The 456,596-nt window shown below is 70.8% G+C and carries 413 protein-coding genes, 2 tRNA genes, 3 rRNA genes, 7 pseudogenes and 1 riboswitch (2 of these 426 running past the window's edge); of the genes and pseudogenes, 183 read left to right on the top strand and 242 right to left on the bottom strand.

The features are described from left to right. Window positions 1–397, bottom strand: the beginning of a protein-coding gene (locus FB559_RS35380) for an ABC transporter ATP-binding protein (RefSeq protein ID WP_141961264.1). It extends 590 nt beyond the left edge of the window; the window shows 397 of its 987 coding nt (coding positions 1–397); the start codon lies at window positions 395–397; its stop codon lies off the left edge, out of view. A 960-nt stretch (window positions 398–1,357) separates the two neighbouring features. Between FB559_RS35380 and FB559_RS35375 the strand changes: the two genes are divergently transcribed. The 3 genes and pseudogenes from FB559_RS35375 to FB559_RS45880 all read left to right on the top strand — a co-directional run bounded on the left by FB559_RS35375 (window position 1,358) and on the right by FB559_RS45880 (window position 4,638). After that, window positions 1,358–1,567, top strand: coding sequence for a hypothetical protein (locus FB559_RS35375; protein ID WP_141961263.1), 210 nt, complete (start codon window positions 1,358–1,360; stop codon window positions 1,565–1,567). A gap of 500 nt (window positions 1,568–2,067) precedes the next feature. Then, window positions 2,068–2,640 (top strand): annotated as a pseudogene (locus tag FB559_RS46935) (DUF1275 family protein); the annotation flags it as partial. Window positions 2,641–4,203: 1,563 nt separating this feature from the next. Further along, window positions 4,204–4,638, top strand: a complete 435-nt coding sequence (locus tag FB559_RS45880) for a DUF1275 family protein (RefSeq protein ID WP_246122343.1) — start codon at window positions 4,204–4,206, stop codon at window positions 4,636–4,638. A gap of 58 nt (window positions 4,639–4,696) precedes the next feature. Here FB559_RS45880 and FB559_RS35365 read toward each other — a convergent pair whose 3' ends face one another. The 5 genes from FB559_RS35365 to moaA all read right to left on the bottom strand — a co-directional run bounded on the left by FB559_RS35365 (window position 4,697) and on the right by moaA (window position 7,432). Continuing rightward, a complete protein-coding gene (locus FB559_RS35365) occupies window positions 4,697–5,245 on the bottom strand; it encodes a ferritin-like domain-containing protein (protein ID WP_141961261.1) in 549 nt (182 codons plus the stop codon). An 84-nt stretch (window positions 5,246–5,329) separates the two neighbouring features. Then, the gene (locus FB559_RS35360; protein WP_141961260.1) at window positions 5,330–5,572 is read right to left on the bottom strand and encodes a DUF6457 domain-containing protein; all 243 of its coding nucleotides are present in this window, start codon (window positions 5,570–5,572) and stop codon (window positions 5,330–5,332) included. Further along, complete coding sequence (mobA, locus tag FB559_RS35355) at window positions 5,565–6,140, bottom strand: molybdenum cofactor guanylyltransferase (protein ID WP_141961259.1); 576 nt, start codon at window positions 6,138–6,140, stop codon at window positions 5,565–5,567. The genes FB559_RS35360 and mobA overlap by 8 nt, the downstream gene beginning before the upstream one ends. Further along, on the bottom strand, window positions 6,127–6,438 hold the full coding sequence (locus tag FB559_RS35350; protein WP_221640333.1) for a DUF3467 domain-containing protein: 312 nt from the start codon (window positions 6,436–6,438) through the stop codon (window positions 6,127–6,129). Before FB559_RS35350 ends, mobA begins: the two co-directional genes overlap by 14 nt. 10 nt (window positions 6,439–6,448) lie before the next feature. After that, window positions 6,449–7,432 (bottom strand): GTP 3',8-cyclase MoaA, encoded by a 984-nt coding sequence (moaA, locus tag FB559_RS35345; RefSeq protein ID WP_141961257.1) that lies wholly within the window; start codon window positions 7,430–7,432, stop codon window positions 6,449–6,451. 106 nt (window positions 7,433–7,538) lie between these two features. Between moaA and FB559_RS35340 the strand changes: the two genes are divergently transcribed. Together FB559_RS35340 and FB559_RS35335 are read left to right on the top strand one after the other, a co-directional pair. Continuing rightward, window positions 7,539–8,336, top strand: coding sequence for an alpha/beta hydrolase (locus FB559_RS35340; protein WP_141961256.1), 798 nt, complete (start codon window positions 7,539–7,541; stop codon window positions 8,334–8,336). Window positions 8,337–8,713: 377 nt separating this feature from the next. Then, window positions 8,714–8,902, top strand: a complete 189-nt coding sequence (locus FB559_RS35335; protein WP_141961255.1) for a hypothetical protein — start codon at window positions 8,714–8,716, stop codon at window positions 8,900–8,902. A gap of 127 nt (window positions 8,903–9,029) precedes the next feature. Here FB559_RS35335 and FB559_RS35330 read toward each other — a convergent pair whose 3' ends face one another. The 6 genes from FB559_RS35330 to selA all read right to left on the bottom strand — a co-directional run bounded on the left by FB559_RS35330 (window position 9,030) and on the right by selA (window position 15,507). Beyond that, window positions 9,030–10,220: an RtcB family protein gene (locus tag FB559_RS35330; RefSeq protein ID WP_141961254.1), complete on the bottom strand. Its 1,191-nt coding sequence runs from the start codon at window positions 10,218–10,220 to the stop codon at window positions 9,030–9,032. A 119-nt stretch (window positions 10,221–10,339) separates the two neighbouring features. Beyond that, entirely contained in the window at window positions 10,340–11,164 is an 825-nt protein-coding gene (locus tag FB559_RS35325; RefSeq protein ID WP_141961253.1) for an arylamine N-acetyltransferase family protein, read from the bottom strand. Window positions 11,165–11,197: 33 nt separating this feature from the next. Next, complete coding sequence (locus FB559_RS35320; protein ID WP_141961252.1) at window positions 11,198–12,154, bottom strand: pirin family protein; 957 nt, start codon at window positions 12,152–12,154, stop codon at window positions 11,198–11,200. Then, the gene (locus FB559_RS35315; RefSeq protein WP_141961251.1) at window positions 12,151–12,462 is read right to left on the bottom strand and encodes a GNAT family N-acetyltransferase; all 312 of its coding nucleotides are present in this window, start codon (window positions 12,460–12,462) and stop codon (window positions 12,151–12,153) included. The genes FB559_RS35320 and FB559_RS35315 overlap by 4 nt, the downstream gene beginning before the upstream one ends. A gap of 19 nt (window positions 12,463–12,481) precedes the next feature. After that, window positions 12,482–14,230 carry a selenocysteine-specific translation elongation factor gene (selB, locus tag FB559_RS35310; RefSeq protein ID WP_141961250.1) on the bottom strand — a complete coding sequence of 583 codons (1,749 nt, stop codon included), beginning with the start codon at window positions 14,228–14,230 and terminating at the stop codon, window positions 12,482–12,484. Further along, a complete protein-coding gene (gene selA / locus FB559_RS35305) occupies window positions 14,221–15,507 on the bottom strand; it encodes an L-seryl-tRNA(Sec) selenium transferase (protein ID WP_141961249.1) in 1,287 nt (428 codons plus the stop codon). The genes selB and selA overlap by 10 nt, the downstream gene beginning before the upstream one ends. A 223-nt stretch (window positions 15,508–15,730) precedes the next feature. On the opposite strand from selA, the gene FB559_RS35300 reads away from it, so the two are divergent. Continuing rightward, window positions 15,731–16,642 carry an ornithine cyclodeaminase family protein gene (locus FB559_RS35300; protein ID WP_141961248.1) on the top strand — a complete coding sequence of 304 codons (912 nt, stop codon included), beginning with the start codon at window positions 15,731–15,733 and terminating at the stop codon, window positions 16,640–16,642. 9 nt (window positions 16,643–16,651) lie between these two features. Here the strand turns inward: FB559_RS35300 and FB559_RS35295 are convergent, their stop codons facing one another. Further along, a complete protein-coding gene (locus tag FB559_RS35295) occupies window positions 16,652–17,140 on the bottom strand; it encodes a MarR family winged helix-turn-helix transcriptional regulator (RefSeq protein WP_246122341.1) in 489 nt (162 codons plus the stop codon). Between the two features lie 77 nt (window positions 17,141–17,217). On the opposite strand from FB559_RS35295, the gene FB559_RS35290 reads away from it, so the two are divergent. Together FB559_RS35290 and FB559_RS35285 are read left to right on the top strand one after the other, a co-directional pair. Next, window positions 17,218–18,666: an MFS transporter gene (locus FB559_RS35290; protein WP_141961247.1), complete on the top strand. Its 1,449-nt coding sequence runs from the start codon at window positions 17,218–17,220 to the stop codon at window positions 18,664–18,666. 54 nt (window positions 18,667–18,720) lie between these two features. Beyond that, window positions 18,721–20,613: a propionyl-CoA synthetase gene (locus tag FB559_RS35285; protein ID WP_141961246.1), complete on the top strand. Its 1,893-nt coding sequence runs from the start codon at window positions 18,721–18,723 to the stop codon at window positions 20,611–20,613. 173 nt (window positions 20,614–20,786) lie between these two features. Here FB559_RS35285 and FB559_RS35280 read toward each other — a convergent pair whose 3' ends face one another. After that, entirely contained in the window at window positions 20,787–21,830 is a 1,044-nt protein-coding gene (locus FB559_RS35280; RefSeq protein WP_246121831.1) for an IS110 family RNA-guided transposase, read from the bottom strand. A gap of 423 nt (window positions 21,831–22,253) precedes the next feature. Then, entirely contained in the window at window positions 22,254–23,129 is an 876-nt protein-coding gene (locus FB559_RS35275) for an LLM class flavin-dependent oxidoreductase (RefSeq protein ID WP_141961245.1), read from the bottom strand. A gap of 179 nt (window positions 23,130–23,308) precedes the next feature. Here FB559_RS35275 and FB559_RS35270 point away from each other — a divergent pair, with 179 nt between their 5' ends. Next, the gene (locus tag FB559_RS35270) at window positions 23,309–23,914 is read left to right on the top strand and encodes a TetR/AcrR family transcriptional regulator (RefSeq protein WP_141961244.1); all 606 of its coding nucleotides are present in this window, start codon (window positions 23,309–23,311) and stop codon (window positions 23,912–23,914) included. A gap of 119 nt (window positions 23,915–24,033) precedes the next feature. On the opposite strand, the gene FB559_RS35265 is transcribed toward FB559_RS35270, so the two are convergent. The 3 genes from FB559_RS35265 to FB559_RS35255 form a co-directional block, all read right to left on the bottom strand. Continuing rightward, a complete protein-coding gene (locus tag FB559_RS35265; protein ID WP_141961243.1) occupies window positions 24,034–24,303 on the bottom strand; it encodes a GlsB/YeaQ/YmgE family stress response membrane protein in 270 nt (89 codons plus the stop codon). Window positions 24,304–24,663: 360 nt separating this feature from the next. Continuing rightward, window positions 24,664–24,813 (bottom strand): DUF397 domain-containing protein, encoded by a 150-nt coding sequence (locus tag FB559_RS35260; protein ID WP_141961242.1) that lies wholly within the window; start codon window positions 24,811–24,813, stop codon window positions 24,664–24,666. A 15-nt stretch (window positions 24,814–24,828) separates the two neighbouring features. After that, entirely contained in the window at window positions 24,829–25,710 is an 882-nt protein-coding gene (locus FB559_RS35255; protein ID WP_141961241.1) for a helix-turn-helix domain-containing protein, read from the bottom strand. A gap of 1,049 nt (window positions 25,711–26,759) precedes the next feature. Here FB559_RS35255 and FB559_RS35250 point away from each other — a divergent pair. After that, window positions 26,760–27,125, top strand: a complete 366-nt coding sequence (locus FB559_RS35250) for a DUF2795 domain-containing protein (RefSeq protein ID WP_141961240.1) — start codon at window positions 26,760–26,762, stop codon at window positions 27,123–27,125. Between the two features lie 37 nt (window positions 27,126–27,162). After that, a complete protein-coding gene (locus tag FB559_RS35245; protein ID WP_141961239.1) occupies window positions 27,163–27,633 on the top strand; it encodes a YflT domain-containing protein in 471 nt (156 codons plus the stop codon). Between the two features lie 12 nt (window positions 27,634–27,645). Here FB559_RS35245 and FB559_RS35240 read toward each other — a convergent pair whose 3' ends face one another. The 4 genes from FB559_RS35240 to FB559_RS35225 form a co-directional block, all read right to left on the bottom strand. Next, complete coding sequence (locus FB559_RS35240) at window positions 27,646–28,041, bottom strand: hypothetical protein (protein ID WP_141961238.1); 396 nt, start codon at window positions 28,039–28,041, stop codon at window positions 27,646–27,648. Further along, complete coding sequence (locus FB559_RS35235; protein WP_141961237.1) at window positions 28,038–28,283, bottom strand: hypothetical protein; 246 nt, start codon at window positions 28,281–28,283, stop codon at window positions 28,038–28,040. Before FB559_RS35235 ends, FB559_RS35240 begins: the two co-directional genes overlap by 4 nt. Window positions 28,284–28,347: 64 nt before the next feature. Continuing rightward, a complete protein-coding gene (locus FB559_RS35230) occupies window positions 28,348–29,160 on the bottom strand; it encodes a hypothetical protein (RefSeq protein WP_141961236.1) in 813 nt (270 codons plus the stop codon). Window positions 29,161–29,162: 2 nt separating this feature from the next. Then, complete coding sequence (locus FB559_RS35225) at window positions 29,163–29,957, bottom strand: protein phosphatase 2C domain-containing protein (RefSeq protein ID WP_141961235.1); 795 nt, start codon at window positions 29,955–29,957, stop codon at window positions 29,163–29,165. A gap of 122 nt (window positions 29,958–30,079) precedes the next feature. On the opposite strand from FB559_RS35225, the gene FB559_RS35220 reads away from it, so the two are divergent. Together FB559_RS35220 and FB559_RS35215 are read left to right on the top strand one after the other, a co-directional pair. Then, window positions 30,080–31,108 (top strand): hypothetical protein, encoded by a 1,029-nt coding sequence (locus FB559_RS35220; protein WP_141961234.1) that lies wholly within the window; start codon window positions 30,080–30,082, stop codon window positions 31,106–31,108. A 69-nt stretch (window positions 31,109–31,177) separates the two neighbouring features. After that, a complete protein-coding gene (locus tag FB559_RS35215; RefSeq protein ID WP_141961233.1) occupies window positions 31,178–31,630 on the top strand; it encodes a YdeI/OmpD-associated family protein in 453 nt (150 codons plus the stop codon). A gap of 4 nt (window positions 31,631–31,634) precedes the next feature. On the opposite strand, the gene FB559_RS35210 is transcribed toward FB559_RS35215, so the two are convergent. The 3 genes from FB559_RS35210 to FB559_RS35200 form a co-directional block, all read right to left on the bottom strand. Next, entirely contained in the window at window positions 31,635–32,198 is a 564-nt protein-coding gene (locus tag FB559_RS35210) for a TetR/AcrR family transcriptional regulator (protein ID WP_141961232.1), read from the bottom strand. Window positions 32,199–32,256: 58 nt separating this feature from the next. Further along, on the bottom strand, window positions 32,257–33,180 hold the full coding sequence (locus FB559_RS35205; protein ID WP_141961231.1) for a GNAT family N-acetyltransferase: 924 nt from the start codon (window positions 33,178–33,180) through the stop codon (window positions 32,257–32,259). A gap of 801 nt (window positions 33,181–33,981) precedes the next feature. Continuing rightward, a tRNA-Sec gene (locus FB559_RS35200) sits at window positions 33,982–34,077 on the bottom strand. Window positions 34,078–34,302: 225 nt separating this feature from the next. Between FB559_RS35200 and FB559_RS35195 the strand changes: the two genes are divergently transcribed. Further along, the gene (locus FB559_RS35195; RefSeq protein ID WP_141961230.1) at window positions 34,303–34,968 is read left to right on the top strand and encodes a hypothetical protein; all 666 of its coding nucleotides are present in this window, start codon (window positions 34,303–34,305) and stop codon (window positions 34,966–34,968) included. A 130-nt stretch (window positions 34,969–35,098) separates the two neighbouring features. Here the strand turns inward: FB559_RS35195 and FB559_RS35190 are convergent, their stop codons facing one another. The 3 genes from FB559_RS35190 to FB559_RS35180 all read right to left on the bottom strand — a co-directional run bounded on the left by FB559_RS35190 (window position 35,099) and on the right by FB559_RS35180 (window position 38,026). Next, a complete protein-coding gene (locus FB559_RS35190; RefSeq protein ID WP_141961229.1) occupies window positions 35,099–35,803 on the bottom strand; it encodes a YidC/Oxa1 family membrane protein insertase in 705 nt (234 codons plus the stop codon). Between the two features lie 72 nt (window positions 35,804–35,875). Beyond that, the gene (locus tag FB559_RS35185) at window positions 35,876–36,169 is read right to left on the bottom strand and encodes a DUF6412 domain-containing protein (RefSeq protein WP_141961228.1); all 294 of its coding nucleotides are present in this window, start codon (window positions 36,167–36,169) and stop codon (window positions 35,876–35,878) included. A 63-nt stretch (window positions 36,170–36,232) separates the two neighbouring features. Beyond that, window positions 36,233–38,026, bottom strand: coding sequence for an AMP-dependent synthetase/ligase (locus FB559_RS35180; protein ID WP_141961227.1), 1,794 nt, complete (start codon window positions 38,024–38,026; stop codon window positions 36,233–36,235). Window positions 38,027–38,138: 112 nt separating this feature from the next. Between FB559_RS35180 and selD the strand changes: the two genes are divergently transcribed. From selD to FB559_RS35165, 3 genes are all read left to right on the top strand, one after another. Continuing rightward, a complete protein-coding gene (gene selD, locus FB559_RS35175) occupies window positions 38,139–39,125 on the top strand; it encodes a selenide, water dikinase SelD (RefSeq protein WP_141961226.1) in 987 nt (328 codons plus the stop codon). Between the two features lie 56 nt (window positions 39,126–39,181). Beyond that, the gene (locus FB559_RS35170) at window positions 39,182–40,672 is read left to right on the top strand and encodes a peptide MFS transporter (protein WP_141961225.1); all 1,491 of its coding nucleotides are present in this window, start codon (window positions 39,182–39,184) and stop codon (window positions 40,670–40,672) included. Between the two features lie 186 nt (window positions 40,673–40,858). Further along, window positions 40,859–41,695, top strand: coding sequence for an LppU/SCO3897 family protein (locus FB559_RS35165; RefSeq protein WP_141961224.1), 837 nt, complete (start codon window positions 40,859–40,861; stop codon window positions 41,693–41,695). On the opposite strand, the gene nrfD is transcribed toward FB559_RS35165, so the two are convergent. The 3 genes from nrfD to fdh are packed head-to-tail and all read right to left on the bottom strand — an operon-like array spanning window position 41,682 to window position 46,654. Next, complete coding sequence (gene nrfD, locus FB559_RS35160) at window positions 41,682–42,590, bottom strand: NrfD/PsrC family molybdoenzyme membrane anchor subunit (RefSeq protein WP_141961223.1); 909 nt, start codon at window positions 42,588–42,590, stop codon at window positions 41,682–41,684. The two genes, FB559_RS35165 and nrfD, sit on opposite strands and share 14 nt — an antisense overlap. 26 nt (window positions 42,591–42,616) lie before the next feature. After that, window positions 42,617–43,456, bottom strand: a complete 840-nt coding sequence (locus FB559_RS35155; protein ID WP_141961222.1) for a 4Fe-4S dicluster domain-containing protein — start codon at window positions 43,454–43,456, stop codon at window positions 42,617–42,619. Between the two features lie 3 nt (window positions 43,457–43,459). Beyond that, window positions 43,460–46,654, bottom strand: coding sequence for a formate dehydrogenase (gene fdh, locus FB559_RS35150; RefSeq protein ID WP_246122339.1), 3,195 nt, complete (start codon window positions 46,652–46,654; stop codon window positions 43,460–43,462). Window positions 46,655–46,727: 73 nt separating this feature from the next. Between fdh and fdhD (FB559_RS35140) the strand changes: the two genes are divergently transcribed. Continuing rightward, entirely contained in the window at window positions 46,728–47,537 is an 810-nt protein-coding gene (gene fdhD / locus FB559_RS35140; protein ID WP_141961219.1) for a formate dehydrogenase accessory sulfurtransferase FdhD, read from the top strand. Between the two features lie 40 nt (window positions 47,538–47,577). Then, a complete protein-coding gene (locus tag FB559_RS35135) occupies window positions 47,578–48,495 on the top strand; it encodes an alpha/beta fold hydrolase (RefSeq protein WP_246122337.1) in 918 nt (305 codons plus the stop codon). Here the strand turns inward: FB559_RS35135 and menC are convergent. Together menC and FB559_RS35125 are read right to left on the bottom strand one after the other, a co-directional pair. Beyond that, on the bottom strand, window positions 48,461–49,597 hold the full coding sequence (gene menC / locus FB559_RS35130; RefSeq protein WP_141962129.1) for an o-succinylbenzoate synthase: 1,137 nt from the start codon (window positions 49,595–49,597) through the stop codon (window positions 48,461–48,463). The two genes, FB559_RS35135 and menC, sit on opposite strands and share 35 nt — an antisense overlap. A gap of 20 nt (window positions 49,598–49,617) precedes the next feature. After that, window positions 49,618–50,388, bottom strand: coding sequence for a GNAT family N-acetyltransferase (locus tag FB559_RS35125; RefSeq protein WP_141961217.1), 771 nt, complete (start codon window positions 50,386–50,388; stop codon window positions 49,618–49,620). 67 nt (window positions 50,389–50,455) lie between these two features. Between FB559_RS35125 and FB559_RS35120 the strand changes: the two genes are divergently transcribed. Next, a complete protein-coding gene (locus tag FB559_RS35120) occupies window positions 50,456–51,586 on the top strand; it encodes a M20/M25/M40 family metallo-hydrolase (protein ID WP_141961216.1) in 1,131 nt (376 codons plus the stop codon). 161 nt (window positions 51,587–51,747) lie between these two features. Beyond that, complete coding sequence (locus FB559_RS35115) at window positions 51,748–52,041, top strand: antibiotic biosynthesis monooxygenase family protein (RefSeq protein ID WP_141961215.1); 294 nt, start codon at window positions 51,748–51,750, stop codon at window positions 52,039–52,041. Window positions 52,042–52,281: 240 nt separating this feature from the next. On the opposite strand, the gene FB559_RS35110 is transcribed toward FB559_RS35115, so the two are convergent. Continuing rightward, window positions 52,282–54,690 (bottom strand): ABC transporter permease, encoded by a 2,409-nt coding sequence (locus FB559_RS35110; RefSeq protein WP_141961214.1) that lies wholly within the window; start codon window positions 54,688–54,690, stop codon window positions 52,282–52,284. Between the two features lie 82 nt (window positions 54,691–54,772). Further along, on the bottom strand, window positions 54,773–55,519 hold the full coding sequence (locus FB559_RS35105) for an ABC transporter ATP-binding protein (protein WP_141961213.1): 747 nt from the start codon (window positions 55,517–55,519) through the stop codon (window positions 54,773–54,775). A gap of 142 nt (window positions 55,520–55,661) precedes the next feature. On the opposite strand from FB559_RS35105, the gene FB559_RS35100 reads away from it, so the two are divergent. From FB559_RS35100 to FB559_RS44265, 3 genes are all read left to right on the top strand, one after another. Next, window positions 55,662–56,816 carry a sensor histidine kinase gene (locus tag FB559_RS35100; RefSeq protein WP_185792547.1) on the top strand — a complete coding sequence of 385 codons (1,155 nt, stop codon included), beginning with the start codon at window positions 55,662–55,664 and terminating at the stop codon, window positions 56,814–56,816. Further along, a complete protein-coding gene (locus FB559_RS35095) occupies window positions 56,813–57,496 on the top strand; it encodes a response regulator (protein WP_141961212.1) in 684 nt (227 codons plus the stop codon). Before FB559_RS35100 ends, FB559_RS35095 begins: the two co-directional genes overlap by 4 nt. Window positions 57,497–57,715: 219 nt before the next feature. After that, window positions 57,716–57,868, top strand: coding sequence for a hypothetical protein (locus FB559_RS44265; protein ID WP_185792546.1), 153 nt, complete (start codon window positions 57,716–57,718; stop codon window positions 57,866–57,868). Here the strand turns inward: FB559_RS44265 and yczR are convergent. Continuing rightward, window positions 57,859–59,277 (bottom strand): MocR-like transcription factor YczR, encoded by a 1,419-nt coding sequence (gene yczR / locus FB559_RS35090; protein WP_141961211.1) that lies wholly within the window; start codon window positions 59,275–59,277, stop codon window positions 57,859–57,861. The two genes, FB559_RS44265 and yczR, sit on opposite strands and share 10 nt — an antisense overlap. Before the next feature lie 80 nt (window positions 59,278–59,357). Here yczR and yczE point away from each other — a divergent pair, with 80 nt between their 5' ends. Next, entirely contained in the window at window positions 59,358–60,032 is a 675-nt protein-coding gene (gene yczE, locus FB559_RS35085) for a membrane protein YczE (protein ID WP_246122331.1), read from the top strand. Window positions 60,033–60,196: 164 nt separating this feature from the next. Further along, on the top strand, window positions 60,197–61,021 hold the full coding sequence (locus FB559_RS35075) for a hypothetical protein (protein ID WP_141961210.1): 825 nt from the start codon (window positions 60,197–60,199) through the stop codon (window positions 61,019–61,021). 48 nt (window positions 61,022–61,069) lie between these two features. Here FB559_RS35075 and FB559_RS35070 read toward each other — a convergent pair whose 3' ends face one another. Continuing rightward, window positions 61,070–62,596, bottom strand: a complete 1,527-nt coding sequence (locus tag FB559_RS35070; protein WP_246122329.1) for an MFS transporter — start codon at window positions 62,594–62,596, stop codon at window positions 61,070–61,072. Between the two features lie 181 nt (window positions 62,597–62,777). On the opposite strand from FB559_RS35070, the gene FB559_RS35065 reads away from it, so the two are divergent. Next, complete coding sequence (locus FB559_RS35065) at window positions 62,778–64,574, top strand: glycoside hydrolase family 15 protein (protein ID WP_141961208.1); 1,797 nt, start codon at window positions 62,778–62,780, stop codon at window positions 64,572–64,574. Window positions 64,575–64,592: 18 nt separating this feature from the next. Here the strand turns inward: FB559_RS35065 and trxA (FB559_RS35060) are convergent, their stop codons facing one another. The 9 genes from trxA (FB559_RS35060) to FB559_RS35020 form a co-directional block, all read right to left on the bottom strand. Continuing rightward, window positions 64,593–64,907, bottom strand: coding sequence for a thioredoxin (gene trxA / locus FB559_RS35060; protein WP_141961207.1), 315 nt, complete (start codon window positions 64,905–64,907; stop codon window positions 64,593–64,595). Next, window positions 64,789–65,283, bottom strand: coding sequence for a MerR family transcriptional regulator (locus tag FB559_RS35055; protein ID WP_246122327.1), 495 nt, complete (start codon window positions 65,281–65,283; stop codon window positions 64,789–64,791). Before FB559_RS35055 ends, trxA (FB559_RS35060) begins: the two co-directional genes overlap by 119 nt. A 72-nt stretch (window positions 65,284–65,355) precedes the next feature. Further along, window positions 65,356–65,730 (bottom strand): hypothetical protein, encoded by a 375-nt coding sequence (locus tag FB559_RS35050; RefSeq protein WP_141961206.1) that lies wholly within the window; start codon window positions 65,728–65,730, stop codon window positions 65,356–65,358. Window positions 65,731–65,735: 5 nt separating this feature from the next. After that, entirely contained in the window at window positions 65,736–66,599 is an 864-nt protein-coding gene (locus tag FB559_RS35045) for a hypothetical protein (RefSeq protein WP_141961205.1), read from the bottom strand. Continuing rightward, a complete protein-coding gene (locus tag FB559_RS35040; RefSeq protein WP_141961204.1) occupies window positions 66,596–67,552 on the bottom strand; it encodes a S66 peptidase family protein in 957 nt (318 codons plus the stop codon). Before FB559_RS35040 ends, FB559_RS35045 begins: the two co-directional genes overlap by 4 nt. A gap of 91 nt (window positions 67,553–67,643) precedes the next feature. Further along, the gene (locus tag FB559_RS35035; RefSeq protein ID WP_141961203.1) at window positions 67,644–68,384 is read right to left on the bottom strand and encodes an SIR2 family NAD-dependent protein deacylase; all 741 of its coding nucleotides are present in this window, start codon (window positions 68,382–68,384) and stop codon (window positions 67,644–67,646) included. 65 nt (window positions 68,385–68,449) lie between these two features. Beyond that, complete coding sequence (locus tag FB559_RS35030) at window positions 68,450–69,685, bottom strand: alanine racemase (protein WP_246122324.1); 1,236 nt, start codon at window positions 69,683–69,685, stop codon at window positions 68,450–68,452. A gap of 68 nt (window positions 69,686–69,753) precedes the next feature. After that, entirely contained in the window at window positions 69,754–70,377 is a 624-nt protein-coding gene (locus FB559_RS35025; RefSeq protein ID WP_221640331.1) for a hypothetical protein, read from the bottom strand. 219 nt (window positions 70,378–70,596) lie between these two features. Next, window positions 70,597–71,562 carry a thermonuclease family protein gene (locus tag FB559_RS35020; protein WP_221640330.1) on the bottom strand — a complete coding sequence of 322 codons (966 nt, stop codon included), beginning with the start codon at window positions 71,560–71,562 and terminating at the stop codon, window positions 70,597–70,599. Between the two features lie 284 nt (window positions 71,563–71,846). Between FB559_RS35020 and FB559_RS35015 the strand changes: the two genes are divergently transcribed. Beyond that, window positions 71,847–72,230, top strand: a complete 384-nt coding sequence (locus tag FB559_RS35015; protein WP_141961201.1) for a RidA family protein — start codon at window positions 71,847–71,849, stop codon at window positions 72,228–72,230. 41 nt (window positions 72,231–72,271) lie between these two features. Continuing rightward, window positions 72,272–73,183 (top strand): sulfotransferase family protein, encoded by a 912-nt coding sequence (locus FB559_RS35010; protein WP_141961200.1) that lies wholly within the window; start codon window positions 72,272–72,274, stop codon window positions 73,181–73,183. A 252-nt stretch (window positions 73,184–73,435) separates the two neighbouring features. Here FB559_RS35010 and FB559_RS35005 read toward each other — a convergent pair whose 3' ends face one another. From FB559_RS35005 to FB559_RS34980, 6 genes are all read right to left on the bottom strand, one after another. Next, entirely contained in the window at window positions 73,436–73,858 is a 423-nt protein-coding gene (locus FB559_RS35005) for a hypothetical protein (protein ID WP_141961199.1), read from the bottom strand. Window positions 73,859–73,903: 45 nt separating this feature from the next. Continuing rightward, entirely contained in the window at window positions 73,904–74,371 is a 468-nt protein-coding gene (locus FB559_RS35000) for a hypothetical protein (RefSeq protein WP_141961198.1), read from the bottom strand. A 52-nt stretch (window positions 74,372–74,423) separates the two neighbouring features. Then, a complete protein-coding gene (locus tag FB559_RS34995; RefSeq protein WP_141962125.1) occupies window positions 74,424–76,331 on the bottom strand; it encodes an ABC transporter ATP-binding protein in 1,908 nt (635 codons plus the stop codon). A 570-nt stretch (window positions 76,332–76,901) separates the two neighbouring features. Continuing rightward, entirely contained in the window at window positions 76,902–77,681 is a 780-nt protein-coding gene (locus tag FB559_RS34990) for an enoyl-CoA hydratase/isomerase family protein (RefSeq protein WP_141961197.1), read from the bottom strand. A 158-nt stretch (window positions 77,682–77,839) separates the two neighbouring features. After that, window positions 77,840–78,052 carry a helix-turn-helix domain-containing protein gene (locus tag FB559_RS34985; protein ID WP_141961196.1) on the bottom strand — a complete coding sequence of 71 codons (213 nt, stop codon included), beginning with the start codon at window positions 78,050–78,052 and terminating at the stop codon, window positions 77,840–77,842. Between the two features lie 126 nt (window positions 78,053–78,178). Next, window positions 78,179–79,777, bottom strand: a complete 1,599-nt coding sequence (locus FB559_RS34980; protein WP_141961195.1) for an ABC-F family ATP-binding cassette domain-containing protein — start codon at window positions 79,775–79,777, stop codon at window positions 78,179–78,181. A 243-nt stretch (window positions 79,778–80,020) separates the two neighbouring features. Between FB559_RS34980 and FB559_RS34975 the strand changes: the two genes are divergently transcribed. The 4 genes from FB559_RS34975 to FB559_RS34960 all read left to right on the top strand — a co-directional run bounded on the left by FB559_RS34975 (window position 80,021) and on the right by FB559_RS34960 (window position 83,158). Next, window positions 80,021–80,824, top strand: coding sequence for a universal stress protein (locus FB559_RS34975; RefSeq protein ID WP_185792545.1), 804 nt, complete (start codon window positions 80,021–80,023; stop codon window positions 80,822–80,824). Between the two features lie 99 nt (window positions 80,825–80,923). Continuing rightward, on the top strand, window positions 80,924–81,166 hold the full coding sequence (locus FB559_RS34970; RefSeq protein WP_141961193.1) for a hypothetical protein: 243 nt from the start codon (window positions 80,924–80,926) through the stop codon (window positions 81,164–81,166). Window positions 81,167–81,247: 81 nt separating this feature from the next. Further along, complete coding sequence (locus tag FB559_RS34965; RefSeq protein ID WP_141961192.1) at window positions 81,248–82,009, top strand: VOC family protein; 762 nt, start codon at window positions 81,248–81,250, stop codon at window positions 82,007–82,009. 72 nt (window positions 82,010–82,081) lie between these two features. Then, entirely contained in the window at window positions 82,082–83,158 is a 1,077-nt protein-coding gene (locus tag FB559_RS34960) for a DUF2330 domain-containing protein (RefSeq protein WP_141961191.1), read from the top strand. Here FB559_RS34960 and FB559_RS34955 read toward each other — a convergent pair. After that, window positions 83,100–83,738, bottom strand: a complete 639-nt coding sequence (locus FB559_RS34955) for an acVLRF1 family peptidyl-tRNA hydrolase (protein ID WP_141961190.1) — start codon at window positions 83,736–83,738, stop codon at window positions 83,100–83,102. The two genes, FB559_RS34960 and FB559_RS34955, sit on opposite strands and share 59 nt — an antisense overlap. Before the next feature lie 76 nt (window positions 83,739–83,814). Here FB559_RS34955 and FB559_RS34950 point away from each other — a divergent pair, with 76 nt between their 5' ends. The 8 genes from FB559_RS34950 (at window position 83,815) to FB559_RS34915 (ending at window position 91,254) form a co-directional block, all read left to right on the top strand. Continuing rightward, complete coding sequence (locus FB559_RS34950) at window positions 83,815–84,213, top strand: ABC transporter permease (RefSeq protein WP_141961189.1); 399 nt, start codon at window positions 83,815–83,817, stop codon at window positions 84,211–84,213. 132 nt (window positions 84,214–84,345) lie between these two features. After that, window positions 84,346–85,494, top strand: a complete 1,149-nt coding sequence (locus FB559_RS34945) for an EAL domain-containing protein (RefSeq protein ID WP_246122322.1) — start codon at window positions 84,346–84,348, stop codon at window positions 85,492–85,494. Between the two features lie 54 nt (window positions 85,495–85,548). Then, a complete protein-coding gene (locus FB559_RS34940) occupies window positions 85,549–85,986 on the top strand; it encodes a MarR family winged helix-turn-helix transcriptional regulator (protein ID WP_246122321.1) in 438 nt (145 codons plus the stop codon). Further along, entirely contained in the window at window positions 85,983–87,674 is a 1,692-nt protein-coding gene (locus FB559_RS34935; RefSeq protein WP_246122319.1) for an MFS transporter, read from the top strand. Before FB559_RS34940 ends, FB559_RS34935 begins: the two co-directional genes overlap by 4 nt. Next, window positions 87,671–88,414, top strand: coding sequence for a dienelactone hydrolase family protein (locus tag FB559_RS34930; protein WP_141961188.1), 744 nt, complete (start codon window positions 87,671–87,673; stop codon window positions 88,412–88,414). Before FB559_RS34935 ends, FB559_RS34930 begins: the two co-directional genes overlap by 4 nt. An 11-nt stretch (window positions 88,415–88,425) precedes the next feature. Then, window positions 88,426–88,701 (top strand): DUF6295 family protein, encoded by a 276-nt coding sequence (locus FB559_RS34925; RefSeq protein ID WP_141961187.1) that lies wholly within the window; start codon window positions 88,426–88,428, stop codon window positions 88,699–88,701. 149 nt (window positions 88,702–88,850) lie between these two features. Beyond that, complete coding sequence (locus tag FB559_RS34920; RefSeq protein ID WP_141961186.1) at window positions 88,851–90,686, top strand: CHASE3 domain-containing protein; 1,836 nt, start codon at window positions 88,851–88,853, stop codon at window positions 90,684–90,686. A gap of 55 nt (window positions 90,687–90,741) precedes the next feature. Next, window positions 90,742–91,254 (top strand): hypothetical protein, encoded by a 513-nt coding sequence (locus tag FB559_RS34915; protein WP_141961185.1) that lies wholly within the window; start codon window positions 90,742–90,744, stop codon window positions 91,252–91,254. A gap of 31 nt (window positions 91,255–91,285) precedes the next feature. Here the strand turns inward: FB559_RS34915 and FB559_RS34910 are convergent, their stop codons facing one another. Genes FB559_RS34910 through sucC form a run of 7 tightly spaced genes read right to left on the bottom strand, consistent with a single transcriptional unit; the run spans window position 91,286 to window position 98,768 of the window. After that, on the bottom strand, window positions 91,286–92,824 hold the full coding sequence (locus tag FB559_RS34910; protein ID WP_141961184.1) for an aldehyde dehydrogenase family protein: 1,539 nt from the start codon (window positions 92,822–92,824) through the stop codon (window positions 91,286–91,288). Between the two features lie 25 nt (window positions 92,825–92,849). Beyond that, window positions 92,850–94,568, bottom strand: coding sequence for a glyoxylate carboligase (gene gcl / locus FB559_RS34905; protein ID WP_221640328.1), 1,719 nt, complete (start codon window positions 94,566–94,568; stop codon window positions 92,850–92,852). Further along, window positions 94,565–95,449, bottom strand: coding sequence for a 2-hydroxy-3-oxopropionate reductase (locus FB559_RS34900; protein WP_425455098.1), 885 nt, complete (start codon window positions 95,447–95,449; stop codon window positions 94,565–94,567). Before FB559_RS34900 ends, gcl begins: the two co-directional genes overlap by 4 nt. Next, complete coding sequence (locus FB559_RS34895; protein ID WP_141961182.1) at window positions 95,446–96,255, bottom strand: hydroxypyruvate isomerase family protein; 810 nt, start codon at window positions 96,253–96,255, stop codon at window positions 95,446–95,448. The genes FB559_RS34900 and FB559_RS34895 overlap by 4 nt, the downstream gene beginning before the upstream one ends. Window position 96,256: 1 nt before the next feature. Beyond that, the gene (locus FB559_RS34890; RefSeq protein WP_141961181.1) at window positions 96,257–96,670 is read right to left on the bottom strand and encodes a carbonic anhydrase; all 414 of its coding nucleotides are present in this window, start codon (window positions 96,668–96,670) and stop codon (window positions 96,257–96,259) included. A 9-nt stretch (window positions 96,671–96,679) separates the two neighbouring features. Then, window positions 96,680–97,576: a succinate--CoA ligase subunit alpha gene (gene sucD, locus FB559_RS34885; protein WP_141961180.1), complete on the bottom strand. Its 897-nt coding sequence runs from the start codon at window positions 97,574–97,576 to the stop codon at window positions 96,680–96,682. Between the two features lies 1 nt (window position 97,577). Beyond that, complete coding sequence (gene sucC, locus FB559_RS34880) at window positions 97,578–98,768, bottom strand: ADP-forming succinate--CoA ligase subunit beta (RefSeq protein ID WP_141961179.1); 1,191 nt, start codon at window positions 98,766–98,768, stop codon at window positions 97,578–97,580. 220 nt (window positions 98,769–98,988) lie between these two features. On the opposite strand from sucC, the gene FB559_RS34875 reads away from it, so the two are divergent. The 4 genes from FB559_RS34875 to FB559_RS34860 all read left to right on the top strand — a co-directional run bounded on the left by FB559_RS34875 (window position 98,989) and on the right by FB559_RS34860 (window position 105,623). Next, entirely contained in the window at window positions 98,989–100,689 is a 1,701-nt protein-coding gene (locus tag FB559_RS34875; protein WP_141961178.1) for a thiamine pyrophosphate-binding protein, read from the top strand. 13 nt (window positions 100,690–100,702) lie between these two features. Then, on the top strand, window positions 100,703–101,932 hold the full coding sequence (gene frc / locus FB559_RS34870) for a formyl-CoA transferase (RefSeq protein WP_141961177.1): 1,230 nt from the start codon (window positions 100,703–100,705) through the stop codon (window positions 101,930–101,932). A gap of 2 nt (window positions 101,933–101,934) precedes the next feature. Next, the gene (locus FB559_RS34865; protein WP_141961176.1) at window positions 101,935–104,070 is read left to right on the top strand and encodes an acetate--CoA ligase family protein; all 2,136 of its coding nucleotides are present in this window, start codon (window positions 101,935–101,937) and stop codon (window positions 104,068–104,070) included. A 164-nt stretch (window positions 104,071–104,234) separates the two neighbouring features. Further along, window positions 104,235–105,623, top strand: coding sequence for an OFA family MFS transporter (locus FB559_RS34860; protein WP_141961175.1), 1,389 nt, complete (start codon window positions 104,235–104,237; stop codon window positions 105,621–105,623). A gap of 24 nt (window positions 105,624–105,647) precedes the next feature. Here FB559_RS34860 and FB559_RS34855 read toward each other — a convergent pair whose 3' ends face one another. From FB559_RS34855 to FB559_RS44260, 3 genes are all read right to left on the bottom strand, one after another. Continuing rightward, window positions 105,648–106,325 carry a GntR family transcriptional regulator gene (locus FB559_RS34855; RefSeq protein ID WP_141961174.1) on the bottom strand — a complete coding sequence of 226 codons (678 nt, stop codon included), beginning with the start codon at window positions 106,323–106,325 and terminating at the stop codon, window positions 105,648–105,650. A 274-nt stretch (window positions 106,326–106,599) separates the two neighbouring features. Next, entirely contained in the window at window positions 106,600–107,736 is a 1,137-nt protein-coding gene (locus FB559_RS34850) for a molybdopterin molybdotransferase MoeA (protein ID WP_141961173.1), read from the bottom strand. 36 nt (window positions 107,737–107,772) lie between these two features. After that, window positions 107,773–107,865, bottom strand: a tRNA-Sec gene (locus FB559_RS44260). Window positions 107,866–107,946: 81 nt separating this feature from the next. Here FB559_RS44260 and FB559_RS34845 point away from each other — a divergent pair. The 7 genes and pseudogenes from FB559_RS34845 (at window position 107,947) to FB559_RS34815 (ending at window position 118,245) form a co-directional block, all read left to right on the top strand. Next, a complete protein-coding gene (locus tag FB559_RS34845; RefSeq protein ID WP_141961172.1) occupies window positions 107,947–108,933 on the top strand; it encodes a 2-dehydropantoate 2-reductase in 987 nt (328 codons plus the stop codon). A gap of 16 nt (window positions 108,934–108,949) precedes the next feature. After that, a pseudogene (locus FB559_RS34840) lies at window positions 108,950–109,865 on the top strand (molybdopterin oxidoreductase family protein); the annotation flags it as partial. Between the two features lie 281 nt (window positions 109,866–110,146). Continuing rightward, window positions 110,147–112,078: a molybdopterin oxidoreductase family protein gene (locus tag FB559_RS34835; RefSeq protein ID WP_141961171.1), complete on the top strand. Its 1,932-nt coding sequence runs from the start codon at window positions 110,147–110,149 to the stop codon at window positions 112,076–112,078. 2 nt (window positions 112,079–112,080) lie between these two features. Continuing rightward, window positions 112,081–113,958 carry an NAD(P)H-dependent oxidoreductase subunit E gene (locus FB559_RS34830; RefSeq protein WP_141961170.1) on the top strand — a complete coding sequence of 626 codons (1,878 nt, stop codon included), beginning with the start codon at window positions 112,081–112,083 and terminating at the stop codon, window positions 113,956–113,958. Beyond that, window positions 113,955–114,875: a 2Fe-2S iron-sulfur cluster-binding protein gene (locus FB559_RS34825; protein ID WP_141961169.1), complete on the top strand. Its 921-nt coding sequence runs from the start codon at window positions 113,955–113,957 to the stop codon at window positions 114,873–114,875. The genes FB559_RS34830 and FB559_RS34825 overlap by 4 nt, the downstream gene beginning before the upstream one ends. Continuing rightward, a complete protein-coding gene (gene fdhD / locus FB559_RS34820; protein ID WP_141961168.1) occupies window positions 114,868–115,710 on the top strand; it encodes a formate dehydrogenase accessory sulfurtransferase FdhD in 843 nt (280 codons plus the stop codon). Before FB559_RS34825 ends, fdhD (FB559_RS34820) begins: the two co-directional genes overlap by 8 nt. A 255-nt stretch (window positions 115,711–115,965) precedes the next feature. Beyond that, window positions 115,966–118,245: an ATP-binding protein gene (locus FB559_RS34815; protein WP_185792544.1), complete on the top strand. Its 2,280-nt coding sequence runs from the start codon at window positions 115,966–115,968 to the stop codon at window positions 118,243–118,245. On the opposite strand, the gene FB559_RS34810 is transcribed toward FB559_RS34815, so the two are convergent. Genes FB559_RS34810 through FB559_RS34775 form a run of 8 tightly spaced genes read right to left on the bottom strand, consistent with a single transcriptional unit; the run spans window position 118,235 to window position 124,679 of the window. After that, on the bottom strand, window positions 118,235–118,555 hold the full coding sequence (locus tag FB559_RS34810) for a metal-sulfur cluster assembly factor (RefSeq protein WP_141961166.1): 321 nt from the start codon (window positions 118,553–118,555) through the stop codon (window positions 118,235–118,237). The two genes, FB559_RS34815 and FB559_RS34810, sit on opposite strands and share 11 nt — an antisense overlap. Next, a complete protein-coding gene (sufU, locus tag FB559_RS34805) occupies window positions 118,552–118,995 on the bottom strand; it encodes a Fe-S cluster assembly sulfur transfer protein SufU (RefSeq protein WP_141961165.1) in 444 nt (147 codons plus the stop codon). Before sufU ends, FB559_RS34810 begins: the two co-directional genes overlap by 4 nt. A 35-nt stretch (window positions 118,996–119,030) precedes the next feature. Further along, window positions 119,031–120,317, bottom strand: a complete 1,287-nt coding sequence (locus tag FB559_RS34800; RefSeq protein WP_141961164.1) for a cysteine desulfurase — start codon at window positions 120,315–120,317, stop codon at window positions 119,031–119,033. After that, window positions 120,308–121,060, bottom strand: coding sequence for a Fe-S cluster assembly ATPase SufC (sufC, locus tag FB559_RS34795; RefSeq protein ID WP_141961163.1), 753 nt, complete (start codon window positions 121,058–121,060; stop codon window positions 120,308–120,310). Before sufC ends, FB559_RS34800 begins: the two co-directional genes overlap by 10 nt. A gap of 4 nt (window positions 121,061–121,064) precedes the next feature. Beyond that, the gene (locus tag FB559_RS34790; protein WP_141961162.1) at window positions 121,065–121,379 is read right to left on the bottom strand and encodes a non-heme iron oxygenase ferredoxin subunit; all 315 of its coding nucleotides are present in this window, start codon (window positions 121,377–121,379) and stop codon (window positions 121,065–121,067) included. Next, window positions 121,376–122,518, bottom strand: coding sequence for a Fe-S cluster assembly protein SufD (sufD, locus tag FB559_RS34785; RefSeq protein WP_141961161.1), 1,143 nt, complete (start codon window positions 122,516–122,518; stop codon window positions 121,376–121,378). The genes FB559_RS34790 and sufD overlap by 4 nt, the downstream gene beginning before the upstream one ends. Continuing rightward, the gene (sufB, locus tag FB559_RS34780) at window positions 122,518–123,930 is read right to left on the bottom strand and encodes a Fe-S cluster assembly protein SufB (RefSeq protein WP_141961160.1); all 1,413 of its coding nucleotides are present in this window, start codon (window positions 123,928–123,930) and stop codon (window positions 122,518–122,520) included. Before sufB ends, sufD begins: the two co-directional genes overlap by 1 nt. Next, window positions 123,927–124,679 carry a helix-turn-helix transcriptional regulator gene (locus FB559_RS34775; RefSeq protein WP_425455097.1) on the bottom strand — a complete coding sequence of 251 codons (753 nt, stop codon included), beginning with the start codon at window positions 124,677–124,679 and terminating at the stop codon, window positions 123,927–123,929. Before FB559_RS34775 ends, sufB begins: the two co-directional genes overlap by 4 nt. 347 nt (window positions 124,680–125,026) lie before the next feature. On the opposite strand from FB559_RS34775, the gene FB559_RS34770 reads away from it, so the two are divergent. Continuing rightward, entirely contained in the window at window positions 125,027–129,691 is a 4,665-nt protein-coding gene (locus FB559_RS34770; protein ID WP_141961159.1) for an FHA domain-containing protein, read from the top strand. 7 nt (window positions 129,692–129,698) lie between these two features. Here FB559_RS34770 and argF read toward each other — a convergent pair whose 3' ends face one another. Beyond that, window positions 129,699–130,709, bottom strand: coding sequence for an ornithine carbamoyltransferase (gene argF, locus FB559_RS34765; protein WP_281286314.1), 1,011 nt, complete (start codon window positions 130,707–130,709; stop codon window positions 129,699–129,701). A 108-nt stretch (window positions 130,710–130,817) separates the two neighbouring features. Here argF and FB559_RS34760 point away from each other — a divergent pair, with 108 nt between their 5' ends. Next, window positions 130,818–131,729, top strand: coding sequence for an ABC transporter ATP-binding protein (locus FB559_RS34760; protein WP_141961158.1), 912 nt, complete (start codon window positions 130,818–130,820; stop codon window positions 131,727–131,729). A gap of 44 nt (window positions 131,730–131,773) precedes the next feature. Further along, complete coding sequence (locus FB559_RS34755) at window positions 131,774–132,490, top strand: ABC transporter permease (protein WP_185792629.1); 717 nt, start codon at window positions 131,774–131,776, stop codon at window positions 132,488–132,490. A 76-nt stretch (window positions 132,491–132,566) separates the two neighbouring features. On the opposite strand, the gene FB559_RS34750 is transcribed toward FB559_RS34755, so the two are convergent. Both FB559_RS34750 and FB559_RS34745 read right to left on the bottom strand, forming a co-directional pair. Then, complete coding sequence (locus tag FB559_RS34750) at window positions 132,567–132,866, bottom strand: transcriptional regulator (RefSeq protein WP_141961157.1); 300 nt, start codon at window positions 132,864–132,866, stop codon at window positions 132,567–132,569. After that, complete coding sequence (locus FB559_RS34745) at window positions 132,863–133,534, bottom strand: hypothetical protein (RefSeq protein ID WP_141961156.1); 672 nt, start codon at window positions 133,532–133,534, stop codon at window positions 132,863–132,865. Before FB559_RS34745 ends, FB559_RS34750 begins: the two co-directional genes overlap by 4 nt. Before the next feature lie 476 nt (window positions 133,535–134,010). Here FB559_RS34745 and FB559_RS34740 point away from each other — a divergent pair, with 476 nt between their 5' ends. After that, entirely contained in the window at window positions 134,011–134,952 is a 942-nt protein-coding gene (locus tag FB559_RS34740) for an EamA family transporter (protein ID WP_141961155.1), read from the top strand. Between the two features lie 85 nt (window positions 134,953–135,037). Continuing rightward, window positions 135,038–136,126: a COX15/CtaA family protein gene (locus tag FB559_RS34735; RefSeq protein ID WP_425455096.1), complete on the top strand. Its 1,089-nt coding sequence runs from the start codon at window positions 135,038–135,040 to the stop codon at window positions 136,124–136,126. A gap of 315 nt (window positions 136,127–136,441) precedes the next feature. Here FB559_RS34735 and polX read toward each other — a convergent pair whose 3' ends face one another. Together polX and FB559_RS34725 are read right to left on the bottom strand one after the other, a co-directional pair. Beyond that, window positions 136,442–138,154, bottom strand: coding sequence for a DNA polymerase/3'-5' exonuclease PolX (gene polX, locus FB559_RS34730; protein ID WP_141961153.1), 1,713 nt, complete (start codon window positions 138,152–138,154; stop codon window positions 136,442–136,444). Between the two features lie 44 nt (window positions 138,155–138,198). Beyond that, a complete protein-coding gene (locus tag FB559_RS34725; protein WP_246122318.1) occupies window positions 138,199–138,819 on the bottom strand; it encodes a GntR family transcriptional regulator in 621 nt (206 codons plus the stop codon). Window positions 138,820–138,959: 140 nt separating this feature from the next. Between FB559_RS34725 and pdhA the strand changes: the two genes are divergently transcribed. From pdhA to FB559_RS44980, 4 genes are all read left to right on the top strand, one after another. Continuing rightward, entirely contained in the window at window positions 138,960–140,018 is a 1,059-nt protein-coding gene (gene pdhA, locus FB559_RS34720) for a pyruvate dehydrogenase (acetyl-transferring) E1 component subunit alpha (protein ID WP_141961151.1), read from the top strand. A gap of 9 nt (window positions 140,019–140,027) precedes the next feature. Beyond that, window positions 140,028–141,017 carry an alpha-ketoacid dehydrogenase subunit beta gene (locus FB559_RS34715; RefSeq protein WP_141961150.1) on the top strand — a complete coding sequence of 330 codons (990 nt, stop codon included), beginning with the start codon at window positions 140,028–140,030 and terminating at the stop codon, window positions 141,015–141,017. A gap of 12 nt (window positions 141,018–141,029) precedes the next feature. After that, the gene (locus tag FB559_RS34710) at window positions 141,030–142,295 is read left to right on the top strand and encodes a dihydrolipoamide acetyltransferase family protein (protein ID WP_185792543.1); all 1,266 of its coding nucleotides are present in this window, start codon (window positions 141,030–141,032) and stop codon (window positions 142,293–142,295) included. A gap of 200 nt (window positions 142,296–142,495) precedes the next feature. Beyond that, the gene (locus tag FB559_RS44980; protein ID WP_221640326.1) at window positions 142,496–142,645 is read left to right on the top strand and encodes a hypothetical protein; all 150 of its coding nucleotides are present in this window, start codon (window positions 142,496–142,498) and stop codon (window positions 142,643–142,645) included. Window positions 142,646–142,669: 24 nt separating this feature from the next. Here FB559_RS44980 and FB559_RS34705 read toward each other — a convergent pair whose 3' ends face one another. The 3 genes from FB559_RS34705 to FB559_RS34695 all read right to left on the bottom strand — a co-directional run bounded on the left by FB559_RS34705 (window position 142,670) and on the right by FB559_RS34695 (window position 148,064). Further along, complete coding sequence (locus FB559_RS34705; protein WP_221640325.1) at window positions 142,670–145,651, bottom strand: GH92 family glycosyl hydrolase; 2,982 nt, start codon at window positions 145,649–145,651, stop codon at window positions 142,670–142,672. Window positions 145,652–145,867: 216 nt separating this feature from the next. Further along, window positions 145,868–147,103, bottom strand: coding sequence for a PrsW family intramembrane metalloprotease (locus FB559_RS34700; RefSeq protein WP_141961149.1), 1,236 nt, complete (start codon window positions 147,101–147,103; stop codon window positions 145,868–145,870). 16 nt (window positions 147,104–147,119) lie between these two features. Next, the gene (locus FB559_RS34695) at window positions 147,120–148,064 is read right to left on the bottom strand and encodes a heme o synthase (RefSeq protein ID WP_141961148.1); all 945 of its coding nucleotides are present in this window, start codon (window positions 148,062–148,064) and stop codon (window positions 147,120–147,122) included. Between the two features lie 370 nt (window positions 148,065–148,434). Here FB559_RS34695 and tkt point away from each other — a divergent pair, with 370 nt between their 5' ends. The 7 genes from tkt to FB559_RS34660 all read left to right on the top strand — a co-directional run bounded on the left by tkt (window position 148,435) and on the right by FB559_RS34660 (window position 158,188). Beyond that, complete coding sequence (gene tkt / locus FB559_RS34690) at window positions 148,435–150,555, top strand: transketolase (RefSeq protein ID WP_141961147.1); 2,121 nt, start codon at window positions 148,435–148,437, stop codon at window positions 150,553–150,555. A gap of 9 nt (window positions 150,556–150,564) precedes the next feature. Further along, a complete protein-coding gene (gene tal / locus FB559_RS34685; protein WP_141961146.1) occupies window positions 150,565–151,665 on the top strand; it encodes a transaldolase in 1,101 nt (366 codons plus the stop codon). A 67-nt stretch (window positions 151,666–151,732) separates the two neighbouring features. Then, window positions 151,733–153,349: a glucose-6-phosphate isomerase gene (locus tag FB559_RS34680; protein ID WP_185792541.1), complete on the top strand. Its 1,617-nt coding sequence runs from the start codon at window positions 151,733–151,735 to the stop codon at window positions 153,347–153,349. A gap of 392 nt (window positions 153,350–153,741) precedes the next feature. Then, complete coding sequence (gene zwf / locus FB559_RS34675; RefSeq protein WP_141961145.1) at window positions 153,742–155,277, top strand: glucose-6-phosphate dehydrogenase; 1,536 nt, start codon at window positions 153,742–153,744, stop codon at window positions 155,275–155,277. 2 nt (window positions 155,278–155,279) lie between these two features. Continuing rightward, a complete protein-coding gene (locus tag FB559_RS34670; RefSeq protein WP_141961144.1) occupies window positions 155,280–156,242 on the top strand; it encodes a glucose-6-phosphate dehydrogenase assembly protein OpcA in 963 nt (320 codons plus the stop codon). Continuing rightward, entirely contained in the window at window positions 156,239–157,012 is a 774-nt protein-coding gene (pgl, locus tag FB559_RS34665; RefSeq protein ID WP_141961143.1) for a 6-phosphogluconolactonase, read from the top strand. The genes FB559_RS34670 and pgl overlap by 4 nt, the downstream gene beginning before the upstream one ends. 42 nt (window positions 157,013–157,054) lie before the next feature. Continuing rightward, complete coding sequence (locus FB559_RS34660; protein WP_141961142.1) at window positions 157,055–158,188, top strand: glutathione-independent formaldehyde dehydrogenase; 1,134 nt, start codon at window positions 157,055–157,057, stop codon at window positions 158,186–158,188. Window positions 158,189–158,193: 5 nt separating this feature from the next. Here FB559_RS34660 and FB559_RS34655 read toward each other — a convergent pair whose 3' ends face one another. After that, window positions 158,194–158,937: a class I SAM-dependent methyltransferase gene (locus FB559_RS34655; protein ID WP_141961141.1), complete on the bottom strand. Its 744-nt coding sequence runs from the start codon at window positions 158,935–158,937 to the stop codon at window positions 158,194–158,196. A gap of 55 nt (window positions 158,938–158,992) precedes the next feature. On the opposite strand from FB559_RS34655, the gene FB559_RS34650 reads away from it, so the two are divergent. Further along, window positions 158,993–159,679 carry a (2Fe-2S)-binding protein gene (locus FB559_RS34650; protein WP_141961140.1) on the top strand — a complete coding sequence of 229 codons (687 nt, stop codon included), beginning with the start codon at window positions 158,993–158,995 and terminating at the stop codon, window positions 159,677–159,679. A 7-nt stretch (window positions 159,680–159,686) separates the two neighbouring features. Here FB559_RS34650 and FB559_RS34645 read toward each other — a convergent pair whose 3' ends face one another. Continuing rightward, a complete protein-coding gene (locus FB559_RS34645) occupies window positions 159,687–160,310 on the bottom strand; it encodes an ATP-dependent Clp protease proteolytic subunit (protein ID WP_141961139.1) in 624 nt (207 codons plus the stop codon). A gap of 132 nt (window positions 160,311–160,442) precedes the next feature. On the opposite strand from FB559_RS34645, the gene FB559_RS34640 reads away from it, so the two are divergent. Both FB559_RS34640 and FB559_RS34635 read left to right on the top strand, forming a co-directional pair. After that, on the top strand, window positions 160,443–161,051 hold the full coding sequence (locus tag FB559_RS34640; protein ID WP_246122316.1) for a carboxymuconolactone decarboxylase family protein: 609 nt from the start codon (window positions 160,443–160,445) through the stop codon (window positions 161,049–161,051). Between the two features lie 75 nt (window positions 161,052–161,126). Beyond that, on the top strand, window positions 161,127–161,528 hold the full coding sequence (locus tag FB559_RS34635) for an NUDIX hydrolase (RefSeq protein WP_141961137.1): 402 nt from the start codon (window positions 161,127–161,129) through the stop codon (window positions 161,526–161,528). A gap of 163 nt (window positions 161,529–161,691) precedes the next feature. On the opposite strand, the gene FB559_RS34630 is transcribed toward FB559_RS34635, so the two are convergent. From FB559_RS34630 to gap, 6 genes are all read right to left on the bottom strand, one after another. Next, window positions 161,692–162,957 carry a serine hydroxymethyltransferase gene (locus FB559_RS34630; RefSeq protein WP_141961136.1) on the bottom strand — a complete coding sequence of 422 codons (1,266 nt, stop codon included), beginning with the start codon at window positions 162,955–162,957 and terminating at the stop codon, window positions 161,692–161,694. An 18-nt stretch (window positions 162,958–162,975) separates the two neighbouring features. Then, a riboswitch (ZMP/ZTP riboswitch) is annotated at window positions 162,976–163,058 on the bottom strand. Between the two features lie 105 nt (window positions 163,059–163,163). Beyond that, window positions 163,164–163,535, bottom strand: coding sequence for an RNA polymerase-binding protein RbpA (locus FB559_RS34625; protein WP_141961135.1), 372 nt, complete (start codon window positions 163,533–163,535; stop codon window positions 163,164–163,166). Window positions 163,536–163,612: 77 nt separating this feature from the next. Beyond that, window positions 163,613–163,855 (bottom strand): preprotein translocase subunit SecG, encoded by a 243-nt coding sequence (gene secG, locus FB559_RS34620; protein WP_141961134.1) that lies wholly within the window; start codon window positions 163,853–163,855, stop codon window positions 163,613–163,615. A gap of 128 nt (window positions 163,856–163,983) precedes the next feature. After that, window positions 163,984–164,790, bottom strand: a complete 807-nt coding sequence (gene tpiA, locus FB559_RS34615; RefSeq protein WP_281286313.1) for a triose-phosphate isomerase — start codon at window positions 164,788–164,790, stop codon at window positions 163,984–163,986. Window positions 164,791–164,792: 2 nt separating this feature from the next. Continuing rightward, complete coding sequence (locus FB559_RS34610) at window positions 164,793–165,983, bottom strand: phosphoglycerate kinase (protein ID WP_141962114.1); 1,191 nt, start codon at window positions 165,981–165,983, stop codon at window positions 164,793–164,795. 5 nt (window positions 165,984–165,988) lie between these two features. Beyond that, window positions 165,989–166,993: a type I glyceraldehyde-3-phosphate dehydrogenase gene (gene gap, locus FB559_RS34605; protein ID WP_141961133.1), complete on the bottom strand. Its 1,005-nt coding sequence runs from the start codon at window positions 166,991–166,993 to the stop codon at window positions 165,989–165,991. A gap of 330 nt (window positions 166,994–167,323) precedes the next feature. Between gap and FB559_RS34600 the strand changes: the two genes are divergently transcribed. Further along, a complete protein-coding gene (locus FB559_RS34600) occupies window positions 167,324–168,097 on the top strand; it encodes a hypothetical protein (protein WP_141961132.1) in 774 nt (257 codons plus the stop codon). Window positions 168,098–168,688: 591 nt separating this feature from the next. On the opposite strand, the gene whiA is transcribed toward FB559_RS34600, so the two are convergent. The 8 genes from whiA to FB559_RS34555 form a co-directional block, all read right to left on the bottom strand. Beyond that, entirely contained in the window at window positions 168,689–169,669 is a 981-nt protein-coding gene (gene whiA, locus FB559_RS34590; RefSeq protein ID WP_141961131.1) for a DNA-binding protein WhiA, read from the bottom strand. 33 nt (window positions 169,670–169,702) lie between these two features. Beyond that, on the bottom strand, window positions 169,703–170,680 hold the full coding sequence (locus FB559_RS34585; protein ID WP_141961130.1) for a gluconeogenesis factor YvcK family protein: 978 nt from the start codon (window positions 170,678–170,680) through the stop codon (window positions 169,703–169,705). Window positions 170,681–170,686: 6 nt separating this feature from the next. Beyond that, the gene (gene rapZ, locus FB559_RS34580; RefSeq protein WP_281286312.1) at window positions 170,687–171,586 is read right to left on the bottom strand and encodes an RNase adapter RapZ; all 900 of its coding nucleotides are present in this window, start codon (window positions 171,584–171,586) and stop codon (window positions 170,687–170,689) included. A gap of 468 nt (window positions 171,587–172,054) precedes the next feature. Continuing rightward, the gene (gene uvrC, locus FB559_RS34575) at window positions 172,055–173,995 is read right to left on the bottom strand and encodes an excinuclease ABC subunit UvrC (RefSeq protein ID WP_185792540.1); all 1,941 of its coding nucleotides are present in this window, start codon (window positions 173,993–173,995) and stop codon (window positions 172,055–172,057) included. A gap of 654 nt (window positions 173,996–174,649) precedes the next feature. Then, window positions 174,650–175,195 carry a DinB family protein gene (locus FB559_RS34570; protein ID WP_141961127.1) on the bottom strand — a complete coding sequence of 182 codons (546 nt, stop codon included), beginning with the start codon at window positions 175,193–175,195 and terminating at the stop codon, window positions 174,650–174,652. Window positions 175,196–175,708: 513 nt separating this feature from the next. Continuing rightward, the gene (locus FB559_RS34565; RefSeq protein WP_141961126.1) at window positions 175,709–176,152 is read right to left on the bottom strand and encodes a Rieske (2Fe-2S) protein; all 444 of its coding nucleotides are present in this window, start codon (window positions 176,150–176,152) and stop codon (window positions 175,709–175,711) included. A 109-nt stretch (window positions 176,153–176,261) separates the two neighbouring features. Beyond that, a complete protein-coding gene (uvrA, locus tag FB559_RS34560; protein ID WP_141961125.1) occupies window positions 176,262–179,099 on the bottom strand; it encodes an excinuclease ABC subunit UvrA in 2,838 nt (945 codons plus the stop codon). Window positions 179,100–179,251: 152 nt separating this feature from the next. Next, window positions 179,252–180,070, bottom strand: coding sequence for an MBL fold metallo-hydrolase (locus FB559_RS34555; RefSeq protein WP_141961124.1), 819 nt, complete (start codon window positions 180,068–180,070; stop codon window positions 179,252–179,254). Between the two features lie 107 nt (window positions 180,071–180,177). Here FB559_RS34555 and FB559_RS34550 point away from each other — a divergent pair, with 107 nt between their 5' ends. Further along, on the top strand, window positions 180,178–180,831 hold the full coding sequence (locus tag FB559_RS34550) for an MBL fold metallo-hydrolase (protein ID WP_141961123.1): 654 nt from the start codon (window positions 180,178–180,180) through the stop codon (window positions 180,829–180,831). A 146-nt stretch (window positions 180,832–180,977) separates the two neighbouring features. Next, window positions 180,978–181,433 (top strand): MarR family winged helix-turn-helix transcriptional regulator, encoded by a 456-nt coding sequence (locus FB559_RS34545; RefSeq protein ID WP_221640324.1) that lies wholly within the window; start codon window positions 180,978–180,980, stop codon window positions 181,431–181,433. Window positions 181,434–181,665: 232 nt separating this feature from the next. Here FB559_RS34545 and FB559_RS34540 read toward each other — a convergent pair whose 3' ends face one another. Next, window positions 181,666–182,178 (bottom strand): hypothetical protein, encoded by a 513-nt coding sequence (locus tag FB559_RS34540; protein WP_141961122.1) that lies wholly within the window; start codon window positions 182,176–182,178, stop codon window positions 181,666–181,668. A 141-nt stretch (window positions 182,179–182,319) separates the two neighbouring features. Here FB559_RS34540 and FB559_RS34535 point away from each other — a divergent pair, with 141 nt between their 5' ends. Further along, complete coding sequence (locus FB559_RS34535; RefSeq protein ID WP_141961121.1) at window positions 182,320–182,643, top strand: hypothetical protein; 324 nt, start codon at window positions 182,320–182,322, stop codon at window positions 182,641–182,643. Here FB559_RS34535 and FB559_RS34530 read toward each other — a convergent pair. From FB559_RS34530 to FB559_RS44255, 10 genes are all read right to left on the bottom strand, one after another. Beyond that, complete coding sequence (locus FB559_RS34530; RefSeq protein ID WP_141961120.1) at window positions 182,606–183,604, bottom strand: TerC/Alx family metal homeostasis membrane protein; 999 nt, start codon at window positions 183,602–183,604, stop codon at window positions 182,606–182,608. The genes FB559_RS34535 and FB559_RS34530 overlap by 38 nt on opposite strands. 189 nt (window positions 183,605–183,793) lie before the next feature. Next, window positions 183,794–184,912, bottom strand: a complete 1,119-nt coding sequence (locus FB559_RS34525; protein ID WP_141962111.1) for a glycosyltransferase family 4 protein — start codon at window positions 184,910–184,912, stop codon at window positions 183,794–183,796. A gap of 5 nt (window positions 184,913–184,917) precedes the next feature. After that, window positions 184,918–186,537 (bottom strand): murein biosynthesis integral membrane protein MurJ, encoded by a 1,620-nt coding sequence (gene murJ, locus FB559_RS44975; protein ID WP_246122312.1) that lies wholly within the window; start codon window positions 186,535–186,537, stop codon window positions 184,918–184,920. Then, window positions 186,534–187,376 carry a hypothetical protein gene (locus FB559_RS34515; RefSeq protein WP_141961119.1) on the bottom strand — a complete coding sequence of 281 codons (843 nt, stop codon included), beginning with the start codon at window positions 187,374–187,376 and terminating at the stop codon, window positions 186,534–186,536. The genes murJ and FB559_RS34515 overlap by 4 nt, the downstream gene beginning before the upstream one ends. Before the next feature lie 7 nt (window positions 187,377–187,383). Further along, window positions 187,384–188,343: a copper transporter gene (locus FB559_RS34510; protein ID WP_185792538.1), complete on the bottom strand. Its 960-nt coding sequence runs from the start codon at window positions 188,341–188,343 to the stop codon at window positions 187,384–187,386. After that, window positions 188,340–189,569: a putative cytokinetic ring protein SteA gene (steA, locus tag FB559_RS34505; protein ID WP_141961117.1), complete on the bottom strand. Its 1,230-nt coding sequence runs from the start codon at window positions 189,567–189,569 to the stop codon at window positions 188,340–188,342. The genes FB559_RS34510 and steA overlap by 4 nt, the downstream gene beginning before the upstream one ends. A gap of 73 nt (window positions 189,570–189,642) precedes the next feature. After that, window positions 189,643–191,340 (bottom strand): DNA repair protein RecN, encoded by a 1,698-nt coding sequence (gene recN / locus FB559_RS34500; protein ID WP_141961115.1) that lies wholly within the window; start codon window positions 191,338–191,340, stop codon window positions 189,643–189,645. A 964-nt stretch (window positions 191,341–192,304) separates the two neighbouring features. Beyond that, complete coding sequence (locus FB559_RS34490; protein ID WP_141961114.1) at window positions 192,305–193,201, bottom strand: NAD kinase; 897 nt, start codon at window positions 193,199–193,201, stop codon at window positions 192,305–192,307. A gap of 64 nt (window positions 193,202–193,265) precedes the next feature. Beyond that, complete coding sequence (locus FB559_RS34485; protein WP_141961113.1) at window positions 193,266–194,066, bottom strand: TlyA family RNA methyltransferase; 801 nt, start codon at window positions 194,064–194,066, stop codon at window positions 193,266–193,268. A gap of 94 nt (window positions 194,067–194,160) precedes the next feature. Continuing rightward, complete coding sequence (locus FB559_RS44255) at window positions 194,161–194,328, bottom strand: hypothetical protein (protein WP_185792641.1); 168 nt, start codon at window positions 194,326–194,328, stop codon at window positions 194,161–194,163. Between the two features lie 100 nt (window positions 194,329–194,428). Here FB559_RS44255 and FB559_RS34480 point away from each other — a divergent pair, with 100 nt between their 5' ends. After that, complete coding sequence (locus FB559_RS34480) at window positions 194,429–194,794, top strand: SCP2 sterol-binding domain-containing protein (protein ID WP_246122310.1); 366 nt, start codon at window positions 194,429–194,431, stop codon at window positions 194,792–194,794. Between the two features lie 10 nt (window positions 194,795–194,804). Here the strand turns inward: FB559_RS34480 and FB559_RS34475 are convergent, their stop codons facing one another. Both FB559_RS34475 and FB559_RS34470 read right to left on the bottom strand, forming a co-directional pair. Beyond that, the gene (locus FB559_RS34475; RefSeq protein WP_141961111.1) at window positions 194,805–195,788 is read right to left on the bottom strand and encodes an HAD-IIA family hydrolase; all 984 of its coding nucleotides are present in this window, start codon (window positions 195,786–195,788) and stop codon (window positions 194,805–194,807) included. Between the two features lie 2 nt (window positions 195,789–195,790). Beyond that, window positions 195,791–196,198 (bottom strand): tetratricopeptide repeat protein, encoded by a 408-nt coding sequence (locus FB559_RS34470; RefSeq protein WP_141961110.1) that lies wholly within the window; start codon window positions 196,196–196,198, stop codon window positions 195,791–195,793. Window positions 196,199–196,254: 56 nt separating this feature from the next. On the opposite strand from FB559_RS34470, the gene FB559_RS34465 reads away from it, so the two are divergent. After that, window positions 196,255–197,514: a DUF1015 family protein gene (locus FB559_RS34465; protein WP_141961109.1), complete on the top strand. Its 1,260-nt coding sequence runs from the start codon at window positions 196,255–196,257 to the stop codon at window positions 197,512–197,514. A 1,551-nt stretch (window positions 197,515–199,065) separates the two neighbouring features. Here the strand turns inward: FB559_RS34465 and FB559_RS34460 are convergent. After that, window positions 199,066–199,425: a single-stranded DNA-binding protein gene (locus FB559_RS34460; protein WP_141961108.1), complete on the bottom strand. Its 360-nt coding sequence runs from the start codon at window positions 199,423–199,425 to the stop codon at window positions 199,066–199,068. A 120-nt stretch (window positions 199,426–199,545) separates the two neighbouring features. On the opposite strand from FB559_RS34460, the gene FB559_RS34455 reads away from it, so the two are divergent. The 5 genes from FB559_RS34455 to FB559_RS34435 all read left to right on the top strand — a co-directional run bounded on the left by FB559_RS34455 (window position 199,546) and on the right by FB559_RS34435 (window position 203,810). After that, window positions 199,546–200,484, top strand: a complete 939-nt coding sequence (locus tag FB559_RS34455; protein ID WP_141961106.1) for an MBL fold metallo-hydrolase — start codon at window positions 199,546–199,548, stop codon at window positions 200,482–200,484. Between the two features lie 476 nt (window positions 200,485–200,960). Further along, on the top strand, window positions 200,961–201,386 hold the full coding sequence (locus FB559_RS34450; protein WP_221640548.1) for a VOC family protein: 426 nt from the start codon (window positions 200,961–200,963) through the stop codon (window positions 201,384–201,386). 100 nt (window positions 201,387–201,486) lie between these two features. Beyond that, the gene (locus FB559_RS34445) at window positions 201,487–201,990 is read left to right on the top strand and encodes a pyridoxamine 5'-phosphate oxidase family protein (RefSeq protein WP_246122308.1); all 504 of its coding nucleotides are present in this window, start codon (window positions 201,487–201,489) and stop codon (window positions 201,988–201,990) included. Between the two features lie 257 nt (window positions 201,991–202,247). Next, on the top strand, window positions 202,248–202,658 hold the full coding sequence (locus tag FB559_RS34440; protein WP_141962108.1) for a YciI family protein: 411 nt from the start codon (window positions 202,248–202,250) through the stop codon (window positions 202,656–202,658). A 6-nt stretch (window positions 202,659–202,664) separates the two neighbouring features. After that, window positions 202,665–203,810 carry an RNA polymerase sigma factor gene (locus FB559_RS34435; protein WP_141962107.1) on the top strand — a complete coding sequence of 382 codons (1,146 nt, stop codon included), beginning with the start codon at window positions 202,665–202,667 and terminating at the stop codon, window positions 203,808–203,810. A 365-nt stretch (window positions 203,811–204,175) separates the two neighbouring features. On the opposite strand, the gene FB559_RS34430 is transcribed toward FB559_RS34435, so the two are convergent. The 19 genes and pseudogenes from FB559_RS34430 to FB559_RS34340 all read right to left on the bottom strand — a co-directional run bounded on the left by FB559_RS34430 (window position 204,176) and on the right by FB559_RS34340 (window position 225,350). Beyond that, the gene (locus FB559_RS34430; RefSeq protein ID WP_141961103.1) at window positions 204,176–204,862 is read right to left on the bottom strand and encodes a tetratricopeptide repeat protein; all 687 of its coding nucleotides are present in this window, start codon (window positions 204,860–204,862) and stop codon (window positions 204,176–204,178) included. 1,357 nt (window positions 204,863–206,219) lie between these two features. After that, window positions 206,220–206,336: ribosomal RNA gene (gene rrf, locus FB559_RS34425) — 5S ribosomal RNA — on the bottom strand. A 102-nt stretch (window positions 206,337–206,438) separates the two neighbouring features. Next, a 23S ribosomal RNA gene (locus FB559_RS34420) occupies window positions 206,439–209,585 on the bottom strand. 478 nt (window positions 209,586–210,063) lie between these two features. Then, window positions 210,064–211,578: ribosomal RNA gene (locus FB559_RS34415) — 16S ribosomal RNA — on the bottom strand. The 16S, 23S and 5S rRNA genes sit together here, the layout of an rRNA operon. A 1,306-nt stretch (window positions 211,579–212,884) precedes the next feature. After that, window positions 212,885–213,144 (bottom strand): annotated as a pseudogene (locus FB559_RS46930) (IS982 family transposase); the annotation flags it as partial. Window positions 213,145–213,343: 199 nt separating this feature from the next. After that, window positions 213,344–214,612, bottom strand: a complete 1,269-nt coding sequence (tyrS, locus tag FB559_RS34405) for a tyrosine--tRNA ligase (protein ID WP_141961100.1) — start codon at window positions 214,610–214,612, stop codon at window positions 213,344–213,346. A gap of 66 nt (window positions 214,613–214,678) precedes the next feature. After that, window positions 214,679–215,305 (bottom strand): DNA-3-methyladenine glycosylase, encoded by a 627-nt coding sequence (locus FB559_RS34400; protein WP_141962106.1) that lies wholly within the window; start codon window positions 215,303–215,305, stop codon window positions 214,679–214,681. Continuing rightward, complete coding sequence (argH, locus tag FB559_RS34395) at window positions 215,305–216,729, bottom strand: argininosuccinate lyase (protein ID WP_185792537.1); 1,425 nt, start codon at window positions 216,727–216,729, stop codon at window positions 215,305–215,307. The genes FB559_RS34400 and argH overlap by 1 nt, the downstream gene beginning before the upstream one ends. 65 nt (window positions 216,730–216,794) lie before the next feature. Continuing rightward, window positions 216,795–217,994, bottom strand: coding sequence for an argininosuccinate synthase (locus FB559_RS34390; RefSeq protein ID WP_141961098.1), 1,200 nt, complete (start codon window positions 217,992–217,994; stop codon window positions 216,795–216,797). 229 nt (window positions 217,995–218,223) lie between these two features. Beyond that, window positions 218,224–218,721, bottom strand: a pseudogene (locus FB559_RS34385) (arginine repressor); the annotation flags it as partial. After that, a complete protein-coding gene (locus tag FB559_RS34380) occupies window positions 218,718–219,890 on the bottom strand; it encodes an acetylornithine transaminase (RefSeq protein WP_141961095.1) in 1,173 nt (390 codons plus the stop codon). The gene FB559_RS34380 and the pseudogene FB559_RS34385, both read right to left, overlap by 4 nt. After that, complete coding sequence (gene argB / locus FB559_RS34375; RefSeq protein ID WP_141961094.1) at window positions 219,887–220,801, bottom strand: acetylglutamate kinase; 915 nt, start codon at window positions 220,799–220,801, stop codon at window positions 219,887–219,889. Before argB ends, FB559_RS34380 begins: the two co-directional genes overlap by 4 nt. Next, window positions 220,798–221,952 (bottom strand): bifunctional glutamate N-acetyltransferase/amino-acid acetyltransferase ArgJ, encoded by a 1,155-nt coding sequence (gene argJ, locus FB559_RS34370; protein WP_141961093.1) that lies wholly within the window; start codon window positions 221,950–221,952, stop codon window positions 220,798–220,800. Before argJ ends, argB begins: the two co-directional genes overlap by 4 nt. Next, on the bottom strand, window positions 221,949–222,977 hold the full coding sequence (gene argC / locus FB559_RS34365) for an N-acetyl-gamma-glutamyl-phosphate reductase (RefSeq protein WP_141961091.1): 1,029 nt from the start codon (window positions 222,975–222,977) through the stop codon (window positions 221,949–221,951). Before argC ends, argJ begins: the two co-directional genes overlap by 4 nt. Further along, window positions 222,928–223,281, bottom strand: a pseudogene (locus FB559_RS34360) (DUF899 family protein); the annotation flags it as partial. The gene argC and the pseudogene FB559_RS34360, both read right to left, overlap by 50 nt. Before the next feature lie 115 nt (window positions 223,282–223,396). Then, window positions 223,397–224,074: a DUF899 family protein gene (locus FB559_RS34355; protein WP_246122306.1), complete on the bottom strand. Its 678-nt coding sequence runs from the start codon at window positions 224,072–224,074 to the stop codon at window positions 223,397–223,399. 14 nt (window positions 224,075–224,088) lie between these two features. After that, window positions 224,089–224,565, bottom strand: coding sequence for an SRPBCC family protein (locus tag FB559_RS34350; RefSeq protein ID WP_141961089.1), 477 nt, complete (start codon window positions 224,563–224,565; stop codon window positions 224,089–224,091). Between the two features lie 34 nt (window positions 224,566–224,599). Next, window positions 224,600–224,929 (bottom strand): ArsR/SmtB family transcription factor, encoded by a 330-nt coding sequence (locus FB559_RS34345; RefSeq protein ID WP_141961088.1) that lies wholly within the window; start codon window positions 224,927–224,929, stop codon window positions 224,600–224,602. Then, window positions 224,919–225,350 carry an SRPBCC domain-containing protein gene (locus FB559_RS34340; RefSeq protein WP_141961087.1) on the bottom strand — a complete coding sequence of 144 codons (432 nt, stop codon included), beginning with the start codon at window positions 225,348–225,350 and terminating at the stop codon, window positions 224,919–224,921. The genes FB559_RS34345 and FB559_RS34340 overlap by 11 nt, the downstream gene beginning before the upstream one ends. 106 nt (window positions 225,351–225,456) lie before the next feature. Between FB559_RS34340 and FB559_RS34335 the strand changes: the two genes are divergently transcribed. Continuing rightward, window positions 225,457–225,777 carry a hypothetical protein gene (locus FB559_RS34335; protein ID WP_141961086.1) on the top strand — a complete coding sequence of 107 codons (321 nt, stop codon included), beginning with the start codon at window positions 225,457–225,459 and terminating at the stop codon, window positions 225,775–225,777. 144 nt (window positions 225,778–225,921) lie between these two features. Here the strand turns inward: FB559_RS34335 and FB559_RS34330 are convergent, their stop codons facing one another. The 7 genes from FB559_RS34330 to FB559_RS34300 all read right to left on the bottom strand — a co-directional run bounded on the left by FB559_RS34330 (window position 225,922) and on the right by FB559_RS34300 (window position 235,293). Next, on the bottom strand, window positions 225,922–226,620 hold the full coding sequence (locus FB559_RS34330; RefSeq protein ID WP_141961084.1) for a hypothetical protein: 699 nt from the start codon (window positions 226,618–226,620) through the stop codon (window positions 225,922–225,924). Window positions 226,621–226,786: 166 nt separating this feature from the next. Then, a complete protein-coding gene (locus FB559_RS34325) occupies window positions 226,787–228,331 on the bottom strand; it encodes a serine/threonine-protein kinase (protein ID WP_141961082.1) in 1,545 nt (514 codons plus the stop codon). Then, window positions 228,298–229,842: a serine/threonine-protein kinase gene (locus FB559_RS34320; RefSeq protein ID WP_141961081.1), complete on the bottom strand. Its 1,545-nt coding sequence runs from the start codon at window positions 229,840–229,842 to the stop codon at window positions 228,298–228,300. Before FB559_RS34320 ends, FB559_RS34325 begins: the two co-directional genes overlap by 34 nt. Window positions 229,843–229,913: 71 nt before the next feature. Beyond that, window positions 229,914–232,409, bottom strand: a complete 2,496-nt coding sequence (pheT, locus tag FB559_RS34315; RefSeq protein ID WP_141961079.1) for a phenylalanine--tRNA ligase subunit beta — start codon at window positions 232,407–232,409, stop codon at window positions 229,914–229,916. Further along, on the bottom strand, window positions 232,410–233,519 hold the full coding sequence (gene pheS / locus FB559_RS34310) for a phenylalanine--tRNA ligase subunit alpha (RefSeq protein ID WP_141961078.1): 1,110 nt from the start codon (window positions 233,517–233,519) through the stop codon (window positions 232,410–232,412). Between the two features lie 113 nt (window positions 233,520–233,632). Beyond that, window positions 233,633–234,718, bottom strand: a complete 1,086-nt coding sequence (locus FB559_RS34305) for a sensor histidine kinase (protein WP_141961077.1) — start codon at window positions 234,716–234,718, stop codon at window positions 233,633–233,635. Window positions 234,719–234,828: 110 nt separating this feature from the next. Next, complete coding sequence (locus FB559_RS34300) at window positions 234,829–235,293, bottom strand: STAS domain-containing protein (RefSeq protein WP_141961076.1); 465 nt, start codon at window positions 235,291–235,293, stop codon at window positions 234,829–234,831. A 234-nt stretch (window positions 235,294–235,527) separates the two neighbouring features. Here FB559_RS34300 and FB559_RS34295 point away from each other — a divergent pair, with 234 nt between their 5' ends. From FB559_RS34295 to FB559_RS34260, 8 genes are all read left to right on the top strand, one after another. Further along, window positions 235,528–236,187: a GntR family transcriptional regulator gene (locus FB559_RS34295; protein ID WP_141961075.1), complete on the top strand. Its 660-nt coding sequence runs from the start codon at window positions 235,528–235,530 to the stop codon at window positions 236,185–236,187. Window positions 236,188–236,423: 236 nt separating this feature from the next. Further along, on the top strand, window positions 236,424–238,034 hold the full coding sequence (locus tag FB559_RS34290; RefSeq protein WP_141961074.1) for an ABC transporter substrate-binding protein: 1,611 nt from the start codon (window positions 236,424–236,426) through the stop codon (window positions 238,032–238,034). Continuing rightward, a complete protein-coding gene (locus tag FB559_RS34285) occupies window positions 238,035–238,994 on the top strand; it encodes an ABC transporter permease (RefSeq protein WP_141961073.1) in 960 nt (319 codons plus the stop codon). Then, window positions 238,987–239,874 (top strand): ABC transporter permease, encoded by an 888-nt coding sequence (locus FB559_RS34280; protein ID WP_141961072.1) that lies wholly within the window; start codon window positions 238,987–238,989, stop codon window positions 239,872–239,874. The genes FB559_RS34285 and FB559_RS34280 overlap by 8 nt, the downstream gene beginning before the upstream one ends. Window positions 239,875–239,938: 64 nt before the next feature. Beyond that, on the top strand, window positions 239,939–240,940 hold the full coding sequence (locus FB559_RS34275) for an ABC transporter ATP-binding protein (RefSeq protein WP_141961071.1): 1,002 nt from the start codon (window positions 239,939–239,941) through the stop codon (window positions 240,938–240,940). After that, the gene (locus tag FB559_RS34270; RefSeq protein ID WP_141961070.1) at window positions 240,937–241,932 is read left to right on the top strand and encodes an ABC transporter ATP-binding protein; all 996 of its coding nucleotides are present in this window, start codon (window positions 240,937–240,939) and stop codon (window positions 241,930–241,932) included. Before FB559_RS34275 ends, FB559_RS34270 begins: the two co-directional genes overlap by 4 nt. Next, window positions 241,928–243,718 carry a gamma-glutamyltransferase family protein gene (locus tag FB559_RS34265; RefSeq protein ID WP_221640546.1) on the top strand — a complete coding sequence of 597 codons (1,791 nt, stop codon included), beginning with the start codon at window positions 241,928–241,930 and terminating at the stop codon, window positions 243,716–243,718. Before FB559_RS34270 ends, FB559_RS34265 begins: the two co-directional genes overlap by 5 nt. 4 nt (window positions 243,719–243,722) lie before the next feature. Then, on the top strand, window positions 243,723–244,478 hold the full coding sequence (locus tag FB559_RS34260; protein ID WP_141961068.1) for a sulfite exporter TauE/SafE family protein: 756 nt from the start codon (window positions 243,723–243,725) through the stop codon (window positions 244,476–244,478). A 142-nt stretch (window positions 244,479–244,620) separates the two neighbouring features. On the opposite strand, the gene FB559_RS34255 is transcribed toward FB559_RS34260, so the two are convergent. The 13 genes from FB559_RS34255 to FB559_RS34195 all read right to left on the bottom strand — a co-directional run bounded on the left by FB559_RS34255 (window position 244,621) and on the right by FB559_RS34195 (window position 256,481). Beyond that, window positions 244,621–245,367 carry a phosphotransferase family protein gene (locus FB559_RS34255; RefSeq protein ID WP_185792535.1) on the bottom strand — a complete coding sequence of 249 codons (747 nt, stop codon included), beginning with the start codon at window positions 245,365–245,367 and terminating at the stop codon, window positions 244,621–244,623. A 125-nt stretch (window positions 245,368–245,492) separates the two neighbouring features. Beyond that, window positions 245,493–246,308, bottom strand: a complete 816-nt coding sequence (locus tag FB559_RS34250; protein WP_141961066.1) for a TrmH family RNA methyltransferase — start codon at window positions 246,306–246,308, stop codon at window positions 245,493–245,495. 22 nt (window positions 246,309–246,330) lie between these two features. After that, window positions 246,331–246,705 carry a 50S ribosomal protein L20 gene (gene rplT / locus FB559_RS34245; RefSeq protein ID WP_141961065.1) on the bottom strand — a complete coding sequence of 125 codons (375 nt, stop codon included), beginning with the start codon at window positions 246,703–246,705 and terminating at the stop codon, window positions 246,331–246,333. Window positions 246,706–246,820: 115 nt separating this feature from the next. Beyond that, window positions 246,821–247,015, bottom strand: coding sequence for a 50S ribosomal protein L35 (gene rpmI / locus FB559_RS34240; RefSeq protein ID WP_141961064.1), 195 nt, complete (start codon window positions 247,013–247,015; stop codon window positions 246,821–246,823). 148 nt (window positions 247,016–247,163) lie between these two features. Beyond that, window positions 247,164–247,742: a translation initiation factor IF-3 gene (gene infC, locus FB559_RS34235; protein ID WP_281286343.1), complete on the bottom strand. Its 579-nt coding sequence runs from the start codon at window positions 247,740–247,742 to the stop codon at window positions 247,164–247,166. Between the two features lie 276 nt (window positions 247,743–248,018). Further along, window positions 248,019–248,864 (bottom strand): putative RNA methyltransferase, encoded by an 846-nt coding sequence (locus FB559_RS34230; protein WP_141961063.1) that lies wholly within the window; start codon window positions 248,862–248,864, stop codon window positions 248,019–248,021. Between the two features lie 7 nt (window positions 248,865–248,871). Then, complete coding sequence (locus tag FB559_RS34225; protein ID WP_141961062.1) at window positions 248,872–250,074, bottom strand: shikimate dehydrogenase; 1,203 nt, start codon at window positions 250,072–250,074, stop codon at window positions 248,872–248,874. Continuing rightward, window positions 250,071–251,243 (bottom strand): endolytic transglycosylase MltG, encoded by a 1,173-nt coding sequence (gene mltG, locus FB559_RS34220; protein ID WP_141961061.1) that lies wholly within the window; start codon window positions 251,241–251,243, stop codon window positions 250,071–250,073. Before mltG ends, FB559_RS34225 begins: the two co-directional genes overlap by 4 nt. Next, the gene (gene ruvX, locus FB559_RS34215) at window positions 251,240–251,698 is read right to left on the bottom strand and encodes a Holliday junction resolvase RuvX (protein WP_141961060.1); all 459 of its coding nucleotides are present in this window, start codon (window positions 251,696–251,698) and stop codon (window positions 251,240–251,242) included. Before ruvX ends, mltG begins: the two co-directional genes overlap by 4 nt. Before the next feature lie 23 nt (window positions 251,699–251,721). Beyond that, the gene (alaS, locus tag FB559_RS34210) at window positions 251,722–254,388 is read right to left on the bottom strand and encodes an alanine--tRNA ligase (RefSeq protein ID WP_141961059.1); all 2,667 of its coding nucleotides are present in this window, start codon (window positions 254,386–254,388) and stop codon (window positions 251,722–251,724) included. Window position 254,389: 1 nt separating this feature from the next. Further along, window positions 254,390–254,632 (bottom strand): DUF6167 family protein, encoded by a 243-nt coding sequence (locus FB559_RS34205; RefSeq protein ID WP_221640322.1) that lies wholly within the window; start codon window positions 254,630–254,632, stop codon window positions 254,390–254,392. Beyond that, entirely contained in the window at window positions 254,629–254,994 is a 366-nt protein-coding gene (locus FB559_RS34200; protein WP_185792534.1) for a DUF948 domain-containing protein, read from the bottom strand. Before FB559_RS34200 ends, FB559_RS34205 begins: the two co-directional genes overlap by 4 nt. A 137-nt stretch (window positions 254,995–255,131) precedes the next feature. Next, the gene (locus FB559_RS34195; protein WP_141961058.1) at window positions 255,132–256,481 is read right to left on the bottom strand and encodes a replication-associated recombination protein A; all 1,350 of its coding nucleotides are present in this window, start codon (window positions 256,479–256,481) and stop codon (window positions 255,132–255,134) included. A gap of 161 nt (window positions 256,482–256,642) precedes the next feature. Between FB559_RS34195 and FB559_RS34190 the strand changes: the two genes are divergently transcribed. Further along, window positions 256,643–257,371, top strand: coding sequence for a GNAT family N-acetyltransferase (locus FB559_RS34190; protein ID WP_185792533.1), 729 nt, complete (start codon window positions 256,643–256,645; stop codon window positions 257,369–257,371). Between the two features lie 45 nt (window positions 257,372–257,416). Here FB559_RS34190 and aspS read toward each other — a convergent pair whose 3' ends face one another. The 3 genes from aspS to FB559_RS34175 are packed head-to-tail and all read right to left on the bottom strand — an operon-like array spanning window position 257,417 to window position 261,192. Beyond that, window positions 257,417–259,204 (bottom strand): aspartate--tRNA ligase, encoded by a 1,788-nt coding sequence (gene aspS, locus FB559_RS34185; protein ID WP_141961056.1) that lies wholly within the window; start codon window positions 259,202–259,204, stop codon window positions 257,417–257,419. Window positions 259,205–259,238: 34 nt separating this feature from the next. Next, on the bottom strand, window positions 259,239–260,501 hold the full coding sequence (hisS, locus tag FB559_RS34180) for a histidine--tRNA ligase (protein WP_141961055.1): 1,263 nt from the start codon (window positions 260,499–260,501) through the stop codon (window positions 259,239–259,241). A 7-nt stretch (window positions 260,502–260,508) separates the two neighbouring features. After that, entirely contained in the window at window positions 260,509–261,192 is a 684-nt protein-coding gene (locus FB559_RS34175; RefSeq protein ID WP_141961054.1) for an MBL fold metallo-hydrolase, read from the bottom strand. Between the two features lie 218 nt (window positions 261,193–261,410). Here FB559_RS34175 and FB559_RS34170 point away from each other — a divergent pair, with 218 nt between their 5' ends. Beyond that, the gene (locus FB559_RS34170) at window positions 261,411–262,256 is read left to right on the top strand and encodes a peptidylprolyl isomerase (protein WP_141961053.1); all 846 of its coding nucleotides are present in this window, start codon (window positions 261,411–261,413) and stop codon (window positions 262,254–262,256) included. A gap of 217 nt (window positions 262,257–262,473) precedes the next feature. After that, window positions 262,474–263,703, top strand: a complete 1,230-nt coding sequence (locus FB559_RS34165) for a DUF349 domain-containing protein (RefSeq protein ID WP_141961052.1) — start codon at window positions 262,474–262,476, stop codon at window positions 263,701–263,703. 51 nt (window positions 263,704–263,754) lie between these two features. Here FB559_RS34165 and FB559_RS34160 read toward each other — a convergent pair whose 3' ends face one another. Continuing rightward, window positions 263,755–265,935, bottom strand: a complete 2,181-nt coding sequence (locus FB559_RS34160) for a RelA/SpoT family protein (RefSeq protein WP_141961051.1) — start codon at window positions 265,933–265,935, stop codon at window positions 263,755–263,757. A gap of 413 nt (window positions 265,936–266,348) precedes the next feature. On the opposite strand from FB559_RS34160, the gene FB559_RS46340 reads away from it, so the two are divergent. Continuing rightward, window positions 266,349–266,471 carry a hypothetical protein gene (locus FB559_RS46340; protein WP_281286310.1) on the top strand — a complete coding sequence of 41 codons (123 nt, stop codon included), beginning with the start codon at window positions 266,349–266,351 and terminating at the stop codon, window positions 266,469–266,471. 1 nt (window position 266,472) lies between these two features. Here FB559_RS46340 and FB559_RS34155 read toward each other — a convergent pair whose 3' ends face one another. From FB559_RS34155 to pgsA, 17 genes are all read right to left on the bottom strand, one after another. Next, window positions 266,473–267,012, bottom strand: coding sequence for an adenine phosphoribosyltransferase (locus tag FB559_RS34155; protein WP_141961050.1), 540 nt, complete (start codon window positions 267,010–267,012; stop codon window positions 266,473–266,475). Between the two features lie 135 nt (window positions 267,013–267,147). Then, a complete protein-coding gene (gene secF / locus FB559_RS34150; protein ID WP_141961049.1) occupies window positions 267,148–268,338 on the bottom strand; it encodes a protein translocase subunit SecF in 1,191 nt (396 codons plus the stop codon). Next, window positions 268,338–270,122 (bottom strand): protein translocase subunit SecD, encoded by a 1,785-nt coding sequence (gene secD, locus FB559_RS34145; protein WP_246122300.1) that lies wholly within the window; start codon window positions 270,120–270,122, stop codon window positions 268,338–268,340. Before secD ends, secF begins: the two co-directional genes overlap by 1 nt. A gap of 76 nt (window positions 270,123–270,198) precedes the next feature. After that, on the bottom strand, window positions 270,199–270,732 hold the full coding sequence (gene yajC / locus FB559_RS34140) for a preprotein translocase subunit YajC (protein WP_246122298.1): 534 nt from the start codon (window positions 270,730–270,732) through the stop codon (window positions 270,199–270,201). 154 nt (window positions 270,733–270,886) lie between these two features. Beyond that, entirely contained in the window at window positions 270,887–271,924 is a 1,038-nt protein-coding gene (gene ruvB, locus FB559_RS34135) for a Holliday junction branch migration DNA helicase RuvB (protein ID WP_141961047.1), read from the bottom strand. 31 nt (window positions 271,925–271,955) lie between these two features. Beyond that, window positions 271,956–272,555, bottom strand: coding sequence for a Holliday junction branch migration protein RuvA (gene ruvA, locus FB559_RS34130; RefSeq protein WP_141961046.1), 600 nt, complete (start codon window positions 272,553–272,555; stop codon window positions 271,956–271,958). Continuing rightward, window positions 272,555–273,103: a crossover junction endodeoxyribonuclease RuvC gene (gene ruvC, locus FB559_RS34125; protein ID WP_141961045.1), complete on the bottom strand. Its 549-nt coding sequence runs from the start codon at window positions 273,101–273,103 to the stop codon at window positions 272,555–272,557. The genes ruvA and ruvC overlap by 1 nt, the downstream gene beginning before the upstream one ends. A gap of 89 nt (window positions 273,104–273,192) precedes the next feature. After that, window positions 273,193–274,329, bottom strand: a complete 1,137-nt coding sequence (locus tag FB559_RS34120) for a GNAT family N-acetyltransferase (RefSeq protein WP_141961044.1) — start codon at window positions 274,327–274,329, stop codon at window positions 273,193–273,195. A 59-nt stretch (window positions 274,330–274,388) separates the two neighbouring features. Then, the gene (locus FB559_RS34115; RefSeq protein ID WP_141961043.1) at window positions 274,389–275,141 is read right to left on the bottom strand and encodes a YebC/PmpR family DNA-binding transcriptional regulator; all 753 of its coding nucleotides are present in this window, start codon (window positions 275,139–275,141) and stop codon (window positions 274,389–274,391) included. A gap of 137 nt (window positions 275,142–275,278) precedes the next feature. Then, window positions 275,279–275,884 carry a pyridoxal 5'-phosphate synthase glutaminase subunit PdxT gene (pdxT, locus tag FB559_RS34110; RefSeq protein WP_141961042.1) on the bottom strand — a complete coding sequence of 202 codons (606 nt, stop codon included), beginning with the start codon at window positions 275,882–275,884 and terminating at the stop codon, window positions 275,279–275,281. A gap of 85 nt (window positions 275,885–275,969) precedes the next feature. Next, on the bottom strand, window positions 275,970–276,584 hold the full coding sequence (locus FB559_RS34105) for a DUF6928 family protein (RefSeq protein WP_141961041.1): 615 nt from the start codon (window positions 276,582–276,584) through the stop codon (window positions 275,970–275,972). A gap of 113 nt (window positions 276,585–276,697) precedes the next feature. Continuing rightward, window positions 276,698–277,615: a pyridoxal 5'-phosphate synthase lyase subunit PdxS gene (pdxS, locus tag FB559_RS34100; RefSeq protein WP_141961040.1), complete on the bottom strand. Its 918-nt coding sequence runs from the start codon at window positions 277,613–277,615 to the stop codon at window positions 276,698–276,700. A gap of 144 nt (window positions 277,616–277,759) precedes the next feature. Beyond that, on the bottom strand, window positions 277,760–278,782 hold the full coding sequence (locus FB559_RS34095; protein ID WP_141961039.1) for a DUF3048 domain-containing protein: 1,023 nt from the start codon (window positions 278,780–278,782) through the stop codon (window positions 277,760–277,762). 126 nt (window positions 278,783–278,908) lie between these two features. After that, on the bottom strand, window positions 278,909–279,442 hold the full coding sequence (locus FB559_RS34090) for a hypothetical protein (protein WP_141961038.1): 534 nt from the start codon (window positions 279,440–279,442) through the stop codon (window positions 278,909–278,911). After that, window positions 279,439–280,575, bottom strand: coding sequence for a glycosyltransferase family 4 protein (locus FB559_RS34085; RefSeq protein ID WP_141961037.1), 1,137 nt, complete (start codon window positions 280,573–280,575; stop codon window positions 279,439–279,441). Before FB559_RS34085 ends, FB559_RS34090 begins: the two co-directional genes overlap by 4 nt. 27 nt (window positions 280,576–280,602) lie before the next feature. Then, entirely contained in the window at window positions 280,603–281,487 is an 885-nt protein-coding gene (locus tag FB559_RS34080) for a phosphatidylinositol mannoside acyltransferase (protein ID WP_141961036.1), read from the bottom strand. Between the two features lie 10 nt (window positions 281,488–281,497). Next, complete coding sequence (pgsA, locus tag FB559_RS34075; protein ID WP_141962101.1) at window positions 281,498–282,112, bottom strand: phosphatidylinositol phosphate synthase; 615 nt, start codon at window positions 282,110–282,112, stop codon at window positions 281,498–281,500. A 260-nt stretch (window positions 282,113–282,372) separates the two neighbouring features. On the opposite strand from pgsA, the gene FB559_RS34070 reads away from it, so the two are divergent. Continuing rightward, window positions 282,373–284,514, top strand: a complete 2,142-nt coding sequence (locus FB559_RS34070; RefSeq protein WP_141961035.1) for an elongation factor G-like protein EF-G2 — start codon at window positions 282,373–282,375, stop codon at window positions 284,512–284,514. A 133-nt stretch (window positions 284,515–284,647) separates the two neighbouring features. Here FB559_RS34070 and FB559_RS34065 read toward each other — a convergent pair whose 3' ends face one another. Together FB559_RS34065 and FB559_RS34060 are read right to left on the bottom strand one after the other, a co-directional pair. Further along, entirely contained in the window at window positions 284,648–285,046 is a 399-nt protein-coding gene (locus FB559_RS34065) for a thiol-disulfide oxidoreductase DCC family protein (protein WP_141961034.1), read from the bottom strand. 10 nt (window positions 285,047–285,056) lie between these two features. Next, window positions 285,057–285,608, bottom strand: coding sequence for an HIT family protein (locus tag FB559_RS34060; RefSeq protein ID WP_141961033.1), 552 nt, complete (start codon window positions 285,606–285,608; stop codon window positions 285,057–285,059). Window positions 285,609–285,743: 135 nt separating this feature from the next. Between FB559_RS34060 and FB559_RS34055 the strand changes: the two genes are divergently transcribed. Further along, a complete protein-coding gene (locus FB559_RS34055) occupies window positions 285,744–286,271 on the top strand; it encodes an Asp23/Gls24 family envelope stress response protein (RefSeq protein ID WP_141961032.1) in 528 nt (175 codons plus the stop codon). Window positions 286,272–286,310: 39 nt separating this feature from the next. On the opposite strand, the gene thrS is transcribed toward FB559_RS34055, so the two are convergent. Further along, the gene (thrS, locus tag FB559_RS34050) at window positions 286,311–288,341 is read right to left on the bottom strand and encodes a threonine--tRNA ligase (protein ID WP_141961031.1); all 2,031 of its coding nucleotides are present in this window, start codon (window positions 288,339–288,341) and stop codon (window positions 286,311–286,313) included. A gap of 392 nt (window positions 288,342–288,733) precedes the next feature. Between thrS and FB559_RS34045 the strand changes: the two genes are divergently transcribed. After that, a complete protein-coding gene (locus FB559_RS34045) occupies window positions 288,734–289,759 on the top strand; it encodes a sodium:calcium antiporter (protein WP_141961030.1) in 1,026 nt (341 codons plus the stop codon). A gap of 8 nt (window positions 289,760–289,767) precedes the next feature. Here FB559_RS34045 and trxA (FB559_RS34040) read toward each other — a convergent pair whose 3' ends face one another. Continuing rightward, the gene (gene trxA, locus FB559_RS34040) at window positions 289,768–290,127 is read right to left on the bottom strand and encodes a thioredoxin (protein ID WP_141961029.1); all 360 of its coding nucleotides are present in this window, start codon (window positions 290,125–290,127) and stop codon (window positions 289,768–289,770) included. 496 nt (window positions 290,128–290,623) lie between these two features. Here trxA (FB559_RS34040) and FB559_RS44250 point away from each other — a divergent pair, with 496 nt between their 5' ends. From FB559_RS44250 to FB559_RS34015, 5 genes are all read left to right on the top strand, one after another. Beyond that, a complete protein-coding gene (locus FB559_RS44250) occupies window positions 290,624–291,001 on the top strand; it encodes a hypothetical protein (protein ID WP_185792531.1) in 378 nt (125 codons plus the stop codon). A gap of 813 nt (window positions 291,002–291,814) precedes the next feature. Further along, the gene (locus FB559_RS34030) at window positions 291,815–292,078 is read left to right on the top strand and encodes a hypothetical protein (RefSeq protein WP_141961027.1); all 264 of its coding nucleotides are present in this window, start codon (window positions 291,815–291,817) and stop codon (window positions 292,076–292,078) included. A 55-nt stretch (window positions 292,079–292,133) separates the two neighbouring features. After that, complete coding sequence (locus tag FB559_RS34025) at window positions 292,134–293,432, top strand: helix-turn-helix domain-containing protein (protein ID WP_141961026.1); 1,299 nt, start codon at window positions 292,134–292,136, stop codon at window positions 293,430–293,432. Window positions 293,433–293,548: 116 nt separating this feature from the next. Continuing rightward, on the top strand, window positions 293,549–293,734 hold the full coding sequence (locus FB559_RS34020; RefSeq protein WP_141961025.1) for a hypothetical protein: 186 nt from the start codon (window positions 293,549–293,551) through the stop codon (window positions 293,732–293,734). Window positions 293,735–293,838: 104 nt separating this feature from the next. Next, window positions 293,839–294,459: a TetR/AcrR family transcriptional regulator gene (locus FB559_RS34015; protein ID WP_246122296.1), complete on the top strand. Its 621-nt coding sequence runs from the start codon at window positions 293,839–293,841 to the stop codon at window positions 294,457–294,459. 53 nt (window positions 294,460–294,512) lie between these two features. On the opposite strand, the gene FB559_RS34010 is transcribed toward FB559_RS34015, so the two are convergent. The 4 genes from FB559_RS34010 to FB559_RS33995 form a co-directional block, all read right to left on the bottom strand. Then, window positions 294,513–295,448, bottom strand: coding sequence for a Ppx/GppA family phosphatase (locus FB559_RS34010; RefSeq protein WP_141961024.1), 936 nt, complete (start codon window positions 295,446–295,448; stop codon window positions 294,513–294,515). A 61-nt stretch (window positions 295,449–295,509) separates the two neighbouring features. Next, window positions 295,510–296,340: a CPBP family intramembrane glutamic endopeptidase gene (locus tag FB559_RS34005; RefSeq protein WP_246122294.1), complete on the bottom strand. Its 831-nt coding sequence runs from the start codon at window positions 296,338–296,340 to the stop codon at window positions 295,510–295,512. A 19-nt stretch (window positions 296,341–296,359) separates the two neighbouring features. Further along, on the bottom strand, window positions 296,360–297,112 hold the full coding sequence (locus FB559_RS34000; RefSeq protein WP_141961023.1) for an enoyl-CoA hydratase family protein: 753 nt from the start codon (window positions 297,110–297,112) through the stop codon (window positions 296,360–296,362). Between the two features lie 3 nt (window positions 297,113–297,115). Then, window positions 297,116–299,041 carry an ATP-binding protein gene (locus FB559_RS33995; protein WP_141961022.1) on the bottom strand — a complete coding sequence of 642 codons (1,926 nt, stop codon included), beginning with the start codon at window positions 299,039–299,041 and terminating at the stop codon, window positions 297,116–297,118. On the opposite strand from FB559_RS33995, the gene FB559_RS46925 reads away from it, so the two are divergent. Continuing rightward, window positions 298,930–299,367 carry a helix-turn-helix domain-containing protein gene (locus FB559_RS46925; RefSeq protein WP_141961021.1) on the top strand — a complete coding sequence of 146 codons (438 nt, stop codon included), beginning with the start codon at window positions 298,930–298,932 and terminating at the stop codon, window positions 299,365–299,367. The two genes, FB559_RS33995 and FB559_RS46925, sit on opposite strands and share 112 nt — an antisense overlap. A gap of 39 nt (window positions 299,368–299,406) precedes the next feature. Here FB559_RS46925 and FB559_RS33985 read toward each other — a convergent pair whose 3' ends face one another. Beyond that, window positions 299,407–301,005, bottom strand: a complete 1,599-nt coding sequence (locus FB559_RS33985) for an acyl-CoA carboxylase subunit beta (protein ID WP_141961020.1) — start codon at window positions 301,003–301,005, stop codon at window positions 299,407–299,409. A 246-nt stretch (window positions 301,006–301,251) separates the two neighbouring features. On the opposite strand from FB559_RS33985, the gene FB559_RS33980 reads away from it, so the two are divergent. From FB559_RS33980 to FB559_RS33960, 5 genes and pseudogenes are all read left to right on the top strand, one after another. Next, window positions 301,252–301,485 (top strand): RNA polymerase subunit sigma-70, encoded by a 234-nt coding sequence (locus FB559_RS33980; RefSeq protein WP_141961019.1) that lies wholly within the window; start codon window positions 301,252–301,254, stop codon window positions 301,483–301,485. Between the two features lie 2 nt (window positions 301,486–301,487). Next, window positions 301,488–302,021, top strand: a pseudogene (locus tag FB559_RS33975) (Clp protease N-terminal domain-containing protein); the annotation flags it as partial. A 14-nt stretch (window positions 302,022–302,035) separates the two neighbouring features. Continuing rightward, window positions 302,036–302,905 (top strand): GNAT family N-acetyltransferase, encoded by an 870-nt coding sequence (locus FB559_RS33970; RefSeq protein ID WP_221640321.1) that lies wholly within the window; start codon window positions 302,036–302,038, stop codon window positions 302,903–302,905. 204 nt (window positions 302,906–303,109) lie between these two features. Next, entirely contained in the window at window positions 303,110–305,986 is a 2,877-nt protein-coding gene (locus tag FB559_RS33965) for a WD40/YVTN/BNR-like repeat-containing protein (RefSeq protein WP_141961017.1), read from the top strand. A gap of 91 nt (window positions 305,987–306,077) precedes the next feature. Further along, window positions 306,078–307,199, top strand: coding sequence for a GDSL-type esterase/lipase family protein (locus FB559_RS33960; protein ID WP_141961016.1), 1,122 nt, complete (start codon window positions 306,078–306,080; stop codon window positions 307,197–307,199). Here FB559_RS33960 and FB559_RS44245 read toward each other — a convergent pair. From FB559_RS44245 to FB559_RS33925, 5 genes are read right to left on the bottom strand one after another with little or no spacing between them, the layout of a single operon-like run. After that, complete coding sequence (locus FB559_RS44245) at window positions 307,196–309,805, bottom strand: ATP-binding cassette domain-containing protein (protein ID WP_185792530.1); 2,610 nt, start codon at window positions 309,803–309,805, stop codon at window positions 307,196–307,198. The genes FB559_RS33960 and FB559_RS44245 overlap by 4 nt on opposite strands. Further along, window positions 309,805–310,716: an ABC transporter permease gene (locus FB559_RS33940; protein ID WP_141961015.1), complete on the bottom strand. Its 912-nt coding sequence runs from the start codon at window positions 310,714–310,716 to the stop codon at window positions 309,805–309,807. The genes FB559_RS44245 and FB559_RS33940 overlap by 1 nt, the downstream gene beginning before the upstream one ends. Next, window positions 310,713–312,617 (bottom strand): glycosyltransferase, encoded by a 1,905-nt coding sequence (locus tag FB559_RS33935; RefSeq protein ID WP_141961014.1) that lies wholly within the window; start codon window positions 312,615–312,617, stop codon window positions 310,713–310,715. Before FB559_RS33935 ends, FB559_RS33940 begins: the two co-directional genes overlap by 4 nt. After that, window positions 312,614–313,765, bottom strand: a complete 1,152-nt coding sequence (gene glf / locus FB559_RS33930; protein ID WP_141961013.1) for a UDP-galactopyranose mutase — start codon at window positions 313,763–313,765, stop codon at window positions 312,614–312,616. The genes FB559_RS33935 and glf overlap by 4 nt, the downstream gene beginning before the upstream one ends. After that, window positions 313,755–314,615: a glycosyltransferase gene (locus tag FB559_RS33925; protein ID WP_141961012.1), complete on the bottom strand. Its 861-nt coding sequence runs from the start codon at window positions 314,613–314,615 to the stop codon at window positions 313,755–313,757. The genes glf and FB559_RS33925 overlap by 11 nt, the downstream gene beginning before the upstream one ends. 152 nt (window positions 314,616–314,767) lie before the next feature. Between FB559_RS33925 and FB559_RS33920 the strand changes: the two genes are divergently transcribed. After that, on the top strand, window positions 314,768–315,619 hold the full coding sequence (locus tag FB559_RS33920) for a glycosyltransferase (RefSeq protein ID WP_246122292.1): 852 nt from the start codon (window positions 314,768–314,770) through the stop codon (window positions 315,617–315,619). A 464-nt stretch (window positions 315,620–316,083) separates the two neighbouring features. On the opposite strand, the gene FB559_RS33910 is transcribed toward FB559_RS33920, so the two are convergent. Then, a complete protein-coding gene (locus FB559_RS33910) occupies window positions 316,084–318,111 on the bottom strand; it encodes an LCP family protein (protein ID WP_141961010.1) in 2,028 nt (675 codons plus the stop codon). A gap of 228 nt (window positions 318,112–318,339) precedes the next feature. Here FB559_RS33910 and fdhA point away from each other — a divergent pair, with 228 nt between their 5' ends. The 3 genes from fdhA to FB559_RS33895 all read left to right on the top strand — a co-directional run bounded on the left by fdhA (window position 318,340) and on the right by FB559_RS33895 (window position 322,061). Next, window positions 318,340–319,542 carry a formaldehyde dehydrogenase, glutathione-independent gene (fdhA, locus tag FB559_RS33905; RefSeq protein ID WP_221640319.1) on the top strand — a complete coding sequence of 401 codons (1,203 nt, stop codon included), beginning with the start codon at window positions 318,340–318,342 and terminating at the stop codon, window positions 319,540–319,542. Window positions 319,543–319,650: 108 nt separating this feature from the next. Beyond that, window positions 319,651–320,424 carry a cyclase family protein gene (locus tag FB559_RS33900; protein ID WP_141961009.1) on the top strand — a complete coding sequence of 258 codons (774 nt, stop codon included), beginning with the start codon at window positions 319,651–319,653 and terminating at the stop codon, window positions 320,422–320,424. Further along, complete coding sequence (locus FB559_RS33895) at window positions 320,421–322,061, top strand: thiamine pyrophosphate-binding protein (protein ID WP_141961008.1); 1,641 nt, start codon at window positions 320,421–320,423, stop codon at window positions 322,059–322,061. Before FB559_RS33900 ends, FB559_RS33895 begins: the two co-directional genes overlap by 4 nt. Window positions 322,062–322,530: 469 nt before the next feature. On the opposite strand, the gene FB559_RS33890 is transcribed toward FB559_RS33895, so the two are convergent. Both FB559_RS33890 and FB559_RS33885 read right to left on the bottom strand, forming a co-directional pair. Next, window positions 322,531–323,436 carry a hypothetical protein gene (locus FB559_RS33890; RefSeq protein WP_141961007.1) on the bottom strand — a complete coding sequence of 302 codons (906 nt, stop codon included), beginning with the start codon at window positions 323,434–323,436 and terminating at the stop codon, window positions 322,531–322,533. Window positions 323,437–323,754: 318 nt separating this feature from the next. Then, the gene (locus FB559_RS33885; RefSeq protein WP_221640318.1) at window positions 323,755–324,693 is read right to left on the bottom strand and encodes an aldo/keto reductase; all 939 of its coding nucleotides are present in this window, start codon (window positions 324,691–324,693) and stop codon (window positions 323,755–323,757) included. A 1,266-nt stretch (window positions 324,694–325,959) separates the two neighbouring features. Here FB559_RS33885 and FB559_RS44965 point away from each other — a divergent pair. The 5 genes from FB559_RS44965 (at window position 325,960) to FB559_RS33855 (ending at window position 331,405) form a co-directional block, all read left to right on the top strand. Next, entirely contained in the window at window positions 325,960–326,208 is a 249-nt protein-coding gene (locus FB559_RS44965; protein WP_221640317.1) for a hypothetical protein, read from the top strand. A 201-nt stretch (window positions 326,209–326,409) separates the two neighbouring features. Continuing rightward, a complete protein-coding gene (locus FB559_RS33870; RefSeq protein WP_246122290.1) occupies window positions 326,410–328,014 on the top strand; it encodes an adenylate/guanylate cyclase domain-containing protein in 1,605 nt (534 codons plus the stop codon). A 211-nt stretch (window positions 328,015–328,225) separates the two neighbouring features. Beyond that, window positions 328,226–328,894 (top strand): class I SAM-dependent DNA methyltransferase, encoded by a 669-nt coding sequence (locus FB559_RS33865; protein ID WP_141961005.1) that lies wholly within the window; start codon window positions 328,226–328,228, stop codon window positions 328,892–328,894. Then, a complete protein-coding gene (locus FB559_RS33860) occupies window positions 328,891–330,564 on the top strand; it encodes an ATP-binding SpoIIE family protein phosphatase (protein WP_141961004.1) in 1,674 nt (557 codons plus the stop codon). Before FB559_RS33865 ends, FB559_RS33860 begins: the two co-directional genes overlap by 4 nt. Before the next feature lie 58 nt (window positions 330,565–330,622). Continuing rightward, window positions 330,623–331,405, top strand: coding sequence for an HAD-IIA family hydrolase (locus tag FB559_RS33855; protein ID WP_141961003.1), 783 nt, complete (start codon window positions 330,623–330,625; stop codon window positions 331,403–331,405). Between the two features lies 1 nt (window position 331,406). Here FB559_RS33855 and FB559_RS44960 read toward each other — a convergent pair whose 3' ends face one another. The 3 genes from FB559_RS44960 to FB559_RS33845 are packed head-to-tail and all read right to left on the bottom strand — an operon-like array spanning window position 331,407 to window position 332,387. Beyond that, window positions 331,407–331,532, bottom strand: a complete 126-nt coding sequence (locus FB559_RS44960; RefSeq protein ID WP_246122288.1) for a DUF397 domain-containing protein — start codon at window positions 331,530–331,532, stop codon at window positions 331,407–331,409. Beyond that, the gene (locus FB559_RS46920; protein ID WP_221640315.1) at window positions 331,495–331,587 is read right to left on the bottom strand and encodes a DUF397 domain-containing protein; all 93 of its coding nucleotides are present in this window, start codon (window positions 331,585–331,587) and stop codon (window positions 331,495–331,497) included. The genes FB559_RS44960 and FB559_RS46920 overlap by 38 nt, the downstream gene beginning before the upstream one ends. Then, the gene (locus FB559_RS33845; RefSeq protein WP_141961002.1) at window positions 331,575–332,387 is read right to left on the bottom strand and encodes a helix-turn-helix domain-containing protein; all 813 of its coding nucleotides are present in this window, start codon (window positions 332,385–332,387) and stop codon (window positions 331,575–331,577) included. Before FB559_RS33845 ends, FB559_RS46920 begins: the two co-directional genes overlap by 13 nt. Window positions 332,388–332,490: 103 nt before the next feature. Here FB559_RS33845 and FB559_RS33840 point away from each other — a divergent pair, with 103 nt between their 5' ends. From FB559_RS33840 to FB559_RS46915, 4 genes are all read left to right on the top strand, one after another. After that, window positions 332,491–332,760 (top strand): hypothetical protein, encoded by a 270-nt coding sequence (locus FB559_RS33840; RefSeq protein WP_141961001.1) that lies wholly within the window; start codon window positions 332,491–332,493, stop codon window positions 332,758–332,760. A gap of 214 nt (window positions 332,761–332,974) precedes the next feature. Further along, window positions 332,975–333,217, top strand: coding sequence for a hypothetical protein (locus FB559_RS33835; protein WP_141961000.1), 243 nt, complete (start codon window positions 332,975–332,977; stop codon window positions 333,215–333,217). Continuing rightward, the gene (locus FB559_RS33830) at window positions 333,214–333,501 is read left to right on the top strand and encodes a MerR family transcriptional regulator (RefSeq protein ID WP_141960999.1); all 288 of its coding nucleotides are present in this window, start codon (window positions 333,214–333,216) and stop codon (window positions 333,499–333,501) included. The genes FB559_RS33835 and FB559_RS33830 overlap by 4 nt, the downstream gene beginning before the upstream one ends. Then, on the top strand, window positions 333,459–333,572 hold the full coding sequence (locus FB559_RS46915; RefSeq protein WP_425455125.1) for a hypothetical protein: 114 nt from the start codon (window positions 333,459–333,461) through the stop codon (window positions 333,570–333,572). Before FB559_RS33830 ends, FB559_RS46915 begins: the two co-directional genes overlap by 43 nt. Window positions 333,573–333,696: 124 nt before the next feature. Here FB559_RS46915 and FB559_RS33825 read toward each other — a convergent pair whose 3' ends face one another. Beyond that, window positions 333,697–334,530 (bottom strand): universal stress protein, encoded by an 834-nt coding sequence (locus FB559_RS33825; protein ID WP_141960998.1) that lies wholly within the window; start codon window positions 334,528–334,530, stop codon window positions 333,697–333,699. A gap of 147 nt (window positions 334,531–334,677) precedes the next feature. Next, window positions 334,678–336,357: a sensor histidine kinase gene (locus FB559_RS33820; RefSeq protein ID WP_141962094.1), complete on the bottom strand. Its 1,680-nt coding sequence runs from the start codon at window positions 336,355–336,357 to the stop codon at window positions 334,678–334,680. Between the two features lie 309 nt (window positions 336,358–336,666). Between FB559_RS33820 and FB559_RS33815 the strand changes: the two genes are divergently transcribed. The 3 genes from FB559_RS33815 to FB559_RS44240 are packed head-to-tail and all read left to right on the top strand — an operon-like array spanning window position 336,667 to window position 337,761. Next, window positions 336,667–337,095 carry a pyridoxamine 5'-phosphate oxidase family protein gene (locus FB559_RS33815; protein WP_141960997.1) on the top strand — a complete coding sequence of 143 codons (429 nt, stop codon included), beginning with the start codon at window positions 336,667–336,669 and terminating at the stop codon, window positions 337,093–337,095. Next, window positions 337,092–337,568 (top strand): CBS domain-containing protein, encoded by a 477-nt coding sequence (locus FB559_RS33810; protein ID WP_141960996.1) that lies wholly within the window; start codon window positions 337,092–337,094, stop codon window positions 337,566–337,568. Before FB559_RS33815 ends, FB559_RS33810 begins: the two co-directional genes overlap by 4 nt. Before the next feature lie 46 nt (window positions 337,569–337,614). Next, window positions 337,615–337,761, top strand: coding sequence for a hypothetical protein (locus tag FB559_RS44240; RefSeq protein ID WP_185792529.1), 147 nt, complete (start codon window positions 337,615–337,617; stop codon window positions 337,759–337,761). Between the two features lie 57 nt (window positions 337,762–337,818). Here FB559_RS44240 and FB559_RS33805 read toward each other — a convergent pair whose 3' ends face one another. Continuing rightward, window positions 337,819–338,433: a TetR/AcrR family transcriptional regulator gene (locus tag FB559_RS33805; RefSeq protein WP_141960995.1), complete on the bottom strand. Its 615-nt coding sequence runs from the start codon at window positions 338,431–338,433 to the stop codon at window positions 337,819–337,821. A 131-nt stretch (window positions 338,434–338,564) separates the two neighbouring features. Between FB559_RS33805 and FB559_RS33800 the strand changes: the two genes are divergently transcribed. From FB559_RS33800 to FB559_RS33790, 3 genes are all read left to right on the top strand, one after another. Beyond that, window positions 338,565–339,314 carry an SDR family NAD(P)-dependent oxidoreductase gene (locus FB559_RS33800; protein WP_141960994.1) on the top strand — a complete coding sequence of 250 codons (750 nt, stop codon included), beginning with the start codon at window positions 338,565–338,567 and terminating at the stop codon, window positions 339,312–339,314. An 85-nt stretch (window positions 339,315–339,399) separates the two neighbouring features. Then, window positions 339,400–340,257 (top strand): TIGR03620 family F420-dependent LLM class oxidoreductase, encoded by an 858-nt coding sequence (locus FB559_RS33795; RefSeq protein WP_141960993.1) that lies wholly within the window; start codon window positions 339,400–339,402, stop codon window positions 340,255–340,257. A gap of 798 nt (window positions 340,258–341,055) precedes the next feature. After that, window positions 341,056–343,092 carry an NPCBM/NEW2 domain-containing protein gene (locus FB559_RS33790; RefSeq protein WP_185792528.1) on the top strand — a complete coding sequence of 679 codons (2,037 nt, stop codon included), beginning with the start codon at window positions 341,056–341,058 and terminating at the stop codon, window positions 343,090–343,092. Between the two features lie 76 nt (window positions 343,093–343,168). On the opposite strand, the gene FB559_RS33785 is transcribed toward FB559_RS33790, so the two are convergent. The 4 genes from FB559_RS33785 to FB559_RS33770 all read right to left on the bottom strand — a co-directional run bounded on the left by FB559_RS33785 (window position 343,169) and on the right by FB559_RS33770 (window position 346,562). Further along, window positions 343,169–343,984, bottom strand: coding sequence for a hypothetical protein (locus FB559_RS33785; protein WP_141960991.1), 816 nt, complete (start codon window positions 343,982–343,984; stop codon window positions 343,169–343,171). Window positions 343,985–344,386: 402 nt separating this feature from the next. Further along, window positions 344,387–344,767, bottom strand: a complete 381-nt coding sequence (locus tag FB559_RS33780; protein ID WP_141960990.1) for a nuclear transport factor 2 family protein — start codon at window positions 344,765–344,767, stop codon at window positions 344,387–344,389. A 379-nt stretch (window positions 344,768–345,146) separates the two neighbouring features. Further along, entirely contained in the window at window positions 345,147–345,905 is a 759-nt protein-coding gene (locus FB559_RS33775; protein ID WP_141960989.1) for an SDR family NAD(P)-dependent oxidoreductase, read from the bottom strand. Between the two features lie 72 nt (window positions 345,906–345,977). After that, window positions 345,978–346,562, bottom strand: coding sequence for a TetR/AcrR family transcriptional regulator (locus FB559_RS33770; RefSeq protein ID WP_141960988.1), 585 nt, complete (start codon window positions 346,560–346,562; stop codon window positions 345,978–345,980). A 159-nt stretch (window positions 346,563–346,721) separates the two neighbouring features. On the opposite strand from FB559_RS33770, the gene FB559_RS33765 reads away from it, so the two are divergent. The 8 genes from FB559_RS33765 (at window position 346,722) to FB559_RS33730 (ending at window position 352,539) form a co-directional block, all read left to right on the top strand. Beyond that, on the top strand, window positions 346,722–348,518 hold the full coding sequence (locus tag FB559_RS33765) for a DUF2207 domain-containing protein (RefSeq protein ID WP_141960987.1): 1,797 nt from the start codon (window positions 346,722–346,724) through the stop codon (window positions 348,516–348,518). A gap of 77 nt (window positions 348,519–348,595) precedes the next feature. After that, window positions 348,596–349,051: a hypothetical protein gene (locus FB559_RS33760; RefSeq protein WP_141960986.1), complete on the top strand. Its 456-nt coding sequence runs from the start codon at window positions 348,596–348,598 to the stop codon at window positions 349,049–349,051. Further along, window positions 349,048–349,311, top strand: coding sequence for an MrpF/PhaF family protein (locus tag FB559_RS33755; protein WP_141960985.1), 264 nt, complete (start codon window positions 349,048–349,050; stop codon window positions 349,309–349,311). The genes FB559_RS33760 and FB559_RS33755 overlap by 4 nt, the downstream gene beginning before the upstream one ends. Further along, a complete protein-coding gene (locus FB559_RS33750) occupies window positions 349,308–349,580 on the top strand; it encodes a monovalent cation/H(+) antiporter subunit G (protein ID WP_141960984.1) in 273 nt (90 codons plus the stop codon). Before FB559_RS33755 ends, FB559_RS33750 begins: the two co-directional genes overlap by 4 nt. Further along, complete coding sequence (locus tag FB559_RS33745) at window positions 349,573–349,842, top strand: Na(+)/H(+) antiporter subunit B (protein WP_141960983.1); 270 nt, start codon at window positions 349,573–349,575, stop codon at window positions 349,840–349,842. Before FB559_RS33750 ends, FB559_RS33745 begins: the two co-directional genes overlap by 8 nt. Then, entirely contained in the window at window positions 349,839–350,519 is a 681-nt protein-coding gene (locus tag FB559_RS33740) for an MnhB domain-containing protein (RefSeq protein ID WP_141960982.1), read from the top strand. The genes FB559_RS33745 and FB559_RS33740 overlap by 4 nt, the downstream gene beginning before the upstream one ends. Next, window positions 350,516–350,860, top strand: a complete 345-nt coding sequence (locus tag FB559_RS33735; protein ID WP_141960981.1) for a sodium:proton antiporter — start codon at window positions 350,516–350,518, stop codon at window positions 350,858–350,860. The genes FB559_RS33740 and FB559_RS33735 overlap by 4 nt, the downstream gene beginning before the upstream one ends. Next, entirely contained in the window at window positions 350,857–352,539 is a 1,683-nt protein-coding gene (locus tag FB559_RS33730) for a complex I subunit 5 family protein (protein WP_141960980.1), read from the top strand. Before FB559_RS33735 ends, FB559_RS33730 begins: the two co-directional genes overlap by 4 nt. A gap of 322 nt (window positions 352,540–352,861) precedes the next feature. Here FB559_RS33730 and FB559_RS45870 read toward each other — a convergent pair whose 3' ends face one another. Genes FB559_RS45870 through FB559_RS33710 form a run of 3 tightly spaced genes read right to left on the bottom strand, consistent with a single transcriptional unit; the run spans window position 352,862 to window position 360,740 of the window. Next, a complete protein-coding gene (locus FB559_RS45870) occupies window positions 352,862–357,829 on the bottom strand; it encodes an SbcC/MukB-like Walker B domain-containing protein (protein ID WP_246122286.1) in 4,968 nt (1,655 codons plus the stop codon). Then, complete coding sequence (locus FB559_RS33715; protein ID WP_141960979.1) at window positions 357,826–359,211, bottom strand: DUF2398 family protein; 1,386 nt, start codon at window positions 359,209–359,211, stop codon at window positions 357,826–357,828. The genes FB559_RS45870 and FB559_RS33715 overlap by 4 nt, the downstream gene beginning before the upstream one ends. Beyond that, window positions 359,211–360,740 (bottom strand): TIGR02677 family protein, encoded by a 1,530-nt coding sequence (locus tag FB559_RS33710; protein WP_141960978.1) that lies wholly within the window; start codon window positions 360,738–360,740, stop codon window positions 359,211–359,213. The genes FB559_RS33715 and FB559_RS33710 overlap by 1 nt, the downstream gene beginning before the upstream one ends. A 166-nt stretch (window positions 360,741–360,906) precedes the next feature. Between FB559_RS33710 and FB559_RS33705 the strand changes: the two genes are divergently transcribed. Then, window positions 360,907–363,333: an AfsR/SARP family transcriptional regulator gene (locus FB559_RS33705; RefSeq protein WP_141960977.1), complete on the top strand. Its 2,427-nt coding sequence runs from the start codon at window positions 360,907–360,909 to the stop codon at window positions 363,331–363,333. A gap of 47 nt (window positions 363,334–363,380) precedes the next feature. Here FB559_RS33705 and FB559_RS33700 read toward each other — a convergent pair whose 3' ends face one another. Further along, entirely contained in the window at window positions 363,381–364,154 is a 774-nt protein-coding gene (locus FB559_RS33700; protein WP_141960976.1) for an SDR family oxidoreductase, read from the bottom strand. 82 nt (window positions 364,155–364,236) lie between these two features. Between FB559_RS33700 and FB559_RS33695 the strand changes: the two genes are divergently transcribed. The 7 genes from FB559_RS33695 (at window position 364,237) to FB559_RS33665 (ending at window position 369,590) form a co-directional block, all read left to right on the top strand. Continuing rightward, window positions 364,237–364,887, top strand: coding sequence for a TetR/AcrR family transcriptional regulator (locus FB559_RS33695; RefSeq protein WP_141960975.1), 651 nt, complete (start codon window positions 364,237–364,239; stop codon window positions 364,885–364,887). Window positions 364,888–364,979: 92 nt separating this feature from the next. Next, window positions 364,980–365,348, top strand: a complete 369-nt coding sequence (locus tag FB559_RS33690) for a hypothetical protein (RefSeq protein ID WP_141960974.1) — start codon at window positions 364,980–364,982, stop codon at window positions 365,346–365,348. Then, window positions 365,318–365,599 (top strand): hypothetical protein, encoded by a 282-nt coding sequence (locus FB559_RS33685; RefSeq protein WP_141960973.1) that lies wholly within the window; start codon window positions 365,318–365,320, stop codon window positions 365,597–365,599. The genes FB559_RS33690 and FB559_RS33685 overlap by 31 nt, the downstream gene beginning before the upstream one ends. 3 nt (window positions 365,600–365,602) lie before the next feature. Then, on the top strand, window positions 365,603–366,628 hold the full coding sequence (locus FB559_RS33680) for an MvdC/MvdD family ATP grasp protein (RefSeq protein WP_141960972.1): 1,026 nt from the start codon (window positions 365,603–365,605) through the stop codon (window positions 366,626–366,628). Between the two features lie 21 nt (window positions 366,629–366,649). Then, entirely contained in the window at window positions 366,650–367,225 is a 576-nt protein-coding gene (locus tag FB559_RS33675) for a MauE/DoxX family redox-associated membrane protein (protein ID WP_141960971.1), read from the top strand. Continuing rightward, window positions 367,222–367,752: a TlpA family protein disulfide reductase gene (locus FB559_RS33670; protein ID WP_141960970.1), complete on the top strand. Its 531-nt coding sequence runs from the start codon at window positions 367,222–367,224 to the stop codon at window positions 367,750–367,752. The genes FB559_RS33675 and FB559_RS33670 overlap by 4 nt, the downstream gene beginning before the upstream one ends. Beyond that, entirely contained in the window at window positions 367,749–369,590 is a 1,842-nt protein-coding gene (locus FB559_RS33665) for an ABC transporter ATP-binding protein (protein WP_141960969.1), read from the top strand. Before FB559_RS33670 ends, FB559_RS33665 begins: the two co-directional genes overlap by 4 nt. Window positions 369,591–369,593: 3 nt before the next feature. On the opposite strand, the gene FB559_RS33660 is transcribed toward FB559_RS33665, so the two are convergent. Further along, complete coding sequence (locus FB559_RS33660) at window positions 369,594–370,253, bottom strand: maleylpyruvate isomerase N-terminal domain-containing protein (protein WP_141960968.1); 660 nt, start codon at window positions 370,251–370,253, stop codon at window positions 369,594–369,596. Window positions 370,254–370,347: 94 nt separating this feature from the next. Here FB559_RS33660 and FB559_RS33655 point away from each other — a divergent pair, with 94 nt between their 5' ends. Together FB559_RS33655 and FB559_RS33650 are read left to right on the top strand one after the other, a co-directional pair. Beyond that, entirely contained in the window at window positions 370,348–372,060 is a 1,713-nt protein-coding gene (locus FB559_RS33655; protein ID WP_141960967.1) for an IlvD/Edd family dehydratase, read from the top strand. A gap of 161 nt (window positions 372,061–372,221) precedes the next feature. Then, a complete protein-coding gene (locus FB559_RS33650) occupies window positions 372,222–372,512 on the top strand; it encodes a chorismate mutase (RefSeq protein ID WP_141960966.1) in 291 nt (96 codons plus the stop codon). Between the two features lie 12 nt (window positions 372,513–372,524). Here FB559_RS33650 and FB559_RS33645 read toward each other — a convergent pair whose 3' ends face one another. Both FB559_RS33645 and FB559_RS33640 read right to left on the bottom strand, forming a co-directional pair. Further along, window positions 372,525–372,938 (bottom strand): hypothetical protein, encoded by a 414-nt coding sequence (locus tag FB559_RS33645; protein ID WP_141960965.1) that lies wholly within the window; start codon window positions 372,936–372,938, stop codon window positions 372,525–372,527. Between the two features lie 9 nt (window positions 372,939–372,947). Then, complete coding sequence (locus FB559_RS33640) at window positions 372,948–376,499, bottom strand: DUF6531 domain-containing protein (protein ID WP_141960964.1); 3,552 nt, start codon at window positions 376,497–376,499, stop codon at window positions 372,948–372,950. A gap of 471 nt (window positions 376,500–376,970) precedes the next feature. On the opposite strand from FB559_RS33640, the gene FB559_RS33635 reads away from it, so the two are divergent. The 3 genes from FB559_RS33635 (at window position 376,971) to FB559_RS33625 (ending at window position 380,754) form a co-directional block, all read left to right on the top strand. Further along, window positions 376,971–378,617: a thiamine pyrophosphate-dependent enzyme gene (locus FB559_RS33635; RefSeq protein WP_221640314.1), complete on the top strand. Its 1,647-nt coding sequence runs from the start codon at window positions 376,971–376,973 to the stop codon at window positions 378,615–378,617. 268 nt (window positions 378,618–378,885) lie between these two features. Continuing rightward, the gene (locus FB559_RS33630; RefSeq protein ID WP_185792525.1) at window positions 378,886–380,106 is read left to right on the top strand and encodes a L,D-transpeptidase; all 1,221 of its coding nucleotides are present in this window, start codon (window positions 378,886–378,888) and stop codon (window positions 380,104–380,106) included. 75 nt (window positions 380,107–380,181) lie between these two features. Next, window positions 380,182–380,754, top strand: a complete 573-nt coding sequence (locus tag FB559_RS33625; protein ID WP_141960962.1) for an MBL fold metallo-hydrolase — start codon at window positions 380,182–380,184, stop codon at window positions 380,752–380,754. A gap of 42 nt (window positions 380,755–380,796) precedes the next feature. Here FB559_RS33625 and FB559_RS33620 read toward each other — a convergent pair whose 3' ends face one another. The 3 genes from FB559_RS33620 to FB559_RS33610 all read right to left on the bottom strand — a co-directional run bounded on the left by FB559_RS33620 (window position 380,797) and on the right by FB559_RS33610 (window position 385,210). Next, entirely contained in the window at window positions 380,797–382,047 is a 1,251-nt protein-coding gene (locus FB559_RS33620; RefSeq protein WP_141960961.1) for an MFS transporter, read from the bottom strand. A 424-nt stretch (window positions 382,048–382,471) separates the two neighbouring features. After that, window positions 382,472–383,494 carry a PP2C family protein-serine/threonine phosphatase gene (locus FB559_RS33615; RefSeq protein ID WP_141960960.1) on the bottom strand — a complete coding sequence of 341 codons (1,023 nt, stop codon included), beginning with the start codon at window positions 383,492–383,494 and terminating at the stop codon, window positions 382,472–382,474. Window positions 383,495–383,644: 150 nt separating this feature from the next. Next, entirely contained in the window at window positions 383,645–385,210 is a 1,566-nt protein-coding gene (locus FB559_RS33610; protein ID WP_141960959.1) for a penicillin acylase family protein, read from the bottom strand. 14 nt (window positions 385,211–385,224) lie between these two features. Between FB559_RS33610 and FB559_RS33605 the strand changes: the two genes are divergently transcribed. Further along, complete coding sequence (locus FB559_RS33605; RefSeq protein WP_141960958.1) at window positions 385,225–385,551, top strand: ABC transporter permease subunit; 327 nt, start codon at window positions 385,225–385,227, stop codon at window positions 385,549–385,551. Further along, window positions 385,548–386,363 (top strand): carbohydrate ABC transporter permease, encoded by an 816-nt coding sequence (locus FB559_RS33600; RefSeq protein WP_141960957.1) that lies wholly within the window; start codon window positions 385,548–385,550, stop codon window positions 386,361–386,363. Before FB559_RS33605 ends, FB559_RS33600 begins: the two co-directional genes overlap by 4 nt. Here the strand turns inward: FB559_RS33600 and FB559_RS33595 are convergent. After that, entirely contained in the window at window positions 386,353–386,991 is a 639-nt protein-coding gene (locus FB559_RS33595) for a TetR/AcrR family transcriptional regulator (RefSeq protein WP_141960956.1), read from the bottom strand. The two genes, FB559_RS33600 and FB559_RS33595, sit on opposite strands and share 11 nt — an antisense overlap. 125 nt (window positions 386,992–387,116) lie before the next feature. Here FB559_RS33595 and FB559_RS33590 point away from each other — a divergent pair, with 125 nt between their 5' ends. Beyond that, window positions 387,117–387,569: a group II truncated hemoglobin gene (locus FB559_RS33590; RefSeq protein ID WP_141960955.1), complete on the top strand. Its 453-nt coding sequence runs from the start codon at window positions 387,117–387,119 to the stop codon at window positions 387,567–387,569. A gap of 19 nt (window positions 387,570–387,588) precedes the next feature. Here the strand turns inward: FB559_RS33590 and FB559_RS33585 are convergent, their stop codons facing one another. Further along, complete coding sequence (locus FB559_RS33585; protein ID WP_141960954.1) at window positions 387,589–388,182, bottom strand: DUF421 domain-containing protein; 594 nt, start codon at window positions 388,180–388,182, stop codon at window positions 387,589–387,591. A gap of 234 nt (window positions 388,183–388,416) precedes the next feature. Between FB559_RS33585 and FB559_RS33580 the strand changes: the two genes are divergently transcribed. After that, a complete protein-coding gene (locus tag FB559_RS33580; RefSeq protein ID WP_221640313.1) occupies window positions 388,417–389,529 on the top strand; it encodes a hypothetical protein in 1,113 nt (370 codons plus the stop codon). A gap of 422 nt (window positions 389,530–389,951) precedes the next feature. Here the strand turns inward: FB559_RS33580 and FB559_RS33575 are convergent, their stop codons facing one another. Then, on the bottom strand, window positions 389,952–390,857 hold the full coding sequence (locus FB559_RS33575; protein WP_141960953.1) for a TIGR03564 family F420-dependent LLM class oxidoreductase: 906 nt from the start codon (window positions 390,855–390,857) through the stop codon (window positions 389,952–389,954). 95 nt (window positions 390,858–390,952) lie between these two features. On the opposite strand from FB559_RS33575, the gene FB559_RS33570 reads away from it, so the two are divergent. Further along, window positions 390,953–391,540, top strand: coding sequence for a TetR/AcrR family transcriptional regulator (locus FB559_RS33570; RefSeq protein ID WP_221640312.1), 588 nt, complete (start codon window positions 390,953–390,955; stop codon window positions 391,538–391,540). A 433-nt stretch (window positions 391,541–391,973) separates the two neighbouring features. Here the strand turns inward: FB559_RS33570 and FB559_RS33565 are convergent, their stop codons facing one another. The 10 genes from FB559_RS33565 to FB559_RS33515 all read right to left on the bottom strand — a co-directional run bounded on the left by FB559_RS33565 (window position 391,974) and on the right by FB559_RS33515 (window position 401,615). Then, window positions 391,974–392,186, bottom strand: a complete 213-nt coding sequence (locus tag FB559_RS33565) for a hypothetical protein (protein ID WP_221640540.1) — start codon at window positions 392,184–392,186, stop codon at window positions 391,974–391,976. Window positions 392,187–392,210: 24 nt separating this feature from the next. Next, window positions 392,211–392,999, bottom strand: a complete 789-nt coding sequence (locus tag FB559_RS33560; protein ID WP_221640311.1) for an ABC transporter permease — start codon at window positions 392,997–392,999, stop codon at window positions 392,211–392,213. Next, window positions 392,999–394,018: an ATP-binding cassette domain-containing protein gene (locus tag FB559_RS33555; protein WP_141960951.1), complete on the bottom strand. Its 1,020-nt coding sequence runs from the start codon at window positions 394,016–394,018 to the stop codon at window positions 392,999–393,001. Before FB559_RS33555 ends, FB559_RS33560 begins: the two co-directional genes overlap by 1 nt. 163 nt (window positions 394,019–394,181) lie before the next feature. Continuing rightward, window positions 394,182–394,865: a PadR family transcriptional regulator gene (locus FB559_RS33550; protein ID WP_141960950.1), complete on the bottom strand. Its 684-nt coding sequence runs from the start codon at window positions 394,863–394,865 to the stop codon at window positions 394,182–394,184. Window positions 394,866–395,572: 707 nt separating this feature from the next. Further along, a complete protein-coding gene (locus FB559_RS33540) occupies window positions 395,573–396,007 on the bottom strand; it encodes a T3SS (YopN, CesT) and YbjN peptide-binding chaperone 1 (protein WP_141960948.1) in 435 nt (144 codons plus the stop codon). A gap of 387 nt (window positions 396,008–396,394) precedes the next feature. Beyond that, window positions 396,395–397,096, bottom strand: a complete 702-nt coding sequence (locus FB559_RS33535) for a GNAT family N-acetyltransferase (protein ID WP_221640310.1) — start codon at window positions 397,094–397,096, stop codon at window positions 396,395–396,397. Window positions 397,097–397,765: 669 nt separating this feature from the next. After that, a complete protein-coding gene (locus tag FB559_RS33530) occupies window positions 397,766–398,794 on the bottom strand; it encodes an aminotransferase class V-fold PLP-dependent enzyme (RefSeq protein WP_141960946.1) in 1,029 nt (342 codons plus the stop codon). 38 nt (window positions 398,795–398,832) lie between these two features. Next, window positions 398,833–399,537, bottom strand: coding sequence for a 4-carboxy-4-hydroxy-2-oxoadipate aldolase/oxaloacetate decarboxylase (locus tag FB559_RS33525; protein ID WP_141960945.1), 705 nt, complete (start codon window positions 399,535–399,537; stop codon window positions 398,833–398,835). Continuing rightward, window positions 399,534–400,271: a PIG-L deacetylase family protein gene (locus FB559_RS33520; protein WP_141960944.1), complete on the bottom strand. Its 738-nt coding sequence runs from the start codon at window positions 400,269–400,271 to the stop codon at window positions 399,534–399,536. The genes FB559_RS33525 and FB559_RS33520 overlap by 4 nt, the downstream gene beginning before the upstream one ends. Before the next feature lie 42 nt (window positions 400,272–400,313). Further along, window positions 400,314–401,615: an MFS transporter gene (locus FB559_RS33515; RefSeq protein WP_185792524.1), complete on the bottom strand. Its 1,302-nt coding sequence runs from the start codon at window positions 401,613–401,615 to the stop codon at window positions 400,314–400,316. Between the two features lie 478 nt (window positions 401,616–402,093). On the opposite strand from FB559_RS33515, the gene FB559_RS33510 reads away from it, so the two are divergent. Genes FB559_RS33510 through FB559_RS33500 form a run of 3 tightly spaced genes read left to right on the top strand, consistent with a single transcriptional unit; the run spans window position 402,094 to window position 404,488 of the window. Then, entirely contained in the window at window positions 402,094–403,023 is a 930-nt protein-coding gene (locus tag FB559_RS33510) for a DUF6282 family protein (RefSeq protein WP_141960942.1), read from the top strand. Continuing rightward, the gene (locus tag FB559_RS33505; protein WP_141960941.1) at window positions 403,020–403,811 is read left to right on the top strand and encodes a DUF1932 domain-containing protein; all 792 of its coding nucleotides are present in this window, start codon (window positions 403,020–403,022) and stop codon (window positions 403,809–403,811) included. Before FB559_RS33510 ends, FB559_RS33505 begins: the two co-directional genes overlap by 4 nt. Before the next feature lie 29 nt (window positions 403,812–403,840). Further along, on the top strand, window positions 403,841–404,488 hold the full coding sequence (locus tag FB559_RS33500) for a GntR family transcriptional regulator (RefSeq protein WP_141960940.1): 648 nt from the start codon (window positions 403,841–403,843) through the stop codon (window positions 404,486–404,488). A gap of 6 nt (window positions 404,489–404,494) precedes the next feature. Here FB559_RS33500 and FB559_RS33495 read toward each other — a convergent pair whose 3' ends face one another. Next, on the bottom strand, window positions 404,495–405,025 hold the full coding sequence (locus FB559_RS33495; protein ID WP_141960939.1) for a hypothetical protein: 531 nt from the start codon (window positions 405,023–405,025) through the stop codon (window positions 404,495–404,497). Window positions 405,026–405,166: 141 nt separating this feature from the next. On the opposite strand from FB559_RS33495, the gene FB559_RS33490 reads away from it, so the two are divergent. Next, window positions 405,167–408,073, top strand: coding sequence for a hypothetical protein (locus tag FB559_RS33490; RefSeq protein ID WP_221640309.1), 2,907 nt, complete (start codon window positions 405,167–405,169; stop codon window positions 408,071–408,073). 18 nt (window positions 408,074–408,091) lie between these two features. Here FB559_RS33490 and FB559_RS33485 read toward each other — a convergent pair whose 3' ends face one another. From FB559_RS33485 to FB559_RS33470, 4 genes are read right to left on the bottom strand one after another with little or no spacing between them, the layout of a single operon-like run. Continuing rightward, complete coding sequence (locus tag FB559_RS33485) at window positions 408,092–408,817, bottom strand: 2OG-Fe(II) oxygenase (RefSeq protein WP_141960937.1); 726 nt, start codon at window positions 408,815–408,817, stop codon at window positions 408,092–408,094. After that, window positions 408,814–409,425: a methylated-DNA--[protein]-cysteine S-methyltransferase gene (locus FB559_RS33480; RefSeq protein WP_141960936.1), complete on the bottom strand. Its 612-nt coding sequence runs from the start codon at window positions 409,423–409,425 to the stop codon at window positions 408,814–408,816. Before FB559_RS33480 ends, FB559_RS33485 begins: the two co-directional genes overlap by 4 nt. Beyond that, window positions 409,422–409,913: an RNA polymerase sigma factor gene (locus FB559_RS33475; protein ID WP_246122283.1), complete on the bottom strand. Its 492-nt coding sequence runs from the start codon at window positions 409,911–409,913 to the stop codon at window positions 409,422–409,424. The genes FB559_RS33480 and FB559_RS33475 overlap by 4 nt, the downstream gene beginning before the upstream one ends. A gap of 47 nt (window positions 409,914–409,960) precedes the next feature. Next, window positions 409,961–410,458, bottom strand: a complete 498-nt coding sequence (locus FB559_RS33470) for a methylated-DNA--[protein]-cysteine S-methyltransferase (RefSeq protein ID WP_141960934.1) — start codon at window positions 410,456–410,458, stop codon at window positions 409,961–409,963. 143 nt (window positions 410,459–410,601) lie between these two features. On the opposite strand from FB559_RS33470, the gene FB559_RS33465 reads away from it, so the two are divergent. The 7 genes from FB559_RS33465 to FB559_RS46335 all read left to right on the top strand — a co-directional run bounded on the left by FB559_RS33465 (window position 410,602) and on the right by FB559_RS46335 (window position 418,972). Continuing rightward, window positions 410,602–411,318, top strand: a complete 717-nt coding sequence (locus tag FB559_RS33465; RefSeq protein ID WP_185792523.1) for a DNA-3-methyladenine glycosylase family protein — start codon at window positions 410,602–410,604, stop codon at window positions 411,316–411,318. Next, window positions 411,290–411,637 carry a DUF488 domain-containing protein gene (locus FB559_RS33460; RefSeq protein WP_141960932.1) on the top strand — a complete coding sequence of 116 codons (348 nt, stop codon included), beginning with the start codon at window positions 411,290–411,292 and terminating at the stop codon, window positions 411,635–411,637. The genes FB559_RS33465 and FB559_RS33460 overlap by 29 nt, the downstream gene beginning before the upstream one ends. 213 nt (window positions 411,638–411,850) lie before the next feature. Then, on the top strand, window positions 411,851–412,369 hold the full coding sequence (msrA, locus tag FB559_RS33455; RefSeq protein ID WP_141960931.1) for a peptide-methionine (S)-S-oxide reductase MsrA: 519 nt from the start codon (window positions 411,851–411,853) through the stop codon (window positions 412,367–412,369). 326 nt (window positions 412,370–412,695) lie between these two features. Beyond that, complete coding sequence (locus tag FB559_RS33450; RefSeq protein WP_221640308.1) at window positions 412,696–414,180, top strand: alkaline phosphatase family protein; 1,485 nt, start codon at window positions 412,696–412,698, stop codon at window positions 414,178–414,180. 317 nt (window positions 414,181–414,497) lie between these two features. Beyond that, window positions 414,498–417,341, top strand: a complete 2,844-nt coding sequence (locus FB559_RS33445; protein ID WP_141960930.1) for an ABC transporter substrate-binding protein — start codon at window positions 414,498–414,500, stop codon at window positions 417,339–417,341. A 108-nt stretch (window positions 417,342–417,449) separates the two neighbouring features. After that, window positions 417,450–418,838: an OFA family MFS transporter gene (locus FB559_RS33440; protein ID WP_246122281.1), complete on the top strand. Its 1,389-nt coding sequence runs from the start codon at window positions 417,450–417,452 to the stop codon at window positions 418,836–418,838. A gap of 2 nt (window positions 418,839–418,840) precedes the next feature. Then, window positions 418,841–418,972 (top strand): MFS transporter small subunit, encoded by a 132-nt coding sequence (locus FB559_RS46335; RefSeq protein WP_281286309.1) that lies wholly within the window; start codon window positions 418,841–418,843, stop codon window positions 418,970–418,972. Window positions 418,973–419,039: 67 nt separating this feature from the next. Here FB559_RS46335 and FB559_RS33435 read toward each other — a convergent pair whose 3' ends face one another. Then, the gene (locus FB559_RS33435; RefSeq protein ID WP_141960929.1) at window positions 419,040–421,409 is read right to left on the bottom strand and encodes an MFS transporter; all 2,370 of its coding nucleotides are present in this window, start codon (window positions 421,407–421,409) and stop codon (window positions 419,040–419,042) included. A 170-nt stretch (window positions 421,410–421,579) separates the two neighbouring features. Here FB559_RS33435 and FB559_RS33430 point away from each other — a divergent pair, with 170 nt between their 5' ends. Continuing rightward, window positions 421,580–422,182: a TetR/AcrR family transcriptional regulator gene (locus tag FB559_RS33430; RefSeq protein ID WP_141960928.1), complete on the top strand. Its 603-nt coding sequence runs from the start codon at window positions 421,580–421,582 to the stop codon at window positions 422,180–422,182. Window positions 422,183–422,276: 94 nt separating this feature from the next. On the opposite strand, the gene FB559_RS33425 is transcribed toward FB559_RS33430, so the two are convergent. Genes FB559_RS33425 through FB559_RS33400 form a run of 6 tightly spaced genes read right to left on the bottom strand, consistent with a single transcriptional unit; the run spans window position 422,277 to window position 427,028 of the window. Beyond that, window positions 422,277–422,687, bottom strand: coding sequence for a VOC family protein (locus FB559_RS33425; protein WP_141960927.1), 411 nt, complete (start codon window positions 422,685–422,687; stop codon window positions 422,277–422,279). A gap of 5 nt (window positions 422,688–422,692) precedes the next feature. Then, complete coding sequence (locus FB559_RS33420; protein ID WP_141960926.1) at window positions 422,693–423,157, bottom strand: helix-turn-helix transcriptional regulator; 465 nt, start codon at window positions 423,155–423,157, stop codon at window positions 422,693–422,695. A 52-nt stretch (window positions 423,158–423,209) separates the two neighbouring features. Further along, complete coding sequence (locus FB559_RS33415; protein WP_141960925.1) at window positions 423,210–423,824, bottom strand: VOC family protein; 615 nt, start codon at window positions 423,822–423,824, stop codon at window positions 423,210–423,212. 53 nt (window positions 423,825–423,877) lie between these two features. Next, window positions 423,878–424,936, bottom strand: coding sequence for a LacI family DNA-binding transcriptional regulator (locus FB559_RS33410; protein WP_141960924.1), 1,059 nt, complete (start codon window positions 424,934–424,936; stop codon window positions 423,878–423,880). Beyond that, on the bottom strand, window positions 424,933–426,084 hold the full coding sequence (locus tag FB559_RS33405) for an MFS transporter (RefSeq protein ID WP_221640307.1): 1,152 nt from the start codon (window positions 426,082–426,084) through the stop codon (window positions 424,933–424,935). Before FB559_RS33405 ends, FB559_RS33410 begins: the two co-directional genes overlap by 4 nt. A gap of 17 nt (window positions 426,085–426,101) precedes the next feature. Next, window positions 426,102–427,028: an ABC transporter substrate-binding protein gene (locus FB559_RS33400; RefSeq protein ID WP_141960922.1), complete on the bottom strand. Its 927-nt coding sequence runs from the start codon at window positions 427,026–427,028 to the stop codon at window positions 426,102–426,104. A 278-nt stretch (window positions 427,029–427,306) separates the two neighbouring features. Here FB559_RS33400 and FB559_RS33395 point away from each other — a divergent pair, with 278 nt between their 5' ends. From FB559_RS33395 to FB559_RS33360, 8 genes are all read left to right on the top strand, one after another. Then, window positions 427,307–428,503, top strand: a complete 1,197-nt coding sequence (locus tag FB559_RS33395; protein WP_221640306.1) for an amino acid ABC transporter substrate-binding protein — start codon at window positions 427,307–427,309, stop codon at window positions 428,501–428,503. A 100-nt stretch (window positions 428,504–428,603) separates the two neighbouring features. Then, entirely contained in the window at window positions 428,604–429,482 is an 879-nt protein-coding gene (locus FB559_RS33390; RefSeq protein ID WP_141960921.1) for a branched-chain amino acid ABC transporter permease, read from the top strand. After that, the gene (locus FB559_RS33385; protein ID WP_221640305.1) at window positions 429,479–431,347 is read left to right on the top strand and encodes a branched-chain amino acid ABC transporter ATP-binding protein/permease; all 1,869 of its coding nucleotides are present in this window, start codon (window positions 429,479–429,481) and stop codon (window positions 431,345–431,347) included. The genes FB559_RS33390 and FB559_RS33385 overlap by 4 nt, the downstream gene beginning before the upstream one ends. Window position 431,348: 1 nt before the next feature. After that, the gene (locus FB559_RS33380; RefSeq protein WP_141960920.1) at window positions 431,349–432,116 is read left to right on the top strand and encodes an ABC transporter ATP-binding protein; all 768 of its coding nucleotides are present in this window, start codon (window positions 431,349–431,351) and stop codon (window positions 432,114–432,116) included. A gap of 89 nt (window positions 432,117–432,205) precedes the next feature. Further along, complete coding sequence (locus tag FB559_RS33375) at window positions 432,206–433,264, top strand: alpha/beta hydrolase family protein (RefSeq protein ID WP_141960919.1); 1,059 nt, start codon at window positions 432,206–432,208, stop codon at window positions 433,262–433,264. Window positions 433,265–433,336: 72 nt separating this feature from the next. Further along, the gene (locus FB559_RS33370) at window positions 433,337–434,326 is read left to right on the top strand and encodes an NAD(P)-dependent oxidoreductase (RefSeq protein WP_342781033.1); all 990 of its coding nucleotides are present in this window, start codon (window positions 433,337–433,339) and stop codon (window positions 434,324–434,326) included. Beyond that, on the top strand, window positions 434,323–435,567 hold the full coding sequence (locus FB559_RS33365) for a M24 family metallopeptidase (protein WP_141960917.1): 1,245 nt from the start codon (window positions 434,323–434,325) through the stop codon (window positions 435,565–435,567). The genes FB559_RS33370 and FB559_RS33365 overlap by 4 nt, the downstream gene beginning before the upstream one ends. 19 nt (window positions 435,568–435,586) lie before the next feature. Then, complete coding sequence (locus FB559_RS33360; protein ID WP_141960916.1) at window positions 435,587–437,032, top strand: NAD-dependent succinate-semialdehyde dehydrogenase; 1,446 nt, start codon at window positions 435,587–435,589, stop codon at window positions 437,030–437,032. Between the two features lie 42 nt (window positions 437,033–437,074). Here FB559_RS33360 and FB559_RS33355 read toward each other — a convergent pair whose 3' ends face one another. From FB559_RS33355 to FB559_RS33340, 4 genes are read right to left on the bottom strand one after another with little or no spacing between them, the layout of a single operon-like run. Next, window positions 437,075–439,195 carry a xanthine dehydrogenase family protein molybdopterin-binding subunit gene (locus FB559_RS33355; RefSeq protein ID WP_141960915.1) on the bottom strand — a complete coding sequence of 707 codons (2,121 nt, stop codon included), beginning with the start codon at window positions 439,193–439,195 and terminating at the stop codon, window positions 437,075–437,077. Then, window positions 439,192–439,659 carry a (2Fe-2S)-binding protein gene (locus tag FB559_RS33350; protein WP_141960914.1) on the bottom strand — a complete coding sequence of 156 codons (468 nt, stop codon included), beginning with the start codon at window positions 439,657–439,659 and terminating at the stop codon, window positions 439,192–439,194. Before FB559_RS33350 ends, FB559_RS33355 begins: the two co-directional genes overlap by 4 nt. Beyond that, window positions 439,656–440,360 carry a GntR family transcriptional regulator gene (locus FB559_RS33345; RefSeq protein ID WP_141960913.1) on the bottom strand — a complete coding sequence of 235 codons (705 nt, stop codon included), beginning with the start codon at window positions 440,358–440,360 and terminating at the stop codon, window positions 439,656–439,658. Before FB559_RS33345 ends, FB559_RS33350 begins: the two co-directional genes overlap by 4 nt. Before the next feature lie 10 nt (window positions 440,361–440,370). Continuing rightward, window positions 440,371–440,874, bottom strand: a complete 504-nt coding sequence (locus FB559_RS33340) for a VOC family protein (protein WP_141960912.1) — start codon at window positions 440,872–440,874, stop codon at window positions 440,371–440,373. Window positions 440,875–441,018: 144 nt separating this feature from the next. Between FB559_RS33340 and FB559_RS33335 the strand changes: the two genes are divergently transcribed. The 4 genes from FB559_RS33335 to FB559_RS33320 all read left to right on the top strand — a co-directional run bounded on the left by FB559_RS33335 (window position 441,019) and on the right by FB559_RS33320 (window position 445,533). Next, complete coding sequence (locus FB559_RS33335) at window positions 441,019–443,199, top strand: alpha-ketoacid dehydrogenase subunit alpha/beta (RefSeq protein ID WP_141960911.1); 2,181 nt, start codon at window positions 441,019–441,021, stop codon at window positions 443,197–443,199. 2 nt (window positions 443,200–443,201) lie between these two features. Then, on the top strand, window positions 443,202–444,479 hold the full coding sequence (locus FB559_RS33330) for a dihydrolipoamide acetyltransferase family protein (protein WP_141960910.1): 1,278 nt from the start codon (window positions 443,202–443,204) through the stop codon (window positions 444,477–444,479). A gap of 68 nt (window positions 444,480–444,547) precedes the next feature. Next, window positions 444,548–445,324: a COG4280 domain-containing protein gene (locus FB559_RS33325; protein WP_141960909.1), complete on the top strand. Its 777-nt coding sequence runs from the start codon at window positions 444,548–444,550 to the stop codon at window positions 445,322–445,324. Continuing rightward, window positions 445,321–445,533, top strand: a complete 213-nt coding sequence (locus FB559_RS33320; protein ID WP_221640303.1) for a hypothetical protein — start codon at window positions 445,321–445,323, stop codon at window positions 445,531–445,533. Before FB559_RS33325 ends, FB559_RS33320 begins: the two co-directional genes overlap by 4 nt. Before the next feature lie 21 nt (window positions 445,534–445,554). On the opposite strand, the gene FB559_RS33315 is transcribed toward FB559_RS33320, so the two are convergent. Next, window positions 445,555–446,295, bottom strand: a complete 741-nt coding sequence (locus FB559_RS33315) for a helix-turn-helix domain-containing protein (RefSeq protein ID WP_141962083.1) — start codon at window positions 446,293–446,295, stop codon at window positions 445,555–445,557. A gap of 77 nt (window positions 446,296–446,372) precedes the next feature. On the opposite strand from FB559_RS33315, the gene FB559_RS33310 reads away from it, so the two are divergent. Continuing rightward, window positions 446,373–447,215 (top strand): NAD(P)H-binding protein, encoded by an 843-nt coding sequence (locus tag FB559_RS33310; protein ID WP_141960908.1) that lies wholly within the window; start codon window positions 446,373–446,375, stop codon window positions 447,213–447,215. Window positions 447,216–447,274: 59 nt separating this feature from the next. On the opposite strand, the gene FB559_RS33305 is transcribed toward FB559_RS33310, so the two are convergent. After that, window positions 447,275–448,354, bottom strand: coding sequence for a hypothetical protein (locus tag FB559_RS33305; protein WP_141960907.1), 1,080 nt, complete (start codon window positions 448,352–448,354; stop codon window positions 447,275–447,277). 83 nt (window positions 448,355–448,437) lie between these two features. Here FB559_RS33305 and FB559_RS33300 point away from each other — a divergent pair, with 83 nt between their 5' ends. Then, window positions 448,438–448,737: a PadR family transcriptional regulator gene (locus tag FB559_RS33300; RefSeq protein ID WP_141960906.1), complete on the top strand. Its 300-nt coding sequence runs from the start codon at window positions 448,438–448,440 to the stop codon at window positions 448,735–448,737. Continuing rightward, window positions 448,734–449,525, top strand: a complete 792-nt coding sequence (locus FB559_RS33295) for a hypothetical protein (protein WP_141960905.1) — start codon at window positions 448,734–448,736, stop codon at window positions 449,523–449,525. The genes FB559_RS33300 and FB559_RS33295 overlap by 4 nt, the downstream gene beginning before the upstream one ends. A gap of 28 nt (window positions 449,526–449,553) precedes the next feature. Here FB559_RS33295 and FB559_RS33290 read toward each other — a convergent pair whose 3' ends face one another. After that, window positions 449,554–450,765, bottom strand: a complete 1,212-nt coding sequence (locus FB559_RS33290; protein ID WP_141960904.1) for a glycosyltransferase family 4 protein — start codon at window positions 450,763–450,765, stop codon at window positions 449,554–449,556. A gap of 165 nt (window positions 450,766–450,930) precedes the next feature. On the opposite strand from FB559_RS33290, the gene FB559_RS33285 reads away from it, so the two are divergent. Together FB559_RS33285 and FB559_RS46505 are read left to right on the top strand one after the other, a co-directional pair. Further along, on the top strand, window positions 450,931–451,332 hold the full coding sequence (locus FB559_RS33285) for a BlaI/MecI/CopY family transcriptional regulator (RefSeq protein WP_141960903.1): 402 nt from the start codon (window positions 450,931–450,933) through the stop codon (window positions 451,330–451,332). 15 nt (window positions 451,333–451,347) lie between these two features. After that, a pseudogene (locus FB559_RS46505) lies at window positions 451,348–451,887 on the top strand (M48 family metalloprotease); the annotation flags it as partial. A gap of 180 nt (window positions 451,888–452,067) precedes the next feature. Here FB559_RS46505 and FB559_RS46500 read toward each other — a convergent pair. The 4 genes from FB559_RS46500 to FB559_RS33260 all read right to left on the bottom strand — a co-directional run. Further along, window positions 452,068–453,114, bottom strand: coding sequence for a M48 family metalloprotease (locus FB559_RS46500; RefSeq protein WP_141960901.1), 1,047 nt, complete (start codon window positions 453,112–453,114; stop codon window positions 452,068–452,070). Between the two features lie 3 nt (window positions 453,115–453,117). Beyond that, window positions 453,118–453,477 (bottom strand): BlaI/MecI/CopY family transcriptional regulator, encoded by a 360-nt coding sequence (locus FB559_RS33270; RefSeq protein WP_141960900.1) that lies wholly within the window; start codon window positions 453,475–453,477, stop codon window positions 453,118–453,120. Window positions 453,478–453,593: 116 nt separating this feature from the next. Further along, complete coding sequence (locus FB559_RS33265) at window positions 453,594–455,933, bottom strand: ABC transporter permease (protein ID WP_141960899.1); 2,340 nt, start codon at window positions 455,931–455,933, stop codon at window positions 453,594–453,596. A gap of 43 nt (window positions 455,934–455,976) precedes the next feature. Further along, window positions 455,977–456,596: the 3' portion of an ABC transporter ATP-binding protein gene (locus FB559_RS33260; protein ID WP_141960898.1), read on the bottom strand. 73 nt of this gene lie beyond the right edge of the window; 620 of the gene's 693 nt are visible here — the last part of the coding sequence; the start codon falls outside the window, past its right edge; the stop codon is at window positions 455,977–455,979.

Below are 456,596 nucleotides of genomic sequence, written 5' to 3'. Positions count from 1 at the left end.
CCATGCCGAGCGAGAACCCGCCGGCGCGCTTCTTGGCCACCTCGTCCAGGCCGACCAGGCGGATGACCTCGTCGATCCGCTTCTTGCCGACACCCTGGGTCTGCGCGAGGCACAGCAGGTGGTTGTACGCGCTGCGGCCGGTGTGGATGGCCCGCGCCTCCAGCAGCGCGCCGACCGTCTGGAGCGGCCGGGGCAGGTCACGGTAGTGCTTGCCGTCGATCGTCGCGTCGCCGCGGTGGGGGCGGTCCAGCCCGAGGATGAGGCGCATCGTGGTCGACTTTCCCGCGCCGTTCGGGCCGAGGAAGCCGGTCACCCTGCCGGGTTCGACCGTGAAGGACAGGTCATCAACGGCGACTCTGTCGCCGTAACGCTTGGTGAGGTTCTTTGCCTCGATCATTCGCAGGTCCTGAGTTCGTTTGATGGCGGTGCGTGAGGACGATCACGCTAGTCGTCCGGACGACGTGGGGGATCCATCCTTAGGTTGATATGGAGCGCCACCTGGCTATGTTTCCTGCGCCATCCGGCGGTGTGCGCACATTTCAGCCCACGCCGAAAGTAGGTCGGGTGCCGTGCGTCGGTTCTTTGCGGGGGTTTCGGGGGTCCGGCGCTTCGAGTACGCGGCGGTGGCTTGCGGGCGCGGGGTCTCGCACCTTGGTCCTTGGGCGTCATCGTGATTTTCGCCGGTGTTGGCCCTGGTCAGGGGTTTCGTTGGCTGCGGTACGGTCTCCGCGGGTGGCTGCCTGCTCGGCCGGGCGTGGTGGGTCGCCGGGTCTGTTTCTCGGCTTACGCCGTCGGCCTGGCGGTGGAGCCAGGGGTTTGTCAAGGCTGTCAAGACGGGTCGACCGGGGTGTCGTTCGTGCGCGGCTGTAGGGGTATTTCCGGTTTCAGCGTCTTGGCGGCCTGCTTGGTGCGTATGTCCCGACCTGCACGATCTTGGGGAGGGCGGCCACATCCGGACAGTTGGGGTGCGGATCCGGTGCCGCTAATGTGCCGGCGGATTCCCCGCGTGCGTCGATTCGTATATCACGGGTCACGGCTTATCAACGGCAGCCTCTCGTACCTCCCGCAGACCGTCACCTTCGGACGGACCTCCGGGCGTCGACCAGCCGTGGCGTGTTGCCACCCCTGCATGGGTCGAGAGCACTTGCCCACCGAATTTGGCACACTCTGGCAGCCCCGCCTGAGGCCGCCGTGACCCGCCGGCGTTTCCTCGCCCGCGCTCACTCGTCCTGCCGTTGGCGCTCGTGGGTCTCGCGCTCCGGGGTGCGGTGTGCTCGGCGTACCAGCGGGCCGGGAGGGCGTTGTGCGCGGCGACGGCCCGGTCCGTACATGTGCGGCGATCGGACAGACTGGTGCCGTGACCACCGATGAGCCGCTCCAGTGTTCGGCCAAGGACTGCCGAGCCGACGCCCGCTGGGCCCTGCGCTGGAACAACCCGAAAATCCACGACCCTGACCGGCGCAAGGTCTGGCTGGCCTGCGACGAGCACCGGGAGTCCCTGACCGACTTCCTGTCCCGTAGAGGCTTCCACCGCGAAACCGTCCCGGTCGAGGAAGAGACCACGTAAGCCACACACCCCGATACCCGCCGGGACGGGTAGTCGCGTACAGGCCGGGTCCTGATCGGCGAAGAGCCTGACGTCGCACCGGACGGACAGGGCGGCCGAGCATCACGGGCCCACCGCCCGGACGACTCGCATGGACGCCCGCCATCGGCCAGCGCCGGCCGGCCACCCGAGATGGACAGGGCGTCGAGGCGAGCAGGGCGATGTAACGGTCGATTTACCAGGACGCCCGCGTGTTCGGACGGCTGGTCGCCTCCGGCCGGTCGACGGTGCGGGGCTCCGGCGGGAACGGCGCGGCCTGCTCGATCAGGCCCTGGCAGAACTCCGCCCGACGGGCGGCACCCGGAGGCCGACGGCCAAGCCGAGCGCCGACTGGCCCAGCAGCACGACCACGCGGTCGTGATGGCGGCCAGGTGAACGCGCACCGGCCACCACCCCACCCCGCCAACGACCAATCGACCACACACCCGCCACCACCCCACCCCGGTCCTTACGCCCCGGCGATGGCCAGGTGGTCGGGCGGCTGTTCCGTCCTCATCCGCGTCTGCCGGCCTTCGGGTCTGTCGGCGGGCTGTGTGTCGTTCGGGGACGGGGCGGGGATATTGCCCACGGGAAAGGCCGTCGTAGGTGGCAGGGGACGGCGTTCATGGCCGACCGTGGTCACGGCTGTCCAGGGGGCGCCGCCGTGGGTCGGCGGGGAGTGCGGCCGTTCGGGGACGCGGGCATGGCGGGACCCGGGGCTTCGGAAGCGTCGCAGCGGCCGACGGCGAGTACAGGTGTCGGGGGGCGCCGGCATGGCCGAGCGGCAAGCGCAGGTGTCGGGGGGCGGCACCGCGGCCCCACCGCAGGTGCCGCGGGCGGGGAGGCTCACCGCCGCCGTCATTCTGCTGGCGCTGGGTTCGGGGGCAGTGGACGCCTTCAGTTTCGTCGGGCTCGGCGCGGTCTTCGCGAGTGTGATGACGGGGAACCTCGTCCTGCTCGGCGTCGCCGTCGTTCACGCCCGGCCCGATCCGGCGCTCTCGGCCGCCTTCGCCATCGCGGCGTATGTCGCGGGCGTGTTAGGTGCCACCACCTGGTTCCGCCACACCGCCGCCGGGCATTCCCCGGCCGGGCGCGGGGGCGGGCCTCCCGGGAGTACGGCTCCCGGCCCGTTCCGGCGGACACCTCCCAGCTCCCCACGCCGCCGGTACCTCGGCCGCCCTGGAGCCACGCACCACACGCGGCTTGGCCTGCGCGTTGGCATGCGTCGGTGGCGCCTCCTCCGGCGAGCGCAACCCACCGCAGGCCGCAGATATCCCGGCCGCCCTGGAGCCACGCACCACACGCGGCTTGGCCTGCGCGGCGGCATGCGCCGGTGGCGCCTCCTCCGGCACGCGCAACCCACCGCAGGCCGCAGATATCCCGATGGCCCTGGACCCGCACGCCGTACCCGGCGCGGCCTGCCAGGCGGCCTGCGCCGCCGCACCTCCCAGCGACCACGCCCGGTCCCCGCACGCGACGGATATCCCGGTCGTCCCGAACCCACGCGCCGCGGACCGCGCGACGGCCTGCGCGGGCGCCGTACCCCGCGGCGAGCAGACCCCGCCTCCGCACGCCGCAGATATCCCGGCCGCCTCGGACCGGCGCGCGGCGGACTGCCCGGCCCGCGCGCCGGCCGACGCCAGCGCCGCATCCCCCAGAAACCACACCCCACCTCCGCACGCCGCAAGTACCTCGGCCGTCCTGCACCCGCACGGGCCCGCACCCGGCGGCCCGGCCCGCCCACCGGTCTGCGCCGCCGACTCCCCCGGCGAGCACGCCCCGCACCCGCACGCCGCAGGTACCCCGGTCGCCCCGGCCCCGTGCGCCGCGGACTGCCCCGCCGCACCAGCCCCGGCCCGCCTACCGGTCTGCGCCGGGGAGCACAGGCCACCGCACGCCGCAGACACCTCGGTCGTCCTGCACACTCGCGCCGTAGCCTGCAGCCCGGTTCGGCCGGCCTGCGCCGCCGACTCCCCCGGCGAGGACGCCCCGCACCCGCACGCCGCAGGCATGCCGGCCGCCCCGGGCCCGCACGCCGCGGACTGCCCCGCCGCGCCAGGCCCGGCCCGCCCACCAGTCTGCGCCGGGACTCACAGGCCGCCCCCTCACGCCGCAAGATGCCCCGCCGTGCGTGGTCTGGGCGGACCGCGCGGGCACGGCGTGGATCCCGCGGGTGGACACGCGCCGCCCCTACGCGCCGGGGCCTGCCTCGTCTCCGCCGGCCCGCGCGGGCACGGCACCAATCGCGGTGGGCGCGGGCCGCACGAACGCGCCGTGGACTGCCCGGCCGCCCGTGGCCCATCCGTCCGGTGGACACGCGTCGCGGCCCACGGCCCATCCGCCCGGTCGGCACACGTCGGCGCCCACTGCCCATCCGCCCGGTCGGCACACGTCGGCGCTCACTGCCCATCCGCCCGGTCGGCACACGTCGGCGCTCACTGCCCATCCGCCCGGTCGGCACACGTCGGCGTGGGCGGTCCCTCCGTCCCGTGGGCACGCAACGTGGGCTTCTCCGGTGGGCACATCTCGCCCGAGCGCGCCGTGGCCACGCCGAGAACCGGCTCTCACCTGCGCGCGGGCGGCGTGGGACGGGCGGTCGCTTCGGATGGCGCGGCCCCATGGCTCCGCGCGAGAGCGGGAGCGACGGCGAACAGTGGACCGGCCGCGTACACCGGGTGCTCGTGCTCGTGCCGTTCGCGCAGGCGCTCGTGCTCGTCGGGTGGCTCGGTACCGGTGGACACCCGGACGGGACGGCCCAGATCCTCCTGCTCGTCCCGTCCGCGTTCGCCATGGGAGTGCAGAGCGCCGGGGTGAACACGCTCCCCCTCGCCGGGGCCGCCACCACCTACCTCACCGGCACGCTCACGGCCCTGACCACGGAACTCGCCACCAGTGGCGTGCCCTCGACCATGCGCCGCCGCTTCGCCGTGCTGGCGGCCGCGCTCGCCGGGGCCGGGCTGGACGCGGTGCTGCTCACCTGGGCCCGGCCGGCCGCGCCGGCGCTGCCGCTCGCCGCCACACTCGCGGTCGTCCTCCTGGTCGGCCGCCGCTGACCAGACCCCGGAAAAGAAACCGCCGCCCTCAAGGAGGACGGCGGCCCGGGCGGAAGGATCAGGAACGCGCCAGATCCGCCGGCAGGCGTTCGAGCAGGGACTTGAGGTCGTCGGCGTGCTCCTCCTCGTCGGCGAGGAGTTCTTCGAAGAGCCGCCGCGTCGTGGGGTCACCGTCGCCGATCCACTGGGCGATCTCGGTGTAGGAGGCGATCGCGATGCGCTCGGCGACCAGGTCCTCCCTGATCATCTCGACCAGGTCCGAGCTGGCGTTGTACTCGGTGTGGGACCGGCTCGACAGCCGTGCCGGGTCGAAGTCGGGGGAACCGCCCAGCTGGGCGATGCGCTCGGCCAGCAGGTCGGCGTGGCGCTGCTCGTCGGCGGCGTGTTCGAGGAACTCGGCCGCCACCGACTCTGAATGGATGCCGGTCGCCGTGTAGTAGTGCCGCTTGTACCGCAGCACACAGACGATCTCGGTGGCGAGCGCCTCGTTGCACACCTCGATGACGCGTTTCAGGTCGGCGCCGTACGCCTCGGTGACCGGCCCCTTGTCGATCTCCGCCCGCGCACGCTCCCTCAGCGTCTTGATATCGGTCAGGAAATCGGCCATGCCAGCCTCCGTGATCGTTGGTGTGTCTCGACTGGCCCTACCTACCACGTCATCGGACGACTACACATGATGACCGGCCGGGATTTACTCAGCCTTCGGAGGCCGGTCGTTCCACCCCTCGGCCATCTCGGTGATCCGGGCGGCGGCGTCGCGTACGGGCGTGCCCCGCCCGACGGCCAGGCCCATGAGGTAGGCGGTCAGGGGTGCGGCCGGCCTCGCCACTCCGTGCGCGACGTCGCGTGCCACGTCGAGGATCAGATCGCGGTGCATGTCGCCGGGCTCGAGGCCGAGCTCCTCACAGGTCGCCTGTATCCACTCGTCAAGCACTGTTCTCCTCGATCATCCGGGACGCCGCCTCGACGTCGGAAGGTGTGTCGCAGTCGTACCAGGGCCGCCCCGGCGCCGCCACGCGCACCGGCCCGAGCGGGTCCATCAGACCACGGAGGGAGTCGCCGTGATGGCGGGCGAGGGCGCCGGCCAGGGCGGCCGTACTCCACACACCCGCCAGCCACTGGGATCGCCCGTCCGCGTCGACGAGCACGGCTCCGGCCCGCCCGTACGCCGAACGCCGAAGCTCATCGACGTGCTCGGCCCGCAGGAACGGCAGGTCGGCGGCGAGCACCGCGACCCATGGCGCACGTACGAGGGCCAGGCCGGCGCGCAGCGCGGGAACCGGGCCTCCGCCGGGCGGATCCTCCCGTACGGTGACCGCCCGCGGGAGTTCGGGGCGTTCGGGGCCGACGAGCACCAGCCGTCCCGCGCCGGCCACCGCCGCACCGACCCAGGCCACCAGCGGCCGTCCGCCGACCAGAAGGCCTGGTTTGTCGGCGCCGCGCAGACGCCGGGCTCCCCCGCCGGCGAGCACCACGGCGTCGTAGGCCTCACTGCTCGTCATGAGAGCTCTTGGTGTTCTCCCGCTCGTACGCGCTGAGGTTCTGTTCGAGGGACTTCATCAGCTCCCACACCTGGCCGGGCGGGATGCGGACGCGAGCCACGACGCGAGCCGGGACGTGGAGGTACGGGGTGCCGCTCTCGGGATCCTCTTCGACCTCGGGCGGGCGTACCTCGGTGGAGAAGTCGATCACGAAGGAGTCCTGGGTGCGCCAGACGGAGGCGAAGCTCGCGTGCACTCCCACCTCGTGGTCCGGTGGGACCGTGATCTCGACCCGGTGTTCCTGCGGCTGCTCCGTCACGCCGTCCTTTCTACCCCCCGATGGCGGACATCGGACGTGTCGGCTGCAGGAAAGTCGGATCATCGATGCCGTGCCCGGGGCGCTTGCCGGCCACGGCGGCGAGCCAGCGCTCGACGAGATCGTCGTCGGAGGCGCCCGTACGCAGCGCGGCACGCAGGTCGGACTCCTCCCGCGCGAACAGGCAGTTGCGGACCTGACCGTCGGCGGTGAGCCGTACGCGGTCGCACGCGCCGCAGAAGGGCCTGGTCACCGAGGCGATGACGCCGACCTTGGCCGGGCCGCCGTCGACGAGGAACGTCTCGGCGGGCGCGCTCCCCCGAGCCTCGTCGGGCTCCGGGGCCAGGTCGAAGGCGGCCGACAGGCGCTGAAGGATCTCGTCGGCGGTGACCATGCCCTCGCGGGTCCAGCCGTGCTGGGCGTCCAGCGGCATCTGCTCGATGAAGCGGAGCTCGTACCCCTGGTCGAGGCAGTAGCGCAGCAGCGCGACGGCGTCGTGGTCGTTGACGTCGCGCATGAGGACGGTGTTGACCTTGACGGGGCTCATGCCCGCGCGCTCGGCGGCGGCCAGCCCGTCGAGGACGTCGGAGAGGCGGTCACGATGGGCGAGCCGCTTGAACGTCTCGCGGTCGAGCGTGTCCAGGGAGACGTTGACCCGGCTGAGCCCGGCCTCGGCCAGCGGAGCCGCGAGCCGCGCCAGCCCGATGCCGTTGGTGGTCAGCGACACCTCCGCACCCAGGGCGGCCGTCTCGGCGACGATCCCGGTGAGGTTACGGCGCAGCAGCGGCTCGCCGCCGGTGTAGCGCACCTCGGTGATGCCGAGCCGCTCGACGCCGATGCTCACGAGCCGGATCACCTCGTCATCGGTGAGCAGCTCGGGCTTTGGCAGCCAGTCCAGGCCTTCGGGCGGCATGCAGTAAGTGCACCGGAGGTTACAGCGGTCGGTGAGGGAGACCCGGAGGTCGGTCGCGACCCGGCCGAAACCGTCAACGAGCAAAGGAAGTGCCCCTTAAGTAGCTGCCGATCTTTCCAGCCTATGACCTGTATACAACCCGGCACCGACATCTGGTGTTCCAGCCCGCCCGGCCCGATCATGAGGGGTCATGGAATGGGAGTTCAACGGCGAACGCGAAAAGATCACCACTCACGTCTGGCCGGCCGAGGAACCGCGCTGGATCGCGCTGCTGGCGCACGGGTACGGCGAGCACATCGGACGCTATGAGCACGTCGCGGACACGCTGCTCCGGCACGGTGCGGTCGTGTACGGGCCCGACCACATGGGCCACGGCAGGTCAGGCGGCGAGCGCGTGCTGGTCCACGACTTCGAGGAGGTCGTCACCGACCTGCACACCGTCGAGGACCGTGCGCGTACGGACCATCCCGGACTGCCCGTCGTCCTGATCGGCCACTCCATGGGCGGGATGATCGCGGCCCGGTACGCACAGCGGTACGGCACCGGACTCACCGCCCTCGTGCTGTCCGGGCCGGTACTCGGCAGGTGGGGTCCGATCAAGATGCTGCTCGAGCTCGAAGAGATTCCGGACATCCCCATCGACATCGCGACGCTGTCGCGGGACCTGCCGGTCGGCGAGGCGTACGCGGCCGACCCACTGGTGTGGCACGGCCCGTTCAAGCGCGCGACGGTCGAGGCGTTCGACCGCTGCATGGCCACGATCTCCGCGGCCGGCCGGCTCGGCGCACTGCCGACACTGTGGGTGCACGGCGAGGCCGACGAACTCGTCCCACTGGACGCGACGCGCGGCGGCATCGCCGAGATCCGCGGCGAGGACCTGACCGAGATCATCTACCCGGGCGCGCGGCACGAGGTCTTCAACGAGACCAACAAGGACGAGGTCCTGGCCGACGTCACCGGCTTCATCGCCCGCCACGTGGAAAGCTGAACACCCGCGACATGAAGCCGCCTTGCCGATCGACACGCCGTCCGCGGCGGTGTTCGAAGAAGGGGTGGCCGTAGTCACCTACGCCGCGAGGACTCTTCCCGCCGACACCCGGGACGCGCTGGTCTCCGCGATCTCGGCTGCGATGGGGGAACCCTCCGACCTGGCGTTCACTGTGTCGTCACCTACCCGTCGACCGGTTCCGCGCCGGACAGGGCTCAGGTCACTTCGGATGGCCGATCCACCCGATGTCCGATATGTGACATAGACAAGGTTTATGTCAGTTTTAGCAGGTCGGTCCTGGTAGCCTCGCGCTTCGCGTGTGCCGTGCCGTGCGATGCGGGCTCGCCCCCCTGCCGGATGCCCCCTGAGGAGAGACCGTGCCCAACGGGTTGTTCGAGGTCCCCGCCGTCCTGCTCATGCGAAGCGTGGCCGTCACCGCCGACGTCCGACCGCTCATCGGTGTCGCCGCCGCCGTCCTGGCCGCCATTCTGGCCGCCTACGCGAGCTGGCACGTCACGGACCGCATCATGTCCTGGTGGCAGCGCGCCGACCAGGACGAGCTCTGACATAAGCCCAGGACGACGGTGTTGCCCCGCCACCGGCTCGCAGGCCGGCGGCGGGGCAACGCCGCTGAGACGGAACACGACACCGGCTCGCGCCGGCAGAGCCTCCCCAGCACGGGGTAGCCCCTGGCTAGCCCTTGACGCAGATCAGCTGGCGCAGGTGGGCGACGACCTCGACGAGGTCGGTCTGCGCCTCGATCACCGATTCGATGTCCTTGTACGCGCCCGGGATCTCGTCGATGACGCCCGGGTCCTTGCGGCACTCGACGCCCCGGGTCTGCTCGATGAGGTCATCGACGGTGAAGGACTTCTTGGCCTTCGAACGGCTCATCTTCCGGCCCGCGCCGTGGGACGCCGAGTTGAACGCGCTCTCGTTGCCAAGGCCGCGGACGATGTAGGTCCCCGTCGCCATCGAGCCCGGGATGATGCCGAGGTCGCCCTCGCCCGCGCGGATCGCGCCCTTGCGGGTGATGAGCAGCTCGACGCCGTCGTAGGTCTCCTCCGCCACGTAGTTGTGGTGGCAGGAGATGACGTCCTCCCAGCGGACCCGCTTGCCGGTGAAGAACCGTGAGACGACGTTCTGCGTCAGGGCCATCATCACGGCGCGGTTGCGCCGCGCGTAGTCCTGCGCCCAGAACAGGTCCCGGCGGTACTCCTCCATCTTGCGCGTGCCGTTGACGAACACGGCCAGGTCGCGGTCGGGCAGGTCCTGGTTGTGCGGCAGCCGCATCGCGGCCTCGATGTGGTGCTCGGCGAGTTCCTTGCCGATGTTGCGCGAGCCCGAGTGCAGCACGAGCCAGACCGTGCCGTCCACGTCCGCGCACAGCTCCAGGAAGTGGTTGCCCGAGCCCAGGGTGCCCAGCTGCGACGTCGCACGGCCACGGCGGGAACGGGCGACCGGCGCCAGCTCGTCGTAGGCCTTCCAGAACTCGTACCAGCCGCGTTCCTTCAGCCCCGGTACGGCCGACGGGTCGACCGCGGTCTTGTGCGCGCCGCGTCCGACCGGCACCGCCTTCTCGATCTTGGCGCGCAGGCGGCTCAGGTCGTCGGGCAGGTCGTCGACGGTGAGACTGGACCTGACCGCGGTCATCCCGCAGCCGATGTCCACGCCGACCGCGGCCGGAGCGACGGCGTCCCGCATCGCGATGACCGAGCCGACCGTCGCGCCCTTGCCGTAGTGCACGTCCGGCATGACCGCGACTCCGTGCACCCAGGGCAGGTTCGAGACGTTGCGGAGCTGGTCGAGCGCGCCCGACTCGACGTCGGCGGGGTCGGCCCACATCCGGATCGGAATGTGACCGCCTCGCATTGTGTACGGCATCACCATCTCCTCTCCAGACGTCCGGTGTGCCGTGACTATGACGCCAGAAGATGATCACCGGTTTCAACCGGTTTTCCGGGCAGAACACCCGATAATTCGCATTCCACCAGGTCAGGCGGCTACCCCGCCGCGAGCACGGCGACGAGCCGCGCCGTGTCCTGCTCGTCCAGGACGATCCCGAACACCTCTTCCAGCACCTTCGGCACCTCGCCCGGTTCGAGCCGTACGGTCTCGTCGGTCCCGTCCACCCGGGTCGAGGTGAGGGTCGTGCCGTCCAGTGCGTAACGGATCTCGGGCCGTACGCACTGGGCGATCAGCCGCCCGACGAACGGCGACCGGGGATGCGTGGAGACGTAGTGGTCGAACACGACGTAGTCGATGGCGTAACGCGGGTCGAGCGTGAAGGAGTGCAGGTCGAGCGGGCCCGCGTACAGCAGCCACCCCTCGACGCCGCGCTCCAGCCGGAACGCCCACCTGTCCCGCGTCGTCCCGGCGCCGTCGGCGAGCTCGATCGGCTCCAGCTGGCCGTGCCCGAAGCCCACGTCGCAGATCCAGTCCCCGCCGTCCTCGGCCGCCACGCGCAGCAGCGCGTGTGTGGCCGGCCGCAGCGCACCCGAGCCCATCCGGACCCGCGCCGACAGCCCGGTCACGCCGAAGCCCAGGCGTTCCAGCACCGCCGCGAACAACGTGACGTGTTCGAAGCAGTAGCCGCCGCGCGACGCGCGGACCATCTTGGCCTGGAGGTCCTCGACGCCCAGCAGGATGGGGCGGCCCAGCACGATCTCCAGGTTCTCGAACGGGATCGCCAGGGCGTGGGCGCGCATCAGGACCCGCAGGGTCCCCACGGTCGGCGGAAGCTCCCCCTCGACCCCGATCCGGGCCAGGTAGGCGTCCAGATCCAGCAGGTCTCCGTGCCAGCCGTACGCGGGATCGTCCGGGCTCATGGAATCAACCTAGAACCTCGACCCCGCTCGAGGTCAACGTGGCCTGCGGCCACGGGGCCGCAGGTGGACGCCGGGCAGCGCGGGGGCGGGGATGCGCTCGTCGCCGTGCCCGGCGACCTTCCCGAACCGGGCGTCGCCGCGCTCCCAGTCGGCGCGGGCGGCCGCGACCTCCTCATGGCTGCGCCCGACGAAGTTCCACCACATGACGAGCTCGTCGGGGAACGGCTCGCCGCCGAGCAGGAGGGCGCGTGCGCCGCCGGGCGCGGACACCGGCAGGGTGTCGCGTCCGGTGCCGAGGTAGACCAGCGGTCCGGCCGCGACCGTGGTGCCGCCCACCTCTACCTCGCCCTCGACGACCAGCAGGGCATGCTCGAAGCCGGGGCGCAGCGGAATGCCCGCCACCGCGCCGGCGGCGATCTCCAGGTCGGCGCCGACCAGCGGTGTGTGCACGGTCGCGGGCGACACGGCGTCCCCCAGCGTCCCGACGATGACGGTCGCCCGTACGCCGCCGTGCTCGTAGATCGGCAGCTCGGTGTGCTGCTCGAAGGCGGGCTCGATGCCGGCCCGGTCCGCCGGCAGTGCCAGCCACAGCTGGAAGGCGTGCAGCAGCGGCGCGTCGCCGATCGACAGCTCCGAGTGCGCCACGCCGTGGCCCGCGGTCATGAGGTTCAGCTGGCCGGGGCGTACGAGTACGTCGCTGCCGAGGCTGTCGCGATGCCGGATCTCACCCCGCAGTGGCCACGTGACCGTCTGCAGGCCGGTATGCGGATGCGGCAGCACGCGCATGTCGGTACGTTGTGGGCCGAACTGGTCCAGGAAACACCAGCCGCCGACGGTGGGCAGCGACCGGTGCGGGAGCACGCGGTCGACGCGCATGTCGCGGATGCCACCGAGCGGGACCCGCCGGGACTCGAAGACCTCCACCACCGCGCCGTCACCGGCCACCGCGTGGGTCTCCGTCACCGCGGGCCGTGCGTCGAGGTCGCTCATTCGGCCACCTGGGGGCTGCGCACGTGGTCCTGGTACTCGGGGTGCCTCTTCAGGTACGAGGCGATGAACGGGCACAGCGGGACGATCACCCGGTCACGGCGCACCACGTCGTCGAGAGCCGCCGCGGCCAGTGCCTTGGCGATGCCCCTGCCCTCGTAGTCCGGCTCCACCTCGGTGTGGGTGAAGATCGTGCGGTCACCACGCTCGCGGTAGACGGCGATCGCGGCGAGGTCGTCTCCGACCCACGCCTCGTACCGCTTCTCCTCGTCGTTGCGTACCACCTTCGGCGGCGCGTGCTCCTCGGCCATTCTCATCTCCCTGCGCTGTTCAGCGGTCGTCCGCGCCGCCCCTGGCGAGGGTACGGCGGGCATCGTCCACCCGGGTCGTGAGCCCCTGGCGATCGAGATGTTCGAGCAGCGGGACGGCGACGCGGCGGCTGGTGTCGAGTGCCCGGCGTGCCTCGCTGACGGTGAACGGCTGCGGCACCGAGGCGAGGACACGTGCCGCCTCGGCGTCGGCGCCGGGGAGCAGCACGATCCCCTCGGCCACCCTGAGCAGCGCGCCGGCGCGTACGGCCGCGCCCAGCGCACGCCCGGTGAGTCCCAGCTCGGCGAGCCGGCCGGACTCCGGCGCACGGAACGGGCTCCGGTCCAGGTCGGCGCGGAGCAGCCGTAGCGCCTCGGCGATCGCGGGCGGCAGGCCGGCGGCGGCGGACGCGTGCACCCGGCCGGACTCGAGCCGCAGCGGTGGCCGTGCCAGCGCGTCGACCAGGCGCCGGTCGGGCAGGTCCAGCAGGGACCGGGCGGCCTCGACCGGCAGGCCGGGATCGAGCGGGTCGGCGGCGGCGTGCCGGGCGACCTCCTCGGCCAGCCGGCGGCGCAGGGACTCCCAGTGCGCCGGGTCGGCGAGCCAGTCGGCCGCCACCGGCTCGCCCTCCGGGGCGACGCCCATCGCGACGAGGTCGGGCCGGCGGATCAGGCCGTGCCGCCGGACCAGCTCGGCGGCGGACGGGACGCCGGCGGCGAGCTCGTCCGCTCGGGCGGCGGCCGCGCCGCGCCGCCGCAGGGCCGGCGGGCGCACGTCGAGCACGTCGGCGCCGGCGACCCGGCGGGCACCGGGGTCGCGCAGCAGCAGCCGGTCGCCGATGTGCAGCGGCAGCGGACGGGCGAGCGTGAGGCGTGCCGCGTCCTCGCCGAGCGGGCGCAGGCGTACCGGCACGGCGGCGGACCCGATGTGCAGGACCGGCTCGCGGGGCAGCCGGTCCACGCCCTCGACGCGTACGTCGATGACATCGGTGACGGTCCATTCGCTGCCGGTGAGGGCCATGCCACGGGAGACGTCGTCGCGTTCGACGCCGCGCAGGTTGATCGCGACCCGGGCGACGCCGGTCACCTCACGGGTGGTCTCCTTCAGCGTCTGCAGGGAACGTACGCGCACCGGCCTGCCCTCCAGGAGCAGCTCACCCCCGGAGCGCAGGCTGCCGGCGGGCAGCGTGCCGGTGACGACCGTGCCGCTGCCCTTGATCGTGAACGCCCGGTCGATCCAGATCCGCACCGGCGCGCGAGGGTCCGGCGCCGGCAGGCGGGCGGCCAGGTCGCCGAGGGCGGTCCGCAGCTCCGGCAGCCCCTGGCCGGTCGCGCCGCTGACCGCGATCGCGTGGACGTCGCCGAGGGTGGTCCGGGCGATCTCCGCTCGCGCCTGGGCCAGCGCGGCGGCAGGGTCGGCGCGGTCCGAACGCGTGACGACGAGCAGGCCGTGGCGCACCCGGAGCGCGTCGACGGCGGCGAGGTGCTCGGCGGACTGCGGCATCCAGCCCTCGTCCGCCGCCACGACGATCATGACCGCGGGCACCGGGCCGACGCCGGCGAGCATGTTGGTCACGAAGCGTTCGTGCCCGGGGACGTCCACGAACGCGAGCCGCTCCCCCGAGTCCAGCGTCATCCAGGCGAAGCCCAGGTCGATGGTCATGCCCCGCCGCCGCTCCTCGGCCCAGCGGTCCGGCTCCATGCCGGTGAGCGCGCGGACGAGCGTCGACTTTCCGTGGTCGACGTGGCCCGCGGTGGCGATCACATGCACTGGAGGGATTCCCGTATCCGCGCGGCGAGCACCGTCACACCGAGATCCGCCGGGATCCCGCGCAGGTCCAGGAGCAGGCGGCCGGACTCGACGCGGCCCACGATGCCGGCGCGGCGCAGGGGCACGGCACAGGTCTCCGGCAGGCCGACGGCCACGCTGGGCAGCTCGACCCCCGGTGCTCCGCCGCCGCCGACCCGGGCGACGGAGTCGACCACCACGGCGTCGTAGCCGGTCAGCTCCTTGGCCAGGAGCACGGCACGCTCGCGGAGCGAGGCGAGGCCGGCGTGCAGCGCCTGGGCGGTCGGTGGCTCCGGTCCGCGCAGGGACGCCTCCAGCGCGGCGAGCGTGAGCTTGTCGACCCGCAGCGCGCGGGCGAGCGGGTGGCGGCGCAGGCGTTCGACCAGCTCGGACCGGCCGAGCAGCAGCCCCGCCTGAGGGCCGCCCAGCAGCTTGTCGCCGCTGGCGGTGACCAGGTCGGCGCCCTCGGCGAGCACGGTCGCGGCGTCGGGCTCGCCGGGCAGCACCGGCTCGGGCGCGAGCAGGCCGGAACCGATGTCGGCGACGACCGGCACGCCCAGGCCGGTCAGGTCGCGTACGGCGGCCTCGGCGGTGAACCCCTCGATGCGGAAGTTGGAGGGATGCACCTTGAGCACGAAGCCGGTCTCCGGCCCGATCGCGTCGGCGTAGTCGGCGGCGGTGGTGCGGTTGGTGGTGCCGACCTCGCGCAGGCGCGCACCGGTCGAGGCGAGCAGCGCCGGCAGCCGGAAACCGTCGCCGATCTCCACCATCTCGCCGCGGCTGATCACGATCTCGCGGCCCTGCGCGAGGACCGTGGCGGCGAGTACCAGGGCCGCGGCGTTGTTGTTCACCACGTGCACCGCCTCGGCCGCCGGGCACGCCTCGGCGAGGGCGGCCAGCGTGCCGCGTCCGCGCCGGTCGCGGCGCCCGGTGGCCAGGTCGAACTCCACGTCCGTGCATCCCGCGGCGGCCGACACGGCCTCCCGCGCGGCGGCCGACAGGGGCGCACGACCGAGGTTGGTGTGCAGCAGCACTCCGGTCGCGTTGACGACCGGCCGGAGACTCGCGGCGGTCGCGGGCAGCGCCGCCACGGCGGCGTCCGCCACCCGCTCGGCGGCGATCTCCCCCGACCGGGCACGCTCCTGCGCGCCGGTGACGGCCGCCTTGACGATGCCGCGCCCCAGCCGGTCCGCCGCGGCGGCGAGCCGCGGGTCGGCGAGCACGGCGTCGGTACGCGGCACTCGGCGTCGGGAGTCCATGTCAGAAACCTATGACCGCGGCACGGCCGACGCCACGCCAGGGCGTGTCCCGACAGATGCCCGTCCTGCTACGCGGCGCCCGGACGACGCCTCGCCGCGGTTGTCGCCGGCCGGTTCCCTCCTCCGCCTTGCGACGCGCCGCCTGGACACCGCTCGCTACGCACGCCATCCGTCGGACACGCCCCAGCCCGGCGTTTCCGTGCCCCTGAAAGGATCAGCGGATGTGACACTCCTGCTGAACCGCACCGATCTGGAAGGGCTCCTGGACCCGGACGCGTGCCTGGACGCACTCCGTGCCGGGTTCCTCCTGCCGCCCGGCGGCGTACTCCCCCGGCGAGTACGCACCGGCCTGCCCGGACCCGGCACCGCGGCGGCTTTGCTGCCCGGGCTGGCCGACGGCGTGCCGGCGTACACGGTCAAGGTCAACGCCAAGTTCCCCGGCGCGTACCCGGCCCTGCGCGGGGTGGTCTGCCTGCACGACCTCGCCACCGGCGAGCTGCTCGCGCTGCTGGACTCGGCGACCGTCACCGCCTGGCGTACCGGCCTCGCGGCGGCCCTGGGCACGCACGCGCTCGCACGGACCGGCGCCGGCACGGTGGCGGTGATCGGTGCGGGCGCGCAGGCCGACCTGGTGGTCACGGGCCTGCGCCGCCTCCGGCCGGTGCGCGAGCTCCTGGTGACCGACCTGGACCCGGTGCGTGCGGCGGAGTTCGCCGCGCGGCACGGCGGGCGCGCCGTACCGCGGGAGGAGATCGGACCGGCGGACATCGTCGTGGCCGCCACGTGGGCACGAGAACCGGTCCTGCACGACGTGGCACCGGGTACGCACGTGACCTCGCTCGGCGCGGACGAGCCCGGCAAGGCCGAGCTGGCCCCGGGATTGCTGCGCGCGAGCCGTACCTTCGTCGACGACCTCGACCTGGCCGAGGAGATGGGCGCGCTCGGCAACGCGGGCCTCACCCGCGAGCACGCCGCCGGGACGATCGCCGAGGTGCTCGGCGGCGCGGCCGGCCGTACCCGCGACGCGGAGGTGACCGTGTACGCCCCGGTCGGACTGCCCTGGCAGGACCTCGTGCTCAGCTGGGTCGCCTACCGGGCCGCGGGCACGGGAACGCGCTTTGACTTCCTGGCCTGAACCGGCCACTCAGCGGCCGAGCAGGCCCTCGTCGTCGGCGTGCCGGAGGAAGTCGTCGACCATGCGATGGCAGAGCACGGCCAGGCGATGGCGATCCTCGTCCGACCACCCGGCCAGGGCCGCGGCCATCTGGCGGCGGCCCACGGCGCGTACGCACTCCACGGTCTCGGCGCCCTTGGTGGTGATGCGCACGCGCTGCGCACGCCCGTCGTCGGGGTCCGGGACCCGTTCGACGAAGCCGGCGCGTTCGAGCCGCTGGACCTGCCGGGTCACGTGCGGCGCCTCGACGGCGAGGCGGTCGGCCAGCGCTCCCAGGCGTACGGGTTCGGGCGCGTCGGCCAGCACGCGCAGCAGCGGGGTGCTCGCCCGGTCGACGGCGACCCCGGCCTCGACGATCGTCTGGTCGTGCTGCTTGGCCCGCGTCAGGAGGTGGGAGATCCGCATGAGAGCCCGTTCCAGCTCGACCATGTCCTCGGGATTGTCCTCGGAATAGGCCATACGTCTGACTATATGCTTACTTAAGTTAAGTAAGTATAAGATCGCCCGAGACCCTCCACCCTTCGAGGAGAGCCCCGATGGTCGATGTCGCCACCACACCGCGCCCGAGCAGCACGCCCACCCATACCGGGCTGACGCTGCTGGCCCTGTCCGTGTCCGGCATGGTGGTGTCCGTACAGCAGACTCTGGTGCTGCCGCTGCTCCCCCAGCTGATGCGGCACTTCAACACCTCGGTCGCCTCGGTCACCTGGGTGTTCACCGCGTCGCTGCTGGCCGGCGCGGTCGCCACTCCCCTGCTGGCACGGCTCGGGGACATGTACGGCAAGAAGAACCTCATCCTCGTCACGATGGTCCTGCTGCTGGCCGGCTCGATCGTGTGCGCGCTGTCCGGTTCGCTCGGCGTGCTCATCGTCGGCCGCGCCCTGCAGGGCACCTCGTCGGCGCTGATCCCGCTCGCCATCGGCATGATCCGCGACAGCTTCCCGCGCGAGAAGGTGACCTCGGGTATCGGCATCGTCTCCGCCACGATGGGCGTCGGCGGCAGCATGGGCATGATCGTGACGGGTCTGATCGCCGACCACATCGACAGCTACCGGCCCGAGTTCTGGATCGCCGCGGCGCTCGCCGCCGCGGGCCTGGTGATGGTGGCGGTGTCCGCCCGCGACGTCGGCGTCCGCACGGGCGGCCGTCCCGACTACGCCGGCGCGACGCTCCTGGCCGGGCTGCTGGTGTGCCTGCTGCTGGCGATCAGCGAGGGCAACGCCTGGGGCTGGGCGTCGGGCGGCGTGCTCGCGCTGTTCGCCGGCACGGTCGTGCTCACCGTCACGTGGGTCCTCGTCGAGCTCCGGGTGGCCCAGCCGCTCGTACGGCTGGGCCTGCTCGTCGGCCGTCAGTCGCTGTCGGCGAACTTCGCCTCGCTGCTGCTGGGCTTCTCGATGTATGCCGCGTTCACGCTGATCGCCACGTTCGTGCAGACGCCGAAGTCGGTCGGGTACGGCCTCGGCGGCAACGTCCTGGACGTCGGCCTGTACATGCTGCCCAGCACGGTCACGATGCTGGTGTTCTCCGCGCTGGCCGGGCGCATCGCCGGGCGCATCGGCGCCGCGTACTCCATGGCCATCGGCTCGGTGTTCGCCGGGCTCAGCTACATGTGGCTCGCGCTCTCGCACTCGCACGTGTACGACATGCTGGGCTTCAGCGCCGTCCAGGGCATCGGCTTCGGCATCGCGTACGCCGCGCTCGGCACGCTGGCCGTGCAGCACGTGCCGATGGACCAGAGCGGCATCGCCAGCGGCGTCAACTCCCTCGTACGCACCGCGGGCGGCAGTGTGTCCGGCGCGGTCATCGCCGCCGTGCTCACCGGCGAGACGATCCGCGGGCTGCCCGGCGTGCCCACGCTGCACGCCTACGTGCTGTGCTTCGTGGTCGTCGCCATCGGCGCGTGGCTCGCCGCGGGGGTCGCGGTCGTGCACGGCCTGCGGCACCCGGCGCACACCGACCGCATCGAAGCGCTCCAGACGTCTTGACGTAGGGGCGCCCGCGCTCGCCATAGTGGAACTTCCCCTCTGGCGGAGGTGCACATGGGCCCCTACGCGGCCGCGTACGAACGCAGTCTCGGTGATCCGGCACGGTTCTGGGCGGAGGCCGCTCGTGACATCCGCTGGCGTACGCCGCCAGAGCGGGTCCTCGACGACGGCGCCGCGCCCTTCTACCGGTGGTTCACCGGGGGTGAGCTCAACACCTGCGAGAACGCCCTCGACCGGCACGTGGAGCAGGGCCGGGCCGACCAGCTCGCGCTGATCTACGACAGCCCGGTGACCGGAACGCAGGCCCGCTTCACGTACCGGGAGCTGCGCGACGAGACGGCACGCTTCGCCGGGGTGCTGCGCGGTCTCGGCGTCGAGCGCGGCGACCGCGTCATCCTGTACCTGCCGATGATCCCGCAGACGGTGGTGGCGATGCTCGCCTGCGCGCGCATCGGTGCCGTGCACTCGGTGGTGTTCGGCGGCTTCTCACCGCGCGAGCTGGCCGTCCGCATCGACGACGCGCAGCCCAAGGTGGTCGTCTCCGCCTCGTGCGGCATCGAGGGCAGCCGGGTCATCGAGTACAAACCACTGCTCGACGAGGCGCTCGAACGCGCCACGCACAAGGTGGGCGACTGCGTGATCGTGCAGCGCCCCCAGGCGCACGCCACGCTGGTGAGCGGCCGCGACGTCGACTGGGACCATGCCATGGCGGACGCGCGGCCGACCGAGTGCGTGCCGGTGGCGGCGACCGACCCGCTGTACATCCTCTACACCTCGGGTACGACCGGACGGCCCAAGGGCGTCGTACGCGACAACGGCGGGCACGCGGTCGCCCTGCGCTGGTCGATGACGAACGTCTACGGCGTCTCGGCCGGTGAGGTGTTCTGGGCGGCGTCGGACGTGGGGTGGGTGGTCGGGCACTCCTACATCGTCTACGCGCCGCTGCTGGCCGGCTGCACGACCGTCCTGTACGAGGGCAAGCCGGTCGGCACGCCGGACGCCGGGGCGTTCTGGCGGGTCGCCGCCGAGCACCGGGTGAACGCCCTGTTCACCGCCCCCACCGCGATCCGGGCGATCAAGAAGGAGGACCCGGAGGGCAGGCTGCTCAAACCGCATGACCTGTCGGCGCTGCGCACGCTGTTCCTGGCCGGCGAGCGCCTGGACCCGGGCACGTACGAATGGGCGACGCAGATCCTCGGCCGTCCGGTGATCGACCACTGGTGGCAGACCGAGACCGGCTGGCCGATCGTGGCGAACCTGCGGGGCCTGGAGCCGATGCGGATCAAGGCGGGCTCGCCGAGCGTCGCGGTCCCGGGCTACGACGTACGCGTGATGCTGCCCGAGGGGGCGGTGGCCCCGCCGGGCGTCGAGGGCGACATCGCGATCCGGCTGCCGCTGCCGCCGGGCACCCTGCTCACGCTGTGGAGGGACGACGAGCGGTACGTCGAGTCGTACCTGTCCCGGTATCCGGGCCACTACCTGAGCGGCGACGGCGGCACGATCGACGAGGACGGCTACATCCGGGTGCTGGGCCGTACGGACGACATCATCAACGTGGCCGGGCACCGGCTGTCGACCGGGGTGATGGAGGAGGTCCTGTGCGCCCATCCGTCGGTGGCCGAGGCCGCCGTCGTGGGAGTGCGCGACGAGTTGAAGGGACAGGTGCCGCGCGGGTTCGTGGTGCTGAAGAGCGGGACGGATGTGGACGAGCCGACACTGCGCGGGGAGCTGGTACGCGCGGTCCGCGAGCAGATCGGCCCGGTCGCCGCGTTCAAGGAGGTCGCGGTCGTACAGGCGCTGCCGAAGACGAGGTCGGGCAAGATCCTGCGCGGCACGATGCGCGGCATCGCGGACGGCGACGACGTGGCGGTGCCGTCCACGATCGAGGACGCCACCGTCCTCGACCACCTGCGCCCGATCCTGCGCCCACCCCAGCGGCAGCCGTAGGGCCTGTCTCAGGGTCCTGCTGCCGCCGTGTGGCGACGCCTGGGCGACGCCCGGGCGACGCCTGGGTGCCGCCACCCCGGTGTTATCCACAGATCCCCGCTCTACTTTCGCCCGCTGCTGTTCTGGCTGGACAATGAGAGTGGGATGGCACCCCCGGATGCTCTTATGTGGTGTCAAGTGGCGGCTGGTAGCTGTTTGTTGGTGGTGTTTGTGCTGGTGAGGGCTTTGAAGAGTTCGCGTGCGAGGTAGCGTTTGAGGCAGCGGATGATCTCGGGTTTGGGTTTGCCTTGGCTGGTGCGGCGTTGGACGTAGGTTCGGGTTCGGGCGCAGTGGCTCATGCGGGTGATGGTGATCAGGTAGAGGGCGCGGTTGGCTTGGCGGTCTCCGCCGCGTGAGAGCCGGTGCCGGGTGGTCTTGCCACTGGAAGCAGGGATCGGGGCCACCCCGCACAGAGCGGCGAAGGCGGCTGGGGTGGTGAGGCGGTCGGGGTTGTCGCCGCAGGTGATCAGCAGCTGTGCGGCGGTCTCGACCCCGACGCCGTAAATGGCGAGCAGGTCGGGGCGGGTCTGGGTGATCAAGGCTTTCAGGTGCAGGTTGAGACCATCGATTTCGGTGGTCAGGTGCTGGTGGCGGTGGGCCAGCGCGCGGAGGGCGTGTTTGGTGGCGTGGAGCGGGTCGGTCAGGTCGGTGCCTGGGCGCAGCCGTGCGCATGCGCTGATCAGTGCCGGGGTGGGTTTGCCGGTGAGGTGTTCGCGAAGTTGTGCCGGTGCGGTGACCAGCACGGCTCGTAGTTCGTTGATGGCTGCGGTGCGGGCCTTGATGGCTCCGGTCCGGGTCAGGTGCAGCACCCGGATCGATTCGGCGATCCCGTCGTTGCCTTTGGGCAGTGCGCGGGCGCGGCCGGCCAGCACCGCATCAGCGGCGGCATAAGCATCCAACGGATCGGACTTACCGACACTGCGGCGCTGACGGCGGTCGGGCCGGTTCACCTCCACCACGGTGACACCTTGACCGCGCAGGTACCGGGTCAGGCCCGCTCCGTAGGAGCCGGTGCCCTCCACCCCGACCGCGTGGATCCGGCCGAAGCCTTCCATCCAGGCCAGCAACCGCGCATAGCCCTCAACCGTGGCGGGAAACTGCGCGTCCGCGATCCGGCCGCCGTTCATCAACTCCACCGCGGCGTGATGGGTGTCGTGGTGGGTGTCGACCCCACCCACGACCCGCCGCTTGTCCGGTCGCCTGCTCCTGCGTGCCATCCTGAACCTGCCAATCCTCGTGAGGGAAACGAGACGTGGCACGCGCTGGGCCGGTGCATCGGACAGACCAGTGATGAGGCTCCTAGGCCGAGCTCTTATCAAGTCACGGCACCGGCCCAGCGCACACCCCGCAGACACACCAGCACGGCCGACAGATCCGGGGAAAGACACTCACTCACGAGGTCGGGCGGGCAAAGAGCCAAACCACACCAGCATCGCCTGCCCCACCATTCTCACTGGCGGGTGGGCTCCAGGGGGGTGGGCTCCAGGGGGTGGGCTCCAGGGGGGTGGGCTCCACGACGGGGCGGGCTCCACGACGGGCGGGCTCCACGACGGGCGGGGCCAGACCGAACGGACCCCAGACCGAGGACTTCGAGGCAGGCTCTAGATCGACGTGCTGATGAGCTCGTCGGTGACCCACCGTGCGACGTTGGTGGGGTAGGGCGACGGCAGTCCGAGGACGAGGTGGCCGAAGCCGGCCTCGATCGCGCCGTCGATCGCGTCGCGGGTGGTGCCGGGCCGGTCGTAGGAGACCGGCAGGTGGATCGAGCGGGTGATGGTGGCGGGGTCGCGGCCGATCTCGGCGCAGTAGCGGTCCAGCAGTGCGCTGCGCTGGACGACGTCGCCGAGGTCGCCGCCGGGGATGTTCCACAGGTCGGCGTGCTCGGCGGCGACCCGTAGCAGGGCGGCCGAGCGTCCGCCGATGAGGACCGGCGGGTGGGGGTGCTGGACGGGCTTGGGGTTGCAGAACGCTCCGGTGAGGTCGACGTAGGTGCCGTGGAAGTCGAACGGCTCCTCCTCGGTCCACAACCGACGGATCACCGTGCAGGCTTCGGCGAGGCTTCCCACGGCGTGGGCGGAGTCGTGGAAGGGCAGGCCGTTCGCCTCGTACTCGCGCCGGGCCAGGGGGTGGCTGGGCCGTGAACCCGCGCCGATACCGAAGTCGAGCCGTCCGCCCGAGACGATGTCGACGGTTGCGGCGATCTTGGCCAGCATCGCGGGCGGCCGGAAGCGGTTGCTGGTCACGAGCAGGCCGAGGCGCAGTCGCCGGGTCTGTGCGGCGAGGGCCGAGAGCAGGGTCCAGCCTTCGTGGATCGGTCCGCTCGGGTCGCCGCCGATCGGCATGAGGTGGTCGAAGAGCCAGGCGTGCTCGATCTCGGGAATCGTGTCCGCCTCGCGCCAGACCCGCAGGATGTCGTGGTAGTCGACCTGCATGGGGGCGGTCATGATCCCGAAACGGGGCTGGGGTGTTCGCGGCATGGGGCTGTCGGTCCTTTCGGCACGAGGCAGTGCGAGTGAGGGCGCGCCACCGAGGTTCGAGGGAGGGGTTTGGCCGTGGGGCCCCTGCTCTGGCATCATGAGCAAACGGAACCTTGTTCCGCTAAAAGATACGGAGCGTTGTTCCGTTTGGCAAGCTCGGTAGTGGAGGGAGTGGCGCTTTGAGCGACGGCGACGAGGGCGCGGGGCGCGCCGCCCGGTCGAAGCGGGCGGACGCCCGGCGCAACGAGAAGACTCTGCTCGACGCGGCCGCCGCGGTCTTCGTCACGTCAGGCGTGGAGGCCCCGGTTCGCGACATCGCGGCCAAGGCCGGTGTCGGGATGGGCACGATCTACCGCCACTTCCCGACCCGATCGGATCTCATCATCGCCGTCTACCGGCACCAGGTCGACGCCTGCGCCGAGGCGGGTCCAGCCCTGCTGGAGACCTCCGCGACCCCTCACGCGGCGCTGGGGCGATGGATCAACCTCTTCGTCGACTTCCTGGTCACCAAGCACGGACTCGCCGCCGTGTTGCAGTCCGACAACGCCGGCTTCGACACCCTTCACGCCTACTTCCTCGACCGCCTCGTGCCCGTGTGCACCCGGCTGCTCGACGCCGCCGCGGGTGCCGGCGAGATTCGCTCCGACGTGAAGGCCTATGAGCTCATGCGCGGCGTCGGGAACCTCTGCATCGGCGCGCACAACGATCCCCACTACGACGCACGCCGGCTGGTCGAGCTCCTCATCGCAGGACTGCGTCAACCGCGGGACCGCGCCGAGTCCTGAGCCGGCCGGAGCGGCGCTCCAGGAAAGCGCCGTGCCTCGCCGGCGCGCGCGTCCTCATGGCCGGGCAGGGTGTCCGCCGTCCGATGCCCGCCAGCCCTGACCGTCGACGGCCAGAGACCCTAGCGGCCCGCTTTTCGGGGCCACAGCGCCGTCACGAGGAGCACACCGATAATCGCGAGTCCGACCTGGAAGATCGTTTCCCAGAAGTTGAAGCCGTGCGTCTTGAGATGCAGCGCCCGCGCGATCCAGGTGCCGATGAGAGCGGCCACGATGCCGACCACGACGGTCAGCCAGATCGGCATATGTTGTCTGCCCGGCACCAGGAGGCGCGCCAGCGCTCCGATGATGGCGCCGAAGATGATCGCGGTGATGACACCACCGACTGTCATGGCGACTCCCCCGTATTCGCAGCGATCAGAACCCCCAAAAGACACACTGTTACTGATTGCATACCCACAGGGTCGACGGGCAACACCAGCCCCAGCGCCCCCGCCGTCGCATGCAGGCAAGAAGGCGGGCCGCGAGCGTGATACGGCGTACGGGACGCGGAATTCGCGGGGACGAGGACCCGGGGGGGCGGGCCCAGGAAAGGGGGCGGCGGCGCGCCCGGCACCCGTCACGAGCAGCGTTGACACAAAAATATAAGTCCACCTCCTCCGCCGATCTCGCAGCGGAGGAAGTGGACCTTGAACACGGGCGACGTGCCACAACAGATTAGTTTTGCACGGATCGTCCGCATATTATTAACGTCAACCGGACGTGCTCACCGGCAGTACATTCGACACAATGTCCATGCTCGTCAAAGATACCGGAGCAACTTCGACACAGTTCCCGTTAGCCATGCTGCGGGAACTCTTCTTCCAGTCGATCGCGAGGCGCTCAATTGTCTTCTCCACCATATTCACCTCCTTTCGTTAACCAACTATCCACGCTTCCCGGGCAATCCTGGATATTCGCTCCAAGGATTCCGATGGCCCGAGCGCCTCTGCTCTGAGTCGTTCGAAACTGAGCCTATGCCGGTAGGTTTCGGTCTCTTCTTCCAAATATGAACACCCGTTGAGGTGTTCTATATATACGACATCATGAAATTTAATCCCACCCACATGCGGGAACTGCAGAAGCGTGAAGGACCCCGTCGCGATCGGATGGGGCCCATCAAGTGGAAGAACTTGGAGGCTGAGGTTCGGCAGGGCCGAAAGCTCCTGGAGATGCCGTAGCTGGTCGACCATGACGGCCGCGTCGCCATGGCGCCGGAGCAGGAGAGACTCGTCGAGGACGACCGACAGCCGCAGGGGGTGGTTCTCGCGGGTGAGCACCGACTGGCGCTCCAGCCGCGCCTCGACCCGTGCGTCCACGCGGCTAGGGGGAATGACCTCCGTCGAGTGGGACCGCTGCTCGACGGCCTGTGCGTACGCCTCCGTCTGGAGCAGACCCGGGACCACCTGGGTCTCCCACTGACAGATCTCCTCGGCCTCGATCTCCAGGCCGATATAGGACGCGTACTGCTCGGGCAGTGCGTCGGAGAACGCCTCCCACCATCCACGGCGTACGGCGTCGCGAGCCAGCTGGAGCAGCTGCTCGCGATAGGTGCCTTCCACGCCGTACAGGTCCAGGAGGCGCCGGACGTCGGCGAAACGCGGGGCCTGCCGGGCGTTCTCGAGCCGGCTGACCTTGGAGGCGGACCATCCCAGCCGCTCGGCGACGTCATCACCAGTGAAATCGCCTGACTCCCGCAAACGCCTCAGCTCTGCGGCGAGACGACGATTGCGGACAGTGGCACTTCCGGGCCGGGGCACCCTGATCCTCTCCCACCCGGGCCGATGGCGTGTTCCCGTCAGCCGAACTCTACAATCTGGGCGCAACTGTTATAGAGGTACGAAGTAGCGGAGTCAAGAAACCCCCGCCATACCTTTTAGTGAAACTTGCGAACAGAGACGACCATAGCGGACAGAGCAACTAAGAGCCAACGTCGAATCCGCGATCGGCGTCACGCGACGATTGTAGAACGGTATACGCGTCCACAACTGGGATTCCTGTGCCTTTCCTTCCCTCTGGGAAGGGTGTGACACGTGAGGCCCATGGACACTGTTCGTGCTGGATGGACGGGGTCCACCGGGCCTCGCGAGCGATCGGCTCATCGGCGAGATGTGGCCGAGCAAGATCGTACTGGGTGCACCGCCGGGACCGCTCGCGAATGGTCACAATCGTCCAATCCTCCCGCCCGCCGCCGCAAAGCCAAGGCGCTCACGCCGGCACCCCCGAGCCGGCCGCAAGGCCCATCACCGCCATACCGGGCGCCCCGGAGGCCGCCATGGACCTTCCCTTCGCGGCCCCGGGAACCGGCGGCCACCCGGCGGGACGACGCGGTATCCCCCCACCGCGACGACGGCTCCGTCGAGCGCCCACCCGGGTACCGCACCGTGCAAGGCCGCACGCGATCCGCGGCGCCGGGGCGTACGGCCCCGGCGACGTCGCGGGGCGATCCGCTCACGCCGGGCGGTGAGGCGACGGTGCGTCCGGCTCCGTCCGGCCGGCCGGCGAGATGGACCACGGCCGCGCGACGGCGCTTTCCGGCCGCGGCCGGCCACCCACTCGGCTCGTTTTCCAGCACCTCCTTGACAACTGAACCTCGGCGATCCGGTACGGACCGGAAAACCCCACCTTGACCTGGGACGACTTCCCAGCGTGACACCGGCGACGGTAGAATCCGGAAAAGCAGTCAAAACGGGAAAAAGTACAGACGAGGGCGGCCGGGCCGCGCCTTTCGGCCCCGCGGCCTCCGGTATTCACCCGCGCCGGTCACCCTGCGCGGCCACCATGCTTGAGATCGGGGGGCGACCGAGTCATGGGCAATACCAAACTGATCAGCCCGGCCCTGCTGCAACGGCACCTTCACAAGGCCGGCTATCCGGCCACCCGCGCCGAGCTCATCGCGCACGCCCGTGACGAATGCGAGCGCGTGGTCGGCGCGCTGGAGCAGCTCCCCGACCGCCGATACGTGAGGCCGGCGGACGTGAGCAGGACGTTCGCCGAGCTCGCGAGCGAGTATCTCGACGGAATGCCGTATCCGGCACGGCGTGAGGATCTCGTCTCCTACGCCGAGCGCCAGGACGCCGCCCGGCCGGTGCTGGAGGCACTGAGGCGGATTCCCGACCGGCGTTATGACCGGCCCGAGGCGGTGAGCGACGCCATCGCCGAGGAAGAGGAATAGCGCGGCGCGTACAAGTGAAGAGAAACGGGGGACGGGCATGAGCGATCGGAACACCATCGGTCCGCACAAGGTCGTACTGGGCACGTACAGCGATCACGGAGCCGCCCAGCACGCCGTGGACATCCTCGCCGAGCACAAGTTTCCGGTGGAACACGTCACCATTGTGGGCACCGGGCTGAAGCTGGAAGAACGCATCCTCGGCCGATGGACGCTCGGCCGTGCGGTGCTGACCGGCGCGAGCGCCGGCGCCTGGATCGGGCTGCTGATCGGCGTGATCTTCTGGATCGTCAGCCCCTGGGTGGTCGGCGCGGTGATCTCCGCCATCATCCTGGGCGTGGTGTTCGGCGCGATCTTCTCCGCCGCCGCCTACTTCCTGCAGAAGCGTGCGTACATGTCCGCGCCCTCGGTCGTGGCCGACCGGTACGACATCCTGGTCGACGCGGAGTTCGCCGAGGAGGCACGGCGGCTGCTCGCGGCCGTCCTGTCCACGACGGATCAGGCGCACTGACGGACGGCACGCTCAGGGCAGGCTCTGCACCGCCAGGCCGAGGGTCCTCCACTTGAGCGCGGCCTCCGCGCTGGTGACGATCGGCCAGCCACGGTCGGCCGCGGCGCGCGCGATGTGGGCGTCGACGATGTCGCGGATCCCCGCCTGCCGGGCGGCGTCGCCGATCGTGAAGGCGTTGCGCTCATCCAGGGCCAGCACCACCACCGAGGCGCTCTCGACCGCCCATGCCAGCTCCTGCAGGCCTCGTTCGTCCGCCACGACCGCCGCCTTGGTCAGGGCGGTCGCCGGCGTGACCAGGCTGTAGCCGCGGGCGGCGACGAAGCCGACGAGCGCGCGCATGTGCTGGCTGTGGCCACTCGCGAGATCCACCAGGGCGGGAACGTCCAGTACGCGACCGGAGAGGTTCACGAAGTCCGCCGGCCGTCCCCGTCGCCACTCTCGAAGATCCGGCGCGCCCAGTCGGTCGCCTCATCGTCGAACGGACCCCAGCGGTTTTCGACCGCGGCCACGAGCCGCTCACGCTCGGCCCGGTCGCGTACCGCCTCGGAGACGTAGGCCGAGACGCTCGGCGCGACGCCCGACGCGACCGCCGCGCGTGCGCTCTCCAGCACCTCCGCCGGCACCGTCACCGTGATCTTCTCCGTCGCCATGGGCCCATGGTATGGCCTAAGCCGCGGAAAAGTATGGCTTCGCTGGTGAATCGGTATCCCATGGTCAGGATGGCGTCTCTTTCCTGCTGAGTTCGGGCTGTTCGAGGACCCTGCCTTCACGGCGCCACAATACGCGTATCCGCTCACGCAGCCCGGGGTCGCGACGGGCACGGGCGGCGAACTCCCCCGGGTCCCGCGCTCCGGTGAGACGGCCGAGCCCGGGCAGATCGGCGAGCAGGGCGGTCAGGAGCTCGGCCTGCCCGGTGAGGTGGAACGGGTCGCCGTCCCGGTCGACGAGGCAGCCGTGACGGCCCGCGTACAGGCGACATCCGGCGAGCGGCGCGCCCCCGTCGAGGGACACGGTCACCGTGCCCGGCAGCGGAAGCAGGTGGTAGTTCGGCTCGGTCGCGTCGATGACGGACAGTTGCGCGTCGTCCGGCCACAGCACCACGAGGCGTCCGGTCGCGCCACCGACGCGAACCGGGGCGGCGGGAACGTACCCGGGCCCGCTGACGTGGGCCGACACGCCGCAGACCAGGCCGCGGACCGTCGCGTACGTCAGCGGAAGCAGGACGCTCGCGTGGCCGGCCAGCTTGCGGCGCAGCTGGGCGGGCGAGCCGTTGGAGCCCACGGCCAGGATCGGGTGCCGGTCCGCCAGCGGCGGGGCGCCCCTGCTCCGGAGCAGGTCGTCGAGCGTCGTGGCGGCGTCCAGCGCCCAGCCGCCGGGGAACGCGCCCGTACGCTCGCGCAGGGCGAGAAAGCGGTCGCCGTCGAGCAGTCCGGACTCCGCCGGCAGGCGCCCGGGATAGGTCAGCGGGTACGCGACCGGATCTCGCGTCAGGCCGAGCGCGGCGAGGCTCCTCGGGTCCGGTGCCACGGTCAGCGGCGTGTGACGAGCAGCGCGGTGGCGTCGTCGTGTGCCTTGCCACGACCGGCCGGCTCGGCCCGCTCCGCCGCCCGGACAAGATCGATCACGTGGTCCGGCCCGCCCGTCCTCAGCTCCTCCATCACGTCGCGCCACGTACGGCGGTAACGATCGATCAGGCGCGTGACCCCGTCGGTGAGCATCGCGACCGCGTCGACCTCCTCCTCGGGGAACGTCGCGGTCACCGCCTCGTACGCGGCGGCCTGGCTGGTGCTCGCCACCCAGAACCCGCCCGGCCGGTTGCGCCGGGCACGCACCAGTTCGAGCGTGTACGGCGGCCCGCCCGGCAGGCGCATGATGCGGTCGTCCTCGACCACGGCGATCGAGCCGTCACGAAGGTGGACGGCGATCGGCGAGTCGGCCAGCACCAGGCATTCGAGGCGGCCCCGGCCCCAGCGGGCCAGTGCGACGGTCGACGACGGGCTGTCCGGGTTCGCCAGATCGCATGTGTCGGCGTGCGCCGCGCAGACCTGCTTGATCGCGGCGGCCAGGACATCGCCGAGTGACCCGCCGGCCTCCCCGGCCGTACCGGTCAGGCCGGCGCTCAGCGCCGCCGCGAGCCGGTGGACCAGCCAGGCGACGTCGTGCACGCAGCCGCTGTCGACCCCGGCCGGCGCCGTCGCCCCGTCGAGCACGACCGCCCAGTCGGGGCCGGCCGCCACATAGTCCTCGTTGACGACGCCGGGCGCCGCCCGGGTCGCGAAGGTGATGTCGGACGGCCCTGCGGCCGCCTCGTGTGGAGTCGCCATGTCGTCCGCGATGGTAGCGAGGGCTGCGCGCGAAGACGGACCGGACCTGCGCTCTCGTCCGATGACAGAGAATCTGACAGAGTCCGACTCGACGGAGTAGTCCGCGATCGAGAGGTTCTGCGGTGGACCCCTGCCCGGCCGTGGTGCTCACCTCCTCACGCCGGTTCCGCCGCTGGTGCACGGCGTGGAGTGCGCTGGCGCTGTCCGCGCTGGCCGTGAGCGTGTGGCTGGCGTCCGTGGCCTCCTCCCCCGCCGTGGTGATGTCGGTCGGTACCGAGAGCTTCCTGGCCGTCTACCCGGTCATCCTGGTGCGCGGCCGGGTGGCCGTCACCGCCAGGGCGTTCCAGGCCCGGTGGCCCCACGGCCCGGCGGGGCCGTGGATCGGGTGGGCGAGCGTCACCGGCGTCGAGCTGCGGCACGGCCTGCTCCTGGAGAGGGTGCGAATCACGACGGACCGCCCCGAGGTGCTGTTCGCGCCCGCGAGGTTCCGGCACCGCGCCGACGCGGACTTCGACGCGGCCGTGGCCGAGCTGGCACGCCGGAGCCGATGCCGGCCACGACCGGTACGGCACGGGCTGGGCCGGATCACCGCCTTCTGGGTCCTGTGGCTCGCCTGCCTCGGCCTCCTGGCCCCCCTGAACGCCCCGTGGAATGACGCCTCGTGGCCGTGGCGCCACGAGGCCGGCCGGCTGCCCGACGTGTGTTCCGGCTTCGGCTCCGTCGCTCGTACGCTGCTGCCCGCCGGCGAGGAGACGCCCGACGCCGACATACTCCTGCCGGGCTCGATCGACACACAGGAGGGGTGCACCTGGCGGGCCGGCGACGTGGACACCTTCTCGATCGGGCTGGGGCTGACACGCAAGGACCTGCTGCACAACGCGTGCGCGACCGCGCACGACGGCTTCGTCCGTACGGTGGCCGGCGCCCGCGGCCCGGACCGTACCGTGACAGCGCTGGCGGGCCTGGGCGACGAGGCGCGGGAGCTCACCGGCGGCGGGACCCGGCCCCGGCGCACCGCGGCCGACGTGATCGTACGGAAGGCCAACGTGATCGTGACGGTGAGGCTGGTCACCACGCGTGCCGGCCTGGCCTCCCCGAGCGGCGTGGAGCGCATCGCCCGCGCCACCCTGGCGAGGATCGCCCTCGGCTGAGGGACCGGAGGTAGTCTGCTCATCCGGGCGAACGCCCACAGGCCGAAAACCTCCTGGGAGGTCGGGTAGATGCGGTTCCGCGCGACGATCGAGCTGGGCGGCAAGACCGCGACGGGTTTCCAGGTTCCCGATGACGTCGTCACCGCGCTCGGCGCCGGCCGGCGCCCGCCGGTCCGGGTCACGATCGGCGGCCATACCTACCGCAGCACGGTCGCGTCCATGGGCGGGCGGTTCATGGTCGGGGTCAGCGCGCAGAACCGTGAGGCCGCCGCCGTCGCGGCCGGGGACGAGGTGGACGTCGACCTCGAGCTCGACACCGAGCCCCGTGAGGTGGCCGTGCCCGAGGACCTCGCGGCCATCCTTGACGGAGAGCCCGAGGCGAGGCGGTTCTTCGACGGGCTCTCCTACAGCAGGAAGCAGTGGTTCGTCCTGCGGATCGAGCAGGCCAAGAAGGACGAGACGCGGCGCAGGCGCGTGGACGAGACCGTCACGATGCTGCGTGAGGGCCGGAGCGGCCCCTGAGACGTCAGGCCGGTCCGCGGAGCCCGGCCATCGTGACGGTCACCAGCCGCTGGACGGCGGCCTTCGAGGGCAGGCCGGCGGCGGCCGTCAGGGCGTGGAGGCAGTAACCCGCGAGCTCGTCGGGGGCCACGTCGCCGCGGACCTCGCCCGCACGCGCGCCCTCGGCGAGCAGGTCGCGGACGAAGCCGCGCAGCCGTCGCTGGGCCTCGGCGACGTGCTCGCCGCGGTGCAGCATCGCGGCGAGCGGGTCGCCGGCGTCGTGCTCGTACGCGATGAACGCGTAGGCCTCGAGCACCGCCTCGAGTGGGTTCGCCGCGTGTTCGCGGATCTGGGCGAGGTGGTCGAGATGGGCGCCGATCTGGCGCTCGTGCCAGGCGGTGAGGATCGTCTCGACGTCCGGGAAGTACTTGTACAGCGTGGCGCGGCCGATGCCGGTCCGCTCGGCGATCTTCGACATCGTCACCGACGCGGGCCCGTGCTCGGCCACCAGCGCCGCGGTGGTGTCCAGCGTCGCGTCACGCACCGCCGCGCGGTGTGCCTCGATCGTCTCGTTCCACAGCTTGGGCACGGCGTCAGCATACGGCGCGCACCGTCCCCAGCCGGGACGGCGTTTCGACGGCCCACGGTCAGGTCCGGCTCCACGTCATGTCGATCTGGTGCTCGAACGCGACATAACCGGCGCGCGCGAACGCCCGTGCCATCGGCACGTTGCCGAGGTCGGTGTTCGCGCGGATGCGCGGCACGTCCGCGTTCGCGAGAATCCTCGTGCCCTCGCCGAGGATCGCGTCGACGTGGCCGTTGCCGCGATGCGCGGGCCGTACGCCGAGGTAGGCGATGATCGCGCCGTAGGCGTTACGCGTGGGAATCACGAACCCCACCGGCTCTCCGCCCGGCAGTGCCGCGATCCGCCACCACTCACGCGGACCCTCGTAGCCGGCCAGCTCGTCCTCGTACTGCGCGCCGGCCGCCTCGCGCGCGGACCCGCGGGTCAGCTCCTGGCGGCTGTAGGCGTCCAGGGTCCCCTCGAGGACCTCGGTCATCAGCGCGATGAGCTCCCCGGCGTCGCCGGCGGGCCGGAACACCAGCCGCTCGCCCGGCTCCGGCACGGGCCCGCCGCGCCGCCACTCGAGCCGCAGGCGCTCGACGAACAGCCGGGCGCCGGTGCGTTCGAGTGCGGACATGCGGACCTCGGCCTCCCGGCGTTCCTCCGGGTCCTCGCGCCAGCGCGGGCCGACGAAACGGACGTAGGGCGGTGTCGCTCCGACCTCGGCCATCGCCGTCTTCAGCAGGCGTACACCCGCGTCCGTGGCCTCCGGCCCGCCGGCCAGGTCGAAGATGTCCAGGAGCCACGGCTCGTCGTGCGACGGCCGCGCCGACCACGCGGCCCTGGCGATCGGCCGATCGCCCCGCAGGGCCATCCACATCCATTCGGGCCGCCGGCGGCCGGCGGCGAGATCGCCGGCCAGTTCGTCGTTGAGGACATAGGGCAGCCGGTTGAACAGGTCGAGCTCGTCCGATCCGGTGATCGGACGCACGGTCAGGTCGTTCATTACGGACTCTCCGGGGAGAAGCACGCCGTCCGTTCCCGAGGTCAGCGGCCTTCCGCGCCCCGGGAGGGGCCGAGCGTGGTGAAATGCGGACTCATCGGCTCGTCCCTCCTTTCACCACTACGGGCCTCTTGTGAGGTGCCGGCCGCCAGTCCTACCTTCCGTCCCGGCCCCACCGCAAACCGTTTTCACTCGCCGCGCATGGTCCCGGACGGTCCGGCGGACGCGCGGGACGGGCTTCGCTGCGATCATTTGCCGCGTGATGTCGCTGAGGATGAACGACGCCGCCGCGCTGATGCTCGGGATGGTGGCCGGGTCTCCCTCGCTCGCGCCGCCCGGTGGCCTGGCGCCCGGTCTCCGGCAGCGCATCAGTACGGGGATCGTCCGCCGCGGGAAGGTGCTCACCTGGGCGGACTCGTCCGGCGCCGCCGATCGCGGGTCCGCGGGCTCCGCCGATCTCACCGCGTGGGAGGACGCGGACAGCTCGTTTCACCTGGAGGACGTCGTCCCGGTGAGGGTGGAGATCGTCGATGACGCACCGGTCATCACGGAGGACGACCAGCGGACGCTGCTCCTCCATGGCATGGCGTTCGCCTTGGAGTTCGCCACGTTGGTCCACCGGCTGGACGAGCCCGGCCCGGTGCGCTGCGTCCTGTCCGCGAACGAGACGAACGCGACCTTCCGCTTCCACCAGATCCGTGCGGGCGAAGAGTCCGATCGCGCCGACCTCGAGCTCTACCGGCTGGAGAAGATGGTCGTGGTGGACATCGAACCCGCCGGCACGGAACCGCTGCCGGTGGAGAGTGGCGGAGGCGTACGGGAATCGAACCCGCCGACGACGCCGAGCGCCGTCCAATGGTTTTGAAGACCAGGAGGGCCACCAGGCACCCTCACGCCTCCACGCGTCACCCTAGTGCACCCACCTGCGCACATCCGGTGCCGTGACGGGTCGCCGGCGCCGCTCCCGGAAGGTCATCGGGGCGCGCCTCGGTCACAACGGAAGGCGGCGGCCGCCTCCTCCGTCCCATCCGACTCGGCCGTCAGCCTGTCCTGATCGGGCCACGACGACAACCAGCCGTCACTCCGCAGCGTCTCCGTCTGTACACCCAGCGGAGAAGGTCCGACATGAACAAGTTCCTCGCCCTGCCGGCGGCAGCGGCTTTCGGTGTTCTCGCCGTGCCGGCCGTCGCCTACGCGCACAGCAGCGGGGCCGTGACCTGCAGAGCCACGTTCACGGCGCATCCGGAGAACGCGAGCCCGCCGTGGGCGAACGACACGTTCGTCCGCATCACCACGATCCGGGCCGCGAGTGAGGGTACGTGGAAGGCGCACATCACCGACCTCGGGCACTTCACGACGATCGCCGGCACCAGGTCCGACTCCGGCGACACGATCCAGAACGCGGTCACCGGCGTGTTCGCCGGGCGGGGCGACTACACGGTCACCTCGGCCGCCAAGCCGCACTGCGTACCCGGCGAGCACTACTCCGGCAGCGCCGGGCCGGCGACCGGCCAGTGGCCCGTGCACTACTTCACGGCCGCGACGACGAGTGGCATCGACCCGTGGCACTGGGACTACCGGACGTGCCGGGAGCACATGTCCGAGGACAGCGTCGCGGGCACGACGGGGCATCTCGCGGGCCTGAAGTGCCGGCCGCACCAGCCGAAGCCGACCCCCACCCCGACGACGACCGACACGGGCACGCCCTCCCCGACGCCGAGCACCTCCACCTCGCCGGGCGAGGCTCCCGCCCCGACCCCGGTCGACAGCGACCTGCCGGTCACCGGCTGACCCCACGCGACGAGCCGCCCGTTAACGGGAGGGCAGGCGGCTTCTCGGGCGGCCGGCGGCCTGCGGGGGCCGCCGGCGGAAGCGCGGCGGCTCTCCCGGCTGGGAAGACCGGGAGAGCCGCCGCGCGCGGTCACGCCGTGACCGGGCCGCGCCAGAGGAGGGCGCGTTCGGCCGCGGTCCAGATGGTCGTGGTCAGGAGGTACAGGCCCGCGGCGAGCGGGACGTACGCCGCGACCGCGAGCGTGGTGAAGGGGACCACCCGCATCACCTTGCCGAGGGCGCCCGGCGGTGGCGCCTGGTAGCGGTACATGGTGCGGGAGGTCCACCAGCCGACCACGGCGAGCGCGGCGAAGAGGGCCAGGAACACCAGCCCGTGGGGGCCGAAGGCGCCCGCTCCGAACAGCCAGCGCTCCCCCAGCGGGGCTCCGAGCAGCGTGTGGGCCAGCAGCAGGTTGGCGTGCCCGCCGACGGCCGGGGACAGGAACATCCGGTAGACGACGGAGAAGACCGGGAGCTGGAGCAGTGACGGGCCGATCCCGGCCCACATCGAGGTGCCCTCCGCCCGGTAGAGGGCCGCGAGCTCCTGGTGGGCACGTACGGGGTCGGCGCGGTGGCGTTCACGAATCTTCCTGGCCCGTGGTTCGAGCCTCAGCCGCGCCTGGCCCGCCCTGGCCTGGCGGCGGCTCAGCGGCAGCAGGGCGAGCCGTACGCAGGCGGTGAAGACGACGATGGCGACGGCGGCGGCCAGGCCTCCGGCGACGGGGGTGAGAGCGGACGTCAGTCCGGTGACGAGGTCGTACGCGACGCCGACGGCGGCGTCCCAAAGATGCGACATCTGGAACCCTTCAGGTCTGTCTGCGGGAGGACACACGGAAGGGCCGTACGGGCGTGCGAGGAAAGGCAGAAGCTACGCGTGTGCGGCCCTGGCCAGGGCCGACGGTGCTCGGGGGCGTGGCCGGCCGGCGGCGTCGGGGTCGCGCAGCCGGATGAAGACCGTACGGCCGGCGCGCTCACGCAGTGACGCGTGACCGGCCGGGACGCCGGGAGCGACGCTCGCCGCGGGGCGACGGGCGGCCAGGATGACCAACCCGGCGACGGCGAGGGCCGCCGCGGCGAGCAGGACGGTCGACGGCGTCAGCGCGTCGGCGGCGTTCCAGCTCGCGATCAGTGCCGTCACGGTGACGGCCAGGATCCGGGTCATGCCCCTAAGACGCCCGCCGATCTCCCAGGGTTCCCGCCAGACCGGTATGAACCGGACCGAGGATCACGGGTACAAGGTGTCGAAGGTGCCGGCGTACTTGGCGTGGATGACGCGGCGCTTGAGCTTCAGCGTCGGCGTCAGCTCCTCGCTCTCCGCGGTCCACTGGTCCGGCAGCAGGCGCCAGCGTTTGACCTGTTGCACCCGCGCCAGCCGGGCGTTGGCGGCGTCGACGGCCGAAGAGATCTCCTCGAGCACGGCGGGGTCGGTGGCCATCGCCGCCAGGTCCGCCGGAACGCCGTGCGCCGCCGCCCATACGGGGGCGACCTCCGGGTCCAGCGTCAGCACGGCGACGACGTAGCGCCGGCCGTCACCGTACGCCAGCGCCTGGCCCACCAGGGGGTGCTCCTTGAGCAGGTTCTCGATCAGCGACGGCGCGATGTTCTCCCCGCCCGCCGTGATCATGATCTCCTTCTTGCGGTCGACGACGCTCAGGAACCCGTCCGCGTCGATCGCGCCCAGGTCACCCGTGTGCACCCAGCCGTCCGCGTCGAGCAAGTCGGCGGTGGCCGAGGGGAGGTTCAGGTACCCGTGCGTGCACGTGCCGCCCCGCACCAGGATCTCGCCGTCCTCGGCCAGCCGGATCTCGATGCCCGGCATGGCACGGCCGACGGTGCCGAGCTTGAAGGCGTCCGGCGTGTTCGCGGTGACCGCGCCGGTCGTCTCCGTCATCCCGTACACGTCCAGGATGCGCAGGCCCAGGCCGGCGAAGAAGCGCGCGACCTCGATGGGCAGGGGCGCGGCGGCGCTCAGCGTGTGCTGGGCGCGGTCGAGGCCGATGAGGGAGCGGATCGGCGACAGCACGGCCTCCTCGGCGCGCAAGAACGCCTCCAGCACCTCCGGCGTGGTCGACCGGCCGTACTCGCACGACTCGACATAGGCACGCCCGGCCTCCATCGCGGCGGCGACGGCATCGCGCCGTGACTCGTCCTGCTCCGCGCCGAGCGCCGCCTGGATGGCGGCCATCATCTTCTCCCACACACGTGGCACGCCGAAGAAGCCGTGCGGGCGTGCCTTGGCGAGTACGGCCGCCAGCTGGGCCGGGTCCGGGCAGAAATACACGTGCGAGGCGCGTACGAGCGGCACGTAGATGCTGACGACCCGGTCGGCGATGTGCGCGAACGGCAGGTAGGAGACACCGACGCTCTGGGACGGCAGGCTCGCGGTGCGCTCCGACACGCGGCACTCGTACAGCGCCATGCTGTGGCTGATCACCACGCCCTTCGGCCGTCCGGTCGTGCCGGAGGTGTAGAGGATGGTCAGCGTGGAGTCGGGGGTGAGGTCGCGCCAGCGGTCGCAGGTCCCCTCGCCGAGGTCGAGGAACGACTCCCATGACAGGTACGGCGAGCCCGAGGGGCAGTCGTTCAGCACGATGACCGCCCGCAGGTCGGGCAGCTGCGACAGGATCGGCCGCCAGCGTTCGAGCTGGTCCGGGCCGTCCAGCACCGCGTAACGCGCGGTGCAGTCGGCGGCGACGTAGGCCACCTGCTCCGGCGCGAGGGTGGCATAGAAGGTCGTCGGGATCCCCCCGGCGTGGACCACTCCGAGGTCGGCCAGCACGTGCTCGGTGCGGTTGGGCATCATGAGCGCGACGGTCTCGCCGGGCTCCAGCCCGAGCGCCGTGAACGCGGCGGCGATCCGCAGCACCCGCTGCCGGACGTCGGACCAGGTCAGGGTCTCCTCACCCTGGGTGAAGGCGGGAGCGTCCGGGTACTGCGACGCCGTCGATTGAAGGACATCGGCGATCGTCTCGCCCTCGATCTCCTTTTCGACCTCGGCCCGTTCCTCCAGCACACCCATTCCATGCCTCCGTCGTCAGTGCCCGCTTACAATGCAGCATCGCACCATGTAGAACGTGATTCGGACAAGGTCCACGACAGGATAATCGTGGAACACCTATTCGGAGGGTCCGATGAAGTATCGCCTCACGCAGTACGCCCACGGTGGTGGCTGCGCCTGCAAGATCCCCCCAGGAGAGCTCGAGGCGGTGGTGGCCGGCCTCATCGACACCACCCGCCCGGACGATCTTGTCATCGGCCTCGACGACGGTGACGACGCCGCGGTGGTGCGCATCGAGGGCGGGCAGGCCGTGGTCGCCACCGCCGACTTCTTCACCCCGGTCGTCGACGACCCGTACGACTGGGGCCGCATCGCCGCGGCCAACGCGCTGTCCGACGTGTACGCGGTCGGCGGCCGTCCCCTGGTCGCGGTGAACCTCCTCGGCTGGCCGCGGGACACCCTGCCGATGGACCTCGTACGCGAGGTGCTGCGCGGCGGGCTCGACGTGGCGCGGGAGGCGCGCTGTCATGTCGCGGGCGGTCACAGCGTGGACGACCCGGAGCCGAAGTACGGCATGGCCGTGACCGGGCTCGCCGACCCGGACCGCCTGCTGCGGCTCGACGCCGGGCGCCCCGGGATGCCGCTCTGCCTGACCAAGCCGCTGGGCGTCGGCGTGCTGAACACCCGTCACAAGGCGACCGGGGAGGTCTTCCCCCAGGCGGTCGAGACGATGACGACTCTCAACGCGGCGGCGTCACGCGCCGCACTCGAGCGTGGCCACGGCTGCGCCACCGACGTCACCGGCTTCGGCCTGCTCGGTCACCTGTACAAGATGGCCCGCGCCAGCGGGGTCACGGCCGTCGTCGACGCGTCGGCGGTCGACTACCTGGACGGCGCGCGGGCGGCCGTACGCGACGGCTACGTCTCCGGCGGCACCCAGCGGAACCTCGCGTGGGTGACACCGCACACCGAGTTCGGCGAGGTCTCCGAAGAGGACCGCCTGCTCCTGGCCGACGCCCAGACCTCCGGCGGGCTTCTCGTCGCCGGCGAGGTCCCCGGCGCGCCGATCGTCGGTGAGCTCGTCGGCCGGGAAACGTCCACGTTGATCGTTCGCCGATAGATCACCGAGGGTACGAAACACTCGCATGGCCGCTGCGGAGATTCGGGGGAGACCGCATGGCCACATCGGCGACCGAGGAGCGGCGCGAACGCCGCTTCCTCGGGCATCCACGTGGGCTCGCGACGCTGTTCATGACCGAGATGTGGGAGCGGTTCAGCTTCTACGGCATGCGCAGCATTCTCGTGCTGTTCCTCGCCGCCTCGGCCGCCGACGGCGGGCTCGGCCTGCGGGGCGGCACGGCGAAGGCGCTGGTCGGCGTCTACTCGGCCATGGTCTACCTGGTCACGCTGCCCGGCGGCTGGATCAGCGACCGGGTGCTCGGACCCCGCCTCGCGGTCCTGTACGGCGGCCTGGTCATCATGCTCGGGCACATCGCGATGGCCATTCCCGGCGGAGCCGCGTTCGTCTATCTCGGGCTCACGCTGATCATCGCGGGCACCGGCCTGCTCAAGCCGAACATCGCCACGCTGGTCGGCCACCTGTACCGGCAGGACGAGGACGCCCGCAGGGACGCCGGCTTCTCCATCTTCTACATGGGCATCAACCTCGGCGCGTTCCTCGCCCCTCTCGTCGTGGGCACGCTCGGGCAGAAGGTCTCCTGGCATCTCGGCTTCGGCATGGCCGCCGTCGGCATGGCGCTGGGGCTCGTCCAGTACGTCCTCGGCCGCGGCCATCTGCCGGACGGGCGGCCGCCGCGGCGGCTGACCGCGGAGGAACGCCGCCATCTCCGTACGGCCGTCGCCGCCGGCTGCGCCGCCGTGGTCGCCGTGGTCCTGCTCGGAGTGGCGACCGGCACCCTGACCCTGGACAACGTCACCTGGGCGCTCGCGGTCATCCCTCTGATCGTCGCGGTGGCCTACTTCGCGTTCATGTTCTTCGGCAGTCACGAGATCACCCCGGACGAGCGTGCGCGGCTCAGGGCCTATGTCTGGCTGTTCGTCGCGGCCTCGATGTTCTGGATGGTCTACGACCAGGCCGCGACCGAACTGTCGACCTTCGCGCAGAACAAGACGGACCTGTCGGTCGGCGGCTGGGAGATGCCCTCGAGCTGGCTGCAGGCGATCAACCCGATCATGGTCATCCTGCTCGCCCCGGTGTTCGCGGCCCTGTGGGTGCGAACGGGCACCCGGCTGAGCACGCCGCTCAAGTTCTCCGTCGCCATGGTGCTGGTCGGGCTGTCCTTTGTGATCATGATGTTCGCGGCGGCCGAGGCCACGCGGGGCGCCAAGGTCTCGGTGCTGTGGCTGGTGGTCACCTATCTCATCCAGACCACCGGTGAGCTGTGCCTCAGCCCGGTGGGGCTGTCGGTGACGACCAAGCTCGCCCCGAAGGCCTTCGCGAGCCAGATGATCGGCCTGTGGTACCTGGCCGTCGCGGTCGGCGACGCCGTCGGCGGGCAGATGACGCGACTCGCCGGGACGGTCCTGTCCGAGCCGGTCTACTTTCTGCTGCTGGGGCTCATCGCGGTCGCCACCGGCGCCGCGCTCGCGGCCGGGATCAGGCCGCTTCGCGTGATGATGGCCGAGCACGCGCCGCCGCGCGCCTGAACTCCGCGAACCCCTCACTGGCAGCCATTAATCATCCGAACACTGACCGAACTTGGACATGTCGCAATCAGTGGGATCCGAACGGCGAAACCTACCGTCTATAGGTAAAGCAGAATTTGCACAGCAGGCGGAGTCCTAGTTGGGTATGAGGACACGTTTTGCGGGGAAATGAAGGGGCGGCCGTTCGTGCATGAGCAACCGGAGGGCTACGGCCGAGAGTCCTACCCTGACCAGCCACAGGGTCAGGGTTCCGGGGGCTATCCCCCACAGCAACCTTCTCAACAGCCGCCGTATCCGGGCGGGCCGCCCGGGCCACAGCAGCCCCCGTACGGCCAGCCGGCCCCGTACGGTCAGCAGCCTCCGTACGGCGGCCAGCAGCCGCCCGGCGGATCGCCTTGGGACCAGCAGGGCGGCGGCGCGTACGGACCGCAGGACCCGGGCGCCGGTGGACCTTCGTGGAGCCCGCAGGGCCCCGGAGGGTACGGCCCGCAGGACCCCATGGGTCCCGGCGGGTGGGGCCCGCCGACCGGTCCGCCGGGTCCGCCCGGCAAGAACAACTCCGGTCCGGTCATCGCGGTCGCGGCCGTCGCCGCGCTCGTGCTGCTCGGCGGGGGCGGCGCCATCGTCTACGCGCTGAGCAGCGGGGACGATCCCGCGCCGAAGCCTCCGGTCGCGGTGAGCACTCCGCCGACGACCCTGCCGACCGTCCCGCCGCCGACCGCGTTCCCGACCCTGCCGAGCTTCTCGCCACCGACCATCCCGCCGCTACCGACTCCGTCCTCCAGCCTGGACCAGTCGATGCTGGTGCAGGCCGGCGACTGCGTGCGGATCACCGGCAAGTCGCCGCACCTGAAGATGCTCCGTGCCAGCTGCGGCTCGGCGCAGTACAAGGTGCTCAAGAAGTTCACCGGCACCGCGGACCGGACCAAGTGCCGCAGTGTCTCGGGCTACACGACGGCGTTCTGGGCCAAGAGCAAGAAGTACAGCTTCCTCAGCTACGTGCTCTGCCTCAAGCACGTGTGACACGAGCGCGCTGGGGCACGACGGTGTACTTCGGGTCCTCTGCCGAGGCGTGCCCCGCGTAGAGGACCGCGAAGCGCGTGCACAGCGCGCCGCCGGTGACCGCCAGCGCGGACATGACGGCGGCGGTGCGGCTGCGGCCGGCGACCAGGGTGCCGGCCGCTCCCGCCGCCGTGAGGGCGCGCCCGTACCGCAGCAGCGCGCCCGCGCGTCCGATGCGGTACGGCTCGGACACGAGCTCGGGCTCCTCGCGCATGCCCTTGCCGCGTTCGAGCATGCCGGCGGCGGCGAGCTCCAGTCCGGCGCCGAGCACGACCATCCGCCGCGCCGGGGCGCCCTCACGGCCGGGCACGGCCGCCATCCCCACGGCGCCCGCGCTGGCCAGCGCGCTCCCGGCGAACAGCAGCGGAAGATGCCGGTAGCCCTCGTGCCAGGCGGGCACCGCCGTGTCGGCGATCAGCACGCCCGTGTAGGTGGCGAGCACCGGGCCGGTCAGGGCGGCCCCGGCTCCCGCGGCCCGGCCGAGCCGGGGCGCGATGCCGGTGACCGCGGAGGCGGCCGCCGCGCCGGTCAGGCCGCCGTGCGCGGCCAGCACCCATGAGCCGACGCTCATCGGCGACGTGGGCTTGAAGACGCGCAGCATGTGGAGGAAGCGTTCGGGCCGGCCGAGCTCGTCGATGAGCAGCGCGGAGCCGGCCGCGGCGGCAGTCAGCGCGGTGAGTCTCCCGGTGAGCGAGAGCCGCCGGCGCCCGGTCGCGTCCGCCATCGCCGCCATGGTCGCCGCCGCGCCGGACAGCCCACCGAAGTAGAGGTAGCCCGGCATGTGCGGCGCCTTCCAGCGCGGCCGCTTCAGGATGGGACGTCCGTAGTAGGAACCGAACTCGGCACGCGGGACCATCGCCTCCTCGCCACCGCGGCGGGGCATCAGCGCCTGCCCAGGAACGAAACGGCGACGCATCCGGCCAGGGCCGCCGCGGCGCCACCCGCCCACTTCCACATCGCGGGCAGGTCGCGCGTGGTGACCACCGGGTCCGGCGGCAGGCCGTACGTCTCCGGCTCGTCCAGCAGCAGGAAGAACGCGCCGTCGCCGCCGACGCCGTCGTTCTCGTCCTCGCCGTAGAGGCGCGCCTCCGTGACGCCCTGGTCGTGCAGGTCGCCGAGGCGTTCGCGCGCACGCTCGCGCAGCTCGTCCAGCGGGCCGTACTGGATGGAGTCGGTCGGGCAGGCCTTGGCGCACGCGGGCTCCATGCCGTCGCCCAGCCGGTCGTAGCACATCGTGCACTTCCACGCCCGTCCGTCGTCCTCGCGCCGGTCGATCACGCCGTACGGGCAGGCCGAGACGCAGTAGGCGCAGCCGTTGCAGATGTCCTGCTGCACGACCACGGTGGCGAACTCGGTGCGGAACAGCGCGCCGGTCGGGCAGACGTCGAGGCAGGCCGCGTGCGTGCAGTGCTTGCACACGTCCGAGGCCATCAGCCACCGGCTGGCGCCGTCCCCCTGGTCGACCTCGCGCGGCGCGGACTGCTCGATGAACGCGACGTGCCGCCAGGTGCTCGCCCCGAGGGCGCCGGTGTTGTCATAGGACATCCCGGTGAGCGCGTAGCCGTCCTCGGGGATGGCGTTCCACTCCTTGCACGCCACCTCGCAGGCCTTGCAGCCGATGCAGACCGACGTGTCGGTGAAGAACCCCGCACGTTCCGGCGGATCGGCATAGCCCGCCTCCTCGGCGACGTCGTGCAGCGGTCCGAACAGACTGTTGGTCATCTTCTAGTCCTCCGGGATTCCCGCACGGCGGCGATAGCGGCGTACGAGCGCGCCCAGCGCGGCGCCCTGGGGTCGCCGCCCGGGCTGGATGTCGCAGGTCGCGGCCTTGCTCTCCTGAATGTGGGTGTTCGCGTCCAGCACGATGGGCAGCAGGTCGTTGGCCGAGTCGCCGGTCACGACGCCCGAGGAACCCCAGTGGTAGGGCAGCCCGATCTGGTGGACGGTGCGGCCCTGGATGCGCAGCGGCCGGACGCGGTCGGTGACGAGTACGCGGGCCTCGATCGCGGTACGGGCGGTGATGATCGTGGCCCAGCCGCCGTTGACGAGCCCGCGCTCGGCCGCCAGGGCCGGGGAGACCTCGCAGAACATCTCCGGTTGCAGCTCCGACAGGTAGGGCAGGAACCGGCTCATCCCGCCCGCCGTGTGGTGCTCGGTGAGCCGGTACGTCGTGAAGGCGTACGGATAGACGGTGCCGCCCCCGGGGTGGTAGCGGTTGCCCCGGCGCGGATAGAGCTGGCGGGTGGGGCTGGCCTGCTGGGAGTAGAGCGGGTTGCCGACCGGCGACTCCTGCGGCTCGTAGTGCGCCGGCAGCGGGCCGTCGACGAGTCCCTTCGGCACGAACAGCCAGGCCTTGCCGTCGGTCTGCATGATGAACGGGTCCGCGCCGCCGATGGCGTCCTGCGCCTTGGCGCCCTCGGGTGCGACGTAGGAGGGCGGCTTGCCCTTCTCGAAGTCGGGAACGTCGTGGCCGGTCCACTGCTCGCCGTCCCACCAGACGTAGGCCTTGCGCTCGCTCCAGGGCCGGCCCTCGGGGTCGGCCGAGGCCCGGTTGTAGAGGATGCGGCGGTTCGCCGGCCAGGCCCAGCCCCACTCGGGCGCGACCCAGGACTGGTCCTGGCCCGGCCTGCGGCGCGCGGTCTGGTTGACCTCGTCGGCGTAGCAGCCGGAGTAGATCCAGCAGCCGCTGGTGGTCGAGCCGTCGTCCTTGAGGGCGGTGAACCCCGGCAGGGCCTTCCCGTCCGCGTCGTACCCGTTGATCTCCCGGAGCACGGCGTCGGCGGACGGGTCGTCGTGCGGTCCCTCGACGGGGTAGTCCCAGGTGAGGTCGAGAACGGGCCGGTCGTTGGGGTCCGTGGAACCGGCCAGCCGCTCACGGACGCGCAGCCCGAGGTGGTACATGAACCACAGGTCGCTGCGCGCGTCGCCCGGCGGGTCCAGCGCCTTGTGGTGCCACTGGAGGAGCCGCTGGGTGTTGGTGAAGGTGCCGTCCTTCTCGACGTGCGAGGCCGCGGGCAGGAAGAAGACCTCGGTGGCGATCTGCTCCGGAGTGGTCTCACCGGCGGAGATCTCCGGGGAGTTCTTCCAGAACTCCGCGCTCTCGATCATGTTGAGGTCGCGGACGACCAGCCATTCGGTCGCGGCGAGTCCCTGACGCTGCAGCCGCCCGCCGGCCGAGCCGACGGCGGGGTTCTCCCCCATGAGGAAGTAGCCCTTGACCTTGCCGGCGATCTGGTCCATCACGGTGTGGTACGTGCCGTGGTCACCGGTCAGCCGCGGCAGGTAGTCGAAGCAGAAGTCGTTGTCGGCGGTCGCGGCGTCGCCCCACCACGCCTTGAGCAGGCTGACCATGTAGGCGCGCTTGTTGCCCCAGAATCCGGTGTCGCCGGCCGCACGCTCGAGATAGCCGTCGAGGTCCTCGTGCTCGTGCGCGTACGGCATCGGCAGGTAGCCCGGCAGCAGGTTGAACAGGGTCGGGATGTCGGTCGAGCCCTGGATGCTCGCGTGCCCGCGCAGCGCCAGGATGCCGCCGCCCGGCCGTCCCATGTTGCCCAGCAGGAGCTGCAGGATGGCGGCGGTGCGGATGTACTGGGCGCCGACGGTGTGCTGGGTCCAGCCGACGCTGTAGACGAACGCCGTCGTACGCTCACGGCCGGAGTTGACGACGACCGCGTCGGCGATCTCGGCGAACGCCGCCGGGCCGATGCCGCACATCTCCTCGACCAGCTCCGGGGTGTACCGCGCGAAGTGGCGTTTCAGCACCTGGTAGACGCAGCGCGGATCCTGGAGGGTGTCGTCGCCCTGTGGCGCGTGACCGGTCTCCGACGGGGTCGCCTCGAAGGTCGCGCCCGGCCCGTGCTCGTGGGAGCGGCCCTCCTCGCCGCCCTCACCTGCCGCCGCCTGCGCGTCCGCCTCCTTGTACGCCCAGCTCGTCGGGTCGTACTCCCGCTTTTCGGCGTCGAAGCCGGAGAAGAGCCCGTCGAGGTCCTCGGTGTCGCGGTAGTCGTCGCTCACGATGGCCGCGGCGTTGGTGTAGTTGAGGACGTACTCCCGGAAGTCGTGGCCGCCGCTCAGCACATGGTTGACCAGCGCGCCGAGCAGCACGATGTCACTGCCGGCCCGGATGGGCACATGCCGGTGGGCGACCGCGCTGGTCCGCGTGAACCTCGGGTCGACGTGGAAGATCCTGGCGCCGCGCGCCTTGGCCTCCATGACCCACTGGAACCCGACCGGGTGGCACTCGGCCATGTTCGAGCCCTGGATGATGATGCAGTCGGCGTTCATCAGGTCCTGCTGGAACCCGGTGGCGCCGCCGCGCCCGAAGCTGGTCCCCAGACCGGGGACGGTGGCGGAGTGTCAAATACGGGCCTGGTTCTCGATCTGGATCGCGCCGAGCGCGCTCCAGAGCTTCTTGATGAGGTAGTTCTCCTCGTTGTCGAGCGTCGCCCCGCCGAGGCTGGCGATGCCCATGGTGCGGCGGACCCGCTTGCCGTCGTGGGTGTCCTCCCAGCCGCTCCGCCGCGCGTCGAGGACCCGGTCCGCGATCATGTCCATCGCGTCGTCGAGGTCCAGCGCCTCCCACTCGGTGCCGTGGGGCCGCCGGTAGAGGACCTGGGTCTGGCGTCCGGGCGAGGTGACGAGCTGCTTGCTGGCCGAGCCCTTGGGGCAGAGCCGCCCGCGCGAGATCGGGGAGTTCGGGTCGCCCTCGATCTGGATGACCTTCTCGTCCTTGACGTAGACCTTCTGCCCGCAGCCCACCGCGCAGTAGGGGCAGATCGAGTCCACGACGCGGTCGGCCCGGCCGGTACGCGCCTGAAGCGCGTCCGTGCCCTTCGACCGCGCGGCCTGGCCACGTCCCAGCCGGTCGGAACCGGTGAGCTGGCGGAGTATCGGCCAATACTCGATGCCCACGTGCCCCATTCAACATCGTCAAGGGTCGATCTTGCTACCACCCCCTGCCTGGAGGGGCCAGGCGAGCTGTAGCGTCGGGGGCATGGGCCGAGTGACGGTACGGCGGCGGATCGCCCACATCGACGAGCGCGGGACCCGCAGGCGCCCGGACACGCTGGTGGTGGAGGAACCCCTGGAGATCCGGCTGTCGGGGCGGCCTCTGTCGGTCACCATGCGGACTCCGGGTGACGACTTCGACCTGGTGAGCGGGTTCCTGCACGGCGAGGGCGTCGTGCGCACCGCCGACGACATCGTCTCGATGCGCTACTGCGCCGACACCGACACCCTCAACGTGATCGACGTCGCCCTCGCCGAGGGCGTCGAGCCGCCCGACGCGTCGGTCGAGCGCTCGTTCTACATGACCAGCGCGTGCGGGGTCTGCGGCAAGACGAGCATCGACGCGATCCGGCAGAAGACGGCCTACGACGTCCGGGCGGACACGACGCGCCTCGACCCGGAGGTGCTGGTGGGATTGCCGGAGACGCTGCGCGAGGCGCAGCGGGTCTTCGAGCGCACCGGCGGGCTGCACGCCGCGGGACTCTTCGACGCCGAGGGCACGCTCCTGGCGATGCGCGAGGACGTCGGCCGGCACAACGCGGTCGACAAGGTGATCGGCTGGGCGCTGAAGGACAAGCGGGTGCCGGTGACCGGGCATGTGCTGCTCGTCAGCGGGCGCGCGTCGTTCGAACTCACCCAGAAGGCGCTGATGGCGGGCATCCCCGTGCTGGCCGCGGTCTCCGCGCCGTCCTCTCTCGCGGTCGACCTGGCCGCCGAGGCGGGGATGACGCTCGTCGGGTTCCTGCGCGGTCCGTCGATGAACGTCTACACCGGTACCGAGAGGCTGCCGGGATGAGCTTGACCCGATGGGGCGTCGGCGGCATATATTGCACGCCGTGTCCAATAACACTGAGGGTGACGCGGCGCCCGGCGTGAGCATGCGGCGCGTCCGCGGCGACGGCGTCGATCTGGCCGTCTACGAACGCGGCCAGGGACCGGCCGTGCTCCTCGTGCACGGCTACCCGGACACACACGCGGTCTGGGACGCCGTGGCCGAGCGGCTCGCCGTGCGGTTCCGCGTCATCACCTACGACGTGCGGGGCGCGGGCGCGTCCTCGCGTCCGGGCCGCCGTGAGGACTACCGGTTCGAGCATCTCGTGGCCGACATGGCGGCCGTCCTGGACGCCGTGAGCCCCGGTGTCCCGGTGAACCTGGCCGGTCACGACTGGGGGTCGATCCAGTCGTGGGAGGCGGTCAGCGCGATGCCGGAGCGCTTCGCCTCCTTCACCTCGATCGCGGGTCCGTGCCTCGACCACGCCGCGTACTGGAGCCGTGCCAACCTGCGCCGTCCCTCCGGAGTGCGCGCGGTGGCGCGGCAGCTGGTCCACTCCTGGTACATCGCGGCGTTCCAGGTGCCCGTGGTGCCCGAGCTCTTCTGGCGGCACGTGCTCGCCCGACGCTGGGAGGGGCTGCTCGAACGCACCGAGGGCGTGCCGGCCGGTGGCCGCCATCCGGCGCCCACGCTCGCCGAGGACGCCGCGGCCGGGGTGAACCTCTACCGCGCCAACGTGCTCGCCGCCCGGCGTTCCCCGGGCGAGCGCCGTACGACCGTGCCCACCCAGGTCGTGGTGCCCACCGGCGACGCCTTCGTGACGCCGGCGCTGGCCGCCGAGGCGGCACGCCCGTTCGCCGAGCGGCTGCAGGTACGCCCGGTCCGCGCGCCGCACTGGGTGCCCCTGACCCAGCCCGCGGAGATCGCCCGGCTGATCGGCGAGCACATCACGCAGGCCGGGAAGTGCCCGGCCGGACGATAACGGCCGCCTCTCCGAGCCTCAGCGTCGCGGCGGCGATCCGGCGTACCAGCGGCTCGTCCACCTCGTGGCCCAGGCCGGGCGTGGTCGGCACCGGGACCCCGCCGAAGATCGCGCGGACGGGCGGCTCGACCACGTCGTGCGCGTAGTACTTGTCCGAGCCGGAGACGTCGCTGGGCAGGGTGAAGCCGGGCAGGGAGGCGATGGCGACGTTCGCGGCGCGGCCGACGCCGAACTCGTGCATTCCTCCGCACCAGACCCGCCATCCGCCCTCGATGGCGCGGTCGTGCGCGGCGCGCGCGGTCGTGAGGCCGCCCATGCGGGAGACCTTGATGTTGAGGACGCGCCCGGCGCACAGCTCGATGGCCGAGTCGAGCTGATCGAGGTCGTCCACGGACTCGTCGAGACAGACGGCGGTCTCCAGCCGCGACTGGAGATGCGCGTGGGCGGACAGGGCGCCGGGTGGGTACGGCTGCTCGATCATCGTCAGGCCCAAGCGGTCCAGCTCGGCGAAGACCTCCCGCTGCTCCTCGGTGTACGCGCCGTTGGCGTCCACGTGCAGGGCGAGATCGGGATGCGCCCGGCGGACGGCGCGTACGGGCTCGACGTCCCAGCCCGGCGCGATCTTCAGCTTGATCCTGCGGTATCCCTCGGCGGCGTACCGGTCGGCCTGGGCGAGGAGTTCGGTCACCGTCGGCTCGATGCCGAGGCTCACGCCGGCCGCGATGGCCTTACGCTCACCGCCGAGCGCACGGGCCAGCGGCATGCCCGCCGACCGCGACCACATGTCCCAGCACGCGATGTCCAGCCCGGCCTTGGCGAAGCGGTGGCCGCGGATCTTCGCCCAGAGGGCGCCGACGTCGGCGGGGTGGTCCCACACCGCGCCGAGCAGCGCGGGCCCGAGGTAGCGCTCGAGCATCAGCCAGCAGCTGTCGACCGTCTCCGGGCTGTAGTACGGGTCGCTCGGCGAGGCGATCTCGCCCCAGCCGGCCTCGCCGTCCGCGTCCTGGACGCGGACGAGGATGTGCTCGAGGTGCGACTTGCGGTGCGAGCTGGTCTGGAAGGCGTGCACGAGCGGCAGGCTCACCCGGAACGCCTCGACCATGGTCACCCTTGGCACTGGACTCAGCCCCCCGTACCCGGCTGGAAGCGGTAGACGGCCGTGTGACCGTCGCACGTCTGGCAGGAGACCGCGCGGTAGCCGTCGCCGGTCAGCCGCGTCATCTCGGCGGCCAGATCGTCGCGCAGGTGGTGGGCGGCGCCGCGGTCACGTGCGACCAGGGCGTCCCAGTCGCGCGGCATCCCGAGCAGGATGTCGCCGTCCTCGTCCTGTCGCGCCTCGCCCCAGCCGGTGTGCGGCGGGCGCGGCAGGTCACGTGCGGCGCCGGCCACCAGGTCCCATTCGACGATCAGCCGGTCGGTGCGCATGCCCGGGTCGCGGCCCGAGTCCTCTACGCCGTACAGGTCGCGGGTGAACCAGCGGCCGGTGGCGCCCAGAACGTCGAAGTTGAAATGCGCGTTGTGGGTGCGCACGGGATCGAAGGCCCAGCGCATCACCGTGATGCCGGTGGACAGGACGTAATCCCGCTGGCTCAGCTTGAGTGTACGGCCCACTCCCCTGCCCTGCCAGGCCGGCAGCACCGCCGCCACCTGGGAGTAATGGTAGACGGTCGAGTTGTCCGAGCCGAGGAAGCCGTAGGTGAAGCCGACCAGTTCGCCCCCCGCGAAGGCCCCGATCACCGAGCCTGCGTTGCGCGCGAGCGCGGCCAGCAGCCGGGGACTGACCGCCGGGTCGGTCGCGGAGAGTGCGAACGCCGTGCGGTAGACCTCCACTCCGGCACGCATCTCGGCGGCAGTGGTCAGCGATCGTACGGTGATGGGCGGAGAGAGCGGCAAATCCTTCTCGTCTCGGACATTGAAACGATCAATTCGTTCGCTTGATGGCAAGTTTAATATCAAATGTATGGACACTGACCTCACCGCGGCCCTGGCGGACGCGACGACCGGGTTGCTGCCCTTCGGCCGCGACCGGCTGCGTTCGTACGCCTTCGCCGAATCGCCCTCCGGGGACGCCGCCGCGCTCGGACGCTGCGCCGCCCTCATCGAGGCGGGCCACCGCGAGGTGGGGGGCCACGTCACCCGCGAGGACGATCATCTCGTCACGGTCTTCGGCCCCGGCGACGGCCGGCACCTGCTGCTGGTCGGCCACTACGACACCGTCTGGCCGGTCGGGCGGCTGGCGTCCATGCCGTACACCGACGACGGCACGACGATCACCGGGCCGGGGACCTACGACATGAAGGCCGGTCTGGTGGCGGTGGAGATGGCGCTGCGCGCGCTGGCCGCCCTGGACGTGCCTCTCGCCCGTCAGGTGCGCCTGGTCACGGTCGCGGACGAGGAGGTGGGCAGCCCGGCGGGCCGTACGGTGATCGAACGCGCGCTGGACGGTGCGGTGGCCGTGCTCGGCCTGGAGTCGCCGCACCCGGACGGGGCGCTCAAGACCGCACGCCGGGGAAGCACCCGGATCCTGCTGACCGTACGCGGTCGCGAGGCGCACGCCGCCCTGGATCCCGGCAAGGGCGTCTCCGCCATCGACGAGCTGTTCGACCAGGTCACGGCGGCCCGCGCCGCCGTCCCCGACGACGGCACGACGCTCTTCAACGTCGGGCGGATCGCGGGAGGCAGCCGGGCCAATGTGATCGCCGGCGAGGCGTCCGCCGAGATCGGCCTGCGGTTCGCCTCGGCCGAGGCCGAGCGGCAGGTCCTTTCCGCACTGACCGGGGCGGAGCCGCGCCGACCGGGTGCCGTCGTCGAGGTCACGGTGCTGTCCAGCCGTCCCACCTGGCCGGAGCGCGCGGACGACCCGCTCCTGGACGAGGTCGCCCGGGTCGGGGCGGCGTTCGGCCAGCGGATCACCGGCCGGCCGGCGGCCGGGGCCGGGGACACGAACCTGCCCGGCTCCCTCGGCCTCCCCACCCTCGACGGCTTCGGCCCCCGTGGCCGGGGCGCCCACGCCGCGGACGAGGCGGTCGACGTCACGAGCCTCGCCGAACGCGCCGCGCTCCTCGCGGGCATCATGACGACGCCCGTCTGACCGCCGCAGGCCCGCTCCGGGCTCGATATCACCGAAAAAACCTCACCGCGTCACCTTCACGACTCCCGCGCGCCGGTAGTGCCGATGTGACAGGTGGAATACTCGACCGACTCGCGGGCCTGTGCGCCCACGTGACATGCACAAGACGGGGGGACCCATCGATGGTCACAGAGATCGCGCTGATCGACACCAAGCCGGGCCAGGAGGCCGCGTTCGCAGCCGCCTATCAGGAGGCGCACGAACTCCTCGCCACGACTCCCGGGTGCCTCAGCGCCCGGATGCTGCAGAGCGGCGAGTCACCGACCCGGTTCGTCGGGGTGGTCGAATGGGAGTCGAAGGACAAGCACCTGGACAACTTCGTCGGCACCGAGCGGTTCGCGAAGTTCGGCGCGCTGCTGGGTCCCTATCTGGCAGGAGCCCCGGTCGTCGAGCATTTCGACGACATCGTGGCGTAGGGCGATCGCGACACCTCGCCAAGATGTCCCGCGCACGCCATTGAAGATCCACCATCTTGAAAATGGCTGATCAGCCGTAGTGGTGTGGCAGGTTTCGTGGTGTTCGTGCAATTGGTGGGCGGCTGTCCCGGGCCGACCTCCCGGGGGTGTCAACCAGGGGAGGCCGGCATCGGCGTTCTTGCCGCGCCGTGCAGTGCCCAGCACCGCTTTTGCCGCGGCGGCCGGCGGCTCTACTCGGTCCTACTCGGTCCGCAGCGCGGTGGCGGTCCGGGTCCGTGCCGCCCAGCCGGCCGGCAGCAGTGCCCCGAGCAGGGCGATCACGATCCCGCCGGCCAGCAGGGGGATGAGCAGGCCGGCGGTGTAGGTGTGGGACACGCTCGGCGGCAGGTGCCGGCCTATCGCGTTCCCCATCGGGTTCAGCGTCGCCTTCTCCACCGCGACCCCGAGCGGGACCCCGATCAGCCCGGCGATCAGGCCGGTGAGGGACACCGAGGTCAGCACCATCGCGATGGTCTGCTTGGGTGTCATCCCGAGGACCTTGAAGATCCCCAGGTCATGGACCCGCTCCCGGGTGTCCTGCACCACCATGCTCAGCACCCCGAGCGCGGCGACCGCGATCATCATCAGCGTGAGCGTGGCGACCAGGGCGCCCATGGTGATCACCACGATGTTCTTGCCCCCGCCCGAGTTCGGCTGGACCGAGGCGTTCAGCGGGGTCAGCGCGGCGGCGGCTGAGGTGGACCAGTCCGATCCGTTGACGTTGTCGGCCAGCTCGACGTTGAACTGGTCGATGTGCGGGGTCAGACCAGCGGCGGTGAAGGTGGCCGCATCCGTCATGAGCGTGTAGTCGCCCACGTTGGTGTCGAAGTTGATGCCGACGACCTTCAGCGGCAGTTGCTTGTTCTGCTGCACCACGGTGACGTCGTCACCGACGTGGATCCCCACCGCCGAGGCCAGCTTGTCGCCGACCACGGCCTCGCCGGGCGCCGAGTACCAGCGGCCGGACAGCAGCTCCAGGTGCGTCCAGGAGAAGTCGCCGGTGACCGTGAACACCCGCGTCGGTTCGCCGCCGGGCGGGGCGCCGACCATGGTCGCGCCGCTTTCGCCCCAGCCGAACGCGGCCTTCGTGCCCGGGATCCCGGCGAGCGCGGCGGCCACCTTGGCGGCATCCAGGTGCGGGTTGCGCGGGTCGTTGGGGCCGTAGAGACCCCAGGGCACGCCCACGTCGGCGGTGGGTTCCACGAACTCCGACGCGACGTTGAAGCCTGAGGTGCTGGTGTCCAGGTACTTATTGAACCCGGTCTCCAGCCCCACCGCGAACGTGGCACTCACCACGCCGAACAGCACCGCCGCACCGACCAGTACGGCCCGGACCGGCCGGGCGAACGGCTGGGCCAGCCCCAACGACATGGCCCGGGGCAGCGGCAGCCGCGAGGCCAGACGCTGCGCCGTCTGACCGCCCCCGGCCTTGGGGGCGCGGCCGACCACCAGAGCCCGCACCGTCGGCATCCGGCCGGCCCGCAGTGCCGGGATCAAAGCCGTGACGCCGACGATCAGCAGGGTGCCCAGCGGCACCACGGCGCTGACCCACAACGGAATCGTGGCATTGCCCGCGCCGAGCTGCTTGGTGGCCCCGCCCAGGATCGGCACAGCCAGGAGGTTGCCGAAAACCGTGCCAAGCACCAGGCCGAGTGTCGCCGGGATCATGGCCTGCGCGGTGTAGGCGCGGGCCACCTGCGAAGGGGTGAAGCCCAACGACTTCAGAATCCCGATGCGCCGGATTCCCGAGGCCACAGTCCCGCTGACCACGATCGAGATGATCAGCACCGACATGAACAGCCCGAGGAACCCGAAGCCGATCAGGAACGGCACGTAGGCCTTGGCGTTGCCGGTCGCCTGCTGCTCCGCGGTCAGGTACGTCTGTCCGCCCTCGACCGCGCCGGCCGGCGCGGCGGCGGCCACCGCCTTCTTGTCGGTGGCGATGTCGGCGTTGGTCCCGGCCTTGGCGAACCGGTAGAGCATCTGCTCGTCGGACTTGGCGCCGGCAGCGGTGAGCCGCGCGAAACCGTCGGCGGTGGCGAAGGCGGTCGCGCTGTTGGTCACCGAGCCGCCGAAGCCGACGACCTTGAACGACGGCTTGCCCGGCAGGGAGGAGAACACCACCGAATCGCCGAAGCAGACGGTGGCATAGTGCTGCCACGGCAGGGCGATCTCGCCCGAGCTCGTCGGCCAGCGCCCCTGGGTCAGCACCAGTTGGTCCATCCCGGAGGTGCTACCCAGGTCGGGCCGGGTGGTGACGGTGATCGGACCGTTGTCGTGACCGGCCCAATCCTTCTTGGAGCAGTCCATGCCGACGGTCGTGTCCAGGGCGGCGGCGATCGGGTACGGTCCGGCCGCCTCGGTGACGCCGGCGGCGTGCGCGGTGGCGGCGGCCTGCGCGGCCGTGGCCTTCGAGCCGTCGAACTGGACCGCCAGGTGCGCCCCGTTCCGAGCACTGAAGGCGTGGTCGAACGGGGCCTGCACGACGGCCAGCAGGCCGAGGGAGAGTACTGATGACGTCACCGCGGCGAACGTCGTCAGGGCCATGACGAGGGACTGGACCCGACGACGGCCCACGCCGGAGCGTACGACCTTGCCCAAGGCGCTCACCGGCTCACCGCCGGCAGCAGGCGGGCCATGGCATGGAATCCGACCTCGAAGAGGCGCCGGGGCATCGGCGGCTTGCGCAGTGTCATCCGACCGCTCCCGTCTGACGGGTCGGCGGCGTGCGGGCGGCCAGGCCGGCACCGTTGCCGTAGTTGATGACGTCCCGCTCGACCGCGCCGTCCACCAACTCGATCGTGCGGCGCGCGGTGCTCGCGGCCAGCTGCACGTCGTGGGTGACCAGCAGGATGGTCTGGCCCTCGCTGTTCAGGTCCAGCAGCAGCCGGCGCACGTCCTCGGCCGAGCTCGAGTCCAGAGCGCCGGTCGGCTCATCGGCCAGCAGCAGCGCCGGCTTGTTCATCAGGGCCCTGGCCACCGCCACCCGCTGCCGTTGCCCGCCGGACAGCCGCTGCGGGTAGGCCTTGACATGCCGGTCGATGCCCAGCGAGCCGAGCAGCTCGATGACCCGCCGCTTCGCTTCGCCCTTGCCCATCCCGGCCAGCTGCGCTGGAACCATGACGTTGTCCAGCACGGTCAGGTCGTCGAGCAGATTGAAGAACTGGAAGATCATGCCGATCGAGGCCCGGCGGTACTTCGCCGAACCGGCCTCACCGAGCCGGTCGACGCGGGTGCCGTCGACGGTGACACTGCCGCTGGAGGGCCTGTCCAGGCCGGCGATCAGATTCAGCAGCGTGGACTTCCCGCTGCCGGAATGGCCGAGGATCGCTACGCACTCACCGGACGCCACGGACAAGGTCACACCGGCCAGCGCGGGCGGGCCGTCGTCGTATTTCTTCGTCGTATCGCGAAGATCGATCAGCGGTGCATTCGTCATGTCCACGAACCTAGGAACCGAACGCCATCCGTCGCGTCGGCCGGTGGATGTCACCGTTCCCCAGGTCATCGGCTCGGCGGTGTACGGCGTGTACATCCCCGGGGCGACGCGCAGAGCCGACGTCGCTGAATACGATCTCCGCATGGAAGAGCTTCTCCGGCGTCTCTCGACATCGAAGCGCGTGACCTGGCTGATGTCACAGGCCGCGGTGCTGGCCACCACCTGCTTCTACGCGCTGATGCTCGCCTGGACGATGCCGGCCTCTCGGACCGGGCTCTTCTTCGTGCTCGCCCTTCCGGTCCTGCTCGTGCGCCGTCTGCCGGCGGCGGTCTTCGCGGCGGTCCTGGGCGAAGCAGTCCTCGGCGACATCTTCGGCGCGCGGCCCTCGATCGTGTTCGTCCTGCTCGTCGCCTTGGGCGGGTACCTCGCTGTCCGGCGGCCGAAGGCTGCCGCCGTCGGCTTCGTCGCGGCCGTCGCGGCCGCGTTCGTCAACGTCACCCACATCCCCGGGGAGACCGTCAGCGACGCGGCCCAGTTCGCCGGGGGGCTCGCGTTCTGGTTCGCGGTCGCGTGGGTCTTCGGGGGGGTGTATCGCAAACGCCGTGAATACCTCGAAGCCCTGCACGAGCAGAGGGCGGCCCGCGCCGTCCTGACCGAGCGGCTGCGGATCGCCCGCGAACTGCACGACAGCGTCGCGCACAGCATCGGGATCATCACGGTGCTGTCGGGAGCGGCGGCACGGGTCGTCCAGACCAAGCCCGAGCAGACGCGGCAGGCGCTGACCGGCATCGAGACCACCAGCCGGGAGACGCTGTTCGGGCTGCAGCGGATGCTCGGGGCGCTACGCCGCGCCGAGCCGGACGACGCCATGCCGCAGACCGCTCCGCTGGCGCCGGCCGGCAGCCTGGCCGACGTCCCGCAGCTCGCCGTACGCACGGCCGACGCCGGGGTGCGGGTCCACGTGACCTGGCGGGGCGAGCAGCGTCCACTCCCGCCGGAGATCGAGCTGTCGGCGTTCCGGATCATCCAGGAGTCGGTGACGAACGTGGTGCGGCATTCCCAGGCGCGGACGTGCCGGGTCGCGGTCGGTTACGAGCCGGAAGGGGTGACGATCGAGGTGGTGGACGACGGGGACGACGGTCTGGGCGGGCCGGGCCGTCCGAGGCTCTCCGCGGCCGGCGGGAGCGGCTTCGGCCTGCTCGGCATGCGCGAGCGGGTGACGTTGCTGTCCGGCCAGTTCAGCGCCGGCCAGCGTCCGGAGGGGGGATTCCGGGTGACGGCGAGGATCCCGGCATGAGCGTGCGGGTGTTGCTGGTCGACGACCAGCCGCTGATGCTCGTCGGGCTCACGATGCTGATCGGCGACACCGACGACCTGGAGGTGGTCGGCCAGGCCGGCGACGGCGGCGAGGCGGTGCGCCTGGTGCGTGAGCTGCGGCCGGACGTCGTGGTGATGGACATCCGGATGCCGGGCGTGGACGGGATCGAGGCGACCTGGCAGGCGGCCGCCGAGCCGGACCCGCCCAAGGTGCTGGTGCTGACGACCTTCGACGACGACGAACACGTCTACGGCGCACTACGCGCCGGGGCCAGCGGATTCCTGCTCAAGAGCATGGCCCTGGACGCGATCCTGGAAGCGATCCGCGTGGTGGCCGCGGGCGACGCGTTGATCGCGCCGAGCGTGACCCGACGGCTGATCGCGGACTTCGCCGGAACGTCCGGCCCCGCGGCCCCCGAACCGGACGCCGGGCCCGCCGCGGACTCGAGTCCCATCGCGGGGATCACCGACCGGGAGCGCGAGGTGCTGGCACTGGTCGGACAGGGACTGTCGAACGCTGAGATAGCCGAGCGGTTGGTGATCAGCGCGGCGACCGCGAAGACGCATGTCGCGCGTCTGTTCGCCAAGCTCGAGGCTCGGGACCGCGTCCACCTGGCGATCGTCGCCTTCGAAACCGGACTCGTGCCGCGTCGACGGTAGGGGCACGATCAGAAGGACGATCGCGACCACGAGTCCGCCGCGTTCCAGATGCGCCGGCACACCCTGGTCTCAGCCAACCTCGAAACGAGCCGCTGACAGACGATCTAGCCATGGGACACCCGCCCACCAACAGCAGGAGCACTCACGAACACCGTCATACCAGCACCCTGACCAGCCCGTTCAGGATGGCGCAAGCCCATTGCCGACGCCGCGGAGCGGTTGTGCTTTCTGGCCGCGGTGCCGGCCGAGACGCTGCGCGGCCTCGCGTTCGCCGTCGCGACGGCCGGCGCCCTCGGCACCCGGCTGGTCTCGCGGTGGATCTCGGCCGGACCGGGAGGCGCCTGCCGTGCCCGGCCGAACGGTTACACGTAGGCCCGCGGGACCGGATGTGCGGCGTGCGCGTCGTGGCGGGCCGCCGCCAGCCTGGTGACCGCCTCGCGCAGCCGGTCCGGCGGCAGGACGTACGGCACCCTCATGTGGTCGTCCAGGACCCCGTCGACGCCGAACGCCGTCCCCGGCACGAGGTGCAGGCCGTGCCGTCCCGCCGCGGCCGCCAGTGCCGTGCTGGAGCCGCCCGGCAGACGCACCCACAGTGACAGTCCGCCCGGCGGGACCTCGAACTCCCAGTCCGGGCACTCGTGGCGCAGCGCCGCGACCAGGGCCCCGCGCCGTTCGCGCAGCATCGTGCGCCGGTCGGCGGTGATCGTCTCGATCCGGTCCAGCAGCTCGGTGACGATGAGCTGTTCGAGTACCGGGCTGGCCAGGTCGACGGTCTCCCGCGCCTCGGCCAGGCGGCGTACGAGGGCCTGGCCGGCGCGGATCCAGCCGATGCGCAGGCCGCCCCACAGCACCTTGGCCGCCGAGCCGATGCTGATGACCCGGCCGTCGGTGTCATGCGCGGCGAGCGGCCTCGACCTCGGGACGTCGTCCACGGCGAGCTCGGCGAACGTCTCGTCGCTCACCACATACGCCCCCGCGTCGCGGGCCGCGGCGACGAGCGCGGCGCGGTCCTCGTCGGCCATGAGCCGGCCGGTGGGGTTCTGGAAGTCGGGGATCACGTACGCGAGCCGCGCCGCGGCCTGGCGCATGCCGCCGGCGATGAGCTCCAGGTCCCACCCGGCGTTGACTCCGGCGGGCACGAGGCGGGCCCCGGCCCGGCGCAGGGCGTCGAGGGCGTGCGGATACGTCGGCGACTCGACCAGCACGGCGTCCCCGGGATGCACGAACGCCTGGACCACGAGGCACAGCGCGTGCTGGGCGCCGGTCGTGACGAGGATCTGCTCGGGCAGGGTGGGCACGCCGCGTACGGTGTACCGCTCGGCGATCGCCTGTCGCAGCCCGGCCAGGCCGAGCGGTTCGTAGCCGGGGCCGCCCGTGTGGCGCGGCAGCTCCGCGACGGCCGCGGCGACGCACTCCTCGAAGCCCGCGGGCGCGGCCGGCGCGACGCAGGCCAGGTCGATGAGCGTACGGTCCCCGGCGAGCTCGTGGCGGGCCTGTGCCGGGGTGCCGGCGGGCAGCGCCGTCCAGCTGCCGGCGCCCTGCCGGCTCTCCACGAACCCCTCCGAGCGGAGCGCGTCATAGGCCGCGGTGACCGTCGTACGGCTCACCCCGAGGACGGCCGCGAGGTCGCGCTCGGCCGGCAGGCGGGTGCGCAGCGGAAGCCGGCCGTCGAGCACGAGACCGCGCAGCCCGCCGCCGATCGCCGCGTAGTACGGCCGGACCGCCGGCGCTCCGCCGAGGAGCCGGGCGAGCGTCGTGGCATTGATGGTTCGCGTCGACATAAGGCCACTTTTCACGATTGGCTCTTATCTTTCAAGCCATCTCTCTGACTCAATGGCATCCGTCGCACCAAGGCGGCACCGTGACGGGGAGGCGAGCCGTGCTCGTACGCCGATTGGCCCAGCTCTACATTGGATTGGCCCTCTACGGCCTCGGCATCGCTCTCCAGGTGGCCTCGCGGCTCGGCAACGACCCGTGGGACACACTCCACCAGGGGCTCGCCCGCCAGACCGGCCTGTCGATCGGCACCTGGATCATCATCGCGGGCGCCCTGGTGATGTTCCTGTGGATCCCGCTCCGCCAGCGGCCCGGTCTCGGCACGATCAGCAACGTCATCCTCACCGGCGCGTTCGCCGACCTGTTCCTGTGGCTGCTGCCCGATCCGGGACCGCTCGCACTGCGCTGGGCGTACCTGGTCGCGGCGATCCTCGTCGGCGGCTTCGCCACCGGCTGCTACATCGGCGCGGGCTTCGGCCCCGGCCCCAGGGACGGCCTGACGACCGGCCTGGCCGCGCGCGGCCACTCCCTGCGCCTCGTGCGCACCGGCATCGAGGTGACCGTGCTGGCGATCGGCTGGACGCTGGGCGGCACGGTCGGCATCGGCACCCTCCTGTACGCCGTGGCGATCGGCCCGCTCGCCCACGTCTTCATCCCGCTCCTGAAGGCCGAGAGATCACCCCTCGTCGTCCGGCATCGCGTCGAGGTGGAGTTCGAGGGCGTCGAGCCGGTCGTTCCAGAAGCGCCGGTACGGCGCTAGCCGGGCGGCAGGCGGCATCATCCCCGGGTTCCAGCTCCCATCGGAGCGTCTCGGAGTCCCAGGCGTACTCCTCGCGGGTCTCGGATCTGCCGTTGAAACGAGATCTCGTCGCTATCCGGTCCGGCCAGGCTGTCGTGAACTCGGGGGCGATGATGGGGAGAGGCATGAGGTGGAAACGCTGGGCCATGGTGGCGGTGGTTCTGCTTCTGCTCGCCGCCGCCGGGTGCGGCGCCGGCGGGCGGCCACCGGCTCCGGGAGCTCACATTCAGGTCGTTCTGCGTGCGGACGGCAGCGGCCGGGTCGATTTCTGGGTCGGCGGTGGCGTGCACTCGGACGGAGAACTGCGGGACCTGGGCGGACGGCTGGCGGCCGTGCTCTTCCCCGGCAGGACGCTCAGGGCGACGGCCGTCGAGCCGGGCGCGGCGTTCCCGCTCGCCCGTACGGAGGTTCCTCAGGCGGACGGGCGGGGCCGGCACCCCACGTTCGGCATCCCGGGGAGGGGCGTGCGCTCCACGCTTGAGGCCGCCGGGTATCCGGGCTACACGTTGCTGGTCCGGCCACCCCGGATGCGCACCTCGATCGGCGCCCGTACGCACCCGCCCGGTTTCGAATACCGGTGGAACAGCCACGCGAGCGGGCCGCCACCGGCCGGTTCGATCGTCATGCGCCCTTCGATGCTGCACTGGGGTGTGGAGATGGCGTTGCTGTTCGTCACCGTTGCCGCGGCGGTGACGGCGCTGGCCGGCCGCGACACGCGGCTCGCGTTCGCCGGCTGTGCCGCCGCTCTGGTGACCGCCGGGACGATTCTGGTGACCGATCGCGCGTCCGGCGAGGCACTGGGCACGCTCGGCTACCTCAGCGGCATGCCGCTCACGCTGGTGACCGTCCTGCCGTTCGTGGCGCTGCCTGTGGCGATGCTCGCGATGATCCGGCCCGTGCGCCTGCTCGCCAGGCCCGCGGGGCATCAGCGTCGGTATGGCGAGTTCTGAGCGCCGACCATGCGCGCCCTGACCGCTGAACCCCTTGGACTCGATCGCCTAGGCGGGAGCGGGCCCCGGGCCGGTGCCGGGGTCGAGCTTGTCCCCGAGGCGGTCGGCTTTGCGGCGGACCGACGACAGCGGCGCGGCGATGTCCTCCAGTGAGGTCTGCTCCGCCTTGACGCCCCAGAACGCCGCGACGATCCCGGCGATGATCATGATGCCGGCGGCGATCAGGTAGGCGATGAAGAGGCGTCCGGGGTTCGGGTGGTCCTGGTCGCCGATGAGCGAGCCGAAGATGGTCGGGCCGAGGGCGCCGAACACCTGCGCGATGGCGAAGAACAGCGCGATCGCCTGCGAGCGCAGCTCCATCGGGAAGATCTCGCTGACCGTCAGGTAGCCGGAGCTGGCCGCGGCCGAGGCGATGAAGAAGATGACCGACCACAGGATCGTCTGCGTGACGGCGGTCAGCGCGCCGATGTTGAACAGCCAGCCGCTGAAGGCCAGCATCGTGCCGGACAGCAGGTACGTGCTCGAGATCATGCGCTTGCGGCCGATCGTGTCGAACAGCCGCCCGATGACCAGCGGCCCGAGCAGGTTGCCCGCCGCGAAGGCGAAGAAGTACTTGGCCACGTCATGGTCGGCGACGCCGTAGAAGTGCTTGAGCACGAGGCCGTACGTGAAGAAGATCGCGTTGTAGAGGAACGACTGGCTGATCATCAGGGTCGCGCCCAGCACCGAGCGCTTCGGGTACTCGCGGAACAGCGTCCGTGCGACCTGCGCGAACGAGGTCGACTCGTGCGCCTCGACCTCGATGTACTTGGTCTCGTCGACCTTGGGCAGCCGTACGCCGGACGACTCGACCTCACGCTCGATCTGGGCGAGCGTGCGCTCTGCCGCCTCGGCCTGCCCGTGCATGAGCTGCCAGCGCGGGCTCTCCGGCAGGTTACGGCGCAGTCCCCAGATCGCGACGCCGATCACCGGCCCGATGAGGAAGCCGAGACGCCAGCCGAGGTTTCTCGGCAGCAGGTCCGGGTCCAGGAGGACGTACTCCCCGAGCGAGCCGAGGATCGCGCCGAACCAGTAGGTGCCGCTCACGGCCAGGTCGACGCGGCCCCGGTACCGCGCCGGGATCAGCTCGTCGATCGCCGAGTGGATGGCGGCGTACTCTCCGCCGATGCCCATCCCGGCGGCGAACCGGAAGAACAGGAAGATCGGGTAGTTGAAGGACAGCGCCGTCAGGCCGTTGGCGACCAGGTAGAGCCCGAGTGTGACGATGAACAGCTTGCGGCGTCCCAGCTTGTCCGAGAGCCGGCCGAAGATCAGCGCGCCGAAGACCTCGCCGAGCAGGTAGATCGTGGCGGAGAACCCGACCTCCTTCGAGGTGAGGTTCAGCGTGTCGGCATGCTGGAGCACGGGGCCGATGATGCTCGCGATCTGGATCTCCAGGCCGTCCAGCACCCAGGCCACGCCGAGCGCGGCGATCATCCGGGTGTGGAACCGCGACCACGGCAGGCGGTCGATCCGGGCGGGGACGAGGCTGCGTACGGTATCCGGCGGCGCCGCCGGACCTTCCGTTCGATCCACTGCCGGCCTCCTACGTCGGTTCGCTGGCCCCACCATCGGTCACGACGGCGACCGGATGATTACTAACCGGGATCGACATAGGTAAACAGCGCGCAAGGTCGAGTGATTCGTCTCGTGAACAGCACAGTGCCGCGTTAGCGTACGCACTGAGTCGAATCCACCAGGTCGAGGGAGAATCAGGTTGTCTGCGCCAATTGAAGATTATGCGCTCATCGGCGATCTTTTCAGCTGCGCGCTTGTAGGGCTCGACGGCTCCATCGACTGGCTCTGCCTCCCCCGGCTCGACTCCCCCGCCTGCTTCTCCGGACTGCTGGGCGGCCCCGACAACGGCCGCTGGCAGATCACCCCGGCCTCCGGCGGAAAGGCGACGCGGCGGCAGTACCGCGGCGACACGCTCATCCTGGAGACCGAGTGGGAGACGCCCGAGGGCACCGTCCGCGTGCTCGACTTCATGCCCGAGCGCGGTGACGCGGCGGACGTCGTCCGCATCATCGAGGGTGTCTCCGGCCGGGTGCCGATGCGCCTGGACCTGCGGATCCGGTTCGACTACGGCCGTGCCATGCCGTGGATGCGGCGGATCGGCGACCACCTCACCGGCATCGCGGGCCCCGACTCGGTGTGGCTGCGCAGCCCGGTCGAGCTGGAGGGCCACGACTTCGCCCACCGGGCGACGTTCGTCGTCTGCGAGGGTGACTCGCTGCCGTTCGTCCTCACCTGGCACCCCTCACACCTTCCCGCGCCGCGCGACGTCGACCCGTATGAGGCCCTGGCGAGCACCGAGCGGTACTGGACCGACTGGGCCCGGCAGTGCACCTACACCGGCCAGTACCGCGACGCCGTCGTACGCTCGCTCGCGACGCTCAAGGCGCTGACCTACGAACCCACCGGCGGCATCGTCGCGGCGGCGACCACCTCCCTGCCCGAGGCCATCGGCGGTGTGCGCAACTGGGACTACCGTTTCTGCTGGCTGCGCGACGCCACGATGACGCTCGAGGCGCTCCTGCGCAGCGGCTACCGCGACGAGGCCAAGGCCTGGCGCGCGTGGCTGATGCGGGCGGTGGCCGGCAGCCCGGAGGACCTGCAGATCATGTACGGCGTGGCGGGTGAGCGCCGGCTGGAGGAGTACGAGCTGGACTGGCTGCCGGGCTATGAGGGCTCGCGTCCTGTGCGCGTCGGCAACTCCGCGGCCAAACAGCTCCAGCTCGACGTCTACGGCGAGGTGGCCGACTCTCTCTTCCTCGCGGTGGGCAGCGGCATCCAGCCCGAGCGCCACGCCTGGTCGCTGCAGAGCGCGATGATGGGCTTCGTCGAGCAGCACTGGAGCGACCCGGACGAGGGCCTGTGGGAGGTACGCGGCCCGCGGCGGCACTTCGTGCACTCGAAGGTCATGACGTGGGTCGCGGTCGACCGTGCGGTCCGCATGATCGAGAGCTTCGACCGCCGCGGCCCGCTCGACCAGTGGCGTGCGCTGCGCGACGAGATCCACCGCGAGGTGTGCGCGAAGGGCTTCGACGCGGAGCGCGGCACGTTCACCCAGTCGTACGGCTCGCGCGAGCTGGACGCCGCGCTGCTGCTCATCCCCCGGGTCGGCTTCCTGCCGCCGTCCGACCCTCGTGTGGTCGGCACGATCGAGGCGGTCCAGCGCGAGCTCACCACCGACGGGTTCGTCGAGCGGTACGCCACCGGCGAGGAGCAGGGCGTCGACGGGCTGCCCGGACAGGAGGGCGCGTTCCTCGCCTGCAGCTTCTGGATGGCCGGGGCGCTCCAGCAGATCGGGCGTACGGACGAGGCGCGGGAGCTGTTCGAGCGGCTCCTGGACCTGCGCAACGACGTCGGCCTGCTCGCCGAGGAGTACGACCCTCGGCTGAAGCGCCTCGTCGGCAACTTCCCGCAGGCGTTCAGCCACGTACCCCTCGTGCTCACCGCGTACGACCTCGAAGGCCACGACGGCCTGCGCGGCGGGCGGCGTACCGCCTGAGCGGCACGCCGCCCCGGCTCAGAGGTGGGCGTCCAGGTCGGCCTTCAGCGCGCGCTTGGGCTTGGCGCCGATGATCTGGTGGACCACCTCGCCGTCGCGGTAGAGGTTGAGTGTGGGATAGCCCAGCACCTGGTACCTCTGCGCGATCTCCGGGTGCAGGTCGCCGTTGATCTTGGCGATGGTCAGGCGGTCGCCGTACTCCGCCTCGACCTCGTCAAGGATCGGCGCGATCATCCGGCACGGTGGGCACCACTCGGCCCAGAAGTCGACGAGGACCGGGCGGTCCGAGTGGAGCACCTCCGCGTCGAAGTTCTCGGTCGTCAGTTCGATCATTTCTTCCCTCCGTGGACAGCACGCAGCCGGGACAGAAACGTGCCAGCTGCTCGGCCACCTCGGCACGTTGCCGGATCAGGGCGTGGACCTCCGCGTCGATCTGCGCGAGCTTGCGCCGGTACACCGCGACCGACTCCGGGCAGGAGCCGCCCTCCTCGTGACCCGCCCGCAGGCAGTCCACGAACGGCCGGGAGTCCTCCAGGGAGAACCCGGCGGCGAGCAGCGCGCGGATCTCCGCGACCAGCCGCAGGTCCGACTCGTCGTACTCCCGGTAGCCGTTGTCCGCACGCCGCGCCGGGAGGAGACCCTGCTCCTCGTAGTAGCGCAGCGAGCGCGTGCTGACACCGGTACGCGTCGCCAGCTCCCCGATCCGCATCGGTCCTCCTGATCTGTGGCCGACTCAGAAGCTAACCCTTGACGTGGGTGTGAAGGTCAAGCCCGGTCCGGGCTATTTGATCGGGCAGAAGAAGCCCAGGGCGATGCTCTTGCTCGAGTGCACCGCGACGTCCTGCGGCCGGCCGCATACCCCTGCTTCGTCGCGAACGCTCACCTGATAGTCGCCCTTGGACAACACGATCGAAAAGGCGCTCCTGTTGCCGGACTCCTCCCCGACCGGCGCCCGTGCGGCGTCGGTCACGCGCACGTCGATCCACCGCGGAGGGGAGTGGATGCCCGGATATCGTCCGCCGGACTGCTCGACCTTTCCGCTGATCCGTGCGGAGACCGGGTGTCCTCCGTCGCCGTGGGCACAGCCGGCGATCCCCGCGACCAACAGCGCCAGGACGGCGCTCCCGACGGCCTTCCCGAGGTCACCGGACCACATCGGGCTCAGCGGGGCAGGGACTCGACGAAGCGCAGGAAGTCGGCGGGCAGCGAGCCCTGGCCGGTGTTCGCGCGCTCCAGCAGGGTCAGGGTGCCGCGGCGCCACCAGAACAGGTCCGGCGTCAGCGACCCGGGTCCGTCCTCGTGTGCGTCGGCCGCGAAGGCGCGCAGCCGCTCCGCGGTGATCTGCGCGGTGTCCCTGCGGATCGGGCAGGCGGCGATGGTGCTCCGGGTCGGCGCGACCGCGAGTGCGCCGTGCGGCTCGGGGTCGAGGTAGGACTCGAGCCAGACGAGATGGGTGGCGGCGTAGAACGTCGAGCCCTCGAGCACGCGGATGCCGGTGTCGTCGATGACGTCGCACTCGAGCGGGCCGTCGGCGCGCACACCCTCGCGGCCCACCGCGAACAGCTCGTTGGTGGTCACCGGCCAGGTGGCCGCGTCGTCGGTGACGACGGTGCGCACGGTCGTGGGCGTGTCGGCGACGATCGCCTCGATCAGACCGGGGGCGAACGGGCGGGAGATGAGCCGGCCGGTGCGGGCCTCGACCGGATAGACGCGCGAGCGCAGCAGGCCGCGTACGAGGGGGAAGTCGCTCAGGTCGAGCGGCTCCTCGATGGCGGTGATGATCGTGCCGACGTGGTCCGCGACCAGCGCGGGCCAGTCGTCGCGCGGGACCTGGCGGGCGAGCTGGCGGAGGTTGCGCATGCCGATGTGCAGGCGCTGCGGGCCGTCCAGCAGCATCACGTCGCCGGGTACGGGACGGCAGCCGTACCCATGGCTCTCGGCGACCAGCACGACGAGCGAGTCCAGCGCGGGGTCGGAGCCGTCGGCCGCGGTGTGCCTGCGGTCACGCCTCTCGAAGGTGGTCACGGCGTCTCCTCGCTTGCGGGCCCGTACGGCGGCGTCCGCCGTACCGGGCCTCCCCCCGTGCTCGGGACGAGCACCAGTGCGTCCGCGTCGAGCTCCGCGCCGGCGCCGAGCCGGATCGTGAGCTGACGAGGACCGTGTCCGACCGGTACGCCGGCGAGGACCGGCACGCCGATCGGAGTGAGGCGGTCCGCGAAGACCGCCTCGAGATCACCGCAGCCGGTCCAGGTGCCGAGGACGATCCCGGCGACGTCCTCGAAGTAACCCGCCTGCAGCAGCTGGGTGAGCATGCGGTCGACGCGGTACGGCGCTTCGTTCACGTCTTCCAGGAACACGATCCTGCCCGCGGCCGGCTCCGGGGCGTATGGGGTGCCGAGCAGCGAGACGAGCAGGGCGAGGTTTCCGCCGGTCAGCACGCCACGGGCCCGTCCGCCCCGCAGCGCGTGTGTCCCCTCCACCGACGGCCCCGTGCCGGACAGGCCATCGCGCAGGTGGGCGAGCTCCTCCGCACCGCGGTCGGCGAGAAAGGTGACCATCGGCCCGAACGAGGTCGGCACGGACAGCCGCCGGCCGAACGCCGCGTGCAGGGCGGTGATGTCGCTGGACCCGTGCAGGAGCTTCGGCCGGGCGTCTCCCAGGGCGGTCCAGTCGAGATGGTCCAGAACGCGGGTGGCGCCGTAGCCGCCGCGCGCGCAGAACACCGCGGAGATCCGCGGGTCGCACCAGGCGGCCTGAAGGTCCGCGGCCCGATCGGCGTCGGATCCGGCGAGGTAGGTGAGCCCGGACGGGTTGTGGTCGAGCGCGTGCTTGCCGACGCCGACCTCGAACCCCAGGCCTCGCAGCACGGCACTGCCGCGCTCGAGCCGGGCCGGATCGGCTGGACCGCTCGGGGCGATGACGGCGACCCTGTCCCCCTCACGCAGGGAGGGGAGTCCCTCGTCCCCGGGGTCACCCATCGAACTCTCCTTGTTATGTGGTCGGTCAGAGCATGACACCTAGAGCCCCCGCAACGGAAGAGGTCATAAACCACACGCTTGGAATTCGCCGTCAACAGGCTTCTGACACGAATGTCGGAAGGGCCTGGCCGATCGGCTCCCGTACGATGGCGTCGGCGAGACGATCGTAGGGCGTCTCCTGCGCGTTGATGATGACGAGGCGCGCGCCACGCTCGACGGCCTCCAGACAGAGGCCCGCGGCGGGCTGCACGCCGAGCGAGGACCCCACCGCGAAAAACAGGTCGCAGTCACGTGCCGCCCGCTCCGCGGCGGCGAACACCTCCGGCCTCAGCTCCTGCCCGAACGAGATCGTCGCGGACTTCTGGATGCCGCCGCACGTCAGGCACGGCGGGTCGTCCTCACCGAGGTCGACGCGGGTGAGGACCTCCGGCATGGGTGTGCGCAGCCCGCAGACGAGGCATTCGGCGTCGAGCATGGTGCCGTGCACCTCGATGACCAGACCGGGATCCGAACCGGCCTTCTGGTGGAGCCCGTCGATGTTCTGGGTGATGATCGCGCGCAGCCGCCCGGACCTTTCAAGGTCGACGAGCGCCCGGTGCCCGGCGTTCGGCTCCGCGCCCCAGGCCGGGTGGTCGCGGCGTGAACGCCACGAGCGGCGGCGTACCTCGGGGTCGGTGAGGTAGACGTCGATCGTGGCCATCGCCGCGGCCCTCGGGTCCTTCGTCCAGACACCCTGCGGGCCGCGGAAGTCGGGAATGCCGCTCTCGGTGCTGATGCCCGCCCCCGTGAGCACGGTGACCGCACTCGCGTCCCGCAGCCATTCGCCGATCATGATCACCAGCCTAATCCCCCGTCCCCACGCCGACCGGACCGTCCGGCCGGCCGCGCGTGGCGTGATCAGAACCAGGTGCGGATCAGGTCCACCACCGTCTCGCCGTCCACGACCGGCAGGAGCTGCCACTTGTCGAAGACCGTGCACGGGTGGGACGGCCCGCAGTCCACCCAGTCCCCGACCTCCGCCTTCGTGTCCGGGCCGAGCTTGAGGAACGCGTGCTGGTCGTTGAGCTCGGTCAGCCGGCTGTCCGTCGCGGGTGAGCGGGTGCCGTCGGCGTGGCGTACGGTGTGCGGCTCGGGCAGGCCCTGGTCGAAGGAGACGTCGCGGCGGCCCAGGGTGAGCAGCGCCAGGCCGGGCTCGGGATGGGAGGTCACCTGGGCCCAGGCGTGCAGCGCGGACACGAAGGACGGGCCCTCGGTACGGCCGAGCGGGGAGACGTCGCGGTAGAAGCCGTCATCGTGGGTGATGTACGCGCCGCTGCGCAGTACCGTACGTGTGCCGTCGAAGACGTCCGCGACCTGGTCGAAGAAGGCGCTGCCGCCCGCGCTCAGGATGGCGTCGCCGGGCAGGTCGAGGCGCTCCGCCAGTGCGCGCAGGTCGCGCAGGTAACGGTCGACCGTGGCCAGGCTCTCCGGTGTCGTCCCGTGCCCGACGGCGCCCTCGTAGCCGGCGACTCCGGCGAGGCGCAGCTCGGGCGCCGCGCCGACGGCGGCGGCGACGGCCTCGGCGGTGGCCACGTCGCGCACGCCGGCACGCCCGCCGGACGCGCCGAGCTCCACGAGGATGTCCACGGGCCGTACGGAGCCGCGGAGCGCGGCCGCCATGAGCTCCACGCCGCGTACCGAGTCGGCGAAGCACAGCAAGTGGAACTCCGGGTCGCGGGCGAGCTCACCCGCCACCCAAACCAGCCCCGCCGGGTCGAGGAGCTCGTTGGCCACCAGGACGCGCCGGACGCCGAAGGCGCGTGCGACGCGGAGCTGGGCGAAGTTGGCGACGCTGATGCCCCAGGCGCCGAGCTCCAGCTGGCGCGCGTACAGCTGCGGCGCCATCGTGGTCTTGCCGTGCGGCGCGAGCAGGACTCCGTGGCGCTCGCACCAGTCGCGCATCGTCGTCAGGTTGTGTTCGAGGGCACCGGCGTCCAGGACGACCAGCGGTGGGTGGAAACCACCGTCGAACAGGTTCCGCCGCTCGGCGGCCAGCTCGGCGACGGTCATGCCGTCGGCGTCGGCCGGCATCCCCTTGAATCTCCAGTCGATCCGCTCGTCGCCCAGCCTGCGCAACGCATCGGCATCCACCACGACCACCGCCTCACCCGGCACCCGCCCGCTCGGCCGCGAACGGCGTCAGGCCACGCTAATCCCTCCGCCTACGGGAGAGACGTACCGGGTCGCGGGCCGCCACAGCCGGGGTCCGCGCTCAGGGCGTCTCTCACCGCGCGGCTTCGCGCACGGTTTCGTGCGATGTTCCGTGTCTTCTTCGTGCTGCCCGTCTCGGTGAGCATGGCGAGTACGGGCAGGGACGTCGACTCCTCGGCGATACGGCGTTGCATCCAGTCCGTGACGCCTGCCAGCTCGGCGGCGGCCGGAGTGCGGCCGGCCATGACGGTCAGGTAGGTCGTCCAGTCATGGACACGACGGTGCAGGAACCCGCGATGCCCATCCGTCGTGAGCCGATCCACCTCCGGCATCAGCCCGGTCGCCCACTGCCGGAAATCGGCCGGGTCGGCCGTCCTCATCGCGACCCTGTCCACGAGTTCGACGACCGCCGCCTTGGACACCAGCTCCTCGGGGTCACGCAGGATCACCGAAACGACCGCGCGATCGTCGTCACGGCGCCGCGCGGCGGCCACGACCGCGATCACCTGGCGATATGCGGCCGAGCGCACGTGCTCGTCCTCGACGGCCTCGTCGACGTCCACGTCGACGATGCCCGCACCGGCCAGCAACACGGTCAGATCAGCGCGCAGCGTCGTCGTCCTCACCCTGTCCACTTGGCCCTTGAGAGCGCCTTCCGGCGGTGCGCCGACCGCGTCCGGACATCAGAGATGTGATCCGCATCGCCCGACATACTGCCCGACGTGAGGTCGATCGGGGACCACCACCTCATGGCCGGTGGCGCGCAGGCGGCCGGCGGCGTCGAGCACCCGCCGGCCGCCTTCCGTACAGGGAGTGGAGCGGCAGGATGGTCATGCCGCTCCGCCGGACGTGCCTCAGGCCTCCAGGAAGATGAGGTCCTCGGGCGGGTGGGTGAGCCGCAGCTTCTGCCCGGCGACGGCGGTGATGGTGTCCATGCCCGTGGCGTGCGCCTCGGAGATGACGAACAACCGGTCGTTCCTCGTGGCCAGGAACGACGTGAAACGGTCGAGAGAGACGTCACCCGCGCCCAGCGCCAGATAGTCGACGAGGCGGCGGAACAGCTTCGGCAGGATGACCACGTGGTCGTCCAGGTCGGCGAGGCTGGTGATCGTGGCTCCGCTGGTGGTGGCGTCCCCGGCCCACACGCCGTTGCCCGCGGTACGCGCGGCCTGGGAGACGGCGGTCAGCTCGGCGCGCAGGTCGGGATACAGCTTGCTGTAGAAGGTCGGGTACACCAGCCCCTCGGCGAGCAGCCGGTGGTTCACGCTCTCGCGCAGCATCGCCGCGGTGACCTGGACCTGCCCGAGGTCGGCCTGGTCGGCGGTGCCCGCGTATGCGAAGGCGACCGGCCGGCCGTACTTGTCGGCGAAACGGGTCAGGATGTAGCCGGGCGTCTCGTCCGGCGTGGCGCTGACGACGGTCTCGCGGTCGCGCTTGACGTCGCCGAAGCCCAGCAGGCTCAGCAGCCGGTCGGCGGGAGCGTGCGCCAGCGCGAGCGGCTGGTGCTGGGTGAAGCCCCCGTGGGCGCGGGGCGTGTAGTGGGTCTCCAGCGCGTCGATGGCGTCGAGGCGCAGCTGTACGCTGCCGGCCGCGCTGAGGTGGGCCCTGACCCTCAGTTTCGCGAACGCCTCGGCGTCGTCGGGAAAGAAATGGACCGAGTCGCCATCGGGCTGGCTGTGCAGGATCCGGTACCGGCCCTTGATCAGTCGTAGCGGCATCATCGCCCCCCTCAGCGCGGCGTCGAAACGGCGCAGCGCACGTGCCCCCGCGCCGGCCTGCGAACGCCGGCGCCTGCGATCCGGCCGAGTCAACCAGTGCACGTGCGCACGAGCCCGCACCCGCAGGTCAGCGCCTGGCAAAGGTCTGCTCTGCCCGGCGGCAGGGTGGAACGCGGTCGGGGCGGAGCGGCGTCGCGGACGACCTTCGGCGCACCGGGCCACGTTTCGGTCACGGGACGAATCGGGCCGCCTGATTGTTCGCGCAGGTGAGTCGCTTCCGGATCGCCCCGGCGTGACCATTCGACGCTCGAAGTCAGTACCATCCCTCTAAGACTGTCGACGGTGCCGCGGCCGTGCGGCCGGACACCCGGAGATGAGAAGCCCGCATGAGTGACAAGATCGCGATCCGTACCGCCAAGGCGCCCCCGCCGGCGGCGGCCTACAGCCAGGGCGTCCGCAAGGGCGGCATCCTTCAGGTCGCAGGTCAGGTGCCCGTTGAGCCCTCCACGGGACTGATCGTCGGCGAGACCGTGGGCGAGCAGACCCAGCAGGCGCTGCAGAACGTCCAGGCGGTGCTGGAAGAGGCCGGATCCGGTTTCGACGACGTCGTGATGCTGCGCGTTTACCTCACCCGCAAGGAGGACTTCGCGGAGATGAACGCGGTCTATGAAAAGTTCGTCAGCGAGCCCTATCCGGCGCGTACCACGGTGTTCGTCGGACTGGCCGAGGGTCTGCTCGTCGAGATCGACGCGCTCGCGGTCGTCGGCTGACGACCGCCCCCGCGAGATGATCCATCCGAGGTGACACGCTGGTGACACCCACGCGCTCGACGTCCCCCCACATCCTGGTGGTCAACGGCACCAAGGTCCGGCGCCCGGTCTTCCTGCTCGGCGCACCCCATTCGGGTACGGACCTGGTGGCGCGCGCCATCAGGCAGTCGGCGGCGTTCCATCTGACGATGGGCCGCCCCAACGTGGTGCGTACCGTCTACGCGTTCGCCCGCCGTCCCTCGATCGCGACCGAGCGCGGAGCCGGCGCCGCCCGGGTGATGCGCGACGCGTACGCACAGAGCTGGCAGGTCACGCCCGACGCGTGCGGCGAGTGCCCCGCGCAGTGCCGCGACCTCGGCCGGATGGGTCCCGACGGCACCTGCGCCGACCCGCGCGGCATCCAGCGGTTCGCCGACGCCACGCCCGATCTGATCTACAGCGCCGACGTCATCCTGGACGCGTTTCCGGACGCCCAGCTGATCCAGGTGATCCGCGACGGCCGGGACGTCGTCGCCGGCATGCTCACCGACGAGCGCTGCCTGGCCTGGTTCCGGCCCGGCTTCGCCAACCTCGACGAGGTGTTCCCCAACGCCTTCCTCGGCGTCGAGGACACCACCGAGCGCATGCGGTGGCCGCGCGCGGGCGTCGCGGTCAAGTGCGCGCTGCGCTGGCGTGGGTCGATCCGGCTGAGCGCCAAGCTCCGCGCGCAGATCCCCGAGGAGCAGCTGCTCACCGTCCGCTACGAGGACCTGGTGACGCGCACCCGGGAGAGCCTGGGCGACATGTCTGATTATCTCGGGCAGCGGATCGCGAAGAGCGCCCTGCACGGCGTGGGCGACGACGACATCGGCATGTGGCAGGAGCACCTCACGCTCAAGCAGGTCACCCAGGTCGAGAAGATCGCCGGCGCCGAGCTCCGCCGGCTGGGCTACCGGCCCAGCGGGCGCGAATGAGTCCCATCGATCTAGGGTCGCTCGGCGTAGCTCCAGCCGATCACCAGTCCGGCCGCGCCGCAACCGACCAGGAGAGCGGCGAACCGCCGCAGCCCGTGCTTCGTGTTCATGGCATCCAGCTCCGCGGTTGAGAAAATCGCCTGCCGTGGTCCAGGGTCATCCGGGCGTGCGACAGTCGTGTGGAATCGAGAATGCGTCTGAGTAAAGTCCGCCGGGCGGACGCGATACGCCCGGCGGACACGGATCTTGGTGTTACTTCGTACGCCAGCGCGGCCGGGTCTCTCCGGCCTTCTTCGTACAGGTCAGCTTGGCGCCCGACGACGTCGTCGCCTTCGTACCGGCCTTCGTGCAGAACTGCCCCGCACGCGCCACACCGCTCGACGGCCCCTGGGAATACCAGCGCGCACGTGCGTCACCCGGACGCTTGACACAGCGCGCCATGGTCCCGCTGGAAGTCCTGCCGACCGTTCCGGTGGCCTTGCAGAAGCCGCCGACGCGTACGGTGCCGCCGACGGTCGCCGTGGCGGCAGGCGCGCGCGTCGCGGCGGGAGTGTGGTGCCGGGCCTTGGCGGAGGCGCTCTGGGCGACGGTGGCGGCCTTCTTGCCCCCGCCACATCCGGTGAACGCGACGGCGGCGCTCAGAGCGGCGCCCGTCAGGATGAGCTGACGATTCATAGGATCCCCCGATTCGATCTGGTCCCGCCGACTCCAGGTCCCGGATCAGGGACTGAAGTAGTGCTGCATACCGGCGATCCGGCCCTGGTCGTCGAACCACAGCTCGAACATGTGGACGCGGTCCGGGAGCGGATGAAGCCGCCGTTGCAGTTTTCGCAGGCCCTCGTTGAGCTGTTCCGGAGTCAGCCTGATGCCGCGTACGTAGTCGGTCACGCCGTCGTCGACGACCGGCGCCGACGCCCTGATCATCGCTCCGGGCGCGAACGTCAGCGGCGTGTAGCGCCCGGCACCGACGGGTCGTACCGTCTCAGGTCCCCCGGGCTGGACCCTGCGGGCCGGTGCGAACAGCACGCGTGAGCCGGTGTCGGCTTCGGCCAGCCCGAACACCCGGGCGCGGCCGGCGTGGTCCGGGTCCGCGCCGGCCCGTGTCCCCGTCAAGACGAGACCGCTCGCGCAGGCGAATGACACGGCGACGATCACCCAGCGCATTCGGGTGATATACGCAGTGCTCACACGCTGGGTCTACCCGTGCCCCGTCCGCCTCACTCCTCCCGGTCTCCGCCCCTCACGCCTGCGGGACCGCGGCGGACACCGCGTCGACCTGCTGAGCCTGGGTGGCGAACTGCGTGTGGTAGAGCTCGGCGTACAGCCCGCCGCGGTCGAGGAGTTCCTCGTGTCGGCCCCGCTCGACGACACGGCCGTCGTCGATGACGAGGATCTGGTCGGCCTCGCGGATCGTGGACAGCCGGTGCGCGATGACGATCGAGGTACGTCCCGCCAGCGCCGTCCTCAGCGCGCGCTGCACGGCGGCCTCGGACTCCGAATCCAGGTGCGCGGTCGCCTCGTCGAGCACGACGACCGAAGGCTCCTTGAGCAGCAGCCGGGCGATCGCCAGCCGCTGCTTCTCGCCGCCGGACAGCCGGTAGCCGCGGTCGCCCACGACGGTGTCCAGGCCGTCGGGCATGTCCTGGACCAGATCCCCGATCTGTGCCGCCCGCAGCGCCTCGGTCAGCTCCTCGTCGGTCGCGTCCGGCCGCGCGTAGACCAGGTTGGCGCGGATCGTGTCGTGGAACAGGTGGGCGTCCTGGGTCACCACGCCGATGGCCCCGCGCAGCGACTCCAGCGTCGCGTCGCGCACGTCCTGCCCGCCGATGCGCACGGCGCCGCCGGACACGTCGTAGAGCCGGGACACGAGCTGGGTGATGGTGGTCTTCCCGGCCCCGGACGGCCCGACGAGCGCGGTCATGCCGCCCGGGTCGACGCGGAAGTCCACCCCGTGCAGGACCTCGCGGCTGGGCGCCGTGTCGGTACGGGCGATGGACTCCAGCGAGGCCAGCGAGACCTCGCTGGCGGCCGGATAGCTGAAGACGACGTCGTCGAACTCCACGGCGGGCGCGTCTTCGGTGGCGGGCAGCGGCTTGGCATCCGGCTTCTCGGCGACCATCGGCGGCAGGTCCAGGACCTCGAAGACCCGGTCGAAGCTGACCAGCGCGGTCATCACGTCGACGTGCACGTTGGACAGCGCGGTCAGCGGCCCGTACATGCGGGTGAGCAGAGTGGCCAGTGCCACGAGCGTGCCGAGCTGGAAGCTGCCGTTCGCGACGAGCGAGCCGCCGACGCCGTAGACCATCGCGGTGGCCAGTGAGGCGACGAGAGTGAGCGAGGTGAAGAAGACCCGGCCGTACATCCCGGCGATGACACCGATGTCGCGCACGCGCGCGGCGCGGTCGGAGAACATGGTCGACTCGTCGTCGGGGCGGCCGTACAGCTTGGCGAGCATCGCGCCGGCCACGTTGAAGCGCTCGGTCATCAGCGAGCCCATCTCGGCGTCCAGCTGCATCTGCTCCCGGCTGATCTTCTGCAGCCGCTTCCCGACCCACTTGGCCGGGAAGATGAAGATCGGCAGCAGGACCAGCGCGATCAGCGTGACCTGCCAGGAGAGCACGAGCATCGTGACCAGGACGAGGATCAGGCTGATGACGTTGGAGACGACCGAGGACAGGGTGGTCGTGAGGGCGCGCTGCGCGCCGATGACGTCGCTGTTGAGCCGGCTGACCAGCGAACCGGTCTGGGCGCGCATGAAGAACGCCACCGGCATCCGCTGGACGTGGTCGAAGACCTGGGTGCGCAGGTCGTAGATCAGCCCCTCACCGATGCGCGAGGAGTACCAGCGCTGGACGAGCCCGAGCGCCGCGTCGACGATCGCCAGCGCGCCGACGATGATGGCCAGCGTCATGACCAGACCGCTGCGGTGCTGGACGATGCCGTGGTCGATGATCGCCTTGAGCAGCAGCGGATTCGCCACGACGACGACCGCGGCGATCGCGTTCAGCACGAGGAACAGCACGAGCTCGCGGACGTACGGGCGCGCGTAGCCGGCGATGCGGCGTACCGTCCCGGGCTTAAGGCGTTCCCTGACCACCGTGTTGTCACGGCGGAACGACATCATCACCATCCAGCCGTTATCCGGCATTCCCACGGTGATTCCTCCCGGAAGTTAAGGCGTAATTATGTAAGCACGCCGACAGCAACGCTTTTGGGGCACGCTCGATTCCCGCCGACATGACCAGCCTGCGCCACGAGGACGAGCGCCGTCACCCGCCCCCCGCCCGATCCAGGCACGGCCTTACGGCCTAGGACCCTAAGGCCCTGTCTCAAAGTCCTCGGTCTGGGCCGCGCCCTGTCTGGAGCCCACCCGTCGTGGAGCCCTCCGTCGTGAAGCCCACCCCCCTGGAGCCCACCCCCCTGGAGCCCACCCCCCTGGAGCCCACCCGCCCGGGGGTGCCATCCCACTCTCATTGTCCAGCCAGAACTGCGACGGGCGAAAGTAGAGCGGGATTCTGTGGATAACCCCGGGGTGGCGGCACCCAGGCGTCGCGCAGGCGCCACCCACGCGACGCGGCACGCGGCACGCGGCACGCGGCACGCGGCACGCGGCACGCGGCACGCGGCACGCGGCACGCGGCACGCGGCACGCGGCAACAGCATGGCTCTCAGACAGACCCGAGCCGCAGGGCGGGGGAACCCAGGCGCGTGGAGGGGGTCAGCGCTGTTCGTCGGCGTGCTCGCGCAGGAGGACGACCTGTTCGCGACGCTCGGCGGCGGCCTGTTCCTCGAGCGTGTTGTCCGGTGCCGCGCGCAGCAGGCGCTTGGTCGCCGCCGCGGTGCTGGGCCGGATCGCGAGAATGGCCGCGACCAGGTCGTCGACCGCCTTGCCGAGCTCGTCCACGGGCACCACCAGCTCGGCCAGCCCGAGCCGGGCGGCCTCCTCGGCGAAGACCGTGCGCGTGGTCAGGCAGAGCTCGAGCGCCCGCGGCACGCCGACGATGTCGACCAGGGGCTTGGTGCCGGACAGGTCCGGCACGATGCCCAGCGCCGGCTCCTTCATCGCGAACTTCACATCGTCCGCGACCACCCGCAGGTCACAGGACAGGGCCAGCTGGAAGCCGCCGCCGATGGCGTGCCCCTGGACGGCGGCGATCGAGACGATGCCGGGCCTGCGCAGCCAGAGGTAACCGGCCTGCAGCCCGTGGATGAACTCCTCGTCGCGCGGGCCGAGGGCGTCCTCCCCAGGGACGCCCTCCGCGGTGAACAGCCGCAGGTCGATGCCTGCCGAGAACGCCGGACCCTCACCCCGTACGACGACCACCCTGACGTCGTCCGGGAGCGTGTCTCCGATCCGGGCCAGTACGCGCCACGTGCTGAACGTCAGCGCGTTGCGCCTCTCGGGCCGGGCCAGCGTGATCGTGGCCACGGCACCGTCGACGGTGAGGCGCAGGCCCGCCTGCTCGAATTCGGCATCAGTGACAGAGCCGTCCGCCATGACCGTCCTTCCGGGTCGCCAGGCGACGGTCCGGATCCGCCGCCGTGCCCGACCTTAACGGGTCGGGCACGACGAGCGTCAGATGGTACGGCGCACGGAGCAGAGGGGAGCAGGCGTCAGAGACGGCAGTGAAGCCACGAGGGCCGCACGGCGGCTTCTCAGGACTTCTTTCCGCGAGTCGCTCCGCCACGTCCGCGCAGGTTCACGCCGGACTCGGTGAGGATGCGGTGGATGAACCCGTACGACCGGCCGGTGGCAGCAGCCAGCGCACGGATGCTCTCACCGGAGTCGTAGCGTTTCTTAAGCTGCTCCGCCAACTTGTCTCTCTCGGCACCGGTCACGCGGGTGCCCTTCTTTAGGGTCTCGGCCACGAGTACCTCCCGTAGTGATGTGGTGACCGCTGCGTTATCCCCCGCCATGATCAGACATTCACGCGCGATCGGCTACCCACTACGCCAGAAAAGATCTGCTTCCTTGCTCGGAGCCTGCGTCGCAGGTCAGGCAAGTGCCACGAGATCGGAAAATTCGTCACTCCAAATGTCTTCTACACCATCGGGAAGCAAGATCACTCTTTCCGGTTGGAGCGCCTGGACCGCACCTTCATCGTGGGTCACAAGAACGATCGCTCCGGCATAGGTGCGGAGGGCCGCGAGGATCTCGTCCCGGCTCGCCGGATCGAGGTTGTTGGTGGGCTCGTCGAGGAGCAGGACGTTGGCGCTGGAGACCACGAGCGTCGCCAGTGCCAGCCGGGTCTTCTCGCCACCGGAGAGCACGCCCGCGGGCTTGTCGACGTCGTCCCCGGAGAACAGGAACGAGCCGAGGATCTTGCGTACTTCGACCTCGGGCAGGTCAGGGGCTGCCGAGCGCATGTTCTCCAGCACCGAGCGGCCGACGTCGAGTGTCTCGTGCTCCTGCGCGTAGTAGCCGAGGCGCAGCCCGTGGCCGTCGATCCGCTCCCCCGTGTCGGCCTTCTCGACGCCTGCCAGCAGGCGTAGCAGGGTGGTCTTGCCCGCGCCGTTGAGGCCCAGGATGACGACGCGGCTGCCCCGGTCGACGGCCAGATCGACATCCGTGAAGACTTCCAACGAACCGTACGATTTCGACAAAGCTCGCGCCATGAGCGGCGTTTTGCCACACGGAGCGGGCGCGGGGAAGCGAATCCTGGCCACTTTGTCAGTGCGGCGCTCATCCTCCACGCCCGACAGCAGGCGCTGTGCCCGGCGCTCCATCTGCTGGGCGGCCCTGGCCTTGGTGGCCTTGGCGCGCATCTTGTCGGCCTGCGTCTGCAGGGTGTTCGCCTGCCGTTCGGCGTTGGCCCGCTCGCGCTTGCGGCGCCGCTCGTCGGTCTCGCGCTGGGTCAGGTACTTTTTCCAGCCCACGTTGTACAGGTCGATCACGCAGCGGTTGGCGTCCAGGTGGAACACCTTGTTCACCACGGCCTCGAGCAGGCCGACATCGTGGCTGATCACGATCAGGCCGCCCTGGTGGGTCTTGAGGAAGTCGCGCAGCCAGGTGATCGAGTCGGCGTCGAGGTGGTTGGTGGGCTCGTCGAGGAGCAGCGTGTCCGCGCCGGAGAACAGGATCCGGGCGAGCTCGACGCGGCGTCGCTGGCCGCCGGACAGGGTGCGCAGCGGCTGCCCGAGCACCCGCTCGGGCAGGCTGAGGCTGGAGGCGATCGAGGCGGCCTCGGCGTCGGCGGCGTAGCCGCCGAGCACGTGGAGCCGGTCCTCGAGGCGGCCGTAGCGGCGCACGGCCTTGTCGCGCTCGGCGCCGGTGGCGGTCGCCATGCGCTCCTCGGCCTCGCGCATCCCGTTCATCACCTCGTCGAGGCCACGCGCGGCCAGGATGCGGTCGCGGGCGAGCACGTCGAGGTCGCCGGTACGCGGGTCCTGCGGCAGGTAGCCGACCGTGCCCGAGCTGTTCACCTCGCCCGCGGCCGGCTGTCCCTCGCCGGCGAGGATCCTCGTGAGGGTGGTCTTGCCGGCGCCGTTGCGGCCGACGAGCCCGATCCGGTCGCCCGGGTTGACGCGGAACGACGCGCCGTCGAGGAGCAGGCGGGAGCCCGCTCGGAGTTCGATGCCTTTGGCAGTGATCACGGTGGAAACGCTCCTGGGGGGCGGGCTGGGGCGACTGCGGACGACGAAAAGGGCGCCGCCGGTGGCCCGCGGATCACGTGGCCCGGCTGCGCCCTCGGAGCGCCTGATCAGCTCGCAAGCATGCGGCCAGTCTACGGGAAGCCCGTCGGTGATCACGACCGCCGCCACGCGGACTGCCACATGAGGCCACCGATCCGTCCCAGGGGGGTTGCGCCCCCAGCCCCGGAGGGAAATGCTCCGGTCGTGATCCGGGAGCACGTACTCGCCGGGTACGTCGACGACGCCGGCGGTCGCGAGGCGCTGGCGCTCGCGCGGGCCATCGCGGAGGTGTCCGGCGCGCGGCTGACGGTGGCCGCGGTCCACTCACCCGAGCGCGCCGCCTCCGTGGTCGAGGCGCGTGCGGCGCTGGAGCACGCCGCGGAGCTGGTCGAGGGGGTGCCGGCCGACCTCGTCGCCCATGAGAGCCGTAGCGCCAGCCGAGGGCTCTCAGTGCTGGCGAGCCGGACCGGCGCCGACCTGATCGTGATCGGATCGCCGCCCGGCGGCGCGCACGGCCGGATCAACCTGGGCGGCACCGCGGACCACCTCCTGCACGCCTCCACCCAGACCGTGCTGCTCACGCCCTCGGGACACACGCCCTCCGGCGGTCCGCGGCGGATCAGCGTGGCCTACGTGCGCCGGCCCCAGTGCGACGAGGCGGTGACCTCGGCCGCCGCGGCCGCGGTGCGGCTCGGCGTTCCGCTCCGGCTCCTCACGCTGGCGCTCGACGGCGCCGACCAGGACCCGCTCCGCGACGATCTGGCGCTCGCGGTACGTCTGGCGGACGAGTCCTCCGTGCTGGACGCCGATGAGGTGGAGGCCGCGGTCGGCGCGGGCGATGACGTGGCCGGCACGGTCGCCGGCCTCGACTGGGCCGAGGGCGACCTGCTGGTCTGCGCCAGCAGCGAGGACGCGCCGGTGCACCGGGTCTTCCTCGGAGAGACGGCGTTCAAGCTGGTGCGCGCGGCGCCCTGTCCCGTCGCGGTCCTGCCCCGCGGGTCCGGCTGACGTGTGGTGCCCCCCGTCGGGGGAAGGCGGATAGGGAGAGGGCACGTGTCCTCCCCGGTACCCCGGTGGAAGAGACCGACGAGAAGAGGCGAGGAGCGCATGGACGGCGAGGATGACAGGAGCGCGCTACGGCAGGAGCTGCGCGAGGTGGAGGCCGATGTCGCGGAGCTCCGCGACACGGCGGTGAGCCTCCGCGCCCAGATCGGCGACCGCTCGTCCGAGCCGACCGACGCCTCGGAGCGCGCCGCGCTGATCACGGCCGCCGAGGAGCAGGAGGCGCTCGTCGAGACGCTGGAGGCCCGGCGCGACAAGTTGCGGAAGCTGGTCGAAGAGCAGGGCTGACCGGCGGCATGTTGGAAATACCGCCTGCCTGGGCGGCCCGGCGTGGTAAGACCGTCCGGCGCCGTCCACCAGGGAGAGATCATGACCAGGCTGACCGTCAACCATCCGAACGGAAGTCCCTGCTGGGTCGACCTCGATGTCCCCGACCTGCGGAAGGCCATGGACTTCTACACCGCCCTGTTCGGGTGGGAGATCAACGAGGGGCCGCCCGAGGCCGGCGGGTACTCCATGTGCCTGCTCGACGGAGCCCCGGTCGCCGCCCTCTCCCCCGCCCAGGACCCGGATGCCGGCTCGTTCCGCTGGACCGTCTACTTCGCGGCCGATGACCTCGCCGCCACCGTGAAGCTGGTCGGGGACAACGGCGGCTCGGTCGTCATGGCGCCGATGGACGTGATGGGCCAGGGCCGGATGGCGATCGCCGAGGACCCGTCCGGCGCGACGTTCGGGCTCTGGCAGGGCCAGGCTCACACCGGCGCGCAGGTCGTCGGCGAGCCCGACTCGATGTGCTGGACGGAGCTCAGCGCGCCCGACGGCGAGAGCGCGCGCGCCTTCTACTCCGCGGTGCTGGAGCGCCCGGTCGTGGACATGGGAGTGCCCGGCTTCGACTACGCGACCGTGAAGGTCGGCGACGACGACGTCGCGGGTGTCTGGGGCGTGCCGGGCGAGCCCGCACGCTGGACGATCTACTTCGCGGTGGACGACGCCGACGCCGCGGTGGCACGCGCGACCGCGGCGGGCGGCGGCGTCGTACGTGAGCCGCAGGACTCGCCGTACGGCCGGTTCGCGATCGTCGCCGACCCGTTCGGCGCCACCCTCGCCGTGATGAGGCTGCCCGGGTCCTGACCTCGCGGCCTCGAGTCCGAACCGTGATCCGCGCCCCGCAACGAACGGGGCGCGGTTCCGCGTCTCAGCGAGATGCGCAACGGATACCGTGCCCCTCTCGCCCGGCTCGTCGTCGTGGTGGCCGTCGTCCTGGCCGGCCTCGCCCTCGTACGGCCCTCGTGGGCGTGCGGCTGCGGCGCGCTCGTCACCTCGACCGAGTCCGGGGTCGACGTGGCGCAGGAGACCTCGATCGTCCGCCATGACGGCGCGCAGGAGGAGATCGTCATGCGGCTGTCGGTGCGGTCGGAGGCGCACGACGCCGCCTGGCTGATGCCGACGCCGGCACGCGCGCGGGTGACGCTCGGCGAACGCGCCTGGTTCGACCAGCTCGACCGGCTGACCCAGCCGGTCGTCCACCGGCACCGGCACTGGCTGCCGCGCCGGGACCGCGGGGTCTACTCCGGAGCGCCGCCCCGGAGCGGGGGCGAGGTCGCCGTGCTCGCCTGGCAGAAACTCGGCCCGTTCGAGGTGACCACGCTGTCGGCCGGCGACTCGGGCGCGCTCGCCTCGTGGCTGACCTCACACGGCTACCACCTGCCCGGCCGGCTGGCCGAGGCGCTCAAGCCGTACGTCGCGGAGCGGTGGACCTTCACCGCGGTCAAGCTCGCGCCGGAGCAGGGCCGGCTCACCGGCGAGCTCGACCCGCTGCGCATCGCGTTTCCCACGAAGGCGCCGATCTACCCGATCAGGCTGTCCCGGCTGGCGAGGACTCCGCAGTCGGTACACCTGTACGTGCTCGCGCCGCACCGGGTCTACGTGTCGGGGCTGGGCATGGCCACGACGTACGCGGGCCGGGTCACCGCGGCCGACGTCGCCTCGCCGGCGCTGCGCACGATGATCGGCCAGGGCGCCTTCATGACCGAGGTGGTGAGGCAGGGCATTCCGCCGGCGGACTTCACCGGTGACCTGCGGCTCGTCTCCACCACGGACACTCCGTACCGGCAGGTGGAGAACGTGGACGACGGGCTCGTGCGGTTCCTCGGCGTGCCGGCCTACCTGTGGTTCCTCGCGCTCGCCGTGGTGGCGCTGGGCCTGGTCTGGCTGACCGCGGTCATCGTGGCTCGACGAGCCGCACGCGTACGGCGCGGAAGCGCGGCGGCGTCTCCTTGAGCACGGCCAGCCGGGGGTCGGGGACGGCCAGGAAGGGCTCGGTCTCCAGCGCGAACAGCGCGTCGAGACGGCGGTCCCCGCGCAACCCGTCGACCGCACGCCGGTCGCCTCCGCATACGACCGCCACCAGCTCGGGCGCGTGGGGTGCCAGGACGCGTGCGGCGGTGTCGGCGGCGGCACGCAGCGCCTCGCGCGCCTGTCCGTCACGGCGCCGGGCGAACCTCTGCTGTGACTGGCCTCCGGCGGCACTGCGCCCGTGCACGAGACGGGCGCCGACCTTGGAGGCGACGAGCCGGTCGCCCTCGAAGACGCCGCAGGCATAACCGCCGAGCCGGACCAGCAGGACGCCGACCCTGCGGTCGCGCAAGGCGTGCTCGGTCAGGCCGCCGTCCAGCGGCGGGAACGGCACATGGCATTCGGCCAGCGCTCCGTCGCCGCCGCGCAGGAGCACGACCTGGGGCCCAGCGTCGGCGGAGCACCCTCCGTGGCGTTCGGCGAAGCCGTCGAGCCATCGCTGGAGACGCTCCGGCGGGACCTCGACCCAGCGTCCTCCCCCGGCCGCCGGCCGCGCCTTTGCCATTCCCGAACCCTATTCGATGATCTCGATATCCCCGTGGGCGGTTTGACTTCTCTGACCTGGTGGGAGGACTTCTGGCATGTGGATCGCTCCCGAACGACGGCGCGCGCACCGCTGGATCGCGCCCGTTCTCGCCGTGGCCGCGGGTGTGGCCGTCGCGGCGACCGTGGCGCTCCGCGGTCAGACCGAGATCGGCCTGGTGACCCTGGCCGTCCTTCTCGGCTACGCCATCCTTCTCGGCGCGCGCGGCGGCGAGGCCTCACACGGAGCGCATGAGAGCTACGGCGGCGCGAGCGGCCGGGGCGGCGGACCTCACACGCGCGCCGCGGCGGCGACCGGCGACGTGCTGGTGGCCGTGATCATGGCGGCGCTCATCGTCCAGGCACTGCGCGGAGCCGAGATCTGGGTGCTGGCCGGCCTGGCCGCCGTCGCCTGCGTGACCTACCTCGTCTCGATCCTGAGCATCAGCTGGTACTGATCCCGGTTCGCGTCCGCGACGACGCCATGACCGTGTGCAACAGATGCGAGGTCTGGCAGCTAACGTCCGAATTGACAGTGAACAGTCCGCCAACAGCATCGATTCGCCCAGGTCGGGGAGCAGAATCGGCTTGTGACCGACTACGCCGCATATACGGGCGGTCCGGAGAACACCTTCGCACGGCACGGCGACGTCGCGCCGTCACCGCAGATCGCCTTCCAGCCGATCATCGACCTCGACACCGGAACCGTCGTGGCCATGAGCGCGCCCGCGCCCATGGGTCACATCTCCGAGCTCGAGTCCGACGTCGACCGGGCGATCCTTGCCGCGCGCGCGACCAGCCGCCGTGAGACCCTGCTCCCGCTCCACGTGTTCCTGCACGCGCGGACGCTCGGGGACGACCGGAGCATGGACCGCCTGCACCACACGCTGGCCGGCCTGGGCCGCCGGCCCGGAGGCGTGATCGTCTCGGTGAACGGCCTGTTCGGCGGCATGCCACCGGCGGAGGCCGCCGCACGGCTCGGACGGCTGCGGGCCATCGGCTACCTGATCGGCATCGAGCGGGTCGAGGACCTGCCGAGCCGTTTCGTCGCCGAGGTCGCGCCGTCCGTGCTGACCCTCGATCCCGAGCTGAGCCGGCGCGCGTCGGCGGACTCCCGGCGCGCGGCGCTGGTGGACGGGCTCGTCTCCATGGGCCGGCGCACCGGCGGTCACGTGCTCGCTCCCGGCATCGTGAACGAGGACCAGCTCACCAAGTTGCGCGGGCTCGGCGTACGGCTGGCCCAAGGGCCGCTGCTCGCCCCGCCGGACTGGCGTCCGGGGGTGCCCGTCAGCGTCCACCTCGGCCCGCGGGAGGCCGACCGGCTCGGCCCCCGGGTGACGGAGTTCATGCTGCCCGCGACCGTCATGCCCGAGGACGCCACGGCGGAGTCGGTGTTCGCCGCGTTCAACGCCGAGCCGAACACCACGAGCGTGGTGCTCGTGGATCCGGGGCAACGGCCGAGGTACACGGTCGACCGCACGCGGTTCCTGCTGAAGTTCGCCGGGGCGTACGGGCACGCGCTGCACGCGCACAAGCCGGCCAACCGGCTGGCCGACGCGCCGCGGCCGGTGCCGCGCACGGTGCCCGCGATCGCGGCGTTGCGGGCCGCGGGCGATGACGCCGAACGGGTCTACGACGACCTCGTCGTGGTGGACGAGGTCGGACGCTGCATGGGCGTCGCGCGGGTCGGCGACCTGATCCGCAGCCTGTCGGAGCTGGAGCGGCGTTCCGCCTCATGACCGTACGGGCCGATTTGTACATCTAGCCTTATAAGTCTTACTTTACTAAATGTGGTGTTGAACGAGCCTGACCTCGAACGCGCGGCATTCGATCTCCGCCTGGCCCTCGCCCGGATCGTACGGCGACTCCGGCAGGCGCACGAGCCCGGGGACCTGACCCTGTCGGAGGTCTCGGTCCTGTCGCGACTCGACCGGGACGGACCCGCGACGCCGGGCGCCCTGGCCGGCGGTGAGCGCGTACGCCCGCAGGCGATGGGGAACACGCTGGCCGCGCTCGAACAGCGCGGTCTCGTGGCGCGGATGCCCGACCCCGAGGACGGACGGCGGGTGTCGATGTCGGCCACCGAGGCCGGGCGGCAGCTGCTGCTCGACCGGCGGTCGGCGAGCACGCGCCGCGTCACCCATGCGCTCGCCCAGGGTTTCAGCCCCGATGAGCAACGCCGCCTGATCGAGGTCATCCCCCTGCTCGACCGGCTGGCGGACAGCCTGTGACCGCCGTCGACACCGGCGTGCGGGGCGACCGGTACAAGTGGACGGCCCTGTCCAACACCACCCTCGGCGTGTTCATGGCCACGCTCGACGGCTCCATCGTGATCATCTCGATGCCGGCGATCTTCCGCGGCATCGGGCTCGATCCCCTCTCACCGCACAACATCGGCTACCTGCTCTGGATGATCCTGGGCTACCTGCTGGTCGCGGCCGTCCTGGTGGTGGCGCTGGGCCGGCTGGGCGACATGTTCGGCCGCGTCAAGCTCTACAACCTCGGCTTCATGATCTTCAGCGTCGCGTCGCTGGCGCTCTCGGTCGATCCGTTCCGCGGCGGCTCGGGCGCGCTGTACCTGATCGGGTGGCGCGTCATCCAGGGCATCGGCGGCGCCATGCTGACCGCCAACTCGGCGGCCATCCTCACCGACGCGTTCCCTCTCGAACAGCGCGGGATGGCGCTGGGCATCAACCAGATCACCGCGCTCGCCGGGCAGTTCCTCGGCCTGCTGGCGGGCGGCCTGCTCGCCGAGGTGCACTGGCGCGCGGTGTTCTGGGTCAGCGTCCCGATCGGCATCGTCGGCACCATCTGGTCCTACCGCAGCCTGCGCGAGGTGAGCACGCCGCGCTCGGCCCGTATCGACTGGCTGGGCAACCTGACCTTCGTGGTCGGCACGATCACCCTGCTCGCCTCGATCACGTACGGGATCCAGCCGTACCGCGGCCACGCGACCGGCTGGACCAGCCCGTACGTACTCGGCGGGATCAGCACCGGCGTTCTGCTCCTGGTCGCCTTCTGCGTCGTGGAGACACGGGTGGCCGAGCCGATGCTGCGGCTCGGGCTGTTCCGGATACGGGCGTTCGCGGCCGGCAACCTGGCCGCGCTGCTGACCGCCATCGCGCGTGGCGGCATGCAGTTCATGCTGATCATCTGGCTGCAGGGCATCTGGCTGCCGCTGCACGGCTACGCCTACGAACGCACGCCCCTGTGGGCCGGCATCTACATGCTGCCGCTGACCTTCGGCTTCCTGGTGGCCGGCCCGGTGTCGGGCTACCTGTCGGACCGGTTCGGCGCCCGGCTGTTCTCGACCGGCGGCCTGGGGATCGTCTGCCTCTCGTTCATCGGGCTGCTGGCCCTGCCGGTCAACTTCTCCTACCCGCTGTTCGCGGCGCTGCTGTTCGCCAGCGGCATCGGCCAGGGAATGTTCTCGGCCCCGAACACCTCAGCGATCATGAGCAGCGTGCCGTCCGGTTCGCGCGGCGTCGCGTCGGGCATGCGGTCGACGTTCCAGAACTCCGGGACGGCCCTGTCCATCGGGGTGTTCTTCTCCCTGATGATCGCCGGGCTCGCCTCCTCGCTGCCGCACACCCTGTCGGCCGGGCTCGAGGCCCAGTCCGTACCGGCGGCCGACGCGACGCACGTCGCCCAGCTGCCGCCGGTCAGCACGCTGTTCGCCGCGTTCCTCGGCAACAACCCGATCGGCCATCTCCTGGGCTCGAACGGGCTGCTCGACTCCCTTCCGGCGCAGAACCGCCAGACTCTCACCGGAAAGGCGTTCTTCCCCGAACTCGTCTCCGGGCCGTTCCATCATGGTCTGGTACTCGTCTTCACCGCCGCCGCCGTGATGGCGGCGATCGCCGCGCTGGGCTCGGCCCTGCGAGGCAACCGCTATGTCCACATTGAGGAGAAATCATGACCGACGCGCTCAGGGCCGAGACCGTCACGATCAAGGGCCACGGCGACGACGAGATCGAGGCGTACCTCGCCCGGCCGCTGGACGGCGGCCCTCGCGGCGGCGTGGTGGTCATCCACCACATGCCCGGCTACGACGAGGCGACCAAGGAGATGGTGCGCAAGTTCGCGGCCCACGGCTACGCCGCGCTGTGCCCGAACCTGTACTCCCGCGAGGCGCCGGGCGCCGACCCCGACGACGCGGCCGCGACCGTACGCGCCGCGGGCGGTGTGCCGGACGAGCGGCTGGTCGGCGACGTCGACGGCGCGGCCCGCTACCTGAACTCGCTGGACGGCGCCAACGGCAAGATCGGCGTCATCGGCCACTGCTCCGGCGGCCGGCAGACGTTCCTGGCCGCGTGCTCGCTCCAGGTCGACGCCGCGGTGGACTGCTACGGCGCGTTCGTCGTCAACGAGCCCCCGTCCGGCATGCCCGCCAGCATGAAGCCGATCCTCGGCCTGGCGCCGCAGCTGTCCAGCCCGCTGCTCGGCCTGTTCGGCGCCGAGGACGGCTACCCGGCCCCGGAGGAGACCGCGCAGCTGTCCGCCGAGCTGGACCGGCTCGGCAAGGCGCACGAGTTCCACACCTACGACGGCGCCGGGCACGCGTTCTTCGCCGTGGACCGGCCGTCCTACCGGCCTGAGGCTGCCGTGGACGGCTGGGGCAAGATCTTCGACTTCTTCGGCAGCAACCTCAGCGCGTAAGGGGGCATCCCATGTGCACGTATCAGACCCACAAGATCCAGATCGACGGCAGCGGGAAGGCCAAGAAGGGCTGGATCAGCCTCAGCGAGGCGACCGTGTACGTCGACCACCCGGTCCACATGCAGCAGGACCACTCGGTCAACATCGACTTCATCGACCCGGCGCAGGGACCGTCCGCCCGGGTGGCCGTCGAGCTCAGCGAGGAGGCGGCGCTCGCGCTGGCCGACGCGATCCATCAAGCGATCGCCTCGGCACCGGCCGGTCTCGCCTCCGCCGGTACGCGGTGATTCGGCTCGTCAAGACAGGTTTCCCGTACACGGACCGTAATCGCACCTGAACAGGGGTAAGGCACCCAGCGTCTACGGCGGTCGAACGTCCAAGCGCACCCGTCTGCCGGTGGACCGGCAGACGGGCAGCGAGAGCTTGGGAGCGCCGCATGCGAACCGGAAGGCTGATGCGATGGCCGCCGGCCCATCCCCTGGTGGTCCTGGCGTGCCTGCTGTCGGTCCTGGCCGGCTGCACCATCAGCTTCGGGGTGAGCGCGAGGTCCGCCGGTCACGACTCGGCCGAGGTGCTGCTCGCGGCGAACCGCCTCGAACGGCAGGTGAGCGAGCTCGAGACGGAGCAGCTCAGGTACGTCGCGACCGGCGACACGAGCTTCCTCGGCCTGTGGCGCGTCGCACGCGCGGCCCTCTTCGTCCAGGCCACGGCCCTGGAGCGGCTCGCCGCCGAGAACGATCCGCAGCAGGGGAGGCGGGCGCGGGAGCTCGCGAGCACCGCGATGGCCTACCTGCGCGAGCACTCGGAGCCGCTCGTGCGGCTGGCGCATCTCGAGCCCACAGCGGCACGGTCCCTGGTGATCCGGAAGGAGGGAAAACGGCGCATCGACGCGCTCCGGCACCAGTTCGACCGCTTCGCCGACATCCAGCACCGGCTGCTCCTGGCGCACGAGCGAGACGCCCTGCCGGCGATACGCCGCATGATCGCGGTGGCCGCCGGCGCCTCGGGATCCCTGCTGGTCATCTTTCTCCTCTTCGGATACGTGATGCGCAGTACGCGCGCTCCCGCCGGCCCGGTGCCCGGCCTCCGTACCCGGCCGCAACGGGAGCGGCTCAGCCGGATCGCCACCGAATGTGAGGCCCTGCAGCGCATCGCGACCCTGGTCGCACGGGGCGCCTCTCCGTCCGAGGTCTTCAATGCCGGCGCCGGCGAGATGGGGCGGGTCCTGGGTGCCGAGCACGCGATGATCACTCGGTACGACCCGGACGACACGACGGTCGTGGTCGGCCACTGGAGCGTTCACGAGGCTCCCCGGATCATGCCTCCGCTGGAGGGCCGTTGGCCGGTGGAGGATGACGTCGTCGCGGACCTCGTCTACCGGACCGGCCTGCCCGCCTACCTGCGGCAGGACGTACGTGGCGTCGGCGAGATCGGCGCGTGGATCCGCACGCACGAGATCGAGCGGATGGCCGGCTGCCCCGTGATGGCGGGCGACCGTCTCTGGGGTATGGCCGCCGTCCTGTCCCGCGGGTCCGCGCCGTGGCCCGACGGAGCGGAGCGGACCATGCGGGAGTTCGCCGGACTGCTCGGCGTCGCGGTGGTCAACTCCCGACGGCGCTCCGAGCTGGTCGCCTCCCGCGTCCGACTGGTGGAGGCCGGCGACGCGACCCGCCGCCGGCTCGAACGCGCGTTGCACGAGCGGACGCAGCAGCGGCTGGTCACGGTCGGCCTCGCATTACGCGTGGTCGAGACAGGCGTCCCGCCGGCACTGGGGCAGCTCAGGGAGCAGATCTCCGCCGCCACACGTGACGTGATGGAGATCATCAACGATCTCCAGAAGGTCGCACGGGAACTGCATCCGGCGTTCCTCACGAGGGGCGGTATCGAGTCCTCTCTGCGCGCCCTCGCCCGTCGCGCGTCCCTTCCGGTCGAACTGGACTTGCACGCCGACCGGCGGCTACCGCCGAACGTCGCCGTGACCATCTACTACGTGGTGTCCGAGGCGCTGGCGAACGCCGAGGCGTACGCCCGCGCGTCCGTCGTGCGCGTGCGGCTCGACACGAGCGAGCCGGTACGGCTCTGGGTCCGCGACGACGGGATCGGCGGTGCCCGCCTCGGGCCGGGCTCGGCACTCGCCGGTCTGAGAGACCGCACCGAGGCCCTGGGCGGGGTTTTCGAGCTGGAAAGCCCCCCGGGAGGCGGCACGTCACTTCGGGTGACGATCCCGCTCCGGGACCAGATGGCGAGAGACGAGCCGCAGGGAATTTCGTGATATCTGTGGGCGTGCGGGCGTGCGCTGTGACCGGTGCGCGCGGCATGATTGCACCGTGCGGAACCCACCCGAGGATCACTACCTTGCGGTGTGGATATGGCCACGCGCGCTGCCCCTCGGGGAGATCTTCGGGGCGGAGTGGCACGGCCGTGAGGTCCGCGCGCGGTTCCTGACCCTGGCGAGCCAGTGGCACGCGCGTCATCCGGCTCCCTCTTCCGGTACGGTCCCCGGCCGGCCCCAGCCCGGCCAGTGGATGTGGCATCCTCCCGCGCACTGCATCTACGACTGCCACACGTACGAGGGCCCGGACGACGACTGGCTGGAGGTCACGATCCGGATGGAGAACGCGGACTACTCCCCCGGCCAGTGCCGGATCTCCGCGGCTCTCGCGGTCGCCTGCAAGTGCGACGGCGGGCACGGCCAGCACACCATCGTCGAGACCCAGTGGCGTTCCGGCGGGCCGTCCGCCGCGCTCGACGCGCTCACCACCGTGCTGCGCTCGACCGACCAGTGGCTCTCCGGCTCACGGGAGCCCGGCTGGTGGCGCCGGCACGCGGGACTGGACTGACGGGAGCAGGCCCCCGTCAGTCCGCCTCCCATCAGCCCGGCTGGAGCGTGTAGCCGAGGAAGTTGCCGGGCGGCCGCTCGTCCGCGGCCCCCTCGGTCACCGCGCGAACGAGGAGCTCACCGCCCACGAAGGCGCCGTGCCAGGAGGCGCCCATCCCACCGAACAGCTCGTCACGGTCCCCGCGCGAGCGTGGTTCGCCCAGGCCGACCTTGAACGCGCGGACCTCGCCGGCCAGCCGCCGCGCGGTCGTCTCGTCGTCGCAGGAGATGGTCGCGACGAGCGCGCCGTTGGAGGCGTTCATCGCGGCGAGCAGCTCGGCCTCGGTGTCGACCAGGACGATCGTGTCGACCGGCCCGAACGGCTCGGCGTGGTGGAGGGGCGAGGACGGCGGCGGCCCCAGGATCGTCACCGGCGCGAAGTACGCGGAGGTGTCCTGCCCCGGCAGGAACCGCCCGCCGGCGACCGAACCGCGGTACAGCGGCACCCCGCCCCGTGAGATCGCCTCATCCACCTGGTCGGCCAGTTCCTTGGCCTTGGCGTCGTTGATGAGCGGTCCGAAGTCCAGCTCGGGCAGAGGGTCGCCGGGGTCCTCGACGGCGAGAGGATGGCCGAACCGCACCTGGCCGACGGCCGGCAGGTACGCCGCGAGGAAACGGTCGAACAGCGAGCGCTGCACGACGAACCTCGGGTAGGCGGTGCAGCGCTGTTTGGCGTAGTCGAACGTCTTGCGGATCTGCCCGGTGAGGCGCTCCCAGTCGGAGTGCTCCCACACACCCCAGCAGTTCAGTCCCTCCTGTTCGAGGACGTGGCGCTTGCCCAGGTCGGCGACGGCCGCGGCCACGTGCGCCCCGGTGTCCCGGCCCCCGACGAACGAGACACAGCCGATCTCCGGCGCGCGGACGAGCGCCGCCGACAGGTCACGGCCGGCGCCGCTGAGGAGCGTGAGCGGCAGCCCTTCGCGTACGCCCAGGGCGCACGCGAGGGTCAGGCAGGCGACGCCGCCGTCGGTGGGCGTCTTGGCGATCGCCGCGTTGCCCGCCAGCACCTGCACGAGCATGGCGTGCATGAGCACGCTCATCGGATAGTTCCAGCTCGCGATGTTGCTGACCGGCCCGCCGAGCGGGTGCCGGCCCTCGACCATGCGGCCGATCTCGTCCGCGTACCAGCGCACGCCGTCGATGGCACGATCGACGTCGGCGGTGGCGAGCCGCCAGGGTTTGCCGATCTCCCAGACCAGCAGCAGCGACAGCAGGTCGCGGTGCTCGGTGAGGGCGTCGAGCGCCGCGCCGACGCGCGCCTTGCGCTCCGCGAGCGGCGTGTGCCGCCATTCGCGGTGCCGGTCGAGCGCGGCCTTCACGGCCGAGCCGGCCTCGCCGGCCGGCAGCAGCGGCGGGCCGGCGATCGGGGTGCCGTCCACCGGCGAGGTGGCGGGCACCGGCCCGCCGTCCCGGCGCCATCGGCCGCCCCAGTGGTTGCGCACGCGATCGTCGTCGAACGCCTCCGGCGCGGCGGCCAGACAGCGCTCGTAGGCGTCCGCCCACAGCGTCCCCGGCTTGATGGTCAGAGCCATGACGACCTCCGCATACTGTATGCACTCACTGACCGGAAAGAGGGAGCAGTTCGGGAGTGGGCTCGAACTCCTTGATCGCGTCCAGGGACGGCCCCATCGCCGCGTTGGCCTCCCGCTCCACCATCACCTCGACGAGGACCGGCAGCCGGGCGCGCTCGCTCTCCCGCGCGGCCCACTCCAGCGCTCCGCGGATGTCGTCCGGGCGCTCGACCCGGCGCGCCGGGCAGCCGAAGGCGTCCATGACCTTGACGTGGTCGATGCCGCCCTCGCCGTAGTGGAGATCGACGGCGTAGTTCATGTCGTAGGGGATCTCGGCCTGCCGGATGAGCCCGAGGTACTCATTGTTGATCATGATGATGACGAAGGGGATGTGGTACTGCGCGGCGACCGCGATCTCCTCCATCAGGAACTGGAAGGAGTAGTCGCCCGCCACGGCGACCACGGTGCGGTCGGGGTAGGCGCACTTGACGCCCATCGCCGCCGGCACCTCCCAGCCGAGCGGGCCGGCCTGGCCGCAGACGAGATAGCGGCGGGGCAGGAAGGTGCGCTGGAACTGGCCGGACCAGATCTGGTACAGCCCGATCGCGGTGACGAACGTGGTGTCCGGGCCGAAGAAGTCGTTGATCTCCCGGAAGACCCGCGGCGGCTTGATGGGCGTGTCGTCGAAGTCGTCGCGCCGTGGCAGCGTCGCACGCAGCTCGGCGACCCGGCTCACCCACTCCCCCGGCCGGCGGGCGGTACCGACCGCACGCGCCTGGTCGAGCAGCGACTCGAGCGCCGGCCGTGCGTGCCCGACGATGCCCAGGTCCGGTTCGAAGACCTTGCCGATCTGGGTGGGCTCGATGTCGATGTGGATGAAGCGCCGGCCGCGCCGGTAGGTCTCCAGGTCGCCGGTGTGCCGGTCGCCGAACCGGGCCCCGACCGCCAGCACCGCGTCGGACTCCAGGAACGCCGCGTTGCCCCACCTGGTCTGGGTCTGGATCCCCGCCATCCCGGCGAACAGGGGGTGGTCCTCGGGGAAGGCGCCCTTGCCCATCAGGGTGACCTGGACCGGGATCTGGAGGTACTCGGCCAGTGCCCGCAGCTCGGCGTCGGCGTCGGCGACGATGACGCCCCCGCCGGCCAGGATGATCGGGCGTTCGGCGGCGAGGAGCATCTCCACGCCCGCGCGGATGGGCTCGGGCCTGGGCGCGGGCACCTCCACGGGGAACGGGCCGTCCAGATCCGGGTCGTAGAAGCACTCACCGCGCTGCACGTCCAGCGGCAGGTCGATCAGGACGGGTCCGGGGCGTCCCGAGCGCGCCACGCGGAACGCCTCGCGGAACACCCAGGGGGCCTGGGCCGGTTCCTTCAGCTGCACCGCCCACTTGCAGACCGGCTTGGCGATCTCGACGATGTCCACCGCCTGGAACGATTCCTGGTGCAGCTTGGCCCGTGGCGCCTGGCCGGTGATGCAGACGATCGGGATCGAGTCCGCGAGCGCCGTGTAGAGCCCGGTGATCATGTTGGTGCCGGCCGGGCCGGAGGTGCCGACGCAGACGCCGACGTTCCCGGTGACGCGTGACCATCCGTCGGCCGCGTGCGTCCCGCCCTCCTCGTGCCGCACCGTGATGTGGTTGATCGGGCTCGTACGCAGGGCCGCGTAGAACGGCAGGATCGCCGCTCCCGGGATTCCGAAGATCGTGTCGACGCCCTCGGACTCCAGGACCCGTACGGCCGCCTCCATGCAGGGGATTCTGTTCACGCCTGGTCCTTCCCGGAGAGGTTCTCGATCACTTTGAGCAGGGCGGAGTGGTCGAGCGAGCCGTACCCCTGGGCGCGGGCCGCGGCCATGACCTGGGCGACGAGCCCGGTCATCGGCAGGGCGACACCCGCCTCCCGCGCGGCCGCCAGCGCGATGCCCATGTCCTTGTGGTGCAGGTCGACGCGGAACCCGGGAGCGAACTCGCGGTTCACCATCGACTCGCGTTTGAGGTCGAGAATGCGGCTGCCCGCCAGGCCGCCGGCGAGGACGTCGAGGCCGGTCTTGCCGTCGACACCCGACGCCTCCAGCAGCACGAGCGCCTCGGCGACCAGCGCGTAGACGCCGCCGACGACGAGCTGGTTGGCGGCCTTGACGGTCTGGCCCGCGCCCGCGGGACCGACGTGGACGATCGTGGCGCCGAGGACCTCGAACAGCGGCATGGCGGTGGCGAAGTCCTCCTCGGCGCCGCCCACCATGATGGAGAGGCGTCCCTCGACGGCGCCCGGCTCACCGCCGCTGACCGGGGCGTCCAGCACGTGCACGCCGGTGACCGCGCCCGCCTGCGCGAGCCGGCGGCCCGTCTCCGGGCGCACCGTGCTCATGTCGATGTAGAGCGAGCCCGGCCGGGCCTGCCGCATGATGCCGTCCGGGCCGAGCGCCACACCCTCCACGTCCGGAGAGTCCGGGAGCATGGTGATGACCACGTCCGCGCCCGCGACGGCCTCGGCCAGGTCGGCCGCGCCGCGGCCGCCCGCGTCGGTGAGCCGTTCGACGCGGTCCGGGCCCAGGTCGTAGCCGACGACGGAGTGACCGGCCCGCGCCAGGTTCGCCGCCATCGGGCCGCCCATGATGCCCAGTCCGATGAAACCGATGTTCTTCACGCGTTCTCCTTGGTGGGGAGCCATCCGAAGCTGTCCGCGCTCGGCCCCACGGGCCGGTACTCCAGGCCGACGAAGCCCGTGTACCCGGCGGCCTCGAGTGCGGCGAGCACGTCGGCGTACGCGAGGTCTCCGGTGCCGGGCTGGCCGCGTCCGGGCACGTCGGCGATCTGGACGTGCCCGAAGTCGGGGGCATGGCGGCCGATGACGGTGAGAGGGTCCTCGCCCATACGGGCGAGGTGATAGAGGTCGGCGAGGAACGCGACGTTGCCCGTGCCGGCCTGGTCGCGGACCCGGTCGATGACGGAGAGCGCCGCATGCGACGAGGTCAGCGGATAACCGGCGTTCTCGTGGGAGTTGAGCGCCTCCACGACCACCGTGGCGTCGCAGCGCCGCGCCGCCTCCGCCGCCAGGCCGAGGTTGGTGATGGCCAGGTCGTCCTGGGCGTGGGGATCCAGCCCGTGGACGCGCTTTCCGTACAGGGCGTTCAGCACCCGGCAGCCCGTGGCCTCGGCGATGCCCACGGTCACGTCGATGTTGGCACGGAACCGCGCGGAGTCGTACGGGCGGGAGACCAGCCCGCGGTCTCCGGCGGCCATGTCGCCGGCGTCGAAGTTGAGACCGACGAGCCGTACGCCCGCGTCGTCGAGGGCGCTGAGCAGCGCGTCGATCTCACGGTCCCCGGGCACCGGGACCGGGAACGGCCACCACAGCTCGACCGCCTCGAATCCGGCGGCGCGAGCGGCGGCGGGCCGTTCGAGGAGTGGCAGCTCGGTGAACAGGATGGACAGGTTGACGTCGTAGCGCATCTCACTCCTGGGGACGTGACTCGCGAAGCGAACCGCCGGCCTCGTAGACGAAGCCGCGGATCGCGTCCGTGTGCGGGAGCAGCGTGGTCCTCCTCAAGCGGGCGAGGCACCGGCGCAGGTCGTCGCCGGGGTCGGAGACGGCGGCGCAGTCCTCGTGGTGGAGGAGCACGATCTCCCGGGTGCCGCCGAGGCTCTGGCTGACGGCGAGGGAGCGGATGACGTCGTCGGTGACGCAGCCGCCGGCATTGCGGATCACGTGGGCGTCACCCTCGGCCAGGCCGAAGATGGCGAAGACGTTCAGCCGGGCGTCCATGCAGCTGAGAATCGCCACGCCGGTGCGCGGAGACTTCAGGCGAGGGACGAGTGGCCGCCGGAGCGACGCGCGTGCGACGAGCAGATCGGTGTTGGGCGCCATCGCATGCCATCACGCGTTCGTCGCGGCGGCGAGGCACTCGCGCATGAGGCGTGCGGTCTCGGACGGGGTCTTGCCGACGCGGACGCCGACCTTCTCCAGCGCTTCCTTCTTCGCCTCGGCCGTGCCGGACGAACCCGACACGATCGCACCCGCATGACCCATCGTCTTGCCCTCGGGCGCGGTGAAACCGGCGACATAACCCACGACCGGCTTGGTCACGTGCTGCTCGACGTAGGCCGCCGCACGCTCCTCGGCGTCCCCGCCGATCTCACCGATCATCACGATCGCGTCGGTCTCCGGGTCGGCCTGAAAAGCCTCCAGAGCATCGATGTGCGTGGTCCCGATCACCGGGTCACCACCGATACCGATACAGGTCGAGAACCCGATGTCCCGCAGCTCGTACATCATCTGATACGTCAGCGTCCCGGACTTCGACACCAGCCCGATCCGCCCCGGCGTCGTGATGTCCGCCGGAATGATCCCCGCATTGGACCTGCCCGGCGAGACGATGCCCGGGCAGTTCGGGCCGATGATCCGGGTCCTGTTGCCCTTCGCCACCGCCTGGCCCCAGAAGTAGACGCTGTCGTGGACCGGGATTCCCTCGGTGATCACGATGCACAGCGGAAGCTCCGCGTCGATCGCCTCGATCACCGCGTCCTTGCTGAACCTCGGCGGGACGAAGACCACCGACACATCGGCGCCGGTCGCGGACATCGCCTCTTTCACCGTGCCGAAGACCGGCAGGTCGTGTCCCTCGAAGGACACGCGCTGCCCGGCCTTGCGCGCGTTGACGCCACCGACCACGTTCGTACCGGCACGCAACATCCGCGCGGTGTGCTTCGACCCCTCAGAACCGGTCATCCCCTGAACGATGACCTTGCTGTTCTCCGTCAGCCAGACCGCCATCTCACACCCCCGCCGAAGCAAGCTCGGCGGCGCGACGCGCCGCCTCGTCCATCGTCTCGACCTGCTCGATGACCGGAATCGCCGCCTCGTCGAGGATCCGCCGGCCCTCCTCCGCGTTGTTACCGTCCAGGCGCACCACGATCGGCCGGTCCACGGTCTCGCCACGCTCACCCAGCAACTTGACCGCCTGCACGATCCCGTTCGCCACCGCGTCACCGGACGTGATGCCACCGAACACATTGATGAACACGCTCTTGACCGCAGGGTCACCCAGCACGATCTCCATACCGTTGGCCATCACCTCGGCCGAAGCGCCACCACCGATGTCCAGGAAGTTCGCCGGCTTCTGCCCACCGAACTCCTCACCCGCGTACGCGACGACGTCCAGCGTCGACATGACCAGACCGGCACCGTTACCGATGACCCCGACCGAACCGTCCAGCTTGACGTAGTTGAGGTTCTTCTCCCTCGCCCTGGCCTCCAGCGGATCGGCCGACGCCTCGTCTTCGAGGGCCGCGTGGCCGGGGCGGCGGAAACCGGCGTTGCCGTCCAGCGTCACCTTGCCGTCCAGCGCCTTCACCTGGCCACGGGCGGTAAGGATCAGCGGGTTGACCTCCACGAGCGTGGCGTCCTCGCTCACGAAGACGGCCCACAGGCGTTCGACCAGCCGGGCCGCGCCCTCCTTCGCGGCCTCGGGGAGCCCTGCGGCGGTGACGATGCCGCGCGCCTTGTCGCGGTTCACGCCGGTCAGGGCCGAGACCGGCACCTGGGCCACCGCGTCCGGGTTCGCGGCCGCGACCTCCTCGATCTCCATGCCGCCCTCGGCCGAGCAGATGGCCAGGAAGGTCCGGTTGGCGCGGTCGAGCAGGAAGGAGAAGTAGTACTCCTGCGCGATGGCACTGGCCTCCTCGACCAGAACCTTGTGGACCGTGTGGCCCTTGATGTCCATGCCGAGGATCTGGCGCGCCCTCTCCTCGGTCTCCTCCGGTGAGTCGGCCACCTTCACGCCGCCGGCCTTCCCGCGGCCACCGGCCTTCACCTGTGCCTTGACCACCACGCGTGACGTACCGGCGGCGGCGAATCCCGTGGCGATCGCACGGGCCTCCTCCGGTGTCGTGGCGATCTTCCCGGCCGGGACCGGGACACCGTGCTCCGCGAAGAGCTCCTTCGCCTGATGTTCGAACAGATCCACTGGCGTTCCTCCTGCTCATCACCGTCGGCCGCGCCCCCGTTCGGCCCCGGCGTCCGAGTCGCCGAATCTCACTCTGGACATTCCGCTGTGTGCCGTGTCACAGTCTTCATACAGTATTCGTCGACTGTATGCAATGTTGAGTTCACCGGCGCCACAACGGCTTTGACCTGGCACGACACCAGGAAAACGAGCCACCGAATGTAAGGAGTTGACGCAGGACATGGCCACGTCACCCGAGCCGGAACCCCAAGCCACGGACCTCATCTCAGGTGGGCATCTCGTCGCCAAGGCCCTCAAGGCGGAGGGCGTCGACGTGATCTACACGCTTTGCGGCGGCCACATCATCGATATCTACGACGGCTGCGTCGACGAGGGCATCAAGGTCATCGACGTACGCCATGAGCAGGTCGCCGCGCACGCCGCCGACGGCCATGCCCGCATCACCGGAAAGGCCGGCTGCGCCGTCGTCACGGCGGGGCCCGGGACGACTGACGCCGTCACCGGGGTCGCGAACGCGCTGCGTGCGGAGAGCCCGATGCTGCTCATCGGCGGCCAGGGCGCGCTGAGCCAGCACAAGATGGGCTCACTACAGGACCTGCCGCACGTCGACATGATGGCGCCGATCACCAAGTTCGCCGCCACCGTCCCGCACACCGAGCGCGTCGCGGACATCGTCTCGATGGCCTTCCGCGAGTGCTACAACGGCGCGCCCGGCCCGTCGTTCCTCGAGATCCCCCGCGACGTGCTCGACGCCAAGGTGCCGCGGGAGAAGGCGCGAGTACCGGAGCCCGGACGGTACCGCGCCTCGACGCGTCAGCAGGGCGATCCCGCGGCCATCGAGCGCCTGGCCGACCTGCTGGTGAACGCCGACAAGCCGTGCATCCTGCTCGGCAGCCAGACCTGGACCACCCGGGCGACCTCGGCCGCGGCCGAGCTGGTGCGCGCGCTCAACGTGCCCGCGTACATGAACGGCGCCGGCCGCGGCACCCTGCCGCCGGGCGATCCGCACCACTACCAGCTCTCACGGCGTTACGCGTTCAACAACGCCGACGTCATCGTCATCGTCGGCACGCCGTTCGACTTCCGTATGGGCTATGGGCGCCGCCTCTCCCCCGACGCCACGGTGGTCCAGATCGACCTGGACTACCGCACGGTCGGTAAGAACAGGGACGTCGACCTGGGCATCGTCGGCGACGCGGGCCTCATCCTGTCCGCCGTCACCCAGGCCGCCTCCGGGCGTGGCGACAACGGCGCCGCCGGGCGTAAGGCATGGCTGGAGGAGCTCCGGTCCGAGGAGACACGGGCCTACGAGAAGCGGCTGCCGCTGCAGCACTCCGACGCCTCGCCGATCCACCCGTACCGGCTCGTGCACGAGATCAACGAGTTCCTCACCGAGGACTCGATCTACGTCGGCGACGGCGGCGACATCGTCACCTTCTCCGGGCAGGTCGTGCAGCCCAAGTCCCCCGGCCACTGGATGGACCCCGGCCCGCTCGGCACTCTCGGTGTCGGCATCCCGTTCGTGATGGCCGCCAAGCAGGCCCGGCCGGACAAGGAGGTCGTCGCCCTGTTCGGCGACGGCGCGTTCAGCCTCACCGGCTGGGACTTCGAGACGCTGGTCCGCTTCGACCTGCCGTTCGTCGGGATCGTCGGCAACAACTCCTCGATGAACCAGATCCGCTACGGGCAGGCGGCCAAGTACGGCAAGGACCGCGAGCGGGTCGGCAACACACTCGGCGACGTCCCCTACAGCGAGTTCGCCAAGATGCTCGGCGGCCACGGCGAGGAGGTCCGTGAGCCGGGCGACATCCGGCCCGCCCTGGAGCGCGCGCGTGAGTCGGGCAGACCGTCGCTCATCAACGTGTGGATCGACACCGACGTGTACGCGCCCGGAACCATGAACCAGACCATGTACAAGTGAAAAGGAAGCCGCCATGGGAAAGGCACTAGACGGCGTCAAGATCCTCGACATGACGCATGTGCAGTCCGGCCCGTCATGCACCCAGATTCTCGCATGGCTCGGTGCCGACGTGCTCAAGCTCGAAGCGCCGAGCGGTGACATTACCCGGCGCCAGCTCCGCGACGTTCCCGACGCCGACAGTCTCTATTTCACGATGCTGAATTCGAACAAGAAGAGCATCACGCTCAACCTGAAAGAGGAGCGCGGCAAAGAGATATTCGTCGATCTCGTCAAGCGTTCCGACGTGCTCGTGGAGAACTTCGGGCCCGGCACGATCGAACGGCTCGGATTCACCTGGGAGAAGCTGAACGCGCTCAACCCGAAACTGATCTTCGCCTCGATCAAGGGCTTCGGCGAGGGCCCGTACACCAACTTCAAGGCCTACGAGGTCGTCGCGCAGGCGATGGGCGGGTCGATGGCCACGACCGGCTTCGAGGACGGGCCGCCGACCGCGACCGGCGCCCAGATCGGCGACTCGGGCACCGGCATCCACACGGTCGCGGCGATCCTCGCCGCCCTCTACCAGCGCACGGAGACGGGCCGCGGCCAGCGGGTCGCCGTCGCGATGCAGCACTCAGTGCTCAACCTGTGCCGGGTCAAGCTGCGCGACCAGCAGCGGCTGGCCACCGGGCCGCTCACGGAGTACCCGAACGAGGACTTCGGGGACGACGTCCCCCGCTCCGGCAACGCCTCGGGCGGCGGACAGCCGGGGTGGGCGGTCAAGTGCGCCCCCGGCGGGCCCAACGACTACGTCTACGTGATCATCCAGCCGCAGGGCTGGGCGCCGATCACCCGGCTCATGGGCCTGCCCGAACTCGCCGAGGACCCCGAGTGGAGCACTCCGGAGGCCCGGCTGAACAAGCTGGCCAAGGTCTTCCAGCTCGTCGAGGAATGGACCTCCCAGCACGGCAAGTGGGAGGTGCTGGCCAAGCTCAACGCCGAGAACGTCCCCTGCGGCCCGATCCTGTCGACCGGTGAGCTCATCGAGGACGAGAGCCTCGTGAGCAACGAAATGATCGTCACGGTCGACCACCCCGTTCGCGGCCCCTTCAAGACCGTCGGGTGCCCGCTCAAGCTGTCGGACTCCCCCGTCGACGTCGAGCGGTCCCCGCTCCTCGGCGAGCACAACGACGAGATCTACCGGCAGGTGCTCGGCCTGCCGGAGGACGAACTCGTCTCCCTCAAGGCGAATGGAGTGATCTGAGGATGGGATACGACCGCGATGAGGTACGCGCCGTGCTCGACGCGGTGCACGCGGATGGGCGCACCGCGCTGACGGCCCTGGAGGGCAAGCGGCTGTGCGACGCCTACGGGATCACCGTGCCGGCCGAGGCCCTGGCCACCTCGGCGGACGAGGCGGTCTCCCGCGCCGTGGACATGGGGCTGCCCGTCGTCCTCAAGATCGTCTCACCGGACATCCTGCACAAGACCGAGGCCGGCGGCGTACTCGTCGGCGTGGACTCCCCCCACGACGTCAAGGCCGGTTACGAGCGGATCGTCACGGCCGCCAAGGCGTACGACCCGAAGGCGGAGATCCTCGGCGTGCAGGTCCAGCGGATGGTGCCGGCCGGGCAGGAGGTGATCATCGGCGCGACGACCGACCCGACGTTCGGCAAGGTCATCGCGTTCGGTCTCGGCGGCATCCTCGTCGAGGTGCTGAAGGACGTCACCTTCCGGCTGGCGCCCACGACCGCGGACGAGGCGACCTCGATGCTGGACGACATCGCCGCGGCCGAGGTGCTACGCGGCGCGCGCGGCACCGAGCCGATCAGCCGCGACGCGCTCAGCGGCATGATCCAGCGGGTCTCCGACCTCGTCGGCGACTTCCCCGAGATCTCCGAGATGGACCTGAACCCGGTGTTCGCCACGCCGGACGGCGCGGTCGCGGCCGACGTACGGATCCTGCTCGCCGACGGCACGCCGCACGAAGTGCCGAAGTACAGCCCTGAGGAGATCCTCGCGGTCATGAACCGGCTGATGAAGCCGCGTGCCGTGGCCGTGATCGGCGCCTCCAACGAGCAGGGCAAGATCGGCAACTCGGTGATGCGCAACCTCATCGACGGCGGATACGCCGGTGAGATCCATCCGGTGAACCCGAAGGCCGATGAGATCTGCGGCCGCAAGGCGTACCGCAGCATCGCGGACGTGCCGGGCGAGGTCGACGTCGCGGTGTTCACCATCCCGGCCAAGTTCGTGCCCGCCGCCCTGGAGGAGGTCGGCGAGAAAGGGGTGCCGGCGGCGGTCCTGATCCCCTCGGGCTTCGCCGAGACCGGCAACGAGGAGCTCCAGGAGCAGGTGGTCGAGATCGCCCGCAGGCGCGGCGTCCGGCTCCTCGGCCCCAACATCTACGGCTACTACTACACGCCGGAGGATCTCTGCGCGACGTTCTGCACGCCGTACGACGTGAAGGGCGGCGTCGCTCTCTCCTCCCAGAGCGGCGGGATCGGCATGGCCATCCTCGGCTTCAGCCGGACGTCGAAGATGGGCGTGTCGGCGATCGTCGGCCTGGGCAACAAGGCCGACCTGGACGAGGACGACCTGCTGACCTTCTTCGGGCAGGACGACAACACCAACTGCATCGCGATGCACCTGGAGGACCTCAAGGACGGGCGCGCGTTCGTCGCGGCGGCCCGCGAGGTGTCCCGCAAGAAGCCGATCATCGTGCTCAAGGCCGGCCGTACGGCGCTGGGCGCCCGCGCGGCGAGCTCGCACACCGGTGCCCTCGCCGGTGACGACAAGGTCTACGACGACATCCTCCGCCAGGCCGGTGTGATCCGGGCACCGGGCCTGAACGACATGCTGGAGTACGCCCACGCCCTGCCCACGATGCCCACGCCGAAGGGCGAGAACGTCGTGATCATCACCGGCGCGGGCGGCTCGGGCGTGCTCCTGTCCGACGCCTGTGTCGACAACGGCCTGTCGCTGATGACCGTCCCACCGGACCTGGACGAGGCGTTCCGGAGGTTCATCCCGCCCTTCGGCGCCTCGGGCAACCCCATCGACATCACCGGAGGCGAGCCGCCCTCGACGTACGAGGCGACGGTGCGGCTGGGGCTGGAGGACCCGCGGATCCACGCGCTGATCCTGGGCTACTGGCACACGATCGTGACCCCGCCGATGGTCTTCGCCGAGCTCATCGCCCGCGTCGTCGAACAGGCCCGCGCCCAGGGCATCGACAAGCCGGTGGTGGCCTCGCTCGCCGGTGACACCGAGGTCGAGCAGGCCAGCGAGTACCTCTTCGACCACGGAATCCCCGCCTACCCCTACACCACGGAGAAGCCGGTCGCGGTGCTCGGCGCCAAGTATCGCTGGGCGCGCTCCGCAGGCCTGCTGCCCGGCTGACCCATCGCCGGTGGCCGTCCCGGCGTCGCAGGTCACCGGCTCAAGCGTCCGCTCACAAGAAGGAGAAACCGATGAAGGCCACCTAGCAAGCACTTGGTCGCCCAACGTGCGTACGGAGATCGGGGACAGGGGGCATCGCCAGCACTTCGCGACAAGGGGTCGATATGACCACGACTACCAACTCAACGAACTACACCGAGGTCACGGACAAACGAGGACGCGTCTACCGCGTCGGCGAGAGCGACCGGGACATCCTGGGACACTCTCGCTCGCTCATGGTGGTTCTGCCCTGGGTGGCCATGATGGCCATCAGCGTCTTCGAGTACGCCTACGGTTCGGCCGAGGACACGCTGTCCACGGCACACGGCTGGACCAGCAGTAACACGTTCTGGATTCTGAGCGTCTGGGTGTTCTTCCAGGCCGGGGTCGCCTTTCCGGCGGGCCGGCTGCGGGAGAAGGGCATCCTGTCGGCACGCACCGCGATGCTGATCGGCGCGGGCCTGGCGCTGGTGGGATTCCTCGCCATCTCCCACCTGCACAGCGTCTTCGGGGCCATCATCGGCTTCGGCGTGTTCGGCGGCATCGGTGCCGGGCTGGTATACGCGACCTGCATCAACATGGTCGGCAAGTGGTATCCGGAAAAGCGCGGCGCCCGCACCGGATTCGTCAACGGCGGGTTCGCCTACGGCTCGCTGCCATTCATCATCATCTTCAACTACGCCTTCGACACCAGCAACTACCAGGAGGTCCTCGACCTGATCGGGGTCTTCATACTCGTCGCCATCGGCGCCTGCGGATTCTTCTTCAAGGACCCGCCGAAGAACTGGTGGCCCGAGCATGTCGACCCGCTCAAGCCGGCGAAGGCCGGCGACACCTCCGCGCGCCTGGCCCTGGAGAAGAATCCCCCCGCGGTCCGTCAGTTCAGCCCCATGGAGGCGGTACGGACGGGGATGATCCCGCTGATGTGGGTGTGCCTGGCCTTCATCTCCGGTGTCTCCATCTTCGGCATCTCCTTCGAGGTCCCGTTCGCCAAGGACCTGGGCTTCGGGCCGTTGATGGCGTCGCTGTCGGCCGGCATCCTCGCGGTCGTCAACGGTGTCGGCCGCGCGGTCGTCGGCTGGTTCTCCGACCTGCTGGGCCGCAAGCAGGCGCTCATCGCGGTCCTCATCATCGAGGCCTTCGCACAGTTCGGCACGCTGTTGGCGGGCAACGCGCACAACGAGGCGCTGTTCCTGGTCTTCGCGTTCATCTCCGGATTCGGCGGCGGTGCGTTCTACCCGATGTTCGCGTCTCTCGTGCCCGACTACTTCGGTGAGAACCACAACGCCACCAACTACGGCATGGTCTACAGCGCGAAGCTCGTCAGCGGCCTGTTCGGTGGTGGCCTCGGCGCCATCGTCATCGGTGCCTGGGACTACACGGGCGCCTACACCCTCGCCGGCATCATGGGCCTCGTCTCCGCCGTCCTGGCGCTGGGCCTACGCCAGCCGGGCCGCCCGAAGCCCAAGAAGATCGAACCCAACCCCTATCCGATCAGCAGGGAGATCATGTGACCGCCGAGCAGCACAGCAGGCCGGTCACATGGCCGACGTAGGAGGTCCCGTGACTTCACTTTCCGCACGCCGGTGATAGGACCGGCGCGTCTGCTCGGTGTGCTCGCGCATGATCTGCGCGGCCTGCTCGCCATCGTGCTCGGCGAGCGCGTCGATCAATGCCGCGTGCTCCGTCCACGACTCCGGCCCTCGCTGCCGGGCCACGGGCGTGTAATACCAGCGGACGCGCCGGTCCACCTGGGCCGCGAGCTCGGCCAGCACCTTGTTGCCGGACAACTCGACGATCGCCGAGTGCAGCTCGGCGTTGGCCGCGACCACGGCGTCGACCTCGTCGGCCGCCAGGGCGCTCACCCCGCGCTCACAGATCTCCCGCAGGCCCGCGACGGCCTGGGGGGTCATGTTGGCGGCGGCGAGGCGCGCCGACTCCGCCTCCAGCAGGGACCGCACGGCGAGAAGCTGGTCGGCCTCCTCTTCGGTCGGTGCGTGCACGAAGGCCCCGTGAGCCGGCCGAAGGTCGACCCAGCCCTCCGTGCTCAGCCGCTGGAGCGCTTCGCGCACCGGCTGCCGGGAGATGCCGAGACGCGTCGCCAGCTCGCTCTCGACGAGGTGCTGCCCCGGCTGGAGCGCGCGGGTGACGATCAGCTCCAGCAGGGCCTCGTAGACGCCTTCACGGAGCGGAGCGGGGCGTCTCAGCCGAGGCATATCCACGCTCTTCGCGCTTTCGGTGAAGAACGTCATGCCAGCCCCCACAAGAGGTTTCGGGTGATCTGTGTACAGTCTACTGCCTACATACTGACCTACGACGGCCCCGCGACGTGGCGGTGCTCACACAATTCTTGAGGACGTCACACGAGACGGTAAGTCGCGTTCCGCCGAAATAACGGCGAAACATAGAAATAACAAATTGCCCCTCTGCGCGCCCGCACAACCGCGGAGAGGGGCATATCGCGGCAGTAGAAATATCGATAAATCACCATCAGAACGGAAGGCTGAGGAGCTCCACCTCTTCGCCCCGCCACCGTGGTGGCACGACGGCCAGCGCGTCGGCCAGGGCCGCTCCCCACAGCAGGCCGGGCCGGTCGTGGCCGACCGGCACCATCTGGGCGCCGGCCCGGCGTACCGCCACGATGCGCGTGTCCGCCGGGTGCGCCGTGACGCGCGTGTCCAGCTTCACCCACTCACCATGGCCGTCGACCCGCCCGGTCATCCCGCCGAGGGCCGGGACGAGAAGGGTCAGCGCGGCGACCAGCGCGGCATACGGGTTGCCGGGCAGGCCGACGACCAGCCGGCCGTCGGCGAGCCGCGCCAGCAGCTGCGGATGACCCGGCCGGCAGGCCACGCTCTCGACGAGCAGCTCCGCCCCCGCCTCGCCCAGGACCTCGCGCAGGTGGTCGGCGGCGCCCTTCGAAGACGAGCCGCACACGACGACGACGTCGGCCTCATCGGCCGCCGCGATGGCGGTGGCCAGCAGTGATCCCCGGTCCGCGACGCGGGACGGCGGGCCGGTCTCTCCTCCGGCCCATGCGATCAGACCCGGCAGCAGCGGGCCCAGTGCGTCGCGTACCCGGCCCGCGCCGGGAAGGCCGGAGGTGGCGAGCTCGTCGCCGGTCACCAGGACGGTGACGCGCGGCCGCCGGCGTACGCGGAGCACGTCCTGGCCGAGGCTCGCCGCCAGCCCCTGCGCCACGGGGGTGACCACCGTGCCCGAGGGCAGCACCTTCGTGCCCCTCTGGCAGTCCTCGCCGCGGCGCCGGACGTGCCGCCCGGGCTCGAACGGCCCGCGGACCCAGGCGCCCTTGCGCGTGGCCGACTCGTACGGGACGACGGCCTCGGTGCCACACGGCACCGGGGCACCGGTCCCGATCTCCACCGCCTGGCCGGGACCGACCTCACCCGGGGCCGACGGCCCGGCCATGACGCGGCCGGTGATCGTCCATGGGCCCGGCCCCGCCACGGCGTAGCCGTCCATCGCGGCGGCGTCGAAGGCCGGCAGGTCGGCGCGCGCGTGCAGCGGGCCGGCGAGCACGGCACCCCCGGCCTCGCCGATCGGCAGGCTGATCGTCTCGAGCGGCGTGGCCGCGGCCGCCATCGCCCTGGCCAGGCGCCAGGGCATGCCCGCGGCCGCGGCACACCGTCGTATCGGCGGAGGCGGAGGCGGATGGGAATCGAACCCACCGGACCCTTCGTCAGGGTCCCATCGGTTTTGAAGACCGTGAGGGCCACCAGGCACCTTCTCGCCTCCTCGGACGCGGAACTCACCCTTGACCCCTATAGAAGCATACTGTAGACAAAATACAGTAGCCCCCACGAGAACGGAGTTCCCGTGAGAGTCGCCGTTGTCGGCGCCGGTGCGATCGGTGCCTATGTCGGAGCAGCCCTGCACCGCGCCGGGGTGGACGTCCATCTGGTCGCGCGCGGTGCCCATCTGGAGGCCATCCGGCGGGACGGCGTACGCGTGCTCAGCCCGCGCGGGGATTTCACCGCCCGTCCCCCGGCCACCGACGACCCCCGTGAGATCGGGCCGGTCGACCATGTCTTCCTCGGGCTCAAGGCCAATGCCTATGCGGGCTGCGGCCCGATGCTCGATCCACTCACGAAGGACGACACCGCGGTCATCGCGGCGCAGAACGGCATCCCCTGGTGGTACTTCCACAAGCTGGCGGGCCCGCACGAGGGGTACCGCATCGAGACCGTCGATCCCGGCGGCGCCGTGACGGCCACGATCCCGCCCGAGCGCGCGATCGGCTGCGTCGTCTACGCCGCCACCGAGATCACCGCCCCGGGGGTGATCCGGCACCTGGAGGGCACCCGCTTCTCCATCGGCGAGCCGGGCGGTGCCATCTCCCCGCGTTGTGTCGCCTTCAGTGAGGCGATGGTGGCCGGCGGGCTCAAGTGCCCGGTCGAGGCGGATCTGCGGGAGGACATCTGGATCAAGCTCATGGGCAACATCGCGTTCAACCCGATCAGCGCGCTGAGCCGGGCGACGATGATCGAGATCTGCCGGCACCGCGACAGCCGCGAGCTGGTCATCACGATGATGCGCGAGACGCTCGACGTCGCCGAGCGTCTCGGCTGCCGCCCGGAGATCTCCATCGAGCGGCGCCTGGCCGGCGCCGAGCGTGCCGGCCACCACAAGACCTCCATGCTCCAGGACCTGGAGAAGGGCAAGCCCCTCGAGCTGGACGTGATCCTGACCGCGGTGGTCGAGCTCGCGGACCTCACCGGCACGCCCGTCCCCACCCTGCGAGCCATCAACGCCGTCGCCGGCCTGATCAACCAGAAGATCATCGGCGCCACCGTCCCCGCGTGACGACAAGGAGCAGACCATGCGTTACACCCGGCTCACCGAGCCCCTCGTCCGTGACCACGGCGAGCTGCGCACCGCCACCTGGGAGGAGGCGCTCGACCGCGCGGCCGAGGGCTTCCGGCGCAACGTCGAGGCCCACGGCCCGGACGCGTTCGGCATGTTCTCCTGCTCGCGCGCGACCAACGAGATGAACTACGTCGCGCAGAAGTTCGTGCGGCAGGTCATCGGGACGAACAACATCGACTCCTGCAACCGCACTTGACACGCTCCCAGCGGCGCCGGTCTGGCGGCAGTGTTCGGTGCCGGGGGTGGCACTCCTGAAGGGAGTACGTAACGGAGCACGGCTGTTCGTCGTCGATCCGCGCCGTACGAGCTCGGCCGAGTGGGCCGACGGCTGGCTCGGGCTCGACATCGGCACCGACATCCCGCTGGCGAACGCCGTCGCCCGCGAGATCATCCACGCGGGACTGGTCAACGAGACCTTCGTCGACCGGGCCACCACCGGCTTCGCCGAGCTGGCCGCCGCCGTCGAGCCGTGGACCCTCGCGGCCGTCGAGCGGGAGACCGGCGTCCCGGCCGAGGCGATCCGCGCGCTCGCGCACGCGTACGCACGGGCCGACCGGGCGCAGCTGTGCTGGACGCTCGGCATCACCGAGCATCACAACGCCACCGACAACGTCCGCGCACTGATCAACCTGTCGCTGCTCACCGGGCACGTCGGACGCTACGGCTCCGGACTCAACCCGCTGCGCGGGCAGAACAACGTCCAAGGTGGCGGCGACATGGGCGCCATCCCGAACCGGATGCCCGGTTTCCAGGACATCCTCGACCCGGAGGTACGGGCCAGGTTCGGCGCCGCGTACGGCCGGGAGATCCAGCCGCGCCACGGCATGCACCTCACCCAGATGCTGGAGGCGATGGACCGGCGCGAGCTCGCGGCGCGGATCGGTGACCGCACCGGTGGCCGTCGACCCGGCGCTACGGCCGGGACCGGCGTTCATGACCCCGCACTCCCCGGACGAGGTCGACACCAACATCCTGACCATCGAGGCCACCGACCCGATCGCCGGCACCGCCGAGTACAAGGCGACGGCGATCCGCGTCGAGAAGGTCCCCGAGACGAACGGAGGGTGATCGGAAATCGGCCATTGCCCCGGAGCGGCACGGTGGCATACGGTAAATTGCATACAGTATCCCCCCCGCTGTGAGGATCGACATGGCGAAGAAGAACGCCCGTGCGCCGTACCTGCGCCTGACCCGCCCGCTCGTACGTGACGCCGGTGAGCTCCGGCCCGCCACCTGGGCCGAGGCCCTCGACCGGGCCGCTGACGGCTTCCGCCGCAACGTCGAGCGGCACGGGCCGGACGCCTTCGGGATGTTCTCCTGCGCCCGCGCGACCAACGAGATGAACTTCGTCGCCCAGAAGTTCACCCGCGTGGTGATCGGCACCAACAACGTCGACTCGTGCAACCGGACCTGCCACGCCCCCAGCGTGGCCGGTCTGGCGGCCGCCTTCGGCAGCGGCGGCGGCACGTCGTCGTACACCGAGATCGAGGACACCGACCTCATCGTCATGTGGGGGTCCAGCGCGCGTGAGGCGCATCCGATCTTCTTCCAGCACGTGCTCAAGGCGATCCGCCGGGGCGCACGCGTGTTCGCGGTCGACCCGAGGCGCACCAGCACGGCGCGGTGGGCGGACCGCTGGCTCGGCCTGAACGTCGGCACGGACATCCCGCTCGCGAACGCGATCGCCCGCGAGATCATCCACGCCGGCCTGCACAACGCGACGTTCGTCGAGCGCGGGACCACCGGGTTCGAGGAGTTCGCCGAGTCCGTCGAGCCCTGGACCCTGGAGTCCGCCGAGCAGGTGACGGGTGTCCCGGCCGGGGCCATCAGGGAGCTGGCGCACGCCTACGCCCGCGCCGAGCGCGCCCAGCTGTGCTGGACGCTCGGCATCACCGAGCACCACAACGCCACCGACAACGTCCGCGCACTGATCAACCTGGCGCTCCTGACGGGGCACGTCGGACGCTACGCCTCGGGCCTCAACCCGCTGCGCGGGCAGAACAACGTCCAGGGCGGCGGCGACATGGGCGCCATCCCCGACCGCCTCGCCGGGTTCCAGGACATCCTCGACGCGCGGGTGCGGGAGCGGTTCGGCCGGGCGTGGGGAACGGAGATCCAGCCACGGTACGGCCTCAACCTCACCGACATGCTGGCCGCGATGGGCGAGGGCCGGCTGACGGCCGCGTACATCATCGGGGAGAACCCGACTCAGTCCGAGGCGGACGCCGAGCACACCGTCGAGCGGCTCGGCCGGCTCGACCACCTGGTGGTGCAGGACATCTTCCTCACCAAGACCGCGCGGATGGCCGACGTCGTCCTGCCCGCCAGCGCCGCCTGGTGCGAGTCGGACGGCACGATGACCAACAGCGAACGCCGGGTCCAGCGGGTCCGCAAGGCACTCGCCCCGCCGGGCGAGGCCCGCGACGACATCGACATCCTGTGCGAGCTGGCCCGCCGGCTCGGGCACGACTGGCACTACGACGCCGCCGAGGACATCTGGGACGAGGTCAGGTCGCTGTCGCCCATCCACGCCGGGATGAGCTACTCCCGGCTGGAGGAGCTGCAGGGCATCCAGTGGCCCTGCTACTCCGAGGACCGCGTGGAGCCCTCGTTCCTGCACTCCCGGCTGTGGGAGACCGATGCCGAGGCGCGCGGCAGACCCGCGCCCTTCGCGGTGCTCCGCCACTCGCCCCCGGTCGACCTGCTCGACGAGGACTTCCCCCTGCGGCTGACCACCGGCCGCAGGCTCGATTCCTACAACACCGGTGTCCAGTCCAGCGGGTTCGCCTCGCCGCTGCGCCGGGGCGAGAACATCGAGCTGTCCCCCGAGGACGCCCGGCGGCTCGGCGTCACGCCGGGTGAGGAGGTACGCGTCTCGTCCCGGCGCGGAACGGTCACCGCCCCGGTGTTCGTCGATCCGGCCCTGCGGCCGGGCCTGGTCTTCATGACCATGCACTTTCCCGACGAGGTGGACACCAACAGCCTGACCATCGAGGCCACCGACCCGATCGCCGGCACCGCCGAGTACAAGGCCACCGCCGTACGCGTCGAGCCACTGTGCCGGCCCGTGGGAGGGAACTGACCATGGACCTGCGCTTTCGTGACGTGGCGCCCGGCGACGAGGAGCGCGCGGCGGTCGACGCCCTGCTCGGGCCGCCGTCATCGGCCTGGGACGGCGGCGGCCGGGACGACATCCGGACCGCCCGTGGCGGGCACGAGGCGCGGGAGCGGCGGGACCTGCTGCTCCCCGCGCTGCACGCGGTCAACGACCGGGTGGGCTGGATCAGCGAGGGCGCCCTGGACTACGTCTGCCGGCGCCTGACCATCGCGCCCGCCGAGGCGTACGGGGTGGCCACGTTCTACGCGCTGTTCTCGGTCGAGCCCCGTCCCCGGCGCGTCGTCCACGTGTGCACCGACCTGGCCTGCCAGGCCAAGGGCGCCGGCGACCTGTGCCGGTCGCTGGAGGACTCGCTCGGCCCGCACGGCCAGGCGGGCGACACGGGCGACGTCGTCTGGCATCACAGCCCCTGCCTCGGGCTGTGCGAACGCGCGCCGGCGGCGCTCGTGCTGGAGGCGGGCGAGCCGCCGCGTACCGCGGTCGTCGCCCCGGCCACCTCCGGCGACCTCACCCGGGCGGCCGGTTCCCCGGACCACGCGGGCGAGGAACCGCCGGCGGGCGCGGCGGTCCCCCAGGCGGGCCAGGACGACCTGGTCCTGCTGCGCCGCGTCGGCGTGGTCGACCCGTCGAGCCTGGACGACTACCGGGCGGCCGGCGGGTACCTCGCGCTGCGCCGGGCGTTCCGGCTCGGCCCCGCCGCCGTGATCAGGGAGGTCCTCGACGCCGGCCTGGTCGGCCGCGGCGGTGCGGCGTTCCCCACCGGGCGCAAGTGGGACGCGACCGCCCGGCAGCCCGACCACCCGCACTACCTGGTCTGCAACGCGGACGAGAGCGAGCCCGGCACGTTCAAGGACCGGGTGCTCATGGAGGGCGACCCGTTCTCGCTGGTCGAGGCGATGACCGTGGCGGCCTTCGCGACCGGCTGCCGGCGGGGCTACCTCTACCTGCGGGGTGAGTACCCCCGCGCGCTGCGCCTGCTGACCAACGCCATCGAACGCGCTCGTGAGCGGAACCTGCTCGGCGAGGACATCCTCGGATCCGGGTTCGACTTCGACCTGGAGATCAGGCGCGGCGGCGGCGCCTACATCTGCGGGGAGGAGACGGCGATCTTCAACTCGATCGAGGGGTACCGCGGCGAGCCGCGCAGCAAGCCGCCGTTCCCGGTCGAGAAGGGGTTGTTCGGCAAGCCCACCGTCGTCAACAACGTCGAGACGCTGGTCAACGTCCTTCCCATCCTCACCGGCGGCGCCGCCGCGTACGCCGCGGTCGGCACCGGCGAGGGCGGGTCGACCGGGACCAAGCTGTTCTGCCTGTCCGGCACGGTGCGGCGGCCGGGGATCTACGAGCTGCCCTTCGGCGCCACGCTGCGCGAGCTGCTCACCCTGGCCGGCGGCGTGCCCGAGGGCCGCGAGTTGCGGGCGATCCTGCTCGGCGGCGCCGCGGGCTCGTTCGTGCGGCCCGACGAGCTCGACATTCCGCTCACGTTCGAGGGCACGCGTGCGGCGGGCGCCAGTCTCGGCTCGGGCGTCGTGCTCGTCCTCGACGACAGCGTGGACCTGGGCGGGGTCCTGCTGCGGATCGCGGCGTTCTTCCGCGACGAGTCCTGCGGCCAGTGCGTCCCCTGCCGGGTGGGAACCGTGCGTCAGGAGGAGGCACTGCACCGCCTGACGCGGGGCTCGGGCCCGGCCGACGTGACGCTGCTGCGCGACGTCGGCCGGGCGATGCGCGACGCGTCCATCTGCGGCCTCGGGCAGACCGCCTGGAACGCCGTCGAGTCCGCGATCGACCGTCTCGGCGTGTTCGCGACGGGTGAGCTCTCCCCCCAGGAAGGCAGCGCCTCATGACCGGTGTTCCCCTCGCCCCGCCGCGCCGCCTCGTCGACGTCACCGTCGACGGCGAAGCGGTGCGGTTGCCCGAAGGCTCGACCATCCTCGACGCCTGCCCGGGTACCCCGACGCTGTGTTACGGCGACACCCTCACGCCGAAGAACGCCTGCCGGATCTGCGTGGTCGAGGTCAAGGGCGCCCGCACTCTCGTGCCGGCCTGCTCGCGCCGCGTCGAGCCGGGCATGGAGATCATGACCGACACCGAACGCGTACGGCACAGCCGCCGTCTCGTACTGGAGCTCCTGGGCTCCTCGACCGACCTGTCCACGACACCGGGGGCGGCGGAGTGGTCCGAGGAGTACGGCGCGCGCCCGGAGCGCTTCGGCCCGCCGGGCGACGCGTCCACGGACCGTGACGCCCGGCATCCCGGCGCCCACGAGTCCCCCGACGGCGCCTCCGCGGCCACCGTCGCCCAGCCGGCGAAGGTGGACAACGACCTGTACGTACGCGACTACGAGAAATGCATCCTCTGCTACAAGTGCGTCGACGCGTGCGGCGAGCAGTGGCAGAACACCTTCGCGATCGGCGTCGCCGGGCGGGGCTTCGACGCGCGGATCTCGACCGAGCACGCCGCTCCCCTGCCCGACTCCGCCTGTGTCTACTGCGGCAACTGCATCGAGGTGTGCCCGACCGGCGCGCTGTCGTTCAAAAGCGAGTACGACATGCGGGCCGAGGGCACCTGGGACGAGTCGCGGCAGGACCAGACGACCACGATCTGCACCTACTGCGGCGTGGGCTGCAACCTGACCCTCCACGTGCAGGACAACGAGATCGTCAAGGTCAGCTCGCCGCACGACAACCCGGTCACCCACGGCAACCTGTGCGTCAAGGGCCGGTTCGGCTTCCAGCACGTACAGAACCGCACCCGTGGGTAGGCGCACGGTACGGCGCCGGATGACGCGGCTCGCCGACGGCATGCCGATCCTCAAGACGGACACGCTGGTGGCGGAGGAGCCGCTGGAGATCCGGCTCGGCGGACGGCCGCTCACCATCACCATGCGCACGCCCGGCGACGACTTCGAGCTCGCGGCGGGCTTCCTGGTCGGTGAGGGCGTGGTGACGCGGGCGGAGGAGATCCGCGCGATCGTCTACTGCGCCGGGGCCACCGACGAAGGGGCCAACACCTACAACATCGTGGACATGGCGCTGGCGGACGGCGTCACGCTCCCCGACCGCACGCTGGAGCGCAACTTCTACACGACCTCGTCGTGCGGCCTGTGCGGCAAGGCCAGCCTGGACGCGGTGCGGATGGTCGCCCGGTGGAGTGTGCGCGAGGACCCGCTCCGCCTCGACCCGGCGACCATCGCGTCGCTGCCGGACCGGCTGCGCGCGGCCCAGCGGGTGTTCGAGCGGACCGGCGGCCTGCACGCCGCGGGCCTGTTCGACGCCGGCGGCGAGCTCCTGTGCGTCCGCGAGGACGTCGGGCGCCACAACGCCGTGGACAAGATCGTCGGCTGGGCCCTGCAGCGCGACCTTCTTCCGCTCACCGGCGCCACGCTGCTCGTCTCGGGGCGCGCGTCGTTCGAGCTCGCGCAGAAGGCGGTGATGGCCGGCATCCCCGCGATGGCCGCGGTCTCCGCGCCGTCCTCGCTCGCGGTCGAGCTCGCCGCCGAGACCGGGCTCACGTTGATCGGCTTTCTCCGCGGCACCTCGATGAACGTCTACACCGGAGCCGAACGGCTGGGCCTCACGGCCGCGGCCGTCCCCTAGCGTTCCTCGGAAGACGAGGGCGGCCACCCGGAAGTCTTCCGAGGAACAGGTGGACCGGCGGGTGGCAGCCCCCTGCGCCCGCCGGTCCCACCGGCCGACGTCCATCTCATCGCCGAGGAGGCGGATGTCGCACCGTACCCCGCCCTGACCACGTGTCCTGTCCTCAGGGCTATCGTGCGGGAGAGGGAGTAACGGGTTCGAGGTCGGGTCGAGACAGGGGGCGTCGCGGCCATGGGAGGCCTTCCCACAGAGGCGATGGAGATCATCGGCCGCAGGCTGGAGGTGTCTGAGGCCAAGCGTCTTCTGGCGGAGTCACGCCTGCTCATGCTCACGGGCGTCGGCGGTGTCGGCAAGACACGGCTCGCACTCCGCGTCGCGGCCGACGTACAGCGGGCCTTCGCCGACGGGGCGTGGTTCGTGGAGCTGGCCTCGCTGCACGACGAGGAGCTCCTCGCGCGGACCGTCTCCACCGCACTGGGGTCACGCGACCAGTCGGCGCGCCCGTCGGCGGAGACCCTGGCCGAGCACCTGCGGGACAAGCGGCTGCTGCTGGTGCTCGACAACTGCGAGCACCTGCTGGACGCGTGCGCGGTGCTGGTGAGCCGGCTTCTTCCGGCGGCCCCCGGACTGCGGGTCCTGGCCACGAGCCGCGAACCCCTGTCCGCCATCGGCGAGACGGTCCTCGTGGTCCCGCCGCTGACCGTGCCCACCCGCAGAAAGGACCGGGCGGTGGGCGAGCTGAACCGCGTCGAGGCCGTCCGGCTCTTCACCGAGCGCGCCAGGGCGGCCGTACCCGGCTTCACCGTCGACGCGGCGAACGGCCCCGCGGTGGCCCGGCTGTGCCGCCGGCTGGAGGGCATCCCCCTCGCGATCGAGCTGGCCGCCGTGCGGATCCGTACGCTGTCACTCGACGAGATCCTCGACCGGCTCGACGACCGCTACCGGTTCCTGACGGACGGGGACCGGACCGCGCTGCCCCGCCACCGGACGCTGCGCGCGACGGTCGAGTGGAGCTTCGAGCTCTGCTCGCCGGCGGAGCGCCTCATGTGGGAGCGGCTGTCGGTGTTCTCCGGCGGGTTCGAGCTCTCCGCGGCCGAACACGTGTGCGCCGGCGGCCCGATTCGACCAGAGCACGTCCTGGACCTCCTGGCCGGGCTGGCCGACAAGTCCATCGTCACCTGGGACGCCCACGGACGTTACGGGATGCTGGAGACCCTGCGCGAGTACGGGCGGGAACGGCTGGCCGCGCGCGAGGGCGAAGCGGTGCCGCGCGGGCGGCACCGCGACCACTACCAGCGGCTGGTCGAACAGGCCGACCGCGGCTGGTTCGGCCCCGACCAGGAGGCGTGGATCACCGGCGTGCGGCGGGAGCTGCCCAACATCCGGACGGCCCTGGACCATTGCCTCCGCGAGCCCGGCGAGGCCAGGGCGGGCATGCGGATCGCCGCGATGATGCATGAGTACTGGGTCTTCCTCGGCGCCCACACCGAGGCCCGGTACTGGCTCGACCGGGCGCTGGCGCTGACCCGCGAAGCGCCGGCCGGCCCGGACCGGGTCGAGGCGCTCGCGGTGAACGCGGCCGTCACCCTGCTCCAGGGCGACATGGCGGGCGGGCCGCCGCTGCTGGACGAATGCCGGGCCGAGGCGCGGCGGCTGGGGGGCGACGCCACGTCCGATGCCCTGGTCGCCCAGTACACGGGCCTGATATCGCTTTTCCGCGGCGACCTGGAGGACGCCATGGCGGCGCTGGAGACGGCCATCGAGCGGTTCGACGCCGACCGCGACCGCAACGACCTCTTTCTGGCCGTCCTCTTCTGCTCGATGGCCGCGACGCTTCTCGGTCACGAGCGCGCGGGCGCGATCGCGGCGGACTGCCTGCGGCGGGCCGAGGAGGCGAGAGCCGGATGGGCGGTCTCGTGGGGAAAGTGGGCCGTCGGATTCGAGGCCTGGTGGTCCGGCGACGCCGGCCACGCCATCGCGTGCTTCCGTGAGGGCCTGCGCCACCAGTACTCCCTGGACGACCGCTGGGGACCGGCGTGGAACCTGGAGTCACTGGGCTGGGCGACGGCGACCGAGGGCCGGGGTCCCCGGCGGGCGGCGCGACTGCTCGGCGCGGCGGAGTCGGCCCGGCAGGCGATCGGCGTGGAACTGCCGGGTTTCCGGCCGTACGCGGACCTGCACGACCGGTCGGAGGCGCGGCTGCGCGCGGAGCTCGGCGACGGCGCCTACGCGGCGGCCTTCCGCGCCGGGAGGGATCTGGACTTCGCCGCGGCGATCGCGTTCGCCCTGGAGGAGGACCAGAACGCTCCCGGCACGGCGGCGCGACCGGCCTCGGTCGTACGGCTGACGCCGCGCGAGACGGAGGTCGCCGCCCTCGTCGCCGAGGGACTGACGAACCGGCAGGTCGCGACGCGGCTCGCCGTCACGCGGCGGACGGCGGAGAGCCACGTCGAGAAGATCCTGACCAAGCTCGGCCTCACCTCGCGTACCCAGATCGCCATCTGGGTGATGGAACAGGCGGCTGTCAGACGTTGAAGCCGAGGGCGCGCAGCTGCTCGCGGCCGTCCTCGGTGATCTTGTCCGGGCCCCACGGCGGCAGCCACACCCAGTTGATGGTGACCTTCTCGGCCAGTCCCTCCAGAGCGCTGTTCGTCTGGTCCTCGATGACGTCGGTCAGCGGGCAGGCGGCGCTCGTGAGGGTCATGTCGAGCGTGATGATCTTGTCGTCACCGATGTTGACGCCGTACACCAGCCCCAGGTCCACGACATTGATGCCGAGCTCGGGGTCGACAACGTCGCGCATGGCCTCAAGGACCTCGTCCTCTGCGACCTTCGTTTCACTCATGCCTGGGCCTCCATGGCTTTCGCGGTCGCGTCCTTCCACGCCATCCAGGCGAGCAGGGCGCACTTGATGCGTGCGGGGTACTTGGACACTCCGGTGAACGCCACGGCGTCTTCCAGGATGTCCTCGTCGGGGTCGACCTGGCCACGGGACTGCATCAGCTTGAGGAACTCATCCCCGGTGTTCATGGCCTCTTTGACCGGTCTGCCGATGATCAGGTCGGCCATCACCGATGCGCTCGCCTGGCTGATCGAACAGCCCATCGCGTCATAGGACACGTCCGCGACGTCGTCCCCGTCCAGGCGGACGCGCAGTGTCACCTCGTCACCGCAGGTCGGATTGACGTGATGCACCTCGGCGTCATAAGGATCCCGGAGACCCTTGTGGTGCGGGTTCCGGTAGTGATCCAGGATGATCTCCTGGTACATCGACTCGAGCTGCATCCTCTTTCCTTCCCTGCGACCGACTTAGATCAACGTCAGGCCGCACCGAAGAATTTCTGTGTCTGCCGCAGTCCTTCGGCGAGTGCGTCGACCTCCGCGTGCGTGTTGTAGAAGTACAGCGACGCACGGGTGCTCGCGGTGATGCCGAACCTGCGGTGCAACGGCCGCGCGCAGTGGTGACCAGCGCGTACGGCCACGCCGTGCGCGTCCAGGACCTGGCTCACGTCGTGCGGGTGGATCTCCCGCCCGTCCAGGCCGTCCAGCGTGAACGACAGCGCTCCGCCGCGGTCGGCGGCCTCGGCCGGCCCGAGGAGCCGCAGGCCCTCGACCTCCCGCAGCTGGTCCAGCGCGTAGACGAGCAGCTCGTGCTCGTACGCGTGGATCTCCTCCAGGCCGATGCCGTGCAGGTAGTCGATCGCTGCCGACAGCCCCGCCGCCTCGGCGATCGGCATCGTGCCGGCCTCGAACTTGTGCGGCGGCGGCGCGAACGTAGAGCGTTCCATCGCCACGGTCTCGATCATCTCGCCGCCGCCCAGGAAGGGCGGAAGCGTCTCGAGCAGCTCGCGGCGTCCCCACAGGACACCGATGCCGGTCGGGCCGCACAGCTTGTGCGCGGTGAACCCGTAGAAGTCGGCGCCCAGCTCCTGGACGTCCACCGGCATCTGCGGCACCGCCTGGGCGCCGTCGATCAGGACGAGCGCTCCGACGGCGTGCGCCTTGGCGATGACCTCGCGTACGGGGTTCACGGTGCCGAGGACGTTCGACTGGTGGGCCAGCGCGACGATCTTCGTGCGCTCGTTGAGGAGCTCGTCGATGTTCGTCAGGTCGAGGCGGCCGTCGTCGGTCACCCCGAACCAGCGCAGCGTCGCACCGGTGCGCTGGGCCAGCAGCTGCCACGGCACGATGTTGGAGTGGTGTTCCATCTCCGTGATGACGATCTCGTCACCGGGACCCACGCGGAACCGCTCGGCCTCGGGGCCGGAGGTGGCGGCGTTGCCCAGCGCGTACGCGACGAGGTTGATGCCCTCGGAGATGTTCTTGGTGAAGACCACCTCCGACTCGTCCGCCGCACCGATGAAGCCGGCGACCTTGATCCGCGCACCTTCGTACGCCTCGGTCGCCTCCTCGCCCAGCTGGTGCGTCGCCCGGTGGATGTTGGCGTTGTGCCGGGAGTAGAACTCCTCGATCGCGTCGATCACCTGCAGCGGCTTCTGCGAGGTGTTAGCGCTGTCGAGGTAGACCAGCGGACGGCCCTCACGGACCGTGCGCGACAGGATCGGGAAGTCCTTGCGGATCTGTCCGACGTCGATGCTCACCCGGATGCGCCCGCCTTCGTGAACTTCTCGTAGCCCTCGCTCTCGAGCAGGTCGGCCAGCTCCGAGCCGCCCTCCTCGACCACGCGTCCCGCGGAGAAGACGTGCACGTAGTCGGGCTTCACGTAGCGCAGGATCCGCGTGTAGTGCGTGATCAGCAGGACGCCCGTCTCGCCACCCTCGCGGAACCGGTTGACGCCCTCGGAAACAACCTTGAGCGCGTCGATGTCGAGGCCGGAGTCGGTCTCGTCGAGGACCGCGACCTTCGGCTTGAGCATCTCGAGCTGGAGGATCTCGTGGCGCTTCTTCTCGCCGCCGGAGAAGCCCTCGTTGAGGTTGCGCTGGGCGAACGCCGGGTCGATCTGCAGATCGGCCATCGCGCCGCGCATCTCCTTGGCGAAGTCGCGCAGCTTCGGCGCCTCGCCGCGTACGGCGGTGACCGCGGTGCGCAGGAAGTTCGACACCGACACGCCGGGCACCTCGACGGGGTACTGCATCGCCAGGAACAGCCCGGCCCGTGCGCGCTCGTCGACGGTCATCTCCAGCACGCTCTCACCGTCGAGCAGCACCTCGCCGCCGGTGATGTCGTACTTGGGGTGACCCGCGATGGCGTAGGCGAGCGTGGACTTCCCGGAGCCGTTCGGCCCCATGAGCGCATGGGTCTCCCCCGCTCGTACGTTCAGGTCGACCCCCCGCAGGATCTCCTTGTCCTCTACGGAGACATGCAGGTCGCGAATCTCAAGCGTGGCCATTTTCTCAGGACTCCTTGAGCGACACGTAGACGTCGTCGCCCTCGATCTTCACTCGGTACGTGGGAACCGGCTGTGTGGCCGGCGGGTTGGTGGGCTTGCCGGTACGCAGGTCGAAACACGAGCCGTGCAGCCAGCACTCGATCGTGTGGTCGTAGACCTCGCCCTCGCTGAGCGCGACCTCGGCGTGGGAGCAGACGTCGCGCAGCGCGAAGACCTCCCCGCCGATACGCGCGACCGCGACCGGCGTGTCCTCGATCTCGACCGCGAACGCGCCCTCCTCGGGCACGTCGGCCAGCGCGCAGGCCTTGACGAAACTCATCGGTCGAGCTCCTTGTCGATCGCCGCGCGCACCTGCTCCTGCAGCTCGGGCAGGTCGATCTTGTCGACGAGCTGGCCCAGGAAGCCGCGGACGACCATGCGCCGGGCCAGGTCGTACGGGATGCCGCGTGCCTGGAGGTAGAACAGGTGCTGGTCGTCGAGCCGGCCGGACGCCGAGGCGTGCCCGGCACCGGCGACCTCGCCGGTGAGGATCTCGAGGTTGGGCACCGAGTCGACGCGGGTGCCGTCGGTCAGCACGAGGTTGCGGTTCAGCTCGTACGTGTCGGTGCCCTCGGCCTCGACCCGGATGATCACATCGCCGATCCAGACGGCGTGCGCGCCCTCGTCCTGCAGCGCGCCACGGTAGTCCACGCGGCTGCGGCAGTTCGGCTGGGTGTGGTCGACGAGCAGCCGGTGCTCGATGTGCTGGCCGGCGTCGACGAAGTACAGCCCGTACATCTCGGCGTCGCCGCCCGGCGCGTCATAGGACACCGACGGGGCGATGCGCACGACGCTGCCGCCGAGGCTGACGGTGAAGCTCTTGTACTTCGCGTCACGGCTGAGCAGGGCGTGCTGGTGCGACAGGTGCACCGCGTCCGGCGCCCAGTTCTGCAGGCTGAAGACGGACAGGGACGCTCCGTCGCCCACCACGAACTCGACGTTGTCCGCGTAGGTCGCGGTGCCGGTGTGGTCGAGCACCACGGTGGCCTGGGCGTACGGCTCGAGGATGACGGTCGTGTGGCCGTAGGCCACGCCGCCCTCGCCGCGCAGCGACACGACGGTCGGCGCGGTGGCGACGACCTCCTTCGGCACCGTGATCACGGTCGCCTGGGCGAAGGAGTTGTACGCCTGCGCGCTCACCCGGTCGACAGGGGTGTAGGCCCTGCCGACCCTCTCGTCCGTACGGGCGACGGTCTCGACGGTCACCTCCGGCGGGGCGTCCACCCCGACGACGACCTTGCCGTCGGCCTCCGCGCCCTTGTGCAGGTCACGGAGGCGGCGCAGCGGGGTGAACCGCCACTGCTCCTCGCGCCCGTTCGGGACCGGGAAGTCGGCGAGGTCGTAGGAGGCACGCTCGTGAAGAGTGCCGCTCGGGCGCTCGGACACAGTGCCGCCGGGGGTGGTGGTAGATACCGCCATCAGCCGACGGCTCCTTCCATCTGCAGCTCGATGAGGCGGTTGAGCTCGAGGGCGTACTCCATCGGCAGCTCACGGGCGATCGGCTCGACGAAGCCGCGCACGATCATCGCCATCGCCTCGTCCTCGGTGAGCCCGCGGCTCATGAGGTAGAACAGCTGGTTCTCCGAGACCTTGGAGACGGTCGCCTCGTGACCCATCTCGACGTCGTCCTCGCGGACGTCGACGTAGGGATAGGTGTCGGAGCGGCTGATCTGGTCGACCAGCAGCGCGTCGCACTTGACCGTGGACTTGGAGTGCTCCGCGCCCTCCTGCACCTGGACCAGCCCGCGGTAGCTCGTACGGCCGCCGCCGCGCGCCACCGACTTGGAGATGATCGTCGAGGAGGTGTTGGGCGCCGCGTGCACCATCTTGGCGCCGGCGTCCTGGTGCTGGCCCTCGCCGGCGAAGGCGATGGACAGCGTCTCACCCTTGGCGTGCTCGCCCATGAGGTAGATCGCGGGGTACTTCATGGTGACCTTGGAGCCGATGTTGCCGTCGACCCACTCCATCGTGGCGCCCTCGTAGCAGACGGCGCGCTTGGTCACCAGGTTGTAGACGTTGTTCGACCAGTTCTGGATGGTCGTGTAGCGGCAGCGGGCGTCCTTCTTCACGATGATCTCGACGACCGCGGAGTGCAGCGAGTCGGACTTGTAGATCGGCGCGGTGCAGCCCTCGACGTAGTGCACGTAGGCACCCTCGTCGACGATGATCAGCGTCCGCTCGAACTGGCCCATGTTCTCGGTGTTGATCCGGAAGTAGGCCTGCAGCGGGATCTCGACGTTGACGCCCGGCGGCACGTAGATGAACGAGCCACCCGACCAGACCGCGGAGTTGAGCGAGGCGAACTTGTTGTCGCCGACCGGGATGACCGATCCGAAGTACTCCTGGAAGATCTCCGGGTGCTCGCGCAGGCCGGTGTCGGTGTCCAGGAAGAGGACGCCCTGCTGCTCCAGGTCCTCGCGGATCTGGTGGTAGACGACCTCGGACTCGTACTGGGCCGCCACGCCGGCGATCAGGCGCTGCTTTTCGGCCTCGGGGATGCCGAGCTTGTCATAGGTGTTCTTGATATCGGCCGGGAGCTCGTCCCAGGTCGTGGCCTGCTTCTCCGTCGACCGGACGAAGTACTTGATGTTGTCGAAGTGGATCCCGGTGAGGTCGGCGCCCCACGTCGGCATCGGCTTCTTGCCGAAGAGGCGCAGGCCCTTCAGGCGAAGGTCGAGCATCCATTCCGGCTCGTTCTTCTTCGCCGAGATGTCGCGGACGACCTCATCGGACAACCCGCGACGTGCGGATGCGCCGGCCGCGTCGGAATCGGCCCAGCCGAACTTATATTTTCCGAGCCCTTCGAGCTCAGGGTGGGCTGCCGTAGTCATACGGAGGTGCCTCCGGACTCCTGCTTGTCGTCGTTCTTCTGGGTGAGCTCACGTGCGGTCACGTGAGTCGTGCAAACGCCATCGCCGTGGGCGATGGTGGCCAATCGCTGCACCGGAACACCGAGCAGCCGCCCGAACGCGGCGGTCTCCGCCTCGCAGAGCTGCGGAAACTCGGCCGCCACGTGCGCGACGGGGCAGTGGTGCTGGCACAGCTGCTGTCCACCGGCCGGTGCGGTGCCGGCCGCGGCGGCGTAGCCGTCCGCGGACAGTGCCTCCGCGAGCGCCCGCACCCGCTGGTGCGGGGGAACCGCTCGCATCGCCGCACCATAACGCGCCTCGAGGTCGCCGAGCTGGCGACGGGAGAACTCCGCCACGGCCTGCTCGCCCACCTGCTCGGCGAGGAACCGCAGAGCGCTGGTGGCGAGGTCGTCGTAGGCGTGCTCGAACGCGCTGCGGCCGGCGTCGGTGATGACGAACAGCTTCGCCGGGCGCCCGCGCCCACGTGCGGCGTGCGGGCGGCTCCGGCGCACCTCGATCATCTCCTCGCCGAGGAGGTGGTCGAGGTGGCGGCGTACGGCGGCGGGCGTAAGCCCGAGCCGCTGTCCGAGCGCCGAGGCGCTGATGGGACCATGTTCAAGGATCAGGCGTGCCACCCGCGCGCGTGTGGTGCGCTCGGCATGGCTCGGACCGAACGCGGGCACACCGGCGGAGGCCGGCGCGGTGCTCGTCGTCTCGGTCACGTATTTCACAACATCAGTGTGGCCTAATTACTTCCCGATACACAAACCGGATCGGGTTACCTGCCTCACTAAGGCAAGCCTTACCTGGTGGGCCGGGCCGCCGTGCCCCGTGGCCGCCCGCACCAGCCCCCCGGACACGCCAAGATCGCCCACGCCGGCGCCCCGACCGTCCCACCAGTCGCTGGACACCCGGCTCGGCGATCTCAAGTCGACCCCGTCGCCGGCTCGCGTCCGGGCACGGCGTGTGCTGGAATTCCCAAAGCGCAATTCATGCTTTCTGCGTCTACTTCGCATATAACAGCCCGTCATGCCAGATATTTCTGGCCGGAACGCGCGATAAGAGGGGGGTGGACGGGGTGGCCGGCCGCCAGATGGACGTCACCCCGTCTCGGATCGCCGCCTCGGCGCAGGGGATCGATGACGTGGGGCGGAGGCTCGCGGCCGGCCTGACGACGTGCGTCGACCGGCTGAACGCGCTCGGCTGCGCGTGGGGCGACGACGACCTGGGCCAGGCGTTCTTCAACGGCGGCAGCGGCTCGATCGGTTTTCGGCAGGCACGGGACGGACTGCTGGACGCGATGGGGCATCTCGCGTTCGCGCTCCGCGGCCATGCCGTGGGCGGCGTCCGGATGGCCCGGACGTACGCGGCCGGGGAGTTCGGCGACGACGAGGCGGTCGCCTGGCGGCTGGACGACACGCCCGACGACTACATGCTGCCGCAGGTGGGAGTGGCGGACTCGCTGGTCCGGACTGTTCCGCCGCCCCCGCTGGTGGTCCAGTTACTGGCGTGGCTGCAGGAGATGGCCGTCATGTGCGCGTGGCCGCGGGGCGACGCGGACGGCATGGATGAGCTCGCCGCCGCCTTCGACGCGTTGGGCGGCGTCGCCGACGACGTCACGGGCGTGGCCACACGGCACGGGCAGGCGATCACCGGGGCCAACATCGGCGAGGGGATCCAGGCGTTCGCGACGTCGTTCGCCAAGCTCACGAGCGATGGTGACGGGCATCTCGTGGACGCCGCGCGGGGCTGCCGGGACCTGGCGGAGTTCTGCCGGTACATGGGCCGGGAGATCAGGGCCGCGCAGGCGCATGTCCTGTGGGGGGCGATCTTCGTCGGCGCGCTGTGGGCGGTCTCCTGGCTCACGCCCGCGGGCAGGATCATCCAGGAGGCCGTGGGCCGGGTGGTGGGGACCTTCCTGCGGCGCGTCCTGCTGAGCGCCGAAATGCGTGCGGGCTTGGCGGGCGCCATGTACGTCGGCGGGCTGAACCTCGTCGGCCAGCGGGTGCGCGAGGACTTCGGGCTGCAGGACGGCATCGACTGGGCCTCTTTCGGCGAGTCCGCCGGCCTGGCCTTCGCCACCGGGGGCGCCATGGGCGCGGTGCACCGCGTGCTCGGCTTCGCCGGGAGACGCGGCAACCCGGTCGCGACGTTCCTGGCCGGCACGGTGCGCGGCCGGCTCGTCACCAACACGGCACTGGGCGCCGGCGTCAACGTGGGCCTGGAGGCGGCCTCGGGCGACGGGCACGTCAACTGGGGCAAGGACCTGTTCATGGCCGGTGGCATGGCCCTCAACGGCGAGGTCATGGGCGCCTTCAAGCCCACGCCTCACGGCGGAGAGCCGGCCACGGGTGACGGCGGCGTGGTCCCCGTACGGTCCGGAGACCGTACCCACGGCACCGTCCACGCGACCGGAGACCCGGCCGTACGCTCCGGCGATCCGCGCGGGCCCGCGGACGGTGTACGTGACGTGACCGGCGATCCGGCGCCCGCCGACGGGGTTTTCCGTGAGGCGTCCGCCGGCGATCCCGAGCCCGGGGTTGCGGGTGACGGGACCGGTCCGGCGCCCGTACGGCTCGCCGGCGCATCGGCGGGGACCGAGCCGGTCGCCTGGCCCGGCCATCCGGACCCGGTCGCGCGTCCCAGCGGATCCGCCGCCGGTCACGAGACGGATCCGATCGTCCAGCCCGCCCATCCGGAGCAGCAGGCGTCCGGATCCAGGCTCGCGGATCCAGGCGGGCCGGGGCCGCAGCGCGGAGGCGCTCCGGTCGGCCGGCTCGAGCGGCCGTCCGGAGCGCGGCTCGCGGATCCGGGCGAATCCGGCGTGCGGCGCGAAGGCGAGCCGGTCGGCCGGCCCGGACGTCCGGCGGATCCGCAGCCGCACGTGGCCGACCCGGCAGGTCACCCGGACACGCCCGTCCCCCCGGCGTGGGACGAGGCCGCGCGGGCCGGCGACACCCTGGTGTGGGCGCGGCACGACGCGGCCGCGGGACACTCTCCCGCCGGCGAGACCCCGGCCCTGGACTCCCCGGTGGTGCCTCCCCTCCGGCACACGCGCGACGGCCTCCTGGAGCAGATCGCCGCGATGGAGCAGCACCGGAGCGCCATGGCAGGCGACTCCGACCTGGCGGACGCCGCTCTGCACCACCACCATCCCGACCCGGAGGTCGCGGCACTGGACGCGGCGATCGTGCGCAAGCGCCAGGAACTCGACGCCCTGGGGACGACGGCACGGCCTCCGGCCGAGGTCACGGTGACCATCGGGGGGTCGTCCGAGACGCTGCGCGTCGCGCCCGGCGAGCGCGTCATCCTGGGGCGGCGCTACGACCCGTCGGTGACCGACCGGTACGTGTCGCGGACCCACGCGGAGTTCGGCGTCGACGCGGACGGGCGGCCATGGATCCGCGACCTGGGGTCCAGCAACGGGACGGTGGTCAACCACCGCCGTCTCGGGCCGGGTGACCCTGCGCATTACCTGGACTCCGGCGACGTGGTCACCCTCGGCCGGTACACGCATCTGGACTTCGCGGTCTCCCATCCGGAGCCCGGGCCCGGCGAGGCCCTGCTGCTTGGGCGGCGCGTCGCGGAGCAGTACGGCCTGGTCATGGTGGCGGACTCCGACGCACGGGACTTCTTCCACGCCTACACCGAGATCATCGGCCCTGGGGAGCCGCGCCCGACGGGCTCGGACGGTCCCCTGACGGACCTCGCCCATGAGGTCATCGGGCGGAAAGCCTCGTTCGTCGACCTGCTCAACCTGCACAACCGGGCCGTGGAGCTGGGGTACGAGCCGCACCGCGCGCACGACCGCGGCGAACTCCTCGACATCCTGCGCTCGGCGTCCGACCCGCCGACCGACGATCCAATGGCCTGGGCCGGTCATCGCCTCGGCCGTGCCGGCGGTATGGCGCCGCTGACCGACCGCGAGGCATCGGGCCTGGGCCTGATCCAGAATCATCTGACGCGTGGCGACGCGCCGGACGCCGCGGGCTATCGGCGGCTGGTCGAGGTCGCCCACGCGGCGGGCTTCGGCGACTGGAGCGCGCACGCGGCGGGCCACGGTGCCCGTGCCGACCGGGACGCGGTCCTGGAGATGGTGCGACTGGTCGGTAACCACGACAGGTTCATCATCGACAACGCCCACCAGATGGCCGAGGACCTGAGGGGGATCAGAGGGTTCGGCGATCCGGCACCTGGTTCGGAGCGGTTCCCCGCGCACTCCCCGGCCTCGGAGGCCCTAGCGCGCGAGGTGCTCGGACCGGACGCCACAGTGGCCGACCTGTTCGATCTCGAACGGGAAGCCCGTGCGATGGCGTACCGGCCGGCGGCGGCGCGGACCCACGACGAGCTCGTCGATCTGCTGAAGCTGGCCGACCATGACCTGACCGCCGGGCGCCGCGACCAGGAACGCCTGGCGTTCGAGGAGACCCGGCAGCTGTTCCAGATCCCGGAGCGAGACGACGACACGGCGCGGATCGTGAGCGCCATGAGGGGAGAACCGGACGCCTTCGCCCAGGAACGGCTGGAGAGCGCCGCGCGGAGCGGCCACCTCGGCGCCGGCGCCCTCGACGCCGTCCGGTTCGGACGGCTCGACCCCGGCGACGCGAGCCTGTATGACCTGGCGCGGCGCGTACGGCCCGGTCTTGAGGTGCGGGACATGATCGAGCTGCACCGGTACGCCGAGGAGACGGGCTTTCGCGGAGCCCACGACCGGCAGGATCTGCTCACGGCCCTGCGCCGGGCCGACGCCGCGCTCGCCCCCGACCACCTGATCGCCCGCCGGGTGGCGGAGAACCTCCGCATCGACCGCGCCGACGCCGGCGCGCTGCGGGACCTGATGCGCGCGGCCGACCCCGCCGGGGCCCATCGGCCGACGCTGCCGCGCGCCGTCGCCCACCTCAACTGGCTGGCGAACCGGGTGCGTCCCGGCCTGCCGGTATCCGACCTGCTCGCCGACTACCGGTATCTGTCCGGCGGGGCACGGAACCACCCCGGCGACCGGGCCGGGCTGATCGACGCGCTGCGCCGAGCCGACCGCGCCCTGCACCCTTCGTCCGAGCGCGCCCAGCCCACGTCCGCCCTGCGCACACTTCCGGAAGTGCACGTGGACGCGCGGTTCGTCCGCGATGACGCGGGCCCGATCGAACGCTGGCCGCTGTCGGCCGGCTCGCCACCCTCCGGTCCGATCGACTTCACCGCCGCGTCGGGCCAGGCTCCGGCCCGACTCCGCGAGCACCTCGAGTTCTTCCGCGCCTCCGAGGAGGCGCCGTGGTACTGGGGAGAGGTCGCCGAGCGAGGGCAGATCCGGCCGCTGGAGGTCGGGTGGAGGCTCGACCGTAAGGCGCTGTTCCGCGGGGACGGCCGGAGCGCCGACATCGTTTTCACCGAGGGCCTCCGAATGCCGGACCGGAGCCGGGGCTACGCGTCGGATCCGGAGCTCATCTGCACGACCCGGTCGGTGGACACCGCCATGGAGTTCGCGATCATGTTCGGCCGGAGGGACGGCGACCGGTGGGTGTACGTGCTCGACGCGCCCGGAGGCTATGACATCGGCGGTGGCCAGGACGAGGTCAAGTTCCTCGGCGGCGTCGACCGCCGGCACATCGCCGGGGCACTGCGGATCCCCCACGACCTCCCGATGCGTCTCGACAGGCTGTACGACGGGCGGGACCTGTACCGGAACCGCCCGCAGGACCAGGCCGAGTGGGTGCCCAATCCGTACTACGACCCGAGCGCCCGCTGATCGGAGCTCAGCCGGCGAGCGTGGCCACCAGGAGGGCCTTGATCGTGTGCAGGCGGTTCTCGGCCTGGTCGAAGACGATGGACGCCTTGGACTCGAAGACGTCATCGGTGACCTCGAGGGCGTCCAGGCCGAACTCGGTGAAGATCTCCTCCCCGACGGCCGTCTCGCGGTCGTGGAAGGCCGGCAGGCAGTGCATGAACCTCACGGCGGGGTTCCCCGTCGCCTCCAGCACGGCCTCGTCGACCTGGTAAGGACGCAGGAGCGCGATGCGCTCGGCCCAGACCTCCTTCGGCTCTCCCATCGAGACCCACACGTCCGTGTGCACGAAGTCGGCGCCGCGTACGCCCTCGGTGATGTCGTCGGTCAGGGTGATCCGTGCGCCGCTGGTCCCGGCGAGCTCCCGCGCCGCCGCCTGGACCTCGGCCGCCGGCAGCAGTCCCGGCGGGGCGACGATGCGGACGTCCATGCCGAGCAGCGCGCCGGCGACGAGCAGGGAGTTGCCCACGTTGTTGCGCGCGTCGCCGAGGTAGGCGTAGGAGATCTCCGCCGGTGGCCGGCCGGCGTGCTCCGTCATCGTGAACACGTCGCACAGGCTCTGGGTCGGGTGCCACTCGTCGGTGAGGCCGTTCCAGACGGGCACACCCGCGTGCGCGGCGAGCGTCTCGATGTCGGCCTGCCGCCTGCCGCGGAACTCGATGCCGTCGAACATCCGGCCCAGGACCCGCGCGGTGTCACGTACCGACTCCTTGTGCCCGATCTGGGAGCCCGCCGGGTCGAGGTACGTCGTGTGGGCGCCCTGGTCGTGCGCGGCGACCTCGAACGCGCACCGCGTACGCGTGGAGGTCTTTTCGAAGATCAGCGCGATGTTGCGGCCGGTCAGCCGCCGGCGCTCGGTGCCCTCCCGCCTGGCGGCCTTCAGCTCGGCGGACAGGGTGAGCAGCGACCGGAACTCCTCCGGCGTGACATCGAGTTCTTTGACGTAGCTCCGGCCGTGCAGCATCTGACCTCCCCGGGACATGCCCCGACCGTATCCCTATGCGTATCGTTGAATCAATATTCAGATCTGGCCGAATCCGACTTTGGGGGTCACCGCTCGGGGCCCGCCCCGCACACTTACACTCAGTGCATGACACCCCGCGCCGTCGATGTGAACGGCCTGGTCAAGCGGTACGGCACGAGCGTCGCCGCGGACGGGCTCTCATTCACCGCCGGACGTGGCGAGGTGACCGCCCTGCTCGGTCCCAACGGTGCGGGCAAGACGACCACCGTGGAGATCTGCGAGGGCTACCGGCGTGCGGACGGCGGGACCGTACGCGTACTCGGCCTGGACCCCCGTGACCAGGCGCTCCGCGCTCGGGTCGGGGTCATGCTGCAGTCGGGCGGAGTCCCGACCGGAGCCCGCGCCGGGGAATACCTCCGGCTGGTGGCGAGCTTCTACGCCCACCCCATCGACCCCGCCGTTCTCCTGACGCGGCTCGGGCTCGACGAGAGCGCCCGCACCCCGTACAAACGCATGTCCGGCGGGCAGCAGCAGCGGCTGGCCCTGGCCGCCGCCGTGATCGGCCGCCCGGAGCTGGTCTTCCTCGACGAGCCCACGGCGGGCCTTGACCCGCAGGCCCGGCACGCCACCTGGGAACTGGTCGAGGAGCTGAAGGCCTCGGGCGTGGCGGTGATCCTGACGACCCACCACATGGAGGAGGCCGAGCGCCTCGCCGACGAGGTCGTGATCCTCGACCGGGGCGTGGTGATCGCGAACGGCAGCCCGCCGAAGCTCACCGGGGCCGAACGCCAGCTGCGCTTCCGCGCCCGCCCCGGGCTCGGACTGGACGAGCTGCTGTCCGCGCTGCCCCCCGGGACCATCGCGAAGGAGTCCCCGGCCGGCCACTACGTGATCGAGGGCGATCTGGTCCCCGAGCTGCTGGCCTCCGTGACCACCTGGTGTGCCTCGCACGGCGTCATGACCGAGGACCTCCGCATCGAACGCCGCACCCTGGAGGACGTGTTCTTGGAGCTGACCGGTCGGGAGCTGCGATCGTGAGTACGGCGTTCACGCCGGCGCCCGGGGCGGCGCCGCTGCCCCGCATGGTCGGCGCCCAGACCGCGCACGAGCTGCGCACCCTGCTGCGCAACGGCGAGCAGCTCCTGCTCACCCTGATCATCCCGGTGGCACTGCTCGTGCTGTTCAGCTCGACCCCGCTGCTGGACGTGGGCCCCGGCAGCCGCGTGGACTTCCTGGCCCCCGGCGTCCTGGCCCTGGCCGTGCTGTCGACGGCCTTCACCGGGCAGGCGATCGGCACCGGCTTCGAGCGCCGGTACGGAGTGCTGAAGCGCCTCGGTGCCACGCCGCTCCCCCGCTCCGGGCTGATCGCGGCCAAGTCGCTCACGGTGCTCCTGGTCGAGCTGCTCCAGACGGCGATACTCGGCGTCGTCGCACTGACCCTGGGCTGGAGCCCGCACGGAAACGCGCTGACCGTGGTCCTGCTCGTCCTGCTGGGTACCGCGGCGTTCAGCGGCTTCGGCCTGCTCATGGCCGGCACCCTGCGCGCGGAGGCGACGCTCGCCGCCGCCAACCTGGTCTACCTGCTGCTTCTCGTCATGGGCGGCGTCGTTTTCCCGTTGACGAAATTCTCCGGCGGACTACGTTCGGTCCTCGAACTACTACCGATCTCCGCGCTCGCCGACGGCCTGCGGCAGGTGCTGCAGCACGGGGCCGGACTACCCGCCCGCGACCTGATCGTCCTCCTCGTGTGGGCGGTGGCCGGCCTCGCCCTCGCGGCGCGGTTCTTCCGCTGGGAATAACGCGCGGGGCCTGATCGGGGACGGCGCGTGCTGTGGGACGGGTGGACCGTCCTGACGATCGATCGGCTGGGTCGTTCTACAGGCCGTTGAGCAGGCTGCGGAGCGTCGCGGTGTAGGTGACGAGGGCGGCGCGGCCGTGACCGGTCAAGGCCACTGTGGTCTTGGACGCGGTGCCGTTGCCGGTCTTGTCGCTGCTGAGGTAGCCGGCGTCTTCCAGCTTGCGCAGGTGGGTGATGAGGTTGCCGGGGGTCAGCCCGATGAGGTCCTGCAGGCGGGTGAAGGAGAGGGTGTCGCCGTCCGGCAGCGTGGCCAGGGTCGCGACGATCCGCAGCCGCGCCGGGACGTGGATCAGCGGGTCGAGCTCGCCATCGGTCATGGGCGCATCGCCCGGGCACGGTGTCGCCAGGCGGTGGCGGCGGCCGTGGCCATGAGCACCACGCACAGGCCCGAGCCGGCGACCGCCCACGCGCCGGCCGGTCCCGCGAAGGCGGCCAGTGCGCCGACGGCGGCCACCGCGAGCGCGGTGCCGGTGCTGGGGCGGTTCGCCCGCGCCACCATGATGCCCGCCCAGGCGAGGCCGGCGACGATGAGCGGCGCGCTCGCCGGATAGAGGCCGTAGACGACGCCCCGGCTCGCTCCGGCCGCCGGCAGCGCCCCCATGACCACGAACACGCCGATCCAAACCGCAGCCATGGCCGTGACCTCGGCCGGGCGCATCCGGGTTCTCCCGCGGATCCCGGCGGTCGCGCGCCTGGACACCATGACGGCCGCGCCGAGGTTGACGGCCGCGAGCGCGAGGACGACGAGGTAGGCGGCGACATCCGGCCCTCGGTAGGGGTGCTGGTCGCGCACCGACAGCCAGATCGTGCCGTAGGTGGCGAGCGCGATGATCGCCCGGAACGCTGAGAACAACGGTGGGTACGGCTCGAACCGGCGCCGCGCCTGCCACCTGGCCTGCTCCAGGAGCAGTGCCGCCGCCTGGGGGGTGAATTCGCCGCCGGCGCCTGCTGCGGCAGCGCGACCGGTGTCAGGTGTCTCGTTCACGACATCTACGCCTCCTTGACTTTGTGCCACAAAGCTAACAAACTTTGCGGCGCAAAGTCAACGGTCCAGATGACCCAGGCGACGCCGCTCGGTCATGGCCGGTCTCCGCTGGTGACGCGTCGCGGTCTTGCCGTCCGGCCCGGTCACCGTCCTCGGCCTCAACTGAACGCTCTCGGAGCGGCCGTGCCGCCCGGGTTGACCTCCTCGACCTTCACGACCTTCAGCTCTGAGCCGGCATGCGATGTTCGCGCGCGACGACGTGGATACGGCCCTGGGGATTCGTCGCGCGGCCCGGCAGCCGTAGCATCTGGTTGGCATGAAGGGTGGAGGCGCGGTGCCTCCGGCTCGTGAGTGATCGGTACGGACTCCCGTCAGTCCGCCTGGTCCAGCCCCTCTTCACTGAGGCACCCCCGGCACACAACGCGACCCGCATAGTCAGTACCTCAGAGGATCAACGACCTAGCTTGGAGTGATGGATGGCGCTCGCTGACGCCCAAGGGTCATACGGCCGGGCGGCCTGGTTCCGCGCGCGGACGGGGGCCCTGCGGCCTTCGCTCGGCTCGGTGCCGCCGCCCGCGCTGATCCTGCTGGGCATCGTCTCGGTGCAGATCGGCGCGGGCATGGCGAAGAACATGTTCGCCCGCTCCTCGCCGGACGCGATCGTCATGATGCGGCTGCTGACCTCCGCGGTGGTCCTCGGTGCCGTCTACCGCTCGACCCTGCGCGACCTGCGCCGCCTGCACTCCTGGCGTGACATCGGCGTGGCCACGCTGTTCGGCCTGACCCTCGCCGCGATGAACGCCTGCTTCTACCAGGCACTGGCGCGGCTGCCGCTGGGCATCGCGGTAACGGTCGAGTTCCTCGGCCCGCTGTCGGTCGCGATCCTCGCCTCACGGCGCCGGCTGGACCTCGTGTGGGCGCTGCTCGCCCTGGGCGGCGTGGCGATGCTGGCACGCGGCAACGGCGACGTAACGTTCGCCGGCGTGGCGTTCGCCCTGCTGGCCGCGGCCGGGTGGGCCTGCTACATCCTGCTGAGCGGCGCCACCGGGCAGCGCTTCTCGGGCTCGTCCGGACTGGCCGTGGCCAGCATCGTCGGCGCGGTGGTCATGCTGCCGGTCGGCATCGGCACGGCGGGCACCAAGCTGCTCGACCCGGAGCTGCTGCTCGTCGCCGTGGGAGTCGGCCTCCTGTCGTCGGTCATCCCGTACTCCCTGGAGCTGGAGGCCCTGCGGCGCATGTCGGCCCGCGTGTTCGGCATCCTGATGAGCATCGAACCCGCCGTCGGCGCCCTGGTGGGTCTGGTGTTCCTCGGCGAGGTCCTCGGATGGCAGGAATGGCTGGCCATCGGCCTGGTCATCACCGCCTGCGTCGGCGCCACCCGCTTCCAGCAGTCCCCGCCCGAGGCCCCCGAGGCCTGATCCGCCATCGCCCTCGCGCCTCGCCGGCGAGCCCAGCGGCGTACCCGGATCCGGGGCGGTGCGGGGCACTCATACGATGAGGGGCGTGCGATCCGACAATCCCGTGGTGCGGCTCATCGATGCCGTGTGGCGTCCCACGTCGACATCGATGCGGTGGCTCGCCCTCGCCGGGGTGGCCGGTAACGCCCTGATCATGTCCACGGGCGCGGCCGTGCGCGTGAGCGGCTCGGGGCTCGGGTGTCCCACCTGGCCCAAGTGCACCGGGGACAGCCTGGTGCCGACGCACTCGTCCGAGCACGCCGCGGCCAACATGGCGATCGAGTTCGGGAACCGGCTGCTGACCTTCCTCGTGCTGGCCGTCGGCGTCGCCGTCTTCGTGGCGGCCGTACGCCTGCGGCCCCGACGCCGGGACCTCGTGCGTCTCGCCGCGGTCCAGCCGCTCAGTGTCGTGGCGCAGGCGATCGTCGGCGGCATCGTCGTGCTCACCGACCTGAACCCCGCCGCGGTCGCCGCGCACTTCCTGCTCTCCCCCGCCCTCCTGGCCGCCGCGACGGCGCTGTGGGTCCGGGCGAGCGAAGGGGACGAGCCGGCCCGCACCCTCGTACGGGGTGAGCTGGTCTGGCTCGCCCGCGCGCTCGTCGCCGTGGTGTTCGCGTTGCTGATCGCGGGCACCGTCGTGACCGGCACCGGCCCGCACGCGGGCGACGCGACGTCGCCGCGGTTCGGCTTCAACATCGAGCAGGTCGCGCAGTTGCACGCCGACATCGTCTGGGCGACGGTCGGGCTGACCTTCGCGCTGCTGCTGGGCCTGCGGCTGACGAACGCGCCCGGCCGGGTGCAGCGGCGGGCGCTCGAGCTCCTCGCTGTCGAGCTGGCCCAGGGTGTCATCGGCTACGTCCAGTACTTCACCGGGGTTCCCGGGCCGCTCGTCGTGGCCCACGTGCTCGGCTCGGCGCTCGTGTGGATCGCGACCCTGCGGGTGCTCTTCGCGATGCGCGAGCGGGGCGAGATGCCGGTCTCCGAGCCAGGGCGGGCGGACAACGGGTGGCTCGCGCGCCGGTGGCGTACGCGCCGCGAGGTGCCGCCGGTCCCCGGCGCCGACCCTGCCCTGGGCGCGCCCGGCGACGCACGGAGCCCGAGGATGAGGCCGGCGGGCAGCACGACCGACCGCTGACGGCCACCGGGCGCCGTGCCGGTGGCGGCGGGTCGCAGGGTCGGGCTCACCTCGGGTGACCATCTCCGTGTGCAGGCGAGGCGCCCACGCGTACTCCCGCTCGGCGCACCACCCGCGCAGGCAGGTCACCCTCCCGCTCGGCGCACCACCCGCGCAGGCAGGTCACCCTCCCGCTCGGCGCACCACCCGCGCGGGCTGGTCGCGGCCCCCACGCCCGGCGGGGCAGGTCGCGGCCGACGCCGCATCGGCGGCTGCCGCCGGTGGGTGTCCCAGGGGCGGTCCAGCCGGTGGGTGGCGTCCGCGCCGGAACAGGTCCTACTCGCCTCTCAGGTAGGCGAGCAGCCGCTTCAGCGGCCAGGTGTTGACCACGTCGTCGGGGGTCAGCCAGCCCCGCTGTGCCGTGCCCACGCCGTAGCGCAGGTTGGCGAAGTGCCCGGTGGCATGCGCGTCGCTGTCGATGGAGAACTTCACCCCGTGCCGCAGGGCGCGGCGGATGAGGTCGGCGGGCAGGTCCAGCCGGTCGGGGAACGCGTCGATCTCCACGACCGTGCGGTGCCGGGCGCAGGCCGCGAACACCTCGTCCCAGTCCGCGTCCACGGGCGCCCGGCGGCCGATGAGGCGGGCGGTCGGGTGGCCGAGGACGTGCACCCCGGGGGTCTCCACGGCCCGGACGATCCGGCGGGTCATGACCTCGCGGTCCTGGGTGAACTGCGAGTGCACCGACGCCACGCAGACGTCGAAGCCGGAGAGGAACTCCCGCGGCCAGTCGACCTCACCGTCGGGGTCGATGTTCAGCTCGGTGCCGTGCAGCAGGGTCAGGTCCGGGTAGCGCTCGCCCAGCGCGTGCACGGCCTCGCGCTGGGCCAGCATCTTCTCGTCCGTCATCCGCTGCATGAAGAGGTTCGGCGCGTGGTCGGTGATGGCGAAGTATTCCCAGCCGTGTGCCGCCGCCGCGGCGACCATGTCCTCCAGCGAGGCGGTGCCGTCGGTCAGGTCGGTGTGGCTGTGCAGGTCCCCGCGCAGGTCGCCGAGCTGCACGAGCCGCGGCAGCTCTCCCTTGATGGCGGCGTCCACCTCGCCGCCGTCCTCGCGCAGCGCCGGCGCCACCCAGGGCAGGCCGAGGCGCTCGTAGACCTCCTCCTCGGTGGCCGACACGACGAGGTCTCCGCTCTCCACCTCGAACAGGCCGTACTCCGAGAGCTTGAGCCCGGCCCGTACGGCGATCTCGCGGGTGCGGATGTTGTGGGCCTTGGAGCCGGTGAAGTATTGCAGGGCCGCGCCCCAGGACTCGGCCGGGACGACCCGCAGGTCCACCTGAAGCCCCTTGACGGTGCGGATCGAGGTCTTCTTCTCGCCCCGCGCGATCACCTCGGCGACCAGGGGCAGCTCGACGAACGCCGCCATGAGCGGGCCGGGCTCGTCGGCGGTCGCGAGGATGTCGACGTCGCCGATGGTCTCGCGGCAGCGCCGCAGCGAGCCCGCGTACTCACACCGCCCGGCGAGCGGCGACAGCGCTTCGATGATCTCTTCGGCCACGCCCATCGCGACGTCGACCAGCACCCGGTCGCCGGCCCTTCGCATCAGCTCGATGCCGTGGAGGATGTTGTCCTCGGTCTTGGCGCCGAACCCCTTGAGCCCTTCCAGCCGCCCCGCCGGGATGGCCTCGGCGAGCTCGTCGACGGAGGAGATGCCGAGCTCCTCGTACAGGACGAGAGCCTTCTTCGGCCCGAGCGTGGGAATCGCGGTGAGCGCCCGCACGCCGGCTGGGATCTTGGCGCGTACGGCCTCGAGCTGCCGGATCGTGCCGGTCTCCTGGTAGTCCAGGATCTTCTTGGCGATCGCCTCGCCGACGTTGGGGATCTTGCGCAGCCCCTTGAGGTCGAGCTTGGAGACGTCTTCGGAGTAGCCGCCGATGGCACGCGCGGCCTTCTCGTAGGCGCGCACCTTGTACGCGGCCTCGCCGGTGATCGAGAGCAGGTCGGCGAACTCCTGGAAGAGCTCGGCGACTTCGTCGTTGGGGCGCCCCATGTGCCCGATCCTAGGCCTCGCCTACGACAGCGGGGGCGCGGGCGTTACGGCGCGTAGCTCATGACGTGGTCGTGCAGGAGGCGGCCGACGGACGGGTCCCGACGGCGGAAGGCGCCGGCGATCTCGATGTGTTCGGCGGTCTTGCCGCACAGCTCGGTGTCGTGGCGGCGGACGGACAGGGTGGTCCAGATCTCGATGCCGAGCGACTCCCAGACCGACCGCAGCAGGCGGTTGCCCGCCGCCTCGACGATCTCGCGGTGGAAGGCGATGCTGTGCCGCATCACGTCGGCGCCGGAGGCCGCCGTGAGGCGTTCGATGTGAACCTCCAGCGACTCGACCCGGCCGGCCAGGCGCGGCGCGGCGAGGTCGGCGGCGGTCTCCTCCAGGCCCGCGCGGACCGGGAAGAACTCCCGGAAGTCCGCCTCGGTGAAATCACGTACGCGGGCGCCGCGGTTGGGGGTCGTCTCGACCAGTCGCAGGGCCTCGAGCTGCCGGAGCGCCTCGCGTACCGGCGCCTGACTCACCCCCAGCTCAGAGGCGATGCGGCGTTCGACGATACGCTCACCAGGCTGTAGGCGTCCGGATGTGATGCCATCGATGAGGACCTGCCGGATCTGGTCTCCCAGGCCGGTACGCACCAGGGCCGGGGCGTTGAGAGCGTTCACGCTGGTCAATCGTAGATGGCTGTTCCGCAGACGCAAATAGCTGAACTATGATCGATCATTGATCAGCCTCAACTTGCAGTCGGGCGCACCGTGTGGAGACCCCATCGCGGGCGCCCCGTGTACGAAAGGGAGCACCTCGAATGGGTGACACCGACACGAGGAGCCCGGCGCGCCCCCGCCGGCCGCGGAAGTCCAAGCCGCAGCCCGAGACACTCGTCGCGTACTACCGGCAGATGTTGCTGATCCGCCGGTTCGAGGAACGCGCCGCCCGGGCGTACACGGAGGCCAAGATCGGCGGGTACTGCCACCTCAACCTGGGCGAAGAGGCCACCGTCACCGGTCTGATGGCCGCGCTCGAGCCCCGCGACTACCTCTTCACCAACTACCGCGAGCACGGCTACGCCCTCGGCCGTGGCATCGACGCCCGCCGCGTCATGGCCGAGCTGTACGGCCGGAGCACCGGCGTCTCCAAGGGCTGGGGCGGGTCGATGCACCTGTTCGACACCGAGTCGCGGCTCCTGGGCGGGTACGGCATCGTGGGCGGCCAGCTGCCGCTCGCCACCGGCGCCGCGCTGGCCATCGACTACCGCGGCGGCGACGAGGTCGTCATGTGCCAGATGGGCGATGGCACCACCAACATCGGCGCCTTCCACGAGTCGCTGAACATGGCCGCGCTGTGGGAGCTCCCGATCGTCTACGTCGTCGTCAACAACGGCCTGGGCATGGGCACCACGGTCGCGCACGCCTCGGCCGAGCCGGAGCTGTACAAGCGCGCCGCCGCGTACCGGATGGAGGGCGCGCACGTCGACGGCAGTGACGTCATCGCCGTACGCGACGCCGCGCACGCCGCCGTGGAGCGGGCACGCGCCGAAAGCAAGCCGTTCCTCCTGGAGACGACGAGCCCGCGCCTGCGCGGTCACTCGGTCGTGGACCCGGCGCGGTACCGCACCGCGGAGGAGAAGGACGCGCTCAAGGCCGCCGACCCGCTCGCACGCCTCGCCCTGGAGCTGGAGGAGAGCGGCTTCCTGGACGCCGAGGCCCGCGACAAGCTGGAGGCCGAGGTGAGGGCCGAGGTCGACGACGCCGCGGCGTTCGCCGACGAGAGTCCGCATCCGGACGTCTCCACGCTGTTCGACTACACCTACGCGACGCCGGTGCCGGGCGCGTCCCGCCGCCTGCCCGCCGACCCGGTCTTCTGAGGAGTCCCGATGGCCACAGTCACCTACCGCCAGGCCCTACGGGACACGCTCCGCGCCGAGATGCTGCGCGATGAGGACGTCTTCGTCATGGGCGAGGAGATCGGCGTCTTCGAGGGGTCCTACAAGATCACCGAAGGACTGCTGAAGGAGTTCGGCCCGCGCCGGGTCCGCGACACCCCGATCGCCGAGGAGGGCTTCGTCGGCGCCGCCATCGGCGCGGCGATGCTCGGGCTACGGCCCGTCGTCGAGATCATGACGATCAACTTCTCGCTGCTCGCGCTCGACCAGATCGTCAACCACGCGGCGAAGATCTACGGGATGTTCGGCGGGCAGTGCAGCGTGCCGATGGTGATCCGTACGCCCGGCGGCGGCGGGCAGCAGCTCGGCGCCACCCACTCCCAGAACGTCGAGCTGTTCTACTCCTTCATCCCCGGGCTCAAGGTCCTCGCCCCCAGCACGCCCGCCGAGGCGTCGGCGATGCTGAAGGCCGCCATCCGCGACGACGACCCGGTGCTGTTCCTGGAGAACCTCGCCCTCTACAACACCCGCGGCGAGCTGCCGGACGAGGTGGCGCCCGCCGAGATCGGCCGCGCCGCCGTCACCCGTACGGGCACCGACATCACGATCGTCGCCTACTCGCGGATGGCGCACGTCGCCGCCGAGGTCGCCGAGCGGCTGGCCGGCGAGGGCGTCTCCGCGGAGGTCGTCGACCTGCGCAGCCTGCGGCCGCTCGACCGGGAGACCGTGGTCGAGTCGGTCCGCCGTACGGGCTGCGCCGTGATCGCCGAGGACGACTGGCTCACGTACGGGATCGGCGCCGAGATCGCGGCCACGATCCAGGAGGGCGCCTTCGACTGGCTCGACGCCCCGGTACGCCGGGTGGCGATGGCCGAGGTCCCGCTCCCCTACTCCAAGCCCCTGGAACTCGCCGCGCTGCCGTCGGCCGATTCCCTCGTCACCGCCGTGCGCGACACGCTTCGCGCCACCGGCCGCCGTTAGGAAGTCCAGTCCATGTCCGAAATCCTCATGCCGCGCCTGTCCGACACCATGGAGGAAGGCGTCGTCAGCTCGTGGCACAAGAAGCCCGGCGACAAGGTCTCCGCGGGTGACGCGCTCGTCGACATCGAGACCGACAAGGCCCTGATGGAGTACGAGGCGTACGAGGACGGCGTCCTCGGCGAGATCCTCGTCGCCGAGGGAGGCTCGGCCACGATCGGCACCCCGATCGCGGTCCTGGTGACCGACGGATCCGCGCCGGCGGCCGCACCCGCCGAGGCGCCCGCCCAGGCTCCGGCCGCGAACGGCACCCCCGTCCGTACCGAGCCCGCGGCCCCGGCCGCCGAGGTGCCGGCGGCGCGGAACGGCCGTTCACGGCCGCCGTCGTCGCCGCTCGCACGGCGTATCGCACGGGAGAACGGTGTCGACCTCACCACGCTGACGGGGTCCGGCCCCGGCGGCCGCATCATCCGGGCGGACGTGGAGGCGGCGACCCTGCAGACCGCCGTCCTGTCCACCCAGGCCGTGGTGCCCCCCGCCCCGCCGTCCGCTCCGCCCGCCGCGACGGCGCCCGCCGAGGCCGCACGCCCGCAGGACGCGGACACCGAGCAGGTGCCGCTGAGCCGGATCCGCAAGGTGACCGCGCGCCGCCTCGCCGAGAGCATGCGCACGGCGCCGCACTTCTACCTGACGCGCGTCGTCGACGTGGAGGAGCTGCTCGCCTTCCGCGCCACTCTCAACACCGCACTGGCACCCGCCAAGGTCAGCGTCAACGACCTGATCGTGAAGGCCTGCGCCACGGCACTGCGTGCCAACCCCGTCCTGAACGTCTCCTTCACCGAGGAAGCTCTCCTCGTGCACAAGCGGGTGCACATCGGCGTGGCGGTCGCGCTGGAAGAGGGACTGGTCGTCCCCGTGATCAGGGACGCGGACCGCAAGAGCGTCTCCCAGCTCGGCGCCGAGACGCGTGAGCTCGCGGGACGGGCACGCGAGCAGCGGCTCACCCCGCAGGAGATGTCCGGCGGCACGTTCACCGTGAGCAACCTGGGCATGTTCGGCGTGGACGCCTTCACGGCCGTCATCAACCCGCCCGAGGCGGCCATCCTGGCCGTCGGCGCGACCCGCAAGGACGTGGTCTTCCGCGATGGCGAGGTCATCCCTCGCGACCGGATGACCCTGACGCTGTCGATCGACCACCGCGCCTGTGACGGCGCGACCGGCGCGGCGTTCCTCGGCCAGCTCACCGACCTGCTGGAGAACCCTTTCCGCATCGTCGCCTGAGCGGCCCGAAAAGCAGGGGTGCCCCGCCTCGTGAAGAACCACAGACGGGGCACCCCGCACCACATCGGCCCGGTAAAGGTCAGGCGAAGGCCCAGGCGAACACGTGCAGCGTGCCCGAACCCGCCTTGGGCGCGTTGAGCGTGACGCTCTTGACCTGCTTGGACGGGTCGAGACCGATCGGCGTGGCGCCGAACACGTAGATGTTGATCTCCTGCTTCCCTCCGTCGGAGGTGTTGCGGTACGGCGTCTTGGCGACGGTCTCGTTGCCGTACTTCGGCGGGTACGCGTCGGCGCCGAGCGCCCAGTCGCTGAACTCCAGCGCACTGGAGGCCGTCGACCCGTCGGTGTAGGTGATCGTGACCGTGGACGGCGCGTCACCGTTGCCGCCCGCCCCCAGGAACGCCCGCGGGAGCGCTCGGCAGGTCGACCACCTGGCCGCTCGCCTGCACGTTGTCGAGCTGACCGGGTCTGCGGTTCGGCCAGGTGAAGGTGAAACCGTTCCACGCGACCGGCTGCCCGGCCTTGAGGCCCTCCGCGGCGAGCGCCTGGGCCGAGTAGCTCCAGCCGCCGCCGTCGAAGTTGGCCTGCCCGGCCTTGCCGTCGTCGGAGATGCCGGCGTTGTTCTGGTACCACTCGATCGTGCCGCGCCGGGCGACGTTGATCGTCATCCCGCTCGCCCCGACCGAGGCGCCCGACGCGGTGAGCTCGAACGGCACCGAGTAGTAGTCCGGCTTGGTGCCGGCGGCCACCGAGACGGTCACCTTCTGGTCGGCGCGGCCGGCGTCGGCGACCTCCAGCGTGCCCGATGACGGCGTCACGGTGATGCCGTCGGGCGGCTTGGCCGTCCAGGTGACCGTGCCGCCCTTGCCGATCGCCTGTACGCGCAGGGTCGCCTCGGCCGACTCACCGGGTTCGAGCGAGGTCATCCCGGGCGAGATCGCCGACAGGTAGGGCTTCGCCCCCGTGCCGAACGAGGGCGGCGCGTCGCCCGGGTCGCTGCCGAACGCGGTGTTCGGCTGGGCGCCCATCGTGAAGTCCAGCCTCCCGCCGGAGGCGACGAAGGACTCCGGCAGCCAGGCGCGCGTGGTCGCCTTCCCTCCGACCTTGAGCGACCGCACGTAGTAGTTCGCGTCGGAGGCCCCGGGCGCGTTGATCGTGATCTTCTGGCCGCTCGACCGTCTCACCGTGATCTTGGGGAACTCCGGGCTGTTCAGCACCATCTCGGCGCGGCCCGGGATGGCGGGGTACATGCCGAGCCCGGCGAACACCCGCCAGGCCGACATCGTGCCGAGGTCGTCGTTGCCGACCAGGCCGTCCGGCCCGGGCTTGAACAGCTTCGTACGGGCCCGCGCGACCACGTCCTGGGTCTTGTACGGCTGGCCGGCCCAGGCGTACAGCCACGGCGTCTGCAGCGAAGGTTCGTTGCCCAGATAGGCGTAGGGCTTCTGCGACCCGGCGTTGAGCTCGGTGAAGAACGTGTCCAGCCGCCCGGCCGCCTTGTCGCGGCCGCCCATGGCGCCGAACAGTCCCGCGACGTCGGAGTAGGTCATCCAGTGGTACTGCGAGCCGTTGCCCTCGACGTACCAGCCGGGGTCGGCCGGGTCGAACGGGGACAGGAACGAACCGTCGCCGAAGCGCGGCTGGATCCAGTCGTTCAGCGGGTTGTAGATCGTCTCCCAGGCGTGCGAGCGCTTCATGAACTCCTGGTACGTGCCGTTCTCGCCGAGCCGCTGGGCGAGCTGGGCGATGCCGAAGTCGGCCAGGCCGTACTCCAGGGTCGTCGCCGGGTCGCCCGGCACGTACCCCAGCTTGAGGTAGTCGGCGTTCCCGGACCGCTCGGTGTAGCCGGTGGCCTTGTCCTCGCCGACCCGGTTCGCGCCCTTGACCATGGCGGCCAGCGCGCCGCCGGCGTCGAAGTCGCGCGCGCCGAAGGCGTACATGGTCGAGATGATCGAGTGGTACGGGTCGCCGTTCATGACGCCGGTGATGGTGTTCTGGTGCGACCAGCGGTCCCAGACGTCCCCGACCGAGTGCGCGTCGTTGTACATCGACTGGGCGATGTCGGCCCCGACGTCCGGGGCGAGCAGGGCGATGAGCTGCGCCTCACTGCGGTAGATGTCCCAGCCGGAGAACGTCGCGTACTGGTGGTGGCCCTTCTTGACCTTGTGGGTGCGGAAGTCGAACCCGGTGTAGGTGCCGTCGGCGTCGTCGAAGACGTAGGGCTGGAGCATCGCGTGGTAGAGCGCCGTGTAGAAGGTCCTCAGCGGGTCGGCCGCGCCGCCCTCGACCTTGATCTGGCGCAGCCGCTTCTCCCAGGCCTTGTGCGCGGCGGTGCTGACCGCGGCGTACCCCTTGTTCCCGACCTCGGCGCCGAGGTTCTGCCGGGCGCCGTCGACGCTCACGTAGGACAGGCCGGTGCGCATCTGCACCGGCCTGTTCCTGCTCGTGTCGAACTGCAGGTAGACGCCGGAGCCGGGGCCCTTGACGTTGACGTCCTGCGCGGAGAGCCGCGCCGTGGACGGCGGTATGGGCCTGCCCTCGGGCCCGTTGTGGATCCGTCCGAAGATCTTCTGGGTCTGCTGCGGGACCTTGGCCGGCGCCCTGCCGCGTACGTCCGCGTCGCCGGGCTCGACCGAGTCGTCCTTCCAGGTGCCGTACGCCGTGAAGGGCTGGTCGAACGTAGCGTGGAAGTACACGTAGTAGCGCGTGTCGGAGCCGCAGAAGCCGCCGGTCTTGGCCCACCCGTAGACGGTGTTGCCCTTCACGGTGGCCTCGGCATCGTCCACACCGTTGATCGAGCCGGTCACGTTGAGCAGCAGCGTGCCCACCTTGTCGGCGGGGAAGGTGAACCTGGCCACGCCGGCGCGCTGGGTGGCGGTCAGCTCCGTCTTGACGCCCGTGTCGGTGGTCATGGCGTACGAGCCGGGTGACGCCTGCTCGTTGGCGTGCTGGAAGGTCTGGACGTAGTCCGTGCCGTGCGTCGCGGGCGAGTTCTTGATCGGCCCGGAGAAGGGGATGACCGGGAAGTCCTGGGCTCCGGTGCAGCCGGGTCCGGAGATGTGGGTCATGCTGAAGCCGCGAAGGCGGTTGTCCTCGTACTTGTAGCCGCCGCCGGAGGTACGGACGGTGTCGGGGCTCCACTGCATCATCCCGAACGGCATCACCGCGCCGGGGAAGTCCATCCCGGCGCCGCCGCCGTGGCCGAAGTCGGGTCCGCCGTCCTGCGTGCCCACGAACGGGTTGACGTAGGAGGCCGGGTCTAACGCGGCCGCCGCCGCCGGGAGTGCCGGCAGGGCCAGAGAGGTGAGAGCCAGGCAGAGCATCCCTGCGAGGCGGTTACGCGTACGTCTGAGCACTGCTGCTCCTCTGCAGGCGGGTCGAGAGGGCACCGGCCGCGCTGGCGGGGGCCACCACAGAACGCGATCGTGACAACGTTGTCACGGTCGGATTGTTGATCCCCTTGACCGCCCAGTCAAGGGCCGGTACCGGCCAATACGCAGCACGGAAGCCACCTGCGCCGGTCGCCGCGCCGGAACGCCGGTAAAGGTGCCTGGTGAGCGATCTGCCGTGCCTCAGCCGGGGCCGTAGGGGCCCTGCGGCCGGAAGGGGCCGGGAGGCGGCGGGCCGAAGGAGGGACCCGGCTGCAGGAAGCCCGACTGGTCCGGCCCGGCCCACGGCGGGCTGAGGGGGCGGGTCGGCCGCAGCTGGAAGGCCTGACGCGCCACGTGCATGAGGTTCATCAGGTCGAGCCGGCGTCGGTAGAACCAGGCCGGCTCCGCCACCCCGCGCTCGGCGCGCTGGTGGAGCAGCGCGAGCTCGGTCGCCGCCAGCTGGTAGTCGCCCATCGCGCGGGCGGCGCCGTTGCCCCCGGCCATCCGGGCCCACTGCCGGGCCCGGCGCCGCAACCCGATGTTGCCGAGCATGTGGACGTCCTGCGGCGTGACGAGGCCGGTCGAGGCGTACATCGGCAGATGCAGCCGGATGAGGCGTACGGTCTGGCGCCGCTCGTGGGTCACGATGACGATCAGGCCGACCAGGATGCAAAAATCTATGCCGTACGCGACGGTCAGGCCCTTGAGGCCGAAGGCGGTCGAGAAGTTCCAGGCGCCGTGCAGGATCATCGCCCCGCACAGGCCCGCGATGGGCGCGGCGACGCGCGCGGCGCCACGGTGCAACGCCGCGTACGCCACCCCGAGCCCGGTCATCGAGGTGAAGAGCGGATGCCCGAACGGGGAGATCAGCCCGCGCATGATGAACACGGCCTCGAGGTTGTGCTGGTCGATCGCCCGCATGTAGTAGCCGATGTTCTCCATCATCGCGAAGCCGAGCGCGACCATGGCGGCGTAGATGATGCCGTCGGTCAGGCCGTCGAGCTCGTGGCGGCGGAACCACAGGAACCCGAACAGCACGGCGCCCTTGAGCGACTCCTCGACCAGCGGGGCGCCGATGGAGGCGGTGACAAGCTCCCCGCGGTCGCCGAAGACCGGTTTGGTCAGCAGCTCATAGCCGGCGGTGTTGAGCAACAGCGCCCCCAGCACGGCGACGCCCGCGCCCCACATGAAGGCGAACACCAGGGCGCGCCAGGGTTCGGGTTCGAGCCGGTCCAGCATGAGCACCAGGGAGATGAGCAGCGGCACCGGCAGGATCGCCAGGATGAACCCGATGATGAAGGGAGCACCGTTGAGCGCGTCGATGCCCAGCACGATGAGCGCGCAGAGCGACGAGACGATGAGTCCGACGATCAGGCCGAGCGGTGCTCGTCCGGGCATGCGGCCTTCGAGGACCGCCTTGGGGTCAACACGCGCCATGCCGTGACAGTAACCCTCAGTGGAGGAGCGGGTCGATCGCGACGGCGAGGAACAGCAGCGCGAGGTAGGCGTTCGACAGGTGGAAGTAGCGCATCGGCTTGAGCAGAGCGCCGGTCGCTCCCGCGCGCACCCGGCCCAGCAGCCGGAAGGCCTCCGTGAGAGAGACCACGCCGAGCAGTGCCGCGACGATCGGGTAGAAGATCGTCGTGTGCGCGACCGGCCACAGGGCCAGCGAGCAGGCCAGGGTCACCCACGTGTAGACGATGACCTCGATCGCCACGCGGCGTTCGGTGGCCACCACCGGCAGCATCGGGACGTTCGCGGCGGCGTAGTCGTCGCGGTAGCGCATGGCGAGCGTCCAGGTGTGCGGCGGCGTCCAGAAGAACACCACCAGGAACAGCACCACGGGCGTCCAGGACAGGCTGTCGGTCAGCGCCGACCAGCCGATCATGACGGGCATGCAGCCGGCGATGCCGCCCCACACGACGTTCTGGGAGGTGCGCCGCTTGAGCAGCAGGGAGTAGACGAAGACGTAGAACAGGATCGCGAAGACCGACATGCCGGCGGCGAGCCAGTTGAGCGCCAGGCCGAGGAAGGCCGTCGAGAGCACCGCGAGGACGGTGCCGAAGATCAGGGTCTCGCGCGGCGACACCTGCACCATCGGCAGCGGCCTGCGCCGCGTACGGCGCATCTTGGCGTCGATGTCGCGGTCGATGTAGCAGTTGAGCGCGTTGGCGCTGCCGGCCGAGAGCATGCCGCCCGTGAGCGTCGCGACGACCGGCCACAGCGGCGGGAGGCCTCCGGCGGCGAGGAACATCACCGGCAGCGTGGTGATCAGCAGCAGCTCGATGATCCGGGGCTTCGTCAGCGCCACGTAGGCACGCAGGAGCGCGCCGAGCGGACGGCGGCCGGGAGCCGCCGGCGTAGGCGTCCGGACGGGGCGGTTGATGACCACCGTCACGGGACGTCCACCGGCGCGTTCGCGACATGAAGGGGCACTGTGACTAATCCTCGAATCTTTACTGCCACTTGGGTTAATTCCGGGCCCTATGCATCACCGGCACCGGCCGCGACATCACTGTAGTCCCGGTGTACGCACACCCCCTCACCGGGGTGGGCCGACCCACCGTACGGCGCGGGGTTGAAGGGCGGAATCGGGGGAAATGCGGAAGAGAAGCCTGCCGTTAAGGAACCTGGACTCCCGCATCCGGTGATATCTCCGGGCGATAGGCTCGCTGAAGACCCCAGAGTGGCCAGACCACGGTGTTCTTTCGCCCCAGAGGGCGGTCGCGGGGGGCATGCATGTAGCCGAGAGGAGCCTGGAGCGTCTCGTGAGTACGGATTCCGACAACACCTTCGCATGGACCGAGCTGGACGACAGGGCCGTGGACACGGTCCGCGCGCTCGCCATGGACGCCGTCGAGGAGGCGGGCTCGGGTCATCCCGGGACCGCGATGAGCCTGGCACCGGCCGCCTATCTTCTTTTCCAGCGGCTGCTGGAGAACGACCCCACCGACCCCGGCTGGACCGGGCGCGACCGCTTCGTGCTGTCCGCGGGCCACAGCAGCCTGACGCTGTACATCCAGCTCTACCTGTCCGGCTACGGCCTGACACTCGATGACCTCAGGTCGCTCCGCAAGTGGGGCAGCCTCACCCCGGGTCACCCCGAGCACGGCCACACCATCGGTGTCGAGACCACCACCGGACCGCTGGGCCAGGGCCTCGGCAACGCGGTCGGCATGGCGATGGCGGCGCGCCGCGAGCGCGGCCTGTTCGACCCGGACGCCTCCCCCGGCGACAGCCCGTTCGACCACCACATCTACGCGATCGCCTCCGACGGTGACATCGAAGAGGGCATCAGCCACGAGGTCAGCTCCCTCGCGGGCCACCAGAAGCTCGGCAACCTCATCGTCATCTACGACGACAACCACATCTCCATCGAGGACGACACCCAGATCGCCAAGTCCGAGGACGTCGCCGCGCGCTACGAGGCGTACGGCTGGCACGTCCAGCGGATCGACTGGACCGCCGGTGGCGAGTACAAGGAGGACCCCGAGGCCCTCCACCAGGCGCTGCTGGCCGCCAGGGAGGAGACCGGACGGCCGTCGCTGATCTCCCTGCGCACCATCATCGGCTGGCCGGCGCCCAAGCTGCAGAACACCGGCAAGGCGCACGGCGCGGCACTCGGCGCCGACGAGGTCGCGGCCACCAAGCGGGTGCTCGGCCTGAACCCGGACAAGACCTTCGACGTCGCCGACGACGTGCTCGAGCACGCACGCAAGGTGATCGAGCGCGGCCGTGAGGCGCACGCCCAGTGGAACAAGCGCTATGAGTCCTGGCGTGAGGCCAACCCGGAGCGGGCGTCGGACTTCGACCGCATCCGCGCGCGCCGCCTGCCCGACGGCTGGACCGCCAAGCTGCCGGAGTTCGAGGCCGGCAAGGGCGTCGCGACCCGCGCGGCCTCCGGTGAGGTCCTTGCCGCGATCGGGCCGGTGCTCCCGGAGCTGTGGGGCGGCTCGGCCGACCTGGCGGGCAGCAACAACACCACGATGAAGGGCGAGCCGTCCTTCATTCCCGAGGAGTACCAGACCAAGGACTTCCCGGGTGGCCCCTACGGCCGCACGCTGCACTTCGGCATCCGTGAGCACGGCATGGGCTCGATCATGAACGGCATCGCCCTGCACGGCGGCACCCGGCCGTACGGCGGCACGTTCCTGGTCTTCAGCGACTACATGCGCCCGGCCGTACGCCTGGCGGCGCTGATGCACCTGCCGGTGACCTATGTGTGGACGCACGACTCGATCGGGCTCGGCGAGGACGGGCCGACGCACCAGCCGGTCGAACACCTGTGGGCGCTGCGCGCGATCCCGGGACTGGACGTCGTACGGCCCGCGGACGCCAACGAGACGGCCGTCGCCTGGCGGACGATCCTCGAGAACACCGACCGTCCCGCGGGCCTGGCGCTCACCAGGCAGAAGGTCCCGACCTGGGACCGTTCGGAGTTCGCCTCGGCCGAGGGCACGGCCAAGGGCGGCTACGTCCTGGCCGACGCGTCCAACGGCCGGCCGGACGTCATCTTGATCGCCACCGGCAGTGAGGTGCAGATCGCCGTCGAGGCCCGTGCGCTCCTCGAGGGTGAGGGCACGCCGACGCGTGTGGTCTCGATGCCGTCCGTGGAGTGGTTCGAGGAGCAGGACGAGGCGTACAAGCAGCAGGTGCTGCCGCCGTCCGTACGCGCGCGGGTGTCCGTCGAGGCGGGCATCGCCCTCGGGTGGCGCACCTACGTCGGCGACGCCGGCGAGAGCGTGAGCCTGGAGCACTTCGGCGCCTCCGCCGACTACGAGACCTTGTACCGGCAGTTCGGCCTGACGGCCGACCGTGTCGTGACCGCGGCGCGCGCCAGCCTCACGAAGCTGAACGTGACCGGCCATGGTTCGACGACGGGAAGTTGAGGAGAGCACATGAGCGACAACCTGAAGAAGCTCTCGAATGAGGGCGTCTCCATCTGGCTGGACGACATCAGCCGTGAGCGCCTGCGTACCGGCAACCTCGCGGACCTGATCCGCGACAAGCAGGTCGTCGGCGTGACGTCCAACCCGACGATCTTCGCCAAGGCCCTGAGCAAGGGGTCCGCCTACGACGAGCAGGTCCGCGACCTGACCATCCGCGGTGTCGACGTCGAGGAGGCCTCACGGTCCATCACGACGTACGACATCCGCTGGGCGGCCGACGTGCTGCGGCCCGTCTACGACCGCACCGACGGCGTCGACGGCCGGGTGTCGATCGAGGTCGACCCGCGACTGGCCAATGACACCGAAAAGACCGCCGCCGAGGCCAAGGCCCTGTGGTGGATGGTGGACCGGCCGAACCTCTTCATCAAGATCCCGGCGACGCTCGCCGGCCTGCCGGCGATCACCGCCACCCTGGCCGAGGGCATCAGCGTGAACGTCACCCTGATCTTCTCGCTGGAGCGCTACGGCCAGGTCATCGACGCGTTCTTCGAGGGACTGGAGAAGGCACGGGCGAACGGCCACGACGTGTCGAAGATCGACTCGGTCGCGTCGTTCTTCGTCAGCCGCGTGGACACCGAGATCGACAAGCGGCTGGACAAGCTCGGCAACTCCGACCTGCTCGGCAAGGCCGGGGTCGCCAACGCACGCCTGGCGTACGAGCTGTTCGAGAACAAGTCCGCGACGGACCGCTGGACCGCGCTGAAGGACGCCGGCGCCCGGCCGCAGCGTCCTCTGTGGGCCTCGACCGGTGTGAAGAACCCCGACTACCGCGACACCATGTACGTCGAGGACCTCGTGGCGCCGCAGACCGTCAACACGATGCCGGAGGCGACTCTGGACTCGGTCGCCGACCACGGCCGGATCGACGGCGACACCGTGCGGGGCCACTACGACGAGGCCCACGCGCACATGGCCGCGCTCAAGGAGGCCGGGGTCGACTACGACGACGTCGTACGCGTCCTGGAGGAGGAGGGTGTGGAGAAGTTCGAGGCGTCCTGGATCGAGCTGCTCGACACCATCAAGACCGAGCTGCAGGACAAGGCCGGCTAGGCGAGGTATCGGTGCGCCCCCGAACGGGCAGGACCAGCCTGAAAGACGGGGTCGACCAGGAGGCACTGTGACCTTGCGAGTGAGTGGCGGTGGAGTTTCCGTAACCGTCCAGGGTGACGCGGTCGGCGAGGCCGACGGCATCCTCGAGCGGCTGGCGGCCGATGGGGTTCCCGCCGCTCTCATGGCCGGGAACTCCAGCCTGTGGGGTCCTGATGTGGCGGAGGAGGCGGCCGGACGGCTCGGCTGGGTGCACGCACCCGAGCGGTCGCGCCGGCTGCTCCCCCGCCTGGCCGAGCTGTCGGCGCGGTTCGCCGGGCGCCACGTGGTGCTCGCCGGTACGGGCGGCGCCTCGCTGGCCGCGCAGATCATCGCCCGTACCCACGGCGCGGACCTGACGCTGCTCGACACGACCGATCCCCACCAGGTCGGCCGGGCACTCGACTTCGGTGTCTCGCGTACGGTCCTGGTCGTCTCCGGTCCGGAGACGGTCGAGACCGATGGCGTCCGCCGCGTCTTCGAGCGGGCGTTCCGCGAGGCGTCCATCGACCCGGCCGAGCGCGTCGTCGTCGTGGCCACGCCCGGTTCTCCGCTGGAGGCCTCGGCGCTGCGGGCCGGCTACGAGGTGGTCACCGCCGACGCCGAGCTGGACGGCTGCTTCGGGGCGCTGAGCGCGTACGCGCTGGTGCCGGCGGCGCTGGCCGGGGTCGACGTGGGGCGGCTGCTCGACGAGGCCGAGGCGCTGGTCCCCGCGCTGGGCCTGGCCTATGACAACCCCGGGCTGGTGCTCGGCGCCGCGCTGGGCACCTCGGCCGCGAGCGGCCGCGACAAGCTCGTCATCGCCGACAACGGCTCAGGCCTGAACGCCTTCGGCGGCTGGGTCGAACAACTGGTCGCCGAGTCGACCGGCAAGCACGGCTCCGGCATCGTGCCGGTGGTCGTGGAGGACCTGACAGCGCCCGGTTTCGGCTTCGGCGCCGACGTACGCCGGCTGGTGCTCGGCGACCGCGCCGAGGGCGTCGGGCTCGCCGTGTCCGGTCCGCTGGGCGCGCAGTTCCTGCTGTGGGAGTACGCCGCGGCCGTCGCGTGCCGGGTCATCGGCGTCAGCCCGTTCGACCGGCCCGCCGTACGCGAGTCCGAAGACTCGGTCGCGGGCCTGCTGCGGGGTTCGGAGGACGGCGAGGCACCCATCATCGTCGGCTGCGAGCCGGCACTGGTGGACGGCGACGTCGAGGTGCACGCCCCCGAGGAGCTGCTGGCCGGCGCCAAGGATCTCCAGGACGTCTTCGACGCGCTGGCGTACGCGGTGCCCTCTCACGGCTATCTGGCGATCATGGCCTATCTCGACCAGGGTGACGCGACGGCCCGGCTGCGGACACCGCTCGCCCGGCGGGTCGCCGACGCGCGTGACGCCCAGGTGACGTTCGGATGGGGCCCGCGGCTGCTGCACTCCGTCGGGCAACTCCACAAGGACGGTCCCGCCGGCGGCGTGTTCCTGCAGATCACCGGGGCGGCCGACGACGATCTCGAGGTACCCGGCCGCCCCTACTCTCTGGCCACGCTGCAGCTCGCCCAGGCGTTCGGTGACCTGCGGGCGCTGCGCTCGCGCGGCCTGCCGGTCCTGCGGCTGCACCTGCGCGACCGCGCGGCCGGCCTGGCAAGGCTGGAGTCCGCCCTGGGCGGCTGACCGGGAGGCCGACGGCATACCTCCCGACTGGTCCGCTTTTAGTTGCATTTACCAGGTATTCAGGCCCACAGACCAACAGCAACTGGAACGATCGGGGAGGCACGTCATGTCGGGTGATATGACGTGCATTGGACAATGGAACAATGCGGAAGGCCGGCGCCCGCGACGGCGTACGTTTTCGCCGACGGGGGGAAGATCGTGCAGGACATGATGGTTCCCGATAGTGGTCATCGGGCCGTCAGGACGCCGATGGCCGGATACGCACGAGCGGCGGGCGGCATCGCCCGCGGCCGCAGGGCCCGGTCCGCCGGGCGCCACTGCCCAGGAAGGACGGGGATGTCGGGCATGACTTGGCCCACCGCACCAGCCGGAACGCAGGACGGAGACAACCGATGACGCAGATCGAGACTGCGCTCAACCCGCTCCGCGATCCCCGCGACAAGCGTCTGCCGCGCGTCGCCGGGCCATGTGTGCTCGTGCTGTTCGGGGTGACCGGCGACCTGGCGCGCAAGAAGCTGCTGCCCGCGATCTACGACCTGGCCAACCGCGGCCTGCTGCCGCCCGGTTTCGCGGTCGTCGGCTTCGCGCGCCGCGACTGGGAGCATCAGGACTTCCGGCAGGTCGCGCACGACGCGGTGAAGGAGCACGCGCGGACGCCGTTCCGCGAGGAGGTCTGGAACCAGCTCAGCGAGGGCATCCACTTCGTGCCCGGCACCTTCGACGACGACGAGGCCTTCGAGCTGCTGGCCACGACGGTGCGCGAGCTGGACGAAAAGCGCGGCACCGGTGGCAACTACGCGTTCTACCTGTCGATCCCGCCGAAGTTCTTCCAGGACGTCGTCAAGCAGCTGCAGCGCAGCGGCCTCTCGAAGCCGTCGGAGGACTCCTGGCGGCGCGTGGTGATCGAAAAGCCGTTCGGTCACGACCTGGCCAGTGCCCAGGAGTTGAACCACATCCTGCACGAGGTCTTCCCCGAGGAGTCGATCTTCCGGATCGACCACTACCTCGGTAAGGAGACGGTGCAGAACATCCTGGCCCTGCGCTTCGCCAACACGCTGTACGAGCCGATCTGGAACCGCTCCTACGTCGACCACGTGCAGATCACGATGGCCGAGGACATCGGCATCGGCGGCCGTGCCGGCTACTTCGACGGCATCGGCGCGGCCCGTGACGTGATCCAGAACCACCTGCTCCAGCTCCTCGCGCTGACCGCGATGGAGGAGCCGGTCTCCTTCGACGCCGAGTCCGTGCGCGCGGAGAAGGCGAAGATCCTCTCGGCCGTCCGGCTGCCCCCCGACCTGGACACCTACACGGTGCGCGGCCAGTACGCCGCGGGCTGGCAGGGCGGTGTGAAGGTGCCCGGTTTCCGCGAGGAGGAGGGCATCGCGCGCGGCTCACGCACGGACACCTACGCGGCGATGCGGCTGGACATCGACACGCGCCGCTGGGCGGGCGTGCCGTTCTACCTGCGGACCGGCAAGCGGCTGCCGCGGCGCGCCACCGAGGTGGCGCTGATGTTCCAGAAGGCCCCGCACCTGCCGTTCTCGCAGACCGACACCGAAGAGCTCGGCCAGAACGCCCTGATCATCAGGGTGCAGCCGGACGAGGGCGTGACCCTGCGCTTCGGCTCGAAGGTCCCGGGCACCTCGATGGAGGTGCGCGACGTCAACATGGACTTCGACTACGGCGAGTCGTTCACCGAATCCTCGCCCGAGGCGTACGAACGGCTGCTGCTGGACGTGCTGATCGGCGACCCGCCGCTGTTCCCCCGCCAGGAGGAGGTCGAGCTGTCCTGGAAGATCCTCGACCCGGTCGAGGAGTACTGGGAGAAGCACGGCGAACCCCAGGACTACCCCTCGGGGACCTGGGGCCCGACTGTGGCGGACGAGATGATGGCCCGTGACGGCCGAGCGTGGAGGCGACTCTAAGGATGATCATCGATCTCGCGAACACCACCACCCGCAAGATCCAGGAGGCGCTGAGCGCGACGCGGCACCGGATGGGCGGGCCCGCCACGGGCAAGGTGCTGACGCTGATCGTCGTGACCGACGAGGCCGCGCAGTACGACGCGATCCGTGCCTCGGCCGAGGTCGCGCGTGAGCACCCGTGCCGGATCATCGGGGTCATCGCCCGCGGCGGCGCGAGCGAGTCACGCTTCGACGCCGAGGTGCGCGTCGGTGAGTCCGGCCCCGGTGAGACCGTTCTCCTGCGGCTGTACGGCCAGCTCGCCCAGCACGCCGACTCGGTCGTGCTGCCGCTGCTGGTGCCCGACACACCCGTCGTCACCTGGTGGCCCGGCAGCGCGCCCGCCAAGCCCAGCGACGAGCCGCTCGGCGGCCTCGCGCAGCGCCGGGTGACCGACGCGATGGGCGGCAGCGACCCGCTCGGCACGCTGAAGCAGCTGGCCAAGGGTTACCGGCCGGGCGACACCGACTTCGCGTGGGCCCGGATCACCCCGTGGCGTTCTCTGCTCGCCGCCGCGCTCGACCAGCCGCACGCCGACGTGACCGGGGTGAAGATCGAGGGCGAGGGTGAGAACCCGAGCGGCGCGCTGCTCGGCGGCTGGCTGTCGCAGCGCCTCGGCGTACCCGCCGACGTCAGCCCGTCCGCGGGCCCGGGCATCACGGCCGTGCGCCTGGCCACCAAGGCGGGCGAGATCGCGGTCACGCGGCCGGACGGCCGGGTCGCGACCCTGTCCCGCTACGACCAGCCCGACCGCCAGGTGGCGCTGCAGCGGCGGTCGACGGCCGACCTGCTGGCCGAGGAGCTGCGCCGTCTCGACCCGGACGAGGTCTACCACGACTCCGTGGAGCGCTTCGCCAAGTCCGCCGAGGTGACGACCTCCGAACCGGAGCCGGCCGCGAAGCCGAAGCCGAGGGCGAAAAAGCCGTGACGGTCCCGACCGTCGTCGTCCACCGTGACCAGGAGATCCTCGCCAAGGCGGTCGCGGCGCGGCTGGTGACACGGCTGGTGGACGTCCAGTCCGCACGCGGCGGCGCGCATGTCGTCCTGACCGGCGGCGGTGTTGGCACCGCCGCCCTGGCCGAGGTGGCCGCGACCCCGGCGCATGCCGCCGTGGACTGGGACCATCTGGACATCTGGTGGGGTGACGAGCGCTTCCTGCCAGCAGGGCACGAAGAGCGGAACGAGACCGGGGCCCGCGCGGTCCTGCTCGACCGGATGCATGTCGACGAGCGCCGCGTGCACCCGATGCCCGCGGCCGAGGAGGGTTTGAGCCCCGAGGACGCGGCGGAGCTCTACGCGTCCGAGCTCCGGGCGGCGACCCATCCGGACGATCACGGAGAGGTCCCCTCCTTCGACGTGCTGATGCTGGGCCTCGGCCCGGACGCCCACGTGGCGTCGCTGTTCCCCGGCATGCCGGCGCTCTACGAGCGCCGCCCGGTGGTGGCGGTACGCGGTGCGCCCAAGCCGCCGCCGAACCGCGTGACCCTCACGCTGCCGGCGATCCAGACGGCACGCGAGGTGTGGATCATCGCGGCCGGTGAGTCGAAGGCCAAGGCCGTCCGGCTCGCCCTGTCCGACGCCGGCCCGGTGCAGGTGCCCGGCGCCGGCGCCCGCGGCCGCCAGCGCACGCTGTTCCTGCTCGACCGGGCCGCCGCCAAGGAGCTCCCTGCGGAGATCGCCCGCCCCGCCTCCCCCTGACCTGCCGGTGAGCTGGGCGGACTCCGGTGCCATAGTGGGGGAATGAAGGCGGTCGTCTTTCACGGGCCACGCGACGTGCGCGTGGAGCGGGTACCCGACCCTCAGATCGAAGCCGCGACCGACGTCCTGGTCAAGATCACGACTACCGGCATCTGCGGGTCGGATCTGCACATGTACGAGGGCCGTACCGGCCTCGAACCCGGACGCGTCCTCGGTCACGAGAACCTCGGCAAGGTGGTCGAGATCGGCGCCGCCGTCGAGGAGGTCCAGGTCGGCGACCGGGTGTGCGTGCCCTTCAACGTCAGCTGCGGCTACTGCAAGAACTGCGAGCGCGGGCTCACCGCGTTCTGCCTCACCATGAACCCCTTCGGCGCGGGCGCGGCGTACGGGTTCGACGGGCTGGGCCCCTACAACGGCGGGCAGGCCGAGTACCTGCGCGTCCCGCACGGTGACTTCAACTGTCTGCGGCTGCCGAGCGACAGGGCGCTGAAGGAGACCGACTATGTGATGTGCGCGGACATCTTCCCGACCGGCTACCACGCGACCCACCTGGCGGGCGTACGGCCGGGAGAGTCCGTCGTGATCTACGGCGCCGGCCCGGTGGGGCTCATGGCGGCGTACTCCGCGCTCATCAAGGGCGCCGACCGCGTGATGGTGGTCGACGCGCATACCGAGCGGCTGCGGATCGCCGAGGAGATCGGGGCGATCCCGATCGATGACCGGAAGGCCCCGCCGGTCGAGCAGGTGCTCGACCTGACCGACGGCGAAGGCGCCGACCGGGGGTGCGAGTGCGTGGGCTTCCAGGCCCACGACCCCGACGGCATCGAGCACCCGAGCATGACCCTGAACGACCTGGTCCGCTCGGTACGTCCCACCGGCACCTTCGGCGTCGTCGGCGTCTTCCTGCCCCAGGACCCCGGAGCGTGCGACGAGGTCTCCAAGCACGGCGAGATGCTTTTCGACTTCGGGGACTTCTGGTGGAAGGGCCAGGCGATGGCCACCGGCCAGTGCAACGTCAAGACCTACAACCGCCACCTGCGTGATCTCATCGCGGACGACAAGGCCGCGCCGTCCTTCGTCGTCTCCCACGAGCTGTCACTGGACGAGGCACCGGAGGCGTACCGCCACTTCGACGCCCGGGAGAACGGCTGGACCAAGGTGGTCCTGCATCCGTGACCGCGTCAGCTCGCGCGGCGCAGCAGGGTGATCATGCGCCAGGCGTGCGGTGAGCCGAGCGTCACCTCCGGGTCGAAGTCCCCGTACTGGGCCTCGACGGTGAGGCCGCCGGTGAGACGGATGGCGGCCGTCAGCTCGGTCGCGGTCCAGAACCGGTAGGGCACGATCCCCTCGATCACCTCGCCGCCGTCGATCGCGATGGTCACGCGGTCGCGGACGACCTGGGTGATCGGGTCCAGCTCGTCCCAGGGCTCGCCCCACCGCACGTGCGCGTTCACGCCGTCCTTCTCGACCGTCCAGGCGTTCGAGACCCGCGGCGTGTCACCGAGCCGGTCTGCCGGATGGCTCATCTCGATGATCGCGAGTCCCCCGCCGGCGAGGTGCTCGCGGACACACGTCAGGTAGGCGACGAAGTCGTCCAGCGTCATCAGGTGCGCGGTCGAGTCCAGCATCGTGATGACCAGGTCGAAGCGGCGGCCGAGCCGGAACCCGGTCATGTCGGCCTGGACCACCTCCAGGGGCAGTCCGCTCCCACGCTCACGCGCGTACGCGCACATCGCCGGGCTGAGGTCGAGGGCGGTGGCCGGCACGCCCCGGCGGGCGAACTCCCGTGCGTGCTCGGCCGGGCCCGCGGCGAGCTCGAGGACGTCGCGCGACTCACCCGCCCAGCTCCGCAGGGCGTCCACCTCGGCGCTCACGTCACGGAACGAGCAGGCCAGCTCGTACGCCCGCGGATGGTCATAGATCACCGCTCAATCGTCGCAGAGTTGACCGGATGCGCCGTACCGGGCAGGCTCGGCGCCGATGGAGCCGGACCGGGGACTGAGCGTCGGCGCCGCACTCGCCGACGTGGCGGGTGTGGGGCCGTTCTTCGCCATGGACACCGATCCGGACACCGCCGATCATCCGCTGTGGCGGCCGTTCACCGCGTTGTGCGGCCGTGCCCTGCCCGACCAGATCGCGGCGGTACGCAGCCGGCTCGGCACCGACGAGGCACGCGTGGCCGCGTCACTGTTGTTCCAGGGCATCGCGGGTCGCCTGTGGTCACCGGTCCTGGCCGTCGCGGCCGCGCACGGCGTGGTGCCGGACCTGGACCCGGCTCACCTGTACTGGCGCGCGATGTCGCCGGGGCCGGTGCTGCTGTCGGCGCCGGAGGCTCGCGGGCTGCCCGCGGACGCCACCGCCGTACGCCGGGTGGTGGTCGAACGCCACCTGCGCCCGCTGGCCGAGGCCGTACGCGCGGTGACACCGGTCGCGGAGGGCCTGCTGTGGGGCAATGCCGCCTCGGCCCTGACCGGCGCGCTGGCCGTCCTGGTACGGGCGAGGCCGGGGTCTTCGGAGGCGGCCTCCCGGCTCGTCGGGGACCTGCTGGACCTGCCGCCGCTCGAGGACACCGGCGCGCTGGGCCCGTTCGGCTTCCGCCGCCGCAGCTGCTGCCTGTACTACCGGGTGCCCGGTGGGGGCCTGTGCGGCGACTGCGCCCTGCTGTGACCCCTGGCTACGTGCGGGGCGGCGGTGTGCCGGCGATGTCGTGGATGAGGCCGTAGTCGCGTGCCTGCTCGGCCGTGAGCATCCGGCCCTGCCGCGCGTCCTCGCGGATCTCGTCGGCCTCACGGCCGGTGATCTCGGCCAGCCGGACGTAGAAGGCGTCCACCTTGCGGCGGTGCTCCTCCTCGTGGATCGCGACGTCGGAGGCCGGCCCCTCGGCGCGCGTGCGCGGCTCGGTCAGCAGGAGCGTCGCGTGCGGGGTCATCTCGCGGTGCCGGGCGGCGGTGAGGATCGCCAGGGCGGGGCCGCCCGCCTGGCCGATCACGAGGACGTCGACCGGGCACGAGAGGACGCCCATGGTGTCCGCGACGGCGAACGCGGCCTCCAGGTCGGCGTCGGGAGCGCGCAGGTGCAGGGCGATGGGCCCGTCGCCGGTCCCGTCGAGCATGATCAGCCTGGCCGACAGGTCGATGGCCAGGTCCCCCTCGATCCGGCCGTTCGCCACCACGATGCGCCGGTCGAACAGCAGGTCGGCGGCGCTCGGCGTGGCGGGCATGCCCCGTGGCGGCTCGTCACGGGGGTCACCTCGCGACGGCTCATGCGGGAACTCGGGCGGAAACGACGGCATTGTCATACGACCATCCCCTCGCGGACTCCGTTCCCGACGATAGTCCCGGCGGGGCCCTGATCCCTACGCGGCTTCGCCGAGGGCGGATTCGGAGCGCCGGAGGACACGTGCCACCGCGGGCTCGATACGGTGCTGTCCGTGATCGACGAGCCGCGTCTCCCCTCCCTCCACCCGGACGAGCTGAACGACGAGCAGCGTGATGTCTATCGGGCGATCGTGGGCGGACCACGCCCGGCGAACGTCTTCTCCTTCCTGGATGACGAAGGCCGGCTGCTGGGCCCGTTCAACGCGATGCTGCACAGCCCGGTCGTCGGCGGGCCCCTGCAGGAGCTCGGCGCCGCGCTGCGCTTCCGTACGAGCTTCACCAAGCGAGAGCGGGAGATCGCGACGCTGGTCGTGGCCGCACGGCTCCGTTCGGACTATGAGTGGTACGCCCACGAGCGGATCGGCCGCCGGGCCGGCCTGACCGACGCCGAGCTGACCGCACTGCGCACGGGCGCGGACCCGGTACTGGCCGACGCGCGCGAACGCATCGTCCACGAGGTGGCGCGTGCGCTCGCCGCGGACGGCGACCTGAGCGCCTCGATGTTCACCGAGGCCACCGCGTCCCTCGGCCGCGCCGCCGTGGTCGAACTGGTGACGCTCGTCGGTTACTACTCCGCACTGGCCCTGCAGCTGCGGGTGTTCCGCGTCGGCCTGCCCGGCGGCGAGACGCCGCCGCCCTGGGAGCCCGGCCCGGCTTCGTAGCGCGCCTATGCCGCACGCGACCGGCGACTACGTCTGCCTGCGGGCCGACGGCGCGCACGTCAACGGAGAACAACAATGACCACGACCATCGACAAGATCGCCTGGATCCACCTGGAAGCCGGCAAGATCCTCAGCACCCGCTCACGCGGCAAGGACGTCTACTACCTCCCCGGCGGAAAACGAGAGCCCGGCGAAACCGACATCGACACCCTCGCCCGTGAGATAGACGAGGAACTCGCCGTCACCATCATCTCCGCCACGGCCAGGCATCTGGGCACGTTCCAGGCCCAGGCACACGGCCACGCCGACGGCGTCACCGTCCAGATGACCTGCTACACCGCCGACCACCACGGAACACCGGTCGCCAGCAGCGAGATCGAAGAACTCACCTGGCTCTCCTACCGCGACCGCGACCACGTGTCTCCCGTCGACCAGATCATCTTCGACCACCTGCACCGAACCGGCCAACTCCACTGATCCTGGCCCAGCGAACCCAGTGACAGCTGCTCACCGCGGGCGGCGGACGCCCAGGGCGCGCCGCTCTCACGGCCGGGTACGCCATGTGGGCCGACGTCCATGCGGTAACGCTGACACGGCGGGTGGAGGGCCGGTTCACCCTCCACCCGCACGTACGGGTGTCTCAGCGGGCGGCGGACCAGCCGGGCATCGGGAAGCCGTTCAGGAGGTCCTGGATCTCCGCCGCGATCCGGTCGAGGGCGGGCCGGTCCTCCGCCGCCGTGACCGCGCGGTCGATCCACTCGGCGACCGACGCCATGTGCTCCTCGGTGAGGCCGCGGGTCGTGATGGCGGCGGTGCCGAGCCGCATCCCGGAGGGGTTCCAGGGCTTGCGCGGGTCGAAGGGCACGGTGTTGAAGTTCAGCTCGATGCCGGCCAGGTCGAGCGCCTTGGCGGCCGGCTTGCCGCCGATCCCCCTGTTCGTCAGGTCGATGAGGATCAGGTGGTTGTCGGTGCCGCCGGAGACGAGGTCGAAGCCGCGCTCGGTGAGCGCGGTGGCCAGGGCGCCGGCGTTCGCGACGATCCGCCGCGCGTAGTCGCGGAAGCCCGGCTCCGCCGCCTCCTTGAGCGCCACGGCGATCGCGGCGGTCGTGTGGTTGTGCGGGCCGCCCTGCAGGCCGGGGAAGATCGCCTTGTCGATGGCGGTCGCGTGCTCCTCGGTCGTCAGGATCATGGCGCCACGCGGGCCGCGCAGCGTCTTGTGCGTCGTGGTGGTGATGACGTCGGCGTACCCGGCCGGAGACGGATGCGCTCCCCCGGCGACGAGGCCGGCGATGTGCGCGATGTCGGCGGCGAGTACGGCACCGGTCTCGCGGGCGATCTCGGCGAACGCCGGGAAGTCGATCGTGCGCGGAATCGCCGTGCCGCCGCAGAAGATGACCTTCGGGCTCTCCTTGCGCGCGATGTCGCGTACCTCGTCCATGTCGACGCGGCCGGTCTGGCGGCCGACGCCGTAGTGCACCGGGCGCAGCCACTTGCCGGTGATGGACACCGGCGACCCGTGCGTCAGGTGACCGCCGTGGGCGAGTTCGAGCGACATGAAGGTGTCTCCCGGCTTCATGAAGGCCAGGTACACGGCGAGGTTGGCGGGCGAGCCGGAGTAGGGCTGGACGTTCGCGTGCGGGACGCCGAAGAGGGTACGCGCACGCTCCTGTGCGAGCTCCTCGATCGGGTCCACGAGCTGCTGGCCCTCGTAGTAGCGCTTGCCCGGGTAGCCCTCGGAGTACTTGTTGGTGAGGACCGAGCCGGTGGCCTCCAGCACGGCGGGCGAGACGTAGTTCTCCGACGCGATGAGCCGGATCTTGTCGTGCTGGCGCGTGGCCTCCGCCTCGACCAGGGCGGCGAGGTCAGGGTCGGTGGCGCTGAGATGAGAAAGAGACGGCTGGTGCATGGGAGAACTCCTCGACAGGAGCGGCACCCAGGCGCGCGGTGCCGTACTCGTCGCTCCCCGGTGGTGAGCTCCACCTCGATGCGCCAGTCGCAAGGTCACCCATGTTAGCCGGACCGCGGGTCTCCGGTCCTCGAATCGGCGGCTCCGGCACAATGCGAACGGCCCGGCGTACGCCGAAGCGTGCACCGGGCCGGACGCGTGACGTGCTAGTTGCGCGCGCGTGCCATCGCAGCCTGGATGGCGGCGCGCTCGTTGCGGAGCTTGGAGAGGGCCTCTTCGAGGATGGCCTCGCCGTCGGCGTCGCTGCGCCGCTCCTTGACGTACGCAAGGTGCGTCTTGTACGGCTCGTTGCGCGGGGGCGCAGGGGGGTTCTGGGGGTCCTTGCCGGCGGGGAAACCGCACCGGGGGCAGTCCCACTGGTCAGGTACGGCGACGTCGGTCGCGAAACTCGGCCGAGACTCGTGCCGGTTGGCGCAGTAGAACGTCACCCACACACGCGGCGCCGCTTCACCGCGCTCGGCCTCTCCCATCGGGCCAGCACCGACACGGCTACCCCGAATGGCGTTGCCACTACCCACGGACTACTCCTCGCTATTCTGCCGCCGCAATAGGGGCGCGACGGCCGTCAATACTGCCGGTATGTCTGCGTCGCGTCTCAGCCGTGGTGGCCGTGCGCGAACAGCAGGCCCAAGGCGATGATCGACGCGAACCAGATGACACCCGTGCCGATCGTGAGCCGGTCGAGGTTGCGCTCGACCACGGACGACCCGCCCAGCGAAGAGCTGATACCGCCACCGAACAGATCCGACAGGCCACCGCCCTTGCCCTTGTGAAGGAGGACGAGCAACACCATCAGCGAGCTCGTGATGATGAGGACGATGGAAGTTCCGATGATCACAGCAGTTCAGCGCTTTCGTGATTCACCCCGCGGGGTGCGGGGAATATTCGCGTATTCAGGTCATCCGATCCGAGGGTACGTCAGTACCCCCGCCAGTCTCAGCAGAAACGCTCAGTACGTAACCGAGATCAGGCAAGTCGCTCACGGAACCGGCAGATCTTGATGAACTCACCGGCATCGAGGCTGGCGCCCCCGACGAGGGCTCCGTCGATGTCGGACTCAGCCATGATCCCGGCGATGTTGTCACTTTTGACGGAACCGCCGTAGAGGATGCGTACCTGATCGGCGAGATCTCCACTGTACAGCTCGGCGAGGCGTGTGCGGATCGCACCGCACACCTCCTGCGCGTCGTCCGGCGTGGCGACCTCTCCGGTGCCGATCGCCCACACCGGCTCGTACGCGATGACGACCTGGCGCGCCAACTCGGCGGACACCTTCTCCAGGGCCCCGTCGAGCTGGGAGAGGCAGTGCGAGAGGTGCCCGTCGGCCTGGCGGATCTCCAGGCCCTCGCCGATACACAGGATCGGCGTCAGCTCGTGCTTGAAGGCCGCCTTCACCTTCGCGTTGACCAGCGTGTCGTCCTCGCCGTGGTGCTGGCGGCGCTCAGAGTGCCCGGCGAGCACGTAGGTGCAGCCGAGCTTGGCGAGCATCAGCGCCGACACCTCGCCGGTGTAGGCGCCCTTCTCGTGCGCCGAGACGTCCTGAGCGCCGTACGTGAGCTCCAGCCGGTCGGCGTCCACCAGCGTCTGCACGCTGCGGAGGTCGGTGAACGGCGGCAGCACCGTGATGTCGGCGACCGCGTAGTCGGCCTCCTTGAGGCCGAACGCCAGCTTCTGGACGTGCGCGATGGCCTCGAGATGGGTGAGGTTCATCTTCCAGTTGCCGGCGATCAGCGGCTTGCGGCCCCCGTCGCCAGGGGCACTCTTCGGCGCCACGGTCAGTCCTCCAGAGCGGCGAGGCCGGGGAGCGTCTTGCCCTCGAGGTATTCGAGGCTGGCGCCGCCACCGGTCGAGATGTGCGAGAAACCGTCTTCGGGGAGGCCCAGCTTGCGTACCGCCGCCGCCGAGTCTCCGCCGCCCACGACCGAGAACGCCTCGGACGCGATCAGCGCCTCGGCCACCGCGCGGGTGCCACCGGCGAACGCGTCGAACTCGAACACGCCCATCGGGCCGTTCCAGAACACCGTCCTGGCGTCGGCGAGCCGTCCGGCGAACAGCTCACGGCTGCGGGGGCCGATGTCCAGGCCCTCACGGTCGGCCGGGATCGCGGTCGCCTCGACGACCTCGTGCGGCGCGTCCGCGGCGAACTCCGTAGCGGCCAGCACGTCGACCGGCAGCACGAGCTCGACGTCGCGCTTGGCCGCCTCCTCGATGAAGCCGCGGACCTGGTCGAGCTGGTCCTCCTGCAGCAGCGAGTTGCCGACCTCGTGGCCCTGGGCCTTGAGGAACGTGTAGGCCATCCCGCCGCCGATGAGCAGCCGGTCGACCTTGCCGAGCAGGTTGGCGATGACGCCGAGCTTGTCGGAGACCTTCGCGCCGCCGAGGACCACGGCGTACGGGCGCGCGGGACTCTCGGTGAGCTTCTTGAGCACCTCGACCTCGGCGGCGACCAGGCCGCCGGCCGCGTGCGGAAGCCGCTGCGGCACGTCGTAGACGCTGGCGTGCTTGCGGTGCACGGCGCCGAAGCCGTCGCCGACGTACAGCTCGGCTAGGCCGGCCAGGGCGTCCGCGAACTCGCCGCGCTCGGCGTCGTCCTTGCTGGTCTCGCCCGCGTTGAAGCGGAGGTTCTCCAGCAGCGCGACCTCGCCGTCGGCGAGCGCCAGGGCCGTGGCCTTGGCGTCGTCGCCGACGGTGTCGGTCGCGAAGCGCACCTCACGGCCGAGCAGCTCGCCCAGACGGGCGGCGACCGGCTTCAGGGAGAACTCGGGCTGCGGGCTGCCCTTCGGGCGGCCCAGGTGGGCGCACACGATGACGCGTGCGCCCTGGTCCGCGAGCTCGTTGATCGTCGGGACGCTGGCGCGGATGCGGCCGTCGTCACCGATCACGCCGTCGGCGAGCGGGACGTTCAGGTCCGAGCGGACCAGGACTCGCTTGCCGCGTACGTCGCCGAGCTCATCGATGGTTCGCAGAGTGCTCAAAGCCGCGAACCCACCAGCTTGACGAGGTCGACGAGGCGGTTGGAGTAGCCCCACTCGTTGTCGTACCAGCCGACGACCTTGATCTGGTCGCCGATCACCTTGGTGAGAAGGGAGTCGAAGATGCAGGACGCCGGGTCGGTGACGATGTCACTGGAGACGATCGGGTCCTCGGTGTAGGTGAGGATGCCGCGCAGCGGGCCGTCGGCGGCCGCACGCATCGCGGCGTTGACCTCCTCGACGCTGGTCTCGCGCGACAGCGTGGCGGTGAGGTCGGTGGCGGAGCCGGTCGGCACCGGGACGCGCAGCGCGTAGCCGTCGAGCTTGCCCTTGAGCTCGGGCATGACGAGCCCGATGGCCTTGGCGGCGCCGGTGCTCGTGGGCACGACGTTGATCGCGGCGGCACGGGCGCGGCGCAGGTCCTTGTGCGGGGCGTCCTGGAGGTTCTGGTCCTGGGTGTAGGCGTGGATCGTGGTCATCAGACCGCGCTCGATGCCGAAGGTGTCGTTCAGGACCTTGGCCATGGGGCCCAGGCAGTTGGTGGTGCAGGAGGCGTTCGAGATGATCGCGTGCTGCGCCGGGTCGTAGGCGTCGTCGTTCACGCCCATGACGATGGTGACGTCCTCGTTCTTGGCCGGCGCGGAGATGATCACCTTCTTGGCGCCCCTGTCGAGGTGCGCCCTGGCCTTGTTGGCGTCGGTGAAGAAGCCGGTCGACTCGACGACGATGTCGACGCCCAGGTCACCCCAGTTGAGGTTGTTGGGGTCGCGCTCCTCGAAGACCTTGATGGACTTGCCGCCCACCGTGATCTCGTCGGCGCCCGCCTTCACTTCCTCCGGCAGCCGCCCAAGGATGCTGTCGTACTTGAGCAGGTGAGCGAGAGTGGCGTTGTCGGTGAGGTCGTTGACCGCCACGATCTCGACATCGCCACCGGCGGCGTTGAGCGCACGCCAGAAGTTACGGCCGATACGGCCGAAGCCGTTCACGCCAACCCGGATGGTCACGGCACCAATCTCCTTCATCCCCGGCCGTCTGCGCGGGGGCATTGACTTGACGTTTTTCAGAAGCGAGCTTATCGAACCCCGCCGGGGAACCTGTCACCGCGGCGCCGGGGCGACCGGCCCGCCGCCCGGCCGGGAGCCAACATCCGATGGCGGGCGGCGAACCACGGGCAGCCTAATTGGTCTAGACCATGTTGGTCCAGTCGTTGGTCTAGACCAAATTGCCCGGAACCAACCACGATGTCGCGGCATCCAACGATGCACGGATATCGGCCGGAACCTCTGTTCAGGGGCCGAAATCCGCATCAGCCCACATAACGCGAAGTAGGTGTCATGAACGAAGCGTCGGCGCGGCCGCGCGGGGGCAATGGCAAGGCCATCGCCCTCGGGATCCTCGCGATGATCCTGGGCGCCGCCCTCTGGGCCGTCATCACCGTCGTCACCGAGCGCGAGTTCAGCCTGGTGGCGATCGGTATCGGAGCGCTGGTCGGCCTGACCATGTTCAGCGCCAGGCCCACCAGCACGGGTATCGCCGCCGTCGCGGCGCTGCTCACCGTGATCGGCTGCGCGCTCGGGGAGTTCCTCGCGATCCCGGCCTATGTCGCGCACAAGGAGGGGATCGGCTTCGGCAAACTCATCAACCTCGAGCTGAAGCAGCCCAAGCTCTACTTCGACTCCCTCGACGGCAAGACGTACCTGTTCTGGGCGATCGGCGCCGCGGCGGCGTTCAGCATGGTCTTCCGCCGCATCCAGGCCGCCCGTGTGACGGCGACCGCGAGCCCCGCGTACGGCACCTCTCCCCAGGCCGGTGCGGCGGCCCAGCCCGGCCAGGCCTACGCCCCGTACGGCGGCGCACCTCAGCCCGGTGCGGCGGCCCAGCCCGGGCAGTCCTACCCCGCCCAGCAGCCGTATGGCGCCGCACCCCAGCCGGGCGCCGCGGCGCAGCCGTATCCCCCCGCGCAGCAGCCGTACGGACAGGAGCAGGCGCCGTACGGACAGGAGCAGGCGCCGTACGGGCAGGGACAGCAGTCCTACGGTCCCCCGCAGCAGCCCTACGGTCAGGGGCAGCAGCCCGGCTACGGGCAGCAGCAGGCTCCGCCACGCTGAGCCCGCATGGACGTCGAAGAACCCCGCCGTGCGGCACGGCGGGGTTCTTCGACGTCTCGGCCTGTTTCCTGGGCGCCGCCCTTGGCGAACGGCGGTGTCTCACGGCGTACAAGTTCTGACCGGCGCGGCCACGGCCTGCCTCGAAGCCCTCGGTCTGGGCCCCGCCCGGTCTCGGCCCCCGTCTGGAGCCCACCCGTCTGGAGCCCACCCGTCTGGAGCCCACCCGTCTGGAGCCCACCCGTCTGGAGCCCACCCGTCTGGAGCCCACCCGTCTGGAGCCCACCCGTCTGGAGCCCACCCGTCTGGAGCCCACCCGTCTGGAGCCCACCCGTCTGGAGCCCACCCGTCTGGAGCCCACCCACCTGGAGCCCACCCACCTGGAGCCCACCCGCCCGGGGGTGCCATCCCACTTTTATTGTCCAGCGGGAACAACGGCGGGCGAAAGTAGAGCGGGGTTCTGTGGATAACCCCGGGCGACGCCACCCAAGGCGCCACACGGGCGGCGCCACACGGCCACAGCATGACTATGAGACAGAACCTAAGGGCGCGCGGCTTCTTGAAGGCGGCGGCTCATGCGACCGCCCCTGGCGATCAGGGGGCGAGCATGTCGGCCGTGACGTTGGCCTCGGTGCCGGCGACGCCCTGGTCCATCGCGCGCTTGTCGGCCATGGCGAGCAGGCGCCTTATACGGCCGGCGATGGCGTCCTTGGTCAGCGGTGGGTCGGCGAGCTGCCCGAGCTCCTCCAGCGACGCCTGCTTGTGCTCTAGCCGAAGCCGGCCGGCCGCGACGAGATGTTCGGGGGCGTCGTCGGCGAGGATCTCCAGGGCGCGCGCCACACGCGCGCCGGCCGCCACCGCGGCGCGCGCCGAGCGGCGGAGGTTCGCGTCGTCGAAGTTGGCCAGGCGGTTCGCGGTCGCGCGTACCTCCCGGCGCATGCGGCGCTCCTCCCACGCGAGCACCGAGTCATGGGCCCCGAGCCGCGTCAGCAGGGCCGAGATGGCGTCACCGTCGCGTACGACCACCCGGTCCACGCCGCGTACCTCGCGTGCCTTCGCGTGGATGCGCAACCGCCGCGCGGAGCCGACCAGTGCCAGTGCGGCCTCGGGCCCGGGGCAGGTCACCTCCAGCGACATCGAGCGTCCGGGCTCGGTGAGCGATCCATGCGCCAGGAACGCCCCCCTCCACGCCGACTCGGCATCGCAGGCGGCCCCCGCCACCACATGCCTGGGCAGCCCGCGTACCGGGCGGCCGTTATTGTCGATCAGACCGGTCTGACGCGCCAGCGACTCACCGTCGCGGAAGACGCGCACGACGTAGCGATTGCCCTTGCGCAGCCCGCTCGGCGCCAGCACCACGACGTCGGAGGTGTGACCGAAGACCTCGGCGAGGTCCTTGCGCAGGCGTCGCGCCGCGGCTCCGGTGTCGAGCTCGGCCTCTATCACGATCCGTCCGCTCACAATGTGCAGTCCCCCGGCGAAACGCAGCAGCGTCGACACCTCGGACTTGCGGCAGCACGGCTTCATGACGGACAGCCTGCTCAGCTCGTCCTTCACCACGCCGGTCATCGCCATGGATGTGATCCTCCCCCTGTTGCCAACATCCCGTCAGGGCAGTCTCGCCGAATCCCGCCGCGTCACGTGGCCGCTGGCGAAGATCTGTGCGAACGCTTGGGCCAACCGTGCCGGATCATGCCGTGGAGATCCATCTTCCGCGGCCACGTCGGCCAGGGCCAGCCTGCCTCCGAGGGTACGAACCGCCTTCTCCAGAACATCGGGCTCATCGACGAGATTCCGGTCGGCGAGCACGACATCGACTTTCAGTTCGGGCGCGTGAGCCCGCAGGACCTCAAGATGCGTCTGCGGCGAGAAGTCGTCGGTCTCCCCCGGCTGCGGCGCGAGGTTGAGCGCGACTAGCCGCTTGGCCTTCGTACGCAGCAGCGCCCCGGCCAGCTCGGGGACCTTCAGGTGCGGGAGCACACTGGTGAACCACGAGCCGGGACCGAAGACGATCCAGTCGGCCTCCTCGACGGCGCGCAGCGCCTCCGGGCTCGCCGGCGGGTCCTCGGGGATCAGCGAGACGCTGAGCACCTGACCGGGCGTCTTCGCGCAGGCCACCTGGCCCCGCACCTTGGAGATCGCGTTCGGCGCCGCCGGGTCGGCGCCCTGTACCTCCGCGACGATGTCGAGGGGTACCGAGGCCATCGGCAGCACCCGCCCCTCGGCGCGCAGCAGCCGGCCCATCCAGTCCAGCCCCACGACGGGGTCATCGAGCAGCTCCCAGAGGGCCACGATCAGCAGGTTGCCGACCGCGTGCCCGTGTAGCTCGCCCTGGCTGAGGAAGCGGTGCTGGACGACCTCGCTCCAGGTGCTCCCCCACTCGTCGTCACCGCACAGCGCGGCGAGCGCCATCCTCAGGTCTCCCGGTGGCAGGACGCCGAGCTCGCGGCGCAGCCGCCCGCTCGAACCTCCGTCGTCGGCGACGGTAACGATGGCGGTGAGCCGGTCGGTCACGCGACGGAGCGCGGACAGTGAGGCGTACAGCCCGTGCCCGCCGCCGAGGGCGACGACGCTGGGGGAAGCCACGTTGTGTTATTCCCGTCCGAGATCCCGATGGACGACCTGGAGGTCCAGACCTTCGTCGCGGAGCCGGCCGCCGATCTGCTCGGCCATCGCGACACTGCGGTGCTTGCCACCCGTACATCCGACGGCGAGCGTGACGTAGTGCTTGCCCTCGCGTTCGTAGCCCTCCACGAGCAGGCGCAGCACCTCGGAGTAGGCGTCGAGGAACTCCTTGGCGCCCGGCCGGGACAGGACGTAGTCACGCACGTCGGCGTCACGCCCGGTGTGCGGGCGCAGCTCGGGGATCCAGTGCGGGTTGGGCAGGAAGCGGCAGTCGACCACGAGGTCGGCGTCGACCGGCAACCCGTACTTGTAGCCGAACGAGACGACCGTCGCGCGCAGGCTGGACTCGTTGCCCTCACCGCCGAAGAACCCGACGATCTTGGCACGCAGCTCGTGGACGTTGAGCGAGCTGGTATCGATGACCAGGTCCGCCTCGGCGCGTACCTCGCGCAGCAGCTCTCGCTCGCGCGCGATGCCGTCGACGATCCGGCCGTCGGCCTGGAGGGGGTGCGGCCGTCGTACGCTCTCGAACCGGCGGACCAGTACGTCGCCGGATGCCTCCAGGAACACCACCCGCGGGTGTGCGCCGCGCGCCTCCAGCTCGTCGAACGCGGACTGCAGGTCGGTGGTGAACGCCCGGCTGCGCACGTCGACGACGACGGCGATGCGGGGCACCGCGCCCTGCCCGCGCTCGGCGAGGTCGGCCATCGTGGCGAGCAGGCCGGGTGGCAGGTTGTCGACCACGAACCAGTCGAGGTCCTCCAGCGACTTGGCGGCCGTGCTGCGGCCGGCACCGGACATGCCGGTGATGATGACGATGTCGGGCACCTGAGGGGTGCCTGCGAGGCTGCCGCTCGTGGTGTTCACGCCGCCTCCCTGCGTCCGGAACGGCCGGCGCCGTCCCCTGGCACTCGAGTCCCCGTGCCGGTGGTGGCCTCGCGCATCTTTCGTGCCCGGCCCCGAGCGGCGCTCACGCCCTGGCCTGGGTGTACGGCGAGGCGGGGTTCTCCACGGCCGCGCGCCCAGGACACCCCGGGGGCGGAAGCGAGCTGCTCCGTACGGGCGTGGGCCCAGTGTCGCTCGCTCGCGTGCTTTCCGTGGTGCCTGCGTGCGAGGCCGTCCGGGGCCTGGCCGCGTGCGGCGCTCACGCTCGGGCGTGCCGCTAGGCGGGGTCCTCCACCGCCGCGCGCCCAGGACACCCCGGGGGCGGAAGCGAGGTGCCCCGTACGGGCGCGGGCCCGGCGTCGCTCGCCCGCGTGCTTTCCGCGGTGCCGGCGGGTGAGGCCGTCCGGCCCTCGCGGCGACGTCACCTCGCCGGGTCTCCCGCTTCGGAGATCACTCACGTCCTGTTCCCCCGTCCTGCGCGTGCAGTGCCGCGACAATGGTCTCAGCGGTGCGCCGTCCGATGCCCGGAACCTCGGCGATCTCGTCCGGTCCGGCCTCCTTGAGCAGCTTCACCGACCCGAAATGCTTGATCAGCGCGGTGCGCCGGCTCGGCCCCAGCCCCGGCACGGCATCGAGCTCGCTGACGATCATGCCTTTGGAACGCTTGTTGCGGTGGAACCTGATGGCGAAGTCGTGCGCCTCGTCGCGCGCCCGTTGCAGGAGGTACATGCCCTCGCTGTTGCGCGGCAGGATGACGGGATCCTCCTCGCCGGGCATCCAGACCTCCTCCAGCCGCTTGGCGATGCCGCACAGGCTGACGTCGTCGATGCCGAGCTCGTCGAGGGCACGCTGAGCGGCCGCCACCTGCGGCGCGCCGCCGTCGACCACGACGAGGTTGGGCGGGTACGCGAACCTGCGCGGACGGCCGGTCTCCGGGTCGATCGGGCCGCCCTCCTCGCGTTCGCCGAGGACGTCCAGCTCGCCGGTCTTCTCCGTCTCCTCGAGGTAGCGGCGGAACCGCCGGGTGATCACCTCGTTGATGGACCGTACGTCGTCCTGGCCCTCGACGGTCTTGATGGAGAACCTGCGGTATTCGCTCTTGCGCGGCAGACCGTCCTCGAAGACGACCATCGACGCCACGACATGGGTGCCCTGGAGGTTGGAGACGTCGTAGCACTCGATGCGCAGCGGCGCCTGGTCGAGTTCGAGGGCGTCCTGGATCTCCTGCAGGCCCTTGCTGCGGCTGGTCAGGTCGGCGGCGCGGCGCGTCTTGTGCTGCTTGAACGCCTCCTTGGCGTTGCGCTCGACCGTCTCCATCAGCGTCTTCTTGTCACCACGACGGGGCACCCGCAGGTCCACCCGGCCACCACGATGCTCGGTGAGCAGCTCCACCACCGCGTCCTGCTCGGGCGGCAGTGTCGGCACGAGGATCTCGCGGGGCACCGTGTCGCCCGCCATGTCGCCGTACATCTGGAGGACGAACTGCTCGACGAGCTCGCCGGCGGTGACGTCCTCGACCTTGTCGACGACCCATCCGCGCTGCCCGCGGATGCGCCCCCCGCGTACGTAGAACACCTGGACGGCGGCCTCGAGCTGGTCGTCGGCCAGGGCGATCACGTCGCAGTCGGTCGTGTCGCCGAGCACGACGGACTGCTTTTCCAGGGCGCGCTGCAGGGCCCGGATGTCGTCGCGCAGCCGTGCGGCGCGTTCGTACTCCTGCTCCTTGGCGGCCGAGCGCATGTCCCTTTCCAGCGCCCTGATGAAACGCGCGGTGTCGCCGGCCATGAAGTCGCAGAAGTCCGCGGCGACGTCGCGGTGCCCGTCCTCGCTGATCCGGCCGACACAGGGCGCCGAGCACTTGCCGATGTCGCCGAGCAGGCAGGGCCGGCCCATCTGCTGCTGCCGCCGGAACACCCCGGCGGAGCACGTACGCACGGGAAAGACCCGCAGCAGCAGGTCGACGGTCTCCCGGATCGCCCACGCGTGGGAGTAGGGGCCGAAGTAGCGCACGCCCTTCTTCTTGGCGCCGCGCATCACCTGCACCCGCGGGACGTCTTCGTTCATCGTCACGGCGAGGTAGGGGTAGGACTTGTCGTCGCGGTACTTGACGTTGAACCGCGGGTCGTACTCCTTGATCCACGAGTATTCGAGCTGCAGCGCCTCGACCTCGGTGCCGACCACCGTCCACTCGACACCCGCCGCGGTCTGCAACATCGTCTGCGTACGCGGATGCAGCCCGGCGAAATCGGTGAAGTAGGAATTAAGCCGGGCACGCAGGTTTTTCGCCTTGCCTACGTAGATGACCCTGCCGTTCGCGTCACGGTATCGGTACACCCCGGGCGATTCGGGGATGGTACCTGGGGCGGGCCGGTACGACGCCGGATCTGCCACGTCCGTCAGCCTAGTGCCGAGCCGGACGGAGTACGCCGCGTTGGCCGCCCACGCCCCGGATCGGCCGCCTTCCGCCGCCATCGCCGTCCTCCTGCCGCCACATGGTCATCGCGTCTCCTCCCCACCGCCGAGCAGCCATCCGCCCGAACCACCACCACCGCACGCCCCTCCCCCGGCACCGCGTCGACCGGCCGCTCACCACCGTCCCCTGCCAGCGCGGGGCGTTTGTGGGTTCTCCGCCCCGGTCGGGCAGCCACCCGACGGGACTGCCGTCATCACCGTCCCCTGTCGACGCATGGTCGTTGCGCGTCCTCGCGACGGGGCTGCCATCCGCCATCGCCGCGACGTGCCCCCGCCACCGCGTTGATCGGACGCACCGGGATCGGCCGCCCTTCGGCACCCCCGGCGCCCCGTACCGTCCGAGGATCACCGCGCCTCCCCGCGGCCGAACAGCCACCCGGGCCAGCGGCGTTCACCGTCGCCACACGTGCCCCACCGCCACCGACTCCGCCATCGACACCGCGCGTCGGCAGACCGACCCATAGATCGCCTGGGTCTGCCCTGCTGCCTGGACCGTCCGGCTGTCGCGCAGCGCCGACGAGCGGAGGCGAGGAGCGCGAGATGAGGTGGCCGGTCCGGGGGCCTCGCCTGCTCTCAGTATCCCGTGGCACCGTCGATCCGCTCGCGTAGGAGGTCGGCATGGCCGTTGTGGCGGGCGTACTCGGCGATCATCTGCACGAGTGCCCAGCGCAGTGAGAACGGCTCGCCGGTCCGTTGCCGGGTGCCGGTCTCATCGAGGGAACCGGCCCGCGCGACGATCTCCCGGGCGCGCTCGCACTCGCTCTGCCAGAGCGCGAACGCCTCGGTGACGTCGCCGTCCAGAGCGTCGAAGTCCTGGTTGGGATCGTCGTCGGAGTAGTAGAGCAACGGCAGCTCCTCGCCGGCGAACTGGACCCTGAACCACCATCGCTCGACCCCGGTGAGATGGCGCAGTAGTCCGTGCAGGCTGAGCCCGGACGGCGGGATGCCCTTTTCGGACAGCCGCCCGGCGGAGACCCCGGCACACTTGAGCGCGAACGTCTGCCGGTGCCAGTCAAGGAACCCGGTGAGGATCTCACGCTCGTCGCCGACGAGCGGAGGCGAGCTGCGAGGATCGGCACCCCACGGTTGCGCATAGCTGTCCTCAGGAATCTCGGCCATGCCCAGAGCATTGCAGTGGGCACCGACAAGACGGCCTGCCGGCGATGGGCAAGAGGTCAGCAGTACCGGCAGGGGAACGGCTGGACGGTCGGCAGGCGCGGATCGTGGTCGGGCGGTCTGCACCGTCCACGGCCGGGCGACGCGAACCGCGACCGGGCACGCGCGACGCACCTCGCGACCAGACGGCCGGTCACGCGACCGCCACGAATCACAACCGGGCACGCCCCGCGGCCAGACGGTCAGGCAGTCGGCGCGGACCGCGACCAGGTAGCAGGGACGGCGTCGGGGACGCTCAGCGTCAGCAGGTAGTTCCACGGCGAGATCAGCCCGACGACGCCCTGCGACGAGTCCGTGCAGGTCCTCGCCCTCTCGGACCACCGCTCTCGCCGCCCGCGTCGTGGGCTTCGGAGGGCTGGCGTGGCGGGCTGGGCCGGGCTACCGGTTGGGGCTCAGGAAGACGTGCGTGTCGCGGTCGCGGCTGGGCGGCCGTGACCGCGACGTGGCGTGCGTGGGTCAGCTGAGTTTGAGTTCGCCGTTCTGGACGGCGACGGACTTGGGCGGCAGGGGCTTGGAGGCGGGGCCGTTGGCGACCGAGCCGTCGGCCACGTTGTAGGCGCTGCCGTGGCACGGGCAGTGGATCTTTCCGCCCGAGATGGAGTCCACGGTGCAGCCGCGGTGGGTGCAGACGGCGCTGAAGGCCTTGAACTCGCCCTGCTTCGGCTGCGTGACGACGACCTTCTCGGACTTGTAGATCTTCCCGCCGCCGACGGGGACGTCACTTGCCTTGCCCAGGGTCCCGCCGCTGCTCTTGTCGCCGCTCCCCGAGGAATCAGCCGACGAGTCGTCCTTCGAGCCGCCGCAGGCGCTCAACGTGCCGGCGAGACCGACTAGGCCCACTCCGAGCAGCATCCCCCTGCGGCTGGACTCCGGTTCGGGCTTGGACGGGTCGAACGGCATTTGGGTCCTCCTTGGCTTCGATGACTTCCCTGACTACACGGTGGAGCCATCGGGTCGGTTCAATTCGCGGGCAAATCCCCGGTTTCGGTCTCGCCCTACGGCGCGACGGTCACTTGAGGACCTTGGCGAGGAACTGGCCGGTGTGGCTCTCCTCGACCTTCGCGACCTGCTCGGGCGTGCCGGTGGCGACGACCGTGCCACCCCGCGAGCCACCTTCGGGACCCATGTCGATGATCCAGTCGGCCGTCTTGATGACGTCAAGGTTGTGCTCGATGACGATGACGGTGTTGCCCCCGTCGACGAGACGGCCCAGGACGCCCAGGAGCTTGCGGATGTCCTCGAAGTGCAGGCCGGTTGTGGGCTCGTCGAGTACGTAGATGGTACGCCCGGTCGAACGTCGCTGCAGCTCAGAGGCGAGTTTCACCCGCTGAGCCTCGCCGCCGGACAGTGTCGGGGCCGGCTGTCCGAGACGTACGTAGCCCAGACCGACGTCGTTGAGCGTCTGCAGGTGGCGCCGGATCGCGGGGATCGCCTCGAAGAAGTCGAGCCCCTCCTCGATCGGCATGTCCAGAACCTCGGAGATGGTCTTGCCCTTGTAGTGGACGTCCAGGGTCTCCCGGTTGTAGCGGGCCCCGTGGCAGACCTCGCAGGGGACATAGACGTCCGGCAGGAACTGCATCTCGATCTTGATCGTGCCGTCGCCCGAGCAGGCCTCGCAGCGGCCACCCTTGACGTTGAAGGAGAACCGTCCGGGCTGGTAGCCGCGCACCTTCGCCTCGGCCGTGGCCGCGAACAGCTTGCGCACGTGGTCGAAGACGCCTGTGTAGGTGGCCGGGTTGGACCGCGGGGTGCGGCCGATCGGTGACTGGTCGACGTGCACGACCTTGTCGACCTGGTCGAGGCCGTTGATGCGCTTGTGCCGGCCCGGGACCGTACGCGCGCCGTGCAGCTGCTTGGCGAGCGCCATGTAGAGGATGTCGTTGACCAGCGTCGACTTGCCGGACCCCGAAACCCCGGTGACCGCGGTGAACACCCCGAGCGGGAAGGCGACGTCGACGTCGTGCAGGTTGTGCTCGTGTGCGCCCTTGACGACCAGCTCGCGCCCGCGCTGGCGCTTGCGGCGGCCTTCGGGGACCGGGATCTCGCGGCGGCCCGAAAGGTAGGCGCCCGTCATCGAGGTCTCCGAGGTGAGCAGGTCCTCGACGGTGCCCGTCACGACGACCTGGCCGCCGTGCTCCCCCGCGCCCGGGCCGATGTCGACGACCCAGTCCGCCGCGCGGATCGTGTCCTCGTCGTGCTCGACGACGATCAGTGTGTTGCCGATGTCGCGGAGCCTGATCAGGGTCTCCAGCAGCCGGTGGTTGTCGCGCTGGTGCAGCCCGATCGACGGCTCGTCCAGGACGTACAGCACGCCGACCAGACCGGAGCCGATCTGGGTGGCCAGCCGGATGCGCTGCGCCTCGCCGCCGGCGAGCGTGGCCGACGCGCGGTCGAGGGTCAGGTAGTCGAGGCCGACGTCGAGCAGGAAGCCCAGCCGGGCGTTGATCTCCTTCAGCACCCGCTCGGCGATGTGCTTCTCACGGTCGTTCAGCTCCATCGCCAGCAGGAACTTGGCGCACTCACCGATCGGCATGGCGGCCACGTCCGCGATGGAGCGTTCGTTGACCGTGACGCCCAGCACGACCGGCTTGAGGCGCCGGCCCGCGCACGAGGGGCACGGGATCTCCCGCATGTAGCCCTCGAACCGCTCGCGGCTGGAGTCGCTCTCGGCCTCGGAGTGGCGCCGCTGGACGTAGGGGATCACGCCTTCGTAGGTCGTGTAGTAGGACCGCAGCCGTCCGTAGCGGTTGCGGTAGCTCACGTGGACCTGCGTGTCATGGCCCTTGAGCACGGCCTTGCGCGCCGCGGCCGGGAGCTTTTCCCATGGCGTGTCCAGGTCGAAGCCCATCGCCTCGCCGAGCGCGCCGAGCAGCCGCAGGAAGTAGTCGCTCACGTGCCCGCCGGACCACGGCGAGATGGCGCCCTCGCCCAGGGTCTTTTCGACGTCGGGCACGATCAGCTCGGGGTCGACCTCCATGCGGGTGCCCAGGCCGGTGCAGTCGGGGCAGGCGCCGTACGGAGAGTTGAACGAGAACGAGCGCGGCTCCAGCTCGTCGAACGACAGGTCGTCGTAGGGGCAGTAGAGATGCTCCGAATACATCCGCTCGCGCTGCTCGTCGTCCTCGGGCAGGTCGATGAAGTCGAGGATGATCGTGCCGCCGGTCAGCCCCAGCGCGGTCTCCACCGAGTCGGCCAGGCGGCGCCGCGAGCCGTCCTTGACGCTCAGCCGGTCGACGACGATCTCAATGTCGTGCTTTTCGTACTTTTTAAGCTTCGGCGCCTCGTCGAGACGCACGACGGCGCCATCGACACGGGCCCGCGAGAAGCCCTTGGTCTGCATCTCGCGGAACAGCTCGCCGTATTCGCCCTTGCGCCCGCGTACGACCGGGGCGAGCACCTGGAAACGGGTGCCCTCCTCGAACTCCATCAGCCGGTCGACGATCTGGCTCGGGGTCTGCTTGTGGATCGTGCGGCCACAGACCGGGCAGTGCGGATGGCCGATGCGCGCCCATAGCAGGCGCAGGTAGTCGTAGACCTCGGTGATGGTGCCGACGGTCGAACGCGGGTTCTTCGACGTGGACTTCTGGTCGATCGAGACCGCGGGCGACAGGCCCTCGATGAAGTCGACGTCCGGCTTGTCCATCTGGCCGAGGAACTGCCTCGCGTACGCGGACAGGGACTCGACATAACGGCGCTGGCCCTCGGCGAAGATCGTGTCGAAAGCGAGGCTGGACTTACCGGAACCGGACAGGCCGGTAAAGACGATCAAGGCGTCGCGCGGCAGATCGAGCGAGACGTCCTTGAGATTGTGTTCACGTGCTCCGCGCACGATGAGACGGTCAGCCACGGCGAATCCGTAATCCCCTTGAGAGCCTGGTTAAGACAGGTCAGCTTCAGGCTAACGAGTGGGTGTGACGGTTTCTTCCAGATGACCACACGCGACCCGCTCGTCGCACGGAAACCGTACACGTGTTCGAATAAGGGCCGCCACCGGAACGGCTACTCGGGCGCGTCGTCCAGCGCGCGCTCCAGGTAACGCTCCGCCGACCGGCGTACGGCCTCGATGCCGTCCGCGGCCACGATCCGCCGCCACCACGCGCCGTACACGCGCTCGAACGGGTACGGCTCCAGCAGCCGCAGCGCCCGGCGGATCACCCGGGGGCGCTCGGGAATGTGGTTCGGGTAGCTGTACATGAAGCTGACATAACGCCGATCCTGGACGACCGTCAGAATGTCGCCCGACAGCAGCGCCCCACGGCCCTCCTCGCCGTCACGCCAGTGCAGGACCTGCCCGCCGGCGAAGTGCACCCCCGCGTTGACGAGAGTCAGCCCGTCGCCGATCACGTGGGTCTCGCCCGTCCAGAAGACGACGGAGTCGTCGGGCCGCGCCACCCACTCACGGTCGGCCTCGTGGATGTAGACGGGGGCGTCGAACGCGTGTGCCCACTCGATCATCGAGCCGTAGAAATGCGGATGACTGATCGCGACCGCCGAGATCCCGCCGAGCTCACGTACCCGGGCGACCAGGTCGTCGTCGATGTAGGTGATCGCGTCCCACAGGACGTTGCCCGAGGGCGCGCGTACGAGCAGGGCACGCTGCCCGATCGCGGTCGGCGGCGTGGCGCCGATCCCGACGATCCCCGGCCCCTCCTCCTCGATCCGGCCCTGGTGCCCGGCGTCGCGCAGCTCGGCGAGCGTCGTCCACCGCTGACCGTCCCAGCCGACGTACTGGCGCTCGTCCTCACAGATGGGGCAGCCGGTACGCGCCGCACCGTACTGAACGCCACAGGTCCGGCAGATGGGAAGATCATCGCGCATACCGGCAGCGTATCTCCCGCGTCGCGACGAGGGCGTGGAAGGATGGGGAGCGCGTGGCCACCGGGGGGACCGGAAGCCCAGAAAACGATGTCCGATCGGAGGACAGAGTGAGCTACACAGGCGACGTCGAGGTCGGTGGCGCACCCGACGTACGAGAACTCCCCGGCCTGACGATCACGAAGCTTGCCGTGGGACCGTACGACAACAACGCCTACCTGCTCCGCTGTACGGCGACGGGCGAGCAGGTCCTCATCGACGCGGCGAGCGAGCCCGAGCGCCTGTCCGCGCTCATCGGCGACGGCCCGCTCTCCCGCGTCGTCACCACGCACCGCCACCAGGACCACTGGGGCGCCCTCACCTCCGTGATCGACGCCACGCACGCACGGCTCGTCGCGCATCCGGACGACGCCGAGGCCCTGCCGCTGCCGGTGACCGAGCCGGCCGAGCAGGGCGGCACCGTCCAGGTCGGCCGCAGCACACTGTCCGTCATCCATCTGCGCGGACACACACCCGGCTCGATCGCGCTGCGCTACGACGACGGTGACACGCCGCACCTGTTCACCGGCGACAGCCTGTTCCCGGGCGGTCCCGGCAACACCTGGGGCGACGCGAAGCTGTTCACCCAGCTCATGAACGATCTCGAGGAGCGCGTCTTCGGGACGCTTCCGGACGACACATGGGTGTATCCCGGTCACGGCAAGGACACCACGCTCGGCAAGGAGCGCCCCCATCTTCCGGAGTGGCGCGAACGCGGTTGGTGACCGCCGCGGCCACACCGGCGGATCGCCGACCGTGAGAGCTGCATTACCAGGTGTTCTTGCAGCAGGATGGGGGAATGGGCATGCTCATCAAGCGCGCCCCGGATGCGCGATCTCGGTGAGGCGGCGGGTAGGGAAAGATGACCGGCGTGACCAACCAGGTGCCCGAGGCCGAGGGCCTGACGAACGTTGAGCTGGCCGCCCGCCTGCGAATGACCCTGGGGCGGCTCAACCGCCGCGTCCGCCAGCACGGTCCGCAGACCCTGTCCTCCAGCCAGGCCTCGACACTGGCCAGCGTCGACGCGCTGGGCCCGGTACGCCTCGGCGACCTCGCCGCGCACGAAGGTGTCACCGCTCCGACACAGAGCCGCCTGGTCGCCTCGCTGGAGCATCAGGGGATGCTGCGGCGCATGCCGGACTCCGACGACCGGCGCGCCACGCTGCTCGCCATCACCGCGCAGGGCCGCCGCCAGCTCGAGCAGTTGCGCGGCGAGCGCTCGGCGTTCCTCGTCGGACAGCTGGGCACGCTGTCGCCCGAGCAGCGTGCGGCGCTGGTGGGCGCGCTCGGCGCCCTCGAGGCCCTCGCCGAGAGCCCCAGCGACTAGTCTCGAAACCCTCGTCCTGGGCCCCGCCTGTTTGGGCCCCACCCGTCCTGGGCCCCACCCGTCCTGGGACCCGCCCCGTCCTGGAGCCCGCCCACCCGGGGGGTGCCATCCCACTCTCATTGTCCAGCCAGAACAGCGGCGGGCGGAAGTAGAGCGGAGTTCTGTGGATAACGCCGCCCAAGCGCCGCCCCAAGCGGCGCCACACGGCGACAGCACGACCATGAGACAGACCCTAAGAGCGAGACGAGGTCCTGCGCGACACGGCCTTGACGAACGTCTGGCGGGTGCCGGCGAACAGCAGCTTTCGGCCGCGAAGCAGGCTGACCTGCCAGTACGCTCCGCCGTGGCCGTCGGGGTCGGACAGGACGAAGGTCTTCGCGTCGCGCGGGGTGGCCTTGCCGGTCCAGAGCTTCTGCCCGAAGGCGTTCCACTCTCCGGTGCCGTCCACGTGGAAACGGAAGTAGGTGTGCTTGCCGTCCCGCGTCCAGGTGCCGGCCAGGCCCCGGAGCCAGAGCTTCTTCTGCCGGGCCGTGACCCGTGGCCGGTTGGTCCCTTCGGCCGGTGACTCGATGCTGCCCGGCAGCGTCGAGACGGGTACCGGCGTGACGGGCCTCGTAGGCGCCGCGCGGACCTGCCGGTGAGTGCCCTGGGAGTTGACGAGGGCGGTGAACGCGAGCACACCGACGGCGGCGACCGCCGTCCCGATCGCCGCGGCCCTCGTCACCGCGGGCGCGACCGTGCGCATTCCCAACCTCCCCAAAACGGCGACCCGTGCCGCTCACCGTACAAGGTTCGGGGGCCCAGGCTCCGGGTCATACTCAGGTGTTAGCGGCATATCGGCCGTTCGGCGGACGCGAATCCGGATTCTCGGGCGTACAAAGGGAAAATGACTACTTCCGAGCTGCCACGCGGCGATCTGGCCGCCTCCCTCGCCGCCCGCCGCGAGCTCGGGCCGGACTACGATGCGGCCTTCGTCGAGGCGGTGGCCGAACGCATCGAGCAGGCCACGGCGGTACGGCGGCCGATCAGCGCCGAGACCGAGAAGGGTGAGCGGGCGGTGACGGTCACCATCGCCTGTGTGTCGCTCGGTGTCTCGATCCCGGTCACCGCGATCGCGGCGGTACAGGCCGGGCTGGCGGGGCTTGTCGTCGTGTGGCTCGCCATCGCCGTCATCAACGTGGCGTTCGCTCTGCGTCCCCGACTCCGGTAGGCACCGGCTCGGCCGCCTTCGCGGCATCGCGCCGGGCCTTCAGCAGGCTCGTCACGGTCGTCACCAGCATCGTCACCCCGATCACGGCGAGGGACAGCCAGATCGGCACCTGCGGCGCCCACTCGAACCCGGTCGTGTGCATCGCGTCCAGGATGAGCTTGACGCCGATGAAGGCGAGGATGACCGACAGTCCCTTGTTCAGGTAGACCAGTCGCTCGAGCAGCCCGCCCAGCAGGAAGTAGAGCTGGCGGAGGCCCATCAGGGCGAAGGCGTTGGCCGTGAAGACCAGGTAGGACTGCTTGGTCAGGCCGAAGATGGCCGGGATGGAGTCGAGCGCGAACAGCAGGTCCGTGGACCCGATCGCGACCATGACGATGAGCATGGGCGTGACCAGGCGGCGGCCGTCCACGCGCACCGTCAGCCGGTCACGGTAGTACTCCCCGGTGGCCGGCATGACACGTTGCACCCACCGCAGCAGGACGTTCTCCTTGAACTCGTCGTCGTCGCCGCCCCGCAGCAGGCCGAGTGCGGTCCAGATGAGGAAGAGTCCGAAGAGGTAGAACAGCCACTCGAAGCGGGCCAGCGCGGCGCCGCCGACGATGATGAAGACGCCTCGCATGAACAGTGCGATCAAGATGCCGACGAGGAGCACCTTGTGCTGGTTCGGGCGTGGCACCGCGAACCGCGCCATGATCACGTAGAAGATGAAGAGGTTGTCGATGCTGAGGCTGTACTCGGTCAGGTAGCCCGCGAAGAACTGCGCGGAGTACTGGCCGCCGGCCACCAGCAGCAGGCAGACGCCGAACACCGCCGCGAGCGCGACGTAGAACGCGACCCATGCGCCGGCCTGGCGGAGTGAGAAGTCTCTGGGCTGACCACGGTCGACGATCCACAGATCCAGGAGGATGACGGCGAGGATTCCGACCAGGGTGAGGGACCAGCCCAAGAGTGTGACATTCACAAGACAGCATCCTCCGGTGGCGGATCAAAGCCCCGGAGGTCTCTCCCGCCCGCGCTCATCGGCACGAACCGACAGTACCGGGCCGCATGCCACTCCAGCCGTGGTGACGACACTGCCGCGAAGGGATACTCCCCTCCCCTGCGCCTCGACTATATCCAAAACGCAGCGCATCCCGAACACTGCGGCGTGTTAGGACGCCGTACCGGTCGTACGGGCGTAGACGGATGTGAGCTGATCGATCGCGTCCTCTTCGGTCGGCAGCCGGAGGGCCTGCTCCGACGCCACCGACGCGAGGTGTTCGGCGAATGCCGGGTCGTCCAGGACCCGCGCCACGGCCGTCTCCAGTGCGGCGGCGTCGCCCGGCGGCACGAGCAGCGCGGCCTCGCCGACCATGCCGGGGATGCCGCCGACCCGGGTCGCCACCAGCGGCCGGCCGGCGCGCAGGACCTCCTGCACGATCAGCGGCTGCCCCTCCCAGACGCTGGACACGACGGCGACGTCGGCGGCGGCCAGGAGCTCGGGCACGTCGGTCCGGCGGCCGAGCAGCCGTACGGGCAGGCCCTCGCCCTCGATCCGCGCCCGTAGCGGTGCCTCCAGCGGTCCTTCTCCGGCGATGGCCACCAGAGGCGCGGGCGTACGCCGGGCCCAGCCCACGGAGGCGTCCAGCAGAACCGGTAGCCCTTTCTGCTCCGCGAGCCGCGCCACCACCACGACGAGCGGACGCTCGACGGCGCCGAGGTCGGCACGGACCTTGGCCTGCGCCGCGGGGTCCTCCGAGCGCCGGCGCGGCGGTGCCGGCACCAGGGCGCGCTGGACCGAACGGGCGCCGAGCGAGCGCATCCGCTCCTCCAGGTCCGGTGAGACGCCCAGGACCTCGGCCGCGCTCCGGGCGACGATCCGCTCGAGCGTGGCGTACGCGGCGCCGGTCATGCCGCCGGCGATGACGGCGTTGTGCAGCGTGACGACGAGGGGCGTCACGCCCGTCCGCAGCGACGCGGGTACGGCGCGGGCGAGCGCGATGGCGGTCAGACCCCCGGCGCGCAGGCCGTGCGCGTGCACGATGTCCGCGCCACGGGTCAGGCGGCGGATCCGCGCGATGGCACGGGCGTCACCGGCCGGATGGGGCCGGTCGGCGATCTCCACCGGGGCGAACCGCGCGCCCGCCTCGGCGAAGCCGAACAGGTCGTCGGTGGAGGACGGCCCGAGCACGACGACGTGCGCGCCGCGCTCACAGAGCCCGGTCACCATCGACCGCACGTGACCGCCGACTCCCCCGGCACTCGTCGCCAGCACGATGGCGACCTTCAAACCGCTCAACGCATCCTCCGCCCGATCACGGCCTTCAGATCCCGGCCGTCCAATGCATAGGTGACCAGCGCGAACACCGCGCAGGCCGTGAGCCCGGCGACGGCCGCGGCCCCGATACTCGTCAGCTGGCCGGTCGCGCCGATCGCCGCCGCGACGCCGTAGCCCGCCGCGCCGCCCGCGAGGGCGCCGGCCACGCCCGCCGCCATGGCGCGTCCCACGCCGGCGACGGCGCCGCGGCCCCGTACGCGTACGAGGGCGGCGAGCAGGAGCACGCCGGCGACGGTCATGCCGGCGGTGTTGCCCAACGCCAGCCCGGCCACGACCCAGTCCCGCGGCAGCGTGAACACCAGGGCGAGGTCCGCCCCGATCACGACCAGCCATCCCAGGACGGTCGCCCCGGCCGAGTCGCGGCCCCGATGGCAGGCGAACAGCACCCGGCCCAGGTGCGCGACGAAGCCGTACCCGATCAGGCCGGGCGCGAAGGCGAGCACGGCGCGGGCCAGGACCGCCGGCACCGCGTCGTGGTCGAGGAAGGTCGCGGCCGGTACGGCGATCGCCGCCAGCCCGGCGGCTCCGGCGCAGGACACGAGCACGATCGCCCGGGTGGTCGAGGCGGTGATCCGGTCGAACTCCCCGGTCTCGCCCACGCCGGCACGCGCCGACAGCATCGGGAACGCGCTGGTCGCGATCGGCACGGCGAGGACCGCCCACGGCAACAGGAAGAGCGCCCAGGCGTACTGGTAGTCGGCGAGCGCGCCGCGGGTGCCCCGGCCGCTCAGCATCACCACGGCCACGGCGGACAGTTGCTGCGCGGCGACCGTGGCCAGGCCGGCGATGGCCAGCCGCCGCACGCGTCCGGCCGTGTCCGGCGGGAAGCGCAGCGTCGGACGTAGCCGCAACCGCAGCCGTACGGCGGCCACTCCCGCGGTCGCGAGCAGGACGAGGACGCCGACGGTGGTGCCGGCCGAGAGCATCAGCTCGGCCGATCGCGGCAGCCGCGCGAGATCGTCCTGGCGGCCATGGCCCAGCGGCACGTACGCGAGGTAGGCGCCGATCACGACGAGGCTCGACATGAGCGGGGCCAGCGCCGGCCCGATGAAGCGCCGGTGCGCCTGCAGGACGCCGTACAGGACGACGGCGAAGCCGTACAGCGCGATCTGCGGCGCGAAGACGACCAGCATGTGCGTGCCCACCGTCACGACATCGGCGCGGGAACACTGGTCCAGGCCCCCGCGCACCATCGTGTTCATGATCGGCCGGGCGAGCAGCATGCCGAGCAGCGACAGCGGCACCAGGCCGATGGCCATCCAGGTGAGCAGCGCCGAGGTGGTACGGCGTACGTGCTCGTGGTCGCCGCGCTCGACCGGACCGGCCAGGACGGGCACGACCATGCCGGCCAGCGCGCCGCCCGCGACGATCTCAAAAACGATGTTCGGGACCTGGTTCGCGGTGTAGTACGCCTGGCCGAGGCACGACGTCCTGACCGTCTGGGAGAACACGACGATCCGCCCGAACCCGGCGAGCCGGGCAAGGATGGTGATGACGCCGATGAGTACGGCGGCTCCGGCGAGCTGCCGAGCGGTACGGCCGACCGCGGGCTCCTCCGTCACTTCCGCAGCCGTCACTCCGTGTCCGTCGGGCGCGCCTCCGGCACGACGGGACGGCGGCCGAGCTGGTCGATTCGCCGCAGCGCCGGCGTCGCCTGGATCACCTTGGTGAAGCTGACCACCTCGCTGGCGGCGTTCAGCGCCGCCACCCCGGCGAGCAGGCCGAGGCGTACGGGACGGGGCAGGCGGGCGGCGGAAAGGCCGAGCAGGGCGCCGAGCGCGTTCGCGCCGGCGTCGCCGAGCATCGCACGCTCGCCGAGGTCTTCGGGGAGCAGCGCGACCGCGGCACCGAGGGGAGCGGCGGCCACGGCGGAGCCGCTCAGCGTGCCGGGCAGCGCGGCGAGCGCGCCGACCTTGATCGCCCGGCCGGGCCGCAGGTCGAAGAGGTTGAGGAGGTTCGCGCTTCCCGCGATGAGCGCGCCGTTGATCAGCACGTCGGACGGGGTGCTCCGCCCCCTGGTACCCGCGAGGGCCGCCGCCACGAGGCCGGCCGCGCCGATGCCGAGGATCTTCACGGCGCCGGTGGTCACCTCGCCGTGGGCGAGGGCCGACAGGTGTCCCTTGAAGCCACGCGAGTCACCGGACCCGGCCAGGTCGTCGTACGCGCCGAGCGCACCGGCGGCACCCCCGGCGAAGACCGCGGCCACGCGCATGCGCGCCGGCACACCGGGGGCGACGGCCACGGCCGTCACCGCTCCCGCGACGAACGCCGGACCCTCCAGCAGCGTGACCGGCTCACCGCGGTGGTTGGTCCGCAGCCAGAGCTTCTCATCACGCGGCGGACGCCGGGTCAGCAGGGCGTACGCCGCCCGCGTCGTCACCGCACCGAGTACGGCCCCGGCCACTGCCTTACGCATCCTGCCCTCACTTCTTCTTCAACACCGTCGGAACGGGGGTCGGCATCGGGCCGTCCACGCCGCTTCCGACGCCATAGTCACCGGTCTTGCCCTGTGTGGCGTAGCCGAGCGCGAACACCGTCGTCAGGCGGCCGGTCGAGGCGTTCGCCGTGTCGACCGTCGAGACGTGGCCCTCGGCCTTGCTCTCGTCGCGGATCGCCTTGAGCATGCCGCCCTCGGAGGCCGCGTCGGCGTTGCCGATCGCGACGGTGCCGTTGGCGTAACCCGACAGGGCGAGGGGCAGTGCGACGAGCGCCTTGTTCTCGGCGTCGGCGTTCTTGTCCTTGCTCGCCGCGGCGGGCGCGATCACGATGGCGAGTGTCGCACGGGTCGCGGGCTGCCCGCTGTAGTTCAGGAAACCCGCCGTCTTGAACCCGGCGAGGACCTGCCCGGCGGCAGGATCCTCCGGCCCGACGCTGGACGCCTGCTGGGTGACGAGCACCGATGCCAGCTCCACCGCGGTGCGGTCGTAGGGCGAGTCGTCCGAGCCGAACTCGACGGTGGTGGGCCGGAGCTGGTCGGTCAGCTCGTTGAGCGTGGTCAGCTGGTTCTCGTCCAGGTACTTGTCCTGGAGGGCGACGTATCCGCTGATCCGGGCGCCGGCCTTGCTGACGACGTCGGCCATCTTGGCGCGCATCTGGTCATCGGCGCCGGGCGCCTCGATGAAGACGACGCTCTCGCCCTTGAGCCGTCCCTCGACGACCTGGGGGGTGACGCCGTCCACGACCTGACCGTCGTAGTTGTTCAGCTGGTCGGTGAGGCGGGTCTGATCCCGCCATCTCTGGTTGTCCTTCTCGAGCTGGCTCGACCGGTCCTTCAGCTGGTCGACGAGTGGACCTCGCAGTGCCGAGGCGCCGACCACGAGGCCGAGCGCCAGGGCCAGGAAGACCGCGATGATGGAGACGATGTGGTATCGGAAATCGATCACGTGAACAATCCGGTGAGCCAGTAGACGAACTGATGCCACTTGTCGGCGACAAGTGGTGCGAACGCGTCACCGGCGGGCGAGGAGACAATGGCGACGATCATGGCGACGAGTGTGGCCGCCACCAGTAGCAGGAGCGAGGATCCCTTGATCCGGCTCCGGTAGAGCCGGCTCACTCCCTTGGCGTCGACGAGCTTACTGCCGACCCGCAGCCGGGTGAGGAACGTGCTGGACATTCCCGCACGCCCCTTGTCGAGGAACTCCACCAGCGTCGCGTGCGTACCGACCGCGACGATGAGGTCGGCGCCCTTGTCGTCGGCGAGCAGCATCGCGATGTCCTCGCTGGTGCCCGCCGCCGGAAAGACCACGGCGTGCTGGTCGAGGTCGTGCACCCGTTTGAGACCGGGTGCGCGGCCGTCGCGGTAGGCGTGCACGATCAGCTCGGCGCCGCAGGTCAGCGCCTCGTCCGAGACGGAGTCCATGTCCCCGACGATCATGTCCGGGCGGTAGCCCGCCTCGATCAGGGCGTCGGCGCCGCCGTCGACGCCGATCAGCACCGGGCGGTATTCGCGAATGTAGGGCCGCAGGGTCGCGATGTCCTCGCGGTAGTGGTAGCCGCGTACGACGATGAGGGCGTGCCGGCCGTCCAGGTCGGTCGTGACGTCCGGCACGCCGACGCCGTCGAACAGCAGGTCACGCTCGCGCTTGAGGAACTCCATCGTGTTGGCGGCGAACGCCTCGAGCTGGGCGGGAAGCTCCGCCCTCGCCTCGATCATCGCCGCCTCGACCGTTTCCTCGGTCTGCCGGATGCCCTTGGCCACGACCTGGTCGTCGGCGAGCAAAGCCGCCCCGTCGACGCGTACGAGGTCGCCCTCGTGCACCTTGGTGAAGATGTCCGGTCCGACGTCGTCGATCAGCGGGATGCCCGCCTCGACCAGGATCTGGGGGCCGAGGTTGGGATAGCGGCCCGAGGTGCTGCGCGCGACGTTGATCACCGCCGCGACGTTGCAGGCGGCGAGCGCCTCGGCGCTGACACGGTCGAGGTCGACGTGGTCGATGATGGCGATGTCGCCGGGCTCGAGGCGCTTGGTGAGCTTTTTGGTCTTGCCGTCGAGACGGGCGACGCCGGCGGCCCCGGCCACGCCGTCCCCGCGCTCGCGGCGCAGCCCTCGAAACCGCGGCACACGCAGGCGCGCGGTGGTTTTCAACCTCGGGGAGACGTCATTCATCGTGGTGCCATCCTGCCAGAGCGCGGACGGTGACACTTGTAACGACGACCGTAAAGGCGAGTTCGTTCTTATCTCATCGTTCGGCGGCCGCGATGGAGAGGAGCTCCTCGGCGTGGGCGCGGCCCAGCTCGGAGTCCTCCAGGCCTGCGAGCATACGTGACAGCTCGCGTACGCGGCCGGCGGCGTCGAGCGCGGTCACCCCACTGCGGACGACCCGGCCGTCGTTGGACTTCTCCACCACGAGGTGCTGGTCCGCGAACGCGGCGACCTGCGGCAGGTGTGTCACGACGATCACCTGCGCGGACTTGGCGAGCCGCGCCAGCCGCCGCCCGACCTCCACGGCGGCCTTGCCGCCGACTCCGGCGTCGACCTCGTCGAAGACGAAGGTCGGCACCGGGTCCGCCCCCGCGAAGACCACCTCGATCGCCAGCATGACGCGGGACAGCTCGCCGCCCGAGGCGCCCTTGTGCAGCGGCAGCGGCGGCGCGCCCGGGTGGGAGGCGAGCCGCAGCTCGACCTCGTCCACGCCGTGCGGACCGAAATCCTCCAGCTGGGTCACCGCGACGACCACCCGCGCATGGGGCATGGCCAGCGCGGCCAGCTCCTCGGTGATGGCCTCGGAGAGCCGCTCCGCGGCCTCGGTGCGTACTTTGGTGAGCTCCGTCGACAGCTCGGTCAGCTGCCGGGTCAGGTCGTCGTGCTCGGCCCGCAGCTCCTCGATGCGATCGTCGTCGGAGTCGAGCTCGGCGAGGCGTGCGGCGGAGTGCTCGGCCCACTGGAGCACGGCGGCGACGTCCGCGCCGTACTTGCGGATCAGCCCGCTGAGGGCGGACTGACGGTCCTGGACGCTGGCCAGCAGCGCCGGGTCGGACTCGATCGCCTCGGCGTAGCCGGCGAGCTCGGCCGCGACGTCGGAGACGAGGTAGACCGCCTCGGACAGCCGGTCGGCCTGCGCCGCCAGCGCCTCGTCGTGGGCACGTACGGCCTCGAGTGCGTGTCGCGCCTCGCTGAGCAGACTGATCACGTCGGTGGCGCCGGTCGTGGCCGTCGGGTCACCCTGCAGGGCCTCGTGCGCGGTGGTCGCGGCCGTACGCAGGGCGTCGGCGTGCGCGAGCCGCTGCTCGTCGGCCGCGAGCCGCTCGTCCTCGCCCGGCTTGGGGTCGATCTTCTCGATCTCCTCCAGGCCGAAGCGGAGCAGATCGGCCTCCTGGGCACGCTCCCGCGCCTGGGTGGTCAGCTCCTCCAGACGCTGGGTGACGTCGCGGTGCCTCCGGTAGGCGCCGATGTAGCCGCGCAGCGGCTTGGCGACCTTGTCCCCGGCGAACCGGTCCAGCGCGGCGCGCTGCCGTCCGGCCTGCAACAGCCGCTGCTGGTCGGACTGGCCGTGCACGGCGACGAGGTCGTCGGCGATGTTGATGAGCATCGCCACGGGAACCTGGCGGCCGCCGAGATGGGCCCTGCTGCGCCCCTCGGAGGAGATCGACCGGGTGACGATCAACGCGCCTTCGTCGAGCTCGCCACCGGCCTCCTCGACGCGCGCGGAGACCTTGCCGTCCTGCTGGACGATGATGCGCCCTTCGACATTGGCCCGATCGGCGCCCGGCCGTACGCGCTGCGGGTCGGCACGTCCCCCGAACAGCAGCCCGAGGCTCGTGACGACCATGGTCTTTCCGGCGCCGGTCTCACCGGTCACCACGTTGAAGCCGGGGGACAGCTCGAGAACGGCTTCCTCGATCACCCCGAGGTTTTGGATCCGCACTTCCTCGACCATGGGCCGCACCCCGAACCCCTCCCGTCGCACGGCACAACCGGCGCGCCCGAGGCTACCCCGTCATAGTGACGTATCGCGGTCGGATCGCCGGCTGAGGCGAACATTTGTTCGGCTCAGCGTATGTGCACAGGAGACGTATCGCAGCTCTGCAGCAACACAAGATCGGACCAGTTTCACTTTACGGGCTTGGCCGGGGCTTGGTGTCCGGTATGGCCGGGAGCACGGGAGATCATCGGACTTGGGGGCTCGGAGCTGCGGGAACGGAGGGTCGCGGTGTGCGGGGGTGCCGGCCGATCGCGGCTGGAGGGCTCGGGCTGGGGGCGTCGCACACACGGCACTGGAAACGCCGCGGACCGGCCGTCCATGGTGGCGGGCGCGGCATGGGGCGGCGTAGTACCGCCAGAGCGCCGGACGACGATGGGCCGCTCAGATCCGCAACGCGATGCGGAGGCTTACGGACGTCGGCCACCGAAGGCAGGGGTTGCCGCTATCGGGCATCGGGTAGTCCGTGCCCTTCGGGCAGGGCTGCCTCGCGGGTTGATCCGGGGTCGGTCCGGGTGGGCCATGGACCTCTTCGAACAGGTGGTGGCGCTCGCCTGATCGCCACTCGTCGTGCGTTCCTCAGCGAACGGCCGGGTGCCTTCACCCGCGACGTGGCGGTACAGACCCAGGCGGAACTCCTCGATCAGGTCGAGTCGCATGAGCGACCGCCACAGGCCGACGCCGCCCCAGACCACGTGGTCGGGAAGCCACGCCGGAAGGTCTCGTCCTCGCTGTCCCCGGCATCGAGCTCCCGCTCGTCGACCACTCACCACCGCGCTCCTGTGCACTCCGGAGACAGGCCGGTCTCATGGGCGGCGCGGCCGTGCCGACCCCGGGGTGCGAGCCGACGCCGGCACGGACGGACCGGCCGGGGCGGGACACCCTCGCCATTACCGGCACGCCGCCGGCCCCGAGCGCCGTGTCAGTCGCGGACGCGGCCGCGCCAGCCGGCGACGGGGAGGCCGAACTTGGTGACCAGGCGGTCGGTGAACGGGGTCTGGTGCAGGCGCGCGAGGCGTACCGGAAGCGCACCGCGGCGTACCTCGACCCGTCCTCCGGGCGGTACCTCGATCTGCCGGCGGCCGTCGCACCACAGCACCCCGCCCGAGGTCGCGGGGAGCAGCTCCAGCGCCACAACCGAATGCGGCGAGACCACCAGCGGCCGGGCGAACAGCGCGTGGGCGCTGATGGGCACGACCAGGAGCGCCTCGACCTCGGGCCACACGACCGGGCCGCCGGCCGAGAAGGCGTACGCCGTCGAACCCGTCGGAGTGGCGCACACCACACCGTCACAGCCCCACCGTGACAGCGGGCGGCCGTCGATCTCGGCGACGAGCTCCAGGATCCGCTGCCGGGACGCCTTCTCGACGCTCGCCTCGTTGAGCGCCCAGCCGGTCGCGGTGACGCCGCCGTTGTGGCGGACGACGACGTCGACGGTCATGCGTTCTTCGACGTCGTACGCACGGGAGGCGACCTTGTCGACGGTGGCCGCGAGGTCCGCCCTCTCGGCCTCGGCCAGGAAGCCCACGTGCCCGAGGTTGACGCCGAGCAGCGGCGTTCCGCACGTGCGGGCGAGCTCGGCGGCGCGCAGCAGCGTGCCGTCGCCACCCAGGACGATCACCATCTCCGCGCCCTCGGCGGCGGTGTCGGAGGCCGGTGTCACGTCGACGCCGGCGCAGTGGAGATCCTCGGCCTCGCTGTCGAGCACCCGCGCGGAGATGCCCGCCTCGCCCAGGCGGCTCAGTACGAGCTGGGCACTGCGGACGGCGCCGGGCCGCCCGGTGTGCGTCACGATGAGGACGGATCTCTTCTCGGTCATGTGTCCTCCTGCGTCGGCGAAGTGACCAGGGAACTGTGCTTGCCGACTCCCTCGCTTCGCTCCGTCATGTGGGCCCCTCCGCCACGGCCTTGTCCAGATCGGCTTCGGCGAGCGGCGGCGAACCGGCCCGCAGCCAAAGGAAGTACTCGACGTTGCCCGACGGGCCGGGCAGCGGGCTGGCCGTCACTCCGCGCACGCCCAGGCCCAGCGTCACGGCGTGGTCCGCCACCTCGCGTACGGCGGCGGCGCGCAACGCCGGGTCGCGGACGACCCCGCCCGCCCCGACACGGTCCTTGCCCACCTCGAACTGGGGCTTGACCATCATCACGTAGTCGGCGCCGGCGGCCACGCAGCGCTGGATCGGGGCGAGCACGAGCCGCAGCGAGATGAACGAGAGGTCCGCGACGACGAGCGTCGGCGGCTCGCCCACGTGCTCGGGCGTCAGCTCGCGGATGTTGACGCGTTCGACCACGGTCACCCGGTCGTCCGTACGCAGCGACCAGGCGATCTGGCCGTATCCGACGTCCACCGCGACGACGTGCGCGGCGCCCGCCCGCAGGAGCACGTCGGTGAAACCGCCCGTGGAGGCGCCGGCGTCGAGGCACCGGCGGCCGGACGGGTCGAGGTCGGCGAAGGCGGCGAGCGCCCCGGCGAGCTTGTGCCCGCCACGCGAGACGTAGTCCGGTCCGGTCTCGGCGGTCCGGACCACGATCGGCGCGGAGGTCTCGACCTGCGTGGCGGCCTTCGTGGCGGTCTGGCCGCCGACCTTGACGCGCCCCGCGCCGACCAGCTCGACGGCCTGCTCACGAGAGCGAGCCAGTCCGCGCCGGACGAGTTCGCTGTCGAGGCGCCGGCGAGCGCTCATGGACCAGCCTCTCGTACCCGGCACGTGGCCGCGAGAGACCGCCCACAGGCCGGACGGCTCCGCGCGAAGGCGCGGCACGCGTCAGCGCTCTCGCTCACGCCTGCTCACCGTCGATACCCGACAGAGCGTCCTGTAGCCGGCGGTGGACATCCTGGAAGATCTCCGGGTGGGCGGCGGTCTTCGCGCCCTCCAACTCGCCGAGGCGGGCCATCGCGGCATCGACCCGCTCATCACCCGTGGTCTCACCCTCGGTGCCGTTCACGTGGTTCCTCTCCCATGATCGTCGCCGTGATCGCGACGGCCGGTCGACCCCGGCTCAAGAAGAACGCTACCGTCCGTTGGTGACAACGGTGTCGAGGACGATGACTGGGGGAACGGACCTGACGATGGCCAGCCAGGAGGAAGCACGTGCGGCGTTGGAGCGCATCGCCACCCGGCTCACGGATGTGGACCCCGATGAGCTCGCCAAGCACGTCGTCGAACGCACCATCAGCTGCCGTGTGCCGGATCTGGATCTCGTCTTCGTGACACGCATCCACCCGGGTGGACTGGATGAGTTCCAGGTGGCCGAGAGCGTGAACGGCGCTCAGGTACGCCTCACCGTGAACAGCGACGATCTGGTGGCGCTCGCCGACGACGAGCTCGGGGTGGCCAAGGCCTGGGCCACCGGCCGGCTCAAGATCGAGGCCAGCCTCGGAGACCTGCTGAGGCTGCGCAGGATCCTCTGAACGCGTTCGCTCAGAGCCCCAGCGCGGCCAGGGCCCGCGCACCGCGCTCGGCGTCGCCCGACTCCCACACCGCCGTGCACAGTGCTCGCAGCCCGTCGACCGGGTCGCCGCCGCCGGAGATCTCCAGGCTCGCCGAGACCGTCCAGCCGCCGCACGCATAGGCGTCCCCGTCGCGGCGTACGTCCGGATGGGACGTGAGGAGCCCGTTGAGGTCCTTGGAGACGTAGGTGGGCCGGTGTCGCGGAGGGGCGCCGAGGAGCGTACGCGCGTCGGTCACGCCGGTGAGGACCAGCAGGCTGTCGGCACCGCCGTTATAGGCGCCCTCGATGTCGGTGTCGAGCCGGTCCCCGACGATCAGCGGGCGTTCGGCACCGGTACGCAGGATGGTCTCGCGGTGCAGCGGCAGCTCGGGCTTGCCGGTGACGATCGGATCGACCTTGGTGGCCGTACGGATCACCTGGACGAGCGCCCCGTTGCCCGGCTTTATCGTGCCGCCTCTACCGGGGATGGTCGTGTCGCCGTTGGACGCGACGAAGATCGCTCCTGCCGTCACGGCCTGGCAGCCCTCGGACATCAGGTCGTACGACAGGCCGGGTGAGAACCCCTGGACGACGGCGGCGGGCCCCTCCGACGCCTGTGACACCGGTCGCAGCCCGGCGGCGCGCAGCGCCTGGCGCAGTCCCATACCGCCGACGACCAGAACCTTGGCGCCCGCGGGCAGCCGCTCGGCCAGGAGCCGCGCCGCCGCCTGCGCGGAGGTCACGACGTCCTCGGCGGTGGCGGGCACACCCACCTCCGACAGCAACGCGGCCGTGGCGCTGGGTGTACGGGAGGCATTGTTGGTCGCGAACGCCAGGCGCATCCCGCTCGCCCGCGCCTTGGCCAGTGCCCCCGCCGCGCCGGGGACCGGGTCGTGACCGACGTAGATCACCCCGTCGAGGTCGAGCACGCCGACGTCGTACGCCTCGGCCGGTGGACGGTCGATCCCCCGCATCGTCACCCTTTCCGTGCTCGCGCGTGCCGCAGGGCGGTCGCGTAGTGCTTGTTGTCCGGGCGCATGGCACAGGCCAGCGCCAGGTGTTCGACGGCTTCGGCGACCTGACCGGTACGCGTCAGGGCCAGGCCCAGGCCGAACAGGGCGTAATCCTCCGCCGGGTCGGCCTCGACGATCATACGGAAGTTCTCGGCCGCCTCGGCGTACCTCTTCGCACCGTACTGCGCGCGGGCCAGCGCCTCCCGTACGCTCCGTGAGGTGGGCTCCGCCGCTGCGGCATGCTCCAAAAGCTGGATCGCGGCCGCCGGGCTACCGCTCTCCAGGAGGTTCAGCCCCCGCTGATACCAGTCGTAGACCTCGCCGCCCGGCATGCCCGGGGAATCCTGGCCGTGGTCCGGACCTTGAACCATTTGTGGCCTCCGTTCGCCGACTCCACTTGAGCCCTAACACGATTCCGGTACCTAACATGCCCGACGTGACCATTCAGCCCGGCCTCTCACTCGAGCCGTTCCGCGCCGTACGCTACGCACCGTCGAAGGTGACCTCGCTGGCGGCCGTGACGTCCCCTCCGTACGACCTGATCGACGAGGAGGCCCTCAGCCAGTTCATGTCGGACGAACCCCACAACATCGTCCGATTGATCCTGCCCCAGCAGGACTACGGGGATGCCGCGGAAACGCTGCGTTCGTGGATCGCCTCGGGGATCTTGACGGTCGACCCCGAACCGGCGCTGTACGTCTATGAGGAGTCCGGGGACGGGATCTTGCAGCGCGGTCTGATCGGCGCACTCGGCGTACACGGCCCGGAGTCCCGCGTGATCCTCCCGCACGAACACGTCTACCCGGGCCCGATCCGGGACCGGCTCGCCCTGATGAGCGCCACCGAGGCGAACCTCGAGCCGATCTTCCTGCTGTACGAGGGCGGCAGCACGTCGGCCGCGAGCCGCCTGGTGGACGAGGTGGCGTCGTCCGCTCCGCCGTTGCTGGAGACCCGCACGATCGACGACGTACGGCACCGGCTGTGGGCGGTCCGCGATCCTGCCGCACTCGCCGCGGTCGCCGCCGACCTGCGGGAACGCCAGGCGCTCATCGCCGACGGACACCACCGTTATGCGACGTACCAGGCGCTCCGGGATCGTTACGAGGGCCCGGGGCCGTGGGACTACGGGCTGGCGCTGCTCGTCGACTCTCACGCCTATCCCCCACGCCTCGGCGCGATCCATCGCGTGATCCCGGGCCTGGACGTGTCCGACGCCGCGCGGCGCGCCTCGGCGGCGTTCTCGGTCTCGGAGCTTGGTACGGATCTGGCCGCGGCCCTGGACCGCCTCTCCTCTCATGACGGGACCGCTTTCCTGCTGGGCGGATCGGCCGGGTTGTTCTTGCTCACGGACCCCGATCCGGAACAACTCGCCGAGGCGATGCCGGACGAGGCGTCCGAGCGGTGGTGCGGTCTGGACACGGCCGTGCTGCATCGGCTGCTGATCCCCCGGCTGTGGGGGATCGAGGACGACGAGTCGAACGTGCGCATCGTCCATCACGACGCCGCCCGTGCCCTGGAGAAGGCCCGCCGCCGCGACGGAACCGCGGTGATCCTCAACCCGCTGAAGGTGCCGGACGTCCTGGCCGTAGCAGCGGGCGGCGAGAAGGTCCCCCGCAAGTCGACGTCCTTCGGTCCCAAGCCGCGCACGGGCCTGGTCCTGCGCACCTTCGCCGCCGAGCGAGACTGACCAGCCGACGCCCACCCCGGACCTCTGCCCGCGCACGGGTTCGGTCTTGCGTGCATTCGCCGCCGGCGGGACTTGCCTGCCTTCCTGCACCAACGCACGGGCCTGGCCCTGCGCACCCCCGCTGCCGAGAGAGCCGGACCTGCCATCACGCACCCGAACCCCTGCCCGCGCACGGGTTCGGTCTGCGTGCATTCGCCGCCCTCGGGACTTGCCTGCTGTCGCCTACTCGAACCCCGGGCCACGCACAGGTACGTTCCTGCGCCATTCGCCGCCAGACGGAACTCACCTGCGGCCGCCCACCCGAATCCCCGGGCCACACACAGGTACGGACCTGCGCCGTTCCTGGCCGCGGGGACCCGCGACGTCTTCCGTGCGCACTGCCGGTGCACGACGTGACCTGGGCCCGTGGCCGGCCGCCCGGCGGGACTCGCCTGCGGCCGCTTGGCCAAACGCCTGTGCGGCCGCCCACCCGAATCCCCGGGCCACACACAGGTACGGACCTGCGCCGTTCCTGGCCGCGGGGACCCACGACGTCTTCCGCGCGCACTGCCGGTGCACGACGCGACCTGGGCCCGTGGCCGGCCGCCCGACGGGACTCGCCAGCGGCCGCTTGGCCAAACGCCTGCGCGCGGCCTGGAGCCAGGTGTGCCGCCGGCATGTTCGCCTCATCAACGATGAGGGACGCACGGGGGGATGCGTGCAGCACGCGGGATGCGGGACGCACGGGGGATGCGTGCAGCACGCGAGGTCGGCCTTGCACGGATACGGACGCAGGTCGGAGGGCGCGCGGCAGCCACGAGGCGGGCAGCGGGCAGCTGATCAGCCGCCGGACAGCTCTCGTGACCGACTACACGACCGCCTCGCAGTGCCCGGCCATGTGGCTCTTACGTCGCCGGCAGATCTGGTGCCCAGTTCGGCGCCTGAGTGACGTGACCGCAGGAAAAGCTTGGGCGCAATCCTCTTGCGGCCCGACTCCCGGAACATCCGCCATACAGGTGGGCAGGTAGGACGCGCGTGACAACCGTGAGCGGGTGTTGCTGGCGGCCAGGCCGCCCAGCCGATCTCGAGCGAGACCGGCCTCTCAACGGCCCAACGACGCCAAAGCCCGCGTCTCCTGAGGCCACCGCCACCGCCTCTTAGGAAGGCCGCTTCCCAGGGAAGCGCCCATGGGAAGCGGAGGCGATCAGTGACCGCGCCGACATCAGGGCCTGCCTCGAAGTCCCGCCGTCCCACTGCGCGACGCCCAGATGACGCCTCGCCGCATTGTCGTCGCCCCGCCCTCCGACTGCGCGACGCCCAGGCGGCGCCTCGCCGCATTGTCGTCATCCCGCCGTCCCACCGCGCGACGCCCAGACGACGCGCCGCATTGTCGTTGGTCGTCGGCCGACGCCAGGCCGACTCCCTCCTCCGCCTTGCGACGCGCCGCCCCGGACACCGCTCCCTACGGACGCGGACTTCGGATGAGGCCCTGGTCGAACCCGCGTCCACCCGTGGCAGCCGCATTCAGTCGTCGCAGCAGCGGCTCCAGGCGGTGATGCTCCCCTGTGCGTGTCAAGGCATGGCGTCCTCCTTTTGGGCCGGCTCTCTCGGGGCCGGGTGGAGGCGCAGGACGGCGCTGGCGGCCTCGACCTCGTACAGGCCCCGTGGGCCCGTCGGGCCCCTCCAGAAGCGGTGGCGTAGTGCCCCCCGTACCTCGATCAGGTCGCCGTGGGACCAGGTGCGGACGCCGGCCTGGATCGTGGGGTCGTAGCTCACGCAGCGGATCGTGTCGATGCCGTCCTGGGGGGATCTCGCGTCGCGGTGTTCGACGATGAGGCGCCAGACCGCCACCTGGTCGTTGCCCGATAACGCCCGCCACTCCGGCTCCCCTGAGAGCCTTCCGACCAGGACGATCTCGTTGACGTGCTCCATCGCCGTCTCCTCTCATGATCGACCGCCGTCTGCCAGGCCACGGCGTTGTACCTACGATGGAGGATCGTCAACGACCGCATAAGGCCCCGCGCGCAGCTGTGGATAACATCGGAGTCAGGTATGGAGAAAATCACTGACCTGGGCAACGACGTCTTTGAGATCGACACGCGGATGGCCGGATATGAGGGCATAACGGCGGGTTATCTCATTCGTTCTGAGCGGCCGTGCCTGGTCGAGACCGGGGCGGGGAACTCGGCGTCGGTCGTACGGGATGCGCTGGAGGCCGCGGGCATCGGTCCGGCCGATCTCGCGACCGTCGTCGTCACGCATATTCATCTTGACCACGCGGGCGGGGTCGGGGACATCTCGGAGATGTTCCCCAACGCCGAAATCGTCGTGCACGAAAAGGGCGCCCGGCATCTCGCCGACCCGAGCCGGCTGATGCGGAGTGCGCGCATGGTCTGGGGTTCGGCGCTGGATTCTCTGTTCGGCGATCTCAAACCCACTGAAGCCTCGCGCATTCGTGCGGTCGAGGACGTCGGCGTCGTCGACCTCGGCGGCGGGCGTCGCCTCGAAAGCCACCACTCCCCCGGCCACGCCAGTCACCACGTCGGGTTGCTCGACTCTCTCACCGGGGACCTGTACGTCGGCGACGCGGCAGGCGTCTACATCCCCGAGACCGCAGACCTGCGGCCGGCCACCCCGCCGCCGGATTTCGACCTGGACAGCGCGCTGGCATCCCTGGAAAGGTTCCGGTCGCTGCAGCCGTCGCGCCTGCTCTTCAGTCACTACGGGCCCGTCGAACCGGTGGCCGAGACACTCGACCGGGCCGCCGAGGAACTGCGGCTCTGGGTCGAGCTGGTGACCGAGGCGTACGACCAGCGACTCGATCTCGACCACGCCGTGGCCATGGTCAAAGAGCGGATCGACGAGCGCTACAAGGCGCTCGCCCCCGAGGCCGATCCTGCCGTCGCCGAAAAGGTCGAGGTCATCTCGGCGACCCGCAACAACGTAGCCGGGATCATGCACGCCTTGGAGAAGGATTCCCGCAAATCCTGAGGCGCAACCAGCGGTGCATTCAATGCACGTGCAGATGCGCGAGGCACTACTCCAATGCGGACACCACTGGCAATAAATTCTGACCATCTACTTCGCTAGGCGTGTCAGGATTCATGACCAGTAATGAAACGTACTCGAACGTTCTCGCGACCGTTCAGTGAGCACCGGTCTCGCACGCGGTCAGGCCGTACGCCGGACGGGCCAGGCGCGTGCCGATGACCTGTGCGGACGTGGCCATGCACGGCAAACTGAGCATGAACGGCCTCCTCGGACACATCGATCCGTAAAGCGGCGGCCTTGACGTGCGGGCGGGTTCTCGTTCGGCGAGTGGACGCTCCAGGGGACCCGCAGAAGCAGATCCTCGAAAACAGCACGCCTCCGGATGTCGAGAAGGCGACGCCGGCTCCGTCCCAGGGACATCAGCGGCCACGACGGGCCGCGCGACGAACGGGAGAACCACCATGACGATTCAGCGGATGGACCACGTGAGCGTCGTCGTCGACGACCTTGAGGCTGCCATCGCTTTCTTCGTCGAACTCGGTATGGAGCTGGAGGGCCAGGCGCAGATCGAGGGACCTTCGGTGGACCGTCTCAACGCCCTCGACGGCGTCCGGGCCGCCATCGCGATGGTGCGGACACCGGACGGCCACGGCCGGCTTGAGCTGACGAAGTTCCACGCCCCGGCGGCGGTCAGCGCTGAGCCGAAGAACGCGCTGGGGAACACGCTGGGCCTGCGTAGCGTCATGTTCGCCGTCGACGACATCGACGCCACCGTCGCCCGCCTGCGAGCCCACGGCGCGGAACTCGTCGGAGAGCTGGCGCAGTACGAGGACAGCTACCGGCTCTGCTACCTCCGCGGCCCCGAGGGCATCATCGTCGCCCTGGCCGAACAGCTCGGCTGACGGAGCCGTCGGCCGAGCAGCCCGGCCACGGCTCCGTCTCCGCCGACCTGCGACCGATGCGACCGAGCCGCGACCGACCAAGAAGACGACAATGGGAGGGATGACCGTGCAACCGAACGAGATCACCGATGTTCTGAACCGGCCGAACAGCCAGGAACTGCTGGCCCGCGACCTGACCCGCCTGGCCTACGTCGCCAAGGACGGCACACCGCGCAACGTCCCGATCGGGTTCACCTGGAACGGCTCGGAGATCGTCATGTGCACGTCGACGAACGCTCCGAAGCTCCCGGCCCTGCGCGAGAACCCGACGGTCGCCCTGACGATCGACACCGAGGTGCACCCGCCCAAGATCCTGCTCATCCGCGGCCAGGCCGAGCTGGACGCCGTCGACGGCATCCCCGACGAGTACCTCCAGATGAACGGCTCCTACCAGATGACGCCCGAGCAACGGGTCGGCTGGGAGGCGGAGGTGCGTTCGCTCTACGACGGCATGGTCCGGATCGTCGTGACCCCGACATGGGCGAAGCTGATCGACTTCGAGACGACGCTGCCGAGCGCGGTCGAGGAGCTGGTCCGGCAGCGGAATGAGCGTCAGCGTGCCTGAACGGCGGTGCCGCGTGGATCCGCCCCGCCCTTCGACCGGGCCGCGGACAAGGCTCCAGGCCGCACCGGGTTCCGGTCGAGAAGCGGCGCCGCCGGCCCCCCACCGCGTCTCGGACCTGAGGCGGCTCCGCCGCGGAGTGCGTAGTGTCATCGAAGTCCGCCGGGAAAAAGTCCCGATGGGATGTCGAGAACCCGCCCGCGGCTCCGTCCCCGCAGTGAACACGGCCACCTGGGCCGTACCGCGCCAAGGAGAACATGATGGCCAAGTACCTGCTGCTCAAGCACTACCGAGGCGCGCCGGCATCGGTCAACGACGTGCCGATGGACCAGTGGACGCCCGAGGAGGTCTCGGCCCACGTCCAGTACATGCGGGACTTCGCCGCCCGGCTCGAGGACACCGGCGAGTTCGTCGACACTCAGGCGCTCTCCCCGGAAGGCACGTTCGTCCGCTACGACGGCGAGGGGCGGCCGCCGGTCACCGACGGCCCGTTCGCGGAGACCAAGGACGTGATCGCCGGCTGGATGGTGATCGACGTCGAGACCTACGAGCGGGCGCTCGAGCTGGCCGGTGAGTTGTCGGCGGCTCCGGGCGCGGGCGGGAAACCGATCCACGAGTGGCTCGAGGTCCGCCCGTTCCTGGGCGCGCATTCGACGTGCGTCACGGAGTGACGCATGGTGGATGAGTCCCTGCTGCGGGCCCTCACCCCCACAGTGATCGGCGTCCTCGGCCGCCGCGGAGCCGACTTCGCGGCGGCCGAGGACGCCGTGCAGGACGCCCTGGTCGAGGCCGTACGCGTGTGGCCGGACGACCCTCCGCGCGACCCCACGGGCTGGCTGGTCACCGTGGCCTGGCGAAAGTTCCTCGACGCCGCACGCGCCGACACCTCCCGCAAGCACCGCGAGGTACGCCTCGAGGTCGAACCCACGCCCGGCCCGGCCGAGGTCGTGGACGACACGCTCCAGCTGTACTTCCTGTGCGCGCACCCGTCCCTGACACCGGCGTCGGCCGCCGCACTCACGCTGCGCGCGGTCGGCGGCCTGACCACGCGTCAGATCGCGCAGGCCTACCTCGTGCCGGAGGCGACCATGGCCCAGCGGATCAGCAGGGCCAAGCGGACCGTCTCGGGTATCCGGTTCGACCAGCGCGGTGACGTCGCGACGGTGCTGCGCGTGCTCTACCTGGTCTTCAACGAGGGCTACTCCGGCGACGTCGACCTCGCCGCCGAGGCGATCCGGCTCACGCGCCAGCTGGCGGCCAGGACCAGCCATGAGGAGGTCGCGGGCCTGCTCGCGCTCATGCTGCTCCACCACGCACGGCGCCCGGCACGTACCGGCGCCGACGGCAGGCTCGTGCCTCTGGCCGAGCAGGACCGCAGCCTGTGGAACACCCACCTGATCGCCGAGGGCGTCGACATCCTCCAGGCGGCCCTCGCCCGCGATCGCCTGGGCGAGTACCAGGCCCAGGCCGCCATCGCCGCGCTCCACGCCGACGCCCGTACGGCCGCGGAGACCGACTGGGTGCAGATCGTCGAGTGGTACGACGAACTGGTACGCCTCACCGGCAACCCGGTGGCACGCCTCAACCGGGTCGTCGCGGTCGGCGAGGCCGACGGACCGCGAGCCGGCCTGGCGGCCCTGGCGGGGCTCGACCCCGCCCTGCCCCGCCACGCCGCCGTCGCGGCGTACCTGCACGAGCGTGACGGGGACCCCGTGACCGCCGCACGGCTCTACGCCGAAGCCGCCCGATCGGCGCCCAGCGTCCCCGAACGCGACCACCTCACGCGACAGGCCGCACGGCTCAACGCAAAGCTGCGCCGTTGAGCGGCGGGCGTTCACCGATCCGATGGAGACGTTCACCCTGCCGGCCGGACCGCGTCACTCGCGTACGAGATGCCGATGTCCCGTGGTACGGACGCCCACGCCGACGCGGCATCGGCCCTTAGTCGGCGGGCAGGCCCAGTGGGCCATTCGAAGTCGACCCGCTGCGCGTCGGCCGGTGTCCCGGGGACGGGTGTAGCGGGATCCGGCGCGTACCGGCCGGCTCACTGACCTTCGTCGTGTCGTGTACGGTCGCCCGCCGGCGTTCCGCGTACTCGATCAGTGCGGTGCCCCTGCTGCGGGCAGGCCGCTCGTATCCCGGCCGGTCGAGCCGCCTGTCCGCGGGACCGGCCGGGGAGCGCGGACGCTCAGTCCTCTTCGGGAACCTCGTCGTCTTCGTCGTCGATGATCTCGAGGCCCTCGATCTCGGCGTAACGCTCGGCGGCGTCGGTCTCGCCGTCCCGGTCCGCGGCGGCGGCGCGTGCGAACCAGTCGCCCGCCTCGTCCTCCCGGCCGGCCTCGGCCAGGGCGTCCGCGTACGCGTAGAAGAGGCGGGCCGACCATGGCCGCAGGCGTTCGTCCTTGAGTTCGGGAATCTGGAGTGCCAGGACGGCGGCACCGTGCTGCCCGAGGTCACGCCGGGCGCCCGACTCCACGATCCGCATCTCGATCGCCTCGGCCAGGGGCAGTCGCTTCGCCTCATCCGAGCGAGCCAGGTCGAGGGCGCGTTCCGGGCGGCCCAGGCCGCGTTCGGCGTCGGCCATGACGGCGAGGTACGCCGCCTCCTGACCGGTCAGCCTTCGCGCGGCACGCAGCTCGGAGAGCGCCACGGACCACAGGCCCGCGTGGTACGCGGCCAGGCCACACGCCTCGCGTACGACGCCCACGCGCGCGGCCAGCCGCCTGGCGGCCAACGTGTGCTGGTACGCGAGGTCGGTGTCGTCGTCGATCAGCCGGCCCGCCATCACGAGGTGGCGGGCGACGTCGGTGGCGAGGTCCTTGGGGAGTGTCTTGAGGTCGGACTTGGCGGCGCGGTCGAGCTCGTCGCCGGTCACATCCTCGGGGATGGGCGGGCCGGGCTCCCGCCTCGGCCGGGGTTCCGCGTCGGACCGGCCGCCGCGTTCGAACGGCTTGCGGCCGCGGTCGGACGGGCCACGGCCGTCACGCTCGCCGGGCTTCTTTCCGCCACGGTCGGGGAACCGGCGTCCGGCACTCTCAGAGGGCCGGCCGCCGTCTCTACGTCCGGCACCCTCAGAGGGCCGGCCACCGTCTCTACGTCCGCCACCCTCGGTCGGCCGACCAGTAGTGGGCCGACCGCCGTCCCTGCGTCCGCCGCGAGCATCGTCGCGTCGCTGAGACCCACCTCTGGGCCCCGCGCCCGTACGCTCAGAACCGCCGCCTTCACGGCGCGGAGGGCCACCCCTCTCCCCACCGGCGGGCCGGGCGCCCGAGTCTGACCCGTCACGCCCTCGGAACCCACCACCGGAGCCCGCGGGACGAGAACCTGAACCGGAACCCTCACGGCCCCGGAACCCACCACCCGAACCCGCAGGACGAGAACCAGATCCCGAACCCTCACGGCCCCGGAACCCACCACCCGAACCCGCAGGACGAGAACCAGAACCGGAACCCTCACGGCCCCGGAACCCACCACCCGAACCCGCAGGACGAGAACCAGATCCCGAACCCTCACGGCCCCGGAACCCACCACCCGAACCCGCAGGACGAGAACCAGAACCGGAACCCTCACGGCCCCGGAACCCACCACCACCGCGGCGTTCGGCGCCGTCGCGCTGGGGGGTGCCGCTTTCGGGGCGGTCCCGGCGCGGTCCTCGCGGGGCGGCGGAGTCGTTCCGCTCGTATCGGCCAGGTGTCCGGGGCGAGCGCCCCTCCTGGCCCTTGCCTTCGGAGCCCTTGCCCTCGAAGCGGCGTCCGCCCGAGCCCGGTGTGCGACGGGAGTCGTCGCGCTTGCCGTACGAACCTGCGCCGTCGCGTCGCTGTGGGCGGTCGCGGTACGAGCTCTCGGACTCGTTTCCGCGGAACGTTCGAGGACGACGCTCGCCGGTACGGCCTTCGTCATCGCGCTTCTTCTGGAAGTCCCGCCCGCCGGAGGGCCCACCCGTCTTCTTGCCAGGGGCTCCATCGCGTCGCGGGCGGCCGGCATCGCGGCCCTGGTAGCCACCGGATGAGGCGCCGCGGGCACCTCCCTGACGATCGCGGGAGCCGCTCGCGCCGCCGGTGCGGCCTGTAGTTCTCTGGCGGGGGCGTCGATCTTCCGCGTCGCCGTCCCGCTTGTCTTGTTCCGCGCTCATCACATCAGACCGTTCAGCTGGAGACGCTCAGGCTCTCATTGTGCCTGGACAACACAAAAAGGGCCGCCTGATCAAGGGCGGCCCTTTTTGTTCATGTTATGTCCGGCGGTGTCCTACTCTCCCACACCGTCCCCGGTGCAGTACCATCGGCGCTGGAGGGCTTAACTTCCGGGTTCGGAATGGGACCGGGTGTTTCCCCACCGCTATGACCACCGAAACGCCTGAACAGGAGCACGACTCCGGTGAGTGGTTCCCGGTCGTGTCCCGGGAACCGCATAGTGAACGCGAACATAGAGCACAGCAGTTAAGTCTGTTGTGTGTGTTCAAGCCGCTCGGCCTATTAGTACCAGTCAACTCCACACCTTGCGGTGCGTCCATTTCTGGCCTATCAACCCAGTCGTCTAGCTGGGGGCCTTACAACCCGTAGGTTGGGAGACCTCATCTTGAGGAAGGCTTCCCGCTTAGATGCTTTCAGCGGTTATCCCGACCGAACGTAGCCAACCAGCCATGCACCTGGCGGTACAACTGGCACACCAGAGGTTCGTCCGTCCCGGTCCTCTCGTACTAGGGACAGACCCTCGCAAGTCTCCTGCGCGCACAGCGGATAGGGACCGAACTGTCTCGCGACGTTCTAAACCCAGCTCGCGTGCCGCTTTAATGGGCGAACAGCCCAACCCTTGGGACCTACTCCAGCCCCAGGATGCGACGAGCCGACATCGAGGTGCCAAACCTTGCCGTCGATATGGACTCTTGGGCAAGATCAGCCTGTTATCCCCGGGGTACCTTTTAGCCGTTGAGCGACACCACTTCCACACGTCGGTGCCGGATCACTAGGCCCTGCTTTCGCACCTGCTCGACATGTCTGTCTCACAGTCAAGCTCCCTTGTGCCCTTGCACTCAACACCTGATTGCCAACCAGGCTGAGGGAACCTTTGGGCGCCTCCGTTACATTTTGGGAGGCAACCGCCCCAGTTAAACTACCCACCAGGCACTGTCCCCCACCCGGATTCACGGGTGCGGGTTAGACGCTCGAAACGACCAGAGTGGTATTTCACCAATGACTCCACCCATACTGGCGTATGAGCTTCATAGTCTCCCACCTATCCTACACAAGACGCTCCAAACGCCAATGCCAAGCTGTAGTGAAGGTCCCGGGGTCTTTCCGTCCTGCTGCGCGTAACGAGCATCTTTACTCGTAGTGCAATTTCACCGGGCCTGTGGTTGAGACAGTGGGGAAGTCGTTACGCCATTCGTGCAGGTCGGAACTTACCCGACAAGGAATTTCGCTACCTTAGGATGGTTATAGTTACCACCGCCGTTTACTGGCGCTTAGGTTCTCAGCTTCACCCGCCGAAGCGGATTAACCGGTCCCCTTAACGTTCCAGCACCGGGCAGGCGTCAGTCCGTATACAGCGTCTTACGACTTCGCACGGACCTGTGTTTTTAGTAAACAGTCGCTTCCCCCTGGTATCTGCGACCCCCACCAGCTCCACAGAGCTAGTCTGGTCACCAGCAGGGGCCCCCCTTCTCCCAAAGTTACGGGGGCAATTTGCCGAGTTCCTTAACCACAGTTCACCCGATCGCCTTGGTATTCTCTACCTGACCACCTGAGTCGGTTTGGGGTACGGGCCGCCGACACACATCGCTAGAGGCTTTTCTCGGCAGCATGGGATCACTCACTTCACCTAAATCGGCTCGGCATCACATCTCACCCTTAATGGTGTGCGGATTTGCCTACACACCGGGCTACATGCTTACCCCAGGAACAACCATCGCCTGGGTTGAGCTACCCTCCTGCGTCACCTCATCACTTGCCTACTACCACCTCAGGTCCGCAGCTCCCCCACCAAACAACCCGAAGGTTACAAGGTGAGCTTGCGGCGTTAGTGTCAGTGGGTTCAGCATGGGCGCGTGTCAGCGGGTACGGGAATATCAACCCGTTGTCCATCGACTACGCCTCTCGGCCTCGCCTTAGGTCCCGACTTACCCTGGGCGGATTAGCCTGCCCCAGGAACCCTTGGTCATCCGGCGGAGGGGTTTCTCACCCCTCATTCGCTACTCATGCCTGCATTCTCACTCGTGTGGCCTCCACGGCTGGCTCACGCCGCCGCTTCACCGCCCACACGACGCTCCCCTACCCACCCCAACCCCTGAACAAGGATCCGAAAACCCTCACTAGGGACGTGTTGGAGTGCCACGGCTTCGGCGGTGTGCTTGAGCCCCGCTACATTGTCGGCGCGGAATCACTTGACCAGTGAGCTATTACGCACTCTTTCAAGGGTGGCTGCTTCTAAGCCAACCTCCTGGTTGTCACGGCAACTCCACATCCTTTACCACTTAGCACACGCTTAGGGGCCTTAGCCGATGATCTGGGCTGTTTCCCTCTCGACTACGAACCTTATCGCCCGCAGTCTCACTGCCACGCTCTCACTTACCGGCATTCGGAGTTTGGCTGACTTCAGTAAGCTTGTAGGCCCCCTAGGCCATCCAGTAGCTCTACCTCCGGCAAGAAACACGTGACGCTGCACCTAAATGCATTTCGGGGAGAACCAGCTATCACGGAGTTTGATTGGCCTTTCACCCCTACCCACAGGTCATCCCCCAGGTTTTCAACCCTGGTGGGTTCGGTCCTCCACACGGTCTTACCCGCGCTTCAACCTGCCCATGGGTAGATCACTCCGCTTCGGGTCTACAGCATGCGACTAAAAACGCCCTATTCAGACTCGCTTTCGCTACGGCTCCCCCACACGGGTTAACCTCGCCACACACCATAACTCGCAGGCTCATTCTTCAAAAGGCACGCCATCACATCACAACACCCCCGAAAGGGTGTTAACGCTCTGACGGCTTGTAGGCACACGGTTTCAGGTACTATTTCACGCCCCCTCACCGGGGTGCTTTTCACCTTTCCCTCACGGTACTAGTCCGCTATCGGTCATCAGGGAGTATTTAGGCTTACCAGGTGGTCCTGGCAGATTCACACGAGATTTCACGGGCCCCGTGCTACTCGGGAAACACCATATGAAGACGGAAAGGTTTAACCTACCGGACTATCACCGACTACGGTCGACCATTCCAGGCCGTTCGGTTACCCAACCGTTTTATAACTTCACATCCGGCCAGGCGGACCAGATACAGATGCTCCCACAACCCCACACACGCAACGCCCGCCGGCTATCACACGCGCATGGTTTAGCCTCATCCCCTTTCGCTCACCACTACTCAGGGAATCACTGTTGTTTTCTCTTCCTGCGGGTACTGAGATGTTTCACTTCCCCGCGTTACCACCAACCGCCCTATCAATTCAGACGGCGGCAACACCCCATGACGGGTGCTGGGTTACCCCATTCGGAAACCCCCGGATCAACGCTCGGTTGCCAACTCCCCGGGGCATATCGCAGGCTCCCACGTCCTTCATCGGCTCCTGATGCCAAGGCATCCACCGTGTGCCCTTAAAAACTTGAACACAAAAGTTACAAGATGCTCGCGTTCACTATGCAGTTCTCAAAACACGAACGGACACCAACCCACACCACCACCAAACCACCCAAAACCCCCCACCCCACAGACAACACACAAGGGAAGAAGCCATGGATGCGGTATGACGGCAAGACCGGCCCGCACGCCCAAACCCACCCCACCAACCGTGGCAGGACAGGCTCAAAGGCGACCTGAAGACAACCAACACCAGAACAAATCCTGGTGTCCGTTTCCTCAGGACCCAACAGTGTGCTCGACCCTCCCCGACCCATCCGTCCGACGGGTTTCCTGAACCCCCGCTCCGAAGAGTAGAGGCAGTACTCGCGTCTGGGATCAACCAATGAGAATCGAATAGCCAGTGCTCCACTAATGAGCAACCCACCCGCAGAACATTCGCCCGCAGCATGAGTCATGGACCCCACACCCCGAGAACCCTCGAGTGTGTGTGGCCAGGTGCTCCTTAGAAAGGAGGTGATCCAGCCGCACCTTCCGGTACGGCTACCTTGTTACGACTTCGTCCCAATCGCCGGCCCCACCTTCGACGGCTCCCCCCACAAGGGTTGGGCCACCGGCTTCGGGTGTTGCCGACTTTCGTGACGTGACGGGCGGTGTGTACAAGGCCCGGGAACGTATTCACCGCAGCGTTGCTGATCTGCGATTACTAGCGACTCCGACTTCATGGGGTCGAGTTGCAGACCCCAATCCGAACTGAGACCGGCTTTCCGGGATTCGCTCCACCTCACGGTCTCGCAGCCCTTTGTACCGGCCATTGTAGCATGTTTGCAGCCCAAGACATAAGGGGCATGATGACTTGACGTCATCCCCACCTTCCTCCGAGTTGACCCCGGCAGTCTCCCATGAGTCCCCACCATTACGTGCTGGCAACATGGAACGAGGGTTGCGCTCGTTGCGGGACTTAACCCAACATCTCACGACACGAGCTGACGACAGCCATGCACCACCTGTCACCGGCCCAAAAGGACCCCGCATCTCTGCGAGTTTTCCGGTGATGTCAAACCTTGGTAAGGTTCTTCGCGTTGCGTCGAATTAAGCAACATGCTCCGCCGCTTGTGCGGGCCCCCGTCAATTCCTTTGAGTTTTAGCCTTGCGGCCGTACTCCCCAGGCGGGGCGCTTAATGCGTTAGCTACGGCACGGAATCCGTGGAAGGACCCCACACCTAGCGCCCAACGTTTACGGCATGGACTACCAGGGTATCTAATCCTGTTCGCTCCCCATGCTTTCGCTCCTCAGCGTCAGGTAAGGCCCAGAGAACCGCCTTCGCCACCGGTGTTCCTCCCGATATCTGCGCATTTCACCGCTACACCGGGAATTCCGTTCTCCCCTACCTACCTCTAGTCTGCCCGTATCCACCGCAAGCCACGAGGTTAAGCCTCGGGTTTTCACGGCAGACGTGACAGACCGCCTACGAGCTCTTTACGCCCAATAATTCCGGACAACGCTTGCGCCCTACGTATTACCGCGGCTGCTGGCACGTAGTTAGCCGGCGCTTCTTCCCCACCTACCGTCACGTTAGCTTCGTCGGTGGTGAAAGAGGTTTACAACCCGAAGGCCTTCATCCCCCACGCGGCGTCGCTGCGTCAGGCTTTCGCCCATTGCGCAATATTCCCCACTGCTGCCTCCCGTAGGAGTCTGGGCCGTGTCTCAGTCCCAGTGTGGCCGGTCACCCTCTCAGGCCGGCTATCCGTCGTCGCCTTGGTAGGCCGTTACCCCACCAACAAGCTGATAGACCGCGAGTCCATCCCCAGCCGAAAAACTTTCCACCATCAGACATGCATCCAATGGTCATATCCGGTATTAGACCCAGTTTCCCGGGCTTATCCCAGAGCCAAGGGCAGGTTACTCACGTGTTACTCACCCGTTCGCCGCTCGAGTACCCCGAAGGGCCTTTCCGCTCGACTTGCATGTGTTAAGCACGCCGCCAGCGTTCGTCCTGAGCCAGGATCAAACTCTCCGTTAAGGTCACAACGACAACCACCCACTGGGCAGCTGCCAAACCAAACCGAAAAAATCCTGGCAAGAATCATATCTTGCCAAAGAAATCCAAAACCAAAACAACCAGACAAGCCCGCAAAGGGACCCACCCAGCCGCCTCGGTCGAGGACCTAAAGGCACTGGCTTTTAGCACACTGTTGAGTTCTCAAGAAACGGACACACACCATCAAAGATCCAACCGGACCCTCTCCGGGGCAACCCATCTAACTTACCATCCCCAGCCACCAAGTCAACCCCAGAACCTGCAAAGATCCCGAAGATCAACCCAACTGGCCAGAAACAGCCCCTTCAGCACGTACAAGCCCAGCCGAAACAGCCGAGGTTGGCACCTACCGAAGATCCCCATCCGGGCCGGCCACCGAAAGGCGTCCTGCATCCCGTTCACCGGGGCAACTTCTCTAGTCTACCGTGAACCGGACCGTGGTCCGGACCAAGGAGTCCAGTGGAAGTCTTCCCTCAAGGTCGGGGCCGCTTCCCGGCACCCCGTTCCCTCTCGGACAACACGAACGTTACGTGGCCTGCTCCGGTGCGTCAAATTGCGGTAAATTGCGCGACTGCGCAGCTCAAAGGCCGGTTTCTTGGCCGTTTGCGGCGATACGCCGCCTTCCGTGACCAGACCGTGATCGCCAATTCGACCCCCACCGAGCCGCCCGGCCAGCCCCGTCACAGGGCCCTCAGCAGACCCACCACGCCTTGCGGAGACCGATCGGTTCACGCCGGCCGTACGAGCCCGAACAGCCTTGAGGGCCGCGGGGTTCCTGAGATCGGCTGAGGCCGACGTGCCGCCCGGTGGCCGGGTACGCGGTGGTGAAGCCCGCGCCGGAACGGCGGCCCCGCGGCCACCTGTGCGGCCGAGGTGCCGCCGGAGGCGTCGCCTGTCCTGCAACGCATGAGCACCTGGTTGGCGCCTGGGAGTCGAGACACCGACCTCGTGCAGGCCCAAGGCGCAGTGATCTGAACGGCGTCTTCGCGCCGAGGCCCACAAATCGGTCGTGGTGAGCATCGGGAGCGGTCGCGCCCTCGGGGCGCGGCCCTGGCGAAGCCAGCGCCGCGTTCCGTTCCGTGGCGAAATGCCTCCGAGAAGAAGCGCGAACTTCACGCCTGAGTGGCCATCTGACCACCGAGCCCGGCGGGGCCGACGCGGCATAGGCGGCTGCGGTCGCCGGGAGGTGTCCCAGGGGCGGTCGGTCCGGTGACGAAATGCGCCCAAGCAGGTGCCGCTCGTGCCTACTCAGGACGTGAACGCTGCGCGTCTTACCGCCGGAGTGGGACATGAGCGGGCCCAGTGCACGCAGGTGCCGGTTGTATTCGGACGGCAGGCGTGGGAACAGATGACCGATGCGGGCGGGCGCCAGCCACAGCCGGCGGCGTTCGTCCTCACAACGCAGCAACACCTGCGCGATCGCGACGCAGATCAGCTCGGCATCACTCAGCAACCGAGGCCGGCCCGCCCCCTCCTCCGCGTCGGCAGGACATGATCATCCAGATGCACATAGAGCGCGGCCAGAAGGGCGTCTAGGTCTGTCCTCACCCACTGATCTTGGGCGCCCTTCCTTCATGCCCACGATCGCTTCAGCGATATCCCATCGACGATCTAGGCCGCCGGACGCCGCTCGGCCAGACGGCATCTCGTCACGGAACACGTACCCGCGCGCACCCCGCAGAGCGCACCGGTCGGTCAAGGCGCCCAGGCGCGACGGGAGGCTCACCCCCGGCGGCGGCCCGGTGGATCAGTCCTTCGCGACCGTGACGCCGCCGACATTGCGCTTGCCGCGCCTGAGTACGAGGAAGCGGCCATGGAGCAGGTCGGCCCGCTCCGGCACGGCTGCCTCGTCGGTGACCTTGACATTGTTCAGGTACGCCCCGCCCTGGGTGATCGTGCGGCGGGCCTCCGACTTGCTCGACACCAGACCCGTCTCCGTCAGGAGGTCCACCACGGCCGGCAGTGGTTCGGGGACCAAGGCCGACGGTACCGAGGCGAGCGCGCTCTCCAGAGTGCGCTCGTCCAGCTCCCCCAGCTCCCCCTGGCCGAACAGCGCGCGGGACGCCGCCATCACCCGGGCGGTCTCCTCAGCACCATGCACCAGCGTCGTCAGCTCCTCCGCCAGCGCCCGCTGGGCCGCGCGGGCGGCCGGGCGGTCACTGGTGGCCTTCTCCAGCTCCTCGATCTCCTCACGGCCTCGGAAGCTGAAGAACCTCAGGAGGCCGGCGACGTCGCGGTCGTCGGCGTTCAGCCAGAACTGGTAAAAGGCGTACGGCGTGGTGAGCTCGGCGTCGAGCCAGTAGGTGTCCCCGCCCGCCGTCTTGCCGAACTTGGTGCCGTCCGCCCGCGTGACGAGTGGGGTCGTCAGCGCGTGTGCCGTGCCCCCCTCGGCCCGGCGGATGAGGTCGACGCCCGACGTCAGGTTGCCCCACTGGTCGCTGCCGCCGGTCTGCAGCCGGCAGTCGTAGCGGCGGTACAGCTCCAGGAAGTCCAGGGACTGCAGCAGCACGTACGAGAACTCCGTGTAGCTGAGGCCCGTGGTGTCGAGCCGCGACTTCACCGTCTCGCGGGCGAGCATGCGGTTGACCGGAAAATGCTTGCCGACGTCGCGCAGGAACTCGATCGCCGACATCGGGGCGGTCCAGTCGAGGTTGCTGACGATCATGCCCCGGTCGTCTTCGAGGGACAGGAAGCGTGACACCTGCTCACGGATGCGCGCCACCCAGGCCGCGACGGTCTCCTCGGAGTTGAGCACGCGCTCGGTGCTCTTTCCGGACGGATCTCCGATCAGGCCGGTGGCGCCGCCGACGAGGCCGATCGTCCGGTGGCCCGCCTGCTGGAAGCGGCGCAGGAACAGCAGTTGCAGGAGGTTCCCGAGGTGCAGCGACGGCGCCGTAGGGTCGAAGCCGCAATAGAGCGTGACCGGTCCCGCGGCGAGCATGGCCCGCAATTCGTCCAGGTCGGTGGACTGCGCGATCAGACCCCGCCATGCGAGGTCATCCAGGATGTCGGTCACGTTCTTCCTCGTCTCAACCACAGGTCATCCAGCATGCCGGAACGGCAGGCGATCACGGTAACGGTTTCAGCCCTGGTCCATCACAGCACGGGGGCGGCGCGGCGCGTGGAGGCGGTACGGCGACACGCTCGGGTCCCCGTCGATCCAGAACCGCCACGGCACGTCCTTGGCGCTGGTGACGCCCGTACGCGGGCCGGTCCGTACGGCCGACGCCGGCGAGCCGTACAGCATCCGCAGCGGGCTCGACGGGTCGCACACGTCCAGCCCGTACTGCTCCCGGCCGATGCCCAGGGCCTCGCACAGCCGGGCCGGCCCACGCGCCAGGTCCCGTTCCGACGACCGTGGGCGTCGCGACAGTGCCAGCGCGCGGCCCTCGATGATCTCGCCGGCGCGGAGCAGCACGGCCTCCGCGGTGCCCTCGCCCAGGCAGACGAGGTTCATGCAGAAGTGCATGCCGTAGGTGAAATAGACGTACGAGTAACCGGGCGGCCCGAACATCACGGCGTTGCGCTTCGTGGGGCCGCGGTAGGCGTGCGATGCCGGGTCGAGCGAGCCGGCGTACGCCTCCACCTCGGTCAGCCGTACCGACACGACCCCCTCCGGGGTGGAGTGCCAGAGCGTGCGGCCGAGCAGGTCGGGTGCGACCTCCTCGGCCGGCCGATCGAAGAACCCACGCTCCAGCACGGCTTCCATCAGGAGGCGGCCCACGAGGCGTGGTCGTCCGCGAGCGAGCGCAGCGCGGTGAGCTGCTGGCCCACGCGTTCGGGCGAGGTGCCGCCGTACGCCTTGCGGGCGGCGAGCGCGCCCTGCACCGAGAACACGTCGCGTACGTCGGGGGTCAGGTGCGGGGAGACCTTGGCCAGCTCGTCGTCGGTGAGGTCGCCGAAGTCCTTGTCGTTGACCTGGCACCAGACCACGAGGTGACCGACGACCTCGTGCGCCTCGCGGAACGCGACGCCCCGGCGTACGAGCAGCTCGGCCAGGTCGGTGGCCAGGGCGAACCCCTGAGGCGCCAGGGCCTCCAGCCGCTCCGTGTTGACCCTCATCGTCGCGATGAGCCCGGCCATGGCGGGGAGGACGAGCAGCAGCGTCTCGACCGCGTCGAAGACACCCTCCTTGTCCTCCTGCAGGTCACGGTTGTAGGTGAGCGGCAGGCCCTTGAGCGTGGTCAGCAGCGCCGTGAGGTGGCCGATGAGCCGGCCGCACTTGCCGCGGGCCAGCTCGGCGACGTCCGGGTTCTTCTTCTGCGGCATGATCGAGGAACCGGTGGCGTAGGTGTCGTCCATCTCGATCCACCGGAACTCCTGCGAGGCCCACAGCACGACCTCCTCGCCCAGCCGCGACAGGTGCACGCCGATGAGTGCGGCGGCGGCGAGGAACTCCACGGCGTAGTCGCGGTCGCTGACCGCGTCCATGGAGTTCGCGGCGGCCGCGTCGAAGCCGAGCTCGTCGGCGACCGCCTCCGGGTCGAGCGGCAGCGACGACCCGGCCAGCGCGCCGGAGCCGAGCGGGCTGATGGCGGCACGTTTGTCCCAGTCGCGCAGCCGGTCGACGTCGCGGGCGTACGCCTGGACGTGGGCCAGCAGCTGGTGGGAGAAGAGCACCGGCTGGGCGTGCTGGAGGTGGGTCATGCCCGGCGCGGCCACGCCCATGTTCTGGTCGGCCTGGGCGATGAGCGCGGTCTCCAGCTCGACCAGCCGCGAGACGATCTGGCGTACGTGGTCACGCAGGTAGAGCCGCAGGTCGGTGGCGACCTGGTCGTTGCGGCTACGGCCGGCGCGCAGCTTGCCGCCGAGGGTGCCGAGGCGCTCCAGCAGCCCGCGCTCGAGCGCCGTGTGCACGTCCTCGTCCGCGACGGCCGGCCGGAACTCGCCCGTACGGCAGGCCTCCTCCAGATCGTCCAGCGCGCCGAGCATGCGGTCCAGCTCGTCCTCGGTGAGCAGGCCCGCGCGGTGGAGCACCCGTGCGTGGGCCCGTGAGCCCAGCAGGTCGTACGGGGCGAGGCGCCAGTCGAACTGCACGCTCACCGACAGCCGGGCGAGGGCCTCCGACGGGCCCCCTTCGAACCGTCCGCCCCACAGCCTGGTCGGCGTCCTGCGGTGTTGCTCATCCGTCACGCTGGTTCTTCTCCCACAACTCGACGACAGGCGGTAACTACTGCATTATCACGGTCCGGCGATGATCAGCCGACCACGCGGTCACGCTTCGCGGCAATCTTGCTCGGCAGGCCCCAAAGCTCGACGAAGCCCTTGGCCAGGCTCTGGTCGAACGTGTCGCCGGTGTCGTACGTCGCGAGGTCGTAGTCGTACAGCGACGCGCCACTGCGCCGGCCGGTGACGACGGCACGGCCTCCGTGCAGCGTGAGCCGGACGTCACCGGAGACGTGCCGCTGCGCCTCGGCGACGAAGACGTTGAGCGCGTCCATCAGCGGCGAGAACCACAGCCCGTCGTAGGCCAGCTCGCTCCACCGCTGGTCGACGCCGCGCTTGAACCGGGCCAGGTCGCGCTCGACGGTGACGTTCTCCAGCTCCTGGTGCGCGGCGAGCAGCGTGATCGCGGCCGGTGCCTCGTAGACCTCGCGGCTCTTGATGCCGACGAGCCGGTCCTCGACCATGTCGAGCCGGCCGACGCCCTGGGCGCCCGCCCGCCGGTTGAGCTCGGCGATGATCTGGTACGGGCCGAGCGCGCGGCCGTCGAGCGCGACCGGGACGCCCTCGGTGAACGTGATGACCACCTCGTCCGCCTCGCGCGGCCGTGCGGGGTCGGCGGTGTAGGCGTACAGGTCCTCGGTCGGGGCGTTCCAGATGTCCTCCAGGAAGCCGGTCTCGACGGCGCGGCCCCAGAGGTTCTGGTCGATGGAGTACGGCGACCGGGAGGAGACGTCGATCGGCAGGCCCTTCTCCTCGGCGAACGCGATGGCCTTGTCCCGCGTCCAGGCGAAGTCACGTGCCGGGGCGATCACCTTGAGGCCCGGGTCGAGGGCGGCCAGGCCGACCTCGAAGCGGACCTGGTCGTTGCCCTTGCCGGTGCAGCCGTGCGCGACCGTGGTGCCGCCGTACCGCTCCGCGGCGGCGACCAGGTGCTTGACGATCAGCGGGCGGGACAGTGCGGACACCAGCGGGTAGCGGTCCATGTAGAGCGCGTTCGCCCTGAGGGCGGGGAAGCAGAAGTCCGCCGCGAACTCCTCCCTGGCGTCGGCGACGACCGCCTCGGCGGCGCCGCAGGCGAGCGCGCGCTTCCGTATGACCTCCAGATCCTCGCCGCCCTGCCCGAGGTCGACCGCGACGGCGATCACCTCCGCCCCGGTCTCCTGGGCGATGTACGGAATGGCGACGGAGGTGTCGAGGCCCCCGGAGTACGCGAGTACGACGCGTTCGGTCATGGTGAGGCTCCTCTGGGAGGGACGAGAACGTTTCAGCGGCGTGCCGGGGCGCCGTCGGAGGCGGACGGGCGCCCTAGGATCGTCGCTCCGCGTTCTCGGGAGCCGGGTGCGTGACGAAGGCGCCTCCGGCGGGTACGGACGGCATTTCGTCCGCCGGGCCCCACGGCGACGTCACCTGCGACGGGCCGGGCTCTTCGAGCCCGGCGCGCGGGCTCCGGTGCGGACGCTCGCGGTCGGTCAGCGCCAGCAGTGAGGCGGCGAGGTCCGCGCCGCCGGTCGCGTCGCGGGAGATGACGAGCACGGTGTCATCGCCGGCGACGGTGCCGAGCACGGCCGTCCAGTCGGCGTGGTCGATCGCCGAGGCGAGGAACTGCGCGCCGCCCGGAGGCGTACGGACGATCACGAGGTTGGCCGATGCCTCGGCGGAGACGAGGAGCTCCTGCGCGAGCCGGGCGAGGCGCCCGGTGAACGTCTCGGCCCCTCCGGTGCGTGCCCGGCGGATGCGCTCGCCGCCCTCTCCCGGCACCGCGTAGATCAGCGAGCCGTCCGCGGCGCGCAGCTTGACCGCGCCGATGTCCACGAGGTCGCGCGACAGCGTCGCCTGGGTCACGTCGACTCCGGCGTCGGCCAGCAGCTTGGCCAGCTCGCTCTGGGAGTGCACGGCGTTGCGGCCCAGCAGCTCGATGATGCGGGACTGCCGCGCGGTCTTCGTCAGAGGCGTCGTCATGCCTTGCTCAGGATCTCCGGGAGTGCCGCGACGAAGGACGCGGCCTCCTCGGACGTGATGATCAGAGGCGGGGCGAGCCGGACGGCGTCCGGCTGGACGGCGTTGACGAGAAAACCGGCGTCACGCGCCGCCGCCTCCACGGCGGCCGCCTTGGGCTCGGACAGGACCATCGCGCGCCACAGGCCACTGCCGCGTACCCCCGCCACCAGGGGATGGCCGGTCCGCGTGATGCCGGCGGCGAGCAGGTCACCGACGGTGCCGACGCTCTCGAGCAGCCCTTCCTTGTCGATCGTGTCGAGTACGGCGAGCGCCGCCGCGCAGGAGACGGGGTTGCCGCCGAACGTCGAGCCGTGGTCGCCCTTGCCGAACGCCGTGGCGTACGGGCCGAAGCCGACGCACACCCCGATGGGCAGGCCGCCGCCGAGGCCCTTGGCCAAAGTGATCACGTCGGGGCGTACGCCCTCGCGCTGGTGCTGGAACCACACGCCGGTACGGCCGATGCCGCTCTGGATCTCGTCGAGCACCAGGGCCGCGCCGGTCTCGTCACAGATCCGCCGGGCCGCGGCGAGGTAGCCCTCCGGCGCCGGAACCACGCCGCCCTCACCCTGCGTGGGCTCGAGGAAGACCGCCGCGCACTCCTCGGTGACGGCCGCGCGAAGCGCCTCCTCCGAGCCGTACGTCACGAAGCGTACGTCGGCGCCGAACGGGGCGAACGGCTCGCGGATCGAGGTCTTGCCGGTCAGCGCCAGCGCCCCCATCGTGCGGCCGTGGAAGCTCCCCTCGGCCGCGACCACGTAGGTGCGGTCCGGTCCGGCGTGGCGGCGTACGAGCTTGTAGGCGGCCTCGTTGGCCTCGGTGCCGGAGTTGGTGAAGAACACGCGTCCGTCGCCGCCGAGCAGCTGGAGCAGGCGTTCGGCCAGCAGCACCTCGGGCTCGTGCAGGAACAGGTTGGACGTGTGCGCGAGCGTGCCCACCTGCGCCGACACGGCCGCGACCAGCGCCGGGTGCGCGTGCCCCAGCGCGGAGACCGCGATGCCGCCGATCAGGTCGAGGTAGGCCTTGCCGTCGACGTCCCAGACCCGGCAGCCCTCGCCGCGGGCGAGAGCCACGGGCGGCAGGCCGTAGTTGGGCATCATGGCCGCTTCGAAGCGTGCGCTCAGATCGCTCATTCGGGCACCACCATCGTGCCGATCCCCTCGTCGGTGAAGACTTCCAGTAGCAGTGAGTGCGGGATCCGGCCGTCGAGCACGTGGGCCCGCGGCACTCCCCCGCGTACGGCGCGCAGGCACGCCTCCATCTTCGGCACCATGCCCGCCGACAGGTCCGGCAGCATGGCCTCCAGGTCACCGGCGGTCAACCGGGCGATCACGTCGCCGGGGTCGCCGGACGGCGGCCAGTCGGCGTACAGGCCGTCGACGTCGGTCAGCACGACCAGCTTGGCAGCCTGCAGGGCGACGGCCAGCGCGCCCGCCGCGGTGTCGGCGTTGACGTTGTAGACCTGGCCGTCCTCCCCACGCGCGATGCTGGAGATCACCGGGATGCGGCCGTCGTCGAGGAGGCTGCGCACCGAGCCGGCGTCGACCTGGACGATCTCGCCGACCTGGCCGATGTCGACCTTCACTCCGTCGACGACCGCGGGCTTGCGCTCGGCGGTGAAGAGTCGCGCGTCCTCTCCCGACATTCCGACGCCGAACGGGCCGTGCCGGTTGAGCATGCCGACGACGTCGCGGCTGACCTGGCCGACCAGGACCATGCGGACGACGTCCATGGTCTCCGGGGTGGTGACGCGCAGGCCCGCCTTGAAGCTGGACTCGATGCCGAGCCGGTCGAGCTGGGCGTTGATCTGCGGTCCGCCTCCGTGCACGATGACCGGGCGCAGGCCGGCGTAGCGCAGGAACGCGACGTCCTGGGCGAAGGCCGGCCGGAGCGTCTCGTCGGCCATGGCGTGGCCGCCGTACTTGATCACGACGGTCTTGCCGTGGAACTCCTCGAGCCACGGCAGGGCCTCGATGAGCGTGGCCGCCTTGCCCAGGGCGTCGGCGGTGCCACGGGCGCGTTTCGTCGTGTCTTCGGTGGTCATGAGGAGTATGCGGAGTTCTCGTGGACGTATTCAGCGGTCAGGTCGGTCGTGTGGATCGTGGCGCCGTGGGTGCCGGCGCTGAGGTCGACGGTGATCGTGACGTCGCGGGGGCGCATGTCGACCTTGGAGCGGTCGTCGCCGAACGCGCCGTTGCGGCACAGCCAGACGCCGTTGATGGCGACGCCGAGGCGCTCGGGCTGGAACACCGCCTCCGTGGTGCCGACGGCGGCCAGCACCCGGCCCCAGTTGGGGTCCTCTCCGTGGATCGCGCACTTGAGCAGGTTGCTGCGCGCGACGGCGCGGCCGACGATGACGGCGTCGTGGTCGTTGGCCGCCCCGACGACCTCGATCGCGATCGCCTTGGTGGCGCCCTCGGCGTCGATCAGTAGCTGGCGTGCCAGGTCGGCGCAGACGTCGGTGACCGTCCTGGTCAGCTCGGCCTCGTCCGCGGGCACTCCTGCGGCGCCGCTGGCCAGCAGCAGCACCGTGTCGTTGGTGGACATGCAGCCGTCGGTGTCGAGCCGCTCGAAGGTCAGCTCGGTCGCGTGCCGCAGGACCCGGTCGAGCGTCTTCGCGTCGGCCTCGGCGTCGGTCGTGATGACGCACAGCATGGTGGCCAGTGCGGGGGCGAGCATGCCCGCGCCCTTGGCCATGCCGCCGACCGTGTAGCCGGTGGGCGCCCGCCGAAAGGCGATCTTGGCGACGGTGTCGGTGGTGCGGATCGCGTCGGCGGCCGCGAGCCCGCCGTCGCGGGACAGCTCCCCGGCGGCGGCGCTCACCCCAGGCAGCAGGCTGTCCATCGGCAGCCGGTCGCCGATCAGGCCGGTGGAGCAGACCGCGATCTCGCCCGCGGAATCGCCGAGGACGTGGGCGGCCTTCTCCGCGGTCTGGTGCGTGTCCTGGAAGCCGTCGGGCCCGGTGCAGGCGTTCGCGCCTCCGGAGTTGAGCACGACCGCGTGCACCCGTCCGCCGCGCAGGACCTGCTCGGACCACAGCACCGGCGCGGCCTTGACGCGGTTGCGGGTGAACACCCCCGCCGCCGCGCGCGACGGGCCGTCGTTGACGACCAGCGCGAGGTCGCGCTGCCCGCCGTTCTTGAGGCCGGCGGCGACTCCGGCGGCCCTGAAGCCGAGTGGGGCGGTCACGCTCACGGGGCTACTCCGATCGTGGTGAGGCCGAGATCCTCGGGCAGTCCGAGGGCGAGGTTCGCGCTCTGGACCGCACCGCCGGCGGTGCCCTTGGCGAGGTTGTCGATGGCGGCCACCGCGACGACCCGGCCGGCGCGCTCGTCGAGCGCGACCTGGACGACGGCGATGTTCGCGCCGAGCGTCATGGCGGTGGAGGGCCAGTCGCCCTCGGGCAGCAGGCGTACGAACGGCTCGTCGGCGTAGGCGCGCTCGTACGCCTCGCGGAGCCCAGCTGCCGTGAGCCCTTCCGCGGCCTTCGCCGTGCACGTGGCGAGGATGCCCCGGCTCATCGGCGCGAGGGTCGGGGTGAACGACACGGTGACCGGCCGCCCCGCCACGGCGGAGAGCTGCTGGATGATCTCGGGGGTGTGCCGGTGGGCACCGCCTGCGCCGTACGCGCTCATCGCGCCCATGACCTCGCTGCCGAGGAGGCTGGGCTTGGGCGAGCGGCCCGCGCCGGAGGTGCCGGACGCGGCGACCACGACGGCGTCGGGCTCGGCGATGCCCGCGGCGTACGCCGGGAAGAGCGCGAGCAGCGAGACGGTCGGGTAGCAGCCGGGCACCGCGATGCGTCGCGTGCCGCGCAGCCGGTCACGTGCGCCGGGCAGCTCCGGCAGGCCGTACGGCCAGGTGCCGGCGTGCGGCGTGCCGTAGAAGTGCTCCCATTCGGCGGGGTCGTCCAGCCGGAAGTCGGCGCCGCAGTCGACGACGAGCACGTCGTCGCCGAGGGTGGCGGCGAGGGGACCGGACTGCCCGTGCGGCAGGGCCAGGAAGACGACGTCGTGCCCGGCGAGGGTCTCGGCGGTCGTCTCGGCCAGCACGCGGTCGGCGAGCGGGTGAAGCTGCGGATGGTGCGCGCCGAGCCGTGTGCCGGCGCTGGTGCCGGCGGTCAGCGCGCCGATCGCGAAGCCGGGATGACCCGCGAGGACGCGCAGCAGCTCACCGCCCGCATATCCACTGGCCCCGGCGACCGCAGCACGCACACCCATTCGTCGTCTCCGTCCACAAGGGGTAGTGCTGAAAGTATGCATTGAGATGCATCGTCATGCAAGGTCGATCTTCGCCCCGGACGGAGAGGGCGCGGATGAACGCGTTCGTGCCATGCCACTCGTCCACGCCGAGGTCGGCGTCGAACCCATCCGTCATGGTGTACCAGGGCATCGTCCAGCCCATCCGCGCCTTCACCCGCTCGATGTCCGGCTGCGGCGCGCGCGAGGCGAAGACGAGGGTGGTGTCACGGGCGTTGAGGTGGGCGACATGGGCGACCTGATCGGCCACGAGGGAACAGCCGGGGCAGGCATGGTCCGGCCGGCCGCTCGCGCGCGGCCTCCCACTCTTGTAGCGAGACGATCGGGGGTGTCTTCATGGTGACGTCACCTTCCGGTTCGAGAGCGAACGACGCGGGGGTCTACCGGAATCGCCCGAAGCTCAGGGCCTCGCCGCGCAACGGCATCGTGTTCGGGAAGCGGGCCGTGGGCTGCTGGGGCCAGCCGGGCGGGGAGTCCTCCCAGTCCTCCTGCCGGCCGAACACCGTCAGGTCCAGGACGCCGGTGACGAAGGCGAGCCGGTCGATGCCGCGGCCGGTGGTGGCGTAGGTCCGGTAGACGTTCGCGCCGTCGCGCAGGAACACGCTGAGCTGGAACCCCTCACCGGCACCGCTGTCGCGGGCGAACGTCGTGCCGCGCGAGGACACGAACGGCAGTGTCCAGCCCATCCGCGCCCAGTACTTCTCGATCTGCGCGAGCGGCATGTTCGACACGGTCATCCAGCTGATCCCCTGCGCGGCCAGCAGGGCCGGCGCGGTCGAGGGAACGTTGTTCGTGAACCACGTGCAGCCTGGGCAGTAGTGGTCCGGGCCGTTGTCCATGAACTGGTACACGACCAGCTGCTCCCGATCCTCGAACAGGTCGAGCAGGGACCTGGTGCCCTCCGGCGTCTCGAACGCGTACCCGGTGTCGAACGCGACCATCGGGAGGCGACGACGGCGCGCGGCGAGCGCGTCGAGCGCGCGGGTGGCCTCCTTCTCGGCCAGGCGCAGCTCGTCGCGAGCCTCCTGCCACTCCTCCGCCGTAACGATCTCCGGCATCTCCATGTCTCCTCCTATCGGCCTCGGGCCGCCTCTTCGGCGGGAACGCGCCGGCGGTTGGGCTGCCCCTCACCCGTGGTGATCAGGCTCCGCAGGCTGCCGTTGACGAAAAAGCCCCAGGCGCTGGAACAGGCGTCGAAGCACGCGTACTCGGGAACCAGGCCCTGATGCGTGAAGCGGACCTCGGTCCGGCCGTCCTTCTCGGAGATCTCGAAGGCGACCGTGGTGCCCGCCCATTCGGTCGTGTCCTCGGTCTGGTCGAAGTAGTTCTCCAGCACCAGCCAGGAGACCTTCCGGCCGGGGACGACCTCTGTCAGCCGCATCGTGCAGCGGTGTTCGTCCTCGTAGCGGTACGTGAACTCGTCGCCGAGCTCGGCGGTGCCGCCGTCGATCTCCTCCGACCACCATCCACGAACGTTCGTGATGGCGTCGAAGGCCTCGTTAGGAGTCTTCTCCACGGAGAAGCTGCTGGTGAAACTCTGGTCGATCATGATTCCTCCGGTTTCGTACGTGCTATGGCTGCGCTCAACGGTCGAGGTGGTCCATCAGCGCGTCGAGAGGGCCATCCCAGTCGCGGGCCAGCGCGGCCAGGAACTGCTGCGCCACCTGCATCGGGGCGGAACGGAGCCGGTACCGCACCCGGCGCCGCTCTCCTGGTTCGGCCGTCACCAGGCCGGCCTCGGCCAGCAGGGCCAGGTGTTTGGCGATCGCCTGTCGCGTGATCGGCAGGCGACCGGCCAGGTCCGTGGCGGTGGCGGGACCGCCCGACGCCAGCGCGGCCAGGATGGAGCGTCGGCTCGGGTCGGCCAGGGCGACGAAGACCTGTTCGGCGATCGCCTCGATGTCAGGCGGCATCGAGGTAGTCGACCAGCTCGCCCAGCTCGCTCGCCCAGCCACGAGTGTTGCCGTCGAACGCCACGCGGAAGGCGTCTTCCGGCAGCTGGGCGAAGCCGGATTCGACCACCGTCAGCCGCGTACCCTCACCGGCCGGCTCGAGCGTGAACTCGACGTAGGTGCGGCGCGGATCGTCGTCGGGCAGGCCGTAGATGTGCCAGGTGAAGCCGAACACCTCCGGCTCCTCCACGCGCTCGACCCGCATCTCGGCGTGGTGGCCCTCGGTCCACGTCATCTGGGCCGCCCCGCCCGGGCGCAGGTCGATCGTCGCCTGGTCGCCGAACCAGGTGCCCAGCCCCTCGGCGGAGGTGAGCGCGGTCCACACCTTGGCGGGCGGGTGCTTGATCTCGACGACCCGCTCGATGCGATCGGGGAATGCCATGAAAGCCTCCAGGAGTAGCAACTGATTGGTTGCTACATTATGGCAACCAATCAGTTGCGTCAATCCCCAGCGACGCGAACGCGGCCTCACCGGCGCGCTCGAACTCGTGGCGGAAGCAGGCGAGTGCCGCCGGGTGGAGGAAAAGGGGATATTCGGCGGCGTAGTTCAGCCGGCCGGAGCTGGGCTCGTAGCCCTCCACCCGGAGGCCGGCTCCACGGTCCACGAGCCCGGCATAGTAAGTGTCGAGGCGCAGGTGCCGCAGGAGATCGCCGAGCGGCCGGCCGGTGACCGAATCAGTGGCCGGCAGTTCGTCGAACGCCGGAGTCTGCTGGGGCTGGTGCGCCGTGAGCAGGTGCGGGCGACGGGCGGTCGCGGACGCTACGATATCCCGACCGTGCCGCGGGTGCCGGATGCGTCCGGTCGATGATGAGCCAGCGCCCGGCCGTCCGAGGCTGCAGAACGAGGAGGTTCTCCACCTCGAAGCGGCGGACGGTGTAGCCGAGGCCGGCGGGCTCGACGGCGTGGCGCTTCCAGCAGGCCATAGATGACGCATTCGGGTGGGGCGCGCTCATCACCCCTCCTCCCGCGCGTAACGTACGTGGGCCGCTTCACTGAGCGTCGCTCTTGGTTCCGACACCGGCACCACGAGCCCGGCATGGTCGACCGGGCCGCCCGGCACCCAGCCGGCGGGGGCCGGCAGGATCCCCAGGCGATCGAAGTACGTCACATCCCCGAACTTGTTGACCACCGCCTCCACATGGGTCTCGGTCGATGCCGCGCGGAATTCCAGGTCGCTCTCCATGTCGCTTGGCACCATCGCGGCCCTCTCCGCCTGCGTGAGCTCACCGGGGACATGATTCACCGGATGCGTATGAACGATGAATCTGTATCCCTTGTCCACCAGCTCCTGCGGGATCCAAACCCGCTCCGCTCCGCCCTTCAGGAGCTTCAGGTCGCCTTCGGGGCCCTGGATGACGCCGACCTCCCCGCCGAAGTAAGACGTGAGTTCCCCCAGATGCGTGACACCCAGCTCGCCCGATGCCAGGTCCGTCACACCGTTCTCCTCCAGATCCCACACGAAGCTCTGGCTCTGCAACGACAGCCGGCCGTAGGGTTTCCAGTTGTAGCCGGAGCGGCCGAGATCGGCTGATGCCGCGACCGGCTCGGATCCGAGGGGTTCTCGCAGATATTCATCTATCTTGCGGAAGATGCCCAGTCGCCGCGCAGCGGAGACGCCTGCCCTTTCCAGACCCACATTCACCTCGGACACGCGATTGAGTGGCGAGAAATCGTTGCGCGGCTTGCCGCTTCGGCCGTGCGGTAAGCGATTGACCGTGCGCTGGTAACGATCCCAGAGTTAGAGCGAAGTCAGCCTCGAACGGTTCCCGGTCTCGGGCACCTCCGGTCTGCCGCACTGAGCAGTGGGCGGGGGCAGGTCACATGTGGCCGAGGCGACCGCCGACGGTACGTGCGGCTTCGATGGCGTGTCGGCGTACCTGTGCGGCGGAGGTGGTTCCCACGTGGTCGGCGTAGACGACTTGGACGACGAGGTTGCTGGAGCGCAGCCACACGGTCGAGGACAGGCCGGCGTCGACGCCGTCCGTCGCGTCGTACACGAACGCCGCGTCGCCCGTCGCGGGGATGTCGGTCACTCCGGACTGGGCGCTGTGAATCTTGTCCTCGGCGTGAGCCGCGATGCCGATCTGCCGTTTCTTGTCCGCGTAGTACGACTCGGCCAGCTTCGGGGCGTTCAGCGCTCCGGTGGGGGCGAAAAGCTCGAGCTGCAGGTCGATGGAGCCGCCCGACATGTCGTCCCAGGAGCACCCCTGCGAACGGGGTGCCGGGGAGGGGGCGGTGCCGAGCCTCGTCGCCTCCGGTGAGGTGATCAGTGAGCAGGGCGGCGGCGCGGACGCGAACCGGCCGCGTACGGGGTCCGGGGGCGGTGCCGTGCGCTTCGCCGTGGGTGACGTGGCGTTCCCGTGACGGAGCAGGAACGCGGCCGGCACCATGGCCGCCAAGGCCACCGCCGCCGCGGCGATGACCGCCGTCCTGCGGCCCCGGCCGTCATGGCCCCGGCGGCCTCCCGGCTCCGTGGGCACGGCGGCGCGTGATCTGCCCTCCGTATCCGGCGGACGGGCAGGGATGACCGGTGTTCCGCCGCCCGCCACGCTCCGCAGCCATCGCGCGGCCACCTCGGCGGGCGGCCGGCGGGCCGGGTCGCGGGCGAGCAGGGCCAGCAGGACCGGGCCCAGCGGCCCGGCCCGCAGGGGTTGGCCGGGCTCCTCGGTGAGCACCGCGCTCAGCATGCCCATCGGGGTCTGCCGGGCGAACGGTGGCCGCCCCTCGATCGCCGTGTAGAGAGCCGCCCCGAGCGACCACAGATCGGACGGCGGCCCCCCGCGTTCGCCGCGTAGCCGCTCCGGCGCGATGTAACCGGGCGACCCGACCAGGCCGCCCGAGGCGGTCAGTGACGCGTCGCCCTCCAGCGTGGCGATGCCGAAGTCGGCGAGGATCACACGTCCGTCGTCGCACAGGAAGATGTTGCCGGGCTTGACGTCGCGATGCAGCACGCCCTGCGCGTGCGCCACGCCCAGCGCCTCCAGCACGGCCAGGCCGACCTCGGCGACCCGCCGAGGGGACAGGGGGCCCGCCTCGTCAAGGGCGCGGCCCGTCAGGAGTTCCATCACGATCCAGGGGCGGTCGTCCTCGGTGATCACGTCGTGCACGCGGATGATCGAGCCGTGCTTCAGGCGGGACGAGACCCGTGCCTCGCGTGCCGCGCGTTCGCACAGGGCGGCGCGGTGGCCGGGAGCGACCCCGCGCGGCAGCGTCAGCTCCTTGACCGCGACCGCACGCCCCAGCATCTCGTCAAGGGCCCGCCAGACGGTGCCCATACCGCCACGGCCCAGCGGCTCCACCAGCCGGTAACGCCCGCCCAGCACCCGCGTCACGGCCGCCGCCGCAGGGCCTGCGACACCCATCGGGCGGCTTTCAGCGCGTCCCCGCGGATTCGCGCGGCGTCGCCGGTGCCGTCCGCAGAAACGAACAGGAGCCTCAGGAGCAGGTTGCTGTCGCGGAAGGTCACCTCGGCCCGCTCCATCACGTCGCCGTGGAAGGTCTCGTTGACGTAGGCCTCGTCACCGGTGCCGGAGACGTGACGGGCGTCGCTCTCGTGTGCGCCGGTCCGCCGGACGCCGACCTCGTCCCAGCCCCAGGCGATGTTGACGCCGCCCTTCCGGTCGGCGTCGAGGAGTTCCTTGAACTGCTGGCGCGCCTCGGCGGGCGTGGTCGTCCATGGGTCGTCGCGCGTCAGTTCGGCCTCCGGGTCATAGACCGGCTCCGCCGACACCAGAACACCCTGGTGCCGGGCGGCCCGGCCCCAGCCACAGGAGTGCGCGTCATCGACCGGAAACCTTGCGGCACCCGGGATCAGCTCGCCCACCTGGTGCGCGGAGAGCAGCGAGCAGAAGTCGAACGGGCTGACATAACGGCCGGCACCCGCGGACGGGGTGGCCGGGGCGGGCGGCGTGCTCACGGCGGTCGTCACGGATCGGTGCCGCGGATGGTCCGCCCCCTGTGAGCGGAACGCGACGGTCACCACCGTCGCGACGAGAACCACGGCGGCCGCCGCCGCGAGCGGCGGGCCCGCGCGCCGCGGGGCGGGCGGCCGAGGACCCGGCAGTCCGGACGGCATCCCGGCGGCCACCTGCCCGAGCGCACGCTCCACGTCGTCCGCGGAGATCCGTGCGGCCGGGTCCTTGACGAGAAGCCGCCCCAGCACGGGCGCGAGGGGCCCGGCGCGTACGGGAGGGGGCGCCTCGTCGGTGAGGACCGCGCCGAGGGCCGCCATCGGGGTGGCCCGTTCGAACGGCTGCCTGCCCTCGACGGCGGTGTACAGCGTGGCTCCCAGTGACCACAGGTCGGACGCGGGTCCTGCGGGACTCTCACGCAGGCGTTCGGGAGCGACGAACCCGGGTGAGCCCACGAAGGCACCGGTACGGGTGATCGACGGGTCGCCCTCCAGACTGGCGATGCCGAAGTCGGTCAGGACCACCCGTCCGTCGTCGGCCAGCAGGATGTTGGTCGGCTTGACGTCACGGTGCAGGATGCCGCGCCGGTGCGCGGCACGGAGCGCACCCAGGATCCGCAGGCCGATCGCGGCCACCGCCTGGGGCGGCAGCGGGGCCGCCCGGTCGAGGGAGACACCGGAGACCAGCTCCATCACGATCCACGGCCGGTCGTCCTCGGTGACCACGTCGTGGACGGTGACGATGTCCGGGTGGTCGAGCAGCGCCGCGGCCCGTGCCTCGCGGATCGCCCGCCGGTACGCCTCGGTGCGCTCGGACTCGGGCAGGCCGGCGGCGAGGAGCAACTCCTTGACCGCGACGTCACGGCCCAGGGTCTCGTCCCTCGCCCGCCACACGACGCCCATGCCGCCGTGGCCGATGGGCCCGACCAGGTGGTAGCGGCCGGCGAGTACCCGTTCGGACATGCGTACTCCAGATCTCAGGCCACCGGAGACCCCGCCGTGGCCGGGAGCCCGGCCACGGCGGTGAGGGGACGTCAGCCGCCGCGCAGGACCGCGCCGACCCGCTCGGCGGCCTCGGCGACCGCGGCGTCGCGTGCGCCGGTCGTCTCCTCCGCCGTCAGGGTGCGGTCGGCGGCACGGAAGCGCATCGTGTAGGCGAGCGACTTGTTGCCCTCGCCCGCCTGCTCGCCCGTGTACAGGTCGAACAGCCGGATCGACTCCAGGAGCTCACCGGCTCCGTGCCCGTCCACGCCGGCGCGCAGCGCGGCCTCCACGTCGGCCGCCGCCACCGTCTCCGGCACGATCAGCGCCACGTCCTGCGTGGCCACCGGGAAGGTGGTGATGTCCGGGGCGGGCACCATGCCGGCGGCGAGCGGTTCGAGGCGGGTCAGGTCGAGCTCCATCGCGCAGGTCCGCGGCGGCAGGTCGTACGCCTTGATCACGCGTGGGTGCAGCTCTCCCGCGTGGCCGACCAGGACGTCGCCGGCCATGAGCACGGCGCAGCGGCCCGGATGCCACGGCGCGTGCCGGTCCGCCTTGACCTCCAGCTCGACGCCGGCCTCCCTCGCGATGATCCGGGCGGCCTCGATGGCGTCCGCCCAGTTGGCCGGGCGGCCCTCGCCCCACCAGCCGGTCAGGTCGTGTTCGCCGGCCAGGACCGCGCCGACGCGTAGCGGCTGGCCCGGAAGGGCGGCCTCGATCGCGGCGAGCTCGTCCGCCGTCGGACCCCGGTCGACCGGGAGGCGTGGCGGAGGCGCAACGGCCGCGCCCGGCTTCGGCCGGTACACCAGGCCCATCTCGAACAGCGCCACGTCCCCGAAGCCGCGTCCGACGTTGCGCGCCAGCGCGCGGAACAGCCCCGGCAGCAGGGTCGTACGCAGCAGCGGCTCGTCCTCGGTGAGCGGGTTCGCCAGCCGCAGGGCCCGCCGCCGGTCGTCGTCGGCGGGCAGTTGCAGGGAGTCGCCGTCGCTCTCGGAGGCGAACGGGTAGCTGAGCACCTCGGAGTAGCCGGCCGCGGCGAGCGCCCGGCCCACGCGCCGTCGCAGACGCTGGGCCGGTGTGAGACCGCGTCCGGCCACCGAGCGCGGCGCGCGGGCCGGGATGTTCTCATACCCCTCGAGGCGGATGACCTCCTCGGCGAGGTCGTTCGGGTCGCGCAGGTCCGGCCGCCACGACGGCGGCGTCACGGTCAGCACGTCCTCCCCGGACACCTCACAGCCGACCTCGCGCAGGCGGCGCACGACCGTGTCGCGGCCGTAGGACATGCCCGCCACCCGGTCGGGATGGTCGGCGTCGATCGTGATCACGACCGGCTCGACCGGCGCACGGAGGTTCGTCTCCCCCGGCACGACCTGGGCGCCACCGAGCTCGGCGAGCATGCGCACCGCGATCGCCGCGGCCTGCCGCTGGATCTCGTGGTCGACGCCGCGCTCGAACCGGTAGGAGGAGTCGCTGTGCAGCTTGTGCCGGCGTGCCGTACGCCCGATCGCCTCGGGCGAGAAGTGCGCCGCCTCGATGACGATCTCGGTGGACTTCTCGTCGATCTCGGTGGTCAGACCGCCCATCACGCCGGCGATGTTGACCGGGCCGGACTCGTCGGTGATGAGGATGTCCCCGGGGTCCAGGTCGCGTACGACGTGGTCGAGGGTCTCCATCCGCTCGCCGCTCTCGGCCCGGCGTACGACGATCGGGCCCTGGAGCTTGCCGCGGTCCCAGGCGTGCAGGGGCTGGCCCAGCTCGAGCATGAGGTAGTTGGTGATGTCGACGGCCAGCGAGATCGAGCGGACGCCGCACTTCTGCAGCCGCCGCACCAGCCAGAGCGGGCTCGGCGCCGCCGGGTCCAGGCCGCGTACCTCGCGCAGCACGTAGCGCGAGCATGCCGACGGGTCGGCGATGGAGGCCGGATAGGAGTCCGCGGCCTCCTCGGGGGGCAGCTCCGCCGCCGGATCTTTGAACGGCACCGAGAACGCGGTGGCGGCCTCGCGCGCGACGCCGCGGATCGAGGCGGTGTAGCCCCGGTCCGGGGTCACGGCGATGTCCAGCACGTCGTCGCGCAGCTGCAGCAGTTCGGCGGCGTCCTGGCCGGGTACGGCACCGGAGGACTCGGGCAGCACCAGGATGCCGTCGTGGCCGTCGCCCATGCCGAGCTCGCGCTCGGAGCAGATCATGCCCTCCGACACGTGGCCGTACGTCTTGCGGGCGCTGATCTCGAAGCCGCCGGGCAGCACGCCGCCCGGCAGGATGACCGCGACCAGGTCGCCCTCGGCGAAGTTGGCAGCGCCGCAGATGATGTTCTGGGGGTCGGGGTTGCCGATGTCGACCTGGCAGTAGCGGATCGGCTTCTTGAACTCCGTGAGCTCCTCGACCGCCAGGACCCGGCCCACCACGAGCGGTCCGGTCAGATCCGCGCCCAGCTCGTCGACGGTCTCCACCTCGAGGCCCGCGGCGATCAGCCGGCGTGCGACCTCGCGGGTCGTCGCCTCGGCCGGCAGCTCGGCGTACTCGCGCAGCCAGGAAATCGGGACGCGCATTCAGATCTCCATTCCGAAGGCGCGGGTGAAGCGAACGTCACCCTCGACCATGTCGTGCATGTCCTCCACGCCGTGCCGGAACATCAGCGTGCGCTCCACGCCCAGGCCGAACGCCCAGCCGCTGTAGCGCTCCGGGTCGACACCGCAGGCGATGAGCACCCGCGGGTTGACCATGCCGCAGCCGCCGAGCTCGATCCAGCCCTCGGACCGGCAGGTGCGGCACGGCTCGCCGCCGGGCTCGGCCGAGGCGCCGCGGCACACGAAGCACTCCATGTCCACCTCGCCGGACGGCTCGGTGAACGGGAAGAAGTACGGGCGGAAGCGGGTCCGCAGTCCCTCACCGAACATGCCGACGACGAACGCGTCGATCGCGCCGCGCAGGTCGGCCATCGTGATGCCCTCGTCCACGACCAGGCCCTCCATCTGGTGGAAGACCGGGCTGTGCGTCGCGTCGAGCTCGTCGGTGCGGAACGTCTTGCCCGCGCAGACGACGTACACCGGCAGCTCGCGGGTGAGCAGCGCGCGGACCTGCATCGGGGAGGTGTGGGTGCGCAGGACGAGCCCGGACTCCTCCGACTCCACGAAGAAGGTGTCCTGCATCTCCCGCGCCGGGTGCGCGGGCGGGAAGTTCAGCGCGTCGAAGTTGAACCACTCCGCCTCGACCTCGGGCCCCTCGACGATCTCGAAGCCCATCGAGACGAAGACATCGGTCATGCGCTCGGCGGTCGTGGTCACCGGGTGCCGGGCGCCGCGCTGCACGCGGTCCCAGGGCAGGGTGACGTCGACGGCCTCCTCCACGAGGACGCGCTGGTCGCGTTCGTCCTCCAGCTCGGCCTGGCGCCGCTTGAGCGCCTCGGAGACGTCACGGCGGGCGCCGCCCACGCGCTTGCCGGCCTCGGCCTTGGCGTGCGGGGGCAGGGCGCCGATCTCGCGGTTGGCCAGCGCGAGCGGCGAGCGGTCGCCGGCGTGCGCGAGGCGGGTCTGTTTCAGCTCGTCCAGGCTCGAGGCGGCCTCGATCGCGGCGAGCGCCTCGGCGCGCATGCGGGCGACCTCGTCCGGATGCAGCGAGGTGACCTCGACAGGGTCATAGGACTTATTGGGTGCGGACATGGGTTCGAACAACTCCAGCAACTGGCGATCGAGTCATCTGGGAAAAACCACCACTCCCCCGGCCGCGTAGGCCACGGCTGGGGGGAACGGTCAGGAAGCCCGCTCGGCTGCTCTCAGGCGAAGTCTGGAGCCCCGGCGGGCAGGCTAAATCGGAACTCGGCGCCGCCGCTGGGTGCTCGCCGTACGGTGATGGCACCACCGTGCGCCTCGACCAGGCCCTTCACGATGTAGAGACCGAGGCCGGTGCCGCCGCGCGGCTGGCCGTGGCCCCGCCAGAACTGCCGGAAGACGCGGGGCACGGATTCGGGCGGGATGCCCTCGCCCTCGTCGCGCACGGACACGACGGCTCCCTGCTTGCGTGAGTCCGGCTCCACCACAATGGTGACAGTACCAGCACCGTGCCGGACGGCGTTCTCCACGAGGTTGCCGAGGATCTGGTCGACCTTGTCGGGGTCCAGCCACATCTCCGGCAGCTCACCCAGCACCTCGACCTCGAACCGCGCGGCGGGCTCGCCGGCCACCACGCGTCCCTTGACCACCTTGCGCACCTCTTCGATCACGTCGACCACCTGGCGCCGCATCTCCAGCCGTCCCGCCTCGATGCGTGAGACGTCGAGGAGCTCGGTGATGAGCCGGGTCACCCGGTCCGCGTCGGCGTTGACGGTCTCGAGCATGACGCGCTTCTGGTCGTCGTTGAACCGGTGCCACTTGGCGAGCAGCGTCGCGGTGAATCCCTTCACGCTGGTCAACGGCGACCTCAGCTCGTGCGCGACCGTCGACACGAGGTCGGCGCGGTTGCGCTCCTGGCGGGCACGCTGCATCGCGTCGCGGAAGGCGACGGTGAAGGCGGTGACGCCGCCGTCCTGGGCGCGGGTGTAGGAGGCCGTGACGAGCAGCTCGGTGCCGTCCGCCAGGTGCAGCGGCCGCTCCGGATGCCGGCTGCGGGTCGACAGGCCGCCGTAGGGGTTGAGGCACTTCCACCAGTCGCGCCCGTCCGCGTCGTACAGCGGCAGGACGTCGGCGAAGTCCCGGCCCAGCACGTCGGCCTGGACCAGCCCGGTCAGCCGGGCCGCCGCGCGGTTGAACACGACGACGCGCCTGTCGGGGTCGGCCACGAGAAGCCCGTCGGGCAGGGTGTCCGGGCAGAGCCCGGGGGGGTCACCCTGGTGGGGGTCCGGTCTGCCCACGACCGCCTCCACCTCCCAGTGTCCGTGATTGCGCGAACGGCACGACTCTAATGCGCGGGGGTGAAATCCCGCCACGCATGCGCGTTAATGCCAGGTCCACGGCGTGTGTCGCCTCGCCTGCGTCATGTCGCGATCGCACCGTCGACGCTGTCGTCGCTGCGGAAAAGGTGATCCAGGCGTGTGATCTGGAGGATGCGGCGCTGCGCCGGGCGTACGCCGGTAAGGCTCAGCGAGCCGCCGTTACCCCGGGTCCGGTTGTTCACCGCGACCAGGGCGCCGAGCCCGGCGGCGTCACAGAAGCGCACTCCGGTGAAGTCGGCGACGATGTGCACGCCGCCCTCGTCCGCCAGGGCCATCAGGACCGTGCGCAGCTCCCCCGAGGTGTGCACGTCGATCTCACCGGCGACCTCGACCACGGCGGTCCTGCCGTCGCGCCGGGTGACGGTGGCCCTCAGATCCCGCCGGATCCCGCCGGGACAGCGGCTCACGCCCCTGCGCGTCGCTCGCGTCCCACCAGTGGCCGCCTCGCACGCCGCCGCCGTCCTGCGGCGCCGCGGCGTGGGAATGCCACTCACGTTCGTGTTCACGGTTTGCCCCGTTCATCGAATGACCCATAGACACCATAGGCAACTCATAGGACGCACGGATCCGACCGCAGGTTGGTTCAAATCTCCTCCCTGCGATGGAGCATGCCACCGATCCTGTCCCCTTTTTCCTGAATGTGCGAATCAGCCACTTCAGGGCATATTTCAGAGGTCCATGGTGGTTCACGCGGCCCAGGCGAGCGTGGACCACACCGATTGACCTAAGGTTGGTCGCCGATGACCGACAACACCCTGGGCTCGGCCCACCAGCCTCTTCGCGACGTGGTCACGGCCGAACTCCGCCGTCTGATACTCGCGGGCGAGCTCACCCCTGGTGAGCGCCTTGTCGAGGACCGGCTCGCCGAGCGGCTCGGGGTGTCCCGCAACCCGGTACGCGAGGCCATCCGGGTGCTGGCGGCCGAGGGATTCGTCGAGGTCACGCCCAGGCGTGGCGCCGCCGTGGCGCGGCTGCCCTCGCAGGAGGCCGAGGAGCTCTTCGACGTGCGCCTGGCCCTGGAGAGCCTCACCGCACGGCTGTCGGCCCGCAAGGTGACCCCCGCGTCCGCCGCGCGGCTCCGTGGCGTCCTGGACTCCGCGCGCGTCGCCGTCGACGAGGGCCGGCTCGACCAGGTCGCCGACCTGAACACCGCGTTCCACGCCGCCGTGGCCGAGACGGCCGGCAACGCCTATCTGAGCCTCGTCGTGGGGCCGATGCTCCGGCGCGCCCAGTGGGTCTTCCAGCAGACCGCCAGGCATCGCGCGCCGCACTCCTGGACCGAGCACCTCAGCCTGTACGAGGCCATCGCCGAGGGCGACGAGACCGCGGCCGAGGCCCGCGCGGTGGCCCACGTCGAGGCGGCGCGGCGCTCCTACCTCAAGGCCCTGGCCGAGGGCTGACCCCCCCTCCAGCCGCTGACCGAGGGCTTGAACACCTCCCCCTTTGCCTCTGGCCGAGAGGTGAACACCTGCTTTAGGGTGTCGAAACACGCCCGAAACAGGATTTTGTATACGGTCGTTTCCGTCAACCAGGCAGTCGTACCTGCATCGGGCGGACCGAAACCGGCCATCCGACCCCTCCACGACTACGTCTCCTGTCCCGTCCCGACCCCCATCGGAGAAGGAGCGACACCTCCATGCACCTCCCTCGCAGACTCGTCGCCGCGCTCGCGGCGCTGCCCCTCATACTCGCCGCCGCCTGTTCCGGCGGCGGCGCCACCGCGAAGCCCTCGGTCTCGGGCGCTGCGGCCGACAACCGGGCGGTGAAGAACGGCGGCACCCTCACGATGGCGCTGTCCGCGGACCCGGACGCCCTGGACCCGAGCACCTCGGTGACGCTGCTCGGCCGTGAGGTCTTCACCTCCATCTGCGAGAAGCTCTACGACATCGACGCGAACTCCAAACTGGTGCCGCAGCTCGCCACCGCCCTTCCCGACGTCTCGAAGGACGGCAAGACGGTGACGATCAAGCTGCGCAGCGGGGTGAAGTTCAACGACGGCACCGCCTTCGACGCGGCGGCGGTGAAGAAGTCCCTCGACCGCCACCGCACGTACAAGAAGTCGGCGCGCATCTCCGACCTCGCGGCGGTCCAGAAGGTCGACGTGGTGGATCCCTCCACCGTCAAGCTCACCCTGTCCCGGCCGTTCACGCCGCTGATCGCCCAGCTCGCCGACCGCGCCGGGATGATCATGTCGCCGAAGGCACTGGACGCCGAGGGTGACGACTTCGGCGCGAACCCCGTCTGCGTCGGGCCCTTCAAGTTCTCGAGCCGCACCTCGGGCAACCAGATCGTCGTGGACCGCGCCCCGGACTACTACGACGCGTCGAAGGTCAAGCTCGACCGCATCGTCTACAAGATCATCGTGGACCCGAACGTCCGGGCCGCCAACCTCAAGTCGGGTGACGTGCAGGCCGCCGAGGAGCTCGCCACCACGACGGTCGCCGGCGTACAGGCCGACCCGAACCTCCGCGTCATCTCCGGTGGCGGCCTGGGCAACTACGGCATCGACATCAACATCGGCAACGTCAAGGGCTCCACGGAGAAGACCGGGCCGGTGAACACGCCGCTGGGCAAGAGCCCGGAGCTGCGCCAGGCGTTCGAGCTGTCCCTGGACCGGAACGCCATCAACAAGACCGTCTACAACGGGCTCTACCAGCCCGACTGCAGTCCGCTGCCCCTGGACAGCCCGTTCCGCGACAAGAGCCGGACCTGCTCGACCCGCGACGTCGCCCAGGCCAAGCAGCTCGTCGCCAAGTCGGGGGTGAAGACTCCGATCCCGGTCAAGCTCCAGGTGCCGAACGACGCGACAAACGAGCGGCTCGGGCAGGTCATCCAGCAGATGACCAAGGAGACCGGCTTCGACGTCAGCGTGCAGCCGATCGATTTCGCGACCGGGCTGGAGCAGGGCGCGGCCGGCAAGTTCGACGTCATGGTGAGCGGCTGGTCCGGACGCGTCGACCCCGACGGTGACCTGAGCGGACTGATCAACACCGGTGGGGCGAACAACTACGCCGGGGTCTCGGACCCGGGGATCGACGACCCGATGAAGCAGGCCGCCGCAACCGCCGACCAGGCCGAACGCGCGACGCTCTACGCCAAGGTCACCCAGCGGGCCGCCGAGGTGCGCGGGAACATCTACCTGTACCACAACCTGTACTACCTGGGCATGGCCAAGAACGTCGCCGGCATCCGCTACTACGCCGACGGCCTGCCGCGCCTCGGTACGGCCGGATTCGCAGCCAAGTAGATGGCCCTTTTCATCCTGCGCCGGCTCGGCGCGGCGGCGATCGTGCTGTTCCTGGGCAGCGTCCTGGTCTTCCTCGGAGTCAGGGCGCTGCCCGGCGACCCGGCGGTCGTCCTCGCCGGAAACGAAGCGTCGCCGTCGGCGATCGCCGCCATCCGCCACGACTACGGACTCGACCAGCCACTGCCCGTGCAGTACGGGCGGTGGGCCGGCAAGGCGCTCCAGGGCGACTTCGGCAAGTCCACCCAGGACCTGATACCCGTCGGCCACATTCTCGGCGAGCGGCTCCCGGTCACGATCGAGCTGTCCCTGCTGGCGATGATCGTCGCCGTCGGGGTCGGTGTCACGGCCGGCGTCATCGCCGCGACCCGGCGCGGCAAGCTCGCCGACTACGTCGCCACCGGGTTCGGGCTGGTGGGGCTCTCCGTGCCGCACTTCTGGCTCGGCATCCTCGGCATCCTGTTGTTCTCGGTCAAGCTGCACTGGCTGCCCGCGTCCGGCTATGTCCCCTTCACCGGTGACCCGGGCGGGAACCTCGAGCGCATGCTGCTGCCCGCGCTGGTGCTCGGCACCGGCTTCGCGGCGGTGCTCATGCGGCAGACCCGCTCGGCGATGCTCGACTCGCTGTCGGCCGACTACGTCCGCACCGCACGCTCCAAGGGCCTGGCGGAGCGTTCGGTCGTCGGCGTGCACGCCCTGCGCAACAGCCTGACGACCGTGGTGACCGTCCTCGGCCTCCAGCTCGGCGCGCTGATCAGTGGCGCCGTGGTGACCGAGCAGATCTTCGTCATCCCCGGGTTCGGCAAGCTCACCGTCGACGCCGTGGCGACCCGCAACTACCCCGTCATCCAGGCGGTGGTGCTGGTCACGGTCGTGGGCTACATCGCGGTGAACCTTCTGGTGGACATCGCGTACGCATTGTTGAACCCGCGGGTCCGGCTCACGGGGGTGGCCAATGGCTGATCCGACTCTCACCGTGGCGCCGGTCGCGCGGGGGCCCGTGCCCGCCGGGCGCGCGCGGCAGAGCTGGCGAAGGTTCCGCAGGCGGCCCGCGGCGATGGTGGGGCTGGTGCTCGTCGCCGGGTTCCTGCTGCTGGCGATCGTCGGGCCCTTCCTGACCGCCGACCCGGCGGCCCAGGACTACACCGCACCGCTGGCGCCGCCCTCGGGCGCCCACCTGCTCGGCACCGACGACCTCGGGCGCGACGCGCTGGCCCGTATCGCCTACGGCGCGCGGGTCTCGCTGGAGGCCGGCGTGCTGTCGGTGCTGCTCGCGATGGTGGTCGGGGTCCCGATCGGGCTCGTGGCGGGCTACTACCGAAGGTTCCTCGACCCGATCGTGATGCGCCTGGTCGACGTCGTGCTCGCCTTCCCGTTCCTGATCTTCGCGGTGGGCATGGCGGCGATCCTGGGCCCGTCTCTGCGCAACGTCATCATCGCGCTCAGCGTCTCTCTGTTCCCGGGGATCATCCGGGTCACCCGCGGTGAGGTGCTCGCCCTGCGGGAGATGGACTACGTCTCGGCGGCGGTCGCCGACGGCGCGGGCGATGGCCGGATCATGTTCCGCTACATCCTGCCGGGTGCCACCAGCACGCTGATCGTGCAGGCCACCGTGGGGATCCCGACGGCGATCATCGGCGAGGCGACGCTGTCGTTCCTGGGCCTCGGCGTGCAGCCGCCGACCCCGTCGTGGGGCGTGGTGCTCACCGCCGCCCAGCAGTTCCTCGACCAGGCGCCGTGGCTGGCGATCTGGCCCGGCGTGATGATCGCGCTGTCCACGCTCGGGTTCAACCTGCTCGGCGACGGCCTGCGCGACGTCCTCGACCCACGGAGCAGCCGATGAGCGAGCGGAGCGAGCGATCCGGAAACACAGCGTCCCAGATCACACTTCCGACGAAGGAGGGCTCATGAGTCTTCTGGAGATCAGTGGTCTGCGGGTCGGCTTCGACACCGAGGACGGTGAGGTGCAGGCCGTACGCGACATCTCACTCACGCTCGAACGCGGTGAGATCCTCGCGCTGTGCGGCGAGTCGGGCTGCGGCAAGTCGGTCACCGCGATGTCGATCCCCCGGCTGCTGCCGCCGGACACGACGCGGCTGTCCGGCTCGATCCGGCTCGACGGGCGCGAGCTCACCGAGCTGCCCGAGCGTGAGCTGCGGGAGATCCGCGGCAAGGACGTCTCGGTGGTCTTCCAGGAGCCGATGACCTCGCTGAACCCCGCGTTCACGGTCGGCTTCCAGATCGCCGAGGTGCTGCGCAGGCACGAGGACCTGTCCCGCGCGGCGGCGCGGTCCCGTGCCATCGAGCTGCTCGAGCTGGTCGGCATCCCCGCGCCCGCCCGGCGGGTCAAGGAGTACCCGCACCAGCTCTCCGGCGGCATGCGCCAGCGGGTGATGATCGCCATCGCGGTGGCGTGCTCGCCGCGGGTGCTCATCGCGGACGAGCCGACGACCGCGCTCGACGTGACCATCCAGGCCGGCGTGCTGGACGTCTTCCGCGACCTGCGCGACCGGCTCGGCACCGCGATCATCCTGATCACGCACGACCTCGGGGTGGTGGCCGACATCGCCGACCGCGCGGTCGTCATGTACGCCGGCCGCGCCGTCGAGGAGGCCCCGGTGACGGAGCTGTTCGCCCGGCCGCGCCATCCGTACACGGCGGGGCTCATGCGGGCGCTTCCCTCGGCCGCGGTCACCGGCGAGGACGGCCGGCGCCGGCTCTCGGAGATCCCGGGGCTGGTGCCGCCGCCGTACGACGATCCGCGCGAATGCGCGTTCCATCCGCGCTGCCCGCGTGCCGAGGCGGACTGCACGACCGAACGTCCCGCGCTCGACACGTACGGCACCGGGCACCTGGCCGCGTGCTTCCATCCCCTGTCCCTGACACCGGCCTCGGGAGAGGACTCATGACGGAAACGGTTCTCGAGGTCGACGGCCTGGTGAAGCACTACCACGTCAGGGGACGCGGGCAGGTCGTGCGCGCGGTCGACGGGGTGTCCCTGTCGATCGGGCCGGGCGAGGTGCTCGGCCTGGTCGGCGAGTCGGGCAGCGGCAAGTCGACGATCGGCAAGTGCGTCCTGCGCCTGACCGAGCCCACCGCCGGCTCCGTTCGCCTCGGCGACCGCGACATCACCCACCTGTCCCGGCGCGAGCTGCGCCCGCTCCGCCGCGACGTGCACATGGTCTTCCAGGATCCCTACTCCTCCCTCAACCCGAGGTTCACCGTCGGCCAGATCGTGGCCGAGCCGCTCCGGCGGCACGGGGTCGCACGGGGCGCCCAGGTCACCGAGCGCGTACGGGAGATGCTCGAACGCGTCGGCCTGGGCGCGGAGATGCGCACCCGCCGCCCGCACGAGCTGTCCGGCGGGCAGCGCCAGCGCGTCGGGCTCGCCCGCGCGCTGATCCTGGAGCCCAAGCTCGTCGTGGCCGACGAGCCGGTGTCGGCGCTGGACGTGTCCGTCCAGGCGTCGGTGCTCAACCTGGTCGCCGACCTGCAGCGCGACATGGGCTTCTCGTGCCTGTTCATCACCCATGACCTGTCGGTGGTGGAGTTCCTCGCCGACCGGATCGCGGTCATGTACCTCGGGCAGATCGTGGAGACCGGGCCGACGAAGAAGATCTTCGCCGAGCCGCAGCATCCGTACACCCAGGCGCTGCTCTCGGCCGCCCCCGAGCCCGACCCCGTACGGCAGCGCGCACGGAAGCGCGTCGTCCTCACCGGTGAGGTGCCCAGCCCGGTCGACCCACCGGCCGGCTGCCGGTTCCACACCCGCTGCCCGGTGGCCGTCGACACCTGCCGTACGGTCGAGCCGGCGCTGACCGGCGTACGTGAGGCGGACCGGCCCGTCGCGTGCCACCTGGTGACATCGTCCGAGATACCTGACATCACGGAAAGGGATTAGCGTGTTCACGACCCGCCCTGAGCTGACCGGCGACTTCGGCATGGTGGCGAGCACCCACTGGCTCGCCTCCGCCGCGGGGATGAGTGTGCTCGAACGCGGCGGTAACGCGTTCGACGCGGCCGTCACCGCCGGCTTCGTGCTCCAGGTCGTCGAGCCCCACCTCAACGGGCCGGGCGGTGACCTGCCCGTCCTGGTGTGGAACGAGACAGAGGGACGCGCGACCGCGGTCTGCGGCCAGGGCACCGCCCCGGCGTCGGCCACCATCGAGCACTACACCGGGCTGGGCCTGGACCTCGTCCCCGGCACCGGGCTGCTGGCCGCGACCGTTCCCGGCGCGTTCGGCGCCTGGCTGCTGATGCTCGAACGCTGGGGCACCTGGCCGCTGGAGGACGTCCTCGCACCGGCCATCTCCTATGCCGAGAACGGCTTCCCCGCCATCGGCCGGATCGCCGAGACGATCGGCACCGTCGAGCGGACCTTCACCGAGGACTGGCCGACGTCGGCCGCGGTCTGGATGCCGGAGGGCCGGGTACCGGCCGCCGGGTCACGGCTGCGCAGCCCCGGACTGGCGGCGACCTACCGGCGGATCGCGGACGCGGCGCGTTCGACGTCCGGCGGCCGCGAGGCGGGGATCGCCGCCGCCCGTACGGCCTGGTACTCCGGATTCGTCGCCGAGGCGATCGCGAGGTTCTGCGCGGAGACGGCCTGGCGCGACTCCTCAGGACGCGAGCACGGCGGGCTGCTGACCGGGGACGACCTCGCCGGCTGGGCGGCGACCACCGAGGAGCCGCTCGGCTACGACTACCACGGCGCCCGGGTGCTGAAGACCGGGCCGTGGGGACAGGGCCCGGTGTTCCTGCAGCAGCTCGCGCTGTTGTCCGGGTTCGACCTGGAGGCCGCGGGATTCTTGTCGGCCGACTACATCCACACCGTCACCGAGGCCGCCAAGCTCGCCTTCGCCGACCGCGAGGCCTGGTACGGCGACCCGGAGCACACCGAGGTGCCGATGGAGGCCCTGCTCGGCGCGGACTACACCACCGCGCGGCGCGGGCTCATCGGCGCCGAGGCGAGCCTGGACCTGCGGCCGGGCAGTCCGGACGGGCGAAGCCCGGTGCTGCCCGCGAGCGCGCCGGGCGCCTCGGCGCCCATCGGCGACGGCGTGGGCGAGCCGACCGTACGCGCGGACGGGCGGGTGAGCGGCGACACGTGTCATCTGGACGTCGCCGACCGGCACGGCAACCTGGTGTCGGCGACACCGAGCGGCGGCTGGCTGCAGAGCTCGCCGGTCGTTCCCGAGCTCGGCTTCTGCCTGGGCACCAGGGCGCAGATGTTCTGGCTGGAGCCGGGCCTGCCCGCCTCGCTGCGGCCGGGCAGCAGGCCGCGTACGACGCTGTCCCCCTCACTGGCGCTCCGCGACGGCCGGCCCTGGATGGCGTTCGGCACGCCGGGCGGTGACCAGCAGGACCAGTGGAGCCTGAACTTCCTCCTGTCCGTCGTGCACGGTGGCCTGAACCTCCAGGAGGCCGTCGACGCGCCGATGTTCCACTCGGTGCACTTCCCCAGCTCCTTCTACCCGCGCGGCTCACGGCCCGGCGGCATGGTCGTGGAGGAGCGGGTCGACCCGGCGGTCGTGGCGGAGCTGCGGCGGCGCGGCCACGACGTGGACGTCCAGGGACCGTGGTCCCTCGGCCGGCTCAGCGCGGTGAGCCGCGACTCCGCCGCCCCCGGTTTCCTGCGCGCGGCGGCGAACCCGCGTGGTGCCCAGGGTTACGCGGTCGGGCGGTAGCGCGTTGAACCTGCTGGACACCGGTCTGCTCGCCGCCGCGGGCGTGGCGGCGGGCGTCGTCAACGCGATCGCCGGCGGCGGCTCGCTGATCTCCTTTCCCGCGCTTCTATTCGTCGGCTACCCGACCGTCACCGCCAACGTGACCAACACGGTGGCGCTGTGGCCGGGTTACATCGGAGGCGCCGTCGGGTACCGCGCGGAGCTGTCCGGGCAGCGCAGGCGCGCGGTCACGTTCGGCGTGACGAGCGTGGTCGGCGCCGTCCTGGGCTGCCTCCTGCTCCTGGTCACACCGGAGAACGTCTTCGGCGCGCTCGTGCCGATCCTGATCGCCGTGGCGAGCCTGCTGCTCGCGGTCCAGCCCTGGGTGAAGAAGCGGCTGAGCGCCTCGGACCGGCTGACCGGCCGCCAGCACCAGATCCTGCTGCACTCGGGCATCCTGCTCGGCGGGGTGTACGGCGCCTACTTCGGCGCCGGCCTCGGCGTCATGCTGCTGGGCATCCTCGGCGTGTTCGTGCACGACCGGCTGCAGCGGGTGAACGCCGTACGCGCGGTGCTGTCGCTGGTCATCAACACGGTGGCGTGCGGCGCGTTCGCGATCTTCGGTCCGGTGCGGTGGTCCGCGGTCGCGGTGATGGCGGTGGCGAGCCTGGCGGGCGGATTCCTGGGTGCGCGCCTGGCGCGGCGGCTGTCGCCGACCGTCCTCCGCGCGGTCATCGTCACCTTCGGGCTCGCCGTCGCCGTGGCCCTGGCCCCGCACTGAGGACCTGTCCCGAAGTCCCGCCGTCTGCTGAGCGACGCGGGCTTCGAGACGGATCCAAGGCCTCAGCCGTCGCGCCGGGCCAGTGAAACACCTTGGCCGGCGGGCCCTGGGGGCCGCTCGTGGCCGCCGGGTTCGCGTGGCCTCACATCCGGGCTCTCAGCACGTCGACCTCACAACCTGGCGCGTACGGGTCGAAGCCGTGCTCGACGAGCCAGCGGACCGCCAGCAGGCTTCGCAGCGACCACCACGCGCGGATCACGTCGAGATCGACGTCGGTGCCGTAGCCGGCGACGACGTCGCCGAGGTGCTCCTCGTGCCCGAGTGTCAGGACGGCGAGGTCGTACAGGGCGTCGCCTCGGGACGCCTCGGACCAGTCGACCACGCCGGTGATCTCCTCACCGTCGAGGAACACGTGGCTGACCTGCAGGTCTCCGTGCGTGAACACCGGCGTCCACGGCCGGAGCGCGGCCTCGGCGACCTCGCGGTTGCGCGTGACCAGGTCGGCGGGAAGCACGTCGTTCGTGACGAGCCGCTCGCATTCGCGGTCGAGATCCGATGCGAGCTCGTCAAGGCTCTGACCGGGCCATGGCGGCAGCGGTGCGTCGTGCAGCTTCCGTACGGCGGCACCCGCCGCGGCCCAGGCCGACGGCGACGCGGCCGACCGCTCGCCGAGGCGGCCGAGTGCCGTGCCCGGGAGGGCGGCGAGCGCGAGCACGGGCGGCTTTCGCCACAGGACCTCCGGAGTCGGGATCGGCGCCATGGCCATCGCCTCGACCTCGACATCGGTGCGCGTCTGATCCGCGTCGATCTTCAGGAACACGTCGCCGACGCGCAGGGTGGCGCGCTCCCGATGGGCGACGACGAGCTCGACCTCTTCCACGTCGGCCATTATCGCGAGAGGACCACTGACTGTCGCCGGGTTAATCGCCGGCACGGCCGGCCTCGTCCCGCGCCCGGCGGCGTCGTGGACGGCACCCCTGACCAGGTCAGACCCACCACTTTTGTCAGGAGGCCTCAGCCGGCGCGCTGGGCCCGTGCGGAGGTGTAGAGGCAGACCGCGGCGGCGGTCGCGAGGTTGAGGCTCTCGGCGCCACCGTAGATCGGCACGCGGACGACCTCGTCGACGGCGGCCAGGATCTCCTCGGGCAGGCCCCACGCCTCGTTGCCGAACACCCACGCGGTCGGCCCGCCGAGCGTGCCCGCCTCAAGGGCGGTGTCCAGCGAGGACTCTCCCGCGCCATCGGCGGCCACGACGGTCAGGCCCGCGGCCTTCAGCGCCGGGATGACCTCGCCGAAACGCGGGCCCATGACGACGGGGAGGTGGAAGATGCTGCCCGCGGAGGCGCGCACGCACTTGCCGTTGTAGGAGTCGACGGAGGCGTCGGTGAAGATCACCGAGTCGGACCCGGCGGCGTCGGCGGTGCGCAGCACCGTCCCCGCGTTGCCCGGGTCGCGTACGTGCGCCAGGACCGTCACCAGCCGCGGCGAAGACGCGAGCGCCGACTCCAACGAGACGTCGACGAATCGGCAGACGGCCAGCAGGCCCTGAGGAGTGACGGTCTGAGCGAGCTCGGCCATCACGTCGGCACCCACCCTGAAGACGGGGATGCCGGATTTTTCCGCCCGGGCGACCAGGTCCTGGTGGCGGTTCTCCGCCTCGGCCGTGGCGAACAGCTCGCAGAGGACTCCGTCCAGCGCCAGTGCCTCGCGTACGGCCTGCGGCCCCTCGGCGAGGAACCGGCCGTCGCGGCGCCGGAACGCGCGTTTGGCGAGCCGACGAGCCGCCTTCACCCGTGGAGATCGGGTGGAACTCAGCTCACGGCCCGCCATCAGCGCGGTGATCCTGGGGCGCTCAGGCCGCGGCGGTGCCCGTGGGCAGCGCCTTCTTGGCGGTCTCGACGAGTACCGCGAACGCGGGGGCGTCGTTGACCGCGAGCTCGGCGAGCATACGGCGGTCGACCTCGACGCCGGCCTCGCGCAGGCCCTGGATGAGTCGGTTGTAGGTCATCCCGTTGGCGCGGGCCGCCGCGTTGATCCGCTGAATCCACAGACGGCGGAACTGGCCCTTGCGGTCCTTCCGGTCGCGGAAGGCGTACGTCATCGAGTGGAGCTGCTGCTCCTTGGCCTTGCGGTACAGCCTGGACCGCTGGCCGCGGTAGCCACTCGCCCGCTCCAGGACGACCCGGCGCTTCTTGGCGGCATTGACCGCCCGCTTCACGCGTGCCACGTTTCGAACTCCCTCGTGGGGGCCGGTGCCTCGTGGGCGACCGGCCGGTCGTAGGACTTACGGGGCTGCCGGTGCCGTCGTGGCACCGGGAGCCCGGCGATCATGCCTGCCGGGCTTACTTGCCGAGCAGCTTCTTGATCTTCTTCTCGTCGTTCTTGTCGACCACCACGGGCCCGTCAAGGCGGCGCGTGCGCTTGGTCGCCTTGTGCTCGAGCAGGTGGTTGCGGTTGGCGCGGCGGCGCATGACCTTGCCGGTGCCGGTCACTTTGAACCGTTTTTTGGCACCACTGTGCGTCTTCATCTTCGGCATGGTCGCCGACGTCTCCCTAGTCCGTGCGCCTCGGGGCGCGCGGCTCACCCCTTTACGGAGTACCGCACGCCTGATGAGGCGCGATGTGCATGCTTCATCGCGAGGCGACCCCACTGCACGAGCGGGGTCGGGGTGGAACAAGCCCCGATCAGGAGGCCGGGGCCTCGTTCTCCACCTGCCGCCGCAAGCGGCTGTTGGTCGCGGCGCGCTGCGTCTCGGCCTTTGCCTCGCTCTTCTTCTTGTGCGGGCCGAGCACCATGATCATGTTCCGGCCGTCCTGCTTGGGCCGGGACTCGACGAAGCCGAGGTCGTCGACGTCCTCCGCGAGCCGCTGCAACAGCCGGAACCCCAGCTCCGGCCGGGACTGCTCGCGACCACGGAACATGATCGTGACCTTGACCTTGTCACCTGCCTTGAGGAACCGCTCGACATGGCCCTTCTTGGTGCCGTAGTCGTGCGGGTCGATCTTCGGCCGGAGTTTGATCTCCTTGATGACCGTGTGCGCCTGGTTACGTCGCGCATCGCGGGCCTTCATCGCGGACTCGTACTTGAACTTGCCGTAGTCCATGAGCTTGGCCACGGGCGGTCGCGCGGTCGGTGCGACCTCCACCAGATCGAGATCGGACTCCCGTGCAAGGTCAAGGGCCTTGGCGATGGGAACGATGCCAACCTGTTCGCCGTTCGGACCGACGAGTCGGACCTCGGGCACGCGAATGCGCTCGTTGATACGCGGTTCGGCGCTGATGGGACCTCCTTGGGGTACTTCGCTGTCTATGACCGGCCATACCCCGGGCCCTTCATACGAAAAGCCCCGCACAGCTCGCATGCGGGGCCACTACCGGTCACCCCGGCGGCCGGAGCCGACGAGGGGACACGCTAATAGCGTGTCGGACCGGGACCCATCAGCCTTTGGCTCCTCGCGGAGCGCGGCCGATCAGGTGGGAGGTGACCTCCGCTTGCGCGCCCGGCGCGTGAACGCCAGGCCAGTCAACGGTTAAAGATATCAGCTTTCGGGCCGTGCGTCGAAATCGCGCATCTCGAAGGCGGCAGTGACCGGCACGGGCTCGGGGAGCGCGGCGATCCGTGCCCGCAGGGCGGCCTCGTCGGTGTGCCAGGCGCTCGGTCCCATGGCCGCCAGCACCGCGACCTCCTTGTGGGTCAACCGCATCGGGAGCTCCAGCGACCGGGAGCCGGACGGGGTGAACCGCTCCCCGACCGCGTCGGCGACCCGCTCGGCCTTGCGCGGGTCGACGGTGAGCAGCTCCAGCGGGCCGACGAGCTCGGCCAGGTGGTGGGCGGCCGGCGTGACGACGATCAGCACTCCGTCCGGCCGCAGCACCCGGTGGAACTCCGGCGCGTTGCGCGGGGCGAAGACGTCCAGCAGCACCGACACCGCGCCCGTGCGCACCGGAAGCGGACGCCAGACGTCCCAGGTGAGGGCCCCGATACGCGGATGGGCCCGCGCGGCACGCCGCAGCGCGTGCTTGGAGATGTCCAGGGCCACCCCCTGGTGTCCCGTCAGCCGGTCGAGGACGGTGCCCAGGTAGTAGCCCGTACCGGCGCCGGCGTCCAGCACGCAGCCCTCATCGGGGGCCCGGGCCGCGGCCCGCTCGGCGACCAGCTCGGCGAGCGGGGCGAAGTGACCGCCGTCGAGGAAGTCCGCGCGCGCCGCCACCATCGCGGCGGTGTCGGCGGTGCCGGTACTCGCGTTCCCGGTCAGCAGCCCGGCGTAACCCTGCCGGGCGACATCGAACGTGTGCCCCGACGTACAGCGCAGGGCCCGCTCCTCGGCGGACAGGTCACCGGCGCAGACGGGACAGCGGAGGTAGCGAAGGACGTCGGCGAGCATCGGCCCGTCAAAGCCCCGTCGCGGGGCGCCCCTGGCCGGAAGGCCCTTGATCGGAGGGCCCCTGGCCGGAGGGCCCCTGGCCGGAAGGCCCTTGATCGGAGGGCCCGTGGCCGGAGGGCCCCTGGCCGGAAGGCCCTTGATCGGAGGGCCCGTGGCCGGAGGGCCCGTGGCCGGAAGGCCCGTGGCCGGAAGGCCCGTGGCCGGAAGGCCCGTGATCGGAGGGCCCCTGGCCGGAAGGCCCGTGGCCGGAAGGCCCGTGGCCGGAAGGCCCGTGGCCGGAAGGCCCGTGGCCGGAAGGCCCGTGATCGGAGGGCCCCTGGCCGGAAGGCCCGTGGCCGGAAGGCCCGTGGCCGGAAGGCCCGTGGCCGGAAGGCCCGTGATCGGAGGGCCCCTGGCCGGAAGGCCCCTCGCCGGCGCGGCGGGCGATCTCGGCCAGGCCCGCGGCGCGCATCGCCTCGACCGGCACGTCGTCGTGGCCGGTCATCAGCGTGATCTGGCGTACGGCCTGGTGCAGGAGCATCGTGAAGCCGTCGGCGACCGTGCCTCCGGCCTCGCGCACGGTCTCGGCCGCCCTCGTCGGCCACGGGGCGTAGACCACGTCGAGGAACGCGCCGGTGGCCCGCGCGATCGTCTTGGCGTACGCGTCGGCCACGCCGGCCGGGAGCGTGGAGATCACCAGGTCGGTGCGGGGCAGCGGGTCGGCGTACGTGAGGACGGTCAGCCCGACGCCGAGCCGCCGGGCCGCGGCGGCCGCCTCGGCGGCACGGCCCGGGTCGCGGGCGACCAGCGCGGCCTCGGACACGCCGAGGTCGCGCAGGGCCGCGAGGGCAGAGCAGGCGGTCGCACCGGCACCGAGCACGACCGCCGAGCCCGCCGCGGGCACCCCGGCCTCGGCGAGCGCGGTCACGATGCCGTGGACGTCGGTGTTGAAGCCCAGCCTGCGGCCGCCGTGGAAGACGACCGTGTTCGCGCCGCCGGTCGCGCGGGCCAGGTCGGAGACCTCGTCCAGCAGCGGCAGCACGGCGCGTTTCAGCGGCATCGTCAGCGACAGGCCCGCCCACGAACCTTCGAGGACGGCAGGCAGGCCCGCCTCGTCGCACTCAACGGCGTCGTAGGTCCAGTCCAGGCCGAGCGCGGCGTACGCGGCCCGGTGGAGCACCGGCGACAGCGAATGCGCGATCGGCTTACCGAGGACCGCCGCACGGGTCATCCGTGCGCCAGGTTCTGCTGGAGTTCCTGGCGGAAACGGCCGAACTCGGCGTAGTTGTCGGTGAACTTGGTGACGTGGTGTGCCGGGTCGGTCGTCACGAAGTACATCCACGGGCCCTTCGCGGGTTTGAGCACGGCCCGCAGGGCCTCCTCGCCGGGATTGCAGATCGCGCCGGGCGGCAGACCCGAGATGCTGTAGGTGTTGTACGGGCTGGTCGACTTCAGGTCGTTGCCGCTGGCGACGATGCCGTACTTGCCGAGGCCGTACATGACCGTACTGTCGAGCTGGAGCTTGTGCATCCACGGCTGCGGGCTGTGGAGGCGGTTCTCGATCACCCGTGCGACCTTCGGCATGTCCTCGGCCGTGCCACTCTCGGCCTGCACCAGGCTCGCGGCCACCACCACGTCGTGCGGCGACATGTGGACGCGCTTGGCCTCGCTCTCCAGGTCGATGTCGTCGGCGCTCTTCTTGAACTGGTCCACCATCGCCTTCAGGACCTGGGTCGCGGTGGCCTTCGGCGGCGGGTCGTACGTGAAGGGATAGAGGAACCCCTCGACCTGCCCGTTGGCGTACGAGGGCAGCCCGAGCGCCTTCGGGTGCTGGGCGGCACGCTGGAAGCTCTTGACCGAGATGTGGGTACGGGCCGACAGCGTCTGGTAGACCTGCGCGGCGCGCTTGCCCTCGGGGAAGGTGAACCGTCCGGTCCGCGAGGCCGGGCTGAGCAGCAGCGCGAGCGCGGACCTGGCCGACATGTGCAGCTTCAGCTGGTAGTAGCCGGGCTGGATGCTGGTGGCCTTGGGATCATCCTTGGCGATCTTGTAGAAGGCACTGCTCGACTTGACGACGGCCGCGTCCTCCAGACGCCGGCCCATCTGGCGTACGGAGTCGCCGTCCTGGATCTGGACGGTGACCGCAGTCGTGCCGGTGCCGCTGTAGTCCGGTGGGTGGATGATCCCACTCAGCTTCGTAAATCCGATATATCCGCCACCGCCCACGACGGCGATGAGGAAGACGATCGCCATCAGGGGCGCCAGTTTTCGCCCCTTCTTGGACTTTTTACGGCGCCGTCCGCGGTGGCCACGGCCCCCGCCGCGCCCAGATTGGTCGGCCCGGGCCGACCGCTGCCGCTCGGCGAGCTGTCTGAGAAAATCCAGGTCCGCGTCACTCATGTGTCCCCCCGGACAATCTCCCCAGGTGGACGGCCTGTCAAGCGTTCGGCGTCGAGTGCGGCCTGCAGGAGCACCGCCGCGGCCGCCTGGTCGACGACCTTGCGGCGTGCCTGGCCGTGCACGCCGCTCTGCCGCAGGCCGCTCTCGGCGGTCACGGTCGTGAGCCTCTCGTCGAACAGGCGTACGGTCTCGGCGCCCAGGCGCCGGGCGATGCGGGAGGCGAACCGGCGGGCCTCACCCGCGGCCGGGCCCTCACGGCCCGACAGCGAGGTCGGCAGGCCGACGATCACCTCGACGGCCTCGTTCTCGGCGACGAGCCACGCGATGCGCTCGATGTCGCCTTTTCCGTTGCGTACGGTCTCCAACGGGGAGGCCAGGATGCCGGCCGGATCACTCCGGGCGATTCCGATGCGCACACTTCCCGCATCGACTCCGAGGCGGACGCCGCGTCTCATGCGCTGCTCCTGCCCCGGCTGGCTCACGCGCTCCCCACGGCTCGCCGGACGGCTGCCAGAGCCTCCCCGATCGCCTCGGGGTTGGCTCCTCCGCCCTGTGCGAGGTCGTCCTTGCCGCCGCCCCCGCCGCCGAGTGCCTTGGCCGCGACCCCGACGAGCGCACCCGCCCGCAGACCGCGGGACCGGCCCTCCTCGCTGACCGCCACGACCACGACCGGGCGGTCCTTGGGGACGCCCGCGACGACCACGACGCTCGGACGGCCCGTCAGGCGGCCGCGCACGTCGACCGCGAGGCGTCGCAGGTCATCGGCGCCGACGCCTCCGGGCGCGCGGTGGGACACGAAGGCGACGCCCCCGACGTCCTGCGCGCCACCGGCGAGCTCCCCGGCGATCTCCAGGACCTGGCGCGAGCGGATCCGCTCCAGCTCCTTTTCCGCCTCGCGGAGCCGGGTGACCAGGCCGGAGATGCGCTCGGGCAGGTCCTCACGCCGGGTCTTCAGCTGCTCGGCGAGCTGGGCCACCAGGACGTTCTCCCGCGCCAGGAACTGGAAGGCGTCGATGCCGACCAGCGCCTCGACCCGGCGTACGCCGGCGCCGATCGACTGCTCGCCGAGAACCTTGATCAGGCCGAGCTGGCCCGAACGCGCGACGTGCGTGCCGCCGCACAGCTCGCGCGAGTAGTCCCCGATCTCCACGACGCGCACCTCGGAGCCGTACTTTTCTCCGAAGAGCGCGAGCGCGCCCATCTTGCGCGCCTCGTCGATGGAGTGCACCGAGGCGTGCACGCCGAGGTCGTCGATGAGGGTCGCGTTGACCTCGTCCTCGACGTCGCGCAGCACGCTCGGGGGCACCGCGCCGGCCGCGGTGAAGTCGAACCGGAACCGGCCCGGGGCGTTCTCCGAGCCGGCCTGTGCGGCGGACTCGCCGAGCGCGTTGCGGAAGCCGCGGTGCACCATGTGCGTGGCGGTGTGCGAACGGGAGATCGCCCGGCGGCGCTCCACGTCGATCTCGGCGTACACGGTGTCGCCCGCCCGTGCCTCGCCCTTGCGCACCCGGCCGCGGTGCACGACGAGACCGGGCAGTGGCGTCTGCACGTCGAGGATCTCGACCTCGGCGCCACCGGAGAACCGGATGAGGCCCCGGTCGGCGAGCTGGCCGCCGCCCTCGGCGTAGAAGGGCGTGCGGTCGAGCACGACCTCGACCTCGGTGCCCTCCCCCGCCGACGGGACGTTGGCGCCGCCCACGAGCAGGCCGACGGCGCGCGCCTCGGCCTCGACGGAGTCATAGCCGGTGAAGACGACCGTACCCGCGCGTTCGAGCATGTCGCCGAGGACCGAGACGTCGAGGTTGCCGGTCTTCTTGGCGGCGGCGTCGGCCTTGGCGCGCTGCCGCTGCTCGTCCATCAGCCGGCGGAACTCGGGCTCGTCAACGGCCAGTCCCTGCTCGGCCGCCATCTCCAGGGTGAGGTCGATCGGGAAGCCGTAGGTGTCGTGCAGCGTGAACGCCTGCGCGCCCGAGACGATGGACTCCTTGCGGCGCTTGGCCTCCTCGGCGGAGGCGTCGAAGATCGCCGTGCCGGTGCGGAGGGTGGCCAGGAAGGACTGCTCTTCGGCGTCGATCACGTGGTGGATCTGCGCGGCGTCGGCCCGCAGCCCGGGGAAGGTCTCGCCCATCCCCTCGATGGCGGCCTCGGTCAGCTCGTGCAGGTAGCGCTCGTCGCCGGCGCCGAGCAGGCGGAGGTTGCGGATGCTGCGGCGCAGGATCCGGCGCAGGACGTAGCCCCGGCCCTCGTTGGAGGGCACGATGCCGTCGCCCACCATCATCGTGCCGCTGCGCACGTGGTCGGCGACGACCCGCAGGGACACGTCGGAGCGCGCGTCGCGGCCGTACTTGGTCTTGGTCAGGTCGGCGGCGCGGTCGAGGATCCGCCACATGGTGTCGATCTCGTAGATGTTGTCGACGCCCTGGAGGATCGACGCCATGCGCTCCAGGCCCATGCCGGTGTCGATGTTCTTGGCCGGCAGCTCGCCGAGGATCGGGAAGTCCTCCTTGCCCGCCCCCGGACCGCGCTCGAACTGCATGAAGACGAGGTTCCACACCTCGAGGTAGCGGTCCTCGTCGACGATCGGGCCGCCCTCGCGGCCGTACTCCGCGCCGCGGTCGTAGTAGATCTCCGAGCAGGGGCCACAGGGGCCGGGCACGCCCATCGACCAGAAGTTGTCGGCCATGCCGCGGCGCTGGATCCGCTCCTCGGGCACGCCGACCTTGTCACGCCAGATCCGGAAGGCCTCGTCGTCGTCGTGGTAGACGGTCGCCCAGAGGCGGTCCTCGGGGAAGCCGAAGCCGCCCTCGGCCTCGGACCGGGTGAGCAGGTCCCACGCGAACGGGATCGCCTGCTCCTTGAAGTAGTCCCCGAACGAGAAGTTGCCCAGCATCTGGAAGAACGTGCCGTGCCGGGTCGTTTTGCCGACCTCGTCGATGTCCGGGGTACGGATGCACTTCTGCACGCTCGTGGCCCGCGGGTGGGCCGGTTTACGCTGCCCGAGGAAGTAGGGCTTGAAGGGCACCATGCCCGCGTTGACCAGCAGCAGTGTGGGATCCTCGGCGATCAGACTGGCCGAGGGCACCACTTCGTGCCCGCGCTCCTCGAAGAAGCGGAGATAACGGCGGGCGATCTCTGCCGACTCCATCTCAGTGGTGGTCCTTGTCTGTCTCGGTGGGCGCGTCGAGGCCGAGCGCGTCCCGCAGCTCGTCCTCGCGCGCGTGCATGGCGTTGCGAACGTCGTCGGTGAAGCCGCGTACGGTCTGGCCGACTCCGGAGGCCTGGTGCACGAGGGCCTGGGGTGTCAGGGCACGCATGAGGCGCTTGAGCCGGAAGGCGGCCCAGGCACCGAGAGTGCCCCCCAGGACCAGCCAGAACAGCCGGCGGATCACCGCTTGCCGTCCTGGTTGCGCGAACCAATGGCCTTACGGACACCATAGGAGAAGGCGGCCGCTTTCACGAGCGGACCGCCGACCACCGAGGTGACCGTGGTCGTGACCGCGGCGGCGTTCTGGGTGACACTGCCGACGCTCTTGGTTATCAGGTCGACCCGGTCGAGTTGCTCACCGGCCCGCGTGACCGTGTCGGTCATGTCGTCCAGCAGTGGGCCGGCCTGCTCACCGAGGTCGGAGACCATCTTGGTGGCCTCCTTCAGCAGCTTGGCCAGCCGCAGCAGCACAAAGGCGAGGAAGGCGACAAGAATCGCCCAGAACACGGCCACGATCAGGCCGGCCACCTGTCCGCCACTCAGCATCGGCTCCCTCTCCCTCGGCTCGCGGTGAACCTGGTCGGACAGACCATACCGTCCCCCTCACCTCGCCGGAGGTCACGCGAACCGACGTGTCCGTGCGGACATGCCCTGAACCGGCCACCACGTGGCGTCCCGCGGGCTCAGTCCTGCCGGGTGCCGCGCAAAACGGCGCGCAGGCGTTCGACGACCTCGGAGAAGCGCGACTCCATGCCGTGCTTGGTGGGGTGGTAGTACTCCTGCCCCGCCACGACGTCGGGGGCGTACTGCTGTTCGGCCACGCCGCCGGGGAAGTCGTGGGCGTACTTGTAGCCCTTGCCGTGGTCGAGCTTCTGCGCGCCCTTGTAGTGCGCGTCGCGCAGGTGCGCGGGAACCGGGCCCACCAGGCCGCGCCTGACGTCGGCGCTCGCCTCGCCGATCGCCCGCACGACGGCGTTGGACTTGGGCGCCAGGGAGAGGTGGATGACGGCCTGGGCGAGGTTGATGCGGGCCTCCGGCAGGCCGACGAACTCCACCGCGTGCGCCGCGGCGGTCGCGGTCTGCAGCGCGGTCGGGTCCGCCATGCCCACGTCCTCGCTGGCGTGCACGATGAGGCGCCGGGCGATGAAGCGCGGGTCCTCGCCGGCCTCGATCATGCGGGCCAGGTAGTGCAGCGCGGCATCGACGTCGGAACCACGGATGCTCTTGATGAACGCGCTGATGACGTCGTAGTGCTGGTCGCCCTCGCGGTCGTAGCGGACCGCGGCGCGGTCGACCGCCTTTTCCAGGATGTCCACGTCGATCGGCTCGCCGGCCGTCGCGACGTAGGAGGCGGCCTCCAGGTAGGTGAGCGCGCGCCGCGCGTCGCCGCCCGCGAGGCGTACGAGGTGGTCCTCGGCCGGGCCGGTGAGGCTCGTGACGCCGGCCAGCCCGCGTTCGTCGGCGAGAGCACGCCGGATCACCGCGCGGAGCTGGTCGTCGCCGAGCGGTTCGAGCGTGAGCAGCAGCGAACGGGACAGCAACGGGCTGATCACCGAGAAGAAGGGGTTCTCCGTGGTCGCGCCGATGAAGGAGACCCAGCGGTTCTCCACGGCCGGCAGCAGGGCGTCCTGCTGGGCCTTGTTGAAGCGGTGCACCTCGTCGACGAACATGACCGTCTGCCGGCCGCGCATGCCGAGCTCGGTCTTGGCCTGGTCGATGGCGGCCCGCACCTGCTTGATGCCGTCGGAGACGGCCGAGATCTCCACGAACCGCCGTCGCGTCGCCTGGCTGACGACGTACGCGAGCGTCGTCTTGCCGGTGCCCGGTGGACCCCACAGGAGCAGCGACATCGCGGTGTCACGCTCGACGAGCTGCCGCAGGGGTGTGCCCGGCCCGAGCAGATGCTCCTGCCCCACCACCTCGTCGAGCCCGCGCGGGCGCATCCGCACGGCGAGCGGCGCGTTCGCCCGCTCGGCCTCCTCCGCCTGTGTGTCGAAGAGGCTGTCGGCCTGCTCGTCGTCCCTGCGCGCCACGTCCCGACACTATCCGCACGCCCGGACGGCGCGGCACGCACGCCCGGACGGCGCCCATGTATCGCGGACGCGGCGACGGCGGCATGTCCAGGGATGGGTGCCGTGTCCGTTCCAGGACACTCTCGTGCCGGAACCACCTCGCCATCCTTATCCTGGAGGCCATGTCCTCCTGGCCCTCCTGCTCGATGGACGACGTCCTCTGCCTCACCGGTCCTGACCCGTTCGTGCGCGGCGTGCGCGGTGCCCGTCGCGGGCCCGCCTGGCGCAACGCCGACGGCCGCGCGGTCGCCTTCACCGCGTACGACTCCGAGGACCGCATCCGGTCACTGGTCGCGCTGGGACCTCCGGACCGGACGCCGGAGCTGGTGTTCGGCGTACGCGACCAGGTCCCCGAGGGGATCCGCGTGATCGTTCCGCGGGGTACGCCGCTCCCGCTGTCCCAGCGCTCCGACTGGCACTTCCGCGCCGCCTACGCGGGCCCGCCGCGGCAGCCGGCCGAGGCCGCGGCCCGCTGGTCCGAGGACGAGGAGGCGATCACCGAGCTGCTCACGCTCGTGAGCCCTGGCACGTCCGCCTGGCCGGGCGACGCCAAGGTACGGCGCTGGGCGGAGATCCGCGAGGACGGCCGGCTGGTCGCCTGCCTGGCCGACACCACCGCCGCCTCCGGGGTCGGTCACATCTCGGCGATCGCCGTCCACACCGGCGTACGCGGCCGTGCGCTCGGCCCGTCGATCACGGCCTGGGCGATGCGCCGGATGTTCGCCGAGGGGTGCGACGTGGTGACGCTGGGCGTCTACGCCGACAACACGGTCGGCCTGCGGATGTATGACCGTCTCGGCTTCACCGTGGACCGCGCGATGACGAGCGGAGTCCTGAAGCCTCCGGCCTGAGGGGTCCGCGCCGGACGGACGAGCCCGTCCGGCGCGGTGCGGGCCTCAGTAGCGCTCCTCCGAGGGACGGACTATGTGGCCGGGCTCGTTCGGTGGCGCGGCCGGGCCCTCGGGCTTGGCGTCCACACCGGCCTCCTTGCGCTGTTCGGCCGTGATCGGCGTCGGCGCGGCGGTCAGCGGGTCGAAGCCGGACGCCGCCTTCGGGAAGGCGATCACGTCGCGGATCGTGTCGCGGCCCGCAAGCAGCATGACGATCCGGTCCCAGCCGAAGGCGATGCCGCCGTGCGGGGGCGGTCCGTAGTTGAACGCCTCCAGCAGGAAGCCGAACTTCTCCTCGGCCTCCTCGCGCGCCAGGCCGAGCGTGTCGAACACCCGCTGCTGCATCTCGGCGCGGTGGATACGGATCGAGCCGCCGCCGATCTCGTTGCCGTTGCAGACGATGTCGTACGCGTTGGCCAGCGCCTCGCCGGGCTTGTCCTGGAAGCCGTCGGCCCACTCTGTCTTGGGCGAGGTGAAGGGATGGTGCACGGCCGTCCAGCCGCCCTCATCCGTCTCCTCGAACATGGGCGCGTCCACGACCCACACGAACGCCCACTGCGACTCGTCGATCAGCTTGCCGCGGCGGCCGATCTCCAGCCGTGCCGCGCCCAGGAGCTCCTGTGTGGAGTGCTGCTTGCCGGCGCCGAAGAAGACGGCGTCGCCGGGCGCGGCGCCGACCCTGTCGGCCAGGCCCGCGCGCTCGGCGTCGGAGAGGTTCTTGGCCACCGGGCCGCCGAGCGTGCCGTCCTGCTGGACGAGGACGTAGGCGAGGCCCTTGGCCCCGCGCGCCTTGGCCCAGTCCTGCCAGCCGTCCAGCTCCTTGCGGGTCTGCGCCCCGCCACCCGGCATCACGACCGCGCCGACGTACGGCGCCTGGAAGACGCGGAAGGGCGTGTCCTTGAAGAACTCCGTCATCTCGACGATCTCGTTGCCGAAGCGCAGGTCCGGCTTGTCCGAGCCGAAGCGGCTCATCGCGTCCGCGTACGTCATGCGCGGGATCGGCCGCGGGATCTCGTATTCCGCGACCTCGCTCCAGAGCCGGCCGACGAGGTCCTCGGCGACGCCCAGGACGTCCTCCTGCTCGACGAAGGACATCTCGATGTCGATCTGGGTGAACTCCGGCTGCCGGTCGGCGCGGGAGTCCTCGTCGCGGTAGCAGCGGGCGATCTGGTAGTAGCGCTCCAGCCCGGAGACCATGAGCAGCTGCTTGAACAGCTGGGGCGACTGCGGCAGGGCGTACCAATGGCCGGGCTTGAGGCGTACGGGCACCAGGAAGTCGCGCGCGCCCTCGGGCGTGGACCGCGTCAGCGTCGGCGTCTCGACGTTGACGAAACCGTGGCCGCGCAGCACGTCGTGCACGATGTAGGACGCCGTGGAGCGCACCCGCAGGGCGCGGGCCTGGGCCTCGCGGCGGATGTCGAGGTAGCGGTACTTCAGCCGCACCTCCTCGTTGACGTTGACGTCGGTCTCGATCGGGAACGGCAGCGGTGCCGACTCGCTCAGCACCTCGATCTCGGTGGCGGCGACCTCGATGTCACCGGTCGGGATCTCGGCGTTCTCGTTGCCCCCCGGGCGCACCCGGACCTCGCCGGTGATCTTGACGCAGAACTCCGAGCGGAGGTCGTGTACTGAGTCTTCCTCACGGAAGACGACCTGCGCGATGCCGGACGCGTCACGCAGGTCGATGAACGTGACGCCTCCGTGGTCGCGGCGGCGCGCGACCCAGCCGGCGAGCACGACCTGCTGTCCGGCGTGCTCGCGGCGGAGCGAACCCGCCTCATGTGTGCGGATCATTTCTGCGAAAGCCCTTCTGTCTGCGAGCCGGGTCTCAGCCCAGCTTCTCCTTGAGCACGTCGGCGACGCGGTCGAGCGGTACGGCCTCCTGCTCGCCGGTGACCATGTCCTTGACCTGCGCGGCGCCCTCGATGAGGTCGCGGTCGCCCAGGATCACGGCGTAAGCCGCGCCGGACCGGTCGGCGCCGCGCATGGCGCCCTTGATCTTCTTGCCGTCGTAGGACATGTCGGCGGCGATCCCGGCCCGGCGCAGCTCGGTCACGAGACCGAAGATCCTGCGCTGTGCCTCCTCGCCGAGCGGCACGCCGTACACGCCGACCGGCGTGCCGGCCGTGGCCGCGACCTCCTCGGCCTCCATGGCGAGCACCGTACGGTCCAGGCCGAGCCCGAAGCCGATGCCGGGCAGCGAGGGGCCGCCGATCTCCTCGGACAGCCCGTCGTAGCGGCCACCGCCGCCGATCCCGGACTGGGAGCCGAGCAGCGGGTGGTCGAACTCGAACGTGGTGCGCGTGTAGTAGTCGAGGCCCCGCACGAGCCGGGGCTCGTCCGTCCAGGGGATCGCCAGGTCGGCGAGCAGCTCGCGGACCTTGTCGTGGTGGGCCTTGCAGGTGCCGCAGAGGTAGTCGGTGACCAACGGGGCGTTCTCCACCTGGGCACGGACATCGGGCCGCTTGTCGTCCAGCACCCGGAGCGGGTTGATCTCGACCCGGGCGCGGGTGTCCTCGTCCAGGTCGAGCCCGCGCAGGAACTCCTGGAGCGCCGCGCGGTAGACCGGCCGGCACTCGCGGCAGCCGAGCGAGTTGAGGTTGAGAGTGAGCCTCGTGAGGCCCAGCTCGCGGTACCAGTCCCACGCGAGGGCGATCGTCTCGACGTCGACCGCCGGGTCCTCCGAGCCGATCGCCTCCAGGTCGACCTGGTAGAACTGCCGGTATCTCCCGGCCTGGGCGCGTTCGTAGCGGAACGCCGGGCCGGTGGCCCAGACCTTCACCGGCAGTTCGCCCCGGTGCAGATTGTGCTGGAGCACCGAGCGGAGCACACCCACGGTGAACTCCGGGCGCAGCGTGATCGAACGTCCGCCACGGTCCTCGAAGGTGTACATCTCCTTGGACACGACGTCGGTCGACTCGCCCACACCACGTGAGAACAGCGCGGTGTCCTCGAACACCGGCAGCTCGAGGTAGGAATAGCCCGCGCGCCTCGCCGTGGCCGCGAAGGCGTCGCGCGCGGCGAGGTAGGTCGCCGAGCGCGGCGGAACGTACTCGTTGACGCCCTTGGGCGCCCGGAAGTCGAAGCTCATCTGCTGGTCAAAGTCCCCTGTGCGGGCCGTCGAACGGGGCCGACTCCTTGAGGAAGGGGTTGGCCGTCCGCTCCTGGCCGATCGTGGTCTTGGCGCCGTGGCCGGGCAGCACCGCGGTCTCGTCCGGCAGCGGCAGGCACACGCGGGCCAGGCTTTCCATGATCGTCGCGTAGTCGCCGCCCGGCATGTCGGTACGTCCGATCGAGCCGGCGAACAGCAGGTCGCCGGAGAACATCACGGGCTCGGCGGCGAGCCGGAACGTCACCGAGCCCGGTGTATGGCCGGGCGCGTGGTCGACGACGAAGTCCAGGCCGGCGAGCGTCAGGGTCTCCCCGTCGCCCAGCTCGCGTACGTCGTCCGGCTCGCTGAACGTCAGGCCGCCGAGCAGCTGGCGGCCGACCTCCGGCGGGAAGCCCTTCGCCGGGTCGGACAGCAGGGCCCGGTCGGCGGCGTGGATGTAGGCCGGGACGTCGCGGGCGCCGCAGACCGGCGCCACGGACCAGACGTGGTCGATGTGGCCGTGGGTCAGCGCCACCGCGACCGGCTTGAGCCGGTGTTCGCGCAGGACGTCGTAGACCATCGCCTCGGCGTCCTGCCCGGGGTCGATGATCACGCACTCCTCCCCCGCCGCGGTCGCCACGACATAGCAGTTCGTCGCGAAGGCTCCAGCGGGGAACGTGGCGATGAGCACGATCGTCCTTTCTTATGGCCACTCTTACGGCTGGTGGCAGCTTGAGCGTACCGGCGGCGCGTGCGCTATCGCGAACGCATAGCGTGGAGTGGTCGACACGTGCCGATGTTCGGCTGGTTTGGGCGCCTCTGTGGTGCGTGGCCAAAATACCGGCCGGGACCGCTACGATGCGCAGCACGTTTCCCAGTTCACGACGCGAATCAAGGGGTGCGAGACCGGTGGCGGGTAAAGACCGCAAGAAGGAGCTGGCGCGGCAGCGCTACGAGCGCCAGTTGCAGCGCCGCGCGATCCGGCAGGCCAGGGCCCGCCGGATGAAGATCATTGGGACGGTCATCGCCGTCGTCGTGATCGCGGGGGGCAGCGGGGCCATCGCCTTCGCCATGAACGGGCCGGCGAAGAAGAAGACCACGGCCGCCGCGGCGTCGTCGACGCCGGCCGCCACGCCGAGCCCCGCGGCCAGTGTTTCGGCCAAGCCGGGGCAATGCGCCTACCAGCCTTTGCCCGCCGCGGCGGCTCAGGGTGCGAAGAACGTCGGCAAGCCTCCGGCGAAGCCCGTCAAGGGCACCTACCGAATGACGCTCGACACCAGCCTCGGCACGATCGTCGCCAGTGTGGACGGCACCAAGGCCAAGTGCACGGTGAACTCGTTCAAGTATCTGGCGAGCAAGAAATTCTTCAACAACACCAAATGTCATCGGCTGGTCACCGAGGGTATCAAGGTGTTGCAATGCGGCGACCCCACCGGAACGGGAACGGGCGGCCCCTCCTACGGCTTCGGGAATGAGAACGTCCCCAAGGCCGCCAAGTCCGGCCAGGCCACGTACAAGCGCGGCGTCATCGCGATGGCGCACAGCGACGCTCCGAACAGCAACGGGAGCCAGTTCTTCATCGTCTACGGCGATTCTCCGCTGCCCGCCGACTACACCGTCTTCGGTCAGATCACTCAGGGAATGGACATCGTCGACTCCGTCGCCAAGGCCGGCGCGGAACCCGCCGACCAAGCCGGGAACACCGCCCCAAAGAAGAAAATCGAAATAAAAGACCTCACCGTCGCGAAGATGTAGCAATGCGATTGGCTAGGGTGGCCTGCGGGAGCGCTACTCCCATGGTCGTTCATCATGGTGGGCCCGGTGTGTGAGGGGACGCTCCGGGCTCTGACACAGGAGGCAGCGGTGTGCAGCGCCACCGAACCCTTGGGGAGTCCCGCGGCAGCCGGGCGGGACGTCGTGAAGGCCGTATGGCGGCTCACGGCGGCCACGCCACTGACCTGGGAGGGCGGTCGTGAGCACTGATCCGTGGGGCCGGGTGGACGAGGACGGGACCGTCTACGTACGCACGGCGGACGGGGAACGCACGGTCGGATCCTGGCAGGCCGGTGCGCCCGAGGAGGCCCTGGCCTACTTCCGGCGCAAGTACGACGCCCTGGTCACCGAGGTCGATCTGCTCGAGCAGCGGATCAAGACGACCGATCTGGCGGCCGCCCAGGCGGAGCACACCATCGCCCGCCTCCGTGAGTCCGTGACCGAGGCGCACGCCGTCGGTGACCTGGACGGGCTCGGCCGCCGGCTCGACGGTCTCACCTCACTGCTGGGCGAACGCCGCGAGCAGCTCAAGGTCGCTCGCGACCAGGCGCGCGTCCAGGCCCGCGAGGTCAAGGAGCGCATCGTCGCCGAGGCCGAGCGGATCTCGGCCGAGGAGACGCACTGGAAGAACGGCGGCGAGCGGCTGCGTCAGCTGGTCGAGGAGTGGAAGGCCGCCGAGCGGGTCGACCGCCCCACCGAGACGGCACTGTGGAAGCGCCTGTCCTCGGCACGCAACTCCTTCACCAAGCGTCGCAAGGCCTACTTCTCCAACCTCGAGGGCGAGCGCGAGCAGGCACGGTCGGAAAAGGAGCGCCTGGTCGCGGAGGCCGAGGCGCTGTCCGGCTCGACCGACTGGGGACCGACCGCCGCCGCGTACCGCGAGCTGATGCGCCAGTGGAAGCTGGCCGGTCGCGCTTCCCGTGATGCCGAAGAGGACCTGTGGGCCCGGTTCAAGGGCGCTCAGGACATGTTCTTCACGGCCCGTTCGGCGGTCTTCGCCGAGCGCGACGCGGAGTTCCAGGAGCACGCCGAGGCCAAGGAGAAGCTCCTGGCCGAGGCCGAGCGCCTGGTCCCGGTGCGCGACATACGTGCCTCCCGGCAGGCGCTGCGGTCGATCCAGGAGCGCTGGGAGGCCATCGGCATGGTCCCCCGCGACTCACGCGAGCGGCTCGAGGGCCGGCTGCGCAAGATCGAGGAAGCGGTCCGTGGCGCCGAGGAGTCGGAGTGGCGGCGGACCAACCCCGAGGCACGAGCGCGTGCCGAGGCGACCGTCGCGCAGCTGCGCGCCTCGATCGAGCAGCTCGAGACCCGGCTGGAGAAGGCCCGTAACGCCGGACGCGACAAGGACGTCAAGGACAACGAGGAAGCCCTGACGGCACGCCGCGCCTGGCTCGCCGAGGCCGAGCACACCCTGTCCGAGCTTTCCTGAAGGCACCGTCCGCGGAGCCGCAGGCCCTCCGGGTCTGCGGCTTTTCGGCGCTCAGCTGGTGACGCGGTAGACGTCGTAGACGCCGTCGACCGAACGCACGGCCTTGAGGACGTGGCCCAGGTGCTTGGGGTCGCCCATCTCGAAGCTGAACCGGCTCACCGCGACGCGGTCGCGGTTGGTCGCCACCGACGCCGACAGGATGTTGACGTGCTGGTCGGACAGCACGCGGGTGATGTCGGAGAGCAGCCTCGGGCGGTCGAGCGCCTCGACCTGGATGGCCACGAGGAAGACCGAGTCCTCGCCCGGCGACCATTTGACGTCCACCATGCGGTCGGGCTGGGTCTGCAGGTTGGTGACGTTGACGCAGTCGACCCGGTGCACCGAGACGCCGTTGCCGCGCGTGACGAAGCCGACGATCTCATCACCCGGCACCGGGGTGCAACATCGGGACAGGCGTACCCACACGTCCGGGTCGCCGGCGACCACGACGCCGGGGTCGCCCGCCGGGCGGGAGCGGCGCTTGCGGGTCGGGATCGCGGTCTCGGCGAGGTCCTCCGCGGTGTCGCCGCCGAGCACGTCGACGAGCTTGCGCACGATGTTCTGGGCCGAGACGTGGCTCTCGCCGATCGCCGCGTAGAGCGCGGAGACGTCGGCGTAGTGCATGTCGTGCGCCAGCGTCAGCAGGGCCTCACCGGACAGCATGCGCTGGAGCGGGAGGTTCTGCTTGCGCATCGCGCGGGCCAGGGACTCCTTGCCCTGCTCGATCGCGCTCTCCCGGCGCTCCTTGGAGAACCAGTGCTTGATCTTGTTACGGGCGCGGGCGCTCTTGACGAAGTGGAGCCAGTCACGGCTGGGGCCGGCGTCCGGCGACTTGGAGGTGAAGATCTCCACGGTGTCGCCGTTGTCGAGGGTCGACTCCAGCGGGACGAGCCGTCCGTTGACCCGGGCGCCGATCGTGCGGTTGCCCACCTCGGTGTGGATCGCGTACGCGAAGTCCACCGGCGTGGCACCCTGCGGCAGCGCGAGGACCTGCCCCTTCGGGGTGAAGACGAAGACCTCCGAGACCGACAGGTCAAAGCGCAGCGACTCCAGGAACTCGGCCGGGTCGGTGGTCTCCCGCTGCCAGTCGAGGAGCTGCCGCAGCCAGGCCATGTCGCCGGCCTTGCCCGCGCCGGCGGGGGTGCCGCCGCCGTCGCCGACGGTCTCTTCCTTGTACTTCCAGTGGGCCGCGATGCCGTATTCGGCGCGGTTGTGCATGGCGCGCGTGCGGATCTGCAGCTCGACCGGCTTGCCCTCGGGACCGATCACCGTGGTGTGCAGCGATTGGTACATGTTGAACTTCGGCATCGCGATGTAGTCCTTGAACCGGCCGGGGACCGGGTTCCATCGCGCGTGGATGGTGCCGAGAGCGGCATAACAGTCGCGTACGGTGTCGACGAGCACGCGGATGCCGACGAGGTCGTAGATGTCCTCGAAGCTCAGCTCGCGGGCGATCATCTTCTGGTAGATCGAGTAGTAGTGCTTCGGGCGTCCCTTGACGGTCGCCTTGAGCTTGGCCTCGCGCAGGTCCTTGGAGACGTGCTGGATGACGTCCTGGAGGTACACGTCGCGCCGGGGCGCCCGCTCCGACACCAGCCGCGCGATCTCGTCGAACCGCTTGGGGTAGAGCGTCTGGAAGGCGAGGTCCTCCAGCTCCCACTTGAGGGTGTTCATGCCGAGGCGGTGGGCCAGCGGCGCGAAGATCTCCAGCGTCTCGCGTGCCTTGCGCTCCTGCTTGTGCCGCGGCAGGTAACGCAGGGTGCGCATGTTGTGCAGGCGGTCGGCCAGCTTGATCACGAGGACCCGGATGTCGCGGGACATGGCGACGACCATCTTGCGCACGGTCTCGGCCTCGGCCGCCTCGCCGTACTTGACCTTGTCGAGCTTGGTCACCCCGTCGACCAGCGCGGCGATCACGTCGCCGAAGTCGCCCCTCAGCTGGTCGAGGGTGTAGGTGGTGTCCTCGACCGTGTCGTGCAGCAGCGCGGCGCACAGCGTCTCGGTGTTCATGCCGAGCTCGGCGAGGATCGTGGCCACCGCGAGCGGGTGGGTGATGTACGGGTCGCCGCTCTTGCGCTTCTGCTCGCGGTGGTGGTGCGCCGCGACGTCGTAGGCGCGCTCGACAAGGCGCACGTCCGCCTTGGGATGCGTGTTGCGCAGCGTCTTGATCAGGGGTTCGAGTACAGGATTCATGATGGGTCCACGCTGGGCGCCGAGCCGGGAGAGCCGCCGGCGGACCCGGGCGGCCGAGGGCGCAGCCGGGCCTGAGGGAGTCCGATCGCCCTCGTCCGGTGCGGAAGCGTCTGTGCTGTCGGGCGCCGGAAGCGTCTGGGGCGTGATGTGCGGAGTCAGCTCGACATCGGACACGGCATCGGACGCCGCGTTGTCGGTTGACACCACCTCACCGGGCACTCAGCCTCCCCATGCCTGCGTCGGAACACCAGTTTAGCGGCACTGGAATTCCACTCTGCGCCGATCCACCATTCCGGTCCGATCAGTAGAAAAGCCGAGAGCGACCGGGATCGCGCCGTACCCACCGTCCCTCCCCGGGAGGGCGGGTGCCCGGATCGCGGCGGGATGGGACATGATCTTGGTCATGGTTCCTGGTGTCCGACAGCCCGTACGAGCCGTACGACCGATTCCAGGGCATGGGCACCCAGGCCCGCAATCTCATCCTGCTCTTCGGCCTCGCCGTCGTCGTGCTGCTCATCGCGCTGGCCAGGCTGTGACTCAGACGGTGACCATCGCGTGGAGGTCGAGATCGGCCAGCTTCTCGCGGCCGTTCAGGAAGCCCAGCTCCATGAGCACCGACAGCCCGGCGACCTGCGCGCCGGTCCGGCGTACGAGCTCCGCGGTGGCCCTGGCGGTGCCGCCGGTGGCGAGGACGTCGTCGACGATGAGAACCCGCTCCCCCGGCGTGAACGCGTCCTGGTGCACTTCGATCGTCTCGCTGCCGTACTCCAGGTCGTAGCTCTCCGCGTACGTCGACGAGGGCAGCTTGCCCTTCTTGCGTACCGGGACGAACCCGGCGCCGAAGTGGTACGCCACCGGAGCGGCCAGGATGAAACCGCGCGCCTCGACGCCGGCCACCTTGTCGATGGTGCCACGGCCGTAGTGCGCGACGATGGCGTCGATGACGGCCGCGAAGGCGGCGTGGTCGGCGAGCAGCGGAGTGATGTCCTTGAAGGTCACGCCCGGCTTGGGGTAGTCCGGGACGTCCCGGATCCGGTCGATGATCAGCTGCGTCAGGTCGACGGGGCGCCTGGTCACGATCCTCCTTGACAACGCTTCGCCATGGCCGGCGTGGGGAACAGGGGCGGAAGCCCCCGAAGACGGTACACGCTACGGCGGGCGGTACCCCCCGATTTCGGGGGGTACCGCCCGCCGGATGTCGCGCGAGGTCGGTCAGCGCTTCTTCTTGCCGCTCGGCCGGCCCTTGGAGCCCGCACGCCGCGGCTGCTGCCGCGGTCCCTGCTGCACCATGCGGAACCTGCCGGCGCCGACCGAGGTCGTCTCGTCGGTCTCGTCCTCGGCCGGAACCGTGTCCTGGACCTCGTCCTCGCCGCCGTCCGTGACCTCGGCGGGCCCCTGCGGCCCCGCCGCCGTCTTGGACCTGCGCTTGGCGCTGGTCGCCTTGGCCTGCACCCGCTTGGCCAGTGTGCGGTATTTTTCCTGCCGTTCTTGCAGGTCCGCGAGGATCGGCGTGGCGATGCAGATCGAGGAGTAGGCGCCGGCCAGCATGCCGACGAACAGCACGAGCGCCAGGTCCTTGAGCGTGCCCGCACCCAGGACTCCGGCCCCGATGAACAGCAGTCCGGCCACGGGCAGCAGGGCGATCACCGAAGTGTTGATCGACCGGACCAGGGTCTGGTTGAGACCCAGGTTGGCCGCCTGGCTGTAGGTCATGGAGTTCGACGTGGTCAGCGAACGGGTGTTCTCCCGCACCTTGTCGAACACCACCACGGTGTCGTACAGCGAATAACCGAGGATCGTCAGCAGGCCGACCACCGAGGACGGTGTCACCTCGAACTGCACCAGCGAGTAGACACCGATCGTGATGAGGATGTCGTGCGCGAGTGCGATGAGCGCCGCGACCGCCATCCGCCACTCGAACGCGATGGACAGGTAGATCACGATCGCGATCAGGAAGACGATCAGGCCCTCGAGCGCCTTCGAGGAGATGTCCTTGCCCCAGCTGGCACCGACCGTCTGCGGACTGACGTCGTCGGGCTTGGAGAGCGCGAACTCCTTCTGCACCGACCTCTGCACGGCGGCGACGTTGTCGGAGGTGAGGGTCTCGGTCTGCACTCGCCAGCCCGTGCCGGTCTTCTGGACGATCGGGTCTTCCTTGACGACCCCGGAGTTCTTGACCGCGTCACGGGCCTCCGACGTCGTGGCGCCCGGCTTGCCCGGGAACTGGAAGACGGTGCCGCCCTTGAACTCGACGCCGAAGTTGAGGCCGAGGGTGAGCAGCGAGACGATGCTGATGACCAGGATGAGGCCGGAGATGGCATACCAGGTCTTCTGCCGCCCCACGAAGTCCAGGGAGACCTCGCCGCGGTGAAGTCGGCCGCCGATGTTGCCGAGGCGTGACATCAGGCCTCCTTGGTGCTGGTCGGACGGGCGTTGGTACGTCTCTTCGTCGTGCCCAGTGTGCTCGGATCGAGTCCGGAGAACCGGTGACCGCCACCGAAGAACCTCGTCCGCGCCAGGATCGTGACGAGCGGCTTGGTGAAGAAGAACACCACGATCACGTCGATCAGCGTGGTCAGACCCAGCGTGAACGCGAAGCCCTTGACCCCGCCGATGGCGAACCAGTAGAGCAGCAGCGCGGCGATGAACGAGACCGCGTCCGCGACGATGATCGTACGCCGGGCACGGTGCCAGCCTCGCTCGACGGCCGTGCGCAGGCTGCGCCCCTCACGGATCTCATCGCGTAGTCGTTCGAAGAAGACGACGAACGAGTCGGCGGTGATACCGATCGCCACGATCGCACCGGCGATGCCGGCCAGCGACATACGGAAGTCGATGGCCTTGCCGAGAAGCACGATCGACTCATACGTCAGGCAACCGGCGATCACCAGGCTGGAGATCGCGACGAAGCCCAGGCCGCGGTAGTAGAACAGGCAGTAGAGCACGACGAGGCCGAGACCGATCGCGCCCGCGGTCAGGCCCGCGGTGAGCTGGTCCTTGCCGAGGGTCGCCGAGACCGACTCGATCGAGCTCTGGTTGAACTTCAGCGGCAGCGCGCCGTACTTCAGCACGTTCGCCAGGTCGGTGGCCTCCTGCTGCCCGAACTGGCCCTCGATCTGGGCGTTGCCGGAGGTGATGGCCTCCTTGACGCTCGGCCAGGAGTAGACGGTGCCGTCGAGGACGATCGCGAAGTGGTTGCGGGTGTTGTTCTCACCCAGTGCCGCGGCCTTGGAGGTGAAGTCGGCGAACGTCTTCGTGGCGGTGCCGTTGAGGTCGAGGCTGACCGTCCACTGGACCCGGCCGTTCTGCGGGTCCGGCGGCAGTGCCTGCGCCTTGGTGACCTGCTCGCCGGAGATCTGGGTGGGAGCCAGGATGAACTTGTAGTCGCTCTTGTGCGTCTTCGGGTCGGGCCGGGCGCAGATCGCGGCCTGCTTGGTCGCGTTGAGCGTCAGGCCCTGGCCGACGTCGTTGCCGGTGCAGGTGAGCTTGTCGAACTGCGCCTTGACCGCCGGGTCGACGCCGCTGAAGTCCTCGGCGCCGGCCTGCTGCTGCTGTTGCTGTTGTTGTTGCGCCTGGAGCTGCTGCTCGAGCTGCTGTTGCTGCTCGGGAGTCAGCGACTGCGTGGCGCTCGGCGCCGGAGTGGCGGCCTTGCCCGACGGCTTCGTGGTCGGCTTGGGGGTCTCCGCCGTCAGCGCCTGCGCGAGCGCGCGGCCCTTGGGCGTCGGTGACGCCTTGCCCGACGGAGTGGCGCTGCCGGACGGCTTCGGCGACTTGGACGCCTTGCCGGACGGCGTCGGCGTCGGGCTCGCCGGGGGCGGCGTCGGCTGCTGCGGGACGCCCACCGGCTCGGCCACCATCACCTGGCGGAACTCCAGCTTGGCGGTGGTGCCGATCGTCTTGACGACCCGCTCCTGCCCCTGACCGGGGACCTGGACGATGATGACGTTGCTGCCCTGCTTGGTGACCTCCGCCTCGGAGACGCCCAGGCCGTTCACGCGTTCACGCATGATGCTGATCGCCTGGGACATCTCGGAGTCGCCGATCTTGGCGCCGGCCTTCGCGGGCTCCGCCGTGAGCGTCACGGTGGTGCCTCCGGCCAGGTCAAGAGCCAGCTTGGGCGTCTTTGTGCCCTGCCAGAACATCAGGCCCACCAGGGCGACGGCTATCACGAGCAGCGTGAGTAGCACGCGCCCCGGTCTCGAAACGTTTCTGTTTGGCGGAGCCACGGTCGTCTTTCGTCCTTTGTCTGCGGTCAGGCTCTGGTCAGGCTGAAGGCCTCTTGCCGGACTTGTCCTCGTCATCGTTCAACGGCGTGTCCTCCGACTTCTTCCCGGTCGTGCCGGGAAGAGTCTCGGTCTTCGCCTCGACGTCGTCCTGAAGGGTCTCGCGCGCCTTGGGAGCCTCTTCTTCCTGGGCCTCCGTTTCGGCCTGCTCGGGCTCGACGACTTCCTCGTCGTCGGTCTCGTCCTCGTCCTCGATCTCCTCGTCATCGGGGAGCACCTGACCGATGGCCGCCTTGACGAAACGGACCTCGACCCCCGGCGCGATCTCGAGGACGACCGCTTCGTCCTCGACGGCGACGACGTCGGCGAGCATGCCCGCGGTCGTCATGACGCGCTGGCCCGGCTCGATCTGCCGCTGCATCTGCTGCTGCTGCTGTTGACGCCTGCGCTGCGGGCGGAAGAGCAGGAAGTAGAAGACGACACCGATGAGGATCACCGGCAAGAGCGTGACCAGCGGGTTGCTCTTCGAAGCAGCGAGTTGAGTAAGCGCTGTTAGTTCTGTGTTGCCCTGCACGGGGGCATCCTTCCGATATGGGTGTTCAGCCCGCCGCCGACGATTCGCGTGCGAAAGGCGTGTCGCCTGACGACGGCGACAAGCTCCGGAGTGTAAAGGAGTTGACGAAACCCCGCCAACGAGCTGACGACTGAGGTCGCCGGGAAGTTCCTCGTCACTCCTCCGTCACTTCGAAAAGCGTACCTTCAACCGAGAGTGGTGGCGTGATTCCCAGGTACCGCCATGCCGCCGGTGTCGCGATCCGCCCACGGGGGGTGCGCGCGATGAGGCCCTTGCGCACGAGGAACGGCTCGGCCACCACCTCGACCGTCTCCGGTTCCTCCCCCACGGCGACCGCGAGTGTCGAGAGCCCGACGGGTCCGCCGCCGAACTTGCGCATCAGCGCGTCGAGCACCCCGCGGTCGAGCCGGTCCAGGCCCTCGGCGTCGACCTCGTACAACGACAGCGCGTCCTGCGCGATCTGCTCGGTGATGAAGCCGTCGGCGCGTACCTCGGCGTAGTCGCGCACGCGGCGCAGCAGCCGGTTGGCGATCCGCGGCGTGCCGCGCGAGCGTTTGGCGATCTCGGCGCCGCCCGCCTCGTCCATCCGCACGTTGAGCAGCCGCGCCGAGCGCTCGATGATCCGCTCGAGGTCGGCCGGTTCGTAGAAGTCCATGTGCGCGACGAAGCCGAACCGGTCACGCAGCGGCGCCGGCAGCAGTCCCGCCCTGGTGGTGGCGCCGACCAGGGTGAACGGCGCGATGTCGAGCGGGATCGCGGTGGCGCCGGGCCCCTTGCCGACGACGACGTCGACCCGGAAGTCCTCCATCGCGACATAGAGCATCTCCTCGGCGGGCCGCGCCATCCGGTGGATCTCGTCGAGGAACAGCACCTCGCCCTCGGACAGCGTGGAGAGCACCGCCGCGAGGTCGCCGGCCCGCTCGATGGCGGGCCCGGAGGAGATCCGCAGCGGCATGCCGAGCTCGCCGGAGATGATCATCGCGAGGGTGGTCTTGCCCAGGCCGGGCGGTCCGGACATCAGCAGATGGTCCGGCGGACGGCCACGCCGCAGGGCGCTGTGCAGGACGAGGGAGAGCTGCTCGCGTACGCGCGCCTGCCCGACGAACTCGTCCAGGCGCTTCGGGCGCAGCGCCGCCTCGATGACCTTCTCCTCGCCGTCGGCGACCGGCGAGACGAAACGGTCCTCGCTCACGACGAGCCTCCCCGGCCCGCGGACAGGGCCCTCACCGGCTCAGCTTCCGCATCGCCATCTTCAGCAGCGCGGCGATGTCGGAGGTGTCCTGGCCCTCGATGTCGGCGGCCACCGCGTCCACCGCCGCCTCTGCGTCACGCGCGGTCCAGCCGAGGTTCGTGAGCCCGGCGTGCACCTGCGCGCGCCACGCGGCGGCGGCGAACGTCGGCATCGGCGTGTCGCCGTCCAGGGGCAGGCCGAGGCGGTCCTTCAGCTCCAGGACGATGCGCTGGGCGCCCTTGCGGCCGATGCCGGGGACCTTCGTCAGGCCGGTGACGTCTTCGGTGGCGACGGCGCGGCGCAGGGCGTTCGGCGTGTGCACGGCCAGCATCGCGAGGGCGAGGCGTGGACCGACACCGCTCGCGGTCTGCAGCAGCTCGAAGACCGTCTTCTCGTCGTCGTCGGCGAAGCCGTAGAGGGTGAGGGAGTCCTCGCGCACGACGAGAGAGGTGGGTACGTGGGCCCGGTCGCCCACCCGCAGGCCGGCGAGCGTGGCCGGCGTGCACAGGACCGACAGGCCGACGCCGCCGACCTCGACCACGGCCCCGTCGGGTCCGGCCGAGGCGACCCGGCCGTTCACGAATGCGATCACTACCGCGTCCTTCCGTCCCTCGTGTCGTGTCCCAATCCGGTCACCCGGGTCCTGGCCGCCTGGAGCTTCGCCTGCGCGCCGCCGCGCCAGACGTGGCAGATGGCCAGCGCGAGCGCGTCGGCGGCGTCGGCCGGCTTCGGCGGCGTGTCCAGCCGCAGCAGCCTGGTCACCATAGTGGTGACCTGGGCCTTGTCGGCGCGGCCGTTGCCGGTGACCGCGGCCTTGGCCTCGCTCGGCGTGTGGAGGGCGACCGGCAGTCCGCGACGCGCGCCGCAGGCGATGGCGATCGCTCCGGCCTGCGCGGTGCCCATGACCGTGGAGACGTTGTGCTGGCTGAACACCCGCTCGACGGCGACCGCGTCGGGGTTCGTCGCGTCGAGCAGCTCCTCGATGCCGCGTTCGAGCCCGATCAGCCGTACGCCGATCTCGTCGCCGGGGCTCGTACGGATCACGCCCACGCTCACGAGCCGCAGCGGCTTTCCGGGGGCACCGTCGACGACGCCCACTCCGCACCTGGTCAGCCCGGGATCGACGCCCAGCACCCGCACGACGACTCCTCTCGGCCCCGAACACGTGTTCGCAGCGAGGCTACTCGGCCGGTGCCTCCCGCGGCCCGGCTCGGCGCGGCGTGTCGCGGTCAGAAGTAGTCCAGCATGTACGGCGTCGTCGCGAAGGCCGCGTCGAGGAGGGCGTCGGCGGCGTCGCCGCCGGTGGCGATGCCGGCGCCGCGCAACGTCGCCATCGGGACGCCCGCGTACAGGGCGGCGAGCCCGCGCGCGGGCAGCCGTGTCGCATCGCGTTCCGCGGGCGCGCGTTCGAGCCGCCCGCTCCCGGCGCCGACCACGAGCCGCCACGAGCCCGCGTTGCCCGGCCGCTGCTCGTCGTCGACGACCAGTGGCACGTCCACGGAGACCGCCGCGGGAAAGCCGCGCGCGGCGACGGCCGCGGGCGCGTCGAGGACCCGCAGCATCCAGGAGACGCGGCGGACCTCGTCCTCGGAGCGGTCGCGGAGCAGCCACAGCATCGGGTCGTCCGGCGCGACGAAGGCCTCGACCGTCTCGGCGATGGAAGACCCGGATCCGACCACGGCCCACAGCGCGCGTGCGGTCTCGGCCGAGCCGGCGACGCAGCGGTGGACCGCGAGCCGCCGGCTGCCGTCCTTCCATCCGTAGGCCAGGAAGCCGTCGTCGGCGAGGTAGGAGTAGACGCGCTCATCGGCCAGGACATCACGCATGAACGGCTCGCCGCGGTCGATCGGCCCGCCGTGCCGTGCGTCGGCGTGCAGGCGCCGCAGCAGCGCGGTGACCTCGGCGGCGTCCGCGGGCCCCGCACGGCGCACCTTGACGGGCCCGCTCGCGAGGGTCCGCAGCGGCCCGGGCGGCAGGGTCAGGAGGTACTGGGCACCCGCGTGCTCGTAGCCGACCGACCGGTAGACCGGCGCGGTCGCCGGGTACAGGGCCGACAGCGGGCGGCCGTCCATCAGGTCGAGGAGCCCGGTGGCGAGGCGCCGGCCGATGCCGCGGCCGCGGTACTCCGGGGCGACGGCGACACCGGCCACGCCGCCCATCGGCACCGCACGGCCGTGCCACCACTGGTCGAACTCATGGAAGTAACCGCACGCGACCATCCGGGGCCCGTCATAGACCCCGAGCATCCGGCGTTCGTCGATGACGCGCCGTGTCCTCGCGTCCTCGCGGCTGGAGGGCCCGAAGGCACGGATCCACAGGTCGTGAACGGCGTCGATCTCGTCTGGATCGGGTACGCGGATCTCCACGAGCGACGACGCTACGGCATACGTGCCTCCCCGCACGCAGGCGGGGAGGCACGCGCGCGTCAGGCGTCGATCTTCTCCATGATCTCGTCGGAGACGTCGAAGTTGGCGAAGACGTTCTGCACGTCGTCGCTGTCCTCCAGGGCCTCGAGCAGGCGGAAGACCTTTTTGGCGTTCTCCTCGTCCAGCGGCACGCTCACGGTGGGCAGGAAGTTGGCCTCGGCGGACTCGTAGTCCACGCCCGCCTCCTGCAGCGCCTTGCGCACGGCCACGAGGTCGGTCGCCTCGCTGATCACCTCGAAGGACTCACCGAGGTCGTTGACCTCCTCGGCACCGGCGTCCAGCACCGCCATCATGACGTCGTCCTCGGTGGTCCCCTCCTTGGGGAGCAGGATGACGCCCTTGCGGTTGAACATGTACGACACCGAGTTGGGGTCCGCGAGCGTCCCGCCGTTGCGGGTCAACGCCGTGCGGACGTCGGAGGCGGCGCGGTTGCGGTTGTCGGTCAGGCACTCGATGAGCACCGCGACACCGCCGGGCCCGTAACCCTCGTACATGATCGTCTGCCACTCGGCGCCGCCGGCCTCCTCACCGGCGCCGCGCTTGCGGGCGCGGTCGATGTTGTCCAGGGGCACGGAGTTCTTGCGGGCCTTCTGGATGGCGTCGTAGAGCGTCGGGTTGCCGTCGGGGTCACCGCCGCCGGTGCGGGCCGCCACCTCGATGTTCTTGATGAGCTTGGCGAAAAGCTTGCCCCGCTTGGCGTCGACCGCCGCCTTCTTGTGCTTTGTCGTCGCCCATTTGGAGTGGCCACTCATCTGATTTATGGGGCGGAGACCCCGGCCGGTGGCCGAAGAGGTAAGCCCCTTCCTCCAATCTCAGAAAGGTCTGTCGTCTGGTGCGCTGCCGCGGCGTGGGCGCGCGGGGACTCCCCTGGACGTGGTCCTCCGAGAGGTCACGACGACCCCTTCACCATCGCGAGGAAGTACTCGTGGATGCGCGGGTCGCCGGTGAGCTCGGGATGGAACGACGTCGCGAAGAGATGGCCCTGCCGGACGGCGACGATCCTACCGGCGGAGTCGCCGGTCGCGGCACGGCCGAGCACCTCGGCCTCGCCTCCCACCGACTCGACCCACGGCGCGCGGATGAAGACCGCGTGGAACGGCGCGTCGAGACCGGTCATCACCACGTCGCTCTCGAAGGAGTCGACCTGGCGGCCGAACGCGTTGCGGCGTACGAGCATGTCGATGCCGCCGATGGTCTCCTGGCCGGCCGCGCCGTCGACGATGCGGTCGGCGAGCATGATCATCCCGGCGCACGAGCCATAGGTGGGCATGCCCTGCTCAACGCGCTTGCGCAGGGGTTCGAGCAGGTCGAAGGTGCGGGCGAGCCGCCACATGGTGGTGGACTCACCACCCGGGATCACCAGGCCGTCGACACGGTCGAGCTCCTCCGGCCTGCGGACGACCGCGGTGCCCGCGCCGCAGGACTCCAGCACACGGAGGTGCTCGCGTACGTCGCCCTGCAGTGCGAGCACGCCGACCGTCGGGACAGCAGTCACGGACCAGCCCTTCGACTCGAGGAATACGGCTTCGAGCTTAGTGGCAGTGACAACACGGGCGGCGCATGCCGATCTTCCCCCGGAATCAGGCGAGCTTGAAGCGGCGCAGCGGCAGCTCCAGGGCGAGGAAGCCGTCGGCGCCGCGCTCGCTGATGTCGCGGCCGAACAGGTATTCCCTCGCCAGGGCCATGCCGTACTCCTCGTAGTCGAACGGCAGTGGCACGTCGCCGGCTCCGCCGTCGATGCCGGCCCAGAACGGCGCCTCGGCCGGCAGCCGGTCGCCCAGGTCGACGACGACACCGTCGTCCGCGGTGACGAACACGTCGCGCCGCGGCCGGTTGTCCTCGTACCAGCGGAACCAGCAGCCCGACACGACGCTGTGCAGCACGAGCACACCGCAGGAGCCGCCCGGCAGCGCCTTGGCGATCTCGTCGGCCAGCGTGCGCGCCTGGTCGTCGATGCCGAACAGGCGCCGATCGCACACGGCCAGCGCGTCGCCGTACGCCCCGACGAACAGCTCGTCCTCATACGGCCAAAGAGCGAAGTCGAGGATCGTGTCGCCGGTCTCGACGACCGAGGACCGCGGGTAGAGCCGCCGGGCCAGCGCGGCGGCGGTCTCCGGATCCTGGGCCAGCCCCGGCCGGAACACCCGACCGGGCTCACCGACGCTCGAACACGCCAACGCGACCGACCAACCCATGGGCGTCGTCCCCTCCTGCGCCCGACGGACGTACCGGCGGCGCCGTCGCTTGTCAGCCGCCGCCCAGAGTAACCCGCCGGTCCGCCGCTGGGGAGGGGCGGACGGCTTCCGGTCTACCAGCCGCGGGCGGCCAAGCGGTCGGCCTCGGACAGCGAGGCGACGTTGATGCCGACCATGGCCTCACCGAGACCGCGGGAGACCTTCGCGATGACGTCGGGGTCGTCGTAGAACGTGGTCGCCTTGACGATCGCCTCGGCCCGCTTGGCGGGGTCACCGGACTTGAAGATGCCAGAGCCGACGAACACGCCCTCGGCGCCGAGCTGCATCATCATGGCGGCGTCGGCCGGCGTCGCGATGCCGCCCGCGGTGAAGAGCACCACCGGCAGCTTTCCGGCCCGCGCGACCTCCTTGACCAGCTCGTACGGGGCCTGGAGCTCCTTGGCGGCGACGAACAGCTCGTCCTCGGGCAGCGAGCCCAGCCGGCGGATCTCCTGGCGGATCTGGCGCATGTGCATGGTGGCGTTGGACACGTCACCGGTGCCCGCCTCGCCCTTGGAGCGGATCATCGCCGCTCCCTCGGTGATGCGGCGGAGCGCCTCGCCGAGGTTGGTGGAGCCGCAGACGAAGGGGACCGTGAAGGCCCACTTGTCGATGTGGTTGTCGTAGTCGGCGGGCGTGAGCACCTCGGACTCGTCGACGTAGTCGACGCCGAGCGCCTGGAGGACCTGGGCCTCGACGAAGTGGCCGATGCGGGCCTTGGCCATGACCGGGATCGAGACGGCGCCGATGATGCCCTCGATCATGTCCGGGTCGCTCATCCGCGAAACGCCGCCTTCGGCCCGGATGTCGGCCGGCACACGCTCCAGTGCCATGACGGCCACCGCGCCGGCGTCTTCGGCGATCTTGGCCTGGTCGGGCGTGACGACATCCATGATCACGCCGCCCTTGAGCATCTCCGCCATGCCCCGTTTCACGCGGGCGGTGCCCGTCTCCGGGACGGTGTTGGACTGGTCGGGGCTGGCAGTGGACACGGTGCTACCTCTTCGGGAATGTCGATCAAGCTGTCGTATCCATGGTAGGGCCAGGTACGGGCCGGTACGCCCTTGACATCTCGTCAGAATTCAGGCGGGGATCCGACACTGTGCGGGTTCCGGGGGCCCGCGCGCCGGCCTGCCTCAGGGCGTGGTGGGCTTCCCGTCGTTGACGAGGACCACCCACACCTCGCCCGGGGCGAAGGTCATCGGCTGCCCGGACGCGGTCGTGTAGGTCGTCCCGTCGCTCTCGGACGGCCGGGACCAGCGGGCGTCGTAGGCCTTGCCGTCTCGCAGCACGGTCGCCTTGCCCGTGCCGACCGTCTTCACGAGCGGGGTGTAGTTGCCGAGGAAGTCGTGGAACTGCGAACGGGTCGTGTGGGCCCGCTGGACCACGATCGTCTGGCCGCCGAGCCGTCCGCCCTCGGCGGCGCGATCGGCCTTGCCGTCCTGGGTGACCAGCCAGCGCTTGCCGGCGGCCGACCACTGGAACCGAAGCGACGCCGCCGGGTAGCGGGCGGTGAAGCTCTTGACGGGCTTGCCACCGTCCGGCGCCGGGCCGAAGCGGAAGCCGATGTCGGCGGCCTTGGAGGCGCCGTGCGCGCGGGCGAGCAGCTGTTTCGGCGTGCCGTAGAGGTTGTACGGCGCCGAGTGCGGGCCGGTGCGCAGGTAGCCGGTGTTCGAGTCGTCCTGGGAGACGTCGATCAGGGGCGCCTTGGCGACATAGGGCTTCATCTTGCCCTGCACGCCGGAGTAGGCGAACGCCGGCTTGCCGAACTCCGGGAGAAGGTGCAGGTCGGAGACGCGGGCGCTGCGGACCGGCCCGACGCGCGGCGGGAGCTTCGAGGAGAAGATCGCCATGATCCGGCTGAGGCCGCCCTCGACCTGCTCGACATAGACGATGTCGGCGGAGCGCAGGCCGAGCTGCGGCTTCGCGGACCGGGTGTTGTCGATCTTGACGGCCAGCACCGGACCGTCCGCGCTCGTGCTCGCGCCGGTGAACGGGTGGGTGCGGGCCGGAGTCGGAGTGGGGGTGGCCGAAGGTCGCGGGTCCGTCGTCGCGGGCGGCGGGGACGCCGTGGCCGCCTCGGGCGCGTTCGAGCAGGCCACGAGGGACGCGGCCGCGAGCAGGACGACGGGCGGAGACGCGAGGCGAAAACAGCGCACGAGCTGGACCTCCCCGGGCAAATCAGAAGTTCTGAGTCCGCGAGGCTAGTCGATGAACGACGCGCCCGTATCCCGGTCCCCGAGGCCCGTCGGCACACCCGTCACACGGGTCACACCGGTGCGGGCTCAGGTCTCCGGCGGCGCGTCGTCGATCTCGAAGAACTCCGGCAGGGGCGCCCGGCCGGACAGGGGAAGCACGCGGGGAAGCAGCTTGCGCCGCGCCGAGCGGGTCGCGGTCACCGCATTGTTATAGAAGCTGCGCGCGTAGCCGACCTTGCGGATGGCGGCGTCGAGGTCGTCGAGCAGGTCCGCGCCGTCCTCGCGTGCCGCGACCGTGCGCCGGAAGTCCGGCTGGTCGATGACCGCGCGCAGGGCACGTGACAGGTCGCTCTCGGCGAACTCCCGGTTTTCGTTGTCGGCGATGCGTGCCTCGTGCGCGGCGGCGGCGAGCAGCAGGCTCGTGGCCGGGTCGAGCTGGCGCGAGGCGGCCAGCTCGAGGGCGACCGCCGCGCGGCGTACGAGCGCGGCGTCCAGGCCGGCGCGCGCGGTCTCCAGGCGTACGTGCAGCCGGTCGAGCCGGGTGGCCCGCCAGGAGACGTAGACGCCGAGCAGGAAGAGGACCGCGATGAGCAGGGCGATGTTGAGAAGCGTCTCGGTCATGGCCGGCTCGCGGAGGTCTCGACGACGCCGGTGTCCCCGGCCACGGTCTCGTACACGCGGACCACGTCGCGGGCGACCGTCGACCAATCATAGGCCCGGACCGCCGTCTTGGCCTCGTCGGAGAGCTGCTTGCGGCGCGGGGCGTCGTCGAGGAGCTCGGAGGCGGCCGCGGCGAGCGCGGCGGCGTCCCCGACGGGGAACAGCACGCCCGCACGGCCGCCGAGCAGCACCCGGTCGAAGGCCGAGATGTCGCTGGCCAGGATCGGCGCGCCCGCCGACATCGCCTCGGCCAGCACGATGCCGAAGCTCTCCCCGCCGGTGTTGGGCGCGACGAAGACGTCCACCGAGTGCAGCGCGCGCACCTTGTCGGTCTCGCTCACCAGCCCCAGGTTGACCACGCGGTCGCGCAGGTCCGAGGGGACACGTGCGCGGATCTCGTCGGCGTCGCCGGGACCGGCCAGCAGCAGCCGCAGCCCGGGGCGCTCACGGCCGAGCGTCTCGAACGCGCGCAGCAGCACCGGCAGCCCCTTGCGCTGCTCGTCCATCCGCCCGAGGAAGCCGAGCGCCCCGTCGTCGCCCGGCCAGCCCGGCAGCGGCGTCGCCATGGCGTATCGCTCGGTCGTGACGCCGTTCGGGATGAGCACGGCGTCTCCCCCGAGGTGTTCGACGAGCGTCTTGCGCGCCTTCTCCGACACCGCGATCCGCGCGGTGATCTTCTCCAGCGCGCTCTGCAGGATCGGGCCGGCCGCCGACAGTGCCCGCGAGCGTTCGAACGAGGCGTGGAAGGTCGCGACGATGGGGCCGTCGGCGGCCCAGCACGCGAGCACGCCCAGTGAGGGCGAGGCCGGCTCGTGCACGTGGAGCACGTCGAACCGGCCCTCGCGGATCCACCGGCGTACGCGTGCGGCGGACAGGAAGCCGAACGACAGCCGTGCCACCGAGCCGTTGTAGGGCACCGGGACCGCCCGCCCCGCGGAGACGACGTACGGCGGCAGAGGTGCGTCGTCGTCGGCCGGCGCGATCACCGAGACCTCGTGCCCGGACGCGAACAGCGCCTCGGTCAGGTCGCGTACGTGTGACTGCACGCCGCCGGGAACGTCCCAGGTGTAGGGGCAGACGATGCCGATCCTCACAGGCCGCTCGCTCTTCTCATGTCGCTGTCACAGGTCTTCCACCCAGACGCGCTGGAGCATGTGCCAGTCCTCCGGGTGGTCGGCGACCCCTTGGGCGAAGGTGTGCGCGAGAGACTGCGTCATCGCGTGGATCCGGTCCTCACGAGCGCCTTCACCGGGCACCCGGATCTCGTCGTGGACCCGGACGCACCACTCGTCTCCTTCGTACCACAGCGTGACCGGCCGTAGCGCGGCTCCGGTGCGCATGGCCAGCGCCGCCGGGCCGGCGGGCAGCTTGGCCGCCCGGCCGAAGAACTCGACCTCGACGCCGCTCGCGGTGAGGTCGCGGTCGGCGACCAGGCAGACCATCCGGCCCGCGCTCAGCCGCTCCGTGAGCACGCCGAACACGTCGCCGTCACCGCCGGAGGCGGGCAGGACCTCCATCCCCAGGCCGGCGCGGTAGGCCACGAACCGGTCGTAGAGCGACTCGGGCTTGAGCCGCTCCATGACGGTCGTGAACGGCGTGCCCGACAGGGCGATCCAGGCACCGGCGTGGTCGTAGTTGCCCATGTGCGGCAGCGCGGCGATCACACCGCGCCCGGCGTCGAGGTCGGCGTAGATGGCCTCGATGCCGGTGATGCGCATGCGGGACAGGATGCGGTCCCGGCTCATCGACGGCAGGCGGAAGGACTCCAGCCAGTAGCGGAGATAGGAGCGCATGCCCTTGCGGCTCAGTTCGCGCAGTTCCTCGTCCGAGGGCCCGTCGCCGACGACCCGGCGGAGGTTCTTCTCCAGCTGCCGTACGCCGCGGCCCCGGCGCTGCCAGGCCCGGTCGGCGATGAGCATGAAGATCTCACGGGCGACGGGCTCGGGCATGTAGCGGACCGCCGACCAACCCAGGGCATAGGCGTAGTCGGCCACCTCGTCTCTCACGCGCGGACTCTCATGAGAGGTCTCCGGCCTCCACGTGCCGCCGTACGACGACGTAGCGCTGCACCACCGTGATGGCGCTGGCGATCGAGAGCAGCCACAGGCCCGCGGCGAGCACGTACGGGACGCCCAGCCCGGCCAGCCCGATGGCGACCAGGCTCACGATGAGGCGCTCGCCACGCTCGGCGATACCGATGGTGGCGTTGATCCCCATGCCCTCCGCACGCGCGCGTGCGTACGACACCAGTGCCCCCGAGATGAGGCAGAACAGGGCGAGGCAGACCAGGAGCATGTCGTTGTGGTCCCGGCTCGAGAACCGGAGGATCAGCCCTGTGAAGATCGCCGCGTCGGAGACCCGGTCCATGTTCGAGTCGAGGAAGGCGCCGAAGCGGCTCACCTTCCCGGTCACTCGTGCCACGGCCCCATCGAACAGGTCGAAGAAGACGAAGACCGTAATGACGATCGTCCCCCAGAAGAACTCTCCGAAGGGGTAGAAGGCGAGCGCACCGACGACGCATCCGAGCGTGCCGATGATGGTGACCGTGTTGGGTGTCACGCCGGTGCGAGCCAGCGCGTGCCCGACCGGCGAGGTGACACGTGAAAGCGCCGGCCGTAGTTGGTTGAGCATTCCCATCCTTGTAATCGTGATCCGGTTGCGGTGTTAAACACCCCTGAAAGGTCCCGCAACCCCGTTTCCACCCGTTACCGTGCCCGATCCCCCCGGCGGGCCAATCGTAGTGCGTGACGTCGGCGCAGGTGGGAAGGGCTGACTAGAGGAGGACTCGAGCGTTTGCCGGCCACCCCCTTGTGATATGCGGTCAGGACGGTAAGGGTGGTGACCACGGGTGTGGCGCCCGTCACACCCAGGTCCTCAATGGAGGTGGGCGCGTGGCGGATAAGACAGGTCCCCAAGGAGCCGCCGGCAGGGCACCATCGGTCGACCAACCCGAGAAGATACGCAACATCGCGTTGGTCGGCCATTCCGGGGCGGGAAAGACGACTCTCGCCGAGGCGCTGCTCGCTGCGACCGGTACGATCCAGCGTCCCGGTCGCGTCGAGGACGGCTCGACGGTGAGTGACTACGACGACGTCGAGATGCGCCAGCAGCGCTCGGTGAACCTCTCGGTGTCGTCGTTCATGCATTCGGGCGTCAAGGTCAACCTGGTGGACACACCCGGCTACGCCGACTTCGTCGGTGACCTGCGGGCCGGGCTGCGCGCCGCCGACGCGGCACTGTTCGTCATCTCGGCGGTGGACGGCATCGACGGCGTCACCCGGATGCTGTGGGAAGAGTGCGCGACGGTCGGCATGCCGCGTGCCGTCGTGATCACCAAGATCGACCAGCAGCGCGGCGACTTCGACGAGGTGCTCACCGACTGCCAGGACGCCTTCGGCGACGGTGTGCTGCCGTGCTACTTCCCGTGTGAGGCCGGGCTGATCGCGCTGCTGTCGCAGAAGTGCCTGGACTACTCCTCCGGCACGCGCGCCGAGCGCGCGCCGGACGCGGAGTTCCTGGACCGGCTGTCGGAGCAGCGGGGCGCCCTCATCGAGGGGATCATCCAGGAGAGCGAAGACGAGACCCTCATGGACCGCTACCTGTCCGGTGAGGAGATCGACGTCAAGGCCCTCATCGAGGACCTGGAGAAGGCGGTCGCGCGGGGCAGCTTCTATCCGGTGCTGACCACGTCGGTGCCGCACGGCGACAACCCCGGGCCGGTGATCGGCATGAGCGAGCTGCTCGAAGTGATCACCCAGGCGTTCCCTTCGCCGCTGGAGCACGGCATCCCCACGGTCACCGGGACCGACGGCAAGTCGGACCGCCGGCTCACCTGTGATCCGGACGGGCCGCTGGTCGCCGAGGTCATCAAGACCGCCTCGGACCCGTACGTCGGGCGCATCTCGCTGGTCCGCGTGTTCAGCGGCACGCTGACGCCGGACGAGACCGTGCACGTGTCCGGGCATGGGCTGGAGGACCGCGGCCACGAGGATCATGACGTGGATGAGCGCGTCGGCGCGCTGTCCTCGCCGCTGGGCAAGCTCCAGCGGACCATGTCCTCGTGCGTGGCCGGCGACATCTGCGCGGTCGCCAAGCTCGGCCACGCCGAGACCGGCGACACGATCTCGGCCAAGGAGGAGCCGCTGCTGATGGCGCCCTGGTCGATGCCGGACCCGCTGCTGCCGACGGCGATCCAGGCCAAGTCCAAGGCCGATGAGGACAAGCTCTCCCAGGCGCTCGCGCGGCTGGTGGCCGAGGACCCGACCCTGCGGCTGGAGAACAACTCCGAGACCCGCCAGCTCGTGCTGTGGAACATGGGCGAGGCGCACGCCGACGTGCTGCTGGACCGGTTGAGCAGCCGGTACGGCGTCGAGGTCGAGACGGTGCCCCTGCGGGTGCCGCTGCGCGAGACCTTCGGCGGCACGGCCAGCGGGCTCGGCCGTCACGTCAAGCAGAGCGGCGGGCACGGGCAGTACGCCATCTGCCACGTGGAGGTGGAGCCACTGCCGTCGGGCTCGGGTTTCGAGTTCGCCGACAAGATCGTCGGCGGGGTCGTGCCCCGGCAGTTCATTCCGTCCGTGGAAAAGGGCCTGCGCGTCCAGATGGAGCGCGGCGTGCTCGCCGGGTACCCGATGGTCGACATCAGGGTCACGCTGTACGACGGCAAGGCTCACTCGGTGGACTCCTCCGACATGGCGTTCCAGACCGCCGGGCAGCTCGGCCTGAAGGACGCGGCGGCCAAGACGAAGGTCCTGCTCCTGGAGCCGGTCGACGAGGTCGCGGTGCTCGTCGCCGATGACTATGTCGGCGCGGTGATGTCGGACCTGTCATCCCGCCGCGGGCGGGTGCTCGGCAGCGAGGCCATCGCGGGCGGGCGGTCCTTGATCAAGGCCGAGGTGCCGCAACTGGAGATCACGCGGTACGCGATCGACCTGCGGTCGATGTCTCACGGCACGGGCACGTTCAGCCGCAGCTTCCTGCGGTACGAACCCCTGCCCGCACAGCTGGCCGAGAAGGTCATCGCCGAGTCGTAGCCGGTCGCCGCCGGCCCCGTGCTCCCCTGGGGGGACACGGGGCCGGCGCGTCCGGTCGTCTCAGGCTCGCGGTCGGCGGGTCTCCGTCACCCTCCCGGCCCGCTCGCCGCCGCGAAGACGGCCCGGCGCCGCGTCAGCCGGTCGCCTTGCCCGATCCGGGGCGGTCCGCGGCCGGCAGGGCGCACGCGGGAGTGCCGCCCGGGAGGCGGTGGCGGTTGACCGTGACCAGGTGGTAGACGCCCGCCGCGAGCCAGCGGAACGGCGGGACGCGGATCAGCAGGCCGAGTGGCCGCCACGGGCCGCGGGCGTCGATGAGGAGCCTGGCGATCGCCTGTGCTCCGCCGAAGATCCGGTCCTCCTCCACCCAGAGGACCTCGCGGTCGGCGCGTGCGGCGGTCGTGCCGAGTGCCTTCAGGTCCGCGAACTGGTACGGCGTCACCTCGGCCGTCGTCGGGATGTGGCGCTCGAGGAATCCCACCGAGGTCGTACAGAATCCGCAGTCGCCGTCGTAGAGGAGAACGGGTCGTCCCATCGCGTGTACCTCAGTCCAGGGGCCAGGCGTCGGCGAGCAGGCGACGGGTGTCCCGGAGCAGCTGGGGCAGCACCCGTGTCTGGCCGATGATCGGCATGAAGTTGGTGTCGCCGCCCCAGCGGGGGACGACGTGCTGGTGCAGGTGGGCGGCGATGCCGGCACCCGCGACGTGGCCGAGGTTCATTCCGACGTTGAACCCCTGCGCGCCGCTCGCCTTGCGCAGCGCGGTGACGGAGCGTTTGGTGAGGAGGGCGAGCTCGGCGGTCTCGGCGAGGTCGAGGTCGTTGTAGTCGCTGACGTGCCGGAACGGGCACACCATGAGGTGACCCGAGTTGTACGGGTAGAGGTTGAGCACCGCGTAGGTGTACTCACCCCGCCGTACGATCAGCCCCTCCTCGTCGTCCATCTTGGGGATCTCGCAGAACGGGCAGCCGTCGTCCGGTCCCAAGCCCGTGGGTTTGCTCTCGCCCTTGATGTACGCCATCCGGTGGGGGGTCCACAGACGCTGGAACTGGTCGGGACCCCCGACGCCGAACTGCTCCTCACGCTTGGGCTCGGTCATGCCAGAAGCATAGGACCGCACCGCGATGGCGGCGCCTCCCGGGTGACGAACCCCCGCCTGCACCTTTCCGGCATTCCATGGCGAACCAGGTGTCGAGTCCGCGAGGATGGTGCGCCCTAGGACTTGGAGGCCGCCATGACCGATTTCGCTGATGGGAACCAGCCACCCGAGCAGGTGGAAGAGCAGGTCAACGTCGTCGTCGCCGACCGTTCGCCCGACACGGAGCCGGCACAGCCGGCCGCGCAGGTGAAGGGCCGCATCGACATCGAGGACGAGGTCGTCGAGAAGGTCGCCGGACTGGCCGCGATCGAGGTCGACGGCGTCGCCGACCTCGGCGGCGACGTGGAGCGCGTCGTGGAGAACGTCCGCGAGCACATCGGTGTCGGCCACCGCCGTGGCGACCAGGGCGTCAAGGCCCATATCGACGGTCACGACGTCACGATCGAGGTCACCATCGTGATCGAGTACGGCCACGTCGTGATGGATGTGGCCCGTGACGTCAAGCACAACGTCGCCACGCAGACGACCCGCATGCTCGGCCTGACCGTGGTCGAGGTCAACGTGGTGGTCGACGACGTCAGGATGCCGGAGCCGCCCGCTCCCGCCAAGGGCGAGGAGCCCGAGGAGGAGGACGAGGACGACCACCGGCTGACGCTCGGCTGACACCTCCCGGCCGCGCCGCTCGGCGCGGCCGGGACGGTCTCAGATCTGGACGCGCTGCTCCACGGCCTTCACGATCTCCTCGATCGCGTCGCCCACCGCCACGGCGTTGTTCTGCTCGCCGCTGCGGTAGCGAAACGAGACCGCGCCCTTGGCCACGTCGTCGTCGCCCGCCAGCAGCATGTACGGGATCTTCTGCTTCTGCGCGTTGCGGATCTTCTTCTGCATGCGGTCCGAGGAGGTGTCGACCTCCACCCGGATGCCGCGCTCGCGCAGCCGGGCGGCGACCTGCTCCAGGTGCTCGACGTGGTCGTCGGAGATGGGAATGCCGACGACCTGTACCGGAGCGAGCCAGGGCGGCAGCGCGCCCGCGTAGTGCTCCAGCAGGACGCCGAAGAAGCGCTCGATCGAGCCGAAGAGCGCCCGGTGGATCATCATCGGCTGCTGCCGGGTGCCGTCGGCCGCCTGGTACTCCAGCCCGAAGCGCTTCGGCTGGTTGAAGTCGACCTGGATGGTGGACAGCTGCCAGGTACGGCCGATGGCGTCCTTGGCCTGCACGGAGATCTTCGGCCCGTAGAACGCCGCGCCGCCCGGGTCGGACACGAGGTCCAGGCCGGACTCGTCGGCCGCCTCCTGCAACGCGGCGGTCGCCTCGTCCCAGTCCGCCTGCGCGCCGATGAACTTCTCCGAATCGTCGCGGGTGGACAGCTCCAGGAAGAACTCGCTCAGCCCGTAGTCGCGCAGCAGGTCGAGCACGAAGGTGAGGAGTTTCTTCAGCTCCCCGACCATCTGCTCCTTGGTGCAGTAGATGTGGGAGTCGTCCTGGGTCATGCCGCGTACGCGGGTGAGGCCGTGTACGACGCCGGACTTCTCGAACCGGTAGACGGTGCCGAACTCGAACAGCCGTAGCGGCAGCTCACGGTAGGACCGCCCACGCGCCCGGAAGATCAGGTTGTGCATGGGGCAGTTCATCGGCTTCAGGTAGTAGTCGGCCCCGTCCACCTCCATGGGCGGGAACATGTCGTCCTTGTACCAGCCCAGGTGGCCGGAGGTGTCGAACAGGTCGCCCTTGGTGATGTGCGGGGTGTTGACGAACTCATACCCCGACTCTTCGTGGCGCTTGCGGGAGTAGTCCTCCATCACCCGGCGGACGATGCCGCCCTTGGGGTGGAAGACCGCGAGGCCACTGCCGATCTCGCTCGGGAAGGAGAACAGGTCGAGCTCGGCGCCGAGCCTGCGGTGGTCGCGCTTCTCGGCCTCCTCGAGCATCTTGAGGTAGTCGTCCTGCCGCTCGCGCGACTCCCACGCGGTGCCGTAGATCCGCTGGAGCTGGGGGTTCTTCTCACTCCCCCGCCAGTAGGCGCCGCCGGAGCGCATCAGCTTGAACGCCGGGATCGCGCGGGTGGTGGGCAGGTGCGGGCCGCGGCAGAGGTCCTTCCAGCGCAGGTCCCCGGTCTTGGCGTCGAGGTTGTCGTAGATGGTCAGCTCGCCGCCGCCCACCTCGACGCTCTCCTCGTCCGCCGCGGCGCCCTTGAGCCCGATCAGCTCCAGCTTGTACGGCTCGCCGGCCAGCTCCTCGCGCGCGCCGGAGTCGGTGACCACGCGGCGGGAGAAGGACTGGCCCTGCTTGACGATCTCGCGCATGCGCTTCTCGATGCGCTTGAGGTCATCGGGCTGGAAGGGCTGCTCGACGTCGAAGTCGTAGTAGAAGCCGTTCTCGACCGGCGGGCCGATGCCCAGCTTGGCCTTGGGGAACAGCTCCTGTACGGCCTGCGCCATGACGTGCGCCGCCGAGTGACGGACGATGGACAGGCCCTCGGGTGAGCCGACCTCGATCGGCTCGGCCACGTCACCGTCCGCCAGGACGTAGGCCAGGTCGCGGGCCTGGTCGTTGACACGGGCCGCCACGATGCTGCGGCCGTCGGCTTCGAGCGCCTCTCCCACAGTGGTGCCTGCCGCCACCACACGCTCGCTTCCGCCGAGGGTGATGCGCAGTTCAGACACGGAATCTCCTCGATGGTCAGTGATGTCGACGTCGAATGCTACCGACTGCCCGGCCGCCTCGTACTCCATGATCCACTCCTCGTTTCTCGTGGGAGCGAACACCAGGGGACGAAGCAATGAGGCCCCGGGATCGCTCCCGGGGCCTCGTCGCTGCCTAAGTCAGTGCGTGCAGCCGATGCGCCGGGGTGTCCCCGGCGTCGTCGTCGCCAATACGGCTGCTGCCATGGGACCAGACTAGCCGATCGCCGCTCCGGGCACCTCGGCCTGCGACGACACGGTAGGCTTACCAGTGCGAAGGGGAGTAGTCCCACCCGCCGGTCGTCGACATGCTGGAGCGTTCTCGCTCCCGGTGCCCGGGCCCCGCATCAGGGGGTGGACGAGACCTTCGGCCGTTGGTGACGTCTGTCGCCGTGGGCCGAGGTCTTTTTTCGTCTCACGGCACATGATCGATAAGGGACTTCATGCTGCACGTGGTGATCCTGCTGGCCTGCGCCGTGGCGATCTATCTCTCCTGTGAGTGGTTCGTCAACGCGGTCGAGTGGCTGGGCCTGCGACTCAAGGTCGGCCCGCTCGCCGTGGGGACGGTGCTGGCGGCCTTCGGCACCGCGCTGCCGGAAAGCGTCGTGACCTTCGTCGCGGTCGTCCTCGGGTCCGGGCCGGACCAGAAGGACATCGGCGTCGGCGCGGCGATGGGCGGTCCGCTCGCGCTCGCCACGGCCGCGTACGGCGTGACGGGATTCATGCTGCTGACCCGGCGCCGCAAGGTCGCCGTCCCGGCCGAGGGCGGTGAGCCGCCGCGCGAGCGCCGTGACAACCTCGGTGACACGCGCAAGCTCGCCCGCGACCAGCGCTGGTTCCTGGTGATCTTCGTGGTCAAGGTCGGTCTGGGCCTGGTGACCTTCGCGTTCAAGCCGTGGCTGGGCCTGCTGTTCTTCGCCGCCTACGGCGTCTACTTCTGGCGCGAGCTGCGCGCCGAGAGCAGCGACGACGAGGTGGCGGAGATCGAGCCGCTCCGCCTGCAGCCGCGCCGCGCGACCCCCGCCACCTGGGCGGTGGTCGTCCAGGCCGTCGCCACGCTCGCCGTCATCTTCGTGGCCTCACAGCTCTTCGTGCACCAGCTGGAGGCCGTCGGGCCGATGCTCGGCCTGCCGGCCGCGGTCACCGCCCTGCTCCTCGCCCCCATCGCGACCGAGCTGCCCGAGATCATGAACGCCATCATCTGGGTCCGCCAGGGCAAGACGCATCTCGCCCTGGCGAACATCAGTGGTGCGATGATGATTCAGGCGACCGTCCCCTCCGGCCTGGGCATTCTGTTCACCAGGTGGAGGTTCGACGGTCCGCTTCTGCTCTCGGGGATCGTGACGATCGTCGCGATGGTCTTCCTGCTGTTCGCGCTGACCTCAGGTCGTTTCAGCGGGAGGACGCTGACCTGGGCCGCGGCCTTCTACGGCCTGTTCGCGGTCTGCCTGATCCCGATACTCGTCTGAGAGCGCCCTCAGGACTTGGTGGCGAGCCGGCTGCGTACGTCGTCCATGTCCAGCGCGCGTACCTGCTCGATCAGGCTCTCAAGGGACTGTTCGGGCAGGGCTCCGGGCTGGGCGAAGACGATGACGCCGTCGCGGATCGCCATGATCGTCGGGATCGAGGTGATCTCGAAGCGCGCGGCCAGGTCCTGCTGGGCCTCGGTGTCGACCTTGCCGAAGACGATGTCCTCGTGCTTTTCGGAAGAACGCTCGTAGACGGGGGCGAAGCTACGGCACGGACCGCACCAGCTCGCCCAGAAATCGACCAGCAGGATGCCCTCACCAGCCGCTTTCTCGTCGAAGTCGGCGGTGGTCAATGTCGTGGTGGCCATTTCATCAGCTCCCTGGGGTCGAGGACGCGGTGCCCTCCGTGTCACCGCCCCTGCCACAACAGCGAAGCCCCGACGGCCATTCCGCACCCGGCCGAGGGGCGGCCACCGAGGCTCGAGTCGGCTTGCCGCCTGCGACGGCACGTACCGGTGCCGTGAGGCTCGGCCAGCGGCGCCGCGACGACGGCCGACGCGGGGGTGGAGACGGCGACGATCGTTCCAAGGGGCACGAGGCCCCCGATGAAGGCCAGAACGACCAGGGCGATGGCCCTGCGAAGATGTGACGCTCTTTTCTGTTCTCTCGCGTAGTTCTGTCACTTTCTTGTAGAGGTGGGCAAGTCAAGAATCCCTGGGCGAACGGATACGTAACCTGCGCCTGCGGAAGACCATGTCTCAGGCTCAGCTTGCGTGGCCCGAACTATCCGATCGTTACGCATGGTGGCCCTGCTGGCACAGAAGCTCGACCGCCTACCTCACGACGGGCGTGACCGAAGAGGCCATGACCGGGCTTCAGGACACCATCCGGTACGCCCACATCGCCCTGCGGAACGGCGCCACCGAGGAGGCACGTCCGTGCTTCGCCGAGGTGCTGGCCCACCCGGCGCTCGCCGACCTGCCGGCACTGGCGCACGCGGACGCGGACGCGAGACCGGACGCGGGCGCGAGACCGGACGCGGGCGCGAGACCGGACGCGGGCGCGAGACCGGACGCGGGCGCGAGACCGGACGCGGGCGCGAGACCGGACGCGGGCGCGAGACCGGACGCGGGCGCGAGACCGGACGCGGGCGCGAGACCGGACGCGGGCGCGAGACCGGACGCGGGCGGGCCACGCGGCGCATGGCGCCGCGGGCCCTCACGCGGCACAGATGGGCCTTGAGGGGCTCCCGTCTGGAACGCGGACCGAGTCACTCCCCGGAGGTCCAGCGGCGTTCTTCGCACCGTGGGCCCGGCGTCGTCGCACCATGGGCGCCGATCGGTGGCCTGGAGGCCACGGGAGGCCGACCCGCTACGGGCCGCCTCGGGGCGCGGCAGGCTTCGGCCGCGCAGGCGAAGGCGCGGCGGGCGGTGGCCGCAGTGAGCGCGGACCGCAGTGAGCGCGGCGGGCGGGTGGAACATCCCACAGACGAGCCGAGTTCGGTCCATGCCGGTGGACGGTCGCCCCGGTCAGGTGGCATGCAAACGGCGAGCTCATCCCGACTTCCGCACGTACGGTGTTCGCCGCGGATCCGGGCGGCTCCCCTGTCGACCGCGCGGCCGGGCGCGCCGGTGTCGGTCTCAGCGCCCTCTGTCGGCGCTGTGCCGCAAAGGAGGGTCTGCTCTCCCGGCTGCGCGCGGACGCCGTACGCCTTCACAACCGTGAGACGGAGAGCGCCGTGTCCAAGCAGGTCTCGAAGTACAGGGCGGACGATCCGCCACGCGTCGGTGGTGCGGCAGGTCGCGCCGATGACGGGGTTCGTGTTCGGTGGCGGTGACCGCGCCGCTCCCCCGGGCATCGAAGAGACGGTGGCCGGTCCACGTACCCCGTCGTAGAACGGCGAAGCCCCTGCAGGCGTTCCGTGCCGGTCCGGGGGGTTCGGCGGGGGCGCGGGCCTACCGCAGGCGCATCGGAGGGCCGGGTACCCCCGTGGCGGTCGGTATCGGTGACCGTCCGACCACGGCCACACTAGGCCATTACTGACATCCTTCGGATGTGGCCGGGATGGACCATCCGACGCTCGCGGGCCGTCGAAGTGTCGATCCCGGCCGGTCCTACCGTGTCCGGGACACCTTCAAGCTGGTGCCGATCATCGAGAAACTACAGGTCAGAACGTCAGCAGCAGACGATTGGAACAGTCTGCGGCGCCCGCATGGGCGCGGCCGAAGCGGCGGTGTAGCCGGCTCCGACGAACCCGAACCCGACGAGCCCTCCCATCGTCGCAAGGACGATCGCAGCGATGGCTCTCCGAAGTTGTGACATTCTTTTCTATCCTTTCGTGTAGTTCTGTCACTTTCTTGTAGAGGTGGGCGGGATGCCAAGTCAAGAATCGCTGGGCGAACGGATACGTAACCTGCGTCTGAGGAGGAACCTGTCTCAGGCGCAGCTCGCGTGGCCAGAGCTCTCCGACAGCTACGTATCCCTGATCGAGAGCGGCAAGCGCACTCCGGCGCCCAGCATGGTGGCCCTCCTTGCCAGGAAGCTCGACTGCTCGGTCGCCTACCTGACGACAGGGGTGACCGAGGAGGCGATGACGGGGCTGCAGGAGACCCTACGGTATGCGCAGATGGCCCTGCAGAACGGCGAGGCGAACGAGGCACGTACGTGCTTCACCGAGGTGCTGGCCCACCCTGCGCTCGCCGACCTGCCCGAGCTGGCGCTCGAGGCCCGGTCGGGTTACGCGCTCGCGCTCGAGGCGACGGGTGCGCTGGAGGAGGCCGTCGCCGAGCTGCGGGCCTCCGCGGAGCTGACCTCGCCGCAGGCCGATCCCGACCGATGGGCCGAGTTGCACATCGCGCTGAGCCGGTGCCTGCGTGAACACGGCGACCTGGCCGCCAGCATCCACGCGGGCGAAAAGGCGCTCGAGCAGCTGACCGAAGGTGGCGGCCAGTGGAGCGACGCCATGGTCATGCTCGGTGCCACCACTCTCGGCGCCTACTACTACCGCGGCGACCTCGCCTACGCCACCCAGCTGGCCCAGGCTCTCGTGGAACGCGCCGAGACGATCGGCAGCCCGCGGGCCCTGATGGCCGTGTACTGGAACGCGGCGTTCGTCGCGGAGTCCCGTGGCGAGTTCGAGACCGCGCTGAAGTTGGCCGAGCGTGCGATCGCGCTCCTCGGCGAGGAGGACGACCCGCGCAACCTCAGCCGGCTGCGGACCGCGTACGCGCTGTTCCTGATGACCGCCCATCCGGAGCGCGCGGACCAGGCACGTGAGATCCTGCTCAAGGCCGAGCGTGAGCTGGACGCCAGCTCCGCGAGCACCGTCGACATGGCCTGGTGCGTCACCATCGAGGCCCAGGCCGAGCTGACGCTGGGGCATCCGGTCGAGGCGGCCGCACTGGCCCGCCGCGCGACGGAGCTCCTGCAGGAGACCGCCGGGCTCGCCATCGCTAGGGCGTATGCCGTGCTCGGTGAGGCGTGCGGGAGGCTCGGCCGCCGCGAGGACTTCGTGGCGGCCCTGTCGAAGGCCGTGGAGTACCTGGAGAACATGGGGGCGCACCGCCCGGCCGCGAGCACCTGGTTCGATCTCGCCGAGTTGTTCGGCGCGGCCGGCCAGCCCGAGGGGCAGAAGGCGGCCTTCCAGCGCGCGCTGTCCTGCATGGACCTCTGACCCGCGTCCTTCGCCCGTACGCGGACAGACCACCGAAGCGACGGACGCGCGGTTCCCGATGGAACCGCGCGTCCTCGCGCTGCGTCTTTCCTTGTACGCCTATCCGGACACGCTGAATGAGTGCTGGAAGGCCGCTGAACATCGGAGGAAAAGACGTGCTGGTCAAACGACTTCGCCTGGCCGCCGTGGCGAGCGTGGCCCTCGTGCCCGCCCTGTTCGGGCTCACGGCCTGCGGTCATTCTCATCACCACGTGGTCCACCACCACGTCGTACACCACGTCGTGCACCACCGGCACCACTGACCACCGCCACGCGTACGTGCCCGCCCCTGCCGCGCACGACCCGCCGGAATCCGGCAGAACGGAACCGTTCATTCCGCCTATGCTGAGCACATGGAGGCCGGTCCGTGCCGCTGAACGGCCGCCGAGCTCAGGCGGCACGCAACGACGAGCTCATCCTGACGGCCGCGCGCGCGGTGTTCGCGGCCGATCCGTCGGCGCCCATCTCCGCCGTGGCCGAGCGTGCGGGTGTGGGCATCAGCGCCCTCTACCGCCGCAGCGCCTCGAAAGAGGATCTGCTCCGGCGCCTGTGCGCCGACGCCGTACGCCGCTACAACGCCGAGGCCGCGGCCGCACTGTCGGACGCGGGTGACCGCTGGGGCGTGTTCTGCCGTTTCATGCACCGCGTCGTCGCCGCCGACCTGTACGCGCTGACGCTGCGTCTCGCCGGCACGTTCACCCCCGATCCACCACTGCGCCAGGCCGCGCTGCGCGCGCAGGAACTCAGCACGCGTCTGTTCGAGCGGACGAAGGCCGCGGGCGCGATCCGCGCCGACGTGGTCCTCGACGACATCGCGCTGATCTTCGAACAGCTGACGGCCGTACGCTTCGGCGACGAGCACCGTACGCGACGGCTACGCGAACGCTGCCTTGCCCTGACGCTCGACGCCCTTCGCCCGAACCGGTCCGGCCCGCTCCCCGGACCACCCCCCGCACGCGAGGAGATCACCCGCCACTGGGAGACGTGACCCACGGCGCGAGCCGACCGCCCCCGCTGGCCGTACGGGCCACGGGCGCCGGGTCACGGTGACTGGGGCAGCAGGTCCAGCCTGCGCAGGATGACGCCTTCGCGCAGCGCCCAGGGGCACACGGCGGCCTCCGCGACGCCGAGCAGGTCCATGGCCGCGTCCGCGACGATCGCGCCGGCCGGAAGCTGTGGCGCCCGTCCCTCCGACACGCCCGGCAGCTCGGCGCGCTCCTCGGCGGTCATCGCCGGGAGCCGTCCGGCCCATTCGACGACCTCCGCGTGGGACAGCACGCGCTTCACGAGGGGGCCCTGGTTCGAGGGCGCCGCGCCGGCGATGCGGGCCAGCTGCCGGAAGGTCTTGGAGGTGGCCACGGCATGGTCGGCCGCGCCGTACCGGAGCACCCCGCCGACCTCGCGGGCGATCGTGGTGCGGACGTGCTTGCGGAGCTGGCGCACCTCCTCGGGCGGCGGCGGGTCCGTGCCGAACCAGTCGCGGGTGAGACGGCCCGCACCGAGCGGCAGTGACACGGCGGAGTCCGGCTCCTCGTCGGCGCCCGAGGCGATCTCCAGCGAGCCGCCGCCGATGTCCAGGACGAGCAGCCGCCCCGACGACCAGCCGAACCAGCGTCGCGCCGCCAGGAAGGTCAGCCGGGCCTCGTCCTCGCCCGACAGCACCGGGATGTCGATGCGGCTGCGGTCGCGGATGCCGGCGAGGATCTCCTCGCCGTTGACCGCGTCGCGGATCGCCGACGTCGCGAAGGCGACGACCTCCTCGACGCCCTTGTCCTCGGCGATGCGCAACGCGTCGTCGACGAAGTCGCGCAGGAGCCGCGCGCCCAGTTCGGACAGCCGATTGCCGTCTTCGAGGTGGGCGGTCAGCCTCAGCTCGTTCTTGTGGGAGAAGGCCGGCAGTGGTGCCGCGCCCTGGTGTGCGTCCACCACCAGCAGATGCACGGTATTGGAGCCCACATCGAGGACACCGAGTCTCATGCCTTAGACGCTATCGGTTCACCCTGTGTCCTTTTCGGCAGATGTGACCAACTCCTAGCCGTCAGGGCAGCCACGCCACGTGGCCGTGCAGGAGCGTGTAGCCGACGAAGGTGACCCCGTCGATGAGCGTGTGCGCGATCACCAGCGGTGTCGCGCGTCCCCATCGCTGGTAGAGACGGCCGAAGATCAGTCCCATGGCGACGTTGCCGGCGAAGCCGCCGAAGCCCTGGTAGAGGTGGTACGAGCCGCGCAGCAGGGCGCTGACCGTAAGGGCGTGGCCCGGCCGCCAGCCGAGCTGGGAGAGCCGGTGGAGGAGGTAGCCGGCGACGAGGACCTCCTCCAGCACGCCGTTCTGCGCGGCGGCGAGCAGGAGCACCGGGATGCGCCACCAGACGGCGGGCAGGTTCGCGGGCACGACCGTGAGGTTGGCGCCGGCGTGGTAGGCGCCGAGGTAGAGCAGCAGACCGGCGCCGCCGATCACCGCGGCCAGCAGCGCGCCGCGTACGGCGTCCTGCGTGGGTCTGCGCCGGTCGACGCCCAGTGTGGCCAGCGACTCGCCCGACCGCAGCAGCAGGTACGCCACGAGCGCCACCGGCGCCAGGGCGACCGCGATGTTGAACAGCTGGTACATCAGGTCGATCCAGGGCCGTCCGGGCGCGAGAGAGCCGACGAGCAGCGCCTGCTGCCGGGAGAGCGACTTGGACGCGGTGAGCGAGGCGATCAGCTGCAGCAGCGCCGACACGCCGCTGGCGCCCAGCGACAGCGCGAAGACCACCCAGATCTCGGCCGTGAGCAGCCGCCGGCCGAGCACCGGAGCGTCCGGGGTCAGGGTGGCGCGTCCTGGCCCGGCGCCCTGATGGTCGTCGGCCGCCGGCGGGTCGGGGAAGGTCACAGGCGCACGTTAGCAGTGGTCAGGGGATCCACCGCGGGTCGCGTTTCTCCAGGAAGGCCGCGATGCCCTCGCGTGCCTCGTCCGAGCCGAAGCGCTCCGCGGACAGTTCCGCCATCCGCGCGAGGCCCTCCTCCACGTCCATCGCCGGGACGGTGCGCGGCAGTCGTTTGGCGATGGCCAGGGCCTCCGGCGCGCCGCGCAGGAGCATGCCGGTGTAGTGGGCGACCGCCGCGTCCAGCTCGCCGGCGGGCACGGCCCGGTTGATCAGCCCGATCTCCTGGGCGCGCCGCGCGTCGAAGACCTCTCCGGTCAGGAAGTACTCCGCGGCGGCGCGCGGGTCCATGCGCCGCAGGCAGGTCACGGCGATCATGGCGGGCACGACGCCGAGCCGTACCTCGGTGAAGGCGAACGTCGCGGTGTCCGGCGCGACGGCGAGGTCGCACGCGGTCACCAGGCCAAGCCCGCCGGCCCGCGCTGGGCCGTTCAGGCGGGCCACGACCGGTTTCGGGCTGTCCCAGATGAGCCGCACGAGCCCGGGTACGTCCGGCGGCGGCTCACCGGCCGACTGCTCCTTCAGGTCGGCACCCGCGCAGAACACCGTGCCCGCCCCGGTGAGCACCACGACGCGTACGCCCTCGTCGCCGAGCGCGGTCGTGAGCGCCTCGTGGAGTTCGGTGACGAGCCGCCGCGACAGCGCGTTGCGGTTGCGTGGCGAGTCCAGGGTGATCGTCGCCACGCCGCCATCGCCGGCGACCCTCACGAGCGGATCCATCTGCTACTCCTCGGTGACGACGGCGAGCACGGCGCCGGTCTCGACCTGGCCGCCGACCTCGGCGTGCAGTGTCGCCACGACGCCGGCCGCCGGGGCGAGGATCTGGTGTTCCATCTTCATCGCTTCCAGCCACAGCATCGGCTGGCCTCGCTCGACGGTGTCGCCCTCGCTGACGGCGATCCGGATCACCGAGCCGGGCATGGGGGCGAGCAGGGTGCCGGGCGCGATCTGCTCGGCGGGGTCGGGCAGGCGTTCGATCGAAGTGAGCGCCACCGGTCCGAGCACGGAGTCGACGTGGACGCGCCTTCCGTACCGCGTGACCGCGAACCGCAGGCGCATGCCACCGACCGCCAGCACGACCTCCGACGGGCCCGCGCCGACGAGCTCGACGCCCTCGTGGCCCTCGGCGACGAGGCCGTCGCGGGTGAGACGGTAGGCGACCTCGGCCTCCTCGAAGGCGCTGCGCTGGGGCTGTGAGGGCACGTTGCGCCAGCCGCTCGGCAGTCCGCCGAGCACGACGGCCGACGTGCGGTTGGCGGCGGCCTGGGCGAGCGCGGCGGCCAGCGCGGACAGGCGTACGGCCTCGTCGCCGGCGAGCCGGCCCGTCGTGTCGTGGTGGTCGAGGAAGCCGGTGTCGGTGTCGCCGCTGAGGAAGGCACGGTGCCGCAGCGTGTTGACGAGCTGGTCGCGGTTGGTGACCGGCCCGTGCACGCGCGCGCCGGTGAGCGCGGCGGCCAGCCGCCGGGCCGCCGCGGCCCGGGTCGGGGCGTAGGCGATCACCTTGGCGAGCATCGGGTCGTAGTGCGTGGAGATCACGCTTCCGGACGCCACCCCGGCGTCCAGCCGCAGCCCGTACGACGGTGGCGCACGGAACTCCGCGTCGACGCCCGTGACCTCGAACGCGTGCAGCGTGCCGCTGTGGGGCCGGTAGTCCTCCGCCGGGTCCTCGGCGTACAGCCGGGCCTCGATGGCGTGGCCGGAGGGGCGGGGCGGGTCGCGCAGCGCGGCGCCCTCGGCCACCTCGATCTGCAGGGCCACCAGGTCGACGCCGTAGACGCACTCGGTGACCGGGTGCTCGACCTGCAGCCGCGTGTTGACCTCGAGGAAGAAGAAGCCGCCGTCCGGGGCGAGCATGAACTCCACGGTCCCCGCGCCGGTGTACCCGATGGCACGGGCGGCCGCGGCCGCCGCCTCGCTCAGCCGCTGCCGCAGCTCCGTGTCGACCGCGGGCGAGGGCGCCTCCTCGATCACCTTCTGGTGGCGCCGCTGGATCGAGCACTCCCGCTCCCCCAGCGTCCACACGGTGCCGTGGGTGTCGGCGAGCACCTGCACCTCGATGTGGCGGGCGCCGGTGAGCAGTGGCTCGCAGAACACGGCCGGGTCGCCGAACGCCGACTCCGCCTCGCGCCGCGCCGACTCGACCGCCTCGCGCAGATCGGCCGCGCCGCGTACGACGCGCATGCCGCGGCCACCACCGCCGGCCGACGCCTTGACCAGTACGGGGAACGTGGTGATCGTCTCGGGGTCGAGGTCGGGCAGTACGGGCACTCCCGACTCGCGCATCAGCCGTTTCGCGTCGATCTTCAGGCCCATCGCGGAGATCGCGGCCGGCGGCGGCCCCACCCAGGTCAGGCCGGCGCCGATCACCTCCTCGGCGAAGCCGGCGTTCTCGGACAGGAAGCCGTAGCCCGGATGGATCGCGTCGGCCCCGGCCGCCCTGGCGGCGCCGATGATCGCCTTCTGGTCCAGGTAGGTCTCCGCGGGCGTCGCGCCCGGCAGGAGTACGGCACGGTCGGCCTCGATCGCGTGTGGCAGGCGTGCGTCCGGCTCGGAGAAGACCGCGACCGTCTCGATGCCGAGGTCGCGGCAGGTCCGGAAGACCCGCCGGGCGATCTCGCCCCGGTTGGCCACCAGCAGTCTGGAGATCATGGTCTGCGCGGCGTGCAGGCTCCGGTCTTCGGACTGGGACCGAGACGCCGCTCCCTCCTCAGAATGTCGGTGGTGGTCAACAGCGTGTTCGCACGCGGTTTCGGCTTCAGCCCACGCCTGACCAGGAGCAGGCGTTGTCGAAGCATCGCATGCGGGCCCGCTTTGTCTGGAGTCTGGCTGTGGAGCGGCACCGGCATTGGAGGCCGGGACGGGCAGGCGCGCCCGCCGAGAACATCGCGGCAGGACGTGCCGTGACCGCGCGGGGAGGTCTGCCGCTGGGCGGGCCCGTGAACCGCGAACCTCAACTCGCGCTCTCCTTTGCTTAGGCCGGGTGGAATCCCCCACCGTCAGGCGGGGGGAGGACGTCAGATCCTGAAGACTCCGTAGCCGTTCGCCGGTTCGGCGGCGGCGGCGCTGTTGATCGCGGAAAGACAGAGCCCGAGCACCGTACGTGTGTCGCGCGGGTCGATGACGCCGTCGTCGTACAACCGCCCCGACAGGAAGAACGGCAGCGACTCCGACTCGATCTGCGCCTCGACCATCGCGCGCATCTGCGCGTCGGACTCCTCGTCGAAAGCCTGCCCCCGTGCCTGCGCGGCCTGGCGGCCGACGATGGACAGCACCCCGGCCAACTGGGCCGGTCCCATCACCGCCGACTTCGCGCTCGGCCAGGTGAACAGGAACCGTGGCGCGTACGCCCGGCCGCACATGCCGTAGTTGCCCGCGCCGTACGAGGCGCCCATGATGACGGTCAGGTGCGGTACCCGGCTGTTGGACACCGCGTTGATCATCGTCGCGCCGTGCTTGATGATGCCGCCCTGCTCGTACTCCTTGCCGACCATGTAGCCGGTGGTGTTCTGCAGGAAGAGCAGCGGGGTGCCGGTCTGGTTCGCGAGCTGGATGAACTGCGCGGCCTTCTGCGACTCCTGGCCGAACAGCACGCCGCGGGCGTTGGCCAGGACGCCGATCGGATAGCCGTGCAGCGTCGCCCAGCCGGTGACGAGGCTGGTGCCGTACAGCGGCTTGAACTCATCGAAGTCCGACCCGTCGGCGATCCGTGCGATGACCTCGCGCGGGTCGAAGGGGATCTTCAGGTCCTCCGGCACGATGCCGAGCAGTTCCTCCTCGCCGTACGCGGGAGGCCGCACCGGGAGCGGCTCCCGGCCCTGTTTGTGCCAGTTGAGACGGGCCACGATCCGGCGGCCGATGCGCAGCGCGTCGTGCTCGTCGGCGGCCATGTAGTCGGCCAGGCCGCTGGTACGCGCGTGCATCTCGGCGCCGCCCAGCTCCTCGTCGCCGGACTCCTCCCCCGTTGCCATCTTCACCAGGGGCGGCCCGCCGAGGAACACCTTGGCGCGGTCCTTGACCATGACGACGTGGTCGCTCATGCCGGGCAGGTACGCGCCGCCTGCCGTGGAGTTGCCGAAGACGAGCGCGATCGTCGGGATGCCCGCCGCGGAGAGCCTGGTCAGGTCGCGGAACATCCGGCCGCCCGGGATGAAGATCTCCTTCTGCGTGGGCAGGTCGGCGCCGCCGGACTCGACGAGGTTGATCAGCGGCAGGCGGTTCTCCAGCGCGATCTCGCCGGCGCGGAAGGTCTTGGCCATCGTCCACGGGTTGCTGGAGCCGCCACGCACCGTCGGATCGCTCGCGACGATCACGCACTCGACGCCCTCGACCACGCCGATGCCGCTGACGACGCTGGCGCCGACGGCGAAGTCGCTGCCCCACGCGGCGAGCGGCGACAGCTCCAGGAAGGGAGCGTCCGGGTCGAGCAGCAGCTCGACGCGCTCGCGCGCCAGGAGCTTGCCGCGTCCCTTGTGCCGGTCGACGTACTTCGGGCCGCCGCCCGCGACCGCCTTCGCCTGCTCGGTGTCGAGCTCCGCGAGCTTGGCCAGCATCGCCACCCGGCGCTCGGCGTACGCGTCGCCGGCCGGGTCGAGCGTGCTGGTGAGAACCGTCATACCTCGCCTTTCACTGCTTCGGGCCTGCTCCCCAGGCTGACATCCGTCCGTCGAGTATGGCCAAGCGGCCCTGTCGAGGGAAGATCCACATCGGTGAGGGGAATCTCATTCGACGCCTCTCATCCGGTGGAATCCGCGGCCCGCGACGACCCCCACCTGACCTCCCCCGCACACCCGGCCTCGACTCATGCCGCCGCGCGTCAACTTGGGTTGACAGACGCCTCCGTGTCAACCTATGTTGACGGCATGAGCGATGGAGTACAGCTCGCCCAGGAGGCGAGCAGCCGTGACCCGGCGGTCGGGCTGCGGGCGGTCCGCGCACTGCGCGAGCTGGCCGAACGGCTCGAGACGTTGCAGGTCGGCAACGCACGCGACCAGGGATGGTCCTGGCAGGAGATCGCGGTCTGTCTCGGCGTCAGCCGGCAGGCCGTGCACAAGAAACACGGCGGCGGCCGGCGGATCCTCGGTAAGGAGCGGTAGGGATGTTCGAACGGTTCACAGACGAGGCGCGCCAGGTCGTGCAGCGGGCGCAGGAGGAGGCCCGCCGGCTGCGCCATCCCTACATCGGCACCGAGCACCTCCTGCTCGCACTGCTGGGCGGAGACGGCGGCCCGGCGGCACAGGCCCTGCGGGGCCGGAACCTCGACCCGGACGACCTGCGCCGGCGGATCGTCGGCATCGTCACCTCGGAGGGTGACGCCCTGGATCCCGAGGCGCTCGCCACCCTCGGCATCGACCTGGAGGAGGTACGGCGCGTGACCGAGGCGAGCTTCGGCCCGGGCGCGCTGGACGTGCGGGGCGGCAAGGTCCCGTCGGGACACATCCCCTTCAGCAAGCGGGCGAAGAAGGCCCTCGAACTCTCCCTGCGCGAGGCCCTGCGGCTGGGGCACAAGTACATCGGCACCGGCCACATCCTGCTGGGCATCCTCCGCGAGGGCGAAGGACTGGCGGCGCAGGTGCTCGCGACCACGGGCGTCGATCTCGACGATCTGCGGGACGACGTGACACGGCTGATTCCCCCCAAGGCCGCATGACCGCACTCCCGACGGTGCCGTACGGGGATCCCACGCCGTACGGCACCGAGGCGGGCCGTACCCCTGCCGACCGGGCGGTTCGCCGGGGAATGGCAGAATGCCGGCCGATGCGGGCGATCGACGACCACGACGAACTGGCGGCACTGTGCGGTGGCGACACCCTGTGCCTGTGGGCGGCCCAGGGCCTGGGCGGACGCGGCCGCGCCTGGGCGAGTGAGGACGGCCGTGCCGTCGCCGTCGCCGGGTCCGGCATCTCGCGGCGCGACCGGATCGCCGTCCACGGCCCCGCCGGTGCCTCGGTGCCCCTGGTACGCGAGGTCCTCGGTGAGGTCGGTCCCACGTACCGCCCGCTCGGACACCCCGGGTCGATCAGAGCGCTCGCCGACACTCTGCCCGAACTGGTGACCGGCAAGTCGTTCGGGTGGATGGAGGCCGAGGCCACCGCGTGCGGGCGGACGGAGAACGACGCCCCGTGCGAGCGGGCCGCCCGCTGGCTCGGCGGCGGCGAACTGCCCGAGGCGACGGCACTCCTGGAGGCCGTCTCCCCCGGTTCGGACGCGATGCCCGGCGTCCCCGGCGTCGAGCGGTGGGCCGGGATACGCGACGACGCGGGGCGGCTCACGGCCGTCGCGGCGCTCGCCTGGTCCGCTCCCGCGGTCGGCTTCATGGCGGGCGTGGCGGTGCGCGCGGACGCACGCGGACGCGGCCTCGGCCGGGCCGTCTGCGGCTTCATCCTCGCCGCCGCGCTGGCCCGGCATGGAAGCGCCGCCCTCATGGTCGATGAGACGAACCAGGCCGCGGTCCGCCTCTATCAGGGCCTCGGCTTGCACTACCGGCCGATTCTCGCCGCATTCGTCGGGCCATAGCGACCGTAATGCGGCCCGGCGAATGCCACAGAACACTTTTCGGGCGGAGAAAAGTTTGCGGATAGGTCACACCACACGGTGAACGAGGCGCTTGCCCGCTTTGTCCGGATAAGATGCCGCCACGATCGTATTGTGGAAGGTCGCGTCGCGGGGGGTCGCCATTCACGGCGATAGACGGGGAGGGTGAGCGTGACTCGGCACGACATGCCTGACGACGAACCTGACGCGGATCCGCCTCCCGAAGACCCCTGGGCGATACCTCCCCCGCCTCCCGGCGGCCGGCACCCGGGCACACCACCGGCCGCCGTCCCGCCGTGGGCCCCGCCTCCCCCGTACGGGGAGCGCCCGTACGACGACGAGGGGCCCACGGTCGACCCCGGCGGCAAGCCGCGGTTCGAGACCCCGCCGGCCTCCGATCCCTGGCGGATCCCGCCCCAGCCGCTCTGGGACCCGGCGAACGAGGCGCCGCCGTCCGAACCCACCGTGACGGACGCACCACTACCCTCCGGCTGGCCGGCGTACCACCTGCCCGTCCCGCGGAGCGAGCCGAACCCGGGACCCCCGGCGGGCGGCGACCCGAACGCCACCACGGTCGACCCGCACGCCACCACCTTCGACCTGCCGCCCTCGGCCACCAGCCCGCGCTCCACGCCGCGCCCGCCCGAACCCCGCGCACCCGAATCCCGCCCGCCGATGCCCGGGCAGCTCCCCTACGGCGGACCGCCGGGGGTCTATGACGAGCCGTGGCGCCGGGAGACGGCCCAGCGCGCCGGCGGCCGGCGGCGCCTGCGGCCGATCCTGATCACGGTGGCGGGCCTGGCCGTCGCCGCCGTGATCGCCGCCGCCGCCGTCGTGGTGCTGTCCGGACGCGGCACCCCGCACACCTCCACCGGGCCCGCCGCGAAGCTCGCGGCGGCCACGTTCACAGCGGACCCGGCGGCCAAGTCCGACGGCCGCGACCAGGAGCTTCTCGGCGTGGCGTCCTCCGGCTCGATCGTGGTCGCGGTCGGCGGAGAGGCCGACACCGCCGACTACCGCGGGGAGTTCCTGGTCTCCACCGACGGCGGGCGTTCCTTCCGCCTCGCCGACGTGCGCACGCCCGATGGCGCCGAGCCCGGATACGGCGACACGCCTCGTGTGGTGGGCGGCTCGGACGGCGCCTGGGTCGCCCTCGGCGGTTCGCGTACCGGCACCGCGGTCTGGACGAGCCGCGACGGCAGGACCTGGACCCGGCAGCCCGACTCGACGGGTGCGGTCTTCGGCCGCGACAAGATCACCCGGGTGGCCCGTACGAGCGGCGGCTTCGTCGCCGTCGGGAGCACTTCGCAGAAGGGCGACTACAGCGACGCCGTACCGGTGGTATGGTTGTCATCCGACGGCAGGCAGTGGCAACGCCTGGGCAACGACCAGCTCAAGATGTCGCTGTCCGGCGGACCGCTGTCGCTGATCGACGTCGCCACGCGCGGGAACACCGTCATCACCTACGGCTGGGCCACCGACGCCAAGGGCCAGATCATCAGGGACGGGGTGTGGCGTTCGGCCGACGGCGGGCGGTCCTGGGCCGCGGTCGACATCCCGCACCCCAAGGGCACCGCCGGGCCGGGCATCGCCATCGGCGCGACGGCCGGCGGGTTCGTCGCCGGCCGCAACGCGAGCAGCAAGTCCGAGCACTACGGCGTGGTGATGGCGTCGGCGGACGGCAGCCGGTGGCAGCCCGCCGGAGAGATCCACCTGCCCGGCTACGGAGGCCTGCAGCGCCTCACCGGATCCGACCGCGGCCTCGTCGCCGTGATCGGCGGCGACAAGAAGGTCCTGCTCGCCCGCAGCGAGGACGGCCGTGCCTGGCAGAACGGCGGCGAGGTGGCGACCTCGTCCGGCCGTACGGTCGAAGGCGTCGCGGTGACGGCCGGCGCGACCATCGTCGCCGGGCGCGAGGACGACGGCCAGGACACCGACGGCGTGCTCGCGGTACGCGACACGCTCGGCCAGGAGATCCCGGTCGACGTGTCCGCCATCCCGGGCGCCGCGCAGCCCGACCAGACCGTGACGTCCGTGGCCACCGGGCCGAACCTGCGGGTCGCGGTGGGCGGTACCAACGGCGACGGCGCCGTCTGGACCTCATCCGACGGCACCCGCTGGGCCCGCGCGAGCGGCACGGGCGAGGCACTGGCACGGCCCGGCAAGCAGCGGCTCATCGGCGTGACCCCGGGCGCCGCGGGCTGGCTCGCCGTGGGATACGACGCCGCGCGGCCTCTCGTCGTGACCTCGTCGGACGGCACGAGCTGGCATGCGGCCGACGGGTTCGACGCGGGCCCAGAGGGTCACGTGGCCACGTACGCCGCGACGGCCGGCGCGGGGGGCTACGTGATCGTGGGCGAGTCCGGTTACTCCGCGGGCACCTGGTTCTCCTCCGACCTGAAGTCGTGGAAGGCCGGCAACGGCGGCGACCTCGCGGGCAAGGCGACGGCCAACCGCTGGATGCGCAGCGTCGTGGCCGGGCCGTCCGGCTTCGTCGCCGTCGGCGGCCTCAGCGACCCGGCGGTCAAGGACGCCCCCCAGGGCAGGCCCGCCGTCTGGACCTCCGCCGACGGGCACAAGTGGACGCTGAAGCAGCTGCCGCAACCGGCCGGCTCGCTCGAGGGATGGTTCGACAAGGTGGCGATCAAGGGCGGCCTGCTCGTCGCGACCGGCACGGCGACGACCTCCTCCGGGCGCGCCGCGTTCGCGTTCGCCTCATCGGACGGGGGCACGTCGTGGCAGGAGGTCAGGCTGCCCAGGGCGGGCCAGGACGGCGCGGACTCCAGTGACCACAACTCCTTCGTCACCGCCGTGACCGCCACCCCAAAGGGTTTTGTCATCGCGGGCGCCGCGGGACGGCCGGGCCGCGAGGACGTGGTGCTGTGGACGTCGGCGGACGGGCACTCCTGGGCCGCGCAGTCGCCTCAGGGCACGGGCCTTTCCGGCCGGGGTGACCAGTGGCTCACGGGGCTGACCGTGCTCGGCTCCGATCTGCTGGCCGTCGGGATCACCGCGGACCACCACGGCGAACAGCCGACCTTGTGGCGGCGGCCATTGCCGTGAGTCATAGTGCTGTGAGTCATGTCGTCCGTAGAACCCGCGCGGGTAGGGCGCGCGGGTTCTTAGACCGGCCGAGACCCTGGGACCCCCGCCAGTGACGCGCCTGGACCGGATCATCATCGCCGCGGTGGTGCTGTTCGTCAGCCTCGCGGCCTGTGCCGGCATGCGCCTGCAGGCCGGCGGCGCCCCGCACCGCGCACTGGTGATGGCGCCGCACAGGGACGCGCCCGTGTCGGCGCCGGTACGCGTCATGCCGCTCGGTGACTCGATCACCGACGGCCTGCAGTCATCGGGCGGTTACCGCAGCGACCTGTGGCAGTACATGAGGGCCGACGGGATGAAACCCGACTTCGTCGGCTCACGGTCGGGCGGACCGTCGCAGCTGGACGACCGCGACGAGGAGGGTCATCCGGGCTGGCGCATCCGGCAGCTGTCCCAGCACGCCCGCGACTGGCTGCTGGAGTACCGGCCCGGCATCGTCCTGCTGCAGATCGGCACGAACGACGTGGTCCAGCGGTGGGGCCTGCCGACGGCCCCGGCACGGCTGAACGCGCTGCTCGACTCCATCACGGCGACCGTGCCGGCCGCGCAGGTGTACGTCGCGACGATCACCCCGCTGGCGGGCAAGGCCCGCGACGCACGGGCACGCGCCTACAACGCGGCCATCACGGGGCTCGTCGCCGCCAAGGCGGCCGCCGGCCGCCACGTCCACCTGGTCGACATGCATTCCGCGCTCTCCAAGGACGACCTGTCCGGCGACGGCATCCATCCCACCAGCGGCGGCTACGCCAAGATGGCCACGACGTGGTACTCCGCGCTGACCGGCCGGCCGATGACGCGCTGGGAGGCGGAGTCGCCGACGTACGCGACGGTCAACAACGGCGAACGCCTGACGACCCCGAACGCCTCGGGGAACGGGAAGGTCGGCTACCTGTCCGCCGCCGGCAGCTTCCTGGAGTTCGCGCTGCAGCTGCCGCGCGCCGGGCGTTACCGCCTGTACGTACGGGCCGGCAACGGCTCGGACGGCACGTGCGAGCAACGGCTCACCGTCAACGGGCGGCCGGGCGGAGAGCTGCGCTACCCCGCGTACGGATGGGACCGCTGGACGATCACGGCGGCCGACGTCGACCTGAACGCCGGACGCGACACCGTACGGCTGACCCACGCCACGTGCAGCGCGGAGATCGACACGATCGGCCTGGCGCCGGCACGTTAGGAGCCGGTCGCGGGACCCCCGGCGCGGATCCGGTCCAGCGCCGCCTTGAGCTTGGGCCGCAGGTGGCGCTGGGCCGGGCGTTCGACCAGCAGGTGGATGAGGGAGGCGGCGAGCAGCGCGCTCGCGATGAGGACGCCGAGCACGGCCCAGCGGCCCATGTGGGGGACCAGCCGCGGCACGAACGTGCGGGAGATCGTCTGGTGCACCAGGTACAGCGGGTACGTCAGCATGCCCAGCACGGTGAAGCCGCGCCAGCGGAGCCATGCCAGCCGATGGGTCGCGACCAGCGCCATGATCCCGAAGATCACCGTGACCACGGCCGGGATGATGTAGAGGGAGTGCGGCGCGGCCGTGAAGTCCGGGAAGTTGTACTTGACGTCGTAGTAGCAGCCGAGCGCCCAGCCCGCCCCGATGAGCAGCCAGACGAGAAGGTTCGAGCCGTACTTGTAGATGAGGTAGAAGCCCATACCGGCGACGAAGAACGGCGCGTACCGCCAGAGCAGCACGACCTTGAGAAAGGCGGAGTTCGATTCGAGGGCGAAGACGCTGAAGAACAGCCACGCGCCCATGAACGCGACGCATCGGGCGTAGGTGATGCGCGTCCACGCGAACAATGCGATGAGCACGTAGAAGTGCAGCTCGACATAGAGGGTCCAGTAGATGACCTCCATGCGCTGTGAGCCGACACCCTCCTGGAGCATCGTCAGGTTCGGCAGGAACCGTTCGAGCGGGCCGTCGGTGTTCGGGCCGAAGGGCACCCAGGAGTTGAACGCCAGGTACGCGCCGAGCGAGAGCAGCACACCGACCCAGTACGCGGGGAACAGCCGCACGATGCGCGAGACGACGAAGTCGCCCGGCTTGCGGCCCCACGCGCTCAGCAGGATGACGAACCCGCTGATCAGGAAGAACAGCTCGACGCCGAGGAAGCCGTAGCGCGTGACCGAGCCGAGCGCGGGGAAGACCCGGCGGGCGCTGCCGCCCGGCCACTCCGGCGCCGGGACGCCGGTGTAGTGGTGCAGCATCACGACCGCGGCGGCGACGAAGCGCAGGACGTCCAGCTCCCGCAGCCGCCCGCCGGCCTTGCGGACCGAACCCTTCGCCACCGGCTCGGGGTCTCCGGTGACGGGCTCCGCGGGCTCCGCCGGCGCTGCGTCCGCCACCGGTGCGCGTCCCGCGAGGGTCGTCACGGCGAACGGCATGGCGGCGATCGGCACGGTCCGGCGGTCACCGTTCGTCACGCCGGTGATCCGCACGACGACCTGCTCGTTGCCGGTCGTGTAGCCCTTGTAGTCGAAGCGCACGCCGGACTCGGCCACGTACTCCTGCCAGGCCCGGTACTCATGCTCCCGCCAGCCCGGATAGCCGAAGTACTCGTCGAAAACGATGACCGTGCCGACGGCCAGCCGGGGACCGACGAGGCCGAGCACGGTACGTGCCGAGGAGTAGAGGTCGGCGTCGACGTGCACGAACGCCACCGGATCCGGATGCTCCTCCAGGAAGTCCGCGAGCGTGTCCTCGAAGCGCCCGACGACCAGCTCCGCGCCGGGCACCTCCGGCGGCTCGTCCACCGCGAAGTGCCCGGCGGGGAACCCCTCGCGCCAGTCCTCCGGCAGTCCCTCGAACGAGTCGAAGCCGAAGACGTTCTTGCCCTCACGCGCCGCGGCGATGACCTTCAGCGTGCCGCCGGTGTGCACGCCGAACTCCAGCGCCATGCCGTCCTGCCCGGCGGCGAGCGACAGGCCGTGCTCCAGCGTGGCGAGCGGGTCGGGCAACCGCGTCGCGTCCGGCATGACCTCGCGGGCCAGCAGCTCGGCCTCGGCACGCGCGGTGTTCTCCGGGTCGGCCTCCGAGCGGGCCCGCTTGCGCCGTTCCGCCTCCAGCGGCGTGTCCGGCGGGGTGAGGAAGTCGACCGCGCCCTGGATGCCGCCCTCGTACGCGAGGCGCCCCTGTTCCAGCACGACGCCGCGGCCGCAGACCTGCTCCAGCGTGCCCATGTCGTGGGAGACGATGACGAGCGTGCGCCCCTCGGCGTGGAACTCCTGGATGCGTTCGAGGCACTTCTTCTGGAACGGCGGGTCGCCGACGGCGAGCACCTCGTCCACGAGGAAGACCTCGGGGTCGGTGTGCACGGCCACCGCGAAGCCGAGCCGCATGAACATGCCGGAGGAGTAGAACTTCACCTGGGTGTCGAGGAAGGACTCGATCTCGGAGAAGGCGACGATCTCGTCGTACCTGGCCTCGGTCTCGGCCTTGCTCATGCCGAGGATCGCGGCGTTGAGGAAGATGTTCTCGTGGCCGGTCAGGTCGGGGTGCAGGCCCGCGCCGACCTCGATCAGCCCGGCCACACGGCCGCGTACGCCCACCGAGCCCCGGTCGGGCTGCATGACGCCGGAGATGAGCTTCAGCAGGGTGCTCTTGCCCGAGCCGTTGAGACCCATGAGGGCCAGCGACTCCCCCTGCTCGACGGCGAGCGAGACCTCGTCCAGCGCGGTGAAGCGCTCGGACAGGCTCTGCCGCCGCGCCGCGCGTACGGTCATCTCCTTGATGGAGTGCGCATGCCGCAGGGTGAAGTGCTTGGAGGCCCCGTCGACGACAATGGACTCCATCAAAGCTCCTGGGCGAAGCGTCGCTGCAGCCGGGCGAAGACCAGCTGGGCCACGGCCAGCAGCACCAGCGCGGCGAGCAGGCCGGTCAGGCCGCGCGTGGTGAGGTGGTACGGGAAGGCGAGCCGCCCGCCGGGCAGGGCGGGCGCGCCGTTCGGCAGCGTGAGCGCCTGGTCGTTGGTCGGCCACCAGAAGGCCCGCTCGAACAGCAGCACCGCGCTGGTCAGCGGGTTGGCGAGGTACGCCTGGAGGAGCCAGCCGCCGTGCGTGGCCTCCTGCACCGTGGTCCACGGATAGATCATCGGGACCGACCACGGGACGACGATGTTGATGATGTCCACGACCTGCCCGAAGTCGCGGAAGAACACGTTGACCGCGCCGAACAGCAGGCCGAACGCCATCGCCAGTGCCGCCACGATGCCGAACGCCAGCAGGATCGAGCCGACCGCGATCCACGACGGCGCCCACCCGGCCCACACCGCGCCGCCCATGAGCACGGCGAGCGCCGGCAGCATGTGCACGCCGGAGACCAGCATCGAGGAGACGGGGAACAGCTCGCGCGGCAGGTAGACCTTCTTCACGAGCGGGGCGTTGCCGACGATCGACCAGGCCGTGGTGATCAGCGTCTCGGTGAAGAAGCTGATCAGCACCATGCCGGAGAACAGGAACACCGGGAAGTTCGGGATCGCCTTGCTCATCTTGAGGAAGATGCCGACCACGAAGAAGTAGACCGCGAAGTTGACCGCGGGGCGCACGTAGGACCAGCCGAGGCCGAGCAGCGATCCCTGATAGCGGCTGCGCAGCTCCCGGCGTACGAGCAGCCGCAGCAGGTACCTCCGCCGGGCGACGTCGTGCAGCCCGCCGCCCCGGCCCGGCGCGAGCAGCGGCTGGACCGTGGCAGGCCCTCCGGTCATGGCTGCTCCCGGCGGGCGGCCTCGAACGTCTCTCTCCAGCGGTCGGTCGAGGCGAGCTCGGGGATGGCCTCACGGTAGCGGCGGCTCAGCTCGGGCCACTCACGTGCGAGCCGCGCGTGCAGGGCCATGTTCCGCCGTACCAGTGTGCGGAACCGCTTGGGGTCGCGCTGGTACCACGCCGCCTTCGTACCGTCGGCCGAGGAGACCAGGGCGCTGTCGTACCGCGACAGCAGCCACCAGGTCTGGTCGACGTGCGGCACCGTGACCTCGGGGTGCTCGCGCGAGAAGGCGTCGACCGGCCGGAGCTGGCGGACCGCGCCGGCCAGCGCCGTCCTGATCATCGCCTTACGGCCCTCGGGGGCGGACGGCTCGCGCCCCTTCTTCGGCGGGTTCCGCCGCTTGACCTCGGGGAACTCATCGAGGTCCGGTTCGGCTCTCGCGTCGGGGAAGCCGCCGCGCAGGGCGCGCAGTTCGGCCATCTTCGTGGTCATCGCCCCGTGCAGGCCCTCCGGGCCGCCGAGCACGTCCTCGGCCGCCATGAGCATCAGCTCGACGGTGGAGTACTGCATCGCGAGCGCGTGCTTGGTGGCGATGAACATGCTCTCCTTGAGCATGTTGCCGCCGCGCGGGTACGGGGAGTACATCAGCGCCGTGATCAGGCGGTTCCGCTCGGTGTAGTAGGCCTGCCAGTCGAGCGTGTCGTCTTTCGAGTGCCAGGGCACGTGCCACACGGCCGCGCCCGGCAGCGAGACGGTGGGGAACCCCGCCTCGCGGGCCCGTACGCCGTACTCGATGTCGTCCCACTTGATGAAGAACGGCAGCGACAGCCCGACCTTGCGGATGACGTCGACCGGGATCAGGCACATCCACCAGGCGTTGTAGTCCACGTCGACGCGGCGGTGCAGCCACGGCGTCTCGCGCAGCGGGTGCGCGGCCAGGTCGTGGCCGAGGAACGTGTGCGGCGCGGGCGTCATCCACCAGCGGTAGCGCGCGACCGACTCGCCGAAGACGTGGAGCACCGAGCGGTTGAAGATGTCCATCATGTGGCCGCCGACGATCGTCGGTGTACGCGCGAGGTCGGCGAAGGCCACCGCGCGCAGGATGCCCTCGGGCTCGACCACGACGTCGTCGTCCAGGAGGAGCACGTAGTCGCTGCGGCCGGCGTCGAGGGTCTCGGTCATCGCGCGGGAGAAGCCCCCCGAGCCGCCGATGTTGCCCTGGTCGATGAGGCGCAGCCGCCCGCCGAGAGCCTCGGCCGCCTCCGCGAACTCCGGCTGGTCCTCGACCCGTTTGGTGCCCTGGTCGATGACGAAGATCTCATCCACGACGTCCAGGACCTCGCTCGCCTCACCCATCGCGAGCAGTTGCCCGACGCAGTACGCGGGGCGGTTGAACGTCGTGATGCCGATGCTCGTGCTGCCCTGGGCCCGGTCGGTGTCGGTGCACCACTCGGCGTGTTCGAGGACGACCTCGCGATCGCCGGCGGCGATGTCGAACCAGTACCAGCCGCCGTCGATGAAGGGATCCAGCGGCAGGTCGAGCTCGCGGTCGACCGCCGTGTCGGAGTCGACCTCGAGCTGCGTCACCCGCTGGACGAAGCCCTTGCCGGTCGAGCGGTAGACGATGACGATGGCGTCGCCGCGGACGCGCATCCGCAGCCGTACCCGCTCCACGACGCTCCAGCGGCGCCAGTAGCTCGCCGGGAACGCGTTGAAGTAGGTGCAGAACGACGCCCGGCCGCCGGCCGCCACCGCGGCGCTCCGCCGCCCGGCGACCCGGACCTCGCGCTGCCCCGGTCCTGCGGCGGCCGTCTCCCCGCGCCCGCCGCGGCCTTCGACGTACAACTTCAGTACGTCGAGGTCGCGGTCGGCGGGCAGGACGACCCGCTGCAGAACTCTCATGTGGCCTCCTTGGTGCCGATACGACCGCGGAAGCGCGGCCGCAGGCGGTTGTCGACCATGGTCAGCGCCGAGGCGATGGCCATGTGCATGTCGAGGTAGCGGTAGGTGCCGAGGCGCCCGCCGAACCAGACGTCCTTTTCGGCGCGGGCCAGCTCGCGGTAGCGGGTGAGCTTCGCCCGGTCCTCGGCGGTGTCGATGGGGTAGTACGGCTCGTCGCCGGGTTCGGCGAAGCGGGAGTACTCCCGCGCGATGACGGTGCGGTCCGCGGGGTATCGACGTTCCGGGTGGAAGTGGCGGAACTCGTGGACGCGGGTGTAGGGCGTGTCCTCGTCCGCGTAGTTCATCACCGGAGTGCCCTGGAAGTCGCCGGTCGGCAGCACCTCACGCTCGAAGTCGAGCGTGCGCCAGCCGAGCGCGCCCTCGGAGTAGCCGAAGTAACGGTCCAGCGGGCCGGTGTAGACGACCGGGACGTCGCCGGCGGTGCCCAGGTCGAAGAAGTCGGTGCCGAGGCGTACCTCGATCCGCGGGTGGTCGGCCATGCGTTCGAGCCATGCCGTGTAGCCGTCCACCGGCAGGCCCTCGTGGCGGTCGGCGAAGTAGCGGTCCTCGAAGGTGTAGCGCACCGGGAGCCGCGTGATGATCTCGGCCGGCAGCTCGCGCGGGTCGGTCTGCCACTGCTTCGCCGTGTAGCCGCGGATGAACGCCTCGTACAGCGGGCGCCCGATCAGGGAGATCGCCTTCTCCTCCAGGTTCTTCGGCTCGGCCACCTCGCCGGCCTGCTCGGCGATCAGCGCGCGTGCCTCGTCCGGGGACATGGCACGGCCGAAGTAGGTACAGATCGTGCCCAGGTTGATCGGCATCGGGTAGACGCGGCCCTTGTAGATCGAGAAGACCCGGTGCCGGTAGCCGGTGAAGGCGGTGAACCGGTTGACGTAGTCCCACACGCGTTCGTTGGAGGTGTGGAACAGGTGCGCGCCGTACCGGTGCACCTCGATGCCGGTCGACGGCTCGACCTCGCTGTACGCGTTGCCGCCGATGTGGTCGCGGCGCTCGGCGATGAGGACCCGCAGGCCCAGCTCGCGCGCGCAGCGCTCGGCCACGGTCAGGCCGAACAGTCCCGAGCCGGCGATGACGAGATCAACGTTCACGTGCGGCCTCGGCGGGCGCGTCGCGGACGCCGCGTGGGGCGACGAACCGCCGGTAGAGCGGGCGGCGGATCCAGGCCGGCGTCAGCCGGTAGCCGCCGCGGACGCTCACGTTGCGAAAGTACTGGGCGCGCGTGGTGAAACCGCCCCGCAGCAGCTCGCGCTGCAGGCGCAGCTCGGCGCGCAGCAGCGCCACTCCCCCGCGCCGCTCGTACGCGCCGTCGCCCACGCGGTAGTACACGAGAGGTTCGGTGAGGTTCACCATCGTCGCGCCGGTGGCGATCATGCGGGCGAACAGCCAGTAGTCCTCCATCAGCGGGAGGTCCCCGTAGCCGCCCGCCGCGACCACGGCCCTTCGCCGGTACACCACGGTCGGGTGGTTGAAGGGGTCGTGCAGGCGTGCGTACCGTGCGATGTCGCCGGGATCCGACACCGGCGTACGGCGGCCCACGATGTCCCCTCGGTCCGAGCCGAACTCCAGCATGCCCGCGCCGACCAGGTCCGCGCCGTCCTCGATCACCGGCAGCTGCACCGCGAAGCGCTGCGGCATCGCGATGTCGTCGGCGTCCATGCGGGCGACCACGTCGTGCCGGCTGGCCTCCAGCCCATGGTCCAGGGCGACGCCCAGTCCGCCGTTGCGCTCCAGGCACACGAACGTGACCTCGACCGGGCTGCCCGCCCGTACCTCGTCCAGGCATACGCCGAGGTCCGAGGGCACGGGCCCGTCCTGCACGAGAACGACCTGTTCGGGGCGGCGCGTCTGGGCGTCCACCGCACTGCGGAACGCCTCCCGGACATAGTCCGTACGGTCGCCCGCGTAGACGGTGAGGAGAAGAGAGAAGGGTTCGGCCATGCGTCCATCTCGGTGGGGCGAAAGACTGATGGGGCCAGCTGGGCGGATTGCATCTTATGCTAGTTTTGCGCCTTCGCTTTCGAGCGGTTTCAACCCATTAACCAGCAATGGTGTGGGATGTCAGGAGATGTCAGTTGGAAGACGCTTATGTCGTGGCTGTGGTTGTCACCCACGACCGGCGAGATCTTCTGACCGAGGCACTGACAGCCCTCCGCACTCAGGCCCGTACGCCGGACGCGACGGTCGTCGTGGACAACGCCTCGTCGGACGGCACGGCTCGGCTCGTTCGGTCGCGCTTTCCCGAGATCGAACTCCTCGCACTGCCGCACAACACCGGTGGCGCCGGCGGCTTCGCGACCGGGATCGCCCGTGCCCTGGACCTCGGCGCGACGGCGCTCTGGCTGATGGACGACGACACGCTCCCCTCGCCGTCCGCTCTGGCGGAGCTGCTGGCCACCTTCGGCCGTCACCGTCCCGCGCTCGCCGCCAGCCGGGTCGTCTGGACCGACGGCGGCGACCATCCGATGAACACTCCGCGGGCCCTCCGCTCCGGGGCCCCCGGCCGGATCCGGTCCGCGTCCTTCGTGTCCGTGCTGCTGGACGCGGGCGCCGTACGGGAGTGCGGGCTGCCGATCGCCGACTACTTCCTGTGGAACGACGACTTCGAGTACACACTGCGGTTGCTGCGCGGGCGCCTCGGACTGCTGTGCCCTTCGAGCGTCGTCGTGCACCGGACCGCGTCGCCGGTGTTCGACCCCGGCGCGCGGTTCTTCTACGAGGTGCGGAACAAGACCTGGCTGTTCACCCGCAGCCGCTGCCTGGCTCCGGGCGAGCGGCTGCTGTACGCGGGGTCGACGCTGCGGCGCTGGGCCCGGAGCCTCGCGGGCTCCTCCGACCGGGCGCGCCTCTTGCGAGAGCTTTTCCGTGGGCTGTGGGCGGGAGTGCGCGCCGGACCCCGGCCCAACGAGGCGGTACTCGCCGGCCGGCCGTCGCCTGGCGGGTGAGCTTGTGCCGGGTTCCCGCCGAGGTCTCCTCGTGAGCCTCGGCGGGCGTTGGCATCGGCTACGGCCTGCCTCGAAGCCCTCGGTCTGGGCCCCGCCCCGTCTGGGCCCCGCCCCGTCTGGGCCCCGCCCCGTCTGGGCCCCGCCCCGTCTGGAGCCCACCCGTCTGGAGCCCACCCGTCTGGAGCCCACCCGTCTGGAGCCCACCCGTCTGGAGCCCACCCGTCTGGAGCCCACCCACCTGGAGCCCACCCACCTGGAGCCCACCCACCTGGAGCCCACCCACCTGGAGCCCACCCACCTGGAGCCCACCCACCTGGAGCCCACCCGCCCGGGGGTGCCATCCCACTCTCATTGTCCAGCCAGAACAGCCGCGGGCGGAAGTAGAGCGGGGTTCTGTGGATAACACCGTGGGGCGCCGCCCAGGCGGCGCCCCACGGCAACAGCATGACTTTGAGACAGCCCCCCTAGCAGGGGATCTGGTCGGCCTTGATCTCGCCGTTGACCTTGGGGATCACCGGGGTGACCTGCACGCCTGCCGGTGCGACGACCAGCGAGACGGTGCCCGGGGGCACGGTCTGGTCCGCGACGATGCGTACGCCGGGGACGGCGACTCCGAGGGCGTCGGCCTGACGCTCGGCACCCGGGCCGTACAGGATCTTGGTCTCGGTCTGTACGGGGCCCTTGGCCGAGGTGACCTTGAAGTGCCGGTCCTTGAGCGCCTTGACCGCCTTCTTGGGCGCGTTCACGACGCGGACCTTCACCTCCTGCGGCTTGGGCTGTTCGACCTGCGGCGGTGCCGGCTTCGGCGCGGGTAGCGCGTCGTCGCTGCGGATCGCCTCGAACAGCGGCTTGGCCTGTGCCATGTCCCACTGCACCCGGTTGGGGTCCCTCGGGTAGACCTGCGTCGGCACAGTGACGAAGCGGACCGTGCCCGCGCTGATCCCCTTCAGGCTCGTGGCCAGCTTCCTCATCGCGGACAGGCTGAGCTTGTCGTCGGTGGCGATGGACTTGGTGACCGCGTCCAGGAACTTGTACACGCGCGCCGGGTCGGTGAGCATGCTGCTGCTCGTGGCCTTGTTGACCACCGAGGCCATGAACTTCTGCTGCCGCTGGATGCGCTCCAGGTCCGAGCCGTCGCCCAGGCCGTACCGGGTACGCACGTAGCCCAGCGCGGCGTTGCCCCTGACCACCTGGCGGCCCGCCCTGAGGCTCAGGTTGGCCCGGGGGTCGTTGACGGCGTGCGGGACGCAGATCTCGACTCCGCCCAGCGCGTCGACGACCCGTTTGAAGCCGGTGAAGTCGATCTTCACGTAGTGGTCGATGTGGATATCGGTGGTGGACTCGATCGTCTTCCACGTACATGACGCGCCGGCGTACGCGAAGGCGGCGTTGATCATGCCGAAGAAGGCCGGGACCTTCTGGCCGTTCTTCTTCTCGCACTGCGGCACCTGGACCATGGAGTCGCGCGGGAAGCTGATCGCCACGGCGCGGTCCCGGTTCGGCGACAGGTGCAGCAGGATCGTCGTGTCGGAGCGCTCACCGCTGATGTCCGGGGACCAGTAGTCGTGGTTCGCCCCGTCCCGGGAGTCGGAGCCGAGCAGGAGGATGTTCATCGACTTGTTGAGCTTGGCCGGACGGTCCGGGCCGAGCTGGTCCTCGACGTGCTCCTTGTGGATGTTGCCCTGAAGCCGCTCGTACATGAACACGACCGTGCTCCCGGCCGCCAGCACCAGGACCGCGACGATGGCGGCCGCCCAGCGCAGCCCCCGCCTCCGCCGCCGCCGCACGGGCATGGCCGGCTCGGCTGGTACGGCGGGCTCTTTCGGCTCAGCGGAGTCGGAAGGCTCGGCGGACTCGGAAGGCTCGGCCGATGCGGCCGCCACGACAGGCTCGGCGTCGGCGTCGGCGTCGGCGTCGGCGTCGGCGTCGGCGTCGGCGTCGGCGGGGCCAGGCTCGGGCGCCTCGGCAGGGGTGGACCCGTCGCCGGCCACATCCGTTCCGTCGGACCGTACGTCACCGGCCCGCGCCTTCGACTCGTCTGCGGCCCCGGCGCCCGGTACAACCCCAGACGCGCCGTCCGGCCTGGGGCCCGACTCGGCGTCCGGCACCGCCTCGGGCTCCATTCCGGACCCCGACCCGCCCTTGGACCCGCTGCCCGCTCCAGCCCCGGACTCAACGCCCGACACGGCCCCGGGCTCCATCCCAGACCCCGACCCGCCCTTGGCTCCGCCATCCGGCTCAGCTCCGGACTTGGCGTCCGACACGGCCCCGGACCCAGCGTCCGGCCCAGCCCCGGACTCGGCCTCCGGCTCCACCCCAGACCCCGACCCGCCCTTGACCCCGCCATCCGGCTCAACTCCGGACCCGGCATCCGGCACGGCCTCCGGCTCGGTGCCGGATTCCGCGTGCCCGGCACCGTCGGCCTCGTCGGCCGCCTTCCGGTCCTCGCCGCCCACGTCCTTCGCCGCGTCGTCGGCGTCGCTGTCGGCCATCACACCTCATCGCTCGCTCGCAGGCCGTGGCCGTACGAAAAGTTTCGCTCTCCCCTAGGACGCCGGACAATCGCGACTCGTTGTCCATAAGCCCTGGATCGCCCTGCCCGCAGACATTAACGGCCTAGTTAGCGAAGCGTAGAATTTAACAGGCCAAGGCACCCGCGGGCGGGGGCCTGCCACCGCCCCGGGCTCCGACGAAGACCCCCAAAACTGGAGGGACCAGTCGTGGCGGACACCAACCGAGGCGTCGTGTACCAGGGATCCGGCACTGTCACTGTCGAGGATCTGGACTATCCGGAACTGACGCTGCACGAACAGAACGGACGCAGACTCCAGCACGGAGCGATCCTGAAAGTCCTCGCCACCAACATCTGCGGCTCCGACCAGCACATGGTGCGCGGCCGTACGACCGCCCCCGTGGGCCAGACACTCGGCCACGAGATCACCGGCGAGGTGATCGAGCTCGGCTCGGACGTGGAGTTCATCAAGAAGGGCGACCTGGTCAGCGTCCCCTTCAATATCGCGTGCGGTCGTTGCCGCAACTGCAAGGAACGCAACACGGGCGTGTGCGAGAACGTCAACCCGGCACGCGCCGGCGCGGCGTACGGCTACGTCGACATGGGCGGCTGGCGTGGCGGTCAGGCCCGTTACGTCACGGTCCCGTACGCCGACTTCAACCTTCTCAAGATCCCGGCCGATCGCGACACGGTGATGGCCAAGCTGACCGACCTGGCGATGCTGTCCGACATCTTCCCGACCGGGTACCACGGCGCGTACACCGCCGGGGTCACCACCGGCTCGACCGTGTACGTCGCGGGCGCCGGGCCGGTCGGCCTGGCGTGCGCCACGGCGTGCCTGCTGCTCGGCGCGGCCGTCGTCATCGTCGGCGACATGGTCGACTCGCGGCTCGAGCAGGCGAGGAGCTTCGGCTGCGAGACCATCGACCTGTCCGCGCACGGCGACCTCCCCGAGCAGATCGAGCAGGTCCTCGGCGTACCCGAGGTGGACGCCGCCGTCGACTGCGTCGGCTTCGAGGCCCGCGGCCACGGCAAGGACGCCGGCGAGCAGCCGGCCACCGTGCTCAACTCAGTCATGGAGATCACCAGGGCGGCCGGCGGCATCGGCATCCCCGGTCTCTACGTCACCGGCGACCCTGGCGGTGTCGACGAGAACGCCCAGGTCGGGCAGCTCGGGATACGGATCGGGCTCGGCTGGGCCAAGTCGCACGTCTTCACCACCGGCCAGTGCCCCGTCATGCGTTACAACCGGCAGCTGATGATGGCGATCCTGCACGACCGCGTACAGATCGCCCGCAACGTCAACGCCACGGTCATCCCGCTGGACGACGCTCCGGCCGGGTACCGGGAGTTCGACCAGGGCGCGGCGCGCAAGTACGTGCTGGACCCGCACGGGCTGGTGAACGCCTGAGGTTTTCCACAGCGAGCGCGGGGTGGTGGCCGTCGCCGCCCCGCGCCCGGTACGTTCGGGCCACTGCCCGCGGGGACGCCCCCCGCGTACGGGCCGGTGGGAGGACCTATGTCCCTGCTCGCTCAACTGACCGCCGCGATCGGCGACGGCTCGATCGAGGTCGTCGACCTGACCGCTCCGCTCTCGGAGACGACGCCGATCCTGAAGCTGCCCGAGCCGTTCGGCAACACGGTCAACTTCTCGTTGCGGGAGATCAGCCGTTACGACGACCGGGGACCGGCCTGGTACTGGAACGACATCGTGACCGGTGAGCACACCGGCACCCATTTCGACGCCCCCGTGCACTGGATCACCGGCCGCGACGGCGAGGACGTCTCCCAGGTCGCGCCCCGGCGGCTCGTCGCCCCCGCGGTGGTGCTCGACGTGGCGGACCGGGTCGCGGGCGACCCCGACTTCCTGCTCCAGATCGACGACGTACGCGCGTGGGCCGAGACCAACGGCCCGCTTCCCGACGGTGGCTGGCTGCTCTACCGGACCGGCTGGGACACGCGCTCGAGTGACCAGGAGGAGTTCCTCAACGCCGACGAGACCGGTTCGCACACGCCGGGCATCTCCGCCGAGTGCGCGCGCTGGCTGGCCGAGGAGACACCGATCATCGGCCTCGGCGTGGAAACCGTCGGTACGGACGCGGGCGGCGCCCCGGGGCTGGACCCGCCGTTCCCGTGCCACTCCTTCCTGCTCGGCGCGGGCAAGTACGGGCTGACGCAGTTGCGCAACCTCGACCGGCTGCCCGTACGCGGTGCCGCGGTGATCGCCTCGCCGCTGCCGATCGTCGGCGGCTCGGGCAGCCCGGCACGCGTCCTCGCCCTGGTCGAGCATTGATCGTCGCGGAGGCCGTGGGCCAGGCGCTCGCGCGGCTCGGCGTCCGCACCGTCTTCGGCGTCGTGGGCAGCGGCAACTTCCACGTCACCAACGCGCTGGTCGCGGGCGGCGCCCGGTTCGTCGCGGCCCGGCACGAGGCCGGTGCCGCGACGATGGCCGACGCGTTCGCCCGGTCGGGCGGCGGCGTGGGCGTGCTGTCCGTGCACCAGGGGCCTGGCCTGACCAACGCGCTCACCGGGATCACCGAGGCGGCCAAGAGCCGCACGCCGCTGCTCGTGCTGGCCGCCGAGACCGCCGGGGCGGCGGTGCGGTCCAACTTCCGCGTCGACCAGGCGGCGCTGGCCACCGCCGTCGGTGCGGTGCCGGAGCGGCTCCACTCCCCCGCGTCCGCGATGGCCGACCTGGCACGCGCGTGGCGCACGGCGGTCATCGAGCGCCGCACCGTCGTGCTCGGCCTGCCGCTCGACGTCCAGGCCGCCGAGCACACCGGGCCCTCCGAGGTGGCACCGCCACCGGAGCCACCCGCGCCGGTGCCGCCGCCGGAGGCCCTCGCCCGGCTCGCCGACGTGCTGGCCGGCGCCCGGCGGCCGGTGTTCCTGGCCGGCCGCGGCGCGCGGGCGGCCGGCGTTCCCCTGCGGGCGCTGGCCGAACGCACCGGTGCACTGCTCGCGACGTCGGCGGTGGCACGTGGGCTGTTCCGCGGTGAGGCGTTCGACCTGGACGTCAGCGGCGGCTTCGCCTCACCGGTGACGGCCGAGCTGGTCCGCGGCGCCGACCTGCTCGTCGGGTGGGGCTGCTCGCTCAACATGTGGACGCTCCGCCACGGCTCGCTGGTCGGCGAGGGCACGACGGTCGTCCAGATCGACCTGGACACCGGCGCGCTGGGCGCCAACCGCCGGATCGACCTCGGCCTGGTGGGCGACGTCGCGGGGACCGCGCTGGCCGTCGAGGCGGAGCTGGCCCGTCGCGGCCACTCGTCCCCTGGCGCCCGCTCCCCCGAACTGGCGGCGCGACTCGCCCGCGAGGTGCGCTGGCGCGACGTTCCGTTCGAGGACGACTCGGACGATGCGACGATCGATCCGCGGACGCTGTCGATCGCCCTGGACGACCTGCTGCCGGCGCCGCGCACGGTCGCCGTCGACTCCGGCAACTTCATGGGCTATCCGGCGATGTACCTCGAGGTGCCCGAAGGCGGCCTGGTGTTCACGCAGGCATACCAGTCGATCGGACTGGGCCTGGCCACCGCCATCGGGGCAGCGGTCGCCCGCCCCGACCGGCTGACGGTGGCCGCGCTGGGCGACGGCGGCGCACTGATGGGCATCGCCGAGCTGGAGACCGCCGTGCGCCTGCGGCTGGGCCTGCTCATCGTGGTCTACGACGACGAGGCGTACGGCGCGGAGGTCCACCACTTCGGCCCGGACGGGCATCCGCTCGACACCGTCCGGTTCCCGCCGGCCGACATCGCGGAGATCGGCCGGGGGTTCGGATGCTCGGCGATCACCGTACGCCGCCGGGAGGATCTGGCCCCGGTCTCGGACTGGCTGACCGGCCCGCGCGACCGGCCCCTGGTCGTACACGCCAAGGTGACGACCGGGCGCCCGTCATGGTGGCTGGAGGAGGCGTTCCGCGGACACTGAACCCGCCGTTCCCCCGCTTCTGCGCGGCCAGGCACCTTGACGCCCCGCCGTGAGGCCAGGCACCTTGGCCCCCGCCGTGCGGTCGAGCGCCTTCGTGGCTAGCCGTAGGGTCAGGAGCGTTCGCGCCCCCGTGCGGCCAGGCGCCTTCGCATCCTCCCGTGCAGTCAGGGTCCTTCGCGCTCCGCCGGGCGGTCAAGCACCTCCGCTCCCCACCGTGCGGCCAGGCGCCTTCGCAGCCTCCCGTGCAGTCAAGCGCCTCCGCGCCCCGCCATGCGATAAGACCTCTTCGTGCCTCACCGTGGGGTCAGGCGCGTTCGCGACCGCCATGCGGCCAGGTGCCTTCGCGCCCCACCGTAGGGTCAAGCACCTCCGCACCCCACCGTGCGGCCAGGCGCCTTCGCACCCCCCGTGCAGTCAGGCGCCTTCGCGTCCCGCCGTGCGGTCAGGCCCTTCGCGCCCCGCCGTGGGGTCAGGCGCGTTCGCGGCGGGGGGTCAGGCCGGGCTGGAGGTGCAGCAGCGGGGCGCCGGACGTCTCCTGTGCGGTCTCGTGTCTGGGGAACATGACGAGGGCCAAGAGGGCCAGGCCGAACCCGCCGAGCCGCAGGACGAGCATCAGGCGGTCGGTGGGCCAGGGCTCCTTGAAGAGCAGCGGTCCGAACACCGCGAGCTCGGTCTTTGCCGCCACCGTCAGGACCGTCGCCACGATCGAGATTCGGCAGCGCTGCAGTCCGATCTGCAGCTGGGCCAGGCCGAACACCGCTATCCCGATCGCCACATAGGGGTAGGGACTGTGCGCGGCGGCGGCGAAGCCGTCGTTGCTGTAGATGGTCGCGACGCCCTTGATGGAGAGCTCGGAGATACCAAGGCTGACACCCGTACCGAACCCGTACGCGACCCCGGCCAGCGGCCGAGCGTGACGTCCGAACGCGCGGACGTCCCCACCGACCAGGACGACCACGGTGATCACCACACCGGGGATCACGACCGCGGCCAGCATGACGGGGCCGGCGACATAGTCGGTCATCACCTGGCGGTCGCCGTTGGAGATCCCGATGAACGTGGTCGCCAGCCCGAAAAGGCCGGTGCTGAGCCACTCTCTGGCGGTGAGCCGTTCCCGGAAGAAGACGCCCGCGTAGAAGAGGATGAACGCGAGGCTGGCGACGAAGATCGGTATGGCGAGGCTGAGCGGCAGCATCGTCAACGCCTCGGCCTGGATGACCACGCCGGACAGCACGATGACCACACCGGTGAGCCACAGCCAGTTGGTGTAGGTGTATCTGACGAGCTGGAGCGGGCGAGTGCCGCGGAGTACGGGCATCCGGGTCGCCGAAACCCGGAAGACGATGAAGCCCAAGTAGTAGATGATGGTCGCCATCGCTGCCAGGATGGCTCCCCTGACATCAGACGTGCCCATGCACCGAGCCTTCCGTGCGGCGTCGCTTCGACAACGGGTGTCCCTCGTCTCCAAATGGCCCCGGCCGTTGCGGATTCGGTCGGGTGCAGATAGTCATATTCGCGTATACAAACGACCATGTCCCGCCATTCGGCGGACGAGTCGAGGCGATCTTGACACCCGGCAACCTGGGATACCGCTCGGTATAGCGCCTGTCCTGCGCTTACTCCTCCGTGGAGGGGTCGCCACATCCGGCGAATGATTTCCGCCCAGATCGTGCCAGACGCGACCGAATCTGATTCAGTTCCAGGTCAGAGCGGCGCGGTCCCTCCAGTAATCGTCCGGGGAGGCCGCCAAACGCACTAGTTCGTCCCGTTCGTGCCCGTCTAGGGTGAGTGTCCCCGCCTGGAGGTTGCTGTCCAGTTGCGCGACGCTGACCGCCCCTGACAGAACGGTGTCCGCCCAGGGCTGGGCGAGCGCCGCGGCGAGCGCGACCGTGTCCGCTCCGGCGCCGTACCGCTCCGCCGCCCGCCGCAACGGCTCCGGCGGGTCGGCCGCCAGCCGCCCGTTCGCGAGCGCCTCCTTGACGAGAACATGCACACCGTCATCGTGGGCCTCGGCGAGGGCGGTGGCGACGGAGGGTTCCAGGAGGTTCCAGGTCGACTGGACGGTCGTGAACAGCCGCCGCCCGCCGGCCTCCAGCTCCAGCGCCCGCCGTACGGTGTCGGCCTGGGCGGGCCCGGAGGTGGAGAACCCGACCCGTACACCGTCATCGGCCAGCGCCGCGATGGCGTCCTGCAGCGCCGCGTCGCCGAACAACGGGCTGTCGGGAGTGAGCGAGTGCACCTGGTAGACGTCGAGGTGCGCGCCGAGCAGCCCGCGGGTCTCGGCGAGCTGCGCCGTGAACCGCGCGAGTGAGTGCTCCTTGACCTCGTGCACGTCGGCGTCGACCCGCCAGCCACCGACGTAGGCGTACCCCCACTTGCTGGAGACGGTGATGCCGGAGGGACGGCGCTTTTCCAGCCATCCGGCGAGGAACTCCTCCGACCGCCCGTACGAACGCGCCGCGTCCACCCACCGAACCCCGGCGGCGTACGCGGCGTCCAGCACGCGCCAGGTCGCCGCCCGCATCGCCTCGACCGTCCGCTCGGCCGGCAACTCACCGTTCCGCCCCAGGTTGATGTACGCGGGCCGCCCGAGCGCCGCCAGCCCCAGCCCCATCCGCCGCATGACCGTCATCCCCCAACGCTCCCACGCCCTCCGCCCGCCACCGCCGCCCGGCCCGGAGGAGGAGGCGTGGGGGACGAAGGCGCCAAAGCAGGCGAACGCGCCGAGGCTCCAGACGCTCGGTGCAGGTCGACGCTTCGTACGGGACGACTCCTTCAGCGCGGCGCATCCGGCCAGTGCCACGCCGCCGGGGCAAACGCGACATGCGGGCCTGCGACACGACGGGCACCTGAGTGCCATGCGGCCCGGGTGCACAGCCCCCGCCCCCACATGGCCCGGGTGCACAGCCCCCGCCCCCACATGGCCCGGGTGCACAGCCCCCGCCCCCACATGGCCCGGGTGCACAGCCCCCGCCCCCACATGGCCCGGGTGCACAGCCCCCGCCCCCACATGGCCCGGGTGCACAGCCCCCGCCCCCACATGGCCCGGGTGCACAGCCCCCGCCCCCACACATGGCCCGGGTGCACGGTCACCGGTCTTCGCCGCCTGCCACTGCGCGCCGGATCCGCCCCTGTCTCGCCGATGAGCCTGCCGGCGGCGAGAGGGTTGCCCTCCGGTACTTCTCTGGGGCCTACGCCTGATTTCACTCTGGAGATCGAGCGGCTGCCGCCGGTCCACCGCACCAGCCGGCTCTCGCTCGGTCCGTCCGGTCCGGCCACGACGCGGTCGGTGGCGGGCGCAGAGCCGGGTCACGGGCGTACGAGACCGGGATGTGGCAGGCGCAACATCCAGGCGCCCGCCTTTACGTTGTAAGTTCGCCCCTTGATCGGCGGCCAGGCCGGTCAGCAGGCCGGCAGGGAAGGCGGGTTGATGGCGCAGACGAGGTCGGGGGCCTTGGCTGCGAGGGGGTGGAACGGACCGTTGCGCAGGCGCAGCAGGGCCGCGGCTCGCGTGCGGGTTCGAAGCGTGGCGGTCGAGGATCTCCCCCGGCGGCGGGTGAGGGCGCGTTCGGCGCCGGACGGCCGGGCCGGGGGCGGTCGCGTTCGTCCTCCCCCAGGGGGTGGGGCGGCCGACGGCGCCGCACGGCGGCCAACCGGCGATCACCGCCCTAGGAGGGTCCCCGAGCTGCTCAATGCAACCGAGCTGCTCAATGCACCCGCCGACGCCCGTGTCCGTCATCCGGACTTGTGCGGGCACTCCAGCGCCCGCCGCCCGCCGCCCAGCACCTGGCACCCGCCGCCCGCCGCCCGCCGCCCGGCATCTGGCACCCGGCACCCGGCACCCGGCACCCGGCACCCGGCCAGGGACCCTACATCTGCGAACGTTCCCATGCTGCGCATGGGAATCGCCAAGGCGACGGTGTTCCTCGCGTTCGACGCCACCTGTACCACCGGCGCTGAACTCGCCGTGGACGGTGATGGCACGCAGATCTGGCGTCCTGGCGTCCCGGCGTCCCGGCGTCCCGGCGTCCTGGCGTCCTGGCGTCCTGGCGTCCTGGCGTCCTGGCGTCCTGGCGTCCTGGCGTCCTGGCGTCCTGGCGTCCTGGCGTCCTGGCGTCCTGGCGTCGGCGAGCGTCCTCGCCGCTGAGGGATTGCAGTAGCGCCCGCCGGAAATCGGACGGGAATACCAGGCGACCAAGACATAGAGGGCACCGCGACCCCCAAGCCCGAAGGGTCATCGCCGCGTCCGGGTGGGGCTTCCTGGGCCAATCGGGTGGGTGGCGTTACCCGGCTGCCCGGTTTCGGTAACACTGGTGTCCCTGATGTACCGGGACGGGGAGGGTTGTCAGTGGCCGGGAGGACGCGAACCGGGGGGCTCCGGGCCTGGCTCGATGGTCCGGACGGCGCCCCCCTTGCCGTGCTCGAGCGCCGTACGCGGTGGTTGCTCATCTTCGCGGTGGGTGGCGCCAATCTCAGTGGTGCCCTGTTCGTCCTGCTGTTCTCCACCTTCGTGATGCCCGACCCGCCCGGACTGTCCAACCCGGACAAGATCCGGCTGATCAACCTCGTGGTCTTCTCCGCCTACGTCGTCTTCGGGGCGCCGATCGGGGTCGCCTGGGGGATGCGGCTGTTCCGGCCGGTGCGGAGCTTCGCCGGGCACGAACACGACCCCAGCGAGGCCGAGCGCCGGGCGGTTCTGCGCGGGCCGTTGCGGCTCATGGCCATGCAGGCGACACTCTGGGGTTTCGGCGCCGTCGTCTGGGCCGCCATCGATCTCGCCTTCTCACCCTTGCTCGCGCTCAAGGTGAGCATGATCACGCTGCTCGGTGCGATCACCACCTGCGCGGTCGTCTATCTGCTCACCGAGCGGCTGCTGCGGCCGATCGCGGCGGTGGTGATGGCGGCGCGGGCGGCCACGCACGACGGGTGGTTCGGCATCACGCCGCGGACCATGCTCGCCTGGGCGCTGGGTACCGCCGTGCCGCTGCTCGGCCTGGTCATCACCGCGATCGCCGCGCTCGTGGTCACCGGCATGTCGCTCACCCAGCTCGCGGTCACGATTCTGGTGCTCGGCGGGGTCGCCCTGCTGGTGGGGTTCCAGATCACCTACATCGCCGCGCGGGCGGTCGCCGATCCCGTGCGGTCGGTACGCGAGGGGCTCGCCCGGATCGAACGCGGTGACCTCGGCGCGGCGATACCCGTCTACGACGCGAGCGAGCTGGGCGGGCTCCAGGCCGGGTTCAACCACATGGTGGACGGCCTGCGCGAGAACGAGCGCGTACGTGACCTGTTCGGCCGGCACGTCGGTGAGGACGTCGCCCGGCACGCGCTGGAGCACGGCGTCGCGCTCGGTGGCGGCGAGGTCTGCGACGCCGCCGTGATCTTCGCCGATCTCCAGGGTTCGACCCGGCTGGCCGCGACCCGGCCGCCCGGTGAGGTCGTCGCCCTCCTCAACGCGTACTTCGGCATCGTGGTCGACGTCGTGTCGGCGCACGGCGGTCTGATCAACAAGTTCCAGGGCGACGCGGCTTTGGCGATCTTCGGTGCGCCGCAGCCGCTGGAGGACCCAGCCGGGCAGGCCCTCGCCGCCGCGCGCAAGCTCTCCCGGCGGCTGCAGGCCGAGCTGCCCCAGCTCCTGGCCGGGATCGGGGTCTCGTCGGGCCAGGTGGTCGCCGGCCACATCGGCGCGGAGGAGCGGCTGGAGTACACCGTCATCGGCGACCCGGTCAACGAGGCGGCACGGCTGAGCGACATCGCCAAGTCGACCAACGAACGCCTCCTGGCCTCCGCCACGGTCGTCGCCGCCGCGCAGCCGGCCGAGGCCGCGCACTGGCGCCTCGGCAACACGGTGACTCTCCGCGGCCGCCCCGCGCGTACCCGCCTGGCCACGCCGTTCGGCCCTCCGCCGCCGAGAGGTATCCAGCGCGTCCTCAGGATCATCAACCGCAAGTGACCACCGGCGTATCGGGGTGGGCAAATGACGCGAAAGCCCCTACCTTCTCCGTAGGCGTCGTTCGCGGCCCGTAGGGTCATCCTCCTCGCCGCCCGCCAATGGATACGAATTCAACCAATGCTTGTAACCGGAGTTCTGCGGAGGTTGAGCCGCAATCCGTGTTGAATAGCTCCGCGCTCGCGTACCCGATGAGCGGGGGAAGGACGGTGTGATGGCCGAGGATCACGATGTCGTACGCGCCCGTGCCGATCGGCGGGCCATGCAGGCCTGGGCCTTCGATCGGATCGGCGAGCACTACGACCAGGCGTTCCCGCACAAGGAGGGCCAGGTCGCGGCCGGTTCGTGGCTGATCGAGCGGTTGGCGGCGGGCTCGCGAGTACTCGACGCCGGGTGCGGCACGGGCATGCCGACGGCGCGCCAGTTCGTCGACGCCGGGCACAAGGTGACCGGAGTCGACATCTCCGAGGAGATGCTCCGGCTGGCCCGCCGCGAGGTCCCGGAGGCGGAATTCCACCACGATGACATCGCCGACCTCGATCCGTCTTTAGGGGTTTTTGCGGCAATCGTCGCATTCTTCTCGTTGCTGATGCTGCCCCGGGCGGACATCCCTCCCGTTCTGTCCAAAATCCACGATCTGCTCGAGCCGGATGGGTACTTTCTGCTCAGCATGGTGGAGGCCGATCTCGACGACACTCCCCTCGACTTCCTCGGCAGCCCCGTACGCGTCACCGGCTACGTACGCGATGAGCTGCGGGCGCTCGTGACCGAGGCGGGCTTCGAGATCATCGAGCTACGATCCCTGTCGTACGCGCCGGCCAGCACCGATCTCGCCCCCGAGGTGCAGCTGTTCCTGTTCTGCCGCCGTGACGGTCGTCGGTGAGGTGGCGCGGTCAGGAGCGGGCCGAATCCGCCGAGGTACACGAGCACCTCGCCTTCCTGCACGCCGCGACGGTGCGCATCGGCGGCGATCTCGAGCTCACCCAGGTGGTCAGCGCGCTGTGTGACACGGTCGTGCCACGGATCGCCGACCTCGCCGCGGCGTACCTGTACGAAAAGGTGCTCACGGACGGCGAACCTCCTCAGCTGCCCGGCGCCCCGCGCGACGGCGTCCTCCGCCAGGTAGCGATCGCCGAGGACGTCCGGCCGACCGGCCACCCGCTCACCGGCAAGGTCGCCGTGTGCGATCTGACCGGGCCGTTCGCCATGACGATGGCCACCGGGCAGCTGGTCATGTGGCCGGGCCCGGACCACGAGCGCCACGATCTCGACTGCCTGCTGCCCGCCGATCCGCCCGGCTCGCTCCTGGTGGCGCCGCTGCGGGCGGGTCAGCACATGCTCGGGTTCGCGGTCCTGCTGCGCGGCGCCCAGCGATCCGGCTTCGACGAGATCGACGTGCTGACCGCCACGCTCATGACCGACCAGGCGGCGCTCGGCGCCCACAAGGCGCTGCTCTACCAGCGGGAGGCGCGCGTCGCCGACGCGCTCCAGCGCAGCATGCTGCCCAAGCATCCGCCACAGCTGGCCGGCGTCGAGATCGCGTACCGCTACCTGCCGGGCAACCGTGCCGCCCAGGTCGGGGGTGACTGGTTCGACGCGATCCCGCTGCCCGGCAGCCGCGTCGCGCTCGTGGTGGGCGACGTGATGGGGCACGGCGTGCAGTCCGCCGCGACGATGGGCCAGCTGCGTACGGCGGTGCGTACCCTCGCCGCCCTCGACCCGCCTCCGGACCAGGTCCTGCGCCACCTGGACCGGCTCTTCGAGGACACGGTCGGGCAGTACAGCGAGCAGTACCTCGCGACCTGCGTGTACTGCGTGTACGACCCGGTCGCCCGGCGCTGCTCCATCGCGAACGCCGGGCATGTTCCGCCCGTGCTCGTCCACCCTGACGGCCGCGCGGAGCTCATCCCGGTCCCGGCCGGGGTCCCGCTCGGCGTCGGCAATGTGTCGTTCCAGACGATCCAGGTCCCGACGCCGGACGGCGGACTGATCGCGCTGTGCACCGACGGCCTGGTCGAGTCGCGCGACCACGACATCACCGAAGGGCTCGACGCCCTGTGCGACAGCCTGACCACGGCCGCCGCCACCCCGGACGACCTGTGCGAGAACGTCCTGCGCGCCCTCCACACCGACGAGCGCGAGGACGACGTCGCCCTCCTCATCGCGCGCTTCGACGGCATCCCGAACGCCAGCGTGGCCCACTGGACCATGCGCCCGCACGCGGAGGCGGCACGCCACGTACGCGGGCTGATCGCCACGACACTCGCCGGCTGGGGCCTGGACGAGGAGATCGACACCGCGTCGCTGCTGGCGACGGAGCTGGTCACCAACGCCATCCGCTACACCACGCGGCCGATCACGATGCGGCTGCTGCGCACGGAGACTCTGCTGTGCGAGGTCACCGACGACGACCACAACCTGCCCGTCCTGCGCGAACCCGGCGACAACGACGAGGGCGGGCGCGGCATCTACCTGGTCAGCCGGCTCTCCCACCGCTGGGGCGCCAGCCACACCGCCTCCGGCAAGGCCGTCTGGTTCGAGCTCGCGCTCTAGCCCTCGTGCTTTGGCCCCGGAGTACGCGCTGTTCACGTCATTGCGGGATGCTGATGTCATGAGCGAGCGTAAGCAGATCGAGTGCTGGTTGACCGACATGGACGGGGTCCTCGTCCATGAGGGCCGGCCGGTGCCCGGAGCCAGGGAGTTCCTGTCCCGGCTGACCGAGGCCGGCCGCCGGTTCCTGGTACTCACGAACAATTCGATCTACACGCCGGGAGACCTGCACGTACGCCTGCGGGCGGCCGGTCTGGACGTGCCCGCCGAGGCGATCTACACCTCCGCCCTGGCCACCGCGCAGTTCCTCAACGACCAGCGCCCGCGCGGCTCGGCGTTCGTCCTGGGCGAGTCCGGCCTGACGACGGCGCTGCACGAGGTGGGGTACGTGCTGACCGACATCGACCCGGACTACGTCGTACTGGGCGAGACCCGTACGTACAGCTTCACGTCGATCACCCGCGCGATCCGCCTGATCGACGGCGGAGCCCGGTTCATCGCGACCAACCCGGACCCGGTGGGCCCGTCGGCCGAGGGATCGCTGCCGGCCACCGGAGCGGTCGCCGCACTGATCACCAAGGCCACCAACGTGACGCCGTACTTCGTCGGCAAGCCGAACCCGCTGATGATGCGCAGCGCACTCAACACCGTCGGCGGCCACAGCGAGACGACCGCGATGATCGGCGACCGGATGGACACCGACGTCGTGTCGGGCATGGAGGCGGGGCTCTACACGATCCTGGTCCTGACCGGCGTGACTCAGCCGAACGACGTCGACCGGTTCCCCTTCAAGCCCTCACGCATCGCCGCCTCGATCGCCGAACTGGTGGACATGGTCGACTGAGTTAGGTGAGGTCGTCCTCATCGACGACGGCCACCTCGACACAGTTACCGCCGTTGGGCGAGCTGCCGCTGGACTTCCGCCAGCCCAGCTCACCCATCGTCTTCTTCAGCGACGGCCACCTCGACACAGTTGCCGCCGTTGTTCGTGCTGCGGCTGGACTTCCGCCAGTTCAAGTTGCCCATTTCCTTGCTGCTTCCCTGATGAGTAGGGCTGATTCGTCTTCCGAGAGCGCCTTGGCACTCAGCTTCTGCCACAGCCTACGGATGACCATGACGTCTTCCGACTTTTCGATTACGTCACCACGTAGGGCGTTGTCCACGTAGGCGACCTCCGCGCCGTCAAAACTCGCTAAGACGATCGCCCCACCTGCAAATCCGGCATGCGCGCCCACGCGGAAGGGGATGACCTGAACGATGATCATCTCCCTCTGCTCGGCCTGATCCGCCACATGCATCAGCTGATCGCACATGATTTGTGGGCTACCTACCGGCCGAGTTATCGCCGCCTCATCGAGGATCGCGTGATAGAGCGGAGGCTCTTCGCGGGCCAGTACGCGTTGTCGCCCTAGCCGGTCATTAACCTTCCCTTCCAAATCGAGTGGAGATTCCTTGCCGAGACGTAGAACCGCGCGCGCATAATCCTCAGTCTGCAGCAAACCGGGCACTACCAGCGGCTCAAATGTCAGTAGCGTCGTTGCCTTCTCCTCCACGGCGAGCCACTTTCCGAGCCATTCGGGGGCTACCTCGTTGCAGGCCAGGTCGTCGAGCACGTGTTGGAGCATCTCGGGCAGGTCCAGGATGGTGATGAGTTTTCCTACACACTGCTCCCCCGGCGCGGTGCGGCCGGACTCCCACCAGCGGACGAGTGACTCCGAGACGGGGAACTTCTTGGCCAGTTCGACGCGGCTCAGGCCTTTCGCCTCGCGCGCGAGGCGGATCTCCTTACCGACGAACTGGCGTGCCGTCATGTGTTCGCCTGCCATGGACCTGTACACCCTCCGTACACGACTCGAATCGGCTCTTGTGCCTGCGTGCTGCGCGCGTTATTCATTCCCAGCGTACTGGGCCGGCGCCAATCTGTAGAGCATGAATCAAGATACCGAAAAGATCATTCAACGAATGGCCGCGACATGTGAGAAAGCCGGCCTGGCCTTCGACGTTCTGGAACCTGCAGGGAAAATCAAGATCAACGCATCCGATGGAAATGAGCGCATGGCCGAGACGGTCACCCTCAGGCCGGACGCGGACGGGGTGCTGATGTGGTGGTGGTCCTGGGAACGGCCGATCTGCCCCGCCGAGCAGATCGATCGTGCCATCGAGCTGATCTCCCGGGTCGTCACGGTCCGGCTGTTCTGATGACGGTGGTTCCGATGACGGCTGTTCTGGTGACGGCTGTTCCGATGACGACTGTCCTGGTGACGACGGCCGCGTTTTCGCCGGACGCGCGGTACACGGGCGTCAGCTGGATCAGGTGACGGCTCCAAGGATGACGGACTCCGCATCCCCGGGGAGGTCCCCCGGGGATGCGGGCCGAAGACCAATCCCCCACGCCCCGGCGAAGGAGTGCGCCATGCGCGTCATGCCGCTCGACACCAGGCTCACGAAGATCGGACTGCCGCCCAGCGTGTACGTCCCGCTCGGTCTCGCTCGCGGGCTGCGGTCGTTCCCGCGGCCCGAGACGTCGGCGGACGTTCTCCGGATCGCCCGTGCGGGCCGCCTGGGCGAGATCAACGGCATCGGCGACACCCGGATCGCGCAGATCGAACAGCGCCTCGCCGCCGTCGGCCATCCCCTCAGCAGCCCGTCCCTGTGAGCGCGATAGGCCGCGACGCCGCCGGCGAGGAACTGCTCAGGCCACGGGAGGTGGCGGACATCTTCGGCGTGCGTACCTCGACCATCGCCCAGTGGGCGCGCGAGGGAAGGCTCACGCCGTTGCGGACTCCCGGCGGTCACCGCCGCTACACCCGTACGGACGTCCAGAACGCGCTGGTGCCGACGCCACCACGCGACCGATCGCCGAAGACACCGCGCGCCCCTACGAACAGGGCTGGAGCATCAGGCGGGTCGCCGAGCGTCTCGGCTACGGCTACGACCTGACGCGCGGCGTCCTCGGCCGGCACGTCACCCTGAGAAGCCGAACCGGGGCACCGCCGGCCCGCCCACCGTGACCGGGGCGCCGCGCCATCGCCTCCACGGCTCCCCCACCAGGACGGGTCATCGAGGAATTCATCACGCGCACCGCAGTGACCGGAGTGACGCCGCGTCACCCGTACGCCGGCGGGCCGGGCACCGTCACCCCGGCGGCGGTACGACGGCGACCGGGCAGTCGGCGTGGTGGATCATTCCGTGGGCGACGGAGCCGAGGCAGGGGGCGTGGTCGCGTTCCGGTGAGCCGACCACGAGCAGGGCGGCGCGGGAGGAGCGGTCCGCGAGCTCGCCGACCGGGTGACCGCACGGCGTCTGCTCGACCACTCCCACGTCAGGGAACTCCGCCCGCCAGGGCGCGATCGCGTCGGTGAGGCGTTCCTGGCTCAGGGCGGCCGTCTCGCGTACGGCGAGCGGCGTCACGGGTAGCCGCCAGGCGTGCACCACCCGGACCCACGCACCGCGCAGCGCGGCCGCCTCGAAGGCGTACCTCAGCACATGGGTGCCGTCCTCGGACAGGTCGACACCGGCGAGGACCTCGCCCCGGCGTTCGCACACCTCGCCGCGTACGACGATCACGGGTACGGGGACGTGGCCCGCGACGCGAAGGCTCGTAGAACCGAGCAGCATCCCGGTGAAGCCGCCGAGCCCGCGGTGACCGACGATGATCTCGTCGGCCCTGCGGCCCTGCGACCGGAGCGCACGCGCCGGTGAGTCGAAGGCCAGTTCGGTGGTGACGGGCAGGCCGGGGCGGGCCTTGGCGGCGCGTTCGACGGCCTCGGCCAGGACGCGCTCCCCCGTTTCGGTGAGGGACTCACACATCCCGGGTGCCGCGTGAAAGGGCACGTCGTAGTCCCAGCGCTCCGCCGCGTACACGATGTGCAGCGGGCACCGCCTCAGCGTGGCCTCGTCGGCGGCCCACTCCACCGCGACGTCGGCTCGGGCCGAGCCATCGGTTCCGACGACGATCGGTTGGATCATGGTGCACTCCTCAGTGGTCTGCGCAGGTGGCGGTGACCCCCGACCGCCGCGAGCCTGCTCCCCCCAGCGTCGCGGCGACGGCAGGCCTCCAAGAAGGGGCCGAAGGTCCCCAGGTACGGGGCCGCTCGCCTCCCACGGCGTGCCGGGTCAGCCGGGCGGGGCCACCAGCGGGACGCGCCACTCCAGGACGCTCCCGCCACCCTCGCGGTCCCTGGTCTCGAAGGACCCCCCGAGGTTCCTGGCCCGGTCGGCGAGGTTGCGCAGGCCGCTTCGGCGCCCGCCCTGCGGTATCCCGGTGCCGTCATCCTCGACGATGAGCACCAGATCCTCCCCGGCGTGGACCGAGACGCTGACGCGGTGGGCGTGGGCGTGCCGTACGACGTTGGAGAGCGCCTCGTGCAGGACCGCGATCAGCTGCTCACCGATCTCGTCGTTCACCGTGGTGTCCACGAGTCCCTCCAGTCGTACGGCGGGCGCGAAGCCCAGGCTCTCGGAGATCCCTTCGGTCACCGCGAGGATCCGGTTGCGCAGGGCCGGGGTGTTTCCGGGCGTGGCCTGCAGGGCGAAGATCGTGGAGCGGATCTGCCGGATCGTCTCGTCCAGGTCGTCGACGGCGCGCTGGACACGTACGGCGACGTCGGGGCGCTGGGTGATCTTGATCGCGCTCATCAGCGTCATGGCGGTGGCGAACAGGCGCTGGATCACCGTGTCGTGCAGATCCTTGGCGATCCGGTCGCGGTCCTCCAGCAGGACGAGGCGCTCGGCGTCACGGCGCCGTTCGGCGAGCTCCAGCGCCACCGCGGCCTGGGCGGCGAACGCCTCCAGCAGTCGCTGCGACGACTCGGTGAAGGCCGGGCGGCCCGGGGCGTTGGCGACGGAGAGCACGCCGCGTACGACCGGTCCCGTACCGAGCGGAACGATCAGGGCGGGGCCCATCGCCACCGGTGGCGGGGACGCGACGTCGCGGGCGGCCCGCGAGGCGTCGGCGAGGATCAGCGAGTCACCCTCACGGATCACCGGGCCCGCCAGGACGTCGTCGATGCCGACACGGCGGCCGAGCAGGAGGCCTGCGTCCTCTCCGTCGGCCGCCTCGACGGTCAGCTCCTCCCCGTCGGCGAGCGCCACCGTGGCGAACGTGGCGTCGCAGATCTCCCTGGCCCTCCGTGCCACCAGCGCGAGCACCTCGGCGGGGGCGGTGCCGGACAGCAGGGAGGTGGACACCTCGGCGGACGCCTCCCGCCAGCGTTCCCGCTGCCGGGCGTCCTGGTAGAGGCGGGCGTTCTCGATCGCGACACCGGCGGCCGTGGCGAGCGCGGCGACCACGTTCTCGTCGTCCTCGTCGAACTCCCCGCCGTCGGCCTTCTCGGTCAGGTAGAGGTTGCCGAACACCTCCTCCCGCACGCGTACCGGCACTCCCAGGAACCTCCGCATCGGCGGATGGGCCCCGGGAAAGCCGAAGGAGGCCGGATGCGAGGACAGGTCGGCCAGGCGTATCGAGGAGGGTTCCTTGATCAGCAGGCCGAGGATGCCGTGGCCGGTGGGCCAGTGGCCGATCGCGGCGATCTCCTCCTCGGTCACGCCCACGGTGACGAACCGCGCCAGGCGGTCGCGCTCCCCGATCACCCCGAGCGCGCCGTACCGCGCGTCGACCAGGGTCGTGGCCGCCTCGACGATCCGCTGCAGAACGGTCTCGAGTTCGAGATCACTCTCGATCGAGACGACCGCCTCCAGCAGGGCGTGCACCCGATCACGGGTGACGAGCACCGCCGCGAGCCGCGACTGCAGCTCGGCGAGCAGATCATCCAGCCTCAACTGCGGCAGCACCATACGGGCGCGGTCCTCCCCGGGCTGCCTGTCAGGGGGCACGGCACCTGCCTCCGGTCCTGATGTGTCCACTTCCTGCTCAATTCAGTATGAAACAACAGGTCACAGGGCATCTCAGCCAGGACCTCGGAATCGCCCACTCACTCTCATGTCGTACCCGATCGCCCGTATCCCGCTCCGTCCGGCACCGCGGGTCTTCGGGTGGCGACGCCGGCCCGTGGGTCTTTGGCCGGGGCCCAACGCGGAGAAATGCCGTCCTGGCCGGGACTTTCGCCCCTGCCCGCCCGACCGGGGCGGAGACAGCATCGAGACATGAGACTCGACGCGAACGGGCTCGAGGTCCTCGATCGCGATGACTGTCTGGCGCTCATGCGGTCCGTGACGCTCGGAAGAGTGGTCTTCACCGATCGCGCGCTACCCGCGATCCAGCCGGTCCACTTCGTCTTCGACGGAGACGACGTGATCATCTCGATGCCTCTCGACTCGAAGCTCGCATCGGGTACACGAGGCGCGGTCGTCGCCTTCGAGGCCGACGCCTTCGAGCCGGGCAGCCGTACGGGCTGGTCGGTGACCGTGATCGGAGAGGCACGAGTCGTACGCGTCGCCACGGAGATCGAACGCCTTTCCCGGCTCCCGCTGCGGTCCTGGGCGCCGGGAGGGCTCAGCTACTTCATCCGAATCCGCGGTGAGTACGTCAGCGGCCGGCGGATCCACCCGACCTACCTGGAGGCAACACGATGACCTCGAGCTTTGAGGAGAGTCTCGTCGCCGACGTGATGTCCACCGAGGTACTCACGGTCTCGGCCGAGGAGACCACCCTCATGGCGTGGGAGCTGATGCGCCAGGGCGGCTACCACCACGTGCCGGTGGTCAGCGGCGACGGACACTGCATCGGTGTCCTCGACGCCGAGACGATGGCCGCGGTGTGGGACGGCGGAGGCCCCGACCGGATGCGCATGCCGGTGAGCACGGTCGTGGACTGCCGCCCGGTCCCGCACGTGACCGTCTCACACTCGGTCGCCGCCACCGCACGGGCGATGCTGGCCGCCGAGCAGGACTGCGTCGCGGTGATCGACGGCAAGCAGCGGCTGGTCGGCCTGGTCACCGCCCACGACCTGGTCGCCGCGGTGGCCGGACGAAGGCACCACGCGACGGCGACCCAGGTGAAGCACCCCGCCCTGTACCGGATCGAGCCGGTACTGCCGAACGGATAGCCGCCGGCCTGTCGAAATCCGATGCGCACACACGAGAGGAGGGGAGATGACACGGCAGATCGACATCGGGTTCCGCCCCCCGTCGGCCGCGCTTCTTGAGGAACGCATCCTGCAGCTCGAGACGAAAGTGGCCCTGCTCACCCACGCGGTGCAGGCGCTCACACAGGAACTCGACGAACGAACCAAGTCCTGACCGTACGAGCCGGGCGGTCCCCGCCGCCGATCGTCTGAGCCGGACCACCTTTGAGAATCAGGTGGCGCCGCCGGGGACGGCGAGCAGTGCCAGGTCGACGACGCGGGCCAGGTCTTCGCGGGTGGCGCCGGCGGCGGCGTGGACGGCCAGCCCTTCGGACACGGTCATGATGTAGCGGGCGAGGCCGTCCGGGTCGTTGCCGGAGTCCAGGTCGCCTTCTTCGATCGCGCGGCGGAACCGGTCGCGCATCGCGTCCTCTCCGCCTCTGCGGGCGCGGGCCAGTGTCGTGGACACGTCGGCGTTGGCCGGACCGCAGGACAGGCCGCTCTGGATGGAGAAGCAACCCGGCGGCCGGCCGGGCGTGGTCACGGCCTTGATGTTCTCCCGCAGGAAGGTCTCGGCGACCTGCCGTGCCGTCGGCGCGGCCAGCGCCTGACGCGCGTAGGCCATGTCGATCTCGGCGTACCGGGTCAGCGCCTTGTCGAACAGGTCCCGCTTGTTGCCGAAGGCCTTGTACATGCTGGTCTTGTTGATCCCCATGGCCTCGGTGAGGTCACTGAGCGACGCGCCCTCATAGCCCTGGCGCCAGAACACCTCGATCGCGCGGTCGAGCGCCTGGTCGGCGTCGAACGCGCGCGGCCGGCCGATCACGGACCGCTGAGTCGTGCTCATGCGTCTGATGATAGCCGCCCCGAAACCGATCGGTACACAAGTACGCCGACCTGTGCTAGCTTCCACTTTCGTACCGATCGGTACCTAAGTTGTGCCAGGTGAAGGTCCTGGCACAGAGGAGAGGAAGACCAATGGGTTCGCTTGAGGGCAAGACCGCGATCGTGACCGGCGGTACCACGGGCATCGGGCTGGCCGCCGCGGCGCGGCTGGCGGCGGAGGGTGCGCACGTGTTCGTCACCGGCCGGCGCAAGGCCGAGCTGGACGCGGCGGTGAAGAAGATCGGCGCCAACGCCACCGGCGTACAGGGCGACGTGTCGGACCTGGCGGACCTCGACCGCCTGTACGACGCGGTGAGGCAGCAGGGCCGCCGGGTGGACGTGCTGTTCGCCAACGCCGGCGGTGGTTCCTTCGCATCGCTGGAGCAGGTCACCGAGGAGCATTTCGACCAGACCTTCGGCATCAACGTCAGGGGCCTGGTGTTCACCGTCCAGAAGGTGCTGCCGCTGCTCAACGACGGCGCCTCGGTCATCCTGACCTCCTCGACCGCCGCCACCAGCGGCGCCGAGACGTTCGGCGTCTACGCCGCCTCGAAGGCCGCCGTCCGCTCCTTCGCGCGTACCTGGGCCAACGAGCTCAAGGGGCGCTCCATCCGCGTCAACGCGATCACCCCCGGTACGACCGACACACCCGGCATCACCGGCCTGGCCCCCGACGAGGCACAGGCCGAACAGCTGAAGGGCTTCCTCGCCGGCCAGATCCCCATGGGACGCATGGGCCGGCCCGAGGAGATCGCCGACGCCATCGCGTTCCTGGCCTCGAACCAGAGCACTTTCATCACCGGTGCCGAGCTGTACGTCGACGGCGGCCTCAACCAGATCTGAGCAGCCCTGGTTCGACGCGCCCGCGCCGGTTCTTCGAGGGCGGGCGCGCCGGGCCCCTGCCGACCCGCGCGATCAGGAGGAACAGATGGACCTGGGACGACTTGGAATCTGGAGCGTCGAGCTGCGCCTCGGCGACGCCGGCGAGATCCGCGACTCCGCGGCCGAGCTCGACGAACTCGGCTGGGGCACCCTGTGGATACCCGGCCTGGGCGGCGGGGACATCCTCGCCGACTCCGAGCGCCTGCTGAAGGCCACCCGTACGACCAAGGTCGCAACCGGGATCATCAGTATCTGGCGGCACGACGCGGAAAAGATGGCCGCCGGCCATGCCCGCCTCCAGCAGGCGTACGGCCGCCGCATGCTGCTCGGCCTGGGGGTGAGCGACCCCGCCGCCGCGCACGACGCCGGCCGCCCCTTCCGGCCACTCGCGGAGATGAACGACTACCTCGACCGCCTCGACCGCGCCGAGCCACCTCTGCCCAGGGACGAGCGGATACTGGCCGCGCTGAGCCCGAAACTGGTTCAGCTGTCCGGACGGCGCACCGCCGGCGTGCACCCGTTCATGGTCACCCCCGAGTCCACGGCCTCCAGCCGGGAACTGCTCGGCGCCGGCCCGAAGCTCGCCCCCCATCAGGCGGTCGTGCTGGAGAAGGACCCGGACAAGGCGCGCACCGCCGCCCGCGACTTCCTCGGCGTCTTCCTCACCATGGACCACTACGCCAAGAGCCTGCGGCGGCAGGGGTTCACCGACGCGGACCTCGCGGACGGCGGCAGTGACCGGCTCATCGACGGCGTCGTCGCCTGGGGCGAGGTCGAGACGATCGCCAAGCGCCTGCAGGCACAGCACGACGCCGGCGCCGACCACATCTGCCTCCACGTTCTGGCCACCGCAGGCGGCTTTCCGCGCCGCGAGTGGCGCGAACTGGCAGTGCTCATCCGATGAGCGCGCTCTGCCACATCTGACCTCCGTGGCTCCGAGGTCACATGACGATCTCCCGATCCGGGTTCCGGATCGGGAGATGGCCGTATTCGGCCCTGTACCTCGGCCGGGCAGGTCGTGACGTGCGAGGCCGGCGCCGATCTCGGCGCGCACACCACGGCGTTTCCCGTCAGCCTCGGCGTGGAGACGTTCACGGCACATCCGGGAACCACCGCGGATTTCAGCGCGAGCCCGGAGAGCCGCCGCTCAATGACATCACCAGCATCCAGGTGGTCAACCCTGAAGACGGGGGCGGCCAATACATCGCCAACATCTTCGACGGTTTCTATTCGTTCGAGGGCGTGCGCGCGCTACCCGACCTCATTCGTGTCACGGTCAATGGGCTCGGCCCGTGGACGTTCACATCGCCGAATGTCGGCGACGAGCGACGGACTCGGATGTCACCAAGGTCTCGGAGACCGCGTCCGAGTCTGCCCCGAGATGTCTCGGCCACGAGCGCTGCCGGTCTCCACGAAGGAGACCGGCAAGCGCCTGAATTCGCAGCGCCTTGGGGCCTGAGCGGACACCGGTGACGGCGAGGCCCGGCAGAAGTGCGGGATTCTCCATTGGCGCCCCGCACGCCGCGGCGCGATCGTCGTTTCGTCCAGGAGAGCCGTTCCTTCGGACATGTCGGCCCGGCGAAACGGTCCTTATGATCTGGATCACATCGATCTTGTCAACGCCATTGACGAGACGAGAGGAAAACGGTCCGGCCGTGCCTCCGCGGCGACCAACATTCTGGCAGCTCCGAGAGGAGCCAAGGTGATCCGCCCGACCCGCCTCACCTCTCTCATCGCCGTCGGCGCCGCGCTGGTGGCCACACTGGCGCTCGCGAGTCCCGCGCCCGCCCGCCCGCTCGGCCGGGCGCCCCAGGCCGGCCCCGTGGCCGCCACACCCCCGATGGGCTGGAACGACTGGTACACGTTCTCCTGCAATATCAACGAACAACTCGTCGAGCAGACCGCCGACGCGATGGCCGGCTCGGGGATGCGCGACGCCGGCTACGACTACGTCAACCTCGACGACTGCTGGGCGGCCTCCACGCGTGACGCGAACGGGCATCTGCAGGCCGACCCCACGAAGTTCCCGCACGGCATGAAGGCCGTGGCCGACTACGTCCACGCCCGTGGCCTGAAGCTCGGCATCTACGAGGACGTCGGCACGAAGACCTGCGCGGGCTACCCCGGGAGCTACGGCCACGTCCAGGACGACGCCGACACCTTCGCGTCGTGGGAGATCGACTTCGTCAAGGTCGACTGGTGCAACGTGCCGTTCGGTGACTTCCCCGGCCTGTCACAGCAGCAGGTCGCGGTACAGCTCTACACCGCCTACAGCGAGGCGCTGAAGGCGACCGGCCGGCCGATGTTCTTCAGCATCTGCGAGTGGGACCCCAAGCTGCAGCCGTGGACCTGGGCGCCGGCCATCAGCAACATGTGGCGTACGAACAACGACTACGGCTCCCAGTGGAGCCAGACCCTCGCCAACCTCGACCAGGAGGCGCCGCTGGCCCAGTACGCCGGGCCCGGCCACTGGAACGACCCGGACATCCTCATGGTCGGCAAGATGGCGAGTGACGCCGAGAGCCGGGCGCACTTCGGCGCCTGGGCGATGCTCGCCGCTCCGCTGCTCGCCGGCAACGACCTGCGGAACATGTCCGCCGCCACCAAGGCGATCCTCACCAACCGCGAGGTGATCGCCATCGACCAGGACCCGCTGGGTGCCCAGGCGACGCGCCTGTCGCACACCGGCGCCGCCGACGTCTGGACCCGCACTCTCGCGAACGGCGACCGCGCCGTCATGCTGCTCAACCGGGGCGACACCACGGCGAGGATCTCCACCACCGCCCATGATGCCGGCCTGCCCTCCGGCGGCGCCTACGCCGTACGCGACCTGTGGGCACACCGGACCGCCGAGTCGGCCGGGGTGATCGCCGCTTCCGTACCCGCCCACAGCGCCGCGCTCTACCGGGTCTCGCCGCTGAGGGGCGGGGCCGGCCGCTATCCGCCGGCCACCGAGGTCTCCGTCGACCCGCAGGTGCCGCCGGCCTACCCCGGCTCCGACCTGCACGCCGCCAAGGCCGGGGAGAAGATCACCACGGTGGCGGACTTCGGCGACGACGGGAGGACGCCGGTCACGAACGCGAAGCTGAACCTGACGGGTCCGTCCGGCTGGAAGATCGATGGCAGGCCCGTCCGTGCGCACGCCGTACCGCCGGGCGGGCGACTGTCCGGCACCTGGCAGGTGACGGTGCCCGCGGACGCGGACCCCGGCTCGTACACCCTGACGGGGACGGCGGCCTACCGTTGGGGTCATGGCGCGCACGCGGCGAAGGTGAGGAGCGAGACCACCGTACGGGTCCTCGTGGGGCCTGCCGGGTCGCCCTACCTGAGTGACCTCTCGTGGCTGTCGGCGACGAACGGCTACGGGCCCGTGATCGTCGACAAGACCTACTACGGCGGGCCGCTGACCATCCACGGGACCGCGTACCAGCACGGGCTCTGGACCAACGCGGTCGCCTCGGTCGACTACTACCTCGGCGGGCGGTGCTCGCGGCTCACGGCGGACCTCGGCCTGGACGACTCGGTCAAGGGACAGGGCTCCGTCACGTACCGCATCAGCGCCGACGGCCAGTCGATCTATGACAGCGGCGTCGTGACCAACAGCACGCCGACCGCGCACGTCGACGTGCCGCTGACCGGCGCGCAGGTGCTGCGGATCGACGTCGGCGACGCCGGCAACGGCATCAGCTACGACAACGCCGACATCGCCCAGCCCCAGCTCACCTGCGCGGATTCGTAGCGGCTCGGCCTTGCGGCCCTGGTGGGACACCGCCAGGGCCGCGTCGTGCCTTACGGGGCGAGCCCGATCGGCTCGGTCAGGCGATGGTCACGACGGCGTGCATGCCGCCGAAGGCGTGCGGCGTTCCCGACGTGGTGTCCGGGATGTAGTCGAGCACCGCGTACGTGCCGCTCGGCAGAGGGACGTCGACCACGGCCGCGCGGCCGGGCGTCTGGGTGCCGAAGTTCAGCACCGCGCCGCCGCTCACCGACGGGTTGGCGCCGCCGGCGAACCAGGCGGTGAGGTCGGCGTCCGTCGTGCCGGGCTGGACCTGTACGAACTGCGCGAAGTGCAGCTCACCCGAGTTATTGGAGATCCGCAGCGGACCGCGGTGCAGCTTTCCGCCGGGGCCGCTCACCACGAACCGGTCCGGCTCCGTCATCGAGACGGACTGGTTGGTCGCGGGCAGGGCGGCGTGCGTGCTGCCGGTCACCTGGAAGGTCTGAGCCGTCGCCGACGGGTTGTTGACCTGCGCCGCGTAGTAGGAGCCGCCCGGCAGGACCGTCTTGTACGACACCTGGCCGACGGCGCTGAGACCGCCGTAGAACGTCGTGTTGTCCACGAACCACTGCATCGCCTGGGCGGCCGTGGCCGCGTCGGCCTGCCAGTTGCCGGCCTGCGCGATCTTGACGTCCATCTGCGCGAGCGTCGCACCGTTCCGGAGCTGGAAGGTCTCCGGGTCGGCGGCCGTGTACGCGCTCGTGATGCCGACACTGGTGAGCCCCGCATGGAGCGTCGTGCCCTGCTGGACCGTCACCTGCCCCGCGGCGTCCTGACTGACGCGCAGCGTGCTGTCGGTCGACGCCGACGCGGGGGTCGCCGTGATGGCGAGCGCAGCGACGCCCGCGGCCACAGCGCTAACTATCGTGGATCTCACTAAGGCTCCTCTCGAGGCCTTTCCCAGCCTCGCCGAAGATGTCCAAGTGCCCGTTAAGGCACCATTTGTCGCCTGAATCATGGTGCACCTGGGGCGTTTCCCGTTGTTGATCACGAAAGTCGTCGGCAGTCAGCATTCCGTCAAACACCATTGGCTGGAACGTTCCGACGCCCGTACGCCGCCGCCTGCCGCGCTGCCGTCGCCCCGGAGCCCTTCTCGCGCTCGAAAGCTGCGAGCTTTGTGACTTCGGGCAGATTTTATCGAGCCTCGAAGTTCGCGAGTCGGCGCCCGTCTCTTGCGGGAGCTAACCAAGGGGATAAGCAGGGCGCCGGGGCGGTCCCGTGTGCCCCCGCCGGGGTCGACGTCCGCCGAGGCCCGTCAGGGCATCTGCTCGACCCATTGGGAGCGCCAGGCTGGCGCGTCGAACGGGTCCGCGAAGTACTGGGTCTCGTAGACGGCCTTACCGTCGCGGAATTCCATGATACTGACGGTGAAAGCCGGTGTCCCGTCGTAGTCGATCACGTATTCGGTGATCCACAGATCCCCGCCGCCCAGAATCCGGCGAATGGTGAATTCCAGTCTGGCCGGATGGTTCGAGCGGAGCGCCTGCAGATTACGGCGGCCACGGATGCGTTCGCCGGACTGCGGGTAGTCGACCACGACGTCGTCGTGGTAGATCTCGTGCTCGGCGTCCTGGTCTCCGGCGGCGGACGCCGCCCAGTGACGGTCCAGTGCGGCTCGGATCTCCTGATCCCCCATCGCGTGATCTCCGATCGTGCGGTTCGGGCGAGACCATTACCGGCGCGTTCACCCCTGCTGACCACCCTAACCTCAAGATCGCGTCAGCCCGGAAGCGCGACGATCTCCGGCACCTGCTGGAGATCTACGCCCCGGAGCTCGTGGACCTGTTCTCCGCGACGGTGAACCAGCGGCGGGACCACATTTCCGTTGTCCTGGACGACCTGCGTCGAGTGAGCCGCGAGTCCGCCAAAGACACGGCCGGGGACGGCTCGTCCCGCGAGGACCCTCGCGAAACTGGAGGCCTCGGCCTACTCGCTGGGCACCGCCTACGTGGAGTTGACCGGATACATTCGCCGAACCTTTCCGCCGGCGAAGTAGGCACCTTTAAGGCGGGCGGTCAGCGGCGTGCGGTGCTCCAGCCGCCGTCCAGGGTGAACGACGATCCGTGCACGTACGCGGCGTCGTCGCTCGCCAGGTAGACCGCGAGCGGGCCGATCTCCTCGGCCCGGCCGACGCGGCCGGCGGGTGAGCCGGCGGCCATCGCCTCGACGCGTTCGAGGCCGCCGACGGTGCCCTCGGTGACCACCAGGCCCGGGGAGATGGTGTTGACGCGGACTCCCCGCGGGCCGTACTCCGCCGCCCAGGACATGGTCAGTGACTCGATGGCGGCCTTCGTCGCGCTGTAGAGCGCCGAGCCGGCGAGGCCGTGCGACACGACGATCGAACCGGTGTTGATCACTACGCCGCCACCCCGTGCGCCCATCGCCGGGGCGAGCCTGGCGGTCAGGAAGAACGCGGACTTGACGTTGACCGTCCAGGCCCGGTCGTAGGTCTCCTCGTCGAACTCGTCGGTGGGGCCGACCGGGACGATGCCGGCGTTGTTCACCAGAATGTCGACCCGCCCGCCCAGCAGGCGCTCGGCCTCCTCGGCGACGTGCCGTGCGGCGGGTACGCCCTCGGCCAGGTCGGCCGGGACGAAGTCGGCCCGCCGGCCGGCGGCCCGGAGTGCGGCCACGGCGTCCTCACCGGCCGTCTTGTTGCGGCCGGTGAGGACGGTGTGCGCGCCCTCCGCGGCGAAGGCGTCCGCGATGGCCCGCCCGAGCCCGCTCGTGGATCCCGTCACCAGCGCGGTCCTGGCGTCCAGTCTTCCGCTCATCTCTACCATCCTTACTTGACTGTTCAGTCCAAAACGGGCCATGCGAAAACCCCCATGGCTTCCGCTTCGCGGTTATCGCGCCCTGAGCCCGTCGATCGCGACGGTGGCGATGTCGTGCAGCATCTCCGGAGCCGCGCCGGACCGCGCGCTCACGCGCAGTCCCACGAGCGTGGAGTGCAGGAAGCGCGCCGCGGCCCGTTCGTCCAGGTCCGGGCGCACCTCACCCTTGCGCTTGGCCTCGGCCAGCACCCGCTCGTACGCGACGTGGCAGAGGTTCACGCCGGCGTTCACGATCGCGCCGATCTCCTGGTCGGCCTGGCCGAACTCCGTCGCGGCGTTCACGGCCATGCAGCCGCGACGGCGCTCGTCGGCGCTCTGCCGGGCGATCGCCAGGAGAACGCCGGACAACGCCCCCAGCGGGGACGCGGCCGTGCGCAGGCGCTCGAACATCTCCGCACCCGTCTCCGCCTGGTAGTGCTGCAGGGCCTCGAGGTACAACCGGCGCTTGTCGCCGAAGGCGTTGTACATGCTCTGGCGGCCGATGCCCATCGCGGTCAGGAGCTCATCCGTCGAGGCGGCCTCGTACCCCCGGTCCCAGAACACCTCCGCCGCACGCCGCAGCGCCTGGTCGCGGTCGAACTCCTTCGTCCTGGGCATAGCCACAATCTAAGGATTACTGGACTGAGCTGTCAAGTAAGGGGCCCGCGAAGGCGTCGGCCGATCGTGGCGCCCAGGGCTGGATGGCACGTGCTCCCCAGGGAGCGGAACCGCCGGGCCCGGTCAGGGCTCCAATCCTCAGGGGCTCAGGAGGTGGCGATGCGCAGACGCGACATGACCGGGGTGCTCGCCGGGTTGATCACCGTTCTCTTCGTCACGGCGCCGGCCGCACACGCCGAGGCGCCGGCTCCGCCCGAGCACATCGAGGCGTACGACGTGGCGTTGCGGGTCCGCCCGGACGGAGACATGCACGTCACGGAGACGATCAAGTACGACTTCGGGTCCGCGTCCGGGCGTCACGGCATCGTCCGCAGGATCAGTACGCGCCGGCAGGTGAGCGGCGCGTACGACCGGGTCATCTCGATTCGCGGTGTGCGGGCTCGTACCGACCCGCCGGGCGGGGACGGGCTGGCCGTCGGCAAGGACGGCGACGAGGAGGTCCTGAAGATCGGCGATCAGGACGCCACGGTCACGGGCGCCAAGACCTACGTCATCGACTACGACGTCCCCCGCGTGCTCCTCCCGGGCACCCGCCAGGACGAGCTTTACTGGAACGCCATCGGCACCGGCTGGAATGTCCCCATCAGCCGGGCGACGCTCACCGTCTCCGCTCCCGTTCCCATCGCCGCCGCGACCTGTTACCGCGGCCACGAGGACTCCACCACCCCCTGTCCCTTACAGCGTCACGGCACCACGATGACGGCCACCGGCGGACCCCTCCGTGCGAGGGACGGCATCACGGTACGGCTCCGGATCCCGCATCGGGCCGGCGTCATATCGCCGGAGCTCGTCCGCAGGCCCGACCCGTTCGGGCCGACCGCGGCGGCCGGGATCGCCGTGCTTCTCGCGGCGGCGCTGGCCGGTGGCATGGCCTGGCTCTTCGCTCCCCGGCCGATGAGAGAGCGACCGGCCGACCCGGCATCCCCTCCGGAAGGCATCGCTCCCGGACTCGCCGGCCTGCTCGGGGCCGGCGGAACCCTCTCCGCCGCTCAGCTCAACGCCGTCCTCCTCGACCTGGCCGTACGCGGTCATCTGCGGTTCGAGGAAGCCGGCCGGCACGAGATCCGCATCGTGGGTGGTGACGGAACGGGCGACGAACTCGCGCCGTACGAGTCGGCGGCCGTCCAGGCGGTCGTCGGCCGTGACGGCCGGCCGATCACCGCCACCGGTATGCGCAGTGGCGGCCGGCGATCCTGGGCGCACGTCGCCGAGCTGCTCCGGGACGAGGCGACCGAGCGGGGCTGGTACCGCTGGCGGCTCAGGACCCAGCGACTCGCCGTCATCTGGCTGATCGGCGGCACCGCAGCCGCCGGGGCGGCTCTGCTGGTCGTCGCCGGTCTCTTCGGCGCCATCGCCGGCGTGCCGACGGCCGGGCTCGGCTGGGGCGGGCTCGCGTTCCTTCTCGCCTCCGTGGCCGTCGCCTTCCTGGGCGGCCGCCCCGCGTTGACCGCGGCCGGGCGGCGCAAGACCGCCGAGGTCGGCGCGTACGCCGACGCGCTCGCCCGGTGGCCGGGCCGAAGAGAGGACGCCGACCTCGACACGCTCAGCCACGTCTTCCCGTACGCGGTGGCACTCGAGCGGACGAACGGGTTCGCCGGGCTCTGGGCGACGGCGATCGTGCGGACGGGCGGCGTGCCGTCCTGGTACGCCGCCGCGGAGACGAGCCGCGAGACCGGACGCCGGATCAGGGCGCTCGCGGGACTGGTCGCCGACCCGAGGCCGGCGGCACGCGTCCGGCGCCGCAACTCGTGGCTGTTCGGCACCGGCGGTCCGGCCGGAGTCGAGATCGGGTACGGCCAGGCGGCCGGCCTGGAAGGAGCAGGCGGCGGTTTCTCCGGCTCCGGTGGCGGCGCGGTCGGCGGTGGCGACGGCGGCGGAGGTGGCGGGAGCTGGTGACCGTACGCCCGTGAACGGCTTTCAACGAGATGTGGCTCTCGCACATTCAAGTCGCGTACCTGGGAAAGATCGGCCGCATGAGACGACGGGAGTTCATCGAGGCCGCGGTCTGGTGGACCGTGCTGTTCGCGGCGTACCTGGCGATCATCTCCACGATCTCGCTCACCGAGATCATCGTCGGGGCCGTCACCGCCGGGGCGGGAGCCGGCGGGGCGATCCTCACCCGCAGGCGGCTTCTCGCCGCCGACAACGACGAGCGCTACCGGCCGCGTGGCGGGTGGGCGCGATGGCTGCTGCGTCTGCCGGACCAGATCGCCGTCGGGTTCGTACGCCTGCTGCGGCCACGCGGTGAGTTCGCCGAGATCCGGCTGCCCGAGGACGAGCCCGCCGCCGCACGACGGGGGTATGCCGCGCTCGTCCTCTCGGTCGCGCCGGACACCTATGTGGCCGACGTCGATCCGGAGCGGAACGTGCTCGTCGTCCACCGGATCGGCGAGCGGCCGTCCGCGCTGGAACGCGAGGTGACGCGATGACCCCGCTCGCGGTCGGTCTGCCCGCCGCGTTCGCGCTGCTGGTCGCGGCCCTGTTTCCCAGCCTGCTCGGCACGCTGCGAGGGGAGCCGGTGGACCGCCTGGCCGGGCTCATCCTGGCCGGCCCGGCGGCGACGCTCACGCTGATGCTGCTGGCCGCGGGGTACGGGCGGCCCGCCTACCTCGACGCGGCGTTCATCATGGCCCTGCTGTCGTTCGCCGGGTCGCTCGTCTTCGCGCGCTTCCTCGGGGGGATCCTTTGAGCACCGCGCTCATCTGGGCGGGCACCCTGGTGGCCGCGTTCGCGACCGTACGGCTGCTGCTCACCCGTGACCGTTTCCTGCGCCTGCACTTCGTCTCGGCCGGGTCGGCCGTGGCCGCTCCGCTGGTGACCGCCGGGCTCGCGCTGGCCCCGTGGTCGTCCTGGCACGACGTCGCGAAGGTCGTGCTCACCGGCCTGCTCCTCCTCGTGACCGGGCCGGCCACCGTGATCGCGACGGCGCGCGCGTCGCGGCGGAGTTCCCGTGGCTGACGCGCTGACCATCGCCGCCCTGCTGCTGACGGCGTTCATGGCGACCACCGTGGTGCTCACCCGCGATCCCGCACGTCAGGCGATCGTGCTGTCGGCGTACGGTCTCGTGCTGGCCGTCCTGTTCGTCGTGATGCAGGCGCCCGACGTCGCGATGTCACAGACCGCGATCGGCACGGTGGTCGTCCCGCTGATCGTGATGCTGGCGGTCCACGCGATCCGGCGGCACCACGGCCGCGAGCCGGACGACGGGGGCGAGCGATGAGCCCCCGTGGCCGGCTGATCGTCCTGGCGTTCGGCGGGACCGGGCTCGCGGTGCTGTTCATCCTGGCCGCGCTCGGGCTGCCCGGCTTCGGCGGGACCTCCCACCCGTACGGGCAGCGGACCCTGCCGAACGCGGTCGCCCGGCACACCCCGAACGTCATCTCCTCGATCAACTTCGACCAGCGGGCGTTCGACACGCTCGGCGAGGAGCTGATCCTCATGGCGTCCGCCCTGGCCGCCGTCGTGATCCTGCGCACCGTACGCGCCGAGCAGGAGGACGCCGCGGGCGAGCACTCGTACGGTCCGGCCCAGGTCTATGACGCCCTGCGGCTCACCGGGTATCTCCTGCTGCCGGTCACGCTCATGACCGGGGTCTACATCGTCGCGCACGGCTACCTCTCCCCCGGCGGCGGTTTCCAGGGCGGCGTCATCCTTGGCAGCGCCATCCACCTGATCTACCTGTCCGGCGACTATCCCGCGCTGGCCCGGATCCGCCCGATCCCGGTGTTCGAGGCCGGGGAGGCGCTGGCGGCGGGCGCGTTCGTCATCCTGGCGCTGGGCTTCGCCGGGCAGGTCACGGCGATGAACGCGGTCGTCGGCCTGGAGGTCGGCTGTGCGGTCGTACTGACGCTGGCCAAGTTCTTCGAACAGGCCCTCCTCGTGAGGAAGCAGACATGAGCCAACTTCCCTACCTGGTGCCGGGCTGGATCCTGCTGGTCGGCATCTACGGAATCGTGACCAGCCGCAACCTCGTCCACGCCGTGGTCTGCCTGTCCGTGGCGCAGTCCGCCACGTACGTGCTCCTGCTATCGGTGGGGTACCAGCGGAAGGCGACGGCGCCGGTCTTCTCCGACATCAAGCCGACCCGCAACGTCGTCGACCCGCTCGTCCAGGCGATGACGCTCACCGACATCGTGGTGGGCGCGACGGTCACCGCGCTGCTGCTCGCCCTCACGGTCCAGGTGGCCAAGCGGCGCGGCACCGTCGACCCGGACGAGCTCCGCTCCCTCGAACCATGATCCTTCAGATCGCGATCGGCCTGCCGTTCACGGTGGCCACCCTGCTCGCGGCGACCGGACGGTGGCTGCCGCGCGTCGCCGTCGACGCGCTCGCCACCCTCACGGTCAGCGCCCTGGCCGTGCTCCTCGGCGTGGTCCTGGCGGGCGGCGACACGACCGTGTGGCTGGGCGGCTGGGGCGAGGGCGTCGGCATCCCGCTGGTCGCCGACGAGGTCTCGACCGGGCTCGCGCTGACGGTCACGGTCGTGGCACTGGCCGCCCTCGTCGTCTCCTGGCGTTACTTCGCCGAGGTCCAGGCCATCTTCCACACGCTGGTGCTGCTGTTCACGGGCGCGATGTGCGCGTTCGTCCTGACCGGCGACCTGTTCGACTCGTTCGTCTTCTTCGAGCTGATGAGCGTGGTCGCGTACGCGCTGACGGGCTACCAGTCCGAGGAACCGGACACCGTGCACGGCGCGCTGAACTTCGGCATCGTCAACTCCCTCGGCGCGTACTTCACCCTCATGGGCATCGGGCTCGTCTACGCGCGTACGGGCCAGCTCGGGTTCGTGGCGATCGGACGGCAGCTGCACGGCGACCACAGCACCATGGTGACGGTCGCCTTCGCCCTCATCTGCACGGGTTTCCTCGTCAAGGCGGCCGCGGTGCCTTTCCACTTCTGGCTCGCCGACGCGCACGCCGTGGCGCCGACCCCGGTGTGCATGCTGTTCTCCGGCGTGATGGTCGAGCTCGGCGTGTACGCGGTGGCGCGCACGTACCTGACGAGCTTCGCGGGCGCCGTCCCGGCCGGCGCCGTCCGCGTCTCGCTCATCACCTTCGGCTCGGCGGCGGCGTTGCTCGGGGGCGTGATGTGCGTGCTGCAGCGGCACATCAAACGGCTCCTCGCGTACTCCACGATCAGCCATGTCGGCCTGTTGCTCGTGGGCGTCGGCCTCCTCCACGAGGACGCGCTCGCGGGCGCGGCGTGGTACCTGGCCGGCCACGCGGGAGTGAAGGCGGGCCTGTTCGTGGGCGCGGGCGCCCTGCTGAACCGTTTCGAGACGGTCGACGAACACGATCTGCACGGGCGTGGCCGGTCGATGCACGTGGCCGGCACGATCTTCCTGCTGGGCGGTATGGGCCTGGCCGGCCTGCCGCCGTCGGGCACCTGGGCGGGCAAGGCCCTCATCGAGGAGTCCGGCGGCCACTGGGTGCTCGCACTGGGCGTGACGGCCTCCGCCCTGACCGCCGGCGCGGTACTCCGCGTGTGGCTACGGGTGTTCCGCGGAGCGGGGCCGCCGCGCCCGGGTGAGGCGGAGCCGTCCCAGCCGGACGCCACGCGGCACAAGGACGCGGAGACGGAGTTCAAGCTGTCGCGGCTGCCGTGGACGATGCTCGCCCCGGGAGTACTCCTGGTCCTCGCGGGCCTGCTGCTCGGCCTGGTGCCGGGCGGCGTCATCGGCCGCGCCGTCGAGCCCTTCACCCATCTGCCGGGCCCGGCTCCGGCGCCGTGGACGGTCACGGGCGTCGCCTCGGGCGCGCTCGCCGTGGTGCTCGCCTTCGCGGTGGCCGTCTTCGGCCTCCGCGGGCACGTCCCCCGTGCCGCGCTCCTGCACCGGCTGCACTCCGGCCACGTCGGCGACTATGTCGCCTGGCTCGCCGCGGGCGTCACCATCTTCGGGCTGCTACTACTCACCTGACGGCCGGGTCGGTGCTCAGGTGAGCAGCCGCCGTTTCCGGCCCCCGCGGGCACCTCCCCCGCCGCGCCCCTCCACCGCCTGCACCCCGGACACATCGGCGACCATGTCGCCTGGCTCGCCGCGGGCGTCACCATCTTCGGGCCGCCACTGCTCACCTGACGGTCAGGTGAGCAGCCGCCGTTTCCGGCCCCCGCAGGCGCCTCCCCCGGGCTGCGCTCCTCCACCGCCTGCACCCCGGCCACGCCGGCGACCATGTCGCCTGGCTCGCCGCGGGCGTCACCATCTTCGGGCCGCCACTGCTCAGATGAGGGCCGGTCGGCGGTCAGGCGTCGGGCTCCTCGTCCTCCTCCTCGATGGCGAGGAGTGTCTCGTCGGTGGCGACCGGGGCGTGGCGGCGGGGGGCGATGCCGAGGAGCTCACGTGCCAGCTCGTCGTTGCCGGCGAAGCCGGCCTCGGCGTCGATCAGCTGGGCGCCGTCCCACAGGACGAGCATGGCCGAGACCGCGTGCGCGGTCTTGTCGTGGTGCATGTCGTAGTGGGCGGCCATCGGGACCGTCTCGTAGTGCACCCACAGGTCGTGGCCGGTCATGAACAGGTCGAGGTCGAACTTCACCGTCAGGCCGAGCAGGTCCGGCTTGTACTTGTCGTCGATGCCGGCGAACGCCTCGTCCAGCGCGATCATGCGGGGGCAGGTCGGGCCGGCCGAGGAGTACAGCGCGTTGGCGGCCGCGAACAGGGGCAGGTGGATCGCGGCGGACTTCTCCCCGCCCGACATCACCGAGTGCCGGGCGCGGGTGAGCCGGACCTCGCTCTCCCCCGGTACGACGAGCAGCAGCTCGAACGTGTGCCAGGTGCGGTAGTCCAGCACCTCGGCGAGGACCTCCTTGTAGGTGGCCCGCGGGTGGCTCGTCCGGTAGCCGCGGATCATCTCGCGCAGGTTGCCGCGCAGCTCGGACAGGCCCGTGGCGCCGAGACCCTGGGCGTCGCGCTGGAGCAGCCGTGAGGTCGCGCGCTGTCTGTCGTCGATCTTGTCGGAGTGGGCCCACCGGATGCCGATGGCGGTACCCGAGGACATCGGGCGCGACCGGGTGTCGGCGTTCATCCCCCGTACGAGGTCGCGTGCGGTGAGGACGCGGCCGTGGATCTGCTGGGCCAGGCCGGTGAGGAGCTCGTCCTCCAGCACCGTACGCTCGCGGTCCTCCAGCAGGACGCCCTGCTCCCTGGCACGCTCGGCGACGCGGCGTGCGAAGACCGCGACCGGGTTACGGCCGTCCTCGTCGATCACGAAGACCATCACGACGCCGGTGGGGTCGTAGTCGAGCCGGTAGTCGGCCTCACAGGACGCGAGCGCGTCCCCGAAGGTGCGCAGGGCGTCCGACATCCGGCCGGCGGCGCTCTTGAGGGTGCTCTCGGCGACCGGACGCCCGCCGCCGACCTCGGCGCGGAACGCCTCCAGCAGCTCGATCACCCCGGCCGGGAACGCCCCGCGCACCGCCTGAGCCGGATCGACCGGCGCGGCACCGGTCACGGTGGAGGTGGCCTCTTCGGGGAGTGCTCCCCCCTGTCCGGGGGGGACCGTCCCGGTGGGGGTGGAATCGCCGCGGCCGGAGCCCACCGGATCGACCAAGTCCGCACCTTCCGCTGCGGGGGTGGCTCCGGCAGGGGATGCGCCCCGTGAGGCCGGACCGGCAGGGCCGGCTCCCCTGGGAGCGGTCCCCGCGGAAGCGGTCCCCGCGGGGACGATGCCGGTCGTGTCGCCAAAGGATGATCCCGTGGAGTCGACCGCCACGGCGCCGGCCGCGGTGGGCATGGTCCCCGTGTCCACGGATCCCGCGGAACCGGTGGCCGCCGCATCGCCGCCACGCGGACCGCCCGCCGCACCGCCGTCACGCGGACCCCCCGCCGCACCGCCGTCACGCGGACCCCCCGCCGCACCGCCGTCACGCGGACCCCCCGCCGCACCGCCGCCCCCTACGGGGGCGACGGGGGCTCCTTCCCCGAAGGCGGTCCCCTTGGAGCGAGCGCCTCCGGTGCCGGACAGGGCGTCGACGACGATCTGGCCGGCGTGTTCGGGGGTCCAGGCGGCGTCGGCGGGCCAGGGGCGGGCGTCCTCGACGCCCAGCAGGACGCGCAGGTCGCGGTGGGCGTACGGGGCGAACGAGGCCGCCTGCTCGAACAGGCCGTTCATCGCCTCCGACACCGACTTGCGGCCGTTGCGGAGGTCGGCCTCGGCGTTGACGAGGACGCGGTCCTCGCGTGCGGCCTCGGCCTGCTGCCGCTCGAACTCCCGGTCCGCCGTGTCGATCAGCTGCTCGATCTCCTCGATCTGGGCCAGGATCTGCTTGATCGGCGCGTCCAGTGCCTTTTCCCGCTCCGCGAACTCCTCGACGGCCGCGCCGTGTGCCTTTTCCTTCGCCGTCAGGGTCTCCGCGTCCTCGGCGTGCTGGACGCTCAGCCGCTCGAGGTTCGCGCGGCGGCCGTCCAGGTCGTTGTCCAGGAACACGGCGTTCTTGCGCTCGGCGTCCAGGTGCCCGGCCGCCGAGGTGAAGTCCTCGACGGCCTGCGCGACCGCGTCGACGGCGTCGGCCGTGGCCGGCATGCCGCGTTCGGACGCCGCCTGGCGGAGCCGGCGGCGGCGCGCGTCGACCTCCGCCGTCGCGCCTTCGAGCGCCTTGCGCGCCTCGCCGTCGGTGGTGCGCGCGACGGTCAGCAGGATCGCCTGGTCAGCGACGCGCTTGACCGCGCCGACCAGCGGCTTGGCCGGCGGCAGCTCGCGCTGGGCGCGCTTGAAGTCGGCGAGCAACGTCACCAGCCGGTCCAGCCCGGCCGCGGCCTCGGCGTCCGAGGCCTCCAGCCGCGCGATCGTCTCGTCGTACTCGGCGAGCCGTGCGCGACGACGGTGCTCCCGGTTGGTGGCGCCGATGAACTCCGGGGCCCGCTTGGGCCGCGCGCCCACCTGCACGCCGTGGCCGAACGCCGCCCGCTCCGTGACGAAGGGCGAGCCCACGTCGCCGGGCCGGTCGCCGGCGAGGGCGACCGAGCGCAGGACCGCGGCGACGGCCTCCGCCGGGACCAGGTCCTGTTCTTCGGGGACGAGGACGTCCGCGAGCGTGCGCCCCGGCGCCTCGGACGCACCCGGCACCAGGTAAGCGTCGGACTCGCCCGACTCCACCGCCGCCGCCGTCATCGCCGGGTCGGGGTGGACCCAGGCGGTCAGCATGCCGGCGCCGTAGAGGGCGCCCTCGATGCCGGCGGCCAGCTCCTCGGGCACGTCGTCGGCGAAGCGCACGAGCCGCCACAGCGGGGCGCCGGCCCGGTCCGTACGGTCGGCGGTACGCAGGTCGTTCGCCGGCGGCGCGTCGTCGTGTTCGGCGGCGACCGCGGCCCGTGCGGCGCGCTGCCCCTCCAGGTCGGCGGCGAGCGTGTCCCTGCGTGTGGTCAGCGCCTGCCTGCGCTCGGCGACCGCGATGCGCCGGTCGTCGGACCGCCCGGCGAAGACCTCCGGCAGGCTCGGGGCGCCGGCCTCACCGATCTGGTCGAGCGCGGCGGTGAGCGCGGCGACGTCGGCGGGCTCGGCGACCGGCTCCGCGCCGCCGGACCAGTGCCCGGCCCACTGGGAGAGGACCTCGGCGGCCTCGCGGCGTACGGCGGCGAGGTGTGCGTCGGCCTCGGCGCAGTCGGCCTCCCGCCGCCGCAGCACCTCGCCGGCCTCGGCCGAGACGTCCTCGGCACGTCCGCGGTCGTCTTCGGCGGCGCCGACCTGGGTCAGATGGTCGCGTACGCGGGCGATGTCGTCGCGTCGCGCGGTGCCGCGCGCGGACGCCGCGACGAGCAGGTCGTCGCCCGTGTCGGCGGGGCCGTCGCCGTCGGTCGCGATCCCGGCGCGCTCGGCGGCGTCGGCCAGGGCGTCCGACCAGCGTCCGATGGCGAGCCGGGAGGACTCCAGGCGGTGTTCGGACTCGGTGGCCTCGCGGGTCAGCAGCCGGATGTTGTCGCCGGCGCGGCCGAGCCGGACGCGCTCCTTGTCGATCTCGGCCTCGGTCGTGGCGATCTGCGCCCGCATGCGGTCCAGGTCGCCCTGCTTGCGGTAGGCGTCGTGGCTCTTGAGCGCGCCCAGGCGAGCGCCGAGCGAACGGCGTTGTTCCTCGGCGGCGTCGCGGGCCCCGGCCGCGGCGTCGCGGGCGCGGCTCGCGCGCGCGACCTCGGCCAGCGCCTCGGCGATCGTGCGGGCATGCCCGGTGGCGCTCTCGAAGCCGGCCTGGACACGGTCGAGCTTGGCCTTCGCGTGTACTTGGAGATAGGTCGTGTAGTCGGCCATGAACGCGGTGACGGCGGTGTCGGCCGCGGTCAGGTCGTCGAACAGCCGCTGTACGGCGGCGAGGTTCTCGAAGTCGCGCGCCGCCTGGTCGACGAGCTCCTCGTCGACGGGGCTCAGGCCCGCGGTGAGGGTGTCGGAGACCTTGCCCGGGTCCAGGTCCTTGGCGAGCAGGGGCCGGCGGAGCGCCAGAAGCAGGTCGAGGAGCTGGGTGTAGCGCTCGCGGCCCAGCCCGAACAGCCGCGCGTCGACCGCGTCGCGGTATTCGGTGGCCGTCTTGTACGCCGCGCCGGGTTCGAGGACCTCACGCAGCTGCCGGTCCGTGAGCGGTCGTGAGTCCGGGCCGAGCAGCCCGAAGTCGACGCCGAGCCGCCTGCCGGTGACGAAGAACGAGGAGCGTACGCCGTCGCGGTTGCGGTGCGCGCGCAGCCCGATGACCAGGGTCACCGTCTCCGTCGGTGCTCGATGCGCGCGCTCGCCTCCTCCTCGCTCCGCGGGCGCTCCTGCCGGCCGCTCGCCCGCGTCCGCTCGTGTCGGCTGCTCGCTCCCGCTCCTCACGCTCGCTCGTGTTAGCTGCTCACTCCCGCTCCTCACGCTCGCTCGTGTTAGCTGCTCACTCCCGCTCCTCACTCGCTCCGCGGACGGCTCGTCCCTCACCACCCACTCCGCTCGCTCGCTCGCGCTCGCTCGTGCGAACTCCATCCAGACGTAGCCGTACTCGGCCTCCTGGCCGCGGTAGAGAAGGTTGGACTTCATCGTGCGGTTGTCGCCGCTGAACGGGTCGAGGCGCCGGGCGTCGGCGACCCCGTCGAACACGAACGGGAACAGCACCTCCAGCGCCTTGGTCTTGCCCGACCCGTTGTGACCGCGCAGCACCAGCCGTCCGTCGGCGAAGACGAACTCCTCGTCCGCGTAGTCCCAGACGTTGATCACGCCCGCGCGCGAGGGCTGGAACCTGTCGTCCCGTGCCGTCATGACGTCTCTCCTCCGGAAGGGCCGGACAGGTCGAGGGGCAGCTGGGCCGTGTCGGCCAGGGCCAGCGTGATGTTGCGGTAGCGCACCGCCGCGGGCAGGACCAGGACACCGCCGGGGACCGGTCGCACGAGGCTCAGCTCACCGAGAAAGGTCACCGCGGCGGCCAGCAGCCCGCGGGGGTCCTGCTGCCAGGCGCTCGTGAAGGAGGCGGCCCCGAACTCCTCGAACAGGTCATCGATCATCGCGTCGAGCCGGCTCCACTCGACCAGCGGGGCCGTCGTCGCGTCGCCCGGCGGCGCCGGGTCGGCGGACTCCGGCGGCGTCCAGGCGAGCTCGCGTACGACGCCGGACTCCGGCAGGCCCGAGTCGATCCGTGCCACCAGCTCGGCATGGTCGTCGGCCTCGCTCGGCGTCTCGATCAACGCCGGAGTGTGCCCGGGGTCCTCCAGCAGGTCGGCGATCTTGGCCAGCAGCAGCCCGGCCGTACGGTTGATCGCGCCTCCGCGCCCGGGGAAGGGCCGGTCGGTGAAGGCCCCGCCCGCGTCGGCGAGCATGATGCCCTCCGCGCGGCGTTCGACGACGAGCCCGGTGAAGCGTGCCAGGTCCTCGGCAAGGCCCGGCCTGCGGAGCAGGTCGGCGATGGCGGGGGCGACGTCGGCGTAGTAGACGACGGGCCGCTCGGTCAGGAGCCGCCGCGCGCGCTGGGCGACGGCCTGCGGATGCACCGCCCCGTCCACGCGCGACAGCGGGTCGTCCAGGAGCCCGGCCGCGCTGGCGAGGTGCTGTACGGGCCGTGCGGGCTTGAAGAGCACGGTGCAGATGTCGTGGTCGATGTCGTAGAGCGCGTCGCCGTGCTCGCTGTCGCGCGCCCACGCCTCCAGCGAGCCGTCGGACAGCCGGAGGGCGCCGCGGTCCACCAGCCAGCCGAGCACGTCGACGACGGCCGCCTTGTGCGCGCTCACCGTCGGGTCGAAGCCGAGCCCGTCGATGGCGTTGGCGGACGGGGTGAAGACGCGTACGAGGTCGGCCAGGCTGATCTCCACGCGGGACCGCTGGAAGGAGGCGAGCACGAGGCAGAGGTAGGCCATCCGCCGCTGGTCGAACGGCCGTCCCTTGCGGGCGAACATCAGGCCCTGCGTCGGGTCGAGGCGGTCGATGCGGCGGACCAGGCGCACCTGGCGCGTGTCGGCGATCAGGGTGTAGCCGAGCAGCTCGCGGAAGTCCCTGGCCATCTCGTCGGCCCACCGCAGCACCTGCTCCAGCGCGCCGGGCCTGGGGCGGGTGGCGGTGATCAGGTCGCAGGTCAGGACGCGGCGTACCGCCTGCTGGTATGCGCCGAGGTCGGTGGCCTGGACTCCGGCGGCGGCGCGGGGGCGCCGCATCAGGAGACCCCTCGGCCGCTGCGGGCGGGCACGAGCTCGAGGGTGAAGCCGGGCAGGTGCAGCAGCCCGCGCGCGGTGGCGACCGTGCTCCCCGCCTCCGACGGCGACAGCCGCATCATCACGGTGTCGCTCGCTCCGGACGCGGCACCGAGCCGGCCGGCGACGACCGTGCGGGCTTCGAGGGCGCGGGTGAGGAGCTTGAGCAGGACCCGCGTCTCGTCCTCGTCCAGGACGCGGTCGTACGCTCCGGAGCCGAGCAGCCGCCCGGCCGCGTCGCGCTCGGCCGCGCGCTCGGCGGCCTGCCGCCTGCGCAGCTCGACCCGGGCGCCGGCGTTGGTGCGCACCGGCTGCGGCACGCCGGTCGTGGGCGCCTTGCCGGTGCGGAACAGGCTGATCGACAGCTCCACGCCCGGCGCGTCCCACCAGGTCGCGCGCTCGGAGATCTGCTCGGCGTCGTCGTGCGCGCCGCCGAGGTGGCGGGCCGACCGCAGGTTGAACGCCCCGGACATCAGCGCGTGCGCGGCGGCGTTGTCGGGGGCGCCCCACACCCATTCGGCCAGATGCCGCAGCTGCGTGGCGCGGTTGACACCGCCCCGCTGTGCCTCGGTGATCTGGCGCAGCAGCGCGATCACGCCCGAGACCGCCGTGCGCGTCGCGGCGCGCAGCTCACCGGCGCGCGAGTCGCCGGCGCCGTCGGCGGCGAACCACTCGCGCAGGGCGGTCCAGCGCCGCTCCCATTCGTCGAGACGCTCCCCGTAGGTCATGAACGGGCGCTCGTCCGCCTCGGCGGCACGGGCGAGAAGGGTGCCCAGGCCGGTGTCCTCCACCTCGTGCACCGCACGGCCGAGCCGGCCGAGGTATCGGTCGAGCTCGGCCATGAAGTCGGTCATGTGCGTGAGCAGCGCGTTTTTGTAGCGGAGGAACAGGTCCGGGGAGGTGTCGGTGGAGCGGACGATCTCACCGAGGGTCACATGGAACTGGGCCGAGCGCCGCCCCATGTCCTCCATCACCGAATCCAGCCGGGAGAGACGCCGGTAGACCTGCTCGGTCTCACCCGCCCGGTTGGCCGCCGCGAGCGCCTTGAGGTCCTCCAGGATGTCGGAGAAGACCAGGCGCGAGAGGTTGGCGTCCTGGATGCGCGCCTCGAGAAGGTCCTCGACCGCCGTGTAGGCCCAGTAGCCCAGCTCGCTGAACTGGTAGACCGACTGGCGGTTGCGGTAGCGGACCAGGTTGCCGGCGCGCGACGCGTCGTCGAAGCGGTGCACCACGCGGTCCTCGTGGAGCGCGTCGAGCCGGCTGCGGAGGTTGCCGTCGAGCGTGGGCACGTCCTCGTACAGCTCGGACAGCTCGCTGAGCGCCGCCGCGACCTCGTCGCTGTCGACCTGGACGTGGTGCACGGCACGTAGCCGGTCCATGGCCCGCAGCACCCACAGGTACGCGACGTGGTCGTCACGGCGCGTGAAGTTGAAGAGCCGGAACCTGTCGCTCACCGCGAGTGAGTCCAGATCCAGCGCTCTGCGCCCGTTCACACATCTCCCCCGTCAATCCACCCCGACCAGGGAAGCGTAGGCAACACCACCGACAACTCGCGCCTCAATCGGCGTTCCCCGAAACCCGTATTGCACCGATAACTGTTGTTTCGTGGTTTGAACAAGCCTAGTTTGATCCAAGATCTACGACGCGGGAGGCGAGCCGGTGGGCGACCAGGACGGCGGTCTCGCGGCCGACGGTCGCGGCTCCGGCGGCCTGGAGCGCTATCTGGAGCGGCTCACCGAGGAGCTCGGCAAGGCGCGCGGTGCGGGTCATCCGGCCGGCCAGGCGCGGCACCTCGCCCAGGTGCAACGGCTGTCCGGGTGGGCACTCCGCCAGGCCGTCGCCACGTGTCACGAGGACCAGGGCATGACCTGGCCGGACACCGCCTCCGCCGTACAGATCCCGTCAACGGTCCTCTCCCGGCAGTACGAGGCGGGCGGCCGCATCGTCGTCGACGACGATCCGCCGTCCACCGCGAGCCCGGACGCCCCGGCGCTAGGCGGCAGAGTCCCCCACGTCGAACTGTTCATCCTGGGCGAGCTCGCGGTCCGCGTCGACGGCCGGGACCTGTCCGTTCCCGGAGGAGCGCGCATGCGCGCGCTGCTGGGCGCGCTCGCACTCGCCCCGGGCGATGTCGTGGGCGAGACGCGGCTGCTCGAGCTGGCCTGGGGCGAGGGCAAGGGCAGCCGCCGTGCCCTGCAGTGCACGGTGCACCGGCTGCGTACGTGGCTTCGTGACGTCGCGGGCGCGGCATGCGGCCTGGAGTTCACCGGGTCGGGATACCGGCTGGCGATGCCCGACGACGCCGTCGACATCGCCCGGTTCCGCGACCGCGTGAAGGCGAGCGCCACGACCTGCGACCCGGAGCGACGGCTGGCCCTGCTGTCCGCGGCTCTCGGCGAATGGCGCGGGCCGGTGCTCGGCGGCCGTCCCGAATGGCTGACCGCCGACCCCATCGTGCGGGCGGTGGAACAGGCCCGAGTCGACGCCGCCGGGGCGCTGGCCGAGCTCGCGTCACAGCTGGGCCGCCCGGCCGAGTTCGTCCCGGCCGTGGGCGCGGTGGCCGCCGCCGCCCCGTACGACGAGCCTCTGCACGCACGGCTCGTACGGCTGCTGTCGAGGTCCGGCCGGCACGCCGAGGCCCTGCTCCATGTCGAGCAGGTACGGCAACGGCTCGCCGACGACCTCGGGATCGGCCCGTCCGGCGAGGTCAGGAACGCCCACGTGGCGGCGCTGCGGGGCGACGACCGGTTCTGCTCCGTCCCGAGGCAGCTGCCGTCGGACATCCCGGACTTCACCGGCCGCAGGGAGGAGTTCGCGGCGATCGGCGGCCCGCTCCTGTCGGGCGGCAATCCGTACGGCCCCTGCGTCTTCGTGATCAACGGACCGGCGGGGATCGGCAAGAGCGCGTTCGCCGTGCACACCGCGCACCGCGTCGCTCCCCTCTTCGACGACGGGCAGTTACACGCGAACCTGCGCGGACCCGGTTGCCGGCCGGCCGACCCGGCGGACGTCCTCGGCCGTTTCCTGCGTGCCCTCGGCGTCCACGACCAGGCGATCCCGGCCTCGTTCGAGGACCGCGCGGCCCTCTACCGGTCGCGTACGGCGGGCCGCCGGATCCTCGTCGTGCTCGACGACGCCCGCGACGAGAGCCAGGTCCGGCCGCTGGTGCCCGGGACCACCGGCTGCGCGGTGCTGGTCACCACCCGGCGCGATCTCCCCGGGCTGGCCGGAGCGCGCGTGCTGGCGCTCGGCGCGCTCGCCCAGGACGACGCGGTCCGGTTGCTCGGCGCGGTGTCGGGCCGTGAGGACATGGCCGTTGACCCCGAGGCACCGGAGATCACGCGCCTGTGCGGCGGCCTGCCGCTGGCCGTGCGTGTCGCCGGGGTGTGCCTCGCGACCAGGCCACGGCTGACCGCCGGCAGACTCGCCACCCGCCTGCGTGACGAGGACCGCCGGCTGGACGTCCTCGGCCTCCACGGGCTCGCCGTCCGGCCGAGCCTGGACTCGGGCTACCGGGACCTCGCGCCCGGCGAGCGGCGAACGGTCCGGTTACTCGGTCTGCTGGCCGTCCCCGACCTCGCGGCCTGGGCGGCCGGCTCCCTGCTGGGCGTCTCGCCGGACGCCGCGACGACGCTCCTGGAGGCGCTCGTCGACGCGAAGGTGGCGAACCTGCTCGGTGAGGACGTGGCCGGGCAGCCGCGTTACGGCCTGCCGGTGCTCACGCGGCTGCACGCGCGGGAACGCGCGTACGCCGAGGACGCGAGCCCGGCCCGCGAAGCGGCGTTGCGACGGGCCTTCGGGGCCTGGCTGTGCGGGGTGAGGCGATCCGCGGACCCGGAGGACGTCGCGCCGCCCGTACGGGACGGGGCCGGCCACGCGACGCTGCGGCCGGCCTGGTTCGAGGCCGAGGCGGACGCCGTACGAGCCGTCGTCGACCAGGCGTGGGCTCTCGGGGCGGCGTTCGACGACCTCACGGTCGCGCTGGCCCGCTCGGCAGCCGGCTGTTACGCGCGACTGGGCCGGGAGGACGACGTCCGGCACCTGCGCCGGGTAGGGCGCGCCGCGGCGCGCAGGGCGGCTTCCTGAACATCACCGCCGACGGCACGCCGCCACCGCGCGCCGGGGCGCTGAGCTCACAGTCCGCCACCGCCGGTCGCGTCGATCACTCTGCCGGTGACCCACCGGGCATCGTCGGAGGCGAGGAAGGCGACGATGTCGGCGATGTCCGCGGGTTGTCCGACGCGGCCGAGGGCGGCCAGGGAGGCGGCGTGGGCCTGGGCGCCGGGGTTTCCGCGCAGCCATCCGGCGTTGACGTCGGTGTCGACGATTCCGGGAGCCACCGAGTTGGCGGTGATGCCGCGCGGCCCCAGGAGCTTGGCCAGGTTGAGGGTGAAGGTGTCCAGGGCACCCTTGGTGGCGCCGTAGGCGATGGCCTCGGGCATGGCCAGGCGAGCCGCGCCGCTGGAGATGTTGATGATCCGTCCGCCGTCGCGCAGCCGCTTCAGCCCTTCCTTGACGATGAAGAACGGTGCACGGACGTTCACGGCGAAGACCTCGTCGAACCCCTCCTCGGTGAGCGTGGTCAGGTCGGCGCTGCGGCCGATCCCGGCGTTGTTGACGATGATGTCGACGCCGTCGCCGGGGGCGTGGGTGCCGACCAGGGCGTCGAAGGCGGCCCACAACGCGGCCGCGTCGCCGTGGCCGCCCAGTTCGGCCCGGATCGCGAAGGCCCGGCCGCCGTTCTCGCCGATCCGCTCGACGACCTCGGTGGCCGCTGTCCGGTCGCGGGCGTAGGCGACGGCCACGACGGCGCCGTCACGGCCCAGCCGCTGGGCGATGGCCCGGCCGATTCCCCTGCTGCCGCCGGTGACCAATGCGACCCTGCCGTCCAACGCGTGCGCACCCATGGGTGGCCCTCTTTCTTTGTTGAGTGATGACTCAACAAAGAGGCTAACACGCTTTGTTGAGTGAGCGCTCTACAATGGGGGGATGAGTACAGCAGGCGGGACACGGGGACGCCCCCGGACCTTCGACCGCGACGCGGCGCTGGCGGCGGCCACCCAGCTGTTCTGGGAGCGCGGCTACCAGGCCACCTCGGTCAGTGAACTCACCCAGGCGATGGGCATCAGGCCGGCCAGCCTGTACGCCGCCTTCGGCGACAAACAGTCGCTGTTCAAGGAGGTGGTGGCCGCCTACGGGCACTCACCCGCCGGCGCCTTCGTGGGTGCGGCCCTCGGGGAGGAACCAACCGCCTACGCGGCGTTCGCCCGCATCCTGCGCGAAGCCGCGGAGATCTACCCCGACCCCTCCCACCCGGCCGGGTGCCTGACCATCTCCGCCGCCACCAACGTCGCCGTCCAGGACGCCGACGTCGAGGCGTTCCTGCGCGACCTGCGCAACGCCAACCTCAGGGTCTTCCAGGACCGTCTCACCGCCGCGCGACAGGCAGGAGAACTACCCGGCGACACCGACCCCCATGCCCTGGCCGGATACTTCGCCGCCGTCATCCAAGGGATGTCACAACGCGCCCGGGACGGAGCCGGCAGGACCGAACTCATCCAGGTCGCCGAGCTGGCCCTGACGGCTTGGCCCACACACCGGCCGTCCCCGCGGAACCGACCCGCCTCTCGACCGGACTGACCACCCTGAACAACGAGCCCTCCACGGTTCCCGGCAGCCGTTGAGAGCGAACTGAGAGCGAACCGCGAGCGAGGGTCGGTGACAATGCAGCCGTGATCGCAGCGCCGGGCGCCGAGGCCCGCTCGAACGTCATCGCCGCCGCCCCGCCTTTCCTCCGCTTCGATCCGCCCGAGCTCCACGAGGGCTCACTCATCGTCCGGGCGGTCCCCGCCGATCTGCGCGAACGCCGGCGGCTGGCTCGCGACTCCCCCCTGGCGTACCTGTACGAGCAGGTACCCGATGGCGAACCCGAGCAGGACCTCACCTTCACGGCCGGGCACTACGACGAGGCCAACCTGGTGTGGTCATTCTCCGGAGAGGTGACCGGAATCTTCGGTCTCACCCAGTCGACGTCGCCGGAACAGCCGGCGAGGAACGAGGAGGATCCCTCATGTCCGACACACTCACCCGGGAACCGCTGAACACGTCGCTCTCATTCCTGGCCGGCCACCACGTCGAACTCGCACCGCCGGCCGACCCCCGCGAGCAGCCGCTCGCCTACCTGTACGCCGAGTGGGACGGCCAGGTGTCCGAGCCCATGGGCGGCCACTACGACCAGGACACGCAGACCTGGACGTTCCCGCCCGGCACCACCACCGCCGGCATCTCCACGAACACCTCGACCAGTTGCTATGCGGGCAGTGACACCTGCAGAGACGACGTGTGCGCCTGATCGATGACCTCGTCGCCGACGCCCTGCGTCCTCATCCTGACCCAGGAATTCGATCCGACCGTCGACCCCGTCATCCGGACTCTCTCGGAGCGGGGCGCCGAGGTCGTACGCGTCGACCTGAGCTACTTTCCGCGACGGTTGAGCTTCACGACCTCCGACTTCGACGACAGGCGGCGGTTGTTGCGCGACCGCGACCGTGAGGTCGATCTCGATCGGCTCGCGGGCGTTTGGTACCGCCGCCCGACCGGGTTCGACTTCGGCCCCGAGATGGGCGAACCAGAGAGGATCTACGCACGCAAAGAGGCGATGCAGGGCATCGGCGGCATCCTGCGCGCGACCAACTGCCTGTGGGTCAACCGGCCGGACATCGACGCGATCGGGGAGCTGAAGCCGTACCAGCTGGAGCTGGCGAAGCGGCTCGGGTTCCGCGTGCCGAGGACGTTGCTGACCAACGATCCGCAGGAGGTCAGTGCGCTGCTCGACAGTGCCGACCGGCCCATCGTCTACAAGTCGTTCACCGGCGGAGTGATCCACTATCCGGGCGCGTTCCCCGGTGGGTTGCTGACGACGGTGGTCGGGGACGAGATCCGCGAGCACCTCGACCGCGTCGGCCACACGATGTGCATGTTCCAGGAGTACGTCGACAAGGCCTACGAGGTGCGGCTCACCGTGATCGGGAACACCTACTTCCCGGTGACGATCAAATCCCAGGACATGGACACGACGAAGGTGGACTGGCGCGGTCAGGCGGGCGAGCAGGCCTCCCTGCCCTACGGCGACTACCAGCCACTGCCCGACGAGATCATCAAGAAGACCCAGGCGTTGTTCGCCGAGCTCGGCGCGGTCTACGGCGCGGTGGACTTCATCGTCACGCCGGACGGGGAGTACATCTTCCTGGAGGTCAACCCGGCGGGTCAGTTCATGTGGATGCACTTCGACCTCGGCCTGGAGATGGGCGAGTGCATGGCTGAGCTCCTCATGCGGGGCGGCCCGTTCGAGCGAGGCGAGGTGACCCAGGTCGGGTACTGACGGTCCGGACGAGGAGTGCGCGTGTCCGATGTGACGTCCTCACTTACGGTGGGCTGTCAGGCGGTCATCGTGGTGGCGTTCGGCACCTCGACGGCCGCCAAGGTCACCGGCCGGGCCGCGTACGCGGACTTCCAGCACTGGCTGTCGGCCAGTGCTGGAGTCCCCTCGCGTCTGGCGCCTGCGGTCGCGGTCGTGGCCGTGGCCGCCGAGGCCGCGACGGCGGTGGCCATGGTGGTCCCCCCGCTCGTCCCGGCCGGGTTCATGGTGGCGACGGTGCTGCTCATCGTCCTCACCGCGAGCGTCCAGTCGATGATCCGCCGGCGGGTCAGGGTGCCGTGCCGCTGCTTCGGCGCCGGCCGCCACCCGCCCGGTACGGCACACCTCGCCCGCAACCTGACCCTGCTCGTGGCCGCGGCCGGCGGCCTCGTCATGACCACCACCTCGGCCGGACCCGCGCCGTTCGGCTCCGCGTGGGTCCTCGCGGCCACCGCGGGCGTCGCGGGCGCCCTGCTGCTGATCAACCTGGAAGAGATCATCACGCTGGCCCGGCCCGTGAGCACGGGCCCGCGGCCACGGGCCCGTGAGGAGACCCCATGACGGCGGTCGTCGGTGTCCTGTGCCTGATCAACATCGCCCTGATGCTCGGCGTCATCCGCCGCCTGAACGACCATTCCCGGATGCTGGCGGAGAAGGCCCCTGGCCGGGCCGAGCCCGCGCCGCTCGGCGTGCCGCCGGGCGAGCGGGTGGGCGACTTCACGGTGACGGCCGTGGACGGCGAACCGGTGTCGAGGGCGGACCTGAACGGATCCACGCTGATCGGGTTCCTGGCGCCCGGATGCCCGTCCTGCGAGGCCGGCCTCCCGGACTTCATCAGCCGTGCCGAGGCCGCCGCGGGCGGCCGTCACCAGGTCCTGGCCATCGTCCTCGGCTCGTCGCCGGGGGCCGGTGAGCTGTGCGACCAGCTCAGACCGGTGGCCCGGGTCCTGACCGAGACGGAGGAGGGCGGTCCCCTCGTCACGGCCTTCGGTGTCGGCGCCCTGCCGGCGTTCGCGCTGCTGTCCGGCGACACGATGGTGGCGAGCTACGCGACCGCCGAGCGCATTCCGGATACCGCGCCGGTATGACCGGTCCGGACGACGACACGACCCACTCCGCCCTGGCCTCGGTCGGCGCCTCGCTGGCGATGGCCTGGGCGTCCGGCCCCGGACGGTTGCTGCTCCGGGTCGCCCTCGCCGTCGTGGCCAGTGTCGTGCCGGTGACGGCGGCGTGGCTGACCAAGACCGTGCTCGACCGCCTGACCGCCACGGCCGGCCGGCCCGTGCTGCTCCCGGTGCTCCTGCTGGCCCTGACCGGTGTGGCCGCCGCCGTCCTGCCCCAGGCCGTGCAGTTCGCGGAGGCGGAGATGAAACGCGCGATCGACCTGACCGCACGTGAACGCCTCTACGCCGCGATCGGCAGGATCCCGGGCCTGCGCCGCTTCGAGGACCCGAGGTTCCACGACCGTCTCTCGCTGGCCGCCGACACCGGGCCGTCCGGCCCGTCGGAGGTCATCAGCGGCGGGCTCGGCGGCGCCCAGGGCGCGCTCATGCTCGCCGGGTTCGTCGGCACGCTGGCCGTTCTCAGCCCGTGGATGCTCCTGCCCGTGACGTTGGCCGCGGCCGTCGCACTGCGCGGGGAGATCCGGCTGAGCCGCTACCGGGCCCGCACGATCTGGCGGCTCGGTACCTCCACCCGCCGCGAGTTCTTCTACGCGCAGCTGCTGACCAGCATGAGCGCGGCCAAGGAGGTGCGCCTGTACGGGCTGGGCGGGCTCTTCGGCACGCGCATGCTCACCGAACTGGCGCACATCAACGCCCAGCGCAGCCGGATGGGCCGCCGTGAGCTCGCCGTTCAGGGCACGTACGCGTTCCTCGGCGCGCTCGTCGCGGGCGCCGGGCTGGTGTGGGCGGTGAACGCGGCGCGGGCCGGCCGGCTCACCGTCGGGGACGTCTCGGTCTTCATCGCGGCGGTCGCCGGGGTGCAGACCGGCCTGACCATCGTGATCAGCAGCACCGGGCGGATGCACGAGGCGATGATCCTGTTCGGGCACTACCGGCACGTCGTCGGCGCCGGCCCGGACCTGCCCGGCCCGCCGGACGGCGGAGCCGGCCGGCCGGTGCGCCCGCTGCGGACCGGCATCGAACTGCGCGACGTCTGGTTCCGCTACGGCGACGACCTCCCGTGGATCCTGCGCGGTGTCACGATGACCATTCCGGCCGGCCACGCGACCGCGCTGGTCGGACCGAACGGCGCCGGCAAGAGCACCCTGGTGAAGCTGCTCTGCCGCTTCTACGACCCCACCCGCGGCGCCGTGCTGTGGGACGGCGTCGACATCCGGGAGCTGCCCGTCGACGTCCTGCGCCGCCGCATCGGCACCGTCTTCCAGGACTACATGGCCTACGACCTCAGCGCCGCCGACAACATCGGCGTGGGGAACCTGGACGCGATGGCCGACCGTGAGCGCATCGTGGCCGCCGCCCGCCGCGCCGGGTGCGACCCGGCCCTGGAGGCGCTGCCGCGCGGTTACGACACGATGTTGTCGCGGGCCTTCGAGTCCACGGAGTACGACGATCCCGGCAGCGGAGTGATCCTGTCCGGTGGCCAGTGGCAGCGGGTCGCCATCGCCCGCGCCCTGCTGCGGGACGACACCGACCTGCTCATCCTCGACGAGCCGAGCGCCGGTCTCGACGCCGAGGCCGAATCCGAGGTGCACCGACGGCTCCGCGAGCACCGCGCCGGCCGTACGAGCCTGCTGATCTCGCATCGGCTCAGCACGGTACGGGACGCCGAGGCGATCGTGGTGCTGTCCGGCGGCGTCGTGGCCGAACAGGGCGGCCACGACGACCTCCTTGCCGCAGGCGGCATCTACGCCGGGCTCTTCGAGCTCCAGGCGTCCGGTTACCGTGACGACGTGCGGTCGTGACTCTCAGCCGAACAGCGGGAGGCGATCGGCCAGCGGTCCCAGGGCGATCCGGTCCTGCTCGGACACGCCGGCGCGGCCGGTTCCGGTGCGGGCGTAGGTCACGTCGTCCCAGGACAGCGGCAACGGCTCACCGAGCAGCCCGTCGAGCGTCTCCCTGACCACCCGCAGCGGCCCGGCCGACGGCAGGGGCCGGTCCAGCGCGACGACGAGGTCGAGATGGTGGACCGCCGCCTCGACCACCAGGGTCCGTACGAGGTCGCCGGCGCGCAGCACACGGCCCTGGGTACGTACCGGAAGCTCGGGATCGGTGTGCACCGCGGCGTACACGACCGCCTCGGCGGTCTCGGCGTAGCTGTCCAGGATCGGGCGCAGACCCGGATAGACGCTCGCGCTGATCCGTACCATCCGCAGGCTCGCCCGCGCGGCGTCCGTACCCGGCCGCCAGCGCCTCCAGTAGGACACGGCGTCGGTGTCGGGCGCCGTACCGGCCGGGCTGGCGAGCGCCACCAGCGCCCGTTGCGCGTCGCCGCGCAGGTGGAAGAGCAGGTCACGCACCGTCCAGCCCGCGCATCCGGTCGGCAGCCACTCCTCCTCGGCGCCGATGTTGCGCAGGGCGGCCACGACGTCGCGGTAGGAGGTACTGAGCGCTTCCTGGTCTGTCATGGGCCCACACTCTCCTGATCACCGCCCGGTCGCAATGTGGCGCCGCAGGTCGCAGTATGGGCGGAGAAGGCGCAGCGATCGAGGAGGCAGGCTCATGGCCGGTACACCCCGCAGTCAGGACTGGTATTCGGGCACCGATCGGAACGCCTTCATCCACCGGGCCTGGATGCGGCGCGGTCTCCCCTCGGACGCCTTCGACGGGCGGCCCCACATCGCGATCGCCAACACCGCCTCGGACCTGTCGCCCTGCAACAGCCACCTCGGCGAGGTCGCCGCGAGCGTCAAGGCCGGCGTCTGGGCGGCCGGCGGCATCCCGCTGGAGCTGCCGGTGCCCTCGCTGGGCGAGACGCAGCTGCGCCCGACGGCGATGCTGTTCCGCAACCTGGCGGCGATGGCGGCCGAGGAGATGATCCGCGCCAACCCGGTGGACGGCGTGGTGCTGCTCGGCGGCTGCGACAAGACGATCCCCGCGCTGCTGATGGCCGCCGCCTCGGTCGACCTGCCGGCGCTCGTCGTGCCGGGCGGCCCGATGCTGACCGGTCACTTCCGCGGCACGCCGCTGGGGTGCGGCACCGACGTGTGGCGGCTCAGCGAGGAGGTGCGCGCGGGCACGCTGTCGCAGGACCGGTTCCTGGAGGCCGAGTCCTCGATGATCCGCAGCCGCGGCCACTGCAACACGATGGGCACCGCCTCGACGATGGCCTGCGTCGCCGAGGCGCTGGGCATGACGCTGCCCGGCGTGGCCGGCATCCCGGCGCCGGACAGCCGCCTGCTCGAACGCGCCCACGAGGCCGGAACCGCGATCATGGAGATGGTCGCGGAGGACCGGCGTCCGAGCACGGTCCTGTCGCGCGGCTCGTTCCTGAACGCGATCGTGGCGCTGGCCGCGATCGGCGGCTCCACCAACGCGGTCGTCCACCTGCTGGCGATCGCCGGGCGCGCGGGCATCCCGCTGACCCTGGACGACTTCGACCACGCCGGCGCGAAGGTGCCGCTGCTCGTCGACCTGCAACCGGCCGGGGCGCACCTGATGGAGGACTTCCACCGGGCCGGCGGCCTGCGTGCGGTGCTGGCCGAGGTGGCCGACCTGCTCGACGGCTCGGCCCTGATGGTGACCGGGCGGCCCATCGGCGAGGGCCTGGCCGAGGCCGAGATCCACGACGAGACCGTCATCCGCCGCCGTACCTCGCCCCTGCAGGAGGAGGCGGGCATCGCCGTCCTGCGCGGCAACCTCTGCCCCGACGGCGCGGTCGTCAAGCCCGCCGCCGCGTCACCGTCGCTGTTGCGCCACCGCGGCCGCGCCGTGGTCTTCGACAGCATCGAGGACATGCGAGCGGCCCTGGACGACCCGGACCTGGACGTCGACGAGGACAGCGTGCTGGTGCTCCGCGGCTGCGGGCCGAAGGGATACCCGGGGATGCCGGAGGTGGGCAACATGCCGCTGCCGGCGAAGCTGCTCGCCAGGGGCGTCCGCGACATGGTGCGGATCAGCGACGCCCGCATGAGCGGCACCGCGTACGGCACGGTCGTCCTGCACACGGCCCCGGAGTCGGCCGCCGGCGGCCCGCTCGGGAAGGTACGGACCGGGGACATGATCGTCCTGGACGTGGCGGCGCGGCGCCTGGACGTCGACCTGCCCGAGGGCGAGCTGGAGGCACGCGAGCCCGCGTCCGGCGCCGCCCACGCCGCTCCGGTCCGTGGCTGGGAACGCCTCTACATCGACCACGTGCTGCAGGCCGACAAGGGTGCCGACCTGGACTTCCTGACGGGCTCCAGCGGGAGCGAGGTACGGCGCGAGTCGCACTGAGCCGCCGGCTGGTACGTTCTGCGGGTGACGACTCGCTCCGCATCATGGTGGCGCCGCCCTTAGGCGGACTGTCGTTTCACGCTTCCAGACCGCCGCTCCCGTAGCCGGTCTGGGCTGGTCGTGCCGGGCCGTGAGCCCGGGAGCCGACCAGAGGACGACTCATGAGCGACAATCCCCTCGACGAGATCCGTGCCGAGATCGACCGCCTCGACCGGCGGCTCGTGACCCTGCTCGCCGAACGCGAGGGCCTCGTGCGCAGGGCCGGGCGGCTGAAGGCCGACACCGATGCCGTACGGGCTCCCGGCCGCGTGGAGCAGGTCGTGGCCAAGGCGCGCGCCCTGGCCACGGAGGCCGGTGCCTCACCGGACGTGACCGAGCGTACGTACCGGGCGATGATCGCCGCCTTCATCGACCTGGAGCTGACCACCTTCCGCGAGCCGCCCGGCGTGTAACGTCCCGCTCCCTCATTCCCGCTGGTCGAGATCGAGTTCGAGCGGCGGGAACCGCGCGAGATACGCGTGGGCCAGCATGGTCAGTTCTTCCGGTGTCGCGTCCGGCAGGCGGTCGAAGTCGGCGGGGTGAACGTCGAGGGTGAAACTCCCCCCGGAGCCGTCGTCGAGAGCGGCGATCACGATGCACCGAAGCAGCGTGGTCCCTTCCGGGCCGAAGACGACCATCCACAGGGATCGGACGCGGTCTTTGTGCGCGCCCCACCATGCCGGGCGGCCGACGGCGCTCCACTCCTTTTCGCGTGCCACCGTCATAAGGCGTTCGAGGGCGGGAGGAGACATCGTCTTGATGTCTCCTCGTCCCGCTGTCGTGTAGAGATCGACGGTCGGCCAGCTTCTGCCGTGACGATCGCCCTTGGTGAATCGCATTCAAAGATCCTAGAAGTTGTTGATGAAGATGGGCGTCTCCAGTGAGATGCCTGAATTCAAATCATCTACGCGGTTGAGGAGTTCCCTGCGCCTGTGGTTGCCTTGCAATATCATGCCCGGATAGAGGGGATGAACAGCCATGTACTGACCGTCCATGGGCTGGAAGACCGACTGCAACAGTTCGGCGTCCGATCGGCTACTCGCGCTCGCCGCTCTCGCTTTCCAAGAAGGGTTCCCCTCCTTGAGCTTCAGCAGGTCACGGATGGTCGCGTTGGACTGGGGGGCCTTTCCACCGAGCCTGTTGAACATCTCGCGGTTGTCATGCACGGCCAGCTTGATGGCTTTGAGCCGGGATGGCTCGTTCAGGTGACGGAGCACAAAGGCCATTCTGCTGACGAACAGAGCATATGGCGCCAGGCCGAGCGGGTCGGCCCAGTTCATCGGGTCATGGACGTAGGCGTGAGGGTCAGGCTGTGGCGACAGGCCGAGCGGGTCCGGGCTCTGGTATCGCGCGGTGTAAGGGTCGTAGAAGCGCTGGAAGTTGTAGTGAAGCCCGGTTTCGGCGTCGTGGTACTGGCCGGGGAACCTCAGCGGGCAGGCCGCCGATCCTCGCGGCGCCCCGATCCCCCATGCGCTGGAGACGCTCTGCCAGACCAGGTCGCCGGTTGAGTCGACCATCTCGGAGGGAGATCCGGTCAGGTCGGTGACGATGCCGTAGAACCTCTCGTCGATCGCGTCCTGGGGGCTCTCGCCGCTCAGGACGCGTTCGGTCTGGGCGATCGGCCGGAAGCCGCCGGGCTCGTAGTCCCACGCGGTCGTGCGCGTCACGGCGCCGGCGTCCTCCATGACGGAATGCGTCTGCTCTGCCAGTACGACGTCATCCCAGGTGAAGTCGGTCTGTTCGGCGACGGAGTGACCGTCCGGCCGTAGCCGTTGTTTGGCGACGCGGCGTCCCAGAGCGTCGTACAGATAGCGCCACCGCTGTCCGCCGGGGGTGGTGACGGCGACGAGGCGATCGTCGTCATTCCAGGCGTATCGCCAGGTCCTGGGCTTGGACGAGAGACGTCTCTGCTGCCGGACTACGACACGGCCTCGGCCGTCGTACTCGTAGCGGACATCGCCCGCCGAGCGGACCAGGGTCCCCGTGTAGTCGCGCCCGCCGGCGGCGCCGGCGTCCCAGGACCCGCCGGTCGCGGTCTCCGGCCAGGTGGCGTGGACCGGATTCCCCGCCGGGTCATAGACGTAGCGTTCGTCCCAGCCCGCCGCATGGACTCCGGTCACCCTCCCGGCCGCGTCGAGCTCGACGGTTCGGTCTCCCAGGCTCTGGTCGATGATCCGGGCGACACCGCCGTCGGGCCGGTAGGAGTACGCGCGCCGCTGAAGCGGGCTCCCCGGCTCGGCGGAGTCGGCGCGGTGCGGCGCGTACGCAGGATCGCCGGTGGCCGAGGGGACGCCCCGCAACGTCTGGCGGCTCAGCCGGTCACGCAGGTCCCACTCCTGGTCCAGGGTCGCGGCGTCCCCGACATGACGGCGGACCTGCCGGCCGGCCAGGTCGTGTTCGAACCGAATCGTCTGGCCCGCGGTGTGGAGTACGGCCGGACGCCCTGCGATGTCATAGTCCCAATCGGCCTCGGCGCCGGAGGGGGTTCGGCGCCGTACGCGGCGCCCCAGGGCGTCATAACCGACGGTGAGCCTGCGGCCGTTGCACTCCTCGGCCACCACCCTGCCGAGCTCGTCGTAGTCGAACCGCACGTCGGCGTCCGCGTTCACCGCTCGGACCAGGCGGCCCGTGACGTCGAAGGCGAAGGTCGCGAGGCCGTCACCGGAAACCTGCCTGACGACGTTCCCGAGCAGGTCGTGCGAGTAACGGGTCGTTTGACCGGCGCCGACAGCACGCTCCGCGAGTTGTCCCGCCGCATCGTAGGCATAGCGGATGGCCCGGCCGTTGAAGTCCGTCTCCTGGACCAGGTCACCCGCCGCGTCATAGGTATAGCGCCACACGAGTTCCTGCGGATTGGTGACCGCCGTCAACCGCAGCTCGGCGTCATAGGCGAACTCCAGCCGTGTGCCGTCCGGCGCGATCCGGACGGCGGGCACATCGAAAGCCGCGTATTCCGTCCTGCTGACCAGGCCCATGGTGTCGGTGTATTCGACGAGGTTTCCCTCGGCGTCGTATGACCAGCGTTCGGTGGCCCCATCCGGCAGCACCTGTGAGGCAGGTCTGCCCTCCAGCGTCCAGCCGATGCGAGTGATCCCGCCAAGCGGATCCACGATCTCCGATATACGGCCGAACCGGTCGCGGACGCAGCCGTGGACGCCCTCCAGCGGATCCACGACGGTGACCGGCAGGCCCGCGCCGTCGTTGACGAACCGGGTCACCGCCCCGAGCGGGTCGACGATCGCTGACAGAGCACCCCGCTCGTCGTACTCGTACCGCACGGTGACTCCGGCCGGATCGGTCACCGCGATGACATTGCCGCGGTCGTCATAGGCCTGCCGCCAGACCCGGCCGGCGGCGTCGGCCGTCCGGACCGGCCGGCCGAGCGCGTTGTACGCGGCCGTGATCTGCCGGCCGTCGGGCCTCGTGATGGCGGTGACGTCGCCCGCCTCGTCATAGGAATACCGCGTCTTACGCCCGAGCGGATCGGTGCGGGACAGCAGCCGGTCGTGGCGATCCCACTCCGAGGTCGTCGCACGTCCCAGGGGGTCGACCTGGCGGACCACCTGGCCCATCTCGTTCAGGTGATAGTCCGTCCGGTGCCCGAGCGCGTCGGTCACGACGGTGAGCCCGTCCTCGAAGGCGAGAGCCACGTCCAAGAAGCCATCCGACCCGTGACCGCGGACACCGCGGCCCAGCTCGTCGTACTCGTACCGGTACCAATGGCCGTTGCGGTCGATCCAGGCGGTCAGCCGGTCGTGCGGGTCGTACTCGAATCGCAGCGGCCTGCCCGATGAGTTCAGCACCCCGGCCAGCCGCCCGTTGTCGTCATAGCGGTAACGGACCAGTTCCCGCCCGCCGCCCTCGCCGTCGGAGATCAGCCGCAAAGCCGTCACACGCTGGGTCGCATCGGTCTCGACACCGATTCGATACCCGCCCGAATGCCGGACCTCGACGAGGGTCCCACTGTCGTCATGAAGAAGGTCGATCCGGTTACCGTTGCGGTCGCTGATCGCCGAAAGAGGCAGGACGCCCGGCCCGCCGCCCGCGGAAGCGAAATGCAGCGTGCGGCCGGCCTGTGAGTCCGTGACGGAATGGCCACCGTCCTGGTCGACCGCGAGTGCCCACTGCGGGCCCGCGAACGGCAGGACAGGGGTCTCCGGCAGACGCACCGGCGGATAGGCGAGCACCATTCCGTCCGCCGCGGCGAAACACACGCCCTCCGCGTCGAACTCCAGCCGTTGATCCAGGGTCGACGCCCACGAGGTGCCGAACAGGCGACCGGCACGATAGGACGACACGTGCGTACGCTCCAGCGACAACGGCAGAACGCCGGCCAGCTCCACGTCGACCTGGCGCAGCACCACCTCGCCACTGGCAACATCGATCGGGTCCTTGGTCATGGACCGGGACAGATAACTCGGTGATCTGCGCAGACCGCTGAGACCGGTACGAAGCGCACCCCTGCCGACCAGGTTTCCCACACGAGAGGCGAGGGCGGCCACCCGAACGGCAGGGCTCCGGAACAGACCCTTCGCGGCAGCGAAAATTCCCGACCGCGACACCGCTGCGACGAGCTTCGGAGAACCCAACCTTCAACGCCCCTCTCATATCGTGCGACGCCACCCATCGCCAAAAAGTACAGACGACGCATCAGGGGCCTTTCACCCTGACTATGGACACCGGTTTCCGTGCGGCGGACGTCAGCTTATTGGCCAGCCATATCCCCTATTTCGGTAGGGATGAGATGGCCGGGATCGAGTCGGAAGCGGTGTCCACAACCCGGCGGCGGGGGTTCTGCGGCGCGGGCCGTGCTGATAGTCATGGGAGTGGTGGGCCGGCGGAGTCGACCGGCCCGGGAGGAGATGCGACCTGTGGGAACGACCGTCGCCGCGTACCTCGCCGGCAGTCTGCGTGAGCACGGCGTGCGCCGCGTGTTCGGGGTTCCGTCCGAGAGCTTCACGATGTTCATGGACGCGCTGCTCGACGAGCCCGGCATGGAGTTCGTCGCGGCACGCCAGGAGGGCGGCGCGGCGTTCATGGCCGAGGCGTACGCCGCGGCGAGCGGTGGCATCGGCGCCGTCCTCGGCGGCCGGGCGGTCGGCGCGTCCAACCTCGCGATCGGCGTGCACACCGCGCGGGAGAACTCCACGCCGCTGCTCATCCTCGTCGGCCAGGTGACCTCACGGCACCGCGGCCGCGAGGCGTTCCAGGAGGCCGCGCTCGCCGACTTCCTCCGCCCGCTGGCCAAGCACGCCGTTGAGGAGGCCGACCCGCTGCGGGTGCCCGAGGCGGTGTCACGTGCGCTGGGGCTCGCGGTCACCGGGCGTCCCGGGCCCGTCGTGCTGTCGCTGCCCGAGGACGTGTTCGCCGGTGAGGTCGACGAGACACCGTCCCGGCCCGTGCGTGTCCCCCGCCCGCGCCCGTCGGACTCCGAGGTCGAGGCCTTCCACGACCTGCTCTCCTCCGCCGAGCGCCCGCTGGTCATCGCGGGAGCGGGGGTGCGCCTGAGCGGCGCCGAAGGACGGCTCCTGGAGTTCGCCGAGCGGTGGGGTGTTCCGGTGGTCGCCGCCTGGCGGCGCCACGACGTGTTCCCGAACGACCATCCGCTCTACGTCGGCCACCTGCAGCTCGGCGCGCATCCCGAGATCGTGGCGACCGTGCGCGAGGCCGACGTCCTGCTCGCGCTCGGCACCCGGCTCGGGGAGATCACCTCGCAGCGCTACACCGCGATCGCGCCGTCCCAGCGCATCGCGCAGGTCGACATCGAGCCTGCCATGGTCGGCAAGGCCTACCCGGTGGAGCTCGGCATCGTCGCCGACCTCACCGAGGCGCTCGGCGCCCTGCTCGCTGCCGGGCCCCCGCGCCGCGAGCCGTCGGCATGGGCACGCGAGCGCCGCGCCGCCTGCGAGCGGGCCGCCTTCGTGCCGCCCGGACAGCACGACGACCGGGTCGACAACCGGCAGATCATCAGAATGCTGCGCGAGGCACTGCCCGGCGACGCCGTGATCACCAACGACGCCGGCAACTTCTCGGGCTGGCTGCACGCGTTCTTCCCGTTCCGCGAGCCGCACACGTATGTCGGCGCGGCCTCGGGCGCGATGGGGTACGGCCTGCCCGCGGCGATCGGCGCCAAGCTCGCCCATCCGGACCGGACCGTCGTCTCCCTGTCCGGTGACGGAGGGTTCCTGATGACCGTGCAGGAGCTGGAGACCGCCGTACGCCTCCGGCTGCCGATCATCTCTCTCGTCTTCAACAACAACATGTACGGCACGATCCGCATGCACCAGGAACGCCGATACCCGGCCCGCACCATCGGCACCGATCTCGGCAACCCCGATCTGGTCGCGCTCGCCGGATCGTTCGGCGCCTTCGGCGCGCGGGTCACCGCCGACGCCGAATTCCCGGCGGCGCTGCGCGAGGCGCTGACCCAGGACCGCCCGTCCGTCATCGAGATCCGCACCGATCCGGAACAGATCTCGGTGTGGCGCACCATCACCCAACTCCGCGACGGAAAGTGACGGCCGCGAATCGTCACCGCGGGTAATCGCCGGAGGTATCACATGAGGCTGAAATGGCCCTCCGTGTCCTCAGAAAACCCTAAGCACGGCATTCAGTGATCGATAGTATGATGCCCGGATTGTGCGGGGTCGATCCCATGTACGGCTCGGAGGTTCTCCAGGTGAGCCGACATGGTCGCAGCAGAGTTGGGATCTCAGGGTGCAGCGCAGGATGAATGTCACACGATCGATTCGTTGGGTCGCTCCTGTCGCGGCCGGGATGCTTCTCATGCCCATAGCGGCTTGTTCCTCCGATGGCAGCGCGGCCAGCCAGTCGGCCGCCAAGGCACCCGACGCCGCTGCGACGATCACTCCGGCGAACGGCGTCAAGAAGGTACGCCCGGACAAGGGTGTGCAGGTCGCGGCCGCCAACGGTGTGCTGGACCAGGTGACCGTGCAGGGTGGCGGGCGCAAGGTCGAGGGCACGCTCTCGCCGGACAAGAAGAGCTGGACGAGCAAGTGGACGCTCAAGCCCGGCGCGACCTACACGGTGACGGCGACCGCGAAGAACGCGGGCGGCAAGATCACGACCTCGACGAGCAAGTTCACCACGATGAAGGCCCCGTCGTCCGTCAAGGTCAGCGACGTGATCCCCTCGGCGCGGGAGACGGTCGGCATCGGAATGCCGATCACGATCAACTTCGACAGCCCGGTCGCCAACAAGAGCGCCGTCGAGAAGGCCCTGGAGGTGCGCTCCACCAAGCCGGTCGAGGGCGCGTGGCGCTGGATCACCTCCCAGCAGGTCATCTTCCGCACCAAGAGCTACTGGCCCGCGCACACCTCGGTGTCACTGGTGGCCCACATGTCCGGCGTACGCGCGGCCGCCAAGGTATACGGCACCAAGGACTTCACCCGCACCTTCAAGATCGGCGCCTCGCACGTCGCGAAGGTCAGCCTCAAGACCGACAAGAGCAAGGTCTACGTCGACGGCAAGCTCGCCAAGACCATTTCGGTCAGCGGCGGAATGGGCGGCGCCGACTCGCACGGCAACGACTTCCGCACCACCAGCGGCGTCCACCTCGCCATGGGCAAAATGCCCGAGGTCTGGATGACCTCGCCCAATATCAAGAAGAACGAGCCGGGCTACTACCACGAGCTGGTGCTGAACGACGTACAGATCAGCAACAGCGGTGAGTACCTCCACCGGAGCCCCGGCGAGTGGGATTGCCTCGGTAACCGGAACTGCAGCCACGGCTGTGTCCGGCAGACGGTGGCCGGCGCCCTGTGGTTCTACAAACTCAGCCAGCGCGGCGACGTCATCAACATCACCGGGACGACGCGGAAGCTGGAGTGGAACAACGGCTGGGGCTACTACCAGATGCCCTGGAAGACCTGGGTCAAGGGCGGTGCCCTCAAGAAGCCCGTGACGACCGTCGCGACCGGAGGGGCCACCACCACGCCGACCACGCCGACCGCCCCGAGCGGCTCCCCCACCCCCGCGCACAGCTGAGCGTCCCGCGACAATGGAACCCGTGGTGGTCATCAAGGGACCACGGGTTCGGTCAATCGGGTTGAGGGGGACGCCATGACGGCTACGGTTCACGTTCTGACCTGCGGCTATGCCGGTGACCGCGTCGCCGGTACGGTCACGCTGATCCACGACGGCGACCTGGTGGCCGTCGTGGACCCGGGCATGGTGGCGGACCGGCGACTGATCCTGGACCCGCTCGCCGAGCTCGGCTTCGCCGTCGGGGACGTCACCGACGTGGTGTTCTCCCATCACCATCCGGACCACACGCTCAACGCCGCGCTGTTCCCGGCGGCGCGGTTCCACGACCACTGGGCGATCTACTCCGGTGACCTGTGGGAGGACCGGGACGCCGACGGATTCGCGCTGTCGGAGTCCGTGCACCTCATGCGCACGCCCGGGCACACGAGCGAGGACATCACGACGCTCGCCGAGACCGGCACCGGCCTGGTCGCCGCCACCCATCTGTGGTGGACCGCGGACGGGCCGGAGGTGGACCCGCGCGCCGAGGACCTGGACGAGCTGCGTGTCTCCCGCGAGCGCCTGCTCGCGCTGCGCCCCGGCCTCATCATCCCCGGTCACGGCGCGCCGTTCACGCCGGCCCCGGACGGGCGCGCCGCGCAGGGGTGAACGAGTGGCGGTGCCACCGTCACGCCCGCGCGACGCGCACGCTCACGGCGCCGCCGCGTTCTGTGGCTGCAGACGACGCGGCGTCAGCCGGTCGCCGCGGTCGACGAGCCTCAGGCAGGCGGCCGAGGACAGCCCGAGGAGCAGCAGGCCCAGCCACGGCAGGCTCGCGATCCCCGTCGTCTGGGACAGACTGATCGCGGCCGCGCTGACCAGGTTGCCGAAGACCCCGCCGAAGCCCGACAGCAGGTTGTTCACGCTGTAGTACGTGCCGATCACCCGGCCGTCGGCGAGGTTGGCGATCGTGGCCATCTCGAACGGATGCAGCATCATCGACCCGATGCTCAGCGTCGCGGCGCACAGCAGGATCGGCATCAGCCGGACGACGGTCGGGCCGTGCAACGCCGGCAGCATCATCGGGACGAACGCCACACCCATGACGATCAGCCCGCGGACCATGGCCTGTCCCGGTGTCCATCGCCTCTCACACCAGGTGATGAGGCGTACCTGCAGAGCCAGGCCGAGCACGGCGGAGATCACGAACAGGGCCGTCATGCCGGCGTGCCCGCCCGAGATGCGCCGGATCTCCAATGGCAGGCCGAAGGTGACCTGGAAGTGGAGCGCGTACGAGGCGAACATCGTCGCGGCGAACGCCAGGAACGGCCGGTTGCTCAGCGCCTCGCGCCAGTCCGCCCAGATGGGCCGGGACGAACCGGTCTCCGGTCCGACGACGGCGGGCAGCAGGCGCCACTGCGCCACCGCGAGCGCGACCAGGATCACGACCGCGGTCAGGCTCACCGCGCGGAACCCGAAGTGAACCAGCGGAATGCCGACGAGCGGTCCGACCAGGACCCCGAGACGGCGGCAGACGCTGAAGACCGCGAACGCGTCGACGATCCGCTCGCTCTCCTCGTGCGCGAGGTAGGCGCGGTTCGCGGGAATGAAGAGCGCGCTGGAGATGCCCGTGATCACCGAGGCGGCGATCAGCCACGGCAGGCTCGTGAATATGGCGAACATCCCGCATCCGCCGGCCTTGAGCAGGCAGCCGGCGACGATCATAGGTTTGTAGCCGATGCGGTCGGCGAGCGTGCCGCCGATCACGAAGAGTCCCTCGCTGAAGTGCCGCAGGCTCATCACGATGCCGACGATCCATACGGCGACCCCGATGCCGTGCACCAGGTGGTCGGCGAGGTAGGGCACAAGCATGAGAAGGGCGATGGACACGCCGATCTCGTTGACGAACAGGATCTGGGCCGGCCGGCCGAAGGACCTGAACTGCCGCAGTGTGGCGATCATGCGGCACCTCCACACCTGGGCCTGGACCACCGGCCCATCGCGTGGATCGGTGACCGTGCGGGGGCGCCCCCCGTCCGGTCACCCGGACGCGCCCCCGGCGGTAACCCCGGCTTCGCCGGCCGCGTCGTGGACGAGGGCGCCGGTCTCGCGGCCGGCGCGCCCCGGCGACATCGCGTCATCATGGGCGCCGGCGGCCCCTCCCGGACAAGATGGTCGCGTACTCTCCCCGACATTCGCGCTCCTATCGAATGGCATGGCGGACCGGGGGCGAGTCTCTTCGACGCCCCCGATGACCAGCGCTGATTACTTTCAGTAGCCCACTACTCTTAGTAGTGGGCTCTTTGCCATGCATGAGGAGTAGCGAAGCGGGTCGAGCGCACTTCCCTCCAGGAGACATCACCGTTCACACGAGCACCAGGAGTGCTCACCGGCGGCGTACGAGCAGCATCGCCGCGTCGTCGGTGATACGCCCGCCCACATGCCGCAGGACGTCGGAGCGCAGCTCCGCCAGCGCGTGTTCCGGGTCGGCCGCCTTCAGCAGGCCGGAACGATCGGCCAGCGGATAGAACCGGCCCTCGCCGTCACGGGCCTCGACCACCCCGTCGGTGTAGAACAGCATCCGGTCACCGGGCGCGAACTCCACGGTGTACGGACAGGGCCGAGCGTCCACCAGCTCGGTCAGGCCCAGGGGCGGCGCGACGTCGGCCGGCTCGGCGAAGACCCCGATGCCACTTTGGCTGAGGACCAGTGGTGATGGATGTCCGCAGTTGAGCAGCGTCACGGTGGCATTGTCGTCGAACTCGGCCAGGACCGCGGTCACGAACTTCTCACCGGACAGCTGACGGCTCAGCGCCGTCTCGATCCGTGCCACGACGCCGGTGAGCTCGGGCTCGTCGTAGGCGGCCTCGCGGAAGGCGCCGAGCACGGCCGCCGCCGTCTCCACCGCTTCCAGCCCCTTGCCCTGGACGTCGCCGACGATGACGCGGACCCCGGACCGGGTCGAGGCGACCTCGTACAGGTCACCGCCGATCCGGGCCTCGGCCGTCGCGGAGGTGTAGCTGACCGCGACGTGCACCGTGCCCACGCGGCGCGGCACCGGGCGCAGCAGGACCTGCTGCGCCACCTCCGCCACGGACCGCACGTCGGCGAGCACGCGCTCGCGCTTCTGCCGTCCGGAGCTGGCGAAGACGCTCGCGACCGTGATGCCGGCCAGCATCGCGAGGCCCAGAGTGTTCTGCCGCCTGCCGAGCGCGTGATGGTAAGAACTGAGCAGCACGCTCAGAAGAATCGCCGCCGTCCCCACCAGCGCGGTACGCCGCATTCCGCACCACAGCGCCGCGAACGCCGGGCCGAGCGCGAGCAACGGCCGGAACCTCACGTCCGGACCGGCCAGCATGTCGCAAAGACCGACCGCGCCCATCGCGACGAACGGCAGCCACCGCAGCATCGGTCCTGGCCCCCCGGATCCCCCCAGATCGGTGATGACGCACCCCCCTGCCCCCCAGCAGTCCCTTGCGCAGGATAACGGCACTCCCGCGTCGGACCGTGTTCTTTCCGTCACACGGGGTTTGGCGTGGCGGTCGTGCACGGCCCATGGTCAGGGGGTCAGCGTGAGCGTCTCGCGTGCCTCCCGCCGGATCGTCTCCGGCGCCGAGCGCATCGGCGTGGTCTCGCCACGCGCCCAGAGTTTCGCCTGGTCCCAGTAGTGGTCATCGAAGGCGTGGCCCGAGGCGCCGGTGAGGTTCACCCACCGCGACCGGTCCGTGTCGGCGAGATCGACGATCATGCGCATCGAGGGCACCCAGTCGACCCCGTACCCGGTCTGGACGTCCGAGCCGGTCGCGTCCACCAGCGAGTCGCCCCCGGCCAGTTCGAGCGGGCCGCGGTTGAACAGCCACTCGATCGGCCCGATGCCCGAGTCCCCGAACGTCTCGTTCCTCAACTCGAGCCGGTGCAGGTCGCCCCACTTCCACTTCGCCGGGTCGTCGCCCAGCCGGTGGCGCAGTTCACCGTCGGCATCCTTCATCGCGAGCCGCAGGATGTCGTCGCGGGTCTCCTTGACCCCGGCCGTGCCCACGTCGTCCCACCAGGGGTCGTCCGGCCGGTCCAGCAGGTTCCGCAACACCTCGAACCATCGGTCGCCGCCATCGGGGCGGGCGCCGTCGGGCAGCTCGTCGTCGAACGTCCGCAGCAGCACGTGCCGGTAGACCGCGTCGTAGTACGCCGCCGGCGCGGAGTCCGCACCCTGGGTGAAGTCCCAGCCGCGCAGCAGCCCCGCCGCCGGGCCGGATCCCACCCGCAGCAGGTGCGGCACCAGCGTCGGCGCGAACCCGTTGCGGTCATCCAGCTGGATCCGGCCCATCCCCGCGACGTCCATCCGGGGTGTCTGCCGGATCAGCTCCTCGATGCGCGCCGCGCGGTACCCGTACGCCCAGTCCTTGGTCAGCAGGTTCGGGTAGCCCGGCCCGGTGGCGGCGTTGTTGGCGGTGACGATGTAGCCCTGCTTCGGGTCGTACGCGGAGGGCAGGTCGGCGAACGGGATGAAACCCTTCCACTCCAGCTTCCCGGTCCAGCCCTCGGCCGGCGACGTCCCGTCCCCCTTCGTACGTATCGGTATCCGGCCGGGCGCCTGGTAGCCGATGTTCCCGTCCACGTCGGCGTAGACGAGGTTCTGCGCGGGCACCTCGAAGGACGCCGCGGCGGTGCGGAACTCCGGCCAGTTCCGCGCGCCGTTCAACAGCCCGATCGCGTCGGCGGTTCGGCCGGGGTCCAGCGCGGTCCAACGGAGCGCGACGGCGAGCCCGTTGCCGGCCCTGCGCGCCTCGTCCATCGCGTCGGACAGCAGCGGGCCGTGCCGTGTCGCCCGTACGGTGATGGTCACCGGCTTGGCGCCGGCGACCGCGATCCGCTCGGTCCGGGTCTGGAGCGGTTCCCGCTTTCCCTTGTACTCATAGGTGCCGCCGCTGACGCGCTCCAGGTACAGGTCGCTCACGTCCGGCCCGAGGTTGGTGAAGCCCCAGGCGATCCGCTGGTTGTGCCCGATCACGACGCCCGGCACGCCGGAGAAGGTGAAGCCGCTGACGTCGTACGGGCAGGCCGCGGTGAGCGCACCGCTCGCGCCGACGCGGCAGTGCAGTCCCTCCTGGTACCAGAGCCAGGGCATGGCCGGGGCAGTCCATCCCGTCGGAGCTGTACGACGCGGCCCGCGTGGACGGCGCCGGGCCGCTTCGTGAGTTCTTCGCCGTCACCCTGCCGGGGCTGCGCGGCCAGGTCGCCGTCGTGGTGACCCTTACGGTGCTGGGCGCGATCCGGGTGTTCGACATCGTCTGGCTCACCACCCGCGGCGGGCCGGGCACCTCCACCATCACCCCCACGATCGTGCTCTACCAGCGCGCCTTCGCCAACCCCGACGTCGGCGCCGCGGCCGCCATCGGGGTCGTGCTCGCGATCGTCTCCCTGATCGTCGCGCTGGTCGTGGTCAGGCTCTCCGAGGATGACAAATGACGATCACCAGGCGAGAAAAGATCTTCAACTACACGCTGCTGACGCTTCTCGCCGTCAGCGTGCTGTTCCCCATCGTGTGGATCTTCGGGGTCGCGATCAGCCCCAACACCACGGGCACGCTCGACCTCGGCCACGCCCAGTGGTCGAACTTCGTCACCGCCTGGACCCAGGCGGGCTTCACCCACTATCTCAAGTCGAGCCTGATCATCACGGGCTGCGTCGTGGTCGTCTCCACGGTGCTCGCGGTGATGAGCGGCTACGCCTTCGGCGTGCTCGGGGTGGTGGGCGAGAAGGCGCTGTTCCCGCTCATCCTGCTCGGGATCATGATCCCCATGGAGTCGATCGTCGTCCCGCTGTACTACGACTTCCTGTCGTTCCACCTCACCGACACCTACCAGGGCATCATCCTCGCCCACGTCGGCATGTCGGTGGGCTTCGGCACCTTCTGGATGCGCGCGGCCTTCCGTACCGTCCCGGCCGGCATCGGCGAGTCGGCCGCGATGGACGGCGCGAACTCCTGGACGAGGCTGTGGCGCATCTATCTGCCGATCTCCCGGCCGGCGATCACGACGCTGATCCTGCTGAGCTTCATGTGGACCTGGAACGACTACTTCCTCTCCCTGATCCTCGTGTCCGACCCCGCGCACCAGCCGCTGACACTCGGGCTCGGCGCGTTCTCCGGCCGCTTCCTGGTGAAGATCAATTTGCTCGCCGCTGCGGCGCTGCTGATCTCGGTGCCGGTCGTCGGCCTCTATGTGTTCTTCCAGCGGCAGTTCATCCGGGGGATGCTCTCCGGCGCGGTCAAGGGCTGAGCGCCGGCGGCGGGAGCGTGACACCGACCAGTTTGGTGAGGAACCGGTCGACCTGTTCGTCCAGCGGCGGCCAGGACAGGTCAGGCTGGTTGACACGCATGGAGACGCTGCCGTGCACGGCCGCTCGCAGGTCCAGCGAGACGGCCGCGGCGTCGCCGGCCGGGGCGAGGCCTGCGTCCATGCACCGCTGGATCATCGCGGTGGTGCGGTCACCGAGCTCACTCTTGAAGGGCATACCGGTCCGCTGGTTGAGCGTGCTCTCGTGCAGCACCTTGTACAGGCCGGGGTGCCGGTGGGCCCACTCGCCGTGCAGGAGAGTACGGGCGCGCAGCTGGGCCACCGGGTCGGCGGAGGTGGCCTCGGCCCGGTCGACGTCGTGCATGAGATCGTCGTGACAGCGCTTCAGGGCGGCGAGCACGAGGGCGTCCCGGTCGGCGAAGTGGATGTAGACCGAGGTCGCGGCGATGCCGATGTCGCGCGCCACGGCGCGCAGCGACAGCGCCTGGTCGTCGGCGAGCTCCTCCAGCAGCCGGAGAGCCGCGGCGATGATGTCCTCACGCAGGCGTTCACCCTGGCCACGCGGGTTGCGGCCCCGGGCGCGGCCCTGCTCCGCCGAGGTGGTGTCCATGATCCCGCAAGTGTATCGAGGCGGCCGTTTCCCCACGGCCGTAGCGCCGCCGGCCCGTGCCGTGAGTTACTGTGCACGGTTCAATGTCATCGGCCGGGTCGTCACGCGGCCACGGAGGTCCTGCAATGCCGAGCCTCTACACCCACGCCGGGGGTGATGACGGACTGCACCGGCTGGAAGAGCTCTTCTACACGAAGGTCCTCGCCGACCCGGTTCTCCAGCCGTTGTTCCCCGAGCGCCGGCCCCACCATGTCGAACACCTGACCTGGTTCACGGCGGAGTCCTTCGGCGGGCCCGACCGGTTCACCCGGGAGCTGGGCTTCGGCCACATCATCCAGGCGCACCGGCACATGGAGATCACCGAGGAGCAGCGAAGGCGTTTCGTGGCGCTGTACCTGGAGGCGCTCGACGAGGCCGGACTGCCCGACGACGAGCCGTTCCGCGAAGCGGTCCGCTCCCACGTCGAGTTCGGCTCGCAGGTCGCCTGGCAGAACTCCCACGCCGAAACCGATGCCGACCTCCATCCCCTACGTGAGGTCCCGCGATGGACCTGGCCGGAAGACACCGACCGTGCGTGAAAGTCCTGTCGCCGTTCGTTCACTCGGGTGATCGGGGGGCGCCGGGCCGACGGCCGGCCAGCGTGCTCAGCAGCTCCTCGATGGCGGCCAGGCGGGTCTCGAGCTCGGCGACGTCACCGCGGGTGGCGTTCTGTGCGGACGACTTGAGCACGATGATGAACTGGCCGTCGGGATCCAGCCGCCCCAGGGCGACGTCGCCCGTGGTCTCGCCGTTCTGGACACGGATCGCGTGCTCGACCTCCCCCGGCCGTAGCCCGAGCCGTTTGAGCGGCCGGGTGAGCAGCAGACCGTCGTCGATGACGGTGGTCGGTGTCCCTTCCAGCAGGCGTACGGCGCGTTCGTCGACGGCCAGCCATCTGTTCAGCAGCGCGTTGATGGCGACGAGGGTCACGGCGCCGATGACCCCGCCGAGCAGGCTGTTGTCGCTACCGATGATCGCGTTCTGCACCACGTTGGACAGCAGGAAGATCACCACGAAGTCGAAGGTGTTGAGGTTCGCCAGGCCCCGTTTTCCCGCCACGCGGAACAGCAGCACGATGAGCACGTAGACCGCGACGGTCCGCAGCACCTTCTCCACGATGGGGATCTGGACGGACAGCATGTCGTGCCACATGACGCTCCTCGAGAACCGGTTAGCGCGAAGACCTCCGGATTCGCATCATCGCAAGACCTGCGTGTGATCACTGGGCCCGCAGCGCCGTTCTGGCCGGATCTCCTGCCCTTCGCGAAACCGAGGCCGTCGAAAGAGCGACGCGGTACGCCAGCGCGGCACCGCCGCGGATGGCGCGTCAGGCCGCGCGCCGATCTGTCGGTGCCCGGTGGCAGGCTCTGCGGGCGGGAGGACGGCATGGTGCGTACGTTCGTCAGCGGTCAGGTGCACGTTCACTACCGGCAGATCTACGTCGAGAGCGGCGAGGACTACCCCGAGCTGAAGGCATGCTTCGCCGGCCAGTCGAACGGCCTCTGCGGGGCGGCGTCCCCCGGCGCGCTGTTCCTCACCACCGGTCTGCACACGGGGAGCATCGGTTTCACGGTCGAGCTGCACGAGGGCCCGCCGCCGCTCGACGAGGTCTGGGAGGAGGTCGTGGAGGCGTCCTTCACGCCCGCGTCGGCGCGGGTCGCGCTCGTCGAGTGGGGTGACGAGGCGACCTGGGACCTCGACCTCGCGCGGACCTCGTACCGGGTGCGCTACTGCGCCCTCGGGATGGACGCGGCGCACTCGGCGGACACCCGGAGGGAGGACGAGCCGGAGATCGACCGTTACCTCCTGCAGTTCTGGCCCGCGGCGCCGGAGCCGGATCGCGTCGTACGGCAGACCAGCGAGTCCGCGGCGTACTGGCACGGAGTCGCCCGCGATATTCCTCCACCGCCGCCGCCTCCCACACCCCAGGAGCTTGCCGAGGCCGAACTCCAGCGGCGGCGGGAGCAGAAGCGCCAGGAGGAGGAGCGGCGCCGTGCCCGTGAACTGCGCACCTGGGGCGGACGGCCGCCGAGCGAGCGGCTAAGCGGAGTGACGGGTAACGCCGGCGCGGTGGCGAGGCTCGACCGTGACCTGGCCGAGGCGATCGCCGCGGCCGATCCCGTGACGCAGCGTGCCATCGCACGCTGGGCCGCGCACCGTGCGTACGCCGAGGCCGGGCTCACCGACCTCGACTGGGTCACGCCCGCGCTGGACGCACTCGACCAGGGACGAGACCTCCCGCCGCCGTTCGAGGACCGGGCCCGGGTGTGGGAGACGCTCTTCGCCGACCCTCGCGTACGGCGGACGACCGTGACCTCGATCGGGACCGGCACGCGCAACGCCTCACAGCAGGCGATGGCCGTTCCGGCGCTGTTCGCCGCCGTGAGGGACGAGCCGCTGCGGGCCGCCCTCGACGCGCTCTCCGCGGCCACTGCCGCCTTCGGCCGCGACGGTTACGAGGCGCTCTTCACCGAGCTCCGCGGCGTTTTCGGCCTGTGAGCGCGGGCCATCCCTCCACCGGCCCGGGATCGAAGGTCGCGGCGGCGATCCTCACCATGTACGGGGTCGCCGGGCCGTCCGCGTTGCCGGTGGGACTCATCGCGTGGACGAGCATCCGCCGAGGTCCCGGGTGGCGGAGGTCCCGTTCGTGCAGCCGGGCACGGACCCGGTCGTCGGGCAGTGTGGTCGTGGTCGGGCCGGCGCTGAAGCAGGCCCGGCCGCCGTTCAGGCCGACGGTTGCTCGTCGTGCCGGTGTACTTCACGTCCGCCGTCCGCCGTCCGCCGTCCGCCGGGCCACCGGGCCACCGGGCCACCGCGGGGCCGGGCCACCGCGGGGCCGGGGGGCCGCGGGGCCGGGGGGCCGCGGGGCCGGGTCGCCCCGGCCGCCGGGAGCCGGGGGGCGGGGTCGCCGGGCTGAGCGGTCAGGCCAGTCCGGCGAGCACGCCGAGAGTGCGGTCCTGTTCCTCGGGGTCGCCGAAGGGCGCGGCGAGGAAATCCGTGACACCCGCCTCGGCGAGGCGGCGCACCTGGCGGGCGACGGCGTCCTCGTCTCCCACGACGGCGACGTCCTGAGGTCCTGCCGCGCCCTCGCGGTCGAGGGTGGCCCGGTACTCGGGCACCTGGCCGGCCAGGGCGAAGCGTCCGGCGACGCGGTCCCGTACCCCGGCCTCGTCCGCGGTCACGCACACCAGCAGGCCGGCGACCACCCGGGGGCGGGCGCGGTCCGCGGCCTCGGCGGCCTTCGTCACCGAAGGGACGATGTGGTCCGCGAGGGTTCTCGGGCCGGTCATCCAGGTCACCGCGCCATCGGCGAGCTCCCCGGCGGCGCGGAGCATCGCCGGGCCGAGCGCGGCGAGCAGGACGGGCGGCGGGGGCGCGCCCGGTGCGTCGACCGCGCCGGCGGCCGTGAGCGTCTCCCCCTCATGCGCGACGCTCTCGCCGTGCAGCAGGGCGCGCAGGACCGGCAGGTACTCGCGCATGCGGCGTACGGGCCGGTCGTCCGGAAGGCCGAACATCGCTCCGGTCATCATGGCGACGCCCGCCCCGATGCCCAGGGTCAGGCGCCCGCCGGTCGCCGCCTGGACGGTCAGCGCGTGGCTCGCGAGCACGAGCGGGTGACGCTGGGGCACCGGGAGCACGGCCGTACCCAGCTCGATCCCGGGCACGGCCGTACCGGCCACCGCGAGTGTGGTGAGGGCGTCCCAGCCGAAGGCCTGAGATGACCACGCCGTGTGCAGGCCCGCGCCGGCGGCCGTCCGCGCCTGCCCGACGACCTCCTCCAGCGTCGCCGGTCCCCGCAGGTCGCCCACCGCGATTCCGATTCGCATCCGTCGTCTCCTCACGTAGACGGAGACCTTCTCCGCTTACGGTCCGGCTAGGATATGGAGAACTTCTCCACTTTGGCAACGCGGAGGCACATCAGGTGAGGACCGATGAGGCGGACGGCCCGCGGCGGATGCGGGCGGACGCTCGTGACAACCGTGAGCGGGTGTTGCGGGCGGCCAGGGCCGCCTTCGCCGAGGACGGGCCGCGCGCGTCCCTCAACAAGATCGCCCAACGTGCGGGCGTCGGCGCGGGCACGCTCTACCGGCACTTTCCCACGCTCGACGCGCTTCTGGTCGCGATCATCGGTGCCGACGTCGAGGCACTCTGCGAACGCGGCCGCGGGCTGCTGGACCGTCCGTCGCCCGGTGAGGCCCTGACCACCTGGCTGCGCGCGGTGGCCGTACACGCCACCGCGATGCGCGGACTGGTGGCGACCCGCATGGCGGCACAGACCGCGGACACGAAGGCGGCCGACGGCACCCTGGCCGCCTGCCACGACGCGATCCTGGCCACCGGGAACGCCCTGCTCGACCGCGCCCGGCGGGCGGGTGAGGCGAACGAGGAGACCGGCATCGCCGATCTCCTCACGCTCGTCAACGCCGCCGCGTGGGCCAGCGAGCAGGCCCCCGAGGACCAACACCTCCTCGACCGGCTCCTCGCGCTGGTCGCCCGCGGGTTCAGGTAGCGGCTGACACCAAGGCGACTCTGCCGGGCCGATGCCGAGCACCCCGCGGTGGGCCGGACGGGGTGCCGAGGAACACCGCGAGCCCGTACGCGCGATCCAGCGCCGAGACCCATGAGCCTCGGGCGTACCGTGCGGGCGCGTCAAAAACCTATGGCCCCACTAATAACGGCCGACCCGTTAACCCGAATGATTGGTGTTATTCACCCCAAACCAAAGGGCACTCAGGCATTCTTCGAGGGAAGTCATTTAAGAAGTATTTGCTTACGTCTAGACTTCGTCATGGACTCCTCAAGCGTCTTTGAGGAGCCCGAAAACGGTGGCCTCTTCGTCCTGGTAAGGGGCCACTATGCCGCGACCGCGCGGAATCCCACTGAGAGGCGCCCGCCCGGCCATGGGCGGGCGCCTCTCTCCGCCGCTTCGTACTCCTACCGGGTCAGACCCGGTTGGCGGCGAACATCTCCAGGTGCGCACACCGCAGGCACCGAAAGACCTCGATCTGCCACTTCGGTCTTTTTACCAGCTTGGCACCGCCGAGGGGGCCGCGTTCGAGGGCGCCCTGAACCCACTTTGCGTACCCCCGGCCCTCACCTGCGTCCATGATGAAGCCGGGTTCGAGGCCAATTGCACCGCAATATGTGCATTTCATGTCGTTCACTCCTGGAGCGTAACGTCACACGCTCTTCTGGTAGGAGCGGAACGTCGCGACCGACACCGCCACGCAGACCACCGCGAGAGCGAGCAGCCCGCCGCACCGGATCGCGATGGCGCCCCAGTCGGGGTCGGCGTTCAGCGCCGAACGGCCCGCCTGCACCGCCCAGTTGAGCGGGTTGCACGCCGCGATCTTCCGCATCCAGCCCGGCATCAACGCCGGCGCCATGAAGGCCGAGGACAGGAACGTCAGCGGCAGCAACAAGAAGGTGTTGATCCCGATGATCGCTTCGCGCTGCCGTACGAGCATGCCGCAGGCGTTCGACAGCGAGCCGAACACGGTTCCGACCAGGATGGAGGCGACGATGACCACGACCGGCCCGGCGATCCCACCCGGATAGTGAGCGCCACCGAGCCACCCCAGCAGCAGGATGATCAGCGTCTGGACCGTGGTGCTGACGGCCTGCTCCACGACGTTGGCGTTCATCAGCGCCACCCGGCTCGCCGGTGAGACCAGGAACCGGTTGAGGGTGCCGCGCTCGATCTCCTCCATCGCGCCCATCCCGGCCCACATGTTCGCGGACATGGCGTTCATGGCGACGATGCCGGGGATCAGGTAGTCCAGGTAGGAGCCGCCGCCGCCGAACCCGGGAATGTCGATGACCCGGCGGAACAGCTGCCCGAACAGGAACAGCCAGATCACGGGCTGGATCAGGCTGATACCGACGAACGCGGGCTGGCGCAGGACGGCGTGCAGCCGCCGCCCGGTCAGGTGCCAGGTGTGGTTGAGCGTGGTGTTCACGGTGGCCATCAGCGGTTCGCTCCTTCGAGGTCCGTCGCGTCCTGTGTCGCCGGTGTCCCGGTCTCCGTCTCGCTGTAGCGGCGTCCGGTGTGCCGCAGGTAGACGTCGTCGAGCGACGGCCGGGCGACGGTCACGGACGCGGCCGGCGCGCCGGCATTCTGGAGCGCGGCCAGGATGCCCGGTACCGCCGCGGCGCCGTCGTCGCTGCGCGCACTGATGTTCCGCCCGGCGACCAGCACCTCCCGTACGCCGGTCAGCCCGGCCACCACCCCCCGGGCCACCTCGGGGTCGGCCCGCTCGGCGAGCTCCAGGTGCACGGCGTCGCCGTGCAGCTCGCCCTTGAGCCCGTCCGGCGTGCCCTGGGCGACGACCCGCCCGTGGTCGACGATGGCGAGCTCACCGGCGAGCCGGTCCGCCTCCTCCAGGTAGTGGGTGGTCAGCAGCACGGTCAGCCCCTCGTCGCCGGCGAGGCGCGAGATCTCCTGCCACATCGCCGCGCGCGCCTCCGGGTCCAGGCCGGTCGTCGGCTCGTCGAGGAACAGCACCCGCGGCCGGTGCGTCAGCCCGAGCGCGACGTCGAGCCGGCGCTGCATGCCGCCGGAGTAGGTCTTGACGAGACGGCCGGCCGCCTCGGTCAGGTCGAAGCGTGCGAGCAGCTCGTCGGCGCGGCGCCTGGCCTGGCCGCCCAGCCCGTACAGCCGTCCCTGGAGGATGAGGTTCTCCCGGCCCGTGGCCATCGGGTCGCTGCCGGACCGCTGCGCGACGACCCCGATCGCGCGCCGTACGCGGTCGGGCCGGCCGAGCACGTCGATGCCGTCGACCGTGGCGGTGCCCTGGTCGGGCCGGGCCAGCGTGGTGAGGATCTTGACCGCGGTGGACTTGCCGGCCCCGTTCGGGCCGAGCAGCCCGAAGACGGTGCCGCTCCGTACGGTGATGTCGAGACCGTCGAGGGCACGGATCCCCTCCGGCCTGCCTCGGAGGGGGTAGATCTTGACGAGGCCACGTGCCTCGATGGCGTTCTCGGGCATGGTCGTGCCAGCTCCTATCGGTGGTCGTTTCACCGACCGACCGGAGGAGGGCGCCCCCAAGTAGGGTGGGACGCGCCGCACCTCGGCATCGGTTCGATGGTGTAGCGGCCCCGGCGCGGTGCTCCAGGTCTGTGGCGGACGGGTGCACCAAGCCGGGGTATCTCTATTTGTCCTCGACCTCGCTTTCGGCGCGCATGGCGCGGTCGGCCTTGGCCCAGTCGCGCTCGGTCCACTCCTGGGGGAACTCCCCGGTCTTGTGCCAGGCACGCCAGTAGTCGACGCCCTCGAGAGTGCCGTCGGTCAGCTCGCGGATCAGACCGCGTACCCAGTCGGTCTCGGCCTGCTTCATGGCCAGGCCGTACTCGGACTCGATGAGGAACAGCCTGGGCAGGCGCTGCTCGGCGGTCAGCTCGTGCAGGGCCGCCCGCGTACGGGCGAGGTCGACCTCCAGCAGCCGCAGCCGCTCGGTGAGCAGGCCGATCACCTCGTCGGGCGCGAGCACGCCGACGAGCGACAGCGCCGCCTCGAAGAGGGGGTATTCCTTGGCGGGCTCGCTCACCAGCTCACGGAGCCGGTCCTCGAGCTCCTCGCGCCCGTCGTCGGTGAGCCGGTAGACGGTCCGCTCGGGACGACGCCCGGCCCGCGCGGTGCCCTCGGCCGTCACGAAGCCCTGACTCTCCAGACTCTGCACGACGGTGTAGAGGGAGCCGTACCGGATCTTGATCGACTGGTCCTTGCCGCGATGCCGGAGGAGCCGGGCGATCTCGTACGGGTGCATCGGCGCTTCGCTGAGCGTGGCCAGCACGGACAGCGCCAGCGGGGTCGTCACCCTCCGCTGCCTGGCCATGCCGCCACCTCTCACTCTGGTGCGTATATTCGTAGACGAATATACGATGAGGCGGGCGGCGAAGACAAGTTATATCGCGAAATAATGTGGCGGCTACGGCTTTGCCCTTCGACGCCGTGGGGCGCCGGGGGTCCTCGCCGCGACCCAGGCCGACCGGCTCGTCGTCGGACGGCACCGTCGCGCCGTGGCTGACCAACGGCGCTCGCTCGGGGATCGTGGCGACTCTCGTACGCGACGAGCTCGGCGCGGACGGCCCGCACCGGAACATGACGGGGCCGAGCACGGTCGCGAACCGGCCGGGACCGCGCGGCCGAGACGCACGCCGGCCACGTCAGGCCCTACCAATGAAACCCGGCCGGTGAGGAGCGGGCGCCCACCACCTCGGCCCGACCCGGGCGTGGCGGTGGGCCCGGGAGGCGGCCCCAAGGGTGTCGTCGTCACGGGTCTCCAGGACCCGCGAGAGTCTCCTCGCGGGTCGGCGTCGCCGTCGCGACGCCTCGGCGTCGCGTAGTAGGGGCGGTCACTCAGTCGGTCACCACCGCGATAGACGCTCTCGGCACCGCACTGACCGGCACGATCGAGGTCGACGGCACCCCCGGGCCGGTCGTCATGACGCGTGCGCCGGTCGTCGCCGCGTTCAGACGCCTGCGGCCGTACCGGCCGCCTTCGTCGTCGCCGGTCGGCCTGTACTACCGCAAGTGGCCGAGTTACTCGTGGATGGATCTCCCACCGAAACGGGGGCGTAGTTCCCCTTGGATCTTCGTGGCGCTCCCCGCCACCAGCCGGACGGCCGCGTCCAGGACGGTCTCGTTCACCGTCTCGCCGAACAGCGAGTAGTCGAACTCGAGTGTCGCCGCGTCCACCTCACCCTCCGCGAAGAAGCTCAGCGCGCCGAAGAGGAAGTTGCCGCCGTTCACGGCGACGTGCCGGGTCACGTCGGGGGTGAGCCCGAGGTCGACGAGCACCGGAGCACGGACGTTCACCCGTCCCTTGTCAGGGAACGCGTCCGTCACCTCGACGAAGACCACCGTCTTCTCGAACGGGACGATGATGGCACCGTGGCGGTTGGTGTAGACGCCCTCGAACCGGCCCCGCATCCACGCGTGGCACTGCGTTCGTAGCGACTCGGTGACCTCGGACATGATCCACCCCCATGTCGCCGGAGCCCTGCGGTGCGACTCCGTCAAATAGCGGGATTTTCAATTATTAGTACGCTATTTTCCGCGCGCAATAAGTGTGCGTCATCCTGTGTCGGACGTAGGGATAATACGTCGCATCATTGGCCGCAGTAAATGATCTAAGATTCGCTATTGTGACACTTCACATTAATGTGTATATAGCTCCACATTCGTGGAATCGGCCGCAGCCGAGTGCAGGTGGGGCAGACCCGGCCGAGCAAGGTGGGAATTCCGCGCTCGCGAGGTGGGCCCGGACGCGGCGAGGCAGGGAGCGCGGGCCCGTGCCCGTGGGCGGGGAGGCGCGAGCACGGACGCGCGAGGTAGGGCGGCCTGGGGCCGCCCTACCCGCGCTCATCCTTCTAGTGACATGTACAGGCGGGTGCCCTCGGGGCGGTAGCCGACGCGTTCGTAGACGCGGTGGGATCCCTCGCCCGAGTATTCCAGCCACACCGACCGTGTCCCCAGGGCGAACATGGCCTCGGTCAGCGCGGCGGTGACCGCTGTGGCGATGCCGCGACCGCGGAAGGCGGGACGGGTGGCGACGCCGGACAGTTCCGAGGTGCCCACGGCCGGCACGGAGCACGAGGCTCCCCCGGCGCAGCCGCCGTCGGGTGCGCGGACGAACCGGACCGATCCGCCGTTCTCCTGGGCGCGGCGAAGCCGGTCCGCGCCGTTCGGCGAGGAGACGTACTCGCCGGTGAACGCCTCGGACATGGTGGCGTCGATCGAGGCGTAGTCCTGGTCCGAGACCGGGGTCTCGACCAGAAGGGGGGTCCGGGCGGAGAAGCTCAGCGTGGCCGGGGTGCAGACCAGGTACTCGTGCACCTCCTCGACCGTGAATCCGGCCGCGCGCAGTGCCGGCTCCACCTCCGGTGCGGCGCCGGGCGCGAACTCGAGCCGGGGCCGCAGACCCCGCGTGCGGAACTCGGCGACCAGTGCCGCGACGTCACGGCGGGCCGGCTCGGCGCCGGGTATGGGCGTCGCGTAGTTGATGTACGGGCTGGTGGTCCCGGGATCGAACCCCGCGACGAAGCCCCCGGCCTCGACGACCACGGGGCGGCGGCGCAGGTTGGCTACGGCAAACTCTGGACGTTGGTGTCCACGGTGGTATCGGCCTCACGTGAATGACAGGGGGGTGGAACGCGCTCCCGGCCGTACGGGCAGGGCCGCGCGTGCTGGTCGGGCCCGGCCACGAGCCGGAACCGGCTCCCCAGCGGGGACGGCTGCCGTACCTCAGGCCGGCCACGAACCGAGACGGTCTCCCCAGCGGGAGACGGCGGCCCGCAGACACGGTCATGAACCGGGACCGTCCCCAACGAGCGATGACGGCCCGCAAGCCGACCACGAACCGGGAGCGGCTCCCTAGCGGGAGACGGCGGCGGGGCGGCGGCGCACCGTATCTTGGGGACGGCGGCGAGCAGACCCGGCCACGAACCGGGACCGGCTCCCCAGTAGGAGACGGCGGCGGGGCGGCGCATCTTGGGGACGGCGGCAAGCAAAACCGGCGACGAACCGGACCGGCTCCCCGGCGGGAGACGGCGGTGGGGCGTTGGCGCACCGCATCTTGGCGCCGCCAGACCCCGGCGCAGCTGGAAGAGCAGGCCGGTTCAGTGTCGGTGGCGGCCGCTGAGGGGCGCCGAGGTCATTGGCTTCATTCCCTTGCCGAACGTGGACGCGAGAAACGCCGCAACGTTCCCATGCCGCCCAGCGGTGCACAAACGGTTATCTCGCGCCGGTCAGGGCCTCGAGGGCGAGGTCGACGTCGGCCTCGGTCGTGTAGAGGTGGAAGGAGGCTCGCAGGCGGCCGTCGCGTACGGCCGCGCGGACCCCTGCGGCCTCCAGCCTCTCCTCGGCGCCCGGCACGTCCACACTGACGATCGCGCTCCCGGTGGACGGCAGGCCGAGGCCCGCCAGGAAGCGGTCCGCCAGCGCCACGTCGTGGTCGCGGATCTGCTCGACTCCGATCTCGTTCATGAGCTCCAGCGACGGAGCGGCGCCGACGTAGGAGAACCACGCGGGCGAGATGTCGAACCTCCTCGCCGACGAGGCCAGCCGCAGCGGTGGGCCGTAGAAGGCGTGCTCCTCCCCCGCGTACCAGCCGGCGGCGCTCGGGCGGATCCGGTCGCGTACGGCCGGCGCCACGTAACAGAACGCCGCCCCGCGTGGTGTCATGAGCCACTTGTAGCCCGCGCAGGCCAGGACGTCGAAGCGGGTGGCGTCGACCGGTAGCCAGCCGGCCGCCTGCGAGGCGTCGGCCACGACCAGCGCGTCGTTCGCGCGTGCGGCCTTGAGGATGTCGTCGACGGCGGCGATCTCGCCGGTCGCCGACTGCACGACGCTGAAGGCCACCACCGCCGTACGGGAATCGATCGCGTCCGCGAGCTCGTTCGCGGGCACGGTCCGTACCCGCAGGTCCTGGACCAGCCACGGGAACAGGTTCGAGGTGAACTCGATGTCCGGCACGACCACGTTCGCGCCGGGCGGCAGGGACGCGGCGACCGGTGCCAGCAGCTGGGAGACCGCCGAGCCCACCGCGATGTCATCGGCGCCGGCGCCGACCAGGCGGGCGAACGCCACGCGGGCCCGGTCGGTCGAGGCGTCCCAGGACACCCAGGGGCTCGAGCCTCGCTGCCATTCGCTCATGGCGTTCCGCACCGCGGTCATGGTCGGTTCCGGTGGAAGACCATAGCTCGCGGTGTTGAGCCAGCCCGGCTCGGCCTGCCACAGATGTACGGCTTCGCGTAGTTCCACGCGTCCAGTCTGTCGTGTCGAAGCGCTGGATGCCCGGTTCAGCGGGTCCCTTCGGCGTACTCGGCCGCGGTCAGGTACTCCACCCCCTGGTCTCCCAGCAGCGGGCGGAGGCCGTACCGGTCGAGGCCGAGCTGCCCTCCCGCCAGCGCCGCCCGTGTGGCCTCCTCCTTCTCCGTACGCGCCTGTGCGGCCCGCACACCGGCCCCCGCCTCGGCGCGGGGCACGCACATGACGCCATCGTCGTCGGCGAGGATCACGTCACCAGGACGTACGGTGCCGCCGCCGACGACGACCGGGATGTTGACCGCTCCCGCGGTCGCCTTCACCGTGCCCTGGGCGCTCACGGCCGCCGACCAGACCGGGAAGCCCATGGCGTTCAGCTCGGCCACGTCACGTACGCCGGTCGACGTGACGAGGCCGCGGACCCCGCGTGACCGCAGCGACGTGGCGAGCAGCTCGCCGAACATCCCGTCCGTGCACGGTGAGGTGGTGGTGACCACCAGCAGGTCGCCCTCCGTGCACTGTTCCACCGCGGCGTGGATCATGAGGTTGTCGCCGGGCGCGCACAGCGCGGTCACCGCGTTGCCGGCGGTCCGCGTGCCCCGCTGGATCGGGCGCAGGCCGGTCCCCAGGTAGCCGATCCGGCCCAGCGCCTCGTGCACGGTCGCGACCCCGTACGCGGCGAGGTCGTCGACCACCGCGAGGTCGGTACGCGGCGGGTCGGTGATGATCACCTTCCTCATGACAGCACTCCTGTGACCTGCGGGTACAGGCGCATGTACGCCTCGGCGCGGGTCTCGTGGGCGAGGCCGAGGTTCGGGCCGGCGTTGCGCTTGAGCTGGACGCCGCGCCGCTTGGCCAGGTCGGTGTAGTAGTCCCACATGTGCTGCTGAGCGGGCAGGCACTCCATCGCCTGGCGCTTCCGGTCGAAGACGCTGGTGATGTCGAGCAGCACGTGGGGCTTGAAGTCGCACATCTCGGGCTGGTGCGGTTCGAAGAAGAAGACCGGGGGCGCGCCGAGCGGGTCGCCCGGGGCGGGATAGCCGATCGCCTGCGCGAGCACGCGTGCCTCCAGGGCCATCCGCGCGGCCGCCGGATGGTCTCCGTTGTACGGGTCGGTGAGCGGATGGGTGAGCACGACCGCCGGGTCGACGTCGCGGTAGACACGCACGATGCGGTCCAGCAGCTCGTCGGTCGGGCGCAGCGGGTAGTCGCCCGCGTCGAGGAACTCGATCTCCGCACCGAGCGCGGCGGCGGCGTTATCGGCCTCCTCGCGCCGTTGCGCCTTGATCTGCTCCAGCGACTTGCCCTCGCGCCAGGCACGCGCGGACTCGCCGCGTTCTCCGTAGGTCAGGCAGAGCACCTTGGCGCGCTCGCCGCGCTCGGCCGCCAGCGCGATCGCGCCGGCGGCCCGCCACACGAAGTCGCCCGCGTGTGCGCTGACCACCAGCAGGGCGCCGGCTGTCGGCTCGGTCATCGTTCTCTCCTCCGTCTCGGTTCCTGCGGCAATGGTGGCCGTCTACGCGGCGCTCGGCACCCCGGATCGTTCGGCGGCCGTGTCGAAGTCGGTGTCCTTGGTCTCCGGCCCGATCAGGGCACCGATGAGGATGAGGGCGCCGCCCAGGACGAGCAGCACCACGGGCGTGTACGCGTACGCGACGATGTGCCCCAGCCAGTCCTGGTAGTAGGCATAACCGGCCGTCACCAGCAGCGGGAGGCTGTACCCCATCCCGAAACCGCTGCCGCGGACCGCGGCGGGGAACCGCTCGCAGATGTAGGACGGCGTCACCGCGAACATGCTGGCGCCGCTGAGGCGGATCAGCAGGGTCACGGCGAACACCAGGGGCAGGCCGGACCACGGCCCGGCGGCCAGGAACGCGAACGCCGCGGCGCAGATCACGCCGACGCTCACCCCGCACGCGATGAAGAACGTCCGGCGGCCGATCCGGTCGGTCAGCGCGCCCATGAGCGGGAAGCACAGAGTGTGGACGAACTGCGCGATGACCAGGGTTCCGGTGACCTCGGTCGCGGTCAGCGTCGTCTGGGTGCCGAGCAGCGACGGGAGCAGCCCGGAGGCCATGTTGGAGGCGAACCACACACCGGCCATGAGCACGAACACCTGCCAGAAGCTCCGGCGCGCCGAGCCGAACAGGACCGTCCTCACCGGGCCCGGGCGCTTCTCCGTCCGGACCGTCGCGAGCCAGACCGGCGACTCGCGCACCGTACGGGAGTAGTAGACGAGGAAGACGACGCCGAGTACCGCGCCCGCCCCGAAGGGCACCCGCCAGCCCCACTCCGCGTAGGCCGACCGGGGCCCGCCCGCCGGGGCGACGTGCAGCATGAGGAAGGTCAGCAGCGAGATCGCGCAGTACGAGAGCGGGAACCCGATGCTCACCAGGCTTCCGTACAGTCCTCGGCGCCCGCGTGGGGCGATCTCCATGGCGAGCGGGATCGCGCCGGTGTACTCACCGCCGAGGAAGATCCCGTCGACGAACCGCAGCAGGATCATCAGGGCGATGGCCCACAGGCCGATCTGGGCGTGGCCGGGCAGCACGGCGATGAGTGCCGTGGTGAACGCGCACCCCGCGACCGAGAGCAGCGTCACCCGGCGGCGGCCGACACGGTCGGCGAGACGCCCGAAGATCAGCGAGCCCAGTGGCCGGCCGATGAGCGTCGAGACGAAGACGCCGGCGGTGATGAGCGCCTTGGTCCCCGAGGGGACGGAGGCGGGCACGAAGTAGGGCAGGGCCGGGGTGAGCGCGATGGTCGGCAGGTAGACGTCGAACATGTCGACGAAGAACCCGAACGCTCCGCCGATCACGGCGGCTCTCCGCTGGGCGGCGTCGGCTACGGGAACGTGCGCGGTCGTGGTCAGGGGGACCTCCTTCGTCGGGGAGTGACCAGATGGACTGTGCTTCCGACTCCCTCGCTCCGCTCGGTCAGGGGACCTCCTTCGTCGGGGAGTGACCAGACGGGCTGAGCCTCCTGCTCCCTCGCTCCGCTCGGTGGTGGGCCGGAACTCAGAAAGCGGGGGTCGGCCGTGGGCGGAGCGTGGTCCAGTTTTGTTGACAATCGTGTGGCCAATCGTGAGGTCGTGCGCCGGGACTGTCAAGGGGAAGGTTCCATGACGGGGCGTCTGCCTGGGTCTTCGCCGCCTCGGCCGATCGGCTGGATCCACGGGCCACATTGCGCTCCCGTGCCTCCCGAGGCTAAATTGTCAACATTATTGATTTACATCCGACTTCCCGGAGTCGACGGCCGGATCCCCGATCGGCCTTCCGGGCCGGAAGGACCATCACATGACCGACGCTCCGTCTCCCCCCTCCGACCGGGCCCGTGCCCTCGTCGAGGGCGCCTACGACACCCACATCCACGTCGCCCCCGACGTGATGAAGCGGCGGATCGACGATGTCGACCTCGCCCGCAGGTTCGCCGACGTGGGGCTGGCGGGATTCGTGCTGAAGTCGCACTACGTCCCGACCGCCGAGCGCGCCGAGGTCGTGCGCAAGGTGGTGCCGGGCGTACGCGCGCTCGGCGCCATCACGCTCAACGGCTCGGTCGGCGGCCTCAACCCGTCGGCGGTGGAGATCGCCGGCCGGCAGGACGCGCGCGTGGTGTGGATGCCGACCGTGGACAGCCGCAACCAGCGGGACAGCCGCGCGCAGGATCCGCCGGGGGCGAAGCCGCCGATGTGGGCGGCGCTCCAGGACGATCTGCGCGCGGCCGGGATCGAGCCGCCGGCCGTCGAGGTCGTCGACGCCGCCGGCGCCGTCACCGGTGCCGTACGCGACGTGCTCACCGTCGTGGCCAAGCACGGCATGACGCTGGCCACCGGTCACCTCAACGCCCAGGAGATCGTCGCCATGGCCGAGGCGGCCTTCGAGGCGGGCGTACGCTGCGTCGTCGTGACGCATCCGGAGTTCACCTCTCAACGGCTGCCCGTCGACGTGCAACAACGGCTCGCGGACCGGGGAGCGCTGCTGGAGCGGTGCTTCACCACCCCGCACACCGGCAAGGTCAGCTGGCGGCAGCTGCTCGACACCATCCGCGCGATCGGCCCGGAGCACTCGGTGCTCTCCAGCGACCTGGGACAGCCGTTCAACCCGCCCGTCGAGGACGGCCTGGCGCTCATGGCCGACACGCTGCTGGAGGACGGGTTCGGCGAGGACGAGATCCGCGCGATGGCCGTCGCGAACACCCGCCGGGTCGCCGGTGAGGACTCGCGATGACGCCGCTGCGGTGCGTCGCCGTCCTGGGCCTGGGCGAGGCCGGCGGCGCGATCTCCCATGACCTCGCCTCGGCGGGGGTGCGCGTGCGGGCCTACGACCCGCTCGTACGCCCGGCCGACGGCCTCATCGCCTGCGCGGACGAGGCGGACGCGGCGCGCGGCGCCGAGCTGGTCCTCAGCGTGAACAGCGCGAAGGCCGCCGAGGACGCGCTGCGGGCCGGGCTGCCCGGCATGGGCGAGAACGCGGTCTGGGCCGACCTGAACACCGCGGCGCCGGCGCTCAAGCGCCGCCTCGGTGAGCTGGCCGCCGAGGCCGGTGTCGCGTTCGCCGACGTGTCGCTCATGGCCCCGGTCCCAGGCAAGGGACTGTCCACGCCGATGCTGGTGTCCGGCACGGCCGCCCGCGCGTACGCCGATCTGCTCGGCCCGGCCGGCGCGCACGTCACCACGCTCGACGCCCCGGCCGGCGAGGCGGCCACCCGCAAGCTGCTGCGCAGCGTGTTCTTCAAGGGCATGGCGGCCGCGGCGATCGAGGCGCTGCACGCGGCCCGTCAGGCGGGTCTGGAGGACTGGATGCGCGCGCACATCGCCGAGGAGCTCGCCGGCGCCGACGCGACCTTCGCCGGGCGGCTGGAGACGGGCAGCTACCGCCACGCGGCGCGCCGGGCCGAGGAGATGCGCGCGGCGGCGGAGCTGCTCACCGAGCTGGACGTGCCGCCGCGGATCAGCACGGCGAGCCGGGACTGGCTCGTCCAGCTCGACGGGACCCCCGCGCCGGAACAGGCGTGACGACACACCAGCGGCCGGCGGGAGAGATCATGTCCACGGCGAGCGGCACGGGCGGCGACCGGCCCGGCGACGTCCTGGCCGCGATCCGCGAGGCGATCATCGAGGGCGAGTTCGCCCCCAACCAGCGCCTCGTCGAGGCCGACCTGTCGACGCGTTTCGGCGCGAGCCGCGGCGGCGTACGTTCCGCACTGTTCGAGCTGGCCAACGAGGGCCTGGTCGAACGCGTCCAGAACCGCGGCGCCCGCGTCCGCGCCGTCACCCGCGACGAGGCGATCGAGATCTCCGAGGTCCGCATGGTGGTGGAGGGCCTGTGCGCGGCGAAGGCCGCCGAGCACATCACCGACGAGGAGGTCGCCGAGCTGCGCGCGCTGGGCGCGGCGATGCGTACGGCCGTGGCCGGCGGCCACGTCCTGCGCTACTCCGAGCTCAACCAGCGGCTCCATCTGCGGATCCGGCAGATCGGCGGCCAGTCGGCCGCCGCCGGCGTACTGGAGCGGCTGCGCGCGCAGAACGTCCGCCATCAGTTCCGGCTGGCGCTCGTCCCGGGCCGCCCCGACGTCTCGCTGGCCGAGCACCTGGCCATCATCGACGAGATCTGCGCCCGCGCCCCGGACGCCGCCGAACGTGCCGCGCGCCGCCATCTGCTCAGCGTCATCGAGGCTCTGAGGTCGGCCTGAGCGCCCTCACCACAGGCCGCGTCGCCGCACGTAGTGGGCGGTGACCAGCAGCAGGAGCGGACCCCACAGGACCAGTGGGGCGTACATGCAGGTCTGCAGGATCGCCCAGCCGTTGTAACCGCCGGTCATGTTGGAGTTCCAGACGGAGGCCAGCGTGACGCCGAGGCACGTGACGACGATGCCGCCGAGCAGCGCGGGGACGATCGCGGCGAGCGGCCGGACCCGCCGGCCGCCGACGAACGGCATCCACCGCGGCCACACCTCGCCCCAGCGGCGTACGAGGCCCAGTGTGAGGAACGCGGGGCCGTCCGAGAGCAGTCCGAGGCCGCCCAGGTACGCGAACCGCAGCCACAGCGGGTGGCTCATCATGTCGCGCATGAAGTCCGCGTCCATGCCCATCGAGACGCCGAAGATCAGCGGTAGCCGCCAGAGCGAGGACGGGACCGGGGCGAACGCCGCGACCTCGGCGGCGTGGCGTGCCCAGGCCGGGACGGGACGCGCGGTGCCCACGGCGGGAGGTTCGAGAGAGATGGTCATGCGCCCACCATGTGGCCCGGGCCGGGTCCGCCACCTCCCCGGTGAGGGGGAGACGACGCCGCTGAAGAGGGAACCGCTCGACGCCGATGTAATCCCCGACGCCTGCCCATCCCCGGATTCATGGACGGCACGCACTTACCGATGACAGGCATCCGCGGCGGTCCGATCACGATCTACGTTCGGCGGTGCCGCGCGGTGCCGGTGGGCGGCAGCATGGTGGGTATGGCGGGGCGGAACGGCTCATGGTGGCGCAGGGGCGGGAAGATGGCACCGGCCGCGCACGGCGGTGTGAACGCCGCCTCGGCGCGGCAGGTGCACAACCTCCTCCAGGTGAGAGACGTCTTCGGCGACATCACGCTGGGCTCCGCCGGGGAACACCCGTCACCGGAACCCGTGGGGACACTCGTCGGCGAGCTGACCGACCCGTTCACGCTGGAGGTCCACCGGCCCGTACGTGCCGGCGACGCGGACCTGGAGCTGGACGCGCTGCCGGCGTACGTGCCGCGCGAGCACGACGCTCGCCTGGCCGTGACCGTACGTGCCGCGGCGGAGGGGCGCAGCGGGATCGCGGCGCTCGTCGGCGGATCGTCGACGGGCAAGACGCGCGCTTGCTGGGAGGCGCTGGGGTCGCTGCCGGAGGGCTGGCGGCTGTGGCACCCGATCGACCCGACCCGGCCCGGCGCCGCCCTCCGTGACCTGGGGCGGCTCGGCCCCCGGACGGTGGTGTGGCTGAACGAGGCGCAGTTCTACCTCGCCGATCCCTCTCTGGGGGAACAGGTCGCCGCCGGGCTGCGTGAGTCGCTGCGCGATCCGGACCGCGGGCCCGTCCTCGTCCTGGCCACGCTGTGGCCCGAGCACTGGGCGACGCTCACCTCGCGGCCGGTGAACGGCGGGGATCCGCACGCCCAGGCGAGGGAACTGCTGGAGGGACACCGGATCCCCGTTCCCGGCGCGTTCACCGGGACCGACCTGCTGGCGCTGGCGGAGCAGGCCGACCCTCGCCTGGCCGAGGCCGCGGAGCGGGCCGGGGACGGACAGGTCACCCAGTACCTCGCGGGGGTTCCCGTACTCCTGGACCGTTACGAGACGGCCTCCCCCGCGACCCGGGCGATGGTGCACGCCGCGATGGACGCGCGCCGCCTGGGCGCCGGTCCCCACCTGCCACTCCCCCTGCTCGCCGACGCCGTCCCCGGTTACCTGACCGGTGCCGAGTGGGACCGCGCCGGCGACGACTGGCCGGAGCGGTCCCTCGCCTACGCCGCCGAGCCGTGCAACGGCGTCGACGGAATCCTCACCCGGGTCCGGCCTCGTCCCGGCGACCCGCCGGATGCCGCGCCGATGTACCGGCTGGCGGACTACCTCGATCAGCACGGCCGCGGGTCCCGCGCCGGAGAGGTCCCGCCGACGGAGTTCTGGACCGCGCTGGCCGACCACCTCGACCCCGCCGACCTGCGCGACTTCGCCGACGCCGCCGTAGGACGCGGGATGTACCGCGACGGCGCCCGCCTCTACCTACGGGCCGCGGCCCATGGCGACCTGGAGGCCGGCAGCTCTCTGGTCAAGCTGATGCACAAGTCGCACCCTGGCGACCCCCGGCCCGCCCGGTGGGTCGTGGCGTCACTGCCCGACGAACCCGACTTCGACAACCCCATCGGTGTGGTGCTGCTGGTGTGGGGCCTGCGCGATGCCGACGCCGGCCGGGAAATCGATGAGCTGGCCGACCGGATCGCCGCACGCGTTCCGCTCACGAACACCCGGGTCGTCGCGGAGCTGCTGGACTGCCTGTGCAATGCCGGGGCCGACCGGCGGGCGATCGCCGCGCTCGCTGACCGTGCCACCCAGGCATCCCTCAGCGACACGACCGGCGTGCTGAGCCTGTTGGCGAGCCTACGGAAGGTGAAGGCGTACCGGCAGGTCGAGGTGCTGGCGACTCGGATCGCGGCCGATGTCCCACTGGAAAACGCCCGTGTCCTTGCGAGCTTCCTGGGCGGTATGCGCCAGGCCGGCGCCGACGCGCAGGCCATGGCACTGGCCGCCCGAGCCGCCGCCGGCGTTCCGTTGGAGGCCCCGGGGGCCGTCGCGGAGTTGCTGGACGCCCTACGCGAAGCGGGCGCCGACGAGCAGATCACGACGGTGCTCAGCAGTAACCCGGCCGGCCGAGTCCCTATCACCGATCCCCAGAAAGTGGAACGGCTGCTGGGGAGCCTGCGTGCGGCGGGAGCCGAGGAGCAGATCCGGGTACTGCTCGGCCGGGACCTCGCCGGCAGTGTCTCACTCACGTCTCCTGACGAGCCGCTGGCCTGGAAGTGGCTCCTGTCCCGACTCGGCGAGGAGGGCGCCGGCCGACAGGTCGAGTCGCTGACCGCTCGGGCAGTGGCACACCTCCCGCTGACGGACCCGGGTGTGGTGTGGGCGCTGCTGTACACCCTCCGCAAGGCGGGGGCCGGCGAACGCATCGCGGCGCTGCTCGGCAGGGACCCGGCGTCCCAGGTGCGTCTCGGCGACCCCTACCAGGTGGGCCACCTGCTGGACGCACTACTCGAGGTGGGGGCCGACCGGCAGATCGAACAGCTGCTCGGCCGCGATCCCGCCGCCCACTGCGCCCTGATCACAAGCGACGATCCGAGCGGTGCGTGGGGGGTACCGGTGCTCGGGGCCAGTCTGCGCGCGGCGGGAGCCGAAACGCAGATACGCGTGCTGGCCGAGCGGGTCGCCCAAGCGCCGCTGGACCGGCCGTACCTCGTCGCCACATTGGTGGAGTTCCTCCACGAGATGGGAACCGGCCCGCAGTTCGAAAGGTTGGCCGGCCGGATCGCCGCCGGGCTCGCGCTCGATGATCCCTACAGCGGCGGAAGCCTCAGAGAGGTGCTGACCGCGCTCCGCGAGGCCGGGGCCGACCGGCAGGCCGACGCGCTGGTCGAGCGCCTGCCGGGCGGCGGGCAGTTCGAGCTGTTCGTCGAGCAGACCGGTACCGGCGACCTGTTCCGGTACGGGCGCGACCCCGGCGGCACCTCGGCCGGGCCCTGGAGCTGGGACGACCTGACGTGATGACGCTCCGGTCCGTACCTAGGTGGCGTCGTGGAAGACGAGTCCCAGGGTGTACCGGTTACCCGAGCGGATCGCGGACACGCCGTGCCGTACGGGCGAGGCGGACCAGCCGCGCTTGGAAGGTACGGGCCGGTCGCGGGTGGTGAAGATCAGGCCGTGTCCCTGCGGGATGAGGGTCGCGGTCCCCCGGGACTGGGCGCGGGGGCGCTGTTCGACCAGCAGGAACTCACCGCCCGTGTGGTCCTCGCCCGGAGCGTTCAGGTTGATCACGACCTGCAGCGGGAACACCATCTCGCCGAAGATGTCGCGGTGCAGGGCGTTCCAGCCGCCGCTCTCGTAGCGCAGCAGGATCGGTGAGGGGCGCTCCTGGCCGGCGGCGTGGCAGATGGCCAGCCATTCCTCCAGGGTGTCGGGCCACGGTGCCTCGCGGCCGAGCTTGTCGTACCAGTCGCGGGCGATGGGGAGCAGCCGCGGGTACAGCTCCTCCCGCAGCCGCTGGACCGGCTCGGGGAAGGGACGGTCGAAGTAGCGGTACTCGCCGCTGCCGAAGCGGTGGCGGGCCATGTCGACCGTGGACCGGAAACGATCGGCCTGGTCGTACAGGGCGGCCAGCTCCCGGCACTGTTCCGGGGTCAGCAGGCGCGGCATCAGGGCGCATCCGTACTCGTTGAGCTCGCCGGTCACCGACTCCCAGTCGGCCGAGGCGACTCCGCGGGCGAACGCGTCCGTGGTCGTCGTGGTCATGCCGCCTCCAGTGCGAGCAGGGTGCGCTTGGCGTCCGGACCACCGGCGTAGCCGCCGGCGGTGCCGTCCGAACGCACCACGCGGTGGCAGGGCACGACCAGCGGCAGCGGGTTGGTGGCACACGCGGTGCCCACCGCGCGTACCGCACGTGGACTGCCGGCCGCGGCGGCGACCTGCGCGTAGCTCTCCGTGTGGCCGTAGCCGATGTCGCGCAGGTGCGTCAGCACCTCGCGCCGGAACCCCTTCGACAGCCGCCAGTCCAGCGGAAGCTCGAACCGCGTCCTCTGCCCGGCGAAGTACTCGTCGAGCTGCCGGCTGGTCTCGTCCAGGCGGCCCGGGGCGTTCAGGATGCGAGGGCTGATGCGGTCGGCGAGCTGCCGGAGTACGGCGTCGTGGTCCTGGACGGAGAAGGCGACCTTCACCAGGCCCTGGTCGGTGGCGGCCAGCAGGATCCGGCCGACCGGTGTGTCCAGCGTGCGGTAGGCGACGTCGAGGACTCCCTCGCGCTGTGCGTCGTCGGCGAGTCGTGCGCGCAGCCGGTTCATCGCGGGTGCGTCCTGGGTGGGGAGCGCCGCGAACAGGCGCTCCTTGTCGGGTGCGGTCATCATCGAGCCACTTCTCTCTGCTCGGCCGGTCTCAGATACGTACGGCGCAGGGTCTTGATGCCGTCGGCCGCCGCCCTGCGAGCGGCGTCGGTGTTGCCTCCGGAGACGGCGGCGATCTCCTTGTACGGAAGCCCGGCCAGGTAGTGGTAGGCCACCGCCTCGCGCTGCCGGGTGGGCAGCGCCTTCAGCGCCCGCCACAGGTCCCCGTCCCAGTCCTCCGGCCGGCCGGCGTCACTGGGGCGTTCCGGGATCTCCTCCACGGGCGCCGGCCTGCGGGCGGCCGCCCGAGTGACGTCGATCGCCTTGCGATGGGCGATCGTCACCAGCCACGCCTCGATGTTCGCGTCGGACGGCAGATCCGGGTAGGCCTTCATGGCCGACAGGAAGGTCTCGGACCAGGCGTCCTCGGCGTCGTGCGGCCCGACCACGGCCCGGCACACACGCAGCACCATCGGGCCGTAGTCGGTCACGATCTGCTCGAAAGGTTGCACGGTCACATCCTGTAGACGTCGGGGTCCGGAGAAACGTGAGATCGCCGTTAAGGCTTCACGGGCTCCCGCACCGCCGTCTCCTCCAGATCCAGGAGAAACCGCTTGCGGTCCAGCCCCCCGGCGTACCCCTTGAGGCTGCCGTCGGCGCCGACGACCCGGTGGCACGGCACGATCACCGACAGCGGGTTGCGGGCGTTGGCGGCGCCGACCTCCTGGGCCAGGGAGACGTCCCCCAGCTCCCGTGCGAGCTGCCCGTACGAGCGGGTCTCACCGAACGGGATCCGCCGCAGCATCCCCCACACCCTCTGCTGGAACTCATCCCCCTGTGGCGCCAGGGGAAGCTCGAACCCGGTCCGCTCACCGGCGAAGTACTCGGCCAGCTGGCGCCGGACCTCATCGAAGCCCTGCTCACTGTAGGTGCCCAGTCGCTCCGGCTTCGGGCCACGGCGGTGCCGCTCGAAGTACAGGCCGCTCAGCACCCCGTCCTCGGCGACCGCGGTCAGGTCACCGACCGGCGATGCGATGACGGTATGGGTCCTGGACATCTCTTCACGCCCCTCCCGTTGGGCCGCCGGTGCGGCCCTTCCTACCCTGAAGACGGCCGGCCGGCCGGAAACGTGAGATGCCCGGCATCGAGAGCGCGTTCGATTGGAGCCCGTCGAGGCGGCCGCGCGTTACCGTTTCTCCTATGGAAGACCACTATCGGTCCCTCGCCGCACTCGACCCGGTCCTGGCGGACCTGGTCGAGGCGTACGGGCGGCCGGATCCATTCGAGTGGTCCGACGGCGGCCGAACCGGATCGAGCCGTTTCGCGGCGATGACGCTGCACATCGTCGGTCAGCAGATCTCGACCGTCGTGGCGTTCGTCATCTTCGACCGCATCGCGGCCGCCACGGGCGCCGTCCCCACCCCCGAGGCCGTCCTCGCCCTGGGGGCCGAGCGGCTGCGTGAGTGCGGCCTGTCGCGGGCCAAGGCGGGCTACCTTCTCGACCTCGCCCGGTCGCAGGCGAGCGGCCTCATCGACCTGGAGGACATGGCCGACCTCGGGGACGCCGAGGCGATCGCCGCGCTGACGGCGGTACGGGGCATCGGGCTGTGGTCCGCGGAGATGTTCCTCATCCACCAGCTCCACCGCCCGGACGTGCTGCCCGCGGGTGACGTCGGCCTGCGGCGCGCCATCGGCCTCGCCTGGGAGCTGCCCGCGGTGCCCGGCGTGAACGAGGTGCGGACCAGGGCGTCCGCGTGGTCGCCGCACCGGACCTACGCGGCCACGCTGCTGTGGCGGTCCCTGCGGCCCGTGGATGAGCCGTTCGACCAGAAGGCCCGCGCCCTGCGCCGGGCGGCCGGCCGCGCGGCCCCGGCTGAGGGAACAGGTGATGACGGTCCTCATCCGGCGGGTCTATGAGCACGCCGATCCCGCCGACGGGTTCAGGGTCTACGTCGACCGGCTGTGGCCGCGTGGCCTGTCGCGGGAGCGCGCCGCCATCGACCTGTGGCTGAAGGACATCGGCCCGAGCGCGGGACTACGGGAGTGGTTCGACCGCGCGGACCGCTTCGCCGAGTTCTCCGCCCGCTACACGGCCGAGCTCGACCACGACCCGGCCGTCGGGGAGCTGGTCCGTATCGCGCGCGCGAACCCGGTGGTCACGCTGCTGTACAGGGCCAGGAGCACCGAGAGGAACCACGCCGCCGTTCTCGCCGCGTTCCTCAACCGCCGTGCGTGATCGCCGGGCCGGGCGCCGATGGAGGGGAGGCCCACCCGCGGAATCCACCGGGTGCGAGGCTGGAGACGGGACACTTCGGCGTCGAGGCGGCCTGGATGAAATTGCCGGCGGCCCAAAGGAGTTCTACGACACGGACGTCAGGTGACGCCGTCCGCACACCGCGACGGGCGCGCCTGACCCGGCGCGAATCGGCTGAGCAGGAAGGGAAGCGCGATGACCAGCACGACGGAGAAGGCCATCCTCGCCGGAGGCTGTTTCTGGGGGATGCAGGACCTCATCCGCAAGCGCCCCGGCGTGGTCTCCACGCGGGTCGGATACACCGGCGGGGACGTGCCGAAGGCGACCTACCGCAATCACGGGACGCACGCGGAGGCCATCGAGATCGTCTTCGACCCGGAGCAGATCTCCTACCGGGACATTCTCGAGTTCTTCTTCCAGATCCACGACCCGTCGACCAAGAACCGCCAGGGCAACGACGTCGGCACCAGCTACCGGTCGGCCATCTTCTACACCGATGACGAGCAGAAGCGTGTCGCCGAGGACACGATCGCCGACGTCGACGCCTCGGGCCTGTGGCCGGGCAAGGTCGTCACCGAGGTGACGCCCGCCGGACCGTTCTGGGAGGCCGAGCCCGAGCACCAGGACTACCTGGAGCACTACCCCAACGGGTACACCTGCCACTTCGTCCGGCCCGGATGGAAGCTCCCGCACCGGGAGAAGACCGCCGGCTGAGGTGACCGCCTTCTCGCGCGGTACGCCGCGCGAGAAGAACACGGTGAGCCAGGTCAGAGTGCGCGTCGTGGCCCAGGATCCGATCGCGGCGATCGGCCTGGCCACGATCCTGGGGCCGCGCCCCCGGATCGCCTGGGGGGCCCGTACCGGGCCCTCTGATCGTCACGGCCCTGCCGGTGCGCCGCACGCTCCCAGGCCGGGGTCGCGTCGGCTTCAGCGGAAGTTCATCACCCCGCACCTGGATGCGGCCGTGATCATCAACAACGTCAACGAGTGTTTCGAAGCTTCGTCTTGTCGGCCCACGGGCCGAACTCGAGAGGACTTCGATGAACGACACTCCGCAGACGCCGGCCGGGATGAACCGGCGCAGACTCCTGGGCTCGGCCGGCGTGGTCGGCGGTCTCGCCGCCGCCTCGCTGGCTCTGCCCTCCAACGTACGCAAGGCCGTCGCCGCCCCGCCCCCCAAGAACGGCAGGCTCCGCGACATCGAGCACGTCGTCCTGCTGATGCAGGAGAATCGCAGCTTCGACCACTACTTCGGCACCCTCTCGGGTGTCCGTGGATTCGGCGACCCGCGCGCGATGCGGCTGCCGAACGGCCGCCCGGTCTTCCAGCAGCCGGACCCGTCGAGCCCGGACGGCTACCTGCTGCCGTACCGGCTCAACAGCCGGACCAGCGCCGCCCAGGCGATCCCGTCGATGAGCCACGAGTGGGTCGTCCAGCACCAGGCGTGGAACAACGGCGCGATGGACAACTGGCTGCCGGCGCACCGTGCCGCGGACGGAGCCAAGGGCCCGTACACGATGGGGTACTTCACCCGCGAGGACATCCCCTTCCAGTACGCCCTGGCGGACGCGTTCACCATCTGCGACGCCTACCACTGCTCGGTGCTCGGCCCGACCCACCCGAACCGCTACATGTGGATGACCGGCACCATCGACCCGAACGGCGAGTCCGGCGGGCCGGCGCTGGACAACAACGCCCCGTCGGGCACGTACTCGTGGAAGACCTATCCCGAGCGGCTGACCGAGGCCGGGGTGAGCTGGAAGTTCTACCACGAGCCGCAGAGCGCGACCGGGCTGCCGCCCATCGCCCGCATGAAGCAGTACGCCGCCGCCTCGACCGACTCGGCGCTGTACAAGAACGGGCTGACCGCCACCCCGACCGGGCAGTTCGAGTACGACGCGATGAACGACAAGCTGCCGACGGTCAGCTGGATCATGCCGCCGACGACCTACGACGAACACCCGGCCCGTACGCCGGCCGCGGGTGCGTCCTTCGTCGCCAGCAAGATCGACGCCATCGCGGCCAACCCCGAGGTCTGGGCGAAGACGGTGTTCATCCTGTCCTACGACGAGAACGACGGCATGTTCGACCACGTCCCGCCGCCGACGCCCAGGCCCGGCACCGCGGACGAGTTCGTGACCAAGACCTCGCCGACGGGCGTCGAGGGCGGCGGGCTGCCGATCGGCCCCGGGTTCCGTGTCCCCCTGATCATCGTCTCGCCGTGGACCGTGGGCGGCCGGGTCTGCTCCGAGCCGTTCGACCACACCTCACAGCTGCGTTTCCTGGAGCGGATCACCGGGGTGGCCGAGACGAACATCAGCGACTTCCGCCGTAAGAACCTGGGCGACCTGACCTCGGCGTTCCGCTTCGGCTCGGCGAGCCGGCACGCGCCGTCGCTGCCGGACACCAGCGGCCCCTACAACCTGGCGCAGTACGAGACGAGCCAGCTGCCGATGCCGAGCGTGCCCACCGGCGGCCAGCACATGCCGCGTCAGGAGCCGGGCAGGCGCCCGCACGTCCCCTGACGCCGCCCCGCCTGAACGCAGGACCCGCTCGGCCGGCGGGAGGCCCGATCCGCCCGATCCGATGATTTCGCCGGATGCGCTGGCGGGATGACGACGGAGCCCGGTGGCGGTTGCGGCAGCGGCGGCTGGCGTGGCGCAGATGGGCACATACGCGCCGACGGGCCGCGCCGAGCTGGTCCGCCTGCGCCGGGGGCTGAAGGACACGCGTCCGGCCGAGGCGGGCCGATCGCAGAGTCGCACGGGTAAGGCGTAGCGGGGGCGTCCCCCGGCATGGACAATGATCTCGCCGATCACCCCTCGCTCCGCTGGAGGCGACCATGCAGGGCCCCCGTCCCCTCCGGCCGGGTGATCCGGAGCGCCTCGGCGACTACCGGCTGACCGGGCTGCTCGGAGAGGGCGGCCAGGGCATCGTCTACCTGGGTGAGCGCCTGGACGACCCGGCGCCGGACGACCCGGCGCCGGACGGTACCGCCGCCGAGGACGACGAGCCGGGTCCCGGGAAGAGCCGCGAACTCTTCGCCATCAAGCTGCTGCGCACCCACCTGAGCGGCGACGAGAGGGCGCGGCGCTACTTCGCCCGCGAGCTCGCCGCCGCGCAGCGGATCGACCCCTTCTTCACCGCCCGGATCATCGAGGCGGACGTGGAGGGCCGGACACCGTACATCGTGAGCGAGTACGTCGAGGGCCGCCCGCTGTCGGAGACCGTGCGCGGCGAGGGCCCGATGTCCGGGCTCGAGCTGCACCGTCTCGCGGTCGGCACTCTCAGCGCTCTCATCTCCATCCACCAGGCCAACGTGGTGCACCGGGACTTCAAGCCCAGCAACGTACTGCTCGGCGCCGAACGGCCGCGTGTAATCGACTTCGGCATCGCGCGCGCCCTCGACTCCACGATGTCGGTGACGAGCGGCGTCGTCGGCACCCCCGCGTACATGGCGCCTGAGCAGCTGAACGGGCAGCAGGTCACGCCCGCGGTGGACGTCTTCGCCTGGGGCGCGACCATGGTCTTCGCGGCGACCGGCGCGCCGCCGTTCGGCCAGGACTCGATCCCGGTGATGATGCACCGGATCCTGAACGCGGACCCCGTCATCGGCAACATCCAGAGCCCGCTGCGTGAGCTCGTCTGGTACTGCCTCTACAAGAACCCGGCCCACCGGCCCACCACCCACCAGGTGATGGCCGGACTCGGTCCGGCACCCGTGACGCCCGCGCCGGCCTCGTCACAGCAGGCCTCGTCACAGCAGGCCTCGCCGTCGCAGATCCCGTCGCTGTGGGGCACGGGGCCGCAGGGCGGCACCCCCTGGGGCGAGACGCCCAGCCCGGTGAACCTCCAGCTGCCACCCGACGCTCCCCCACCGTCACCGCCGCCCGGGGACGCCGGGCCGGACGGCACGGGGTCAGGGCCGGCGCAGCGGGCACCAGGATCGGTGCGCCGTCGCTGGCTGCCCGCGGTGGCCGCGGCCGCCGGCGTCGCACTGGTGGCCGCGGCGACCGTCGTCGTCGTGAATCTGGACCGGCCGAACCGGAAGCCGCGGAAGCCGTCCGTCGCCGCGGCCGCGGACGCGGGGCTCGCGAAAGTGGTCAACCCCTCGACCACGAGAGGCGGGACGCTGAAGTTGCGGCAGCCCGCGGATTTCGACTCTCTCGACCCCGGCGACATGTACTACACGAGCTCATGGAACTTCAGCCGGCTGTACGCCCGGTCCCTCCTCACGTACCGGGGCGCGCCGGGGGTGGCGGGCCTGCGTCCGGTGCCGGACCTGGCGACCGGGCCCGGTGAGGCCAGTGCGGACCTGAAGACCTGGACCTACCGGCTGCGCGACGGCGTGACGTTCGAGGACGGCGCCCCGGTGACGGCCAAGGACGTGCGGTACGCGGTCGCGCGGACGTTCGCGGCGGACGTGTTCGCGACCGGTCCCGCCTACTTCCGTGAGCTCCTCGACGCCGGTACGTACGCGGGGCCGTACAAGGACGCCGACCTGGACCACTTCACGGGGGTCACCACACCCGACGACCATACGGTGGTCTTCCATCTGAAGAAGCCGCTCGCCGACTTCGACTACCTGGTCGCGATGCCGCAGACGGCGCCGGTCCCGGCCGCCAAGGACACCCGCGAGGCGTACAAGGAACATCCGGTCTCGACCGGGCCGTACAAGATCGAGCAGTACACCGCCACGAAGTCGGTCTCGCTGGTCCGCAACCCGTCGTGGCACTCCGACGGCATCCGCACGGCGCTGCCGGACCGGATCGAGGTCACCTTCGGGCAGACCAGTGACGCCGTGGACCAGCAGCTCGTCAGCGGCCAGGCCGACGTGGACCCGGACAGCACCGGGCTCCAGGCCGCGGCCCAGGCCAGAGTGCTCGCCGACCCGAACCTCAGGAAGAACACCGACACCCTGACCACCGGCTTCCTGCGATACGTCGCACTGTCGACGAAGGTGGCTCCGTTCGACAACGTGCACTGCCGGCGCGCTGTGCAGTACGCGGTCGATCGCACGGCGACGCAGACGGCGGGCGGCGGGACGCAGGCGGCGGAGCCCGCCACGAACATTGCGCCGCCGGTCATCGTGGGCCGCGAGCGGTTCGACGCGTATCCGGCCGACACCGCGAAGGCCAAGCAGGAGCTGGCGTCCTGCGGCAAGCCGGCGGGGTTCAGCACCCGGATCGCGATCCGTGAGGACCGGCCCAAGGACAAGGCGCTCGCCGCCGCCGTGCAACAGGCCCTCGCGCGAGTGGGCATCAGCGTGCGGACCGAGGAGTACCCGACCACGGACTTCTACAAGGACGACGCGGGCAATCCCGAGTTCGTGCACAAGAACGGCCTGGGCATGATCCTTTCGGCGTGGGGACCGGACTACCCGACCGCCATGGGCTTCTTCCCGCAGCTCGTCGACGGGCGGCAGATCCAGGCGACGTACAACAACAACCTGTCCGAGCTCAACGACTCCGGAGTCAACGACGTCCTCGACCGGCTGGCCGACACCAGAGACCGGACGACTCGGGAGGGACTCACCGCGGACCTGGACCGCAAGGTGATGGGCACCGCCGCGATCGTGCCGCTCCTGTACGACAAGTTCGTCCTGTACCGCGGCCCCCGCCTCACCAACGCGTCCGTCAGCCAGATGTACGTCGGGTACGACCTGACGACGCTCGGCATCGGCTGACCAGGACGGTTCCGGCAGACCAGGCAGATGTTGATATTGAAACTTCATCGACTTTTGAATACCGTATACCGCCCGTAGCAGCATCGTCGCCCCCCGGAGGTGACCAACGTGAGCACGTTGGCCCGACCAAGCTTCTTCGACCGATCACGGACGGTGGCGCCTCCCTCGTGGAGCCGCTGGCTGGTTCCTCCCGCGGCGCTGTCGATCCATCTCGCGATCGGCCAGGCGTACGCATGGAGCGTCTTCAAGCCCCCACTCGAATCCTCGCTCGACCTGTCGGGCAAGGGGAGCGCGCTGCCGTTCCAGCTCGCCATCGTCATGCTGGGCCTGTCCGCCGCGTTCGGCGGCACCATGGTCGAGCGCAAAGGACCGCGCTGGGCGATGGCCGTGGCACTGACGTGCTTCTCCTCGGGGTTCTTGATCTCCGCACTCGGCATGGCGCTCTCGCAGTACTGGCTCGTGGTGTTCGGGTACGGCTTCGTCGGCGGGATCGGCCTGGGCATCGGCTACATCTCACCGGTCTCCACCCTGGTCAAGTGGTTCCCCGACCGGCCCGGCATGGCGACCGGCATCGCCATCATGGGATTCGGCGGCGGGGCGCTCATCGCGTCCCCGTGGTCGGCCGAGATGCTCTCGGCCTTCGGCACCGGGACCGGCGGCATCGCGGAGGCCTTCCTGATCCATGGTCTGGTCTACGCGGTGTTCATGTCCTTCGGCGTCCTCCTCATACGGGTCCCCGCCCCGGACTGGCGTCCGGCCGGCTGGAGTCCCGCGGTGGTCGCCGAGAAGCGGCTGGTCACCACGGCGAACGTCTCGGCCCGCAACGCGCTCCGCACCCCGCAGTTCTGGTGCCTGTGGGTGGTGCTGTGCCTGAACGTGACCGCGGGCATCGGCATCCTCGAGAAGGCCGCCCCGATGATCACGGATTTCTTCGCCGACACGTCGGCGCCCGTGACCGCCAGCGCCGCGGCGGGCTTCGTCGCGCTGCTGTCCCTGGGCAACATGCTGGGCCGCTTCGGCTGGTCGTCCCTCTCTGACGTCATCGGCCGCAAGAACATCTACCGCTTCTACCTGGGCGTGGGTGCGCTGATCTATCTGGTCATCGCACTGACCAAGGACGCCTCCAAGCCGGTGTTCATCGCGTGCGCCGTGATCATCCTGTCCTTCTACGGCGCGGGCTTCGCCACGATCCCGGCGTACCTGAAGGACCTGTTCGGCACCTACCAGGTCGGGGCGATCCACGGCCGCCTGCTCACGGCGTGGTCCGTCGCGGGCGTGGCCGGCCCACTGATCATCGACGGGATCGCCGACGCGCAGAAGGACGCGGGCAAGACCGGTCCGGCGCTGTACACGACCTCGATCTACATCATGATCGGCTTGCTGGTGATCGGCTTCGTCGCCAACGAGCTCGTACGCCCGGTGAACGCCAGGCACCACGAGGCCGAAGCGGTGGTGCGGGAGCAGGAGGAGCCGACGGTGACGGGCAAGGAGAGCTGATCATGGCCAGCACGGAGCAACAGAACACGAACCGTATTCCGCTGATGGTGATCGCCTGGGCATGGGTGACCGTGCCGTTCATCTACGGCATCTACGAACTCGTCCAGAAGGTCACCCAGCTGTTCAACGGCTGACCCGCGAGAACACCGCGGCCCGCCGGTTAGCCCCACGGGGCGGCCGGCGGGCCGCGCTGTTCCGAGGTCATTCGGCGTGGTGGCCGAGCCTCATGTGGAAGGCGTTCTCGTCGTGACCGTTCAGGGTGACCGCGCTCGCGACGGGCGGATAGCCCGAGGCCGTGACGGTGTACTGGCCGCCGGTCAGGTCGGTGAAGGTGTACTGCCCGTCGGGGCCGGTGATCGTGAAGTCGACGATGTTCCCCGCGGCGTCCAGCAGGGTGACCCGGGCGTCGGCGAGCGGTCCCCGGCCGTCGACCTGCACGACCCCGCTGATCCGGGCCGCGGGCGGCAACTCGACGTCCTGGCGGGTCTGCCTGTTGCGCACCTCGACCGGGATCGCGACCGGACGGTGCCTGGCGACGCTCACCGCGAGCGTGTACGTGCCCGCCGCCACCTGCGGGAGGGCGTAGCCGCCCGCGGCATCCGTCATGCCGGTCGCGACGACCTCTCCGGTCAGGTCCGTCACGACGACCCGCGCGTCCCGTACCGGCTCACCGTCCAGGTCATGGGCGGTGCCGACGAGGCCACCGGATCCGGTGAGCGTCAGATCGAAGTCGACCGGCCCGTCACCCACCACAAGGGTGTCGGCCTGCGGGGCGTGCTCCCCCGCGCCAGAGATCAGCACGTACGTGCCGCGTCCCGGGGCCGGCAGTCCGTAGCGGCCGTCAGGCCGCGTCGTGGTGCGGCCGACCTGATGACCCTGGACGTCGATCAGTGTGAGCGCCGTGCCGGCGGCGGGGGCCCCGTCGGCGCGGCGGACGGAACCGCGGATCAACGGTCCGCCGTCCTCGGCCGCCGGCAGGTACGCGGCCGGGGCCGGGGCCTGGGGCTGCTCGCCTCGCGAGGCGTGGCGGCCGCCCGCGGCGGCGGCGGCGGCCGGGGCCGGGGCCGGGGCGGGAGCGGGAGCGGGAGCACTGCCTCGCAGGGGCACCTCGCGGATGAACCACGCGACCACGAACCCGGCGAGGGCGAGCACGGCGCCGCCCATGACCACGCCGTGCAGGCCGCCCGTGACACCGAGCTTGAACGCGTCGCGCACCGGCGCCGGCAGCGTGTGCAGCGCGGACGGGGGGACGTGGATGCCGCCCGAGGTCAGCGCGTGGCCCGCCTTCGCGCCAAGGCGGTCGACCAGTGAGTCGTTCAGCCGGCTGGTGTAGATGGACCCGAGCAGTGCGACGCCGAGCGAGCCGCCGATCGTACGGAACAGGGTGACCGAACCACTGGCCGCCCCCATGTCCCGCATCTCCACGCTGTTCTGCGTGACGAGCATGGTGTTCTGCATGATGAAGCCCATGCCGAGGCCGGCCACGAGGGTGAGCGCCGAGCTCATCGCGGTGCTGGTGTCGACCTTGAGCATGAGGAGGAGGAGCATGCCGGCGGTCAGCACGGCGCCGCCGATGATCGGGTAGATGCGGTACCGGCCGTTACGGGTGATGAGCTGCCCGGTCGTCAGCATGACCGCCAGCATCCCGAACATCAGCGGCAGCAGGAGCAGCCCGCTCGCCGTCGCCGACGCGCCCTGGACGTACTGCATGTACTGCGGCAGGAAGCTCACGGCCCCGAACATCGCGGCGCCGACCATGAAGCTCAGGATCTGCGCGAAGGTGAAGTTGCGCTCGCGGAACAGCCGCGGCGGCAGGATGGGTTCCGCCACGCGGTTCTCGGCGAACACGAACGCGACGAGCGCCACGACGCTCACGACCGCGAGCACGATGATCTGCGCCGAGGCCCACGGGTACTCCGAACCACCCCAGCTCGCCACCAGCGTGAGCGCCACGATGCCCACGGTCAGCAGGAACGCCCCGAGGAAGTCGATCTTGGCTCTGACGTGCGTGGTGTGCAGGCGCATGCCCAGCCCGGTCACGAGCAGGGCGAGCGCGCCGAGCGGGAGGTTGACGTAGAAGGCCCAGCGCCAGCTCAGGTTGTCGGTGAGGAAGCCGCCGAGCAGCGGCCCGCCGACGAACGCCAGCGGCATCATGCCGCCGATCATCGCCTGGAAGCGGCCGCGTTCACGCGGCGGCACCAGGTCGCCGATGATCGCCATCGCCCCGACCATCAGCCCGCCGGCGCCCAGTCCCTGGATGGCCCGGAACCCGATCAGCTGGTCCATGTTCTGGGACAGGCCCGCGAGCACCGAGCCGATCAGGAAGATGACGATCGCGGACATGAACATGCCCTTGCGGCCGTACAGATCGCCGAGCTTTCCCCAGATCGGCGTCGCGGCCGCCGTCGCGAGCGCGTAGGCGGTCACCACCCACGACAGGTGGGCGATCCCGCCGAGATCCCCCACGATCGTCGGCAGCGCGGTGCCCACGATCAGGTTGTCGAGCATGGCCAGGAACATGCCGAGCATCAGCCCGATCATGGCGATGTAGATCGACCGCGTGCTTCTCACGGGCGCCGTTTCCGGCGGCGCGGTATCCACGGCGTTCGTGACCGACAACGTTCAACCCCCAACTCGACGCCCGGCCCGCTTACTTGTCGACCGGCTAGTAATACTCCATGACGTACGGTAAGCTACCAACTAGCCGGGCGTCAAGTAAGTCAAGTGCCGAGAGGACAGCGATGGGCGAGCGACGAAGCGACACGCGCGAGAAGATCCAGGCGGTCGCGCTCGAGCTGTTCGCCGAGCACGGCTACGAGAAGACCTCGCTGCGCGAGATCGCCGAGCGGCTGGACGTGACCAAGGCGGCGCTGTACTACCACTTCAATACGAAAGAGGACATCGCCGTCAGCCTCTTCGACAAGCTCCTCGCGGACATGGACGAGATCATCGCCTGGCTCCGCGAGCAGCCGGGCACGCTGGAGACCCGGCAGGGGCTGATCCAGCGGTACGCCCGCCTCGCCGGCCAGTGGCCGCCGGGCATGAGGCGGCTGATCCAGGACAGCAAGTCGACCATGCGCGAACTGGCCGTGGGCGAAAAGCTGCACGCACGTCTCCGGACGATGACCCGCCTGCTGACCAGCCCGGACGCCCCGGCGATCGTCCAGCTCAAGACGGCGATGGCCCTGGTGGCGGTCAACGCCGCGACGACCATGCTGCAGGACACCGACACCACGCCCGAGGAACGCAACGTCGCCGGCGTCATGCTCGCGCTGGAACTCGTCGCGGACGAGACGCCCGGCGCGTCCAGCGTCACGGCCGAGGACCTGGTCGGAAGCTCCTGAGCGCCGGTGTCACCGCCGGCGATCGGCGCGGTGCCCGGTCACGGAGCCCTGTGGCCGGCCCGAGGGCCGCTCAGACGCGGCTCGCGGCGGTGGCTCAGCGCAGCTCCTGGATGCGGATCAGGTTGCCCGCGGGATCGCGGAAGGCGCAGTCGCGAACCCCGTACGGCTGCTCGGTCGGCTCCTGGACGACCTCGGCCCCGCCGGCCTGCACCTTCTCGAAGGTGTCGTTCAGGTCGGCGGTGGCCAGCAGGATCCAGCCGTAGGTGCCCTTGGCCATCATCTCGGCGATGGTACGGCGCTCGTCGTCGGTGACCCCGGGGTCGGCGGCCGGCGGCGCCAGGAGGATCGACGTGCCGGGCTGGCCGGCGGGGCCGACCGTGATCCAGCGCATCTTGCCGTTTCCGACGTCACTGCGGACCTCGAAGCCGAGGGTGTCGCGGTAGAAGGCCAGGGCGGCGTCCGGGTCGTCGTGCGGGAGAGAGCTCGCGTGGATGGTGATGTCCATGGCATTCAGGCTAGTTGCGGCTCCGTGACCTGTGCTTCTCGATTCCTGACCGGCCGTGTCACCTGCTTGGCCACACACGAGGGAATCCCGGCCGCGGCGGCCGTCGCCTGGCGCCGGTAGGCACCGGGCGGCATGCCGACCAGCTCGGTGAAGCGCGTGCTGAAGGTGCCCAGTGACGAGCAGCCGACCGTGAAACAGACCTCGGTGACGCTGAGGTCGCCCCGGCGCAGCAGCGCCATCGCGCGCTCGATCCGCCGCGTCATCAGATAGGAGTACGGCGACTCGCCGTACGCGAGCCGGAACCGGCGGCTGAGGTGCCCGGCCGACATGTGCGCGCCACGGGCGAGCGCCTCGACGTCCAAGGGCTGGGCGTACTCCCGGTCGATCCGGTCCCGGACACGGCGCAACCACGCGAGATCACTCAGACGCTGCGCCTCGATGAGTGCGCGCGTCCACGAGGGGTGACACATCGAGAGCTCCTTTGACCGATGGCCGTGGTGCGGCAGTGCCGCGTGACCCGGCTCAGAGCGACGCGGTCTCCCACGCGAACCCGTCAGGGTCGGTGAAGGACCCGGCATCGCCGCCGATCGTGAGCCGGTGCGATCCGGTGCCCTCGGCAGGGACGCCGGCGTCCTTGGCAAGGGCACGGCGCCCGTAGAGCGCCAGACTGACGGGACTCGACGCGGTGTCGAACTCGACGTACTTGCGGGGAATGCTTTTTGCCACGGCGAGGCCGCGGTCGACGTAGAACCGCTTACTCGCGGCCATGTCGTCGACTCCCAGCAGGAGCACGATCTTGTCGATCTGCCGGGTGGCCGGGCCGGTGTCCTTCTTCTCCGAGGTCGCGATCTTCCAGATCGCCCCGTCCGGGGCTCGTACGACGCCGCCGTAGCCCCAGAACGACTTGGCGGCCGGTTTCAGCGTCGACGCGCCGGCGTCGAGGGCGGCGCCGACGAGGGCGTCGACGGTGCCCGGCTGGGAGACCGTGAGCGACAGCGTGAACCCGCGGAAGCCGTCCGTCGGTGCCTCAGAGGCCCGCAGGCGTACCTGAGTGTCCAGCCCGAAGGCGTCGGTGTAGAAGCCGTTGACGGCGGTGGGGTCGGCCACCTCAAGGGTGACGGATTCGATGGGAGCCATGCCGATCAAGCTAGTTCCGGCTCCGTGACGCGCGCTTCTCGATTCCTGACCGGTCAGGTGCGCGGGGGCGCGGTGGAGTCGCGCACGACCAGGGAGACGGGGAGCAGCAGCGAACGCGGGTGGCGCTGTGGCTCCTCGATGCAGTCGAGCAGCATGCGCGCGGCCTCGGCGCCGAGCTCGTGATGGGGCACGCCCAGGGTCGTCAGAGGCGGGCGGAGCTTGTCGAGGAAGGGCATGTCGTTGAAGCCGACCACGCTGATGTCCTCAGGGCACGAGATGCCGCGTTCGGCGAACACGTCGTAGCAGCCCAGCGCGATCAGGTCGTTGCCGGCGACGACGGCCGTGCAGCCGCTCCCCCGGTCGAGCAGCTCGCGCATCGCGCCTGCGCCGTCGCCCTCGCTCCAGTGCGCGCACTCGACGATGAGGGCCGGGTCCTCCGCGGCCCCGTAGTCGCGTACGGCATGCCGGAACGCCCGCGACCGGTCGAGGCCCGTCGAGGTGATCTGCGGGCCCGCGATGTGGGCGATCCGCGTGTGGCCGAGGTCGACCAGGTGTTTCACCGCCAGCGCGATGCCGGTGGCGTCGTCGCCGACGACGAAGGGCATCTGCAGGTTCTCGATCCGGCGATTGATGAGGACGATCTTGACGTCCTGCTCCTGTAGCTGCCGCAGGAGAGGGTGTTCGAGCCGTGCGGTGGCGACGATGAGGCCCTCGACCTGCCGCGACCGGAGCGATTCGATCAGTGCTCGCTCGCGGTCCGGGTCGTTGTCGGTGTTGACGATGAGGGCGCTGTAGCCGGCCGCCTCGAGGACGTTCTCGATCCCGCGGACGATCGGCGGGAACAGCGGGTTCGTCAGGTCGGGGAGGACGAGGCCCACGGTGGCCGACTTGGAGGTCTTGAGGCTCCGCGCGATGGGATTCGGCTGGTAGCCCAGCGTCTCGGCGGCCCGCACCACGCGGCGTACCGTCTCGGCGTTGACCAGCTGCCGTGCCTTGGGGTTGAGCGCACGTGACGCGGTCGCGGTGTGCACCCCGGCGGCCTGGGCGACGTCGCGTAGCGTGACCGGTTGTGCCCCCGCCTGCTGGATTCCGGCAGGCCGCTTGGGTTTCATGGGCCGGGGCCTCCTTCCGGTCCGATCCATCGCGCCCGCCCGAGGGTCGCGAACAGCCCGAGTATGACCGCCAGCATCGTGGCCCAGCCGAAGATTAGAGCGTATCGGTGCGCCTCCGCGAATCCTCCGGCGATCTTGGCGGACACGGCGCTGCCGAGGAACAGCGCGCCGGCGAACGCCGACACCACCGTGGCGCGTACGCCGGGCAGGACCTCCGTGGCCCACGTCTGCAGCGATGAGTGCATCGAGACCCAGGCCAGGCCGAGGAGCCCAGCGGCAACCAGTGCCACGACGGGGGCGCGCGCCACCGTGAGCAGGGCGCAGCCGGCCGCGGCCGCGCAGGCGCCGAGCGCGATGAGCCGTGCGGCGCGCGTACGGCGCGCCATCGCCCCCACCAGGCGGGCGAACCCGAGCACGGCGAGGCCGTACACCGCGGTGACGGTCCCGGCGACCGACGCGCTGGCCCCGGTCGCCTCGACGGCGGCGGGCAGCAGGGTCAGCACGCCGAGCAGCACCATCCCTTCGAGGAAGGCCAGTGCCAGCACCACGCGGGTCGGCCCGGAACGGACGACGGCCATCAGCGGCATGAGCACCCCGGCGTTCTCACGCGTCATCGGCGGCCGCGTGAGGCGCCCGAGGGTGACGATGAGGACGAGGGCGAAGAGCCCGGTCAGGACGAACACCAGGCGCCAGCTGGTGAACTCCGCCAGCGTGCCCGCGCCCACCGAGGCCAGCCCGGTGCCCAGCGCGACCCCGGCCATGAGCCGGGTCACCTCCGGCTGCCGCCGGTCGGACGGCACCGTGTCGCCGATGTAGATGAGGCTCGCGGGAATCGCCGCGCTGAAGCACGCCCCGGCGAGTCCCCGCGCGATGCCGAGCGTGAGCGCGGTCCCGCTGAACGCCGCCGCGATCGTGCTCACCGCGGCGAGCGCCAGTGCCACCCGCATCGTCTTCACCAGGCCGACGCGGTCCGAGACCATTCCCCACACCGGCTGCATCAGCCCGTACGCCAGGAAGTAGACACCCGCCGCGTTGATGATCGACGACAGCGGCACGTCGAAGTCGTGGGCCATCGCGATCAGCATGGGCGGCATCGCGAAGCGATCCAGCGTGCTGACGAAGGCGACCACCTGCAGCTGTCGCGGCACCCGCGAGGAGTCCGGGGTCATCGCCCGGCGGCCGGGTACGGGTGCGGGTCGACCAGGCCACGTGAAGGGTCGAGCGCGGTCGCGAGCACGTCGGCCCCGTCGACCAGCGCCGGCAGGTACCTTCGCCGCAGGCCGAGGACGGTCTCCATCGCCCGCGGGTCGACGATCCCGTCGGCGACGAGGCCCTCCGCCGGATCCTTCAGGCGTTGGAGATACCTCGACGCGAGGGCGGGCGGAAGCCTCAGCGCCGCGGACGCCTCCTCCACGACCAGGTCATCGGCGTTGCCGGCCACCACCTCACCGGCGGCCTCGCGCAGGGCGCCGGCGAGTGCGCCGACGTCCGCCCGCCGGTGGTCGCCGACCGTGCTCAGGACCGTGCCGAGGTAGGGATGACACACGTCGGTGAGCCCGGCGAGCCGCACCGCGCCGGCGTCTTCGGCCCGCAGCTCGTTGCCGGCGTTCAGCATCGTCGCGTCGCAGTCGCCGGCCAGCAGCGCCTCGAGCCGCCGGGGCGTGGAGCCCAGCGCGGCGACCTGGTAGTCGCCGCGGTCCAGGCCGAGGGACTCCAGCAGTGCGTAGAGTCCGAAGGCGAACCCGGAGCCGGGCACGTCGACCCCGATGTTCGCGTCTGTCAGGTCGGCCGCGGTGAGCCCCGGCCGCGCGTAGACGCCCAGCCCGAGGCCACGGTCCACGGCCGCCACGATCGTGACGTCGGCGGTCTCGCCCAGCGGGTTGTCCGGCACGAAGCGGTAGGCGATCACGTTGTCGGGGCTGGTGAGCGTCGCGTCGAGGTCGCCGTCGAGCAGCGCTCTGCACTGCGCGGGAGAGGAGGGAACGGGCTCCTCGAGCACGTTCAGGCCTCGCTCGTCGAGCAGGCCGAGGCGCCGGGCCACGCGAAGCAGCACGGACGGGCTGAAGGCGCCGACCACGAGTTCCCGGGTCACGATCCGCGGCTCTCCCTCCTGATGCCCAGCGTCGATCTCACCGCGGTGCCGGCCGCACTCGTTTGCACAACGAAGCCGAACCCAGGTCGGAGAGCTCTTGACAGTCAAGAGGATTGAACCGCATGCTGCTGGCCATCGCAATCGTTTGCGGTGTTAATTCCAGGCGTCACAAAGCTCACAGAGGAGGGCTCATGACCGCCTCATCTCCCTGGCAACCCAAGATCCGTGGCGGATCCGCGCTCGCGGGTATGCGTCGACGGGGTCGAAGCCGGAGGACCGTGGCCGGGGTCGTCGTGGCGGCCATGGCGCTGACGGCGTGCGGCCAGCGGCCCTCTCAGTCGTCCGGTGGTGATACCAAGAAGCCGATCGTCGTCGGCGCCTCCCTCCCCCTGACCGGTGACTTCGCCCAGCCGGGCAACGAGGCCAAGCGCGGCTACGAGATCTGGCGCGACATGGTCAACGCCAAGGGCGGCATCCTGGGCCGTCAGGTCCAGCTCAAGATCACTGACGACGCCAGCAGCCAGGACACCGTGGTCTCGGACTACACGAAGCTGATCACGCAGAACAAGGTCGACCTGCTGCTCGGCACCTTCTCCTCGCTGCTGAACTACGCCGCCTCGGCGGTCGCCGAGAAGAACGGCATGGTCTTCGTCGAGCCGGCCGGCGGCGCGACCAACATGTTCACGCGCAACTTCAAGTACCTCTTCTTCGCCCAGCAGGCGAGCGCGCCGCACCAGGCCGACGTCTTCGTCGACTGGGTCAAGTCGCTGCCTCCGGCCTCGCGCCCGAAGACGGCGGCCTACCCGACCCAGGACGACCCGTTCGCCAAGCCCGTGATCCAGACCATGCAGAAGGAGCTGGAGGCCCTCGGCGTCAAGACGGTCTACAGCTCGGTCTACCCCGCCGACACGACGAACTTCCAGACCATCGCCAGCACGCTCGCCGGCAAGAAGCCCGACCTGATCGCCCAGGGTGCGGTGTTCGAGGACGGCGTCGGGCTGGTCCGCGCGCTCAAGCAGCTGAACTACTCGCCGAAGGCCCTCTTCCAGACCTCCGCGCCCAGCAACGCCGGCCAGTACAGCAAGGGCATCGGCGAGGCCAACACCGAGGGCGTCTTCTACACGGTCAGCTGGGACGAGGACGCGACGACCCCGGTCAACGCGGACTTCGTCGCCGCCTACAAGAAGGCCTACAACGCCGACCCCGCCGAGGACGCCGCCGACGGCTTCGCCGCGGCGCAGGTGCTCCAGGCCGCCGCGGAGAAGGTCGGCTCCGTCGACCAGGACAAGATCCGGGACTGGCTGCACGCCCACACGGTGCAGACGATCCTGGGGCCGCTGAGCTGGAAGCCGACCGGTGAGCCGAACGGCAAGTTCCTGCTCGCGCAGTGGCAGTCCGGCAAGGTCGAGGTCGTCGGCCCGCCGGACCTGGCGACCACGAAGAACATCGTCAACCCCAAGCCGGGGTGGAAGTAGACCGCCGACGCGTGAAGCGTCTCAGGGCCCGTCCGGCGGATGTGTCATCCGCCGGACGGCCCGCCCGGACACGGCGTGGAGCCCACGAGGAGTTCCCGAGATGACACAACTGGTACAGGCCATCGCGCTGGGCTTGCTGATAGGCGGGGTCTACGCGCTGATGGCCTCCGGCCTGACCCTGATCTTCGGGGTCATGAGGATCATCAACATCGCGCAGGGCGCGTTCCTGATCCTGGTGGCCATGCTGACCTGGTGGCTGTGGCACGAGACCGGGATCGACCCGATCCTCGCCTCGGTGATCACCGCACCGCTCATGTTCGGCTTCGGCTGGGTGGTCCACCGCCTCCTGATCTCGCGCGTCAGCGGTGAGTCCTCCTCGATGTCGATCCTGCTGACCTTCGGCTTCGCGATGGTCATCGAGGGCGTCCTGGACATCACCGCCGGCAACAGGTTCAGGTCGGCCACCCCCTCCTACTTCGACGAGTCCTTCCGGATCGGGTCGATCTCGCTGCCGAAGGCGCAGGTGTTCGGCTTCCTCGCCGCGGTGGTCGTCCTCGGCGCCCTGTACTACGTGCTGACCCGCACGTGGACCGGGCGGGCGATCCGCGCCGCGACGCAGAACCCGTCCGGCGCCGCCCTGGTGGGGGTCGGCGCCGCCGGCACGGCCGCCCTGGCGTTCGCGCTCGGCAGCGCCACGACGGGCGTCGGCGGATCCATCCTGTCGGTGCTCTATCCGTTCTTCCCCGCCTCCCACTACGACTGGATCTCGCGGCTGCTCGGCATCGTGGTGCTGGGCGGGATGGGCAGCCTGCCCGGCGCCCTGGTGGGCGCGGGCATCCTCGGCCTGGCCGAGACGCTGACCGCGACGTACGGGTCGCTGAGCTGGTCGACTCTGGTCTTCTACGTCGTCATCATGGTCGTGCTGCTGATCCGCCCCCAGGGCCTGTTCGGCGCCAAGCTCCGTGAGGACGCCGCATGAGGCGCCTGCGCGCACTTCCTCGTTCGCATCTGGTCGCCGGCGTCTGCCTGCTCGCGCTGGTGCTCTATCCGGTCGTCAACCCGTGGAAGCCCTACCCCCAGGGTGTCCTGCTGCTGGGCTTCCTCCTCGCCATCCAGGCGTCGAGCTGGAACATCATCTCCGGGTACGGCGGCTACACCTCACTCGGCCACGGCATGTTCCTGGGCCTCGGGTCCTACACTGCCGGCATCCTGGCGCTGCGGTGGGGCGTCAACCCGCTGTGGGTCGCCCCGCTCGGCGGGGTGACCGCCCTGGTCATCGCGGTCCTGATCGGCTCTGTCGTGCTGCGGACCCGTGGCCACGCGTTCGTGATCATCACCATCGCGATGCTGCTGGCCGCGCAGATCCTCGCGTCCAACTTCAAGAGCCTCACCCAGGGGTCGGACGGCATCACCCTGGCGCTGCCCTTCTGGGGCCGCGACTTCCAGAACATCCCCTTCTACTACGTGTTCCTGGGCCTGCTGGTGCTGACGGTCCTGTTCAGCGCGTGGCTGAGGCGTACCAAATTCGGTGCGGGGTTGGTCGCGATCCGCGAGGACGAGGGCAAGGCGGCCTCGATCGGCGTCAACACGACCCGCTTCAAGATCGTGGCGTACGCCGCGAGCGCGTTCATGATCGGTACGGCCGGCGGCGTCTACGCCTACTACCTGACGTTCATCAACCCGGTCGGGTCGTTCGCCATCCTCGGCAGCGTCACCATCGTGCTCGCCACCCTGACCGGCGGACGCGGCACGCTGTACGGCCCGGTCATCGGCGCGTTCATCGTCAACCTGGTCAGCGAGGAGTCCACGGTCTACGGCGGCGGCACCCAGTCACGCGTGCTCATCTTCGGGGTCGCGCTGATGCTCGTCGTGCTGTTCCTGCCACGTGGCCTCCTGCCGACCGCCGAGGCGTGGTGGCGCAAGCGGCATCCCGTGGAGGTGGAGTACACCGACCAGGCCGGCGCGCTGAGCGGCGGGCCGATGAAGACGTACGAGCGTGCCCTCGCCGCGACCCCCGGAACAGGTGACGGGGACACGCCGCTGCTGGAGGTGCGCGGAGTCTCCAAGAGGTTCGGCGGCCTGACGGCCGTCGACGGCGCCGACCTGGTCGTACGCCCCGGCACGATCACGGCGCTGATCGGCCCGAACGGGTCGGGTAAGACGACGCTCTTCAACCTGATCACGGGTGGGATGAGCGCGGACTCGGGTGAGATCTGGTTCGACGGCAGGCGTATCGACGCGATGAGGCCCTGGAGCAGAGGGCATCTCGGGCTCGGGCGCACCTACCAGGTCACCCGGCTGTTCAAGGAGATGACGGTCCAGCAGAACGTCGTCGCGCCGCTGCCCGACTCACGGTGGCGGACGATGTTCTCCGATGCCGTGCACGGCCACGAGGCGGATCGGGCACGGGACCTGCTGGACATCGTCGGCCTCGGCCGCATGGCGGACCAGCCCGCGGGAGCGCTGTCCTACGGACAGCAGAAGCTGGTCGAGCTCGCGCAGGTGATGATGCTCCAGCCCCGCCTGATCCTGCTGGACGAGCCGGCCGGCGGCGTGAACCCCAGCCTGCTCGGACGGCTCACCGAGGTCATCCGCGAGCTGAACCGCGGCGGTGTGACGTTCCTCATCGTGGAGCACAACATCCCGCTGGTCCTCGAGCTGTGCGATCCCGTGGTGGTCTTCTCCCGCGGAGCGCCGATCGCCGAGGGACCGCCCGCCCTGATCCAGCAGGACCCGATCGTGCTCGACGCCTACCTCGGCGACGACTGGCGGCCGGCGGCCGAACCCGCCGCCCAGAGCTCACCGGGCTCCCGGGGGGCGGCAACAGGAGAGGTGGTGCAGTGACGTGCTGTCGCTGAAGGCGGTCTTCGCCGGCTACGGCGGGGGAAACGTCCTCCAGAGCGTCGACCTGGAGTGCGCGGAACAGACCATCACCTGCATCGTCGGCCCGAACGGCGCCGGCAAGTCGACCGTCCTGCGCGTCATCAGCGGGCTGCTCAGGCCCAGCGCCGGTGAGATCACCATGGACGGGCAGGCGATCGGCGACCAGGCGCCCGACGAGATCCTGCGCCGGGGCATCACCCAGGTCCCGCAGTCCCACGCCCTCTTCCCTGCCATGTCGGTGCACGAGAACGTCCTGATGGGCGGCTACCTGATCCGCAAGAACCGCAGGCTGCTGCGCGACCGCCTGGAGCTGGTCAGGGAGCGCGTTCCCCTCGTCGCCGAGCGTGCGCACGACCACGCGGGGAACCTCAGCGGCGGTCAGCGGCGGATGGTCGAGATCGCACGGTGTCTCATGCTCGACCCCAAGGTGATCCTGCTGGACGAGCCGTCGCTGGGCCTGGACCCGCGCAGCCTCGCGGGCGTCGCCGACCTCATCCACTCCCTCAACCAGGAGGGCACGACGGTCCTGCTCGTCGAGCAGAACGTCCGGCTCGGCCTCGGGCTGGCCACGCACGGTGTGGTGATGGAGGGCGGCAAGGTACGGCTCACCGGCACGGCCGCCGCCATCAAGGACGACCCGGAGATCGCGGCGCTGTACCTCGGTGGCACCAGGGCGTCCCCGATCCCCCAGAACACGCCGTCGACGGGCCCGGAGACCACCAGCGTCTGAGCCGGCGGCGCCCGTATGAAGCGGTCCCGTCAACCGCCGGATTCATTGCACTCGTTTGCACAGAACGCAGGAAAGGCAGCTGATTCACCATGGACGAGCGAGTCGCCTCGGCCATCGCGCACTGGGCGCCCCGTTTCACCACGAACGGAGTGACCGTCGCCGACTTCGAGCGGATCACCGGCGGGCTCGACGACTGGGCCGACTGGTGCGGCGCCTGGTCGGCGGTCGCCTCCGAGCACGAGGCGCTCGGACGCGAGGCCCTCGCCGCCGAGCACCTCATCTCGGCCGGTCAGCACCTGTCCCGCGCCGCGGTCTACTACCACTTCGCCAAGTTCGTCTTCGTGGAGGACCTGGACCAGATGCGGGAGGCGCACGGCCATGCCGTGCGGTGCCTCACCGACGCCCTGCCGCACCTGTCCCCGCCGGGCCGGCGGATCGAGATCGGCTTCGAGGGCGCCAAGCTCATCGGCGTCCTGCGGCTGCCGGCCGGGCACGGCCCGCATCCGGCGGTCCTGCTCCTGTCCGGGCTCGACTCGGCCAAGGAGGAGCAGAAGTCCGTCGAGGAGACCTTCCTCGAACGCGGCATCGCCACCTTCACCGTGGACGGCCCGGGGCAGGGCGAGGCGGAGTACGACCTGCCCATCCGCGGGGACTGGTCCCAGCCCGGCAAGGCCCTTCTCGACGCACTGGGCGCCGAGCCGGACATCGACGAGTCCCGGCTCGCGGTGTGGGGGGTCAGCCTCGGCGGCTACTACGCACCGCGGGTCGCGGCCGCGGTCGGGGACCGGGTCAGGGCATGCGTCGCGCTGGCCGGGCCCTATGACTTCGGCGACTGCTGGGACGGCCTCCCCCTGCTCACCCGGCAGACGTTCCAGATCAGGTCGGGCGCCGGGTCCGACGAGGAGGCGCACCGCATCGCCTCGACGCTGAGCATGGACGGGTCCGCGGGCGCGATCCAGGCCCCGCTGCTCATCGTGTTCGGGCGCAAGGACCGGCTCATCCCCTGGCAGCACGCCGAAAGACTCGCGGCCGAGGCCGGCGGCGAGGTCGAGCTGCTGATGCTCGAGGACGGCAACCACGGTTGCGCGAACCTCGCGCCCCGGCACCGCCCCTACACCGCCGACTGGGTCGCCGAGAGGCTGCGCTGACAGCCCGCGGCGGCGGTGCGTGAGACGCGTCTTGACAGTGGTCAGGGCGTTCCCTACGTTGGATAACAATCGATTGCAGAGGGGCAGACCCAGATGGATATGACCACCGCAGACCCTTCCGACCTGCGGGTCGGCTGGATCGGCACCGGCCGGATGGGCGTCGCGATGGCGGAACGACTCGCCAGAGCGGGCGTGCGTCTCACCGCCTGGAACCGCACCATCGCCAAGGCAGAGCCCCTCAAGGACCACGGCGCCGACGTGTGCGGCGCGATCGCCGACCTGCGGGACCGGCACGTCGTGTTCACCATGGTCTCGGCGTCGGCCGACCTGGAGCACGTGCTGCTGGGCGACGGCGGGCTGCTCGCCGACCCCGGGCACGTCCCCGGCATCGTCGTGGACTGCTCGACCGTCTCCACGGAGACCTCGGTCGCGATGCGCGAGGCGTGCGAGGAGAGGGGCGTCAGTTTCCTCGCCGCCCCCGTCAGCGGGAACGGCAAGGTCGTGCGGGCGGGCCAGCTGAGCCTCGTGGTCTCCGGCCCGCGGCCGGCGTACGAGACGGTGGCGCACCTGCTGGAGCACATCGGCAAGTCGGCCACCTACGTGGGCGAGGGCGACACGGCCCGGCTCGTGAAGATCGCGCACAACCTCATGCTCGGCGTCGTGACGCAGACGATGGCCGAGATCACCGTGCTGGTAGAGAAGGGCGGCGTCTCACGGCACGCCTTCCTGGAGTTCCTCAACAACAGCGTCATGGGGTCGGCCTTCACCCGGTACAAGTCACCCGCCTTCGTGAACCTCGACTACTCCCCGACGTTCACGCCGCTGCTGCTGCGCAAGGACTTCGACCTCGGTCTCGCCGCCGCGCGCGGGCTCGACGTGCCCCTGCCGGTCGCGGCGCTCACCGCGCAGCTCGTACAGGCCAGCGTCGGGACCGGCCGGGTCGAGGAGGACTTCTCGATCCTGCTGGACCTGCAGGCCGCCGCGTCCGGGCTCGAGCTCAAGCCCGAGAACGTCGCGGTCGACGACGGCCTGGGCCCCGCGTCCGTGGAGGACCCGTCATGACGTCCGCGGCCCCCATGCCCGCGCCGGGGCACATGGGCGTCGACTACGAACAGCGGGTCGACTTCGGCCGGCTGCGGGAGTATCGCCTGGGCCGGGCGCGCGCGTCGCTGGAGGCCAGCGAGTGCGGCGCCTTCCTGCTCTTCGACTTCTACAACATCCGCTATGTCACCCAGACCTGGATCGGCGGGGCCCTCGGCGACAAGATGACGAGGTACGCCCTGCTCCCCCGTGGTGGCGAGCCGATGCTCTGGGACTTCGGGTCCGCGGCGCGGCACCACCGCCTCTACAGCCCGTGGCTCGACCCGGCGAACTGTCACGCCGGCATGCTCGGCATGCGCGGCGCGATCGCGCCCTCGGCCGGGCTGATGGTGGACGCGGTCCGCCAGATCAAGGCGCTCCTGGAGGAGGCCGGCGTGGCGGACGCCCCCGTGGGGGTGGACATCGTCGAGCCGCCGTTCCTGTTCGAGATGCAGCGCCAGGGCCTGACGGTGGTCGACTCCCAGCAGCTGATGCTCGACGCGCGGCAGATCAAGTCGCCCGACGAGCTCATGCTGCTCACCCAGGCCGCCGCGATGGTCGACGGCGTCTACCAGGACATCGTCGAGGCGCTGAAGCCGGGCATCCGCGAGAACGAGATCGTGGCGCTGGCGAACAAGCGGCTCTACGAGATGGGCTCGGACCAGGTCGAGGCGATCAACGCGGTGAGCGGCGAGCGGTGCAACCCGCACCCGCACAACTTCTCCGACCGGCTGATCCGCCCGGGCGACCAGGCGTTCTTCGACATCATCCACTCCTTCAACGGCTACCGGACCTGCTACTACCGCACGTTCAGCGTGGGCAGCGCGACACCGAGCCAGCGCGACGCCTACACGAAGGCGCGTGAGTGGATGGACGCGTCGATCGCCATGATCAAACCCGGGGTCGGCACCGACCAGGTGGCCGCCGTGTGGCCCGCGGCGACCGAGTTCGGGTTCGAGAACGAGATGGCGGCCTTCGGCCTGCAGTTCGGCCACGGACTGGGGCTGGGCCTGCACGAACGGCCGATCATCTCCCGCCTCAACAGCATGCGGGAACCCATCGAACTGAAAACGGGGATGGTGTTCGCGCTGGAGACGTACTGCCCGGCGAGCGACGGCTTCTCGGCGGCCCGGATCGAGGAGGAGGTCGTCGTCACCCCTGACGGCCCACGGATCCTCACGCTCTACCCCGCCCAGGACCTCGTCGTCGCCAACCCGTACTGAGCCTCGAAAGGAATTCTCCATGGCAGACGGCAGCGAGCTGCTCACCGACCTCTACATCGGCGGCAAGGCCGTACCGGCGGGCGACGGCGGCCGGTTCGACGTACAGGACCCCGCGACCGGACAGGTCATCGCGTCCGTCGCGGACGGCACCGTCGAGGACGCGATGGCGGCCGTCGACGCGGCGGAGCGTGCGGCCGGGCCGTGGGCGGCCACGGCTCCACGTGAGCGCGCCGAGATCCTCCGGGAGGCGTTCGAGCTGATGACCGAACGCAGTGAGGAGATCGCCCGGCTGATATCGCTGGAGAACGGCAAGGCGCTCGCCGACGCGCGGGGCGAGGTGGCCTACGCGGCGGAGTTCTTCCGCTGGTATTCGGAGGAGGCCGTACGCGGCGCCGGCGCGGTCACCACGGCACCGTCGGGCGCCAACCGGATCGTGGTCCTCCACCGGCCGGTCGGCATCTGCGTGCTCGTGACCCCGTGGAACTTCCCCGCCGCGATGGCGACGCGGAAGATCGGCCCGGCCCTGGCGGCGGGCTGCACGGTGATCCTGAAGCCCGCGAGCGACACACCGCTGACCGCGCTGGCGATGGCCGGGGTCCTGGCGGACGCCGGGGTGCCTCCGGGCGTGGTCAACGTGCTGCCGGCCCGGCGCTCGGGCGCGGTCGTCTCGGCGATGCTGCACGACCCGCGGGTCCGCAAGCTCTCCTTCACCGGGTCGACCGAGGTAGGCCGCGTGCTGCTCCGCGAGGCGGCGGACCAGGTGATCAACACCTCGATGGAGCTCGGCGGCAACGCGCCGTTCCTGGTGTTCGCCGACGCCGACCTCGACGCGGCGATCGAGGGCGCGATGGTGGCCAAGATGCGCAACGCCGGAGAGGCGTGCACGGCCGCCAACCGGTTCTACGTCGAGTCCTCGATCGCCGGGGAGTTCGGCCGGCGGCTCGCCGAGCGGATGGCGGCACTGACCGTCGGTCCCGGCACCGAGGAGAGCACCCAGGTCGGCCCGCTGGTCAACCAGGACGCGGTCGACAAGGTCGATGCTCTCGTGCGCGGCGCGGTCGAGCAGGGCGCCGAGGCGGTCGTCGGCGGAGGCCGCCCGGACCGGCCCGGTTACTACTACGACCCGACGGTGCTCGTGGACGTCCCCGCCGACGCGCCGATCCTGCGAGAGGAGATCTTCGGGCCGGTGGCTCCGATCGTCACCTTCGAGGACGAGGACGAGGCGATCCGGCTTGCCAACGCGACGGAGTTCGGCCTGGTCGCCTACGTCTACACCGGCGATCTGGCCCGTGGCCTGCGGGTGAGTGAGAGGTTCGAGTCCGGCATGGTCGGGCTCAACCGTGGCCTGGTCAGTGACCCCGCGGCGCCCTTCGGCGGCGTGAAGCAGAGCGGGATCGGCCGCGAGGGCGGCCACGAGGGCATGCTCGACTACCTGGAGACGCAGTACGTCGCGGTCCAGTGGTGACCTGACCCGACGGGGCGGTTCTCCGCGGAGAGCCGCCCCGGCTCAGTCCCCGGCCGACTCGATGGCGGCGACGATCGCGTCCGTGGTGAGCGGAAGATCCCGTACGCGCACGCCGACCGCAATGGTGACGGCGTTCGCGATGGCCGCGGCGGTCGGTCCCTGGGCCGCCTCACCCGCTCCGAGGGAGGGCAGGTCCGGGTTCTCGACGAGCTCCACCGCGATCTCCGGCGCCTCGCTGAAGCGCAGGATCGGGTAGGTCTCCCAGGTGTCGCTGGTGATCCTGCGCCGGTCGAAGCGGACCCGCTCCTTCAGTGTCCAGCTCGTCGCCTGGGTGGCTCCGCCCTCGATCTGGTTGCGCACCCCGTCGGGGTTGACGACCAGCCCGACGTCCACGGCGATGGTCAGGCGGCGCACACGTACGTCGTGTTCCGCCTCGACGTCCGCGATCACCGCGCAGTACGCGCCCTTGTCCTTGTAGCGGGCGAACCCGATCCCCCGCCCCGTACCCTCGGCCACCGGCGTGCCCCAGGCGGCCGCCTTCGCGGCCGTCTCCAGGACCTTCCGCCCGCGAGCGTCGCCGAGATGCGTCAGCCGGTAGGCCAGCGGGTCGATCCCGGCGGACAGGGCGAGCTCGTCCATGAAGGACTCGATCGCGAAGACGTTCATGAAGGCGCCGAGCGAGCGGACCGCCGAGGAGCGGATCGGCGTCTCCAGGACGCGGTGTGCGGTGATCCGGCGGTGCGGAAGGTCGTAGATCGGCACCGCGTTGCGTGCCGTCCCCGCCCCTGTGGCCAGGGGCGGGTCCGCGGGCGCCGGGTACCGCCAGGGCCGCGCGAGGTGGGCGCCCGCGAGCAGGCCGGGCACGCCCCGGTAACCGGGGCGGCTCGTGTGCCCCTGGCTCCACACGTCGTACGTCCACGACCGTACGGCGCCGGACTCGTCGACCGCCGCCTCCACGTCGACGGACATGGCCGACCCGAATGGTGACCAGGTGAGCTCGTCCTGCCGGCTCCACTGCACGTGCACGGGACGGCCGGGCACGCTCCGCGCGAGCAGTACGGCGTCGAACGCCGCGTCGTCGGCGGCGTTGTGCCCGTAGCAGCCGGCGCTCTCGGCGTGCTCGACCTCGATCCGGTCCTCGTCCAGCTCCAGGAGGAGCGCGATGGCCGCTCTCAGGTTGTGTATGCCCTGGCTGTGGCTCCAGACGGACAGGGTCCCGTCCTCGTTCCAGCGCGCCACGCCGCAGCTCGGCGCCATCGACGCGTGCGCGATGAACGGCCGGTTGTAGCTCGCCCGCAGGCTCGGCCCGGTGGCCGGCGGCTCGTCCGCGACCACCTCGATGTCCTCGTGCGGGCCGGTACGCAGGAAGGCGGGCAGGTCGTCCTCGTCGGGCAGCCCGTCGCGTTCGTCCCACACCGTGGCGTCCCGCAGCGCGGCGACGGCGCGCATCACCTCCGCCTCGTCCGGACCGACCACACCGGCGAACGAGCCGTCCCGCACCACGTCGACGTCCATGCCCTCCAGCCGGGCCGCGTCGAGCTCGCGCAGGCTCGCGCCCGGAGAGGGCGGCCGGAGCACTCTGCCGAAGAGCTGTCCGGGCAGGCGCAGGTCGTGGATGAACCGCGGCCGACCGGCGATCTTGTCGGGCAGGTCCAGACGGGGGGAGTTCGTGCCGACGAACACCGGCCCGTCGCCGGAGGTCGGCGGTATCCCGGGATCGGCGGGCACGTCGAGGTCGACGGCGCCGGCCAGCTCACCGTAGGAGGTGACGCGGTCGCCGGCGCGGATGCTCCCCCGCCGTACCGTGACCTCCTCGGCGCCGACGCCCCAGCGCCGCGCCGCCTCGGCGACGAACCTGGCCCGTACCTGGGCGCACGCGGCGCGTACGGACGGACCGGCGCGCGTCAGCGACAGGCTCCCGGCCGTCAGGCCCTCGTCCGGGCCGTACCTGGTGTTGGCCGCCACCATGCGGAGCCGGTCCAGGTCGATGCCGAGCTCGTCCGCCGCGAGCTGCGACAGCGCGGTGAGGATCCCCTGCCCGAGCTCCACCTTGCCGACCCGTACGTCGACGGAGCCGTCGGCGTGGACGGTCACCCAGCGGGACAGGACCGGGTTCGCGGCCAGGTCGTCAGGAAGGCGGTAGGTCTGCTGTCCGACGGTCATCCGGTCACCTCCGTCGCCGCCAGGACGGCGCGTACGGCGCGACGCTGGACGCCGCAGCGGCACAGGTTGCGGTCGAGTGCCTCGATGACGGCACGCTCGTCGGGCGCCGGGTTCTTGTCCAGCAGGTCGGCCGCGCTCACCATGATGCCGGAGATGCAGTAGCCGCACTGCGCGGCCTGTTCGTCGAGGAAGGCCTGCTGCACCCGGTGCAGCGCGTCCCCGGGCGCCAGCCCTTCGACGGTCACCACGGTCTTTCCCGCGGCGGACCAGATGGGCGTGTCGCAGGACGGGACGACCTGGCCGTCCAGCCGGACGAAGCAGGCCCCGCACAGGCCGACCCCGCAGCCGAACCGTGCGCCCTTGAGGCCGAGCTCCTCACGCAGAACGTGGAGAAGCGAGGTGTCCGGATGGGTCTCGACCCGGACCGGGCCGCCGTTGACGGTGAGCTCGAACACCTGTGTCATGCGGATGGCCCTTCGAACGCCTCGGGATGCCGGGAGAGCTCGATGCGGGTCCGCCGGATGTGCCCGCTGAGGTAGCGCTCGGCGTCGACGGCGTCGCGTCGTTCGACGGCGTCGAGGATCAGCCGGTGCTCGGCGTTGACCACCCACCGCCGGGACGGACCGGTGAGGTTCATGAACGTGCGGCGGTAGTGCTGGGTGGTGTTCCACATCCGGACGACCATCGAGGACAGCTGGTCGATGGGGCATCCGGCGTAGGTCAGCAGGTGGAACTCGCGGTCGAGCGCGAGGAACTCGGCGATGTCCGCGTCGTCCTCGATCCGCGCCTGGATCTCCTCCAGCCGGCGGAGGTCGTCCTCGCGCAGGTGCGGCAGGCTCTCGGCCAGCGCGAGAGGTTCGAGCCGCTCGCGCATCTGGTAGATCACGTCGACCTCGTGCCGGTCCAGCCGTGGCACGCGGGCGCCCTTGTGCATGTGGTGCTCGGTGAGTCCCTCGGCCTCGAGGATGCGCAGGGCCTCGCGTACCGGGAGCCGGCTGGTGCCGAAGCGCGCGGCGACGTCCTCCTGGCGGATCCGCTCCCCCGGCACGATCTCGCCGCTGAGGATCGCCTCGCGCAGGTAGCCGGCCACGCGCTGGCTCACCGCGCCGTTCTGGTCGGCGCCGTGTTGGTCGGCACTGGCCGTCTGCTTCGTCTGTCCTGGCATGAGTGAATCTCTACCGGATCGAGGTCTGCCGGTCGAAGGCCTTGCCGTTCGGGTAGGACACGAGTTCGAACTGCATGCCCCACGGGGCGAGGAAGTACACCCAGCGCTGTCCCTCGCTCGGCCCGCTGCTCGCCGTCGGGTCCCCCATGACCGTGACGTCCCGGCTCTTCAGGTAGGCGACCGCGGCGTCCATGTCCTCGACGTACAGCGCGACGTGGTGGCCGCCGACGTCGCTGTTCCTCGGCATCTCGGTCCTCTGGTCCGGTGCGGAGTAGTGGAAGACCTCGAAGACGGCCTGCCCGCCACAGCGGAAGAAGTGCAGCTCGCGCATTACCGCGCGCGGGTCGACGCCGAGGTGCTCGGACATCCAGTCGCTGTCGTCGTGCCGGTACGGGCCCAGCGTGTACATGTACTCACAGCCGAGCACGTCGACCAGGAAATCCCTGGCCTCCTCCAGGTCGGGCACCGTGATGCCGATGTGGTCCACACGAGTCAGTCCGGGAAGCCCGCTCATTCGCGTCCTCTTCAGCTCACTAGCATCATTGGATCCAATACATCGTACATCGGACCCATCTATGGCGGATATCGGTCTATTCATCGATCTTTGGATCCAATACGGTGTGGATGCTGCGACCGATCGCCCGAGGAGCGTGTCCCATTGCCTGAGCACAATCGGCTCGACCCCGCGGCCCCCTGGGTCGAGGTCGTCGCCACCGACACCGACTGGGACGCGGCCGATCCGGCCCTGCTCACGAGCATGCTCGGCCAGCTCGTCCTCATCCGGACCTTCGAGGAGTACGTCCTCGACCTCGCGCGGGCGGGGCTGGTGCACGGACCGGCCCACTCGAGCATCGGGCAGGAGGGCGGTGCCGTCGGCTCGGTCCTCCCCCTGACGAGCAGGGACACGGTGAACGGGTCACACCGCGGCCACCATCAGTTCCTGGCCAAGGTGCTCGCTCATGTCGAGCCCAAGGGGATCGACCCGCGGCGGGAGTTCTCCTCCGACGTACGCGCGGTGCTGCTCAAGAGCCTGGCCGAGATCTGCGGCCTGGACCGCGGCTTCAGCCACGGCCGCGGCGGATCGATGCACCTGCAGTGGAAGGAGGCCGGCGCCATCGGCACGAACGCCATCGTCGGCGGCGGCGTGCCGCTCGCGGCCGGCTCCGCGTGGGCGCACCGGCACTCCGGCGGCGACGCGGTCGCGGTGACCTACTTCGGCGACGGCGCGACCAACATCGGCTCGACGCTCGAGACGATGAACCTGGCGTCCGCGTGGCACCTGCCGCTGTGCTTCTTCATCGAGAACAACCGGTACGCCGTCTCGACCGTCGTCACCGAGGCCACCGGCGAGCCACGGCTCTCGGGGCGCGGACCCGGTTTCGGGATCGCGAGCTGGAAGGTCGACGGGATGAACCCGCTGGCCGTCCACCTCGCCATGCACGAGGCCCTCGCGCACATGCGGGCCGGCAAGGGCCCCACCGTGATCGAGGCGGACGTCTACCGCTACTTCCACCAGAACGGCCCCTTTCCGGGGAGCGCCTTCGGCTACCGCACCAAGGAAGAGGAGAAGGAGTGGCGCGACCGTGACCCGATCAGGCAGCTCTCCGGCCACCTCGTACGGCGCGGCATCCTGAGCCGGGACGAGATCGACGCGACGACCGAGCGCGCCACGAGACTCCTGGCCTCGATCGGCGAGGTCCTGCTGGAGCCCCTGCCCGGCGGCAGGCCCGGCCAGCGCCGGATCAAGCCGGACGAGTGGCCCGATCCCTCCTGGGTGGACGTGGGAGTCCGCGGGGACCTCGGCGAGTTCTCCGGCGCACGCCTCGCCGACCGTGACACGTTCACCGGCGCGCTCGCTGAGCAGAAGTTCATCGACGCCGTCTCCGGTGTGATGGCCCGCCGGATGGAGACCGACGACACCGTCGTGGTGATGGGCGAGGACGTGCACCGGCTGGCCGGCGGCACCAACGGCGCGACGAAGGGGCTCAAGGACGCCCACCCCGACCGTGTCCTCGGCACTCCGATCAGCGAGAACGCCTTCACGGGGCTGGGCGGCGGCATCGCGCTCGACGGGCGCTACAAGCCCGTGGTCGAGCTGATGTACGCCGACTTCATGTGGGTCGCGGCCGACCAGCTGTTCAACCAGATCGCCAAGGCCCGGCACATGTACGGCGGTGACGGCGCCGTGCCGTTCGTGCTCCGGAGCAAGGTCGCCATGGGCACCGGGTACGGCTCGCAGCACTCGATGGACCCCGCCGGGATCTTCGCCACCTCGGCGGGCTGGCGCATCGTCGCGCCGTCCACGCCGTTCGACTACGTGGGGCTGATGAACAGCGCGCTGCGGTGCGAGGACCCGGTCGTCGTCCTGGAGCACGTCGACCTCTACACCTCGACGGGTGAGGGGCCGGTGGAGGATCTCGACTACTGCATCCCCGTGGGCAAGGCCGCCGTCCGCCGTACCGGATCCCAGCTGACCGTCCTGTCCTACCTGGCCATGACCGGCTACGTCCTGGAGGCGGTCGAGTCGCTCGGCTCGGTCGACGCGGAGGTCATCGACCTGCGCTGGCTGGACCGGGCGAGCATCGACTGGGACACCATCGGGACGAGCATCAAGAAGACGAACAACGTGCTCATCGCCGAACAGGGCGCACTCGGCACGTCGTACGGCGGCTGGCTGAGCGATGAGATCCAGCGCCGTTTCTTCGACTGGCTGGACCAGCCGGTGCAGCGCCTGACCGGCGGCGAGGCGTCACCCAGCATCAGCAAGGTCCTCGAACGGGCGGCCATCGCCCGTGCCGAGGAGGCCTCCGCCAAGCTGGACGAGATGGGCAGGTACTGACGATGGCGAGCATCCTGCGCATGCCCGAGGTGGCCGCGAACGCGGTCGAGGCCGTGCTCCAGAGCTGGCCGGTCGCGGAGAACGCCGCCTACGCCGCAGACGATGTGATCGCCACGGTCGAGACCGAGAAGGCCGTGGTGGACGTCGAGGCCGACAAGGCCGGCGTCATCCTGAAGACCCTGGTGGCCGAAGGCGCCGAGGTCCAGGTCGGCGACCCGATCGCGGTCATCGGCGAGCCCGGGGAGAAGGCCGGCGACCTCGACGCGCTGCTCGCCGGGCTCGGTGTCCCGGCGGCCGGGCCCGCGGCGGCGCCGGACCTGCCGGAGGCCGACGCCGCGGCCGCTTCCGTCGCCTCGGCCGCGTCTGGCAACGGTTCGGGTGAGCGCGTCTTCTCCAGCCCTCTGGCGCGCCGGCTCGCCAAGGAGGCAGGGCTGCCCTTCGAGACGATCTCGGGGACCGGCCCGAACGGCCGGATCATCCGAAGGGACGTCGAAGCGGCGATCAGCAGCCGAGTCACCTCACCCCAGGCCGCCGCGCCCCGTCGTCCCGATCCGGCCGCCGAGTCTGCGGACGCCCCGAAGACCGCGGCCAGGACGGCTGCACCGGCCTTCACCGACGTGCCGCACTCGCGGATCCGCTCGGCCGTCGCGTCACGGCTCACCGAGAGCAAGCGGACGACGCCGCACTTCTACCTGCGGGGCACGGCACGCGTCGGCAGACTGCTGAAGCTGCGGCGCCGGCTGAACGAGGGCCCGGTGCGGATCTCGCTCAACGACCTGGTTCTCAAGGCCGCCGCGCAGGCCCACGTGCTGGTTCCGGCGATGAACGTGATCTGGACACCGGACGCGGTCCGATCCTTCTCCTCCGTCGACATCTCGGTGGCGATCGCGACCGAACGGGGCCTCGTGACCCCGGTGCTCAGGTCCGCCGAGCAGTTGACGATCTCCTCGGTGGCCACGACGGTGCGGGACTTCGTCGAGCGGGCCAGGGCGGGCCGTCTCCGGCAGGAGGAGCTGGAGGGCGGCAGCTTCAGCGTGACCAACCTCGGCATGCTCGGCACGGAGGAGTTCGCGGCGATCATCAACCCCCCGCAGTCGGCGATTCTCGCCGTGGGAGCCGTACGCGAGGAGCCGGTCGTCAAGGAGGGCACCCTGAAGGTGGGCTCCGTCATGCGCGTGACCCTCTCGGTGGACCATCGCCCGATCGACGGCGCGATCGCCGCCGAGTGGATGAAGGTCTTCATCTCCCTGCTCGAGGACCCGGTGCGGATTCTGGCGTGAGGCCCGCGCGTACTACTATCACGGTAGTACGACCGGGCTAGTACGGTGACGGATGCCGGGAGGCGGTCATGAGCGCGACGCTGCTGGTCCTCGCGGTCTTCCTGGCGTGTGCCGTGGAGGCGGTCGAGGCGCTCACGGTCGTGCTCGCCACCGGCCTGATCCGTGGTTGGCCGTCGCCCTTGAAGGGCGTCGGCGTCGCGCTGGCCGTACTGGCCGCGATCGTGGCGGTCTTCGGTCCGGCGATCGGCCACATCCCGCTGAACGCGCTGCGCCTGGTCATCGGGACTCTTCTGCTGGTCTTCGGCCTGCAGTGGCTGAGGAAGGCGATCCTGCGGGCCTCGGGGCACAAGGCAATGCACGACGAGACCGCCATCTACGAGCGGCAGGTGTCGGCCGCGCGGGCCGCGGGGCGGAGCGGGCGGGCGTTCGTCACCGACTGGTACGCCTTCGCCCTCGCGTTCAAGGCCGTTCTCCTCGAAGGCCTGGAGGTGGCGTTCATCGTCGTGACCTTCGGCGCGAACCAGGGGCACATCGCGCTTGCCTGCCTCGGCGCGGCACTGGCGATCATCGCGGTCACCGTGGTGGGCGTTCTGCTGAAGGAGCCCCTGGCGCGGGTCCCGGAGAACGCGATGAAGTTCGCGGTCGGGATCCTGCTGACCTCCTTCGGCACGTTCTGGGCGGGCGAGGGAGCCGGCGCGGACTGGCCCGGCGCGGACCGTGCCCTGCTCGTGCTGATCCCGGCCTTTCTCCTGGTGTCGCTGCTGTTCGTCATCCTGCTGCGTAGACGGTCGCCCCGCGCCGCGGCGCCCGATCCGGCGCCGAACCCCACCGAGGTGGCCCCGTGACAGGCCTCATGCGATTCCTGCGGTTCTGGTCCGACTTCCTGATCGGCGACGACTGGACCATCGCGCTCGGCGTCGTGGTGGCCGTCGCCGCCACGGCACTGCTGGCCGCGGCCGGAGTCGCGGCGTGGTGGCTACCGCCGATCGCCGTCATCGCCCTGCTGGGCCGGTCCCTGCTCGGCGGCACACGCGCCGGACGGAGGCGGTCGTGATGTCGGCCGGCACGGATCGCCTCATGCGGCGCAGGGTGTCCTGGCGGGAAGGTGACCCGCGCGAAAGGCCGCCGGGGACACTCCCATGAGCCTGTGGAAGTCGGCCGTCATATGGGACTGGTCGTAGTAACCGGTATCCGAGGCGAGTCCCGCCCATTTCGCGGAGCCCGCGCGGGCCAGCACCGTGCGGACGCGCTGGATGCCGGCGAAGCGCTTGGGCGACAGGCCGACCCGGTCGGTGAACAGGTCGCGCAGGTGGCGCTCGCTGACCGACAGCCGCCGGGCGAGCGCGGCGACCCGTTCGCCGTGGCCGGACAGCGACTCGATGGCCTCGCCGAGCAGCAGGTCGCGCGCGTCCGCGCTCTCGTACAGGCCTTCGAGCAATGCCTCCTCGATGCCCCGCAGGATCGGGCCGGGGTCGGTCAGCTCGCCCAGCCGGTCCTCGAGGCGGGCGGCGCGGGCGCCCCACAGGTCGGTGAGCGGTACGGCCTGGTCCCGCAGCTCGCTGACCGGGACACCGAACACCGGCTTGGCCGCACCCGGACGCAGCCGGGCCCGGATGCACATCGGCAGTTCCTTGCCCGGGTAGTAGGAGGCGCGGCTGCGTGGGCCGATCACGCGCAGGTCGCCGTCCCGTGCGCCGGTCCTGCGATAGACCAGTGCGGTGGCGGCGTCGGGTAGGTGCACCAGCGGCAGAGCGCTGTCGGGCCGCATCAGCGTGACGTCCGCGATCCACGGCCGAAGGGCGGGCATTGGGATCATCGCGTCCACGCCGATCACTCTACGGGCTGCCGATTTTTCCTATATCCCCAAGGCAGCGGGGCGGCAGAGTGCTCGACATGATCCTTGTCACGGGTGCGACGGGCACCATCGGCACTGAAGTGGTCCGGATGCTGGCCGAGCGCGGCGAGCGGGTCCGGGCGATGACGCGGAACCCCGACGGCGTGAGTCTGCCGGCGGAGATCGTACGGGGAGACTTCGATGACCGCGACTCCCTCGACGGCGCGGTTGCCGGGGCCGACGCGGTCTTCCTGCTGGACGCGCCGGGTCCCTGGATCAAGCGACACGACCTGGCGATGCTCGACGCCGTACAGTCCCACGGCGTGGGGAAGGTGGTGAAGTTGTCGGCCATCGGCACCGGCGAGAACACCGAGCTCAGGGCCGGCGGATGGCATCTCCCCGGCGAGCGGGCGCTGCGCGCGGGCGAGGCGGTCTGGACGGTCCTGCGGCCCAGCGGCTTCGCCACCAACACCCTGCACTGGGCCGCCATGATCCGCGCGGGACGGCCGGTCGCCAACCTGACGGGGGACGGCGCGCAGGGCGTGGTCGATCCACGCGACGTCGCCGAGGTCGCGGTCGCGGCACTGACCACGCCGGATCACGCGGGCAGGACCTACACGCTGACCGGTCCCGAGTCGCTGAGCACTCCCGATCAGGTGGAGATCCTGCGGAAGGTGCTCGGCCGCCCGATCGAGGTCGTCGACGTGCCGCTGGACGTGGCGAAGAAGCAGATGATCGCCGCCGGCCAGGACCCGGATTTCGCCGAGGGCGCGATGCGCGGCCAGCGGTTCATCGCCGAAGGGGGAAACGCCCGGCTGACCGCCGACGTGGCGACCGTACTCGGCCGTACGGCTCGTTCCTACGCGACCTGGGCCGGCGACCATCGGGCCGCATTCGGCTGAGGGGGTCAGCGCCGGAAAGCCCGTCGGGGCTTGGCGCCCCGGCCGGCCGGGACGCTACCTCACGCTCGCCGGTGCACCGGGACCCCGTCACGCCTGGCGATGACCAGCATCGCGGCGAAGACGAGCACGGCGGCCGACAGGCCACCCGCGAAGGTGATCACCGCGAGCTGCCCGGCGTTATCGATCTCGCCATGGAGTCCCAGTGTGGTCCTGATGCCGTCGCGCAGGACCGCCGACGCGGGCAGCGCCAGCGAGCCGGCGATGACGGCCATCCGCGCCGAGCGCCGTACTCTCCCGGCACTCGCCGGTTCGCGGGGGGCGGCGATCCGCAGGGCGGTGTTGCAGATCATCGAGAAGGCGAAGAACCCGCCCGTGCCGATGGCGGCGAAGGTGAGGAACAGGACCGGGCTCGTCCAGTGTTCGCCGACCGCCTGCGCGACGCCGATCGCCAGGCCGGCACCGAGGCTCGCCAGCGCGGCCACCGCCATGATGTGCTCGCGGGCGAACTCGATCGCGCCGCCCCTGGCGATCCGGACGGCCAGGCGGGCTCCGCTCGGAGGCAGGCGCACCGCAAGGGTCTCGGCCAGGACCGCCAGGTCATCGAGCCAGTCGCCGCCAGGAACGTGACCGTCCCTGGGCGGCAGCCGGCGGAAGGCACGCGCCTCGCAGGCCAGCGCCGCCGCCACCAGCGCGGCGAGCGGTGCCAGGGCCGCGACCAGCCACGGCGTGCCGTCGTTCCAGAGCGCGTGGTCGGCCCGCAGGACCACCGCCAGACCGTCCACGGCGATCGTCGCGGCCACCAGCAGAGTGCACACGAACGCGGCCCGCAGGAGCTGGGCGGTACGGAATACCGGCTTCGGCTCCGCCCGGCGGTACAGAAGCGCCCGTACCGCGATCAGCACGGCCAGCGCCGGCACCAGGAACTCCGTGAACGACACGACGCCGACGTACGGATCGTCCTGCCAGGGGCTGCCCGCACGCACCGCGCGGACCTGCGTCGTGACGTACGCGGACACCGTGAAGGCCACCGCTCCCGCGAGCGCGGACCACAGCGCCGGCCTCACGGCGGGACGGGCGGGGTGCTCGGCCGGGAGCACCGCGATCTCAGGTTCTTCCGCTCCCGCGGCGATCTCGTCCATGCGTCGCATAGTACACGCTGCGTACTACTCGGTGCGTACCACTCGGCGCGTAGTACGCTGACCTTCTGACCGGGAGGAGACACGTGCAGGCCAACGACGCTCAAACGCTCGTGCTCTGTGTGCTGGCCGACGGGCCCTTGCACGGATACGCGATCAACGCGGCGATCGAGGAGCTGGCCGGAGAGCGGCTGGGACCCGGCAGCCTGTACGGGGCGCTGACCCGCCTGGAGGCCAAGCAGCTGATCGAGTCCCTGGAGGAGAAGGGGCGCCAGCGTCCGGTCCGGCTGACCGCCCAGGGACGCGAGGTGCTGGAGCGTGAGCTGCGGTCGATGGCGCGAGTCGCGGCCGCAGGACTGAAGAACCTGGGTGTCACCCCGGCATGAACGCCGCCCAGAGACTGATCAGGCTGTACCCCGGCCCGTTCCGTGAGCGCTGGGGTCCGGCCATGGAGATCGAGGTCCAGAGCACGGGATGGAGGTCGTGGCCGGACCTGGCGGTGGGCATCGCCGGCATGTGGCTGCACCCGGTGATCTGGCCGGCCGACTCCACCGCCCAGCGACAGCGGCGGGCGGCGGTCATGGCGGTCACCGTCGCGGCCGCCTGCTGGTACCTCGCGCACGTGGCCATGGAGATGGACACTCCCCTCTCCGGCCGGGTCGCCCGCGCCTGGCCCATGACCGCCTGCACCGGGCTGATGTTCCTCGGGTTCCTCCTGGTCCTGCCCCGTCCCCGCCTGACCCTCGACGCCGCGAGCACGGTGCTTCGCGGCGCGGCACGCCGGTTCGCCACCCCGGTGATCCTCGGCGCGGCCGTCGTGGCCTGCGTGCGGACCGGCACGTACACCGTCGCGCCGGCACTGCTGCGGCCCGTGCTGCTCGGCTGCTGGTGGACCGCACTGGCGCTGGGCGCGTTCCACGGCTGCCGGATCGTCGCGAGCCTGGGGGCGGGTGTGGCCGTGGCACCGCGCCCCGCGCGGCTCCGGCTCGGCATGTGGACACTGGCTCTCGCCGGCACCGCGGCCGGGTCGATGCTTCTCAGCGTCTCGGTGACCGGCGGGCACCTTGACCTGTGGTCCGCCGCCCCGGGGATCGGCCTGCTCGTGTTGCCGTCGGCGTTCGCGGGGACGCTCCGCGACCTCCGCCGAGTCGTCGCGGAGCCGGCCGGGCTCTGAGCGGCGCCAAAGGCACGCCCCCGGCCCGTCACCTGCGCAGTGCGCCCCGTAGCGCGGGACGCAGCCTGGTGTGCCACAGGGCACCGCGCCGCCGGGCGCGGCGGCCGGCGACGAGAGCGGTGAAGAGCTCCTCGTACGTACGGGCGATGGGGGCGGGGTCGAAACGGCGCGCGGAGACCCGGGCCTCCTCGCCCATGCGGCGGCGGGCGGAGTCGTCCGTGATGAGGCCGAGCATCGCGGCGGTCAGGGCCTCGCCGTCGTCGACCGGGACGAGCAGGCCGTCGACGCCGTGCCGGATGATCTCGGCGGGGCCGAGCGGGCAGTCGGTGCTCACGACCGGGACGCCGCAGCGCATCGCCTCGACCAGCGTCATACCGAAGGACTCGGCGTCGGAGGCCGACACGACGATGGACGCCTGGGCGAACTCCGTCTCGATCGGTGAGCGGGCACCCATCAGGGTCGCCTGCCCGCCCAGGCCGCGGTCGTCGATCAACCGCTGCAGGCGCTCTCTGTCGGGGCCGCCACCGTAGACGCGCAGGACCCAGTCCGGGTACTTGGCCGCGACGTCGGCGAAGGCCTCGATCAGCAGGTCGAAGCGTTTGCCCCGCACCAGGCGGCCCGCGCCGGCGATGATCCTGGCGGTGCCGTCCGAGGGCGGGACGGCGGGTTCGGGGACGCTGTTGGGCACCGCCAGCACCCGTACCCCGGGCAGGGGCATCCGGGCGCGGTACACGGCGGCGTCCGCCTCCGTCGTGGTGACCACGGCGTCCAGGCCGGCATAGTGACGGGCGAGTTCGGCGCGCAGCTTCTTGACGTGGCTGTCGTGTGTCAGGTGTTCCTGGGCGATGCGCACCGCGCGGGAGGGGCCGAACCGGGCGAGATAGACGTTCAACCCGGGCCGGGTGCCGATGATCACCTCCGCGCGACAACGACGCAGGTAGTCCTCTGCCCTGCGGTCGGTGAGGCGGCTGTACTGCCGGTAGCGCTTCTCCGCGGCGGGGAAGACGGTGGCCGGTTCGGTGAACATCGGGTCGGCCGTGTCGTCGGAGCCCGCGCGGATGTCCACCAGGGGCACCACCGTCACTCGCGGGTCGATCTCGAAGCGGGGCCGTTCGCGGTGCCGGAGCATGGAGACGATCTCCACCTGGTGCCGGTCGGCGAGGGCGGCGGCCAGGTTCAGCGTCGTACGGATGGTCCCGCCGATGCCGTAGACGTTGTGGATCAGAAAGACGATCTTCACCGGACGGATTCCGGACGTGTTCACTGGTCGCTCGCCCTCTCGCTCCACCGACGGACTCCTACCTCGGCCCTCGCCTCCGTTCGCTGCGGCGGGGTAGCGGTAACTTCTACACAGCAATAGAATTTCTACAGCACTGTAGAAGATCGGTAGAGGAAAGAACAAATCATGAACACCACCGCAGATCCCCCGCCCCCTGGATCAGGTGGCCGGCGGGCCAGTGGCCGGCTGGAGGCCGAGATCCGCGCGGTGCTGGGCGGGGCCGACGGCCCGCTGACCCCCGGCGAGACCGCCGAGCGCCTCGGCGGACAGCTCGCCTACAGCACCGTGGTCACGATCCTCACGCGCCTGTACGCCAAGCAGCAGCTCACTCGCGCCCCGCGCGGCCGTGCCTACGCCTATGCCCTCGTCACCGACGAGGCCGGCCTGGCCGCCCGGCGGATGCGTGGTCTCCTGGAGGAGCTCCCGGACCGTGCGGCCGTACTCACGCGGTTCGTCGACGGGCTGACCAGCGCCGACGAGGACCTGCTGCGGCAACTGCTCAAATCCGACGCGACCCCCGACCGGTGAACAGGAGCCGCCCGGATGCGCCTCGCCGTATATCTCCCGCTTCTCCTCACCCTGCTCGCCGCGCCCGGCGCCCGGCTGCTGGCCGGACGCTGCGAGCCGCGCCTGGCCACCTGGCTGCTCACCCTCTCGGCGGTCGTGCTGGCGGCGGCCGGCGGCATCTCACTCGGACTGCTCACCCTCACCGGCCTGCTCCGCGTCCCTGAGCTCGCCGCGGCGGGCCAGTGGTCACTCGGTCTCGCCGACCGCAAGGACCCGGTCGAGCTCTCCGTCGCCGCGGCCGCCGGGCTCCTGCTCGCTCTCGCCGCCGTGGGGGCCGCACGCATGCTCTGGGAGCGCTGCCGTTCCCTGGCCCGTGCCGCCATGGACGCCGCGTGCCTCGCCGCCGAGGACGGCCTCGTCATCGTCGACGACCCTGTGCCGGAGGCCTTCGCGCTGCCCGGCCTGCCCGGCCGCGTCATCGTCTCCACCGGCATGCTGGAGGCCCTCGACACCGGCGAGCACGACGTCCTGCTCGCGCACGAGCGCGCCCATCTGTCCGACCATCACTACGTCTTCGTCGCCCTGGCCCAGCTCGGCGCCGCCGCCAACCCCCTGCTGCGGCCGCTCGCCACGGCCGTCGCCTACACCGTCGAGCGCTGGGCCGACGAGCGCGCCGCAGCGGTCACCGGCGACCGGCGGCGCGCCGCGCGTACCGTCGGCAAGGCCGCGCTGGCCGCCCACCAGAGCCACGCCCGCTCACGCATCGCGACCGCCGCGCTGGGCGTGCTGGGCGTGCTGGGCCGCGACGGCGGGCTCGGCGCGGCCGGCCCGGTCCCCCGCCGCGTCGCCGCCCTGCTGGCCCCGCCCCTCACGCCACGTGCGGTCCCCGCGCTGGTGACCATGGCCGTCCTCGTCGCGGCCACCTGGTCCACCGCCGACGCCGTACAGGACCTGCACGCCCTCCTGGGGTTCGTCGGCATCTGAGGCGACGACGGCCGCCCCCGCGCTCCGGGTGTGCTGGGCGACGTCGCCGAGGAGGTCATCGGCCGTGAACAGCGAGCACAGCAGCAGACCGAGGGCCGCGGCGGTCAGGCCGATGCCGCGGCGGGGCGGCGGGCGCAGCAGCGCGGCGACCCTGCGGGGTACCGGTCCCGGCCGCACGGCGCCGATGCCCATGCGCGCGGCCGGGCGCGGCCCGTGCGCCAGGGCAGCCTTGCCGATCACCCGGGCCGCCGCGACGCGGTCACCGGCCGCCGCCGCAGCGCGTTCGTCGGCCCAGCGCTCGGTGGCGTACCAGAGCGCACCCCGCAACGGCCACAGCAGCGGATTGGCCGCCGACGCGACACGGACGACGGCGCGGAAGACGTGGTGCCTGCCGGTCAGATGGGCGATCTCGTGGGCGAACAGCACGCGGCGTTCGCCCGGGTTGAGGACGGCCAGCATGCCCGTCGACACGACCACCCGGCCCGGTACGGCATAGGCGTCGGCCCGGTCGTCGTCGACCACCGCGAGCGGGCCGTCACCGGGCAGTTCGCGCGCCTCTCGCCCGGCCGCGCGCAGGGCGCGTACCTGCCCGAACCCGGTGTACACGGCGCCCGCGGCGCCGGCCGCCAGCACCACGGCGGCGGGCAGCATGTGATCGGCCAGCGCCAGGAGTGTGCTCATCGAGGACAGGGCCAGCCCCGTCGCCAGCACGGTGAGTACCCAGGTGGCCGTACGGGGCGGAAGGCGTTCGGCCAGCGGACGGGCGGCGATCGCCGCGACCACCGGGGCGACGAGGGGCAGGTAGCCGTCCACGTCCATGGCTCAGCGGCCGTCCAGCAGCTCGCGCAGCAGGCGCTCGTCCTGGTCGGACAGCGTGTCGACGAAGCGTGCAAGCACCGCCTCGCGGTCCGCCTCCGCCGCCATCGTCCGGTGCATGCTCCGGGCCACCAGGCCCGGCTCGTCGCTCACCGGCGCGTAGCGGAACGCGCGGCCCTCCTTGGCGCGCGTCAGCAGCCCCTTGCCGTGCATACGGGACAGGATGGTCACCACGGTCGTGTACGCGAGCTCGCTGGCCAGCAGGGCCTGCACCTCGGCGGCGTTCAGCGGCCGCCCGGCGCGCTGCAGGACCGCCATGACCTCGGCCTCCAGCGCGCCCGCGGCCCGCCGCTCGCCCTCAGCCATGCCGACCTCCACATCCACGACGATCGGACTTCAGTGTGCCACGCCGCCCCTCCCACCTGCGCCGGACGGCCGGGGAGGCTCCCGGCACGCTCGGTGCCGGGAGCCTCGGGGGCGTTCTATTCGGTGCGCAGTGCGGTGGCGGTGCGCGCCTTGGCGGCCCAGCCGGCGGGAAGCGTCGCGCCCAGTACCGCGATCGCCACTCCGCCCAGCCCGAGCAGGACCAGCTCCAGCCCGTGGTAGACCGACTCGATCCGCGGGGTGAGCCGGGTACCGGCGGCGTGGCCCATCACCGGCAGGATGTAGTCGTGCAGCGCGATCCCGGCCGGCACGCCGATGATCCCGCCGACCACGCCGAGCCCCGCGACCGAGGCGAGCACCATGGTCACGGTCTGGCGGGGTGACATGCCGATCGCCTTGCAGACACCGAGGTCGTGGACGCGTTCCCGGGTGTCGAGGACCACCGAGTTGAGCACGCCGAGCGCGGCGACGGCGACCAGCATGAGGGTGAGGATCGCCGCCATCGAGTCCACGATGATCAGCAGGTCGTCCCTCGAGTCGTCGCCCGGCACCGCCTGCGCCCCCAGCGGCCGCAGCGTGGCATCGAGCCTGGCGACGTAGCCGGCGACGTCGACCCCGGGATCGACCATGACGGTGTAGGCGTCGATCGGGATGCCGCCCTTGACGGACGCGAACGAGGCGATGTCCGCGTAGAGCCGCAGCCCGTTCCTGCTCGGGTCGAACGCCTCGCCGACGATCCGGAGAGGCACCCGCGTCCCTCCGTCGGCGGCGGTGACGGTGTCGCCGACCCTGGTGCCGGTCGCATCGAGGAAGTGGCTGGGTACGACCACCTGTCCCGGCCCGGTGAACCAGTGCCCCGAGACCATGTCGTAGGCGCCGGAACGCGAGTCACCCTTGTAGAGCTGGGCCTGGACCGGTCCCGTGACGCCCTGGACGGCGACCTGTGCGAAGGCCGTGCCGTAGAAGGACCTGGTGCCCGGCTGTGCCTGGATGGCGGCGGGGATCCGTACGCGGTCGGCCGCGGAGACCTGTCGCGGCGGCCCGCCGGGGACCGGAGGCCCGAAAGTGAGCACGGAGGCGCCGGAGGCCGCGCCGGGGTGCTGGGCGGCCGCGACCGCGTTCAGGGACGAGGTCAGGCCGACCGCGAAGGTCGCCGCGGTCGTCCCGAACACCACGGCGGCCAGCATCGCGGCCGTACGCACCGGGTGTGCGAACGGGCTCGCCAGCCCGAGGGTCACCGCCCGTGGCAAGGGCAGCCGCCCGACGGCGCGGTGCGCCCACTGGCCGCGGCCGGTGCCCGGTGCGCGGCCGACGGTGATCGCCTCGACCGTCCTCAGCCGGCCGGCCCGCAGCGCGGGGACCAGGGCGGCGGTCACGACCACGGCCAGCGCGACGGCCGGCACGGCGAGGTCGACCCACCAGGCCACCGACAGCCCCGTACTCCCGTACACCTGCTGCGCGTCGCCCAGCAGCGGGAGCGCCAGCAGGTTGCCGAGGACCACGCCCAGCACGGTGCCCGCCGCGGCCGGCATGAGCGCCTGGGCGACATAGGCCCAGACGACCTGGCCGGGGGTCAGTCCGATGGCCTTGAGGATGCCGATCCTGCGCACGCTCGCCCCGACCGCGCCGCTGACCACGCTGGAGATGATGATGACCGACATGACCAGGCCGAGCACGCCGAAGGCCATGAGGAAGGGGATGAACGGCGCCGCGCCCGTGTCGGCGCTCAGCTTGGTGTCCAGGTAGGACTGCGTGCCGAGCAGCGCCCCTCCCGGCAGTGCCGCCGCGAGCCTCGCCCGGCCGGCGGCGACCTGGCTCTTCGAACCCGCGGAGGCGAAGCGGTAGAGCATCTCCACGGTCACGGGGGCTCCGGCCGCCCTGAGCGCGGCGATCTGCCCGGGCGTCACCCACGCGTCGGCGGTCCCGCTGACCGACGTAACCCGGCCGACGACGGTCAGCACCGGGCCGCCCTCGACGTGCAGGGAGGACCCGAGCGGGAAGAGGTCGGGCGGGAAGCCCGTCGGGAGCACGATCTCGCCCGGTTTCGCCGGCCACCGCCCGGAGTCGAGGGTGAGGTCGTCGACGGTGCCGCCGGGAGCGGCACGGCCCGCGACGGTCAGTTCCGGGGTTCGCATGCCGTTCGGATCCTGCGCGCTGATCACCGTGGTCTCGTACGGGCCCGCGCTCGCGGTGACGCCGGGCAGGTGCCCGGTGGCGGCCAGCCGCGCCGTACTCGCCCTGGCCCCGTCGACCTGCGCGATCAGGTGCGGGCCATGCTGCCGGGCGAAGGCGTGGTCGAAGGGCGCGGACGAGGCGACCATCAGCGATCCGGCGACGACCGCCGAGGCCACCGCCATCAGGGTCGTCAGGGCGACCACCAGGGTCTGGACACGTCTCCGGCCCACCCCGGACCGTACGACGCGGCCGAGCGCACTCATGCGGTCTCCTTCGCCGGAGCCACGGTGTTGCCGAGTCGCGCGCTCATCGGGAGACCTCCGCGGTCTGGTCGGACGCGACGTGGCCGTCGACGAGGTGGACCGTACGGCTCGCGCACGCTTCGGCGAGGGCGAGGTCGTGGGTGACGAGGACGATGGTCTGCCCGCCACGGTGCAGGTCCACCAGCAGCTCACGTACGTCCTGGCCCGACGCGGTGTCCAGCGCGCCCGTGGGTTCGTCGGCGAGCAGCAGCGCGGGGCGGTTCACCAGCGCTCGCGCGAGCGCGACCCGCTGGCGTTCGCCCCCGGACAGCCGGCCCGGATAGGCGCGGGCGTGCCGATCGATGCCGAGCGTCCGCAGGAGCTCGGACGTACGGGCGGCCGCCTTCGCGCGCGGCATCCCCGCGAGCTGGGCCGGGAGCAGGACGTTGTCGGCGACGGTGAGGTCGTCGAGCAGGTTGAAGAACTGGAACACCATGCCGATCCGTTCGCGGCGGAACCGGGCCAGCGCGCGCTCGCCGAGCCGGCCGATCCCCAGCCCGTCCACGGTCACGGTGCCGGAGGTCGGCTTGTCGAGGCCGGCGACGAGGTTCAGCAGCGTGGACTTCCCGCTGCCGGAGGGCCCGGTGACGGCGAGGGCCTCCCCGTGCTCGACGGTGAGCGTCA

Source organism: Actinoallomurus bryophytorum (assembly GCF_006716425.1).
GTDB classification, from domain to species: Bacteria; Actinomycetota; Actinomycetes; order Streptosporangiales; family Streptosporangiaceae; genus Actinoallomurus; species Actinoallomurus bryophytorum.
Note: the sequence above shows the minus strand (reverse complement) of the source record. Positions and strands in the feature narration are given on the sequence as shown.

What these genes read in the sequence shown, in the direction of transcription:
- FB559_RS45880 (WP_246122343.1), top strand. Translation starts at nt 4,204, where the DNA reads ATGGCTCCGCGCGAGAGCGGGAGCGACGGCGAACAGTGGACCGGCCGC.
- FB559_RS35365 (WP_141961261.1), bottom strand. Translation starts at nt 5,245, where the DNA reads ATGGCCGATTTCCTGACCGATATCAAGACGCTGAGGGAGCGTGCGCGG.
- mobA (WP_141961259.1), bottom strand. Translation starts at nt 6,140, where the DNA reads ATGACGAGCAGTGAGGCCTACGACGCCGTGGTGCTCGCCGGCGGGGGA.
- FB559_RS35340 (WP_141961256.1), top strand. Translation starts at nt 7,539, where the DNA reads ATGGAATGGGAGTTCAACGGCGAACGCGAAAAGATCACCACTCACGTC.
- FB559_RS35330 (WP_141961254.1), bottom strand. Translation starts at nt 10,220, where the DNA reads ATGCCGTACACAATGCGAGGCGGTCACATTCCGATCCGGATGTGGGCC.
- FB559_RS35325 (WP_141961253.1), bottom strand. Translation starts at nt 11,164, where the DNA reads ATGAGCCCGGACGATCCCGCGTACGGCTGGCACGGAGACCTGCTGGAT.
- FB559_RS35320 (WP_141961252.1), bottom strand. Translation starts at nt 12,154, where the DNA reads ATGAGCGACCTCGACGCACGGCCCGCGGTGACGGAGACCCACGCGGTG.
- FB559_RS35315 (WP_141961251.1), bottom strand. Translation starts at nt 12,462, where the DNA reads ATGGCCGAGGAGCACGCGCCGCCGAAGGTGGTACGCAACGACGAGGAG.
- selA (WP_141961249.1), bottom strand. Translation starts at nt 15,507, where the DNA reads ATGGACTCCCGACGCCGAGTGCCGCGTACCGACGCCGTGCTCGCCGAC.
- FB559_RS35295 (WP_246122341.1), bottom strand. Translation starts at nt 17,140, where the DNA reads ATGGCCTATTCCGAGGACAATCCCGAGGACATGGTCGAGCTGGAACGG.
- FB559_RS35290 (WP_141961247.1), top strand. Translation starts at nt 17,218, where the DNA reads ATGGTCGATGTCGCCACCACACCGCGCCCGAGCAGCACGCCCACCCAT.
- FB559_RS35285 (WP_141961246.1), top strand. Translation starts at nt 18,721, where the DNA reads ATGGGCCCCTACGCGGCCGCGTACGAACGCAGTCTCGGTGATCCGGCA.
- FB559_RS35275 (WP_141961245.1), bottom strand. Translation starts at nt 23,129, where the DNA reads ATGCCGCGAACACCCCAGCCCCGTTTCGGGATCATGACCGCCCCCATG.
- FB559_RS35265 (WP_141961243.1), bottom strand. Translation starts at nt 24,303, where the DNA reads ATGACAGTCGGTGGTGTCATCACCGCGATCATCTTCGGCGCCATCATC.
- FB559_RS35260 (WP_141961242.1), bottom strand. Translation starts at nt 24,813, where the DNA reads ATGGTGGAGAAGACAATTGAGCGCCTCGCGATCGACTGGAAGAAGAGT.
- FB559_RS35250 (WP_141961240.1), top strand. Translation starts at nt 26,760, where the DNA reads ATGGGCAATACCAAACTGATCAGCCCGGCCCTGCTGCAACGGCACCTT.
- FB559_RS35245 (WP_141961239.1), top strand. Translation starts at nt 27,163, where the DNA reads ATGAGCGATCGGAACACCATCGGTCCGCACAAGGTCGTACTGGGCACG.
- FB559_RS35235 (WP_141961237.1), bottom strand. Translation starts at nt 28,283, where the DNA reads ATGGCGACGGAGAAGATCACGGTGACGGTGCCGGCGGAGGTGCTGGAG.
- FB559_RS35225 (WP_141961235.1), bottom strand. Translation starts at nt 29,957, where the DNA reads ATGGCGACTCCACACGAGGCGGCCGCAGGGCCGTCCGACATCACCTTC.
- FB559_RS35215 (WP_141961233.1), top strand. Translation starts at nt 31,178, where the DNA reads ATGCGGTTCCGCGCGACGATCGAGCTGGGCGGCAAGACCGCGACGGGT.
- FB559_RS35205 (WP_141961231.1), bottom strand. Translation starts at nt 33,180, where the DNA reads ATGAACGACCTGACCGTGCGTCCGATCACCGGATCGGACGAGCTCGAC.
- FB559_RS35195 (WP_141961230.1), top strand. Translation starts at nt 34,303, where the DNA reads ATGAACAAGTTCCTCGCCCTGCCGGCGGCAGCGGCTTTCGGTGTTCTC.
- FB559_RS35190 (WP_141961229.1), bottom strand. Translation starts at nt 35,803, where the DNA reads ATGTCGCATCTTTGGGACGCCGCCGTCGGCGTCGCGTACGACCTCGTC.
- FB559_RS35185 (WP_141961228.1), bottom strand. Translation starts at nt 36,169, where the DNA reads ATGACCCGGATCCTGGCCGTCACCGTGACGGCACTGATCGCGAGCTGG.
- FB559_RS35180 (WP_141961227.1), bottom strand. Translation starts at nt 38,026, where the DNA reads ATGGGTGTGCTGGAGGAACGGGCCGAGGTCGAAAAGGAGATCGAGGGC.
- selD (WP_141961226.1), top strand. Translation starts at nt 38,139, where the DNA reads ATGAAGTATCGCCTCACGCAGTACGCCCACGGTGGTGGCTGCGCCTGC.
- FB559_RS35170 (WP_141961225.1), top strand. Translation starts at nt 39,182, where the DNA reads ATGGCCACATCGGCGACCGAGGAGCGGCGCGAACGCCGCTTCCTCGGG.
- nrfD (WP_141961223.1), bottom strand. Translation starts at nt 42,590, where the DNA reads ATGGTCCCGCGTGCCGAGTTCGGTTCCTACTACGGACGTCCCATCCTG.
- FB559_RS35155 (WP_141961222.1), bottom strand. Translation starts at nt 43,456, where the DNA reads ATGACCAACAGTCTGTTCGGACCGCTGCACGACGTCGCCGAGGAGGCG.
- fdhD (WP_141961219.1), top strand. Translation starts at nt 46,728, where the DNA reads ATGGGCCGAGTGACGGTACGGCGGCGGATCGCCCACATCGACGAGCGC.
- menC (WP_141962129.1), bottom strand. Translation starts at nt 49,597, where the DNA reads ATGGTCGAGGCGTTCCGGGTGAGCCTGCCGCTCGTGCACGCCTTCCAG.
- FB559_RS35120 (WP_141961216.1), top strand. Translation starts at nt 50,456, where the DNA reads ATGGACACTGACCTCACCGCGGCCCTGGCGGACGCGACGACCGGGTTG.
- FB559_RS35115 (WP_141961215.1), top strand. Translation starts at nt 51,748, where the DNA reads ATGGTCACAGAGATCGCGCTGATCGACACCAAGCCGGGCCAGGAGGCC.
- FB559_RS35105 (WP_141961213.1), bottom strand. Translation starts at nt 55,519, where the DNA reads ATGACGAATGCACCGCTGATCGATCTTCGCGATACGACGAAGAAATAC.
- FB559_RS35100 (WP_185792547.1), top strand. Translation starts at nt 55,662, where the DNA reads ATGGAAGAGCTTCTCCGGCGTCTCTCGACATCGAAGCGCGTGACCTGG.
- FB559_RS35095 (WP_141961212.1), top strand. Translation starts at nt 56,813, where the DNA reads ATGAGCGTGCGGGTGTTGCTGGTCGACGACCAGCCGCTGATGCTCGTC.
- yczR (WP_141961211.1), bottom strand. Translation starts at nt 59,277, where the DNA reads ATGTCGACGCGAACCATCAATGCCACGACGCTCGCCCGGCTCCTCGGC.
- FB559_RS35075 (WP_141961210.1), top strand. Translation starts at nt 60,197, where the DNA reads ATGAGGTGGAAACGCTGGGCCATGGTGGCGGTGGTTCTGCTTCTGCTC.
- trxA (WP_141961207.1), bottom strand. Translation starts at nt 64,907, where the DNA reads ATGATCGAACTGACGACCGAGAACTTCGACGCGGAGGTGCTCCACTCG.
- FB559_RS35055 (WP_246122327.1), bottom strand. Translation starts at nt 65,283, where the DNA reads ATGCGGATCGGGGAGCTGGCGACGCGTACCGGTGTCAGCACGCGCTCG.
- FB559_RS35050 (WP_141961206.1), bottom strand. Translation starts at nt 65,730, where the DNA reads ATGTGGTCCGGTGACCTCGGGAAGGCCGTCGGGAGCGCCGTCCTGGCG.
- FB559_RS35040 (WP_141961204.1), bottom strand. Translation starts at nt 67,552, where the DNA reads ATGGGTGACCCCGGGGACGAGGGACTCCCCTCCCTGCGTGAGGGGGAC.
- FB559_RS35035 (WP_141961203.1), bottom strand. Translation starts at nt 68,384, where the DNA reads ATGATCGGCGAATGGCTGCGGGACGCGAGTGCGGTCACCGTGCTCACG.
- FB559_RS35015 (WP_141961201.1), top strand. Translation starts at nt 71,847, where the DNA reads ATGAGTGACAAGATCGCGATCCGTACCGCCAAGGCGCCCCCGCCGGCG.
- FB559_RS35005 (WP_141961199.1), bottom strand. Translation starts at nt 73,858, where the DNA reads ATGAATCGTCAGCTCATCCTGACGGGCGCCGCTCTGAGCGCCGCCGTC.
- FB559_RS34995 (WP_141962125.1), bottom strand. Translation starts at nt 76,331, where the DNA reads ATGCCGGATAACGGCTGGATGGTGATGATGTCGTTCCGCCGTGACAAC.
- FB559_RS34990 (WP_141961197.1), bottom strand. Translation starts at nt 77,681, where the DNA reads ATGGCGGACGGCTCTGTCACTGATGCCGAATTCGAGCAGGCGGGCCTG.
- FB559_RS34970 (WP_141961193.1), top strand. Translation starts at nt 80,924, where the DNA reads ATGGACGGCGAGGATGACAGGAGCGCGCTACGGCAGGAGCTGCGCGAG.
- FB559_RS34965 (WP_141961192.1), top strand. Translation starts at nt 81,248, where the DNA reads ATGACCAGGCTGACCGTCAACCATCCGAACGGAAGTCCCTGCTGGGTC.
- FB559_RS34960 (WP_141961191.1), top strand. Translation starts at nt 82,082, where the DNA reads ATGCGCAACGGATACCGTGCCCCTCTCGCCCGGCTCGTCGTCGTGGTG.
- FB559_RS34955 (WP_141961190.1), bottom strand. Translation starts at nt 83,738, where the DNA reads ATGGCAAAGGCGCGGCCGGCGGCCGGGGGAGGACGCTGGGTCGAGGTC.
- FB559_RS34950 (WP_141961189.1), top strand. Translation starts at nt 83,815, where the DNA reads ATGTGGATCGCTCCCGAACGACGGCGCGCGCACCGCTGGATCGCGCCC.
- FB559_RS34930 (WP_141961188.1), top strand. Translation starts at nt 87,671, where the DNA reads ATGACCGACGCGCTCAGGGCCGAGACCGTCACGATCAAGGGCCACGGC.
- FB559_RS34925 (WP_141961187.1), top strand. Translation starts at nt 88,426, where the DNA reads ATGTGCACGTATCAGACCCACAAGATCCAGATCGACGGCAGCGGGAAG.
- FB559_RS34920 (WP_141961186.1), top strand. Translation starts at nt 88,851, where the DNA reads ATGCGAACCGGAAGGCTGATGCGATGGCCGCCGGCCCATCCCCTGGTG.
- FB559_RS34910 (WP_141961184.1), bottom strand. Translation starts at nt 92,824, where the DNA reads ATGGCTCTGACCATCAAGCCGGGGACGCTGTGGGCGGACGCCTACGAG.
- FB559_RS34895 (WP_141961182.1), bottom strand. Translation starts at nt 96,255, where the DNA reads ATGCGCTACGACGTCAACCTGTCCATCCTGTTCACCGAGCTGCCACTC.
- FB559_RS34890 (WP_141961181.1), bottom strand. Translation starts at nt 96,670, where the DNA reads ATGGCGCCCAACACCGATCTGCTCGTCGCACGCGCGTCGCTCCGGCGG.
- sucD (WP_141961180.1), bottom strand. Translation starts at nt 97,576, where the DNA reads ATGGCGGTCTGGCTGACGGAGAACAGCAAGGTCATCGTTCAGGGGATG.
- FB559_RS34875 (WP_141961178.1), top strand. Translation starts at nt 98,989, where the DNA reads ATGGCCACGTCACCCGAGCCGGAACCCCAAGCCACGGACCTCATCTCA.
- frc (WP_141961177.1), top strand. Translation starts at nt 100,703, where the DNA reads ATGGGAAAGGCACTAGACGGCGTCAAGATCCTCGACATGACGCATGTG.
- FB559_RS34865 (WP_141961176.1), top strand. Translation starts at nt 101,935, where the DNA reads ATGGGATACGACCGCGATGAGGTACGCGCCGTGCTCGACGCGGTGCAC.
- FB559_RS34860 (WP_141961175.1), top strand. Translation starts at nt 104,235, where the DNA reads ATGACCACGACTACCAACTCAACGAACTACACCGAGGTCACGGACAAA.
- FB559_RS34855 (WP_141961174.1), bottom strand. Translation starts at nt 106,325, where the DNA reads ATGCCTCGGCTGAGACGCCCCGCTCCGCTCCGTGAAGGCGTCTACGAG.
- FB559_RS34850 (WP_141961173.1), bottom strand. Translation starts at nt 107,736, where the DNA reads ATGCCCTGGCGCCTGGCCAGGGCGATGGCGGCCGCGGCCACGCCGCTC.
- FB559_RS34835 (WP_141961171.1), top strand. Translation starts at nt 110,147, where the DNA reads ATGGCGAAGAAGAACGCCCGTGCGCCGTACCTGCGCCTGACCCGCCCG.
- FB559_RS34830 (WP_141961170.1), top strand. Translation starts at nt 112,081, where the DNA reads ATGGACCTGCGCTTTCGTGACGTGGCGCCCGGCGACGAGGAGCGCGCG.
- FB559_RS34825 (WP_141961169.1), top strand. Translation starts at nt 113,955, where the DNA reads ATGACCGGTGTTCCCCTCGCCCCGCCGCGCCGCCTCGTCGACGTCACC.
- FB559_RS34815 (WP_185792544.1), top strand. Translation starts at nt 115,966, where the DNA reads ATGGAGATCATCGGCCGCAGGCTGGAGGTGTCTGAGGCCAAGCGTCTT.
- FB559_RS34810 (WP_141961166.1), bottom strand. Translation starts at nt 118,555, where the DNA reads ATGAGTGAAACGAAGGTCGCAGAGGACGAGGTCCTTGAGGCCATGCGC.
- sufU (WP_141961165.1), bottom strand. Translation starts at nt 118,995, where the DNA reads ATGCAGCTCGAGTCGATGTACCAGGAGATCATCCTGGATCACTACCGG.
- sufC (WP_141961163.1), bottom strand. Translation starts at nt 121,060, where the DNA reads ATGGCCACGCTTGAGATTCGCGACCTGCATGTCTCCGTAGAGGACAAG.
- FB559_RS34790 (WP_141961162.1), bottom strand. Translation starts at nt 121,379, where the DNA reads ATGAGTTTCGTCAAGGCCTGCGCGCTGGCCGACGTGCCCGAGGAGGGC.
- sufD (WP_141961161.1), bottom strand. Translation starts at nt 122,518, where the DNA reads ATGGCGGTATCTACCACCACCCCCGGCGGCACTGTGTCCGAGCGCCCG.
- sufB (WP_141961160.1), bottom strand. Translation starts at nt 123,930, where the DNA reads ATGACTACGGCAGCCCACCCTGAGCTCGAAGGGCTCGGAAAATATAAG.
- argF (WP_281286314.1), bottom strand. Translation starts at nt 130,709, where the DNA reads ATGTCCCGGGGAGGTCAGATGCTGCACGGCCGGAGCTACGTCAAAGAA.
- FB559_RS34760 (WP_141961158.1), top strand. Translation starts at nt 130,818, where the DNA reads ATGACACCCCGCGCCGTCGATGTGAACGGCCTGGTCAAGCGGTACGGC.
- FB559_RS34755 (WP_185792629.1), top strand. Translation starts at nt 131,774, where the DNA reads ATGGTCGGCGCCCAGACCGCGCACGAGCTGCGCACCCTGCTGCGCAAC.
- FB559_RS34750 (WP_141961157.1), bottom strand. Translation starts at nt 132,866, where the DNA reads ATGACCGATGGCGAGCTCGACCCGCTGATCCACGTCCCGGCGCGGCTG.
- FB559_RS34740 (WP_141961155.1), top strand. Translation starts at nt 134,011, where the DNA reads ATGGCGCTCGCTGACGCCCAAGGGTCATACGGCCGGGCGGCCTGGTTC.
- polX (WP_141961153.1), bottom strand. Translation starts at nt 138,154, where the DNA reads ATGGGGCGCCCCAACGACGAAGTCGCCGAGCTCTTCCAGGAGTTCGCC.
- pdhA (WP_141961151.1), top strand. Translation starts at nt 138,960, where the DNA reads ATGGGTGACACCGACACGAGGAGCCCGGCGCGCCCCCGCCGGCCGCGG.
- FB559_RS34715 (WP_141961150.1), top strand. Translation starts at nt 140,028, where the DNA reads ATGGCCACAGTCACCTACCGCCAGGCCCTACGGGACACGCTCCGCGCC.
- FB559_RS34710 (WP_185792543.1), top strand. Translation starts at nt 141,030, where the DNA reads ATGTCCGAAATCCTCATGCCGCGCCTGTCCGACACCATGGAGGAAGGC.
- FB559_RS44980 (WP_221640326.1), top strand. Translation starts at nt 142,496, where the DNA reads ATGTTGATCTCCTGCTTCCCTCCGTCGGAGGTGTTGCGGTACGGCGTC.
- FB559_RS34700 (WP_141961149.1), bottom strand. Translation starts at nt 147,103, where the DNA reads ATGGCGCGTGTTGACCCCAAGGCGGTCCTCGAAGGCCGCATGCCCGGA.
- tal (WP_141961146.1), top strand. Translation starts at nt 150,565, where the DNA reads ATGAGCGACAACCTGAAGAAGCTCTCGAATGAGGGCGTCTCCATCTGG.
- zwf (WP_141961145.1), top strand. Translation starts at nt 153,742, where the DNA reads ATGACGCAGATCGAGACTGCGCTCAACCCGCTCCGCGATCCCCGCGAC.
- FB559_RS34670 (WP_141961144.1), top strand. Translation starts at nt 155,280, where the DNA reads ATGATCATCGATCTCGCGAACACCACCACCCGCAAGATCCAGGAGGCG.
- FB559_RS34660 (WP_141961142.1), top strand. Translation starts at nt 157,055, where the DNA reads ATGAAGGCGGTCGTCTTTCACGGGCCACGCGACGTGCGCGTGGAGCGG.
- FB559_RS34650 (WP_141961140.1), top strand. Translation starts at nt 158,993, where the DNA reads ATGGAGCCGGACCGGGGACTGAGCGTCGGCGCCGCACTCGCCGACGTG.
- FB559_RS34645 (WP_141961139.1), bottom strand. Translation starts at nt 160,310, where the DNA reads ATGACAATGCCGTCGTTTCCGCCCGAGTTCCCGCATGAGCCGTCGCGA.
- FB559_RS34635 (WP_141961137.1), top strand. Translation starts at nt 161,127, where the DNA reads ATGACCACGACCATCGACAAGATCGCCTGGATCCACCTGGAAGCCGGC.
- FB559_RS34630 (WP_141961136.1), bottom strand. Translation starts at nt 162,957, where the DNA reads ATGCACCAGCCGTCTCTTTCTCATCTCAGCGCCACCGACCCTGACCTC.
- FB559_RS34600 (WP_141961132.1), top strand. Translation starts at nt 167,324, where the DNA reads ATGAACGAAGCGTCGGCGCGGCCGCGCGGGGGCAATGGCAAGGCCATC.
- whiA (WP_141961131.1), bottom strand. Translation starts at nt 169,669, where the DNA reads ATGGCGATGACCGGCGTGGTGAAGGACGAGCTGAGCAGGCTGTCCGTC.
- FB559_RS34570 (WP_141961127.1), bottom strand. Translation starts at nt 175,195, where the DNA reads ATGGCCGAGATTCCTGAGGACAGCTATGCGCAACCGTGGGGTGCCGAT.
- FB559_RS34565 (WP_141961126.1), bottom strand. Translation starts at nt 176,152, where the DNA reads ATGCCGTTCGACCCGTCCAAGCCCGAACCGGAGTCCAGCCGCAGGGGG.
- FB559_RS34555 (WP_141961124.1), bottom strand. Translation starts at nt 180,070, where the DNA reads ATGCGCGATGATCTTCCCATCTGCCGGACCTGTGGCGTTCAGTACGGT.
- FB559_RS34540 (WP_141961122.1), bottom strand. Translation starts at nt 182,178, where the DNA reads ATGCGCACGGTCGCGCCCGCGGTGACGAGGGCCGCGGCGATCGGGACG.
- FB559_RS34535 (WP_141961121.1), top strand. Translation starts at nt 182,320, where the DNA reads ATGACTACTTCCGAGCTGCCACGCGGCGATCTGGCCGCCTCCCTCGCC.
- FB559_RS34515 (WP_141961119.1), bottom strand. Translation starts at nt 187,376, where the DNA reads ATGCGTAAGGCAGTGGCCGGGGCCGTACTCGGTGCGGTGACGACGCGG.
- steA (WP_141961117.1), bottom strand. Translation starts at nt 189,569, where the DNA reads ATGAATGACGTCTCCCCGAGGTTGAAAACCACCGCGCGCCTGCGTGTG.
- recN (WP_141961115.1), bottom strand. Translation starts at nt 191,340, where the DNA reads ATGGTCGAGGAAGTGCGGATCCAAAACCTCGGGGTGATCGAGGAAGCC.
- FB559_RS34490 (WP_141961114.1), bottom strand. Translation starts at nt 193,201, where the DNA reads ATGACCGAGAAGAGATCCGTCCTCATCGTGACGCACACCGGGCGGCCC.
- FB559_RS34485 (WP_141961113.1), bottom strand. Translation starts at nt 194,066, where the DNA reads ATGAGCGCTCGCCGGCGCCTCGACAGCGAACTCGTCCGGCGCGGACTG.
- FB559_RS34480 (WP_246122310.1), top strand. Translation starts at nt 194,429, where the DNA reads ATGACTGGGGGAACGGACCTGACGATGGCCAGCCAGGAGGAAGCACGT.
- FB559_RS34475 (WP_141961111.1), bottom strand. Translation starts at nt 195,788, where the DNA reads ATGCGGGGGATCGACCGTCCACCGGCCGAGGCGTACGACGTCGGCGTG.
- FB559_RS34470 (WP_141961110.1), bottom strand. Translation starts at nt 196,198, where the DNA reads ATGGTTCAAGGTCCGGACCACGGCCAGGATTCCCCGGGCATGCCGGGC.
- FB559_RS34465 (WP_141961109.1), top strand. Translation starts at nt 196,255, where the DNA reads ATGCCCGACGTGACCATTCAGCCCGGCCTCTCACTCGAGCCGTTCCGC.
- FB559_RS34460 (WP_141961108.1), bottom strand. Translation starts at nt 199,425, where the DNA reads ATGGAGCACGTCAACGAGATCGTCCTGGTCGGAAGGCTCTCAGGGGAG.
- FB559_RS34455 (WP_141961106.1), top strand. Translation starts at nt 199,546, where the DNA reads ATGGAGAAAATCACTGACCTGGGCAACGACGTCTTTGAGATCGACACG.
- FB559_RS34450 (WP_221640548.1), top strand. Translation starts at nt 200,961, where the DNA reads ATGGACCACGTGAGCGTCGTCGTCGACGACCTTGAGGCTGCCATCGCT.
- FB559_RS34445 (WP_246122308.1), top strand. Translation starts at nt 201,487, where the DNA reads ATGACCGTGCAACCGAACGAGATCACCGATGTTCTGAACCGGCCGAAC.
- FB559_RS34440 (WP_141962108.1), top strand. Translation starts at nt 202,248, where the DNA reads ATGGCCAAGTACCTGCTGCTCAAGCACTACCGAGGCGCGCCGGCATCG.
- FB559_RS34400 (WP_141962106.1), bottom strand. Translation starts at nt 215,305, where the DNA reads ATGGAAGCCGTGCTGGAGCGTGGGTTCTTCGATCGGCCGGCCGAGGAG.
- FB559_RS34390 (WP_141961098.1), bottom strand. Translation starts at nt 217,994, where the DNA reads ATGACCGAACGCGTCGTACTCGCGTACTCCGGGGGCCTCGACACCTCC.
- FB559_RS34380 (WP_141961095.1), bottom strand. Translation starts at nt 219,890, where the DNA reads ATGAGCGATCTGAGCGCACGCTTCGAAGCGGCCATGATGCCCAACTAC.
- argB (WP_141961094.1), bottom strand. Translation starts at nt 220,801, where the DNA reads ATGACCACCGAAGACACGACGAAACGCGCCCGTGGCACCGCCGACGCC.
- argC (WP_141961091.1), bottom strand. Translation starts at nt 222,977, where the DNA reads ATGGGTGTGCGTGCTGCGGTCGCCGGGGCCAGTGGATATGCGGGCGGT.
- FB559_RS34355 (WP_246122306.1), bottom strand. Translation starts at nt 224,074, where the DNA reads ATGCCGGAGATCGTTACGGCGGAGGAGTGGCAGGAGGCTCGCGACGAG.
- FB559_RS34350 (WP_141961089.1), bottom strand. Translation starts at nt 224,565, where the DNA reads ATGATCGACCAGAGTTTCACCAGCAGCTTCTCCGTGGAGAAGACTCCT.
- FB559_RS34345 (WP_141961088.1), bottom strand. Translation starts at nt 224,929, where the DNA reads ATGCCGCCTGACATCGAGGCGATCGCCGAACAGGTCTTCGTCGCCCTG.
- FB559_RS34340 (WP_141961087.1), bottom strand. Translation starts at nt 225,350, where the DNA reads ATGGCATTCCCCGATCGCATCGAGCGGGTCGTCGAGATCAAGCACCCG.
- FB559_RS34325 (WP_141961082.1), bottom strand. Translation starts at nt 228,331, where the DNA reads ATGGGTGTCGCAGGCCCTGCGGCGGCGGCCGTGACGCGGGTGCTGGGC.
- FB559_RS34320 (WP_141961081.1), bottom strand. Translation starts at nt 229,842, where the DNA reads ATGTCCGAACGGGTACTCGCCGGCCGCTACCACCTGGTCGGGCCCATC.
- pheT (WP_141961079.1), bottom strand. Translation starts at nt 232,409, where the DNA reads ATGCGCGTCCCGATTTCCTGGCTGCGCGAGTACGCCGAGCTGCCGGCC.
- pheS (WP_141961078.1), bottom strand. Translation starts at nt 233,519, where the DNA reads ATGTCCGCACCCAATAAGTCCTATGACCCTGTCGAGGTCACCTCGCTG.
- FB559_RS34295 (WP_141961075.1), top strand. Translation starts at nt 235,528, where the DNA reads ATGACCGACAACACCCTGGGCTCGGCCCACCAGCCTCTTCGCGACGTG.
- FB559_RS34290 (WP_141961074.1), top strand. Translation starts at nt 236,424, where the DNA reads ATGCACCTCCCTCGCAGACTCGTCGCCGCGCTCGCGGCGCTGCCCCTC.
- FB559_RS34285 (WP_141961073.1), top strand. Translation starts at nt 238,035, where the DNA reads ATGGCCCTTTTCATCCTGCGCCGGCTCGGCGCGGCGGCGATCGTGCTG.
- FB559_RS34280 (WP_141961072.1), top strand. Translation starts at nt 238,987, where the DNA reads ATGGCTGATCCGACTCTCACCGTGGCGCCGGTCGCGCGGGGGCCCGTG.
- FB559_RS34275 (WP_141961071.1), top strand. Translation starts at nt 239,939, where the DNA reads ATGAGTCTTCTGGAGATCAGTGGTCTGCGGGTCGGCTTCGACACCGAG.
- FB559_RS34270 (WP_141961070.1), top strand. Translation starts at nt 240,937, where the DNA reads ATGACGGAAACGGTTCTCGAGGTCGACGGCCTGGTGAAGCACTACCAC.
- FB559_RS34255 (WP_185792535.1), bottom strand. Translation starts at nt 245,367, where the DNA reads ATGGCCGACGTGGAAGAGGTCGAGCTCGTCGTCGCCCATCGGGAGCGC.
- FB559_RS34250 (WP_141961066.1), bottom strand. Translation starts at nt 246,308, where the DNA reads ATGGCGGGCCGTGAGCTGAGTTCCACCCGATCTCCACGGGTGAAGGCG.
- rpmI (WP_141961064.1), bottom strand. Translation starts at nt 247,015, where the DNA reads ATGCCGAAGATGAAGACGCACAGTGGTGCCAAAAAACGGTTCAAAGTG.
- FB559_RS34230 (WP_141961063.1), bottom strand. Translation starts at nt 248,864, where the DNA reads ATGCTCGCCGACGTCCTTCGCTACCTCCGCTGTCCCGTCTGCGCCGGT.
- FB559_RS34225 (WP_141961062.1), bottom strand. Translation starts at nt 250,074, where the DNA reads ATGACCCGTGCGGCGGTCCTCGGTAAGCCGATCGCGCATTCGCTGTCG.
- mltG (WP_141961061.1), bottom strand. Translation starts at nt 251,243, where the DNA reads ATGAGTGACGCGGACCTGGATTTTCTCAGACAGCTCGCCGAGCGGCAG.
- ruvX (WP_141961060.1), bottom strand. Translation starts at nt 251,698, where the DNA reads ATGAGACGCGGCGTCCGCCTCGGAGTCGATGCGGGAAGTGTGCGCATC.
- alaS (WP_141961059.1), bottom strand. Translation starts at nt 254,388, where the DNA reads ATGGAGTCGGCAGAGATCGCCCGCCGTTATCTCCGCTTCTTCGAGGAG.
- FB559_RS34200 (WP_185792534.1), bottom strand. Translation starts at nt 254,994, where the DNA reads ATGCTGAGTGGCGGACAGGTGGCCGGCCTGATCGTGGCCGTGTTCTGG.
- FB559_RS34190 (WP_185792533.1), top strand. Translation starts at nt 256,643, where the DNA reads ATGTCCTCCTGGCCCTCCTGCTCGATGGACGACGTCCTCTGCCTCACC.
- aspS (WP_141961056.1), bottom strand. Translation starts at nt 259,204, where the DNA reads ATGATCCGCACACATGAGGCGGGTTCGCTCCGCCGCGAGCACGCCGGA.
- hisS (WP_141961055.1), bottom strand. Translation starts at nt 260,501, where the DNA reads ATGAGCTTCGACTTCCGGGCGCCCAAGGGCGTCAACGAGTACGTTCCG.
- FB559_RS34160 (WP_141961051.1), bottom strand. Translation starts at nt 265,935, where the DNA reads ATGAATCCTGTACTCGAACCCCTGATCAAGACGCTGCGCAACACGCAT.
- secF (WP_141961049.1), bottom strand. Translation starts at nt 268,338, where the DNA reads ATGTCACGCCTCGGCAACATCGGCGGCCGACTTCACCGCGGCGAGGTC.
- FB559_RS34115 (WP_141961043.1), bottom strand. Translation starts at nt 275,141, where the DNA reads ATGAGTGGCCACTCCAAATGGGCGACGACAAAGCACAAGAAGGCGGCG.
- FB559_RS34105 (WP_141961041.1), bottom strand. Translation starts at nt 276,584, where the DNA reads ATGGGTTGGTCGGTCGCGTTGGCGTGTTCGAGCGTCGGTGAGCCCGGT.
- FB559_RS34090 (WP_141961038.1), bottom strand. Translation starts at nt 279,442, where the DNA reads ATGACCGAGACGCTTCTCAACATCGCCCTGCTCATCGCGGTCCTCTTC.
- pgsA (WP_141962101.1), bottom strand. Translation starts at nt 282,112, where the DNA reads ATGCTCAACCAACTACGGCCGGCGCTTTCACGTGTCACCTCGCCGGTC.
- FB559_RS34065 (WP_141961034.1), bottom strand. Translation starts at nt 285,046, where the DNA reads ATGGGACGACCCGTTCTCCTCTACGACGGCGACTGCGGATTCTGTACG.
- FB559_RS34060 (WP_141961033.1), bottom strand. Translation starts at nt 285,608, where the DNA reads ATGACCGAGCCCAAGCGTGAGGAGCAGTTCGGCGTCGGGGGTCCCGAC.
- FB559_RS34055 (WP_141961032.1), top strand. Translation starts at nt 285,744, where the DNA reads ATGACCGATTTCGCTGATGGGAACCAGCCACCCGAGCAGGTGGAAGAG.
- thrS (WP_141961031.1), bottom strand. Translation starts at nt 288,341, where the DNA reads ATGGAGTACGAGGCGGCCGGGCAGTCGGTAGCATTCGACGTCGACATC.
- FB559_RS34045 (WP_141961030.1), top strand. Translation starts at nt 288,734, where the DNA reads ATGCTGCACGTGGTGATCCTGCTGGCCTGCGCCGTGGCGATCTATCTC.
- trxA (WP_141961029.1), bottom strand. Translation starts at nt 290,127, where the DNA reads ATGGCCACCACGACATTGACCACCGCCGACTTCGACGAGAAAGCGGCT.
- FB559_RS44250 (WP_185792531.1), top strand. Translation starts at nt 290,624, where the DNA reads ATGACCGGGCTTCAGGACACCATCCGGTACGCCCACATCGCCCTGCGG.
- FB559_RS34025 (WP_141961026.1), top strand. Translation starts at nt 292,134, where the DNA reads ATGCCAAGTCAAGAATCGCTGGGCGAACGGATACGTAACCTGCGTCTG.
- FB559_RS34020 (WP_141961025.1), top strand. Translation starts at nt 293,549, where the DNA reads ATGAGTGCTGGAAGGCCGCTGAACATCGGAGGAAAAGACGTGCTGGTC.
- FB559_RS34010 (WP_141961024.1), bottom strand. Translation starts at nt 295,448, where the DNA reads ATGAGACTCGGTGTCCTCGATGTGGGCTCCAATACCGTGCATCTGCTG.
- FB559_RS34000 (WP_141961023.1), bottom strand. Translation starts at nt 297,112, where the DNA reads ATGGATCCGCTCGTGAGGGTCGCCGGCGATGGCGGCGTGGCGACGATC.
- FB559_RS33995 (WP_141961022.1), bottom strand. Translation starts at nt 299,041, where the DNA reads ATGATCTCCAGACTGCTGGTGGCCAACCGGGGCGAGATCGCCCGGCGG.
- FB559_RS33985 (WP_141961020.1), bottom strand. Translation starts at nt 301,005, where the DNA reads ATGACGGTTCTCACCAGCACGCTCGACCCGGCCGGCGACGCGTACGCC.
- FB559_RS33980 (WP_141961019.1), top strand. Translation starts at nt 301,252, where the DNA reads ATGAGCGATGGAGTACAGCTCGCCCAGGAGGCGAGCAGCCGTGACCCG.
- FB559_RS33970 (WP_221640321.1), top strand. Translation starts at nt 302,036, where the DNA reads ATGACCGCACTCCCGACGGTGCCGTACGGGGATCCCACGCCGTACGGC.
- FB559_RS33965 (WP_141961017.1), top strand. Translation starts at nt 303,110, where the DNA reads ATGCCTGACGACGAACCTGACGCGGATCCGCCTCCCGAAGACCCCTGG.
- FB559_RS44245 (WP_185792530.1), bottom strand. Translation starts at nt 309,805, where the DNA reads ATGGAGTCCATTGTCGTCGACGGGGCCTCCAAGCACTTCACCCTGCGG.
- FB559_RS33940 (WP_141961015.1), bottom strand. Translation starts at nt 310,716, where the DNA reads ATGACCGGAGGGCCTGCCACGGTCCAGCCGCTGCTCGCGCCGGGCCGG.
- FB559_RS33935 (WP_141961014.1), bottom strand. Translation starts at nt 312,617, where the DNA reads ATGAGAGTTCTGCAGCGGGTCGTCCTGCCCGCCGACCGCGACCTCGAC.
- FB559_RS33925 (WP_141961012.1), bottom strand. Translation starts at nt 314,615, where the DNA reads ATGGCCGAACCCTTCTCTCTTCTCCTCACCGTCTACGCGGGCGACCGT.
- FB559_RS33910 (WP_141961010.1), bottom strand. Translation starts at nt 318,111, where the DNA reads ATGGCCGACAGCGACGCCGACGACGCGGCGAAGGACGTGGGCGGCGAG.
- FB559_RS33900 (WP_141961009.1), top strand. Translation starts at nt 319,651, where the DNA reads ATGTCCCTGCTCGCTCAACTGACCGCCGCGATCGGCGACGGCTCGATC.
- FB559_RS33890 (WP_141961007.1), bottom strand. Translation starts at nt 323,436, where the DNA reads ATGGCGACCATCATCTACTACTTGGGCTTCATCGTCTTCCGGGTTTCG.
- FB559_RS33885 (WP_221640318.1), bottom strand. Translation starts at nt 324,693, where the DNA reads ATGACGGTCATGCGGCGGATGGGGCTGGGGCTGGCGGCGCTCGGGCGG.
- FB559_RS44965 (WP_221640317.1), top strand. Translation starts at nt 325,960, where the DNA reads ATGGGAATCGCCAAGGCGACGGTGTTCCTCGCGTTCGACGCCACCTGT.
- FB559_RS33865 (WP_141961005.1), top strand. Translation starts at nt 328,226, where the DNA reads ATGGCCGAGGATCACGATGTCGTACGCGCCCGTGCCGATCGGCGGGCC.
- FB559_RS33855 (WP_141961003.1), top strand. Translation starts at nt 330,623, where the DNA reads ATGAGCGAGCGTAAGCAGATCGAGTGCTGGTTGACCGACATGGACGGG.
- FB559_RS46920 (WP_221640315.1), bottom strand. Translation starts at nt 331,587, where the DNA reads ATGGGCAACTTGAACTGGCGGAAGTCCAGCCGCAGCACGAACAACGGC.
- FB559_RS33845 (WP_141961002.1), bottom strand. Translation starts at nt 332,387, where the DNA reads ATGGCAGGCGAACACATGACGGCACGCCAGTTCGTCGGTAAGGAGATC.
- FB559_RS33840 (WP_141961001.1), top strand. Translation starts at nt 332,491, where the DNA reads ATGAATCAAGATACCGAAAAGATCATTCAACGAATGGCCGCGACATGT.
- FB559_RS33835 (WP_141961000.1), top strand. Translation starts at nt 332,975, where the DNA reads ATGCGCGTCATGCCGCTCGACACCAGGCTCACGAAGATCGGACTGCCG.
- FB559_RS33825 (WP_141960998.1), bottom strand. Translation starts at nt 334,530, where the DNA reads ATGATCCAACCGATCGTCGTCGGAACCGATGGCTCGGCCCGAGCCGAC.
- FB559_RS33820 (WP_141962094.1), bottom strand. Translation starts at nt 336,357, where the DNA reads ATGGTGCTGCCGCAGTTGAGGCTGGATGATCTGCTCGCCGAGCTGCAG.
- FB559_RS33815 (WP_141960997.1), top strand. Translation starts at nt 336,667, where the DNA reads ATGAGACTCGACGCGAACGGGCTCGAGGTCCTCGATCGCGATGACTGT.
- FB559_RS33810 (WP_141960996.1), top strand. Translation starts at nt 337,092, where the DNA reads ATGACCTCGAGCTTTGAGGAGAGTCTCGTCGCCGACGTGATGTCCACC.
- FB559_RS44240 (WP_185792529.1), top strand. Translation starts at nt 337,615, where the DNA reads ATGACACGGCAGATCGACATCGGGTTCCGCCCCCCGTCGGCCGCGCTT.
- FB559_RS33805 (WP_141960995.1), bottom strand. Translation starts at nt 338,433, where the DNA reads ATGAGCACGACTCAGCGGTCCGTGATCGGCCGGCCGCGCGCGTTCGAC.
- FB559_RS33800 (WP_141960994.1), top strand. Translation starts at nt 338,565, where the DNA reads ATGGGTTCGCTTGAGGGCAAGACCGCGATCGTGACCGGCGGTACCACG.
- FB559_RS33795 (WP_141960993.1), top strand. Translation starts at nt 339,400, where the DNA reads ATGGACCTGGGACGACTTGGAATCTGGAGCGTCGAGCTGCGCCTCGGC.
- FB559_RS33780 (WP_141960990.1), bottom strand. Translation starts at nt 344,767, where the DNA reads ATGGGGGATCAGGAGATCCGAGCCGCACTGGACCGTCACTGGGCGGCG.
- FB559_RS33775 (WP_141960989.1), bottom strand. Translation starts at nt 345,905, where the DNA reads ATGAGCGGAAGACTGGACGCCAGGACCGCGCTGGTGACGGGATCCACG.
- FB559_RS33770 (WP_141960988.1), bottom strand. Translation starts at nt 346,562, where the DNA reads ATGCCCAGGACGAAGGAGTTCGACCGCGACCAGGCGCTGCGGCGTGCG.
- FB559_RS33765 (WP_141960987.1), top strand. Translation starts at nt 346,722, where the DNA reads ATGCGCAGACGCGACATGACCGGGGTGCTCGCCGGGTTGATCACCGTT.
- FB559_RS33760 (WP_141960986.1), top strand. Translation starts at nt 348,596, where the DNA reads ATGAGACGACGGGAGTTCATCGAGGCCGCGGTCTGGTGGACCGTGCTG.
- FB559_RS33755 (WP_141960985.1), top strand. Translation starts at nt 349,048, where the DNA reads ATGACCCCGCTCGCGGTCGGTCTGCCCGCCGCGTTCGCGCTGCTGGTC.
- FB559_RS33740 (WP_141960982.1), top strand. Translation starts at nt 349,839, where the DNA reads ATGAGCCCCCGTGGCCGGCTGATCGTCCTGGCGTTCGGCGGGACCGGG.
- FB559_RS33735 (WP_141960981.1), top strand. Translation starts at nt 350,516, where the DNA reads ATGAGCCAACTTCCCTACCTGGTGCCGGGCTGGATCCTGCTGGTCGGC.
- FB559_RS33730 (WP_141960980.1), top strand. Translation starts at nt 350,857, where the DNA reads ATGATCCTTCAGATCGCGATCGGCCTGCCGTTCACGGTGGCCACCCTG.
- FB559_RS45870 (WP_246122286.1), bottom strand. Translation starts at nt 357,829, where the DNA reads ATGACGGCACGGGACGACAGGTTCCAGCCCTCGCGCGCGGGCGTGATC.
- FB559_RS33715 (WP_141960979.1), bottom strand. Translation starts at nt 359,211, where the DNA reads ATGCGGCGCCCCCGCGCCGCCGCCGGAGTCCAGGCCACCGACCTCGGC.
- FB559_RS33700 (WP_141960976.1), bottom strand. Translation starts at nt 364,154, where the DNA reads ATGGGTGCGCACGCGTTGGACGGCAGGGTCGCATTGGTCACCGGCGGC.
- FB559_RS33695 (WP_141960975.1), top strand. Translation starts at nt 364,237, where the DNA reads ATGAGTACAGCAGGCGGGACACGGGGACGCCCCCGGACCTTCGACCGC.
- FB559_RS33685 (WP_141960973.1), top strand. Translation starts at nt 365,318, where the DNA reads ATGTCCGACACACTCACCCGGGAACCGCTGAACACGTCGCTCTCATTC.
- FB559_RS33680 (WP_141960972.1), top strand. Translation starts at nt 365,603, where the DNA reads ATGACCTCGTCGCCGACGCCCTGCGTCCTCATCCTGACCCAGGAATTC.
- FB559_RS33670 (WP_141960970.1), top strand. Translation starts at nt 367,222, where the DNA reads ATGACGGCGGTCGTCGGTGTCCTGTGCCTGATCAACATCGCCCTGATG.
- FB559_RS33665 (WP_141960969.1), top strand. Translation starts at nt 367,749, where the DNA reads ATGACCGGTCCGGACGACGACACGACCCACTCCGCCCTGGCCTCGGTC.
- FB559_RS33660 (WP_141960968.1), bottom strand. Translation starts at nt 370,253, where the DNA reads ATGACAGACCAGGAAGCGCTCAGTACCTCCTACCGCGACGTCGTGGCC.
- FB559_RS33655 (WP_141960967.1), top strand. Translation starts at nt 370,348, where the DNA reads ATGGCCGGTACACCCCGCAGTCAGGACTGGTATTCGGGCACCGATCGG.
- FB559_RS33650 (WP_141960966.1), top strand. Translation starts at nt 372,222, where the DNA reads ATGAGCGACAATCCCCTCGACGAGATCCGTGCCGAGATCGACCGCCTC.
- FB559_RS33645 (WP_141960965.1), bottom strand. Translation starts at nt 372,938, where the DNA reads ATGCGATTCACCAAGGGCGATCGTCACGGCAGAAGCTGGCCGACCGTC.
- FB559_RS33640 (WP_141960964.1), bottom strand. Translation starts at nt 376,499, where the DNA reads ATGACCAAGGACCCGATCGATGTTGCCAGTGGCGAGGTGGTGCTGCGC.
- FB559_RS33630 (WP_185792525.1), top strand. Translation starts at nt 378,886, where the DNA reads ATGCCCATAGCGGCTTGTTCCTCCGATGGCAGCGCGGCCAGCCAGTCG.
- FB559_RS33625 (WP_141960962.1), top strand. Translation starts at nt 380,182, where the DNA reads ATGACGGCTACGGTTCACGTTCTGACCTGCGGCTATGCCGGTGACCGC.
- FB559_RS33620 (WP_141960961.1), bottom strand. Translation starts at nt 382,047, where the DNA reads ATGATCGCCACACTGCGGCAGTTCAGGTCCTTCGGCCGGCCGGCCCAG.
- FB559_RS33615 (WP_141960960.1), bottom strand. Translation starts at nt 383,494, where the DNA reads ATGCTGCGGTGGCTGCCGTTCGTCGCGATGGGCGCGGTCGGTCTTTGC.
- FB559_RS33610 (WP_141960959.1), bottom strand. Translation starts at nt 385,210, where the DNA reads ATGCCCTGGCTCTGGTACCAGGAGGGACTGCACTGCCGCGTCGGCGCG.
- FB559_RS33600 (WP_141960957.1), top strand. Translation starts at nt 385,548, where the DNA reads ATGACGATCACCAGGCGAGAAAAGATCTTCAACTACACGCTGCTGACG.
- FB559_RS33595 (WP_141960956.1), bottom strand. Translation starts at nt 386,991, where the DNA reads ATGGACACCACCTCGGCGGAGCAGGGCCGCGCCCGGGGCCGCAACCCG.
- FB559_RS33590 (WP_141960955.1), top strand. Translation starts at nt 387,117, where the DNA reads ATGCCGAGCCTCTACACCCACGCCGGGGGTGATGACGGACTGCACCGG.
- FB559_RS33585 (WP_141960954.1), bottom strand. Translation starts at nt 388,182, where the DNA reads ATGTGGCACGACATGCTGTCCGTCCAGATCCCCATCGTGGAGAAGGTG.
- FB559_RS33580 (WP_221640313.1), top strand. Translation starts at nt 388,417, where the DNA reads ATGGTGCGTACGTTCGTCAGCGGTCAGGTGCACGTTCACTACCGGCAG.
- FB559_RS33575 (WP_141960953.1), bottom strand. Translation starts at nt 390,857, where the DNA reads ATGCGAATCGGAATCGCGGTGGGCGACCTGCGGGGACCGGCGACGCTG.
- FB559_RS33565 (WP_221640540.1), bottom strand. Translation starts at nt 392,186, where the DNA reads ATGAAATGCACATATTGCGGTGCAATTGGCCTCGAACCCGGCTTCATC.
- FB559_RS33560 (WP_221640311.1), bottom strand. Translation starts at nt 392,999, where the DNA reads ATGGCCACCGTGAACACCACGCTCAACCACACCTGGCACCTGACCGGG.
- FB559_RS33555 (WP_141960951.1), bottom strand. Translation starts at nt 394,018, where the DNA reads ATGCCCGAGAACGCCATCGAGGCACGTGGCCTCGTCAAGATCTACCCC.
- FB559_RS33550 (WP_141960950.1), bottom strand. Translation starts at nt 394,865, where the DNA reads ATGGCCAGGCAGCGGAGGGTGACGACCCCGCTGGCGCTGTCCGTGCTG.
- FB559_RS33540 (WP_141960948.1), bottom strand. Translation starts at nt 396,007, where the DNA reads ATGTCCGAGGTCACCGAGTCGCTACGAACGCAGTGCCACGCGTGGATG.
- FB559_RS33525 (WP_141960945.1), bottom strand. Translation starts at nt 399,537, where the DNA reads ATGAGGAAGGTGATCATCACCGACCCGCCGCGTACCGACCTCGCGGTG.
- FB559_RS33520 (WP_141960944.1), bottom strand. Translation starts at nt 400,271, where the DNA reads ATGACCGAGCCGACAGCCGGCGCCCTGCTGGTGGTCAGCGCACACGCG.
- FB559_RS33510 (WP_141960942.1), top strand. Translation starts at nt 402,094, where the DNA reads ATGACCGACGCTCCGTCTCCCCCCTCCGACCGGGCCCGTGCCCTCGTC.
- FB559_RS33505 (WP_141960941.1), top strand. Translation starts at nt 403,020, where the DNA reads ATGACGCCGCTGCGGTGCGTCGCCGTCCTGGGCCTGGGCGAGGCCGGC.
- FB559_RS33500 (WP_141960940.1), top strand. Translation starts at nt 403,841, where the DNA reads ATGTCCACGGCGAGCGGCACGGGCGGCGACCGGCCCGGCGACGTCCTG.
- FB559_RS33495 (WP_141960939.1), bottom strand. Translation starts at nt 405,025, where the DNA reads ATGACCATCTCTCTCGAACCTCCCGCCGTGGGCACCGCGCGTCCCGTC.
- FB559_RS33490 (WP_221640309.1), top strand. Translation starts at nt 405,167, where the DNA reads ATGACAGGCATCCGCGGCGGTCCGATCACGATCTACGTTCGGCGGTGC.
- FB559_RS33485 (WP_141960937.1), bottom strand. Translation starts at nt 408,817, where the DNA reads ATGACCACGACGACCACGGACGCGTTCGCCCGCGGAGTCGCCTCGGCC.
- FB559_RS33480 (WP_141960936.1), bottom strand. Translation starts at nt 409,425, where the DNA reads ATGATGACCGCACCCGACAAGGAGCGCCTGTTCGCGGCGCTCCCCACC.
- FB559_RS33470 (WP_141960934.1), bottom strand. Translation starts at nt 410,458, where the DNA reads ATGTCCAGGACCCATACCGTCATCGCATCGCCGGTCGGTGACCTGACC.
- FB559_RS33465 (WP_185792523.1), top strand. Translation starts at nt 410,602, where the DNA reads ATGGAAGACCACTATCGGTCCCTCGCCGCACTCGACCCGGTCCTGGCG.
- FB559_RS33460 (WP_141960932.1), top strand. Translation starts at nt 411,290, where the DNA reads ATGACGGTCCTCATCCGGCGGGTCTATGAGCACGCCGATCCCGCCGAC.
- msrA (WP_141960931.1), top strand. Translation starts at nt 411,851, where the DNA reads ATGACCAGCACGACGGAGAAGGCCATCCTCGCCGGAGGCTGTTTCTGG.
- FB559_RS33450 (WP_221640308.1), top strand. Translation starts at nt 412,696, where the DNA reads ATGAACGACACTCCGCAGACGCCGGCCGGGATGAACCGGCGCAGACTC.
- FB559_RS33445 (WP_141960930.1), top strand. Translation starts at nt 414,498, where the DNA reads ATGCAGGGCCCCCGTCCCCTCCGGCCGGGTGATCCGGAGCGCCTCGGC.
- FB559_RS46335 (WP_281286309.1), top strand. Translation starts at nt 418,841, where the DNA reads ATGGCCAGCACGGAGCAACAGAACACGAACCGTATTCCGCTGATGGTG.
- FB559_RS33430 (WP_141960928.1), top strand. Translation starts at nt 421,580, where the DNA reads ATGGGCGAGCGACGAAGCGACACGCGCGAGAAGATCCAGGCGGTCGCG.
- FB559_RS33425 (WP_141960927.1), bottom strand. Translation starts at nt 422,687, where the DNA reads ATGGACATCACCATCCACGCGAGCTCTCTCCCGCACGACGACCCGGAC.
- FB559_RS33420 (WP_141960926.1), bottom strand. Translation starts at nt 423,157, where the DNA reads ATGTGTCACCCCTCGTGGACGCGCGCACTCATCGAGGCGCAGCGTCTG.
- FB559_RS33415 (WP_141960925.1), bottom strand. Translation starts at nt 423,824, where the DNA reads ATGGCTCCCATCGAATCCGTCACCCTTGAGGTGGCCGACCCCACCGCC.
- FB559_RS33410 (WP_141960924.1), bottom strand. Translation starts at nt 424,936, where the DNA reads ATGAAACCCAAGCGGCCTGCCGGAATCCAGCAGGCGGGGGCACAACCG.
- FB559_RS33390 (WP_141960921.1), top strand. Translation starts at nt 428,604, where the DNA reads ATGACACAACTGGTACAGGCCATCGCGCTGGGCTTGCTGATAGGCGGG.
- FB559_RS33385 (WP_221640305.1), top strand. Translation starts at nt 429,479, where the DNA reads ATGAGGCGCCTGCGCGCACTTCCTCGTTCGCATCTGGTCGCCGGCGTC.
- FB559_RS33375 (WP_141960919.1), top strand. Translation starts at nt 432,206, where the DNA reads ATGGACGAGCGAGTCGCCTCGGCCATCGCGCACTGGGCGCCCCGTTTC.
- FB559_RS33365 (WP_141960917.1), top strand. Translation starts at nt 434,323, where the DNA reads ATGACGTCCGCGGCCCCCATGCCCGCGCCGGGGCACATGGGCGTCGAC.
- FB559_RS33360 (WP_141960916.1), top strand. Translation starts at nt 435,587, where the DNA reads ATGGCAGACGGCAGCGAGCTGCTCACCGACCTCTACATCGGCGGCAAG.
- FB559_RS33355 (WP_141960915.1), bottom strand. Translation starts at nt 439,195, where the DNA reads ATGACCGTCGGACAGCAGACCTACCGCCTTCCTGACGACCTGGCCGCG.
- FB559_RS33350 (WP_141960914.1), bottom strand. Translation starts at nt 439,659, where the DNA reads ATGACACAGGTGTTCGAGCTCACCGTCAACGGCGGCCCGGTCCGGGTC.
- FB559_RS33345 (WP_141960913.1), bottom strand. Translation starts at nt 440,360, where the DNA reads ATGCCAGGACAGACGAAGCAGACGGCCAGTGCCGACCAACACGGCGCC.
- FB559_RS33340 (WP_141960912.1), bottom strand. Translation starts at nt 440,874, where the DNA reads ATGAGCGGGCTTCCCGGACTGACTCGTGTGGACCACATCGGCATCACG.
- FB559_RS33330 (WP_141960910.1), top strand. Translation starts at nt 443,202, where the DNA reads ATGGCGAGCATCCTGCGCATGCCCGAGGTGGCCGCGAACGCGGTCGAG.
- FB559_RS33325 (WP_141960909.1), top strand. Translation starts at nt 444,548, where the DNA reads ATGAGCGCGACGCTGCTGGTCCTCGCGGTCTTCCTGGCGTGTGCCGTG.
- FB559_RS33315 (WP_141962083.1), bottom strand. Translation starts at nt 446,295, where the DNA reads ATGATCCCAATGCCCGCCCTTCGGCCGTGGATCGCGGACGTCACGCTG.
- FB559_RS33310 (WP_141960908.1), top strand. Translation starts at nt 446,373, where the DNA reads ATGATCCTTGTCACGGGTGCGACGGGCACCATCGGCACTGAAGTGGTC.
- FB559_RS33305 (WP_141960907.1), bottom strand. Translation starts at nt 448,354, where the DNA reads ATGGACGAGATCGCCGCGGGAGCGGAAGAACCTGAGATCGCGGTGCTC.
- FB559_RS33295 (WP_141960905.1), top strand. Translation starts at nt 448,734, where the DNA reads ATGAACGCCGCCCAGAGACTGATCAGGCTGTACCCCGGCCCGTTCCGT.
- FB559_RS33285 (WP_141960903.1), top strand. Translation starts at nt 450,931, where the DNA reads ATGAACACCACCGCAGATCCCCCGCCCCCTGGATCAGGTGGCCGGCGG.
- FB559_RS46500 (WP_141960901.1), bottom strand. Translation starts at nt 453,114, where the DNA reads ATGGACGTGGACGGCTACCTGCCCCTCGTCGCCCCGGTGGTCGCGGCG.
- FB559_RS33270 (WP_141960900.1), bottom strand. Translation starts at nt 453,477, where the DNA reads ATGGCTGAGGGCGAGCGGCGGGCCGCGGGCGCGCTGGAGGCCGAGGTC.
- FB559_RS33265 (WP_141960899.1), bottom strand. Translation starts at nt 455,933, where the DNA reads ATGAGTGCGCTCGGCCGCGTCGTACGGTCCGGGGTGGGCCGGAGACGT.